Below are 461,373 nucleotides of genomic sequence, written 5' to 3' on the forward strand. Positions count from 1 at the left end.
AGAGGTAGAGGTGGCCCCAATCGTCGCGCTCCGAGTACCAAATAATTTCCTTGTTTTTAGGTAAGTAGGTCCAGTTGATAGCGCCTTGGCCCGACTCGTACTGGGTGGCTACTTTCTCCTCAAACACCTCTCGTACGGCGCCCGTTTGCGCGTCGGCAATGCGGAATTTCTCCTCCTTGTGGTTACGCGAGGTCGAGACGAAGGCCAACTGCTTGGCATCGGCGCTCCAGTCCACATCGTCGAAGGTGCCGCTGCTGGAAATGTCGTCGGAGAGGGTGCCGCGGTGCGGGTCGGGCGGCACTTGCAGGCGCACTACCTTGGCCGGATGCACCTCCACAATTACCCGCTCAATCGTGATAATGTCTTTATCGCCGGGCAGCGGGTATTTCCACGCTTTCAGGGTAGGGTGACCTACGTTGGTGGTTACCAGGTACATATCACCTACCCGGCGCTGGTCCTGCTGGAAGGTCGCAATCTTGCGCGAATCGGGCGACCAGCGCAGCACGGGCTGGTCGCTGCTACTCCAGCCAGCGTTGTCGGTGGCGTAGCCGTAGTCCTTCACGCCATCGGTGGTCAGCTGGGTCTTCTGATTGGTTTGGGTGTTGCGCACCCACAGGTTATACTCCTGAATATAAGCAGCCAACCTACCGTCCGGCGACACCACCTCGTTGCGGGCGTTGGGTGCTTGCTGGGTGTTGGCCGCAGCAGGCGCCACGGGTGGGGTAGCCGTCACAGTGCGGGCTTTGCGGGCCGGGTCTGCCAGCACGTATTCGCTACCCTGCGCCGTGAGCGTGCGGTACCAGAACCGGTCATTGTCGAGCCAATTGATTTGCCCCAGAACGTGGTCTACCAGCGGCTGGGTGTTGTAGCTCATAAACTGTTCGGCGCGGGCGTAGTCCTGGGCCGTCACGGTGGGCTGCTGCGCCTGTGTCGCTATCGAAAGCAAGCTGGCTGCCAGGGCGAGGGGTAGGAAGCGGCCGCACCTAAAAGTAAGCAGGTGAGGAATAGGGTTGAGGTTGGGCATAGATGTAGCTGATTCTAGGATAAATAACGTGTTTTTATACATCAAAGTCAGCGGGCATAAAAATAGAACGGTCGCCTTTTTTTGGCGACCGTTCTATTTTACTATCAATATCAACTGTTCAACGCAATGGGCAGTTGCCACAGTGGTCAAGGAATCCTCAGTTGGGTAAGCTTGCAATCCTATATTTTACTAGATATAACTACTAATGACCACTCGTAGTGCCTGGCTATGAGTGTTTATATATCTTAATAACAAGGTCTTACAGCGAATTACAATGCTGTATCACCTAAATAGTTCACTCCCAGAGGTTAAGCAGACAAAGTCAGTGCTTCCGTAACCTCAAGAATTGCGCACTTTTTCAAAGAGATGTTTAGGGTTTGGCAGACTGCCTTCACATCAGTAAGTGCTTGCTCAGGGCTTTTGGTTAGATGAGCGACAACGTTGATTGGTAGCGACACAGCCATGTCTTCTTCACTAGTTCCCACAACGTGTGTATAGCCGTATTCTGGTCCCATCAGGGTGTTGCGGACTTTGCCTTGCATGGTGTCCGTGTCGAAGGTCAGGAGCGTGTGCTTCATGTGAATGCGAGTGATGATGTTCGTTAATTGTATTTTAATAAGTAGGAAAGAGGCTTATCTAATAAGCAAGCAACTAATTCTTACTCGTGCTTTTTGCGTCTTATGTCTGTAGAAGACACCTGTTAAACAGCGTTAAACTGTGAGTGTGGCACAAATTTCCGATATATAGTTGTCTCTTGCTATGATCAGCATCACAACTGGTCTTGATTTTGATTAAGCATGTATTGATTAAAATCAATTTGAATTTTATTCATTTTCGTTGATTGTAAAAATGGCTGGCATGGCAGATAACTTCTCATTCCGTTTAAGGTGAAACGACTTCTCTTACTGCATCGGAATGAGGAGCGGCGCAGCTCCATCACTTCACTATTGAGCTTGGCGGGGTATGAATTAGTCTCTTTCAGTAAGGGCTATCAGGGGGTAGAGGCCGCTAAGCAACGCCAGCCTGATTTGGTCTTATGCGCTACTGAATTGTCCGATGTAGATGGCTATGGCGTTCTGCATTTGTTTCGCTGCACCGCCTCCCTAGCCGCTACTCCGTTCATTCTTATAGGCCCTACGGCAACGTGGGCCGATACGCGGCGGGCCATGGATGCCGGCGCGGACGATTATCTGGCTATGCCCATCGTTGCGGGTGAACTGCTTCAGGCAATAGCGGGGCGTCTGCACCGCTTCCCCCTGCTACCTGCCGAGCCCATAGCTACGGGGTACGATGAGGCGTCCGTAGCCGGATCCTTAGCTTCTTTGATTACCGATCGTACGCCGCACATCGTCGCTCGTCGGCACAGTGTGTATAGGGAGGGAGAAGACCCCAAACAGCTGTACTTTATTCAGTCGGGCCGTATCAAAGCAGTTAAGACAACTTCGTTTGGCAAAGAGTTGATTACCAGCTTTTATCAGACGGGCGAATTCTTTGGGTACAAGGACTTATTGGAACAGACGTGCTACCATGAATCGGCAGTAGCGATAGAGGATTGCGTGTTGTTACATATCCCGGCTGCTGACTTCTTGCAACTGGTGCGCTTGCCCGAGGTAAGCCAACAGTTTGTTCGTTTGTTAGCAGGGCGTAAGCGTGCACGCGAGCAGCAATTGCTGGATATGGCCTACCAATCACTCCGCCGCCGTGTAGCCAATGCCCTGCTTGCATTGCATAATCAAGGAGAAACCAACGAGGCTACTCCCTTTATTCGCGTGGCGCGTGAAGATCTGGCCGCTTTAGTGGGTATAGCGCCAGAGTCATTGAGCCGAACTTTGAGCGAGTTTCGGCATGATGGCCTACTAGAAGTTTCATCGCAGGGTATCCGCCTGTTGCAACCAGAGTATATGCGTCAAGCCGAGTGGTAATTCTCGGTTGGCAAGTATCGCTGGTACATATATGGCTGCCGAATAGGTGGCTTTTGAACGTACTCCGTGTCTTACGGGGTTCTAACCGAAAAAAGATACGTTCATATTCTGGTCGCCTTAACGGGACGTTCTCGCTGCTACTTTGTTTGAGTAGCAGCGTCCTATATATACCCACTCTGCCCCTTTTCACATTACCTTTGTATAGGCCGATCTGAAAGCCTTTTCTTCCGTCACTTCTACTCCTCATACATGACCCTGAAACCTCAGCCTGCTGACGTGTTTGTGGACCGCCACAACGGCCCCGACGAAGCCGCCGTGACCGAGATGCTGCGCGCCATCGGCGTCGAGTCGCTCGACCAGCTCATCGACGAAACCGTGCCGGCCGCTATCCGTTTGCAGAAGTCGCTCGACTTGCCCGCTGCCCTCACGGAGCGGGCTTTTTTGGCGAAATTCGCGCAGATTGCTGGCCAGAACAAGCTCTATAAGAACTACATCGGCTTGGGGTACTACCCTACTCAGCTGCCGCCCGTTATTCAGCGCAACATCCTCGAAAACCCCGGCTGGTACACCGCCTATACGCCCTACCAAGCCGAAATCGCTCAGGGTCGTCTCGAAGCCCTCATCAACTACCAGACGATGGTGATGGAGCTGACCGGCCTCGAAATTGCCAACGCCTCCCTGCTCGACGAAGGCACGGCCGCGGCCGAGGTGCTGCACATGTTCCACTCGCAGACCAAGAAGAAAAACGCCCATAAATTCTTCGTGTCGGAGCAGGTGCTGCCCCAGACAATTGATGTGGTGCGCACCCGTGCTACCCCGCTCGGTATTGAGCTAGTGGTAGGCGACCATCGCACCGCTGACCTCACCGACGAGTCCCTGTTCGGTGCCCTGCTGCAATACCCCGCCGCCGACGGCGCCGTATACGACTACACCGACTTCATTGCCACTGCGCACAACAATAGCCTATTGGTAGCCGTAGCTGCTGATCTGCTGGCTCTTACCTTACTCACCCCTCCCGGCGAGATGGGCGCCGATGCCTGCGTGGGTAACTCCCAGCGCTTTGGCGTGCCCATGGGCTACGGCGGTCCGCACGCCGGCTTCTTCGCTACCAAAGACCAGTTCAAGCGCGTCATTCCGGGCCGCATTATCGGACAGAGTATTGATGCGGCCGGCAATAAGGCCTACCGCATGGCCCTGCAAACCCGTGAGCAGCACATCCGCCGCGAAAAAGCTACCTCCAACATCTGCACAGCGCAGGTGCTGCTGTCGGTGCTGTCTGGTATGTATGCCGTGTACCACGGTCCACAGCGTGTGCGTCAGTTCGCTGTTAATACCCACGCTTTCGCGCAGTTGCTGGCACAAGAGCTGACCGCTTTGGGTCTGGAGCAGCAGAACGAATTCTATTTCGATACGCTGACCCTCAAGCTGGAAAGCGAGGAACTGCAAGCGGCTATCCGTCAGGAAGCCGAAGCTGCGGGTATCAACTTCCGTTACTTCTCTCAAGAAGGTACCGCCCGCGTGGGCATTGCCCTGAATCAGAATACCGAAGCCGATGACGTAGCCGACATCGTGCGGGTGTTTGCGAAAGTGCTGGGCAAGTCGTTCGACAAAACCCTGGCCCTACCCACCGAGGCAGAGCTGAACTGGCCCGACGCACTTGTGCGGCAGAGCGCCTACCTCACGCACCCAGTCTTCAACAAGCATCACTCCGAAACCGAGATGCTACGCTACATGAAGCAGCTTGAAAACAAGGACCTGAGCCTAGCGCACTCCATGATTCCGCTTGGCTCGTGCACCATGAAGCTGAACGCCACCGCCGAGATGATTCCGGTGACGTGGCCCGAAATTGGCGGCTTGCACCCCTTTGCTCCGCGCGAGCAGGCCAAAGGCTACACGCAGATCTTCAACGATTTGGAGCGGTGGCTCTGCGAAGTCACTGGCTTTGCGGCCGTGAGCTTGCAGCCTAACTCCGGCGCCCAGGGCGAGTACGCTGGCCTGCTGGCCATCCGCGACTACCACGAAGCACAGGGCAACAGCCACCGCAATGTGGCCCTCATTCCAGCCTCGGCCCACGGTACCAACCCCGCTTCGGCCGTCATGGCCGGCATGCAGGTAGTGGTGGTGAAGAGCACCGAGGACGGCAATATCGACGTGCAGGACCTGAAAGACAAGGCAGCCAAGTACGCCGATACCTTGTCCTGCCTAATGGTGACCTACCCCAGCACGCACGGCGTGTATGAGGAAACCATCATCGACATCTGCCAGACCATTCACCAGCACGGCGGGCGCGTGTACATGGACGGCGCCAACATGAACGCCCAGGTAGGCCTTACCTCGCCTGCCACCATCGGCGCCGACGTGTGCCACCTGAACCTGCACAAAACGTTCTGCATCCCGCACGGCGGTGGTGGACCCGGCGTAGGCCCCATCGGCGTAGTAGCCGATCTGGCGCCCTACCTGCCTGGCCACGTGGTGGTAGATGCTGAAGGTCGCACGGCCGGCGCGGTGTCGTCGGCGCCGTGGGGCTCGGCCAGTATCCTGCCCATCAGCTACGCCTACATTTCCATGATGGGCGGCGAAGGGTTGACGCAGGCCACGCGCACGGCTATTCTGAATGCCAACTACCTGAAAGCGAAGCTAGAGGCGCACTACCCTGTGCTGTACGCTGGTGCCAACGGCCGCTGTGCCCACGAGATGATTCTGGATTGCCGCCAGTTCAAGAAGGCCGGCATCGAGGTAGAGGACATTGCCAAGCGCCTGATGGACTACGGCTTCCACGCGCCTACCGTGTCGTTCCCAGTCGCGGGCACGCTGATGGTAGAGCCTACCGAGTCGGAAAGCAAAGAAGAGCTGGACCGCTTCGTGGAGGCAATGGTGAAGATCCGGGAGGAAATTCGGGAGGTGGAACAAGGCCACGCCGATGCCAAAGACAATGTGCTGAAGCACGCCCCGCATACCGCCGCCACCGTGCTGGTGCATGACTGGACACGTCCCTACTCTCGTGAGCAGGCCGTATACCCCACCGACTACGCCCGTGCCTACAAATTCTGGCCGGCCGTGTCGCGCGTTGATTCAGCCTACGGCGACCGGAATCTGATCTGTTCCTGTACCTCTACCGAGGACTACGCCGATGAGCCTGAGCAACTGGTACAGGCCGATAAAGGCCCATCGTATTAATCGGTTAGGTAGTTAAAATTCCGTTGTACCGCTATATAAAAGAGCACGTGTAACGGAACTTTAGGATTATTGAAAGCAAAACCGGCCTGCACTTTTAAAGTGCAGGCCGGTTTTGTTATAAAATGATAGGTAGTAATTACCACTGTTTCGGGAAGCATGTGCGATACATGTAACCAGTCACAACTTTGTCACCGTTGCTTACGCGGGCCTTCACAAAATAAGCATCTACGGAGTCAAGCACCTGCACTTGCATACCGGATTTAATTTCGGCTAGCTGGGGCGAATCCTTCGTCATGCCATCATATAGAACGCATTCTACGGCAGCAGTGCGCTCGACGGGAGATTTAGAAGCATGGCTATTGCCACGGCCATCTTCGCGGGCTGCATTGCAACTACCGAGTAGGGTGAGGGCCAGCAGACTGGAGAAGGATACGCGTACAGATTTTTTCATGGTAAAGGAAGTATGGTGTAATGCGGAAAAATTTATATTTTATCAACTTCCTCGCCCATCCGTCTGAGTATAGCAATTTCGATACCAGAGGTGGTAACTAACGGGGAACGTTGGGCTTACGCTCGGTGTTTACCTCATACCACCGACCACCCCGCCACGTTATAGCGAGGATTCGGTTTTTTCCACGTTTTTCACTTCGTATGAATCGCATATCCCGTTTCCTGAATCGCTCTGCCACGCTGGCGCTGGTGAGCATTGCTTTGCTGCTGGGTGCCAGCAGCTGCGCCACTTCTTCCCGGGTGGGCGTCTCCTCCGATTTTGACCATGCTGTGAACTTTCGAGCTTATAAGACGTGGGCTTGGTATCCGCAGCAGCCGGTAGACGCGGAGGGCGGGCCGGCCAAAGGCTACGAGTCGTTCCTGGATCAGCGCCTGCGTACGGCCATCGACCGGGAGCTGACCAATAAAGGCTTGACGCGGGTTGAGAGCAACCCCGACATCTATGTGGCTTATAATGCCAAAGTAGAAGAAAAGCAGTCCGTATCGCCGTACTACAATGGCCTGGGCTACCCCTATTATGGCTATGGCCTCTACGGTGGTGGCCTGTATGGCCGAGGCTATACACCGGTAAGTCAGTACGCAGCCGGTACGGTCATCATCGACTTAGTAGACGCCAAGCGTAAGGAACTGGCGTGGCGTGGCTCGGGCCAAGCCCAAGTCGACAACAACCACTCTATCTCGGAACAAGAGGTCTACCGAATCGTTAACGGTATCATGGGCGTGTACCCACCCTCCGATCAGGCGCAAGCCCGCCGCTAGGTTGCTTTCCGCTTAAATAGAAAACCCCGCTAACATTGTGTTAGCGGGGTTTCTTTATGCTTATACATTATGGGGCATAATGCTCTTTATCAGGCTACCCTAGATCGGCACGTTTACGTGGCGCTCAGCGTGGTAAGAGCTGCGGACCAATGGGCCACTTTCTACGTACTTCAGACCACGACGCAGGCCCTCTTCGCGGTAATGAGCAAACAGGTCGGGGTGGATGAACTCGGCTACCTCCAGGTGACGCTTGGTGGGTTGTAAGTACTGGCCCAGGGTCAGGATATCGAGGCCGTTGGCCACTAAGTCGTCCATGGCCTTATACATCTCATCTTTGGTTTCGCCCAGGCCCAGCATAATACCTGACTTGGTGCGGTGCCCGGCGGCTTTAGTCCGACGAATCTGCTCTAGCGAACGGTCATACTTGGCCTGTGGGCGCACTAAGCGGTAGAGGCTGCCTACGGTTTCTACGTTGTGCGAAATCACTTCCTGCCCACCCGAAATCATCACATCCAGCGCTTGCCAGTTGGCTTTCACGTCTGGAATTAGCGTTTCGATGGTAGTAGCTGGCGAGAGTTGCTTGATGCGTACTACCGTTTCGTGCCAGATGCTGGCGCCGCGGTCTTTCAGCTCGTCGCGGTTTACAGAGGTAATTACGGCGTGCTTCACGCCCATCGTCAGGATGGCCTCGGCCACGCGGCGAGGTTCGTCGGTATCATACTCGTTGGGGCGACCAGTAGCCACCGCGCAGAAGGAGCACGATCGGGTGCAGATGTTGCCCAGAATCATGAAGGTAGCCGTACCCGCGCCCCAGCACTCGCCCATATTGGGGCAATTGCCGCTTTCGCAAATGGTATGCAGCTTGTTTTCGTCTACCAGCTTGCGCACCCGGGCATACTCGGGGCCTACAGGCAGCTTCACGCGCAGCCAATCGGGCTTGCGGGGCCGGGCCGGTGCGGCGGCTTCCGGCTGAATTACGGGTAGTAGCAGCAGATCATCCATAGATAACAAAGATACGCAGCGCGTAGCTTATGCAAAGGCAGCAGCTCGCGACAAGGCTAGGTTTCCTCCACAACCATCAGCCGCGCAGAAAAGTTGAAAACAGTGTATAGGCGCTACTTAGCTAGCCGCGATGCCCAAGGTAGATAGTGAGGTATACTGAGGGGTAGAATTGCTTGTTGAGCTTGGAGCTAGGCACGGCATTCGCCTGTAAAATCTCCAGCCGCTTAGTGTAGGCTTCCACTAAGAAACCTGTTTCTATTCCTGCTACTGCGTCGCGGTAGCGGCCATACTCAAAGCTAAGAGCGCCGCGCAGGTGCGCTCCTATAGTCGGTGTAACTTCGCTGGCTCCGCGGAAGAGCGGCGCCCGGTCTATGGGCTCCAGCGAGTTGCTCGGGTCATAAGGAGCCTCGCGGATGTCTTGAGTAGCGCCGGCAATAGGATTGCCATTGCCGTCGCGCAGGGTGTAGTCGTAGTAAACGTAGTAGGGCATCAATAGCCCGATAGATGGGCCAGCACTAGCCAGCGCATTCACCTGCACACCCGATTCAGCGGCTTTCCGGAATATCACGCGCTGCAAACCCACAGAAGGGCGCAGTACATAGAAATATTTGGTTTTGCCTGGGATGTAGGAGCCGCCGGTATAAAGGTTGGTGAACTTTTCCTCTTTTTGGCCCTTCACTTCCACGGCTTCTATACTCCAGAAGCGTAGCCAGTCCTGCGATAGTACCTTGGAAGACCGAAAATACAATCCACCAATTAGGCCCGCCTGCGTGTTGAAGTTAACCCCATAGACCGTCTCCTTGCGGTAGGAAGGGTCGTCGCCGCTGCCGCCGGCGCTTTGTGCGTTGGCAGCGCCGGTGGCGGCTAGCAGCAGCGCCAGGGTACAAAAACCGGAAGCCAGTAAAGTTCGCACGGCGGGCAAAAAAGCTAAGGGCGAGGAGATTCGAACGGGAAATGGCCGCTCCGAGGCAGCCTGATCGAAAGTACGTAAATTTGTTGTCATTGTCCTGCCAAATTTCTGATTCTATGAGCACTGCCAGCGCCCGCTATACCGGCCAACTGCGTACCGAGGCTACGCACAACGCTTCCGGTAATACAATTATTACCGACGCACCTGTGGACAACCACGGCCGGGGCGAGGCCTTTTCGCCCACTGATCTGGTAGCAGCGTCGCTGGGCGCTTGCATGATGACCATTATGGGCATCGTGGCCGAGCGTCACCAGCTGGACCTCACCAGCGTTACGTACGAAGTAACCAAGCACATGGCCGCCGAGCCGCGCCGGATTCGGCAAATCGACGTGCAATTTCGCCTACCCGCCAGCCTGCCCGAGAAGGAGCGTGCCCTCCTAGAGCGCGCCGCCCGCACTTGCCCTGTAGCGCTCAGCCTGAACCCGGAGATTGTGCAGGAAGTTTCTTTCGTGTATGAGTGATAAGATAGTGAAAGGGTAAGTGAAAAACGGCTGTCATCCTGAGCGCAGCGAAGGACCTTATGCCCGCAAAACGAGTCGTTGGTATGAGTGTCGTTCTCACGTGAGAAGGTCCTTCGCTACGCTCAGGATGACAACCGTTTTTCACTTATCTTTTTTACTATTTCACTAACTGTTGCACGTCGCTGAGGCGGATGCCCATGTGCGAGGCGTCGTAGCTGCACTCGCCGTTTTGGATGAGCAGTAACTGGGGCGACTGGTGTTCTACGCCAAACTTTTGGGCAATTTCGTTGGAAATAGGCCGGTAGCGCAGCAGGTCGAGGTAGTAGATGGGCGTGCCGTCGAGGCCGGCCGAGTCCCACTGGCGCTCAATCTTGCCTTTGGCCGCGGCGCTGATAGAGCAGGTAGTGCTATGCTTGAAGACCAATACCGGATGCTCGTGCGATTCCTGCACGATGTCGACTAGCTGTTCGGGTTGGGTGAGTGGTTGCCAAGGAGCCATAATTCAGAGCGTATTAAAAGTTACTTTTTGCGGGTAAGACGTAAGCCGGGCGCCGTTGGTTCGCTGACGCGGGCCGTGCCGTTGTGGTCGAACCGGTAGCGGCGGCGACCGTCGTGGGGTAGGGGCGTGCCCGTCTGCCCCCGTTTCAGTGCTTTGGGCGTAACGGTCAGGTGCGAATCTTTGTACTTGGCCGGGTATTTCGCTGCGTCGCGCAGGGCCTTACGGTTTTCGGCTCGGTGCTGGGCCGGGGTGGTATACTCCGTTTGGGCCGAGGCAGAAGCGGCAAGCAGCAAGGCAGGTAGAAGGAGCAGGAGTTTCATACCAAAGCATACGGAAAGTGGAAGAAGGCAGCCACCCGAAATAGCCTGAGCAGCTGTAAAATAACCCCAAGTAGGTGGCGCTAGAAGATGATGCCTAGAAAGCGGTACTGGCCTACTTTGCGCTTTAAGCGGCGGCGCTCATACTTCTTCTTTTTCAGGAGCCCTTGCTTGTCGTAGCTGTTGTGCTGGGGCGGCGCGTTTTCCGCCTGGGCTGTGCTTTGGCTACTACCATCAGCGCTCTGCTCAGCATTAGTAGCAGAGGCTTTCGCCTTTTTCATCTTAGGCTGTGGCGGGCCTTGGGGGTCAGAGATATGGTAGCGGTGGCAACCCGTTTGAGCCAGCAGCAGCCAGCTGCTGAGCAGCACGAGTAGCATCAATCGAAAACAAAGGATGGGCCGGGTAGAAAAGGACATAGGCAGCAGGTTGATGCAATGAGAATAGAACCTTGCCCAGAAATCAAGCCAATAACGTGGCTCTGTTTGGATTAAAGCGATAGGGAATAGGGCAGAAGCAGGTTTCGTGCGAGGCCCGCTGATTTACCAAAAAACTGATCGTTTGGAGCACAGTGAGGAAGCTGCCTGTTAGATTCCTCACTGTGCTCGGAATGAAAAGCTTGCGGTTAATAGTTGCGCAGCTTCTCCACCGCATCGTGCAGGCGTTGGAGGGGTAGAAAGTCTTTTTCCAGGGCCGGAGCGAAGGGCACAGCCGTATCCAGTGAGGCCACGCGGTGCACAGGCGCATCCAGGTGCTCGAAGCAGTTTTCACCAATCCAGGCGGCCAGCTCGGCCCCCAGCCCGCCGGCAAGCGTGTCTTCGTGCAGCACTAGCACGCGGCCATTTTTCTCGGCAGTGCGACGTACAGCCTCTTGGTCCCAGGGTAGGAGGGTGCGCAGATCTAGAATGTCGCAGCTCACGTTTAATTCCTCGGCCACTTGCAAGGCCCAATGCACGCCCATGCCGTAGGTGACGATGCTCAACTCATTGCCCTCGCGCACCAAGGCGGCTTGTCCAATGGGCGTGGTGTAATAGGCGTCGGGCACGGGGCCGCTCACGGAGCGATAGAGCAGCTTGTGCTCGAAGTACATCACCGGGTTGGGGTCTGCAATGGCCGCACACAGCAACCCCTTGGCATCGTGAGGGTTGCTGGGAAATACCACTTTCAGGCCGGGCGTATGCGTAAACCACGCCTCGTTGCTTTGGGAGTGAAACGGCCCGGCCGCGGTGCCAGCGCCGGTGGGCATGCGCACCACCACGTCGGCGTTTTGGCCCCAGCGGTAGTGGCTCTTGGCTAAGTTGTTGACAATCTGGTTGAAGCCGCAGGTGACAAAATCGGCAAACTGCATCTCTACCATGCTCTTTTTGCCGCGCACGCTCAACCCCAAGCCCGCGCCCAGAATGGCCGATTCACACAGGGGTGTATTACGCACGCGCGCCTTGCCAAACTCACCTACCAGCCCTTCCGTGACCTTAAACACGCCACCGTACTCGGCAATGTCCTGACCCATCAGCACTAGCTCGGGGTAGCGTTCCAGGCTCTGGCGCAACCCATCGCGAATAGCGTCGACGTAGCGTTTATCTGTTGTTGGTTGCGAGTCATCAGATAAACTTCTCCCTTGTTCTGGCGCCTCAGCGTACATATCAGCCAACTCGCGGGTAGCGTCGGGGGTAGGGGCCGGGAGAGTATCAGCTTCCCGCAGTCCTTGCTCGATTTCTTCTTTGATTTTCTCGCGGGACTGATGGCGAGCGGTTTCGCTAAGCAGACCTTCGCTGATGAGCCACTGTTCATAAGTTGCTACCGGGTCTTTCTGCGCCCACTCCGCAAATAGCTCTTGGGGTACGTATTTGGTGCCGCTGGCTTCCTCGTGCCCACGCATCCGGAAGGTGAGGGCCTCCACTAGCACCGGGCGCGGGTTCTGGCGCAGGTCCTCAGCCAAGCGCTGGATGGTGCTGTACACTTCCAGCACATTGTTGCCGTCGATTTGCACAGCCTCTATGCCATAGGCCGGTCCTTTATCAATAAAGTTCTTGCAGCGGAATTGCTCGTTGCTGGGGGTAGAGAGACCGTAGCCGTTGTTTTCGATGAGGAAGATAACCGGTAATTGCCACACGGCGGCCACGTTCAGAGCCTCGTGGAAGTCGCCCTCCGAGGCACCGCCGTCGCCGCTGTAAACCAATGTCACACGCTTCTGTTCGTCCAGCACATCGGCTAGGGCAATGCCGTCGGCCACGGCCAGCTGTGGGCCGAGGTGGCTGATCATGCCCACAATATGGTGCTCGCGGGAGCCGAAGTGAAACGACCGGTCGCGGCCCTTGGTGAAGCCACCTTCCTTGCCCTCCCACTGTGCGAATAGTCGCCCCATCGGCACCCGCCGCGCTGTGAACACGCCTAGGTTGCGGTGCAAGGGTAGGATGTACTCGTCGGCGTTGAGGGCCAAGGTACTACCCACCGCAATGGCCTCCTGCCCAATGCCTGAAAACCACTTGCTGATCTTGCCCTGCCGCAGCAGAATCAGCATTTTTTCCTCGATGAGGCGGGGCTTGAGCAGCTCTTGGTAGATAGTGAGCAGTTGCTCGGTAGGGTAGGCGGCGCGGTCGAAGGGCATAGCAATACGGGCTCAAAAGGGTAGCGCCGGCAAAAGTAGGCGTTTGCACCGGAAGGGGAATCGTGGGATGATTTTTGGGGTAGGCGGCCGACTCATTTTATAGCTTATTCTACCGTTTGCCTATGCGCCCATTTTTACTTTTCAGCTTCCTCTGTACCGCCGCGCCTACCCTAGCTCAGCAGCCCGACATGCTGACCCCGCGCCGGGTAACGGTAGCTGTATCAGCTATTGCCGACTCTCTTACTTTACCAGGGATTGATTCATCCAGAGCTTCTTTTATTGACCAAGTACAGGGTATACTTATCGAAAGAAATAGATCTTTTCCCTTCCTGCCCATCCAAGAGCAGCTACGCCAAGTAGCCGGCGTGCAGGCTACACCTTTCTCTGGAGCACCGGGGGCGCAGGTGGTGGTACGTATCAGAGGCGCGGCCAGCTTTGCCAATCATGCTCGGCCGCTGTATGTGGTAGATGGCGTGCCGGTGTTTCAGCGTACGTTTTGGTCAGGTGTAAGTGACGCCGTCTATCTGGATGCGCTGCCGGAGATACAGGAGCTGGACACCAATCCGCTGCTGCATATCCCAACGGAAGACATTGAGCAGGTAGAGGTATTGAAAGGTGCTTTCGAAACCGCGCAATATGGCTCGCAGGGTATCAATGGTGTTATCCGCATCACCACGCGCCGGGGGCGTACCGGGGCGCCGCGCGTGCAGTACAACGGCTATGGCGGCCTGCAGCAGGCCCGCTACCGCTACGAGCTGCTGGATGCCCGCCAATACGCCACGCTCGCTAACGAAGCTGCTCGAAACGATGGAGAATCACCGCGCTTCTCATCGGCCGAACTAGCGGCCCTAGGCCGGGGCACCGATTGGCAGGCGGAGCTGCTGCGCACGGCCGTCGTGCAGGGGCACCACCTCAGCCTGGCGGGCGGCACCGCCACCACGCATTACTACACGGGCGTCGACTACCTGGGTCAGCAAGGCATTATGTTGAATTCCAACCTACGTCGCTATGCCGTGCGAGCCAACGTGGACCAGCAACTGGGCCAACGCCTACACGTGGCGGCGCGGGGTAGCTTGAGCGAAACGCAGCGGCGCGTGCCGTCTTACTACGCCCTGCAAAACGCGCTCTACGAGCGGCCTACCCGCACGGTGCAGGACACTGTCTATCAGAGAAGGGATTGGATAACCCCGGTGCAAGAAGCTAGCGAATGGTACCAAACGCCCCGCCAGCAACGGTTGCTGACGCAACTAGATGCCCGGTACCGCCTGGCTACCGGGCTCACGTTGGAGGTATTAGGTGGATTGGAACGTGCCACGCAGCGTAGCCAGTCGTATAAATCGGTTACAATTTCCGCTGCTGGTAAGTATGCCGACCTTACCAGCACCTACAAGCAGTGGCTAGTCAATCCGGCCCTGCGCTACGCCCGCGACTTTGCGGGGGGGAGGCACGCCGTAGCCGCCAGCGTAGAGGCCATTGGGCAGCAGCAAACCACTAAAGACGAGTTGCTTAGCTACATTCCAGGTGCTCCCGTAGAAGGTCGTGAGTACAGCTATTCGTTAATAGAAAGCCTCTTTTACCGGCTGACAGGTGGCTACACATTTGCGGGGCGCTACCAACTGCAAGGCAGTCTGCGGCACGATGTCCTATCTATTATGCCGGCCGCCGACCGCAAGCTCTGGCTGCCGGGTGCACAGGCTACGTGGCACACAGATAAAGAGGCGTTTTTGAAAGATAACGCAACCATAAGCAAGCTGAATGTGTGGGTAGGCTGGGGCTATACGATGGGAGCAAGCAATGTGGGGGGCACTAGGTACACGTTGTTCAAACCCGGTTTTCCTATTGTTGCAAACAACCGACTGCTTCCCCTGCGGGAGCGAAGCCGGCAACTTGATGCTGGTTTTACGCTAGGCCTGTGGCAGGACCAGCTGAATGTGACCATTCAAAGCTACACTCGGCACACCATCGACGACCAGGAAGAGTACCTTAAGCTGCCGGGTACATTGCACAACAAAGGAGTAGAGCTGTCTTTGGCGGGGCGGTGGCGGCTGGGTGCGGTGCAGGGTAGCACGGCGCTGGCCGGCGCTATCAACCGCAACCGCTACCAGGCGGAACTCTCCGCTACTCCTACCTCGTACGAGCAGGCCGTGTACAACCAGCCGCTCAGCACGTTTTATGGTCTGCGCTACCTTGGGATAGATGCTGCCGGACTGCCGCGCTTCGCCGAAGGCCCCACCAATGGCAGACCGATTGAGGATCAGCAGCCATTGGGCAGCGGCCTACCTCGACAGCTACTCACCCTCACGCAACAACTTCAATACAAGCGTTTCGCGCTGGATGTGCAGGCCGATGCCATGTGGGGCTACCAGGTGCAGAACATACAGCTAGGGGTATTAGATGCGCCATCGGGCATAGACAATGCGACAACCCGCGTGCTGAATCGCTGGACTCCTACCAACACAGCTACCGATGTGCCGCGGGCCAGTCAGCAATTCAGAGCCGTATCTTTTAGTAATTATATCCTGCAATCCGGCAACCACGTCCGCCTGACGGCCGTCTCGCTCAGCTACCCAGTATGGAAGCGGGAAGCCCACAGCGCCAGCGTGTGGGTAGGCGGGCAGAATCTGCTGGTAGTCACGCGCTACCGTGGCTATGACCCCAACGTGAGTTCTTTCGGCTCCGACAACAAACAAGCTGGTATCGACCAGGGCGCCTACCCCACGGCACGCACGTTTTTGCTGGGTGTGCGAGCTACACTGTAAGCAACCTACTTCAGGATAAAACAAAAGCGGTCCGTCTCTACCAAAGAGACGGACCGCTTTTGTCTAGTAACAGCCTACTTACTTCTACCAAGGCATTTTGTCGCCTTCACCGTCGGCATCGTTGCTGAAGAACTGGCCGGTAGGACCGTCGGCACCCACGGTGGCGTACTTGGCAATAATTTTGGCCGCGTCCTCCACCGTGCCGGGGCCGCTGTGGTGGTTGAAGTCGGTAGCGGTGTAGCCAGGGTCAACCACGTTTATTTTGAAGGGCGTATCGCGCAGATCGTAGGCCAGGGCCACCGTGTAGGCGTTCAAGGCCGTTTTGGAAGGACCGTAAGCGGCAGATTTCACTTGGTAGAACTTCGACGCCGGGTTGGTTTGCATCTCCAGGGAGCCTAGCCCCGAGGTGACATTGACGATGCGCGGCTCGTCGGACTTGCGCAGCAGGTCCAGAAAAGCCTGCGTGACGTTGATGGTGCCGAAAAAATTGGTGTCGAACACCTGCCGGATAGCGGCTGTTTCGGTGGTAATCGTGCTTTGCGGCATGGGGCCGCTGATGCCCGCGTTGTTAATCAAAACGTCCAGCGAGTCGGTCCGCTTGCTTAGTTCCTCCCGTGCCGTACGAATGGAAGCTTCATCTGCAATGTCAATCTGAATGGGTTCCACGGTCGTCAGGCCCTCGGCTTGCAGCTTTGCTACGGCCTCGCTGCCACTTTCCAGGCTACGGCTTCCCAGGTAGATATAGTAGCCTTGCGCGGCCAGTTGCCGGGCGGTTTCAAATCCGATGCTGCGGTTGGCGCCGGTGATGAGTACGGTTTTCATGGTGTATTGCAGTTGTGTTTAAGTACACTGCAAACGTACAGGCACGCTGGGAGCAACTCGTAACCCATATTCCGGTTTCACTGGTACATTTCGCGGACGCCGCTACGGTACTGCAAAGGAGTTTGCTGGGTGAGGCGCTTGAAGAAGCGATTGAAATAGGACGCGTCCTCAAAACCCAGCTGAAACGCAATTTCCTTGCTGGTGTACTCGGTATGGAACAGCAGCCGCTTGGCTTCTACCACCAGCCGCTCGTGGATGTGCGTGATGGCCGATTTACCGCTCTGCTCTTTCACTACGTCGCTCAGGTGGCCGGCCGAAAGGTGTAGCATAGCAGCATAGGCGGCTACATCGTGGTGACGGGCGAAGGAGGCCTCAATCCGAGCCCGAAACTTTCCTAGTAGCACCGCGTCGTCGGCCCCTTCTGGCGCCCGGTACTGGGTCGTGTAGAGGCGGCTCAAGTATACCAGCAGCACGTTCATATAAGCCAGCAGCATGGCGTGCTGCCACGTGTGCGCCGCTTGGTATTCGGCATACAGCTTCCCCAAAATATCCTGCACAAAAGCCATATCGGCTGGCGTGAGGTGTAGCTCATGCCCATTATAGGGGTTCTGAATGATAGGCAGCTGCCGCAGCGTGCCGCTTCCATCCAGCGCCAGAAACTCCTCCGTGAAGTTGATGTTGAACCCCGAAACCGGCTGTAGCTCCTCTTTCAGATGCACTTGGTGCGGAACGGTGAAATACAGCGTACCCGGTTTCAGGGTGTACGGCACAGTATCAATCCAATGCCGGCCGCTGCCTTCCCAAAGCAGCGCCAGAAAATAGTAGTCCTTGCGGTGAGGCACCAGCAGATCGTTCTTCCCATGCACCGCTACCCGCGTCATACTGCGGACCTGCAAAGAGGCGAGCTGGCCATCTGTTTCCAAGGGGTAAGTCGGGATGCGTAGGTTGGGGGCAGTAAGGAGTTGCATGGTAGGGTAGGAGGCAGGTAGGGGCGTGGTTGAAACGCTGGCGGATGATAACCCAACCCGACGCGAAAAGCAAACAACGAACCGGCACGGTAGTTACGCCGCCCAGCGTAGGCGTAGGCAACGGCCTCGAGTAGGGCCGTGTTGCTGCTCATCCGCGGCCGTGCTACTTCTGCTCCGGCTACCGAACCTACCGCCGATTTCGTAAGTTGTAGCTTTCAAAAGACTGAAAGCTCTTCCCTTCGATATGATTCACTTCACCGAATTCACCCTCAACAACGGCTTGCGCTGCATTGTGCACGAAGACCACACCACGCCTATGGCCGTGCTGAATGTGCTCTACAACGTAGGCTCGCGCGATGAGGACCCCGAGCATACCGGCTTTGCGCATCTATTTGAGCACCTGATGTTTTCGGGGTCCGTGAACATTCCGAGCTATGATGAGCCTCTGCAACTGGTAGGCGGCGAAAATAACGCCTTTACCTCGCCCGACATCACCAACTACTACCTTACGGTGCCGGCCGCTAACATTGAAACTGGTTTCTGGCTGGAATCGGACCGGATGCTGAACCTGGCTTTCTCGGAACACGGCCTGGAAGTGCAGCGCAAGGTGGTGGTAGAGGAATTTAAGCAGAACTACCTCAACCAGCCCTACGGCGACCTGTGGCTGAACCTGCGCCCCTTAGCCTACCAGCAGCACCCCTACCGCTGGGCTACCATTGGCAAGGAAGTTAGCCACATCGAAAACGCCACTATGCAGCAGGTGCGCGACTTTTTTGCCAAGCACTACGCACCCCAAAACGCTGTGCTGGTAGTAGCCGGGTCCGTGACGGAGGCCGAAGTGAAGCGCCTGGCCGAAAAGTGGTTCGGACCGATTCCGGGCGGCACACGCTACGAGCGGCAGCTACCCCAGGAGCCGCGCCAGCAGGAAGCCCGCTTCTTAGAGCTCATGTCCGATGTGCCGCTGAGCGCCCTCTACAAAGTGTACCACATGCCCAGCCGCGCAGACGAGGCCTACTACCCCGTCGACCTGCTAAGCGACGTGCTGGGCCGCGGTAAGTCATCGCGCCTGTATCAGCGACTCGTGAAGGAGCAGCAGCTGTTCAACTCCATCTCGGCATCAGTGTCAGGGTCGTTGGAGCCAGGGCTGCTGGTCGTAAGCGGCAAGCTAAACGCCGGCGTAACGCTGGAAGAGGCTGACGCGGCCGTGGAAGCTATTGTTGCTGAGCTGCGCACCGAGTTGGTACCCGCCGAGGAGTTGGAAAAAGTGAAAAATCAGGCCGAAGCCAGCATTGTATTCGGGGAAATTGAACTGCTGAATCGCGCCATGAACCTGGCATACAGCAAGCTCATCGGCGACGCCAACTTGGTGAACCAGGAAAGCGCCAAGGTGCAAGCCGTGACGCCTGAAGCCGTACTGGCCGCCGCCCAGGATGTACTGCGACCCGACAATTGCAGTACCCTCTACTACCGCGCCCAACCCAAAGAAGCTGCCGCTACATTAGCCGTAGCGGAAGAAATGGAGTAGTGTATTTCTTATAAAAAGGAGCGTCATGCTGAGCGGAGCCGAAGCATCTCGCGTGCCGATGGTAGGTGACTATCTATCATCAGCACGCGAGATGCTCCGGCTCCGCTCAGCATGACGCTCCTTTTTAGTGGAACTCGCTACTGGCAGCGGTTGCACACGCCGGCCAGTAGGTAGTCGCGGCTCACGGCGCGGAAGCTGGTAGGTAGTGCCACGGTCGGAATGGCCACTTGGTTAAGACAGTAAATGTGGGCGCACTCGGTGCACTTGAAATGCACATGATTATCGAAGTGCGCTTCTTCGGTGCACTCAATAGAGCAGGCCGCGTAGCGGATGATGTCGGATGCGTCGATAACGCGGTGAATCAAGCCTTTCTCCTCGAAGGAGCGCAACGTGCGGTACAGCGTAATGCGGTCGGTGTCCTGCCCTAGCTGCTGCTCAATCTCGTGGCCCGACAGAGCATAGGGTGAGGCTCCCAGTACCTGAAGCACACGTAGGCGGGTAGGCGTCTGACGCAAGCCATGACGACTAAGCGTTTCGGCAATATGGTTGTGAGGCTTTTCCATAACAACTAGGGTAGGGCGGGTAGCAACAAAGGTAGCAAGGAACCAACGGAGAGACTTCATGCAACAATTTGCGTTGGTCTGATTTACTTTTACCTGTAATTTGCAACAATGTTGCTTTTATTTAATCTTTGTAACTGCGTAAGCAGTATACTAAACCATTGAAAATGATGCAGAGTTGCAAAAATAGCTCCTGATGCTATTTTTCTCTGTTTACACGTCAAGCAGTAAAGCAAGTGATAGTCTGCCTAGCCCGAAAAGTTGCTTAAGACCTGAGTTAATGCGAAAGAAGAAACCACTGGCAGCCCCACACCGCATACTGGTGTGCATTAGCTAGAAGATTAGAAGAAAGTGTGATTATGCTTTCCTCCATAAATAGCCGCCGCTCCGCTGCGGCCGCACCCACTCTCCTGGTTTGGTTTTGGAGAACTAGGGAAGGCACCAGCCATTGGCTGGTGCTTTCTTCTTTTTCAAACTTGTAGAGGAACGCAAAGACGCACTAATAGGATTCTCGTCGAGCGGTTCGGAAACATTCGCCACGACGAGAATCCTATTAGTGCGTCCCTACTATATTCTTACGCAAATGCCAGATGACTCAGCGGACTAATCGCGCCTGGGCGGACGACGGGTTTTCAGCTTCTTTGCTTTCACCAGATCGGGGCTGGCGGAGAGGGTAGTGGCCTTTTCCTCCTGAGCCGGGCTGATGGGCTTGTTGTCGTAGCCGGTGGTGACTTGCTGCTTGGGGGCGCCCGTCATGTTGGGCGCCACGTACGTGCCCTCCACGGTGGTATCGCGGGCGGCAGGGCGTTTTTTGGCGGGGCGCGCCGTTTGGGCCGCAACTGTATGAGCACTCACGCTGGCCAATAGTAAGATGGCCAGCACATATATATATTCTTACGCATGAGAAGTGGTCGTTTACAGGTGTGTTGTTCTGTATACGCTACTTCAAATCATAGGATTATGGTGTGCCAATGGTTATTTCCGTTTGCGGCTGGGAGTAGGTGCCGACGTTGTTTTTTCAGTCGAAAGGCTGGTAGCACCTGTTGCTGCGACCTTGGCAGGCTTCTTCTTCAGTGGCCGGCCCATGTAGTCGGTAGTGGGCGGACTCGGCATGTTGAGGCGCAACCCGGGCGCCAGCTTCAGGTTTTCCTCGTCGCGCCGGTTCGAGCGGTCGTAGCGTGAGTAGGCGCCGGAGCGTGCCTTGGCTTTAGTGTTACTTGTTCTGTGGTAGCCGTTGGCCGTGGGCTGCTTGGTCTTGACTTTAATCTTGGCTTGCTGCGCTACCGCTGGTAGACTGCTAATAGCCCACGCGAGGCAGACACATAGGAGAGCGTTTTTCATAACGGAGGGTAGGTAAGATAATCAGAAAAGTCCTAAAAAGTATGCATACGGCGGGGCTACCTTTTTGGTCAGAAAATACGAACGGGCCAGCCTTTTTTTGCCTAGGCTGGCCCGTATTCGCCACTTGTTTTTCGCGCTTCTTACTGCTGCGGCCGGTAGACAGTCGCCACTGGAGCGCCTTGCGGTTGCAGTTCCGGCTCGGCCGAGAGCGAGGTAGGGGCCTTGCGAACCGTGGGCTTCAGCGGGCGACCCCAATAATCGGTGGTGGGGCGCTGGTGCAGGCTGAGCGCCATACCCGGTGCGGTAGACCAGCCTGTCTCGTACACGGGTGCGTCTGCTACCTCTACGCGGGCTGCTTTGCGTGGCCGGGCCTTCAGCGGCCGGCCGTGGTAATCGGTGCTGGGGCGGGCGCTAACTGTGGGGTTAGCCGCCGGCGCTACTTTCCAGCCAGTAGGATAGGAGTCGGAAGTAGCTGCTGGGGCTGTATCAAACCACGGGTTAGATTCGGTAGTCGTCTGAGCCTGGGCAGTAGCAGCACCAGCTAATAGGAATAGAGCTGCGGTAACAAAAGCGAAACGTTTCATGGGAATGGAAGGATGAAGTGAGAAACTGATTTCGATACACCCTCCGCGGTCAGCAGCTCAAAGACGTCTCCCGGATCTATCCAAACCAAAGTGGGTATTCTCCTACTTGCAGCAACCGTACCAAAGTGGTGGAATGGTGAGTTGATGAAATGGTGAATGCAAAAGCATCTGTCATCCTGAGCTTGCGAAGGACCTTATGCCCATAGAACGACTTGCGTACCAACGACTCGTTTATGCGTGAGAAGGTCCTTCGCAAGCTCAGGATGACAGATGCTTTTGCATTCACAACTTCGCAACTTCCCTACTCACCACTTCACAAACTGACCTCTTCCCCTGTACCTTTGCAACATGATGCAGGAGAATATCACGCGGCTGCGCGCCGACATTGAAGCATACGACGTTACCAGCCACGAGCAGCTGGAGCAATTCCGCATTGCCTTCACCGGCCGCAAGGGCCAGTTAGCCGATCTGTTCGATCAGCTGAAGACCGTGCCTCAGGAGGAGCGCCGGGCCGTGGGTCAGGAACTAAATCAGCTGAAGCAGTTTGCCCAGCAGCGGTTTGAGGAACGACGCGAACAGCTAGAAGCTGCCCAAAACAATGCCCCCGCCGACCCTACCTTCGACTACACCCTACCCCCTACGCCCCAGGCCCTGGGCACGCGCCACCCCCTAAGCCTAGTGCGCGAGGAAATGGTGCGCATCTTCTCCCGCATTGGCTTCAACGTGGCCGAGGGACCCGAAATTGAGGACGATTGGCACAACTTCACGGCCCTCAACTTCCCCGAAAACCACCCGGCGCGCGACATGCAGGATACGTTCTTCATCGCGCCTACTGCCCCACCCACTCATCTGGAAAACGGTGAAATGGCGAGCAGTGAAAGTTCATCTGCCACTCCCCATCCCACAGGTTCACCATCTCACCTGCTGCGCACGCACACCAGCACAGTGCAGGTGCGCGTGATGGAAAGCCAGCAGCCGCCCATCCGCAGCATCATGCCGGGCCGGGTGTATCGCAACGAGGCTATTTCGGCGCGGGCGCACATGATGTTCCACCAGGTAGAAGGTATCTTTATCGATGAGGGCGTGAGCTTTGCCGACCTCAAGCAGACCGTGTACTACTTCGTGCAGGAGATGTTTGGAGAGGATATTCAGATTCGGTTCCGCCCCTCGTTCTTTCCCTTCACCGAGCCATCCGCCGAAATCGACATCACCTGCCTGATTTGTAAAGGCAAGGGCTGCAACATCTGCAAGGGTAGCGGCTGGGTTGAAATTGGCGGCTGCGGCATGGTAGACCCCGCCGTGCTCCAGCAATCCGGCATCGACCCCGAGCGCTACTCCGGCTACGCCTGGGGCATGGGTATCGAGCGCATCACCATGCTCAAGTACCAGATCAAGGACCTGCGCCTGTTCACAGAAAACGATATGCGCTTCTTACGGCAGTTTGAGGGAGCCTAAGCTTTCAGATACGCGGCCGACGCACTAAAAAGAACGTCCTGGAGACTTACCAGGGCGTTCTTTCGTTTGAGGTACTAGCACTACCATTTTCCTACCCCTATATGTCGTCTACCTCTGCCAACCGGGCATTGCTGGCCCTGCTGCTTTTTCTGAGCCAAGCGCTGTTAGGTTGCGGCTCCAATACTAGCAACGACCCTAGCCCGCAAATTCCCTATGCTATTGTGAATGAGGTGCTGAATCTGAGAAACCAGGAAAATGCCAACCTGCTCTTCGACAACGGCACCATAACCCACACTGGGGGATTGCGCGGGCTGATTGTGGTACGGCAGCCCGGCGGCACCTACACGGCCTTCGAGCGCACCTGCCCCTACCAACCCCAAAACGCCTGCGCCCGCATCAGCATCGACCCTTCGTCGCGCCTGTTTCTGGTCGACTCGTGCTGCGGCTCCCGTTTCGACCTGCAAGGGCAGGTATTGGCCGGGCCAGCCACGCGGCCGCTACGACGCTACACAACTAATGTGTCGGGTAATCTATTGAGCATCAATAATTAGAAAATTTATCTAAGTTTTTTTGGCTGATAATTTGCAAAAAGTGAGAATCTGCCCTAATATTGCACCCGCAACGACAGATAAACGTCGCCATAACCGCTTCCTTAGCTCAGCCGGTTAGAGCATCTGACTGTTAATCAGAGGGTCCCTGGTTCGAGCCCAGGAGGGAGCGCTACAGCTTAGAAAGCCCGCCTAACCGGCGGGCTTTCTTCGTTTCTAGCGTGTACGGTATTTTCGAGGAATAAATTTCACTACCTACTCGTTTCCACTACCCCGGCACATAGCAGAAGATACTGTCTGCTGCACCAAGGCGCCGTAGATTTCACTGCACCGGCTGGCATGCTGCTATTAGGAACAGAGCCGGTTTCGCTGCCCTACCCCGCTTCAATCAGTACGCTTTCCGCCTGCACCGCACTAGCACTGCGCATCCGTAGTCAGGCGCTGTAAAATCAGCTACTTCAGGAGAAGTGAAATGGGAAGAGTTTATTCAGAAATGCGGGGCGGTGTTTCGCTAATAAGGTAACAAAAAGCCTGTATGTAAACCCAATAGGAGCTTTTCCATTGGGGTTTGTTTTGAAACATTGTAGCCAATCGTTTATTGTGTCAAGACGAACTATAACAGCTGTTTATCGTAGATTTTAGTGTGCAGATCTAGAAGAAAATACTATCGTTGACTGTGTTACGTAATCACAGAAAGTAATTACTGTCGTTCCATCTATCTGATACTACAGCTGTGTCTTGTTTGATTTGCAACAAAGATGCATATTTGATAGAATGGCTATATTTGCCTCATGAAACATTCCTTACCTCGTGTTTGGGCTGACTACGGAGGCATAGTAAATGCGACGCTCTGCTTACTCCATTGTGCGGCTGGTCCTCTATTGCTAGCCTGGTGGAGTGGTACCCAGCACGCAGCGCCTGCTCCGTACTGGGATGCACTGTTTCTGGTGCTGAGTGGTGTGTTGGTGGTAGGAGCAACATGGCGGCTTTCGTCGCTGGGGCTCCGCCTGGCTCTATGGGCTTTCTTTGCGTTGTTTGCGGCCACTGTGCTGCTGGTCGATTACTGGTCGTGGCTGGAACTAGTGCAGTATGCTGCCTCGCTAGGGTTGGTTGGTACACATCTGCTTAATCTGCGTTACTGCCGCCGTTGCGCCGCAGTGCCAGCCACTATTTCTGGTTGATTCATAGTCCGCTTGTTTCCTGGATGCTATATACTTGTTGCTATTATCTCTTTTGCTGAGTTGGGGCATTGCTCTGACTCCACTAACCTGAGCTAAGCGTTGGACGATGCGGCAGATTTACTTCGAAGCCCGTCGTCCTTTGCCGGATTCTTTGCGGGAGTAGCCAATAGGGAGCCTGGTAGACGACACCAACGCCGTTCTGAAACGCGACGAGCAGACGGTACTGGGTACCTTTTTTCTTGGTAGTGCCTATCGCTACGTGCTGATTACGGTAGGTCGCGGCACCCTATCCACCCCCTGTCAACCGGTGGCTGGTCAGTAATTTTGCTTTTTGATTTGTTTGATAGATGATGGTACGTAGTACAACCCGTCGCATGATGGCTCTTGTTGCGGCGTTGATTTGTGCGGAGCCTATGCACACGATGGCCCAGGATGTGTTGACCCTACCCCCCGTTCTACCGTGGTCGGGCAAGAGCGAGCGGCTGATTGTGAAGCCGAATGATCCGTGGAGTACGCCGGCCGAAGCGGCTAATTTTCAGACCACGCCGCGCTACGCCGAGGTTCGGTCCTGGCTGGAGCGGCTCGATGCGGCTTCTCTCTTGCTGACCCTGCACACCTTCGGGCGCACGGGAGAAGGCCGTGACCTGCTGTACGTGCGCGCCAGCAAGGGTGGCGCTGCCAAGCCAGTAGTGTTGGTGCAGGCGGGTATCCACTCAGGCGAGATTGATGGCAAGGATGCCGGCCTGATGCTGCTGCGCGATATTGCGCTGCGCGGCAAGGATAAGCTGCTTGACCAAGTAGACCTCGTGTTCGTGCCGATTTACAACATCGACGGCCACGAGCAGATGAGCCCGTGGAACTTCCCCCACCTGCGCGGCCCCGCCGAAAAAGGACGGGATGCCAACGCTCGGAACATCGACCTAAACCGCGACTACGGTAAGCTAGATGCGCCAGAATCGCGGGCCATGATTGGGCTGCTCCGGCAGCTAGACCCCATTCTCTACATCGATTGCCACGTCAGCGAAGGCTTCGACATGCAATACGATGTGACCTTCACCTACGCGGGCTGGGGCACGTATGCGCGCCACCGAGCCACAGCCGACTGGCTGGAAGGGCGTTTCGGTCCGGCCGTGATGCAGGCGCTGACTAAGGCGGGCCATACCCCCATCATCTACCCTAGTCCCATCGACACGCGCGAGCCAACCAAAGGCATCCGCTATAGTCCCGAAGGCCCGCGCTACTCTACGGGGTACGGCGACTTTATCAGTGTGCCTACCGTGCTGGTAGAGAACCACATGCTGAAGCCTTACCGCCAGCGCGTGCTGGGCACCTATGTGCTGCTGGAAGCCGCACTGAAAATTGCGGCGGCTGATGCTGAGCGAATTGCGGCCGCCAAGGCCAAGGACCGCGCAAGCCGGCCCACCGAACTGCTCACGCGCTGGAAGCCCGCGCCGCAGCCCATCGGGTGGATCGACAAGTTTAAGGGAGTAGCCTTCGAGTGGTATCAGTCGCCGGCCTCGGGGCGCCAGGAACAGCGTTGGCTCGGCCAGCCGATTACCTTCCGCATGCCCATTATCGGGCAGCAGCCCACTCAGACGGTGCAGCTGCCCAAAGCCTGGTGGGTGCCCGCCGCTCAAATGGAGGTGCTCGACCGGTTGCGCCTGCACGGCATTGCGTTCGAGACGCTGACCGCCCCCCGAACCCTGCAACTCGATCAGGTGCGGCTCGTCGACCCCAAGCTGTTGCAACCCAGCGAAGGGCGCGTGCCGATAACGGCCACCTTCGTGCACGGGCAACAGGAGCAGGTGATGCCGGCGGGAAGCGTGCGTGTACCCGCCGATCAGCCCAACGGGCTGCTGGCGGCCGCCTTGCTGGAGCCAGAAAGCCAGGACTCATTTCTGGCCTGGGGCTTCTTCCCCGAGATGCTGGCCCCCGCGCCAAACACAGACGCCTTCGTGCTGGCCGCGCTGGGTGAGCGTTTGCTGGCCACCAATCCAAAGCTGAAGGCCGAATTTGAAGCCAAGCTTCAGGCCGAGCCTGCCTTCGCCGCCGATCCGGATGCCCGGCTCACCTGGCTCTACGCGCACGCCGGGCCGGGTCATCCCTACCCCCTGCGCTACCCTATTTTACGTGAGGTGAACTAAGGGGGAGCGTGCTAGCACCTGCTGTGCTACGCAACGGCCGGGCTACAAAGCCGGCCCGCTTTGCCCCCCGCGCAGGGTAGGCCACTACCGCGTAGCGTGTAGCAGCCGCCGGTAGCCCACGCCCAGCACCGTGGCGGTAATGCCCGCGTACAGCAACCACGAGGGGCCAATCGGGAGCCAATGGTAGTCGGCGTACACGCGGGGCCGAAACTGTGGGATGGCCTCGGCATCGGCTACCGTGAAGGTGCGGTAGGTGATTTCCTGGGCCATTTTGGGGTAGAAGAACCGCTGCGTGTGGTAGCGAAAGGCATCCACGTCGCGGCTGAAGTGGTTGAACTGCTGCCAGTGTGTGCCCGCCAGCGCCGCCAAGGTTTCCTGCAAGAGCAGGGCCGGGCTCATGAGCTGCCAGCCGCGCAACGCCGCCTGCTGCTGTTCAATTTGCCCGTAGAGCTGGCGCTCGGCCTGCTGGGTGGCCTGATCCTTGATTTCCTGGCTTTTGTACACGATAACGCCGTAGCCATAGACCATGCCCGGCGTCACCACTGAGGCCTGCCGGATAAGCGTGCGCGGGCTGCTGAATACCTCTTTGGTCAGCGTCTGCCCGTCGCGCTCAAAGTAGCGGTTGATGGCGTCGCGCTCCGCACTGGTAATGGCAATGCGGCTGGGGATAGGGTAGGCGCGGTCGAGGCCAAACTGGAGCAGCGCTGGTACCAGCAGCCCCAGCACCAGCCAGAGAAAGATGAGCGTCAGCGCATTCAGATTGGAGCTCAGCGAAAAGCTATTGACCAGCAACGCCAGCGCAACCCAAAAGGCGAAGTACAACGACACGGCCACCACCAGCCACCACCAGTTGCTAGTGGCCAGGAAAGCCGGACCCACCAACGCAGCCAACACGGGCGTTACAACCGCCCAAAAAAACAGCGTGAACAGCCCGTAGCGAATCCCGAGCCGCATCAGCGTGAGCCGGGCAATGGACTGATTGCTGGTTTTGAGCAGCACCCACGTACCCTGTTCCCGCTCGCTGGATACTACGTTGTAGGTGAACACGATGAGGAGCAGCGGCAGCAAATACACCACCACAAACGCGAAGTCGAAGGCACCCACAAATTGCAGGTAGCTGTTGTCAATCTCGCTTTCGTGCACCAATTGTTGCTTTTTGGTGATGTAGACCTTGTAGTAGAAAGGTTGCACCCCACTCTGGCCCGCAGCCAGGGCCTGCAGGGCGAAGGGGGCCTTCACGGCGTACTGTGGGCCCTCGTTGCGAGCCGTGTTGTAGGCGTAGGTAGGGTCGTCCCAGATGAAGCCGGGGTAGTGCATGCCGTGCGCCTCCACGCGCCGGATGCGCTGCACCAAGCTGTCCTGCATTTCCTGGCGGTGCGCCCGGATGCGGCCCAGCGTGCGCTGCTGCGTGTGCCATTGGCTACTGCCAGCCCATAGGGCAGCTAGCAGCACCACCAGCACCAGCGAGAAAAGAACAACCAGTACCCGGTTGCGGTATAGGGAGGTAAGCTCGTGGCGCCACAGCACCCCAAACAAAGAAGCAGACATAAAAGAGGAGCTAGTAGCTACAAGCTGATTTTTTTGGCTAGCACGAGTAAGCCGCCCGCCGCCACGCTCCAGCCCAGTAGCAAGAGCACGGGCCCGGTGGCATGGCGCAACCGCCAGCCCAGGCCGGGCGCCGCGTAGGCAAACTGCGGTACCGTGCGCCAAAAGGCATTGCCTGCCACCGTGTTTTTCTGGTAAAATGCATCCACGATGCGGCCCACGCGCCGGCGGTGCACTTCGGCCTGGGCGGCAAAGTCACGGTGGGTATCGAGGTCGGTGGCGGTGAGGTGGAGCGACAACTCGCGGAACGCCAGGAAAGGCGAGAGCAGGGCGCTCAACTGCACCAGACGGTTCTGCCTGACTTCGTTGCGCTCGATGGCGGCGTAGGCCCGGTCCATCACCCGCCCATCCGATTTCTCAGCCGCTTCAATGGTAACGGGAATAAAGTATACCGGCAGATCTTCCAGGCGTCGCACACCGTAGCGTGCCAGCATGCTATCGGCCAGGGCCTCGCGGCGTTGGTCTTTGGTGCCCTCGTTGCCTACCCCATATTGCATGTCGTGGAAGGTGTGGTCGTCAAATGCAACGGCCGTGGTGGCGGGGTGCGTCCGTCGGGCTACCTCACTTGTCAGCCGGGGCACAAGAAACACGCCCAGCAGCCAGAAGCCGGCCAGCACCACCAACGCCAGCGCCGAGTTGCGCGTGAGCAGCGACACGGCCCCACCCAGCACCGTGAGCAAGGCTGCGTATAGCAGCAGCCCGGCCACGTAGCAGGCATAGGTAGGCAGCAGCGGCACCAGTCCATCCAGCCCTAGGTGCGCGGCCAGCAGCCCCAGCGGCCCCAGGGCCAGCACCGCCACCACGGCCCCTACCACTACTCCCGCAGCCAATAGCTTGCCCACCAGCAGCTGCCCGGTGCTCACCCGCGCGCTGAGCACTAGCTTGATGGTACCATTTTCCCACTCCTTCGAGAACAGGTTGTGGGTAAGCAAGAAGATGAACAACGGCAGTAGGAGCTGGGCGAAGTAGCCCACATTCAGAAAGCCGAAGCTACGCAGGGCCGTGGCGTCGCTCACCTCCCGAAACTTCACCTCGCCGCGCTTGTGCGGCTCCAGGTAAAACGAGTTGCCGGTATAGTCTTCAATACCGTTGTCAAGTAGGGCCAGGTCGGCCGTGGGCTTGTAGGCGTAGAAGCCGAAGTGCGCGCCCAAGTGCGGATTCTTATCGCCCTGCGAGACAAACTGTTCATAGGTAGTCTGTTGCGACTGGCGCAAAAACGCGCTGCGTGTAGTGTAGTAGGTGTAGCCGTTGTAGAGGGCTAGCCCCACCAGCAGCGCCAGCCCAGTCAGCAGCCACGTGGCGTTGGTGGTGCGCCGCAGCTCGCGCAGCTCTTTGCCAATGAGTAAGCGCAGCATTTAGGCCGGTTGGTTAACGGTGGCGAGGTAGAGGTTGGTCAGCTCGGCGTAGTCTACTTGGTCGGCGCGCAGCTCCTGGCGTAGGCGGCCCTGGTGCATAATACCAATGCGGTGGCCCAACTCCTTGGCCATCAGTAGGTCGTGCGTGGCCATGAGTGTGCATACACCCTGCTCACTCAGTCGCCGAATCACCTGGGCAAACTCGTTGCTGGCGTGCGGGTCGAGGCCCGAGGTAGGCTCATCCAGAAACAGCACCTTGGCCTGCTTAGCCAGCGCAATGGCAATGCCTACCTTCTGGCGCATGCCCTTGCTGTAGCCGCTCACCCGCTGGTCGAGGGCCTCGGGTTGCAGGCCGGCCGTGCAAGTGAAATCCGCCAGCTCGGGGCGCGAGTAACGAAAGCCAGAGAGCCCACTGAAAAAGGCCAGGTTTTCCAGACCCGTGAGGGTAGGGTAGAGGTTCACGATTTCGGGAATGTAGGCAACCAGGTTGCGCGTGGCGTGGTTGTTCACGGCTACCTCCAGCCCGTCAATCAGTGCCCGCCCGCTGGTGGCTGGCAGAAAGCCCAAGAAGATATTGATGGTGGTAGATTTACCGGCCCCGTTGGAGCCCAGCAGGCAGTATATCTCCCCAGGCGAAATGGTCAGGTTGAGGTTGTCGAGCGCTAGATGCGTTCCGTAGCGTCTCGTTAGATTTTCGGCTTGCAGCATAGTACAGAAAAGGAAATAACGCTTGCGCAGCTAGTACTACTGCGCAATGGCTATTCCTACAAATATAGCTGACCCGCCACCAGCCGGTATGAACGGCTGGAGCCTCCCGTAGCAACGAATGATGCACGATCAAGAAAGCAACGGCTAGTAGTAGTCGAGCAACTCATGCACAAACATGTGTGCTGTGCAGCAGGTATGTTGCCACTCTACCTTACTATTGGGGCGGTAATGCTTACGGATAGAGTGCGAGGGGTAATGTATTGATAATAAATAGTTTAAATTGCTGATCAGGCGGCGGTGAAATACGCAATCCAGCTAAGTGACTAAACCGCAGCTACTGGCTTGCTGTTGCTATAGCTAAGGCTGGATTACACCAACCCATCAAACCTGTTATTCTATGTCTATCACCTCCCAGGCCGATGTAGTTGGCCTTCAACGCATCAGCGAAGCCGTTGGTACTACCCTAAAGCAGATGCGTGCTTACGCCCAACCCGGCATGACCACCAAAGACCTGGACGAGTACGGCGGACAGCTGCTGGCGGCGCTGGGCGCTAAGTCGGCCCCGCGGCTGGCGTATGGGTTTCCAGGCTGGACGTGCATCAGCGTGAACAATGAGGTGGCGCACGGCATTCCGTCGGTGCGCAAAGTGCTGCAGGAAGGTGACCTGGTGAACATCGACGTATCGGCGGAGCTAGACGGCTACTGGGCCGACAACGGCGGCTCGTTTGTGCTTGGCACTGATCTGCACCAGCACCAGCCGCTAGTAGATGCTTCTCGGCAGATTCTGCGCACGGCCCTCAGCCGTATCCGCGGCGGGGTACGTATTGCCGATATCGGCGGGCTGATAGAAGGCGAAGCGCGCAAGGCGGGCTTCCGGGTGATTAAGAACCTGGTAGGGCACGGCATTGGGCGCAGCTTGCACGAGGAGCCTTCCGAAATACCTTGCTTCTACGACCGACGCAACAACAAGCGCTTCAAGAAAAACTCGGTGGTGGCCGTAGAAACGTTTATTTCCACCCGCGCCTCCATCGCGCACCAAACCAACGACGGCTGGACGCTGGTAACCAAAGACGGCAGCTTCGTGGCCCAGCACGAGCATACCATCATCATCACAGACGACAAGCCAATCATTCTGACTGAGGCAAACAGCATCTGGGAATAAACCAGGCGAGCAGTCAACCAATAGAAAACAAAAGTGCCGGCTACCAGCCGGCACTTTTGTTTTCTGGCCTCCGGTGAAGGAAGGCAAGTAATTAATCTGCATTTAGCGCAGCACCACCGGGAAGGTCACGTTGGCATCATCGGAGCCGGGGCCTGCGGTGCCATCCTTGGTACCAGGCTGGTGGCGCAGCTGAATGGTCAGATTGCCCGAGGCGGCAGCGTTGGTTTGCACAGTAGTAGTGAGGCCTACGTCAAAGCCTTTACCGTCCTTGTCGGTGCGGGTAATGGTCATGAGGCTGGTAGGATTAAGCGTGTACACTACCAAGTGCTCGTCGTTTTCTTCCCGTATTTCTTCCGTGATGTTGTCGGCGGGAGTCTTGGTTTCGTCTAGGAACTCAATAGTGCCCGTGTAAGTGGTATTGGGGGCCAACGTGATGGTGCTGATGGTAGGAGCATTGCCGCCGGCCCCATCCACGTCTTTCCACTCGGCCGTTACGGCCTGGCCAGTGCCGCTGGTGGGCCTGAGGGTATAGCGTACGGTGGTGATGAACTCGTTGTCAGCTTCGGGCTCTGGGTCTTTGTCATCGTTGCAGGAAGCAAAGAACAGAGGGGTAGCCAACAAGAGAGCGGCGAAGGGGCGGAAAAGGGAAGTCTTCATGAAAAAGGAATGGTGAAAAGTGAATGAATGCTTAGTTGGGGCTGAAATTCAACGGGATATGCAGGCGCAGCGTCACGTTGCGGCCCATGTCGTCGGCGAAGTAGCGGAAGCGGTTTAGGTAGTCGCGATACCGCTCGTTGAGCAGGTTGGAGCCGGCCAAACTCACCTCTACAGGGGTGCCACCCAGGCGCAGGGTAGCGCCTACCTCGGCGCCTAGCAGGCCGTAGCCATCGGGGGCGGGCTGGGGGTCGTACTCGGCGCTGGGCACGCGCGTTTGCCGGCGCACGGCCGTGCCTCGCACCAGCGCAAAAAACTGGTTGGCGCGGGCAGTCTTCTGCCCGGACCAGTCGCGCCGCACCGACAGCTCAAACCGGTCGGCCGGCACGTAGATGAGGTAGTCGTCGAGGGTGCGGTTGCGCGCCCGAATCACGGCCGCCTTGCCATTGAGCAACCAGTTGGCAGCCAGCTGGTAATCGAGGGTAGCGTCTACACCCCGAAACACGGCATCAGTCTGCTGAAAGCGCCACGGCAGAAACGAACCCTGAATGGTGGTAATCGGCGCGCCTATCACCTGGTAGATGTAGCCATCGATGCTATTCTGGTACACGGTCAGCTCCCCGTTCAGGCGCGGGTTGTCGTGCAGGGTAGCCGTCAGGCCCAGGTTATAGGAGGTTTCGGGCTGAAGGGGCGGCGTGCCGGCCGGCCGCGAAATGTCGTAGCCTTCCTCATAGATGCCGCCGTGCACACCCTGCGAGTACCGCTCGTTGGCGGCCGGGGCCCGCTGCACCAGGGCGGCGTCGGCGCGCAGGGTGAGGTGCACGTTGGCATCGTACACGGCTCCCAACGAGGCCGAGGGAGTCCAGAACTGGAAGCGGTTGCGCTCCACGCCGTAGTAGGAGCTAGAGTCGATTTCGAAGCCACGGGTGAGGCGGCGGGTGCGCAGGTCGCGGTGGTCGAGGCGCAGGCCGGCTTCCAGCAGCAGACGCTCGTGCTGCCAGCGCTCAATCACGAAAGCGCCCGCCGTGCGGTTGGTGTAAAAGGGTATAAACTGCCGCGTACCGCCCGCATAGCGGTTGAACTGGTAGGTGCCGCTCAGCCCCACACTACCGCGGAAGTTGCCCAGGGTAGGGTGCTCCCACACTACGTCGGCGGTGGTAGTGTAGTTCTGGTAGCTGAGCTGGGGCAGGTTGCGCCGCCCCGCGTCGCTCGACGCCCGAATAACGTCGTACTCGTCGCGGTAGTCGCGCTGGTTGGCCACGGTGGCCGTCAGCCGCCCGCCGTTGCCGGTTTTCACGAAGCCCGTCAGCTTGGCCAGGTCGTGCTGGAGTTGCTGGTAGGGCCTGTTGATCTGGTAGCTGAAGCCAGGGTTGATGGCGGGGCGGCCGCGGGCAATGGCAGCTTCCAGATCGGCCCGGTTGCCCACAATGGCGCTGCTCAGAATACCTAAACGGGAGTTGAACTGACTGTAAAAGGCTTCAACGCCATACGTATCCTTGCGCCAACCCAGGGCCGCCGAGAAGTTGTGCTCCCGAAAACCCGTATTGTCGAGGCGGTAGTCGGGCGTGCGGGTGTTGCCGGCCTGCTTTAGGGTGCCTTGCAGGCGCCAGCTGAGGGCGGGTAGGCGGCGCAGGTTGCCATCTACCGCCGCCGAAACGGCGCCCAATCCGTTGTTCGACATCCCTACCAGGTTTACATCGGCTCCAATGCCGGCCGAATCGCGCAAGGCTTTGGGCTGCACCAGCACCACGCCACCCACGGCATCGGTGCCGTAGCGGACGCTGGCGGCGCCCTTCACCACCGTCAGGTCAGAAGCAATAAACGGGTCGATTTCCGGACCGTGCTCCTGGCCCCACTGCTGGCCTTCCTGCCGCACGCCGTTGTTCATAATGGCCACACGGTTGGAGTGGAGTCCATGAATCATGGGCTTGAAAACGCTGGGGCCGGTCTGGATGGCCGCCACGCCAGGCAGCTTCTGCAGGGCTTCGCCTAGGGCTTGGCCACGCGTTTGTTGCAGGGCCTGCCCCGTAAGCGAGCCGCTAGCCTGGGGGAGGGGTGCCTCTACCCGCTCGCCGCGCACGGTGGCGCCGCGCAACGTCACGGCATCGGGGTGCAGCTGGAAGTTGCGCACGGTGGCGCTGCTGAGGCGCACTTCGGCCCGCTCGGTGGCGTAGCCGATGAAGCGCACCTCCAGCTGATAAGCGCCGGGGCACACATGAAAATGAAAATTGCCGTCGGCGTCGGTTTGTGTGGCTTGCTGGCCGGGCTGCACAATAACGGTGGCCCCGGCCAGCCCCTGGCGCGACTCGTGGTCGGTGATGCGGCCCGCCAATGGCAGGTTGCACCCGTTTTGCGCCGTGCTCTGGTGCACAACGCCTAGGCACAGTCCTGCCATCAGCAAGACCGCTACAAAGCGAAACAGCATGAAGAAGAGGGAATTACTCGGTCAGCTTGCCAGAAGTATGGCGGGCAAAACGCTGATGGCCAGTCACCTGATAAGCAACGTGGCTGCGCGAAACAGTTGCGCAAACAGGCATCTTCCTAAGCCGGGAAGCCGGTAGTGGCCCATGCACCACGCGGCGCAGTGCGTCCGCGGTGGGGTAGGAAGAAGCAAAAAACAAGGAAACAAGGGGCTGACTACACTACCGGCGGACCGCGCAAGTAGCAGGCTGTCAGCACCGTTTCGCTCCATACCGACTGCTGTGGCATCATCCAGCGAAGGGCATGCGCCGCGCTACGGGCAAATACCACCCGCACGGCCGAAAGCTGAAACGGGACGTTGTAGAACTGGTCGACGCTGCAATGCTGGTGCTGAGCCGAAATGGTTAGCGCCTTCTTATGGATTACCTCGTGCGTGGTGTGCTCATGCGCGTGCAACGCCAGCAGCCACGTGTCCGGTACCATCACCCGCACGAAGCAGATGAGGAGGAAACAGGCTATGAAAGAGCGTGAAGCAACCATGCAGGCAATGAAACGGGCGCCGGAACGTGCAGCTTGTTCGAAAAGTGTAGTGAACAACGCCGCTTTTGCACAAATGTTGCAAAATAATTTCAGAATGGCTTTAGTCAGGCAGGTGTCGCCGTCTCAAATCAGGCTGCTACAGTAGTGATATGCGTGTTCAGAAGTAGCTTGAGATGCCTTTGCAATGAAGTATGTTTCTAAAAACAAATAAGTTGTGACTATTACTTCTCATCCTTGCTATGCGATTGGGGCATCTACCACAATGCTATTCAGTACTGTTGTTGTGGTGCAACGTGAATACATAGCAGGAGCTCTTGGCAACGACATTTCTACTTGTTGTATAAACCGGCTAACTCAGTGAGACGAAGAAGAGCACTTCTTGTGTAGAGATATAAGTAGCAGATAGTGAGCTGCTAGCGCGTGCGGGAACGAACTCAAGGCTCAAATGTGTCTGGCTGGTGTGTCTACCCTCTTGTCTTTATATACCCCCTACCAAAAATGCTACTGGTGGCTGCTATGGCTGCTGGTGTGGCCTCTGACCGCAGGAGGCCTACCCGAAAAGCCGCTGACGTTGCGGCCCGAGCCGCTGGCCCTGCCGGCGCCTACCTTCCGTGTGGCGCAGGTGCGCGACGAGCGGCCCGACCGCCGGGCCGTGGCCTGGCTGCTGTCCGCACCCGGTACCACCCCGGCGGCGCCGCGCCTACTCGATTTGCAGGGCGGCGCCGAAGCAGCGTTGCAGCAGTTTGCAGCCCAAAGCCTACCAGTAGGGGTAGGGGCGCGCCCGGTACGGGTGCGTATCCGGGCGCTCCGCATCACGGAAAAGGCCGCGCCGGGTGGGCGCGTAGAGGGCGATGTGCAAGTACAGTTGGCCTTTGACTGGCTCCGACCCGACGCCGCGCCGCTACTGCTCACGGAGTACCGCAGCGGTGCCCGCTACGGCCGCTTGGCTACAGATGCAGCAGTGGTAGAGCCAGCCTTGCGGCAGGTGCTAGCAGGTGGGCTACGCTACCTCAATAGATGGTTGACCCAGGCCGCCGAGCAGGATGCGCGCCTGGCTACCCGCGTGCAGCCCACCTTCCGCTACGACCAGCGCCAGACCGAGCACGATACCCTATTCTACGACCCAACGCGGCCCCTGCGCTGGTCGGATTTCACGGGGCCGCCGCGGACGGGCATCTACGCGGCGGCGGTGTTTCCGGGGTTTTCCTACCAGGGCAAACCTCGCCTGCGCAACGGCGTGCTGGAGTTGGACATCACCCTGCAAATATTTGTGGTGCGCAGCTCTTCCTGGGTAGGAGCCAACAAATCAGCTTACTACCTAGCCCACGAGCAACGTCACTTCGACCTGGTGAAGCTAGTAGCCGAGCGCTTCCGCCGCCATGCCACCGCCGACAGCCTTACGGTAGAAGATTACAACAGCATTCTACAGCGTCAATACCTGCGCTCGTTCATGGAAATGAACCGCCTGCAAGAGCAGTACGATGCTGAAACCCGCCACGGCCTCGACGCCGCCGCCCAGCAGCGCTGGGACCAGCAAATAGAAGCCGACTTGCGGCGGTTTGGGGTAGAATAGGGATAGTGAAGTTGTGAAATGATGAATTGGAAGTAAAACCCATCTGTCATCCTGAGCAGAGCGAAGGACCTTCTCAGGCGAGAACGACAGGCGTTATTATTCTAGAAGCCCCTGTCATCCTGAACGCAGTGAAGGACCTTCTCACGCGAGAACGACGGTCATAACAACGACTCGTTCACGCGTGAGAAGGTCCTTCGCTCTGCTCAGGATGACAGATGGGCTTCTAGAATAATAAGCGGAATTACTTCCAGCTCACGGCCAGCGGTGAGTTGATACGCTGGGCAAACTCCGCCAGATACGCATCCCAAGCGGCGGCTGAGGCGAATTGCCCGCTTTTCTGCCACCCGAAACCAGCGTAAAACACCACCTTGTCTTGCTGTGGCTTCGTGACCATGTAGAGTTGGCTTTGGTCTTTCTGGTCGGAGCGGTGCTCCTGGTAGTCGGTGAGGTAGCGCGGGGCTACCACCACGCCGGTGCCCAGATAGGAGTCGTCTATCTTCTCCCAGTAGCGGCACCAGCCGGCTTTGGGGTCGGCTTTTACCTCGCCTTTTTGCTCGTGCAGCGTGAGGCCGATGGTGCAATTGGGTAGGGGCTTATCGGCCGAAATGTGCTCCTCGAAGCGCGTCATGTTGCTGCCCAGGTCCAGGGAAATGCGCTTGGTTTCCGTCACCGATAAGCTGCCGGCCGGGTAGGGTGCATACGTCAGCTCAAACACCGTGCGGATGGGACCAGTAGCCAGCACCTTGTACTTGGTGAAGTTCTTGGACACGAACAACTTTCCATCCATCAGGATGCCGGTGCCGCCCACGCCCCGGCTGCCGCCCACGTGGTAAGGGTCGTAGCCCTCACCTATATCGGTGTGGTAGGCAAAGGGCTTCTCGTTCACATGGCGGCCATACCACTTGTCGATGATGGGGTAGGGCACGCGCTTCAGCCAACAGTCCATGCCACTTGTGAGCGTGCCGTTGGGGTCCTTTTTCTCGGCCAGCTCCTGGGCGTTGGGGCCATAGGTGCGGAACGCCACCCGGTCGTTTTCCCAGGCAAAGTCGTCGGTGCGCTCCGGCACGAAGCGCGCAAAGGTGACGTTGGGCGTCGTTGGAACCGGCCCCGCCGTGGCCGGCTCCAGTGTAAACGTCTTGCTTGCCTTGGCTCCCATGTCCGTCTGAAACAGCAACTCGTCGGGTTTGCCGTCGGCGTCGTTGTCTATCAGTTGGCTGATAAGCAGCGCCTTGCTGGCCGCATCGCGCACGCGCAGGTCGGCGGGAGCCAGTTGGCGGGCAGCGGCCGGTAGCTTGCTTAGCGGCAGGCTGATGGTTTCGGCGCGGCGGGCCAGGTTCAGAGCGTTGCGTACCGTGATGGTAGCGGCCGGGCGAGGTGCAGGGGCCGCCCCCACAAATAGCAGCGCTGCCAGGGGTAGGGCAAGGGTAAGCGGTTTCATTGGCAAGAGAAAGGGGTAGGAAGCAGACTAGCGCAGTTGGTCGATGGGAGCAGGGTCCATATCGGTATACTCCTGGTTTTCACCACCCATACCCCAGATGAACGTGTAGCCAGCCGTGCCGCAACCCGAGTGAATCGACCATGGCGGTGACAGAATGGCTTGGCCCTCGGCTACCCACAGGTGGCGGGTTTCCTGGGGCTGGCCCATCAGGTGCAATACCCGCTGGCCTTCCTGCAAGTCGAAGTAGAGGTAGGCCTCCATGCGCCGGTCGTGGGTGTGGGCGGGCATGGTATTCCACACCGAGCCGGGGTGCAGCTGCGTGAGGCCCATCACCAGCTGGCAGCTGGGTATGCCTTCGTTGTAGATGTACTTATAGATGGTGCGCTGGTTGGCGGCTTCCATGGTGCCCAGCGTCACGGGTGTGGCCTCGGCCTGCGTGAGGCGCGTGGTAGGGTAGGTAGCGTGGGCCGGGGTAGAGAGCAGGTAGTACCGGGCCGGCTGCGACGGGTCAGCGCTGGCAAAGACCACTTCTTTGGCATCCTTGCCCACATACAGGCAGTCCTGACGACCCAGTTCGTAGGTAGTGCCATCTACGGTCACGGTGCCGGGCTGGCCGATGTTGAGAATGCCCAGTTCGCGGCGTTGCAGGAAGAAGTCGGCCTTTAGGTTGTCGGGGCAGGGTAGAGGAATGGCATCGCCGGTGGGCACCACGCCGCCTACCACCATGCGGTCGTAGTGGGTGTATACCAGCTGAATATCGCCGGCTACGAACAGGTTTTCTAGCAGGAAGTTCTCGCGCAGCTCGGCCGTGTTCATCATCGCCGTCTCGCGCGGCCCGATAGCATATCGTTGAATCATGGTTTTTGGGGTCTTGGGGGCTTAGGGTTTAGGGGCTTAGATGGTTGATAGATATTGTCATCCTGAGCTTGCGAAGGACCTTCTCACGCGTGAACGAGTCGTTGGTACGCCTGTCGTTCTTCGGGCATAAGGTCCTTCGCTGCGCTCAGGATGACAATACCTATCAATCATCAGCACATCAATAATCAAAACATTAAAAATCAACACACTACCTACCCATCCAGCCGCCGTCTACGGTGAGGATGGTGCCGTGGACGTAGTCGGCGGCGGACGATGCCAGGAAGACGGTAGGGCCTTTGAAGTCGTCGGGGGTGCCCCAGCGGTTAGCCGGGATGCGGCTCAGGATGCTGGCCGAGCGGTCGGGGTCGTTGCGCAGGGCCTGGGTGTTGTCGGTGGCGATGTAGCCGGGTGCAATGGCATTCACGTTTACGCCCCGGCCGGCCCATTCGTTGGCCAGTGCCTTCACTACGGAACCAATGGCGCCCTTGCTGGCCGCGTAGCCCGGCACGGTGATACCGCCCTGAAACGTGAGCAGCGAGGCCGTGAAGATGATTTTGCCGGCGCCGTGCTCCAGCATTTGCCCGCCAATGGCGCGGGCCAGTCGGAAGGGCGTATCCAGGTTGATGGCCAGCACCTCGTCCCACAGCGCATCCGAGTGCTCGGCGGCGGGGGCACGCTTGATGGTGCCGGCGTTGTTGATCAGAATATCAATCTGCGGAAAGTCCTGCTGCACCTGGGCAATGAAGGCATCCACGGCCGGGCGCTTGCTGAAATCGGCTTGGTAGGCGTGAAACTTCCGGCCCAGCGCCTGCACCTGCTGCTCGGTATCGGAGCCGCTCAGCGCCAGCGACGACGACACGCCGATGATGTCGGCACCGGCCTCGGCCAGCCCAACGGCCATGGCCTGCCCAATGCCGCGGTTGCAGCCCGTCACCAGGGCTAGCTTGCCCGTCAAATCGAAAGAAGTAGTCATAGTAGAGGGTAGGTGTGAGCCGACAAGATAAAGCACGCGGCCGGTTTCACTGTCCTGGCCTGTCAGTGGAGGGTAGGAAAAGGGGAGAAATGCGCGCAGAATTACAGCGCATGATCGAGCTTAACGTCTTGTCCCGACCAGATTTTCTTAGATGTCCAGTCCTGGGCAGGGGCCGACCAAAAAGGGTCGGTGCTGGGTAGGCCCAAGGGTAGGAAGGCCGAGGTGCACAGGTAGAGGCTGCCCGTAGAGATGTAGACTTCGCCAATGCCGGGCTGATGCCCGCACAGCCCGATTTGCAGCCAGCCCTTGCTATCAAACGTGCCCTTAGGCTCCATCGTGCGCCGGATAACAGCCGTGAGGGCGCTCCGCACCTGTGCAGCCGGCAGCTCCTCGGGCAATAACTGCTGCAACGACACCTGCGCCAGGTGCTGAAACGCGCCGCAGCGGTAGGCCAGAGAACGGCCGAACGCGGCAAACGACCCGTCGGGGCAGATCAGGCGCTCCTGCACCTGGGCGTAGCGTCGGGCGCGGGTGCGCAGCAGCTCCAGCAACTCCTTGCGCTCCTTGCCAGCCGCAACCAAGGTGCTCACCACATCCAGCAGCATGGGCTGAATCACGTAGCTATTGTAATAGTCCCAGTGATAGTCGGGGCCGTCGCCGTAGGTGCCGTCGCCTTTGTACCAGGTCATGTGCTCTTTGATGGCGTAGTCCATGCGCATCAGGTCGCCCGCGCCGGTAAACTTCAGCAAGGCCGCCTCAATGATAGCGCTGAACAACAGCCAGTTGCTGTAGTAGGGCTTGATGACGCGGCTGCTTTGCAGGGCCGCTACTAGCTGCGTTTTGGTGGTGTCGGGTAGCTTTTCCCAGAGCTGGGTAGGGGCCCGGAGCATGGCATGCGCCAGAAACGCGGCATCTACCACCGGTTGCCCACCCTGAGTGAAGTTCAGGAAGTCCGGCGACTGTGGGTTGACGCCGTGGGCAATGGCCTGGCGGGCCAGCTCCTGGTAGCGCTGCTGGCGGGCCAGCTCGTTGGCGGGCACTTCTTTCAGCTCCAACCAGGGGGAAAGGCCCGTGAGCGTGCGGCCGAGGGCCTCGAGGTAGGTGACGTTGCGGCGGCCCGCCTCCTGGCCCGGTGCAGCTTCTACGGGCATCCTGGCTTTCAGCTGCCCTTGGGCGGCGTTGGTCAGCACGGGGTCTACCACCTTCAGCAAAGTGCTGAGCCAGTAGTCGCGGTCGGTGGTTTTAGCCGGGGCGGGTAGGGGTAGGGCGTTGCTCGCCAGGCTAGCGCCAGGCAGGGCCAGCGCCGATAAGGCCGCTGCCGATTGCGCAACGAAGGTGCGTCTTTCCATGGAAAAAATAGGGATAAAACGAAGTAGTCGTATTACTTCAGCTTGATAACTTCGGAACCAGCCAGCAGAAACGCTCCGGTGCCGTACACATCCCAGCTCTCGGCCGAAAAGTCGCGGCGCGGGTCGGCGCCGATGGGCTGCACCCAGCCCACGCGCCCCTCCGCCGACACGCACCGGTTCAGCGCCGCCCACGCCTTTTGCACGTGGGGCAGGTAGGTGGCGCGGTCCAGCAGACCCTGGTTGATGCCCCAGGCCAACGCGTAGCAGTCGAAGCCCGAGCCCGAGGCCTCGCCGCCGGGGTAGGCGCCGGGGTCGAGCAGGCTGGCGCGCCACAGGCCGTCGGGCTGTTGCAGCGCAAGGAGGCGGGCGCTCATTTCCTTGAACAGGTTTTGGTAGAATGGCCGCGTGGGGTGGTCCTGGGGTAGCTCTTGCAAGGTCTGCACCAGGCCGCCCATCACCCAGCCATTGCCGCGGCTCCAGAAAATAGGCTGGCCGTTGCTTTCCTTCTTACCCTCGCCGGCCGCGTTCCATAGGTAGGAAGCGTCGCGGGTGAACAGGTGCTGCTGCTGGTTGTAGAGCCGGCGGTAGGTCTGCTTATATAAGGTGTCGTTGAAGGCAAGGTAGCGGGGTTGGTTGTCGATGAGGGCGGCCTTCACCAACACGGGCGGACCCATGAACAGGGCATCGCACCACCACCACGTAATGCCATGCTGCTGCACCTCGGGGCCGGGCGTGGTGTAGAGCTTCTCCAAAGTCGCCAGGGTAGGCGCTATCATCTGCCGGTCCTTCTTGAGACGGTACAGGTTTAGGTAGGTCTGGCAGATGGCAATGTCGTCGGCGTGGTCGTAGCGCTTGGCGGGACGCCACTGCGTGCGGTTGCCCATAGCCATTAGCGAGTCCAGCACCCACTTAGCCTTAGTGGTCTGGTAGGCCGCAAACACGCCGGAGTAGAAGGCGCCGTTGGTCCAGTCGGTGAGTTCGTGCCTGAGGTGGGCCAGCTGCCAGCGGGTGGCTTTCAGCATCTGCTGCTTGATGAACTTGGGCTTGAACAGCGCCTTATCAGCCGCCGCTGTCGACTGTGCGTAGCTGGTTTGCCGTAGGCCCAAGACGAGAAGCAAGCCGCCCATGAGCAAACGACGAAACTGGAAAGAACAAGGCATAGGCGTAGGGTGGGGAACGTATCCACAATAATAGGCCGCCGCCCGCACACGGTAGGGGGGCGTATCCTGAGATTATGGGGGAAAGATTCGCCTAGCAGCCTGATGGTGGTGAAATGCCCGTCATGCTGAGTGGAATCGAAGCATACCGGGCATTGCAAGACAGCTATTCTACTCTACAGAAGCCGCTTCCTTGCTCGGGCGATGCTGTCGGGCGTACTCGGAGGGCGTCACACTGTAGATTTTCTGGAACATCTTGCGGAAGTATTTGGCATCCTCAATGCCCACCTGAAACGCTACTTCCGATACGCGCATGGTGGTGCCGGCCAGGAGCTGCGCGGCGCGTTTCATGCGCACGTCGCGGATGAACTCTACCACCGTCTGGCCCGTGATGCTCTTGATACGCCGGTAAAATACCGACTGGCTCATGCCTACCTTCCGCACCAGTACCTGCACGTTGAACTCGGCGTCTTCGAGGTGCTCTTCTACCACCCGCATGGCGTTTTCCAGAAACTCGCGGTCGGCGTCGGGTACGGTTATTTCGGTGGGCTCTAATAAGATGTGGCGCTGGTAATATTCATGCAGCTTGCGCCGATTGCGCAGCAGGGCTTCCGCCTTGGCCAGCAGCAGGGTAGGGTTGAAGGGCTTGCTCATGTAGTCGTCGGCGCCCAGGCCCAGGCCTTCCAGCTGGTGGGTTTCGGCGGTACGGGCCGTGAGCAGCAGCAGCGGAATATGCGCCGTTTTGGGGTGCTGCTTCACGCGTTGGCATAGCTCCAGGCCATCCGAGTGCGGCATCATCACGTCCGAGATAATCAGGTCGGGGAGCTGGTGCAGGGCTTCGTCCCAGCCCTCCAGACCATCGGCGGCGGTCAGCACCTCGTAGTCAGCCGCGAAAAGCTGGTGCAGGTACTGGCGCACCTCGTCGTTGTCTTCTACTACTAATAAGCGCGGCGGCCCTGTCGGGGCGGCGGGTAGGCCGGGCAGTTCTTCCGCTGTTTCTGCTTCCACTTCCAGCACCTCCAATAGCTCCTCCGACTCGGCGGCGGGGGCAAACGTATCATCTTCCGGCTGCATGTCTTCGGGCTTGAGGTGCTGCGCGCCCAGCGGCAGGCGCAGCTCAAAGGTGGTGCCTACCCCCTGGGTGCTGCTCACGGTGAGCTGCCCGCCGTGGCGCTCGGCAAACTGCCGTGCCAGCGACAGACCGATGCCCGTGCCCGTCATGCGCAGCGTATCGGTGTGGGAAGCTTGGTAATATGGGTCGAAAATGCGGCCCAACTCGCTGGCCTTGATGCCCACACCCGTGTCCGTAACGGTGATTTTCAAGTAGTTGCCGGTAAGCTGCCCCTGGTGGTAGAGGGCTTCGCCCTGGGCGTCGCCGATGACCATAGCCGCCAGCTCTACCCTACCCTTGTTGCGGGTATACTTGAAGGCGTTGGCCAGCAGGTTGGTGAGGATAATTTCCAGCTTGCTACGGTCAAAATACAGCGGCACCGGCTGAGTAGGCATGTCCAGCAGATATGTTACGTCGCGCTCCTGGGCCTTTAGCTGAAAAACGGAGTGGATATCGGTGAGAAAGCGCACGGCATCGGCGCGCTGGGCGCGCAGGGGCACGTGGCCAGTTTCCACCTTCCGAAAGTCCAGGAGCTGATTGACTAGCTCCAGCAGCTTGCGCGTTTGACGGTGCATCAATTGCACCTTGCCGCGCAAATCGGCCACGGGACCAGCGGCGCGCATAATCTCCTCCATTGGCCCCAGAATGAGGGTGAGCGGCGTGCGCAGCTCGTGGGAGATATTGGTGAAGAAGCCCAGCTTCAGGTCGGTCAGCTCCTTTTCCTTTTCAGCCTGAAACTGCTCCAGCAACAAGCGGTTTTTCAGCTGCTGCTGGGCCATTTCCACGCGCCGGAACCAGGCCACCGCGCCCAGCACCACCGCTGCGTAGAGCAGGTAAGCCCACCACGTGCGCCACCAGGGCGCCAGCACCTCAAACTGCATGGTGGCATAGCGTTTCGACCACACGCCCTCGCCGTTGCTGGCTTTCACCTCCAGCGTATAATGGCCTGCCGGCAGGTTGGCGAAGCTGGCCGTGCGCTGCCCCGGCGCGGGGTATACCCACCCCTCGTTGTAGCCCACCAGGCGGTAGGCGTAGCGGCTTTTCTGGGGATTGGCGTAGTTCAGGGCCACAAACTCCACCAAAAAGTCATTTTCTGCGTTGCGGATGGTCACGGTTTGTGGCACCGATAGCGCCTGCGTGAGCAGCACGCGGCCGTTCACGGTGTCGCCCACGGCTATAGGGCGGTTGGTTACGCGCAAGCCGGTAATCTGCACCACCGGTGCGTAGGGATTGGCCTGAATATCATGTGGTTGGAAATAGTTGATGCCATTAATCCCCCCAAAGTAGAGCGTGCCATCCTGGGCGCGGGCCGCCGAGCCTATCTTAAAGGAGTTGCTCTGCAAGCCGTCGGCCACGTCGTAGCGCAGGTACTGGCGGGTAGCGGGCGTGAAGCGGTAGAGGCCGGTGCCGCCTATCCAGAGGTGGCCGGCCTCGTCGGCCAGGATGCTCTCCACATCCTGCTCCGGCAGCTCGTTCAGGTAGGAGCGAATGGTTTCGTGCCCGGCCGCATCGGCGCGCAGCTGGTGCAGCCCACCCCCGATGGTGCCAATCCAGAGGGCGTTCTGCTCATCCAGCAGCAGCGGCCATACATAGTTGACGCGCAAGCCGGTAGGCGCGCCCGGCGTGTACTGGTAGTGTTGTAGCACCTGCAACGCGCTGGGGGTAGCGCGCAGCTTCAGCAGGCCCGCGTCGCGGGTGCTGGCCCACAGCACGTCGCGCTTGGCATCGTAGAGCAAGAAGGAAAACTGATTGGTGGGCAGCGCGCTGTTGGCAGTGCGGTAGGTGCCCAGGTACTGGCCATCGGGGCTGAAGCAGCACAGCCCTTCCGAAAACGTAGCCACCCACACCGTGCCGCGCTTGTCCTGCGTGATGCGCTCAATGGACGTATTGCTGAGGGAAAGGCCATCGGGCAGCTTATCGTACGTGGTCAGCTTCTCCTGGCCATTCACCCGGCTGAGCGTAACCAGGCCGTGGCCGCGCGTGCCAAACCAGAGCGTGCCATTGGTGGTCTGAAACACTGCCGAGGCATCGATGCCGCGTGCCCCGCCGCTCTGCTGGTTGAGGTAGTTGCGGTAGGTGTGCCGGGCAAGGTCGTAGCTGGCTACCCCGTTGCGAGTACCAAACCACAGGGTGTTGCTGGCTTCTTCCTTGTAAATGGCATTGACGTAGTTGTTGGACAACGCCAGGCGTCCCGTAAGTTGCTGCCGGATGCTGCCAAAGGGCTTCTGGCGCAGGTCTACCTTGTTGAGGCCGCCGGCCGATGCGCACAGCCACAGCACCTGGTGCTGATCCTCAAAAATCTGGTGTACCCGTTCGGAGTTGATGCTGAATGGCTCCCCATCCTCGGGTAGAAACAGGGTAGGGTCTGCAACCCGAAGTGGGGGCGCAGCACCTGTGCGGGCCCCCGCTTCCCACACGTGCAGCCCGTAGATGGTGCCTACCCACAGGCGACCAAACGAGTCCATGTAAGTCGACTGCAAAAGCGGGAGCTCCTGGGGGAGGGGGTAGGCGCCCAGCTCCCGCACCGTGCGGCGGTTGGCAGCACTCACCCAGTATACCCGGTGGTCGGTGCCTACCCACAGGTCGCCGTGACGGTCGAGGTGCAGGGCCCGCACCGATTTATTAGCCAGGGCGGTAGTCTGTGGTTGAAAAGCAGCCAGCGTGGTGCGAATGAAGTGCAGCCCCGAAGTTTTACTTCCTACCCACAGCTTGCCTTCTGGGTCGAGTGCTAGGCTGGTAATGTGCATCAGCACGGGCTGGTGCTGCACATGCGGGGGGAGTTGCTGCAGCTGCTGCACATGTCCTTGCCGGTTGAAGGTCAGCACAAACAGGCCGGTGCGGTCGGTGCCCACCCACAGGCGCCCCAGCGTATCCGAGGCCAGCGCCGTTACGTCGGACTGGGCCAGCAGGCGGGCCTGGGTTTGGTAGGCCACCGGAATGTGCTGCTCATCAAGCCGGAAGAAGTTGTCCTGATCGGCGTTGTACAAGCTCAGGCCGGCCCGCTCGGTGCCTACCCACAGGTGGCCGCCGGCGCCCACGTGTAACACCGTAATCCGGTTGCTGGAAATACCGTTGTGCGGATTCACAGGCAGCGAGTACTGCTTCAGGGTGTAGCCGTCGTAGCGGTTGAGGCCGCGGTTGGTACCCACCCAGATAAAGCCCGCCCGGTCCTGCGTCACGGTCATGCCGTCGCTGTGCGAGAGGCCTTCGTTCACGGTCAGGTGCTCAAAGCGAAAGGCACTAGGAGGAGCATTCTGGGCCAGCGCCCGGAAGCCTCCCGCCAGCACCAGTAAGACGCCCCAGCTACACCGGATGCCTACCCCTTTCAGCGCCGCAAAAAGCAGGGCGAAAAAAGCAGATAGGTCGTCCTGAACATGTGTTTGCAAACGATTGCAAGTAGCCATTTGAGAAAGAGAGAGCACGCAGAGAAAGAGTAGTGTAATGATATAAAAGTATAGTAATCAATGGTTTGAAGGGGATGGTGTCGTCGTCAATCGATTGTGCACGGAATAGATGACCAATTTAACCCCTTTTTTCGATTGAATTACCCCCTGTCTGGCGCTAAGGCTCCTCCTACATTTGAACAGTTCCCGCCGCGCTGGTTGCAGGCACCGGGGATAGCGCTTACCTACCACCAGATAGGTACTCGCGGGGGGGGTAGGCTGATCCGTAGCCCGCAGCGCCCACCTCACAGGAAGGCTTACCTACAACTAGACTTTTTGGAAAAATTTTACATCTCCCACCTTGCTCCGCTCCTCACGGATGCAAAATCTACTTAATCATATGAGAGTAAAACCGTTACTCTTATGCGGGACACTTGTACCCTTGCAAGTAGCCCTCGCCGCACCCGCTGCGCACAGCCACCCCGGAGCACCTGCGCGCTCCACAACGGAGGCGGCAGCCCTCGTCGACCAGACCATCACTGGCCGCGTGACCGACGACAAGGGCCAGCCCCTACCCGGTGCCACGGTGGTAGTAAAAGGCACCACCATTGGCGCCGGTACCGATGCCGACGGCCGCTTCAGCCTGGTAGTACCCACTGCCAGCCAGAACGGTACCCTGCTGATTTCGTCCATCGGCTTCACCTCGCAGGAGTTCCCATTGGGCAGCCGCACCACCTTCGATGTGCGACTGGCGACGGATACCAAGGCACTGGAGGAAGTAGTGGTAGTAGGCTACGGTACCCAAAAGCGCTCCGACGTGACGGGCTCCGTGGTATCTGTGCCGCAAGACCGTTTGGAGAAGCTGCCGGTCTCGAACGTGGCGCAGGCGTTGGCCGGTGCTGTGGCGGGCGTAAATATTGTGACCAGCTCGGCGGTACCAGGCGCGCAGCCCAGCATCCGGATTCGGGGGGTGCGTTCTATTACAGCCAACGCCGACCCTTACATTGTAGTAGATGGGGTGCCGTTTCCGGGTAACCTCAACGACATCAATACCAACGACATTGCCTCTATTGAGGTGTTGAAAGATGCCAGCTCCACGGCCATCTACGGTACGCGCGGTTCCAACGGGGTTATCCTGATTTCCACCAAGCGAGGCAAAACCGGCAAGCCCGAGATTCGCTACAACGGCTATGCTGGTCCCGAGTTCTTCGTGAACAACCTGACGCCGCTCGACGGCCCGGCTTATGCCCAGAAGTACCAGGACTTTGCCGCCCAGCGGGGCTTCACGCCTACCCAGCCCCTACCCAACGCCGCCGAAGTAGTGAACCTGGCGGCCGGCAAGACGGTAGACTGGATGAAGGAGATTCAGCAAACGGGCTCCATTCAGGACCACAACCTGTCTATTTCGGGCGGTACTAACGACGTGAAGTATTTCGTTTCGGGGGAGTATTTCAAGCAGCGCGGTACGCTCAAAGGCTTTCAGTTTCAGCGCGTGAGCCTGCGCTCTAATATTGATGCGGATCTGACGCCCTGGCTGCGCATTGGCACCTCGTCGTTCTTCTCGACAAACAACGACAACGGCGGCCGCGCCGACCTCACGCTGGCCCAGGTAACCAGCCCCTACGGCAACCTCTACAACCCCGATGGCTCTTACGCCATCTGGCCCCAGCTGCCGGAGCTGCTGATCAAGAACCCCCTGCTGGCGCTGAATACTACCCGCGAAAGCGTCGTAAACCAGCTAACGGGTACAGGCTATGCCGAAGTAGCCCCTACCTTCGCCAAGGGACTGAAATACCGCCTGAATGCCACTTACTCGTTCCGGCCCTACCGCTACGCGTATTACGAAGGCCGCAACTTTGGTAACCTCAATGGCTACGCGCAGTTGGTCAACGATGAGCGCCGCAACTACACCATCGAGAACATCCTGAGCTACGCGCACGATTTCGACAAGCACCACGTGGATGTAACGGCTCTATACAGCTCGCAGCAGAACACGTACTTCACGACCACCGAAAATGCCAGCGGTTTCGTCAACGACGAAATTGGTTTTAATGGCATCGGCGGCGGCTCCCTGCCTCCTACCATCAGCTCCTACAGCGAGCGGCGGGCATTGCTCTCGCAGATGGGCCGTATCAACTACAACTACGACAGCCGCTACCTGCTCACGGTAACGGCCCGCCGCGACGGTTCTACCGTGTTTGGCGCCAATACCGATAAGTATGGCGTGTTCCCATCCGTGGCCCTGGGCTGGAACGTGGCCAATGAAGCCTTCCTGCAAGACAACGCCTTCCTAAACGAGTTGAAGCTGCGCTTCTCCTACGGTACCACCGGCAACGAGGCTATCGGCCCTTACGGAACCATCACAGGTCTGTCCCAACTACAATACGCCTACAATGGCGTGACGACGGTAGGCCTACGGCCCAACATCATTGGTAATGCTGATTTGAAGTGGGAGCGCACCACCAGCGCCAACTACGCCGTGGACTTTGGGGTGCTGAAAAACCGCATTGTGGGTACGGTGGAGTACTATGTTGCCAAGACCAACGATCTACTGCTGAATCGCCAACTGCCCATCATCACTGGCTACAATTCTATTCTGGCCAACGTGGGCTCGGTGCGCAACCAAGGCGTCGACGTAGCGCTGACCACGAGAAACATTGATAAGCCCGATTTCAGCTGGGAAACCAATATGAACGTTTCCGTGGTGCGCAACCGTGTGTTGCAAATCTACGGCACCGGCGGCGACGATATCGGTAGCAACTTGTTCATCGGCAAATCATTAGGTGGCATCTACACCTACGAGAAAGTAGGCGTATGGCAGGTAGGCGAAGACCCCAGCGGCCAGGACGCCTCGGCCAAGCCCGGCGACCTGAAGTTCCGGGACGTGAACGGCGACGGCAAGATTGACAGCAATGACCGCACCTACCAGGGTAGCACCATTCCTGAGTGGCAGGGCGGCATCACCAACACCTTCCGCTACAAAGGCCTGAGCCTGCGCGTGTTCTTCCAGACGGTGCAAGGCGTGTTGCGCAACAATGGCAACCTGAACTTTGTGGACCTGGGCGGCCGCTCGAACACCCCGGAAGAAGTAGGGTACTGGACACCTGAGAACAGAAGCCAGGACCGCCCCGGCCTCAACTACAACAACCCCCGCGGTTATAGCTACCCCAGCGACGCCAGCTTCACTCGCCTCAAAGACGTGACGCTGAACTATAACTTCCCGTCTACGCTAACGGAAAAGCTGCGCCTGGGCAACCTGTCGGTCTATGTGAGCGGCCGCAACCTGTATACCTGGACCGACTGGGTAGGCTGGGACCCTGAGCAGAGCTACACGGTGGGCAACGGCACCGGCAACGGCGGCACGAACTACCCCAACGTGCGCAGCTTGGTAGTTGGCCTGAACGTGAGTTTGCGCTAATCTTTCTTCTCCACCTGACTTATGCATCTCTTTGATATGAAACGTTTTACGCTGGCTTGTGTCGGGCTGCTGGGTGCGGCTCAGCTCCTCAGCTCCTGCGAGAAGGAGTACCTGGATGAAGATCCGCCCTCCCTATACACTCCCCAAACCGTGCTGGTCGATTCGCTAGGCTTTGAGGCCGCTATGGCCGGCCTGCAATCTGTCGTGCGCGAGCAGTACACCTCCGATGGTCCGCAGGGCTTGTTGGGCATCATGCAGGAAGGCACCGACGTGGCCATTCCGGGCCAGGTGCAGGGGGTAGAGGTGCCCTACTACAACTACACCCTGCTGAACTCGCAGGACCAGGGCGCCGGCTACTACTGGAACTGGGCCTACCGCACCATCAACAATGCCAACCAGATTATTGCTGGGGCCGAGGCCGCGCCGGCCTCGTTGCGCCAAGGCTACAAAAACCGCATTTCGGCTGAAGCGCGCTTTTTCCGGGCCTATGCTTACGACTTCCTGACGACGCTCTACGGTGATGTGCCGCTGGTAGACGAGCCCGTGACCTCACCCCGCACCGACTTCACGCGCACACCGGTAGCCGAGGTTAACGACTTTATTGTGAACGACCTGACAACGGCCATTCCCAATATGTTTGATGCGAACAAAGCCGCGTCGGGCCGCATTGCGCGGGGCGCAGCCCAGCACCTGCTGGGGCAGGTATACCTGCGCATGAACAAGCCGGCCGATGCCGAAAAAGTATTGCAAACGCTCATCAGCAGCGGTACTTATAAGCTGATTACGGCCCGCTACGGGGTGCGCACCAACCAGCCCGGCGACTACTTCTCCGATATGTTTATCATCGGCAACCAGCGCCGCAACCAGGGCAATACGGAAATCATCTGGGGTATTGAGCAACAACTGAACGTGCCCGGCGCGCAAACCAACGCCCAGCAGCGCCGCATGTGGGTACCGGCCTACTACAACATCAAAGGCATGCTGATTGCCGACTCCCTGGGGGGCCGCGGCATCGGGCGCATGCGCCTCAGCAACTGGGTAGACTACCGCCTGTATCCCAAAGACGAGAGTGCGGATATGCGCAACTCGAAGTACAACCTCAAGCGCCGCTTCTACTACAATGACCCAGCCCAGGCGGCTCTGTATCGTCAGCGCGTAACGGGGCTGCGCGGTACCGACACCATTTTCTTCATCACGCCCTACACCACCAAGTGGAACCAGTATAACCCCGCCGACCCCTTCGGCTACGGTACCATCAAGGACCTGCCCATGATGCGCCTGGGCGAAAGCTACCTGCTGCTGGCCGAGGCCCAGATGAAGCAAGGCAATACGGCTGGGGCAGCTACCAGCATCAACGTGCTGCGCACCCGCGCCAAAGCCGCGCAAGTAACGGCCAGCCAGATGGATCTAAACTTCATCCTAGATGAGCGGGCCCGCGAACTGATTGGTGAAGAGCAGCGTCGCATTACACTGGTGCGCACTGGTACGCTGGTAGAACGCACGCTCCGCCTGAACGGCGCCTCCGTGACAGGCCTGACGGCCCAGAAAGCCCTGATGCCTATTCCGCAGTCAGAAATAGACCGGAATACCAGCGCTACGCTGACCCAGAACCCAGGATACTAACCCTACCTCTTACCGTATACGGCCGACTGCCGATGCAGTCGGCCGTATAGTTGTACGCGTATGCAGAAATTCTTTTTCCTTGCGGTAGGCTTTGGGCTAAGCACGGGTTCTGCCCTGGCACAAGCTCCCGCTACCCCCAGCAACGCCCCAAAGGTGAAAACCGCCGCTTTTCGCCCCGGCGAGCTGTGGTACGATACCGACGGCAACCTCATCAATGCCCACGGTGGGGGCGTGTTGCAGGTAGGCAAAACGTACTACTGGTATGGCGAGAAACGCGCCCAGCACCAGGAAGAAGGCGTGAATGTGTATTCGTCCAAAGACCTCTACAACTGGAAGTACGAAGGTGTGGCCCTGGCACCCGCCACCGACCCGCAGAACGATATTGCGGCCGGCTGCCTGATGGAGCGGCCCAAAGTCATCTACAACAAGAAGACCGGCAAGTACGTGATGTGGTTTCACCTGGAGCTGAAAGGCCAGGGCTACAAAGCCGCCCGCGCCGGTGTAGCCGTAGCCGACAAGCCCACCGGCCCATTCAAGTACGTGAGCAGCTTCCGGCCCAACGGCAACATGTCGCGCGATATGGGCCTGTTTGTGGATGACGACGGCGCGGCCTACCACATCTACTCGGCCCGCGAGAACTACGACCTGCGCCTGGCTCGCCTCTCGCCCGACTACCTAACTGCTACCCCCCAGGACTCCCTGCTTTTTAGCAAGCACCAGGAAGCGCCGGCCCTATTCAAAACTGGCGGCAAGTACTACCTCATCACCTCGGGCTGCACCGGCTGGGACCCCAACCAAGCATCCCTGCACGTAGCCGACCGGCCCTTCGGCCCCTGGAAACCCCTGGGCGACCCTATGACCGGGCCCAACGCCAAGCTCACCTTTGGCGGACAGTCGACCTACGTATTGCCGGTGGCCGGCAAGAAAGACGCCTTCATCTTCATGGCTGACCGCTGGAACCCCAAAGATTTGAAAGATAGCCGCTACCTATGGCTGCCGGTGCAGTTCAAAGACGGCCAACCTACCGTGGAGTGGCTGCACCACTGGAACCTCAATTTCTTCAACAACCCCTCTACCAAAATCCTTTAGGCTGTGCTGAACCAGACTATTGTGCGGGCGCTATTATTGGGCAGCCTTAGCTTCTCCTCTCTTGCCACCACGCAGGCGCAAACCAAGCCTGCAACCAAAACTGCCGCTACCCCTGCGGCTGCCAAACACACCTTTGCGCTGGGCGACGAGCACTTTTTGCTCGACGGCAAGCCTTTTCAGATGATTTCGGGGGAGATACACTACCCCCGCGTGCCGCGCGAGGCCTGGCGCCAGCGCATGCGCATGGCCAAAGCTATGGGCCTGAACACCATTGGCACCTACGTGTTCTGGAATGCACATGAGCCGGAGCCCGGCAAGTACGATTTCAGCGGCAATCACGACGTGGCCGCTTTCGTGAAAATGGCCCAGGAAGAAGGTCTGTGGGTGGTGCTGCGGCCCAGTCCCTACGTGTGCGCCGAGTGGGAGTTTGGGGGCTACCCTTACTGGCTGCAAAACGTAGCTGGCCTGAAGGTGCGCAGCCAGGAGCCGCAGTACGTGGCCGCCTACAAGCGCTACCTCAATGCCGTGGCCAAGCAGCTGGCACCCTTGCAAGTAAACCACGGCGGCCCGGTGCTGATGGTGCAGGTGGAAAACGAGTATGGCTCCTACGGCGCCGACAAGGAATACCTGGCCCAAAACCAAAAGCTATTCCGCGAGGCCGGCTTCGATGGGCTTCTTTATACCTGCGACCCAGCCGCCGACGTGGCCAACGGCCACCTGTCCGGCCTGCTGCCCGCCGTGAATGGCCTCGACAAACCCGACCAGGTGAAGAAAATTGTGCGCGACAACCACGCCGGCAAAGGTCCCTACTACATTGCCGAGTGGTACCCCGCGTGGTTCGACTGGTGGGGCGCACCGCACCACACCGTGCCCGCCGAGAAATATGCTGGCCGCCTCGACTCGGTGCTGGCCGCCGGCGTGAGCATCAACATGTACATGTTTCATGGGGGCACTACCCGCGGCTTCATGAACGGTGCCAATTACAAGGGCGAGGGCACGCGCTACGAACCCCAGATCAGCAGCTACGACTACGACGCACCCCTGGATGAGGCCGGCAATGCTACCCCCAAGTTCATGGCGTTCCGGCAGGCTATTGAGAAGCACTTGCCTGCGGGCACCAAGCTGCCTGCCGTGCCTACGGCCAAACCCACTACCCGCATTCCGGCCGTTAGTCTGAGCCAGGCTACCCCGCTGCTGAGCGTGCTGCCCAAGGCCGTGACCAGCGCCAAGCCCCAGACGTTTGAGGACCTGCACCAGCCCTATGGCTTCGTGCTCTACCGTACCCAGGTGCCGGGCGGCCGCACGGGCGTGCTCAGCCTGACCGAACTACGCGACTACGCCGTGGTGCTGGTGAACGGGCAGCGTGTGGCCGTGCTGGACCGCCGCAAGGGCGAGCACCAGGAAGCCAGCATCACCCTACCCGCTGGCACCGTTACGCTGGATATTCTGGTGGAAAACCTGGGCCGCATCAACTTCGGCGCCTACCTCTTGCAGAACCGCAAGGGCATCACAGAGAAGGTGACGTTTGCGGGCAAGGAGCTGACCGGCTGGCAGCACTTCCCGCTGCCGTTCGATGACATTACGAAAGTAACGGCCACCAAAACCGGCAAGGCCACTGCCGGCAACGGCCCCGTGCTGCGGCGCGGCTCCTTCACGCTCACTACCCCCGCCGATACCTACCTCGATATGAGCCAGTGGGGCAAGGGCAGCGTGTGGCTGAACGGCCACCACCTGGGCCGCTATTGGGAAACCGGGCCTCAGCAAACCGTGTATGCGCCCGCCGAGTGGCTGAAAAAAGGCCGCAACGAGGTGGTAGTGCTAGAGCTGCTGAAACCCGAACAAGACCAACTAACCGGCCTCGACAAACCTATCCTGAACGTGCTGAAGCCGGAAGGCGAAGCCCGCAAGACCAACTAACCTGTGCCCACTCCCACCCAACGCTCTTTCTTGCTTACGCTTACTTCGCTCTTTCCTGCAACAATCCTTCGCTCTGCTCTACTCAGTATAGGCACACTGGGGGTAGGCGGGTGGCTGGCGCCTACCTCTGGGGTGGCCCAGACCACCCCGCCCACCTTTTTCGATACGCACGTGGCGCCGGCGCCTACCAAGCTGCCGCCATTTGAGGTGCAGCAGCCCGACAAGCGCCTCAGTCCCTTCACCGGCATGACGCGCCGGCACTGGCAGGATGCCGCCCGCTACCTGCTTAGCGGCGCGTTCAGCTACGTGCGCAAGCTCGACGACCCCATGCAGTTTCCGAAGGAGCCGGGCAAAAGCTACCCCCGCAACGAGGGCCAGGTGCCCACCGAAAAGCTGGAGGGCCTGTGCCGCACGCTGTTTATGGCCGCGCCGCTGCTGAAAGAAGACCCCAACCTCACGCTCAACGGCGTGAAGGTGGCCGACTACTACCGCCACCAACTCGGCCTGCTCGTCGACCCTGCTAGCCCCAGCTGCATCCGGCCCCGGGCCCAGAATGGCGGCCCCAGCCAGATTCTGGTGGAGTTTGGTGGACTGGGCGTGGCTCTATTTGCCGCGCCCGAAGTGTTGTGGGACCCGCTGCCCGAAAAAACCAAAGACGCCCTGGCCGCCACTATGCTCAGCTACGGCGACGGCCCCACGGTGCCCCAAAACTGGCGCTACTTCAACATCTTCATCCTGAGCTTTTTTGATACTCGCGGTTACCCCGTCAACAAGAAGCTGCTGGAAGAGTACCTGCAAAAACAGCTGACCCACTACGACGGCCAGGGCTGGTACAACGACGCGCCTACCTACGACTACTACAGCATGTGGGCGTTTCAGATGTATGGCCGGCTGTGGAGCGAGTACTACGGGCGCCAGCGCTACCCCGAAATTGCTGCGAAGCTCAACGAAAACTTTGCCCCGCTCAAAGACACCTACCCCTACCAGTTTGGGCGCGATGGGCACCTGATTATGTGGGGGCGCAGCATCACCTACCGCTTTGCGGCGGTGGTGCCGTTTCCGCTGATGGGCCTTCAACCCGCCGCCGGTACCAACTTTGGCTGGATGCGACGCATTGCCTCCGGGGCCATGCTGCAATTCCTGCAACATCCCGATTTTCTGGAAGATAACGTGCCCACGCTGGGCTACTACGGTTCCTTCGAGCCGGCCGTGCAGCCGTACAGCTGCCGGGGTAGCGTGTACTGGATGGCCAAGGCATTCCTGGGCCTGCTGGTGCCCGCCGACTCGCCGTTCTGGACCGCCACCGAAAACGAGGGGGCCTGGGCTACCAAGGAATTGGCCAAAGGCACGGTGTTCAACAAGTTTGAGCCCGGCCCCAATATCCTCCTGACCGACTACCCCAACACCGGCGCGGCCGAGTTACGCGCCCCCTGCCACCAGGATAGCTCCGACCCCTACCGCGGCGACGAGAACTACAACCGCCTCAGCTACAACAGCGCCTTTCCGTGGCAAGCCGATGGCCCCAACGGCGAGGTGGCCATGAACTACGTGTTCAAAAACCAGCAGGGTAAGTGGGAGCCCCTGCGCCTCTATACTTTCAAGAAGTTTGAGGACGGCGTGTACTACCGCGACGCCGTACTGGAATCCAACAAAGACGTGCGGCTGCACCTGGCCGAAATGCCCCTACCCAACGGCATCCTGCGGGTAGACGTGGGCCAGAGCACCGCGGCTACCGAACTGCGCCTGGGCCATTACGCCCTACCTCAGCTCGCGGGTACCATCCGGCGCAGCACGCGCAAGGTAGGGAACTACACAGCCCAAATCATCGACAACGGAACCTACCAGCTGGCGCTGGTGCCGCTCAGCGGGTGGTCGGAAACGCAGACGGTAGACGCCACAGGCCTTCACCCGGCCGCTGCCCAAAGCACCGTGCTCAACGCTGTGGGCACCACCTCACCCGACAACCACCCCATCGTGTTCGGCACCTTGCTGCTGTGGAAGAAGTCGGGGAAGAAATGGACTGCGAAGGAGCTGCTACCTGTCAAGAACATCCACTATGCGGCTCCGGCCGGCACCATCACCCTGACTATGGCAACAGGTCAGCAGAAAACGATACAGCATTGATAATCAAACGATACTATTCCGCATAACGTGTGGCGTCCCTACTAGTGGGGGATTGGGCACGGCTGTCAATTAGGGAAGCAGCCGGGTCCAGCCAGAGCCCCCACTATAGATAACTTACTCAGCGGCCGTGGGAAGCCGTGGGGTAGGCGGGGCGTCGCGCGTTTAGGGTAGCATGTTGGGTCGTTGTCGAAAGCCCGGCCTACCTCCTGCTGCATTACCATACTGGTCTATCCTAAATCTGTCCTCTTGCCAACACCAATTCTACCCCCCCTGTTTGCGGCGACGCTTGGCCTGCTGCTGGTGCCCGCCGCCCATGCCCAGCAATACCAGAAAACCGCCACCGGCCTGCAACTTTCCACCGACTCGCTGACGGTACAGGTGCAGTTCTATAGCCCCGACATTGTGCGGGTAGTGAAGTTTCTGAAGGGCGCTGAAAAGGAGCACAAAAGCCTAGTCGTGGTGCAGACGCCCGCGCCGGGCAAGCTGAAGTACGCCAGCAAAGACGGCTTCATCAGCCTGAGCAGCAACAGTACCGAAGTGCGCATCGACCCCAAAACCGGACAGGTACGCTTTCTGACAGCTAAAAACCAGCCGCTGATCAGCGAAAAAGCTTCTGGCTCGCGCTTCACGGCCAAGCAGGATCTGGGCGCGGCCACTTACCGCGTGCGGCAGCTGTTTCAGCTGGCGCCCAACGAGGCGGTGTATGGGCTGGGCCAACACCAAGACGGGCACCTCAACTACCGGGGCCAGAAGGTACTGCTGAAGCAGCGCAACCTGGATATTGCCGTGCCGGTGCTGCACTCGGGCAAGGGCTATGGCTTGTTTTGGGACAACTACTCCACCACCCAGTTTGCCGACAGCGACCAGGGCACGCTATTCGACTCGGAGGTGGGCGACTGCGCCGATTACTACCTGCTGAACGGTGGTGGCACGGCCGATGGCGTGGTAGCCCAGTACCGCAACCTCACGGGGCAAGCCCCCATGTTTCCGCGCTGGACGCTGGGCTTCTGGCAGAGCAAGGAGCGCTACCGGGGCCAGGACGAGCTGCTGGACGTGGTGAAGAAGTACCGCGCCCTGGGGGTGCCCCTCGATGGCATTGTGCAGGACTGGCAGTATTGGGGCGAAAACAACGACTACTGGAACTCCACCGAGTTTGGCAACCCGCGCTTCCCCGATCCGCAGGGCATGGTAGACGAGGTGCACAAGCTCAATGCCCACCAGATTATTTCGGTGTGGCCCTCGTTTGGCAAGAAGACCAAGGCCTACCAGGAGTTTGCCTCTAAGGACATGCTCTTCGACTTCATCACTTGGCCGCGCACGCCCCACGTGAAAGTCTACGACGCCTTCGACCCCGAGGCCCGCGACATCTACTGGAGCTACCTGAACAAAAACATCTTCCGGCTGGGGATGGATGGGTGGTGGTTGGATGCCACCGAGCCCGATCAGCTCCAGCCCTTCGACACCGACGACGACAACGAAACGGCGCTGGGCAGCTTCCGGCGGGTACGCAACGCCTACCCCCTCATGAGCACCACGGGCGTATATAAGCACCAGCGCGAGACCAGCGAGGCCAAGCGTGTGTTCATTCTCACGCGCTCGGCCTTTGCCGGGCAGCAGCGCAACGCCACCATGGTGTGGTCGGGTGATGTGAACTCGCGCTGGGATGTGCTGGCCAAGCAGCCCGCCGCCGCGCTCAACCTGAGCCTGGCCGGCTTCCCGTACTGGAACAGCGACATTGGCGGCTTTTTCCCGTACGGCGAATATCCGAAGGGCGTGAAAGACCCGGCGTTTCAGGAGCTGTTTACGCGCTGGCAGCAGTTTGCGGCCCTCACGCCCATGATGCGCGCCCACGGCGAAAACACGCCCCGCGAGATTTATCAGTTTGGCGAGAAAGGCAGCTGGGCGTTTGATGCGCAGAAGAAGTTTGTCGACCTGCGCTACCGCCTGCAACCCTACCTCTACGCCAACGCCTGGGGCGTAACCAGCCGCGCCGGCACCCTGATGCGGGCCTTACCCATGGATTTTCCCACCGACCCCAAGGTAGTAGATATGGGCTCGGAGTACATGTTTGGCCCGGCTCTGCTGGTGCGGCCCGTAGTGGAGGCGCAGTACGTCAATCGGCCCGACAAAAACCAGCCCGTACCGCCCAATTTCTCGACCACCAAAACCACCGAAGTATACTTGCCGGCCGGCACCAGCTGGGTGGATTTCTGGACGGGCAAGCGCCATAATGGTGGGCAGACGGTGCAACGCCAAACGCCTATTGACCTCATGCCGCTCTACGTGCGCGCCGGCTCGGTGCTGCCGCTAGGCCCGCTTCAGCAATACACAGGCGAAAAGCCCGACGCGCCGCTGGAAATTCGCGTCTACCCAGGAGCCAATGGCGAATTCATGCTCTACGAAGACGAAAACGACAACTACAATTACGAAAAAGGCGCCTACGCTACCATTCGCCTGCGCTGGAACGACAAGGCCCGCCAATTGACGATAGACAACCGCGCCGGCTCGTTCCCGGGTATGCAGCAGCAGCGCACGTTCCGGGTGGTGCTGGTAGATGAGCAGCATGGCACCGGGGTAGGCGAGGGCACCGAGCCGGCTAAGGAAGTGCGCTATACGGGTAAGAAGCTGCTGGTGAAGCTATAACTTGCCGAACGCCCTGCGCGGCTTGGTTGCCTTGTACCGTTTGGGGGGTGGGCAGTTGGGACAAAAGGGTTGTCAGTCCCAGCTCCCGCTTGTTATTTCTCTTTCCGCTTGATACTCTTCCCATGAAATACGCTCTCTGCCTGTTGTTTATGTGGGGGATGCTGGCAACGCCCGCCGCTGCTGGCACCCCTGCCATACGCAGGCAGGAGAGCCGACCCTACGCAAAGCCGGCACCTCAAAGCCAGCGCGGCCACTCCGATCTGAAGCTGTGGTATAATAAGCCCGCCACGGAGTGGGTAGAGGCCCTACCGGTGGGCAATGGCCGGGTAGGGGCCATGGTGTTTGGCGGCGTAGAGAAAGAGCTGATTCAGCTAAACGAAAGCACCTTGTACAGCGGCGGCCCCGCGCCAACCAGCGTCAACCCACAAGCAGCCTCCTACCTGCCGCAGGTGCGCGAGGCGCTGCTGCGCGAGCAGAACTACGGCAAAGCCGACGAGCTGGTGCGACACATGCAGGGCCTGTTCACCGAGTCCTACCTGCCGCTGGGCGACTTGGCGTTGCAGCAGGACCTGGGCACGGCTACCCATGCCGCCTACCGCCGGGAGCTGGATTTGCCCACGGCCACGGCCACCACGCGCTTCACCGCTGGCGGGGTAGAATATACCCGCGAGGTGCTGGCCTCGGCGCCGGACAATGTGCTGCTGGTGCGCCTGCGAGCTAGCAAGGCTCACGCCCTCACGCTGGATATAGGGGCCAGCAGCCCACTCCGGCATAGCTGGACCGTAGAGCAAGGACAGGAGCTGATAGTCAGCGGCAAAGCCCCTGCGCACGTCGACCCCAACTACTACAACCCCAAAGACCGGGAGCACATCGTGTACGACGATACCAGCGGCTGCCGGGGCATGCGTTTTCAGTACTGCATTCGGGCAGTGGCGCCGGGCGGGCGCGTATCGGCTGGTCCGGCGGGGCTGCACATTGAGCAGGCCAACGAGGTGGTGCTGTACGTGGTGGCCGCTACCAGCTTCAACGGCTTCGACAAGTGCCCCGACCGGGAAGGCCGCGACGAGAAAGCCCTGGCCGCGGAGGCTATGCAACGGGCAGCGGGCAAGTCGTTTGACGCATTGCGGAAGGCCCACGTGGCCGACGTGCAGCGCTACTTGGGCCGCGTGGCGCTGGTAGTAGCCGATACCACCGGGCGCGCCGCCCCGTCCCTACCCACCGACGAGCGGCTGCAAGCCTATGCGGGAGGTACCTACGATCCGGCCCTGGAAACGCTATATTTTCAGTACGGGCGCTACCTGCTGCTGGCGTCGTCGCGGCCGGGTGGGCCGCCGGCTAACTTGCAAGGCATCTGGAACCGGGAGGTGCGTCCGCCCTGGAGCTCCAACTATACCATCAACATCAACACCCAGATGAACTACTGGCCCGCTGAGGTGACCAACCTGAGCGAGCTGCACGAGCCGCTGCTGCGTTGGCTGCACGATCTGGCGAAGGCTGGTACCCACACGGCCCGCGAGTTTTACGGCGCCCGGGGCTGGGTGGCGCACCACAATTCCGACATCTGGGCCACTACCAGCCCCGTGGGCGACATAGGCCACGGCGACCCGGTGTGGGCCAACTGGGCCATGGGCGGCAACTGGTTGAGCCAGCACTTGTGGGAGCACTACGCCTTCACCCAAGACAAGCGCTACCTAGCCGAGCAGGCCTACCCCCTAATGAAGCAAGCCGCCCTGTTTAGCCTCGACTGGCTGGTGGAAGGCCCCGAGGGCTACCTCGTGACGGCCCCCTCCACCTCGCCCGAAAACCTATTTAAAGACCAAAACGGCAAGGCGCAAAGCGTGTCGGTGGCGGCTACTATGGACATGGCCACTATATGGGATTTGTTTACCAACGTCATTGAAGCTTCGCAGGTGCTGGGCGTAGATGCCGAGCTGCGCGCCCAGCTGCTGGCCAGTCGGGCGCGACTGTACCCACCGCGCGTGGGCCAGCAGGGCCAGTTGCTGGAGTGGTACCGCGACTTTCCCGAAACCGACCCGCAGCACCGCCATGTGTCGCACTTGTTTGGGCTGCACCCCGGCCGGCAGCTTTCGGAGACGCAGACGCCCGAGCTGTTTCGGGCGGCCCGCAAGACATTGGAACTCCGCGGCGACGAGGGTACCGGCTGGAGCAAGGCCTGGAAAATAAACTGGTGGGCCCGCCTCCGCGACGGCGACCATGCCTACACGCTCATTCGACAGCTGCTGCGCTACGTGCCCGCCAAGGGTAGGGGCGCTGGGGGCACCTACCCCAACCTGTTCGATGCTCACCCGCCCTTTCAGATTGACGGCAACTTTGCGGGCACGGCGGGCATGGCCGAGCTGCTGCTGCAAAGCCACCTGGGCGAGCTGGAGCTGCTGCCGGCCCTACCCTCCGCCTGGAATACGGGCCACGTGCAGGGGCTGCGCGCCCGCGGCGGCTTCGAGGTGGGTATGGCCTGGCAACGTGGCCAGCTGCAAACGGCCACCCTCACGGCCCTGGCCGGCGGGCGGTGCGTGGTGCGGGCAGCCCAGCCTTTCCGCATCAAAGGGGTGCGGGCCACACCCACGCGCGATGCCCGTGGCTACGTGCTGAGCTTCGAGGCCAAAAAAGGTGGCACGTATCAGCTCACGGCCGGGTAGGCCTTGCCCTGCTGGCCTGCAGCAACCGCGGAACGGTCAAAGAAGGGGGGCAAATTAGCCTTTGCGCGGCCCGCACTGGCTACCCTCCCAAAATTTGACTCTTTTGCGTTGCGCCCACTTCGATACTTTTCTTTCCCTATGATGACGTTCTTTCGTTCTGCATTTCGCCGCCGTTGCGCCACCCACGCCGGCATCGGTCAATACCGCTTCTTTAGGCGCATAGCCGGGGTAGTGCTGCTACTGCTCGCGCTGGTAGGACCTGCGACGCTTGCCACCGCCAAGCCACCGAAAACCACCGCCTACCTGTTTGCCTACTTCACCGGCAACGACAAAAAGCAGGAAGCCATTCGCTTCGCGCTCAGTCAGGATGGCTACCACTACACGGCCCTCAACGGCAACCGGCCCATCCTCAGCTCGGCGGCCATCAGTGAGACTGGAGGCGTGCGCGACCCACATATTTTGCGTGGCCATGACGGTAAGACTTACTACATGGTGGCTACCGATATGGTATCGGCCAAGGGCTGGAGCAGCAACCGGGGCATGGTACTGCTGAAGTCCAACGACCTGATCAACTGGAAATCCAGCGTGGTCAACATCCAGAAGAAATACCCCAACCAGGAAAACCTGAAACGGGTGTGGGCGCCGCAAACCATCTACGACGCCAAGGCCAAGAAGTATATGGTGTACTTCTCTTTGCAATACGGCTCTGAGCCCGACAAAATCTACTACGCCTACGCCAACAAAGACTTCACCGACCTGGAAGGCGAGCCCAAGCAGCTGTTCTTTTCGCCCACCAACGGCTCCTGCATCGACGGCGACATTGTGGCGAAAGACGGTAAGTACTACCTCTTCTTTAAGACCGAGGGGCAGGGCAACGGCATCAAGGTGGCCGTGTCGGATAAGCTGACGGAGGGCTACCAGCAGCGCGACCCCTACGTGCAGCAAACCAAGGATGCCGTGGAGGGTGCGGGCACCTTCAAGCTCAACAACAGCAACGACTACATCTTGATGTACGACGTGTACGGCAAGGGACGCTACCAATTCACACGCACATCCGATTTCGAGCATTTCAAGGTAATCGACGACGAGGTGAAGATGAACTTCCACCCCCGCCACGGCACCGTGCTACCCATCACCACCGAGGAAGCTACCCGCCTGGCCACCCGCTGGCTGACACCCGCCGATCTGTTTGGGACAGCCCAAAACAAAGCTATCCGGCAGCAGAATACCGTGGTAGACAGCGCGGCCGCCAAGGTGGCCTACCTGGCGCTGCCGGGCACCAGCCTGCAGCAGTTCGACCCGCAACTCACCACGTTTGGGCTGACGGTGAAGCCTAGCGGCCCGCAGAACTTCGCCAAGGGCCCCGTGACCTACACGGTAGGGCAGGGCAGCCAGCAGCGCACCTACACGGTATCCGTTGCTGAAACGCACAACCCGGCCCTGAACGGCTACTACGCCGACCCAGCCATTCTGTACGCGGAGAAAACCGGCAAATTCTACCTCTACCCTACCTCCGATGGGTTTACGGGCTGGTCGGGCACCTATTTCAAGACGTTTTCCTCGCCCGACTTGGTGAACTGGAAGGACGAAGGCGTGATTCTGGACCTACCCCGCGACGTGAGCTGGGAGAAGAAAAACGCCTGGGCGCCCTGCATCATCGAGCAGAAAACCGCTACTGGCTACCGCTATGCCTACTACTTCTGCGCAGGCGCCAAAATCGGGGTAGCATTGTCGGACAGCCCGACTGGACCGTTTAAAGACACCGGCAAGCCGCTGCTCAACCAACTGCCCGAGGGCGTGAAGGGCGGCCAGCAGATAGACCCGGCCGTGTTCCGCGACCCGCAGAGCGGCAAGCTCTACCTATACTGGGGCAACGGCTACATGGCCGGTGCCGAACTGAACGACGACTTGGTGAGCCTGAAGCCCGGCACCACCCAGGTGATGACGCCCGACAAGACGTTCCGTGAGGGCGCCCACGTGTTCTTCCGCAACGGCACCTACTACTTTATGTGGAGCGAGGACGACACCCGCTCGCCCAACTACCAAGTGCGCTACGGCACGGCTACCACGCCCCTGGGCAAGATTACGGTGCCTGCCAACAACCTGGTTATCACCAAAGACCCCGCGCAGGGCATCTACGGCACCGGCCACAACAGCACCATCCAGGTGCCTGGCCGCGACGAGTGGTATCTGGTGTACCACCGCTTCACCTACCCCAAGGGCATCAAGATGGGCGATGCCGCGGGTTACAACCGCGAGGTGTGCATCGATAAGATGGAGTTCAATGCTGACGGCAGCATCAAGCCCGTGGTGCCTACCCATGCCGGCATTCAGCCGGTGCGGGTGAAGTAGGTTTTGCTGACGAATACGTTTCGTGTTATGAAAAATAGGAGTAACGCTCTTTTGCTCGCGCTGGCCTTGCTCGCGGCCTGCAACACCAACACGCCGAGTACCGGCACCGCCGTCGAGAAGCATAACCCTGCCGAAGCCACGAAGCAACCGGATACTTCTCCCGGCGACTCGTGCAACGTGCAGTTTGCGGGCATCACCTTCACCCGGTCGCTGAACGGGGCGGCGCAGAATGCCACCGTGAACGGCAACGTGCTGACGCTGCGCAGCGACGCCAAGCGCGACAACTTCAACGACCCCGATGGCAAACTCAGCAACCACACGGCGCCGGTACTGCTCACGCAAGTGGATAACACCAAGCCGTTTACCTTCACGGCCAAGGTAGAGCCGGAGTTTCTGGAAACCTACGACGCGGGCGTGCTCTACGTGTACCTGCGCCCCGACCTATGGCAGAAGTTTGCCTACGAGCGCGACGAGCGGGCTCGCACGCGCATCGTGAGTGTGCGCACCATCGGCACATCCGACGACAACAACCACGACCAGTTGAAGGCCAAAAGTGTGTATTTGAAAATCTCGTCCGATACCAAGACCATCGGCTACTATTACTCGCTCGACCAGCGGCAGTGGGAGCTGGCTCGGCTGTACAAAAACGACTATCCCGCTACTATCTGGCTAGGTGTCAGCGCACAGTCGCCAATGGGCAAAGGTATGAGCACGCGCTTCGAGGACTGTTCACTTACCGCCACCAGCGTTTCCGACTTCCGCCTGGGACAATAGCACGAACCGGCTGCGGACATGCCTCGCCAACCAATAGCCATTACACAACCAAAGCAGGAAAGATGATAGGAAGGAGAACAGGCTGGGCACTGCTGCTGAGCTGCCAACTGCTAGCCGTGGCCGCGCAGGCGCAGGAAGCCAAAAAACCGGTCGTTCGGCAGAACGTGCCGCTGGATTCTATTCGGCTGAGCGACCCGTTCATCTTGGCCGACGCGAAAACCAAGCAGTACTACATGACCGGCACCGGCGGCCTGCTCTGGAAAAGCCCGGATATGAAGCGCTGGTCGGGGCCCTACACGGTGGCCCAGCCCGACCCTACCTCCTGGATGGGGCCGAAGCCCATAATTTGGGCCGCTGAGATTCACCCCTACCAGGGCAAGTATTACTACTTCGCCACCTTCACCAACCAGGCCGTGAAGATTGATACGGTGCAGGGCACGCCCATTGAGCGCCGGGCCTGCCACGTGCTGGTCAGCAACCAACCGGGCGGCCCCTACGTGCCCGTCCCTGGCGGCGACGCCACCTACCTGCCGGCCAATAAGCCTACCCTCGATGGCACCTTGTGGGTAGATAAAGACCAGAAACCCTACTTGGTGTACTGCTACGAGTGGCTGCAAAACCAGAACGGCACCATCGAAAAGATACAGCTGAAGCCCGACCTGAGCGGCACCATAGGCACCGGTCAGGTACTGTTTCGGGCCAGCGACGCGCCCTGGAGCCGCGAAAACCCGCGCTCTGGTCCCGCCCGACCCAACAAAGTAACAGACGGCCCCTATCTATTCCGCACTGGCACCGGCCGCCTGGGCATGATCTGGACCAGCTGGATCTACGATGTGTACACCCAGGGTGTAGCCTACTCCACCAGCGGCACCCTCGATGGCCCGTGGGTGCAGGAAAAAGACCCCATCACCCCGCCCAACTATGGCCACGGCATGCTGTTCCGCGACCTGAACGGCAAGCTGCTGATGGCCGCGCACAGCCACCAGGACATCAAGGGCCACTACCACCGCGTGCCGCACCTGTTTTCGGTGGATGTGTCGGGCAACAAGCTGGTGTTGGGCAAGCCCTACCGACCGTAGGCGTCTGCCGGTCCGACGCCGTAGGCGTCCGACCGGTCGTCGTTGCACAAGCTTCGTGCTGATGCCTGCCCAACCGGCGCGGACATCAGCAACGACCACCGGTCCGACCGGCAGGTGGCAACCATTTCCCACAAACTCTCTCTTTCACACCATGAACCGTATTCCCACCTACCTGCTCGGCGCAACTCTGCTGCTGGGGCTGCCTACCGCCTGCACCACCTCCAAGGCTACCACGGCCACGTCTGCGCGGCCCCAAAAGGCTGAGATGCTAGCCCTCATCACGAAGGTAAACGACCATTGGCAGGCCACACACCCGCCGCAGGAGCGGGCATTTTGGGACGTAGCGGCCTACCACACCGGCAACATGGCCGCCTACGCCGTCACCAACAACGAGAAATACCGCCAGTATTCTGAAACGTGGGCCGAGCACAACCAGTGGAAAGGCGCCAAATCGGACAACAAGGCGGAGTGGAAATACAAGTATGGCGAGAAGGACGACTACGTGCTGTTCGGCGACTGGCAGATTTGCTTTCAAACCTACGTCGACCTCTACAACCTAAAGCCAGAGCCCCAGCGCATTGCGCGGGCGAAAGAGGTGATGGAATATGAGATGAGCACCGACAAAAATGACTATTGGTGGTGGGCTGATGGTCTCTACATGGTGATGCCCGTGATGACCAAGCTGCACAAAGTAACCGGCAACCCGCAGTACCTGACGAAGTTGCATGAGTATTTCAGCTACGCCAACAGCATCATGTACGACCAGGAAACCGGCCTGTACTACCGCGACGCCAAGTATGTGTACCCCCAGCACAAATCAGCAAACGGCAAGAAGGACTTCTGGGCGCGCGGTGATGGGTGGGTGTTTGCCGGCCTGGCCAAAGTGCTGCAAGACCTGCCCGCCACCGACCCCCACCGCGACGAGTACCTGAGCAAGTACCGCGGCCTGGCTGCTGCCCTCAAGCAAGCCCAACAGCCCGAAGGCCACTGGACGCGCAGCCTCCTGGACCCCGCGCACGCCCCCGGCCCCGAAACCAGCGGCACGGCCTTTAACACCTTTGCCTACCTGTGGGGCATCAACAACGGTCTGCTGGACCGCAAGGAGTACCTGCCCACAGCTATGAAGGGCTGGCAGTACCTCACCTCCACCGCCCTCCAACCCGACGGCACCATCGGCTACGTGCAGCCCATCGGCGAGAAAGCCATTCCTGGTCAGGTAGTCGACAAAAACTCCACATCTAATTTCGGGGTAGGGGCTTTCCTACTTGCCGCTAGCGAGATGTATCATCATGTAGATAAACGGTAGCTTGGGTAGTAGTGTAAAGGCATAGATTGCGCGGCGAAAGCGTGCACGGCGCGAACGGTGCGCCTCACCCCCGGCCCCCTCTCCGAAAGTGGAGAGGGGGAGCCTTTGCCGGAGCCCATAGCTGATGGCGGTTAGCTTCCTTCATCAAAAGCTGCTAGCCAACAGCCGGTGACTAAGAACCTACTCGTCCGGCACCCCCTCTCCATTTTCGGAGAGGGGCCGGGGGGGAGGCGCCCACCAGAACGACCCTCATAAACACCTACTCAATGCCTTCCTATATCACGCACTTCCTACCTTTCCTCGGCTTGCTCAGCCTAACCACTGCCGCCCAGGCCGCCAAACCTATCCGTGTAGCCAGCCCCGACGGCGCCGTGCAAGTGACTGTAGACGTGACCGGCCAGGGCCAGCCTACCTACGCCGTGCGCTACCGCAGTGCCGAGGTGCTGCGGCCGTCGCGCCTGGGCTTGCAGCTCGCCGGCACCGACCTGAGCCAGGGCCTGAAGCTGAAGAAAGCGGACAAGGTAGAAGCCGTGACCGACGACTACCAGCTGGCCACCGACAAGCGCGCCAATTGCCGCTACCGGGCCAACCGGCGCGTGGTGCACTTCGCGGGTAAGGCCGGCGCCCCACAGCTGAGCGTGGTGTTTCAGGTGTCCAACGACGGGGTAGCGTTTCAATATGTGGTAGAAGGCACCAGCCAGGAGGTGCAGCGCATCACTGCCGAAAACACCACCTTTCACCTGCCCGCCAGCGCCAAGGGGTGGCTGCACCCGCACGCCAAAGCCCAAACCGGCTGGGCCAAAACGCAGCCTTCCTACGAGGAAAACTACCAGCGCGGCATAGCGGCCGGCACGCCCTCTACTATTGGAGAAGGCTGGTCGTTTCCGGCTTTGTTTGAAGCCAACGGGCATTGGGTACTGCTCACGGAGGCTGGTATGGGGCGCACTTACTGCGGCTCCCACCTGGCGCACGCCTCCCCCGACGCCGAGTACAGCATTGCCTTCGCGCAGCCCCAGGAGCGCACCACCCCCGAAGCCCCCGTACTGCCCGAAGGTCGCCTACCCTGGCGCACACCCTGGCGCGTGCTGGTGGTCGGCAACTCGCTGGCGCCCATTGTAGAATCTACTTTGACAACGGACGTGAGCGCACCCGCCCAAACGGCCGTGGTGCCGGAAGTAGCCGGCAAATCGTCGTGGTCGTGGGTGCTGCTGGGCGACGGCAAAACCACCTACGATGTGCAGCGCCGCTTCATCGACTACGCCGCCGACATGGAATGGCGCTACTGCCTGGTAGATGCCCTGTGGGACACGCAGATAGGCTACGACAAAACGCAGGAATTGGCCCAATATGCCCGCTCCAAAAACGTGGGGCTGCTGGTGTGGTACAACTCCAACGGCCACTGGAACGAAGCTCCCCAAACGCCGAAAAATGTGCTCTTCGAGGCCGAAAGCCGACGCAAGGAGTTTGCCCGCATCAAGCAAATGGGTATAGCCGGGCTGAAAATTGACTTCTTCGGCGGGGATGGGCAGTCGTTTATGAACTACTACCAGGACCTGCTGGAAGACGCCGCGAAGGCCGGGCTGCTCGTGAACTTTCACGGCACTACCATCCCGCGGGGCTGGAACCGCACCTACCCAAACCTGATGACCATGGAAGCCGTGAAGGGCTTCGAGTTCCTGACCTTCGACCAAAACAATACTGACCAGGAGCCTACCCACTGCGCTACGCTCCTCTTCACCCGCAACGCCGTGGGCCCAATGGACTTCACGCCCATGGCGTTTTCGGAAATCAACGGCAAGCAGCGCCGCACCTCCAACGCGTTTGAGCTGGCCTTGTCGGTGCTGTTTCAGTCGGGCATTCAGCACTACGCTGAGGTGCCCGAGGGCATGGCCGCGCAGCCTGCCTACGTGCGCGAGTTTGTGAAAAAGCTACCCCCGCGCTGGGCCGATGTGCGCTTTGTGGAGGGATACCCTGGCCAGTACGCCGTGCTGGCCCGCCAGGCCCCCGATGGCCGCTGGTACCTGGCCGGCATCAACGCCACCGATGCGCCCAAAACTATTCAGGTTGACCTAGGCAAGCTAGGCCTGAAAAGTGGCACGCTCATCACCGACGGTGCTACCAACCGCAGCTTCAGCACGCAGCCCGTGGCTGGCAACGCGGTGAGCGTGACGCTGCCGGCGCGTGGGGGCTTTGTGGTGCAACCGGAGTAGGAGAGGGTAGGGAAGTGCTTCAGCTGCAGCGCAAAGCTATTTGTGTAGGGCGAGGTAAGCGAATGGCTGTCATACTGCCCCCGACGAATATCACCCCGCCATTCTCCCGAAATGTCCCCGGTTGCTTCGCAGGTAGTGGCGTAGGTTTGCCTAACGGTGCCAACCACACCGTTATCTACTGCTTTACCTTTCCTGTATATGCGTAACCTTCATTTTTTACTGGCCGCCCTGCTCCTAACAAGCAGGGCAGCTACAGCCCAGCCTACCCCCAACGAGTGGGAAAATCCGCAAGTACTGGACGAGCATAAAGAAAAGGGACGCGCCAGCTTTGTGCTCTATGAGAAGGCTGCCGATGTGGCCGCCGATGACTACAGCCGCTCGCCCTACTATCAGTCGCTAAACGGCAACTGGAAATTCAACTTTGCGCTTCGGCCAGCCGAGCGCCCCACCAACTTTGCCCAGGCCAACTTCGACGATGCCGCCTGGAAAACTATTCCCGTACCCTCCAACTGGGAAATGCAGGGCTACGGAATTCCCATCTACACCAATATCGTATACCCGTTTCCCAAGAATCCGCCCTTCATTGATGGCCGCGACAACCCCGTAGGTACCTACCGGCGCACCTTTACGGTGCCAGCGGGCTGGGCTGGGCGTGAGGTGTTGTTGCGGTTCGGCTCTATTTCGGGCTACGCCATGGTGTTTGTGAACGGGCAGCGCGTGGGCATGAGCAAGGTAGCGAAGTCACCGGCCGAGTTCGATATTACCCCCTACCTGAAAGCGGGAGAAAACCAACTTGCTGTACAAGTACTGCGCTGGCACGATGGTAGTTACCTCGAAGATCAGGACATGTGGCGCCTTTCCGGCATCGACCGGGATGTGGCCTTGCTCAGCCTACCGAAGCGGAGCATATGGGACTTCTTTGCGCATGCCGACCTCGATCCAAGTTACAAAAACGGGCAGTTCTCGGCCGATGTGACGTTGCGTAGTTTTGCCGGCGCGCAGGCCACGCCAGCCCGTGTGCGGGTAGAGCTGCTGGATGCTACGGGCAAAACGGTGCTGCGCCAAGAGCAACCCGTAGCGCCCGATGCACAAACCGTAACGTTGCGTGGCACCGTGCCCAATGTGCGCCGCTGGAGCGCAGAGCAGCCTACCCTCTACCAGTGCCGCATTGCGTTGGAAGACGCACAGGGCAAGGTGCTGGCCCTCACCGGCTGCAAGCTGGGTTTCCGCAAAGTGGAAATCAAAGATGCGCAGCTGATGGTGAACGGTGTGCCAATAGAAGTGCATGGCGTGAACCGCCACGAGTTTGATCAAACCACGGGTAGGGCCGTGAGTGAAGCTGTGATGCGCCAGGACGTGCAGCTGATGAAGCAGCACAACATTAACGCCGTGCGTACCAGCCACTACCCCAACGATGAGCGGTGGTATAAGCTGTGCGACGAGTACGGGCTGTACTTGGTAGATGAAGCCAACATTGAAACCCACGGCTTTGGGGCTGAGTGGCAGGGGTGGTTTGACAAGAGCAAGCACCCCGCTTACTTGCCGCAGTGGGCCCCCGCACACCTAGACCGGATTGAACGGCTGCTGGAGCGCGACAAAAACCACGCTTCCGTGATTGTGTGGAGTATGGGCAACGAGTGCGGCAATGGCCCTGTGTTTCATGATGCCTATAAGTGGCTGAAGCAGCGCGACCCTAGCCGCCCTGTACAGTTTGAGCAAGCCGGCGAAGATGTGGACACCGACATTGTGTGCCCCATGTATCCCGGTATGGGCTCCATGAAAAAATACGCCAATGCCACCGATAAAACTCGGCCGTACATCATGTGTGAATACTCGCACGCGATGGGCAACAGCAGTGGTAACTTTCAAGAGTACTGGGACTTGATTCGTAGCAAGCCGCACATGCAAGGTGGCTTTATCTGGGACTGGGTAGACCAGGGAATCAAAACCACAACTCCTACCGGGGCGCCCTTTTGGGCCTACGGCGGCGACCTAGGTGGTTACCACTTGCAGAACGACGAAAACTTCAGTGGTAATGGGCTGGTAGGCGCTGACCGCTCGGCGCACCCGTCTATCTACGAGGTGAAAAAAGTCTACCAAGACATCCGGTTTAGTGCTGCCAAGCCCGCCGATGGTCGCATCACAGTGCACAACGGGTTTTCTTTTAATACACTGGAAAACTATGATTTCCGCTGGGAGCTGCTGAAAAACGGCGCGGTAGTAAAGCGCGGTACTTTTTCCCCGAAAGCCCTACCCCGGCAGCAGCAACAGGTAAAGCTGAGTTTGCCTACCCTGTCGGCCCAGCCTGGTACAGAGTACGTGCTCAATGTTTTTGCCCTCACCAAGAAGGCTGCCGCGCTGGTGCCCGCCGGGCACGAAGTTGCGCGTGAGCAGTTTGTGCTCACACCCGCCGCCACGTACTTCGCGGCGGCTTCCCCTACCGCCACTACCCTGCAAGTAAAGCGCGACGGCGACAAGCTGACGTTTACGGCGGGCGAGGTACGCGGCGAGTTCAATACCAAGCAGGGCCGCCTAACCGACTATCGGTTGCGCAACGAATCTGTCCTTGGCAGCTTCCCTGAGCCCTACTTCTGGCGTGCCCCCACGGATAACGACTTTGGTAACGGAATGCCCGAGCGCTTGGGCGTGTGGCGTACAGCCCACGCCGCCCGCCAGGTGCAGCGCGTGATGGTAGGCGAACAAACCGCCGCGGGCTTACCCATCACCGTTGACTACCTACTCAGCGACATCAACTCGCCGTATACAGTAGCCTACCTCCTGCGCCCCGACGGAGCCGTGCAAGTAACGGCCTCTATTGACCTGACAGGCAGAAACCTGCCCGAGATGCCGCGCTTTGGTATGCGCCTGGAGATGCCCAAGCAGTTCAGCGAGCTGACCTATTACGGCCGCGGGCCCTGGGAAAACTATGCCGACCGCAACACCGCCGCTTTCTTAGGCACCTACCGCGACTCAGTGGCTGGGCAGTTCACAACCAACTACCTACGCCCGCAGGAGTGTGGCTACCGCACCGATGTGCGCTGGCTAACGCTGACGAATGCTGCAGGACGCGGCCTGCGCGTAGAAGGCACTCAACAGCCTATCTGCTTCAGCGCCCTACCCTATAGTGCCGAAGATATGGACCCCGGCCTCACCAAAAAGCAGCAGCACCCCACCGACCTAAAGCCTTCCCGTCAGACTTCGCTGCACCTTGATTTGAAGCAGCGCGGCGTAGGTGGCGACAACAGCTGGGGCGCCCTGCCGCACGAGCAGTACCGTCTGCTGGATAAAAAGTATACCTACACCTACACGCTGCGCCTGCTGGATGGCAGTGAAACGGGCAAAGGCGCTACCTCACAGGCAACGCCTAAAGGTAGCATTAGGTAGGCAAAGGAGTAGAGACACAACATGTTATGTCTTGTCGTTGAACGGCTTGAATTGGGTGAAATAAAGTCAGTAATGGCAAGGCAAACATGTTGTGTTTCTACTTCATATAGTGCTGCAGACTGTATGTTTAGAACAAGTGCTTTCTTTAGAGGAAATAGTTAATCCTTTTAAAGCATCACTACTATGCGCTACCTGTGGCTCACTTCGTTATTACTTAGTCTGGGGTATTTAAATAGCTGGTCGAGTTGGGCGCAACAGGCCACCGAAGTACCCGCAACGGCACCAACCCCTGATACAGTTCGGCACGACAATTCAAGCCCGGTGTATGTGCTGAATGACCGCTTTATTGTGGGTGGTTTGTGGGACGTGGTACCAGCAAATATTGCGGAGATAGTGGTCTATAAAGGAGGCGAAGTCCCAGCACGACTGCGTAGTGTGATGTCGCACGGTGTAGTAAGTGTCAACCTTAAAAAGAGGTTTAAAGGAAATACCAAGTCATTGGCAGCTATTCAGCAGTGGCTGAAGCTGCGCGGGCCAGTTGCTTTTCAGCTGGAAGGCCAGCCGTTGGAAGATACCGGACTACGCATTGTGACGGATGCCATTGCTGGTATCGACGTAATGCGCCCTTCCGTTGGCCAATCGACTACAGTCATCAACATTCGGTTGGTGCGGACGAACCCGCGGCCGACATATCACCCACCAGGTACTATTATGATTCGGGGTAACGCGAGTCAATAACTCTGCTACTATGCCTTTTGCACGCTCTTGGTTGTTGGTATTTCTTTTGATCTACAGTGGATTACAGGTCTCCGCCCAAACGCCCGTAGGGTTAGGCTGGGCCAAAAACAACGTGAACGGAGCCGTATTCCGCAAAAACTCCGTGGTGACGCACGGCCGGGAACAGTACACCGCCTACTACGACTCGGCGGGCTATGTGGTGCTGGCCAAGCGCCGCCTACCCCGCGGGCCGTGGCAGGTGCAGCGTACGCAGTACCGGGGCAAAGTGCAAGATGCGCATAACGTTATCAGCATCATGGTGGATGGGCGCGGCTACCTGCACTGCTCCTTCGACCACCACGGCAACCCCTTGCACTACTGCCGCAGCAAAGCGCCCGGCTCGTTGGAAATGAGCGAGTTGCTGCCCATGACCGGTGACCGGGAAAAGAACGTGACCTACCCCGAGTTTCACCGCTTCCCCAGCGGCGACCTGTTGTTTCTGTACCGCGACGGTAGCTCCGGCAATGGCAACTTGGCCCTAAACTACTACTCCACCAAAACCCAGCAGTGGCGCCGCCTCCACGATGTGCTCATCGACGGCGAAAAGCAGCGCAACGCCTATTGGCAGGCTTGTATCGATGCGAAGGGTGCTATCCATCTGTCGTGGGTGTGGCGGGAGAGCCCCAACGTAGCCAGCAACCACGACATGGCCTATGCCCGCTCTCTAGATGGGGGCAAAACCTGGCAAAAGAGCACCGGCGAAGCCTACCGCCTACCCATCACGCAGGCCACGGCCGAATATGCGGCCCGCATTCCGGAGAACAGCGAACTGATCAACCAAACCACCATCACGACCGATGCGGGTGGCACGCCTTACATTGCCACTTACTGGCGGCCGCAGGGCACGCAAGTGCCGCAGTACCAGCTGATTTATAAAGCCGGCGGTGCCTGGAAAACGCAACAGATCAGCCAGCGTACCACACCCTTCAGCCTGAGTGGGGTAGGGACCAAGAAGATTCCGATTTCGCGGCCGCAGCTACTGGTTGAAACCCAGAAGGGCCGTACCGCCGCCTACCTCGTGTTCCGCGATGCTGAGCGCCAGGACCGCGCCTCGGTGGCCGCCTGCCTCGACCTCAGGCAAAACCAGTGGGCCGTGACCGATCTGACCACCACCAGCGTGGGCAACTGGGAGCCCAGCTACGATACGGAGCTGTGGCAGCGCCGCCACGTGCTGCACCTATTTGTGCAGCGCACCGGCCAGGGCGACGGCGAAACACTGGAAAACCTACCCCCGCAGCCCGTCTATATACAGGAGTGGCAGCCGGAAGCGTCTTTCGTGAAGCAAGCAGCCACCCCCTGGTCGCTGGGAGCAACGGCGCCTACCCCGGCAGCTACGCAAGATGGCTGGCGACTGGTGTGGGCCGATGAGTTCAACACCGAAGGCCGTCCCGACCCAAAGAACTGGCAATTTGAAAACGGTTTCACCCGCAACCACGAGCTGCAATGGTATCAGCCCGACAATGCCCGCGTAGAGAATGGGATGCTTGTCATTGAAGCACGCAAGGAGAACCGGCCCAACCCTACCTACCAGCCGGGCAGCACCGACTGGAAAACCAGCCGCCCTACCATCGACTACACTTCGGCCAGCCTGAACACGCAGGGGCAGCAGCAGTGGCAATACGGCCGCTTCGAGATGCGCGGGCGTATTGATGCGCGCCCCGGTCTGTGGCCCGCGTTCTGGACGCTGGGTGTGGCCGGCGAGTGGCCCTCCAACGGCGAAATCGACATTATGGAGTACTACAAAGGGAATATTCTCGCCAACGTAGCCTCTGGCACCGACAAGCGCTACAACGCCAAGTGGCACAGCGAAACCAAAGCCGTCGACTCCTTCGCCGACCCCGACTGGGCCAAGAAATTCCACGTGTGGCGCATGGACTGGGATGCCAACTCCATCCGTCTCTATGTAGACGACCTGCTGCTCAACGAAACGCCTCTCACGGCCACCGTGAACCAAGACGGCACCGGCCGCAACCCCATGATGCAGCCGCACTATATCTTATTGAACCTAGCCCTGGGCGGCGACAATGGCGGCCCCCTGGAAGGCACTATCCTCCCCAGCCGCTACGAAATAGACTACGTGCGCGTGTACCAACGGTAGGGTAGTAGATCAACTGGCGCGAGTGTAGCGCAGCGTAACTCGGGTCTGCTTTTCAGGCGAGGCTGTCCAGCGAATGGCGCGGGGCTGTGCCCCGTGCCGATTGTACGCAGGCCTCTGGCCTGCCATCGTCCGCGCCATTGAAGCTCACGGAATGTTTGGCCGGGCAGGCCAGAGGCCTGCGCATAGTCGGCACGGGGCACAGCCCCGCGCCATCACCCATACTTCTACTTTTTCTTCGTGCTATACTGCACCTCCACGGCTACCGGGTAATGGTCGGAGGGTGTTTTGCCGCCGCTGTAGGTGTCCGTTAGAATGCCGTAGCGGGTGGCGGTGAAGGCGGGGCTGAGGAAGATATGGTCGATGCGGGCGTCGGTTTTGCGCATGGGGTCGAAGCCGTTGAACGTGCCGTTGGGCGCATACACCACCTGTGCCGTCTGGTAGGCATCCTTTAGGGTGCCTGAGGTGCTGAGGATGGTGTAGCTCTCGTTGCGCTGGTCGATGTTGAAGTCGCCGGTGAGGATGGCGGGCGTGGTGCCGGCCATTTCCTTCACCTTCGCCAAGATCAGCTTGGAGCTTTCACGGCGGGCTTCCTTGCCTACGTGGTCGAAGTGGGTGTTGAAGAAGTAGAACGTGAAACCGGTGCCTTTGTCGCGCAGGTGCGCCCAGGAGCAGATACGGGGTAGGGCAGCGTCCCAGCCCTTGCTGGGCGTGGCGCTGGTAGGCGACAGCCAGAACGTGCCTTGTTGCAGCAGGTCGAACTTATCCTTTTTATAAAAGATGGTCGAGAACTCACCAGCTTGCTTGCCGTCGTCGCGGCCCACGCCCACGTGCGCATAGCCGGGCAGCTGGCCAGCCATATCCTGCAACTGGTTGTAGAGCACTTCCTGCGTGCCAAACACATCAAAGTCCTGGAAGCGAACGAGCTTGGTAAGGTAGGGCACGCGCTTGCCCCAGGCGTTGGCGGTATCACGCTTGTTGTCGTAGCGGATGTTGTAAGTCGCCAGCTTCAGCGTCTGGGCCGAGAGGGTAGTGGCTGCGCCGAGGAATAGAAGCGAGGCGAGTAGGGTGTGCTTGAGCATTGGGAAAGAAAGCGGTGAAAGGAAAAGCTGTACTGGTTAGTAGTTAAATCATCTGTCATCCTGAAAAAATCGTGTGTCATCCTGAGCAGAGCGAAGGACCTTCTCACGGCAGAACGAATCGTTGGTACGCCTGTCGTGCAGACGTGAGAAGGTCCTTCACTCTGCTCAGGATGACACACGGTTTTTAGGAGCACAGCCGGCCGTTGTTCAGGAGGACAGACTGCTTCAGGGATTCTACTCCCAACCCGGATTCTGGCCGAGTTTGGGGTTGATCAGGCGGTCGGCTTCGGGGATGGGGTAGAGGTAGAATTTGTCGTCCCACTTGCGGGGCACGTTGTTCAACCAAGTCAGCTCGCCCGAGCTGCCGTTTTTGAGCTGCTGCGGGTTGGCGCGGCCGTTGAGGGTAGGCGACACGTTCACGTAGGTAACGCCTGTGGCGGGGGTAGGGGCCGTGTTCTGGTAGAAGGCCACGTCGTTCTTGCCGTCCTCGTTTAGGTCGAGGGGTTGGTTCAGAGCGGGCACGTAGAAGCCGTTCCAGGGCATTTCCATCAGCGGCCCGCGGCGCCAGCGGATGATATCGGCGAAGCGGAAGCCTTCCAGCACCAGCTCGATGCCCCGCTCCCGGCGGATTTCCAGCAGTGCCGGGTCTGAGATGCCCGGGAAGTAGTTGGTTTGCAGGTAGGCGTCGGCCACGGTGGGCTTGGCCGTGAGGCCGGCCGTGATGCCGGCGCGCTGGCGTAGGGCGCCAATGGTTTTCACCCAGTCAGCATTACTGAACGTGCCCAGCTCAGCCTTGGCCTCGGCGTAGTTTAGCAGCACCTCTGCATAGCGAATGATGGGTAAAGAGTTGATGTTGCGCGTGCCGCCGTCGTAATAGGTGTCGTCCTGCGTTAGCTTAATGGGTTGATAACCAGTATACGTGTAGGAGAAAACCGGCGGAGCGGCCTCCGTGGTGTTGCCGTTGGTGCGGCGGTAGTCGCCCATCCGGATGGTCTGTTGCAGGCGCTTGTCGCGGCCTTTCACCTCCTGCGCAAAAGGTAGGGTCTCGTAGCCGGCTTTGCTGGTGAAGGGCGTACCGTCGATGTTCAGGTAGGTGTTCACGAAGGTGCGAATCAGGCTCACGCGCGAGCCGTAGGTGGCGCTGGTCCACCACCAGTTGGCGTCGTTATACACGCTCAGCGCCGGGTCCGAAACGGCGGCTAGAATCACCTCCGAGGCCACCGGCGCCTGACTGGTAAACACTTGGCGGTAAGCTAGATTGGTGCCGCCGGCCGCGTTCAGGCTGAAGCCGCCGGTGGTCATCACCTGCTCGGCGGCGGTGGCGGCTTCGGTCAGCCACTGGTTGGCACTGCCCGTAAGGCCGTAGCCGGTCTGGTACTTCCGAAACGTGCCTTCAAACAAGCACACCCGCGACTTGAAGGCGGCGGCCGTTTGCTTGGTCACAAGGCTGCGGCTGTTGTCGGCAGTAGTCGTGATGTTCTGGATGGCGAAGTTCAGATCAGCCAATACCGAATCCATTACCAGGGTGCGTGGGTCGCGGCCATTGTAAAGGGTAGGGTCGTCCACATTCTGGGGATTGCTGATCCACGGCACATCCCCAAAGCGTTTCACCTTGTCGAAGTAAAACCACGCCCGGAAAAAGCGCGCCAGTCCCAAGTAGTGGTTGCGCACGGCGGGTGCCACGCCTGCATTGTTGTTATTGGCAATGAAGTAGTTGATGTTGCGCAATGGGCGCCAGTCCCAGCCCGAGCTTTGGCGGGCACTAAAGGCGCCGGGCAGCAGGAAATCGGGCACTTGGGTGCGGGCCGAGTAGTCGGCCATGGCGTCGCCGCGCACAATGTCGTTGGCGGTGGGCAGCACGTCGTAGAAAGAGTTGGCGTACAGCTCCAGGCCCCGCTCGCTGCTGAATACGGCTGAGCCCGTGACAGTAGCCTCAGGTTCCTGGTCCAGCGATTCGCAACTGGCCAAGGCCAAGCACAGGAGAAGGAAGGTGGTAAGGTATTGTTTCATGGTTGTTAGCTGTTGTGCTGGTGTGACCCTACCCCTGGTCCCTCGGGAAAGGGACCAGGAGGGGTAGGGTCCCGTCGTTAAAATGTCACCGACAAGCCCAGGATGACGCTTTTAAGAATGGGGTAGTTGTTGCCGTTTCCGCTGTTGCTGGAGGTCAGCACTTGGTCGGAGCGGCCGATGCTCTCCACGTCCAAGTCGCGGGTGATTTTGTAGAGCGGCGACCAAGCCCACAGGTTCTCTCCCGATACGTACACGCGCGCCGCTGACAGCCGGGCGCGGCCAATGAGCGAGGTAGGTAGGTTGTAGCCCAACTGAATGTTTTTCAGACGGATATAGGCGGCGTTGATGAGATAGCGCGTTTGCACCTGCGTCAGCTCGCCGGCGCCGTTCTGCGACACGTAACCGCGGTAGCGCGGGAAGTAGGCATCGGGGTTTTCCTCCGACCAGATGTTGCCCAGCTGTGACTTCGGTACTTTGCCATACGGCCGGTTGTACTGGCCCCAGAAGGTGCCCGCTTCCGCGCCGGGGTACCAGTCCTGGTGCCCTACCCCCTGGAAGAAGGCCGAGAAGAAGAAGTTGTGCCAGCTGGCATCGGCCATCACGCCGTAGGTGTAGCGGGGTAGGGAGTTGCCGATTACGCGCCGGTCGCCGGGGTTGGTCACGGTGTTGTCGCCGTTGTTGATGACGCCGTCGCCGTTCAAGTCCGCAAATTTGATGTCGCCGGGCAGCAGCTGGCCGCTGGTGGAAGCCCGGAATAGGGCCTGCGAGGGCGAGGAGCTGATCTGATCCTGCGACACAAACAGCCCATCGGTGGTATAGCCCCAGATTTCGCCCAAGCGCTGACCCTCGTAGTAGTCGTTCAGGCGCTTATCAATGTTGTTGTACTTGGTGATGTGGGCCTTGTAGTCGGCCAGCGTGAGGCGCAGGCCGTAAGCCAGCGGGCTGTTGCCCACGTTGGCTTGGTCGCGCCAGTTCAGGGCCACCTCCCAGCCTTTGGTGCGCAGGTCGGCGTAGTTGCCCTTCGGGATATCAGTACCAAACACGGCGGGTAGGGTAGGGCCTACCGTAAACATGTCGGTGGTGTTGCGAATGTAGCCGTCGGCGTTCAGCGTCAGACGATTGCGCAGCATGCTCAGGTCCAGGCCCAGGTCGGAGGTAGTGGAGGTTTCCCAGGTCAGGCCGTTGGGCACTACGTTGGGTTGGCCGGTATACTGCGGCCGCACCCCGTTCAGCACCCTACCCGACTGCGCAATGCTAAACTGCTCCTGAAAGGCGTAGGAGTTGATATTACCGTTACCCAGTGCCCCGTACGAACCCCGGATTTTCAACTCCGAAATCAGGTTGGGCGACACTTTCCAGAATGGCTCGTTGGAGATGCGCCACCCCGCCGAGAACGACGGAAAGTAGGCAAACCGCTCGTTCTCGGGGAACTTCGAGGAGCCGTCGTAGCGGCCGCTGGCTTCCAGCAGGTAACGGTCCTTGAAAGAGTAGTTCAGGCGGTAGAAACCACCCGAGATGTTCCACCGATCCCAGCCGCCGCCCGTGGTAATGGCTTGGCCCAGTGCTAGGTTGATGTCCTGCGCATCGGGATAGATGAGGCCGTTGCGCTGGGTTTGCAGGCCGCGGTACGTCGACTGCTCGTAGTTATAGCCCAGCAGCGCCTTGAAGTAGTGCGCCGGCGTGAAGTTGGTTTCGTACTCGGCGTAGAGGTTGGTGGCCAGGTAGCGCGTCTGCCCAAAGGAGCGCTGCAAATCGTTGGTGTTGGTGCCCACGTACTCAATCACGCCGGGCTTGCGGCTATACGGCACCGGCACGCGCGTTTGGGTGCGGTCGTTGTCGGTGTTGCGAATGGTGAAGTTGCCGTTGACGTGAAACTTGTTATCGAAAAACCGCGAGTTAAACGACGTGGTGTTCCGAAACACCCTTTCATCGAAGTCAATGCCGTTTTTGCCGTACCAGAAGTCGCCCACCGTGTAGGCCGCCGAGTAGGTGAGCGTGCCGTCGGGGTTGAACATAGGTGCCACGGTGTGGCCCTCGTCGGCAATGTTGCGCCAAATGCCGCCGCCCTCACCCACGTTCAGTGGGTTGTGGTAGGTCATGTTGGAGTAGTCGGCGTTGTTTTCCACGCGCAGCCACGGAAACAGGTCCAGCGCGCCCTTCACCCGGAAGTTGTACATCCGGTAATCGTCAGAATTATAACGGAATAGCCCATCCTGCCCGAAGTAGCGGCCCGTGGCGTAGAAGCTGGCCTTGCCGCTGCTCCCCGACACCGATACGTTGTGCTCCGAGGAGCTGGTGCGCTTCTTATACAGCTCCTTATACCAGTCGGTGTTGGCGTAGTACACGTACTCGCCGTTGGCGCCTACCTCCACTTTCGGGAGGGTAGGGTCTTCGGAGCGGCGCTTCAGCTCAGCCAAATACTCCGGCGAGAACCGCACCGTTTTGTTGATGTTCTGCGGCGTCTGAGAGTAGTCGTTCCACGCCGACCAGCCCTCGTTGAACATCTTGGCAAACTGGTAGCCGTCGGTCACGAAGTCCGGTACCGCCGTGGGGCTCTTGATGGCCTGATTGAACGAATACGTGATGCTGGTGCGGTCTTTCGCGGGGTTTTTGGTCGTAATCAGCACCACGCCAAAGGCACCACGAGCCCCGTAAATAGCGGCGGCCGAGGCATCCTTCAGCACCGATACCGTGGCTACGTCGTTGGGATTCAAACGGCTGGGGTCACCCTCCACGCCGTCAATCAGTACCAGCGCATTGCCCCCTTGCCCAATCGACGTGGTACCCCGGATGTTGTAGGCCGGCGACTGCGTGGGTTTGCCATCGCCGGGCACCAGGTTCAGGTTAGGCAACACGCCCTGCAAGCCCTGCGTGAGGTTAGGCACCGAGCGATTTTGCAGCACTTCCGACGTCACCTGGTCTACGGCGCCGGTCAGGTTCACCTTCTTTTGGGTGCCGTAGCCCACCACCACTACCTCTTCTAGCGCCTTGGTATCGGGCGCCAGCTTCACATCGAGGCTCGTGCGGCCATTCAGCGGTAGCTCCTGCGTATGAAAGCCTAAGTACGACACTACCAACGTGGTAGCTTCGGCGGGCACTTGCAGCGAGTAGTTGCCAGAGGCGTCGGTCACGGTGCCTACCTGGGTGCCCTTGGCAAGTACCGTCACGCCGGGTAGGGCCTCGCCGGCGGTGTCGGTCACGCGGCCGCTCACGGTGCGTGCCTGTTGGGCCGTAGCGGCCACAGTGCAACACAGTGCCACAGGCAGCAGCAAACTACGTTTCCAGGGAGAAACAGTAGAGTTTAAGTTCATCATACAGCTGAATTGGTTGGAGGAAAGTAGGCGCACAATAGTCCCATCGGCTTATAAAAAATAAGTCGTCGGGTAGGCTAAAAAAGAGTGGGAAGTGGCGGGAAATAACTACAGCAATGAGCCTGGAAAATATAAAAATAACTCTGCTATACTTTTCGACGGCACAAATATAAAATGATGATTTTGGGCTTTATTTGATAATAAATAGGATTGATAAATTCATAACATAGGGTGTTTATTTATAACACAAGCATAATATTTAGATAGACTTCAGATGACATAGTATAGCCCACGTCTATGCAGTAACTATGCGCTAGAACTGGTTGTATGGTAAATTGATAGAACGTAATCCCTATGTTGCCGCACCAACAGTATAACTATTATCACCATGCAAAATTCCCGTTGAATGACGCCTGTAACTAGACATCATTCAACGGGAATTAGATAAATTATTATTTTATGAAGACGTCAGTTGGAGTGTATTGTAATTGAAATTAGATACAAAAATTAATGCTACTGTATTATATAATCAGCTGGTTTATTTTGCTGTGTTATCAGTAAATAAATCCGGATAATCTGTAATAATTCCGTCTACTTTCTGCGCTACTAACTCTTTAATTGTCGAAGCAGTATTTACCGTCCACGGAATGACCTGTATGCCTTGTTGGTGGCAGGTTTGTACCAGTTCGGGTGTCACCAGCTTGTAATACGGACTGTAGATGGTAGGCCGGAAGCTCAAGCGTTTCAGGTTGGCAGCTAGTCCATCCGGGTTTTCTACCAGCAGCGCCGTGCGTAGGGTAGGGTGCGTGCGATGCACGACTTCCAGCGTGCGCGGGTCGAAGGACTGAATAATCACGCGGTCCTGCACGCCTTTTTGCGTCACCACAGCCAGCAAGAGGCGCACAAACTCCTCTGGCTCGGGGTGCAGGGTATTGTCGCCGGCCGGGGTCGTTTTGGTTTCAATATTATAATAGGGTAGGGCGCGGCCTTGTTGCTTGGCATGCGCCTCCGCCGCGTCAATCACCTCGGCCAGCAGCGGCTTGTGCGCTTTCAGCTTTTGCTGCCTTGGGAACTTGGGGTTGCCGTAGCTGCCCACGTCGTAGCGCCGGATGTCGGCGTAGGGCAGCCCGTAGAGGCGTAGCGCCTTACCCGCTGCCGGCGTAAGCGGCTGACCGTTGGGCGAGTGCACAAAGTCGGCGTTCATATACGGGTCGTGGGAGAGTAGCACCTGCTTGTCCTGGCTGATGGCGATGTCCATTTCCAGAGTGGTCACGCCCAGGTCCAGCGCCTTCAACATGGCCGGTACCGTGTTTTCGGGCAGCAGGCCACGGCAGCCGCGGTGGCCTTGCGTATCGAGCGGCTTGTGTTGGGCAGTAGAGAGCGTAAGCATGGCAAGCAGGGGGATGAGCAGCAGAAGGGTTTTCATAGGAGCTATACGGATGGGTTTGATAGAACAGCTTTTCGACCAGCGGAAGAAATCTCGCGTGCTGATATTGCCCGTCACGCTGAGCGGAGCCGAAGCATCTCTACCGCTTCGTTGTAAGCGTCAACAATTACCGCTGCAGTAGAGATGCTTCGGCTCTGCTCAGCATGACGGTCTAGTGAAAGGAAGTTCCGTTGGACAGACATTCAATGTAGTACTTCAGATTCTTCGCTGTGCTCGGACTGATACTTACACCGCCACCGTTTCGGTGTATTTCTGCCCGAAACGGTCCGTCACCTCTACCCTGATTTCCTTGGCGTCTTTGGAAGGGCGGGCGTAGAACATGTGGTCGGCCAAGGTAGGGTCTACCCACTTGTGCTTGGCGGGGAGTTTGGGACCGGCTTGCAGCTGCACGGCTAGTGGGTCGAGGCTGGTTTGCTGGTGCATGGGCCCCTGGCGCTGACCGTTTTCAAACCACACTACCTGCCACTCGGGGTCCCAGTTCCACACGTTCACCACAATGTCCTCGGGGCGGTCGGGGTTGGCGCCCTTAGGGTAGGCGCGGAACTGGTGCTGGCGGTCTTTGCCAAAAGACTTGTAATACCACTTGATGTTGGGGCCGTCTACCTCGTACACGCCGTAGCCGCTGGGCGTGCCATCGGTGCAGATAGGGCCGGTCCACCAGGCGCCGCACACTGCGCCGTGGGTGTGCTCGATGGTGTTTTCGTGGAAGATCTTCTCGCACACGTGCGTGTGGCCCGACATAATATGGGCCGTGTAGGGCTTCAGGATGCGGTACAACTCGTGGCGGTTGGTCACCACCCCACCCAACGACTCATCCTTAAGCTGGTTGCGCCGCTTGTCGCCGCTGTCTACCGGAATGTGCAAGGCCACTACCACGGTGCTGCCCGGCTTCACGTGGCTCAAATCCTGCTCCAGCCACTGCAACTGCGTCTCCGTGAGGTAGCCGATGTACTTTTTGGGTGGCCCGATGAAGAACACGTCGTCGAGCACCACGTAGTGCACCTCGCCGCGGTTGAAGGAGTAGTAAGTAGGCCCAAACAGACTCTTAAACGTCTCGGCCGACCCATCGTCGGAGCGGGCCTTGATGTTCATATCGTGGTTGCCAATTACCTGGAAAAACGGAATACCAGTGATGTCCACGGCCTGCTTGTAGTCCTCAAACAGCTCAAAATGGTCCCACACCAAGTCGCCGCACCCGATAGCGAAGGTGTTGGGGCTGTTGTACTGTGCGGCCAGTTGCTTCAGGTCGGGCGCCGATACGGTGATTAGCTCGTGGGTGTCCTTTTTGTCGATCATCTGCGGATCGGCCCACACCATAAAGGTGTGTTTCCGGTCGTCGCCGGGCAGCGGTTGCAGGGCAAAGTCAGCTGTCATGTTCCGCTGACCGGGTTTGATGGGCTGGTAGAACCGCGCCACGCCCTTCTCATGCGGAATAGCATAGCCGCGGGGTAGGGTGAGGTACACAAACTCGGCCGTGGAGTTGCTGGTCAGCGTGTAGCGGCCGCTTTTGTCGGTTAGTACAATGTTGTAGCCATCCGTGACGGGTACGTCGGCCAAACCCTTACCCCCAGCGTGCACGCGGCCTTTGATAGTAAGCGGAGCAAGATCAAGCTTATGCGAAGCGGCTTTCGGGTCGGCCAGCTCGGCTACGGCGGCCGGGGCCAGTGGCAGGCTCACGCCCGCACTCAGCAGGCCCAGGCTTTGAAGAAATTTTCTGCGAAACATACTGTAAATAAAGGCAATGTGGAGAAGCGCACTGGCGCGGGGCTGTGCCCCGTGCCGACTATGCGTAGGCCTCTGGCCTGCAATCGTCCGCGCCGTTGAAAGTGTTTAAGCAAGTCGTTCAAACGGGAGCAGGCCAGAGGCCTGCGCACAGTCGGCACGGGGCGCAGCCCCGCGCCATCCCGCGCCATTATACTGTCCGCTTAGTTTTCGTAAATGGCAATGTCATCCAGACCCAAGCGGCCGTTGAGGATGGCGGGCGGGTTGCTGGTGCCCAGGCCGAGCTTACTGATGCGGAAGCGCACAGGGCCTTCGATATTCATGAGAAAGGTGATGGAGCGCTGCCAATTGCCGGCGTCGGTGATGGTGGAGCCGGTTTGTTTCCAGGTAGCGCCCTGATCCTGCGAGTATTCCAGCATCCAGGAGCTGGAAGCGTCAGTATAGTAGGCGCCGTAGAGCAGTGTCACTTTGCTGGCGCCGTTGGGTAGGTCAAACTTCATTTCCACCACGGCCGGCACGGTTAGATTTTGCTGCATGCGCAGGCCTTGGGCGCCGGTGTACCGGTCGCGGCCAGCGGTGTTGCCCAAGATGGTCTGGAACAGTTTCCAGGGGCCAGTGCCAAAGGTCACGGTGTTGTCGGGCACAGCAGCGGTGTTCATGTTGTAGCTACCCTTAGTGGCCTGCGGCACGCCCTCGAAGCTCTCAGGAAAGCCTGCGTACACGGGGCCGCTGGGGTCGATGACATCAGCAATAGTGCGCAGCCACAGCTGGGGCTGAGGCTGGCCGGCAGCATCAGTAGCCGCGATGGGAATGCCCTGGAAGGTAGCGCTGGCCGGCACCCGACGGCTGGCAAAGGTAGCTGCGGCCTCGGTGTGCAGCACCAGCAAGTTGCCGGACCCGTCCACCAAGTTTTTGTCGCCGCTGTACGTGGCGCCCCCGGTAGGCGCGGGCGTGATGTTGCCGCCCGTTACGCGCACCAGTGTGGCCTCGTAGGTACCAGGGCTGGTACGCAATGCCTCAATGGTAGCCGCCTGCACTGCCGGCGTGTGGCCACTGCTCACCTTTGTGATATTCGCCGGCGACAGGCCCTCGATGCGCAGTCCACCATTTTGGGAGGTAAGCCGCGCCCCCGTCACGTCCACCACCACCGAGTCGCCCACGGCATAGTCGAGGGGTGCGCCGGCGGGCATGGGCAACACCAGGCCGCGCACCTGGCCCTTTCGTCGGTTTTGTACCACTACGGCCTGGGGGCCACCCGGTACGTTGCGGCCGCTGGCGTCGGAAATCACAAGGCCCGTAATCTGCCGGGCACCGGAGAGGTTGCTGTTGTCAAGCAGCACATCGGTACCCCGGTAGAGGTTGCGCACGTCGGCAATGGAGATGGTAGGGCTAGGTACCCCAGCCGCGTAGTCGGGGTTGTCTTTGAGGCAGCTTCCTAGCGTGAATGCGCTGAGTAGAAGAGCGAAAGGTAGGATGCGTTTCATGTTGTTGATTTTTCGTTCTGGAGAGGGGCCGGGGGGAGGCGAATCGTTGAACGGAAGGAGTGGGGCTACCCTCAATTCTGCCACCACACCTTGGTATTCACATCATCCGGACCCTGGTCGGCTATGGCGGCCTGGTAGCTTTGCTGATTCAGGCTTTGCACGTACACGGGGTAATTGATGCGGGCGGGCATTTTACCGTCGTTGCGCACACCCGCGCCGCGGGGTAGCACCGGGTGGCCCGTGCGGCGATACTCAAACCACTGCTGAAAGTCAGTGAAAAACAGGGCGTAGTACTTTTGCAAATGAATCTGCTCCAGCTGGCGGTCTAGGGTACTGGTGGGCTCCCACTTCACGTCGGAGTTATCGAAGTAGCCCGTGGGCACGGTGTAGCCCCAAAGCGTGATGCCGGCCGTGGTGCCGGCCTCGTAGTAGGTTTGGGCATTGCCCGACACCCAGCCGCGCGCGGTGGCTTCGGCCAGCAGCAGCTGCACCTCGCCGTAGTTGAGAATGTTGCCTAGCAAGGGCTCGGTCATGAGGGCCGCGGGGTAGGTAGAGCCCACCGGCTGGCCCTGCGTGATGGGGTCATAGCCGCTCGGAATTCCTTCGTACACACCTTGGTATAGCGTCATCCACTTGGCGCGGCGTGGGTCGTTCCACTCGTTCAGGTTGTTCACAAAGAACTGGCTCAGGGAACTGAACGAGGAGAAATCGGCCGTGCGGAAGGTTGCAAACGGCGACTGGTAGGGCGCCGTGCCCGTCCAGCGCATAATAGCCGATTCCTCGTTGTTGCTGATGAGGGGGTAGGCCGCGGCGTTGGTGTTCACCATATCGCGCAGCTTGTCCTGGGGGCTCATGCCGTTGGCAACAGCATCGGTGCGGTTGGACACGCGCAGCAGCAGGCGCAGGTAGAGCGAGTTGCCAAACTTGCGCCATTTGGCGGCATTGCCCTGGTACAGCGGGTCGAGCTGGCTTTGGTCGGCCGAGAGGTTGGTATTGGCTTTCAGTAGCTCGTTGGCTTCTTCCAGCTTGGTAAACAGATCTTTGTAAATATCCTCCTGTTTGTCAAACGACGGCTGCAACAGCCCTTCACGCCCCCGGATGGCTTGGGAATACGGCACGTCGCCAAACGTATCCGTCAAGAGCGACACCGTCCAGACCTCTAGGATGCGGGCAATGGCTTTGAAGGTAGGGCTGTTCACGGCCTCGGCGCTGCGGTACAGGTCGCGGAAGTCGGTGAGCTGGGTGTACCAGCCGTTCCACATGTAGTCGGCCTCGGCGGGGCGCACCACGTAGCGGTGAATGGCGTCGCCCTCGTTGCGCGTCACCTGCACCTGCATCAGCTCGTTGGTGATGCGCCGGGCGCGGTCCATGTTGCGCTTCACCAGGTCCGTGAGAGCCGGGGCCAGCAGCGTTTCCGGTATCACATTGGGGTTCTGGTTCGGGTTCACGTTCAGCTCCTCAAAGCCGTCGGTGCAGGCCGAAAGAGTAGCCGCGCTGGTGGAGGCGAGCAGCAGCCAAGTGAGTAGTTTGATGGTTTTCATGATTCTTGCGGTTGACCTCACCCCCCGGTCCCCTCTCCTCGGGGAGAGGGGGAGCCAGCCGTCAGCAAGACGTCCGAGCAGGTAGAAGAAGGTGAGGATTATTCTGATTGACTGTTGCTAGTACAGTTGGTGCCATCAGGCTCCCCCTCTCCCCGAGGAGAGGGGGCCGGGGGGTGAGGTCTATATCCCCACCGTCAGATTCAAGCCAATGGTGCGGGTGCTGGGGAACTGGCCCAGCTCGTAGCCCAAGCTCACCGTGTCGTCGTTCAGGGTGCCAAACTCGGGGTCGTAAGCGGGCCACTTGGTCAGAATGTACAGGTCGCGGCCGTAAAGGCCGATGGTGGCTTGCGTGAGCTTGAAGCGCTGCAACAGACTGGCGGGTAGGGAGTAATCAATGCGGACTTCGCGCAGCTTCAGGAAATCGGTGCGGAACAGGTTAGCCTCGATGTTGTCGCGGCCGTAGTGCTGCGAGTAATAAGCCGGCACGTTCTCGGCCACCACGTCGTTGGGGCGAAAAGTGCCGTCGCCGTTGTCAATCACGCCGTTGCCGATGATGCCGTTATAGCGACCGGGTAGGGTGATTTTGGTTTTGCCTTGCTCGGCCAGTACAGCATTGGTCATGGAGTAGGCTTTGGCGCCAAACTGCCCATCCACCAACACGTTCAGGCGCACTTGCTTGTAGCGGAACTCGTTGCCGATGCTGGCCTTCCACTTGGGTAGGGCCGAGCCTAGCAGCATTACGTCGTTGGTAAGCTGGGGTAGGCCGTTGCGGTAGATGATCTGGCCATCGGGTGCGCGCAGGTAGCCGCGGCCGTAGATGGCGCCCATGTTGCCACCGGGGCGGGCCTCCACGGTGCCGCGCCCGCCGGGGCCGCGCTGGAGCTGGTAGGTAAATACGCTGTCGGCTAGCTCTACCACCTTGTTGCGGTTGGCAGTGTAAGTGCCAAACATCTTCCAGCCAAAGCCTGAGGGTCGGGTGATTATTTCGGCATTCGCTTGAATTTCAAGGCCCTGGTTGCGTACCAGGCCAGCGTTCAGCACCGAGTAGTTGTAGCCCGAAGCTCGGTCCACAGGCACTTCCAGAATCTGGTCGTAGGTGTTGTTGCGGTACACGGCTACATCCAGCCCAATGCGGTTTTGCAGGAAGCGCAGGTCCAGGCCCAGCTCGGTGCTACGGGTGCGGCGCGGCTTCAGGCCAGGGTTGGCAATGGAGCCGGGGTTGCTGAGGCCCGATGGAAAGCCCGTGGCCACGGCGTAGGTGTAGGCCGTGCGGTAGGGCACCGTGGTGCCGCTACCCACCTCGGCCCAGGAGCCGCGCACCTTCGCAAAGGATATCACCTCCGGCAGCTTCACCACCTCCGACACAATGCCGCTAAGGCTCACTGATGGGTAAATCGGAATTTCCGTCACGCCGTTGGCGCTGGCCAGCGTGCTGCTCCAGTCCTTGCGGGCAGTCAGGTCCAGGTACAGGAACTTGTTATAAGCTACCGTAGCCAGACCATAGAAGCTGTTCACCGCAAACTCGGCGCGGTAGGGTAGGGTGAGGGGTAGGTCGCGGCTGTTGGCAAACGAGAAAATGCCGGGGTAGAGCAGGCGCTCAGCTCGCAGCTCGTCCTTCACGTAGCGGTTGTGCAAGCGGCTCCCGCCACCCGAAGCCGTCAGCTCAAACTTGCCCACGTTACGGGCATATTGCAGCAAGAAATCGTGGTTGATTTCCTGCGAAAAGATGTTTTGCGTGCGGTACATGCCCTCTTTGTAGCGCTCTGTGTCCTTGGGGCGTTGCTGCGAGCGGGCCTCGTAGGAGTAGTCCAGGGTCGAGCGCAGCATCAGGTTCCAATGCTGCCCAAACTTGTAGTTCACCTGCACATTGCCGGTGAGCGTGTTGCGGTTGCTCTTGTTCAGCATCTCATAAGCAATCAGATAAGGATTGTCGATGAGGCTGCTGAAAGGGCTGCGCTGGGTGATGTTCTCAAAGCCCGGCAGCCAGTAGTCCTTCCACCAGTGCACGTTGGCATTGGGCACCTGAAACATGTTCCAGTACATAATCGTCTGGTTGTTGTAGCCGGTGCTGGGCAGGTTGTCGCTGTAGCGGTTGGTATAGTTGGCCTTGGCCGACACCTGCAAGCGGTCCGTAATCTTGTGGTTCACAGACAAGGCCACTGTGTTGCGCTTGTAGCCGGTGTTCGGGATAATCCAGGTGTTCTGGAGGTTGGTCAGCGAGAGGCGGGCCGTGGTCTTCTCGGTGCCACCATCAATAGAAACCGTGTTGACGAAGGTTTTGCCGGTCTCGAAAAAGTCCTTGCGGTTGTTTTTGTAGGGCACCCAGGGCGTGCGCTCGGTGGCGGTGGTATTGGTGGCGGGGTCGTACTGAAAGAAAGATTGCCCGTCGAACTTGGGCCCCCAGGCCGAGCTGGTGCTGCGGGTACTGGGTCCGTCGGCGGTGGCATTATAGGAGTAGTAGTTAGCGCCGGCATCGCCTTGGCCGTACTCATACTGGAAATCGGGCCAGCGCGAAATCGTCTCAACAGACGTGTTGGAATTGAACGTGACGCCGATGCCGCGCTTGCGCGACTTGCCCGATTTGGTGGTAATAATCACGGCTCCGTTGCCGCCGCGTGCGCCGTACAGCGCCGTAGCCGCTGGCCCTTTCAGCACCGACACCGACTCGATGTCTTCAGGGTTAATATCGTTGAGGCTGGTGCCAAAGTCTACCGGCGACTCGCTCTGGAGGTAGGCCGAGCTGCCGGTACCAGTGTTGCGGTTTGAGCCGCCCAGCACCACGCCGTCCACCACAATCAGGGCGTCGTTGTCGCCAGCCAGCGAGCTTTCTCCGCGCAGAATGATGCGGTTGGTACCGGCCGGGCCGCCGCCCGAGCGCACCAGGTTCAGCCCCGCCACCTTGCCCGACAGCGCATCGGTCCAGTTGTTGGATTTGGCCTCCGTTAGGGCCTCGTTGTCGAGCTTCGACACGGCGTAGCCCAGGGCTTTTTCCTCGCGCTGAATGCCTAAGGCCGTCACTACCACCTCGTTTAGGCTGGTAGCGTCTTCGCGCAGCACCACATCATAGGTGCTCTTCTCCTCTACCTTTACCTCCTGGGTGGTGTAGCCAATAAAGCTGAACAGCAGCACCTGTCCCGACTCGGCGCTCAGCTGGTAGCGGCCCTCAGCATCGGTTACGGTGCCGGTGCTGGTGTCTTTGATACGGATGGACACGCCTGGCAGTCCCTGTCCCTGCGCATCCAGCACACGGCCGCTCACAGGCTTAGGCGCAGCTACGCGTCCGGCTTTCAGCACAATGCGCTTGTCCTGCACCTCAAACTGCACGCCCGCCTGCGTCGATACCTGATTCAATACGGCTTCCAGGTTGCTGTGCGGCGCCTGCACACTGATTTTACGACTCAGCAACTGTCCCTGGCCTGCAAACAAGAAGTGGTAGCCGGTTTGCCGCTCAATGCTGGTGAGCACTTCGCTCAGGGGCTGCTGCTGCACTTGCACGGCGCACGGCACAGCGCTGGGGCGGGTAGCCTGGTCCGTGGTAGCGGCAGCAGGGGTAGCTGTGGCGCTCAGCACCGTTAGGCCCAGGCCCAGCAGGGTAGGACGCCAGTTGCCGGTTCGTTTCGGGTACCTCGTTTTTTTCATAAACTTGTGCGTGAGCGTTTTTGAATGACACAGGGTTTAAAAGCTCTCCAAGCGGCCGGTCACTTGCCGGTGACGGGCCTTTCGATGGAAGGCAGCGGGTTGCCGCCCGCTGTCTTCTCCAAGAGTTAGGTGTTAGTGGTCAGGTAGTTCGGGAGTAGTGCTGAGGTAGATGATGTAGCCTTCGCGGCGATAGGCGATGGGGCCAGCCTCTTGCAAAGCCGCCAGCACCTGGGGTAGGGGCTCGTTGCGAAAGGTGGCCCACAGGCGCACGTTGGCCGTGGCCGTGTCAGCAAACACCAGCTTCACGCCGTAGAGGCGCTCAATCTGGTCGGCCACGTCGGTCAGCTTTTCATTCTGGAAAATCAGTTGGCGCTGCCGCCAGCCCGTCACACGGTCGGGGCTGAAGGGCTGCCGGTACATGCGCCCCGTGCGGCGGTCGGCGAGCAACTGCTGGCCCGGCGCGAGCTGGTAAGTGGTCTGCTGGTCTAGCACTTCCACCCTACCCTCCACCAGCGACACTGCCACCTGGTCTGCACCCGGCCGGGCCTGCACATTGAAGCGCGTGCCCAGCACCCGTGTAACGAGGGCGCCGCTGTGCACCCGAAACGGCCGGTGCGGGTTCTTGCTGACTTCAAAAAACGCCTCGCCCTCCAGGTACACCTCGCGGTTGCCGGTTGCAAACTGGGTAGGGTAGCGCAGCTGGCTTTGCGGCGCCAGCGTCACGCGGGAGCCATCGGGTAGGCGCAGGGTCTGCTGCTGCCCGGCCGCGGTGCGGGTCAGGTGGTAAGCTGGGGCAGAGGGGGTAGGCAAGTAAAAGAAGATACCAGCGCCTGCCAGCACTACCACTAGCAGCACACCCAGCGCTACCCGGTAGCGCCGGATTGCTTTGGGGCGCAGTTGGGGTAGGGGCGCTGCCGGCTGAGGCGCTTGGCTGGCTAGTTCTGGTCGGACCTTCAGGCGGTGCAGCGCGGCAGCCGTTGCGGCGGGCGTGGGTGGTGTCTGGCTGTGCTGCCAAACGGTCTTGAGCTGCTCAAACGTCTGCTCATTTTCAGGGGATCCTGCCACCCAGGTAGCCAACTGGTCGTTTTCCTCGGCCGAGGTTTGGCGGGCTAGGTAGCGGGTGATGAGCAGGTACGATTCTTCTGGTTTCAACGGGTGCCGAGCAGCTGGTTGCGCTGCCGCTCACCGGTATAGACGTCCTCGCCCGCTCGGCTCGTGACACGCAAAAGCAGGCTTAACCGAATCGTAACAACCGTAATATTGCCGTAACGTAGCTGGCGGGTAAGTCGTCCTGACGTTATGCCTCACCAGCTAGCATCAACTCCCTTATCTCATGTTGCATCTCGTCCGCACCACCTCCGACCATCCCGACTTCCGCGCCCTCGTGCAGCTCCTTGACCACGACTTAGCCGTGCGCGATGGTGCCGACCACGCCTTCTATGCGCAGTTCAATAAGATTGATGCCATCCGTCACGCTGTAGTGGCCTACCTTCACGACGAACCCGTAGGCTGCGGCGCGTTCAAGCCGTATGCAGAAAAGCAGGTGGAAATCAAGCGGATGTACGTGCAGCCCGCCCATCGGGGGCAGGGCGTGGCCTCAGCAGTGCTAGCCGCGCTGGAAACCTGGGCAACTGAACTAGGCTACTACGGCTGCGTGCTCGAAACCGGCCTTAAGCAACCCGAAGCTATCCGGCTGTACGAAAAAAGCGGCTACCAGCGCACACCCAACTACGGGCAATACATTGGGATAGAGAACAGTGTGTGTATGGAAAAGGCGCTGTAGTTATTCCACAGCCCACAGTTTCAAGCCTGGAGCAGCTACCGCACACCCGATACGTGAAGCGCCTCCTTCAGAAAGCGCAGGGCCCGGAACATGTGGGTTTTCACGGAGTTCAGGGAGATATCCAGCAGGCTGGCAATTTCCTCGTAGGTGAGGCCCGCGTCGCGATGGAGCTGGAATACCTGGTAGGTACGGGCCGGCAACTGCTCAATGAGCCGGTGCAGGTGTTGGTGGAGCTCCTGGTAGGCCAGCTGCTCGTCGGGGCGCAGGTGGGCAGCCTCGGGCTGGTGTGGTGGCAGCTCGTCGGTTACGTCGATTTCCTGAGCGGCACGGCGCTGCTGGCGGAGCCTGTCGAAACAGCGGTGGCGCACGGCCGTGTAGAGGTAGGCGGCCACCGAACCCTGCACCGCAAGCTGGGTACGACTGGTCCAGAGCGTGCAAAATACGTCGGCTGTCACGTCCTCAGCCGCATCGGTGGGGTAGGGGAGCAGGCTGGTGGCGTAGCGCAGCAAGCCGGCGTAGTGGCGGGCAAACAGCGCGTCGAAGGCGGCCTCGTTGCCGAGGGCCAGCGCTGTTAGGAGCTGCTGATCGGAAGAGCTGGTTGCGTAGGTCATATCCGGTAGACAAAGCTACCGGTCGGTAGTATACGGTTACGTTATGCTTTTATTACCCCAAAATGAACAATACAAGGCAAGGCAACGGGGCTGAGTAGAAATGCCGGTGCATTGGCCGGTAGCCAACCTTTTCGAGGTCAAGTCAGTATCAACAGATAGCACTGCTTGGCGCATTAGCCAAGCACTCTCTCACTCTCTCCCGTTGTATTATCATGAAAAATTACCGTTTTCTCCTCCCGCTTTTCTTGTTCGTGCTCATGTTCTCGGTCAGCAGCTGCGATGCCATTGTGGGCATCTTCAAAGCAGGTGCCTGGACCGCCGTTGTGGGTATCTTCCTGGTAGTGCTCCTGCTCTGGTGGATTGTAAACCGGATGCGTCGCCCGTAGTACCTCATCACGCAGCACAAAAAAGGCACCCAGTGGGTGCCTTTTTTAGTTTTTAGTGATAGGTAGGGTAGGGCTAGTTCTTTACAACGCGCACCGTAGTGGGGCCTTGCGAGGTTTGCAGGCGAAGCACATACATGCCGCTGGGCTGTTGCGTGAGGTCGAAGGAGGATAGGCCAGTGGTAGGCAGCGCCGCTACCCGCGTGCCCACGCTGTTGTACACCTCGCCGCTAAGCAGCGTGACATCAACGGGCGTACGCAACTGAAAGAGGCCGTTGCCGGGGTTGGGCACTACGGCCCAGTTGCCAGCCGCACTGCGCAGGGCGCCTACCGTCACCACCGTCGAGTAGGCCGTGGTGCCGTCCAGATCCGTCTGCCGCAGGCGGTAGTACGCCAGCGTGGCAGGCGCTTCCTGATCAACAAACGTGTACTGGTGACGTGTAGTAGAGGAGCCAGCACCCGCTATCTTTCCAACGGCCACAAACTGCACCCCATCCAGGCTGCGCTCTACGGTGAAGTAGTCGTTGTTTTTCTCGCTGGCCGTTGCCCAGGCTGCCGTCACGGCCGCGCCGGTACGCTGGGCACTGAAGGCCACCAGCTCTACTGGCAGCACAGTGCCGGGGTTGGAGGATACCACAAAAGGCGAAAAGCTGGTGATGCCGGCGCGGGAAAGTTTGTAGCTGCCTGCCACGCTGCCCGTGGCTGCGCTGGCGGGCGCGGCCTGATCGAACACGCCACCGGTGTAGTGGCTGATGTAGGATTTGGCCCGTACAAAACCGTAGGTGCCGGTTGCCTCATCGGCGCCGTTCCACTGCAGGGTCATGGTCACGTCGGAGTTGCCAGCCACTTCTTCGTCTACCAGCCAGGTTCTTTTCACGTTCTGGTTGGTAACAGGCTTGGTGCCGGTGCCGCTGGCGTCATACGAAGAGTACATATCGTCTAGCACGCGCACGCCAAACACGTCTTCGTTGCGGGCCGTGGTGCTGGTAGGCTGCTTCAGCCAGATGGGCGTGTAGCTGCTGGCAGAAGCCCCGACAGGATACAGCACGTCCGTATCATTATTGACAACCGACTGCCGCAAAGTGCCTTTGCCGTTGGTTACCACGTAGTTCGAGCCCGAGACGCCGGAAACAGTAGCGTCGCGTTGCAGTGTAAGGGTATAGTCGCCCAGCATGAGCTTAGAGCCAAGTAACAGCGCGTTCGTAATCAGTATGTTGCCGACTAAGGTCTTCTCGGTAGCGTTTGACAGTTTCAGCTGTCCGTACTGCCCTGGCAAAACGCGGGTGGCAGCGTTGGTAGCCATATATTCCACCGTGCTGGTATGGGCCAGCGTACCCAGGGTGAGGGAATAGGTAGGGCGCTTTACCTGAAGGGTAGCGTTGGCCAACAAGTCGATGGTAGCGTTAATGTCGTCGTTGTCGTCCAAAAACAGGTTGGTAGCGGCACCGGTTGGGTCGCCTACTATCACCTTGGAGTTGACGCCACTCACTGTCCAGGTGTCGGCCTCAGGGTAGTTTTTATTACCCCGAATGCGGCTGCTGGTGCTGTTACCCCGCACATAGTAGACGGTATTAGGTGTAGCAAAGCTGGTGGGCCGAGTGCCTGTGCCGTTGGCGCTAGTATTCCAGGATGAAAACTGGTTCAACTCGCCAGTAGTAGTAGAATAGTAAATATTGGTCTGCGGCGTGATGACCACATCGTCGATGCTGAGACCGTTGCCGTTGGTCGCATCATTCAGGGCGTAGGCCCATCGAATCATGATTTCCTGTCCGACTGCCAGGTTGAGGCCCGTGAGCGTAGTTTGGCGCACGCGGCGGTTGGAGGCCGCATTGCCGTCGCGCTCTTGCAGCACAGTAGCCGTGGAGGGTGCCTCCACATCCAGCGCGTTCAGGCTTTTCCAGTCCGTGGCACCGGCGCCTGTGGCGCCAAGGAGGCTCCGTAGACCGGTACCCGTCTTATAAGACACTGCTACCTTGGCCTGATCCTGGCGGCCGGAGTTATACCACTGCTCCATGGCATATTGTATCTCCAGGTTGGTAATGGTTTTGGTAGAGCTGTTTTTCAGACGAATGCCAACGTAGCCTACCCCATTGAAGCCAAAGGACGCTACTCCCCCAAACGACCGGTCGGTGCTGACCGTAACGCCCTCAATGCCAAAGTGGTAGTAGTTGGCGGCGCCGTTCGTGCCGTCGTTTGGGCCTACCCCCGCTGGGGCGAAAGGGGAGGGGGCCACGTCAGTACCAAAGTTAGCCTGTGCATACACTTCCGGGGCTGCATTCAGACGGCTGGCCAACCCGGAGCCCTCAGATGTTACGGTAAGGCTACCGCTCAGTGTGTTAAAATTCTGCCTATACGGCGCCAGATTGGTGTCCGTAAAGGTGTATTGCGCTTGGGCGTGCCAGCCTGTTAAGCTTAAAAGCGTTGCCAAAGCAGCGCGGTAAACTTGTTTCATGTAAGTAATAACTGGATATGTCAGATGCTTTCCCAAATCAGGAATAATTACAATATATTTATCCTATTTTGGGTAATGCAAAAGTATCTGATTGATAATATTATATCCTTATTTTTAGGCAATAAGTCAATTATTATATTAAAATAGTTATAAAATTGTTCTTATAATTGGAATGTTTTCCAATTGTGGGATAAAGAAAAAGCCCAACTCATACGAGTTGGGCTTTCCGTAAAGGCTAAGTGGAGAAGGTTACTTCTTTGGCTGGCGCGAAGGCATGGTACCGATAATATGGTCCCACAGGGTAGTACTCACCCCAAACGCTTCATCTTCTTGCCGATAGTGGTGCATGGCATGGTGGTGCCACCAAAACTTCAGGAAGTTCTTGGGCGGTGCATACATGTGAATGGCGTAGTGCACAAACAGATAGAGCGCATAGCCAAATACAAAGCCTGCCAGAATACCGAAGCCAGCATTCCCGAACGTGAAGCGGAAGATGAAAAACAGCAGTGAGGCCACAAATACCGTCAGGATGGGGGGCATAGCCAGGCGGGTTTTGTCTTTGGGGTACTCGTGGTGCACGCCGTGCATCGTGTACTGAAATTTGGCCCGGCCTGGAGTAGAAGGCTCGATGTGGTAGACGTAGCGATGTACCAGGTACTCGGCCAGGGTAAATAGTAACCACCCGCCCAAAAACAGCCCAAACGCTGACAGACCCGTAAGCAGACCCCGGCTCAGGCTATAGTACAGGCTAACCGCCGCCACCGCGAAAAAAATGCTGAGCGGCCCAGCTATGTGCGTGTGGGTGAGGCGCTCTAGCACCGGATTCTGAAACAACTGCGCCGAGCCTTTGGCTTTGGGTTTCACCGCGGCCGGTTTCTTAACCGGGTCCTTCTGTACCTCGGGTTGGGAAGAAGATGTAGCGTTCATAACAAAGTAAGCGTCTGAATTTGAGGGCAAAAGTACGCAGACTGGCGCAAATGCCGTGTCTGCCTACCCCCCTTCCTGCAACCTACGCCGTGGTGCGAAAACGGTCAATGAGTTCGCGCACAGCGGGTAACGTGCAGGTAGGTGGTGTGCACCGGAGGGGCGCGCGCTCGTAAAACCCTTGTCGAGTGCGTAAGGTTTCGTCTAGGCGCAGGCGCAGAGCGGCTTCGTCGCGGGCAGGGGCCAGCAGGGGGCGCGTGGCTGCGGCCCGCACTACCCGGCGTAGCAACTCGGAGGTAGGCACGGCCAGGTAGAGGGTCAGGCCAGTTTCCAGCAACAGGTCGAGGCTGTTGTGGAAGCAGGGTGTGCCGCCGCCGGTGGCCAGCACCAGCCGGGGATACTCTTCCAATACCCGCCGCAGAATGGCTGCCTCCCGCTCCCGGAAATAGGCCTCGCCCTCATTTTGAAAAATATCTACCACCGTGCGGCCCTCACGGCGCACAATTTCCTCATCCAGATCCACAAAGGGCACTTCATAGGCTACGGCCAGTGCCCGCCCCAGGGTAGTCTTGCCCGCCCCCGGCATTCCAATCAAGTAAAGTCGCATGAAGTGGTGAGATGGTGAGTGGTGAAATGGTGAAGTTGTGAGTTTGTAAAGTTGTGAATACGCGCGTCATCCTGAGCATTCCGCGAATCAAACGGCGACGAAGGACCTCCTCACGATAGCAAGAATCGTTGCTACGCTTGTCGTTCACACGTGTGTCATCCTTCGCAAGCGCAGGATGACACACGTTTTTCTATTCACCACTTCACAACTTCACCCGCGGGTCTAACACGGCGTAAAGCAAATCGACCACGATGTTGATGGCCACAAACAGAAAGGCGATAAACAGGGTAGCCCCCATCACAACAGGAAAGTCCAGATTCTCGACAGCGCGCAACGTGATGGTGCCCAAGCCTTTCCAGTTGAAGATGTACTCAATAAAGAAAGCCCCTGCCATCAGCGAGGCCAGCCAGCCCGACACGGCTGTTACCACCGGGTTCAGGGCGTTTTTTAGGGCGTGCCCTACCACGGTACGGTAGGCCGAAAGTCCTTTAGCCCGCGCCGTGCGGATGTAATCCTGGCTGAGCACGTCCAGCATAGACGAGCGCGTGAGCTGGGTGATGATGGCCAGCGGCCGGATGCCTAGCGCAAAGGCTGGCAGCAGCAAGTTGCGCAGCACCAGGTGGTTGCCCGTAAACGGGTCGGTTTCGTAGAGCTGGCCCGTGAGGTTGAGACCGGTCCAGTGACTCCAGTAAAACCCGAACGTCATGGCAATCAGGATACCCGCCACAAACGACGGCACCGAGATGCCCAGCACCGAGGTAGTGATGAGCGTGCGGTCGAGCCAGGAGTGGGGCCGCAGGGCCGCCACAATACCAAACAAGATGCCCAGTACCGCCGCCAGCAGCATGGCAGCCAGCGCCAGCCATAGGGTGCCCGTGAAATGGTCGAGCAGAATACTGAGCACGTCCTTATTGCTCTGGAACGAGCGGCGTAGGTAGGGCGCCTTCAGTACCAGGGCTTGGCTGCCCAGGGGCAGCAGCGTGAGGCCCCCGTAGCGCGCCACCGCTGCCGAGTCGCGCGGGTGAATGCCAAGAGGCGAGGCGTCGTTGAGGTAGCCCAGTAGCTGGGCAGGTAGGGGCTTGTCGAGGCCCAGGTCGGCGCTGATGGCGGCGCGGGTAGCCGGGTCGGAGCGCTGGCCGGCCAGCAGGGCCACCGGGTCGCCGGGCAATACGTTGAACAGGAAAAACACCGTTACGGCTACCCCCACCAACACCAAAATGCCCTGGCCCAACCGGCTGAGTAGAAATGAAAGCATGGGTTTGGTTTCTGGTTTTTGGTTAGTGGTTTTTGGCTGTCATCCTGAGCAGAGCGAAGGATCTTCTCACGTCAGCACGACAGGCGCAACAACGACTCGTTCTGCGGGCATAAGGTCCTTCGCTCTGCTCAGGATGACAGCCAAAAACAACTAACCAAAAACCAACTCAAAGAAGCCCTTCCAGCTTGGCGCGGGTAGGGATGTCGTGGTAATGAAACTTGCCTTTCACCACCCCATTCTGCAACAGCATAAAGCCCGGATCGGAGCGGATGATGGTCTTGAGCACGGTGGCATCGGCGTAGTACACGGGTGCTACCAGGTTCATGTCGTGGCGAAATACGTCGAAGTCGGCGGGGCTGCTACTGGTTACTACCAGCGGCAGTATCTTCTTCTGCGACGAGTCGGCGGCTAGCAGTAGCTTGTTGATTTGCTTGAACCGGTCCCGGTCGGCACGTTCTACACTTTGCACAATCAGCACCAGCTTGTTGCCCTTCAATATTTCTTGGGTGTAGTCGCCCTCATCATTCCACACCCGAAAGTCCGTGATTTTGGGGCCATCCAGTGGGTTTAGTGCCACCATCTCCTTGAACTTCCAGGTGGTATCGGTGGGGTAGTCGGTAAACTCCTGCTCCGTCCCGTTGCGCGTCATAATGTACTTGTAGCGCAGCGGCGCCGAGGGCTGCATGAGCTTGCCAATGTTGTTGCCTACCTTATAAGGAAGGAAATCGAAGTAGGGCAGGTGCCCCAGCGCATACACCCCAATGCCCGCCGACACGGCCGTGGCCACCGTGATGTATACCACACCCAGCTGTCCGCGGGCGTAGGAATGGCGCAGGTAGCGCTGCCCCCGGTATACTACCACCCACAAACCCAGCAGAATCATGTCCTTGGTGAACGAAGCCCAGGGCGTCAGTTTCAGGAAGTCGCCGAAGCAGCCGCAATCTGTTACTTTGTTGAACGCGGCCGAGTAGAACGTGAGGAATCCAAAGAACACCAGCAAGGCCAGCAGCACCCACAGCGTTTTGCTCAGGTACCAGCGCAGCAGCAAAGCCACGCCCAGCACCACTTCCAGGGTGCTGAGAATAATAGCCAGGGTGCGGGCAGCGTTGCGGAAAACCAAGAAAAACGAGCCAAAATCCTGGGCAAATACCTCGAAGTATTCCTCTAGCTTCAGGCCCGTCCCTACCGGGTCGTTGAGCTTGATCAGGCCCGAGAAGATAAACACGATGCCCAGCAGCGCCCAGCAAATACGCGTAATCAGTTTCATAGAATAGGATCTTAGGAGCTTGGGGTCTTGGTTGTCGTATGAGTGCTATTGTGCAAGGTACGCCACGCACGCCAATACGGAAAAGGTAGGGTAGGGGTAGGGCTCCGCAACGAAACGGGTCGGACGCCGGAGGCATCCGACCGGTTTAAGCTACTCCTCCTAATCCCATCTTAATCAACACAAACACTGCGTAGTTGAGCATGTCGCGGTAGTTGGCCTCCACGCCTTCCGATACTTGGGTGTGGCCGGCCAAGTCCTCAATCTGCTTGGTGCGGTGCAGCTTCATCAGGATGATGTCGGTGATGCTGGGGATGCGCATCTGGCGCCAGGCCTCGCCATAGTCGTGGTTTTTGGCGAACAGCAGCTGGCGGTTGGCTTCTATTTCCTGGTCATAGGCGGCGGCTACCTCCTCGGTGGGTAGGTCAAGGGGCGCATCGGCGGGCAGGCGCAATTGCAGCAGCGCAATCACACAGTAGTTGATGATGGCCACAAATTCTTCCTCCACGCCATCGGCCACCAGCTGCGTGCCCTTTTCCTGAATGGAGCGAATGCGCTGAGCCTTAATATATAGCTGATCGGTAACAGAGGGTAGGCGCAGGATGCGCCAGGCCGTGCCGTAGTCGTGGGTTTTGGCCAGAAATAGCGCGCGGCAGCGCGCAATCACCTGGTCATACTCGTGCTGGGTTTGCGTTTGCAAGGTTTTCGACCTATTTTGTTGGGAAACGAAGGCGTCTGTCATCCTGACGAAGGGAGGACCTGATGACAGCAGAAGGAATCGTGGGCACGATACTCGTTCTATCTCCATCAGGTCCTTCCTTCGTCAGGATGACAGACGACCTACCCCGAAACTATGCTCCAGGCTCCGCAAGATACGTGTTTTTCACCGAGGCAAACCCTGCGCTGCCCCCACGGCCGGGTGCTGGATTTAAGCCGTCCGCAAGTGATGGGCATCCTCAACCTCACCCCCGATTCGTTCTTTGAAGGTAGCCGGGTAGGGTCTGATACTGACCTGCTGCACCGTGCCGAAGCCATGTTAACGGCCGGCGCCGCCGTACTTGATTTGGGCGGCTACTCCTCCCGCCCCGGTGCCGAGGACATCAGCGCCGACGAAGAAAAGCGCCGCGTGGTGCCCGCCGTGGAGGCAGTGCGCCGCGCTTTCCCCGAAGCGTTTATTTCCGTGGATACCTTCCGGGCCAGTGTGGCATCCGAGGCTGTGGCCGCCGGCGCCGACATCCTCAACGACATCAGCGGCGGCACCCTCGACGATGAAATGCTGACCACCGTAGGCCGCTTGCACGCGCCTTATGTGCTAATGCACATGCGCGGTACGCCTCAAACAATGATTCAGCATACTGAATATAGTGGCGACATCGTTACGGAACTCGTGCGTTATTTCCGCGACAAGCTAACCCATCTGCGCTCCTTCGGGGTGCGCGACGTGCTGCTCGACCCTGGTTTCGGATTTGCCAAAACGGCTGCCCAAAACCACGAGCTGCTACGTCGCCTACCCGAGCTGGGCGTGCTGGGCCTGCCTATTCTGGCCGGCCTTTCGCGCAAAGCCATGTTGTACAAGCCGTTCGGCCTCACGCCCGATGCCGCACTCACGGGCACGGTGGCCGTCAATACCATAGCCCTGCTCAACGGTGCCCGCCTGCTACGCGTACACGATGTAGCCGAGGCTATGCAAACCATACACCTCGTATCGAACACTTACCCTACCCACCCTTCCTTTCCGCTTTCCCCGTGAGTAGCTCTTTCGCCATCGGCTTCCTGCGCGTCGGCTGGATCGACGTTGTCGACGTGCTGCTCGTGACGGTGCTGTTCTACCAGCTCTATAAGCTACTGACCGGCAGCGTTGCCCTCAAGATTTTTCTGGGGCTGATGTCGCTCTACCTTACCTATCTGGTGGTGAAAGCGGCCGGCATGGAGCTGCTAACCAGTATTTTGGGGCAGTTCATGAGCGTGGGCGTCATTGCGTCGGTGGTGCTGTTTCAGCAGGAAATCCGGCGGTTTTTGCTGAATATCGGCAAGGCTACGGCCTTTGAGCGGCTGCGCACGTTTTCGTGGCGCCGCGAAACCGGCGGGCAGCGCATGAGCATTACGCCGTTTGTAGAAGCCGCCAAAAGCCTGTCGGGCAAGAATACGGGGGCGCTCATCGCCTTCACCATGGCCACCGAGCTGAAGTTCTACGCCGACTCCGGCGACCTGATTGATGCCGCCATCAGCAAACGCTTGCTGATGAGCATTTTCAACAAAACCAGTCCCCTACACGACGGCGCCGTAATTATCGCCAACGGCCGCATCAACGCCGCCCGCTGCATCCTACCCGTTAGCGAAAACCCCGACGTGCCCGCCTCCATGGGCCTGCGCCACCGCGCCGCCATCGGCCTCACCGAGGTGACGGATGCCGTGGTGCTGGTCGTAAGCGAGGAAACCGGTCAAGTGTCGCTGGTGCGTAGCGGTGAGGTATTCCGCAACCTGGCACCCGCCGACCTGCGCGCCCGCCTCAATGAGTTCCTGTTCAACGCCGCCCCCCGCACCGCCGCCACGCCCTCTGCCGATGTAGCGGCGTGACCTCTTCGTTTTTCTGTCATCCTGCGCTTGCGCAGGATGACAGATGAATTAGGATGAGCGCTTACCGCTTCACAATACGTTGCGCTAGGGTAGCATCGGCGGTTTGCACTTGCAAAAGGTACACGCCGGCGGGCAGTGCTTTCAGACGTAATTGGGGCATGGATCCGTCCGTTACGGCCTGCTCCAGCACCACTTGGCCCGCCAAATTACGCAGTTGTGCGCGTGTGCTTCCAACCATCAGATTGCGTAAGTCGAGGGTCAAGTAATCGGTAGCAGGGTTTGGGTAGGCTGCTAAGATAGCGGCAGGGACATCGGCTACCTGAACGCTGATAACGGGCGCATAGTGCGCGCTGCCATCAAGGTCTACTTGCTTGAGGCGGTAGTAGCTGCGGCCTATGAGGGGGTGTGCATCTGTGCTGGTATAGCGGGTAGGGGCGGCGGTGGTGCCAGCACCTTGCACAGTGGCCAGCGGCTGAAACGCATAGCCATCGATGCTGCGCTCCACCACAAAGTGGTCGTTGTTTTTTTCCGAAGCCGTGCTCCAGGCCAGTAGTACGGCAGTGCCGCGCACTTGGGCCGTAAAGCTGGCCAGCTCTACCGGCAGTACCTGATCAACGCAGCCGCCGTTTTGCAGGTTGGTGTTATAGGAATAGTTGCTGCCAAGCGTACCCGTCTGAATGTCCCAGCCACTGATGCCAATCAGCCAGGAAAGAAACGTGCCGAACAAGCCAGGGCTGCACCGGCTCAAATCAATACGACCTACCACCCCAATCTTGCCCGAGCCATTCTGCCGGCACAGCTGATAACCAAACTGGCTGTCTACAATTACTTTTCCCACGCTTTTGCCATCCAATGGACCCTGTATGTTGCCATCGTTGATGAGTTCGTGTGTGGCTAACTTGCCCGCGTTGAGCAACAAGCTATTGCCATTGTTTTGGTATTTGGAGCCTACCTCAATCGTACCGCAGTTGTTGGTCGTGGTGTTGTTATTATAGGTGTTGCACTTCCAGTAACCCTCGTTGTAGAGCTTGCCGCTGTTGTTGGTATAGCCGCGCACAATGCACTGGCTGTAGTTGCGTAGGGTAGTGGCGCTGGCTGTCTGGCAATTGTCGAGGGCCAACTGACCCCAGTTATAAACCGTGGCACCAGTGCTGTTCAGGTTCAAGTCTCGGCACGAAACGCTCCCGGTTTTTTCAATGGTAAGGGTGCCCGCCTGTCCTATTGGAATGTTGCTGGCGCAGATCCAACTGCCGCTGGTGGTAATGGTGGCGCCGCTACCATTCCAGTTCACTCCGGCCTGCAAGCTGCCTTTGTTAGTGATGGTCACTCCATCGGTAAGGTTGAGGTTACCTACCTTGGTCTGACTGGTCGCCGATGTGTACAGCGCACCTTTCTTTCCAAAATGGATGTCATTACCCGTACTCCAATTGCCGTCGTTATATACGGCGCAGTTGGTGCCGTTCCAATTGAGGTTGCCAGTGAAGGTGATGCCCGCCGGGATATATAGCGACTCGTTGTTGCCAAGAGAAAACGTGCTGTTGTAAGTGTTCTTCGTTACGGTGTATGTGTATACACGCTGAGCTTGTGCATACGTATATGTTGTGAAATGATTTAAAGTCAATAATATAATAATAAAGTGCAATCTAAAAGCAAGCGCACGGGTAGCAGGACGATGACTGGAACACAGCATAATCTAAGAAGGTTAAGTACCGAAATGGGATAATGATGGGGTAAATGTAATATAACTTTTTTATTAAATAATATGATCTATACAAGTATTACAGAGGCTTGCATGAGAAAAAGTATACATATGACCCTTAAAGTATAAAAAATAGGCTTTAACTGTCTCATAATAGGATATTTAATAGATGTTGTCTGCTGTGCGGTATTTTCATAAAAAATACCCTTTGAGTACAATGGTTGCCAAGCAGCCACTGTACTCAAAGGGTAATAGAAATCAATTTAGCTGCTACCAGCAGCCAAATGGTCGGTGTTGACGCTTACGGCGTGTTGGTTACCACTTGGCCGGGCGTGGTTTCGGCGGCGGCGCTTCGGTCTTTCAGCGTGCCCAGTTCCTGGCCTACCTCCACAAAAGCCGCAATAGCCTTATCCAAATGCTCGCGGGTATGAGCGGCCGAGAGCTGCACCCGAATGCGGGCCTGGCCCTGCGGCACCACGGGGTAGTAAAACCCTACCACATAAATGCCTTTCTCCAACATTTTAGCCGCAAACTCCTGGCTCAGCTTGGCATCATAGAGCATCACAGGTACGATGGGGTGCTCACCCGGCCGAATGTCGAAGCCGGCTTCGGTCATCTTCTCGCGGAAATACTTAGTGTTTTCTTCCAGCTGATCACGCAGTTGGGTGCTTTCGGTGAGTAGCTCCAGTACGCGCAGCGAGGCGCCCACAATGGCTGGGGCCAGCGTGTTGGAGAACAAGTAGGGCCGGCTGCGCTGGCGCAGCATGTCGATGATTTCTTTACGGCCCGAGGTGAAGCCACCCATGGCGCCGCCTAGCGCTTTGCCCAGGGTGCCGGTGATAATGTCCACGCGGCCCATCACGTCGCGGTACTCGTGGGTGCCGCGGCCAGTTTTGCCCAAGAAGCCCATCGAGTGGCACTCGTCAATCATTACCAGCGCCTCGTACTTATCGGCTAGGTCGCAAATCTTATCAAGTTGGGCAATGGTGCCATCCATCGAGAACGAGCCGTCGGTGACGATGATGCGGTGGCGCGTGCCCTTGGCTTGAGCATCCTGGAGCTGTTTTTCCAGGTCCTCCATATTGTTGTGCTGGTAGCGGTAGCGCTGGGCCTTGCACAGGCGCACCCCGTCGATGATGCTGGCGTGGTTGAGCGCGTCGGAAATAATAGCGTCTTGCTCATTGAACAGCGGCTCAAACACGCCCCCATTAGCATCGAAAGCGGCGGCGTAGAGAATGGTGTCTTCGGTGCCCAAAAACTCGGCTAGCTTCTGCTCTAGCTCCTTATGAATATCCTGCGTGCCGCAAATGAAACGCACCGACGACATACCATAGCCGTGCGTATCGATGGCCTCCTTGGCCGCCTTCACCACCTCGGGGTGCGACGACAGGCCTAGGTAGTTATTAGCGCAGAAGTTCAGCACATCGCCTGCTTCTCGCGTTTCAATTTCGGCGCCCTGAGGCGAGGTAATCACGCGCTCCTTTTTATAGAGGCCGTTGTCTTTGATTTCTTGAAGCTGTTTTTCGAGGTCGGGTTGCAGGGTAGCGTACATAGAAAGAGTGGTTGAGTAGCTGAATGAGTTGCGGTAATACGGTACTAAGCCCTATTGCCAGCTGGTGGGGTAGTGCGGGTAAAAATACGGAAGTCGGAACGTTGCCGACGATAATCTGCGTACTAGCAACGTCCCGACTTCCATCATAACAATACTGAAAAGCATGCCTAGCGGGTCGCCACGTCGGCTTTCAACAGGTTGGGGAAGGCCTTGCGAAACTTCTCTACCTTAGGCCGCGACACGTTGGCAATGTAGCCTTGGTTGGGGTTTTCGCGGTAGAAGCCCTGGTGGTAGCCCTCGGCGGGCCAGAACTTCTGGATGGGTACTACCTGCGTTACTACCGGCTCGCTGCCGTAATGGTGTGAGGCGTTAACTTTCTTAACTGTGGCTTCAATCTGCTGCTTTTCTTGAGGCGTGCGGTAGAAGGCCACCGAGCGGTACTCCGGGCCGCGGTCGGGCCCTTGGTAGTTTAGCTCAGTGGGATTATGGGCCCCCAAGAAAAACACATCAAGTAGCTGCTGGTAGCTCACCTGCTTGGGGTCATAGTACACTTGCACCGACTCAGCGTGGCCGGTTCCCTGGCCGGCTACTTCCTCGTAGGTAGGGTTTTGCGCCTTGCCGCCGGCGTAGCCTGCCAGGGTTTCACGCACGCCGCGCACCTCCCGAAAAGTTTCCTGTACGCTCCAGAAGCAGCCGCCGGCAAACGTAGCCACGGCCAATCCTTGCGTGTTTTTGGGTAGGGGCGCAGGCTTCAGGGCGTTGGCCGGCTGTTGTTGCTGCGCGCAGGCGGTAGAGGCCACAGTGGCCAGTACCAGCAAAAATGATTGAAAGAGTTTCATACAAAAGAGCAAGACGAAAGAAGACCAGATCGGGCCGGCAAAAGCGCCGGCCGACTACGGTACATACGTCTTGCTCAACAAACCGGACTGCAAAAAAGCTCCTGCGTAGCAGCGCGTTGACGGGCGCCTGAGCAACCCGGCTGGCTCAGCGACTGGCCCTGGTTCGGCCAAAAAATGCCGTAGCACCATCCCGACCACTTTGCACCAATTGCTGCTTCTGCGCTGCCGTCATGCGCTTGATTTTGGGGTTGAAGCCGGCTGTGCCAATGCTTACCGTGCGGGGCCAGTCCTGCGGCTGGGCCGGGTTCAGGTTTTCAATCGACAGCGAATAGAGTGCCCCCATGTAGGAGCCGAAGTTCTGGATGGGGTAGGGGGCCAGTTGCTGCCGGCCGCTGGGCAGCGTATCCAGCGCAATCTGTTCGGCACGGTCGAGGCGCAGGCCCAGGGTTTCGGGATTGGGGGTAGGGACTGCGGTAGCGCTGGTGCCGACGGGCTGGTAGCGTGGGGCATCGAACAGGTCGATGGGGTAGTTGGCCAGCAGGCCGCCATCTACCAGCACGTGCACCGGCTGCCCTTTGGCGGGGCGCGTCACCACGTGGCCTTGCATATCCAGCAGCACCGCCCGGAAGTACAGCGGAATGCTCATGCTGATACGCACGGCGTCGGCTACGCGCAGGTCGGGGTTAGTTTCATAGCTGAACACCTGCACGCGCTGGGTGGTGAGATTGGTGCCCGTGGTGTACAGGTCGCGGTAGCGGGTAGGCTGGGCCAGGGCCAGCTGGTGGAGTTGGCCTAAGGTGAGATTGGGTTGCTGGGTTTGCTGGCCTACCAACTCGCTGAGGTACTCCGTGAACTGGTCGCCGCGGTACCAGCCGTACTGCTTCAGCAGGCGGTTGCTACCCCCAAAGAAGATAAAGCGCCCATCGTTGAGGCGTTGCACAGGCGTGCGGTCGATGATGTCGATAATCTGCTGGGGTGAGTAGCCCACAGCCAACAGCGCCGCCTGTATGGCCCCCGCCGACGTGCCCCCTACCCGCCGGATGCCCGCCAGCACGCCCTGCTCTTCCAGCACCTGCAAGGCGCCACCGTAGGCAATGCCACAGATGCCGCCGCCCTCCATCACGAGGTTGCGGTAGGGAGCAGTTGGTTGCGCCAGCAGCGGGCGAGCAAGCAGTAGCAGAAACAGAACAGCAAGGCAGCGCAGCATACAGCGTATTAAAGAATAGCATTTGGCCTTTCAATATAAGAAAAGGGAAAGTTGAGAAGGTAAATGCGTGCATCATTTGCTCATCACAAGTTCACTATTCACAACTTCCCCTTTAGGCCGGTATCTTTGTAGCCGCCACCCGCTTCACGTTTTTATTCCATTTGTTTTCTATGGCTACCACCCCCGCCGAACCTGCTACTATTCTCGTTATTGGCGCTTGCGGCCAACTAGGTCTGGAACTCACTGAGGCGCTACGCCAGCGTTACGGCGCGGCCCAGGTAATAGCCGCCGACGTGCGCCCGCCCCAGCAGCCGGAGTTGTTGCAGGGTGGCCCGTTTGAGCTGCTGGATGTGCTGGACCGCGCCCGGCTATTTACCCTGGTGCAGCAGTACCGCCCGCGCCAGATCTATCACTTGGTAGCCATGCTCTCGGCCACCGCCGAAAAGCACCCGCAGCTGGCCTGGAAGCTGAATATGGATGGTTTGCTGAACGTGCTGGATGCGGCCGTAGAGCACCAGGTAGCCCAGGTGTACTGGCCCAGCAGCATTGCCGTGTTTGGTCCCGATACCCCCCGCGACAACACGCCCCAGCTCACTGTGATGAACCCCAACACGGTGTACGGCATCAGCAAGCTGGCCGGCGAGCAGTGGTGTGAGTGGTACCACAAGAAGTATGGTCTTGATGTGCGCAGCCTGCGCTACCCTGGCCTCATCGGTTATAAGAGCCTGCCCGGCGGCGGCACCACCGACTACGCCGTGGACATCTACCACAAAGCCGTGGCCGGCGAAAACTTCGAGTGCTTTCTGCAGGAAGACACCGAGCTGCCCATGATGTACATGCCCGACGCTCTGCGCGCTACCCTAGACCTGATGCACGCTCCCGCCGAGCAAATCAAGGTGCGTTCTAGCTATAACCTGAGCGGAATGAGCTTTTCTCCCCAGGAAATTGCGGCCAGCATCCGGCGCCACGTACCCGACTTCGCGGTTTCCTACCGCCCCGACCAGCGCCAGCAGATTGCCGACTCCTGGCCCAACAGTATCGACGACGCCCAGGCCCGCCAGGACTGGGGCTGGCAGCCAGAATTCGACCTAGACAAGATGACGGCCGATATGCTGGCCCACCTGGCCGTGAGCGTGTAGCTTTCCGGCAGAGGTACACAGCGGAAAAGCGCCGAGGCGCGCAGAGTTCAACGATTATTGTGCTCTGCGCACCTCGGCGCTTTCCCTTTGCGTATTTCTGCCAGAAACGTACCCTCCTATGATTGTCAATCCTACCCCCACCGGCTGGCAAATTATTTACCAACAAGCCCACGCCCTGCTGGCCGCGCAGCTGGCCTGGCAGTGGCCGCCCTTCCTCCCTACCGACCGTTGGGTAGGGCTGCTGGCCGCCACCGCTCAGCACGACGACGAGCAGCAGCGCTGGCGCGGCCACTATGGCCTCACTGCCGCTGGCGCCCCCGCCGACTTCACGCAGAAGGAATTTTCTCTGGAGCAGGCCGAGGGTGTAATGCGGGCAGCCCGCTTTCAGGGGCAATGGCGCAGCCTGCTGACCAGCCTGCACCTAAGCTTTTTGTACGAGCCACAACGGGGAGAAAACACGCAGCAGGATGCGTTTCTAGACGAGCAGCAAGCCCAACAAAAGCAGTGGCGCCGCGCCCTGCACGTGACTAAAGCTGAGGCCCAGCGCGCCTACGCGCTGCTGCAATGGTGCGACCGTCTCTCCCTGATTCTGTGCCGGCAAGAGCTGCCCGAACGAGGCCGCACGCTCGAAATCAGTGAGGGGCCGGATGGGAAGCAATACACCGTGCAGCAGCCTACCCCCGGTGGGTCAGTGCTGGTGTCGCCTTGGCCTTTTGCGGCCGCAGAATTCGACGTGACGGTGGAGGCGAGTCAGCTACATCAGCTGCAATTTCAGGACGATGCAGCGCTGACAGCTGCCCTACATGCAGCCCCCATTGAAACGCTACAGTGGAAGCTTCAACGGGCTAAATAACTAACTCATCGGCGGGGAGTGCGTACTAGTGAACAATTTTCACCTGTAACTACTGCTGTATGGCAACTCGGTATACTGCTGCTAATCTGGGTTCTATCCTCAAATGCACCGCCAGTAATTTTATTGAAAACAACTCCCTTCGTCTGGCCGGCGCCCTAGCCTATAACGCTATTTTCTCGCTGCCGCCGTTGCTGCTTATCATCATCACAGCGGCCGGTACTTTCTTTGGGCAAGAGGCCGTCACGGGCAAGCTATTCTCCCAGATAGACGGTTTGGTAGGTGCAAAAGCTGCTGCCTCTATTCAAGATTCCATTCGCACCTTCAACCAACAGAAGCAAGGGGGGATATCGGCTATAATTGGGGTAGGCACACTGATTTTTGCGGCCACTACGTTTTTCGTTACGCTGCAAGAAAGCATCAACAGCATTTGGAACGTGAAGGCCAAGCCCGACACAACGGCCGGTAGTGCCTGGAACTTCGTGCGCGACCGGCTATTGTCGTTTGGCCTGATTTTGAGTGTAGCACTTCTGTTGCTTATGTCATTTGTTATCAGTGCGTTGCTTGAGTTTTTTACGGATTACCTGGCGCAAGTTCTACCTGGTATTACGGTTGTGCTAATCAGAATTATTGACCTAGTAATATCTCTGAGCGTAACCACTGTGCTATTTGCTATGATCTACCGCTACCTACCCGACGCGTACATCCGCTGGCGCGATGTGCGCGTCGGTGCCTTCATCACTGCGGTGCTATTTATTGTGGGTAAATATCTGATATCCTTTTATCTATCCAACTTTGACCCTGGCTCGGCCTACGGCGCGGCAGGTTCTGTTATTGTACTGCTGGTCTGGATATATTACTCCTCTCTCATCATTTTCTTCGGCGCCGAGTTCACCCAAGAATACGCTGCTGCTTATGGGCAAGCCGTGCAGCCAAAAGAACATGCGGTGCGCATTGAAACCCGCGAGGTGCCTTTCCACAAAACCGAAGCAAGTGTGGAAAACGGCCGACCTGAACCCGAAGGCACTTGGCGGGATAAAAAACGAAATAAGTAGTTCTGAAAGTCTGATTTAAAAGCTTTGTACAACCTGTAAAATTATGATTTAAAATAAGTTAAAATAAAAAGATATGCTTTAGGTAGATGCTGTTAAAGTCTAACGAAAGCAACTGATTTTTGCGCCGGGTAGTGCTACTGTATAGATAGAACGATATGTTTGGATGCGTTTACTACTCATCCAGATTCTTATGCGTTCTACCCTATCCTTACCCCTGCTTTCGGCACTGTTTGCGCTGCGTTGTGCTACTGCGTATGCACAGCAAGAAACGGTGCCCCCAACCAGACTTATAGTTGTCAATTCGCTGGTGGGCGACACCATTAGCCCGCAGGAAAAAGCCACGTACGGGCTATTCCCGTACTACGCTACCGATAATTTTCGCTATGCCTATTTCACCCAGCAACTGGCCCCAGATAGCGCCCTCACGCTGCACACGCAGCTCCGCGACGGTCGGTTGGTGCAGCGCCCTTTCACGAGTGAAGAGTTTATAACCGCCCGGTTTCAAATTCAGAACCGGGCGCGCGAGCTTGGGGGCGGCTCTCAGGGCGCGGCGCCTTTGGTTGGGTTGAACGCCGTAACATCAACGGGCAACAACCCCGATTTGGCGGTGGGCAGTGTCTACCAAGTAACCTTGCACAACGGCACTTCTTTCAAAGGCACTCTAGTGTCCTTGACCCTGACAAGCGCAGACTTTGACACCCCCGACCTGGGTAGGGTAACGGTACAGCGAGCCGATATAAAGCGCTACGTAGCGTTGCAGGTAGCCAAAAGTGGCCGTGTGCGCGACGACGTGGGCAACGGCAACCGCTTGTTTTTTGCCCCTACCGCCCGCAGCTTACGCAAGGGCGAGGGCTACGTGCAGGACATTGATATTTTTCTGCTGGGCGTTAACTACGGCGTCACCGACCATTTTTCTATTGGTCTACTAGCCTCAGCTATACCCGGCATTGGGTTAGGCAAGCAAGTAGTTGCCCTCACGCCCAAGCTAACCACCAAAGTAAGCGCGAAGTGGAATGTGGGGGTAGGCGCATTGATAGCCCGCATTCCCGACTTCGATTATGATAACGGCAGTGGTTTTGGGGCAGGTATTGCGTATGGCCTGGCCACCTACGGTACTGCCGACGACAACCTGACCATGGGCCTCGGCTACGGTTTTTCGGGTCAGGGAGGCTTTGGCCGGACGCCTGTAGTGTTGCTGGGTGGAGCAAAACGGATTACCAACCGCGTGTCATTGGTGTCGGAGAACTACCTGTTTGTGCAGGGAACAGGTGGGGTAGGCGGCCTCTACGGCATCCGCCTGGGCTGGCCCCGTACTACCCTCAATGTAGGCTCATTTTACGTGGCTCCTTTCGAAGGAGGCGGTGCCTTTGGCTATGTGTATCCGGTATATTTAGACGTGGCGTTACGTTTCGGCCAGCCAAAAAAGTAAGAATCAGTACCGTGCGACAGTCTCAAATTATCCAAGCTAAAGTATATGCTGCTGCGTAGGTATTTACTAATCTGCTTTTTATGTTCCTTGACTGCTACTTGTTTGGCTGGCGTAACGGCAACGTCTCCCGATTCTATTCCGGCTCCAGCACAACTCATTAGGCAGCTTGCGGCCGACGTATGCCAGCGTTTGGCTACCGATAAGCAACAGGCAGCCTTTGCTACCATGAGCCCCCCGCAAGCCCAGGATATTTTTGAAAGAGTGCTATCAGCCACCATTAAGGAGAAAGACAGCAGCATTCGGCAAATAGCGCAGCGCAGTGATGTGCCCAATGCCTACGAGCGTCTGTTGAGAAACCTGGCAACGCTGGTTTCGGTCCAGCTAATCAAAACATGCCCGGACGCTAGTACACTTTACGGCCGGTTTGCAGGGGCTCGTAGTGACGCGCCTACCCCCGCCGAACAGGCCCTAGTACAATCCTGGGGCGATGAGCTGTGTCAGCGGCTGGCTGATTTGCAAAAAGCCGGGCGCTTGCAGGGAAAAACCTCTGCAGAATGCATCGAGCTTTTTCATCAGGAGTACAACGCTTCTCTGGCCAAGCGTGGTCCGCAGATTATGCAACTCTACGGCGCGGATGGCAATAGCCAGCTGGTTGTGGATCTACTGAGTAATCGGATTACGCAATATATGCAGCAACACTGCCTGCAAACGCTGCTCCTGCTACGAGGAACGGATGCGAAATAAACAAGAAGGCCACCAGTAGCATCTACTGGTGGCCTTCTTGTTTGCAGAGCGCGTTATATCTACGCAGCTGCCTCGGCTTTTTCCTTCACGGCCAGCTGTCCGCAGGCGGCGTCTATGTCTTTGCCGCGGCTCCGGCGCACGTTGGTTTGCACGCCACGGTCGGCGAGGTACTTGTGGAAAGCTACCAGCTTGTCGTCGGCCGTGTTGATGTAGTCGGCGTTTTCGATGGGGTTGTACTCAATCAGGTTTACCTTGCAGGGCAGCCACTTCGAAATCTGGAACAGCTCCTCGGCATCTTGCAGCGTGTCGTTGAAGCTCTCGAACACGATGTACTCGTAGGTAACTTTGCGGCCGGTTTTCTGGTGGTAGTACTGCAACGCATCCTTCAGGGCCGCCAGCGAGTTGGCCTCGTTGATGGGCATGATTTCGTTGCGCTTGGCATCGTTGGGCGCGTGCAGCGACAGAGCCAGGTTGGCCTTCACGTCGTCGTCGGCCAGCTTCTTGATCATCTTGGCAATGCCCGCTGTGCTGATGGTGATGCGGCGCGGCGCCATGTTCAGGCCATCGGGGGCGGTGATGCGGCGCACGCTTTCCACCACGTTGGCGTAGTTCAGCAGCGGCTCGCCCATGCCCATATATACAATGTTGGTAAGCGGCGTGCCGTACTGCGCCTCGCACTGCTCCCGGATGCGCACTACCTGGTCGTAGATTTCGGCGGCGTCGAGGTTGCGTTTGCGGTCCATGTAGCCCGTAGCGCAAAACTTGCACGTGAGTGAGCAGCCTACCTGCGATGAGATGCAGGCTGTCATGCGTGTGTCGTGGGGGATGAGCACGCCCTCTACCACGTTGCCATCGTAGAGCCGGAAGGCCGACTTGATGGTGCCGTCGTTGCTGAGCTGCTTGTTCTGCACCTGCACCCCATTGATGACGAAGTGCCGGGCCAGCAACTCGCGGGTAGCCAGGGAGATATTGTTCATCTCCTCGAAGGAGCCGGCCGTGTTTTTCCACAGCCACTCCGTCACCTGCTTGGCGCGAAAAGGCTTTTCGCCGTGCTCGACCATAAAGGTTTTCAGCTCGTCGGGGGAGAGTTTGCGAATATCGCGCTTGGAAATTACGGGCAGCTCTATCATAACCGCAAAGATACAACATGAGCGGCGGTTGGGTTCCCAGAAATCTTTGGGGTGCGCTATGTTTTTAGTGATGTATGGGGTAGAGGCCCAACAGCTTGTGACTTGTCTTGGCACAACTTAGACCAAGCAGCAGCAGCAAGGACGAGGCGCAAAATAGCGCATCGCTACCCCGCGTTTACGTCTTACTGGCAGCAGGTGGCCCGAATTTTATAACCAGCTGCCTTGGCGTATTCCTCCAAATAACGCCTACCTTACCGGCCTAAACTTTAGGGGTGTTCTGCTACGTGCGGGACTGAGAAATACCCTTGGAACCTGATCCAGGTAATGCTGGCGAAGGGAAAAGTGCAAGATGCGGACGCCTCCCTGGGTCCGCACGGGCGTGCGCCACCTAGAGTTTATTGTTTCTGACAGCCAACCAACTACCCGTTGCTTGTATGCTTCTCTATGTCAACAATAAACCACACGAAGCCCGCCTCCCTACCCCCACGCTGGCCGATACCCTCCTTGAGCTGCAGCTCGCCGAGCAGCGCGGCATTGCCGTGGCCGTGAACGACGCCGTGGTGCCCCGCACCGAATGGCCCAGCCACCAACTGCACGCCCAGGACCGCATTACGGTCATCCGCGCCACGCAGGGCGGGTAGGTTTTTCTCAGCCGTTAGCTAATGGCTGTTAGCTGTTAGCCTTTCGGCTGCTGGAAACGAGCAAGTGTTGCTGCTCAACCACGCTTTTATCTCAATTATAAGGCTAACAGCTAGCAGCTATTAGCGAATGGCTTAACGCATGAAAAAACAAGACCAGGCACCCCAGCAGACGCTGGTGGAGCGCCAGCCGCTTACCGGCTCGCGCAAACTCTACGTTCCCGGCCAGCTCTACCCTGGTATTCGGGTGGCGATGCGCGAAATCATGCTGAGCGATACCAAGCGCCAGTTCGATTTCACGAATCCCACGGAGCAAAACCCGCCCGTGACGGTGTACGACACCAGCGGCCCCTACACCGACCCCAACGTGGAAATCGACCTGAAAAAAGGGCTGCCGCGCCTGCGCGAAGAGTGGATTTTGGGTAGGGAAGACGTGAAAACGCTACCCGGCACCTCGTCGGAATACGGGCAGCAGCGCGCCGCCGACCCCACGCTGGATCACCTGCGCTTTGAGCACATCCGGCCGCCGTTGCGCGCCAAGGCTGGCCGCAACGTGTCGCAGATGCACTACGCGCGGCAAGGCATCATCACGCCCGAGATGGAGTACATCGCCATTCGGGAAAACCAGCGCATCGACCAACTAGCCGCCGATGATGCACTACGGGTGCAGCACCCCGGCCATAGCTTCGGGGCCAATACGCCGCAGGGCCACATCACGCCGGAGTTTGTGCGCCAGGAGGTAGCGGCGGGTAGGGCCGTGATTCCCTGTAACATCAACCACCCCGAGAGTGAACCGATGATTATCGGGCGCAACTTTCTGGTGAAAATCAACACCAACATCGGCAACTCGGCTGTGACTTCGAGCATTGAGGAAGAGGTAGATAAGGCCGTATGGAGCTGCCGCTGGGGCGGCGATACGCTGATGGACCTGAGCACGGGCAAGAACATCCACGAAACCCGCGAGTGGATTATTCGCAACTGCCCAGTGCCAGTGGGCACGGTGCCGATTTACCAGGCCCTGGAAAAGGTGAACGGCAAGGCCGAAGACCTGACCTGGGAGCTGTTCCGCGATACGCTCATCGAGCAGGCCGAGCAGGGCGTGGATTACTTCACCATTCACGCTGGCGTGCGCCTACCCTACATTCCCATGACAGCCAAGCGCGTAACGGGTATTGTGTCGCGCGGCGGCTCTATTATGGCGAAGTGGTGCTTGGCCCACCATAAAGAAAGCTTCCTGTACACGCATTTTGAGGAAATCTGCGAAATCATGAAGGCCTACGATGTGGCCTTCTCGCTGGGTGACGGTCTGCGCCCCGGCTCCATTGCCGATGCCAACGACGCGGCGCAGTTTGCGGAGCTGGAAACCCTGGGCGAGCTGACTAAGATTGCCTGGAAGCATGATGTGCAGGTGATGATAGAAGGCCCCGGCCACGTGCCCATGCACCTGATCAAGGAGAACATGGACAAGCAGCTGAAGGAGTGCCACGAGGCGCCTTTCTACACCCTTGGCCCGCTGACTACCGACATTGCCCCCGGCTACGACCACATTACCTCGGCCATTGGGGCGGCCATGATTGGTTGGTTCGGTACGGCCATGCTGTGCTACGTGACGCCCAAGGAACATCTGGGCCTACCCAACAAGCAGGACGTGAAGGACGGCGTGATTGCCTACAAAATAGCCGCCCACGCCGCCGACCTCGCCAAGGGTCACCCGGGAGCCCAATATCGCGACAACGCCCTGAGCAAGGCGCGCTTCGAGTTCCGCTGGGAAGACCAGTTCAACCTGAGCCTCGACCCCGATACCGCCCGCGAGTACCACGACGAAACCCTACCCGCCGACGGCGCCAAGGTGGCGCACTTCTGCTCGATGTGCGGCCCACATTTCTGCTCGATGAAAATCACCCAGGAAGTCCGCGACTTCGCCGCCAAGCAAGATATGACCGCCGCTGAGGCCCTGACGAAAGGCATGGTGGAAAAGTCGCGGGAGTTCGTGGAAAAGGGGAGTGAGATTTACTTGTAACCAAAAAACATCTGTCATCCTGAGCTCGCGAAGGATCTTATAACAGTGGAACGACTAAACAGACCGTCATGCTGAGCTTGTCGAAGCATCTCGCGTGTTGATGAAAGCTAGTATCCAACAGCAGCACGCGAGATGCTTCGACAAGCTCAGCATGACGGTCTAATGAATAACTCAATGCCTCAACTACCTCGTCCCTACGTTCTTAGTCTCGCCGGTTTCGACCCGAGCGGCGGGGCTGGCTTGCTGGCCGACTGCAAGACCTTTGAGCAGCGCGGCGTGTATGGCTTCGGCGTGTGCACGGCCCTCACGGTGCAGAGCGACGTACAATTCAAGCGTGTGCGTTGGGTGCCATTGATAGATCTGCAGGAGCAAAGCAAGCTACTGTTCGAGCGGTTTCAAATCAATTGGGCCAAAATCGGGCTGGTGGAAAGCCTCACCGAGCTGCCACAGCTGCTGCAGTGGCTGCGGGCGCAGAATCCGCACATCGGCGTTGTGTGGGACCCAGTGCTGAAGGCCAGCGCCGGCTACAATTTTCACACCGGGCCCGCGCCGGAACTGGTGGCGCAGCTGTGTACCGGCTTGGCCCTGCTCACGCCCAACCAGCCCGAAATGCTGCGCCTGTGGCCGGCTGCTTCGGCCGAAGCAGCGGCAGCGGCAGTTAGTACCTGGTGTCCGGTGCTGCTGAAAGGCGGCCACGCCGAGGGCGAGGAGGCCGTGGACGTGCTGTACCAACAGGGGCAGGTAGTGGCCGAGTTTTCGGGGCCGCGCCTACCCCATGGCGAGAAGCACGGCAGCGGCTGCGTGTTGTCGGCGGCTATTGTGGCGGGGCTGGCACGGGGCGAGTCGTTGGTGGAGGCCTGTGGATCGGGCAAGGCGTACACGGCGCGTGTGCTGGCCAGCAACGAGACGTTGCTGGGGTATCATTTTCAGAATCAAGACTATGCAAATCAGTAACCTTCACTATATCACGACTTCCCCTGAGCAGGCCGAGCGGGCCTGCGCTGGGGGGGTGCGCTGGGTGCAGTTGCGCGTGAAGAACACGCCCTACCCCGAATGGAAGCAGCTGGCGCTGGCTACACAGGCCGTTTGTCGTCACTACGGTGCCACGTTCATCCTCAACGACAACCCGCAACTGGCGCTGGAAATTGGCGCCGACGGTGTGCACCTAGGCAAGCAGGATATGCCGGCCGCCGAGGCGCGTACGCTACTCGGTCCGGATTTCATCATCGGTGGCACGGCTAACACGTTTGCCGATATTGAAGGCCTAGTGGCGGTCGGGGTTGATTACATTGGTTTGGGGCCGTTCCGTTTCACGACTACCAAGGAAAAGCTGAGCCCGATTCTAGGACTAGAAGGCTACAAGACGCTGCTGACTCAGCACCGTGCCGCGGGATTTACTACCCCTATCATCGGCATTGGCGGCATCACATTGGCCGATGTAGGGCCGCTGCTGGCCACTGGCCTGCACGGTGTGGCGGTGTCGGGCGCTATTACGGCTGCGGCCGACCCTGCGGCCGCGGCGGCCCAATTCCTCGAATCGTTGACTACTCTTGTTTCTGCCCTATGAAAACGCAACCCCTCATCATAGCCGGGCGCACGTTTACCTCGCGCCTGTTCACCGGCACGGGCAAGTTCAGTTCGGCGGCCTTGATGGAAGAAGCTCTGCTCGCCTCCGGCTCGGAGCTGGTGACGGTGGCCCTGAAGCGCGTGGACGTGTCGGACACAAACGACGATATTCTGCGCCACCTCGGGCATCCGCAGTTTCATCTGCTGCCCAATACCTCGGGCGTGCGCACGGCCAAAGAAGCTGTGTTTGCTGCCCAACTCGCCCGTGAGGCGCTGGAAACCAACTGGCTCAAACTTGAAATTCACCCCGACCCCAAGTACCTGCTGCCCGACCCGGTGGAGACGCTGAAAGCCGCCGAGGAGCTGGTGAAGCTGGGATTTGTGGTGCTACCCTACATCCACGCCGACCCGGTGCTGTGCAAACGACTGGAAGAGGTAGGCGTGGCCGCCGTGATGCCGCTCGGTTCGCCCATCGGTTCCAACAAGGGCCTACTCACGCGCGACTTCCTGGAAATCATCATCGGCCAGAGCAAGGTGCCGGTGGTGGTGGATGCCGGTATTGGGGCGCCGTCGCACGCCGCGGCGGCAATGGAAATGGGGGCTGATGCGGTGCTGGTGAATACGGCCATTGCCGTGGCCGGCCAGCCGGTGCACATGGCGCAAGCCTTCCAAATGGCTGTAGAAGCCGGGCGCATGGCCTACGAGGCGCGGCTGGCCGTGCCGGTGGCGCATGCCGAGGCAAGTTCACCGCTCACGGCGTTTTTGGACTAGAATTACCTCAATAAAGACCGTCATGCTTCGACAAGCGGACGCCAGATGGAGCATGACGGTCAACAGTAAACGTATACCATGAGCTTCCGCCCGATTTTCGAGGCCCACAACTGGGACGATGTCAAAGCCAGCATCTACGCCAAAACGGCTGCCGATGTGGAGCGTGCCCTGGCTGCGCCGCGCCGCACGCTGGAGGATTTTAAAGCCCTGATTTCGCCGGCGGCTGTGCCCTACCTGGAGCAGATGGCCCGGCTTAGTCAGCAGCTCACACGCAAGCGGTTTGGCAACACGGTGCAGCTCTACGTGCCGCTGTATTTGAGCAACGAGTGCCAGAACATCTGCACCTACTGCGGCTTCAGTCTCGATAACAAGATTCGGCGGCGCACGCTCAGCAGCGTGGAAATATTGCAGGAAGCGCAGGTGCTGAAGGCGTGGGGCTACGAGCACGTGCTGCTGGTGACTGGCGAAGCCAACCAAACCGTGGGCGTCGACTACCTCGAAAAGGCCTTGCACACACTGCGCCCGCACTTCGCGCACCTGTCCATGGAAGTGCAGCCGTTGGATGAGGAAGAGTACGAACGGTTGATTCCGGCAGGACTAAATACAGTGCTGGTATACCAGGAAACCTACCATCAGCAAGACTATAAAAAGCACCATCCCAAGGGCAAAAAGTCGAATTTCCACTACCGCCTCGACACGCCCGACCGCTTGGGTAGGGCCGGCATCCACAAGATGGGTTTGGGTGTGCTGTTTGGCTTGGAAGACTGGCGCACCGACAGCTTCTACACGGCCCTGCACCTCGACTACCTCGAACGCACCTATTGGCAAACCAAGTACAGCCTCTCCTTCCCACGCCTGCGCCCCGCCGAGGGGCTGCTACAACCCAAAGTAGAGATGAGCGACCGGGAACTGGTACAGCTCATCTGCGCCTACCGCCTGCTGAACGAGGAGGTGGAGCTGTCCATCTCGACCCGCGAAACGCCTACCTTCCGCGACAACATCATCCGCCTGGGCATCACCAGCATCAGCGCCGGCTCCAAAACCAACCCCGGCGGCTACGCAGTAGCGCCAGAGTCGTTGGAGCAGTTTGAAATCAGCGATGAGCGCACGCCTAAAGAAATTGCGGGTATGATTCGGCGGCAAGGCTACGAGCCGGTGTGGAAAGACTGGGACACGGCGTTGGCGCCGGCGCCCATATAACCGGCGTCTACCTCAGGCTGACAGAAAAACAAACCCTACCCCCGCGCGTTTACTACCCATGCTCACCTCCGCCGAAACCCGCCGCTACGACCGTCACCTGCGCCTACCCGAAATTGGCTCTGAGGGCCAGGAGAAGCTGAAGGCTGCCCGTGTGTTGGTAGTAGGCTGCGGCGGCCTGGGCTGCCCGGTGCTGCAATACCTGGCCGCGGCCGGGGTAGGCACCCTCGGCCTGCTCGACCACGATACGGTAGACGAAACCAACCTGCAACGCCAGGTGCTCTACGCCACCGCCGACGTAGGCCGCCCCAAAGCCGAAGCCGCCGCCGAGAAGCTACGAGCGCAAAATCCGCTCGTTACGGTGCAGCCGCTTCGGGTGCGTTTGTCGGCGGCGAATGCGCTGGAAATCATGACCGATTATGACGTGGTGGTAGACTGCACCGACAACTTTGCCACGCGTTATTTGGTGAGCGATGCGTGCGTGCTGTTGGGCAAGCCGCTGGTGTTTGGGGCCATTTTCAAGTTTGAAGGACAGGTGTCGGTGTTCAACTACCAGGGCGGGCCTACCTACCGCTGCCTGTTTGCGCAGCCACCCGGCCCCGGCGAGGCGCCGAGCTGCAACGAAATCGGGGTGTTGGGCGTGCTGCCGGGCATCATCGGCACGCTACAAGCCTCGGAGGCACTCAAGGTGGTGCTGGGGGTAGGGGAGGTGCTCAGCGGGCGGCTGTTGGTGTTTGACGCGCTGTATATGCAGTTCCGTACCCTGCGCTTTCAGGCCGTGCCGGGTAATCAGCAACTCACCGGCTTGATTGACTACGACCAGTTCTGCGGCGACGCCCCCACTGATGCCGTTCCTGAAATCAGCGCCGACGAGCTACGCCAGAAGCTGCAAGCCCAGGAGCCACTCCAGCTCCTAGACGTGCGCGAGCCGCACGAATACGCCGCCCGTCACATTGGCGGCCGCCTGATTCCGCTGGGCCAGCTCGCCGACGCCCTCTCTACCCTCGACCCCGCAGTACCTATAGTGGTGCACTGCGCCAGTGGCAAGCGCAGCCGCCAGGCCGCCGAGCTGCTGCTCTCGCACGGCTTCCAGCAAGTAACCTCGCTGCGCAACGGGCTGCAGGATTGGTAGGGACACCAGTAAACTTTGTTGCCTTCTACTTTAGCAAATTAGAGTAGGACATTAAATGGCGCGGGGCTGTGCCCCGTGCCGACTAGTCGCAGGCCTCTGGCTTGCACCGCTAGAACAATACTCCTGGTGGCGCGGACGACAGCAGGCCAGAGGCCTGCGCATAATCGGCACGGGGCACAGCCCCGCGCCAGTACCATGTTACAGCAACTGCCGCAACGCTGCCACCGGATCAGCTGCCTGCCACACGCTGCCGAGCACGGCGGCTCCGGCAAAACCTGCCGCCCGCACCTGCGCTATCGTATCCGCTGTGATGCCGCCCAGCGCTACCACCTGCGGCGCGTAGTGCCTGCGTTGCTGTAGCCGCTGTAGCTCCTGCTGTACCTCCGCCAGCGCAAACGCCTGCCCGTAGTCCTGCTTGCTGATGCTATCGAAAATCGGACTCAAAAACACGTATTCATACCGGCGGCGGTGCCGGCGAAGCTCAGTCAGGCTGTGAAAAGAGGTAGAAAGGCTGTGGACCGGTTGCCGTAGGTGTGCCTGCGCAGCCCAGGTAGTTCGGGCCGCGGCCGGTAGGTGCAGCCCGCCTATCGAGTAATGCTGCGCTAGTTCATAGTGCCCGTGTAGCACGATGCGCCTATGGTATTGCTGCGGCATCGCTTGCAGATAGGCTTCTACTTCCGCTGCGGAGGCGCCGGGTTTGCGCAGGTGAAAGGTCTGTAAACCAGCTTCAAACAAGCACTGCAGTATAGGTGCCTCCGCGGCTGTGGTGGTAGGCGGCGAAATCAGGATGAGGCGGAACGGGCTACTACCTTCGGCCTTATGCATGGGGGTGTGGCGCCAGCTTTCTGAGGACAGCTTCGGGTAGGGGACGCAGCTTGCGGGTGGTATAGTCAAAGCTGAGCATACCGGTTTTGGCGCGGGCTATTTCCTTGCCGTGCTGGTTTTTTACCAAATACACCACATCGAAGCCGTACTTATGCACATCAGAGGCAGCGAGTTGCAGTTGTAGCGTGTCGCCGTAGAAGCCTTCGCCCTTGTATTCCACTGCCACGTCGGCCATGATGAAGCCTTGCTGCGTGGCGGGGTCGTATTCCGGCTGACCCAAAAACTGCAAGAACTGCACCCGCGCTTCGTGCAACAGGCTGAGTAGGGCATCGTTGCCGAGGTGGGCGCCGTAGTTCAAATCGGTGATGCGGATGGGTAGCTCCACGGTGAGCAGGTAAGCGTCGGGCAACTCTACTTTGACACGGGGCATAGGCGTTGGGTTTTGGTTGGCGGTTTTTGGTTATTTGTTCCGTTGGACCTTTCTAAGTGAGATTCCCTCCCTTGCGTGATACGCAACATGGTCAGAATAATGTCCGACCAAAAACCAGCAGCAAATAACCAAACTTCAGATGCAAGTAGAAGTTCGCCCCACCGCCGACGGTTCCAGCACGCTCTACGTGCCGGCGCTAGACGAGCACTACCACTCCACCCACGGCGCCGTGCAAGAAGCTCAGCACGTGTACCTGCAAGCGGCTCTGGAACCTATTCTGGCTGCTGCCACCGATACCACGCGAATACTGGAAATCGGCTTCGGTACCGGTCTCAACGCCATCCTGACGCTGCAACGTAGCCTTACGGCCTCCGTGGCTCTGGCCTACGATACCATCGAGAAGTACCCTCTACCCCCCGCCGTGGTGGCCGACTTGCACCCCGAACGTTACTTGCTGAATCCGGAACTCCTGGAGTATTTCAACCAACTACACGCGGCGGCCTGGGATGAGGCCGTGCCCCTGCTGCCGCGGTTTCTGCTGCGCAAAATCACCGGTGAGCTGCAACACACTGCCCTACCCGCCAACCACTACCATGTCATCTACTTCGACGCCTTCGCCCCCGAGAAGCAGCCTGATATGTGGACCGACGCGGTATTTGCTCAGCTCTACGAAGCCGCCGCGCCGGGCGCCCTGCTCACCAGCTACTGCGCCAAGGGTAGCTTCCGCCGCAGCCTGAAAGCGGCCGGGTGGCTAGTAGAGAAGCTACCGGGGCCAGTAGGTAAGCGCGAGATGACGCGGGCGCGGAAGGATTTTACTGTACCTGTTAGCTAGACTATTTTCGACTCCATATAATATACCATATATGTCAGAAGGACAATACGTAACCTATCGTAGATTTAATAGCCTCAATGAAGCGCTGGTGCTCTGTGAATTCTTTGACAAAGAAAATGTCAAGTACAAATTAGAAGATTATTCGCTCGCATTTGATCCAACGTTTGCTAATAACGAGCAGAACAAAGAATTCAGGATTAAACTAAAGAAACAAGATTTTGAGGCCGCTAATGTGCTTCAAGAAAATATGTATTCGAGTGTAGTAGATAGTGTAGATGAAAGTCACTACCTATTTACTTTTACCAATCAGGAGCTCTATGAAGTTATTACTAAATCGGATGAATGGAGCAAACTGGATTATCTACTAGCACAAAAAATACTTAGCAATAGAGGAGAGTTGGTGAATGATGCGCTTATTCAGTCATTAAAAGAAATTAGGATGAACGAGCTGGCAAAACCAGAAGAAAGCTCGATGTCGTGGATCTTCATAGGATATATATTCGCCTTGGCGGGAGGATTTATAGGCTTGTTCATAGGATGGCATTTATTTCATCATAAAAAAACGTTGCCCAACGGAGAAAGGATATATGGTTACGTGCCTTCTAATCGAAAGCAGGGTATAATAATTATAGTAATTTCAATTTTGAGTTTTATAGGGTGGACGGTATTGAAATTTAGGAACAGTGATAATTTCTAAGTACAACGTCCTTTTATCCATTCTGCCCATATTGCAGAAGCTATGAGTCGTAAGATTATTGAAGTCGAAGGCCCGAAATGGGTGGAGCAGGGTATTATTACTGCCGAGCAGGAACAGCGGCTACTGGCGTTGTATCCTGTTGATGATAAAGCTATTGGCCTATTGCCACTACTAGGAAGCCTGCTAGTGCTGCTGAGCGCCCTGAGTCTGATTGCCGCCAACTGGCAGGACCTGCCGCTGCTGGTGCGCTTCGGGATTCTGCTGGGCTCGGTGGCGGGGAGCTACGCGGCGGGCGAGTATTTTCGGCGGCGCGGCAACACGCAGCTGGGCATGGGCCTGGTAGGACTGGGGCTGATTTTGTTCGGCACTAGCATCATCCTCACCAGTCAGATGTTCCAGCTCATCGGCTACGACGTGACAGGCCTAGTAGCCTGGGGCGTGGCGGGGGTAGGGCTTACTTACCTCTACCGCTCGCGCCTGCTGTTTGTGATGACGGTAGCCATCGGCGGCATTGTGCAGGGCTACAACACCGAGGCGCTAGGTGCCTTCAGCTACGCAACGGCCGTGTTTACGGCCCTCACCCTCGGTTACTATTGGTGGCGCTACCCCGATGCGCTACTAGGTGCTGTGCTAGCTACCGGCCTGCTGTGGCAAGCGGGCTTGCTCATCGGCGTGCTGCACATCAAAATCACCTGGTTTTTTGTGGCGGCTATGCTCATCTACGCCTTCGGCGACTGGCAAGCCGACCGCCCGGCCGGTCGGGCGTTGCAGGGGCCACCGCTAGTGGCGGCATTCCTGTTTATGCTGGGCTTAGCTATTTTCGGAGAGGCCGGAAGCTACACCGACCGCTTGCAACCTCCGCTGCTAGCCTACCTGGTGGCACTAGGGGCGGTGCTAGTCCTCTCCCTGGCAGGCAAAAAGGCGCGGGGCCGCCTCAGCAGCGCCACTGATTGGCTACTACTGCTCCCCGGCTTCTACCTGCCGGCCGGGCTGCCACTGGCCGTGGCGGCCTTGGTCGTGCTCTATGCCTATACCGGCACGTTGCTGTGGCGCGCCCACCAGGAGCAAAACCCCGACCGCGTGACGCTGGGTACCGTATTGTTTATTCTGACCACCGCCGTGGCCTACTTCCGGCTCACGTGGGGCTTCATGAACAAATCGTTGTTTTTCCTGCTCGGAGGCATTTTGCTACTTGGCCTAAGCTGGTATTTGCGCCGGCGGGCCGTGCAAACTGCTGCGCCAGACGCTTCCACCCCTAACCCGTAATCGCATGGCTGTTCTTCCTACCCCTGCCAATCGTCGGGTGTGGCTGGTGCTGCTAGTAGGTGCGCAGCTGCTGTTTATTGCGGCCGTGGCAGCGGCCGGGTATGCCACCACCGCCTACGGCCGCACAGTGCAGCTGCGCACGGCTCCCGTCAACCCCCGCGACCTGCTGGAGCGCGACCACCTACGCCTGACCTACGGCATCACCTATTTGCCTCTCTCGCTGTGGCAAGAGGCTAAGGAGCCGCGCCGCCGTCAGCCCGTGTATGTGGCTCTGCGTGCCCAGGGCAACGCATACGCCGCCGTGCGCGTGTACGAGCAAGAGCCCCGTGCCCTACCCTCCGATCAGGTAATTCTGCGCGGTTGGGTGGTGGGCAGCAGTCGGCGCACCCTTCGCCTACGCTATGGTCTGGAACGGTACTATGCGCCGGAAAGTCAGGTAAAAGCGCTGAACAAGAAAGGCCCGCACGCGCTGCTGGTACACGTGAGCATTGCCCCTTGGGGCCAAGCGCGCATTACGGAGGCTGAGGTGTTACCGTAGAGTACGCAATGCGCCTATGACCTACAGGTCGTTTTGTGCCAGTAAAGCATAGTCTTCGGGTATCATATCAGCTAAGACGTAACGTCTTTGCTGCGTTTTATGCATCTCATCTAAAATGGCAACTAAATCTCGATACGTAGCAGTAGACGTGTTTTTTATAAAAATCAGTGCGTGTGCATTATGATCAAGTAATACTTGGTGTAGTTCGGAAGAATGCAGGGCAGCACTGTAAATAGTGGTAACATTTGTTGTATCAGGTAAGCCGTAATAGTAATATACGCTACCGGATTTACTTAAAATTAGTGTAATAAGGTCAGGATGCCAAAAGTCGTTTTGCTCCTCGCCGTCATGGCGTTTGGCAGGCATATTAAGTTGTCTGATACTTGGTTTAGTTATATGTTGGTTAAGTAGGAAAAAGGCTAATAATAAAAAAGCAAGCCCGACCATAGCGGTCATGTCCAATCGAATTTTCCGATGGTTTGTAGATAAACGTCGCCTTTTCATATATACTAACTCAAGTTGCGTAGTAGCCGCGTAGCGGCTCAAGGTTTGTAGCATGAGCGGAAAAAGGAGACCGCACCGCATAGCGGTGCAAGAAATGGCCTACCTGTTCTGACACCGATACGCTACGCGGCGCGTCGTGCCGGCGCTACTCATTTTCTACAAACCTTGGGCCGCTACGCGGCTGCTCCGCAATTTGGTTTATGTAGTTTGATAGCTGCAAACAGTGAATTACAAGCGGATTAATTATTCCAGCTACTACCTTTTCCTTCGATCTACAGCCCATTCCGCTGCAGCAGCGCCCGGTCGTTGCGGTCGAGGTCGACCAGGGCGTATTTCTTCTGGCTGGTGATATTCATCTCATCCAAGGCATCTACTAAGTTGCCGTAGGTCGATTCCTGCTCAGATTTGATGAGTACCACGGCGCCATTCTGCCGGTGTTGCAGGTCTAGTAACACCTGCCGGAGGCCGCGGGCGCTGTAGTCGGTGGTGTGCAGGGTAGGGGCGGTGCCGGTTTCATTCACGCCGTAGAAGTAATGCACTTGGTTGTGCTTGCCCAAAATCAGCGTAAGTGCTTTGCTGGCAGGTGTATCTGTGCCCGGCCCTTTTACCGGCATGGCCAGTTCCATAATGATAGACTTGCTGAAGGTGCTGGTCAGCATGAAGAAGGTGAGCAACAGAAACGCCAGATCCACCATTGGCGTCATATCGAGGCGAAAGGCCATTTTCTTGGCGCGGGGCTTACCTTGTTGAGCGGGGGCGGCTGTTTGGATGTCGGCCATGGTATTAGAATAGCGTTAGTTGAATAGGTATTCAGCTAACGCTATGAATATGTGTTGTATTGCTGCTGATATATATAATCTCGTATAGTAAATTGATACCTAATTTTCTGCACTACCTTCTATCAACAAGTCATAGCTTTATGCTTACTCTATTCTATCGCGTCGGTATTGCGTTATTTCTATCAATAGCATTATTCAGCGCTGTATTCGGTTTCGAGGTACTATGGCAAAAGACACTGGATATTCAATTGCATAACACCTACTTTGTTGTGTCCACTTATCTTGGACAAATTAGCTTTTTCGTTGTCTGTCTCTTAGCAGTTTGTTTGCTAGACATGATACGTTGGCGAGCCACTAGTAACCGCTGGCTTCTTTTAGCAGTTGGAGTGTGTGCTGCCTTATTAGTGTTATTCACTACCGACGCTGCAATTCTAGTAGCCTCCATGCAAAATGTCGGTTGGACTATCTATCCACCTTTAGAAGCATCCAAGCAAGATGTCGTGCAACCCCCTCTACCAGAACCCTCACAAACTTGGGATTATCTAGTGCGTGCAGCACAAATTATCTTTCTGCTCATTACTATTTGGGCCAGCGTCGCTTTCGGCAAACTGCAAGCAAGGCAGAAAGCATAGTTCGTTATTTCAGTTAGAACCACCACACCCGCTCCGGTGTGAGGCAGGCGTGCAAGGGCACGTCGCCGAGCCATACGTCTGTAATCTGCGGTACCGGTGGCTCCAGACTCAGGCCGATGCAAAGGGTTTCGGAGCGGCACTCGGTCAGGAAACGGTCGTAGAAGCCTTTGCCGTAGCCTACCCGGTGGCCCCGCTCATCAAAGGCAAGAAGGGGGAGCAGCACCGCATCGAAAGCGGCGGATGCTACCTCTGTAGCGCCCGTCGGTTCAGGAATGCCCCAGCGGCTTTCTACCAGGTGCGTTTCGGGTGTGAGGTGATAGTGGCGTAGCGTAATGCCATCGGCCTGCACTACCGGCACGGCTACCTGCGCGGTTGGGTGCTCGGCCCACAGCCACTGAATGATAGGCCACGTATCCGGCTCCTGCTGCCGGGCAGCGGGTAGAAATACGTGCACCCAGCGCCACTGCACTACCTCGAAGTGTTGCTGTAACTGCCTAAGTAGTGCTGTGCTACGGCGGGATACCTCTGTTGCGGGCAGGGCCCGCCGTAGCGCCAACATCTGCCGGCGAAGCTCTGCTTTATGCATAAGTTGGTATAGCTAATTATGCATTAGTCCTCTGCGAACCTCTGTGCTATCCACGGCGAAACACTGCGAGAATCAGACAATGTGGGCTACTCAGATTCCTCGTCCTTGCTTGATGCGCAACATGCTCAGAATGACACTACTCCTCTACCACCGTAAACTCCAGCGCCAGCGGCTCGAATGCCTCTAGCAGCTGCTGCAAAAACTGCGGATTGTTGATGTAAACGCTCAGCAGGTTGTCGGTACGCTCCTGTAGGCTGCCGTCGGGGAAGAGCTTGTCCTTGAGAGCGCTGAGCTGGGAGTAGGCAGTTTCGTGCTTGGCTTCGGCGGCTTTATTGAGGCGTTTTTCCAGGCCGGCTAGCGTGCCGGCGGCTTTGCTACCCTCGGCGGCCACGGCTTTCACTAGGGTAGGGTCGAGGCGTTGGGCCAGCGCTTGCACCTGCTCGAACACGGCGGCTAGGGCCTGCTGCTGCTCTTTCAGGTTTACTTCTTCCTGGCCCAGGGCGACGCCTACCTGCTGTTTCAGCTCGGGCAGCGGCCGAAATAGCTCCGCGGCGCTCAGGCCCAGCTTACGCATCTTGCCCGCATTGGCCTTGCTGATGTATAGCCCCGAGTTGCGCAGCAGCACCATAGGGTAGGGTACCTGGTACTCGGCAAACACCTGCTTCAGTTGAAACCAATACGCCACCTCCGCGCCCCCGCCGATGTAGCACAGGTTGGGCAGTAGGATTTCCTGATACAACGGCCGCAACACCACATTCGGGCTGAACCGCTCTGGCTGCTGGCGGGCTAGGTCAAGCAGCTCTTTCTGGCCGTAACATCGGTCGGTGTTCAGCACGGCTACGCAGCCACGGGCCTCGTCGGCTTCCAGCCGCTCGCGCTTGCCATCGTCGGTCAGGAAAAACAGATTGAGTGGGCGCGAATACACCTGCGGCGCGTAGCCGGCAGCTTCCAGGTTGGCATTGGTGGCCTGCACAGCGCGGTGCGAGGCCTGGGACTGAATTTCCTTTTCCAGCACCGGCACCAAGGCATGCTTCAGCGCGGGCGTATCAGCATCAAGGCTTACCAGGCCAAACTCACCAAACAGCGCGTGCGTAAGGCGGCGGGTAGCATCAGCAAGGGTAGGGGCCTGCTGGTAGGCTTCGCGGAACAAGGCGGGTACGTCGGCGGGTAGCTGATCAAGCAACTGCTCTTGTAAGCCTTCCAGCGGCAGGCGTCCTACTGGGCCGCCGGTTTCGGCAGCCTGCCACTCGTATTTCTTGCCGAATAGCTGAAAATGATTGATTTCGGCGAAGTCATGATCTTCGGTAGCCATCCAGTATACCGGCACAAAGTCGTACTGCGGGTACTGCTCCTTCAGCTGCCGGCTGAGCTTCACGGCCGTTATAATCTTGTAGATGAAATACAGCGGCCCGGTCAACAGATTGAGCTGGTGGCCGGTGGTGATAGTGAAGGTGGTGTCTTTTTCGAGCAGGTCGAGGTTGTCCTGCACAGCCGGGTGTACGTCCAGGCCCTCATACTGCGCCCGCAAGGCTTCTACCAACTGCTGCCGGTTCTGGGCAGGGTAGGCGGCCTGCTTCTCGTCGATTTGCGCGGCGAAAGCATCCAGCGTCGGGAAGCGGTGGTAGAACGGCGTCAGCACTTCGTGCTGGCTCAGGTAGTCAAGCAGCAGCTTGGAAAAAGCGCCGGTGTCGGCGTAGGATAGGGTCGTGACGGGCATACAGAGGGATGTCATTCGGCTATAACCAGCCAACGGCCACAAAGTAACTGGCAATTTTTTGCTCGGCGGCCGTGCGGCAGTTGCAGCCAAACACCTCGCCTACCGTTACTGTGCGCTCTACACCGCCCAAAACCGCATTTCCAGCGAAATACGCGTGGCATCAGCGTTCAGATTCAGCGCTCCGCCGTGCAGCAGGTAGGGCGAGAATAAGAGCACTTCATCGGGGCCGGGGTTAGGCCGCACCAGTTCCAGTGGCTCGACAGCGTCTTTCAGCGCAGGCACACTGTAAGTGGTGCCGTTGTATACAGCGCCGCCCGCTGTGCGCTCGGTGCGGCTCTCGGGCCACCAGTGGCTGCCCGGCACCAGCGTCAGCGAAGAATCTGAGGTGCTACCCGCCACCGGGAAGTAGATGTTGATGCCGTCGCGCAGGCGGTCCAGCCACACGTCGCGGTGCAGAGGATTATTGTCGGTACGGCCCGGCCGGGCCAGACGCAGATGAAAACCTTCGTAGCCAGTGTGCGGATTGTGGACGCGCACAGCACGGCCACATAAGGCACTCACACGCGCTTCGAGCAGCGCCACGGGTAGGGGCAGCGCTTCTAAAGGATATTCCTTGGTGTGCTGTACCACCGCTAGGTGTCGCGCCTGGTCGTCGCCAATCACCTGATGATACTGCGCCACTGGCCAATCAGTAGCCACATGGCAACCAACGACGCGCAGGGCAGCGCGCACTTTCTCGGCCAGGCCCTCGCGCAGCGTAGCGTTTTCGGCGGCCGTCAGCAATGGTGCCACCACGTAGCCAGCCGCACTCCAGGGCTGCCCGGCGGTTAGGTCCGTATCGTCGGCAAGGAGCACCCGGTCGTCGGCAGGGTGGCTGATGCCTTCTATTTGATAATCTACTGTCTGTTGCTGAATTCGGATGGGCATAGAACGGGTTGCTATAGGATAGGCGTAGTTGGCTCTGTGAGATAAGCCAAAAATACTGAACCAACGCGTTTCAGTAACTAGGAGTAGAGTTACGTTGCTCTGAGCGTACGAAACATAAGATACCTACCCTACCTGCATCGCAGCAAAAAGCCCTGCCCTGGTATAACCAGAACAGGGCTTTTTTTAATAAGTAGCAGATTTCGCTACACCAACGTACCGTACAAGTCAAAGTCGGAGGCTTCGTTGATCTGTACCATGGCAAAGTCGCCGAGGCGCACGTGGGTGTCTTTGGTGGCGGGCACCAGCACTTCGTTGTCTACTTCGGGTGAGTCGTACTGGGTACGGCCCACGAAGTAACCGCTCTCCTTACGGTCGAACAACACCTTGTAGGTGTTGCCTACTTTCTGCTCGTTCAGCTCCAGCGAAATGCCCTGTTGCAGCTCCATAATCTGGTCGGCACGGTCCTGCTTCACCTCGGCGGGCACGTTGTCTTCCAAAGTGTATGCGTGCGTGCTCTCCTCGTGTGAGTAAGTGAAGATGCCCAGGCGGTCGAACTTCGTTTCTTCCACCCATTGGTACAGCTCCTCGAAGTCCTGCTGGGTTTCGCCGGGGTGACCGGCAATAAGGGTAGTGCGCAGGGCTATATCCGGCACGCGCTGGCGCATGGTGTCTACCAGCTCGATAGTACGGCGCTTGCTAATGCCGCGCCGCATGGTTTTCAGCATATTATCCGAAATATGCTGCAAGGGCATATCCAGGTACTTGCAGATATTCTCGCGTTCGGCCATCACCGTCAGAGCCTCCATCGGGAACTGCGAGGGGTAGGCGTACTGCATCCGAATCCACTCAATGCCTTCTACGTCAGAGAGATGGCGAAGCAAGTCGGGCAGTTTCCGCTCGCCGTAGGCTTGCAGGCCGTAGTAAGTCAGGTCCTGGGCAATCAGAATTAGCTCCTTGGTACCCATGCTGGCCAGGCGCTTTGCCTCGCGCACCAGGTCCTCAATAGAGCGGTCGGTGTGCTTGCCGCGCATCAGCGGAATGGCGCAGAACGAACACGGACGGTTGCAGCCCTCGGCAATCTTGAAGTAGGCATAGTGCGACGGCGTGGTAATCAGCCGCTCACCCACTAGCTCGTGCTGATAGTTAGCTTCCAGCTTCTTCATCAGCTGGGGCATCTCCAGCGTACCAAAGTAGGCGTCTACCTGCGGAATTTCGGTCTCCAGCTCGTCCTTGTAGCGCTGCGAGAGGCAGCCCATCACGTAGAGCTTATCTAAGCGGCCAGCTTCCTTCTCGTCGGCGTAGCGCAGAATGGTGTCGATGCTTTCCTGCTTGGCATTATCGATAAAGCCGCAGGTATTCACAATTACGATGTTGGCATCGTTGGTTTCCGCCTCGTGCGTCACGTCAAACTGGTTGGCGCGCAACTGCCCCATCAGCACCTCCGAGTCGACCAGGTTCTTGGAGCAACCCAGCGTAATAACGTTGACCTTATTGGCTTTCTGGCCTCTTACTTTCATATAGAACAGGTTGTCATCCTGAGCTTGCGAAGGACCTTCTCACCCCAGAACGATGGAGGTTGAACGACAAACCAACCGCGGGTTTCGTTCCAGCGTGAGAAGGTCCTTCGCAAGCTCAGGACGACAAACTAAAAAGGTTACTTCTTACTAAACAGCGAGTTGACGTAGGTGTGCTTGTCGAACAGCTGCAAATCCGTCATCTTCTCGCCTACCCCGATATAGCGCACCGGCACGTTCAACTGGTCAGAAATGCCAATCACCACGCCGCCCTTGGCCGTGCCGTCGAGCTTGGTGATGGCCAGGGCCGATACCTCGGTGGCTTTGGTGAACTCCTTGGCTTGCAAAAAGGCATTTTGGCCGGTGCTGCCGTCGAGCACAAGCAGAACCTCGTGGGGCGCATCGGGAATCACCTTCTGCATCACACGCTTGATCTTACTCAGCTCGTTCATCAGGTTCACCTTATTGTGCAAGCGGCCCGCGGTGTCAATAATCACCACATCGGCCTGCATGTCCACGCCTTTCTTCACGGCGTCGTAGGCCACGGAGGCGGGGTCGGTGTTCATACCATGCGAAATTACCGGTACGCCTACCCGCTCGCCCCAAATAATGAGCTGATCGACGGCGGCAGCCCGGAACGTGTCAGCGGCGCCTAGTACCACCTTCTTGCCGGCGCTATGAAAACGGTGAGCCAACTTGCCAATAGTCGTGGTTTTGCCTACCCCGTTCACGCCCACCACCATAATCACATAGGGCTGGCCGGTGTTGTCAGGGCGGTCGAGCAGCGCAAGGGAACCAGACTTATTATTGATCAGCAACCCGGCAATCTCCTCGCGCAGAATGCGGTCCAGGTCGCCGGTACTCACGTACTTGTCGCGAGCCACGCGCTTTTCGATACGGTCAATCACCTTCACGGTGGTGTCGATACCCACATCGGCGTGCACCAGCAGCGTTTCCAAATCGTCGAGCACGGCTTCGTCCACGGTGCTTTTGCCCACCACGGCCTTGCTGAGCTGGTCGAAGAAGCTGGTTTTGGTCTTTTGCAACCCTTCGTCCAGCGCCTGCTGCTGCTCTTTGCTCTCTTTATCCTTTTTGAAAAAGTCGAAAAGTCCCATAGGGGGTCTTGGGGTCTTAGGGTCTTGGGGTATTGGAATGGGGTAGGGCTGACTGATACGCCGCGCTGCGGTCATGTGGTATGATGCCGCAAGCCCATCAGTAGAGAACCTAAGACCCCAAGACCCTAAGTCCCCAAGACCCTAACACGCAAAAAAGTCCCACGGTTGGCGGGACTTCTTCACGTTGGTTGGGTAGCCACGAATGGCGCCAAATTACTTGGTGCCCGAAGCCAGATACTCCTGCACTTTGTCAACCAGCACCATCTCTTCGCGGAAGGTATAGGCACCAGTTTTGGGGGATTTTACAGCGCGAATCACTTTCGCCCAGTCTTTACCGCCCGATACTTTCAGGGTTGCTACTACTTTCTTAGCCATTGCTCAGGTTATTTGATTTCCTTGTGAACGGTCATCTTCTTGAGCACGGGGTTGAACTTTTTCAGCTCGATGCGCTCGGGGGTATTCTTACGATTCTTCGTGGTAATGTAGCGCGAGGTGCCCGGCTGACCCGAGTTCTTGTGCTCGGTGCACTCCAGGATTACCTGCACCCGGTTTCCTTTTTTAGCCATCTCGACTGTTGTTTTTGGATTAAGGACTGCAAAGGTACTGCCTTTTCCGGAATTGTCAAACACTCAGACTATAAGAAATATAGCCTTTGTTTAATTCCGGGGTGGCCTACCCATCACAAGTCCCGCAGTCGGGCACCCGCAACGGGTACGTAGCAGCCGCTGATAAAGCTAGTAAACGATGAAGCCTTGCTCCTTGGCCTTCTTCAGCACCGACATGATGCCGTTCTTGTTGATCGTGCGGATGGTAGAAGCCGCTACTTTCAGCGTAACCCAAGCGTCTTGCTCCGGAATGTAGAAGCGCTTCTTTTGCAGGTTGGGGTAGAACTTACGCTTGGTCTTGTTGTTGGCGTGCGAAACGTTGTTACCCACACGGGTACGCTTGCCGGTCAGATCACAAACTCGGGCCATGATATTGAGGAACTTAGAGGTTTCTATGTCAGAAAAAGGGACGCAAAGATCGGTATTTATCCGAGAAAAGCAAACCGGAGCGCTGAAAAATAGATGGTTAGCTACCAGAAGTGCCCGTGGCGGGCAGCGTTTTCCCACGGCCATAGCCCCAGGGGCAGTGCCGGCAACAGCTTTTGCAGCAGGTGCCGCGCCGTCGGTGATACTGTTCTGTAAACACCATCAGGCCTTCGGGCGTAAAGTAGTAGTCGCCGGGCTGTAGGGGTAGGGGTGTAGTAGGCATCTGCCAGCAAAGATACGACGCCCACCGGCCCGGGGCTATAGCCACTTCTGTTTAGCGTATGCTTCTAAGTAGAGGTGTTGTAAGCCAGATAAAGACGTTTTTCATTGTACATGACCGCACCCATCCTATTTCGTTTTGCGCTGTTAAGTGGATTGTTGGGGGGAATTGCACCCGTGGCGTGGGCCCAGCAAAAGCCCACGAACCACGCGCCAGTATCGGCCCACGCACCTACCGACCAGCCGCTGGCCTTTGCCTCTGCTGATGCAGCCAAACGGCTGCGTGAGCTGGATACCCAGATTGCTAGCGCCGTGAAGCAAGCCCGCACTACGCTGCCCGGCGTGAAAAAGCGCTTTCAGGCGGGACTACCCGAGGAGCAGGTGCTGTTTCTGACCACTCGCCTGTACGACGCCAACGGCACCTTTGAGCAGGTATTCATCCGCGTGCGGGAGTGGTCGGGCACTGTGGTACACGGTATCATCGCCAACGAGCTGCTCACGGTGCAAAGTTTTGCGCAAGGCCAGCAGATTACCTTTCCCGAAAAAGCTGTGCTAGACTGGACCATCTCCCTACCCGACGGCAGCGAGGAGGGTAATTTTGTGGGGAAGCTATTAGATTCCCTACCCCGGTAGCCACGTAACCTAAAGCCATTGCGACCCGGATACCGTATGTTGATAACCACCTGATTTCTACCCATGACCACGACCTCCACCACCCGCAGCCAGGAGCTGATGCAGCTCGAAGACCAGTACGGTGCCCACAATTACCACCCATTGCCTGTAGTACTCACACGGGGCGAAGGGGCGCGGCTGTGGGACGTGGAGGGCAAGGAGTACTACGATTTCCTGTCGGCCTACTCGGCGGTGAACCAGGGGCACTGTCACCCCCGCATCATTGGCGCCCTCACGGCGCAGGCTAAGCGACTCACGCTCACGTCGCGGGCCTTTTTCAACGACCAGCTAGGCGAAGCCGAAAAACAACTGTGTGAGCTGTTTGGCTACGACAAAGCTCTGCTGATGAACTCCGGGGCTGAGGCCGTAGAAACTGCCCTAAAGCTGGCGCGCAAGTGGGGCTACCAGCAGAAAGGCATTGCCCCCAATGAGGCTGTTATCGTGGTGGCCGAGCACAACTTTCACGGTCGTACCACGGGCATCATCTCCTTTTCTACCGACCCCGACAGTACTGGCGGCTTTGGCCCCTACGTGCCCGGCTATCAAGTAGTACCCTACGACGACTTAGATGCGCTGGCCGAAGCGGTGGAAAACCGCCATGTGTGTGCATTTTTGGTAGAGCCTATTCAGGGCGAAGCAGGAGTAGTGGTGCCATCGGAGGGCTACCTGAAGAAGGCATACGAGCTGTGCCACAAGCACAACGTGCTATTTATTGCCGACGAGATTCAGACCGGACTGGGTCGCACGGGCAAGCTGCTAGCTACTCATTACGAAGATGTGCGTGCCGATGTGCTGGTGCTGGGCAAGGCTCTGAGTGGGGGCGTGCTTCCTGTATCGGCAGTGTTGGCCGACGACGCGGTGATGCTCACCATTCAGCCCGGTCAGCATGGCTCTACCTTTGGTGGCAACCCATTGGCATCGGTGGTATTGCGGGCGGCACTGGACGTGCTGCTCGACGAAAAGCTCACCGAAAAAGCCGCTCACTTAGGAGAGATTTTTCGGGAGCGAATGCGCCAAGTGCAACAGCAACGCCCCAAGGTAGTGACGGAAGTACGCGGTAAAGGTCTGCTCAATGCCGTGGTGATACGTCCCACTGCCGACGGCCGCACGGCCTGGGACGTGTGCGTAAGCCTGATGGAGCGCGGGGTGCTGGCCAAGCCCACGCATGGCGACATCATCCGATTTGCGCCGCCGCTGGTGATTTCGGAGAAGCAGCTACACGCAGCCTGCGACGTAATAGAAAAAGTGATTTTAGCGTTCTAAACAGGTTGTGCCCTCTTGGCTGCTACAGTCTGTGTATCTTTGGGTCGCCGCTGACGGTTTACTTACTTTATGATGAAGGCATATCTATGGGGTTGTGGGCTAGCACCGGCGCTTTTACTGGCCGGTTGCCAGAGCGAGCAGAAAATGCTGCTGCCGGAAACAACGGCCTACTCCTCACCATGCCCATCTACCACTGACTCTGCCTTTACCGTAGCCCCCGCCACCGCCGACGATAGCACCACACTACTGGCAACGGCCCTACCACTCGTAGGCACACGCAGCCGGCAAAAAATATCTGGCGCAGCGCAGTTTCTGGCTATTAACCGCACGCCGCGCGCCATGCGGCTGGCCCGGCCAGCTACGCAGGCAGAAGAAGTCATGCAGATTCGGCGGGCGCACCGGCAGCCATTTCGCTTGCGGCAGCCACAGGACGAAACCGAAGGCAACCCTTGGCTGATTGTGCTGGGTGTGGTACTGGTAGCTGCCGGCATTGTGGGTGGACTGCTAATCGGTGGTGGGCTAGGCATCCTGACTGGTATTGTGGTAGGCCTGTTCGGCTACTACTTTTTCATGCGTGGGTTGCTAGGGCCGCATGCGTGGTTAGAAACCATTCAGGAGCTGTTTCAACTGTAGCGTAACTTGGTTGTGGTGATGTAGCTGCGAACTTTACCGACGGTAGGCTGTTATTTGCCATTGTACCAACCTCGTTTTCGCATGTCTATCATCCCCACGCACCGTCCGCGCCGCAACCGCAAGTCGCAGGTAATTCGCGATTTGGTGCAGGAAACCAACCTTTCAGTACACGATTTCATCTATCCGCTCTTCGTGATTGACGGGCAGAACAAAGAAATAGAAGTGAAGTCGATGCCGGGTATTCATCGGTACTCGCCCGACCGGCTGATCGACGAAATTGGGCGCTGTGTGGAGCTGGGCATCAAGAGCTTTGCGCCATTTCCGGGTCTGGAAGATGCCGTGAAAGACCGATTGGCCCGCGAGTCGGCCAACCCCAACGGCCTATACCTGCGCACCGTGGCCGACATCAAGCGGCAGTTTCCGGAAGTAGTGCTGATGACCGACGTGGCGATGGACCCTTACTCCAGCGACGGCCACGATGGCGTGGTAGACGCCGAGTCGGGTGAGATTCTCAACGACGCTACCTTGGAAGTGCTCGGCCAGATGGCCCTGGCCCAGGCCCGCGCCGGCGCCGACGTGATTGCGCCTTCCGATATGATGGATGGCCGCGTAGCCTGGATTCGGGAGGTGCTGGATAAGAACGGATTTAGCAGCGTGAGCATCATGAGCTACACGGCCAAATATGCCTCGGCTTTCTACGGTCCTTTCCGCGATGCGCTGGACTCGGCGCCGAAAAAAGGCGACAAGAAAACGTACCAGATGAACCCCGCCAACCGCCGCGAGGCCCTGCGCGAGCTGGTGCTCGACGAGCAGGAAGGCGCCGACATGGTGATGGTAAAGCCCGCCCTTAGCTACCTCGACATCATCCGGGAAGTACGCAATAACACCACCCTACCCGTAACGGCTTATAACGTGTCGGGCGAGTACGCTATGGTGAAAGCTGCCGCTCAGCAAGGCTGGGTAGATGGCGAAAAAACCATGATGGAAGTGCTGCTGAGTATCAAGCGCGCCGGCGCCGACGCCATCCTAACCTACTTTGCTAAGGAAGCCGCTGAGGTATTGCGGCGTGGGTAAGATCCTCCATTTGTTTACTGCCAAATTCACTAAAAGCGCGCCTCGGGTGCGCTTTTTGCTTTTGTGCTAGTCTAGCCACGGCTATATCTTTAAGGGCTATTCTTTACTCTATTCTGTGCGATGTTCGAACGCTTACACTGCCCGTTGACTCTTTTGTATAGCCTTTCGCTACTGCTATTGACGGCCACGGCGGGCCTAGCACAGCAAAAAGGGAAAGTAGCCACTACACCAGTGCCTGCGCCCTATGCTGCAGTGGATAAACTAGCGCTGCTACTTCCGGATACGGCCGCCCGCTCGCCTCGTAGCATGGCCCGCTACATCAACTCCACCTTTTCGACAGACACTGATAAAGCCCGCGCCATCTACATCTGGCTAGCCCGCAATGTGCGCTACGATGTAGAAAAAGGACTAGCTATCAACTTCTACGCAAATACAGAGGAGCTGATCACGAAGACTTTAGCCACCCGCACCGGTATTTGTCAGGACTACGCTGAGGTGTTCACGACAGTAGCGCAGTTGGTTGGCTTGCCGGCCTATACTATCTCTGGCTACACCAAACAGGCCGGCTACGTCGACTATGTGCCGCACGCCTGGTGTACCGCTCGGCTCGACGGTACGTGGTACTTGTTCGATCCTACCTGGGGGGCGGGCTACGTACGTGCCGGGCAGTTTGTGCAACGCACCAATGAGGCGTACTTCAAAACCCAGCCTCAGCAGCTCATCAGCAACCACATGCCCTTCGACCCGCTGTGGCAGCTATTGCCGTATCCCATTACCAATCCGCAGTTCTGCATGGGCAAGGCCAGCAACCCCAACCTTAAGACGGCGTTTAGCTTTGTTGATTCTATTCAGCTTTATCAGCAGCAGGATACTCTGACGCGCTTACGGCACGCAAGTCGTCGAATTCAGGCAAATGGCATTAAGGACCCGGTTGTGTACAATATGCTGACCTACAACCAGCAGATAATCAACAACTATGTGGTAGACAATGGAAACCGCGCTATTTATTTTTACAATGAAGGAGTGCGAGGCTTCAACGCATTTATTGAGTACCGCAATGCGCAGTTTCTACCCAAGAAGACCGACGAGGAAATTAGAGCTATTCTGCTAAGTCCCTCGCAGAATATTCAGCAGGCGCAGCGGTTGTTAGCGCCGGTAATGGCGCATAGCAGCAATACTCAAAATCAGTCGTTGCTGTTGCTGCAACAGCAATTGCAGCGGGACATACGGGATGTTGCCGATAAGATACTGGAGCAGCAGGCTTTTGTAGACAAATATTGCGCGACCAGCAAGCTGCTGCGCCGCTCGTTGTTCTACAGTGGCTACACAGTATTTGGTATTCCAGTTAAATAGCTATGCTGCATCTCCGCCTCGCTACCCCCAATGACATTCCGGCCATCCTCACGCTCATTCGTCGGGTGGTGCCGCTGATGAATGCGGCCGGTAATTTTCAGTGGGAAGATTCCTACCCCAACGAAGCAGTATTTCGGCAGGACATTGCCCGGCAGCACCTGTGGCTGGTAGAGCTGGATGGGCAGCTGGCTGGTATTGCCGCACTTACCCATAACGACCAAGATGCCGAGTATGCCCAGGCCGACTGGGACGTGACAGAACCTGCCCTCGTAACGCACCGTGTGGCCGTAGACCCGGCCGCGCAGGGTAGAGGCGTGGCCGTAGCGCTCCTGCAAAAAGCCGAGGAACTGGCCCGGCAGCAAGGCCTGCGGGTACTACGTGTAGACACCAACTCCGAAAACCAGGCTACTCAGCGCCTCTTCCCCAAACTGGGCTACCGCTTCGCCGGCGAAATCACACTGGCTTTCCGGCCGGGGCTGCGGTTTTTCTGCTATGAGAAGTGGGTAGGGTAACTAGTTGGTGAACAGATTGTCATTTCTCGGCAAGCTCGGAATGACGTTCTGATAAATCAAATTACTCCGGCAGGGCAAACTGCTGCAATGCGGCCAATTCCTTCTGAACGGTCTTTGCCCACTGCGCTTGCTTGGCAGCGATGGTGCTGTTGGCCGTTTGGAGGCGGTATTGCTGACGGCGCTTGGCTGCGGCCGCTATCATCTGGGCGGCCGGGTCAGTTTTGGCGGAGGTGGGGGTAGGGGCATCCGTGGGCGTGGCGGGCATCAGCTGGCGCAGCTTGCGGGCGTAGATTTCGGTGATGTCGAACAGAGTTTGCTGGAAGCGAAGCTGCTGGGCCACGTTGTGCGCCGGGTTGATGCTAGACTTGGAGCGCACCATGCGATTGCGCACGATGGTGCGCTTTTGCTTGGTATAGAGGTTAGTACGGGTTTCAGTAGTCAACTGAAACTCTGCTTTGCCGATGGTTTCTTTCTTCAGCTTTACTCCAAAATCCTGAGCCGTAAGGCGGTGCTTGGCACTCCAAGGAACGAAGTCGGTAGTGGTTTGGGCGAAGGTAGTGAGGCTTAATAGGGAGAGTAGGAGGGTATACAGTAACTTCATGAATGAGGGTAAAAGCCATTTGTCATCCTGCGCTTGCGAAGGACCTCTTGCCAGTTGAACGGCCATCGTACCAATGACTCGTTCTGTGGTGAGAAGGTCCTTCGCAAGCGCAGGATGACAAATGGTTCGGATGACAACTGGATTCAACTAACCCACAAGTATAGGCACCCTTACTCAATAAACGGCCACCGCCGTTGCTGCCGGCTCCAGAGTAGAAAGGCTACTACCCCAGCCGCAATAACCAGTAGCCCCGACACCATAAATTGCAGACCGGTGCTCCAAAAAATCAGCAGCCAGATACTGATGGCTAGCACTACGGGCGCAGGGTAGAGCGGCATTTTGAAGGGTAGGCCTTCGGTGCCGCGCCGACGCCGGAGTAGTACCAACCCCACGGCCTGCCCCACAAACTGCACTAAGATGCGCATGGCCAGAATGGCCGAAATCACCTCGCTCAGTCGAAACAACAGGCTGAACACAAACCCTACCCCGCCTAAGATCAGTAACGACACGTGGGGGAACTGCTTGGTGGGATGCGTTTTGGCGAAGATGGGTAGGAACTCGCCATCGGCGGCGGCGGCGTACGGAATGCGCGAGTAGCCGAGCAGCACAGCAAACAGCGAGGCAAACGCCACCCACAGCACTAGTCCGGTGGCGGCTTTGGCAGCCGTGGCCCCGTAGAGCCGTTCTACAAACGTGCTCACAATAAACTCTGACTTAGCCGCTTCCTGCCATGGCACCACCGTGCCCACACTCCAGTTCAGTAACAGGTACAGCGCTGCAATACCCAGGATGCTCAGGAAAATGCTACGCGGAATCAGCTTAGCGGGCTCGCGCACTTCGGCGCCCAGGTGGCACACGTTATAGTAGCCAAGGTAGGAGTAGATGGTTTTAATAGCCGACTGCCCCATAGCCACCGAAAGCAGTACGCCGGGTAGGGCCGAAGCGCCGCCCACCGGCAGCCACGCAACCGGGTGCGTGGCGTGCGTAAGTCCCCCGAAAATCAACCAGCCCATAAGGCCCAGCACGCCCAGCCAGAGCATTACGCCCAGTCGGCCAATTTCCTCAATACGGCGGTAGAGCAAGGCGATGAGTAGCAAGACCACCACGCCCGATACCATCTTGGGCTGCCACCATTCGGTGAGCGGCACTAGGTAGCCGAAGTACTGCGCAAAGCCGATGGCGCCCGATGCTAACACCAACGGGGCCTGCACCAGGGTCTGCCACACATATAGAAACGACATCAGCCTACCCCATTTCTGCTCACCGTAAGCCAGCTTTAGGAAGCGGTAGGAGCCGCCCGCTGCGGGGTAGGCTGCGCCCAATTCGCTCCACACTAAGCCGTCGACTACGGCTAGGGCCGCGCCTACCAGCCACGCCAGCAAGAAGTACGGTCCCATCAAGCCCATCACTAGTGGCAACGTTACGAAGGGCCCGATGCCCACCATGTCTATCATGTTGAGGGCAGTGGCTTGCAGCAGCCCCAGGTTGCGGCGCAGCGCGGGGGTAGGAGAGGCAGAGTCGAGGTGAGCCATAGGCAGCGGAGAGGAAGGCGTGACGAGGGTAGAAAGTCGCGCCGCGCCGAAATGTTTGTTAGCTGAGCCGTAGCGGGTTTCTCGGGGGCATGTATAGCAGCTGTCGTGTGCCTGTTAGCGCCGTGCAATATTCAAAACCCACAACGGCCAGCCGGTTTGGCAGGCCTTGCGTCATGCAGTAGTGCTACCCCAAAATCAAGCATATTTACGCTGAAACCAACTCCCATGCGGCGCGCACATAGGCCGAGCAGTCTTAACCTTGACTCGGAGCCCGCCGTAGAGGGGAGTTATACCCTCCTTTTATGGCCGGAAAATCTTCCTCCAAACTAGTTATTTACGGGGCCATCGGGGCCAATGTCGCTATTGCTATTGCTAAGTTTATAGCTACTTACTTCACGGGTAGCTCGGCTATGTTGTCAGAAGGAATTCACTCGCTGGTCGACAGTGGCAATGGCCTTTTATTACTTTACGGCCTGCACCAAAGTACCAAGCCCGCCTCTATAGAATTTCCGTTTGGGCGCAGCAAAGAGCTGTATTTCTGGTCGTTGATTGTAGCTGTGCTGGTGTTTTCGGTAGGTGGCGGCATGTCGATATACGAAGGCATTGCCCACATCAAAGAGCCGGCCCCCATCACCGACCCTACCTGGAACTACGTGGTGCTGGCGTTGGGCATTCTGTTTGAGGGCGCGTCTTTCCTGATTGCCCTGCGCGAGTTCAACAAGAGCCGGGGCACCATTGGGCTGTTCGCCTCGCTGCGCCGCAGCAAAGACCCCTCGGTGTTTGCCATCTTGATGGAGGACTTTGCCGCCCTCATCGGTCTGGTCATCGCTTTGCTGGGCGTATACTTCGGGCACGCACTCAACAACCCCTACCTCGACGGAGCAGCCTCCATCGGCATCGGGCTGCTGCTGGTATGCGTAGCCATCTTCCTGATTCGTGAAACCAAGGGCCTGTTGATTGGCGAAGGCGTAGACCGCGACACGCTCAACGATCTGCAACACATTGCTCACCAACACGATGCCGTGGATAAGGTGCGGCCGCCACTCACCTCTTACCTCGGTCCCGAAGACGTTATCCTGGCCTTGGACGTACAGTTCCGCCGCGACCTGACCGCCATAGAAGTGGAGCAGGCTATTGACGACTTACAAGATGATATCCGGGAGAAATATCCCGAGTTCAAGCGCATTTTCATCGAAGCCAAGTCCCTCGGACAAAAGCACCGTGCCACCGAAATCAGCGGCTCGCCGCAATGAGTGATAAAGTATTGATTTAGAAAGGTGTCTGTCATCCTGAGCTTGCGAAGGACCTTCTCACGCTGGAAAGAAGGACGTGAGGACGAGTCGTTCCAGCGTGAGAAGGTCCTTCGCAAGCTCAGGATGACAGACGCTTTTTTAACTCACTAGCTCATTCACTCCCAAACCCCTACCCTATGCCACACCACGACCACACCGCTGCCTCTCCTTTCCGTTCATTTTGGATGGCCGGCTATGAGTGTACTGATCAGCTGAACGCCTTCGGCAACCGCGTCGATTTCCTACCCCTCACGGGTCACTTGCAGTTGATAGAGCAGGATTACCAGGATATTCAGCGCGAGTTCAAGATCCAGACGGTGCGCGAAGGCATCCGCTGGAGCCAGATTGAAACCACGCCCTACCACTATGACTGGAGCACCGTGCAAGCGATGCTGGAAGTGGGCCAGCGCCTGGGTGTGCAGCAAATCTGGGACCTGTGCCACTTTGGCTACCCCGACGACCTCACGCCCCTGCACCCCATGTTTGCGCGGCGCTTCTCGGCGTTATGCCGGGCCTTTGTGAACTTCTACCGCCAGCAGCGCCCCGAGGGCGAGCTGATTGTAACGCCCATTAACGAGGTGAGCTTTATGTCGTGGCTAGGGGGCGATGTACGCGGCACCTCGCCTTACTGCGTAGGCCAGGGTTGGGAAGTGAAACGCGGATTGATGCGCGCCTATATTGAAGGTGTAGCCGCTCTGCGTGAAGCCGACCCCAGCATTCGGATTCTGACCACTGAGCCGCTCATCAACGTGGTGCCCCGCCTGGGAGCGGGTAGGGCCGAGCGCCAACGCTGCGCAGAGTTTACCAACAACCAGTTTCAATCGGTGGATATGCTGGCCGGGCGACTCTGCCCCGAACTGGGCGGCCGCGAGGAGTACCTCGACATGCTGGGCTTCAACTTCTACTACGACAACCAGTGGCAGCTAGAGCCCCACGAAACCATTGGTTGGGCCGATACGCCAGCTAACCCCCGCTGGACGCCCCTGCACAAGCTGCTGCAAATGGCCCACCGCCGCTACGACCGCCCCGTGGTGCTCACCGAAACCAGCCACCCCGGCGTAGACCGGCCCAAGTGGTGGCAGTACATAGGGCAGGAGTGCGCCAAAGCCCTGCAAACGGGTGTGCCGCTGTGGGGCGTGTGCTGCTACCCCATCATCGACCGGCCCGACTGGGACTTCCTCGACAACTGGCACCGCTCGGGCCTGTGGGATGCCGAGTTGCGCCCCGATGGCCCGCCATTGCGTATCTTAGATCAGCCCTCGGCCGAGGCACTGCGGCAGGCGCAGGCCACCGTGGCGGCGGCCCGACCCCGGCGGCAGCCCAAGCCGGAGCTTTCTTTTTCTTAATCTCTGAATTTGCTACTCGCAGTGCCTCACTCGATTACTCCCGTTCCGCTTTCTACCCCGCCAGCCCGCACGCCCCATGCCGAGGTGCACTTCAGCCCACAGGATGATTGCGCAGGCGCCATTCAGCGTTTTATCGGGCGATCCACCGAAACGCTAGACGTGTGCGTGTTCACCATTGCCGACGACCGGCTGACGGCCGCCCTGCTGGAGGCCCACCAGCGCGGCGTACACGTACGCATCCTCACCGACAACGAAAAACTCGACGACCTGGGCTCCGATATTCGCCAGCTACATAAGGCGGGCATCAACGTGCACATCGACCGCACCGAGAACCACATGCACCACAAGTTTGCCGTGGCCGACAACCAGTCGGTACTCACGGGCAGCTACAACTGGACGCGCTCGGCTGCCTACTACAACCAGGAAAACCTCCTCATTACCGACGACCCCGCCATCATACGCCCCTACGCCCGCGAGTTCGAGCGCCTCTGGAGCAGCATGGCACGGTTTGATGGGTAGGGAAGGTGAAATGGTGATATGAGAAGTGCTGCGTAAAAATACGTCTGTCATCCTGAGCGGAGCGAAGGACCTTTTCACGGCAGAACGATTAACGTACCAACGACTCGTTCTAGCGCGATAAGGTCCTTCGCTCCGCTCAGGATGACAGACGTATTTTTACGCAGCACTTCATCGCTCACTACCCACTACTCCACCGCCATGCCCGATGCCTACCTTACTACACCCCTAGGCTTACTGAGCTTGCGTGGTTCTGATGCAGGCCTAGCCGCTGTCACGTTTCTGGACGAGCCGCACGGTTTAGTGCCTACCCCAGTGGCAGAGGTACCCGAATGCCTACGGGAAGCGCACCGCCAGCTAACAGCCTACTTTGTTGGCGAGTTGCGGGAATTCAACCTGACCTATCACTTCGAGAAAGGTACTGACTTTCAGCGGAAAGTGTGGGCGGCACTATTAGGGGTTGGGTACGGCCGTACGGCTTCCTACCTCGATTTGGCTCGGCAACTGGGCAACCCCGGCGCGGTGCGAGCGGTAGGCGCAGCCAATGGGCAAAATCCGCTGGGAGTTGTGCTGCCCTGCCACCGCATTATTGGGGCCAGCGGCCAGCTAACGGGCTACGCCGGCGGAATGCACCGCAAAAAATGGCTGCTGCAACACGAGCGGCCCACCGGCCAAGGCGAGTTGTTTTGAGCTGTTTTTAGCCGGTCGCCACGGCTTTCTGCCGTACCTTGCGGCATACCCGCATTGCTTTTATGTCAACTGCCCTTCTCCAAACGCCCGAAAGCACCCACCGTGTCTACCTCCAGGATTGCGACATGCTGGGCCATCTCAACAACGCCCGTTACCTCGATTATTTCCTGAATGCCCGCGAGGACCACACCACCCAGCACTACGCCCTCAACCTGGGTCAGCTGGCCCAACAGCAAAACGCTGGCTGGGTGATTACCAAGCACCACATCAGCTACCTGCGGCCGGCGCGCCACGGCGAGGTAGTGCGCATCCGCACCCAACTCATCCACTTCGACAACTCCAACTTGGTGGTAGAAATGCAGATGCTGCACGAAGACGGCCTACGCCTGAAAGCTGTGTTGTGGTCGGAGCTGGCCTTTGTGAAGGTAGACAGCGGCGTGCGCACCGACCATTCTGACTCCCTGATGGACATGCTGGAGCAGCTAGACGTAGAAGATGTGAACTACGACCCCGATGGCTTTGATGAACGCGTGCGTCGGTTGCGCAAGGAGCTAAAGCAACTGCGCCGCGAGGGCGAGGAGTGAGGCGCGCAGCATAGCGTTTTGGGAGTACTAGGGCAAAATTTTATGCTTAACCCCTTGGTACAGGTTGCGTTGAATAGGTAGCTAGCGCAGCTTACAGTCGTGCTATCCCATTCTAATACACCACCCAAAACGCACCACACACCATGAGTATTTTTGGCAGCGATAAATTGAAAGGTAAGAAAGTAGCAATTCTGGCTACCGATGGTTTCGAGGAAGTAGAACTAACCGAACCGAAGAAATATCTAGAAGACGAAGGCGCCCAAGTAGACGTCATCTCCCTGAAAAGCGGCTCCATTAAAGGTTGGGACAAGACCGACTGGGGCAAGAAGGTAGATGTAGATAAAGTAATCGACGACGCAAAAGTGGCCGATTATGACGCTCTAGTATTGCCCGGCGGCCAGATCAACCCCGATAAACTGCGCGTAGAGCAAAGCGTAGTAGACTTTGTAGGCGAGTTTGTCCGCTCCGGCAAGACCGTAGCTGCTATCTGCCACGGTCCCTGGACGCTGATTGAAACCGGCCTCGTACGCGGCAAGCACATGACCAGCTACCCCAGCATCAAAACCGACCTGAAAAACGCCGGTGCCCATTGGTCCGACGAAACGGTGGTAGTCGATGGCAACCTCATCACCAGCCGCAACCCCGACGACATTCCGAACTTCAACAAGAAGATCAAAGAAGCATTGGTAGGTGAAACGGTAGAAGCCTAATCTCCTAACTTCTAATAAGTACAAAGGCCCCAGCTGCTCAGCAGCTGGGGCCTTTTTGTGTGCGGTTAACTCACCAGTTGCAGCAGTTGCTCCGCAAAACGGTGGTAGATCAGATAAAACCCGCTATCAAACAGCAGCAAGAAACCGCCTTGCAGCCACAACGACCGGCCGAAGCCTAGCAGCCGAACCGGTTTTGAGTCGGTGGCGGCGCGGGCTTGTAGCCAACTACCAATGCAGAGGTAGGCCACATCGAGGCCCAGGTTAAGCACCAGCAGCTTCTCGAAGTTGAACTGCGCTGTAAGACTCTCGGCCAGCGTAAGGTCAGCCACACCATATGGAGTGGCACGCAGCAGCCCTACCACCGCCAGCAACAGGTTCACCACGTTCCAGCCCACGTTCATCAGGTGGAAGTGATGAAGGACGGTGCGCGCATCGGTGCGGGCCACAAAGTAACCGCTCACCAGCAAGTTCAGTAATGCCCAACCGCCGAGCACGCCCATGGCCCGCTCGGCCAATAGCTCGCGGGCTTGGTTGATAGCGGGTAGGGCGGCCGTAGCTAGAAGTAGGGTAGAAGCCATACAAAAAGGGATTACTACCTCAACAAAAAAGGAAGACGCCCGGCGTCTTCCTTTTTTGTTGAGGTAGGGGCTGCAACTAGTTAGCTATACCCAAACCTACATATACCTGGAAGGCCTGGTTACGCACTTCGCCGCTTGGCACATTCACCTGCCCAGCGGCCCCAGTAGTAGCATAACCATCCTTGCGGATTTTGGCTAGGCCCAAATCGTAGCGACCACCTACGCGTGCAGGACCAACGCGAAACTCTACGCCACCTACTACGCCATAGTCAAGGGAGTGGTAGCCATAGTCGCTGACGCTCTGGTCGACACCAGCATTTTTTACATTGGTGAGCAGGGCAACCTGCGGCCCCACGTGTATGCTCACGTTATCGAGAAAATTATACGTGAGCAGTACGGGCAGCTTCAGGTAGTCGAGGCGATTGACGCGCTGTTCTGTAGAGCTACCTTGGGTTTGGTTGTAGCGGTAGCCCTGGCGCGAGTACAGCAACTCGGGCTGGATGGCTACTTTGCTATTGAGGCCGAACTGCGCGTATACCCCGGCATGAAAGGTATTCAGGTTCTCACGGCCGGGAATACCGCCTTTATCATCGCCGTGCACATTGGTAAGGTTGAAGCCACCTTTCACCCCAAAACCGTTATTGCGCGAGTCGGAGCTGGAACGGGCGTAGTCAGTAGAGGACATGGCGCCGCCAGGCCGTACCTGCGCCTGGGCTAGCGAGAAAGAAGCTGCGAAAACAGCCAGAAGAAGCGTAAGTTTTTTCATAATCAGCAGAAAATCTGTGAGGCTAAAGGGTGGGAAACAGACCACTAACCGGGCGTCGCCACGGCAACATCTGTAAGCGGCTATACTTCGCCGTGGGCAGAAAGTTGCGTAGGCGCGGTGGTTGTTTATGAAAAATAGTAGTAGAAAAGCTTGTTGCTACGGCGCGTCGTCGTATATTAGCTGCTTATACCGGCCGCCGCCATCGGGCTTGCGGGGCGTTAGCTCAGTTGGTTCAGAGCGCTACCTTGACAGGGTAGAGGTCACTGGTTCGAGCCCAGTACGCCTCACGTAAGTCCGCAACACATCGTGAGTGAGGCCGATTGAGAATCCGCCGACGGTTTCGCCAACGATGCAGTACCTGAGTCACCCAAAAAGCCCGACCTACCGGCCGGGCTTCTTTGTTGATCGGCCGCTCACGTCTACCCTATGCTGCCTGTTGCCTGGGCGCCCTGCTATGCCCACCCGCTACCCCAAAACCATCGGTTTCCCATGCTCAAGTACGAGCTGCTGCCCGCGCAGCTGCTACGTGAGGGCATCATCACCGAGGCCGACTTATTTGCGCCCGCACCAGCGGCCGCCGCAGATATCCTGCGCGTGCACACAGCCGACTACTACTACCGCCTTACCACAGGCCAGCTGACGCGGCAGGAAGAAAGGGCCACCGGTTTTCCATGGAGTTCACAGCTGATAATGCGGGAAGTAACTATCCTAGAAGGCACATTGGAAGCCGCCCGCCGGGCGTTGCAAACGGGGGTAGCCCTCAACATTGCCGGTGGTACCCACCACGCTTTTGCCGATAGGGGCGAGGGCTTCTGCCTGCTCAATGACCAGGCAGCCGGTGCCGCCTACCTGCTGGCGCAGCCGGAGCTAGGCATACAGAAAGTGCTGATTGTGGACCTAGACGTGCATCAGGGCAACGGTACGGCGCGCATCTTCGAGCAAGAACCGCGCGTGTTCACGTTCTCTATGCACGGTGCCCGCAACTATCCTGGTCGCAAAGAGCACTCCGACCTGGACCTACCCTTGCCCGACGGCACCACCGACACGGAGTACCTCCGGCTGCTAGCCGCTACCCTACCCCGCCTGCTCGACGAGGTGCAGCCCGACTTCGTATTCTACCAGGCGGGCGTTGATGTGCTGGCCACCGATAAGCTGGGCTACCTCAGCCTCACCCGCGAAGGCTGTCGCCAGCGCGACCAGCTAGTGCTGCGCCTCTGCCACCAGCACCGCCTACCCGTGGTGGTGTGCATGGGCGGCGGCTACTCCCCCCGCCTAGCCGATATTCTCGATGCCCACGTTAATACCTTCCGCACCGCCGCGGAGATATGGTGAAGTTGTGAGCTTGTGAAGTGAAGTGCTGAGTAAAAATACGTGTGTCATCCTGAGCGCAGCGAAGGACCTTATCACGCGTGAACGACCATCGTATTGGCGACTCATTCCAATGTGAGAAGGTCCTTCGCGCCGCTCAGGATGACACACGTTTTTCGTTTACCATTTCACTATACAGCACCACTTGCCAGCGGAAGGCCCAGCACCAGCGGAGAGAGTAATGCTGAATGCCGGCTGCTGCCAGCAGGCGTTGCCAGTCTTGGCGAGTGAAGGCGCGGGCGACGGATAACGGCGCATCGTGCTGTACGAGGTAGGAGCCACCCAGCAGGCGCGTAAGCCAGCGGATACTATGGTAGGCGATAGGGTGGCGATGCAAATCGTTGATAACCACAGCTACGCGGGCCTGATGATGCCACTGACGCAATAGCGGCACCAGCTCCGCATCGGTGAAATGGTGGCAGAACAGGCTGCATGTAAGTACATCAAATGGTTGCCGATGAAATGCTTCCGAAAAGATATCCTGCTGCTGAAAGCTGATTTCGGGGTAGGCATGGGCCTTATCGGCAGCGTACTGCAACATAAAGGCATTGGCATCGATGCCCGTCAGCGCAACGGGTAGGGCTTGCCGCCGTGCCCAGCGGGCAATGTGCCGGAGCGTGTCGCCGCCGCCGCTGCCGAGGTCGGCCAGGCGGAGCAGCTGGTTGATCGGCCAGTGCGGACGCAAGGCTGCTAGCGCCATCAGCACCGGGCGGTAGCCACCCAACCACGTATTAATGGTTTCCAACTCATCTAGGTTCTGCCGCAACGCATCGGAAGCCAGCGTCAAATCATCCATCAGCTCCGCCTGCGTAGACCGTCGGCTTAAATCGGGCATGGGGTGGATAATGAGATGATTAGTGATGAATAATAAATATGGATGTCATCCTGAGCAGCGCGAAGGACCTTCTCACGTGTGCGTCACTATCAAACGATTTCGTTCACGCGTGAGGAGGTCCTTCGCGCTGCTCAGGATGACACACGGTTTTTTCACCACTTCACCTCCATCAACAGCGCTTCTAGCGTAAGCCCTGGGCCGAAGGCGAAACTGAGGGCTGGAGCGCCATCCTGATCCGGCGTGAGGGTACGCAGTAGCTCGGCCAGCACAAACAGTACCGTCGCCGACGACATATTACCGTAGTCGCGCAGTACTTGGTAGGCAAAGCGGTTGTCGTGGTGCGTGAGGCCCAGGGCTTGCTCGATGGCTTCCAGAATACGCCGTCCGCCTGGATGAATCGCAAACAGCTTGATGTCGCTGAGCCGGACTGGCAGGCGAGCCAGTAGCCCATCGGCCAAGTGCTGGATGCCTTGCTTGATTAGGCCCGGCACGTAGGAGGAGAGCGTCATCTCAAAGCCGAAGTCGTTGATGTGCCATGCCATATCAGCACGGCCATCGGGCACTAAGTCGCAGTGAAAAGCTTGCAGCGCGAGGCTAGGGCCGTGGGAAGCCGGCTGGGCCTGCACCAGGGCTGCCGCCGCGCCATCGCCAAACAACGCATTGGATATCAAATCGTCATCGTCGCGGCGCTTCTGAAAGTGTAGGGTGCATAGTTCGGCGCATACGACTAGTACACGGGCCTGCGAATCGGCCCGGCAAAAGGCGTCGGCCAGCTTTAAGCCATTGAATGCAGCGTAGCACCCCATAAAGTTGACGCACGTGCGCTGTACGTGCGGGCTCAGCCCGAGGGCCTCTACCAGCTCAATATCCAGCCCCGGTGCATACATTCCGGTGCAGCTCACCGTTACCAGATGCGTGATGCTGTGGGGTAGGGCCGCATCCTGCATCTGCGCCAGGCAGGACTGTACCGCTGCTACCGCCAGCGGCAACGCATGGGCACGGTACTGCTCCATGCGCGGCCCTACCCTCGGAAAAGGCTCTAGCTGAGGAGTATTAGGGAAAAAAGTGAAGTTGCCGTTTTCTTCAGCATAATCCGGCAGTACGGAGTAGCGCTGTCCAATGCCAGAAGCCCGGTACAACGCCCGCAGACGGCGGGTTTCGGCTTCGTCAAACGACAAAGCATCGGCCATGAAACGGGCAATCTGAGATTGAGGAACGCGATGGGGAGGATTGGCCGTGCCAATAGCACACAGGTAGCTGGTCATTGAGGGTAGTATACGCAATTTGTAGCGGTTGCGACGGACCAACAGAGAAGAAGAATAGGTCAAAAAGGCTGGCCGTGCGTGCGGGCTACCAAGGCCTGCACTGCGCCGGGCCAGTGGCGCAGCCCGCCCACTACCCAGTTGCTGAGGTGGGGCTGCCCAAACAGCCGCTGTACCAGCCGCCCTACCCGCAGGCGGGCACCAAACTGCTGCTGCCAGCTGCGGGCATAAGCTGTTTCCAGCGCTACCCTACTGCTATGGCCCTGCAAAAACTGGTGCGCGTGCTTAGCCGCTAGGCAGGCACCGTGCAGCGCCATGGCCATGCCGTTGCCGCACAAGGGTGTAATCAGACCGGCAGCATCGCCGCACAGAAGGACATGGTCTTCCACGCAGGATTTTGGCGCAAAGGAAATTTCGTTGATGACCTCGGGCTGTGGGTAGAGTTGCTCGGCATTGGTCAGGATAGCGCGCAGGTGCGGGTTGCGCATAAGTACCTGTGCTTCCAGCTCGGGAATAGTGCCGTAGGTTTTCAGGTTGTGGCGGGTAGTGAGGTAGCAGAAGCACAGCTTGTCTTCCTCAATGGCTGAAAAGCCTGCGTAACCATCGGCAAAGTTGTGCAAGGAAATCAGGTCGCGGGTGTGGCCGGGGAGGCGCAGGTGGTACTTCACGCCCAGGTAGGGCGAGCGTTGCTGAAAGAAGGGCCGTTGCAGCTGCCGGTCCAGGTTGGCGCGCTTACCGTAGGTGCCCAGCACCAGCCGGGCGGTCAGCGTCCGGCCATCGGCCAGTGTCACATGGTGCTGGTCAGTGGCGGCATCATAGGCCACGGCGGTTACGGTAGCGCCTTGCTCTACCACCACGCCGCGTGCCTGGGCCAACTCGGCCAGGTAGTGGTCGAGGCGGTACCGACTCACGCCAAAGCCACCCAGCCGGAGCGGAGCCGAAAGGAGGGTCCCGTTTGGCGCACTCACTTGCAGCCGGCTAATAGCAGCAGGACCTAACGGCTCGGGTGGTGCTCCTAAACGGTGGAGATACGGCACTACTTCCTTAGAAACGTACTCCCCGCATACCTTATGAAATGGATAGGTCTTGCGCTCCACTAGTAGCACCGTGTAGCCACGCTGCCGTAGGTCGAGGGCCGCCGCCAGCCCCGCTAATCCGCCGCCGATTATGAGAACATCCAAATTTTTTCGTAGGCTAACGTGTTGGAAAGGAAGCGTTAATTGGGATTATTCTCGTAGATAAATTATATTTTTGCAATATTGCCAAAATTGTCTTCCTACCTTTGTAAACCTAATATAGTATCAGCCGTTAAGAACCGCAGACTGGCTGATAGTATGTCCATTCTATTTCGCATCTATGATGAAACGGTTACGTTATTTTCTTTTCATCTCGTTAACGGCTAGCGCCAGCTTTATCGGCAGTGCGTTGCCCACTTGCGCGGCGGCTCAAGTAGCTAGTCCGCGCGCAGGTTTCGCCAAACCTATTCCGGCAGATGAAAAATCAGTGCTGGTGTATCCTAACCCCAGCACCGGCATCGTGCACCTCACCATCAATGGGTTTGAGAACCGACGCGTAGAGTTGCGGGTGCTGAATGTGATTGGCTCGGTAGTCTACCGTGAATTACTTACAGAGCTAAGCGACCGAACCACCAAAACACTAGACCTAAGCAAGATATCCAGCGGCCTTTACTACATCAAGCTAGAGGGCGACAACGTAAGCGAGATGCGCAAGCTGGTGATTCGTTAGTGCTGAACTATATAAAGTATAAGAAAGAAACGGGGGCTTCCTAAGCAGGAAGCCCCCGTTTCTTTCTCAGAGTCTGAAAGATTACTAACGGGCCGGTACAGTTTCCGGCTGCATCATTTCTTTCAGATTATTCACGGTGCTAAGGGCGAGTACGGCAGTTGCGACAATCAAACCCAGGAAGATTAACCAAGACATAAAAAAGGGAGTTTAAAGGAAAAGAAACCAAATACCACTAGCATTTGGGTGGTGCTGTAAGGTAAACAGCTTTCTGTTACTTCAACCCCGAAAAACGCATTTGAGTTGTAGTATAATTATGTGCTTTTCGAAAGATGGAGGTTTTTTCTGACCTATTCAGCCCCAAATTCCTGCTCTAACTGCGCAATAACTTGTTCCGTTACCTGTCGTACCTCTTGCACCTGATGGGTGGCAGTAGCCACATCAGGTGGCGTTTGCTGGCAAGTTTCCAGTTGGCGAATAGTGGCGTGCAGCGGCCGGATATGCATGCCATCGAGCGAGCTTTTGAGGTGATGCGCCGTGGAACCCAGCGACTTCCAATTGCCGGCCTCTAAGTGCTCTTCCATCTCGCGCACGCACGGCGGGGTAGTACGAATAAACAGATGCACTAGGCGCTTCACAAAGCCCTCGTTGCCGTGCGCCAGTCGGCGGATACCGCTCAGGTCGTAAAGCGGGGCGTTGTCTGGAACGGGCTCTGGCGCAGCTACCGTTGGCACGGGCTGCTTCTGCAACACAGCCGAGACGGTCCGGAACAGATCCTCCTCGCGGAATGGCTTCGAGAGGTAGGCGTCGAGGCCGGCCGTGCGGTAGCGCTCTGCTTCGTCGCGCAGGGCGTGAGCCGTGAGGGCCACCACTGGGGTAGCCGCTCGCTTCGGATCGGGGTGACGCCGGAGCTGACGGGTAGCCTCCACACCATCCATGCCTGGCATCTGAATGTCCATCAATACCACATCGTAGGAGTGCTGCCAGAACAAGGTCAGTGCTTCGGAGCCCGAAGAAGCGGTATCCACGTGCATGCCCCAGGTACTCAGCAACGTTTCCACCAAAAACTGATTGACAGCGTTGTCTTCGGCCAGTAGCACGCGGCGCTTGCCGAGCGTGTGGTAGCGTGGGGTCGGTTCGGCAGACGTGGTAGGGGTAGCCTCCTCGGCGGGCCGGAAAGGCAGCGTAAATACAAAAGAACTGCCTTCGCCTACCGTGCTTTCGGCGGAGAGTGTGCCACCTAGCAGCTCTACCAGGCCGCGCGAAATGCTGAGGCCAAGGCCCGAGCCGCCATACTCGCGGGCTGTCGACGACGATGCCTGAGTGAAGGGCTCAAACATATGTTCCAGTTGCTCGGCCGGGATACCGATGCCCGTATCGAGCACCGAAAACTGAAAGCGCGGTGACTCGTGGGTGGCGCTCAGGCGGCGGCAAGCCAGTAGTACCCGGCCGTGCTCCGTAAACTTTACAGCGTTGCTGAGCAGGTTGAGCAATACCTGGCGCAAGCGGTAAGGGTCGCCCGTAACGAGGGTAGGGGTGGTAGCAGGAGGTAGCTCCAGCTCCAGCGACACGCCTTTCTCGGCGGCGCGGGGCTGTACCACCTGCTGGCTGGCATACAGCACGTCGCGCAGGTCAAACGAAACCGACTCCAATTGCAGTTTGCCCGCGTCGAGTTGAGCCATGGCTAGAATATCATTGATAACCACCAACAGCGCCTCGGCCGAGTGCCGGATATGGCCCAGGTACTGATTCTGTTGTTCATCAAGCGGTGTTTTGGCCAACAGATTGGCAATGCCCAGAATCCCGTTCATGGGCGTGCGGATCTCGTGGCTCATGTTGGCCAAGAACTCCTGCTTAGTACGTGCCGTGGCCTCGGCAGCCTCTTTTGCCTCGCGCAATTCTTGCTGCGCGCGCTTCACCTCTGTGATGTCGGTGCTTACTCCCAGCACTTGCAGTATGCCATCGGCCAGCATAAAGGGCTGTTTGATGACATGCAGCCACCGGACAGAGCCGTCAGGATTAGTGAAGGTGTCTTCGTAATCTACAGTTTGCTCCGTGCGCAACACCCGCAAATCATATTCGTGGTCCCGTTGCAGGTCGCTTGGGTCGGCGCGCAGCTGTTTGTAGGGCGTCCGAATAATCTCGGTGGTACTCGAGCCGTAGAGCTGCGCTGTGGCCTGGTTGGCCAGCGTGTAGTTGCCGGCTTCGTTTTTCAGGTAGATGAGCGGCGTGATGGTATCGATAACCTGCCGGAACAAGCGGTTTTGCTCAGCCAGCCGGTAGTTGGCTAGGCGGCGCTGCTCATCCGCAATTTTCCACTGCGTAATATCCTCGGCTGTGCCCAGCATCAGGCGCAGTAAGCCGTTCTCGTTGCGCTCAAATGGTGTGTGGCTGCACCGAAACCACCGGGTAGAGCCATCGCGGTGCAGAAAAGCCAACTCTACAGTGTATACGTCACCATCTGCCGCATGCTGAATTTCCGTATTGTGTTGCTCTAGCTTAGCCAGCTCGCTGGGTACAATTATCTTCTCTGCGGCGGTGGTGCCAAAGGCAATGAGTTCGTCTGGTGTGTAGCCCAGCGCCGTAATAGAATAGTGGTTGACGTAGATAAACGAATTCTGCCGCGCATCAAACGTGTAGATCAGATTGGGCGCCAGGCTGGTGATGCGGTCTGTGAGCAGGCGACTGTGGCGCAGTTCTTCCTGAATCTGCCGAGTAGCTGTAACGTCTTGCGCGCTGCCAATAAGCTGGCTGGGCTCACCGTTGGGCTGCCGGGTAAAAGCTGCCAGTTGCAACCGCAGCCAGCGCCACTCACCATCGCGGCGGCGTATTTGATATTCAAATACCAGCGCCTGCTGCTGCGGAAACCGGCCTTCTTTGGGCCAGCGACTGATAACTTCCTCTATTGTTTCGGGCGTCATCAGTTGGTGAATGACGGCTGGTCCCATTGCCTTTAGGTCTGTTTCCGTATAGCCCAGCAGCAATTCCGATTGCCGGTTGGAGTACGTGAGGTTGTTCTGCGTGAGGTCAAACAGAAACACCATGCTGGGCACCGTATCGTTGATGCGCGATACAAACAGCTGGCTATGCAGTAGCTCTGCTTCAGCCCGTCGCCGGTCGGTGATATCGGTTAGGTAGATAATAGCCGACTGTTCCTCGGGAAACGGCACTATCTGCCAATGGTAAAAGTGCCCCCCCAAGCGTCGCTCGGTGGTACGAGTCTGGTTTTGTTGTAGAGCTTGCGCTATTTCGTGGCGAACAAAGTCGCGGGTTTCTGCTTCCAGGGGCTTTTCCAGCACTTGCAGCAGCGGCTCGGCGGCCGGGTTGGCGTACTGCGCCCTACCCACGTGGTCGAACCGGATAAACGGATTGGGGCTGTGCTCTGAGAGCAGGGAGTACTGCCGGATCTTTTCTTGTGCCTGCTCGCGCTCTGTCACATCTTCCAGGCTCCACAGGTGCAGTACCGTTTTGCCGTCTTGTAGCACGGGTAGGTATTCTTGCTGCAAGATCCGGCCGTTGCGGAGCCGCAGCAGCTGTCCGCTGATACGGCTCTGCTCGGCAATAGCCCGCTCAATGGTGTCCGATACCAGAACGGGTTTCTGAAAGCAGCGGGCTAACACGTGGCGCATGCGGTCGTGCGAGTAACCTACATACGTTTCGGGTGGCTCCGTCAGCCCTACCATGTCGCAGAAGCGCTGGTTCACCAAGGCAACCTGACGGGCCTGGTTTTCGGCCAGAATGGCCGTGCTCATCGTTTGCAGCAGGGTGCTCATCTGCCTTGCCGCCGCCAAGCCTTGCTGCGCAAGCTGCGCACGTAGCTCCCGCAGCTCGGTGGTGGTAGCCATCTGAGCCCGTGTCATCTGCCGCAAACGCCGCTGCAGGTGGCGATACGCGATAGAACTCATTGATATAGTATACGGTGGATAGAAACAAGTAGAACAGCGAGAGGGGTTATTAGTTAACCCGAATCTCGTTGTTCTGTATCATGCGATAGATAGTAGACTTTCCAATTTGCAGCTTCGCAGCCACCTGCAGAATGTTGCCATTGTGGTTGTCGAGGTAGCGCTGCACAATGGCAGCAGTTTGCGTCCGCAACGACTCATCCCCGTCTGGTAGGCTGCTTTCTTGCGTGGTACTAGCGTGCCGGAGCGACAGATCCTGCGGGTGAATCGTGTCGCCGTCGGCCAGTACGGCGGCCAGCTCTACCACCGCTTTCAACTCGCGCACGTTGCCGGGGAAAGGGTAGCGCAACAGCTTCTGCTGAGCATCTGGCGACAAGCGGCAATCGGCCATGCCATTTTGAGAGCAAAATGCCTGCAAGAACGACTGGGCTAGTAGGAGCACGTCCTGACCCCGGTCGCGCAGAGGGGGTAGTAAAATAGGCAAGCCCAGTAGCCGGTAATACAGATCTTCCCGGAAGCGGCCCTGTTTCACTTCTTCTGTCAGGTCGCGATGCGTGGCTACCATCAGGCGGGCATCAAATGGAATGGGGGCGCTGCCGCCTACCCGCATCACCTCCCGCTCTTGCAGCACGCGCAGCAATTTAGCTTGTAGATTCAGATCCAGCTCCGCGATTTCATCCAGAAAGAGTGTGCCCCGGTGCGCTTCCTCAAACCGCCCGATACGCCGACTCACGGCACCGGTGAATGCACCTTTTTCGTGACCAAACAACTCACTCTCAATCAGCTCGCGCGGAATGGCGGCTACGTTTACGGCCACAAACGCGCTGTTGCGGCGCTCGGAACGGAAGTGAATAGCCTTGGCCACCAACTCTTTGCCTGTACCAGTCTCTCCACTCAAGGATACGGTGATGTTGGTGCGGGCCGCTTTCTCTACCAAGGAAAATAATTGTTGCATTTGGGGGCTTTTTCCCAAAATAGCACGCTGGGGGTCGTACTTCTGCCCAATTTGCTCCCGCAGCCGTTCGTTTTCCCGGCGTAGCGCCAGCTGCTGATTGACATTGCCAATGGTATTCCAGAGCCGATCTGCGGTTTCTTCATCTTTTACAAGATAATCGTAAGCACCCTGGCGCAGCAGGCCTACGGCCGTTCGCACGTCCTCCTGTCCCGAAATGATAATAACGGCAACTTCCGGCAAACGCTCCTTTATCTGACGCAGCACTACATCGCCGGTACCATCGGGCAGTGTATAGTCCAGCGTGATAAGATCAGGCTTTTCGTTGAGGTTATCCAAGCAAGACTGCGCCGTAGTGAAGCGGCGTACGATGTACTCTGGATTCTGAGAGAGCTTATATTCAAGTAGTTCGCCGTACCAGGCGTTGTCCTCAACAACGAATATACGAAGGGTAGAAGATGCAGTCATTGGGAAAGTAGCGGAGTAACTGTACTAGATAATACGTCACGCAGCATGTGTACATGCTGCACAATTTCTACGTGGAGTATAATCTATCCAGTTAAGTTTTCAATAGCGTGGGAAAGTAAGTAGTGTAAACAGTGCGAGTATAAGACGATAAAGCTGCCCTATCAAGTTTTCTCATCATAGGATTTTGCTTCTCTTTTTGGGAAGATAGAATAAAATCGAGTGAAATGTATATGTCTTATAATCAACGTTTTATACAATAATATAATTTGAAGGTAATAAAATTGTATTGTGATTTTTTGAACGTGTTTATGGACTTTTCTAATCTTGCTTATGAAACGCTTCTTCTACTTACAGGGCTTTTTTTGTTACCAAGCAGCATTATTTCTACTGATATGGTTAGGTGGCACCACAGTGCTAGCCCAGGGTTCTGTCACGCGAGTCATCTACACGAAAGCGGGCACAGCAAAGGTAACGAAAGGTAGCGCCACCGTCACGGCTCAGGTTAGGATAGGGGGCCTTATTGGTCTTGAGACCAAGGTAGCTCCGTTGACTTCGGGAGACGTACTGGATAGTGGTAATGCAACGGATGAAGGTGCATCCTCCTTTAACAGCTACGCACTGCTTACCACCAATCTAACCCAAACGGCAATATCCACAGCATTGGGTATTAATTTATTATCGCTTGCGGAAGTACAGGTTACAGGACAATCTGCCCCTACCTCGCTGCGCGTTGATATGGCCGAGACTATCAAGAAAGGCAATCGGGCGGGCGTAGTGATAGGTGGCGACAACTCGCTACTGAATCTGTCCGTGCTGAATGCCGTGTACGTGCAAACCTACCTGAACGAAACGCCTGTGCAGCGCATCCCAATTGCTGAGCTAGTAGGAATTGAGTCGAGCCTTACTAGCTCGTTGCGCAACAATCTACCTTTGTTCAACAATCGTCCTACCCGGGCCAGCTTCATTGCCAGTGGCGATTTCAACAAAATAGAACTGGTGACAGGAGGATTGCTGAACCTGAGCTACGGCATACGCTTCTACTATGCCTTCGGCTTCGACGACCAGAATTCGACCATCCAGTATAAAGGAGCGTTGTCGAACAACGTTAGCCCCGTGGAGGGGAATGAGTACAGCACTCAGTCGCGCGGGGCGAATGGGTTGGTCTGTGTGAACGTGAATTCGAACATCGACAATCCACAGAATGCTGCCAATGCTGGCCTAACCGACTTTGCAACGTTCCGAAACCTGCTGAATATAAGCGTTCTGAATTGCCCGTCTACCCTGCGCGTGAAGCTACGTAGCGCAGTGGGTCCTACCGGGTACCGTGCTGGATTTGTGGTGAGCAACGGTGGGCTGCTCGATCTGAACTTGTTGCAGAATGTGCGCCTCAGCACTTACCTAGACGATGCACTACAGCAGAGCGCCTCTGGTGCCAACTTATTGCGGGTGAACGTGCTGCCTGATAACCGCTATTTTCTGAGCTTCCAGACGACCAAACCGTTCAACCACGTAGAAATTCGCCTGAACGGGGCTGTAAACGTCTTAGATAATCTGAACGTGTACTACGGCTTCGGCATTGAGGAAGCAGCTTTCAGTGACCCAGAACCCGTGTTTTCTGATTTCGAAGACCCGACCGATAAATTCCGGACTGCTACCCTCACCCCCAATACCGATGGTGTTCTAAACGTAAGTGCTTGCGCGTCGGTGCTTGGTAGCAGCTGCACGGGCTTTGTAGACCCCAGCTTTGCTGCCAAGCGTAACCTGACCACTACCTATGCCCAAATCAAAGGCTCGTTGGTGAACCTGAGCGTAAACCAGGGCTTGGCGCTAGCCGTGAAGCTTAATGGTGCGAATAAGGTAGCAACCGGTAGAGCGGGTAAAGCAGGCAACCGCGCCGGGTTTGTATTTGATTACACCAGCAACGGTGGAATAATAGGTAATTTGTTGAGTGCGGGTGTGTTATCCAACTTCACCATCACTACCTACCGCGAGGACCAAAGCACGGCCCGTAAGGGTACTGCTACCAGTGCCTTGCCGACCTTGGTGGCGGTAGAAAGTGTATCTGGGGCCAACTTGGCGCAGGCAACGCTGCTGGGCGGCAGCACCGGTCGACAAGCTCTGTCCTTCGTTGCCACACAGGATTTCGACTGGGTAGAGCTGACTACTACCAACACGGTAGGCACGGTGCAAGACACGCGTATTTACTACGCTTTTGCCGAGGATTTGCGCGGTTTCTTCCCCGAAAACCTGGTAAATCCATCCAACCCACTCCCCGTCGAGCTGGCAAGCTTTACCGTACGCGCTACCGCCCAGGGAGCCGAACTGCACTGGAAAACCGCCTCAGAGAAAAACAACAGCCGGTTTATAGTAGAGCGGGCCGTGCAGCAGGGCACCGACGTTGCGTTCCAGGCCATTGGACAGGTGGCTGGTGCAGGCACCAGCACCACGGCGCAGCAGTACCGCTTCCTGGATGCTACGGCAGCCGAACAAAGTGCCAGCACCGTGTACTACCGCTTGCGGCAGGTAGACACCAATGGGCAGGAGTCGTTTTCGCCGGTGGTAGCTGCCACGTTTGAAGGGCGGGTACTGGCTGCATCGCTGCAGTTGGCTCCTAATCCTGCTGGGGCTACCGATTGGGTACGCGTGCAGGTAGGGGCTGCCAGTGAAATAACCGGGCAGCACTTGGTGGTGTACGACGGACAGGGCCGGCAGGTGCATTCGGTGGCCGTAACAGACCATACTACCCTGCTTCCAACGCAGAGTTTAAGTCAGGGGCTCTACCACGTGGTCCTGCTGAACGCCGCGGGCAAGCGCCTCACCAGCCAACGCCTCATCATTGCAGGACGCTAACTAGTCGCGGTTACGTATAATAACAAGAAAGCCACTCCTTATATAAGGAGTGGCTTTCTTGTTGATGAAAGAAATTGAGGCAAAGCTCACTACTTGAGTCCTATTGTATCGTCGCTTTCACCTTCGTGGCTGTTCATATACGATCGAAAGGACAATGCTACCTCGCTAGCCAGCGACGATGCCTGGGCCCGTACGCGTCGGTCGTTGTTAGTGCGGCTATTGTCACGGTCAGCAGCCAGCTGAGCTATGTAGTCGTCTAGTTGCACAGTAACAGTAGGTTGCTTATTGTTGGGTACTACCTCAAAAGACCCTATATTATAGTCGTAGCCATTATCTGTAGCACGAAATACAAACTCAAAGCGGACTGCCGTTTCAACGGGTTTATTGTTGTTGAGTGTTTTCACTTTGCTAGTGCCACGCAGCTGGAGCGTGCCTGCCGCTGCGTCGGCCTTTACGTCAGTTTTGGGCGCATACGTAAACCCCTTTTCGCTCCAGGCCAGGGCGTGCTGGTATAGTGCCCGGCGCCCGGCCCCCGATGCCTGTACTTGCTCACCGTAGGCAATGGGACTGGTAGACTGCGCCAGCGACGACAAGGATAGCAGTAACAGACTGCTTAGCAGAAAACCGAGTAAAGAGTTTTTCATAGTATGGAGAGGAAAACAGGTAATTACCAGCAAGAGCGCAAACTTATTTCGTTTTTGCTCCACATGCATGGCAGTATATGTTATGAATATATCAAGAAAAATGCCGGGCGTGTTGATTTAGATACGACTACTCGTATAAATCTCATAATACGCGATAATCGAAAATATTTATATAATTTTTCTGATAACACACCTAGGTTATGCAGTTATTGTGAATGAACTACAGGCTATAATATATAGGCTGATAGAGTGAATGTTTTATTTTACTATATGTGGATTATTTATGCATAATATGCTTTGTATTAATGATTTATATGTAGGATGACCGTGTAAACAATATAGCAGGTGGTGAGCAATACTAAATTGGACATAATATTCAGATAACATAAAATTAATATTAGTCTGGTTGCTGCGTCAAAGCGAAGTAGTACTTTTGTGGCGTGATTCAACTCACCGCACATCCGATGAAGCGCGTAGCCCTCCACGATGTGGCTCTGCGGGAAAGCCGGAAGCAGGCTTCATTTTCCGCTGACTCCTTTGTTTTTTCGGCAGTTGCTCTTTCCTCCGCTCCGGTTTCGAAGCGGTTTTTTTATGCCCATACGGATAGGGTAGGGGCCTGTGTCAGCTCTTCTGGTGGCAACTCACTGCTTGCCTCGCCGTCTGGCTCAACCTGCCCTATGCCAAGCATTCCTGTCCTTGCCCAACAGATTGCGGCCGTTGCGCCCGCTACCATTCGCGGGTGCTGCATGTCATTTCTGGTCAACCACAACCACGTATTCTAAAGCGCTCCGACGGAAAGCGCCCGATGCCGGCTGGGGGCTTTTTTGTTAACTTCTTTCGACAATACCAACCATATGAACAAGCTGCTTTCCCGTGTGCAACGCGTTGATTCGCTGCTCTGTGTGGGGCTCGACCCTATCGGTGAAGACGCCCAGGTAGGAAGCCGATTGGGCGAAGTAATTGACCAAACCGCCGACCACGTAGCGGCCTTCAAGCCCAACCTGGCCTTTTTTCTGAGCCGGGAAAATGGCGTGCAGTTGCTGCGCGACACTATCCAGCGCATTCCAAAGGATATTCCGGTGATTCTGGACGGCAAGTTTGGTGACATTTCCAACACCGCAGACCACTACGCCCGCTTTGCCTACGACGTGGTAGGGGCCGATGCCGTGACGGTGAATCCGTATATGGGCGACGATGCCATTTGGCCCTTTCTGCGCGAGGGTAAAATGGCTTTCGTACTGGCCAAAACCAGCAATCAGCCTACCCACTCGCTGCAGGATGTGGCCCTTACCCGGGGCGGTATGCTCAGCGACCAAGCCGCCCGCATCAGTCGCCAGCTGGATGAGGAAAACGGTGGGGTAGGGCTGGTGGTAGGTGCCACCCAGCCCGACGCCATGCTGCGCGTGCGCGAACTTTGCCCCGACCAATGGTTCTTGGTGCCCGGCGTGGGTGCCCAGGGCGGCGACCTAGCTGCTACCCTCCGCGCCGGCCTGCGCCCCGATGGCCTAGGTGTACTCATTAATTCTTCGCGCGCCATCTGGCAGGCGGCCGATGCCAGTGCCGCTGCTCGAGAACTAAAGGGGCAGATTAATGAGCACCGGCAGATAACGAAAGCAAATACTGTGTCCTAAGGCTAGCCCCCTGGACTACGCAGTGCCCAGAGAGCCGGCAGAACAGGAACACCAAAGCTGCTCTGCTCTGTAGCCCAAGGTTTCGACCTTGAGACAACGGGTAACCTTCCTACTTATAAGTATACTCCCTTGACCACCCACACCTCCCTACCCTCCGAAACCTTGGAACAGCAACTAGTGCAAGAAGACGCACTATTGCGTGGGCACTTCCGCCTGTCTTCTGGGTTGCATTCTGATACGTACGTGCAGTGCGCCCGTTTCTTGCGCCGCCCCGATCTGGCTGCTCCCGCCGCCGCTGAGTTAGCCGCTCAAATTCGGGCCGCCGGGTTGCAGCCCGATACCGTGGTAGGACCCGCCATGGGCGGCGTTGTGATTGGCTACGAGCTGGCCCGGCAGTTGGGCGTGCCCGGTATTTTCACGGAGCGCGACGCCGACGGGCAAATGACGCTACGTCGGGGCTTCACCATAGAGCCCGGTGAGCGGATTATTATTGCAGAAGACGTAGTGACTACGGGCAAGAGCACCAACGAAGTAGCGCGTCTGCTGACCGAAATGGGAGCAGAAATTTTGGCGGTGGCAAGTTTAATTGACCGCACGAGTGGGAAAGCTGAGCTTTCTTTTCCGAACTTTGCACTGCTGCCGGTTACGGCGGCCACCTACGCACCCGATGATTGCCCGCTGTGTCGGGCAGGTATTCCGGTAGTGAAGCCCGGCAGCCGGCCGGACAAAGCGTTTTCTTAAACCTACCCTGCGCTGGACGTAGGGCAAGGCATTTCCGATGGTGGTCGGGCGCCCTACTTCTACCCTATAGTAGGTAGGGCAGCCGGCACAGCGGAAAATAGTAAACCTTATTTCCTTCCTTTTGGAATCTATCCAACGAACCATTCAGCTACGGCTCAAGCCTACCCGTCACGACGGTGAGGGTCAGCGTGTAGCCGAAGCAGCCCAGCGCCATCTGGGCCTGCGCACCGGGCGCGTGCAAAGCACTGCCCTCTACACCGTGCGCTACCCCCTCACCGACGAGCAGCTGCACAGCTTTGCCACGCGCTGCCTGCAAGACCCAGTGCTGCACGATGTGGCCCTGGACGAGTTCCGCCCTACCGATTCCTTCTATAAGAGTTACATCCTGGTGGCCAAGCTGCCCGGCGTGACCGACGACGAAGGCATCTCGGCGCAGAATGCCCTGGGCGACTTCCTCAACCAGCCTCTCGATACGCATACTCAGCACATCTTCAGTAAACGGCTCTACTTCCTGGAGCACGAGCTGCCCGCGCAGGATCTGCGCCGCCTGGCCGAAGAGCTGCTGGGCAACAAGATGATCAACCGCTTCGAAACCGGCCCCCTCTCCGAGCTGCGCGACTACACGCCGCGTCCCGGCGGCGGGGCCGAAGCCATTACGGAGCTGGTGCCGCTGGTAGGCCTCACGGACGAGGAGTTGGTGAAGCTGTCAAAAGACAACCTCTACGCTCTGAACCTAGAGGAAATGCGGGCTGTGCGCGACCACTACGCCACCATTGCGGCCGAGCGCGAAGACGCCGGCCTCCCCACTGCCCCCACCGACTGCGAGCTGGAAATCATTGCCCAAACGTGGTCGGAGCACTGCAAGCACAAGGAGTTTTCGGCCGTTATCAACTACAAGGATGCGGCTACCGGCGAGACCAAGCAAATTGACTCGCTGTTCAAAACCTATATCCGCAACGCCACTGCCGAGGTAGACCGCCAACTTCGCGCCAACGGCAACGACTGGCTGATTAAGGTGTTCAGCGACAATGCCGGCGCCGTGCGCATCAACCCCGAGTCGTTGTTTGTATGGAAGGTGGAAACTCACAACTCGCCCTCGGCCATCGACCCGTATGGTGGAGCTATTACGGGCATCTTGGGCAACAACCGTGACCCGCTGGCTACCGGTATTGGTGGTGCTCGGTTGCTGTTCAACACCAACGTTTTGTGCTTTGGTAATCCGGAATTCAGCGGTGAGCTGCTGACTAACCAACTGCACCCACGCCGCATTTTTGAAGGTGTGCGCAAAGGCATCGAGGACGGCGGCAACAAGTCAGGGGTGCCCACGGTGAACGGCAGTATTGTGTTTGATGACCGCTACGCCGGCAAGCCGCTGGTATACTGCGGCACTGGTGCCGTGATGCCCATGCAACTGGCTGGTGAGGACTCCTGGGAAAAGAAAATCGACCCGCAGGACCGCATCATCATGGCTGGGGGTAGGGTAGGCAAGGATGGCATCCACGGTGCTACCTTCTCCAGCATCGAGCTGGACGAAACCTCGCCTGCCACGGCCGTGCAAATCGGCTCGCCCATCACCCAGAAGCTGGCGATGGACTTCCTAATTATCGCCACGCGGCGCGGCCTCATCAAGTGCAGCACCGACAACGGTGCGGGCGGCCTCTCGTCCAGCATTGGCGAGCTGGCTACCATCAGCGGCGGCGCCGTAGTAGAGCTGGAAAAAGTGCCGTTGAAATATTCGGGCTTGCGGCCTTGGGAAATCTTCGTTTCGGAGTCGCAGGAGCGTTTTTCGCTGGCGGTAGAGCCCAGTAAGCTTGAGGAGTTGCTGGCGCTGGGTAAGGAAATGGAAGTGGAGCTGACCGACATTGGCTATTTCACCGCCGACGGCTACCTCGACGTGCGCTTTGCCGGCGAGGCCGTAGCGAAGCTGGACATGCACTTCCTGCACGACGGCGTGCCGCGCAAGACGCTGGAAGCTGAGCTGGACCCCGCTACCGCTCAAGAGCCTGCCCTACCCACCGAAACCGACTACACCGACACACTGCGCCGCCTGCTGGGTTCGCTTAACATCTGTTCGCGCGAGTCCGTGATTCGGCAGTACGACCACGAGGTGAAAGGCCGCACCGTGGTGAAGCCCCTGATGGGTGCCACCGGCCAGGCTCCACAGGATGCCGCCGTGGTGCGTTTCAACTTCGAGAGCTGGGAAGGCGTGGCCGTGAGCAACGGCATCCTACCCCGCTATGGCGACCTAGATGCCTACCAGATGTCGGCCGGCTCGTTCGACGAGGCCGTACGCCAGATTATAGCTGTGGGCGGCAAGCTGCCCAACCTCACGCCCGGCGACGGTACGTTCTGGTCGGTGAATGACAACTTCTGCGTGCCCGACTCGGTGTATGACCCCACCGGCAACCCCGACGGCAAGCACAAGCTGGCTAAGCTGGTACAGATGTGCGAGGCCCTGCGCGACGCGACAGCCGCCTACTGTATCCCGCTCACGAGCGGCAAGGACTCGATGAAAAACGACTTCAAAGCTGACGGCGTGAAGATTTCGGTGCCACCCACGGTGCTGTACTCCATGACCGCCAAAATGGAAGACGTGCGCCGAGCCGTAACGTCGGATTTCAAGCAGGAAGACGATGTGGTGTACCTGCTAGGCGAAACCTACGACGAGTTAGGCGGCTCAGAGTTCTATGCCCTGCACGGCGAGTTAGGTGCCAACGTGCCCCAAGTTCGTTTCGACAAGGCCAAAGAGCTCTATATAACAATAGGGGAAGCCAACGACCAGAACCTCATTCAATCCTGCCACGACCTAAGTGATGGTGGCCTAGCCGTAGCACTGGCCGAGGCTACGTTCGGTTACGGCTTCGGGGCCGACGTGGAGCTGACCGGCGAACTGAGCCTGACGGCACAGCTATTCTCGGAGTCGCACTCGCGCTTTGTGGCCACGGTAGCACCCGAGGATGTAGTAGCCTTCGAAGCGTTGCTGAAAGGCCGCGCTACCCGCTTGGGCACCGTAACCGGCAATGGCCGCCTCACAGTACGCCACGCAGGCCAGGAAGTCGTTGATGCTGATGTAGCTGAGCTGCGCGAAACGTGGTCGAATGGCCCGGTAAACAAGGTAATTGGACTGGACCTGGACGCGGTACGCAACGCCAACGAAGGCTCAACCAGCGGCCTTGGATAATAACTCATTAACCGGCGGCCGGCCTCCGGTCGGCGCTCCGCATCTTATGGTTCAAGCACTCATTCTCACTGGTTTCGGCATCAACTGCGAAGAAGAGTTCGCGGCGGCTTACCGCTTAGCGGGCGCCGAGCCTACCATCGTGCACCTCAACCAAGTATTGCACGGTGAGGTCAGCATCCACGATTTCGATATTCTGAACTTCCCCGGCGGCTTTTCATTTGGCGACGATCTGGGCTCAGGTGTGGTACTGGCTAATAAGCTGCGCTACCGCAAAAACGCCGAAGGCCGCACGTTGCTGGATGATATCCGGCAATTCATTGCCGATGGCAAGTTTGTGCTGGGCATCTGCAACGGGTTTCAGGTGCTCGTAAAGTTGGGCTTGCTACCCGATCTGGCCGGCAACGTAACGCCCGAAGTGACGCTGACGCACAACGCCTCGGGTCGGTACGAGGACCGCTGGGTGCGCTTGAAAGTCAACCCGAAGGCCGGCACGCCTTTCCTCAAAGGCATGGATACGCTGGAGGTGCCCGTGCGCCATGGCGAAGGTCGCCTCATCATTCCCGATGCTGCCACGCGGGAGCAGATCGTGCAGCGTGGCCTCAACGTGCTGACCTATTGCGACAGCACGGGCTGCGAGGTATCGGCCTACCCTCACAACCCCAACGGCGCCGACCTAAACTGCGCCGGCCTGACCGATACCACCGGTCAGGTATTTGGCCTAATGCCGCACCCCGAGGCCTACCTCTCGCTCTACAACCACCCGGAATGGACGCGCCGCAAGCGCCAAAATCCGGAGCTTTCTGAAGAGGGCGACGGGCTGCGCATCTTCCGCAACATTGTGGAGCATGTGCAACAACATGCGGCCCACCCGCACGCTGAAGCCACTTCTGCCTCCTAATCACTACTGCAACCCGCCAGCGATTCGCGTCGGCTTTCTACCCGATATGAACACCCTCAATCACTTCGAAACTCCCCAACTCGAACTCCTGCACCGCGGGAAAGTACGTGACTCGCTGCGTGCTCCTAACGGCGACCGGCTCATCATCGTAACGGACCGCCTATCGGCGTTCGACTCGGTGTTGGAAACGCCTGTGGCCCACAAAGGTGCGGTGCTGAATGGCTTGGCTAACTTCTGGTTCGACAAGACCCGCGACATCATCCCCAACCACGTGATTGAGCTGGTAGATGCCAACGCCATGTTGGTGAAGGAAGCCGAGCCAATTCGGGTGGAGATGGTGGTGCGCGCCTACCTTACCGGCTCGATGTGGCGCGGCTACCAGCAGGGGCAGCGCACCTTCTCCGGTGTAACGGTGCCCGACGGACTGAGTAAGCACCAGCAGTTCCCCGAGCCCATCGTGACGCCGACGACCAAGGAAGAATCGGACCGCGAAATCACGCCCGAGAACTTGGTGAGCGAAGGCTGGGTGAGCCAAGAGCTGTACGACCAGATGAAGGAGAAAGCCTTGGCCTTGTTCAAGGTAGGCTCCGATCTGTTGAAGGAAAAAGGTATTATTCTGGTGGATACCAAGTATGAGTTTGGCCTGCTGAATGGCGCGCTGATTCTGATTGATGAAATCCACACGCCCGACTCGTCGCGCTTTTGGTCGGCTGAAGATTACGCCAAGAACCCAGAATCGGCGGAGCAGATGGACAAAGAGTACGTGCGCCAGTGGCTGATTGCCAACAAGGTAGATGGCCAGTATCCCCGCGCCCTCACGCCCGAGGTGTCGCAGGAGGCCACCCGCCGCTACCTCGACATCTATGAGCGCATCACCGGCCAGCCCCTACCCACCGCCAACGAGCCAACCGTTGGGGGCGACGTGCACGCTCGTCTGGTAGGCAACCTAGTGCGTGCCGGCCTGATGAAGGACGCCTAAAGGAACGGTAATTCGCCTCGATAAAGTTGGCCCGCCTAGGGCGTTAAGTACTGTAATTTAAATACGTACGAAATTTAAATACCGTACAAAATCTAGTTGTTTCATGAATGTAGTCATCCTCGGTTCTGGTGCTCGTGAGCACGCTCTCGCCTGGAAACTCACCCAAGATGGTGCCACTGCGCACGTGCTGCCCGGCAACCCTGGTATCCCCGGCTCGGTGCCGTCCATTGACGCGCTGGATTTTCCGGCGGTGCAGCGCTTTTGCGAGGAGCAAGGTGCGAAACTGCTGGTGCCTGGCTCCGAGGCAACCTTGGCGGCGGGCGTGACCGACTTTTTCGCCCAGACTGATATCCGCGTGTTTGGCCCAACCCGGCAGGCAGCGGCGCTGGAGTCGTCGAAAGTATGGTCGAAGAACTTTATGCAGCGCCACGGCGTGGCTACCGGGCAAGCCTGGACGTTCCGCTCCGACCAGGTAACCGAAGCTCTGGCCAAAGCGGCCGAGCTGGAGGGTAGGGTAGTGGTAAAGTACGACGGCCTGGCCGCTGGCAAGGGTGTGTACGTTTGCTCGTCGGAGGAAGAAGTGAAGGCCGCCATTGATGAGCTAGTGGATCTGCATTCCGATTGGTTTAGCTTCTTACTGGAAGAAAAGCTAGTCGGCCCTGAAATCAGCGTGATGGGCGCTACCGACGGCAACAGCATCCGGTTGCTGGCTACCTCGCAGGACCACAAGCAGCTGCGGGCCGGCGACCAAGGGCCCAACACCGGTGGTATGGGTGCCTACTGCCCCGTACCCTTCGCCGATGACAACGTAATGGCCGAGGTGCGCCGCGACATCATTGAGCCTACCATGCGCGGGTTGCAGGCGTCGCAGTTCGACTTCAAAGGCTTCATCTATTTCGGCATCATGCTCACGCCCAACGGGCCAAAGCTGCTGGAGTACAACACCCGCCTGGGTGACCCGGAAGCCGAAGTGCTGTTGCCCGCTATGCAAAGCAGCCTGCTCGACCTCATCACGGCGGCTCTTGACGGCGACCTGTCGCGCCACGATGTATGGCAGCGCCCCGGCCACTACGCCGGCGTGGTGCTGGCCTCGGGCGGCTACCCGGCGCCTAAGTTTCCCACGGGCTTCCCCATTACGGGTCTCGACCAACTCGCCGACGATACGCTGGTGTTCTTTGGCGGAGTGAAAGCCGGCGCCGAAGCCGAACAGCTGGTAACCGGCGGTGGCCGGGTACTGGTGGTAGTAGCGCATGGCGACGAGCTGAACGATGCCGTGCAGCAAGCCTACGCCGAAATCGAGAAAATCAGCTTCCAGGATGCGTACTACCGCACCGACATTGGGCAGCGGCCCAGCCCCATTCTTACTCGCGTATATTAAATGACAACTAACCTGCCACGGCTGGCGATTTTGCTTTCGGGTAGAGGCTCCAACATGGTGGCTCTGGTCGAAGCGGTGCAGCGTGGCGTATTGCAAGGCGTGGCCGAAGTGGCCGTGGTATTCAGCAACAAGCCCGATGCGCCTGGCCTGACCACGGCTGCCGCGCTGGGCTGCCCCACCGCCAGCCTAGCTCCGGAGGGTAGGAAACGCGCCGAATATGATGCGGCCGTGGTGGACTTACTCCAAGGCTACCAGCCCGATTACGTGGTGCTGGCGGGCTATATGCGTATTCTGTCGTCGGTATTCGTGCGGGCGTTTGCGGGGCGCATTGTCAACATTCATCCTGCCGATACGCACCAACACCAAGGCCTACATGCCTACGAATGGGCCTTCGAAAACCGCTTGCCCGAAACTAAAATAACGGTGCATTTGGTTGATGAGGGTCTCGATACGGGTCCGATTTTGGCGCAGGCCCCCGTGGACCTGCGCGGTGCCGATACGCTGGCTGAAGTAGAGCGCCGCGGCCTAGCCGTAGAACACCAATTGTACGCCAATACGTTAGTGCAACTCATTCGCCAAGAGTTGCCTACCCCCTCCATTGCCGAGCGGTCGGCAACTCAACATTGACATTTGAATTATGTGCGGAATAGTAGGTTTTTACGGTCCTGATGACGTCGCGCACGACATTGTGTTCGGCCTCACCGCGTTGCAGCACCGCGGGCAGGATGCCGCCGGCATTGCCACCTTCGACGGCAACTTTCACCTGCACAAAGGCAATGGGCTGATTGCCGACGTGTTTCGGCCGAAGTTTCTGAAAAAGCTGACGGGCAACATCGGCATTGGGCACGCGCGCTATACCACGCAGGGCTCCAACGATTCGGAGCTGGCGCAGCCCTTCACCACTAGCTACCCCTTCGGGCTGTCGATGGTGCACAACGGCAACGTTATCAACTTCCGCGACGTGGCCAAACGCCTGCACGAGAAGTACCACGTGCTGCCCAAAACCAACAACGACCTGGAGCTGATTATGTACACCTTCGCCTCGGAGCTGCGCACCAAGGACCTCGACAACCTCTCCGTGGTCGACATCTTTGATGCCGTGGAAACGACGCAGGAGCTGGTAGAAGGTGCCTACGCTACTATCACTGTTATTGCCGGGTACGGCCTGCTGGCTTTCAACGACCCCCGCGGCATCCGGCCCCTGGTGCTTGGTCGTCGCGACACGCCTAATGGTCCGGTGTACGCCTTCGCCTCAGAATCGACGTGCTTTGACTACCTGGGCTTCGAGTTCATCAAGAACGTAGGACCAGGTCAGGCCATATTCATCGACCAGAATTTCAAGGTTCACTACAAGAACCCCTACCAGCAGCCTAAGAACTTCTGCGTGTTCGAGCACATCTATTTCGCCCGCGAAGACTCCGTGATTCACGGCCGCTTGGTGGCGCGGGAGCGTGTGCGCTTGGGCAAGCTGCTAGCGCGCCGAGTGAAAGAAGCTGGATTGCAGCCTGATATGGTGATTGATGTGCCCTCTTCGGGTTACTTTGCCGCGTCGGGGTTGGCTGAGGCCATTGGCGTGCCCTATCGTCGTGGGTTGGTGAAAAATAACCACATGGGCCGTTCCTTTATTGTGAGCAGCCAGGCGGGTAGGGAAGACGTGGTGAAGAAAAAGCTGAACCCGATTCGGGCCTTTGTGGAAGGCAAGAAGGTGGCTGTGGTGGACGACAGCATCGTGCGTGGCACTACCTCGCGGCGCATTGTGCGCATTCTGCGCGAGGCCGGCGCCAAGGAGGTGTACTTTATTTCGTCGGCGCCGCCCATTGTGTCGCCCTGCATCTACGGCATCGATATGGCCATGAGCACGGAGTTGATTGCGGCCAACCACACCGAGCAGGAAATCTGTGACTACATTGAGGCCGACCGCGTGATCTATCAGTCGGTGGAGGATTTGCAGGAGCTGTTTTCGCCAGAAAAGGGCCACGGCGGCAACTGCTTTGCCTGCTTCACCGGCAACTACCCCACCGGCGACGTGACGCGCTATCTGCGCCACATCCAGGAGGAACGCCAAAGCCACCGCAGCAAGAAGGACAAGGCGCTAGCCGCTACGTCCGTCAGCGCCAAAGCCCCCGAGCCCACGGAACATTAATTGAGTAACAACGAAGTGTCATCCTGAACATTCCGCGCATCAAGCGGCGACGAAGGACCTTATCACACTAGAACGAGTCGTTAGTACGCCTGTTGTTCACACGTGATAAGGTCCTTCGCTCCGCTCAGGATGACAAGATTAAAAATAGCCTAAGCCTACCCCATGTCATCTTCCCAAAAACCTGCCGGCTACGACATCGACCTCGGCAACGAATGCTCCCGCAACGCCTACGCGTGGTCCAAGAAAACCTTCGCTAATCGTACCGGCAAGCCCGGCGAGGCGGCCCAGGATCTGGATGGCGGTTTCGCCAACGAAATCCGTTTTGGCAATGCGCGGCTAGGCATCTCTTCCGATGGCATCGGAACCAAGATTGAGGTGGCCGAGCGGGTAGGAAAGTTTGATACGCTGGGCTACGACCTGGTGGCCATGACGGCCGACGACCTGATTGTGGGCGGCTTTGTGCCTACCAATCTCAGCAACATCATCGACGTGAACACGCTCGACTACGACGTGATTGACGAGATGATGCGCGGCCTGCACGATGCCTGCAACTTTGCCGGCGTGGCCATTACGGGTGGCGAAATTGCCGAGCTAGGCAACCGTATTGGCGGCTGGCCCGGTGCCCGTATGAATTTCAACTGGTGCTCTACGGCCATTGGCAGCTTGCACCCCAGCCTGGAGCGTCCTCTCAGCGGGGCCAGCGTGCAGGCCGGGCAGGCGGTAGTAGCTATCCAATCGCCCAGCTTCCGGTCCAACGGCTTCTCGCTGGCCCGCCGCACGCTGCAAAACCTGTTCGGCGACAACTGGCACTCAGCTCCCTACGACGGCGCTGATGCTACCCCACATGGCTCGGCCGGGCACACATGGGGGGAAGTGCTGCTGGCGCCTTCGCTGATTTACTCGCCCGGCGTAGCCAAGGTATTAGACAAGGGCCTACCCCTCTATGCCGCGGCGCACATCACCGGCGGCGGCATTGCCGATAACTTCAAGCGGGTGCTGAAAAACGGGGTAGGGGCCGAGCTGACCAACTTGTTTGAGCCGCTGCCCGCTATGCAGAAGCTCACGGAACTGGCCGGCATCACGCCCGCCGACGCCTACCTCTACTGGAACATGGGCAACGGTATGCTGCTCGTAACTGATGAAGCCCAGGCCGAAGCCATAGCCGACAGCCTTCGTGCCGATGGCTATCAGGCTCAGGTAGCAGGCCGCATTACGGCCGAAGCTGGTATCCGCCTGAAGGTAGGGGCTGGCGAGTTGACGTACGCGTAGCCACTACACGACTGATGCATTGACGTTGTAGCATATTGTGCTGCGGCGTTGGTCTATAGAATATTCGTAAGGTCCCTGTCGGGAGTCTCTCTCTTTGTTAGCAAAGAGCGGTACTCCCGACAGGGACTTTTTGCATATGTATGACTTGCTAAATAGATAAACCAGCGTAGAGTTTGGTGGAAAAAACGGAAAGGTTCGGAAAGTAATATTTTGAAAAATGACCCTATTATTCAAGGTGCATTTCAAGTAAAGAGTACATATTTTAAAAATAATGCCTTAAAAATTAATGGGGTATTGCTAATAATTCAAAAGTGTCTTCTATATTGGCCTTGAGAATACAACATACCCTATTGTTGAGCTTATCCTGTCATACAGTGCTCAGCAAGTCTGCTCTATCTGTCCCTGTTATTTAGAGTACCTGGTATTGCCGCCCAATAGCCAGGAGCATCCCTTAGAAGCATAGTACCTGATTGGCGCTGCCTTGTAAAAGCAGTGGCCTACCTCCGCTTGCCTGAAAAGCTTGGGGCTTCCCACGCTTTTGTCAATACGCGTACGCTCACTGCTTTCATCTATACCCCCTCCTTTATGTTGATGCTGACCACTGCCCTCCTGACGGCAGCCTTCGCCACCGAACCCGGCGATTCCGTGCAGAAAAAGCCTTTTGTGTTTTCTGGCTCTGCCGATGGCTATTACCGCTACAATTTTAGCAACCCCCAAGAAGGCCCCTATAACAACCGTACAAGCTTCACTAACAGCCACAACTCCTTTGAGTTAGGCATGATTTCGCTGAAAGCTGCGCACACTATTGGTAAGGTAGGGCTGGTGGCCGATGTAGGCTTTGGGCGCCGGGCCGAGGAGTTTTCCTACAACGATGACAACACCCGCTTTGCCATCAAGCAGCTGTATGTGACGTACGCGCCTACGGAAAAACTCAAGTTTACGGCCGGTAGCTGGGCCACGCACATCGGGTACGAGTCGGTGGATCCGTATCTGAACCGCAATTATAGCATGAGCTATATGTTCTCGTACGGCCCCTTTTTCCATACGGGCGTGAAAGCGGAAATAGGCATGGGCGACAAAACCACGCTAATGGTAGGCCTAGCCAATCCCACTGATTTTAAGAGTGCCAGCGCCATGCCCAAGATGGTAATTGGGCAGCTAGCCACCAGCTCTCACGACGACAAGCTGAAGGTATATATCAACTATCAAGGCGGTCGGGCGCAAGACGCGCTGCGCCTGCATCAAGAGGATATTGTACTCAGTTATCTGATTAACAGCAAGCTGTCGTTTTCTTATAACGGTACTATGCAGCAGCGCAGAGCGATAGGCGAGGGCGGCAGCGACGAGTACCACACGTGGTGGGGCTCGGCCCTGTACGCCAACCTCGACCCGCAGCCCTGGTTGGGTTTCACGCTCCGCGCCGAGTATACCGGCGACAAAAATCGCCTGCTGGGGCTGAGTAAAAATCTCTTCGAAACTACGCTGTCCTCCAACATCAGAATCGACAACCTGACCATTATCCCGGAAATCCGGTTGGACCGGAGCAGCGACGACGATAACCTCTTTGCGAACAAGGCCGGCAACAGCAAAAAAGCAACTGTGAGTGGCCTGCTAGCGGCCGTGTACTCCTTTTAAGTGCGGCTGGTCCTAAAAACTAAAGAATCAACTCTACCTCAATAGTATAACTCCCTCCAACTACCTAACACCCTTTGCATGGAAATTTCCCTACCCCCCAAATCTGGTCGGAGCCCGTTGGGGCTACTTTTGCTGGTCGCGCTGGGGCTGATAGCGGCCTTTGTGCGCATGCCACACCCTGCGGCCGCCGAAAATAGCGCCCTGAACACCGGCGATATTGCCTGGATGCTGACCGCCTCGGCCTTTGTGCTACTGATGACGCCGGGCCTATCGTTTTTCTACGGCGGCATGGTGCGCCCCAAGAACCTAATTTCCACTATGCTACAAAGCTTTGTAGCGCTGGGCGTTATTTCTATGGTGTGGTATTTCGTGGGTTTCTCGCTGGCCTACGGCGACTCCTGGAATGGCCTCATCGGCAACCCCATGACCTTTTTGCTGCTGCGCGATGTGGGCACAGCACCCAACCCTACCCTGTCGCCTACCATCCCATTCATTCTCTTCTTCGCGTTTCAGCTGAAGTTTGCCATCATCACCCCGGCCCTCATCACCGGCTCGTTTGCTGAGCGCGTGCGCTTCAAGAGCTATTTGGTGTTTATGGTGCTGTTTTGCTTGTTTATTTACTGCCCGCTAGCTCACTGGACCTGGCACCCCGAGGGCTTCCTGCGGAAGTGGGGCGTGCTTGATTTTGCGGGCGGTACCGTAGTGCATATTTCGGCTGGGGTAGCAGCGCTGGTAGCGGCCATGGTACTGGGGCCGCGCCGGGCGCACCGCCAGACTTCCTTCGTGACGCCCAATGTGCCTTACGTGCTGCTGGGCACCGGCTTGCTGTGGTTTGGTTGGTTTGGCTTCAATGCCGGCTCAGCACTGGGCTCCAATGAGTTGGCTTCACTGTCGTTTGTAAACACCAACCTGGCTTCGGCCTCGGCGCTGGTGGCGTGGCTGCTGGTAGAGGTGGCGCGCGGCGGTAAGCCCACCGCCATGGGCGCCTGCATTGGTGCGGTGGTGGGCCTAGTAGGCATCACGCCTGCCGCCGGCTACGTCGATTACGGGCAGAGTATTCTGATTGGCATCGTGGCCTCGCTGGTGAGCTTTGCCGCCGTGCATTGGAAAAACAGCCGCACTACTATCGACGATACTCTTGATGTATTCCCCTGCCACGGCCTGGGTGGCATTGTGGGCATGCTGCTCACGGGCGTATTCGCCACCAATGTAGGTCTGGTGAATGGCACTGCTACTGTATTTGGCTACCATGTGCTGGGCTTGGTCATCGTCATTGTCTATGTAACGGTCCTGTCGTGGGTGTTGCTGAAGGTGACAGATGCGCTGGTAGGGCTGCGGGTGAAGCAGGAGGAAGAAGAGCTCGGCCTCGACCTGAGCCAGCACGAAGAGTCTACCTACCACGTAGACGAAGAATACGAGAAGCTGTACCGTAAAGAACTGGTATCGTAGCGAGGGGCTACCGCCCGCGTAGGGTAGGCCCCTATAGTATCAGCTCCTGCTTTCCAACGATACTGTTGGAAAGCAGGAGCTGATACTATAGTACCTGCACAACTGTCAGAAATCAGCGCAACGGCTTGTGTGGCAGTGTGGGCGTACGGATTACAGGTGCGCGTTTAGCGCAGGGCCAAGCCTTCGGGCTTGCGTTGCATCTTCGTATTCAATTCTTGCAGGAAGGATTGCAGGCGGGCGTCGATTTTGGCGAGCTGCTTGCGCTGAGTAGCCGTAGACTGGCCACGGAGCAGCGTTTCGGCTGGAATCTGGAGCGGACCGGCGCTGTGCTTGCCGGCGCGGGCAAAGTGCGGTTGGCTGTACACTACATCTTCCAGCCGGTAGCGGTAGCCATTTTCCTGCGCTTGCAGAGAGAGTAGGAACGAGTACATTTCCTGCCCATCGCGGAGTAGCACGTGGGTTTTGATGAAGCCAGCTTCCGCGCTATTAGTACGCGTGCTCAGGGTGTGGGTACGGGTGGCCTGCGTCAGCCAATCCTGCGCTCTGGAGTACAGATTTTCCTGCGAGGTAGCCGCTACGGGCACAGAGCCTTTGTACAGAGCCCGCTGGGTGTCGGAGTCTATGTGCAAGGCAGGGGTACTAACGTATGTATCGGGTTGCTGGGCCATTGCTGTACTACCTAGTAGCAGCAGCAATGCAACGGGAATATATTTCATGGGGCGGGGTGGAATAAAACGTGAAGTAAAGACCTTTATACGAAACACTTACTATAAAAGGTCTAAGAAACAGGCAGAGTGCAATAGACCCAACATACAGAAGCCCGCTGACTTCCTGCGTATGCAAAAATCAGCGGGCTCCTACCTAATAGCTACCTATAGCACTGCGTACAAACTATTAGGTAACCTTAAAATGAATAGTTAAGCGACGCCTTGATGACCCGGTTTTGCGCCTGAAAGCTGTTGTTTTTGTCCAGGGAGGTGAGGCCGTAGTCGTAGCCGGCGCTCAGGCCAAAGCCGCTGTCGAACTGGTAGCCCAAGCCGCCCACCGCCGCAAAATCGACCGGACGGAACTGGTTTTTGGTATCGAAATCCTGCCGGAAGGCCGTGAAGCCTAGTGCCCCAGCGGCTACGCGCACTTTGCTACTGACCAAGAACGACGCCTGTGGACCTGCGTAGAGATAGAGGCCCCGCGTGAGGTAGGCTTTGGCCAACACAGGCACATCTATGTAAGCAGTGCGGGCAGTGGCTGTTACGTTGGCGCTCAGTACCTCAAAGTTGGGCACCGAAGCCGTACCGCGCAGCTGCGTGCCTTTCTCAGAATACAATACGCCGGGCTCGATGGCAAACCGTTCGCCCAAAGGTAGGGTAGCGTAGAGGCCAGCATGAAAGCCCGTACGGGTTTCGCGGGTCACGGCGCCGTTGGTGTAGTCGGCCAGCGTCATTACGCTTTGCACGGCGTCGCCGTTCCAGTCGGCCACGTTCACCCCGGCCCGGATGCCGAGCTGGACGCCGTTGGTAGAAGAAGATTGTGGGGCTGTATACACTGGCCGCTTACCCTGAGTGGAGTAAGTAGCAGGGCGGCGCACTTGCGCTTGAGCAGCAGAAACAGAAACCGTTAGGAAAAGGCAAGCCGCGGCCAGGCGGCCGAAAAGACGCTTCGTTTGCATAGTAGTAGGGAACGGGAGTAGAACCAAAAGCCGGGCCGCGTGGTGCACACTAGCGGCGGGCTGTTGCGGTACTATTCAAAAAAACCGTGCCAAAGTGCAATGCGTAGTTGCGCCGCCTACCTACTACAAACGCCCTTCTCGTGCAAGAATGACTAGCATCGTTCTCGCACGGGAAGGGCGTTTGTACTGCTCAGAATATATAGGGAACTTAGATAACTCGCTTCCTCGCAGGCTTTTTGGTGCCCTTCTGCGGGGTAGCGGTTGGCTTGGGGGCCACCGCCTCCTTGCCTTGAAGGCGCTCCTCAACGGTTTTCAGCAGGAAGTTGGCGTCGGACTTGTGCTGCTCGTCGGGGAATAGCTCTACGGCTAACTGGGCCTGCTCTTTGGCCTTCTCAAACTGCTTCAGCTCTAGGTACACGAAGGCTAAGTTGAGGTGCGACTCGGGGTAGTTTTTGCGCAGCTCGATGGAGCGCAGAAACGGCGCTACGCTTTCCTGAAACATGCCTAAGCGCTGGTAGGAGTAACCCTGCGCGTAGTAAGAGCTATAGTCGCCATAGCCGTGCTCATGGGCTACGTCGTAGTACTGAATAATCAGCGGAAATAGGTCGTCCTCTTCCTTGCTAGTCTCGGCGCAGTTGCACTGCTGCACGGCAAAGTAGTAGTCGCCCAGGCCGCGGTCCAACTTGTAATCGTTGGGGTAGCGGGCCTTGAGGGTACGTAGCGCCCTACCTAGCGGAAACGGCGTCAAGGTGTAGGTGCTGTCTGGGCTGCGGAAGTTCTCCAGGTTGTCCGTCAGCTGCACATCTTTGAACGCAAACCGCCGATACTGCGAGTGGCCCACGTTGTAGCGGAGGGCAATGTCTTCCTTTTGCAGCACTACAGCCGGGCGCTCGTTGCGCGGGTCATACTTTTGCAGCACCTGAAAAGCCGAGGCATATTTCCGCTCACCCACCAGCGCATCGGCTTTTTGCAGGATGGCAATGTTGGTCTGGGCCTGCGCCGTAGCCGCCAGGAAAGAGCCGCCAGCCAGTAAAAGAGCAGCGGTAATGCGTGAGGAGCCCAAAAAAATCATGATTATTTCCTGCAAAGTAAGAAAGTGCAAACAAGCGGTTTGCCGGCAAAATACGACGGTTTTAGCGGTGGACGCAAGCACACCAACGTAGCAGCGCGGCTAGTGGATGTTTGGTTTTTAAAAAATGATTGCGCAGCTTTGGCCGTTGCCTTTATCCAACAAGGCAACACACCACACATGCTTCTTACTCCGGCAGCGGCTTTTTTTAGCTTTTACTTTACCTACTACGAGCAATCGTAGCAGCGAGGCCGCTTTGTAGGAACCCTACTCCTGAATCACACAAAAGCCTCCCACCCCGGAAGGCTTTTTTTTTAACCCATGCTCGTCAACGCTCCCGTTTTTGCCTACTACTTTTTTTACTTCTTCTACCCGAAGAAGCGGGCCCGCGTTTGCACTTGCTAAGCAGCGAAAGCACAACGAAGGGCCCTCCTAAGGAGGCCCTTTTTTTACACCTTTTCTCACCGTCGTATGTACCCGACCATTGCCATTCAGGGATTTGAAGGAAGTTTCCACCAGGTAGCGGCCCGGCGGCATTTTGGCGTCGACCACGCCATTGCTCCCTGTGCCACCTTTGGGCAAGTGGTGCGCCACGTGGCGGGCGGTACTACAGACTTCGGCCTAATGGCCATCGAAAACTCGTTGGCTGGCAGTATTCTACCCAACTACTCACTGCTCCAACGTCACGAAGTGCACGTGATAGGGGAGGTGTATCTGCACATTCGGCAACACCTGATGGCCCTACCCGGCCAGCACCTGCACGACCTACACGAGGTGCACTCACACCCCATGGCCTTGCTCCAGTGTGCCGACTACCTGGGCAGCCATGGCCACTGGCGCCTGGTAGAGACGGAGGATACGGCCCTGAGTGCCCAGCGCATCCGGGAGCATCGGCGGCCGGGCGTTGCCGCCGTAGCCGGCGCCCTGGCCGCCGAGCTGTTCGACCTGGAAATTGTGGCCGCTGATATTCACGCCGACCCGGCCAATTACACGCGCTTTTTAGTGCTGGAGCGCGGCGCCCCAGTGCTGGAAGAGCTGGCGCCTACCGTGAACAAAGCTTCGCTGTACTTCCACACCAGCCACGCCCAGGGAAGCCTGGTACGGGTGTTAGCGCCTATTGCGCAGTTGGGCATCAACCTCTCTAAATTGCAGTCCTACCCCCGCACGGGCCGCACCTGGCAGTACGGGTTTCATGTAGATGTGGAGTTTGACACGCCGGCTCAGCTGGCGGCTCTCCTGTACGAGCTGCGCCCCCTCACGGAGCACCTGGAGGTGCTGGGCGCCTACCACCGCGACGTGCTAGAAACCGTGCCCGATCATATCATCCGCCAGCAGGCGCCGCTTCAGTAGTTAAGTAGCCACTCACCATGACCAAGCAGTCGATACAAATTACCTCCGCCTCGCGCCTGGCCCACACGCAGGAATACTACTTCTCCCGCAAGTTGCAGGAAATTGATGCCCTCAACAAAGCCGGCAAGCAGATCATCAACCTGGGCATCGGCAGCCCCGATATGCCGCCGCAGCCCGCCGTGGTGGCTGCCCTGGCCGATGATGCGGCCCTGCCCAATGCGCACGGGTACCAGTCGTACAAAGGCCTGCCGGCGCTGCGCGAGGCCATGAGCGCGTGGTACGCCCGCGCCTACGGCGTAGTGCTGGACCCTAACAGCGAAGTGCTACCCTTGCTGGGCTCCAAGGAAGGCATCATGCACATCAGCATGACGTTTCTGGAGGCCGGCGACGAGGTGCTGCTGCCCAACCCTGGCTACCCTACCTACCGCGCTGCCGCTGAGCTAACCGGCGCTACCCTGCGCGAGTACGACCTGACCGCCGAAACCGGCTGGCTGCCCAACTTGGCGGCTCTGGCCGCCACCGACCTCAGCCGCGTGAAGCTGATGTGGGTAAACTACCCGCACATGCCCACCGGCACCCGCGCCAGCGAAGCCGAGTTGCAAGCGTTAGTTGACTTTGCGCTGGCCCACAACATTTTGCTGGTGCACGACAATCCGTATAGCTTCATTCTCAACGACAACCCCACCAGCTTGCTGTCCGTACCCGGTGCCCGCGAGTGCGTACTGGAGCTGAACTCCCTGAGCAAGTCGCACAACATGGCGGGCTGGCGGGTAGGCATGCTGGCCGGCCGCGCCGATTTGCTGCAAGACGTACTGCGCTTTAAAAGCAACATGGATTCGGGCATGTTCCGGCCGGTACAACAGGCTGCCGTAGTGGCGCTAGGGCTGGGTGAAGAGTGGTTTGCCGAGCTGAACGCCCACTACCGCGCCCGGCGCGAGCGGGTGTTTGCCCTGCTCGACCTGCTGGGTTGCACTTACAGCCGCGACCAGGTAGGGCTATTCGTATGGGCTGCCGTGCCAGAAGGGCATGCTGATGGCTTCGCCGTGAGCGACCGGGTGCTCTACGACGCCAACGTGTTCATCACCCCCGGCGGCATCTTCGGCAGCAACGGCAACGGCTATATCCGCATTAGCCTGTGCCAGAAGGTAGAGGTGCTGGACGAGGCCATTCGGCGGGTAGAGGAGGCGAAACTTACTAGCAGCCAGGCCCAATGATGACTGTGACTGTAGTAGGGGTAGGGCTGATTGGCGGCTCGCTGGTACTGAGCATGAAGCAGCACGGCGTGGCAACGCACGTTATTGGGGTAGACCATGACCCTACCCACCTGCGCGAAGCCGCCGCCCGTCACCTCATCGACGAGGGCACTACCGACCTGTCCGCCGCCGTGCGCCGCGCCGACCTGATCATCTTGGCTGTGCCCATGGATGCGCTACTCTCCCTGCTGCCCGAGGTGCTGGATATGGTAGACAACCAAGTGGTTATCGACGTGGGATCCACTAAAAAAGCGCTGCTGGACGTGGTGCGTACGCACCCCAAGCGTAGTCGCTTCGTGGCGGTGCACCCCATGGCGGGCACCGAGTTTTCGGGGCCGGAGGCGGCGGTGCCGGAGCTGTTCCGCGACAAAACCCTGGTGCTCTGCGACGCCGAAGACAGCGCCGCCGACGCCGTAGCGCAGGTAGAGCACGTAGCTGATGCCCTGGGCATGCGGCGCGTGTATCTAGGCGGTGCCGAGCACGATATGCACGTGGCCTACGTGTCGCATATCTCGCACATCACGTCGTTTGCCCTGGCTCTCACGGTGTTAGAGAAAGAACGCGACGAGCAACGTATCTTTGAGCTGGCCAGTACCGGTTTTTCGTCTACCGTGCGTCTGGCCAAAAGCTCCTCGGCCATGTGGGTGCCCATCTTCCGCCAAAACCGCGAAAACGTGCTCGACGTGCTAGACGAACACCTACGCCAGCTCCAGCACATGCGCGACGTGCTGGCGCAGGAAGACTACTCCGCTTTCACGGACCTCATTCATCAAGCCAACCACATCAAGCGCATTTTAAAATAACATTCTCCTGTCATCCTGAGCTTGCGAAGGACCTTCTCACGACAGAACCATACGGCTGGTAGTATCTATCAAATGCATAATCGTGCAGCCGTGATAAGATTCTTCGCTCCGCTCAGAATGACACAATCTTTCATACCTCTCATGAACACCTCCCTCGAAACCCAGACCCTGGGCGCGGCTGTAGCCGCTAAAAAACCACTCATCATCTCCGGACCGTGCTCGGCCGAAACGGAGGAGCAATTGATAGCTACCTGCACCCAACTGGCCGCTACCGGCAAGGTAGACATGCTGCGCGCCGGTATTTGGAAGCCTCGCACCAAGCCGGGCCTATTCGAGGGGATTGGTACCAAGGGCTTGCCTTGGTTGAAAAAAGCTCGCGAGCTGACCGGCCTACCCACTACCATTGAGGTAGCCACGGCCCGCCACGTAGAAGACGCCTTGACGTTCGACGTGGATGCTCTCTGGATTGGCGCCCGCACCACCGTAAATCCCTTCTCGGTGCAGGAAGTGGCTGATGCCCTGCGCGGTGTGGATGTGCCCGTGTTCATCAAGAACCCCATCAACCCCGACCTAGAACTGTGGACTGGTGCCGTGGAGCGCATTGCCAAAGCTGGCGTGAAGCAGATTGGTCTGATTCATAGAGGTTTCGCGGCGTACGGCAACACGCAGTACCGCAACGCGCCCATGTGGCACTTGGCCATTGAGATGAAGCGCCGGATGCCAGATATGCACATGATCTGCGACCCGAGCCACATCTGCGGCAACCGCCACATGCTGGCCGAGGTGGCTCAAAAGTCCCTCGACCTGGACTACGACGGCCTGATTATCGAGTCGCATATCGACCCCGACAACGCCTGGAGTGATGCCAAGCAGCAGGTGACGCCCGAGCGCCTAGCTGAACTGCTCGACGGCCTGCACTGGCGCCGCGAAACCACCGATAAGCAGGAGTTCCTGAGCGCGCTGGCCAAACTGCGCGAGCAGATCAACCACATCGACGACGAGGTGCTGCAACTGCTGGGCCAGCGCATGCAGATTGCCGAGCGCATTGGCGAGTACAAGCGCGACAACAACATCACCATCCTGCAAACCGCTCGCTGGAACGACATCCTGGACCATGGCGTGCAAAAAGGCGCTAAGTTGGGCCTCACTGAAGACTTCATTCTGAAGTATCTCGATGCCATCCATTTGGAGTCCATCAACCGCCAGAACCGGGTGATGAGCAAGAAGGCGGAGTAGGGTAGGGGCCTTTTAGCCTTCGTCTGTCATCCTGAACGCAGTGAAGGACCTTCTCACGTGAGAACGACCATCGTAATAACGACTCGTTCCAGCGTGAGAAGGTCCTTCACTGCGTTCAGGGTGACAGGGGAACTTGGAATGATAGCGGTGTAGAATAAACTTGCCCACGCGCAAAAATCCCCCGTATTTAGGCCCATGCTCTTCTATACCGTCATGAAACCCGTGGTGCAGGTGGCGCTGCGCGTGTTTTTTCGCAAGCTCGAAATCCGGCGGCACAACCGGCTGCAAACCAAGGGGCCGCTGCTGATTGCCAGCAACCACCCCAACACCCTGATGGACCCATTGGTGGTAGCTGCTAACCGCCGCGAGCCAGTATTCTTTTTGGCGAAAAGCACGTTTTTCAAGAATCCGATTCTGCGGGCTGTGATGGAGTCGGGTAACTGCATTCCGGTGTACCGGCGGCAGGATACGGAAAGCGGAGCCGAAAAGCTGACGCCCGAGGAAGTAACCGCCCGCAATGAGGCCGCCTTCAGTCGCAGCTACGACCACTTTGATAGGGGCGGTACGCTGATGATTTTCCCAGAGGGCACCAGCGTGAGCGAGCGGCGCCTACGCCCGCTCAAGACCGGCGCGGCCCGCATTGCGCTGGGCGCCGAAGCTCGACGCGACTTCCAACTGGGCCTGCAAATCCTACCCGTCGGCATCAACTACTTCGACCCTACCCACTTCCGCTCCGATGTGCTCGTGAACCCGGCCCGCCTGATTCGGGTGGCCGACTACGCTGCTGCCTACCGCCAGGACCCCGAAGCCGCCGCCGACGCGCTGACCGAGGAAATTCGGCAGCGTATGGAGAAGCACTTGGTTATCACCCGCGATGCCTCAGAAGATGAGCTGGTGCTGAACATCGAGCGCACCTTTGGCGACCATCTCAACCCCGACGACGACCCCGATACGCTCTACGACAACTTCCAGCTCAGCCGCACGCTACTGCAAGCTGTGGCCTACTTCGAGCAGCACGACCCCGAGCGCCTGCACGAGGTGCGCGACCGGCTCACAGCCTACCTGGCTGACCTTCGCCGCCTGCGCCTCACAGACGAAGCCCTGGAGCCACAAAAGCCCCGGTCGTCGCGCCTAAGCCGGGCCGTGAAAACGACGGCCAAGCTGATACTGGGCTTACCCGTGTACCTGTATGGCGTGGTGAACAACTACGTGCCCTATATCCTACCCTCCGTGGTGGCCAAGCGCGCCACAAAAGACGTGGAGTTTGTGGCGCCGCTGCTGCTATCGGTGGGTATTATCACCTTCAGCGTTAGCTACGCGGCTCAAACGGCCCTGGTGCATCACTACACCAACGACTGGCGCTGGACGGCGCTGTATTTCCTCAGCTTGCCCCTCACGGGCTTCTACGCCCTCAGCTACTGGAACAACCTGGAGGCCCGGCGGTACCGACTACGTGCGTCGAAGCTGTTCCGACAGCAGCCCGCCGAGGGTGAAAGCCTGCTTCGGCAACGGGCAGAAATCCTGCGCCTGCTCAACGAAGCCAGCCAGGAATACTTGGCGGGTAGGCAAGTAAGGTAGGAGAGCGAGTTGCCGGGTCGTTTATCACAAATCCACCTTCGCGCCCACACCCAGGGTCAGGATTTGGCCAAGGCTGAGGCCACTGCGGTTGGGTAGGTAACTTACCAGATATAAGTCGTTGGTGCCTAGCTCGTAGTAAAGCGAAACCTCACGCTTGCCGCCGGTGGCGCGGGGTAGGGACAGGGCTACCCGGCTACCCAAGAAAGCCCCAGCCCGCAGGGTAGTCGTCCACCAGTAGTAGCCTCGGTAGCCGTATTTGTCGGCGCTGTTGCGGTTGATCTGCGCGGCGGGTGTGTAGTTTACCAGCCCGCCTACCGACAGCGGCAACAGGCGCCACCGCTCCGCTAGCTGCACCGAAAACGGTGAATACGTGGCTTTGGCTGTGAAAATAGCGAAGGCCCGATGCCCGGTATAGCGCGCCGGCACGTAGCCCACCAGCACATCGGCATCGAAGCGGTGCGGGTGGCGACTGGGCGAGTAGCCCGCACCAGTAGTGAGCATCCCAATGCCGCCGCCGGTTTGCAGTACGGCGTGGTCGGGTACATACCAAGGGCGTGGGGTGGGAGCATCCGTGGATTGCGCCGTGGCCGACCAACCGCCTAGTAGCAGCCCCGCGAGAAGAGTAGCCGTGTGCCGCATCCTCCTAATACGATATGGTTTCAAGCTTATACTGATGTCGGCCCCAGAGCGTGAGCAGCAGATAGTTGCGCTGCGCCACACTGTAGCCGCTGATATAGGTGACGCGCTCCGGCACGGGCTGGCGCACGGAGAATTTATCGTTGTGGCCGGTGAGGTGCAGCACCAGGCGCGGCGCCTGCTCTAGCGTGCTGGTGTAGGCCGGCGTCACGGCCGCGTCGAAGTCACCGTCTTCGGGCGGCACGTGGGCCATGACTACCTGGCGACGCACGCCTACCGTATCGGCTAGCTGCTGCTGCAGCCAGGGCACATCGGGCACATGGCCGTTGAATTCGTACTCGCGGCCGTTGGTGTTCACTAAGATAAAGCGCGTGCCAGCGTACGTGAACGTGTAGTTCAGCGGACCAAAGATGCGCTGGTAGGCCTCGCGCCCGTTCTGGGCCAAGTCGTGGTTGCCGACCACCGTGAAGTAAGGCACGTTCAGCTTCTTGAATTCATCGTTCACCCAGCGCATTTCCCTAGCCAGGCCAAAGTCGGAAATATCGCCGCCTACCAGTACCATGGCCAGGCCGCGCTGCTGGTTGATACTGGCTACCAGCGGCGGCACATCATCGTAGTAGCGCTGCGAGTCGGAGGTAAACACAAAGCGGAGCGTGTCGCCGCCGGTAGGCACAGGGCGTTGGGCCAGGGCTGTCAGGTTTTTGCGCGTCAGGTCGCGCTCCGAAGCTGGTGCACGGGTATCGTTGGGACTGAATTCAAGTAAGTCGCAGCCGGTGGCGGCCGTCGTCAGGAGCACTCCAAATGCCAACCGGACAGCCAGCCGGGAAAACGTAAAATCAGCCATACGCAAAGCCATCAACCTATAAGAAAGGTGTCCTCTATACCAGCGAGGGTAGGATTGTGTTTCAAAGGTTGAAAATCAACTCTTGGAGCAGCACAAAAGCCAGCAGATGCCGGGCACCCCTCTTGGCTGTTATGTCAACCATCCCTGGTTGACGGCGATTTTTATCAGGGACGCCGTGTTTTTGGAGCCGGTTTTTTCCATCATGTTTTGACGGTGGGTTTCCACCGTGCGCGGACTGGTGAACAGCTTATCGGCAATCTGGGCAGTAGTAAGGCCATCAGCCACCAGCTGCAAAATCTCCCGCTCGCGCGCCGAGAGGCCGTTTGCGGGCTGGGGAGGCAGCTCCGGAATGCCTACCAGCACTTTTTCCAGCATGGCCAACCCTAGCTCGGAGCACAGAAAGCGCCGGCCAGCGGCTACAGACCGCACCGCCACCACCAGTTCGTCGTGGCCCGTGTTTTTCAATACATAGCCTGAGGCGCCAGCCTCTAGCACTTGCCCAATAGACCGGGCATGGTCTACCATCGAGAGCACTAGTATCCGGACTTCGGGAAACTCCGCACGCAGTCGTTGGGTGGTAGCCAAGCCGTCGAGACCCGGCATGTGCAAGTCCAGCAGTACCACGTCGCAGGGCGTAGTGGGTAGCTGGGCGAGCAGCTGCTCACCGTTTTCGGCTTCGCCCACCACTTGCAGGTCAGGGGTTTGCTGCAGGAGCGCGCGCAGGCCATCGCGGAGTACAGCGTGGTCGTCAACGAGGAAAAGTCGGATCATGAGCTCAGAAAATCAGGGTAGGGAATACGAATGCGGACGTATGCCCCACCAGTGGGGGCAGAGCCCGTTTGCAACTGCCCCCGCAGCAAGGCTACCCGGTCGCGGATGCTGCGTAGGCCCAGGCCAGAACTGCCGGCTAAGGTTGCCCCAAAGCCTGGGCCATTGTCTTCGGCTCGCAGCAGCACCCAGCCGGGCATGGTTTCCAGCTCCAGGCTGGCCTGGGTAGCGCCGTGGGCGTGCTTCACAATATTCTGAGCCAGCTCTTGGGCCATGCGATAGAGCGCCATTTGCAGGGCCGGGGGTAGGGGAGCAGTATCGGAATCGAGCACTATGTGGCAATGCATATGCAGGCGCGGCGCACTCATTTTTTGACAGATGTCGTGCAGGGCGGCAGTTAAGCCAAAGTCTTCCAAGGCCAGCGGTACCAACTCGTGCGAGAGGGCGCGGGTCTGGCGGATGGCTTCTACGAGCAATTGGTCGGCCTCGCGGCGGACGGCCGCCAGCTCGGGGGTAGTGTCCGGCGGCGGGGTGGGTAGGCGGTCGAAGCGCAGCTTGGTGGCGTAGAGTATCTGACCGATGCCATTGTGCAGGCTCTCGGCCAGGCGCCCACGCTCAGCCTCTTGGGCCTCCTGCACGGCCTCGAACAAGGCCTGCTGCTGCGTGAGACGCAAGCGTAAATTGTCGGCCTCTAGGCGCTGCAACTCACTAATATCCAAGTCGACGCCCAGCACGCGCGTAGGCTGGCCCGCCTCATTGCGGAGCACTACGGCTTTCGTACGCACAGTTTTCACCTGCCCTTTTACGCGCAGGCGTAGGGTTTCTTCGAAGCCGCTGCTGCCCGTAGTCAAGTTGTGCACCAGTTGCTCGGCGCGGGCCCGGTCTTCCTTCGCCACAAACTGTAGGTAGACATCGGGCCCAACCGGCATGCCCAGCTGCAGGCCTAACAAATGGTACATGCCGTCAGACCAGCGCATGGTGTTAGTCACCAGATCGTAGTCCCAACTGCCGAGGCCGGCCACAGTTTCGGCCTGCTCCAGCAGGCGCAGGTTTTTCAGGCGCTCCTGTTCGGCCGTTTTGCGCTCGGTGATGTCGAGATTGGTGGCTACCAGGCCGTCGCCCATTTTCACAAACTGGCACGTGAACCACCGGCTGAAGCCTTCGTGGTCGTAGAAATACTCCATGCCCTGGGGCGCGTCGGAAGCCAAAGCGCGCAGCATCAAATCGAAAAGGCCTACCTGCCGGATGCCGGGATACTCGGCGGCGTAGAGCTTGCCTACCAAGTCGGTGCGGCCGGTTTCGCGCTCCAGCTCTTTGTTGACGAGGGCTAAGCGGAAATCCTGCACCTGCCCGGCTTCATTGCGCACAGCCTGCAGCACCGACATGGAAATAAGGCTGTTATCAAGTACCGACTGCAGCAGGTCGCGACTTTCCTGGAGCTGTTGGGTGCGCTCTAGCACCTGCTGCTCCAGTTGCTTGCGGTAGCGCTCTTCGGTCTGGCGCTGGTGCATCTCGGCTAGCTTACGAGCGTGAATGTCGGTGGCGGCCCCAAACCAGGTAATAATCTCGCCATGCTCGTTCCGAACGGGCCGAACCTGCACCTGAAACCAGCGGTACTCGCCCTGGACCGAGCGGATACGGTGCTCCTGGCGCAGGAACTGACCATTGGTTACAGCAGTCTGGTAGCGGCGCGCCGATGCGGCTCGGTCATCGGGATGAATAACATCCGTCCAGCCGTAGTCGGCGGCGTCTTCAAGGGTCTGGCCGGTGTACTCGTACCACTGCTGGTTATACCAGGTTGTGTCGCTAGCAGTGGTGCTGCGCCAGAGCAAGTCGGGCACCAGGTTAACGAAGGTGCGAAACTGCTCCTCACTTATCCGTAGCGCTTCTTCTACCCGCTTGCGCTCCGTAATGTCGTAGCTCACGACCAGCACGGAGCCCACGTGGCCCGCAGCGTCGAACAGGGGTACCCCACGCGAGATGTACGTGTGGCCATGAGCCTCATTTTCCAGCGAGAAGCTCTGCCCGGCCAGGGCCAGGCGGTAGTGTCGCTCGTGCTCGGTCGCCAGGGTAGGGGGCATAGCCTCGTAGAGGGTGCGCCCGAGTAGACTGGCCGGGTTGAAGCCAGCCGCGTACAGCGCCTCACCCTCGGCCAGCTGGTAGCGTAAGTCGGCGCCCACGATGAAGACGGCTGCGCCCGGAAGGTTGGTTACCAGGGCTTGCAGGCGCTCCTCGCTCAGGCGCCTTGCTTCTTCGGCGCGGGCGCGTTCTACTGCTGCCCAGGTGCGCTCGGCCGTTTCCCGTAGCAAGGCAATTTCATCGGGCGTCCAGCGGCGGGGCTCGCCCTGGTGCACCACCAGGTTGGCCACCCAACGCCCGCCTTTCAGAAGCGGGTGGGTGACAAAGGCCGTAGAGCCGATGACCTGGTAGTTGAATTTCTCCTCCTCGGTCAGCTCGGCTTCGGCGGCCACGTCCTCCACAATCAGGGGCTCGCCGTGGCGGGCCCGCTCGATGATGGGGCCGTAGGCTGAGAGCGGAAACGAGCCCGTAAAGGCCGGAAATCGCCCGCTCAGATAATTGTCCGTTACCACCACCGTTTCACCGTCGAGCGTAATCTCCGCATACATTGCGCGGCCGAGCCCAAAGTATTCGCCTAGCACGCGGGTGGCAGTGCGTTGAATTTCCCGCGCGTCGGCGAGCGGGCGCAGCGCGTCGGTGAGCTGCAACAGATACGCTTGTTGGGCCTCGCTAGCCCGCCGGGTCTGCTCTTCCTTTTTGCGCTGGGTGATGTCGTCGTAGAACACCCCGAACAAGTCGGCCCCGCTAACCGGCGTCATGTAGAATACATACCAGCGGTCGGTGTCCGCAACGTAGTGTTCGAAGCGTTCCGGCTGTTTGGCTTGCAGCACGCGCTCGGCCACGACCAGCCAGTCGGCATAAAAGATCGGGAAGAGCGCACTGGCTAACTGGCCCACGGCGTGGGCGCGGTTGAGGCCGGTTTGTTGCTCAAAGGCGGGATTGAGTTCGAGGTAGCGGGCATCTACCGCGCGGCCGTGCGCATCGCGGACCAGCTGATTCAACGCAAAGCCTTCGGCCATCGCGTTGAACAGAGTGCGGTACTTGTCTTCGGCTTGCTGGGCTAGCTCATCTTTGAGCCGAAAGATTTCCTGCTGGGCCAGCTTGCGCTCGGTGATTTCGGCGGTGGTCATCACGAAGCCATCCCGCATCCGGACCAGCGTTTGATGAAACCAGGCCTCGAACTGCTCGTGGGCGTAATATTGCTCGTGGTCAACCGGAACCCCGGTTTCCACTACTTGCACAAACAGGTCGAACAGCCCCGTTTCTACAACTCCCGGGTTTTCTTGCAGAAGGCTTTTGCCCGCCATGGGGGGCCCATATCGCTCCAGCCAGACCCGGTTATTTAATATCCACGTAAAATCGACAATCTTCCCGCTGGCATCTCGCACGGCCTCAAAGGCTTGCACCACGTAGTGGGAGCTGTCTAGGGTAGCCTGCAGCAACTCTTTCGTTTCGCGAAGCTCCTGCTCGGCTTGTTTGCGCTGGCTAATGTCGTGGGTGGTGGTCGTCACGCCGTCGCCCAGCTTCACGGTAGACTGGTAAAACCAGCCGTCGAACTGCTCGTGCACGTAGTGGTGCTCGCGCTGGTCGGGCACACCCGTTTCGAGCACTTGCCGGAAGACGTCGAAAATGCCTTCTTCCACCACGCCGGGGTTTAGCTGGCGCAGACGCTGACCGATGACGTCGCCGTAGTACTGCTCGGCGGCGGTATTATTCAGCACCCACTTAAAATCCACTACTACCCCCTGCTCGTCGCGCACGGCCTCAAACACCTGCACCATATCTAGGGAGCTGTCGATGGTAGCGCGCAGTAATTCGCGGTTTGCGTGCAGCGCCTGTTCGGCCTGCACGCGTTCGGTAATGTCTTGCACTAGGCCGCGGAGCTGCACGGCGTTGCCGGCTGCGTCGCAGCGCACTTCGCCGTGCGCTTCGAGGGTACGCCATTCCCCAGTGGGGCGGCTGATGCGGCGGCGGTAGGTGTAGGGCTGCTTGGTACGCACGGCCTCCTCCAGCACTGGCCGCACTAGGTCCGCATCGTGGGGGTGCGAGCGGGCATCAATGAACTCCAGCGTGGGTACGAAGGCCTTCGGTACCTCGCCAAACAGCCGGTACATCCCGTCAGAGAAGTAGAAACTCCCGCTAGCGAGGTCGACATCGTAGGAGCCGGTATGGGCCACTTCCTCCAGGTCCAGTAGCAGCCGGCTGCTGTGTTGCTGAGCAGCCTCGGCCTGCTTGCGGCCGGTTATGTTTTCCCAAAACACCCAGTGTTGCCCGTCCGGGGCGGGAGCGGCCTTCAGGCTAAGCCATAACGCGGTGTGCGGCAGCCAAACTTCGTGGGAGGCTACTGCCTCGGATGCCAGCATGTGTTGTAGCGCAGCCCCCAGAGCGGGTGGCAACGGAGCGTCCGCTAGGGGCTGGTCTACCACGGCCGCGGGTGGGGTGTCGCACCAGTGCGCCGCCTGCTGATTGATATACCGAATGAACCCGTCCGCATCGAGCACCAGCACGCCCCAGGGTAGCGCGTTGAGCAGTGCAGTGGCCGCGGCCAGCGCTGCCAACTGCGAGGAATTGGGCGGAACAGAATGGGGAGGCTCCATGCAACGCGAACGGGTGAAAAAGGCCCCGTAAGCCAAGTGTACGAAGATTTTTCTTGCCAAGGCTATGCCCTCAGCAGCAAGCAGAACCGTAGTAAAGGGCTAGGGCTAGGGCTAGGGCTAGGGTAAGGGCTAGGCCAAGGCGTCGTCTAGGGTAGGCACTATATACAATTGGTTTTCTACGCCCGCCAAGATTTGTCGTAGGGTATACTCGACAGTAGCTGGCACCTGGCAGAGCACCAAGCGGGCGTGGCGCCGACGCAGGCGCTGCTGGCAGGCCCATAGCAGCCAGACGGCTGTGCTAGATAAGGTAGTAAGCAGACGGCAATCGACCCACACAGCAGATTTGCCGCTGCGGCAGGCCTGGGCCAGATGGGCAGCCAGCGTGGTTTCGGCGGTGGCAGTGGTAGGGGCCAGGGCCAGTAGGCAGCCGGTTGGAAATAGTTCGTAGCAGATAACTAGCACGGCAGACATGTAAGGACATAGCGAATGATACCTCAAAGTTCCGCGCCGATAACTGCTTTATGGCCCGCATTTTCCCGTAAACCATCCAGAGAAAATACGGAATTAGCCTACGCCACCGCCAGGGTAGGCGGTGGCGTAGCAGCTGCCTGTGTTCATCAGAACTGCCTGCCTCGAAAACAGCACACGGGTATTGGTTTGCTACCCGTTGTCGGTGCTACTCATCCAGGTACTGGTGCACAAACTTGATGGCCATCGAGCCCTCGCCTACCGCCGAAGCCACGCGGGCCATAGCGCCGGTGCGGGCGTCGCCGGCCGCAAACACACCGGGCACGCAAGTTTCGAGGAGGTAGGGCTCCCGGTTATGCTTCCAGGCCTGGGGGTAGCGCGGGTCGGCCACCAGGTCGCGGCCGGTGAGCAGGAAGCCTTTGGGGTCGCAAATCACGCTGGCCTGCACCCACTCGGTGCTGGGTTTGGTACCGATGAAGATGAACAAGGCCTGGGCCTCACGCGCCTCTACCTGCCCATTGTTGTTGATGACGACTTCCTCCAAGTGCCCATCGCCGCGCACCTCCTGCACCTGCGTGTAGGGCATGATGGTGATGTTGGGGGTGTTGCCGATCTGCTCAATTAAATAAGCCGACATACTGGCCGCTAGCGACTCACCCCGAATCAGGATGTAGACGTGGCGGGCGTAGGTGGCCAGGTACATAGCGGCCTGCCCCGCCGAGTTGCCGCCGCCCACAATGTACACGTCGCGCTGCTCGCAGGAGCGGGCCTCGGTGCGGGCGGCGCCGTAGTAAATGCCGGCCCCGTTGAGGCGGTCCATGCCGGGCACTTGCAGCTGGCGGTAGCTCACACCGGTGGTCAGCACCACAGCGCGCGTGCGGATTTCGCTGCCATCGGTCAGGGTCAGCACTTTGTAGTAGCCGTCCTGAATGCACATTTCCTGTACTTCCTGTGGGGCCAGCAGCTCGGCACCCAGGCGGGTAGCCTGCATCCAGGCGCGGTGGGTCAGTTCGGCGCCGCTCAGGCCGGTGGGGAACCCTAGGTAGTTCTCGATGCGGGAGCTGGTGCCGGCCTGGCCGCCGGGCGCCTGGCGCTCAATCACCAGCGTTTTCAGCCCTTCCGAAGCGCCGTATACGGCGGCGGCCAGCCCAGCCGGACCGGCGCCTACCACTACCACATCGTACAGCTCCTGCGCAGCCTTGGATGCTAAGCCAATTTTGGTGGCAATAGCCGCCCGCTCGGGCCGGGCCATAGCGGTACCGTCCTCAAACACTACCACCGGCAACTCGGCAGCAGTGTACTCGGTGCCGGCTAGCAGAGCCTCTGCTTCGGGGTTGTTTTCGTAATCGAGCCACTGAAACGGTACCATGTAGCCGGCCAGAAAGTCCTTCAGCTCGTGCGAGAGCGGCGACCATTGGAACCCAATCAGCCGCAGCCCCTCGAAACGGGGACGGTAAGTGGCTTGCCAAGCAGCCAGCAAGTCGCGCAGGCTAGGGTAGAGCAGCTCCTCCGGCGGGTCCCAGGGCTTGAGCAGGTAGTAGTCGAGATGGGCGTTGTTGATGGCCCGGATGGCCGCCGTGGTATCGGCGTAGGCCGTAAGCAGCACGCGTTTGGTGCTCGGAAACAGCGCCCGCGCTTGCTCTAGCAACTCTACCCCCTCCAGGCCCGGCATGCGCTGGTCGGCCAGAATGAGGGCCAGCGGCTCCTGGCGCTGGTGCAGCTCCCGAATGATTTCCAAAGCCTCGTCGCCCGATGAGGCGCGCAGAATGCGGTAGTCGCGCCGGAACTCCCGGCGCAGGTCACGGTCGACGGCGCTCAGCACCTGTGGGTCGTCGTCCACGGCCAAAATAATTGGTTTCTTATCGGTAGCCATCAGGATAGAATAGGAGAGGTTGTGGAGCAGGGGTGCGTTGCAGGCGCCCGGTGAGGTAGGGCAGTTTGAGTATGGCGTGTTATGCTCACTCAGTGGAAGGTGGCGATACACTTCCCAGAAGGAAAACTACTAAACGAACCCGAATACGCAATAATGGGCGCGCGGCCACGCCCTTACACTGGCAGCCAAGCGCAGAACTCCGTGTGGCCGGGCGTGGAAGTGACTTCCAGCTTGCCGTTGTGGTTGGCGATGATGCGCTGGGCAATGTCGAGGCCCAAACCGGAACCCGCGCCGGCCTGCTTGGTGGAGAAGAAGGGCTCGAAGATGCGCGGGAGCACGTCGGCCGGAATACCAGGGCCGTTGTCAATGACGCACACCTGCACGAACCCGTTTTCCAGCCGCGTGCGTAGCGTGATTTCGCCGCCTTTGTCGGGTAGGGCGTCGATGGCGTTGTCGAGTAGATTGGTCCAGACCTGGTTGAGGCTGCTGGCCTGCCCGTGCACCCGAGGCAGATCGGAGGCAAACTCGCGCACTACCGTAATATTCTTGTGGCGCAGGGGGTAGCTGAGAATATTGAGCGTACTGCGCAGGCCAGCCGTCACATCAACCGGGGCGTAGTCGGTGCCGCGGTCCATGTGGGAGTAGGTTTTCACGTCCGTTACCAGCTGCGTGATGCGGCTGCCCGCCTCCTGAATGTCGCGCAGCAAGCGCTGAGTAGTAAGGTGTCCCGCCAGCCAGGCAAAGGCCGCCGGGCGCGCCGCCTGGGGTAGCTGCTCGGCCATGGCCGTTAGCTCGGGTACGGCCAGCTCGGCTTCTAGTAAGCTAGCTGCCAAGGCGTACCCATCGGGTACACCCTGCTCCTCCAGCCAGTCCACCAGCTCATCCTCGCGGTCGGCGCAGTCCAGCGCCGACATAGGTATAGCGTTGTCAATGGGCGTGGCCGTAGCCAGGGCCGTCAATTGAATGAGGGCAGCCGGGTCGAGGCAATGCTCGCCCAGGGCCCGCAGCAGGGTAGGGGTAGCGGCTGTTTGCTCGCTGAGGTTAGCCACGGCGCGGGCAATGGCGGCGGCTGGGTTGTTCAGCTCGTGCGCTAGTCCAGCCGATAGCTTGCCTAAGGCGCGCAGTTTATCGTCGCGCTCCTGGGAGCGGGCTTCATCGCGCGCCCGGTCGCTCATCATGCCCACTAGGCGCTGCACCAGCTCGGGACTCACACTTTCCAGTGCGGCAAACTGGTCGCGGTGTAGGCGGTAGATGGTGGTATCGCCCAGGGTCACGCCGTAGCCTTTGCCGGCTTGCAGGCGCGAGTAGGGTAGGAGCCCGGTTATCTGCCCCACCGTAGCCCGGAATTTAGGCTCGCGCTGCCCATTCTGCACCGAAAAATACTGGACGCCACCGTGCAGCACGGCCAGCATGTAGTCGATGGGCTCGCCGGGCGTCATTGTTTCGGTACCACCCGGGTATTCTTGAATTTCGCCGTGGGCGTGCAGCCAGTCGAGCACGTCGGCAGGCAAATCGGCGAAGGCCGTAACAACCGTAAGGTCGGTGGTAGGCGAAGCAACAGACATAAGACGGCAAATAGACAACCCAGGTACCACCCAGTTTGGGCAGCATTCACCAGCTACAACCAGTGCCGACGGGGTAGGGTTTTGGTTTGCTAAAAAGCCGTTTCTTGCCAAACTTTTTAGCGGCTCCTACCAGTTATAGTAGTTCACATTCAGTAGTCAATGGCCAAGATCAAAACCCTTTATTTCTGCCAGAATTGCGGGGCGCAATCCGTGAAATGGATTGGCCGCTGCCCCAGCTGCGGCGAGTGGAATACCTACGTGGAGGAAGTGGTGCAGAAGGAAGACACCCAGGCGGCCGGCTCCTGGAAGCCGCCTACCTCGGCCCCTACCCTTAGCAAAGTGGCCAAGCCCCGGCCCGTAAGCGAAATTCATTACGAAGAGGAAGCCCGCATCGCCACCCAGGATGGCGAGCTGAACCGCGTGCTGGGCGGCGGCATTGTGCCTGGCTCGTTGGTGCTCATTGGCGGCGAGCCAGGCATCGGCAAAAGCACGCTGATGTTGCAGATTGCCATGTCGTTGCGGCGGCTGAAGGTGCTCTATGTGTCGGGCGAGGAAAGCGAGCAGCAGATCAAGATGCGCGCCGAGCGTCTGGGCGACCAGCACCCCGGCTGCTACATCCTCACGGAGACGAACACCCAGAACATCTTCAAGCAGATCGATCAGCTCCAGCCCAACATCCTCATCATCGACTCCATCCAGACCCTGCACTCGGGGCTGGTAGAATCGGGGGCGGGCTCGGTGAGCCAGGTGCGCGAGTGTACCGCCGAACTGCTGAAGTACGCCAAGGAAACCGGCGTGCCAGTGCTGCTCATCGGCCACATCACCAAAGACGGCAGCATTGCCGGCCCCAAAATCCTGGAGCATATGGTGGATACGGTGCTGCAGTTTGAGGGCGACCGGCACCTGAGCTACCGCATCTTGCGCACCACCAAAAACCGTTTTGGCTCTACCTCTGAGCTGGGCATCTACGAGATGCAGGGCGCCGGACTGCGACAAGTGAGCAATCCTTCGGAAATCCTGCTTTCCCAGCGCCACGGCGACGAGCTGAGCGGCATGGCCATTGGGGCTACCCTGGAGGGCAACCGCCCGCTGCTAGTAGAGGTGCAAGCCCTCGTGACGCCCGCCACCTACGGCACGCCCCAGCGCTCGGCCACGGGCTTCGACAGCAAGCGCCTGCAAATGTTGCTGGCTGTGCTGGAGAAGCGTTCGGGCTTGCGCCTGGGTCAGCACGACGTGTTCCTGAACATTGCCGGTGGCCTGCGTCTCGACGACCCCGCTCTAGACCTAGCTGTATGCGCCGCCGTAGTCAGTTCCCTCAATGATATTCCGATTCGGGGGGAGGTGTGCCTAGCTGCCGAGGTAGGGCTGAGCGGCGAAATCCGGGCCGTGAGTCGGCTCGACCAGCGCCTGGGCGAGGCCGAGAAGCTGGGATTTGCCGAAATGTACATTTCCCAGTTTAACGCCCGCGGGCTGGATCTGGCCCGCTACGGCATTCGGGTGCAGCCTGCCGGCCGCCTCGATGAGGTACTGAGCGGCCTGTTTGGTTAAGCGAAATTGCGTGCTATTTCCCAAAGTAATGCCACGGCGTAGCAGCCGTGGCATTACTATTGTTGACAAGTGACAACTGCGTTGCCACCAAAACGTATCGATGGTGCTGGAGTTACGAAAAAAGACTTCACTTGGATTGAATATCCTATATAGAAGTCTAGTATCTTCGGTTCTATAATTGTCTTTTACCGTGAATGTAGCCGTTTAAGTGGTATAATTCATGATTAATTAGGACAAAAAACTGATTAATTCCGCCCTTTGCCAGACTTCTCCGCTCGATGCTTTCCTTCCGTCTTTCTTCCTTTCTGGCCCTAGTTGTAGGGTGTCTGGCCTCCTTTTCGGGTAGGGCTCAGGGTACAGTTGTCATCACTGGCAAAATTAGTGGGCGCACGGCCGACTCCGTAGCTGTGTCCCTGCGCGAAAACCCACTCGACCCCAAGGAGCAAATCACCTACGCGCCCGTTAGCGACAAAGGAGAATTTCGGCTGGCGTTGAAAGTGAACGGTCCTACCCGCGCTGACTTGGTATATAACGATGACGTGACGGACCTGTTCTTGGAGCCCGGTTATGCCCTCGACGTGCGCTTTAAGGGGAATGACCTGGCCTCTTCTGTGAAATATAAGGGCAAAGGCGCCGAGGTAAACAGTTACCTGTCGGAGGTAGACGCATCCTTTGTTGAAAACGACGGGTTTCAGGTGCTGCCCGACAATATTATGCTCTACGAAGCGCCGTTTCTGTCGTTTCTGGACTACCGCCGCAAGCAGGAAGAAAAGTTTATGGAGCGGGGCATGGAGGGGGTAGACATGTCGAAAGCCTTCCGCGACTACGCCAAGGCCACCATCGTCTACAGCTACGCCAACGACCGGCTCACGTTCCCGGACCTGCGCGAGCAAGTAGTAAGCACGGAGGGCCGCCTGAAAATGTCGCCCACGTACTACGATTTTCTGAATGATAAAGCGCTGATTGAAAATCCGTCGGCCACGCAAAACGAGCTGTACCAGGAGTTCCTGCTCAACTACGTGCACTACCTGGCTACCTCCGACAAGCACCAGCGCACCGACCCCGATTTTTACTTGGTGTGCTATAACTTGGCCAAGCAAAAGCTGAGTGGCCCTGTAAAACCTATTATTCTGGGGCGGGTGTTGCAGGAGTCGTTCCGGTTTGGGCACGTGAAGCAGTCGGCCGCCATGCTGGAGGACTTCCGCAAAATCGATAAGGACAATCAGTACTACCCCATTTTGGTGCAGGACTTCAACCTGCACAAGACCTTCGCCATTGGCTCGCCGGCCCCCGATTTTCGCCTGCGCACGGCTCAGGGCGACTCCGTTTCACTGCGGGACTTTGCGGGCAAGCTGGTGTACGTCAATTTCTGGCGCACTACCAGCGGCTTGAGCTTGCGCGACCTACCCTACGCCGTGGAGCTAGCTAAAAAGTTTGAGGGCAAAGACATTGTGTTCCTGAATGTGGCGCTAGACGAAAACGAAGGCGCCTGGAAACAGCTGGTTATTAGCCGCAAACTGCCGGGCGTGCACGTGCGTGCCAACGGCGGCATGAAGGCGGCCATCGCCCGCGCCTACGGCGTGCAAGACGTACCCACATATATTCTGCTGGCCGAGGATGGTACCTTCCTCAACACCAAGCCCAAGCGCCTAAGCAGCCGCGCCGCCATCGACGAAATCAAGGAGTCGTTTGGAAAGGCCAGCACGTATTCGGGCATTCTGCCGACGGGTTCGGCGAATAAGTAACCCGCAAAACTGCGGAAGCTTACACGATTCACGCAACAATGTTTAAACCAACAGTGCCTTCTCGGGTTGAGAAGGCACTGTTGGTTTCTAGCCCATCAGTTGTGGCGAGGCTTTCCGCTGCATTCCCGACTTTTGCTTTCCTCTATGGCTTCACTGGTGCGCGATGCGCTGACACTGCTTTCCAAAACCACACCCCGCCGTGTACTAAATGCCGGGCAGGTGATAGGGGGGTACGTGCTCAGCAAGCTTACCGGCAAGGCCCGGCACTGGGGCCTACCCATGGCCTTGTCGTTTGAGCCTACTACCAGCTGCAACCTGCGCTGCCCCGAGTGCCCCAGCGGGCTGCGCTCCTTCACGCGGCCTACCGGTATGCTGCCGGCCGAGCTGTTTCGGCGCACCATTGATGAGGTGGCCAGCCGGTTATGGTACCTGATTTTTTACTTCCAAGGGGAGCCGTATCTGCACCCCGAGTTTCTGGACTTAGTGCAATACGCGGCGGCCAAGGGGATCTACACGGCCACAAGTACCAACGCGCACTACCTCAACGACAAAAATGCCCGCCGCACCGTAGAGTCGGGCCTCGACCGCCTCATCATCTCCCTCGATGGCACCACCCAAGAGGTGTATCAGCAGTACCGGGTAGGCGGCAAGCTGGATAAGGTGCTGGACGGAACACGTAACGTAGTGCGGTGGCGCAAGGAGCTGAAATCGAGCACACCGCGCATCGTATTTCAGTTTTTGGTGGTGCGCCCCAACGAGCACCAGATCGAGGACGCCCGGCGTATGGCCCGCGAGTTGGGCGTGGATGACGTGTGGTTTAAAACGGCCCAGATCTATGACTACCACAACGGCTCGCCCCTGATTCCGACCATCGACTACTACTCGCGCTACGAGAACAACGGCAACGGCACTTACAGCCTGAAAAACCGCTTGCTGAACCACTGCTGGAAAATGTGGCACTCCTGCGTGATTACCTGGGACGGCCTGGTGGTGCCCTGTTGCTTCGACAAAGACGCCGAATACCGCCTCGGCGACCTAAAGACGCAGACCTTCCGCCAGCTCTGGCAGGGCGACAAGTACCGCCGGTTCCGTGCGTCCTTACTCAAAGGTCGCGACCAGATTGAGATGTGTCGCAACTGCACTGAGGGTACCAAAGTGTGGGGGTAGGCGCTTATTTCGTAAAGTCCAGATCGTAGGCTAGCACCGTACGGATGCCGTGGTTGTACTCAAATACGGGGGTAGTGGTGCCGGGAGCGTCTTCCTCATGCTGCGTGATTTGGTAGAGGTACTGCACATCCAACCGGAAATTGTCGCTGAATTGGTAGCCTATTCCGCCCGCCAGGCGGTTTTGATTGAACACGTTATTCTGCACGTTGCGCCCGAAGCTGATAAAGAGCTCATCGAAAGCCGTAAGGTAGGGCTCGTGGCTGTCGAGGGTAGGGCCGAGCAGGGGCAGTTGCAGACTAAGCTGGTAGCGGATGCGGTTCTGAAACAGCCAACTGTCTATCGACTTATCAACAAACTGTGCCTGCCAGCGCTGCTCCAGCCGCACGCGGTGCGTGAGTTGCAGCCGACCCAGCGCATCCGTCAGCGACACATCCTCATACAGCCGATGCTCTGGCTCGCTCCGGCCGCTGGCGGCAGTAGGGTAATCGCCGTAGGGGTAGGTGATGAACAGCGTGTAGCCGCCCGATACGCTCACCCGATCGGAAAGCTGGTAGATACCACCCAGGCGGGCCAGCAGTTGCTGCGGATCCGCAATGAGGTGCACGCGCCGGAGTTGCAACTCGCTGTGCAACTGCCAGTTTTTGCTGAGTTGATGGTCGCCGTTATATACCAGCCAGCCGATGGTGTTATAATCCGGAATGCGAGTGCGCTGGGTTTGGGCCCGGCTGGGCGCGGCAGCAAAGCACAGCAGGGATAGGAGCAAGCAGGAAAGTAGGCGCACAGGGAAAGAGCGAAAAAGAAAATCAACGAAACAACTCATCAAAACACCCCTGGCAAGGCTATAAGCTTTGCTGGAAACGAGGCAAATTTTGCGCTTTAGTGTTACCAGGTGCCAAAACGCCCGGCCCGATAATCCTGGTAAGCCTGCTGAATTTCCTGCTCCGTGTTCATCACAAAGGGCCCCTGCGCTACAATTGGCTCCCCGAAGGGTAGGGCGTGGCCCAGCAGCAGTACGGCATCAGTTAGCGCTTCGATGTGCAAGTTGTCGCCGTCGTGGTGGAACTCGGTGAGAGTGCGGGCTTCTGTTTCCTGGTCATTCACGCGCAGCTTGCCGCGGATGGTGTAGAAAAAAATAGTTCGCTCGGCCGGAATAGAGAAATTCAGCACAGCGCCGGCCTCCAGGTCGATGGTTGCCAGCTGCACATCGGCCAGCGACTGCACGGCCCCAGCCTGGCCGGCCCAGGTGCCCGATACGGCCTGCAGGCGGGCCCGGCCATCGGCCAGCGCCACTTCCGGAATGTCAGCTTTCTGCAAGCCTTGGTAGTGTGGCGGCGTCATTTTGAGGCGCGCCGGCAGGTTCACCCAAAGCTGTAAGATTTCCAGGTCGCCGCCGGTTTGCTTGAAATGGTCGGAAGATATTTCGCTGTGAATCAATCCGCTGCCGGCCGTCATCCACTGTACACCTCCGGCTTCAATCACGCTTTGGTGCCCACTGCTATCCTGGTGCATGATATCACCGGCCAGAATAAACGTTACGGTCTCAAACCCCCGGTGCGGGTGCGGCCCGAAGGGTAGGCCCCGGTTGCCGAGCCGGTACACCTGCGGGCCGTGGTGGTTGAGGAACAGAAACGGGTCGAGGTGCGCTACGGCCGGGGTAGGCAGCGCGCGGTACGTGGTCAGGTCGGCAATGGGGGCGCTAACGGCGCGGTGCTGGGCTTTGATGGTGCGCATGCAAAAGCTATTTATGTATTACCTGCAGCCGTGGCAATATGTTTGTAAAGGGGCCTCGTGCGTTATGTACGCATCAGCCTCAACTTCAGCGACAATTCTTGTCCCGAAAGAACAGGAACTTCCCTGGTTCTCTGCTTATATTGTACTCGTTTTGTCAACAACTTTTTTCCCATGTCTGCTTCCCTCGAAACAGTTAAACAATTTTTACAGCTAGCAGAAGCCTGTATTACTGATCGTGCGGCCTACGTGGCAGTACTGCATCCGGAGGTAGAGCGGCTAGAGTTTCCAAACCTGCACAATAAACAGGTGCAGCGTCGTAATTTCGAAGACATTGTTGATGGTATTCGCGAAGGTCGGGAACTGCTGGCTCGGCAGGAGCTAGCCGGCTGGAACTTCATAATCAGCAACGACAACACGATAGTAGCGGAGATTCGTTGGCGTGGTGAGATGAGCATTCGCAATGAGCGCGTGGTGCCGGGCCAAGTCATTACTGGCCATTACTGCCGGGTGTTTGAGTTGAAGGAAGGCTTGATTTTCCGCATTCGCGACTATTTCTGCTACGAAATGTTCTAACCTCTACTTCACTAGCGTCGCATAGCGGGTAGGGCAAAATGCTACTGCGTGTCGATTGACAAGCACTCAGCGCAGCCTTTGCTGCCTGAGAAGGTCATTAGAACAGTTTCGTACCTTGTTCTGATGATGACCAAACCTCTACTATCGTATGTAGTAACGGCCGCTGTGCTGGCGGGCTGCGCCGGCAGCCACCGCACGGCACCTGCTACCACAGCCACCACCGCGCCTACCACTGCCGGCCCCATCCTACCCGGCGTAGGCCTCGACGTGGCCGACCTGGATACCACCGTATCGCCCTGCGAGGACTTTTTTCACTACTCTGGCGGCAACTGGCTGCGCAACAACCCTATTCCAGCCTATGCCTCTAGCTGGGGGCCGCGCAACCTGCTCGGCGACCGGACCCAGGCCCTGCTGAAGAAAATCCTGGAAGATGCGGCCGCCAACACCCGCGTCTCCAGGGGCTCCAACCTGCAAAAGGTAGGCGACTACTATGCCTCTGGCATGGACTCGGTAGGGCTGGACCGCGCCGGCCTGAAATACCTCCAGCCTGAGCTGCGCCGCATCGACGCCATCATCAGCCGCGACGCGCTACGTCGGGAACTGGCCCACCAGCAAACGTTGGGCACGGGCGCCTACTTTCGCGCCGGCGTTAGTCCCGACCGCAAGAACAGCTCCGTGTATGCCGTGAATCTGGGCCAGGGCGGTCTGAGCATGCCCGACCGCGACTACTACCTCAAGGATGACGCCCGCTCTACCACCGTGCGCACCGCCTACGTGGAGTACCTGACCACGGTGTTTGAGCTGCTGGGCAACGCCTCCGCTACGGCCCAGCAAAAAGCGGCCAACGTGCTGGCGTTGGAAACCCGCCTGGCTCGTGCTAGCAAAAGCCGCGTAGAGCTGCGCGACCCGTATGCCAACTACAACAAAATACCGCTGGCTGAGTTCGACCGCGCCTACCCGGCGTTGGGGCTAGGGGCCATGCTGAAGCAAAACGGCCTGGGTGCGGCGCAGGAAGTAATTGTAGGCCAGCCAGCTTTCTTTCAGGAGCTGAACACGGTGCTGCAAACCACCCCGCTTGCCGAGCAGAAAAACTACCTCACCTGGCAGCTGGTGTCGTCCGTCACGTCGGCCTTGCCGCAGGCGTATTCCGATGCGGCGTTTCGGTTTCAGCAGGTGCAGAGCGGTACCAAGCAGCAGCCTACCCGCTGGAAACGCATGCTAGCCGCCACCGACGGTACGTTGGGCGAAGCCTTCGGGCAGCTGTATGTCGATAAGGCCTTTTCGCCGGAAGCCAAGCAGAAGGCGCTGGATATGCTTGCCAATATCAAGGCGTCGATGGCCGAGCACATTCGTTCCAACACCTGGATGAGCAGCGCCACCAAAACCGAAGCCCTGAAAAAGCTGAATGCCCTGCGCGTGAAAATTGGCTACCCCGATAAGTGGAAGGATTACTCGGCCCTGAACATCACTCGTGAATCCTACCTGCAAAACGTGCTGGCCGCCCGGCAGTGGAACTACGCCCGCAACGTGGAGAAATACGGCCAGCCCATCGACCGGACCGAGTGGGGCATGACGCCGCCTACCATCAATGCCTACTACAGCCCGGCCATGAACGAAATCGTGTTTCCGGCCGGCTACCTCCAACCGCCGTTCTTTGACCCCAAGGCCGACGACGCAGTGAACTACGGCGCCATTGGCGGCGTGATGGGCCACGAGATGACCCACGCTTTCGACGACCAGGGCCGGCAGTACGACTCGGAAGGCAACCTGCGCGACTGGTGGACCAAGGCCGACGGCGAGGAGTTTACCAAGCGCGCCGCTGTGGTTGGCCAGCAGTATTCAGCCTTCTCGCCGCTCGATTCGGTGTACGTGAACGGCAAGTTGACCATGGGCGAGAACCTGGCCGATTTCGCCGGCCTCACCATTGTGTACGACGCCCTGCAAAAGCAGCTTCAGCAGAAATATGGTCGCCAGCCCCGCCCGCGCTACGACGGCTTTACGCCCGAGCAGCGGTTTTTCCTGAGCTGGGCGCAACTGCGGCGCACCAACATCCGCCCCGAAGCCCTGCGCCAGCAAATCCTCACCGACCCCCACTCGCCCGGCCAGTACCGTACCATCGGACCGCTCATGAACATGCCCCAGTTCTACGACGCCTTCGGCTGCCAGCCCGGCCAGAAAATGGTGCGTACGGCCGAGGACCGGGCTAAGATCTGGTAAAAAAAAGCAGCTAGTAGTACCCCTATACAAAGTCCACTGTAGAGGCAAAGAGCAGCTCAGATTGCTCTGCCTCCACAGTGGATTTTTTGTGTGAACCACCATCACGAAACAGGTTTTGTTACTGACCCTATGACCAAGCTACTAGCAGGGTATGAGGCTTTCAAATAGGCAGGCAAGCTGATAGGGTAGGGAAGAACGGCCCCATTTGTGATACCCTACGCCCTGAAAGTTCTATGACGCCTTAAGCGGGCAGAAATAGAAACGAAAGAAGAATAGATGCGACGAATGGTTTTTCAGCAATGCGTTTTTCGTCGAATTATTCTACCTGCTTGCTTGCCTACCTCCATTCTTTCCTGCTATGAAAAAAAAATACGCATTTCTTTTACTGGCTGTCGCTAGCCTAGGTGCCCGGCCAACTGCCCAGGCGCAATCCTTCACCAAAGCCAGTCGGTACCTGACAGTGGGGGGGCACCTAAGCGCCTTCAATTACTTTGGCGACCTAACCCCCCGCGTGAGCTTTGCTAGCGTACGGATGGCAGCTGCTCGACCAGGCTTTGGGTTTCATGTTATGCAGCGCCTCACTCCCTATGTATCAGTGCGCGGCGCTCTGTCGTTTGGGCGCATCGCTGGCTCTGATAAACAAGCAGCCGGTAAAGACGCGACGTACCGCTACTACCGCAACCTCAACTTTGAAAGTAACATCCAGGAGCTTTCCGCGGTAGGAATTGTTGATTTGATTCCTAACCACATGCAGGCAGCGTACCGGGTGCCAGTAGTTCCCTATGTGTTTGGGGGCATAGCGGCCTTTCATTTCAACCCCAAAGGAACCGTAGATGGTGGTACAATACCAGCTGGCCTTAAGCCCGGCGCTAAGGTGGAGCTGCAACCCCAGCGCACTGAAGGGCGCTACTACCAACGGGCACAGCTAGCAATTCCCTTCGGGGCCGGCGTACGCGTGAAGGTGGCCAAGAACGTCAACGTAGGTATGGAACTAGGCTGGCGCAAGACGTTCACAGACTACCTCGACGACGTGAGTACTACCTATACAAGTGTTGCCAACCTCTCGACGCCAGCGGCGCGCTATTTTGGGGGTGGCATCACTCGAACCGACCAAAACACGCCCGCGCAAATGGACGTGCCAGGCGCTTTACGTGGGAACAGCAGTCAGAAAGATTGGTATATCACCACAGGAGTGACTGTAGACTACATCATAGAAAGAAAGATGAAGACCAATAAGTTTAGATAAGATATTGGTATACAAATAATTGTCATAAAATTTGTGTTGCTGATTGTGCATAACGCCTTCGCCCTACCCGGTGAAGGCGTTATTTTTTTGGCTGTTGTATATCTTTATTTACGAAATAATCGTAGAATTACGAATAAATCGTATTTGCTGATATGGAACGACTTACCCAACCCGAAGAAGAAGCCATGCAGGTGCTATGGCAGATGGATGGTGGCTTTGTGAAAGACGTACTGGAGCGCCTACCTGAGCCCCAACCGCCCTACACCACGCTGGCTTCTACCATCCGCAACCTGGAGCGCAAAGGCTACGTGCGCGCCGAGAAACTTGGTAATTCCTACCGCTATGCGCCGCTGGTGCGCAACGAGGACTACCGCCGCCGCTTCATGAGCAGTTTCGTGAGCGACTATTTCCGCAATTCGTACAAAGAAGTCGTATCGTTTTTTGCGAAAGAGCAGAAAATCAGCGCCGACGAGTTGCAGGAAATTATCCGCATGATTGAGGACGGTAAACGCAATTAGCCATGCCTGCGCTACTCCTCTATCTGCTGCAAGTGAATGGGGCCCTGCTGCTGTTCTACGCCGGTTATTGGCTGGTACTGCGCCGCCTCACGTTCTACACGCTCAACCGCTGGTACCTGTTGTTTGCGGTAGGGTTTTCAGTTGCCTACCCATTGGTAGACGTTAGCGCGTGGCTGGCCCGGCCGGTGGCTGCCACCACGCTGGCACTAGGCGAAACATGGACCTATCTGCCCACCGCCACCACGCCTACCTTCTCCTACTGGACGGCGCTGGAAGGGGTATACTGGGTAGGGGTAGGGATATTGCTGGTGCGCCTGCTGGCGCAGCTAGCAGCCTTGTACCGCATCCGGCGCGCCTCGCACCCAGCACAATGGCACGGGCAGCAGTACCGCAGGGTAGGGGCCGCCGTGAATCCGTTTTCGTTTGGGCGTACCATTTATCTTAACCCCGCCCAGCACGCCCCCGCCGAGCTGCCGGCCATCTTGCGCCACGAGCAAGTGCACGTGCGACAGTGGCACACTGCGGATGTACTGCTGGCCCAACTCACGCAGGCTCTATGCTGGTTCAACCCCGGCGCGTGGCTGCTGCGCCGGGCGGTGCAGGAAAATCTGGAGTTCATTACCGACCGTGCTGTGTTGCGCGCCGGCTTGCTCGATGCCAAAGCCTACCAGTACAGCCTACTCAAGCTTAGTACGCTGGCGCCCAGTGCTGCTCTGGCCAATCATTTCACGTTTCTCACCCTTAAAAACCGCATAGCCATGATGAACAAAAAGCGTTCTGCTACTGCCTATCTGGGATTGTATGCGTTGCTGGTGCCAGGGTTGGCGCTTGTGGCCTTGGCCTGTGCCCCACAAGGCGAGCCTACGGGTGATGAGATGGAAGCAGAAACAACTTCATCGGCGAGGTTCGACGCCGTGAGTGATAGTACACTATTTTTCTTAGACGGTAAGCCGAGTGATAAAGCTGCTGTTAAAGCCACTCCTAATATAGAGATAGTGCAAGTACATGGAGCAGGAGGGCGATTTATGGGAGAGTTTGGACCAGGTATTAAACGCATTATTTTAGTGATTACAAAAGCAGGTGAAAATTCACCGGCAACGAAAGCCTTTCGGCAGAAATATGGTTTTCAAACGCGTGCTGAGTTCGAGAAGGAACAAGCAGAAAGACCTGCTAAAGAGGCTCGTGAAAGAGAGGAGATACGTCAGCGGGATGAAAAACTTAAGCAACAACCTAAACCACTTTATATACTGGATGGCGAACCAGTGGAGGAGGAAGAGATAAGTCAATTACGTTCTATTACAATCGAAAGCGTGAACGTACTAAAGGATAAACAAGCCACTGAAAAGTACGGCGAGAGAGGTCGTAACGGAGTAATTCTTGTCGAAACCAAAAAACACCAGCAATTCACTAATTAGTCCTCACCATGAAAACTACCAAAACTATCACCACTGGAGTTCTAACACTGCTGCTAGCCGCGGCTGGCTTGAACAGCCAGCAGGCGCAAGCCCAGTCTCTTAAAATAAGTTCAACTCAGAAAGGTACACCCGCCTACTATGTGGATGGGGTACTCACCCCGAATGAAGCACTGAATGACACGAAGCCGGATAATATTGAGACCGTCAACGTGTTGAAGGATAAAGAGGCGGTAGCATCGTTCGGGCCAGAGGCTGCCAACGGCGCTATCATCGTCACGACCAAGAAAAACAAGGATTCTGAGGCGGTGAAGGCGTTCAACCGCAAGCACAACATCATCTACACGCCCGCCAGCCCGGAGGTGCAGAAAATAACCGACGCGGTAGTAAACGGTACCGGGCTATCGGCTGGCGACTTAGGTGGCCGGCTGCTACTAGTGAATGACAAAGAAGCCACGCCAGAACAATCGAAGATAGCGCATGGCCAGCTGAAAGGGGTATTTGTAATGGATGCGGAGAAGGCCACCAAGCGCTACGGCGCCAAGGGTAAAAACGGCGCGGTGGTTATCATGACCAAGTAGCGTTCCAACTACACTAGAACGCACAAAGGCGCGGGGCAAACAGCCTCGCGCCTTTGTGTTGATGGGCAAAGCCATTCTGTATTACTTCACTTTCACTTCGCCATCGTCGGCGTCTTTTTTCACTTTGTTGCCGGCAGCGTCTTTGATCTTGATGTCGCCGTCTTCTTGTTTCTTGATTTTGCTGCCGTCGGCTCCCTTCACGGTGGTACCGGCGGGCATGTCCTCAGCACGTTCCATGGCCGTTTTGTCCTGCGAGCAGGAAGCCAGTGAGAGGGTAGCGCCGGCTAAGAATAGGAAAAGCGTTTTCATGTGGGTAGAAAAATCGGGGAGAGTGAGTAGGGATGAAGGCTGGTGCAATGCATGGCCTACCCTGGCTGTACGCTGCTGCGGGCGGAGAGTTATGGAGTAGGCTCGGCTGTAAGGTAGGGGATACAGGGGCTTCGACCGGTTTGGTAATTCCGCGGTGGCGTCAGACCTTCGTTGTACTGACGCGTATGATGGCTCCTCTTAGTTTGTATTACGAAAACGTGGCGGGCCGCTTGCTGGCCGATCCGGCAGGCTTCCTGCGGGTGGTGTGGAGCAGTCAGCCGCGTAGTCCCGAGGACGTGCCGGCGCTTTTCGCGCACATGACCCAGGCCCTGCAACACTACGGCTGGAGCCGAATCCTGATCAATCAGGTAGCCATGCGTCGCTTCTCGCCGCAGGAGCAGGAGTGGGTAGCCAATGAGTGGCTGCCGCATGCCGTGCAGAAAGGCGGCTACCGCTACGGCGCCGTACTAGTGTCGCCGGATGTGATGACGCGCTTGGCTACGGCCTTCATCACCACCAAAATACAGGGTCTACCGCTAGTGTATCATTCCTTTGATGAGGAAACCACGGCGGTGGACTGGCTGCTGCGGCAGGCATGATAAAGCGCTGTTGCTAGGGTAGGGGTGGTAGCCAGGCGCGCAGCTCGGCTACGGTGTAGGGCTCCAGCGCCAATAGGGCCTCGTAGGGGTTGCCGGGCAGCCGGAGCAGCGTGGCGAAGGCAGGTTCGGTTTTCAAGCCTTGCTGTTTGAGCTGCTGTATGGCAAGCCGCCAAGGCTCCCCGCCGGCTTCTAATACCCGATGCTCTACCAGCATATGCCGCACGGCGTACTGTTGCCGGGAGGGACACGCCTGCCCAAATACTTCCACCGCAAACGCCTGGTACTGAAAATTGCACACAATGGCTGCCTGGTCCTGGCCTACGGTTTCGCGTAGCACAAAGCCGGGTAGAGAGGCGTAGTGCGTGTGCAGCAGCTCCCGAAATGCTCCTTGCCGCTCCGGCCACACCGCGCAGATAACGTCCAGGTCACTGACTGGTGTGGCAATGCCCAGCGGCAGTGTGCCAGCTAGCACTGGGTCAAAAGCCTGTAAGGTGGCCAAGATGCCCAGGGCGTGCAGGGTATGGTAGGCTTGCTGCTGGCGCGCATCGCCGGTTAGTAGCGTGGTAAGGTCGGTGCAATCGGGCATGTGCTATAGTGGAGCGGCTTCGGTTATCTTGCGCACAGTTTCACCCCAATCATTGTGCTATGCATCCTGAGCCACTTGCCGTTTTGCAGCAATATTTCGATTTAGTACAGGCGTTCAGCGTGGATGCGGCGGCCTACGCGGCCGTGCTGCACCCCGAGGTAGAACAGCTGGAATACTCCAATGCCGTCAACAAGCAGCCCGTGCGCCGCTCGTTTGAGGAGATACTAACCAACTTGCGGGCGGGACGGGAGCTACTGGTTGACCCTACTTTCGCCGTGCGCCACACCCACATAAGCCCTGCGGGTACGGTAGTGGTAGAGGGTAGGTGGGAGGCCACCATCCTCCACGATGCGGGGCCCGCAGTGCGCGGGCAGCGCGTTGCGTCGGAACTGTGCCTGGTCTTTGAATTCAAAGACGGCAAAATTTACCGGCAACGGCGCTACCCGTGCTACGAGCAGATGTAAAGGGCTATTTGCCCAAGTCGCGTATCCAGATATTGCGGAAACTCAGCGGCTCGCTTTTGTCGCCGTGCGACTGTAGCTTGATGGGCGAGGCACCATGTGCTTTACCCTCGTAGCTTGCCTTGCCAATGTACTGGGTAGGGCCGTCTAGCTCCACGTTGTCTTGCACCACTACGCCATTGAACAGCACCGTAACGCGAGCCGGCGTTTGTAGGGTACCATCGGCTTTGAAGGTAGGGGCAGTCCAGGCCACGTCGTAGGTTTGCCACTCGCCGGCTTTGCGGGCGGGGTTGGCTAGCGGAATCTTCTGCTTGTAGATGCTGCCCGCCATGCCGTTCACATAAGTTTTGTTGTCGTACGAGTCTAGGATTTGCAGCTCGTAGCCCGCATCGCCTTTGCCAATGGAAGCTAGAAACAACCCGCTGTTGCCGCGCCCCTGGCCCGTGCCGCTGATGTTGGCCGGTACCCGCCACTCTAGGTGCAGTTGGTAGTTGGTGAAGGTGCGCTTGGTTTCGATGTTGCCCTTGGTCTTGTCAACGGTCATAATGCCGCCGGCCACTTTCCAGTCGGCGGGCTTGGTGCGGTCGTCCACCTTCACCCACTCTTGCAGGTTTTTGCCATCAAACAGCATAATGGCATCGGAGGGGGCTGCCACCATAGCAGTAGCCGCGCCGGGCGTTACCTTTTTGGGCACCGGCTCATACACTTCCGTGTCTTCGGGCTTGGCGTTTTGCTGAGCATAGGTAGTAAGCGAAAGACCAAGAAGGGCCGTAGCAAGCAAAGGAAATTTCATGACAAAAAGGGTAGGGAATAAGGGGAAAGAAGTGAGATAAAGCATCGGCTAAGCCTGGATGCTTTGCTAGGTGCTCAACGATGAGCCGCCGCATATCGTGTCTCTACACGTCGCAGAGCTGCACCGCTTGGCGCAGCGAAGCCAGCTTATCGGCCTTCTGCGGCATAAACTCCTGCGCTACGTAGCCCTTAAAACCAGTCTTGAGAATGGCGCGCATGATGGCCGGGTAGTACAGCTCCTGCTGCTCGTCCAGCTCATGGCGGCCGGGCACGCCGGCCGTGTGGTAGTGCGCAATGTAGGGGTGAAACTCGTTGATCGTTCGAATCACGTCGCCCTCATTGATCTGCATATGATAGATGTCGTAGAGCAGCTTAAAGTGCTCGGAGCCCAGCCGTTTGGCTAGAGCAGCGCCCCAGGCCGTGTTGTCGCACTGGTAGTCTTTGTGGTCGATTTTGCTGTTGAGCAGCTCCATCACCAGCACCACTTTGTGCTTTTCGGCCAGCTTCACCAGTGGCTGCAGGCCTGTCACGCAGTTGGCCAGCCCAGCCTCGTCCGACAGCCCCCGGCGGCTCCCGCTAAAGCAGATCAGGTTGGTGTAGCCGGCGGCGGCCACCTTGGGTATCATCTCGCTGTACTGCTTTTGCAGCTGCGCGTGGAACTTCGGGTCGTTGAAGCCGTCGGTCAGGTTGATTTCGGCGCCGTTGCACATGGGCGAGTCCAGGCCGTGTTTCTTCAGGGTAGGCCAGTCAGCGGGTCCTACCAGGTCGATGCCCTGGATGCCCATGGCCTTTGCTTCTTTGCAAAGCTGATCAACCGATAAATCGTTGAAGCACCAGCGGCACACCGATTGGCGGATGTTGTTTTTGAGCGGCATGGAAGCGGAAGTATTTTTTTCGTCCGAGGCGCACGCGCTGGCTACTCCGGCGGTACTCACAGCGGCGGTACTGGCTAGCAGGCCCTTCAGGGCAGCGCGGCGGTTCCAGAGGGTAGGCATGGTGATGTGCTGATGATTGATGAGTTGATGCGCTGTTGGTAGTTATTTGGCCTGGGCCATCGATGGGGCCGAGCCTAACGCTACGTCGGGCTCGGCGGCGGCTGCCTGGCGCCGCTCCCTGAACAGGAGCAGGAACAGCAGCAATACTACGCCCGCAATACCGGCCGGAATCAGCCAGATCATGCGCCAGTCGTGCGAATCGGCCGAGAGCTGGTAGGAGTCAAAAATACGGCCCGAAAGCAAGGTGCCAATCAGCATCCCTACCCCATAGGTAGCCAAGGTGATAAAGCCCTGCGCCGAGCTTTTGAACTGCTCGCCCGCCAGGTTGTCGGTGTAGATCTGACCCGTCACGAAGAAGAAGTCGTAGCACACGCCGTGCAGCACAATGCCCGCAATCAGCATCCAATAGTTGGCGTCGGCGTTGCCATAGGCGAAGAACACGTAACGCAGTACCCACGCGCCCATGCCAATGGCCAGCATCTTTTTTACGCCCAGTTTGCTGAAAAACAGTGGAATAGCCAGCATAAACAGCAATTCTGATACCTGACCCAGGCTCTGCACGCCAGCCGCCGATTTCATCCCTACCTCATTCAAAAACGGATTGGTGAAACCATAATAGAAGGCCAGCGGAATGCAGATAGCAATGGAAGCCAGGAAGAAAATCAGATACGACTGATTTTTCAGCATGCCAATGGCATCCAGGCCCAGCAGGTCGCCCAAAGAGCTGCTTTGGCCTTTTTTCACGGGTGGGGTAGCAGGCAGCGTGAAGCTGAATACACCTAGAATAGCCGAGGCCACGGCGGCCATCGTGAAGGTGGCTTGCAGGCTGTTGGTCTGCTCCCAGTTCAGCCAGCCAATGGTGAGGCCCGCCACAATCCAGCCCAGCGTGCCCAGCACCCGGATAGGTGCAAATTCCTTCTGCGGATCCTGCATCTGCCGGAAGCTGATGGAGTTTACCAGCGCCAGCGTGGGCATGTACAAGATCATGTAGGTGAGGATGCTGGGGTAGAAGCTGCTGAAATCAGGTGCCAGCGACGCCCGCCACAACAGCACGGCCCCCGCCAGGTGCAGCACACCCAGAATCTTTTGGGCCGAGAAAAACCGGTCAGCAATGAGTCCGATGATGAAGGGCGCTACAATAGCCCCAATAGATTGAGTTAGAAACGCAACCCCTACCTCTACACCCGTGGCATTGAGGTTTTTGAGCAGGTAGGTGCCCAGCGTCACAAACCACGCGCCCCAGATGAAAAACTCCAGGAACATCATGATGGACAGCTTCACTCGAATAGTAGCAGTCATAGGGGGTAGGCAGTTTAGGTAGGGTAGTATTAGGAAAAGGAAAGCCCCCTGGTCTTCTCTACAGAAGAAGGCCAGGGGGCTATATCCGATTTATTTCAGGCTTAAAATGTAGCGCACCATGGCTTCGGAATCCTTCTCCGACAGGTTGGGGTGGGGCGTCATCGGGATTTCACCCCAGTTGCCCTTGCCGCCGTTGATTACTTTTTTAGCCAACATGCTCACGTTGGCGTCGGTGGCTTCGTATTTCTCGGCCACTGCTGCGTAGGCTGGGCCTACCAGCTTCATGTCCTGACGGTGGCAGCTAGTGCAGTCGGAGCCCTCAATGAGCTTAGCGCCGGCCGCTACGGCGCCACCCGTAGGCGTGGTGCCAATTTTATTAACATCAGTATCGATCTGAGGCTGATGCGATTGGGCTGTCACGTCAGCGCCCGTGGTGCTATCAGTGTCCAGGGCGGGCGTATCGTCGGCCAGCGTGTACTCGGGTTTGTCTTTTGCCGTGTCGGAGCCAGAATTGCAGGCTAGCAGTGTAGTGCCGCAGAGCAGCAGCAGAAACATGTTTTTCATATAGGTGAGGAAGTGGAGGTTACAGTCCTAAAATGGTTTTGTTGAGGCTTTGGTCGATGCCGGAGGCCGCAAAATCGTCAAAAGCTTTGTCTGTCACGCGAATGATGTGGTCCTGAATGAACGGAGCACCTTCGCGGGCGCCGTCTTCGGGGTGCTTCAGGGCGCATTCCCATTCCAGCACGGCCCAGCCCGAGAAGTCGTACTGCGTTAGCTTGCTGAAGATGGCGGTGAAATCCACCTGCCCATCGCCCAGAGAGCGGAACCGCCCGGCCCGGTCTACCCAGCCCTGGTAGCCACCGTACACGCCTTGCCGGCCCGAGGGGTTGAACTCAGCATCCTTTACGTGGAACATCTTGATGCGCTCGTGGTAGAGGTCGATGAACTCTAGGTAGTCGAGGCATTGCAGGATGAAGTGCGAAGGGTCGTAGAGCAAGCAGGCGCGGGGGTGATTGTCTACCTGTGCCAAAAACTGCTCGAAGCTGATGCCATCGTGGATGTCTTCGCCGGCGTGGGTTTCGTAGCATAGGTCTACCCCGTGCTCGTCGAACACATCCAGAATAGGACGCCAGCGGCGGCCCAGCTCCTCAAACCCGGTCTCTACCAGCCCGGCGGGCCGTTGGGGCCACGGGTACACGTAGGGCCACAATAGCGCGCCGCTGAAAGTGGCATGGGCCGTGAGGCCTAAGTTGCGCGACGCCTGCGCAGCATATTTCAACTGCTGCACGGCCCACTGCTGGCGGGCGGCGGGGTTGCCGCGCACTTCGGCCGGTGCAAAGCCGTCGAATAGCTGGTCGTAGGCCGGGTGCACGGCTACTAACTGGCCCTGCAAATGCGTGGATAGCTCCGTGATTTCCAAGCCAGCATCGGCCACCTTGCCGCGTAGCTCATCGGCGTAGGTCTGGCTTTCGGCGGCTAGCTTCAGGTCGATGAAGCGCGAGTCGAGGGTAGGCATCTGAATGCCTTTGTACCCCAGGTCGCTGGCCCACTTGCAGATGCTCTCCAGGCTGTTGAACGGCGCCTGCTCACTGATAAACTGCGCCAAAAAGATGGCGGGTCCTTTGATGGTTTTCATACTGCTTAGCTGATTGCTAATAGGTTTTAGCTGTTCGCTATTGGCTTTTTAGAACATCATTTGACTATTCCGCGCATCAGGCAGAGAGCAGAAACGACGTTCTATTGTGGTTATACGCATGACGTTTTTTACACCGTAAACGCCGTCCATTTTTGTTCCGACTTACCGGAGGCAATCACGCTCTCGATGAAGGCCATGCCCCGCACACCATCTTCCACGCCGGGGTAGTCGGCGGCTTCGGCTGGAGCAGCGGGACCACCCAGGTTGGCCAGGAGGGTAAGGGCAAAGTTGCGGTAGAGGTTGGCAAAGGCTTCGAGGTAGCCCTCGGGGTGGCCCGCTGGAATGCGGCTGTTGTGCAGGGCAGCGGCGCTGAGGTAGGGCGCACCCGTCCGGCGAATCTCGGTAGGCTTGTCCAGCCACTTCACCAGCAAGGTGTTATTGTCAGCTTGTTGCCAGTCGAGGCCGCCTTTCTCACCGTAGAGGCGCACGCGCAGGTTGTTTTCCTCGCCGGCTGCTACTTGGGTAGCCACCAGCACGCCACTGGCGCCATTAGACATTTTCAGTAGCACGGCCCCATCATCATCGAGCTGGCGTCCCGGCACTACCACATTGATGTCGGCGCACAATTTCGTGACTTGCAGCCCGCTCACGTACTCTAGCAGGTTGAAGGCGTGGGTGCCGATGTCGCCCATGGCGCCGGCCGCGCCGCTGCGGGCGGGGTCGGTGCGCCAAGCGGCTTGCTTGTTAGCGCCGCCCTCCTCATAGGTGCTCAGCCAGCCCTGCGGATACTCAATGTATACTTTCCGAATGGTGCCCAGCACGCCGTCGGCCACCAGTTGCTTGGCTTCCTTCAGCATGGGGTAGCCGGTGTAGGTGTGCGTGAGGCACAAGCGCCGGCCAGTGGTTTCTACCACCGTGCGCAACTCCTTGGCTTCAGCCAGCGAAAACGTGATGGGCTTGTCCAGTACCACGTCGAAGCCGTGTTCCAGGGCCATCTTGGCAGGCGCAAAGTGCACGTGATTGGGCGTTACGATGCTGACCACCTGGATGCGCTCAGCTTCGGGCCGCTGCGCTTCCTGCTCCAGCATCTCCTGGTAGGAACCGTATACGCGGTCGGGGGCGAGGTTCAGCTCCTGGCCGGTGGCGCGGGAGGTATCGGGGTTGCTGCTGAAGGCGCCGGCCACCAGCTCATAGAGCCCATCGAGGGAAGCGGCCATGCGGTGGACACCCCCAATGAAGGAGCCCTGCCCGCCGCCAATCATACCCAGTCGTAATTTCATGCGGTGTGGTGAATAGGTGAGGTTGTGAAGTGGCGAAGTTGTGAAATTATAAATGAAAAGAAGTGTCATCCTGAGCTTGCGAAGGACCTTTTCATGTGAGAACGAGTCGTGATGACGCTTGTCATTCTCACGTGAGAAGGTCCTTCGCAAGCTCAGGATGACACTTCTTCATGTACAACTGACAACTCGCAACTAACAACTCAATTATGTAGCCCAGGCGCGGTCGCCTTTTTTGTAGGGCATGTTGCCGTCGTATTTGCCGGGCACGGGCAGGTAGCGCAGAGCCTGGGTAGCGCCGGGCTCGGAGGTGAAGAAGCCCAGCAAGGTCAGCTCCTTCATCATGCGGAAGTAGTGGTTGGGCTGCTCCTGCGTCTTGGTTTGAGCATACTGCTTCTGCTCGGCGTCGAGGGCCGTGAGAAACTCCTTGCGCTGACCAGCATCGAGACCCATAAAGTCCTTCTGGTACTTCTGCTTGCTGGCGTCGTTGAGCTTGGTAATGCCTTCCACAAAGATTTTCTGATCTTCGGGCTTGTAGCAGTCGCGCACCATCACGGCCATAAAGCCGCCCACGTTGGCTGCTTTGGCGCCAGGCGTTTTGGTAGCGGGCAAAATGGTCTCGCCTACCTCATTCAGTAGCGTTACCTGGTTGGCATCCAGAACATCGTCCGGTTTTTGCCCAACTTCCTGCCCGGTCTTGTCAGTTTTTTTGGAATTGTCGGTAGAGCAACCGCTCAGGAAAAGGTCGCCGCCAATCACGGCGCCGCCCATTAGGAGGGCCACCCGGCCCAGTGCATCTCTTCTGTTCATTGCCGGATAGGAATTAGATGTTCTGCTTTTTCAGTTCGCTCACGGCGTGGTCTACGGCGCGGGCCGTGAGAGCCAGGTAGGTGAGTGAAGGGTTCACGCAGGCGCCCGAGGTCATGGCCGCACCGTCGGTTACGTACACGTTGGGCGCGTCCCACACCTGGTTGTGCTTGTTGAGCACCGAGGTTTTGGGGTCGAGGCCCATGCGGGCCGTGCCCATCTCGTGAATGCCACCGCCCAGGTTGTAGCCGTTGTTATAGGTGTTCACGTTTTTGAGGCCAGCTTTTTCCAGCATCTCCTTCGCGTCCTCCATCATATCCACGCGCATTTTCTGCTCGTTGTCGCGGATAGTGGCATCCATCACCAGCACGGGTAGGCCCCAGGCATCCTTCTCGGTTTTGGAGAGGTAGGTGCGGTTGTCGTGGTAGGGTAGGATTTCGCCGAAGCCAGTGATGCCCATGGTCCACTTGCCGGGCTCCGTCAAAGCGTCTTTGTAGTCGCCGCCAATGCTCATCTCGGCCACATCGCGGCTCCAACCCTCACGGCTAGCGCCGCCCTGGTAGCCGAAGCCGCGCAGGTAGTCACGCTTATCGCCGAACAGGTTGCGGTAGCGCGGCACGTAGATACCGTTGGCGCGGCGGCCAAACACATATTTGTCATCGTAACCTTCCATCTCGCCGTGGGCACCAGCCCGGAAGTGGTGGTCCATCAGGTTGTGACCCAGCTCGCCGCTGCTGCTGCCCAGGCCGTCGGGCCACACGTCGGTGGCCGAGTTCATCAACACCCAGGCCGTATTCAAAGCCGAGGCATTGACGAAGATAACCTTGGCAAAATACTCGTAGGTTTTGTTTGTTTCAGCATCCAGCACCTCCACACCCTTGGCCCGCTTGGTGTCCTTGTCGTAGAGGATTTTGGTAACGATAGAAAACGGCCGCAACGTAAGGTTGCCGGTCGCCATAGCCGCCGGCAGCGTAGCCGACTGCGTGCTGAAATAGGCCCCAAACGGGCAGCCCAACCAGCATTTGTTGCGGTACTGGCAGTTTACGCGGTTGTTGTGGGGCTTGGTGATGTTGGCCGTGCGGCCAATAATCATGTCGCGGTCCTTGAAGTGCTTCTTGATGCGGGCCGCCACGTCTTTTTCCACCACGTTCATTTCCATGGCCGGCATAAAGTCGCCGTCGGGCAGCTGGGAGAGGCCGTCGCGGTTACCGCTGATGCCGGCAAACTTTTCGGCGTGGCTGTACCAGGGGGCTAGGTCTTTGTAGCGAATGGGCCAGTCCACGGCAATGCCTTCTTTGGCGTTGGCTTCAAAGTCGAAGTCGCTGTGCCGGTAGCTCTGGCGGCCCCACATCAACGAGCGGCCCCCTACCTGGTAGCCCCGGAACCAGTCGAATGGCTTGGCCTCTACGTAGGGGCTTTTCTGCTCGTTGGTCCAGAAGTCGAGGTTGGTTTCGTTCAGGGTATAGTCCCGGCTCAGCACGGGGTAGTCCTTAATCATCTGCTGAGTTTTGCCGCCGCGGTGCGGAAATTCCCAGGGCGCTTTGTTGGCATTCACGTAGTCTTTGATGTGCTCTACGTTGCGGCCGCGCTCCAGCATAATGGTCTTCAGACCTTTCTCCGTCAACTCTTTGGCAGCCATGCCGCCCGATATGCCGGAACCGATTACAATTGCATCATAGGTATTCTGTGCCATACAAGAGGGGTGGGTAGTTTCAGGTTATTCGTTTTTGGTTTTGGCAGTCTGTAGCAGCGGTTTGTGTTTGTTTTTGGGGGGAGCCTACCTAGCACCCCACAGAGGTGCAGCACAAGGGCCAAAAACCAAAAACAACCAACCAAAAACCAGCCTTATACCAGCGTGCGCTTGATGTAGGAAACGCTCTGCTTGATGCTATCGAAGGGAGAGCCGGGCGTCTGATCCTGCTCCACGAAGAAGTACTGCATGCCGGCCAGCTTCTTCTGCGCGAAAATGCGCTTGAAGTCGATGCTGCCGTTGCCTACCTCCGTAAAGTTGCGCTGGGGCGTCTTGTCCATGTCCTTCACGTGCCACAGCGGGAAGCGGCCGGGATGCTGCTTGAACAGCTCTACCGGGTCTTTGCCTGCCTTGGTGGCCCAATACAGGTCCAGCTCCATCTTCACCAGGTTCTTATCGGTAGCCAGGAGTATATCGTAGGGCAGCTGACCGTTCTGCGTCTGGAACTCGAAGTCGTGGTTGTGGTAGCAGAGTTGGATGCCGGCTTTCTTGCACTGCTCACCAGCTTTGTTTAGATACTCGGCTACCTTCTTGTAATGGTCCCGCTCACTATCCATCAGGTAAGCACACACCATGTATTTCACGCCTACCTGGGCAGCGTCGTCTACAGCCTTGTCCCAGCCGTGCAGGATGGTGCCTTGGGTAGGCTGGCCGTTGTTCATGGCCTCGCCCAGAATGTAGTGGCTGCTGGGCATAATCAGCCCATTTTGCTTGAGCACTTTGGCAAAAGCGGCGGGCTCCATGCCGTAGAACTTCTGGCTGCCGGTGTAGGTGGCGCCTTCCACCGAGTTGTAGCCCAAGGCCGCCACTTTAGCCAGCGTGCCGGTGGGGTCTTGCTGCATTGCCTCGCGCACCGTATACAGTTGCAGACCGATGTAGGATTTGTCGGCGGCCAATACGGACGGGGAGGCGCAGGCCGCAGCCGATAGCAGGGCGGCAGATTTTAAAAAGGATCTTCTGGTGGTCATGCAAGAGAGTTGGTAGGGTACAAAAACAGCGCTGGTACGCCGGTGCAGGTCAGGGCAGAAAAGCAGGGTACATCCTGCGCAAAAAGGCCTTGCGTACTACAAGCGGGGAGCTATTCTTCCCCAATGTATTCTTCTTTTTAGCAGGAAGCCAAGCCTTTTGCTGGTCTATTTCATTCAATAAGTTGAAAGAGTGCGTGGCGATATACACATAGTGCACACGCTAAACCGGGAGTAAGATAAGCGTTTCGAAATCCTACCGCAAACGATTTCTCTGATAAGACACACGCAAAAAAGCAAGGCTGCATGGAGCTCCTGCCACGGGTAGCCAACAAAACGGCCCTGGCGTGGGGGCCAGGGCCGCAGAAGATAGAAGCCGCCAAATGTGGTGGTTGCGGCTAATAGTTCAGTCCCTTGAGGTAGGTAATATTGCGCTGCATGCTCGCAAGCGGTGCGCCTTCGTACTCTTCCTGCTCCACAAAGAAGTATTTCATGCCCGACTTCTTGGCGCCGCGCAGCAGCTTGGCCACATCCAGGCGGCCGGTGCCGAGCACGGTGCTGTGGGCTTCCCCCTTTTTCATGTCCTTGAGGTGCCACAGTGGGAAGCGGTTGGGGTAGCGCTCGAAATAGCTGAACGGGTCCTGACCGGCGACTACCACCCAGCCCAGGTCCATTTCCATAGCCACCAGGCGCGGGTCGGTTTTTTCCAGCAGTACATCGTACAGCACGCGGCCATTGTCTTTGGCAAACTCGGCGTCGTGGTTGTGGTAAGCAAACTGCACCCCGGCTTTTTTGCAGGCTTCGGCGGCTTTGTTGAACGTATCGGCGCACCGCTCGTAGTTGCTCACCGTCTGGCCCTGGGTGGGTAGGGAGGGGCACACCAGGTACTGCTGCCCGGCTTCGGCGGCGGCGTCTACGGCTTTCTGCCAGTTGTTGTCGATGCCCACGTGGCCGCTACGAAGCGTCATGCCCAGGTCCTGCATCAACTGCTTCATCTCTTTAGGGCTGAGACCATAGTAGTAGCCCTTGGCGCTGTTGGCCGATTCGATTTCCTTGTAGCCCATCTTGGCCAAGCTGGTGAGCGTGCCCTTGGCATCGCGCATCATATCGTCGCGCACGCTATACAGCTGAAGACCAATGTCCTGCACGCGGGCGGCGTGCGCCAGGGTGGGTAGGGCAAGTACACCGGTAGCAAGGGCTCCTACGGAGGTCAGAAAATCTCTTCGGGTAGTCATACAAGAGGGCTGGATGGAAAGACACGGAACAACTAATGCCACCAAGATAGAAATTTGCCCACCGGAAATCCGAGAAGGGTGATTTAGGTACACGAATTGTTAAAAAAATATTGGTTCGCCGCCCACCCGTGTAATGGTCAGGCAACGGGAAGCAGAGTAAACTTGGTGCGCTGCTAGTTAGACCTTCGTTGGCGGCTTTTTTCTGGCCTATTTTTCTTTGGCAAGAGTACTGCACGCTACCTCAGCGTATCTTTGTGCTCTTACTAGTTATTGTGTTTTTTATATGTTTCTGCCCTCTAATCGACTATATTTTGAGAATGCGGCGGGCCGCGTTGAAGAAGACCGGAGGGGTTTTGTGCGGCTGACGTATACGCAAGGTCGTCGGGAAACCAGCGCCTGGCACGGACTGTTGCAACATACCAAACACTTACTTGCTCGGCAGGGTCAGGGCGTACTGCTGGTCGATCAGCGCCATATGCAGGCTTTTTCGTTGGAGGAGCAACGCTGGCTGGTCGAAGAATGGTTGCCACAGGCTATTGTAGAAGGTGGCTACCGCTACGGAGCCGTGGTGCAGGCGCACGATGCCTTTGCTAGATTGGCCATGGATACCATACGCCTGCACGCGAAAAACATGCAGCTCACCTACCGCTATTTCACCGACGAACTGGAAGCAGTAGCATGGCTGCAGGAGCAAACCAGTACCCTCTCCCTGCGCTACAATTAGGCACGAGACAAAAAGCAGTTGGGCTGGGAGATAGATAAGAAGTATCTATCTCCCAGCCCAACTGCTATACTATTGGTAGGGTGCGCGATACAAGAAGTACCCGGTGCGTTACCAGGAACTGCTGTTGTCGCTGCTGTCGTCGAAACCGCCGCCCCCTACATCATCCGAGGAAGAGTCGTCGTAGGAATTGTCGGATGAGAAGTAGTCGCCGCCGCTGGATGCAACGTCGTCAGAAAAGTAGTCTGGGCCAGGGTCGTTGGCTGTGCCCTGATTACCGAAGAAGTCGTTTACCTCGGCATCTGAGGCGGGCGGGGTAGCACCCAAACCAGCCGCACCCACCCCGGCGGCAGCAGCATTACCATCATTGTTCAATTGCAGGTCGTTGCCGGTGTGGCTCTGGCCCGAGGCCATACGATTGCCGAGGTAGGCACCAGCCGCGGCGGCCGCACCCGTAGCCAACATGCCGCCAATGCCAGGGCCGCTACTGTTGTTTGTAGTACCACCGCGGTTCGGGAAAAAATCGGGGGCTGGCTGCTGTGCACCGCCTTGTGGGCCGTAGCCTTGGTTGGGCTGATTCGGGCGGGTAGGTTGGAAATTAGGGGTGTTATCGGCGTTTTTGCGGCGGAATAGCTTCACCACCAACCAAAGTACGCCGCCCACTGCCAAGGCGCCAAGCAGCAGGGTACCCATGCCCGGTCCCGAGGGCGCAGGGGTAGGATCAGACGAGCCCGGCGAAAAAGGCGCAGCTGAGGGTTCTGCCAGCGGCTCCTCCATCGGCGCCGTCGCAATCGAGTTATCAGCCGTGGCGGGCGTAGTGGCCGCCGGCGCTGGCGTAGGCGCCGAGCCAGGGTTGGCTGCTTGCAGCAACGTGTTCAGTCCGGCCCGCAAGCCGGCAAAGTAGCGCCCCTGCTTGAACTGCGGCCCCATTTGCTGGCTGATGATGCGGTTGGTGAGTTCGGGCGTAATCTGGCTGCGGAGGCCCGAGCCCGCCTGAATGCTCACCTGGCGCTCCTGCGCCGATATGAGCACCACCACGCCGTTGTTTCGGTCGCGCTGGCCTACGCCCCAGGCAGTGCCCAGGTCACGGGCATAATCGGCTACGGTGCGGCCTTCCAGGGTAGGCACGGTCACGACCACCACCTGCGTGCCGTTGTTGTCGGCGTAGGTGCGCAGGCCGTTTTCCAGCTTGCGGGCATCGGTGGCGTCGAGTAGCTGGGCTTTGTCGGTTACGAAGGTGAACGGGTTGGGCCGGGCCGGTAACTCACCGGCTGCAATGGCCGTGTGACTTAGGCTGAGGGCCATGGCTAGCACAAAAACAAGAAAGCGAAACATGGCGAAAGAATAGGAGTGAGAGAAGAGCTTCAAGTTCAGGGCTTTCTACGCACGTAGTGCCCAATGGGTGCCTACCCTTTCGCGGCGGCGTAGCGCAGCCACAGAATGCCTTCGGGCCGTTGCTCTACGTGTTGCAACGTAAACTGGCGCGGTGGCCCCGGCTGGTCGCCTTGCTCGAAGAGGGTAGGCGACGAGGCCGCGCCGTCTACCACCGGGTAGTGCAGTACGCTCAGTTCGTCTATCAGCCCAGCCTTCAGCAACGAGCCGTTGAGGTGGCCGCCGCCTTCCAGTAAGATGGTCTGAATCGAAAACAACTCACCCAGCTTGGTTAGTACTTGTTTGAAGTCCAATTCCTTGGCTCCGCCAAACACGTAGGACACGCCCACACGGCGCAGGTAGGCGAGGTATTCGTCGCTCACCTGCTCCGACAGCACACTGATAATATGCTCCCCATCAATATCGGCTGACTCCCAGCCCAGCTTGCCGTGCGCGTCTACGGCCACCACAAAGGAGTCGGCGGAGTGCTCGGCTACGAAGTCGGTGCGGTCGAGGGGTGCGGTTACGGGTTGCAGGTCGGGTTCCAGGCCTTCGGTGAAGTCCTTTTCCATGGTCACGCGGCCGCACAGCCAAGCGTCGGCTTCGAAGGTAGCGGCGGTGGTTTCGTACTCCTGGGTGTTGGGCGCATGGCCCCAGCGGCTCAGAATAATGCGGCCGTCCAGGGAAGTCATCATGTGGCAGATTACGCGGGGTAGCATAAGCGGGAGGGAAGGGTAAGCGAAGTGCTAAGCGGAAGGAGATTCTGCTACGTGCCAAAGGCACGGTAGAACTACAGTATTCAGGGTAAGAGCCGTCTATCTATGCCTAATACATTACGCCAGTTCCTCATGCTGAGTTAGGCTATTGCAACGCATAGGAAACACAGGTAAGTTTACGAGTATTGTATTTTGAATTATTTCGTTATTATCATTCGGAAATATCTTAGTTAGAGGCCTAGTTTTTGCGTGGTTGCGCCGCCTACTTACGGCTAAATTGAAGCGCTTTTTAACATCTCTATGCATGTCCTATGCTTTGTTAATAGTAGAGGTATCGTAGTTCTAATAAGCTGGGATAAGCTGTTTCAGGCCACCTGTTACTGATGAATAACAGGTGGCTTCCTTTCTCAGATAGAAAGAATCATCTCATTTATATTACGCTTTTCTAGTAAACAGTACATGAAAAAGGTTATCTACTCGTTTTATAATTTTTTGATTATTTCAATATTTATTGTTGCTCCGCTGAGTGCTGTGGGTCAGACACCTAAACTGGTGAATACACAACCTACTCGACATTCAACAAATGCTCCACGCGCAGGAGCTATTACGCTACTTTTCAATCAACCAATTGCTGCCATATCGGCCAATTCGCTGCGTGTGTACGGTAACCAATTGCGCGGTTTGCGGCCAGGGACGCTTAGTGGCGGTAATTCATCCACGCTAATATTCACGCCTACTCAGCACTTTGCTCCTGGTGAGCGGGTGAGCGTGAGCTTACCTGCTACGCTTATAAATACAGCAGGCGTCGGAATTCAACGACATGTATACGAGTTTACCGCTGCTACAGCAGGAACCGGGCGAGGCTTTTTTCTTGATACTACAGAAGTTGCTGCTACCAATTCGCGCGACCAGCTGTTAGGTGACTTGGATAATGATGGCGACCTAGACCTATTAACGTCAGCCGGTTTATACGGTATGTTTTCTTACCTGAATGATGGTAGAGGCCACTTCAGAGCACATTACAATTCCGTAGTTGGAAGTACGCCTAGTGGAGCTACGTTAGCTGATATAGACCAGGACGGCTACTTGGACTTACTAGCTGGGGATGCAGATAACGCCACGGTTGCGATTGGGCTCAGCGACAGCGCGGGAGGTTTTGGCTTTGTCAAGCAATTGGTCGTTGTTGGTAACCATCCTGTGAGCGTTGCTGCTGGTGATGTAGATGGGGATGGAGATATGGACTTTGTGTCTGCCAATTACGCGGATAACACCATCACTGTAGGCTATAATGGTGGTACAGCTTTGTTATTTCGCATTGCTCGTACAGCCACCTTTCGCGTTGGTCAGCAGCCTACGGCTGTGCAATTAGCCGATGTTGATAACGATGGTGACTTGGATGTGCTGACTAGCGACAGTGGAAGCAATACCGTCAGCATTCGGATAAATTCGGGCGCGGGTACTTTTAGTGGCACTACCAGTATAGCCGTAGGCGCTGCTCCTGCTGATCTGCGTTTAGCCGACCTCGATTCGGATGGGGACCTTGACTTGGTTACAGTGAATGCTGCCGATGGAACCGTGAGCGTACGTCTTAATAATGGCCTGGGTGGCTACAGCCAAACGGCTACCCTGCTTTTGCCGCTGGGCAGTACACCCAATAGTCTGCAAACTGGGGATGTTGATGCAGATGGTGATTTGGATTTAGTAGTGGCGCAGGGTCGGGGCGGACAAGTAATGACCTTTCTTAACAAAGGTGCGGCGAACTTTGCGGCGCAGTACGGCGCTCTAGAATTAAGCTCCTTGTTTGGGTCACCCGTTGCATTAGGAGTGACTTTAGGTGATGTAGACGGGGATGGGGACTTAGACTTGATTACAGCAGACGAGAAGCGAGGTAAAGTTGTACTAGGCCGAAACGGGCTGGCTCCGTCAATAGGACCGCCTATGTTGAATGCTTTCTCCCCTGCAGCTGGTCCAGTAGGTACTTCTGTACAGATTTCGGGTAATGATTTGAGCAGTACAACTCATCTGTTGTTCAATGGTGTGGATGCCACATTCCTTGTGAACTCCAATCAGCAAATAACGGCTGTTGTACCGGCAGGTGCTAGTACGGGAGCGTTACGTCTCACTACAGTGGGTGGTAGTGTAGAATCAACTCAGCCTTTCGTCGTAACGACTGGTCCTGTTCCCTCAGTACCCGTTACGGGTACTATTCCGGTGCGTAACGCGCTAGGGGTAGAGACAACAGCGCCAGTGGAAGCGTCCTTTGCGGGTCCCATTACAGAGTTATCGGCGCACAACATGGCCGTTATTGGCTCTCAGCGGCGCGGCCGTCAAATGGGGATAGTAACAGGTGGCGGTACAGCTACGCTACGTACCACGCCGGAACCTGCTTTTGCTCCGGGTGAACGTGTTACATTAATCCTACCTGCTACCTTGACAAGTACTTCAGGGGGAGCAGTGCAACCACAGGTAGTGGAGTTTCAGACCGCAACGGCAGGTACCGGGGAAGGCGTGTTTGATGCAAGTGATAAGGCTAATACCGCTTCCGCTACGGCCCCCTCCTTTGTTCGCGTGGCAGATCTTGACAACGACGGGGACCTTGACTTGATCAGCAGTCCCGTTGGAGCTGAGACCGGAGCAGTCATGCTGCACTTCAACGAAGGGAATGGCACATTCAGCCCTGCTACCAGCAGCAGCTTACCAGCATTTGTGGGTACGCCTGGAGAAGTAATACCTGCCGATGTGGATGGGGACGGGGATTTTGATCTATTAGTGGCAGAAAATTACTCATTTACTTCTCTTATCACACGCATTAACGTGTGGTTGAACAATGGACAAGGCCGCTTCACTGCAGGATCTTCTTTAATAATACCTAGCACTAGTGTTAATGCACTACGCGTAGGAGATATGGATGCAGACGGGGATTTGGATATAGTGTTCATCATGGCATTCGATACCGTTTATGTGGCTCTGAATAATGGCAGTGGTTATTTCTCCCTAACTAGTAGCACTATTGGCCCTAATTCTTCTCAACTGGATTTACTAGACTTTGATAAGGATGGAGACTTGGATGTACTGGTTACTTCCTATAACTATCCAGAAAAAAAGCTAGTGATTGCACTTAATGATGGACGCGGGCAACTTACAGCGCAATCACCTGTTCAGATTACTTTGCCGCAGAATCTGCAAGATTTAGCGGTCGGAGACATAACGGGGGATGATATAGCTGATCTAATATATATAAGCGGCATTTCCACTCAACAGCCTAGTGAACTAGCTTTTTGGCCAGGATTGGGTAACGGACAATTTGGTGCCCGTAGCATAGCATACGCGACGAGCGCATACGCTCGATCAGTGAGATTGGCAGATGTAAATGCCGATGGAAAGCTTGACGTTGTAACTTTATCCTCGGGCGGTATGAGCGGTTATACTCCGCTACCGCCAGCCGAACTACAGGTGTTGCTTGGCGATGGACGCGGAGGATTAGGTCTACCTACTACTCAAACACTAACTGCCAAAGGCGAATCAGCACTAAGCCCCGAGTTAGGTGACGTAGATGGGGATGGGGACCTAGATATAGTAGTTGCAAATACAGCGGCCAATGCACTTCAGGTACACTTCAATCGAGGTCGTCCAGTTCCTACTCTCGCGACGTTTGCCCCCGCTCAGGGCCCAATAGGCACTCAGATTATCCTAACGGGTACTAATTTCACCAGCATTCGGGAGGTGCGGTTTGCAGGTAAGGAAACAACCCAGGTACAAGTTCTCTCTCCCACGCAGTGCGCAGTGGTAATTCCTGAGGGGGCTCGCACAGGACTGATTACGGTAGGTACACCTAGTGGCACTGCTACAAGCGTAAGTAGCTTTACGGTAACCGTGCCAGCGGCAGTTACAGAATTTACGCCGGCCCGAAACGCCATTAATGTTCCCGTAAATAGCGCAGTGAGCTTGCGGTTTGCGCAAAATATGCCGTTAGAGTCGGCCGGTAACATAATAGTGCAAGGGGAGTTACGACAAGGCCGTCGGACCGGCATAATGAGTGGTGCTGGTTCATCGGAGCGCCGTTTTGTTCCAAACGTAGAATTTGCGCCAGGCGAACGGGTACAGGTTACACTACCTGTTTCAGGTACGCCAGCAACTGGCGTTGCGCAACCGCAGGGGTACACATTTACGGCCGCTACAAGCGGTCCTGGTCGAGGTAATTTGCGTTGGGCAAGCTCGACTACCGACCATTATAATCAATACAATACGGTAACGGGAGACTTTAATGAAGATGGAGCGCCAGATATTATTATACCGAACATCTTCAAGAATAGGCTGGATGTCTTACTGAATGACAAGCAGGGTACGCTTACCACACAAACGATGAGCGTACCTGCAGCATCCATATTCACCACACAGGTTTCTGACCTTAATGGTGATGGTCATCTAGACCTCGTTCTGACAGAGTATGTCACTCGTCGCAACAATCGTCAGATCGACAGGATAGTATGGCAAGCAGGTACCGGTACGGGTGCATTTGGTCCCGTACAGCCGCTGCACACGCTTAGCGGTAGTCCTAGCGAAATAGTGATAGGAGATGTGAACGGTGATGGACTACCAGATCTGATGGCGGTAATTGGAAGCCCTGACAGCGTCTTTATATCCTTGAACAAAGGGAATGGTAATTTTCAGCGGCAACCCGATATACTGGCGGCTCCTTATACCAACATGTTGCGTTTAGGAGATTATAACAACGATGGAATACTCGATATGTTCATGGTGAGCAACGGGAGTGCTCGGTTATATCGTTACCAAGGGGTAGGCAATGGCACTTTCGTGCCGTTGCCACCATTGCTATTGAACAACCGCGGGCAAGGTATTGCTATAGAACTTGGCGACATAGATGCAGATGGTAACTTGGACATAATCACATCATCTGGTGCCGTGTATGTGTATCGTGGCGATGGCAAAGGCAACCTTAGTGCGCCCCAAATACTCGAGGGTACCGGGCGCTTTGACCATTTGCGGTTAGCCGACTTTGATGCGGATGGTGACTTGGATTTGCTTACAGGCAGCCGAGATGCTTTTAAAGGAGTAAAACTATTCTACAACGATGGTACGGGACAATTTAAGCGCTACGCTACCGCTGGAGACAATACCGTTCCAAGGTCTGTAACCGTAGCGGACTTCAACTTGGATGGTAGCTTAGATATGGTTGTTACGGGTGATAGTATTTATAACTTAGGTAACTCATACCCCAATAAGAGTGGGCTATTCACGTATTTCAACCACCCTACAGGTCCATCCATTATAAGTTTCTCACCAACAAATGGAGAGGCTGGGACGGTTGTTACACTCACAGGAACGGGACTAGGTAGTGTCATCAGCGTAACGGTGGGCGGGGTAGCAGTGCCTTTCATAGTGCAATCAGACACACAGCTTACCCTAACGGTTGGCGTAGACACGCCAACTGGGGTGATTGTCGTCAACTCGCCGCACGGCGCTGCTACCAGCGCAACTTCTTTCCGAATGCCGCTGCCCACTATACGCAATTTCACGCCCTATGCTGGTGCTGTGCAACGTCTGATTACGGTAACTGGCAGCTATTTCAGTGGTGCCACTGGCGTCCGTTTCAATGGGGTAGCAGCACCTGGTTTCCGAGTTCTTTCCCCTACGGAACTTACCGTATTAGTTCCCACAGGTGCTACCAACGGTCCGCTAAGCATCACAACGCCTAGCGGTACGACAACCAGTAATACGTCCTTTGCTTTCTTACCAACTGCTACCGGCTTGCAACCGGGCCGCAACGCGCAGAATGTACCGCCTAGCGCCCCCCTAACCATGGAGTTTTCGCAGCCTGTGGGCACATTTGCAGCCAATAAGTTGCGGATATTTAGTAGCCAGCAACAGGGGAAGTTAACCGGGATGCTTACAGGAGTAGGTACATCTTCGCTACGCTTTGCTCCTACTCTAGCATTTAAGCCCGGTGAGCAAATAAGTGTAACGCTGCCAACGGAACTACTTGGAATGCAGGGAGCTATTTCATCTAAGCAAGTTTATCAATTCCGTGTTGCAACGGGTGGGACGGGACGTGGTGCGTTTACGGGCAACCAAAACCTACCTAGTTGGGGAGCAGTACAGATGATACGACTAGGAGATATGAATGGTGATGGTCAGTTGGATATTGTAACCGTCGACATCAATCGAATTGGCGTTAGTCTTAGCAAAGGTAACAACACCTTCGCGCCACCCATCTACACCTTATTAGATAACTTTTATCCTGCTCTACAGCTAGGCGACTTCGACCTTGATGGAGACCTAGACGTGGTAACTTTATACAACTCGGGCTCCTTGGCAGTTCGCCTCAACGATGGCACGGGTATGCTTAGCACGGGACAAACGTTGTATCAGGTACCTGTAGGCATAGGCTACGACGAAGTAGCTTTCGAAGCAGGCGATATTGATGGCGATGGGGACTTGGATGTGGTAACGGGCTCCTTTAATTCCAGCACTATCACAGCGCTGCTTAATGACGGGACAGGTAATTTTCGCATTGATAAGCAACAGAAAGTCAATAATTACTTTACACTAATTCGGTTAGGCGATGTTGACAATGATGGTGATTTAGACGTAGTCGCTGTTAATGAACAGGCACAAGCAATTGGTGAAAATAAGTTAGTGGTGTGTCTTAACGACGGCAATGGACAATTCACCGGAGCATCTAATCTCACCTTGGACGTATTTCCGACTAAGCTACAGCTGGGTGATATGGATGGCGACGGTAACCTGGACGTAGTTATTACCGGTTCTACTCCGCGCGCGGCTGCCCTTGACCAATACAGCGTCACTACGCTGCGTAACGATGGCACTGGTCGATTTGCTATCGGGCCACGCCAATTGCTTACCGGGCGAGGTGCTACCGCCTATGAAATAGAGCTAGGAGATGTAGACGCCGACGGCGACTTAGATGTGCTTACTGCTGGTATCGAAGTAATTTCCCCCGAGCAAGTGATTATGCTGTTTCTGAATGACGGAAAGGCTGCATTAACGGGTAGTAAAGCAGTGATTAGCAACCATAGTCCAGCTTGCATGGCCCTAGGTGACCTCGACAATGATGGTGACCTAGATTTAGCTTTCGATAACGATAAGATTGGGTTGCGATTTAATGATTCTGCTATTCCATTAAGCGCTACGCCTAGGAACTCTGGTACATCTTCCATTACGCTATATCCTAATCCCGCGCACCAGCAGTTTACGCTACGATTACCAGTTGGACTACTCACACGCGCAGGTACACTTGTGTTGGTCAATAATTTGGGCCAGACAATACATCAGCAAGATCTGCCAGCCATACCAGCAGGTGGTGATTGGGTAGTGAAAGTTCCGAGCGCCACAGCTGGGATGTACTGGATTCGCTTGACGATAGGCGACGAGCAACAGACTATTGGCCGAATAATGTTGCAGTAAATCTCAACAATGGTTTTCGGCCATGCACATAAGGAATAGGCTGCTCTAGCATGGGCCAACATTATAGTAAAAACTTGAGGTAGTCTAGATAAGACGGATAGAAGAAAGACGTGTCTTCTTCTGTTATGGTAGTAAAAGCCAGCGGGGCGTCGCCCAGCAAACGGAGTAAATACGATGAAAGCTTCAGGGCTGATGTCTAGTTGCCCTGAACTGCTTTATTCTGCCTACCCCACTAATTCGTGCAGCCATTAAATGCGGCTAATAGGGTAGGCGAATAGAGGCGCCCGTTGTAATGAAATAAGCCGGCGCGGCACTGCTGATACCGGCACCGCCGGCAATATCCAGCTGCAAGTTTGGTCGCACCAGCCAGAGCAACCCCATATCTACTTCGTTGTCGGGCCGACTGCGGGTTTCGGTGGTGCCAAAGGCCTCGCCGTACACCGAAAATTGCTTGCTCAGCCGGGCGGCGAGCTTCACGGCGTACTTCTGCTCAGTAGCGTTCTGCACCCAGCCATAGCCGTAGGTGTAGGTGAGGGTAAGATCATCGGTAAGGGAATTGGAAAGACCCAGGCGCATACGGGCCTCGGGGCTGGTAGGGCGTAGCTCTTTCTTACCAACGGGTAGGGTAGCCGTAGCCGTGAAAGCGGCTTGCGGCAGCACTCCCTTCTCATCCCACAGGTACACGCGGGTGCCTACCTCGGGTGCCCCCACCCCCCGCTGACGCTGCCGGCTACTACTCGGCACCGACGCCTCAAACCCAGTGCCCAGCCGCAGCTCCACCCTATCCAGCAGACCGTAGCGCACCGTAAGGGTAGGGTAGTTGTACGTGCGCGACGACCGGCCTTCCTGATAGCGCAGGCCACCTTCCAGCTGCACAAAGTGCTTTTGCACCACACTAGTACCGTTGGTCTGATCGGGCCGGCCGGGGTCAATGGAGTCTATGTCCTCGCGTTTCTGCCCGTAGCCAGGTAGCGCCAGCAGTAGGCAGCATACAGTACTCAATAATAGAAAGCCTCTACAGCCCAGCGCGTCCAGTTTCCTCATAGCGAATGACCTGCCGGGCAGAAAGCAAAAGTGCTTAGTGCGCGCTAGCTAGACCAGCAACAGGTATACCCGCCTACGCTGCTACACTCCATTTCGTTGAAAACGATGGCGCGGGGCTGTGCCCCGTGCCGCCTCTTAGCAGGCCTCTGGCCTGCGGTCGTGCGCGCCGTTGAGGCTGTTCGGGCAAGTCGTTCGGGCGGGCAGGCCGAAGGCCTGCCAAGAGGTAGCACGGGGCGCAGCCCCGCGCCATTAGAATTTTGATTTAGAAAACTATACTCTAACTTTTTCCTTCATCGAAGATGGGTCGATATAAATCTGCCCCAACGTCTGAGCAGCTTTAACTTTCCTATCAAGCATCTCTGAGAAACTCCAGATTCCTTCCATCACCAGTGCTAGGTCAGCTCCATCTATCAAAATGGATTTGAGTGATTTACCGTGCTTTAAAGCATGAACTGAATCAGATGAAAAGCCATTAAGGGAGATAAAAAACCCTCGACCATACATTTTACCTTCAACCTTATATGCAAACTGATAAAGTGCATTTGATGCGACCAGTTCATCTTGCCATTTGGCCTCTATTATATAATGCTCGCCATCGTATTTAAGAGAGCCGTCTATTTGTTCGCCCAATGTATTAAGTTGGAATTGCTCTGTAAGATTGAGTTCTTCAAACTGAAAGAGGTCACGTAATAGGGCTTCAAATAAGTAACCTCGCTTCTGCAAATTAATTTCCCGGCCATGCTCATCAAGGCCCTTGTGAAGCAGAATAAATTTCTTTTGAATATCAGCTAATGTGTGTTTAGCCTTCAATTCCTCCTGTTTTCTCTTGCGTTCCTTCGTTTCTTCATGAAGACGGCCGTCGTGCTTAATCTGAATTTCTTTAAGGTGGCGAATAGCACTTTTCGCTTTGCTTAAGTCAAGCATACCATTCGGCCCGAAATAATACAGGTCAAACGTTGTCCATTCTGTTAGTTCTCTTGTGATGTTACGAATGGGCACAATGCCACCATCAGCTCGGTTTTGTAACCGTTGAAATACTCTTTCGATAATGGCATTTTTGGTGAGGCCAAGGGATTCAAAATTTATCACTTCACGCAAATCATCCCTAGTGCATCCTGTTCTCTGGAAAAAGTCCAGAACATCTACTCGTCGGTAGAAAATGGAGAGAATGCAGTTGCGGATACTATCGGAAATTTCTTTTGATAAGACCATGCTTTCTGTGGATATAGGATTAGAAAAAAAGAAGGGGGCACTCGCCCCCTTCTTTCACTTTCCTACGACCCGCAAGCCTCGCAGGCGTCCGGATTATCTAGTGAGCAAGCCATGTCGCTTTGGTTCTGGGCGACGTTGGCGTAGACCGGCTCCAGTGTTTCGGCGGCTTGTTTCTCCACCGTGAACTTGATGGCGTCGGCGGCGGCTTTGGTGCGCAGGTAGTACATGCCGGTTTTCAGACCCTTCTTCCAGCTGTGGAAGTGCATGCTGGTGAGCTTGCCGAAGTTCACGTTTTGCACGTGCAGGTTCAGGCTCTGGCTTTGGCAGATGTACGCGCCCCGGTCGGCCGACATATCAATGATGCGGCGCTGCGAGATTTCCCACACCGTCTTATACAGATCCTTGATGTGCTGCGGAATCCGGTCGATGTTCTGCACCGAGCCGTTGGCCGCAATGATTTCCTGCTTCATCTGGTCGCTCCACAGGTTCAGGGCCACCAGGTCTTTCAGCAGGTGCTTGTTCACTACCATGAACTCGCCCGAGAGCACGCGCCGCACGTAGATGTTGCTCGTATAAGGCTCAAAAGATTCGTTGTTGCCCAAGATCTGCGCCGTGCTGGCGGTAGGCATAGGCGCTACCAGCAACGAGTTGCGCACGCCGTGCTCCACTACCTCGGCACGCAGCGTTTCCCAGTCCCACCGGCCCGACTCGGGCGTTACGCCCCACAGGTCGAACTGGAACTTGCCCTGGCTCAGCGGCGAGCCGGGGAAGGTCTCGTACGCACCGTCTTTGATGGCCAGGTCCTTGGAGGCCGTCATGGCCGCGAAGTAGATGGTCTCGAAGATGTCCTTGTTCAGGCCGCTGGCTTCGTCGCTTTCAAACGGCATCCGCAGGGCAATAAACGTATCAGCCAGTCCCTGCACGCCCAGCCCGATGGGACGGTGGCGGAAGTTGCTGCGCTGCGTTTCGGGCACGGGGTAGTAGTTCACGTCAATCACCTTGTTCAGGTTCAGCGTGGTCTGGTACGTTACCTCGTACAGCTTGTCGTGGTCGAAGGTGGTGTTGCCCTGCGCGTCGGTTACGAGGTAGCGGGGTAGGGCCAGCGAGGCCAGGTTGCACACCGCAATTTCGTCCTTGTCGGTGTACTCCATAATCTCGGTGCACAGGTTCGAGGACTTAATCACGCCCAGGTTCTGCTGGTTGCTCTTGCCGTTGGCGGCGTCCTTGAATAGCATGTATGGCGTGCCGGTCTCGGTCTGGCTTTCCAGAATGGCAAACCACAGCTCCTGCGCCTTGATGGTCTTGCGGCCGCGGCCTTCCTTCTCGTACTTCATGTACAAGCGCTCAAACTCGGGGCCCCAGGTGGTGTCCAGGCCGGGGCACTCGTGGGGGCACATCAGCGTCCACATGCCGTTTTCTTCCACGCGCTTCATGAACAAGTCGGGCGTCCAGAGGGCGTAGAACAGGTCGCGGGCGCGGTTTTCCTCCTTGCCGTGGTTCTTCTTCAGGTCCAGGAAGTCGAAAATATCGGCGTGCCAGGGCTCCAGGTAGATGGCGAAAGCGCCCTTGCGCTTGCCGCCGCCCTGGTCCACGTAGCGGGCCGTGTCGTTGAACACCTTCAGCATGGGCACCAGGCCGTTAGAGTTGCCGTTGGTGCCTTTGATGTAGGAGCCCGTAGCGCGCACGTTGTGCACAGCCAAGCCGATACCACCAGCCGACTGCGAAATCAGCGCGCAGTTCTTCAGCGTGTCGTAGATGCCCTCAATGGAGTCGTCCTTCATCGTGAGCAGGAAGCACGACGACATCTGTGGCTTGGGCGTGCCCGCGTTGAACAGGGTAGGCGTAGCGTGCGTCATCCACCGCTCCGACATCATGTTGTAGGTCTTGATAACTGAGTCGATGTCGTTCTTGTGAATGCCTACCGATACGCGCATCAGCATGTGCTGGGGACGCTCTACAATCTTGCCATCGAGGCGCAGCAGGTAGGAGCGCTCCAGGGTCTTGAAGCCGAAGAAGTCGTAGTTGTAGTCGCGGTCGTAGATGATGGCCGAATCCAGCGTATGGGCGTGGTTATGAATCACTTCCCACACATCCTTGGCGATGAGCGAGGCGTTTTCGCCGTTTTTGGGGTCCTCGTAGGTGTAGAGGCGCTTCATCGTGCTCGAAAACGACTTCGAGGTCACCTTATGCAGGTTGCTTACCGCAATGCGGGCGGCCAGAATGGCGTAGTCGGGGTGCTTGGTAGTGAGCGAAGCAGAAGTTTCGGCAGCTAGGTTGTCCAGCTCCACGGTGGTCACGCCATCGTAGATGCCGTCAATCACTTTCTTGGCCACCTCAATCGGCGACACGAAATCCATATTCAGCCCGTAGCAGAGCTTTTCAATGCGGGCCGTTACTTTATCGAATTTTACGGATTCGCGGCGACCGTCGCGTTTGATTACCAACATAGGCGTAGCGGTTTGATGGGTTAGGATAAGCGAAGCCCTACCCTGGAGGGGCGTAGGCACTGATGCGAAAAAGGATGAGTCGAAGGAACTTTTCGACTATTGATAGTCGGAAGATATTCGTCTCGAAGGTGTAGGACAAACCTTTCCTTTAGAAGTTTTCCACATAATCGCAAAGCGGTAGTGCTCAGCCGCTTTTTGCATAGAAACTAAAGAATATAGCAATGAAAAATTGCTAGTGAAATAGGGTTGCGAATTTGCCGGAAGAATGGTATTGTAGGAGGTAGGCGCACAGCTATTTGCCATCCCGCGCCCATCTGTCATCCTGAGCTTGTGAAGGACCTCTCCACGTTAGAGTAAGTCATTATCGCATCACTCAAAAACATCTGTCCTCCTGAGCATTCCGCGCATCAAGCGGCGACGAAGGACCTTCTCACGTCACAACGAGTTGTAGTACTACCTTATCAAAAGCGTCTGTCATCCTGAGCATTCCGCGCATCAAGCGGCGACGAAGGGCCTTCTCACGGCAGAACAAAAATCGTATTAACGACTCGTTCTCGCATCAGAAGGTCCTTCGTCGCCGCTTGATGCGCGGAATGCTCAGGATAACAGATAGATAATTAAGATTAAAATATGCCTTACTACGTCTATATCACCACCAACCCCGCCCGCAACGTCCTCTATATCGGCATCACTAACGACCTCCGCAACCGCATCGCACAGCACTATGAAAGTCGTGGCACTACACAATCCTTCGCCGGGCGCTATTTCTGCTATAACCTGCTCTACTTCGAAGAATATACAGATAGCAAAGCGGCCATCAGCCGCGAGAAAGAGCTAAAAGGCTGGACGCGGGCAAAGAAAGATGCCTTGATTGCGACGCAAAATCCGCAGTGGGAGTTTTTGGAGGTAGGGTAGGGTAGGGTAGGGTAGGGTAGGGTAGGGTAGGGTAGGGTAGGGTAGGGTAGGGTAGGGTAGGGTAGGGTAGGGTAGGGTAGGGTAGGGTAGGGTAGGGTAGGGTAGGCATAAAAAAACGCCTGTCATCCTGAGCGGAGCGAAGGACCTTATCACGGTAGAACGACAAGCGTAACAACGACTTGTTGTAAAGTAAAAAGGTCCTTCGCTCCGCTCAGGATGACAGGCGATGTAGGAAGCGGCTAAGCAGCCAATAGCTGCTTAAAAATCCTCGTCCAGCGAGAAAACGTTGTCCTGACGGTCGGCCATTACACCGGCTTTCTGGTACTCGGCCACGCGCTTCTCGAAGAAGTTGGTTTTGCCCTGCAACGAAATCATCTCCATGAAATCGAAGGGGTTGGTGGCGTTGTAAATCTTGCCGCAGCCCAGAGCTACCAGCAGGCGGTCGGCCACAAACTCGATGTACTGCGACATGCTCTGTGCGTTCATGCCAATCAGGTTTACAGGTAGGGCGTCGGTCACAAACTCCTGCTCAATGGTCACCGCGTCGCGGATGATTTCCTGCACGCGAGCCTCGGGTAGCTTGTTCTGCAAATGGTCGCGGTAGAGCAAGCAGGCAAAGTCACAGTGTAGGCCCTCGTCTCTGGAAATCAGCTCGTTAGAGAACGTAAGACCGGGCATCAGACCGCGCTTTTTCAGCCAGAAAATAGAGCAGAACGAGCCCGAGAAGAAAATGCCTTCTACGGCGGCAAATGCAATCAGGCGCTCCGTGAAATTCTCAGAATTGATCCACTTGATAGCCCACTCGCCTTTCTTCTTCACGCAGGGTACAGTTTCCAGCGCGTTGAAGAGGCGGTCTTTTTCCTGCGGGTTTTTCACGTAGGTGTCAATCAGCAGAGAGTAGGTTTCCGAATGGATGTTTTCCATCATCACCTGGAAACCGTAGAAGCAGCGGGCCTCAGCCGACTGCACTTCCTGCATGAAGTTGACAGCTAGGTTTTCGTTTACGATACCGTCGGAAGCAGCGAAGAAGGCCAGCACGTGCGAGATGAAGTGCCGCTCGCCGTCGTTCAAACTATCCCAGTCCTTTTGGTCCTGGCCTAGGTCAATTTCCTCGGCCGTCCAGAACGAGGCCTCGGCCTGCTTGTACATCTGCCACATATCGTTGTGCTGGATGGGAAACAACACGAAACGGTTGGGATTTTCGGTCAGTAAGGGTTCCATAAGCTGAAGTTGTAAGTAACCGGGGTAGAAATACCGACCAGCCAAGCTGGTCGGTAAGGCAACACGCCGCAGGGCGTAAGGTTATGGCAGAGTGTTACACCCCATAGCTTGCTGCTTCTTCAAAGATAGTCGACCTGCCTCCGAACGCGGCCGTGGAACATCATTTTTTGTGTATTAATTTTTTAGTATGGCTTTGATATGAAACGGGCTATATTTCTCATAATGGGATAGAGTAAAAAGTCAATTCTATCAAAAAGAGAAAAGTTATCCACATTTTGGGTGTGGACAATGTGGTTTATCCACAAAATTTGTATTCGCGTGTTCTTTAATAGAAGGATTACATGTAGCAACGAAAAGGAAAAGGATGTCAATAAAAGGCGAGTAGATGAAGATTAGCGAGTTAGGTTTGCAAATCTGAATTTAACCAGCTACTTTTGCCTTCCATTTTTCAGAAACCGCGAAGACACTGATGTACGCAATCGTCGATATAGCTGGCAAGCAGACCAAGGTCGAAGCCGACAAGTTCGTTTACACCCACAAGCTGGCTGGCAACGTCGGCGATTCGGTAGAGCTGGGCAATGCCCTGCTGACCGATGACAACGGCACCATTTCCATCGGTGCGCCTACCCTGGATGTGAAAGTGACCGGTACCATCCTGGCGCACGTGAAGAGCGACAAAGTGCTGGTGTTTAAGAAGAAACGCCGCAAAGGCCACCGCAAACTGAACGGTCACCGTCAGGACTACACCAAAGTACAAATCAACAGCATCGGCTAGTTTTATAGCAGTTAGCTGATGGCTTTTAGCTGTTAGCTTGCAGTTTGACTAGCTTGCGCTTTACACAAAAAGCTAACGGCTAATAGCCAGTAGCTAAAAGCTTAAAACAACATGGCACACAAGAAAGGTGTCGGCTCGTCTAACAACGGCCGCGAATCGCATAGCAAGCGCCTTGGCGTAAAAATCTACGGTGGTCAGAGCATCATCTCGGGCAACATCATCGTGCGTCAGCGCGGTACCAAGCACCACGCTGGTCAGAACGTAGGGATGGGCAAAGACCACACCCTGTTCGCCATGATCGACGGCACGGTACAGTTCCGCAAAGGCCGCGGCGACCGTTCGTTTGTATCGGTTGTTCCCGCCGAAGTGTCTGCCGCTGAGGTAACGACTGCACCCGAAGTAACTGCTTAGTTTACTGTAAACTAAACACGAAAAGGGGCCATCCGCACGGATGGCCCCTTTTCGTGTTTAGTTCGTAGCAGGCCTACTTCAGCAAGGCATATAGAACCGGCTTGCTGGGGCTGGCATCTAGCGCTAGACTGGTGATTTGCAGATTGAGTAGGTATAGACCATCTTCTATTGCATCGGGTACAAAGATCAGCTCCGTGATGGTGGCACTTTGGCGGGTGGCGTGCGGATATTGCCAGAAAGCATGGTGCGCCAGCAGTTGGCCGCCATCTTCTTCACGGTCTACACTAGGTAGGTCCAGCAGCAGGTGGTCGATGTGGTGGTCGGCTAGATAGTATGCCAGAGCGGGCTCCAGGTAGGGCGGGTTGGTGCCAGAGTAATGCCGGGTGCGCTTGGCGCGGTGGTTGGGGAGCGTGCGCAGCACCAAAGCCTCGGGCACAATGGCCGCATCAGGGCCCTTTTCCAGTTCGCGCTGCAAGTCGGCTAGCAGTACCACCTGGTCGCCGTTGGGTAGGGGGCGGGGCTGCACCGACACCAGCCGCGCCACAAACAGAAAGCGCCGCAGGCAATGGCTGAGCAGCGCGCCTGGCTCGGCTGAGATGTGGCCGTAGCACTCCGTATGCGTGCCGTTGCCGTGGGGTGTAAGGTGCACACGCTTGTAGTTGGTACTACCACCTTCGGCTACGCTTCCCACAAAATCCCCCACCCGAATAGTTTCCACTTCTACCGGCTCAGCCCAAAAGCAGCTTACCTGCTCCGGGCCGGGCGCCAGGGGTAGGGAAATATCCAACGGCGCGCTGGGGTCGAAGGAGTACATGCGGCCGCGGTAGGGATAGGTAGCGAGCATTCGGTGAAATCGTGAGCTTGTGAAGTTGAATGAAAACCGCCTGTCATCCTGAGCAGAACGAAGGACCTTCTCACGACTGAGCGAGTCGTTGATACGGCTGTTGTTCAGGTGAAGGCCCTTCGTTCTGCTCAGGATGACAGGCTTCTTTTACAATAAGTGACCTTTTGACTTAAGCATTCCATTCAAAATAACGCTGATTTCTCTGGCGTGCGTGAGGACCATGAAATGGCCACCACCTGGAATGAGATAGTCGACGGGCGAAGGGCCAGGCGGGAATACCCGGTCGCGGGTGCCTAATATTTGCACGCCCCGGCCTATATCGGTGCTGTCCCAGTGCAAGAGTCGGTCGATGGCCCAGCGGGTATACACCGGCTCCATGTCGCGCAGAATCTCACGGAACAGGTGATACTCCTCTCTATTGTTGATACCAAAATACCATTGACCCACGCGGGGCAACAGCTTGAGCAACTGTGGTGGTACCAACTTGTAGATACCCGTATTGCGAATTATGCGCAGAAGAGGCGGCAGGCAATCGGCATCCGGGATGCTGCTGATGAGCACAGCCCGCGCCATAGGCCGTAGCCGACACATTTCTAGCGCTACGACACCTCCGAAGGATACGCCTACCAGCAAGCAGGGCTCGTTGGACACTACGCGCTCGGCCATGCGGGCTACGTAGTGGGGTAGGGATTCGCGCGGCTCGGGCGTAAGCCACGGCAGCACCTGAGTTTCGGTGTGCAGGAGTGGCTGCAAGTGACGGAAAATACGCTCATCGGCGCCCAGCCCCGGAAACAGGTATACCTTCATCACAGATGTTGTCTAAACCACGGATTCGGCCGTATTTATCGAATTACACGGATTCTGTAGAGGAATCAGGTAATGGTTGTTTATCGAAATTGACCACAAATTTCGTTGCAATCCGAACGAAGCTGTAGCTAGGGCTCTAGACGCAGAAAGATGCCTTCGAGGTAGAAAATATTGTGCGGCCGTTCCTCGTCAAACTCTTCTTCTTCGTACTCATCCTCTTCCGACTCATCAGTATCGGAGGGAAGCTGCATAAACGAAATTTCTTCTTCCTCGTCGTCGTCCGGACCATTGGCGGGGTAGGTGCAGGCCAGCTTGAGGGCCACGCCGGGTAGGGGCACGGGGGGCACTTCGGAGGTATTGTATTCGAGTAGGCAAGGCCACTCCGTGACGGTGGCCAGGGCCTCGGCTACTTGCTCCTGCAAGGTCTCGGCCCGGTCGCCGGCCAGGCGCAGCAGCAGGTCCAGCGACTGAAACTGCAAGCCTAAATGAAAGAAATATAAGGTGTTATCAAAAAACGTGGTGGCCCATACCGTTACGTCGTTCGTGTTGTCGAACACGATGGCCGTAATTTCTACCTGCTCCACAAAAAAATCGGCGTTGTCCGCCAGGGCATCTATCAAGCGTTCCATTACTACAGATTTACGCCGAATTTCCCGAATTCGCTGCAATCAGCCGGGCATCTTTGTGCTACTGAAACAGGGCCAGCGTGATATGATCGGCTAGCAGCTTGCCCTGGTCTGTGAGCGTGAGCACGTTGTGGTGCAGCGTAGCCCAGCCGTCGGCTTGCAACTGCCGGAGGTAGGGGCCGTGCTGGGCCGGCAGGTCTACCCCGAGCGTGTCGCGCAGATGGGCAAGGTCGCAGCCGCGGGCGGTGCGCAGGCTGGTCATCAGGTACTCGTTGGCGCGGTCTTGGGCCGAAAGGTGTTCTACAGTAGTAGGCACCTCGCCTTGCTCCAGCACCGCCGCCACGTAGCGGGCATTGTTGGCTACGGTGTATTGGCGGGTGTGGCCATCAAAGGAGTGCGCGCTCGGTCCCAGCCCCAGGTAGGGCACGCCGCGCCAATAGGCCGAGTTGTGGCGCGACTCGCGGCCGGGCTGGCAGAAGTTGCTGATTTCGTACTGTTGATACCCGTGCCGCGCCATTTCCGTGAGTAGCAACTCAAATTGCCGGGCCACAAACTCATCAGGTGGAGCCTGCATCGTGCCTTTTTTCAGGCGATGCCCGAACACGGTGCCCGGTTCGATGGTAAGCGCGTAGCACGACAAATGCGGTACGCCCAGCGCGAAGGCCGCGGCCATGTCCTGCTCCCACAGCGCATGGGTAGGAGCGGGCACACCATAAATCAGATCCACCGAAATATTCTCAAAACCTGCGTCCTGTGCTGCCCGCACGGCCTGGCCGGATTCCTGTGCCGAGTGGGCGCGGTTCATCAGGCGCAGGTGCGGCTCGTGAAAACTCTGCAACCCGATGCTGAGGCGGTTGATGGGCGAGGCCGCCAGCTCCCGCAGCTTAGCCGGCGTAAGGTCATCGGGATTAGCCTCCAACGTGATTTCTGCGTCGGGCGCTACCGTGAATTGCTGATGGATGGCCAAGAAAATCGTGTCCAACTCGGCGGCTGTCAGCAACGAGGGTGTACCTCCGCCGAAATAGATGGTAGTGAGGGTAGGAGCCGGGCCAAGGTAGGAGGCGCGCAGTTGTATTTCCTGCGTTAGGGCTTCCACAAAACGACTTTTCAGCACCATGGAGGTGCTAAAATGGAAGTCGCAGTAATGACAGGCCTGTTTGCAGAAAGGAATATGAAGGTAAAGGCCAGACATTGCTTGAGTTGTCAGTTTAGCAGTAAAGATACTATGGATGGCAGCAGAGCGGCCGGAGGTTTGTAGTAGAATAGATAGGCTGAACAGCGCCGCGTAGTGGTGCAAGAGTCGTTCGTATAGATCTTGCGCCGCTACGCGGCGCTGCTGCTTGACAAGCAACAGCTTGCCTTGTGACAACGTTCGGACGCTCTGCCGTCCTCCGTAGTATCTTTACTGCTAAACTGGCACCTCGCAACTCGACCAATGTCCGCCCGTGTCCTCGTGTTCTGTCTATTAGGGTGGCTGCTGAGCAGCTGGCCAAGCACGGCATGGGCGCAGATGACGCCTACCCCACCCAACCAGCCGGGGTTGCAAACGCCACCGTTACCTCCTAAAGCCACCCGCCCCGATACGACGGCCCAGCGTCGGATGCCGCGCAAAATTCCCCGGTTTGTGCGCCTGCGCACCGCCGATGCCGCCGACCAAGCTGTGCTGCGCCGCTACCGCTACCGTACCACGGCTCCCGATTCGCTCGCGGCCCTGCGCACGGTGCGCGAGGTGGTACAAGCCCTGCAAGCCGGTGCCTACCTCACGGCCTCGGCTGATGGGCTGCACTGGTCGCGCGACACGCTGGTGGCCGACGTGTATGTGGGCGAGCAGTTTCGGTGGGCGCGCCTGCGCAACGGCAACCTCGGCGACGCCCTGCTTACCCGCGCTGGCTACCGGGAGCGGTTTTTCACGGGGCGCCCCTTTATGCCTGGTGAGTGGAGCCGCCTACAGGAGCATATCCTGGATGAAGCCGAAAACCAAGGCTACCCTTTCGCCACCGTGCGCCTCGACTCGGTGGAGCTGCGCGGCAACGAAGTAGAGGGACGAGTGGTGCTGGACCGCGGCCCGGTCATTGTCTTCGATTCGCTGGAAGTGATTGGGGCCACCAAAACGCGGCGTAATTTCCTGATTAAGTACCTGCAACTCTTCCCTAACCAACCCTATAGTCAGCAGCGGGTAGACGCCGCCGCCCAGCTATTGCGCCAGCTGCCCTACCTGCAAGTGAAGGCCGAGCCCGAGGTGCGCTTTGCCAGGGGTAGGGCGCGGGTGTACCTGCTGCTCGCCGACCGCTCAGCCAACCAGTTCGATGCCATTGTGGGGGTGCTTCCTAATCCCAACCCCACCGCTACCCAAAATCGCGTGCAGCTTACCGGTGATGTCACCATCAACCTGCGCAACATCAAGGGGGGCGGCAAGCAACTGGGGTTGCAGTGGCGCAAGGTAGATGCGGCCTCCCAACAGCTCGATGCGCAGTATGTGCACCCCAACTTCTTCGGCACGCCGCTGGAAGTAGCTGGTACCTTTAATCTGTATCGGCAAAACGATGCGTTCTTGACCATCCGGCCGCGCCTTCAAGTTACCTACCCCACGCCGCGGGCCGGGCGTCTCACGGTCTTCACCGAGTTGCGCAGCTCCCGCCTGCTCGATACGCTGCTGGACCGGCGCACCACCCTCCCCGAAAATATCGACTCCGAATATACCAACTACGGCCTCAGCTACACCTGGAATTCTTTAGATGACCTGTTATTTCCGCGCCGGGGCGTACTGTTGGCAGCGCAAGGCAACGTGGGCAACAAACGCATCAGCCGCAACCCCGAGCTGAACGAGGAGCTATACGCGGGGCTGGCCCTGCGCTCCACGCAGGTGGGCCTGAGCGGACGCGCCGAGCGCTACTACCGGGTAGGCCAGCAAGGCGTACTGCTCACGCGCGTGCATGGCGAAGCGTTGTTCAACCAGCGCCTGTTCCTGAACGACCTGTTTCGGGTAGGCGGTTTGGCTACCCTACGGGGCTTCAACGAGTTCAACTTCTACGCCAGCCAGTATGCCGTGGGCACCGCTGAGTTCCGGCAGTTCACGGGTAACGAGGCCTACGTGTTTCTGTTCGTGGACCAGGCCTATATCCGACGTGACCTTATCAATGATTTCCGGCAGGACGCGCCCACGGGGCTAGGCGCTGGCTTGAGCTTCCGCACCGGCGCCGGGCTGTTTCAGTTTGTGTATTCAGTGGGCCGCACCCGCGGCCAATCTTTTTCTCTGAACGCCTCTAAGATTCATTTCGGCATCACGAGCCGGTTTTGATGACGAGTAAGTAAAAAATAATGATTTGATAATCAGTTACTCAGTAATTAATTATAGGTTTTTGTAACTGTAAAAGGTGTTTTATCGATAAAATTCCTACATTTGCATCACCAAACAGTGCGGGGTGGAGCAGTTGGTAGCTCGTTGGGCTCATAACCCAAAGGTCACTGGTTCGAGTCCAGTCCCCGCTACCTCGAAGAAAAGGCCAAATGATTCAATAGAATCGTTTGGCCTTTTTCTTTATTTCCGTTACTTGCCTGTAGCCCTGCCAAGCACGGCAGGAAACTATTCGGACGAAATAGGGTTTTTACAGGCGTCTTATCTCATCACCTATATGTCACACGAAGTAGCTAACCTGGATATGGCCGCGGCCACCCGGCACCTGCCGGTCGTGCACTATGCGTATTGCACCGATGCTTCTGACCGTCCCCTCAACCACCGCGGCGACTGGCCCGAAGAGGGTAAACTATATCCCGTGCGCGTGGTGCCCAGCCGCCTGGAAGGTATGGAACTGGTGCACGTGCTGACGTTTGAGGGCGAAGCCCCCTACTACAATGCCTTCGGGCCACAGCGCTTTGCCGTGGTAGCCGAGGTATGGCTGAACTAAACCGGCCCTTACTCTATCACCAAGTCATACTTAGCAACCAGCCCCACTAGCCCCGCCACCGTGAAGCGGGCCCCGCGCAACGGGTTGTGCTCTGGGTCGATAATGAAGTCGGTGGCAGTCGTGAAATCGGCACCGTTGAGCTGTGTGTGGTGAAAGACGGTCCGACTGAGGGCAGTGTGCGCAAAAGCAGCGTTGCTGAGGTCGGCCTGGGTGAAGTCGGCTTCGGTGCAGGAGCAGTGGCGGAAGGAGGTGCCTCGCATCTTCTTGCCGGCAAAGCTGGCGTAGTGCAGCTGGCATTGCTCAAAATCGACTCTGAATAGCATATCTTGGCAGGTGGCAAATTGTACGCCTGTAAGCTTACACTCCGCAAACGCTACCCCCTGCAGACCCACACCGTTGAGGGTAGCCAGCGTGAAGTTGCACCGCTCGAAGCGACAATCGATGAAGCGCTTGTGGCGCAAATCTGCCTCCGCAAAATTACAGTCGACAAATAAACACTGCTCCCACTCGGTATCTGTCCGGAGCTGATCTGCTGTCCAACGCGCAAAGGTATTTTCGGGTAGGTAAACGGTAGGGCTCTTAGAGGCTGGGGATTTCTTCATAGGGCGAAGAAACAAAACTAGTGGGGTAGGGGCCAACATCCGTTTGCGACTATATTTCGTTTGTGTTAACAAACCCTGTCTCAGCTCCCTACCTCTATCTTTCCTCCCCATGCCTCATCTTCCTTTATTTGCGTTAGCGCTGCTGGCCGCCGCGCCCAACGCGCCATCAATCGTTGGCTCTGCTACTACCTTTGCTGCTTACCAGCAAAACCCGGCCGAAACACAGTTTAACCGATTAGGGTCGGATATGATGGCTGTGGTACAACGGGCCTTATCAGCGCCTACTGATGCTGAGGCCATTGCTATTCTGGAGAAAGAAGGAGCGCCATTGCGCGAGCGGGCACAGCAGTTGCGTCCTACCTATGCGCAATGGATGGCAGGACGTAGCCCACGCGAAACAGCCGGCGTGCGAGCTCGTCTGCAAAACTCCAGCTTTGCTACCTATTTCGGCACTCTCGAAACGGACCCCCAGCTAAACAATAGACTGCGCGGTAATTCAAAGCTAAACCAAGCTGTGAAAAGCCTGCTCAATACGCTGGATATGCGGGCGAAGTAGAAGTAATCTGGCACTATGTCATCTGTAGCCCATTTGTCATCCTGAGCTTGCGAAGGACCTTATGCCAGTTGAACGGGGCATTGATACACTTGTCGTTCTTGCGTGAGAAGATCCTTCGGCACTAGCTTGATGCGCGGAATATTCAGGATGACAAGTAGGGTAAAATCACAGCCGGAACTGAAAGCTGACTTTCGCGCCGAAGTTGCGGGCGCCGGGGGAGTTGCGGTAGGTGAGGCGGTGAATAAAATCGACTCGTACTACCTTGAAGATATTCTCTACACCATAGCCTAGCTCGGCGTAAGGCGCGCGTCCCAGGGCCTGGAAGGTAGGCAGCGGCTCGCCTACTTGATTTTCGGTGGGGTTGATAGCGCGGTTGGCCTCGCTGATGCCGCCATACAGCACATTGCCAGTTACCAACAGGCGCCAGTTTAGCTTGCGCAGCAGCGGCACGCTGTTGATGAGAAAACCATCCAGATGGTTTTCGAGCTGAAGCGCCACATATTTGTCGCTCACAAACTCAAAATAGCGCATCAGGTTATAAGCGCCGGAGTTATAAAACGGCGTTTGGTTGCCGAGGTGGTTCTTGAGCAGGGGGTAGGGCACCGTGCTCGGAACATAACCCGCATCCAAAATATAGTCGGTGCGGCCAAGCTGACCGAGCTTCACGCTCTGCGTTACCAGCAGGTTCAGCTTTTGGTACTTAAAATCGCTGCCCAGTACGTTGTTGAGCCCCACCGTGTAGCGGAGTGTAACTACCGGCCAGCGCATCAGCCCAATGGCATAACGGCGGTTTTGGTTCTGGCTCTGCACCAGTACCTGGTCGCGGGCGTAGCGCGACTCCACCACAATTTCTGATAGCGTAAAATTATCGTCGGTAGGAGCGCCGGGGGCGGGTACATCGGTGTAGTAGGCAAAAGGGTAGAGCGGCCGAAACTGCTGGTGGCGCAGCGTCACCTTCTGCGTGAAGCCCCGGAACAGATCGCTTTGCAGCGACAGGCTGCTCAGTTCGCGCAGCAGTGGCCGACTGCTGCGAATGTTGCCCAGACGGGCCGAGGCCTCAAACAACGGGTTTTCCAGCGCGTACGCGTTGTCGAGTAGGGCTATTTGCTCAATATCGTGCCGGCGCTCTACGGTGGCTACCGTCCAGGTGCGGCGGTCCAGAATGCGGCTCCCCTGTACGCCGTACTTCACACGACCGTCGCGGGTACCGTAGGCCAGGTAGGCGCGCAGCAACCAATTGCGGCTGATAGCGGGGGTAGTCCGAAAGCCGAACTGAAAACGGTGCCCCTCAATACTATTAAAGGCATAGGTGCTCAGCACGGGCCCCAGGTCCAACTTGCCCGCCCGGTAGTAGCCGTTCACGGCAATGTCCATGATATCGAGCACGGTGCGCACTTCAGGTAGGCGCTGCACCGAGTCGAGGGTAGCAAAGGTGCCTTGCTCACGGGCCGTGAGGGTATCGGGGCGGTTGGCCTCCCAAAAGCCGGGCGGAGTTTCGTAGGCGCTGGCTAGCGTCTCGATGGGGAGGTTGTAGAACTCGGCCGGGCGGTCTTGGTTCACCACAAAATCGGAGTTAATGGTAGTGAACTCGGCCCGAAAAGCCGGACTTTTCTTGAGCGGCTTCACGCCCAGCTCCACGTGCGTACGGCGCGGTAGGCCCGGCCCGGCCGAGGAGGCCACCATGTCCTGCTGCACCACAATGTTATCGGCAAAGTTGAGGTTCACGGAGGAGCTCACCTTCAAATCAACTCGGCGCAGTGCGTAGGTTTCGGCATTAATCCAGATCAGTCCCGTAAAGGCCAAGTCTGCCGGACGGCGTGGCTCTACGGCAATACGGTAGCAGTAATCGGAACCCAGGAATACCGAGTCTTGCAGCTCGTATTCGTAGGTGAATTTCCAGCCGTCGGCTATGGGCGAAATGAAATCTTTGCCCAGCAGTTGCTGCCAGTTGCGGTAAAAATCCCAGTCCTGAAACGAGGTGCCCATAATCTGCGACAGCACCGAGCCCTCGCGCGGGGCCAGACCATGCATCTGCGTATGGCGGATTTCCTCGCGGGTCAGGCGCGGTTGCGACTGCACGTAGAAGCGCGAAATGGCCTCGGAGGCGAAAATAGGTAGGGCTACTCGCCCATTGGTCGTGTCGCCCAACGCACCTAGGCTATCGGCCACGTCCTGAATCTGTTGAAACAGGCTACCCTCCTCCGGGTCGCGGGGCATATTAGCCAGAAACACTTGGAGGCGGTTGTAGCTGTCGAAATCGTAGGTTTTGAGGCTGCGCTTGTTGTTCTCGTTTTTGTGTGCCTGCACCAGCCGCAAAATCCGGTAGGCCGGGTTCTCGACCTCGCCGGGCGGGCGTATGGTTACCTCACCTAGCGTGAAACCGCCTCCGCCACCTAAGGCAAAGTTGATGGTTTGCGTAGGCTGAGTACCTACGGCTTTCTTGAGCGGAGTGAAGCCCAGCGCCGAAGCACCCAGCGAATCGACGGGTTGTGCCACGGTGAGCGTGAAACGGCCGTTTTCATCGGCCGTAGTGCCCTGGCTGGAGCCCGGCACAAACACGGAAGCGAAGGGTACCGCCTTGCCCGATTTGGCTTCCGTAATGCGGCCGGCAAAGCGCACTTGCTGCCCCACCGCCGATAATGTGCTCAGAATCAGCAGCAGCCCTACCAGAAAATACGCACGCGGCTGCCGCAAAAACATAGAGAAGAAGTAAGAAAAGTTGCCCGTTTCCCTTTACTGACGGGCGGAGTTAAAGTTACGGTATTGTTGACAGGCAATTGCCAGCGCTGCCAGGAAAGCGCTTCGGAACCAGCTACTTTGCCAAACGCCGCGGCTATTTGCGCGTATCTTTGCCAAGGATGGTCGTCGGCCGTATCTTTTATACCTTAGAATTCAGTATTACGTGAAAATTCGAGAACGGGGACCGCGCCGGCCGGCGCGGGTGGCTACCCTAGTAGCCGCTCTAGGGCTTTTCAGCCAATCTTTGGTGCATGCGCAGTCGTCTTCGCCGGCGCTCCGCACCCGCACAGTAACCGTGGAATATACCGCTACGCTCCACGACTTACCTCCTACCACCCACTACCTCGACCTGTGGCTCCCTGTACCACACAACGATAAGTCGCAGGAGATTACCGGGGTAAGCGTTACTTCGCCATATCGCTACGAAATAGCTACTGGGCCCTACAACAACCAGATGGTGCACCTGCGCGTGGCGCAGCCACCGGCTGAGGGGTTCACAGTGAAACTGCAATTTCAAGCAGTACGCCGCGAGCATTTGAATCCGTTTTTGAGCGCCGGTCGCAAGCCTACCAAGGCCGAGGCCAACGACCCCGATATGGCCCGCTGGCTCCAACCCGACCGCCTCGTGCCCATTGATGCGAAGATCAAGACCTGGGCAACAGAAGTAGTAACTAAGGCCGGGGCCAAAACCGACCTCGAAAAAGCCCGCGCCATCTACAACCACGTCGTTAGCACGGTACAGTACGACAAAACTGGCCAGGGCTGGGGCCGTGGCGACATCTACTACGCCTGCGATGCCCGGCGCGGCAACTGCACCGACTTTCACGCCATTTTTATCGGCTATTGCCGGGCACTAGGTATTCCGGCGCGCTTCAGCATCGGGTTTCCCCTACCCGCCGAACGGGGCAGCGGCCAGGTGCAGGGCTACCACTGCTGGGCCGAATTCTACACCAAGCAAACCGGCTGGGTGCCCGTCGATGCTTCTGAGGCGGCCAAAAATCCGGCCCGCCGCCAGTACTTTTTCGGCGCCCACGATGAAAACCGCGTGGAATTCACCCGCGGCCGCGACCTGACTCTAACGCCTCCGCAACAGGGCGACCCGCTCAACTACTTCATCTACCCCTACGCCGAAGTAGACGGCCAGCCGTTCGATAAAATCGACCGAAAGTTCACCTATCAGGATAAGACGCAAGTGCCGTAGCCGCTCCACCAAAGCAAATGCAAAGGCCGCGTCTCTGTACAGAGACACGGCCTTTGCATTTGCTTTGATACGTGCTGTTTACTTCATCGAAGTCAAATTCTGTGTAAGTAAAGCGGAGCCATTTTGGAAGCTGCGCATGGCCTGAAGCAACTCAGGGTCTTGCTGTTGCATCACTTGGTAAAAAGCCGTGTTGCCGTAGGCATGACGCGCAATAAGGGCTTTCAGTTGCGTGCGTAGCAATAGTGCACACCGATTTTGCTCGGCTACAGAAGCACGTGTGCCAGCCTTGGCCGCCAGAGCAGCCAGCGTTTTCAGTTGTTGATCCGTAACCTGAAATTGTTGGTTGAACTGTTCGAAACGCAGCCCTGTCAATTCTGTCTGGTGGTCTTGGTAGAAGTTGAGGGCAAACTCCCGGATCAGGTTTAGCTTTTGCAGCTTGGTATAGTAAGCCGATTGCAGCAGCGTGTCGCAGGGTACGAAGAAGTCGGGCATGATGCCGCCGCCACCATACACGGTACGGCCGTGGGCCGTGCGGTAGCGCAGGGAGTCGGCAAAGTGGATGCTGTCGGCGTGCAGGTACTCACCGCGGCGTTGGCGGTTGGCCAACTCCTGCTCGTAGGCCACTGCACCACCCTGGTATGACTTCTGAATGCAGCGCCCCGAGGGCGTGAAGTAGCGGGCAATGGTCAGGCGCAGCTCCGAGCCGTCATTGAGCGTGATGGGCTGTTGCACCAAGCCTTTGCCAAAGGTGCGCCTACCCACCAGCAGAGCGCGGTCGTGGTCTTGCAGGGCACCGGCTACTACTTCGGCGGCCGAGGCGCTGTTTTCATCGACTAGCACCACCAACGGGCCTTCCTCAAACTCGCCGGTGACGCGGGCAAACGTCTGGGTATCGTACTGGTCGCCTTTGCCATCGGTATACACTAGCTTGCGGGTGCCGCCAATAAACTCGTCGGCAATTTTGGTGGCGCGGTCGAGGTAGCCGCCGGGATTACCGCGCAGGTCCAGCACGAGGCGGGTCATGCCCTGACGGCGTAGGTCACCCAGTGCCTGCTTGAACTCATCGAACGTGCCACTGGCAAAGCGGCTGATTTTGATAAAGCCCGTCTGGTTATCCAGCATATAGCTCACATCCAGTGAGTTGTTGGCGATGCGGTTGCGCGTTACCAGCATAGTGATGGGTGCACGCTGGTGACGACGCATCACGAGCAGCGGTACGCGGCTGCCGCGAGGACCCCGCAGCAAGCCCAGCACCGACTCCAGCGAGGCGTGCTTACCCGAAACAGGAGTTTCGCCGATGCGCAGGAGCCGGTCGCCGGGCAGCAGGCCAGCCATTTCGGCAGGGCCGCCACTCAGTGGGGCTACCACCGTCACGGTATCATGGAAAATGTTGACCTCGGCGCCTACCCCATCAAAGTCGCTCTGCAACAGTACCGAAGCCTGCTGCTGTTCGCGGGCCGGAATAAAAACCGTGTGCGGGTCCAACTGCTCCAGCATCCGGCTGATGGCGTAGTCTGATAAGGCCTCGGCGTCTACTGAGTCCACGTAGTCGCGGTCTACGTAGCTCAGGATTTCTTTGAACTTAAGGTAACCGCGGGAGGTACCATCAGGGTTTTGGCTGGAAGGCCGAAAGGGATTGGCACCCACCAAAATGCCGCATACCAACACAATGGCCAACAGAAAGGGCTGCCGCACCTGCCATTGCCGATTATTGGGCGCCTGCTCCGGAGCTACGGCTGGGCGAGGGGTAGGGGCAATGGTCGGCTCAACAGGCATAAACGAAAGCGGCGTAGTGGGTAGGGCGATAGTGCAATCCTGAAGGCAATAGCGTATACAGGAATAGTAAAACTTTTTCAAGAATAACGCCACACTATTTCGGAGATATGGTTTTCCAATAACAATGCAATTTGATCTTGTTAAAGAGTTATAAGTGCCCCATGTGTTTATAATTTACGTGGATTGTGTATTGTTAGATTGAGTTGTATAGAGTAATATGAATTATAATTTTAATAAGCTGCAAGATGCCATTTTGCAAAAGCGAGAACATGTGATTGTAGGCAATAGCAATATTCTGGCAGTTCCAGTTGGTCGTCGTATCTTTGCACAGCCCGCACGATAAGGAACTATACGGCGCGGGTAGGTGGTTTTTTATAGTTGCTGATGGGTCGAATTCTTGCCATTGACTACGGTCACAAACGCGTGGGCCTGGCGGTAACGGACCCCTCGCAGCTCATTGCTTCGCCGCTAGACACCGTGCACAGCAAGGACCTGCTGGCCTACCTGAAAGCCTACCACCAGCGCGACCCGCTGGCGGCTTTGGTGGTCGGGATGCCGCGCACCCTACTCAACGAGGCTACCGATGCTACTAGCGCCGTAGTAGGACTGGTGCGGCAGTTGCGGCGTGAGTTCCCGGCGGTGCCGGTGCACGAGGTCGACGAACGGTTTACCTCACGCATGGCGCACGCTACCATGTTGGCGGGCGGGCTAGGCAAGAAAGCTCGCCGCGATAAAGCCACGGTGGACCGCATCAGCGCGGCCATCATTTTGCAATCTTTCCTTGAATCCCGATGATTTACCCTGTTGTTGCCTTCGGCGACCCTGTTTTGAAAGTTCGCGCCCGCGACCTGCCTGCCGATTTTTCAGCTGACGAGCTAAAGCAGCTCGTGGCCGATATGTACGATACCATGTACTATGCCCACGGGGTAGGCCTGGCCGCACCTCAGATCGGCAAAAGCGTCCGCCTGTTCGTAATTGACTCGGCGCCGATGATAGACGAGGAGGACGAAAACGGCGAGCCAGCGCAGTTGGAAGCTACCGCGCAACCTGTGAAGCGCGCCTTCATCAACCCGCAGATCATCCATGAAGAAGGCGAGAAGTGGGGCTTTGAAGAAGGTTGCCTGAGCATTCCGGGCGTGCGCGAAATGGTGTACCGTCAGCCCGTGGTAACACTGCGCTACGAGGACGAAAACCGTCAGCCGCACGAAGAAACCTTTTCTGGTATGACGGCCCGCGTGATTCAGCACGAGTACGACCACCTGGAAGGCGTGCTGTTCACGGATAAGATTTCAGCATTCAAAAAGCAGTTTATCAAAGGCAAACTCGCCCGCATCAGCAAAGGCGACGTGAAAGCCGACTACCGCATGAAGTTTCCGCTGGTGAAGCAGCGGTAGAAAAGCAAACTGCTATACATATGAATAGCCATGGTCCACCCGGAATATTCCGGGTGGACCATGGCTATTTTTTGTGTGCCTTACTTGCTGGTGAGCAGGGGCAGTACGTCTTGCACTTCAAACAAGGAGTTGTATTGCAAAATCGACTTTAAAAAGGCTACGTGGCCCTGGCCGATGAGCAGCACAATAGATTTATCGCGCTGCACATCCACGGTGCGGAGTAAATTGTTATAGATGCGCACGTTGCGCTTGAAGAACTCCCCAGCTAAGTCGGCGCCTACGTAGTTGGGGCCACCACCCACGCGAGCCAATTCGAGCAGATAGACATCCATATTGCCCTGGTCGGCTGCTTTGGTGTTCATGCGGGCAAACTGAGCGAGGAGCGTGTTGCCGGGAAGCGGATTTTCAGGAGTAGCTTTTTTCTTGCGAGCCGCTAGCAGGCGGCCTACGCTATCCTGAGGCGTCTCGGCAAAGGTATCTTTCAGAATTTGTTCTTGGCCATGCTGCTTGGCGTAGGCCTGGGTGGCCGTGTAGTTGAATACCCCGTCGGCATCGGCGCAGTACACGCGGGGGCGGTTGAGCTTCTTAGCCAAGCGGTAGCCTACCTGGTATACCTCGTTGTTGCCGAGTGTGAACTGATTCTGGCGGTATAGCGCGTAGGTGCTGTCCACGAAGTGTTGCCGCGTTGGCTGCCATTCGATGAACACTTTATCAGCCTGCGTTTTTTGAAGGCGGTCAATGACTTCTTCTACCTCGCGTTGCTTTTCGGGCGTGTTCATGTCGGTTTTGGTTCCTTTCACTACGTCGCTGGTTGAGCCGCTGAAATGGAAAGTGCCCACGATATACAATTTGATTTTGCCGGTAGCCGGTGAGGACGTTTGGGCAGTAGCAGCGAGGGTAGGGCCTAGCAGCGAAAGGGCTAGGAGAATGCGACGGAAGTAGCGGAGCGTAGTCATCGGAGGTAGTGGTGAAGTGATGACACAAAGGTGGTAGCCGCATGAGGGGGTAGGAAGTTTATTATCCCAACCAACCAAAAATCGGCTTGAAGCCGGGAAACGCGGTCATGAACTGTTCGTCCGCCAGTGGGCGGCGTTGAAAACCACAGGGTAGGGGTTCGGATAATATTCTGGCGCAGGTGCAGGCACTTGGGCTACTTTTAGCCTATGAACCGCAAACGACTTTTTCTGTACCAAGCAGCAGGATGGACACTGTTGATTGGCTACGACTTACTGAGTATCTGGCTGACGGGTAGGGAAAAGAGTAACCTACTGAAATCGTTGTTGCTGCAATTCACTTTCTGGCTTAGCTTCATGAGCTTGTTCTACTATTGCTACCTGTTCGTGTTTCCGCAGGGCGTGCAACGGGGGCGTTGGTTGATAGTAGTGGTGGGTGTGCTGGGCACACCGGTAGTCTTTGCGGGCACCCGCTACCTGCTCGAAGAGGTGCTGTTGCCGTTGCTATTCGGCTTCCGCAATTACATGCCCGGCACTCCACTGCTGTACTACCTGAAAGACAACCTCTACTTTTTGGTGCCGACGGTGGTATTAGCCGGTGCGGCCGTAGGCGTGCGCGACACGCTGCTTCGGGAGAAAGAGCGCGAAAATCAGCTGGCGCTACAGCTGCTACAGCAGGAAAAGACGCAGGCCGAGCTGGCCTTCCTGAAAACTCAGATCAACCCGCATTTTCTCTACAACACGCTCAACTACATCTACGCGGAGGCCTACCCCGTATCGGAGCCGTTGGCCGAAGCGGTGCTGCGCCTTTCCGATCTGATGCGCTACATGCTGCACGAAAGCCCCGACGGGCGGGTAGACCTGCATAAAGAAATAGAGTACCTGGATAACTACTTGGCTATTTATCAACTGCGGTTTGAGGACCGGTTTTTTGTGCAGTTCCGGCAAACAGGTGCGGCTGTAATGGGGCAGCGGGTAGCCTCGCTGCTGCTGATTCCTTTTGTAGAGAATGCCCTAAAACACGGTGTCGTGAACAGAGCCGACCAACCGGTGGAAATCAGCCTGCACCTGCCTGCACCCAACCAGCTACTATTTGAAGTGCATAACTTCATCAACCAACATCAGAAAGACGCTACCACAGGCATTGGGCTGGCCAACATCCGCCGGCGCCTAGAGCTGCTCTACCCTAACCGGCACGACTTGCAGATAGAGGCAGATGGGGTTCAGCACCACGTGCGCTTGCTGGTAGAGTTGTAGATTTTTAGCTAGCCGCTTCGCCCGAAAGAGACGCCGAGTGTAGTGCGCAACACGGTCGAAATAACGTTCTTGCCCACCTATTTACTACCCCGTTCTTATGCTCCGCTGTATTGCCGTTGATGATGAAGCCTACGCTACTCGATTGCTAGCCAGCTACATTCAGAAAATTCCGACGCTTACGCTGGTAGGCACTACCACCAATCCTATTGAGGCGCTGCACTGGGTGCAAGAGGGCCGCGTTGATTTAGTGTTTCTGGATATCCAGATGCCGGAGCTGACGGGCTTGCAGTTTCTGAAGATCTGCGGCAACCGGTGCAAAGTTATCCTCACCACCGCCTACCCCGAGTACGCCTTAGAGGGCTACGAGCACGATGTGGTAGACTACCTGCTCAAGCCCATTGCCTTCGACCGATTTCTGCGGGCTGTGCAAAAGGCGCAGGCCCTACTGCCCGCGCCGGCCGCTGCGCCACCGCCCGTGCCTACCCCAGTGGCTTCGCCCGCGGGCAACTCGCTATTTGTGAAAGGTGAAAGCAAAAACAAATTCCTGCGTCTCGACTATGCCGACATTCTTTACGTGGAGGCGCTGAAGAACTACGTGTCCATCGTGACGCCGGGGCAGCGCGTGGTTACCTACCAAACCCTGAAAGACTTAAGCGAGCAACTGCCGCAGCCGCCGTTTCTGCGGGTGCACAAGTCCTACCTAGTGTCGCTGGACAAAATCCGAATGGTGGATGGTAACACGATCTACATTGCCGACCACACCATTCCGGTAGGCGAAACCTACCGCGACACGCTATTTCGGCTGGTGCGCGATAGGGGAGAGTAGAACTACTTCTCTAGTTTCTCAAATTCCTTAGCCAGGAGCTTGCCGTAGTAGCTTTGCTTCAGTGAATCGGGTAGGGCGCGGTAGTAGGGGCGGAGGAGTGGCTGGACGTTAGTTGTCTTAGCATTATCCAGCAGGGCGTAGGCGGTGAGGTCGGAATGGGGATACTGCTTGGCGAAAAGCACCGACGATTCGGCCATGTACTTGGGAAAACGTCCTTCGAAGAGACGTGCTGAATCGGACCACTGCTCCACGAGGGCGCGGTTGCCGGAATCGTAGGTTTGAACCAGCTTCGCGGTCACAAGGCTTTTATCCACGAAGAACTTGTTCCACAAGCTGTCATTGAGGTATAAGTAGCGTTCCAGCTCTTTTTGTTGCGGTGAAGTAGAAAACACTACGATATTCCGGAGGTAGGAGCCGAGACCAAGCCGCTGGTAGATATGGTAGAAAGTACGCTTTTCCTGTTCTTTAGGCAGAACCGTTAGCTGCACCGAATCGGCTGGTAGATAGATATCCGCATTGATGCCGAAATTCTTATCTGTAGGCTTATGGCCAAAGATATGATACACACCAGGCTGCGTAACGGTGCCTGATAGAACTAACTGACCGGCTTGCCTCTGGGCAGTGTGCAGTGTGTTGTAGGAAGGAGGGAGGTCCCTGAGCGTAACGGAGCAGTCAGTACAGCCGTCGATTTTTATTAAATAAGGATATTTCTTCTGCTTTTGCTGGCAGCCCGACATCAGCAAGAGCAAGGCGAAAGGAATGGTGGAATAGGGAAGGTGTCGTGACATAAGAGGATGCTTAAAGAATAGGAGACGCTTAAGCTACTCAGAAAACTAGCTCCGTACCACGTTGGTACGATATTGTAAGAGCAGCTTGTCTATCGGTATATCATGCTGTTATGAAAGCTGTTACTATTCTCCTCGCTTTATCGCTGCTACTACTCCCTACTATTCCTACCCACGCCTGGGGCTTCTTCGGGCATCGGCTCATCAACCGGCTGGCTGTTTTCACCCTGCCCCGAGAAATGATTGGCTTCTATAAAGCCAACATCGACTACCTTACCGAAAACGCCACCCGCCCCGACTCGCGCCGCTCGGTGGTGCCCGGCGAGGCGGCTCGCCACTTCCTGGATGTAGATGTGTACGGCGACTCAGCCCTCACCAAGCACGGCCTACCCCGCAACTTCGCTGATGCCGTGGCCCGCTACGGCGAAGATTCGCTAATGCGCCACGGTATTGTGCCCTGGCAGGTAGCGCAGATGAAAGGCCAGCTTACGGCCGCTTTCCGGGAGCATAACACCGACCGCATCCTGCACCTTTCCGCCGACCTGGGCCACTACGTAGCCGATGCCTGCGTGCCCTTGCACACCACCCGCAACTATAATGGCCAATTCACGGGGCAGCGGGGCATTCATGGGTTGTGGGAGAGCCGCTTGCCGGAACTGCTGAGCACCGACTACGATTTGATGGTAGGCCAGGCTGCCTACCTCGACCGACCCACGGAAGCCATCTGGCAGGCCGTGGCCGCCTCGCACGCCGCCGTCGATTCGGTGCTGCGCTTCGAGCGGGAGCAAACCATGCTGTTTGCCGCCGACCGCAAATACGGCTACGAGGAGCGTGGCGGCCAGACTATCCGTACTTACTCCCGCGATTTTGCCCGCGCCTACCACCGCCAGCTCAACGGGCAGGTAGAGCGTCGTATGCGCCAGGCCGTGCGCCTAGTAGCGGCCTTTTGGTACACCTGCTGGGTGGATGCCGGTCAGCCCGATCTGAACAAGCTGCCCCGTACGCCTTCGGCCAAGGAGCAGGAGCGGCTGGCCCAGGAAGCTGCTCGTCAGCAAGTGCCAAGTGTGCTCGTACCGGGCCATGAAGAATGATCAGAAGGGCAGGCTAAAAAGCACGACCTAAAAAGGTCTATCATTGGAAAACCTGGCAGCGCTGATTGCGTACGAAACTCGCTGCTACCTCAGTGGCTTTCTATATAACTATATGAAGAAACACTACTTCTTACTTGCTGCCCTGCTGCTAGTGCTGGGCGCAATAAACCTAGTACAGGCGCAGAAGGTAGGCCTGGTATTGAGTGGGGGCGGTGCCAAAGGCTTGGCGCACGTGGGCGTGCTGAAGCAGCTGGAAAAGAACCGCATCCCCATCGACTACATCGTGGGTACCAGCATGGGCGCCATTGTGGGGGGCTTATATGCCGCTGGCTACTCACCCGAGGAGATTGAAGAAATTGTGCTAAAGCCAGAATTTCAAAACTGGGTGGATGGCACTCCCGTCGAGGGCAAAGTATATAACTACTACGACATCGACCCTACCCCAGCCGCCCTGCACCTGCGCCTGGCTATCGACTCAACGCTGAGCGCACGTGTTACGCCCAAGCTCGTCAACGACGTGACGCTAAACTACGTGTTGTCAACCATGCTGGCCCCCGCCGGCGCCATTGCCAAGTACAACTTCGACAACCTGCTGGTGCCCTACCGTAGCGTAGCGTCGGAGGTGTTCACCCGCGAGAAAGTGGTGCAGAAAAGTGGTTCGCTATCTGATGCCGTGCGCAACTCGATGGCGTTTCCGTTGGCATTTCGGCCCATCCGGCAGGAGGATGGGCGCTACCTGTTCGACGGGGCCGTGGTGGATAATTTTCCTACCGATGTAATGCGCAAGGAGTTCAACCCTGACATTATGATTGGGGTGAACGTTGGGGATGTGGCATTTGATAAATACCCTAAGGAGAAAGACGATAAACTGCTGGCTAGCACGCTGATATTCCTAGGGTCGAATGTGGCCGATACCACGTCGGTAGGACCCAATGGTATCTACATTCAGCCCAACCTGAACGACATTACGGCGGCCGATTTCAACAAGGTAAAGCAGCTAATTCAGTACGGTACGCAGGCTGCGCAACGCAAAATGCCGCTGATCCTGGAGCGTATCCAGCGTCGGGCCGACACACTAGCCTTACAGGCGCGTCGCCGAGCGTTTCAGGAACAGGCGCCGCGCCCTGTTTTCAAACGGATTGATGTACAAGGACTACCCAGCCGGCAACAAGAGTTTGTGCGGCGCTTCTTCCAGAGGTCAGGTTCTAGCTACTCGCCTGGCGATATTGAGGAAGGCTACTATCGCCTCGTTAACAACGACTTCTTCAACAACGTGTACCCGCGCATCAACTACAATACTCAACTGCAAGGCTACGTGCTGAACGTAGATGCGCGCCAGAACTCCAACCTGACCACCGACTTGGGCGTGCTACTGTCGACGCGCTCCATGAGCAACATCTACCTCGGCCTGGGCTACCGTTACCTCAACAAATACCTCTACTCGGTGCGGGCCGATGCGACTATTGGGCGCTTCTACAACGGGGCACGAGGTTCTTTCCGCATTAGTATTCCTGGCAACACACCGCTCTACTTCGAGCCGACTATTACCTTCAACAACTTCAACTACCAAGATACGGGTGGCCTGCTGGGTACCTCAGCCCAGAACACCCAGCTCCAGCAGCGCGACCTGAAAACCTACCTACAAGTAGGCATCAGCCCCAACTATCGCAGCCGCTACGTGCTGAGCGTAGGCGCCTTCACCAACCGCGACCGGTTCGCTAATACCAGCGATATCAACACCAATGCCACGCTGGATCAGGATCGGCTGCAGGGTGCCACTGGTGCCGTTCGGTTTGAGCGTAACTCCCTGAACCGCCGCCAGTATGCCGTAAGTGGCCGCCGGGTGGAGTTTGGCTTTCGGGGCGTGACGGCGCGGGAAAAATATACCCCTGGTACCACTGCCGATGACTTGCAGGAGCGCAGTCGCAACCATCAGTGGGTGAAGCTGAGCATCTACAACGAGCAATATTTTACCTTTCACAAGACCGATTCGGTTGGTAGCAGGGTGCACGCTTGGGGCTACTTAGTAGAGTCGCAAATCAGCACGCAGGGTCGGTTCGCCAACTACCGCGCCTCGCTCACCATGGCCCCCGCCTTCCTACCCCTGCCCGACTCGCGCACCATCTTCCTCGACCGCTACCGGGGCACGGCCTACGCCGCGGCTGGCCTGCGCTATATCAAAGCCATTATAGGCTCCTTAGAGTGGCGCACCGAAGGCTACATGCACGTGCTAGTGCGCCCTTGGGAGCGGCAGGAAGCTAACCCGCTGCTGGCGCAACGTGGCCCCGCCGTTAGCCGGCCCTACTTCACGGCCATGACGGGCTTTGTGTACCAAACGCCCGTAGGTCCGGCCTCACTGCAATTCATTCACTACGATGCGCCGAATCGGCAGTTTAGCGTGTTTGCGCACATCGGTTTCGTGCTGTTCCGCGAACGGTCGTTGGATTAATAGAGGTGGTCATTAACACAAAAGCCCTGCTATCATCAGATAGCAGGGCTTTTTCAAATCAGCGGACTGAATAAGGCAGTTGCTACTGCGCCTTATACTCGTTCCAGCTCTTAATCTTCAAATCCGACATTTCCAGCTTACAGAATGCCTTGATAAACGCCTTGGCTAGGCGCGCATTCGTAATCAGCGGCGTGTTGAAATCGACTGCCGTGCGGCGGATTTTGTAGTCGTTGTCCAGCTCGCCCTTGGTCAAGTTCTTGGGGATGTTGATGACCAAGTCGATTTTCTTTTCGCGCAGGTAGCTGATAACGTTCGGCTCCTGGTGGTCATCGGGCCAGAAGAGGAGCTGGGAAGGCACACTGTTCTCGGCGAAGAAACGGTGCGTGCCCTGAGTGGCGTAGAGCGTGTAACCCTTTTGCACCAGCAACTTCGCGGCAGACAGGAGCGCCACTTTCGAGGCAATCGGCCCGCCGGAAATCAGCACCGACTGCTTCGGAATGCGGTAGCCCACCGACAGCAGCGACTTGAGGAGCGCTTCTTCCGACGAATCGCCCAGGCAGCCTACCTCGCCGGTCGAGGTCATGTCTACGCGGGTAACGGGGTCGGCGCCTTGCAGGCGGGTGAATGAGAACTGCGAAGCCTTCACACCCACGAAGGTAGAGTCGTATACTAGCTCGCTGGCGTCACGCTCCACGGGCAGGCCCAGCAGCACTTTCGTGGCCTTCTTGATGAAGTTGTGGCCCGAAATCTTCGACACGAATGGGAAGCTGCGCGAGGCACGCAGGTTGCACTCAATTACGCGGATTTCGCCGTTTTTCTCCAAGAACTGAATGTTGAATGGTCCACTGATTTCGAAGCGCTTGGCAATCTGCTCGGCAATAATTTTCAGCTTACGCACCGTGCCCACATACACCCGCTGGGGTGGGTAGTACATGGTGGCGTCGCCGGAGTGCACACCGGCAAACTCCACGTGCTCAGAAATGGCGTAGCTCACAATGTCGCCGTGGTCGGCCACTGCGTCCAGCTCAATCTCCTTAGCATCCTGAATAAACTCCGATACTACCACCGGGTACTCGGCGCTAACCGCAGAGGCCAAGTCCAGGTAGGCTTCCATCTCATCGCGGTTCGATACCACGTTCATGGCCGCACCCGACAGCACGTAGCTGGGCCGAATGAGCACCGGGAACCCTACTTCCTGCACAAACTCGTACACAGCATCTAGAGTCGTCAGTTCGCGCCAACGCGGTTGGGCAATGCCCAGTTCGTCGAGAATAGAGGAGAACTTGTGACGGTTTTCAGCCTCGTCGATGCGGGCGGGGGCAGTACCCAATACCGGCACTTCAGCATCGGCTAGGCGGGTAGCCAGGTTGTTGGGAATCTGGCCGCCAGTGGAGAGGATTACGCCGCTGGGCTGCTCAAAATCTAGAATGTCCATCACCCGCTCGTAGCTCAACTCCTCAAAGTAGAGCCGGTCGCTCACGTCGTAGTCGGTCGAAACGGTTTCGGGGTTGTAGTTGATAATGATGGACTTGTAGCCTTCCTCGGTAGCCGTTTGGGCAGCATTCACGCCGCACCAGTCAAACTCTACCGACGAGCCAATGCGGTACACGCCTGAGCCCAATACCACCACCGACTTATCGGTTTCAGGCTCCAAGTCGTTTTCGGTGCCGTGGTAGGTGGTGTAGAGGTAGTTGGTTTGGGCCGGGAATTCAGCTGCCAGCGTGTCAATCTGCTTCACCACGGGCAGTACACCCAGGGCCTTGCGTTGCTCGCGCACCACCAGCTCGTTGGCTTTCACATCCTGGTCGCCGTAGAGCTTCACGGCCAACTGCTGGTCAGAGAAACCGGCCTTCTTGGTTTCGCGCAGCAGCTCTGCGGGTAGGACCTCGGCCGAGTCCAGCTCACCTACCTGGTTGCCCAGCTGGAAGATGGTATAGAGGCGCTGCAGGAACCACAGGTCAATCTTGGTCAGATCGTGCACCCGCTCAATGGTGTAGCCCGCCTCAAAAGCCAGGTCAATGGCGAAGATGCGTTCTTCGTTTGGCTCGCTCAGCAGCTTATCGATGGTGTCGTTGTCGGTCGGCTCGGTGCGGTTGCCCACAAAGCCGCGCTTGCCGGTATCCAGCATCCGCAGGCCCTTCTGAATGGCTTCCTCGAACGATTTGCCGATGCTCATCACCTCGCCCACGCTCTTCATACTGCTGCCAATCTGGCGCGCCACACCCGAGAACTTGCCCAAGTCCCAGCGCGGCAGCTTACACACCACGTAGTCGAGGGCTGGCTCGAAGAAGGCCGAAGTCGTCTGCGTTACGCTGTTTTTCAGCTCGGCCAGCGAATAGCCCAGGCTCAGCTTAGCGGCCACAAACGCCAGCGGGTAGCCGGTAGCCTTGGAGGCCAGCGCCGAAGAGCGCGACAAGCGCGCATTCACCTCAATCACGCGGTATTCCTCCGAGAACGGGTCCAAGGCATACTGAATGTTGCACTCGCCCACGATACCCAAGTGGCGAATGGTCTTGATGCCGATGCTGCGCAGCTTGTGGTACTCGCGGTTGCTCAACGTCTGCGACGGCGCTACCACGATGCTCTCCCCAGTGTGAATACCGATGGGGTCGAAGTTCTCCATGTTGCAGACCGTGATGCAGTTGTCGTACTGGTCGCGCACCACTTCGTATTCCACTTCCTTCCAGCCTTTCAGCGACTCTTCCACCAGAATCTGTTCCGAAGTCGTGAAAGCTTTTTCGGCCAAAGAACGCAGCTCGTCATCGTTGTTGGCGAAGCCGCTACCCAAACCGCCCAGCGCAAACGCCGCCCGCACGATGATGGGGTAGCCAATTTCAGCGGCAGCTTTCAACGCATCGTCGAGGGTGGTCACGGCCCGACTGCGGGCGATGAGCACACCAATCTGATCGAGCTTCTCCTTGAAAATGTCGCGGTCCTCGGTGTCGATGATGCTCTGCACCGGCGTACCCAGCACGCGCACGTTGTACTTCTCAAACACTCCCCCTTGGTACAAGGCCACGGCGCAATTCAGGGCCGTTTGGCCACCAAACGCCACCAAAATGCCATCGGGTTGTTCCTTCTTGATGACCTCCTCCACGAAGTAGGGCGTCACGGGCAGGAAGTACACGTCGTCGGCAATGTTGTCCGACGTCTGCACAGTGGCAATGTTGGGGTTGATGAGGATGGTGCGGATGCCTTCCTCTTTCAGGGCCTTCAGGGCCTGCGAGCCAGAGTAGTCAAATTCGCCGGCCTCGCCGATTTTCAGCGCGCCCGAGCCAAGGACCAGGACTTTTTGTGGTTTGTTCATTCTAAGAGTAATGTTCAAAAAAGAACGTAGGCGAAGGAGTTATCAGAACGTCATGCTGAGCTTGTCGAAGCATCTTTACCGCTTCGTTGGGGTCAGCCGGCCCACGTTTCCAAATCAATGGCCTGCCAAGTCGGATTAAACGCCGCAATCAGCGCGTCTTTCTTCTGGCGGGTCCAACCTTTCAACTGCTTTTCTCGCGCTATGGCCTGAGTTGCATTGGGGCAAATTTCAAAGTAAACCAGCAAATCCGTCTGATACCGTCCGGTGAATTTCCCGGTGTCGCCTCGCCCGCTGCTGTGCTCGTAAAGTCGCCGCGTGAGGTCGTTGGTGACGCCGATGTAGAGTACGGTTTGGGTAGGATTTGTCAGGATGTAGACGTACATGCTGCAAATGGACTTTCGAAACAGCGGGAACCAAGTTTCTTATCAAATAAGTAACTTGATAATACCTATTAAAAAGAAGGTAGCTTGAACTACAATAGCAATACCTAATGAAACTGTAATCCATTTTACCGAATAGCTAATGCCTTTGTATGGAATGGCAGCCACCAAAGCACCTACAATGAAGCTGATTAACTGAATTCCAAAAAAGAGCGTAGAAATAATGGACTTTCGCATTTCAGGACTACCCGCCGTCAATGTGTGTCCTTCCAATGTACGTCCATCGCCAACAGTCAAATTACTTATCAGCAGATTCGATACAGCCAGAATGGCAAGTACAATTAACTGCTTTTTGTTGGTGTTGCTCATATTCTGACGATTGTTCAGCGAAGCAGTAGAGATGCTTCGACTCCGCTCCGCTACGCTCAGCATGACGGTCTACTTTGTCCGTTCACTTACCCTCCTTATACTCCTCTACCGCCTTCAAAAAATCATCAAACATAAACTCCGTGTCCTGTGGACCGCCCGCAGCCTCGGGGTGAAACTGGGTGGAGAAGAACGGTTTGGTTTTGTGCTTGATGCCTTCGCAGGTACCGTCGTTGAGGTTCTCGAACAGCATCTCCCACTCAGCAGGTAGGGTGTCTGTATCGACTGCAAAACCGTGGTTTTGGCTGGTGATATAGCTACGCTTAGTGCCCGTGAGTAGGACAGGCTGGTTGTGGCTGCGGTGGCCGTATTTCAGCTTGAAGGTGTCGCCGCCCGCCGCCAGGCCCATGAGCTGAGAGCCCAGGCATATGCCGAAAATAGGCTTGTCCTGCTGCAAGGCTTTTTGAAGGTTGCCGATGGTCGCCTCGCACATCTTCGGGTCGCCGGGGCCGTTGCTGAGGAACAGGCCGTCGTAGTCGAGTTGGGTGAAGTCGTAGTCCCAGGGCACGCGGATTAGCTCCACATCACGCTCCAGGAAGCAGCGGATGATGTTGGTCTTGGTGCCGCAGTCCACCAGCACGATTTTGTTTTTGCCGCTGCCATAGCGCTTCACCTCAGTAGGGCTCACCTGGGCTACCAAGTTGTCCTGGTTGGGGTCGTGTAGAGGCACGTCTTCCTCGGCTACGATTTTGCCCAGCATGGCACCTTTCTCGCGGAGCTTCTTGGTGAGCAGGCGCGTGTCCACGTCGAAAATGCCGGGGATGTTGTACTCAGACAGCCAGTCGCCGAGGCTCTTGGCAGCGTGCCAGTGGCTGTGCTCCTCGGAGTAGTAGTTCACTACCAGCCCGGCCACGTGAATCTTATCCGACTCAAAAATCTTCGAAATAGACTCATACAGGTCCTCGCCGGGTACGCCGTAGTTGCCTACCATAGGGTAGGTGAGCACCAGAATCTGGCCGGCAAACGACGGATCTGTGAGGTTTTCGGGGTAGCCAGTCATGGCCGTGCTGAACACGACTTCGCCCGCAGCCGACGTGAAGGCGCCGAAGGATTTGCCCTGAATTTCGGTGCCGTCTTCCAGCACCAGCTTCACCGATTTAGCGTTTTCCACTCTGTTTTGCGAAAAAGGGTTTACTCTATTAGTTAATTTCTGCGGTAGTCAGGCAGGCCGTTTTCTGTCGCGTTGCGGCGGGCTAAGGCGCCCATCGTCTCACGCAACGTTGATCGAAGCCTTACCATCGGAGCAAAATGCGCCGATTTGTCTCCCGTGCCGAGCATCTGGCGGGGGCGCGACTTGTCCTCAGCCAGCGTTTGCAACCGTCCCGATATTTTTTCGGCTGGAACAGGACCGAAAATCAGGGGTCTGTTCCAGCCGAAGCAGGATGAAAGCCAGATGGGAGCAAAGGAATGCGTTTCACTAGGCCCCGTGCAGTACCACTTCCAGATGTCAGGCATCGGGAAGTCGGGTGGGCACGACTGCGGCAAGGAAAAGGGAATGGCCGTTCTTTCAGGGAAAGAACCAGCCGGCTGCTGCGTACTAATGGCCAATGGCAGCGTGCAGCTAATCAGAAGGGGAGCTTGGCTCGTGAGCTTCGTCGTGCTACTCATTGGGGCTGCAAGTTAGGCCACAAGTCGCTTACTTCCTTACCTCGACCGGAATAATTGCATACAGTGCCTCCAAAAACCGATCTACTTCCTCCTTGGTGATATTTAGCGGTGGCAGCAGACGCAGCACGCCGGGGTCGGAGGCATTGCCTACAAAAATGTGGTGCTCCGACAACAGCTTGTCGCGCACCTCTTTCACAGGGAAGTCGTACTTAATACCCAGCATCAGGCCCAGGCCGCGGATTTCCTCGGCACCAGCGTTGGCTTCCAGCTCCTGCCGCAAGTAGTCGCCCAGTTCGCGGGCGTGCGCCACCAGGTTTTCCTGGTCGATGACTTCCAACACAGCCAGCGCAGCGGCGCAGGCTAGGTGGTTGCCGCCGAAGGTAGTACCCAGCAGCCCATACGACGCCTTCAGGGTAGGCGCAATCAGGATGCCACCGATGGGGAAACCGTTGCCCATACCCTTCGCCACCGAAATAACGTCGGGCTGAATGCCCGCCCACTGGTGCGCGAAAAACTTGCCGCTCCGGCCGTAGCCACACTGCACCTCATCGGCAATCAGCAGGGCGCCGTATTGCTTACACAGCTCAGCCAGTCCGCGCAGGAAGTCGTCGGAGGGCATAATGATGCCGCCTACCCCTTGGATGGGTTCGATGATGGCCGCGCACACGTCGCCGGCTTGCAAGGCTTGCTCTACCTCAGCTAGGTCGTAGGGTAGGAAGCTCACGGCGTGCCCCGCGTTGAAGGGCGCCACAATCTTAGGATTGTCCGTAGCAGCTACTGCGCCCGAGGTACGACCGTGGAACGCGCCTTTAAAGGCAACAACGCGGTTTTTGCCCGTGTGGAACGATGCTAGTTTTAGCGCATTCTCGTTGGCCTCGGCGCCCGAGTTGCACAGAAACAGCGTGTAATCGGGGTAGCCCGATACCTCGCCCAGCTTCTGCGCCAGCTCCCGCTGAATCGGAATTTGTACCGAGTTGGAGTAGAAGCCCAGATTCTGTAGCTGCTCGGTGAGGCGCTGCACGTAGTGCGGGTGGCTGTGCCCAATGGAAATCACGGCGTGGCCGCCGTAGAAGTCGAGGTATTCCTGCCCGTTGTCGGCCCACAGCTTCGCGCCGAGTGCGCGTACGGGCGTGATGTCGACGAGGGGATAGACGTTAAAAAGCTCCATGATGATAAGCAGTTAGCGCCGTTCTGATATCCAGGGTAGAAGCTCTGGGCTAATCAGCGTTCCGGCAAATTTCACTACAGTAGACCAGGGTTTCAACCCTAGTACATTCGCGCTGCTAAAACAACGCCGCCTTCAATCCCAGCCCCGTCGTTTCTGGCAACCCAAAAAGCAAATTCATATTCTGTACCGCCTGCCCCGAAGCACCTTTAATCAGGTTATCAAGAGCCGAGGTGATGAGCAGTTGCTTGCCGAACTTCTGCACGTGCAGCAGGCACTTGTTGGTATTCACTACCTGCTTCAGATGGATTTCCTTGTCCGAAACCGTCGTGAAAACTGCATCGGCATAGAAGTTCTGGTATAGCTCCCGCGCCTCGTCCTGGCTCAACTCCGATGGCGTGTAGACCGAGGCGAAGATGCCCCGCGTGAAGTTGCCGCGGTAGGGAATGAAGTTGATATCGACTTCCGCCTGGGGCTGCAACTGCCGCAGACTCTCCCCAATCTCACCTAAGTGTTGGTGCTTGAAGGGTTTGTAGATGGAAATATTACCTGTGCGCCAGGTGAAGCCCGTGGTTTCGGTCAGTTCGCGGCCGGCGCCGGTGCTGCCGGTAATGGCCGACACGTGCACCGCCTCCGTGAGCTTGCCCACCGCCGCCAGGGGTAGGAGCGCCAACTGAATAGCCGTGGCAAAGCAACCCGGATTGGCAATACTCTGCGCCTGCTGAATGCGGCTTTTGTTCAGCTCCGGTAAGCCGTACACAAATTCCCTACCCCCAAACTCGGCGTCGGCTTCCAGGCGGAAGTCGTTGCTGAGGTCAATGATGTGGGTGGTTTCGGGCAGGTTGCTCTTTTCCAGCCATGCTTTGGAGTTGCCGTGGCCTAGGCACAGAAACACCACGTCCTCGTCGCCGGCCAGCTCCGAGGCAAACCGCAGGTCCGTATCGCCTACCAGGTCGTCGTGCACTTGGTAGACGGGGTTGCCAGCGTTTGACGAGCTGACGATGGCGCTCAGCTCCGCGTATTCGTGGTGCAGCAGAATGCGGATCAGCTCCCCAGCTGTGTAGCCAGCGCCGCCCACAATGCCGACTTTGATATTATGATTTTGCATACTTGAGTCGCCCTCTTTGGTGCGCTCCACCCCCCGGCTCCATTCTCCTTGGTTCGGAGAATCCGGGGAGCCACGGTGGCGCAGGCGCAACAAGCTAGAGCTAAAAAAACGAGGCTAAAACTAGAAACTAGTCCCCCTCTCCCCGAGGAGAGGGGGTTAGGGGGTGAGGTCCCCGCCAGGCTATTCGTTGAACGAGCTATGTATGCGCAGCTGGTTGCTAAAAATCTTGATGAAGCCCCGCGCGTCGCGCGAATCCCAGGCATTGTTTTCCTCGCCGTAGGTCGCCACTTTCGACTGCATCATGTCGTACTTCGACTCAATGCCTTGCAGCTCGAACTGGTAGGGCTTCAGCGTCACGAACACCGTGCCCGACACCCGCTCCTGCGATGACTCCAGGAAAGCCTCAAAATCGCGCATCACTGGGTCGAGGTATTGGGCCTCGTGGAGAAGGGTACCGTACCAATTGGCCACGTAATCCTTGTGCAACTGCTGCCAGCGCGAGGAAGTATGCTTTTCCAACAAGTGGTGGCCTTTCAACAGAATCAGCGGGGCGGGTGCCTCAAAGCCTACCCGGCCTTTGATGCCTAAAATCGTGTCGCCCACGTGCGTATCGCGGCCAATGGCGTACTGGCCAGCCAGGTCGTTGAGCTTCTGGATCAGGACTACAGGATCCATCTGCTCGCCGTTCAGCGCTACGGGTTCGCCTTTTTCGAAGGTGATTTCTACGTTGGTCGGCTCAGTCTGCGTGAGCTGGGTAGGGTAGGCCGACTCGGGCAGCGCCTGGCGCGAGGTCAGCGTTTCGACGCCGCCTACGCTGGTGCCCCAAATACCCACGTTGATGGAGTATTTGGCTTTCTCCCAGCTCATCTCAAAGCCCTGCTGTTGCAGATACTCAATCTCCTGCTGACGCGAGAGTTTTAGGTCGCGGATGGGCGTGATGATTTCCGTGTTAGGCGCAATCACCGCAAAGGCCACGTCGAAGCGCACTTGGTCGTTGCCGGCGCCGGTGCTGCCGTGGGAAATGTACTCGGCCCCGGTGCTGCGGGCGTACTCAGCAATAGCCAGGCTCTGGAACATGCGCTCCGCACTGACGCTCAGGGGGTACGTGTCGTTCTTCAGAATATTCCCGAAAATCAGGTAGCGCACACACTCGTGGTAGAATCGCTCCGTCACGTCGATTACCTCGTGCGTGGTGGAACCCAATTCATAGGCACGCTTCTCGATGGCGGCCAATTCCTCGGGCGAGAAACCGCCCGAATTCACAATTACCGTGTGGACTTCCAGCCCAAGTTCGCGCGACAAATACACGGCGCAGTAGGACGTGTCGAGGCCGCCGCTATAGGCGAGGACTACCTTTTTCTTCATTTCAGAGAGTTAGAGGATGTATGCGAAAGTAGGGAGAGGGTAGGAGAATGCCATGTTGATTGACCTCACCCCGTCTCCTCTCCGGGAGACGACGTGCCAAACGGTATCAAAACGCACCCCTCTCCCGGAGGGGAAGGGACGGGGGGCACGCTACCGCAGAATCTCAATAGATTCCTGCGCAATCTGGCCGTATTGGTCTTTCAGATTGTCGTAGACCATGCCCGTGCACAAGCACATTTTGCGCTCGTTTTCCTGCAAAATGTGGTAGTTCTTGCAGCTCATGCAGCCTTTCCAAAAGTCGTCGCTTTGCGTGAGCTCAGGGAAGGTGGTAGGGCGGTAGCCCAGCTCACTGTTGATTTTCATCACGGCGGCGCTGGTGGTAATACCGAAGATTTTGGCCTGCGGGTACTTGGTGCGCGAGAGTTTAAACACCTCGTGCTTGATGGCGCGGCCTAGGCCTTCCTTGCGCAGCTCGGTATTCACGATCAGACCCGAGTTCACGACAAACTTGGCGTCGTCGAACGTCTCAATATAGCAGAAGCCGGCCAGCTCATTATCGACAAAGGCGATGATGGCGTCACCGTTTTGAATCTTCTTAATCAGGTAATTAGGGTCGCGCTTGGCGATGCCCGTGCCCCGCGTCTTGGCCGACTCAACGTACCATTGGCAAAGGGTATCGACATATTGAATGTCGGCGAAAGTAGCGACGCGTAGAATCATGAGGAGAATACGGCAATGCTCGCCTACGCTCGGGGGTAGGCAAAATGTCTCGAAAAGCAGAAGTGCGAAAAGAGAGCCGTTGCTGCCGAAAGCAGCTGGGCAACCGGGGCCGGCGAGGGCGGGTTTCTGGTAGGACTTCCATAGCCGGCCACGAAGCGGAGCCGGGCTGAGCAGGTCGCCAGAGGGCCTGTCATCAGCACATGAATAATCGTCCTACACCCGTCGTCGCATCATTTCGGTTGAAGTTGTTCCCAGACCAGGCTACCGAGCAGGTTAGGTGCCGGTTGGGAAATTTTTGCAAACATAAGCCCCGTAAAGGATATTACAAGCTATTACTGAAAATTCCCCTCATTGGTTATGGAATTAACCAATTCTTAATCAAGGGGTTGTCAGGGTTGCAAAAATCACATTGGGCTAGAAAAGAGTGAGCAAGGAACGCGCCAAAGCGCTTAGGAGTATCGGCAGCCGCACGTAATCAAGACGTTATGGCCTGCCTCTGAATTGAACTATTCGAGTTCAGCTATATAACACATGTTGGCTGTAGCAGTTCAAAACAGGGACAAAATTTTGTCTGAAGCGTGTGTTGCGGCGGGCACGTCCTGCTGAGCGGAGTCGGAAGCATAATGTGCTTGCCGCAGGACGCGAGATTTCGCCCGTTGATCGAAATGACGTTCTTTGTGCGTCCCTTCTATTCGCAATGAAAGACTCCCTAAAAATAGTGAAGATAGGCGGCGGCGTGCTCGACGACCCCGAGCAGCTGCACCAGTTTGTAGCTGAGTTTCACCGCCTACCCGGCCAGAAGGTGCTGGTGCACGGGGGTGGCAAAGGCGCCAGCACGCTGCTGCAAAGCCTCGGCATTGAGCCCCAGATGGTGAATGGTCGCCGCATCACCGACGCCGCCACGCTGGATGTAGTAACAATGTTTTACGCTGGCAAAACCAACAAGCTGCTGGTGGCCTTATTGCAAGAGCGCGGCACCAATGCCTTGGGCCTCTCTGGCGCCGATGGCAACGTGCTGCGCGCCACCCGGCGCCCGGTTGGCGCGGTAGACTACGGCTACGTGGGCGACCTGACTGACCAGAGCGTGAACACGCCGTTGTTGCAAACCCTGCTCGGCGCGGGCCTCACGCCCGTGTTTTGTGCCATCACCCACGACGGCCAAGGGCAGCTTCTCAACACAAACGCCGACACCATTGCCAGCGTACTGGCCCGCGCCCTGGCGCCCTTCTACGAGGTGGCGTTGCATTTCTGCTTCGAGAAAGACGGCGTGCTGGCCGACGTAAACGACAACAGCTCGGTGATTCCGCAAATCACGCCTGCGCGGTTTCAGGAGTTGAAAGCCAGTGGTGCCATTGCCGCTGGCATGCTGCCAAAGCTGGAAAACGCCTTTGCTGCGCTGGAGGCGGGGGTAGAGAAAGTTATTATCGAAAACGCGCTCAAAATCAATGAGCCTGTGAAGACCGTGCTATGCCGGAGCTAGTAGACCAACTGGCCGAAGAAGCTGTTCAGCTGCTGATTCGGCTGATTCGGACGCCGTCTTACTCACGGGAAGAGGCCGACACGGCGGCGTTGCTGGAGCAGTTTCTGCAGGCGCACGGCGCCACGGTGCACCGCGATGCCAACAATGTGTGGGCCCTGTCACGCCACTGGCAGGAGGGCCGCCCCACGGTGCTGCTCAACTCCCACCACGACACCGTGAAGCCCGGTGCTTCTTGGACGTACGACCCATTTGGGGCCACCGTGGAGGGTGATAAGCTCACGGGCCTAGGTAGTAATGATGCGGGAGCCTCGGCCGTGAGCCTGCTGGCTACGTTTCTCTACTTCGAGGAAAGCCCGCTGCCGTTCAACCTGATCTGCGCTATTACGGCCGAGGAGGAAGTGTCGGGTGCTAACGGTATTCGCCGCCTGCTGCCCCTACTTCCTGCCATCGACTTGGGCATTGTAGGCGAACCTACCCAAATGGAACTGGCCATTGCCGAGAAGGGCCTCGTGGTGCTCGACTGCACTGCGCACGGCCGCACTGGCCACGCCGCCCGCGAGGAAGGCGACAATGCCCTCTACAAAGCCTTGGACGACATTCAGCTGCTCCGCAACTACCAGTTCTCGCGCGTGTCGGAGCTGCTGGGGCCGGTGAAGCTTTCTGTCACGCAGATTCAGGCTGGCACCCAGCACAACGTGGTGCCCGACCGTTGCACGTTCGTGGTTGATGTGCGGACCAATGAGCTGTATACCAATCAGGAAGTAGTAGAGATTGTCCGTGCCATGATTGGGGCGGAGGTAACGCCGCGCTCTACTCACCTCAACTCCTCACGCATTGCCCTGGAGCACCCGCTGGTGCAGCGCGGGCTGGCGCTGGGTAGGCGTACGTTCGGCTCGGTTACGCTTTCCGACCAGAGCATGATGCCGTTTACGACCGTAAAAATCGGCCCCGGCGACTCAGCCCGTTCTCACACCCCTGACGAGTTTATTTATTTAAGCGAGATTCGCGGTGGGGTGCGCGGCTACGTAGAATTGCTGCAAGAGCTAGTGCTAGTTCCTCTCCTTTTTTAAGGAGGGGGTAGGGGGTGGTAAAAGACGTTGGACGACTTGCTAGCTTTAGCTTTTAAACTTTTAGTTATTGTTCTGACGGCTTCATCCCCTACCCCCTCCTTAAAAAAGGAGAGGAGCTAGTTCTAGTTTTAGTTTTGACAAATATGAAAATCTGGGAAAAAGGCATTCCGGTTGATGCCAAAATCGAGCAGTTCACCATCGGGCAAGACCGGGAGTTGGACTTGTATCTGGCTAAGTTTGACGTGCTGGCCTCCAAGGCACAGGCCAATATGCTGGCCGGGGTAGGGATACTGACTGCAGAGGAAAACCAGCAGCTGCAACAGGGCCTTACGGAACTGGGCGAGCAGGTAGAAGCCGGCACCTTCACCATTGAGGACGAGTTTGAGGATGTGCACTCCAAAATTGAGTCCTACCTAACGGAGAAGTTTGGCGACGCGGGCAAGAAAATCCACACTGCTCGTTCTCGCAACGACCAGGTGCTCACGGCTATTCAGCTGTTTTTGAAGGACTACACCGAGCGCGCCGCCGCCAAGATCGTGCAGCTGGCTGAGGTGATGCTGCAGAAGGCCGAAGCCCATAAAACCGATTTGCTACCCGGCTACACGCACTTTCAGGCCGCTATGCCCAGCAGCTTTGGGCTGTGGTTTTCGGCCTACGCCGAGCACTTGTTGCTGGATCTGGCGTTGTTCGAAGCGGCCCACACCGTAGCCGACCAGAACCCGCTGGGCTCCGGCGCGGGCTTCGGCAGCAGCTTCCCCATCAACCGCCAGCAGACTACGCAGGAGCTTGGTTTTGGTAATATGGCTGTGAGCAGCGTAGGCGCCCAGATGCTACGCGGCAAAACGGAGAAGACGCTGGCTTTTGCCGTGGCTGGCTGCGCTGCTACCCTCGCCAAGATGAGCTACGACCTGGTGCTCTACAATTCCCAGGACCTGGCGTTTGTGGAGCTACCCGCCGCTTTCACCACGGGTTCTAGCATCATGCCGCACAAGAAGAACCCCGATGTGTTTGAGCTGATTCGGGCGCGGTGCAACGCTTTGCAGGCCCTACCCAACACTATCACGCTCACCATCAGCAACCTGCCCGGCGGCTACCACCGCGACTTCCAGATTCTGAAGGAACTGCTCTTCGAGCCCATGACGCAGTTCCTGGACATTCTGGACATCGTGCTGTTTGCCCTACCCCAGTTGTGCATCAAGCCCAACCTGCTGGCCCAGGACAAGTACGACGGGGTATTCTCGGTCGAAAACATCAACCAGCTCATCCAAACCGGCACGCCCTTCCGCGAAGCCTACCAGCAGGTAGGCCGTGCCGTGAATGAGGGCACCTACGTGCCGCACAAGGAATTCCAGACCACCCACCTGGGTAGCGTGCACAACCTGGGCTTAGAGGAAATAGAAGCCAAGCTGACGCGGGTACGGCGAGGGAGTAAGGTATTGGGCAGAGAGTAAAAACGTCTATCATCCTAAGCTTGCGAAGGACCTTTTCACGGTAGGACGAGCCATTAATAAGAGGGTTGTTCTTCTCGTGAAAAGGTCCTTCATTAGTTCAGGATGACAGGGGTAATTATTTCCTACCTGCTTTCACACGCTTCACAAGCGGCACCGTGAACTGCACATTTGCAGGCTTGCCGTTCTGCCTACCCGGCCGAAACTGCCCGATAGTGCTGAAAGCCTCGTCCAGCGCAAGTGCTACGGCCTCTTCCGATTCGGCAGCGGTAGGCCCTAGCGCGGGCCGGCGCACCTTGCCAGTTTTATCGATGATAAACGTAACGACGGACAGAGGGCCGCTGGCCGCGCCACCATGCACGTGGCTGGTTGCGAAAGCTTGCAACCCCTCCATGCCTCCATCCAGGTAGGCAGGCATCTGCTCCACGTAAGTATAGATTTTATCGCCGTCCAGCATCGTCATGCTCGGCTTTTGCGGTTTTAGGGCGTTGGGCATGGGCGCGGGAGTAGCCGTTTGAGCATGGGCGCCGGGGCTGAGTAGTGCTAAGAAGCCTAGGAGGCTGAAGTAGAGGAATGGGCGGGGTAGGGAGGTAGGCATATGGGGAAGCATCTTTATTTTCTGTTCTTTCCTCTGTAAGAGGTTGGTGGCAGATCTTTAGCAAAGCCGACCGGAATTGTAAAAGGTACACTCACGGGTTTGCCGTTGTTTTCACCGGGCTTCCACTTAGGCATGGATTTGATGACCCGCAACACTTCATCGTAGAATGCAGGGGATAATCCTTTGTTAATGTGTGCGTTGGCTACTTGCCCAGTTTCTGTGATAACGAAGCTGACGAATACCTTACCTGTTATGGTTGTGTCTGCTGAATAGCGGATGTTCTGCCCGATGAATTGAAACAAGGCCTCGAATCCACCGGGAAATTCTGGAAAGGCGCCGAAAAAACATATAGTGCCAGGATAATACACCGGCTTCGGCAGGTTGATGGGTAGATCATACTCCTTAATCGGTAACGGATTAGCCGGAATCAATACAACTGAGTTATCATATACAGCTGTATCCCGCTGTGTTTCCGTACGCACTTGCGCCCATGCGTCCCTGTCTGGCATTCCCAACCCACATAGCAACACTACCCAAAACCAACGCAACTTGATGGGTAGTTGGGGTAGGGCAATTGCTTGAAAGGTGGATAACATACAAGGATAGGATTTTTGTATAATAATTTGATAAACAGAATTTTATTCTGTGTCCTTTTTCGGAAAAGCTGATTTATCTGCTGCCGTGAAGGTGATAGGTAGGGTGTAGTGAACATCATCCTTTATTGGAATCCATTTCCCCATGAGCTTAGCGACGCGTAGCGCCTCTGTATCGAATGGCTCCCCCATTCCTTTTAGTATAGAAAAGCTACGGGCGTACCCATGTTTGGTAACAATGAAGCTTACAAATACTTTCCCGCTTCGCCGTTGTCCAGTTGGATAGCGCAAGTTTTGGATAATGAAACGGCGTAGGCCCGCCTCGCCACCATCTTTGTATTCTGGCATCACCTCGAAGCCTAATACTGTCACTGCTTGTTCAGGAGCTACATAATGCTTCGCACCCGCCCGCACTTGCGCCCATGCCTCCCTACCCGACAGCCCCAACCCACACACCAGCACCAGTGCCACCAGAAACCGCCGCAGCCTGGGGCGCAACTGGGGCCCTGGGGTAGTCGCCAACTGGCTTTGGCGAAAACGCCCACACAGGCGGCCGTCGGGTGAAGCAGCGCGGGCGGCTTCCAGGTCGATAGCAGTGCTGTTTGTGAAGTCCACTACTTCGTGGTTGCAGCGGGCGCAGTGGCGACCTTGGTCGGTAGGCGTCATGTGCTGCCAGTCTTCGGAGCAGGCCTGCAGATGTATAGTAAGGATAGGAAGCTCAAGCATAGGTCGATAGAGAGGATATGCTAACAACGCTTTACTACGGAATTTTAGTGGCCGGTGTGGGGCGCGTCGTTACTTTTGTGAGGCCGGCTGACCAATGGAGCTGCGGGTTGGATTCACTGGTCCTTCACCCAACGCAACAAAGTTTTGTGGGTCTTTGCGTAAACAATAGGCCTTTCTTGCCACTTTATGACAGCGCTCCGCGGCAGACGATGGCGTAGTATATTTGTCGCCTCCTCCGCTGCGGACTTTGCTTTTCGTCTTATGTCATCTCTTCAGAATTATCCTCGCTTCACTTTAGGTAATACGCTGACCACAGAGCAACTAGAGTTTTTTCGGCAGTATGGGTTTCTGCATTTCCGCCCTTTTTTGACCCCCGATACGGTGCAGGACTTGCTGCGCGCGTCGGAAGACGTACAGCGCAAATGGCTGGCCGAGGGGGTAGAGAAGGTGAACGGCGTGCCCATTAAATACGGCAAGGATGTGGACGGGCAGCCCATTGTACAGCGGTTTGCCTTTGCCTCCCACCACAGCCCTGTACTACACGAGTTCCTGAAAGACCCGCGCTTCGAAGCCCTATTTCCGCTGTTGGAAGCCCCCGGTGGGCGCATCGGCGAAAATGAGAAGGACGGCCTCGTCATCAATCACTACGTGAACGTGACGGGCTCGGAGTTTTCGCAGATGGGCTGGCACACCGATTCGCTGCGCGACGTATTCTACGGCAAGCGCATCGGCCCCATGCTAAACGTGGGTGTGCACCTCGATGGCACCCCGGCCACCAACGGCGGCTTGCGCCTGCTGGTAGGCACGCACACGCAGAGTCTGCGCAAGATGCTGTTTCGCAAGAAGTACTACAAAGACGTAGACTCTGACCCCAACGAAATAGCCGTAGAAACCGAGCCCGGCGACCTGACCGTGCACGACGGCCGCATGTGGCACCGCGTGGCCCGCTCGCCGCTGGTAGGCGAAGTGTCGCGCCGCCGCGTGATGTATATTCCCATCATTTCGGGCAAATACGAGCCGAAGAATGAAGAAAGCCCCACGCCGTTTTACCTACGCTTCTTGCACTTGGTGAAGTAACCAATAGGGTTAAAATCGTACGTCATTTCGACCAACGGGAGAAACCTCGCGTGCTGACGCCGGATGGTAAGTACCGGAGCACATGAGATTTCTCCCGTTGGTCGAAATGACGTTTAAACCGAAAACGAACATATGAAAACCGCACTCATCACCGGCGCCTCGCGGGGCATTGGGCAAGCCATTGCCACCGAGCTGGCGCGGCGTGGCTACCATGTGCTGCTCACGGCACGCTCCGCAGAGGCTCTGGAAACGGTAGCCGCTACCCTGCGCCAGCAGTTTGGGGTAGAAGCGCACGTACTGGCCGCCGACCTGGCTGCAGCCGATGGCCCGGTCCGCGTGGCGGAGTGGGCTACTACCATCGCGCCGGAACTGGCCGTGCTGGTAAATAATGCCGGGTACGGTCTGTGGGGTAGGTTCGAAGACTTGGGGCTGGACGAGCAGCAGCAGATGCTGCGCCTGAACATGCAGGTACCCGTAGAGCTGACGCACCGCTTGCTGCCTACCTTACGCCGTCAGCCTAAGGCCTACATCCTGAATGTGGCCAGTACCGCAGCCTACCAGGCTGTGCCTACCCTGTCGCTCTACGCAGCCAGCAAAGCGTTTCTGCTCAGCTTCAGCCGCGGCCTGCGCTACGAGCTGCGCGACTCGCCGGTGTCCGTTACTTGCCTCAGCCCTGGCTCCACTACCACCGATTTTGCCAACCGTGCCGGCATGAACGACGCTCTGCAAGCCACCGCCAATAAGGTGTCGATGACACCGGAGCAAGTAGCCAAAGCCGCCGTAGCGGCTCTGCTAGCCGGCGAGGCCGAGTTGATTCCTGGAGCGCTCAATAAGATTTCGGCCACGCTCACCAGCTTCGTTCCCAAAGCTCTAACAGAGAAAATTGCTGCTGGCATCTACGAAAAGCACTTGCAGTAGGTGGTGAAGTGGTGAGTTTGTGAAGTTGTGAATATAAAAAGCGTGTGTCATCCTGAGCGCAGCGAAGGACCTTCTCACATCGGAACGATTATCGTCTCAACGACTCGTTCAATTGGCATAAGGTCCTTCGCCGCGCTCAGGATGACATACGCTTTTTATATTCACAACTTCACAAACTCACCCCTTTCCCTGCCAGCCAATAGCTGCCGAAGGCGAACGGAATAGCGGCCAGCACATCGTAGGTGTAGTGTGCGTGCTGCACCAGCACCAGCGCGGCCACTACCCCTGTAAGAGCAGCCAATACCTGGCGTAGTCTGCCTGGTCCTACTGCCAGGGAAAGTAGGGCGAGAGTAGCTGTATGACCCGAAAAAAATAGGTCTTTGGTGATGGGGACTTGCGACGCGTAGAAGAAACGCTCCACCAGTGGGTCGTGGAGGACGAGCAGGTGGGCCGGTGCCTCCAGGGGAAAAAGCCACAATGTGGCTATGCGCAGCAAGTGCAGCAAGGCATACGCCCACAGCGCCCGCAGCAGCAGGGTAGGGCGGGGCAGCAGATAAATCAAGGCCACAGCAATACTTAGGTAGATAACCCCGAAAGTAGGCGCCGATACGTCGTGGGCGGGTAAGGCTTCCAGCAGCGGATCGGGCAGCACCGTGCCTGGCCGCGCCTGAACGAAGGTAAAAAAGGCAGGCAGGGCGTAGGAAATGCCTAGTAGCAGCAGCAGCGCCACCAGTAGCCGTTGCCGGAAGGCGGGGTGGGTGCGGGCTGCCGACCAAGTGAGTGGGCGTGCCGGCGTTGTGGCGGCGGAAGAACGATGGGTGGGCATGCGAAAGAGCGCGTCGCACTATAAAAGAGTGGCGCAGTACAAAAATAAGCAGCGCGAGTCAGGTGTGCGAAAGTGGTGCCATCGGCGTACTTTAGGACGTTTTTTCAGGCCTTCTATTGCACTGCATATGCCCCGTTTTTCTACCCTGCTCACCACCGCATTGGCGTTGGCTACCTTCCCAACGCTGGCGCAGAACGCCGCCCTAAATGCGCGTATTGCCAAGCTGGCGGCGCAGGAAGAAAGCAAGGTAGTTGCCTGGCGGCGCGATATCCACGAGCACCCTGAACTGGGTAATCAGGAAACCCGCACGGCCGGCATTGTAGCCGCCCACCTCAAAAAGCTGGGCATTGAGGTGCAAACCGGCGTGGCCCGCACCGGCGTGGTAGGCATTCTGCGCGGCGGCAAACCTGGCCCTGTAGTGGCGTTGCGCGCCGATATGGACGGCCTACCCGTGACGGAAACCACCGGCCTACCCTTTGCCTCGCAGGTGAAGACTACCTACAACAACCAGCCTGTAGGCGTGATGCATGCCTGCGGCCACGACACGCACGTAGCCATGCTGTTGGGCGCTGCCGAGGTGCTCAGCCAGGTGAAAAAAGACCTACCAGGCACGGTGAAGTTTATCTTCCAGCCCGCCGAGGAAGGCTCCCTACCCGGTGAAACGGGTGGTGCCAAGCTGATGGTGCAGGAAGGTGTGATGACGAACCCCAAGGTAGACGCCATCTTCGGCCTGCACATCAACGCCCAAACGGAGGTAGGCAACCTACGCTACCGCGCCACCGGCGAAATGGCCGCCGCCGACGTATTCAGCATCAAAGTGAAAGGCAAGTCGGCGCACGGGGCCTACCCCTGGCTGAGCGTGGACCCCGTGGTAACGGCCGCGCAGATTATTCTGGGCCTGCAAACCATTATCAGCCGCCAAACAGAACTGACCCGGGATGCGGCCGTGCTGACGGTGGGCATGGTGCACGGCGGCGTGCGCAACAACATCATCCCCGAGCAGGTGGAGCTGACGGGTACCATCCGCACGCTGGATAAGGATATGCAGCAGAAGCTGTGGGCCGATGTACGTCGCGTAGCCACGGGTATTGCCAGCAGCGCCGGCGCCACCGCCGAGGTGGAGATTGTGAACTACACGCCCGTGACCTACAACGACCCAAAGCTGACCGCGCAGATGGTGCCTACCCTGCGCGCCGTGGCGGGAGCGACTAACGTGCAGGAACAGAAGGCCGTAACCGGCGCCGAGGACTTCGCCTATTTCCAGGAGAAGGTGCCCGGCCTGTTTGTGTTTGTGGGCGGAATGCCTAAAGGCAAGAATCCGGCAGATACGGCCCCGCATCACACGCCCAACTTTTTCGTAGACGAAAGCGGCCTGACGCTGGGCGTAACGACGCTGGCTACCCTCGCCGCCGACTACCTGGGCGCGAAGCGGTAGCAGTGAATGACCCATCACTGTCATCCACCAATCCTTCAATTCCCGTTCGCGAAATTCTTTTTAATCCGCACCATCTGCGATGAATATTGCCTTAGTTACCTGCGACATTTTGGCGCAGTATGCCGCGCCCAATGTAGAAGATGAAGACAGCCTGCTCACGCGCTACCTGCGCGCACAGGGGCACCACGTAGAGCCCCGTGTGTGGACCAACCCGGCCGTGGAATGGGAGAAATACGATGTAGTGCTTCTAAAATCGCCCTGGGACTACTTCGACCGCATTGAGGAGTTCTACGCATGGTTGGACCGGATGGAGCAGCTGCAGGTGCCCATGCTGAACCCCGCCACCGTGGTGCGCTGGAACACCAATAAACGTTACCTGCGCGATATACAGGATGCCGGCGTACGCATTGTACCCACGCAGTGGCTGCCTCGTGGTAGTCATTTCGATGCCGAAGCTGCCCACACTGCCCTGCAAACCGACCACTTAGTAGTGAAGCCGGCTGTGAGCGGCGGTGCCAAAAACACGTTTGCGCTGTTGCGCGGCGAGTCCTCCATCCGCACGCCCGACCTCAACGAACTGCTTCAGCACGAAGACTTCCTGGTGCAGCCTTTCCTACCCCAGATTCAGGAGCAGGGCGAGTGGTCGTTGGTGTACCTGGGCGGCGAGTACAGCCATTGCGTCCTGAAAACTCCCAAGTCCGGCGACTTCCGGGTGCAGCACTACCTGGGCGGCGGCATTCAGGCCCGAACCGCGCCGGAGCACTTGCGTCGCACCGCCGATGCCATTGTGCAGCAGTTTGCCCCCGGCTGCCTCTACGCCCGCGTAGACGGAGTAGAAATCGACGGTGAGCTGGTACTCATGGAGTTGGAGCTGATTGAGCCCTTCCTCTACCTAGCCACCGAGCCTACCTCCTTGCCACAGTACGAGAAAGCGCTATCAGCTCTAAAAAGCGGAGACGTTTCCTAACCGTCTGTTCTCCTGAGTAGCGCGGAGGACAGATAGAGAGGATACCGTCCACAAAATCCGACTAATCCGTCAAATCCGCTTCAATCCGTGAGCCTAGAAGCCATTCACCTCGAAGCCTCCGTCCACGCTCAGGCATTGGCCGGTGATGTAGCTGGCGGCGGGTAGGCACAAGAAGGCCACGGCCGCGCTTACCTCTTCCGGCTCGCCTACCCGGCGCATGGGGGTGCGGTCGAGCACGCTGTTGAGGTAGTCGGGGTTGCGGAGCACGGTTTCGGCTAGGGGCGTGCGGATATACCACGGCGCTACCACGTTCACGCGAATGCGGTCGGCGGCCCACTCCACCGCCAGATTGCGGGTGAGTTGTACCATGGCGGCCTTGGTCATGCCGTAGATGGAGCCCGTGCGCACGTGCCGCAGCCCCGCCACCGACGAAATATTGACCACGCTGCTGCTCTCAGCAGCTTGCAGCAGCGGGTAGGCGCCTTGGCACAGCGCAAACGTCGATTCGAGATTGGTAGCCAGCAAAAACCGAAACTCTTCGATGCTGTATTCCACCGTGGGCTTGCGGATGTTGGTGCCTACGTTGTTGACCAGAATATGCAGCCGGCTCCATCGCTCGCGCACCGCGTCCAGTACTTGCTGCCTACCTACGTCCTCGCTGACATCGGCGGCCAGCGCGTGTGCGTCCAAGCCAGCGGCTTGCCAGTTGCCTACCTGTTGCTCCAGCGCTGGGGCGGTGCGGGCTACGGCCAATACGGTGGCACCCAGCCGTAGCAGCTCCTCGGCCACGGCGGCTCCAATGCCTTTGGAAGCTCCCGTAACAACGGCAACTTTCCCTTGCAGCGACCAACGCGTGGCAGAAAAAGTAGAAGCAGAATGTTCCATGGAAAAGGATTATTGTATAAGATTTTGTCCTTTTTTAAAGGGAGCTATTCGTTAAGAATTTCCCGGATTTGTAAACTTAACGGGGTAGAAGTGCAATGCGCTCCACAAAATGATAATTAAATAGTCCACAAATGGGAATCCTTGATGGTAACTCATCCTATAGCTAGCTGAATAATGACTATTTGCTATGTATAAATAATAAGGGTTGATATTAAAATATTATTAATTTGGATATGCCGCTTTGAGCGGAACGACCTACTCTTTCTTCCTTTCCAAACCACACTTATTTGTATGGCAGAAAATTACTCTGCTGCCGCCTTGCTTTTGCTCGGCGGCCTAAGCATTGCTACGGCCCAAGCCCAGCAAAAAATGCCTGTATTGGCCGATAGGCCAGTCAAAAACGATTCGCCTACCCTAGTGCAGCTTCGCGGTGCGAAAAGTAGTTACGCTCTCAGCGAAGCTAACAAAGCCCTGCGCGAACAGTTGCAACTAGCTACAAACGACCAGCTTCTGCGTACCAAAACGTCGGCCGACGCGCTGGGGTATGTCCACGAAAAGTACCAACAATACTATCGTGGTATTAAGGTAGAGCACGGCGACTACACTGTGCACGCCAAGCAAGGACAGATCGAGAGCCTGAGCGGCCGCCTCACGCGTATTGAAAAGTTGGAAGTGCAACCGGCTTTGGCCGAAGCGGCCGCCTTACAGCGGGCTCTGAGCTTTGTGGGCGCCCGGCAGTATATGTGGCAGGACGCCAATGAAGAGGCTCTGTTGCAGGAGCAGCAGCAAAACCCAGCCGCTACCTACAAGCCCAAAGGCGAGCTAGTAATTCTTGGGGTAGGCGAAAACGAAGAGAAGCCGGTGCTAGCGTGGAAATTCAACGTGTACGCCAAAGCCCCCGTGAGTCGCGCCTACCTCTACGTGGATGCCCATTCAGGCGAGGTCGTATTTAAAGACGACATCATCAAGCACGCCGCTGCTACGGGCAACTTTGCTACGGCCTATAGTGGCACCCGCTCACTGGCCACCGACAGCTACAACGGCAGCTACCGCCTGCGCGAGGCTACCCGCGGCAACGGCATCGAAACGTATAATTGCAAGAAGGGCAACAGCTACACCAGCGCCGTCGATTTCACCGACGCCGACAACAACTGGACCGCTGCCGAATACAACAACGCCAACTTCGACAACGCGGCCGGCGACGCGCACTTTGGCGCGCAGGCCACCTATGACTACTGGAAGAACATCTTCGGCCGCAACAGCTACGATGGCGCCGGTGCCAAAATCAGGAGCTACGTGCACTTCGACGATACACCCGGCGACGGCAAGGGCTTTGAGAATGCTTACTGGAACGGCTCGGTGATGACCTACGGTGACGGCGGCACCCGCTTCCGTCCCCTGACGGCGCTAGACGTGTGCGCGCACGAAATCGGCCACGCCATCTGCGAAAAAACCGCTAACCTGACGTATTCCTACGAGTCGGGAGCCATGAATGAGGGCTTTTCCGACATCTGGGGCGCTTGCGTGGAGCAGTACAACGCCGCCCGCTACGGTCTCACCAAAAACACCTGGCTGATTGGCGAAGACATCGACAAGCAACAGGCCGCTTTGCGCTCCATGAGCGACCCCAAAGCCATGGGCCAGCCAGCCTTCTACAAAGGCCAGTATTGGTATGCTGGCACCCTTGACAACGGAGGCGTGCATACCAACTCGGGCGTACTCAACCACTGGTTTTATATCCTGACCCAGGGCAAAAGCGGTACCAACGAAGGGGGCAACAGTTACTCGGTGACGGGGGTAGGGATTATAGACGCGGCCAAAATTGCCTTTCGTACCGAAGACGTATACCTCACCTCGTCGAGCAACTATGCGGCTGCGCGCACTTACTCCATCCAGGCAGCCACCGATTTGTTCGGGGCAGGCTCGGCACAAGTAATTGCCACGACCAACGCCTGGTACGCCGTGGGGGTAGGCGCGGCTTACTCTGGTGGCGGCACTACTACGCCTCCGCCCACTACAGTTGCCTACTGCACCTCAAAAGGCAATGACGTAGCCTACGAGTGGATCGACTACGTGAAGCTGGGTAGTATTGCCCGCACCTCGGGCAAAGACGGAGGCTATTACGACGGCACGGCCCTGAGCACGTCTATTGCAGCCGGTTCGTCGCAGACCATTAGCTTCAGCGCGGGCTTTGCCTCTTCGGCGTATACCGAAAACTGGGACGTATACATCGACTACAATCAGGACGGCGACTTCTCGGATGCCGGTGAAAATGTAGTGGGGGGTAGCAGCAGCAGCAGCAGCACGCTGAGCGCCACCTTCACCGTACCTACCTCGGCCAAAACCGGCAAAACCCGCCTGCGCATTGTGATGAGCGACAACTCGGCTACCACCAGCTGCGGCACTTACGGTTATGGCGAAACTGAAGATTACTCCGTGAACATCACCGGTGGCACCCTAGCTGCCGACAACACGGGTGTAGCCAGCCTCACGGGTGCTACTACTCTTGATGCTAAAGCACCTACCCGCCAAGTGTCTATCTACCCCAACCCCGCCACCGACCACGTAGCCATTGCTCTGCCCGACAATGGTACCGTAGCGGGCGTGGAAGTGATGGATATCCGCGGTGCGAAGCTAGCCGTGCCCTATACCGGCAAGGGCGAACTGAACGTATCGACCCTGGCAAAAGGTGTGTACATCCTAAGCATCAGCGACGGACAGAAAACCTTTCACCAGCGGTTTGTAAAGGAATAATATCCTTTTTACTAAATAGAACAAGAAAGGCCCGATGCGCTGTGCATCGGGCCTTTCTTATGTACGCCACTAGATTCTAATTTTCTCACATACCACTGCGCGCGAGACGTGCCTACCTACTCCACGGCGAATATTCCAGCTTCAACTCAACCAATCCATACCCATCCTTGAGGGCGGAGCTGGAGCGGCCGAGGCCGGTGCTGATATCATCGAGCTGGTCGGTGGTGGTGAAGTAGTAGGCCGCTTCGGCCGTGGCGTTGAGCTTGTGCGTGAGGCGCAGGGTTACGCCCAGACCCACGGGTGCCACTATCGCCAGGGCGGGATAGTCGCCGCGTTCAGGGCGCAGAAAAGAGGTAGTGGCGTCGGGGCGGGTGGTACCGTTGTAGGCTTTGGGGCTGTAGAGGGCCAGGCCCACTCCCAGCTTCAGGTAGGGTTTCACGAGGGCGGTAGGCGCTGGCCGTGGGGCAGCGTAGTATGACCCATCGCGCAGGGGTTCGAAGCGCACGAATACGGTGCCCGTACCGTTGCGCCCCCGAAAGGCAAGATTACGCTCGGGAAGGTAGTCTGTAGAGCCTATTTGGAAATAGGTAGCCTCGCTGCCCACTGTCCAGTGCGGATGCACGGGATAGAGCACGCCCAGACTAAAGCTGGGACCGGGCAGCTGATTACTAAGGCCTTTCGTCAGGTCGCCATTGTACAGGGCTACGCCAGCACCGGCCGAAAAGCGCACCGGTCCCCGGTAATAGGTACGGGCCTGCATGTCGTAGTGGCGTTTGCGGCGCTCCGGATGGTCTTGCGCATGGGCTTTGGTGCAGGCAAATGAGGTGAGCAGAGCCGCAAACAGAAGGTAGGATTTCACGGGAATGAAAGAATGGAAATGAAGGACGGGGGCCGGGAACGGGGTAGTGCGCTGTGATGCTGAGCACACTAGGTAGATTTCCGGTTCTCTATTTAAACGTGCCTTGCGGGTCGGGCTGTTTGGCTATCAACTCGCTGATGAAGTTGAAATCAATGCTGGCTACGCTGTACTTCTGACCCTGGTGCACAGCATCCCAAGCCTTGGCGTAGTCTTCCTGAATGTAGTATACCCGGGCCAACTGCTGCCAGGCGGCGGCGTTGGTAGAGTCGGCGGCCAGGGCTTTGTTGAGGAAGTCGGTGCTGGTGGTCAGGTCTTTCTTCTTCTTGGTTTGCTCGTACCGAATCAGGTAAAGGCTGCCCAGGTCGCTGAGGGCCTGGTTGTCGTTGGGAGCCAGCGCCAGAGCCTGGTTGATCAGGTCGATGGAAGCATCGGGCGTAGGCTGTCGGCTGGCAATCACACCCAGGCCACGGTAAGGTAGGGGGTTCTTGGGGTTGAGCACCCACGCTAGGTTGAGGCGGTACGTAGCCGTATCAATCTGGCCTTCGTTGAGATACTCGAAACCCTTGGTAGTGAAAAATTCACTGGCTTCGGCCCGCGATGCAAAGCTCTTCTGAATATTGCTGAGGTAGGTAGCGCCCAGGGCCTGCTCGGCCTGCGCCGCCGATAGTCCGCCAAATAGTGGCTGCACGCGGCTGGCCGCTGTAATGGTGGTAGTGGCCGCTTCAGTTTTGCCCTTGGATTTGGATTTGCGCTGAGCATGCGCCGGGGTAGCAGCCAAAAAAGCAAATAGCAAAGCGCAGGGAAGCAGAAAGTGTTTCATCAAAGAAAGAAGCAGAAAAACGAATGATAAAGTGGTAACGTGCAATGTTAGCTAACAAATATACAACGCTGCGCCACGCAACCATAATACCTATAAGTAGGCATGGCAATCCGCCTGCTGCTAGGCGGAGTACGTATGGGCAACGTTCCGTTTATCCCATTTCTGCTCCTCTTATGCGCTTACTCCGTTATGGATTACCGGCTGCGGTGGCTGGCTTGCTCCTGCTACTGGTTGCTGGCGAGTACGCCGTAGCCCGACCGAGCCGCCGCATCCGCGACGTGGCCTACGTGCCGGCTACCGACTCGGCCTATCGGGTCGGTCGGCAGTTGCTGGATGTGTACACGCCCCGCCAGCGCGGCCCCGCACCCTTACCGGTGGTGGTGTTCATCCACGGCGGCAGCTGGAACAGCGGCAGTAAAAATCTATACTCCTTTATCGGGCGCCGACTAGCCAAACAGGGTGTAGTAGCCGTGGTTATCAGCTACCGGCTGGCCCCGCAGGTGCGCGTGCCGCAAATGGCCGACGACTGCGCCCGCGCCGTAGTCTGGACTACCCAGCACGTGGCCGCGTACGGTGGTGACCCACAGCGGGTGTTCGTAATGGGCCACTCGGCCGGCGGTGGGCTGGCGGCGCTACTTGCCACCAAAAACGAGCTGTTCACGCGCTGGGGGCTGGCCCACAACCCCATCCGTGGTGCCATCCTCGACGACCCCGCCGGGCTGGACATGCTCGACTACCTCCAAAAAATGGAATACCCCGGCGACGAGCAGTATCTGGTACCGTTTGGCAACGACCCCGCCGTGTGGCGCACTACCTCTGCCATGTACTCCGTGTCGGCTAGCAGTCCGACTTTCCTGCTGTTCGTGGGCGGCGACACGTATCCTTCTATCCAAAACAGTAGCGCCCGGTTTCGGGAGCGGCTGCAAGCAGTAGGGCAGCAGCCCAGCTACACGGTGCTACCCGGCAAGAAGCACATCCCGATGGTATTGCAGTTGTATTGGCAGCACAATATAATCTACCAGCAGTTGCTAAAGATGGTAGGAGCTAAAGCAGGGTAGGGCGAAAAGCAGACCGCCCCGTTACGCGCAGCACTGCACGTAACGGGGCGGTCAAGAGTATTGGCAGTCAGTGAGCTACGCCATCGACTCAATCTCGAAGCCAGCTTCCTGCACAGCCCGGATTACCTGCTCCGGCTGCACGTTGTCGCCCTGCACCGTCAGGATTTTATCGGGGTTGTCGGTATCCACCTGCCAACTGGTAATTTCCGGTTCTTCATTGAGCGGGCCAGTAACGGCGCGCACGCAGCCGCCACAGTTGATAGTAGTCTTAAATTTCAGGGTGTTCATAAGAAGTAGCACGTTAGGTCGCCGCGATTCTGCCGGAGCTACGCAGCGACGGGTTGGATAAGGATAGAACAAGAAAAGCGATAGAAAGTATCGGGTAGAATTGTGTAAGCTTTAAGCGGCAGTGTATAAAATTCGGCTTACTACTACCCTTGCCGCATGCTACCCTCGCTCGGCTGCTATAGGTGAAGTGGCAGGCAAAAGAGTTACGCTGGCCGTTGTGGACGCTTTTCTAGGATCAGTTGGGTGCGGTAGTCGTGCAGAGTAGCCTCCAGGCCCACGGGATACACGTGTGGGTTCAGGAAGCGGCGGATGCTGGGGTCGAGGCTTTGCACTTCCTGTAGGGCGCGGGCGCGGCTTTCGGCCAGGGTAGGCAGTTGGTGCACCAGTTCGCCTTGCCGAAAAATAGGCTCCAGTAGCTCCCGAAACGTGGTGGAACGGATAGGTCGGCGGCGCGTGAGGTCAGTAGGGTCTACAATGGTCAGCGACTCGGGTAGGGGCTCGGCGATGTTGTAGAGCATATCGGCGCGGGGCTGGCCTTTCTCGTTTTCGTAGCGCCGCACTTGTAAAATACCTGGTATGCTGGTCTTCACAATTTGCTCCGAGAGCTTCACGGTGTAGTCCCAACCCGAGTTGTCGGGTTTGCGCAGGGCAGCCAGCTTATACACGCCTCCCAAAGCGGGTTGATTGTAAGCCGTTACGAGCTGCGTGCCTACCCCCCAAGTATCAATGCGGGCGCCTTGCTGCTTGAGGCTGATGATGAGGTTTTCCTCCAAGTCGTTGCTGGCCACAATGCGGGTGTTGGTGAAGCCGGCTTCGTCGAGTAGGGCGCGTGCTTCGCGGCTAAGATAGGCTAGGTCACCAGAATCGAGGCGAATGCCGCCCAACTCGTGCCCCTGCGCCCGCATCTGCCGGGCCACGTTGATGGCATGGCGCACGCCTTCCAAGGTGTCGTAGGTGTCTACTAGAAACACCGAATCGTCGGGAAAAGCCTGCGCGTAGGCCGCAAAGGCGGTTTCCTCGTCTCCGAAAGCCATTACCCAACTATGGGCGTGGGTGCCACGCACGGGAATGCCAAACCGCTGCCCGGCCAGTACGTTGGAGGTGCCATCGGCCCCGCCCAGGTAGGCCGCCCGGCTCGCCGACAAGCCCCCATCAAACCCTTGCGCCCGCCGCAGACCAAATTCCAGAATCTGGTCAGAGCCGGCTACTTCCCGGATGCGGGCAGCCTTGGTGGCAATCAGTGTTTGAAAATTGACAAGCGTGAGCAGGGCCGTTTCGACGAGCTGCGCCTGGAGTAGCGGCCCCTGCACGCGCACCAGCGGCTCGTTGCCAAACACCACCGTGCCCTCGGCCACAGCGTCTACGTCACAAGTAAAGCGCAAGTCGCGCAGGTAGTCCAGAAACTTGGGGTCAAACAGCGCCGTGCCCTTACTGCCGCGCAGGCTGCCCAGGTAGGCCAGGTCATCGGCCGAGAAGTGCAGCTCCTTCAGCCAGTCTACGGCGTAGGCCAGGCCCGCCGCCACGGCATAGCCGCCCCCAAACGGCGGCTTCCGGAAATACAGATGAAACACCGCCTCGCGGTCTTGCATACCCTGCTGCCAATAGCCATAGGCCATGGTGAGCTGGTAGAGGTCGGTGAGGAGGGAAAGCGAGGGGGCATAGAGCCCGGATAGCGGAGCAGGATTCATGCAGTGACGCTTAGAGGCTTGCTAACAGTATAAAAGTTACCGTTGAGCCATCAAGGTACGCGCTACCCGCGAAGAAATAGTGGCCTAGCTACCGAAATCTGTGACTTCAAGTTGAGACCTGGTTGCCCAATCAAGCGAGAAGCTTGGTCGTCATGCTATTATCTGCTACCAATCAGACAAGTGGCTGCGAATTACACCACCGGCCCAGAAACGGCATAAGACACCAAAAACCGAAAGCTCACGCCTTCGGTTCTTAGGGTCTGGATGTGGAAAGGAATGGAAAGGAAGAATGGAAAGGGTGAAACCGCTAGTGAGCGGTAGGAGCGGAGGCCGATAGGATGCTAGGTGAAGACAACATCATAACGGCAATTAGTTGAAGCAGGCCTTGTTGCGAGGTCGGAGGCTGATGAGAGTGTTGCATAGCTCGGAGGTCGAAGAGTATACCCAAAGGTCTTGCTTCATCGGCTCCCAAAAAAGGTAAATCCTGATCAAAATGCGACTAGGATATTTTTTATATTAAATATAATAGTAAGCTATATTTAGGCTATATAGAGGTGGATTTTTGTTCAAAAGTTGTTGGTGTGCACTCCAAGTTGTGACAGATCCATTTTTTGAAAAATATTTTCAAAAGTCAACTTTCCGGACAAAGCACAAAAAAACGCGCCACGAAGGCGCGTTCTCAAGCAAAACAGCATAATATTCGTAGTAGCCGCGACGGGAATCGAACCCATATCAAGCGTTTAGGAAACGCCTATTCTATCCGTTGAACTACGCAGCCAGCGTTGTCGTGCAACTCGGTAAAGATACGTGTATTTCAAATGCTCTTCCAAAGTTGTTAATGGGTAGGCGTCTCGCCGCTGTCTGTCTTCGTATGAACGTTGTCCTCTCCTTCACCTCTTCCTTGCTGTATGGGCCTACTGGATGATTTGCGCGCCTCCCGCCGGGCGGCGGGTCGCCGCCCAACGGTGGCTATTGCTGAAGCCGACCTTTGCACGCCGACCCTGTTGTGCATTCCCGATATCAGTGGTTTCACTCGCTTCATTCAGGAGTCGGGCAGCCAGCTGGCACCGTTCCTGGTGGCTGATCTGCTCGAAATCCTCATCGAAGCCAATATGATAGGGATGCAAGTGAGTGAGATTCAGGGAGATGCTATTCTGTTTTACCGGATAGGGCCACCACCGCCCATCCGGCAAATGGTAGAGCAGTGTCGCCGCATCTTCCTCGACTTTCAGAACTACCTGCGCCTGGTAGAGCGCGACGCCGACTCGGAGCTGGGTATTGCCCTGCGTGGGTACGAGCTCACGCTCAAGATTATAGTGCACTACGGCCCTGTGAGCGTGGCCCAGATTCGGCAGCACACCAAGCTGATGGGCAAAGAGGTGATTGTGGTGCATCGCCTGCTCAAAAACAACGTGATGGGTAGCGAGTACATGCTGTTCTCGGACGGCTACCTGCGCACCCAGCAGCCTACCGATATTGCGCAGAGCTTCAACTGGACGCGTTTGCTGCGAGGCTCTACGGCCTACGAGCATCTGGGTCGTATACGCTACCGCTACGCCCATCTCACGCCCCTGCGTCAGTTCCTGGCCACGCTCGATGGCAGCGACTCCAGTAGCCAGAGCGGCGTGCTGAAGGTGCGCCGGGCCGTGCGAGTGCCCGCCAGATATGCCTTGCGCGTGATTCGTAACTTCCGGCTGCGGCCCTCGTGGATGGAAAAGGCCACCGGCGTACACTACGACGTTACCAAAGCCGGCCGCCTGGGCACCAGCTACAAGGTGGACGTGGGCAATGGGCAGATTGATTTCCAGACAGTACAGCTGTTTGAGGAAGAAACCGAGCGGCTGGAGTATGTGGAGAAGATTTCGCATTTCCGCCTCTTTCCCAACTCGCTGCTTTTCTTCTTTATTGAAGTAATAGACGAGCATTCCTGCCTAGTCACGCTGGAGTTTCAGTGTGGCTACGTAGCCAGTCCCCTGCGCAGCGTACGCATTGGCCAGCTACGCCGGATGCGCCGCTTTCTGGGCCGCTCCATTCTTCAACTGGCCTCGCTCTGCGAGCGGATGTATGAGCGGCGGTAGGGGAGATGGTGAGATAGAGAAATAGAGAGTAAGGAAAGGCGACTGTCATCCTGAGCAGAGCGAAGGACCTTATCACGTCAGAACGACAAGCGAAACAACGACTCGTTCTGCGGGCATAAGGTCCTTCGCTCTGCTCAGGATGACAGCCGCCTTTCCTTACTCTCTATTTCTCTATCTCACAGCTTATACAGCAGCACGATACCGAACGACAGCGCCGTTAGGATCAGGCCGACCATGAAGATGGTGTAGCTGATACGCAGCAGGCGGTACTTGCGCGATAGTACTTCGCCGAGGTAGTACACGTCTGTCACCATGTTGGTATAGAGCGAATCCTTCTGGCGCATGAGCTCGCGCATGCCGCCCTGAAAATCGTCGAGGTTGAGCTTGGTGAAGTTGCCGAAGAACAATAGGTTGACGCGGCGGTTGGTAGCAATTTCGGGACTTTTCTTCAGCCACTTAAAGCTGGTTACATCGGGTTGGGCTGAGAGAATGGCCGACACTACCGAGCCCAGCGACGTGAGCAGCAGGATGCCCATAGGAATAGAAAGCACCGGATTGTGTGTGATGGCCGGGCTGAGCACCGCCGTTTTACCGCCTACCTTGGTACCCAGGTAGGTGATGATAACCGAGATAAGCACCGCATTCAGCGAAATCATCATGTTAGCCTTTTTGTCGGCCATGTCTGATAGCTTCATGTGGTTGCCGTACATAGTCCGAAACATGGTTTCGATGCCACGTTTGGGCTCGGCAAAGGTTTCGGTGCGGGCTTTGTCTTTCTCCTTGCGCTTCTTCTCGGTTTTCTTCAGCAGCTTGCGCTGTTCCTTGATGTTTTCTTTGAGCTGCTCCTTGTAACGGTTTTTGGCCACCGAGGTCAGGAACTTGAACGACATCAGAAAATCAAGCTGCGACTCGGCCCAGCCTACGCTGGAAAACGTACGGCCCTGCGACAGCTCCCACTCGGCGCGCAACAGCTCGGCGCGGGCCGCAAAGTCCTCGCGGCCGGTGTTGCTCATATCGGCATCTACTAGCAGGCGCTGGAGCTCGGTGGTGCGCGGCTCGTCGCGGTGCGTGGCCCGAATCGTATCCACTACCAGCGCGGTGCGGTCGGTGGGGTAGTGCTGTTCCTGCAGCCACTGCTCGGCCAGGGCCATACTACGGTACTCGTGGCCGTCGTATGCCTCGGTGTAGCCCGCATCGTGAAACCAGGCGGCCAGCACCAGGGCTTCTTGGTCGTCTTCGCTCAGACCAGCATCCTGACCCAGGGCTCGCGCCTCCCGCACCGTGTTCACGGTGTGGTCCAGATTATGATAGACAAGTTGCTTCGACAGTTTTTCCTCGAAAAGCGTCGTAATGTACGCCTTGGCTTTTTTGACTATCTCAGCCTTGGTAGATGGTAGCGTGGCAGTTGGTTCCATACAAGAAAGGAGGGACTGAAAAGAGACTAGCAGCTCGGCTGCTGCGCTCCATCGGATTACAACGGGAATGCCGCACGGAGGTTTTTGTGAGACCTACCCAAACTGTGACGCCAGCATTTGCGTAGGGCTCTGCACCACGGTAAAGCAGGTATCGGCTTCCTAAGACAGTGGAAAACGCTGAATAAGTTTACTGAAATTATCTAACTGAACGGGTCCAAAGCGGTTCACAAAAGGTGAAGCGACACGTAGTAGTTAAAGTTCTGTTTATTTCCTTCGTATGAGAAGAAAGATTTTGCACTATTTCCTGTCGCTGGCTCTTGCTGGATCGGGTGTGCTATCGGCGCGGGGCCAGGCCACGCAAACGCCCCACCCCGAGCGGCCCAACTACCGGGGCGATGGTAAAAACTGGGAGTCGATGACGCCGCCCGACAGCAGCCAACTGCGCTACACGGTCTTTCTGATTGGCGATGTGGGCAAGCCCGCCGATGCCAAGGTAGGCGGCGAGCCATCGTTGAACTACTTGCGCCGCCAGATTCTGGCGGCTGGTGCCAAGAGCACCACCGTTTTTTTGGGCGATAATATCTACGAGTACGGCCTACCCCCAGAGGAGGCGTACGACCGCAAGATATCGGAGGAGCGCATGGTGGCCCAACTGAAAACCCTGGAAGGCTACCAGGGCGAGAAATACATGATTCCGGGCAACCACGACTGGAAACAGGGCCACGCCGGTAGCGTGGAGCAGGTGAACCGCCAGCAGGACTTTGTAGAGCGCTACCTGCAAAGTGACTCGGCCGCATTTGCCTACACCGGCGACTTTTTCATCCCGCGCGACGCCTGCCCTGGTCCCTACGAGATTCAGCTCTCCGACAACCTGGTGATGATTGCCGTGAACTCGCAATGGTTTTTGCAGACCAACGGCGAGCGGCCCTATGGCAGCAACAACGACTGTGGCGTAGCCAACGAAACCGACTTTTTCACGCAAATCGAAGACATTATTGCTCGCAACAAGGGCAAAAACATTATGGTGGTAGCCCACCATCCGCTGTTTTCCGACGGCATCCACGGGGGCTACTTCACCTTCACCGACCACCTGTTTCCACTGTCCATCGTCTACAAGTACGCCTACCTACCGCTGCCCGTTATTGGCTCCATCTACCCGTTGGCGCGCAAGTACGGCGGCATCAGCCAAGATCTACCCCACCCGCTGTATCAGTCCTATAAGAAGGGCCTGATGGAGATTTTCGCCAAGTATCCCAACATCATCTACGCCAACGGACACGAGCACAACCTGCAGTTTTTCCGGGAGCAAAACATGACGTTTATTACCAGTGGCTCGGGCTGCAAAACCCAGCATGTGAAACCGGGTAGGGGGGGCGACGCCGTATTTTCGGACAAGGAAAAGGGCTTTGCCCGCGTAAACTACTACACCAACGGTGAGGTGTGGACCGAGTTCTGGGTGCCAACTGGCCGGGGCGAAACCGGTCGGCTGGTGTTCCGCACGCCCAATTACGCGCTGCAGAAGGACGTGGCTACCAAGCAGGTAGGCAGCGAGTCGAACCAAGCAATGCCAAACGTGCCGCAGCGTAATTTCCGCGACAGCACCGTGACGGTGGCCATCAACCCGGAGTACAACGACCACAATGGCTTTCACAACTTCATTTTTGGCAAGCACTACCGGAAAGAATGGGCCACGCCCGTGCCGTTTCCGGTGCTGGATCTGGCGCGTGAGAAAGGCGGCCTGACACCCTATAAAGTAGGTGGCGGCAAACAAACGGCCTCACTGAAGTTGCGCAACAACGAAAACCGCAACTACACCCTGCGCAGCCTCGACAAAGACCCCGCGGCCGTGCTGCCCGAAGCCCTGCGCGACGGTGCCGCCCGCGACCTGCTGCAGGATCAGATTTCGGCCCAGCACCCTTACGCAGCGTTTGCCCTACCCCCGCTGGCCTCGGCAGCGGGCATCCTGCACACCAACCCGGTGCCGCGCTTTATTCCGCAAGACCCCCGACTGGCGCAGTACTACAACCGCTTTGCCAATACCACGGCCATGTTGGAAGAAGATGCCAAGGATGACCAAAGCAATGTGGCCTCGCTGGACTATGCCACCAACCTGGTAGGCACCGACCGCGTGATGGAGCGCCTGGAGCAGGACAACGACAACCAGGTAGACAAAAAGGACTTTGCCCGCTCGCGCTTGTTTGATATGTGGATTGGCGACTGGGACCGGCACGAAGACCAGTGGCGCTGGGCTGAGAAAAAGGACAAGGATGGCGACCGGAAGTTTACGGCGGTGCCCGAAGACCGCGACGTGGCATTTTTCAAGGGCGATGGGCTGCTGCCCTACCTGGCCTCGCGCAAGTTTGCGGTGCGCAACTTCCAGAACTTTGGCTATGACTACGCCGACTGGCGTGGCCTGAACCTGACAGCCCTCAGCAACGACCGGCGCTTCTTGGGTGAGCTGACCCAGAAGCAATGGGTGAAAATTGCCGAGGACATGAAAAACCGCCTCACCGACGCCGAGATTGAGCAGGCCTTCAAGAAGCAGTGGCCTGCCGAGATTTACGCTCTGCACGGCGCCGAGATTGTGGCCAAACTCAAAAACCGCCGCAACCTGCTGCCCCAGGTAGCTGCCGATTACTATGGCATGCTAAACAAAGTAGTGGAAGTGAAAGGTAGCCGGAAGCGCGAGCTGTTTGAGGTAGAGCGCCTACCCGATAGCAAACTGCACGTGACCATGACCAAAATCAGCAAGAAAGGCAACACCAACAAGGTGTTGTTCGACAAGGTCATAGACGGCAAAGTAACCAAGGATGTGCGCCTGTATGGCGTAGCCGGCAACGATATTTATAAGGTGACGGGGCAGTCGAACGGCGGGCCTATTCTGCGCATCATTGGGGGCATTGACAAGGACACCATCACCGACAACTCGCGGGTAGGCGGCTTTCTGCGGCGCCACAAAACGCTGGTGTATGATAACGAGGTAGACACGGCCAACGTCATTACGGCCGGCTCCGAGACGCGCTTGCACCTGGAACCCGGCAACGACGTGAGCCGCTACGACAACCCCAACCGCGCCGACCGCAAAGACTACCGCCTCAACTACTTTGGGCCGGCGGCTTACTTCGGCTACAACATTGACGATGGTCTGTTCGTGGGCGGCGGCGCCACCTATCGCACGTATGGCTTCCGGCGTGGTCCGTTTGCCACGGAGCAAACGTTGGTGGCTAACTGGGCACCCTCGCGCAATGCCTACAACATTCGCTACACGGGTACCTTTGTGGATGTGCTAGGCAAGTTCGACCTGAAAATCAACAGCCAGCTCTACGGCCCGCAGCTGCTCTACAACTACTTCGGCAAGGGTAACGACTCGCGTAATATCTTGGCCGAGCAGTCCGACGACCGGGTACGCAACCGCGACATCAACGACAATTACCGCGTGCGGTTCTCGCGCCTCTACGTGGCACCCATGCTGGAGAAGGACGTGTTCAGCTTCCTGAAGGTAGGGTTTGGCCCGCAGTACGACCAGTTCCGGGTGTCGACGTTTGACGTGGGCAATCAGATTCAGCAGGGCATCGACAATGGCTACACCGGCGCGGCGCTGGGTATCCGGCCCTCCGATTTTCAGCTGAACCGCTATCTGGGCGGTAAAATCTACATGAACATCGACGCGGCCAGCTCGCCCAAAAACCCGCGCATTGGCCTGCGCTGGTACAACAGTGCCGAGTTCAACCACCAGCTGGGTGGCGAGATGCTGAACTATGGCCGCTTGGCCTCCGAGTTCCGGGCCTACATCAGCCCCAATTTCCCGTTCCAGCTCACCTGGGCCGGTCGGGTAGGGGTGGCCCACAACATCGGTGACTACCGCTTCTACCAGGCCAATACCCTAGGCGGACAGAATACCATGGTGCTGTCGGCGGCCAACCTGCGCGGCTACCGCCGCACGCGCTACGCCGGCCGCAGCTCGCTCTACGGCAACTTAGAAGCCCGCTTGCAGCTCTTCAGCTTCAATGCCTACCTGGTGCCCGGCAAGTTTGGTATCCTGGGCCACACCGATGCCGCCCGTGTATACTCCGGCAACGATGTGCAAACAGGCCTCAAGGCCTTCCATACGTCCTACGGCGGCGGTATCTGGATAGACGTGCTCAAGCAAGCCGTGCTGAACGCCACGTATTCGGTGGGCGAGGAGAAGCTCATCTTTGTCGGTTTCGACTTTCTGTTTTAATGGTTTTTCAATTGTCATCCTGAACGCAGCGCAGTGAAGGACCTTATCACGTTGAAACGAGTCGTTACTATGTTTTTCAATGTAATAAGCTCCTTCACTGCGCTGCGCTGCGTTCAAGATGACAGAAGAGAACTAACCAGTACCCTTTTTCAGGAAAAGACGTTAAGAGCAACGCTTAACGTCTTTTCTTTTTTGAAACACGCTCATTTTCGCGTACATGACGCTACTTTATTCCCTACGGTTTCCGGCTAAAGCAGCGCTATTGAGCGTAGGGCTTAGCTTAGGATTTCATTTCGCCAGTGCACAGGAAGCGCCACCGCGCACACCCGTATACCCAGTGCCGGCGCCTACCCCCTCCGATACTATTTCCGTGGGCGAGGTAGGGCAGACCACCGAAGCCCGCGAGTTTGCCGTGCCCTCGGTTATTGGAATGGGGCCCAGCAAGGGCATTGTGGCGCACATTGAGCGCCTGAGTGACTTTCGGATCGACACTAAGACCAAAAGCAATACGGAGGGGGTAGCCGACGTGAACACCCGCACCACGGTGACTAAAAACAGCCGGGCCTTTATCAAAGCCTACGCACCGCTGTGGAACCGTCCGCACTTGAAGGTGATTCTGGGTGTGAACTATGATCGGGAGGAGTTTCAGTTCAAAGACCCCGATGCCTCGCCCTTCTACCGTAACCTAGAAGACAAAGGCCTAAAAACCCTGGGCGCACAGCTGGCCGCCATTCGGCCCATCGACGAGGTGCACTGGTACCTGGCCCGCGTGAAGGGCGAGCTGAACGGCGACTATACCTCCGAGAGCAGCAACCTGGGCTTCAACGACTACCTGAAAATGTCGGGTGAGTTTATCTACGGCTGGAAGCGCAACGCCCGGTTTGCCTGGGGCGTTGGGTTGCAGCTGAGCTACACCTTTGGGCGGCAGAGTATCTACCCAGTTATCCTCTACAACCGCACCTGGAACGAGCATTGGGGCGTAGAGTCGTTGTTTCCGGCCCGCGTTACGTTCCGCTACAACGTGAACGAGAAAACCCTGTTGCTGGGCGGCTACACCGTAGATGGTCTCAACTACAACATCACGCTGCGCGAGCCCCTGCCCAATAGCAACCTCACCACCCTCATCATCCGCGAAACGGAGCTGAAACCCCGCTTGCGCCTGGAGCGCGAAATCTATGATTTCTTGTGGTTTGGCATTGAGGCCGGCTACCGCTATAATGCCTCCTTCAACGGCTTCGACTACGACGGCAACCGCGGCTTCAGCCTGTTCCGGGCCGGCACCCGCCCCCGCATCATCGACAACACCCTGGGCGGCGCCCCCTACGCCAGCCTGGAGGTCTTCATCGTGCCCCCGCGCAAGCTGTTGAAAAAGACGATGGGGAAGTAGAATCGTGAACTTGTAAACAGGAAAAGCGTCTGTCATCCTGAACGCAGTGAAGGACCTTCTCACGCAAGAACGAGTCGTCCATATGACATTGTTCTAGTGTGAGAAGGTCCTTCACTGCGTTCAGGATGACAGACGCTTTTCCTGTTTATAACTTCACAAACTCATAACTTCACCTTCCTTCCTCACCCTTTTCTCCTCTTCTTCTGCGTCAGCTTCTTTAAGTACTCGTAGGTGGCGAGTTGGGCTTGCATGGGGGTAGCACCGTCTTCAACCTGCATGAAGTTGTTGTGGTAGTCGCGCGACTTCACATTGTCTTGGCGTTGGAAGTCGAGGAGTAGGCGCACTTCGGCGCGTAGCTTTTCGTCGAGAATGGGGAAGGCTACCTCTACGCGACGGCTTAGGTTGCGGGCCATCCAGTCGGCGGAGGCCACGTACACCAGCTCCTGGCCGCCATTGCAGAATAAGTACACGCGAGCGTGCTCCAGGTAGCGGTCCACAATGCCTTGCTGACTGATGTTGTCACCTGCGCCGGCCGCATCGGGTATCAGGCAGCTAATGCCCCGGATAAGCAGCTCTACCCGCACGCCAGCTTGGCTAGCTTGGTAGAGCCGTTTGATCATGTCTTCATCCTGCAAGGCATTTAGCTTCAGAATAATGTAAGCATCCTGGCCGTTTCGGGCGCGCTCCATCTCCGCATCAAGTAGAGCGTCTAGGCGGGTGCGCAGGTCAAAGGGCGCGGCCAAAATGTACTCCAGGTTGGTAGGCGGCTGCCGGTCGTGGAAATAGCGGAACAGCGCGGCCACTTCCTGCGTCAGGCGCGGATCGGCCGTAAATAGGCCGTGGTCGGCGTAGATGCGGCTGGTGGCTTCGTTGAAGTTGCCGGTGCTGAGGTAGGCGTACTGACGGTTCTGCTCGTTCTCGGTGCGCGTAATCAGCAGCAGCTTGGTGTGCACCTTCAGCTCAGGCATGCCCATAATCACGTCGGCGCCGGCTTTCTGCAGCTTGTCGGCCCAGAAGATGTTGGATTCTTCGTCGAAGCGGGCTTTCAGCTCCACTACCACCGTCACCTGTTTGCCTTTTTTTAAGGCTTTCAGCAGAGCTTTCACCACTTCGCTCTTGCTGCCCGCCACCCGGTAGAGCGTGATGCTGATGCTGTTGACAAGTGGATCGGCGGCGGCTTCGCGCAGCAGGTTCACTACGTAGCTGAACGACTGGTAGGGTAGGTGCAGCAGGTGGTCCTGGCGGGCAATGGCGGCCAGCATGGTGCCCGGCCGCGCTGGCAGGGTAGGGTGGGGTAAGGGCGGCTGGGCCTCATACTGCAAGTGCGCCAGCTCAAAATCCGGGAAGCCGAAAAAGTCGCGGAAGTTGTGGTAGCGGCTGCCCTCCACCAGCTCGTCGCGCCCGATACCGGTTTTCTGCATCACGGCGCGCAGCACCTCTTTGGGCATGGCGGGGTCGTAGAGCAAGCGGGCCGGAAAGCCGGTTTCGCGCTTTTGCAGGCTGCTTTTGATTTTGAGGAGCAGGTTGCTCGATACCTCTTCCTGAATGTCCAGCTCGGCATCGCGCGAGAGTTTGATGGCCTGCACTTGCACGTGCCCGTAGTCGGGAAATAGCTCGTGCGCGCCCACCCGAATTACATCGTCCAGAAACATTACGTAGTGCTCCTCGCCTTCGTCGGGTAGGCGCACAAAGCGGCCACCGTGGCGCTTGGTGGGCAGCTCCATCACCAGCACGCGCTCTTCGTCGGCCTGCTTTTTACTGGCTGGGTGCGTCAGAAAAAACGTGAGGTATACGGCCTGGTCGCGCAGGAACAAGTGGTGCAGATTGTCGTCCAGGAAGATAGGGGAAAGCAGGTCGCGCACATGCTCGTGGAAGTACGCCTGTACCCACTCGCGTTGCGTGGGGCTCAGGTCGTGCTCCGAAATCAAGTGGATGTGCTCCTGCTGCAAACCCGGCAAAATCTGCTGCCGAAACGTGTCGCCGAAAGCTTGCTGCTGCCGCCCTACCTCCTGCAGTACCGTTTGGAGTAGCTCGGCGGGGTCGTCGCCCAGCTTGGCGCGGGTTTTCTTCTTCAGCTTCACTAAGCGGCGCAGCGTAGCCACGCGCACCTTGAAATACTCGTCGAGGTTGCTGGAGAAAATAGCCAGAAACTTCAGGCGCTCCAGTAGCGGCACACTGGGGTTCTGCGCTTCCTGCAACACGCGGTAGTTGAACGTCAGCCAGCTCAGCTCGCGGTTGAGAAGGGGTAGGGCCGGAGGGGTAGTAGTGGACGTTGCCATAGGGCGAGGCGTTATTTCTGGTTCTTGGGCGTGTCGTAGAAATAAAACTCTGCGTTGGCGCGGTCAATGGCTGTCCAGTTATCCACTCGAAAATGCAGGCATACCACCGCCGCGGTCGACATTTCGTTGAGGGGGGTAGGGGAGAGCAGGTTGGCAAACTCCGTGATGGTGTTATTGTGGCCTACCAGTAGTACCGAGCTGGCCGAATCGGGGCATTCGCGCACTATTCGCAGCAGATCCTTCACCTCGGCCCGGTAGATGCTTTCATCCACCACAATCTGGTCGTGGGGGTAGTGAATCTCGCGGGCTACCAACACAGCCGTGCTCTGGGCCCGCACCGCCGAGGAGGTCAGCAGCAAGTTTACCTTGATGTTGCGCTCGGCCAAGGCCTGCCCCATCAGCGGGGCATCGTCGCGGCCCCGGTCGTTGAGGGGACGCTGGTGGTCGTTCAACTCGTCGTAGCTCCAGCTGGATTTAGCGTGGCGCATCAGATACAGAATCTTCATGGGTAGAGGCACGATGGGTAAGCACGTCTCTTTACTACGCCCCGGCCGAAATGGTTATCGGGCACGGGCAAGGTTGCGGATAGGCTGGCCGCAAGAAAACGGCCAATACAAAGGCCGAGGTACAAGGGAATTGAGAGATGCAGTTTGTAGATGTGATTCAATTTGAGAATTGAATTCCAAAAATAGAAATATTTATAAATTATATAAGATAGATGTATTGGTTTATAATCAACTCAAGAGGAATTTTGCTGTAGAAAATACACATAGTCAAGGCAATGAGCAGATATAATACTTTCCTGAGCAATAATTTGCTTATTCCTATTTTAGGATTATTGTTGTGCGCTGGTAGATACGAAGTAAAGGCCGAGGGCTCAAAGAACCTAACGCCGGGTACGACCTCACCTCGAGCCGCCACCAATGCAACCAACGACTATGTGGGCTACCTCCAGCAAAACGACGGCAACAATACCCGCGAGTTTCTGAACGAGGGTAGCTCGGCTGCCGAACGCATGTACGTGCACGTGGAGCCCAACGAAACCGTGCACTACGGCGTGCACCGCATGAACTACAACAATACGCACACATCCCTGCGTATTCAGCTGCGTTATATATCAGCGGGAACATCGACTATCAATACGGTCATGTCCACGCAAATCAATCCGGCAACGGGCACTAATCCCAACAACGCCCTGCTGGCAGCTGGTCCTGGTGTCATTGATAATCCTGCGCAAGCCAGCGTGGGCCCCAACTACGATGGCACCGTTACGGGGGGGTACAATCCGCTGTCGTACACCAACATCACGGGTAGCGCCCAGGAATTCTGGTTGGAGTTTGTAGCCGTAAACACTGATGGTAGTGTTGTCGCCAATAAAGTACGTACAGCTTATGACATCTGGGACGTGACGGTGCGCGCTGCTACTGGCGAGAAAACCGGTCGATTGTACTCGCAAAGCTGGGGTTTCACGGCGGGTTCAGACGTAGCCCGGCTGGCCAGCACCTTTTCGCTCTACCCCCTCATTCCGAATCCTAATTACGATGGTACTTATTTTATTAAGCGGGTCGATTACGCCGGGATGCAGCCCTGGGGTGTACTCCTAACGGCCAACTCCTACGGCGTTAGCAAAGCTTCTGGTACCTACAAAGACTGGCGTAAAAGTCGTGGTGGATCTTTCAATACGGCTGAGTATAAATTGTTTGTGAATGATCCGGATCCGGCTATTTATCCTACTACCATTCGCCCTTCGGCCCCTACCATCAGCACCAGCTGCCGCTCCGATAACAAGGGAGCTATTTTCACGCTACGCGTCGATCAGGCTGGTTTCGGCACCATCTTCATCGATGGCAACAACAACAAGATCTATGAAGCCGCGAATGACCGGCTGCTGGAAGGCCTGACGCAGAAAGGCGACAACCAGTTCGATTGGGACGGTACTTCCGATACGGGTGTTACCATGCCTTCCGGCAACATCAACATCACCTATTCAAGTGGGGTAGGGCCAGTAAACTTTCCCATCTTCGATGCAGAAAACAATACCGGCGGCATCATCATCCGGGAGGTACGGCCCGGCAACACAGGCAACATCGACTATGCCTTCTGGGACGATGCTAATTTGACCAATTTCCCCGCGCCCCAACAAAATCCGTATGGCATCAACTCGGCCGAGGGAGCGCACAAATGGTCAGGAAACATTGGCGACGTGGTGACCGTGAATACCTACGCCGTGGGCCTGATTGCGCGTAATCAGTCCAATAACATCACCTACAACAATGGTAGCTGTTTGGTAATTGCTCCTGTAATATTGCCGGTAGAGCTAACCAGCTTCACGGCTACGGCTCAGAAACAGCAGGTAGCGCTGCGCTGGGCCACGGCCTCGGAGAAAAACAGTGCGCAGTTTGTAGTAGAGCGTAGCCTCGATGGACGGCGGTTTGAGGCCGTGGGTCAGGTGGCCGCGCAGGGCAACAGCGCCAGCACCCGCATCTACACCTTCCTTGACCCGATTTCCGAGCTGAGCGGCAGCATCTACTACCGCCTGCGCCAGCTCGACCTCGACCAGACGGCCCACCTCAGCCCGGTGGTGACCGTGCAGCTGGCCGCAGTAGCCGGCACACTCTACCCCAACCCCGCTACCAGCGAGGTGGCGGTGCGGTTCGCCGCGCCCCTACCCCACGAAACCGCATATACGGTGCTGAACGCGGCTGGCCAGGTGGTGCAGCACGGAACAGTATTGCCGGGTGCTGAACTGCGTATCTCAGTGGCCGATCTGCCAGCGAATGGCCTCTACCTGCTGCGCGTAGGCACCCATACCTACCGCTTTTCGAAGTAAGTAGTGTAAAGTATAAAAACCTGTCATCCTGAGCGGAGTGAAGGACCTTCTCACGCTAGAACGAGTCGTTGATACGAAAATCGTTCTGCCGTGAGAAGGTCCTTCGCTCTGCTCAGGATGACAGGTTTTTATACTTTACACTACTTTACTCCGCCTCGTCGTACTCCGTTTGGTTGGGGTAGCGCTGGCTGTGCAGCTCGCCTACCTTGCGCACCAGCAACGCCCGCAGCTCATCGATGTTTTCGCGCTCCTGGGCCGAGATGAAAATCACCGGGTCGTGCATTTTGGCCATATAGGTGGCTTGCAACTGCTCCAGGGTAGGCCGAATCAGGGTGCCGTCTTCCTCGTCGGGGTTCATGTCCTCGAAGCCGCCGTCGGGGTCGATGCCTGCTTCGGCGTCGGGGTTGTACTGATCTATTTTGTTGAAGACAAGTAGGATAGCCTTGTCGGCGGCGCCGATGTCCTTCAGCGTGTCGTTCACCACTTCGATGTGCTCCTCAAACGAGGGGTGCGAAATATCGACTACGTGCATGAGTAGGTCGGCCTCCCGAATCTCGTCCAAGGTGCTCTTAAAGCTCTCAATCAGGCGGGTAGGGAGTTTGCGGATAAACCCTACTGTGTCGGACAGCAGGAAGGGCACCGTGTCCAGCACCACCTTGCGCACCGTGGAGTCAACGGTAGCAAAGAGCTTGTTTTCGGCAAACACGTCGGAGCGGGAGAGCAGGTTCATGATGGTGCTCTTGCCCACGTTGGTGTAGCCCACCAGCGCCACCCGCACCAGCCCGGTGCGCGACTTGCGCTGCGTCACGCTCTGCTTGTCGAAGTCTTTCAGCTTCTCTTTCAGGAAGGAAATCCGGTCGCGCACCACGCGGCGGTCGGTTTCGATTTCCGTTTCACCCGGTCCGCGCTGGCTCACGCCCCCGCCACGCTGCTTGTCTAAGTGGGTCCAGAGGCCGGTGAGGCGAGGTAGGAGGTATTGGTATTGGGCCAGCTCTACCTGCGTGCGCGCCGTGGCCGACTTCGCCCGGCGGGCAAAGATGTCGATAATCAGCAGCGAGCGGTCCACGATTTTCACCTTCAGCTCGGCCTCCAGGTTGCGCAACTGCGAGGGCGACAGGTCGTCGTCGAAAATGACCATGCTCGCGCCCGAGTGATTCACGAAGGCTTTGATTTCGGCCAGCTTACCCTCGCCCACAAACGTGCGGATGTCGGGCTTCTCCAGGCGTTGCACGAAGCGCTTGACCACTTGCGCACCAGCGGTTTCGGTCAGAAAAGCCAGCTCGTCGAGGTATTCTTGGGTGGTGGTATCGGGTTGGCGCTTGTCGGGTACGGCTACCAGCACGGCGGTTTCCTGATCCTGGGCCGTGTTGTAAGTAGCGTCTTTGTTGCCTTTGGCCAGAATGCGGCCCGCCCTACCCTTCACCGTATCGGTGGCGCCGGGGTGGCGGGTGCTATTTCGGCGGCGTTTGGAGCCAGATGTAGTACTCAAAATATAGGTGGTTTAATTGTTAAATGGTTGAATAAGTGAGTGGTTGAATGAGTGATTGAGTGAATGCTTTTTATCCGTCATCCTGAGCTTGCGAAGGACCTTATGCCCGCAGAACGAATCGTTATAACGCTGGTCGTCCATATATGAGAAGGTCCTTCGCTGTGCTCAGGATGACACACTTTTTTTCACTTGGTCACTCAGCTACTCAGTCACTTCAAGGTTAGCGAGTAGGCTACTACTTGCTCAATCTCAGCGTCGCTGAGCTGATCTTTGAAGCCAGGCATCTTGCCTAAGCCGTTTTTCACCATATATATACGGCCTGTGGTATTGAGGTTGCTTTTGGTGAGGTCGTGAGCCCCGTTGGCGCCTTTGCGGCCGTCTTCGCCGTGGCACGCAGCGCAGCGCTGTGTGAAAATAGCCTGTCCGGCTGCCAAGGCGTCCTGCTGCAAAGTGCCCACTATGGCTTCTGGCACCTCCCCAGCCGAATCGACCACGATGCCGTTGGGAGAAACGGATACACCGGGCGTGGCGCGGGTGGTGTCGGTGGAGCTACAAGCGGCCAGTAACCCCAGGCCGACGGCCGGCACCAGTACCCACCGCAGCTGGGAAAAAAAACAAACAAGCATAGGCAAAAAAGATAACACCAAAACCTGCCGCAAAGTAGCCAATGCGCTGCTGTTTCTGTAGACGCACGGCAGGCGGCCCGCGTAGGGTCAGGTAGGCGGCGCGCCAGAAACGAGGTATGTGGTTGTGCGTGAATTAAAACAACTCTATATTTAATTGAATTCCGCTGATGGCCGCTGAGGAGAAGAAAAGTTGACAGCGCCGCACTACCCTACCTTCCTTTCTCACATCGTGTATGAAAACAACCACTACCCACCGGGGTGTGCTGCTCTTGCTGTGGCTGCTCCTGTTCTTGGCCGGGTGCCAGCAATCCAACGACGACCCGCAGCCCGCGCCGCCTACCGGACAAGAGCGCTTTGTGTCGGCTACGCAGGTGGCCACCACTCCCAAAGCCACGCTACAGCTACTGGCTACACTGGGCGGCTTCGGCAATTATGCTTCCTACGTGCAGTACGACGTGGCGTTTTACCGCTTTATCTACAAAACCACATTTCAGGGCAAAGAAATTCAGGCATCGGGTCTGTTGGGAATTCCGCAGAACACGACCACGCCGCCGGCCCTGCTCAGCGCCCAGCACGGCACTATGTTCCGGCAGGCCGACGCGCCTTCCAACTACCCCAACACGTTCAGCGGGTTTGAGCTATTTGCGGGAGCTGGCTTCGTCACGGTCATTCCCGATTTCATCGGCTACGGCGAGTCGAAGAACATTTTTCACCCATACTACGATCAGCCCGCTTCGGCCGCGGCGGTGGTCGATATGCTGAAGGCGGCGCAGTACTACCTCCAGACTCAGCAGGTAACGCTAAATAACCGGCTATTCCTGGTGGGCTACTCCGAGGGCGGCTACGTAACCATGGCCGCGCAAAAAGAAATTGAAACCAACGCCGACCACAACCTGACCCTAACGGCCGTGGCGGCCGGCGCAGGTGGCTACGACCTGACGGGCATGCTCACGCAGATTGCCACGGTACCATCGTATGCCACACCGGCTTTTCTGCCTTTCATCATCCAGGCATACAATACCACCTACGGCTGGAACCGCCCCCTCACCGACTTCTTCCAGGCTCCTTATGCCGCCAGAATACCCAGCTTGCTCGACGGCTCGAAAACACTAGACGAAATCAACGCTCAGCTCACCACCGAGCCGGCCATGCTGTTTACGCCTACCTTCTACGCCAACCTAAAAAATAGCACCGGCGAAACCATGCTGAAGCAGAAGCTTCAGGAAAACAGCTTTCTGACTTGGGTGCCGAAAAGCCCTACCCGTCTCTTCCACGGTACCGCCGACGAGTCGGTGTTCTACCAAACTTCCGAGTCGACTTACAAGCGCTTTCAGGCGGCGGGTGCCACCAACGTGGAATTCTTTCCTATTCCCAACGGCATGCACCGCACCAGTATCGCGCCCATGATGGTGAACGTGCTGCCGTGGTTTCAATCGTTGAATAAGTAGAAGAAGTAGTTGTCCTTCCGAGCGGCAGCGAGGAAGCTGAGTTGAACCGTTGTAGAGGTTTATTCACATTCCTTGCTTTCGCTCGGAAGGACAAGCAACAATCCCCCTACCTTTGCGGGCCAACTATTTACCCGCCCGAATGCGCGTTGCTATTGTTATCAATACCTCCTGGAATATCTGGAATTTCCGGCGGAGTCTGGTGAAAGCCCTACAAGCTGCCGGCCACGAGGTGCTGGCCATTGCCCCCCCTGACGACTACTCGCAACGCCTGGAAACCGAGTTGGGCTGCCGCTACGTGCCGGTGCTGATGGAAAACAAGGGCACCAATCCCGCCAAGGATGCCCAGCTCACGCAGCGCTTCTACCGCATCTACCGTCGCGAACGGCCCGATGTGGTCTTGCACTACACCATCAAGCCCAACATCTACGGCACGCTGGCCGCCAAGCTGGCGGGTATTCCCAGCGTCAACAATGTGTCGGGGCTGGGCACGGTGTTTATCGTGCGCAACCTGGTGAGTCGGGTAGCGCTGGGCCTCTACCGGTTTGCCTTCCGGTTTCCCCGGCGAGTGTTTTTTCAAAACGACGACGACCGGCAGTTGTTCCTGCAATACCGGCTGGTAGCGCCCGGCATCACCGATTTACTACCCGGTTCGGGTGTTGATATCCAACGGTTTCAGCCCGCTGCCGAGTTCACGCGCAACACGCCCTTTACCTTCCTAATGATTGCGCGGGTACTCTACGAGAAGGGAATTGAGGAATACTTTGAAGCAGCGAAGCTGGTGCGTCAGGCCGTGCCCGGCACGCGGGTGCAGCTGCTGGGTGGCATTGATGAGAGCGGGGGGGTAGGGGTGAAGCGCGCAATCTTCGAGCAGTGGCTGCAAGCCGGCAATATTGAGTACCTGGGCACTTCCGACGACGTGGCTTCTCTCATTCATCAGGCCGATTGTGTGGTGCTGCCCAGCTACCGCGAGGGCACACCCAAAACCCTGTTGGAAGCGGCGGCTATGGGCAAACCCATTGTGACAACCGATGTGCCCGGCTGCCGCGAAACCGTAGTGCATGGCCACAACGGCCTGCTCTGCCAAGTGCGCGACGCTGCCGACCTAGCCGAAAAGATGCTGCAAGTTCAGAAACTGTCCGACCCCGATCTGGCCCAGATGGGCCGCGCCAGCCGCCAACTGGCCGAGCAAAAATTCGACGAGCAATTGGTGTTGGACAAATACTTGCGCATTGTGGAGGAGCTAACGCGCCCAGGTCGCTAACCCAACGTAACTTCGCAGCTCAGAGGGACACCTGTTCTCAATGTTTAACTAGTGATACATGGAATTTAAGTACTTCGATATTGCAGGGGTGGTAGAGGTGCTACCTCGCGTATTTGGGGATGCCCGCGGCGCCTTCTTTGAGTCGTTCAGCGCCGAGAAGATGGCTGCTGCTGGCATCGTCGGCGACTGGGTGCAGGACAACCAGTCGCGCTCCGATCGGGGCGTGGTGCGGGGCTTGCACTTTCAGGCGCCACCTTTTGCCCAGGCCAAATTGGTGCGTGTGGCAGCCGGCCGTGCCCTCGATGTGATTGTGGATATCCGCAAAGACTCGCCTACCTACGGCCAGCACGTAGCCGTAGAGCTAGATGCTGAACGTTACAACATGCTCTACGTGCCAGTAGGCTTTGCCCACGGCTTCACGGCCCTAGAAGACAACACGTTGTTTCTCTACAAGTGCACCAACTACTACGCGCCGCCATCGGAGGGCGGCCTGCGCTGGAACGATCCTGAGTTGGGTATCGACTGGGGGCTGCAGGACGCCACCGTATCAGCCAAAGACCAGGTGCTACCGTTGCTGAAGGACTTCGTAAGTCCATTTTAAAACGAAGCTCGCCTGTCCTCCTGAACATTCCGCGCATCAAGCGGCGATGAAGGACCTTCTTACGCTAGAACGATGCTCATAACAACGGCTCGTTCTAGCGTGAGAAGGTCCTTCATTGCGTTCAGCAGGATAGATAGATGACAGATAATTATTATTACCCGCCCGTCGGCCCGAACCGCTCGGTTTTGATGTCTTCGGCAGGTAGTCCCAGATCTTGCAAAGCAGTAGCGGCACTTTCTACTAGACCGGTTGGGCCGCACACGTAGCATACAGGCGACGCTTCAAACCGTCCTACCACCTCCGCCAGCAATGCCTTATCGATGCGGCGGTGGTAGCCTGTCCAGCCGGTAGGGGCTTGGCGGGTGTAGTCCAGTAGTAGGGTGAAGGTAGGGTCGGTGGCAGTTAGGGTTTCCAACTCTTGCTGATAGATAACGTCCTCCGGCGTGCGGATGCTGAACAGCAGCACCGTCGGGTTGTGCAGCCCAGCGCGCTGGCGGTGGCGCAGCACAGCCATCAGCGGGACCACGCCCGAGCCACCCGCCACGAGTAGCAACGGCCGGGCGCCAGTTGCGCTGCGCCACACAAAGTAGCCCCCGATGGGGCCGCGCACTTCCAATTGGTCGCCTACCCCTACGCCCTCAAACAGGTAGCCCGATACCTCGCCCTCTTCCACGGCTTCCACCGTTAGCTCAATCTCGCCGGTCTGTTCGGGCGGAGAGGCCACGGAGTAGCTGCGCTCGGCCTGGTAGCCGTCGGGAGCGGTGAGGCGCAGAGTATAATGCTGGCCGGGTAGGTGAGGCGTCCAGTGGGGCAGGCTGAGCGTGAACGTCTTCACGCGGGCCGTTTCGGAGCGGATGGCCGTGACGGTAGCTAGTTGCCAGTCCAGCTTACTCATCGTCGTCGGCGTAGCGTTGGGCCTTCCACGGGTCGCCGTACATGCTGTAACCAGCCCGCTCCCAAAAACCTGGCTCATCGTCGGCCATAAAGCGCAGGCTGGTAATCCACTTAGCGCTTTTCCAGAAATAGAGGTGAGGCACCACCAGGCGGGCAGGGCCACCGTGCTCGGGCGTCAGCGGCTGGCCGTCGTAGATGAGGCCGATGAAGGCCTTGCCCTCGCGCACATCAGCTAGGGGTAGGTTGGTGGTGTAGCCGCCATAAGACGAAGCCATGACATAGCGCGCGTCAGGTTTCAGCCGCACCTGTTCAAGTAGCGTATCCAGGCTCACACCCCGCCACTTGGTGTCGAACTTTGACCATTGCGTGACGCAGTGAATATCGGGGTTGAAGTCCTGCTGGGGTAGGGCGTTGAACTCCTGCCAACTCCACTTTTTAGGTTCCTCCACCAAGCCTTCCAACGTGAGGGTCCACTTGTCCAGCGCAATGCGTGGGGTAGGACCCGCCGAGAGTACCGGAAAATCATGCGTTTCGTACTGGCCGGGCGGCAGCTTGTGGGTACTAGGCCGCTTGCGCTGAAAGCCTTGATTGAAGAAGGAAGAAGGCATGAGGAGGGTGTAAATGAGTACAAGTCAGAACGTCATGCTGAGCGAAGTCGAAGCACCTTGCGTGCACCCGGTATATCCAACTGTCAAGGAATTACCGGGAGCACGCGAGATGCTTCGACTCCGCTGCGCTCAGCATGACCATTTATGAAAGCCTAAATAGCTCAGCAGTTGCCATCTACAGCACAGGCCGCGCTATCCTGACCAGCTACCAGGGTAGGAGCAGGGTGGTTTTCTTCCCACACCTTCTCCAATACTTCCTGAAACAACTCGGCCGGTTGGGCACCCGACACGGCGTATTTGTCGTCGAAGACGAAGTAGGGCACGCCGCGCACGTTGATTTGCTGGGCCTGGTATTCGTCGTAACGCACTTGCTGGGCGAAGGCGTCGGTTTGGAGCGTGGCTTTCACCTCCGCAGCGTCTAAGCCGAGGTCGGCGCCGAGTTGGGCCAGCGTGTCGAGGTCGCCTATATCTTTGCCTTCGGTGAAGTAGGCCGCAAATACGCGTTCTTCGGCTTCGTTGCCTTTGCCCTGGGCGGCGGCCAAATGCAGGAAGCGGTGGGCCAGGAAAGTGTTGGTGGGCACAACGCGGTCGAAATCGTACTGCAGCCCTACCTCGGCGGCAATGCCGGCCATGTGGTCGTTCATTTGCTTGCCTTGGGCCACGGATATGCCCTTGCGCTCAGCCAGCAGCTCATGAATGGTTTGGCCGGGCTTATGCTGCATGTTGGGGTCCAGCTCGAAGCTATGCCATTGCACTTCTACCGTGTCGGCGTGGGCAAATTTGGCTAGGCCGGCTTCAAATTTCCGCTTGCCGATATAGCAAAACGGACACATAATATCAGACCAGATTTCTACTTTCATCGTCAGAGGGTTTCTTTCGATGAATAAGTAGTTTGCACGCGAAAAGTTTGCTGACCGGCCCACCCACACTGGCTCCACTTACCCCTGCTACCGATGACCTTGCCCGTTACCTTCCGCGCCGTGGTGCAACCCGGTGGCCCCAGCTTTATGCCCATGCAAGTACTCGTGGTGCCCGTGGAGATGGTAGAGGCGCTGGGCGGCAAAGCCATTAAGCGCGTGTTGGTGGAGCTGCGGGGGCGCACGGTGCGGCTGGGCCTACACCCACTGAAATCGGGCGAACGGTACCTGATGCTAAATCAGGCCCTGCTGACGGAACTGGCGCTACACTCCGGCGATGAAGTGCCCGTCGGCATCAGCCCCGACCCTACCCCCGACCAAGTAGACCTACCCGACGAGTTGGCGGAAGGCCTGAGCAGCTGGCCCGAGGCCGAAGCCGCCTTCGAGCGCCTGACACCCGGTACCAAGCGCGCCCTGGCCTACCACATCGAAAGCGCCAAACGCCCCGACACCCGCAGCAAGCGCGTGGTCAGCATGTTGCATCAGCTAGCTACTGGTGGCCATCCTTTTAAGAAATGGGAGGGGGAGTAGAAAGGGTAGGAAGGTATGGGGGAGTGTATGGGGTGTGAGGGTAGGCGGGTAAGAGGTCTGTCATCCTGAGCGGAGCGAAGGACCTTCTCACGTGTGAACGATTCGTTGGTACGATGGTCGTGCTATCGTAAGAAGGTCCTTCGCAAGCTCAGGATGACACCCTTCCTACCCTCCTACACCCATACCCTCCTACCCTAAACTCATATCTGAATATTGAAAACCAGCGGGGAGAAGGACGCCTGGCGGGTGCGTGGATTGTATACAAAACGAGCACCCAACTCAAATGGCGTACGCAAGCGCAGCGCGTTGAACAACACCGCCCCATCGACGCCTACTGTGCGGTAGTCGCGCTGTATTAGGTCGCCGGTAGGGAGGCGGGCTTCGCCGTGGGCTACATCCAGGAAAGCAGTAGCGCGCAGACGCTGCACGTAGAGCACCCGGCCCACCGGCCAGTGCACAAACGCCAGGGGCAGGGCGTACTCGGTGGTGCCTACCCACAGGCGGTCGAAGCTCACGTAGCCGATGCCGCGGGGGAAGAAGATGCTGGAGCTAAATTGGTATTCGCGCTGCTGCTGCCACTGGTAGCCGCCGCGCAGCCGGATGGCGTGGTGCCGCCCAATACCGGGCAGGTACACACTACCCTGCGTGCCGAACTGCGCCGCATTTAGTCCCGCGCCAAATGGCGTGGTGCGCCAGGTTGCTAGCAGCGTGCCGCCCCAGCGCGGGGCCACGTCGCGGGCCGAGAGCTTGAGCTGCCGGACATAGCTGAGGGAGGTTTGCATGGCATTCACAGGCCGGTCGGGGGCGGGGTCGGTGCGGTAGCGTAGGGGTAGGTCGTAGCCGTTCACCTGCTCGCGCAGATAATAGGCGCTGAGCGTGAGGGCTTGCAGGTACTTGGAGCGCGTGAGCGTGAGGGGTAGGCGGCCGCCCACCGTGAGGCGGGTGTAGTTCCACCGGTCGCGCACGAGACTGTCGAGGGGCGTTCTACGGTCGACATACACGCCGGTGTTTCGGCCGCCGTGTTCCACGCTTAGATCGAGCACGGGGTAGCGGCCCTGGTAGCTGAGGCCACCGAACACGTTGGCCGTGCGCTCGGCCTGGTTGTAGCCTACTCCTATCTGCGCCTGGGTAGTATTCAGCAAGTCCTGGGAGCGTACGCCCACGTTCACGCTGTTGCCGGTAGGGCTTTGCACCACGCCCCAGCCAAACACATTAAACGCGTGCCGTAGCGGCGAATACGCCTTCACCGGGTAGGAAGTGGTAGCCGAGTCGGGCCGCACCAACAGGGGCCGGACAAGCGGCGCGGCCGGTTCCTGGGCGCTTAGTTGCGCCGCGTAGGGGTCAGAAAGCACAGCTGTGGTGACTGGGGTAGGTAGGGCGCGCCAGGTTGTGGTATCCAGCGGCATTTCCAGCACGCGGCTGCCCGTGGCCTGGAATTCATGGAAAGCCAAGCGTTTTCCATCGAGTGAAACAGCGGCGTGGTAGGCGCCCACCGGCCGCGAAGTCACTTGCCAGGTCTGGCCTGTGCGCCGGCTTACGGCGTAGATATTATCAATGCCCGACTGCGGCGAATTATAGAGCACAAACTCGCCCCAGGGCTGCGGATTAGTGAGGTTGATATTGGCCACGGGCAGCAAGTCCTGCTCCTGGCCGGTGGCGGGGTTGAGCACCGTGAGGGTTTTGCCGGCCCGGCGAAGGGCCACGGTCACCACACGGCCATCGGGTAGCCAGCGGGGTTGCTGGTAGAAATCGTTGCGCGGGTTGGGCAGCGTGCGCAGCTCCTCACCGGTAGCCACGTCCACAATACGCAGGGAGTGATGGTAGGCTGAGTCGGTGTGCGTGACCACCAGCTGCCGGCCATCGGGGGAGAGGGCGGCGGCCGTGTAGCGGCGCTTAGTGAGATGCGTAAGCCGGCCGGTGTGTAGGTCCAGGATGCGCAACTCAGAATACACCCGCTGCCGCCAGCGCGGGTCGTAGCGGTACTCGGGCCATACCACCTTGCCGCCGCCTACCGACAGCATTTCTGGCATGTTGGTGAGGCCCTGCACAAATAGCTTCTGCTCGGGCGCGTGCGGGCGCAATAGCACCAGTTGAGCAATGGTGCCCAAGCCAGTTTTCACAGCTAGCACGGTGCTGTCGGTTACGTATTGCGGGTATTCGTACTGCGTAAACACGCGCTTCTCAGCCTTCACCCGAAACTCCCTACCCGGTGTAATAGACAACCCTTGCTGGTCGGCTTGCCAGGTGGAGTCCAGTTCGTGCATGGTGCGCTGGTAGAGGTCTTCTACGCGCAGGCCTGTGGTGCGCCGAATGCTGTTGGAAAACGAAAAGGGGTAGAACGGAAACCGGTAATACTTGTCCAGCACCGAGGCCCACACGTTGGGGTCGTAATGCGTTTTCAGGTAGGAGGTCATGTAGTAGCCCAGTACGTACCAGTTGGGTACATTGTCGCGGAAGGAGCCATTCACGGCCTTTTGGTAGTTGAAGTGGCGGCCTGCCAGGCGGTTGGCGCGCATCCCTACCCCAAAATACGGCACCCGGCCCCGGCCACTGCGGCTCAGGGCCGTTTCGCTGCCCACGGCGTCGCCCTCAAAAAACCACTGCGGCACGCCCACCGCGCCCACACCCAGGCCCTGGTCGCCGAGCAGGGGCACCAGCAGGCGCCCTATTCCCTGGCGGGCCTTATCAAACTGCCCCACGTGGCGGTACTCGTGCAGCACCAGCCCATCCAGCCAGTCCACGGTGCCCAGGGCCTGGCCCTGCTCGGGCGTAATGAAGAATTCGGCGTGCCGCGGCAAAAACGTGACGAAGGCATTGCTGATGGCCGTCTGGTTTTGCAGCACAATGGGTAGGTGGCGGGGCACCACGCCCAGCGAGGCCGTGCCGGGCTGCTGCACCTGCTCCAGCCGGTGCGCCGTGCGCTGGGCCGCCGAGTCGAGGCCGCGGGGGTAGAGCAGCCGAAAATGAGGCGTGCGCAACTCCTGCCAGCGCAAGTCGGGCGGGTTTTGGTCGAGCACGGGTAGGCTTTGGGCCACGCCGGGTAGGGCGGGCAGCAGGCTACACAGCAGAAAGCAAAGAAACAAACGCATGAGCAGGAGCTAGGGTCCTGCAAGAAACTGGTTGCCTAAGCGAAAAGCAACGCCTTTTATAACAGTTATAAATGTTTGGGTGGACTGACTTGAAGCCCGGCAGTAGCTCGGCTAATGTGCAGTGATTGTGAGGCTTCGTCGCTGCGTAAGTCGGAATATAGATACATATACATTCTTATAAGATCGAAATTATGTTCAGCCCCTATTCGCAACCTATGCGTAAGACCCTGAACACGAGATAAAAGTATCTCTATCATCCTTCCCTAAACATCGAATATTATGAAACGCATTGTTCTTTTCGCAGCAGCTCTTATTGGTGGTATCTCTGTAGCCTCAGCTCAAACGACCACTGGCGGCGGTATGACTACCGGCACCATGACTACAGGTGGTACTACAGCAGGCACTACCGCTGGTACCACGGCCGGCACCACAGCTGGTACTACTACCACAGCTACCACTGGCACCACAGCCGGTACAACTACCTATGGCACCACAGCCGGTACCACTAGTGGTACAATGGGCACCACTTCGGGCGCTACCACCGCGGGCCGTCGTTCGGGCACTACAGCTGGCACGATGAGCACTACCACGGGCACGACTACTACGGGCCGTCGTCGTGCAGGTACCACGGGCACTACCAGCGGTAGCATGCGTACCACATCGGGCACTACTTCAGGTACTACTAGTGGCACCACAGGTACTACGTCGGGCACCACTTCGGGCTCTACTACCATGCGCTAGTCGCGCTGCCTTACTTGCTTTTTTAATCAGCGCCGGGCTTTGGTCCGGCGCTGATTTTTTGTGAGGTAGGCTATTTCTTTTTCGGGGAGATGAGCAAAAGCTAGGCAGCCCGCAACGTGGTGGGCGCCTCGCTCATCGACCTTAGTCTGATAGAAGCAACAATTGAATTTTCAACAACATGGAATACAGAGAATTAGGTGATAGTGGCCTGCGGGTATCGGCTATTACGTTTGGCAGCTGGGCTGCCGGAGGCTGGATGTGGGGCGGTACCGAGCAAAACGATGCCGTAGGCGCCATTCATGCCGCCTACGAGCACGGCGTTACTAGCATCGACACAGCCCCTATCTACGGGCAGGGCCTGAGCGAGCAGATTGTGGGCGAGGCCATTAAGAGCTTACCCCGCGACAAGGTACAGATCCTGACCAAGTTTGGTATGCGCTGGGATTTGCCCGAAGCTAAGGGCGACTTCGCCATGAAAACCAAAAACAACGAGGGTCAGGACATCGACGTGTACAAATACGCGTCGCCCGAGAGTATTATAAAGGAGTGCGAGGACAGCCTCCGGCGCCTCGGTACCGACTACATCGACCTCTACCAAATTCATTGGCCTGATGTGACCACGCCTATCCACGACACGATGGAGGCCGTGAATAAGTTAGTAGAGCAGGGTAAAGTGCGCGCCGTGGGCGTGAGCAACTACTCGGTGGAGCAAATGCGCGAAGCCGAAAATACCGTGAAGCTAGCGTCCAACCAAGTGCCGTACAGCATGTTACGCCGTAGCATCGAGCAGGAATTGGTGCCGTATTGCCAGGAGCATAACAAAGGTATTCTGGCCTACAGCCCTATGCAGCTCGGCCTGCTCACTGGCAAGTTCAAGCCCGGTCAGCACTTCGACAGCAGCGACCTGCGCTCCACCAATAAGCTCTTCACGCCCGATAACATCGAGAAGGTAAACGCCTTCCTGCACCAATTGCAGCCCCTAGCCGACGATAAAAAGGCCACACTAGCACAGCTCGTCATTGCCTGGACTATTGCGCAGCCAGGCATCACGGTGGCACTGGTAGGCGCCCGCAACCCCAAGCAAGCCACCCAAAACGCCCAAGCCGGCGACGTGCAGCTTTCTGCCGAAGATATTTCCTTCATCAACGACGAGTTGGGAAAGGTACAGATAGGGTAGGGAGGGTAGGAAAATAAAAAGCGTGTCATCCTGAGCAGAGCGAAGGACCTTCTCACGTGTGAACGAGTCGTTGTTACGAGCATCGTTCTACCGCGAGAAGGTCCTTCGCTCCGCTCAGGATGACACGCTTTTTTAAATCATAATCTCACCTAACCTTATTTCCCCGTCACCACCAAGGTGCCGTAGCCAGTGCCGGGTAAACCATTATTGGTGATGCCTTCCAGGGAGAGACGATATTCGCCACCTATGTCAGATGTATAGAAAGTGACGGTGGCCTCGCCATTAGCGTCTGTCACGATCTGGGGGACCCAGAACAGTGTGGCGCTACGAGTATCGTTGGGCGGAAGCTGAGCGCCGGCCTGCTGGTAGGGTGGCTGGTAGAACTCGCGTGTGGGGTAGTAGCGCGGTAGCGCGTAGGTGGCCATGCCAAGGGGAGCAGCCGCGTACGGGTCGGTGCTGGGGTCGTAGTTGGGGTTGCCGCGCTTGGTAAAGATGGCAATAACCCCAGCGCCGCCCCGCGAACCGTAAATAGCCGCTGATGGGCCTTTCAGCACCTCCACGCTTTCCACATCCTGCACCGGAAGAGAATTGACGATGCTGGCGTCCGTTTGCACCCCGTCGAGAATAAACAAGGGGGAGTTGCTGCCCATAATCGAGCTGGCGCCCCGAATCGTGACGCTCATGTCGGGCGGGCTACCCGTTACCTGCACGCCGGCTATGCGCCCCTGAATCAGCTGTAGGACGTTGATAAAGCTATTGGCTGCCGGCACATCGGCGGTACGAATGACGGCATCGGCGCGGGAGTAAAGTCGGCGCCCATCCGAAATCTCCCGGCGGCCCCGCACGTCTACGTTTTGCAGCAGAATGCGCTTGCCATCGGGACTGTACTGGCGCTCCATCACCTGCTGCCGCTTGCTGCTTTGCAGGTAGGCTACCTCTTCCGCTGAGCCTGCTTTCAGGGGTAGGACAGGCAAGTTTTTGGCTCCCTCGGCCACCTTTTGGTCGAGCCGCACTATGGGGTTGCGCAGGCCTTTCTGGGGCTGCACGCGCACCAGCAGGCGGCTGGTGTCCTGCTCGGCAAATCCACCGAAGAAAAAGCGCCCCAGCGAGTCGGTGGTAGTGGTCATCAGCTGATTTTCGGTTCCGAAGCGTAGCAGCAGCACGGTGGCGTTGGCGGCTGGTGTTTCCTTGCTGCCCAGCAACTGCCCATTCATCACCTGGCCGCTCACGCTCAGACTCTGCTCCAGAGGGTAGGGGTAATTGCCGAAGCGGTTGGCCAGCAGCTCCTTCCACACAAACCGCCGCCAGCCCTGCGTCAGCATCAGGTTGTCGAGGGCCAGGTTGGTGTTATAGGTAGGGTTAGCAAAATAATAGCCGGGGTCTTCCACGGTGCCGCGCAGCTCGGAGGTGAGCAGCAGGTAGGAGCGAATGGTGCGCTGCTCCATAGAAGCGGGCACCAGCTGGGCGTTGTTCACGGCCAGCGAAAACTGCCCGGCCACAGGTTGCCCTTCAGCATCCGTTACGGCCACGCGCAAGGTTACTTTCTCGCGGGGAGCATAGCGGGCTTTATTGGGTTGCAGCGCAATGCGCAGGTCGGGCGTGGTGGCGCCCACAAAGGCCAGCCGCTCGCACCGGGCCTGGTTCTGGCTATCAAACAAGGTGAAGTGCGCTACACCCGTCGAGAAACGGTTTTTGGGAATGCGGGCGCTGAAGGTGGTGCCCGTGCCCACCTGGCCCTGCCCGGCATAGGCTACCTGGCCGCGCACATGCGCCACCAGCGTAATGGCCTCAGCCGCAGCCGTGCCCGTACCGCCCTGACGCTGAATATATACCTGGATCTGGTCTTTCAGCTCCATCACCTTCATGGTGAAGCCCGTGGGTAGGGCAGTGGGTAGAGGCATGGTCAGGAAAGCCCCGCCCGATTGCCGCACCGTGGCCTGGTACGTTTGCCCCGGCTCCGGCTTCAGCTGAAAGCGCCCCATACCTGCGTGCTGGCTTTTGAAGGCCACCACATCGCGCCCGCGGCTGTCTTTGATGGTGCCCGCCACGTCTACCCCCCGGCCGTTGGCATCCACCGCCTTAAAGCCGATGGTGCTTTCCAAACCCGTAACCAGATTGCCACCCTCCGGGAAAAACTGCACCGTGAGTCGGGCCGCCGCTGGTTTGTTGGCCACGCGCCCGCGCCGCTCGCCAATGGCGGGCGCCACGGCATCCAGGGGCGTGTGCCACACCGTAATCTGTTGGTCGTAAAAATAATCGGGGCTGGTGTTGCGCATCCAGTTGGTGTAGGCGCGCACCGTGTAGCGGCCTTGCACTAGGGTGTCAGGGAGCAGGATGTCGCCGTTAGCGGTGCCGTTGCGCAGGCGCAGGAGCTGCTGCCGCACCAGCACTTGGTCAGGCGAGAGCAGGTCTACATATAGCACCCGGCTCAGCGTATCGGGGCGGTGGTTGCCAGCCTGCACCACGTAGGCTTTCAGCCACACCGTTTCGCCGGCAGCATACGTTGTTTTATCGAGGTGTAGGTAGCTTTTCTCGGGAAAGGTAGCGGCATAGAAGCGGCCCAGCTGGCGCACCAATTGCTGGATAAAGCCATCGGCCTGAGGCACCGCCCGAAAGCCCGCGAATACCAGCACCACGGCCAATAGGCTCGTTAGAAGGAACCCCGCTCGCCCGCGTGTGAAAGGAGAAGATATCATATAGTCTACGTTGGAATCGACAGAAAATACCACTGGCTACGGCCAGCTATTCATCCAACGATGAGGGTAGGGGCATCCGTTCCTGCTTCACTTTCAACGTGAGATAGGTATGCAGTACCAACAGTACCCGTACCGTCAGTACAAACAGCACAAGCCCTGCTAGCAGGTAAAAAATGGGAATAATAAACGCGAGTTGAAAAACCAGACCACTATCCATAACGCAGAACAAAGTGAATAAAGAAGATTAGCTGTTTCTAATATAAGCAAACGAACAGGCGTGCCTCGCGTTGACGACTTTTTCCTTTTTTTTAATATTCGCATCTAATTCAGTAGCAAGACTAGGTTGTCGTCATTTGCAGATAAGCACATACGGGTATGATAAGAGCGTACATACTTCTGATTAGTAGTGTGTTGTTGGGCGGTTGCAGCGCCCGCACCTACGCCACCCGCGACGTTAATCAGTCGGTGTTGGCCACGCACCGCACAGTGGCCATTTTGCCCTTTGAGGTAGAGCTAGACCGCCTACGCACGCAAGACATTGTGTACCACGGCACTGGCAACCCCACGCCGGAGCAGATAGCCCAGCGCCAGCAGCAGTGGACCGAAGAACAGCGTCAAGCGCGCGAAACCCTGGCTTATGATCTGCAACGCAGTCTGCACAACCAGGTGCAAACCGCAAAAAAACGGGGCTCATACCCTGTAGTGTTTCAGTCAGTTGGCGATACCAACGAGCGTCTGCGCGCCGCCGGCATCACCTACGACAATCTATTTGAGCACTCTATGACAGAGTTGCAGCAGGCCTTAGGCGTCGATGCGGTGCTGTCGGGGTCGGCTACGCTCTACCAACCCATGCCCAACGGGGTAGCTGTGGCCGCGCACCTGCTCAGTAATACCCCGTTGCTGCTGGGCGGGCCGCTCACCGGCAACGTGGTCACGGCCAACCTCACGGTGCACGACTGCCGCAGTGGGGAGCTGGTCTGGCGTTTCAACTACGAGCGTACGGGCAGTACCACCCTACCCACCGCCGAGGCATTGGTGAAGCAGCTGCTTCGTCCCGCAACTAAAACCTTCCCCTACCGGTAGCAGCGGCAGCATAGTTTTCCAAGAATAAGCCCAGTCAGGAAAATCAAGGGTGTTACAGCTATAAAAAATGCAAAATTCCTGCTTCAGTACCAAGAAAATCAGGTGCTGGCTTGAACTGGCGGGGCTTTTGCATTCAGACAATGCCAACCGACTTTTTTCGGGTGCGCATTCCTGCTTTTTATGCTTTTTCCTATTTCCAAAGTTGATTTCAGCATCTGGCGCCGCTTTCTGCTGCTGGCGGCCGGATTCTATTTGCTCTGGTTTTTTGGCTACGAGCAGTGGCTAGGTCCCGATGGCCGCCTCGATGCCTTGCTCACAGCCAACATGGCCGATAGCAGTGCCGTGCTGCTGCGCGTGGCGGGCTTTGCGGCTACCGTGGGCGCCAATCCTATGCTGGTGCTCATGGATATGCGGCCGTTCGTTTATATCGGTTCGCCCTACAACGGGTTGGCTATCTACGCGTTGTTTGCGGGCTTCATTCTGGCCTACCCTGGTCCTACCCGCACCCGGCTATGGCTGATTCCGGTGGGCATAGCCGGGCTCTATCTGCTCAACCTGCTGCGTGTGGGCGTGCTGGTTGTCAACCAGTACTATGCGTACCGCGCCGTGGCATTCAGCTATTATTATGGCATCCTAACGGTGCTGGTATACGGCTGCATTGTTAGCCTATGGCTGTACTGGATTAGGCAGCAGCCCCAGCCGAAAGCTGAGTAAGCGCCTCCTCTATATCATAAAAAAGGCCCTGCGTACACCGTACGCAGGGCCTTTTTTGTATAGGGAACAGGGAGAGTGAAAAGCTGGAGTGCCTCTATTTCGGCATCAATACCTTGTCAAGTACGTGTATCACGCCGTTGCTCTGCAGCACATCATAGGTAGAAATGCTGGCTACGTTGCCGGCCTCGTCGATGAGCACTACGTTTTTGGGGCCGTTCATCATGGCCGTCAGCGTGCCGCCGCTCACCGTTTTGAAGGAGGCTTTTCCTTTGCCCGCTTTGATAGCAGCCATAATCTTATCGGCCGTCATGTTGCCGGCTACTACGTGGTAGGTCAGCACCTTGGTGAGGGTAGCCTTGTTCTCAGGCTTCAGCAACGTTTCTACAGTGCCGGCAGGTAGATTCTCAAATGCATCGTTTACTGGCGCAAATACCGTGAAAGGACCTTTGCCCTGCAAGGTTTCTACTAGCCCGGCAGCTTTTACGGCGGCTACCAGCGTCGTATGATCCGCTGAGTTAACAGCATTAGCTACAATATTTTTGGAGGGCAGCATGGCCTGGCCACCTACCATCACGCTTGTAGGAGAAAGCTGGGCTTGTTGGGCCACAGCAGAGGTAGCAGAGGCAGCGCCCAGCAAGGCCACGAAGGCGAAGGAAAACAACTGTTTTTTCATCACGGAGGGAGGTAGGAAAATGGAGGGAAGAAAAGAAATTATCTAGGGAGAGTACTACTTGCAAGTCTGGTCTCACCTACGCTGCCCTGCTACGTTTCGGATTTAGCTGTTCATCTGTTTTTCTGTTCAGCGGCGCCTGCGTACCATCTGGTCAGTACTTTGCCAAGCACAAAAAAGCCCCTTCCAACAAGTGAAAGAGGCTTTTATGGTTGAGGTGGTTCTTTGAAAATTACGATTTCTGAGCCGGAAATTTTTCCAAAATATCGCGCGCTGATTCGGAGAACTGTTTACCGAAGCTGGCTGGGTTGTTCACGGGGTCGGCAATGGAGCCACGCCATACCAAGTCGTTGTTACTGGCATCAATGATGTCTACAATCATCGTTCCCTCCTTGTATTGTTCGGTACGGTAGCCGGTGTTGAAGTAAGCCGGAGAGTACCAATAGCCGTAGTTGATGGGCAGGAAGCCCCCGCGGTACGACACGGCATAGGGGTAGGCAAAGCCCGGCGCGGGCGGATTAGAAACCGTACGCTCGGCGTCCTCCACGTACAGATGATACGTGATGTAGAAGTCTGGCTTGGCATTGCCGCTCACCTGGCGAATACCACGGTTGGTCAACTCCTGGTTGATGGCGCCCTGAATCATCTCGTCAGCCAAGCTGCTTTTGTAGATGGGGTTGGCGTCGCCGGTGGTTTTTACATCTGTCTTGGCCCAGTCGTAGGTGCGAAAGCGGCTGAAGTTGACGCCCTGCTTTTCCTGCACGTTCACGGAAGAGCAACTGCTCAACCAAGCTACCAGCAGCAAGCAGAAAATACTTATGGAAAATTTCATGATTTTAAGAGTAAATAGGATGAGAAACAGTTACTTGACCAATACTCTTTTTAACAAATGAGGTTGCGCTGGGCGGGTGGGCGAAAATTCTGCGCTAACCCAAAGCAGGACTGTTCGCGTATGATAGCGCGCAAGATGTCATGACTAGCTTCTCTGCAGTGCCAGCTACCAGGTAGCGGGCGGGGTGATAAGATTTTTTGGGTTGACAGACAACGTCTTATCACAGTCTTTGCTTGTGCCTGCAACCATTGGCCTGCTGTCGGACTCTTCTCCTGAAAGTATGCAGTTCTACTATTTATTTCCGTGATTATGCCACTGCGTCTCGTACTGTGCGTCTGCACTTTCTTGGGAGCGGGGTTTTTCTGCGCCGATAACCAGCCGGCCCAGGCCACCACGCCGGCCCCCGTGGCAGTGCAGTGGGAGCTGCGCCTGCTAGATGGACAGCCTGTGAGCCGGCACCATCGCTACCTCGACAAGGCCCTGCTACCTACCTTGCCCGCGAGCACGGCGCCGGCTAAAGCTACGCCCCGTACGGGCGCTTGCCTACCCTCTTTTGGCACGCAGCTAGCTGGTACCATGCGTCTGATTATCACCATGCTAGAAGCTGATAACTCTGCCCTTGATTTTGGTCTGCGCTACCTAAGCCTGCTCCACGACGTGAGAACATACGAGCTGCATGGCAACCAGCTCTGCCTCTACGATGCCGACCGCTTGGCTCCCCGACTGGTTTTTGTTGCGGCCTCACCTTCGTCTTAAGTCCATAGCAAAGCGCCGGAAAGAAGTCTTTCCGGCGCTTTGCTATGTAAATAATGTGCAGCTGCTACTTAATTGCTCCCGCCGGCCCAGCGGCGGGCGTCCTCCACGCTGGCAAAATGCTTGGTATCGAAGGGTACGTGGGCCGAGGCGCGGGTGAGGATATTGTCGATGCCCATTTGGTTGAGCGCGTCGTTGGAGACCACGACTGCCAGGCGGGCAACACCCAGCTTCTTGAACTCCGGAAACCACTCCTGATTCATCCAGTCCTGATCGGTGGGCCGGATGGTGCGCATCCGGGTGTTGTTGCCAATCCAGCCCCGCACGTGGTGCTGCCGGCCCAGGCGCAGGGCCTCCAGCAACGAGGAACGTATCTGCTGGCTGTTGGCAAAGTCCAGCCACTCGGTTTCGAGCACCCGCGTCTGCTCATCCAATAAGATGGTGAGGTAGGGAGCAGTAAATAGCACTTTCATAACAACACGGCAAGCAGGGAGGGCAGTCAGATGGGCGGACTGCGGCGGCCGGCCAGCTACTAAAAGCATGCAAAGATGCACACGCTCTGACTGATAAAAAATGGTTGTGCCAAATCATAAACAAATAATATGCTATTGCTTTAGAAAGAGGAAGAATCTTGGTGGTATGCCCTGCCTTTTCCTGACTTAAACCACTTATTTCCTGCCGAAGGCCCCTACCTTGTAGATATGAACTTTACGTCGAAGCTGCCCGATGTGGGCACCAGTATATTCTCGGTAATGACCCAATTGGCGCAGGACCACGACGCCATCAACCTGGCGCAGGGTTTCCCCGATTTCGACCCGCCCCAGAACCTAACCGAGGCACTGGCCCGCCACGCCCGCGCGGCTGGCCAGCAGCAGTACGCGCCCATGCCCGGCCTGCCACGGCTGCGCGAGCTCATCAGCCAGAAAACCGCTGCGCTCTACCAAGTGCCTGCCCCCGATCCAGCCTCCGAAATCACCATCACCAGCGGGGCCACCGAAGGGCTGTATGCGGTGCTGGCGGCCACCGTATGCCCCGGCGACGAGGTGCTGGTGCTGGAGCCGGCCTACGACCTCTACGGGCCAGCCATTCGGCTGCAGGGCGGCACGCCCGTATACGTGCCCCTGCGCCTACCCCATTTCCGCCCCGACTGGGATCATGTGGCGGCTTGCCTTACACCGCGCACCCGCCTTATCCTGCTCAACACGCCCCACAACCCCAGCGGCGCCGTGCTCACGGCCCAGGACCTGGATACGCTGGCCGGGCTTCTCGAAAACACGGATACGCTGGTGCTGAGCGACGAGGTGTATGAGCACCTGGTGTTCGACGGGGTGGCGCACCGCAGCGTGTTGCAGCACCCCACCCTGGCAGCGCGGGCGTTTGTGCTGTCGTCGTTCGGCAAAACGTACCATGCTACGGGTTGGAAGGTAGGCTACTGCATTGCGCCCGCGCTGCTCACAGCCGAGGTGCGCCGCGTGCATCAGTTTCTGACCTTCAGCGTGAACACACCCACCCAGCACGCCCTGGCCGATGTGCTGGCGGAGGCTGACCACTACCGCGAGCTACCTGCTTTCTACCAGCAAAAGCGCGACCTGTTTGCCGAGCTGCTGCGCGGCACGGGCTTGGAGCTGCTACCCGCTGCCGGAGCCTATTTTCTACTGGCGCGCTACGCCGCCCTAGCCCCACACGAGCCCGATACAACGTTTGCCCACCGCCTCACCCGCGAGGCCGGCGTGGCCGTGGTACCGGTTTCGGCCTTCTACCACGATGGGCGAGATGAGGGTCTGGTACGGTTCTGCTTTGCCAAGCGTGCCGAAACCCTGCAGGAAGCGGCCGCGCGATTGCACGCTTTCAGTAAAAGATACGTATAAAAAATTATTTCTTACTTTCGGCATAATTTATCATAAATAAATACCAAAATGGCAAATGCGGCAGATTTCACTTTATCGTTTGTGCAAACCAGCTTACACTGGCACCAACCTGCCGCCAACCGTACCTCACTGGAACACTACATCGATACTATCTCTATCCCAACAGATTTGATTGTACTGCCGGAAATGTTTGCCACCGGCTTTACAATGGAAGCTGCCGCGCTGGCCGAAGATATGGATGGCCCTACCGTGCAGTGGATGCAGCGCATGGCAGCAGCCCGCAACGCCGTTGTCACGGGTAGCCTCATCATCCGCGAAAACGGCCAGCATTATAATCGCCTGCTTTGGGTGCGCCCCGATGGCTCCATGAGCTACTACGATAAGCGCCACCGCTTTGGAATGGCCGGTGAAACCCACGTGTATGCCGCCGGGCAGGCGCGACTATTGGAGGAGTGGCGCGGCTGGCGCATCTGCCCGCTGGTGTGCTACGATTTGCGCTTTCCGGTGTGGAGCCGCAATGCGTCGGTGGCGCCCTACGACCTACTGCTGTACGTGGCCAACTGGCCCGCCGCCCGCCGCGACGCCTGGATGGCACTGCTGCGGGCCCGCGCCATCGAAAACGTGGCGTATACGCTGGGCGTCAACCGGGTAGGGACAGATGGCAACAACCTGGAATACGCCGGCGACTCGGCTCTGCTGGATATGCGTGGGGAATACCTGGTGGAGGTCGGCAACCAGGAAACCAGCCTCACCCGCACCCTCCGTCGCTCCGACCTAGATGCTTTCCGGGAGCAGTTCCCCGCCCTCTATGATGCCGATACGTTTGAGGTACACCCCGATGAACCTGAGCCGCAGTGGTAAGGAAAGTAGAGAGAAGAATTATAGGCGGTGGTCTAAAGCGAGTTGATACTAACCTCGCTTTAGACCACCGCCAAGTTTTAATCACTCCATTTAAACGAATTAATGCGAATTCCTCTAAAACAATCGTCCGCACAGCCTTTTGGTACAAATCCACATAAATTCATTGATCCATTTATTTTATCAGTGTCAAAATACAATGTGTTCTTCTCTTTGTCAACGATTAAGTACTCACTTGCACAAGAATTATAAAGGTCATCAATGGTTAAAGGAGCTGCCCCTTTTTTATGGCTGCCTAAATTAGCTTTTGTTTCAGTATATGTATCAATTATCTCTCGTTGTCCATTAGTTGCATTGATCTTAAACTCTTGATAGGCCCTTGAAGTTACTATTCCCTTTTCTATTTTTATTTCAGTGATACTGCCAAATCCCGTCCATGAAACGAATGTTGTCTGGTATACATACGAATTTCCATTCGTTTTTTTGAGTTCATACCATTTAGATAAGCTTTCATTATAAGATATACCACTCTCTCCCTTTAAGGTCGTTAGTACTGATAAATTTGTAGTTTCATCCTTACTGCATGACATAATAATTGCTGTAAGGATTGGAAGAATAAACTTGTTCAGTTTCATTTTTATTTGTGTTGATTGTTGTGAAAACAAATTATATAAGTAAGTACTTTACTTAATCAAGTGAAATAATATCTTTCATATCACGCCTTATAAAAATCACCAAGCATAGTGCTATTTGCCTTTAAGAGACTTTCTGCTTTGACTTAGTTGCAAGTCAAAGCAGAAATTTTGATAATAAAGTTTTCATCCTTCATTCGCTAGTATTTAGCGAACGGGCACTGGAAGTAGATTTGGGTATCTAATCAATAGATGCAGCAGCGCACTTTTGGACGAGTCAGATCGATGGACAAGCGTAAAGAGCTCCAGGAAACTTTAGTATGAATGATGGGGAGAACGTTACGGTGTGTCTCATAGACAAGAAAGCTATTCGTAGCGCTTCCATTTATGCGCCCGTTTTTTGAAACATGCGCGGGTCAAGACAAAGGCCGTCAACAAGCCTCGTGGATCAGTGACGCGCTATAGCAACTTCTTCAAGAGATGCGCTAGCCGTGCATAAGCAATTAGATTGTGCGATCTACCTCTCTGAAACTTACCTATTATGTGTGGTTATTGAGGGATATAGCCTTTGCTAACAATAGACTGAGAAAAGCTATAAGCGCTTCAAGCAGTAAAACCTATGGCTACTGCATATCAATTATTGATTCATAAAATTATAGTGTTCCTTAATCCCTACCAGAACCTGTTGGTACACACCACCTGTGCTTTCTTCTTCAGGCGCAGGCCCAGCAGGATTTCGTGGCTGCCATAGTGGTAGTTGTTGAGCTTGGAGAGGCCAGCGTCGTAGGAGTAGCCGATGGTGAACTGCTCGTAGCTGAGGCCAGCCAGCGCAATCACCGAGTCGAAGGAGCGCCAGGAGGCGCCTACCCACAGCAGGTCGCCGTACTTGAGCTTGGCGTTGAGGTCAACGGAGAGCGGAGCCGGATTCACGGTCTTCACCAGCACTGAGGGCACCAGTGACCAATCCTGACTGAGGGGCACGCGCACCCCGCCCGTGAAGAAATAGTGCCGCTTGAGCGCGTTGCCGGGCGCGCCGGCACTCACCTGGTCGGGGCCGTAGGAGAAGTTGAGCTTATTACCCAGTAGCTGCGTGCTGGACACGCCTACGTAAAAATCGGAGCTGTATACCCACAGGCCCACCGAGCCATCGAGCACCCGCGAGGCCGCACTGGCCGCCACGGTGGTAGGGTCGTAGAACTGGAGCTGGTTGCCATCCACGGCAAACTGCTGCATACCGATGGAGGCACCCAGCGCCGCCCGGATTTTGGGCGTTAGTACCAGGTTGTAGGCGTAGGAAGCGTAGGCGCTGGTGCGGCTGGTAGGGCCGGTTACGTCGCGGTACACCAGGCCGCCGACGGCGTGAAACGGCCGGCGCCGGTCATTGAGGGTGCGCTTGCTGGTGCTGCGCCACTTACCCAAAGAGGAGCTGCCGCTGAGGTAGAACGTTTTGGGGGCCCCGTCAAGCCCTACCCACTGCGTGCGGTAGCTGGCCTTGATATCAATGTAATCTTCTACGCCGGTGGCGCCGGGATTGAGAAGATAGTTGTTGTTCATGTACTGACTGTACTGCGCCTCCTGCTGGGCCAGCGCCGGCACGGCGGCCAGTAGCAGCAGGGGAAGCAACAATAGAAGTAAAGCTCTTTTCATACCTGGGGGTGGTTATGCCGTTATGTGCCATGACCGTCATGCTGAGCGCAGCGGAGTCGAAGTATCTCGCGTGCTGACGTTGCGTAACTAACTCAACGAGGCGAGCGAGATACTTCGACTCCGCTGCGCTCGGCATGATGTTCTGGTTCTATCTAACTCAATACAAAATCGTAATCGACCCGCTGTACGACCGGCCCAGGGGACCTTTCGTCACCACGACGTAGTAGTAGGTACCCACCGGAGCGGGTTGGCCGTTGATGTCGCCGCGCCACTCGTTGGCCCGACTGTAGTTTTCGGCGGAGAAAATCTTGGTGCCCCAACGGTTGTACACCGTCACGGTGTTGTCGGGGAACTGCTCGATGAACTCAATCTGCCAGGTGTCGTCGCGGCCGTCGCCGTTGGGCGTAAAGGCGTTGGGAATGCGGATGGGCGGGCGCACCGTCACCGTTACCTCGTCAAAATCGGCGCAGCCGCCCGAGCCAGCCGAGAGTCGGTAGGTGGTGGTGACGGTAGGCGAAGCCGTGGGGCGCAGCGGGTCGGCAGGTGAGATGAACAGGCCGGTTGCCGGCGTCCAGGTAACGGGATAGGTACCATCGGCGCGGCCTTCCAGCGTCACAGAGCTGCCGGCCAGAATCTCCTTGTCGGGGCCTGCGTCCACATCTACCGGCGGCTGGATTTGTACAGGTACACCGTTAGACGTTACCGTAACAGGCTGACCGCAGCTGTTGGTAGTGGTCAGGCGCAATGTTAACACCTGGCCCGCACGCAGTGCGCTGCTGGTGAACACCGGCCCCGTGGCAACCGGGTTGCCATCTACCAGCCACTGATAGGTAGGGATAGGGCCGGCCTCCGTGACACTGGCAATGTTGAACGTGATGGGTTCACCGGCGCAAACTGGCCCACTGGGCTGCGCGGCAATGGCCAGGGTAGGCGTGGGGGTAGGCGTGCGCGTCACGGTCACGGTAGCCACGGCTGGTGCGGTGCTGCACAGTCCCGCCGTGGGTGTCACCTCCACCCGCACTTGGTCGCCCGTCGCGAGGGTGCTGCTGGTGAAGGTAGGCCCATTGGCTACGGCCGTGTTATTGACAAACCACTGATAGGTAGGCGCAGCACCCGCGTTGGTAGCCACCGCCGTGAAGGTGAGCGGTGTGCCGGGGCACTGCACGGGCGGCGTAGCCACGGTGACGGTCGGCGTCACGAGGGGTTGCACCCGGATGGTTACCACGTTGGAAACCACAGTGGAGCAAGTGCCTGTACCCGACGTTACCCGCCGACGGAAGTAGGTGGTAGCCGTCAGTGCACCGGGCGCGTACGTGTCGCCCGTAGCGCCGGCTATGGCTGTCCAGTTCACGTTGTCGGCCGAGGCTTCCCACTGGAAGGCGAAGGTGCCCGTGCCACCCGCAGCCGCGCCCGTGCTGGTGAGCGGGGTAGGGGTAGCGTTGGCACAAATCGTTTGGTCGGCAGCAATGCTACCGGCAGTCAGGGTAGGCAGCACGGTTAGCGTCACTACATTAGATACCACTGGCCCGCATGCCCCCGACGTCACCTGCCGGCGGAAATACGTGGTAGCGGTGAGTGGGCCGGGGGCGTACGTATTACCGGTAGCGCCAGCTATGGCCGTCCAGGTGGAGTTATTAGCCGAAGATTCCCACTGATACGCAAACGTACCCGTGCCACCGGTAGCGGCGGTAGCGCTGATAAGGGGGGTAGGCGTAGCACCGGAGCACAGCGTTTGGTCGGCGGCAATGCTACCGGCCGTGAGGGCTGGCGTTACGGTGATGGTTACCACATTGGATACCACCGGTCCGCACGGACCTGAAGTAGCCCGACGGCGGAAGTAGGTAGTAGCGGTAAGCTGGCCCGGCACGTAGTTGGGGCCAGTGGCCCCGCCAATGGCTACCCAGGTGGTATTGTCTGCTGAGGACTCCCACTGATAATCAATCGTACCATTGCCGCCCGTAGCTGCGCCAGTACTGGTGAGCGGTGCGGGCGTGCTGCCTGCGCACAGCGTCTGGCTGGCCGCAATGCCACCAGCCGTGAGGGCCGGCGTGACGGTAATCGTGACGGTGTTGGATGTCACTGCTGCGCACGCTCCGGAACTCACCTGCCGCCGGAAATAGGTAGTGGCTGTTAGGGCACCGGGCGCATACTCCGCACCAGTGGCACCCGGTATAGCCGTCCAGGTAGTGTTATTGCTGGACGATTCCCACTGGTAGGCAAACTGCCCGGTACCGCCCGTGGGAGCAGCGCTGCTGGTGAGCGGCGCCACGGTGCTACCCGCGCAGATAGCCTGGTCGGCGGCAATAGTGCCGGCCGTGAGAGCCGGCGTGACGGTGATGGTCACCACATTGGAGGCCGTTGCGGCGCACGCGCCAGAGCTTACCTGCCGCCGGAAATAGGTAGTGGCCGTTAAGGCACCAGGCGCATACGTGGCGCCCGTGGCCCCGCCAATGGCAGTCCAAGTGGCATTATCCAGCGAAGATTCCCATTGATACGCATAGGTGCCCGTGCCACCAGTGGCGACGGTACTGGTGAGTGGGGCGGGCGTGCTACCCGCACATATGGTTTGGTCGGCGGCAATGGTACCGGCCACCAGGGTAGGCGTTACCGTAACGGTCACCACGTTCGACGATACCGGCCCGCAAGCACCAGCCGTTACCTGCCGTCGGAAAGAGGTAGTGGTCGTGAGGGCGCCCGGCGCAAACGTCTCGCCGGTAGCCCCAACAACTCCAATCCAAGTAGTATTATCGGTCGAGTATTCCCACAGATACGCAAACTGGCCCGTGCCGCCCGTAGCCGCACTGGTGCTGGTGAGCGGCGCCGGCGTCACGCCCGCGCAAATGGTCTGGTTGGCCGCAATACCACCGGCTGTCAGCTCGGGTAGTACCGTCAGCGTTACCACGTTGGACACTGCTGGTGCGCACGAAGCGGAAGTAACCTGGCGCCGGAAGTACGTGGTAGCCGCCAAAACACCGGGCGCATACGTGGCGCCGGTAGCATTGGGTATAGCAGCCCACGTGTTGTTGTCGGTGGAGGATTCCCACTGATAGGATACTGCACCCGCGCCGCCGCTAGCGTCAGTAGTGTTAGTAAGTGGTGCAGGTGTAGCACCGGCGCACAGCGTCTGATCGGCGCCAATAGCACCGGCTACTAGTGCCGGTGCCACCGTGATAGTCAACACGTTGGATACGGCTGGAGCGCAAGCCGTACCCGCACTAGCCTGCCGACGGAAATAGGTGGTGGCCGTGAGAGCACCCGACGCGAAGGTTTCGCCAGTGGCACCGGGTAGAGCCGTCCAGGTGGTGTTATCGGTAGAGGATTCCCATTGGTAGGCCACAGCGCCCGCGCCACCTGTAGCCGGCGCGGCACTCGTAAGTGGGGCAGGAGTAGCACCCGAGCAAATGCTCTGATCGGCAGCAATGCTACCCGGTACTAGGGGCGGCGTTACGGTGATGGTAACAGGGTTAGACACCACATTGCAAGGACCGGAAATAGCCTGACGACGGTACTGGGTAGTAACCGTAGCTGCGCCGGGCGTGAGCGTTTCGCCGGTAGCGCCGGCCACCGCGGTCCAGGTGGTGCCGTTGTCAATGGAAGATTCCCACTGATAGGCAATCTGTCCGGTGCCGCCTGTTGCTGCTGCTGTGCTCGTCAGTGGAGCAGGCGTACTACCCGTGCACACGGTCTGGTCGGCGGCAACGGTGCCAGCTGCCAGGGTAGGTACTACCGTGACAGCCACCGGAGCCGTGAAGGTAGGCGCGCAATACGGGCCTGTGCCGCTGGGTAGCAACAGTTGTGCCCGCCGCCGGAAGTAGGTGGTAGTGCCGGGTTGCAAACCAGCAGGCGTGTAGCTGGCAGCAGTGGCCCCGCCAATGGGAGTGAAGTTGGAATTATCCGTCGATATTTCCCACTGATACGTCACGGGCAGGCCAGCGTCGCTGGTGGCATCGGTGGCGGTGAGGGCGGCCGGGGCGCTGCCCGCGCACACGGTTTGGGGGCCGGCAATGGTCCCCGGCACGGGCAGGTTTGGTATTCGAATCAGGCTGCGCGACTCCCGGCAAAAGCAGTCTGTGGTGATGCGCAGCGTGACGGTGTACTCAGCAAAATCCGGGAAGGTGTGGGTAGGATTTTCCTCCGTTGAGGTAGTTCCGTCGCCGAAATCCCAGGCGTATTGTTTGTTATCGAAATCGATAGGAGGCGCGCTGAATCGTATCGTGCGACATTCCGTCAGCTCACCCCCAAAGCCTACCCGCAGCAAGGAGCTTTGGTTGAAGTTGGGCAGACCCAGGCCGCTGGTGCGTCCTGTTCCCAGTTGCAGGCTGTCCTCGGCGAAGCCAATGGCCGCGCCCACCGAGTCGGGGTAGGGAATGAAGCCCAGGGTTGCTTGGTTGTTACGGGCCACGTAAATCTTCCCGTCCGGCGCGGCTTGCATAGAGCCCAGGTCGGCGGAGGTGGTCAGCGGAATTTCCTGGCGGTTGAGTGGCCCCTGGCCGCTGATGTTGAATTGCAGCAGCTTGGGCGGGTTCATCACCGTGGCGTACAGCTTGCTGCCGGGTACAAACTCTATCCCGTAGTATTTACCTTCACCACTGTCAATAATGAAGGGCGTCTGCGGGTTGGCGCTTACCTGGCCTGTACCCGTATCAAAGTTGAACAACTCTACGGTACTGCTGCTGTCGCCTACCACTTCGCTGTAGCGGGCCAGGGCCAGCTGCCCGCCGTCGGGCGTTATCTTCATCTGGCCCTTGTAGCCCACCGGCGACTCACTCGGTGCGTGCAGGCTGCCCACAGTAGAGATAATGGGTGTGGCGTCTACACCTGCCACCCGCACGCGGTAGGCCAGAAAGGCGTCGCCGCGGTTGTCGTTGCCGGATTTTGCATCGCCCCAGCCATGCACGATAACCCAAATGTCGCAGCCGTTTTTGTGGAACACACCCGATAGCTTTTCCGCGGTGCCACTGGCAAGGGGCGTATTTTTGTTGGCTGCTAGTACCGTGCCCGGTCCGCCACCGGCCGGTATCTCAATTTCCGAGTAGCTCAGGCCAGCCGTGCTGTTCAGCGTGAAGAGCAGGTAGCGCGTGGGTTGACCAGGTAGTACCAGGCCGGGCTTCCGAATAGGTAGGGCACCGTCGGTGTTGTTGACGTTGCCGGCCAGCCCCGTGCCGTTGGTCATCACGCTACCGTCGCCGTTCCACACGGTTTCGCCGTTGCTGTAAAACAGGATTTTACCGTTGCCGTCCGACATCACTCCGGAGCCGGCGGGCGCGTCCATCGCGCTGTTGTTTAATAACGTGGGCGGAATAGAGTCGGTGGCTTGGTTGAAGTCAAGTCCAGCCTTGAAGCCGAAGTACCAGGTGTTAGCAAACTTTTCATCGGCGCTACACTCGGGCGGGGGCGTTTGCGCCAGCGTCGTAGCAGTTATGCCGCTCAGCAGCAAAAGCAATAGCGTCAGAAACCAGCCAACCGCCATACGTTGCCTACCTACTCCACCGGGTTTGGGGCTGGGTAGCGGGGCAGGCGTAGGAGCAGGGAGGAGGGTGGAAATAGACAGTAAATTTTTGGGCATAAAGGGTCGGGTAAGGGGGCGGACGGATAACGTGTACTCGGAAAGAAAAAGTACTTCGCGCCACCGGTAAGGAGCAAAACCAGATAGGGAGTTGCTGCACTGCTGCAAAACACTGCCAACCAGTCTCAGTAAAGCTACGCACTACCTCCCAGGTTTGCGCAACGGAAGGGGCGAATAGTAAGGCGTTGAGTGCAATTAATTGCCGGCATCGGTCAACCCTGACAAGGTGCCAATCACGCTAGGCCTACTGTACCACCAGCCGCCGGGTGGTGCGCTGGCTAGCCAGGGTTTCGGCCTGCACCACGTACACGCCCGCGGCGCGGTCGTGCAGGTCGAGCTGGTGGGTGCGAGCAGCGCTGGCAGAGCGGTAGAGCAGGCGGCCCGTCACGTCGAACATTGACACGCGCACAGGGTCGGGGGATTCTAGGGTAGCCGTGCCACGAGCCGGATTGGGGTAGAGCTGCACGGCCGTGAGCAGGGTAGGGGCCGTGGGGGCGTCCGTGACTACCGTGCCGCGCATGGCGTAGGCCACTATGCCGCCACTTTCGAGGCCGATGAACAGCTCGGGGCGCTGGTCGCCGTTGAGGTCCGCCACGGCGGGCGCCAGGCGGCTGCGGGTACCCTGCCCTAGCCACGCTTGCTGATAGCGGCCCAGTAACTCGTTGTAGAACGTTTCGGAAAGCGGCGTGAAGGCGCCTTGCTGCGCCCGGTAGTTGGAAAACAGCCGGATGCGGCCGTCGCTGTCGGTTACCAGCAAATCGGGCTGGCCGTCGTTGTCGAAGTCGGCCACGGCGGGGTGCACGTTGTAGGGACGGTTGGTGAGCGGGGCTTCTCGCGGACTACGCAGCTGCCCAAAATCGGCATTCACCAGCGCAAATGCTTGGCTCAGGTTGGCTGCACCAGTGTTGCGGTAATAGCGTAAGCTGGTGGCGGCCTGGTCGTTGATGTTGGTGCCGATCAGCAGATCCAGGCGGCCGTCGCCGTCTACATCCGTAAAGCACGGCGCATCATCAATGTAGTTGGGTAGGTTCTGAATAACCTGGGCCGTGGCGTTGTTGAACGCGGCTGGCTGCCCGGCCGGTGCGGTGTTCAGCAATACCCGCAGCTGACTGGTAGGCGCGGGCGTGCCGTTGGGGTTCATCGGAATCACCATCAGCGCCAAGTCGGGGCGGCCGTCTTGGTTAAGGTCCGTGAGCAGAGGCCGGATGCCAGCGTACCGCTGCATAGACAAGTTCAGGTAGTCCTTGGTCATCAGCTGAAACGTGGGCTGCGTGGCCGTGCCCACGTTGCGGTAATACGTCAGCGAAGCCCGGAAAAAGCCCTTGGCGCCGTTGCGGTTGGTGCTGCCCACCAGCATATCCAGCAGCCCGTCGCCGTCGATATCGGCAAAGGTAGGGGCGGCACCTTCGCCGGTGTCAATCATGCCGCGCTGCAAAAAGTCGTTTTGGCGGTAGGCAAAGTTAGGCACCGCGCCGGTGCTGGTGTTCTCATAAAACGCCACCGATTGCGTGGTGTTGATGGTGTCCTGATTATCGAACACGCTGGGCGTCACCACCAAGTCGGGGCGGCCATCGAAGTTCACATCGAGGTGGTAGGCGGTAGGGAAGTTGGCGACGCGCACGGGTGTGGTGCCGCTGGGGAAGCTGGAGCTGAGGCTGGCACTGCTCATCAGGGCTTCCGATTTGGTGCCGTCGTTGCGCAGGCTCACCAGCTCAGCGCAGTAATCGCGCCCCACCAGAGCATCCTGGTCGCCGTCGCCGTCGAGGTCGAGCAGGGTAATGTTGTGGCCGCCCGTGTGGGCCGTACCTGCCGGGCGGCAGTAGGTGTTGTTGAAGGTGAACGAGGTGCAGGAAACCGCACACGAGGCAAAGCCGCCCCATTGCGGTGCTTCCAGTCGGAATTGCAGCCCCCCGCAGGGCTCGGGGCTGCTGTTGCGGTAGTACTGCACCACCGCGCTGTTCACGAAGTCAAAGGTGACGATGTCCAAGCGGCCGTCGCCGTCCACGTCCTGCAAGGCGGGCATGTTGTAGCCGCCGGGCAGGATGTTGCCCTGAAGCGTAGGGGTGTTGAAAAAGCTCAGCTGCTCACTTACCAGCTGAAAGTCGGGGCGGCCACCGCTGCCTGCCACGTTGCGATACACGGCAATGTTACCACTCCGGGAGGTGAACAGGTCTGGGCGGCCGTCGCAGTCGTAGTCGCGCAGCAGCACCCAGTTCACGAGGGTGCTGGGAAACAGCGCCTCATATTCGGGGGCGTATTGGTAGCGGCGTCCCCCACCCGGGGCCGCCACGTTCAGAAACGTGAGCGAGCGGTTCGTGACGCGGTCGAACAGGTAAAGGTCAGGCTGCTGGTCGCCGTTCAGGTCGATGGCCGAAAACTGGGGCGAGTTCAGGCCGCCTACCCAGGCGTTGGGTAGGGTTTCGGTGCCGTGCACTATTTTTACGAGGTCGGGCCGACTGACCAGGCCAAACGGCACATTGTTTTGGGCCGTGGCCACCAATGGACCCGCTATTACGAATAAGAAAAGTAAAAAACGGTTCATTGGCAGCTGTTTTAGTAGTTGCAACGCACAATCACGTCACGAAAGTACTTCACTAGGTTCATGGTAGATACAGCGGCCCTCTACGCCCGGTTCCTTCAGTGCACCGCCGTCAGCACCGACTCGCGCCAGGCGCAAGACAATACCTTATTTTTTGCATTGAACGGTCCCAGCTTCCGGGGCCGCGACTTCGCCCCGCAGGCTCTAGCCCAGGGTGCCCGCCACGCCGTCGTCGACGATGCTGCTCTGGCTGCCCAGGACCCCGAGCACTATACCTACGCACCCGACCCGCTGTTGGCTTTGCAGGAGGTAGCGCAGTACCACCGCCAGCAACTACAGATTCCGGTGCTGGCCATCACGGGTTCCAACGGCAAAACCACTACGAAAGAGCTGATTAACGCGGTACTGAGCCGACGCTACCGGGTACAATACACGCGCGGCAACCTCAACAACCACATCGGCGTGCCGCTCACGCTGCTCAGCATCCGGCCCGGGGAGCACGAGCTGGCCATTGTAGAAATGGGGGCCAACCATCAGGGCGAAATTGCGCAGCTCTGCGAGCTGGCCGCCCCTACCCATGGCCTGCTCACCAACATCGGCCGCGCCCACCTCGAAGGGTTTGGCGGCGCCGAGGGGGTAGCCAAGGGCAAAGGCGAGCTGCTGCTCTACCTGGCCGCGCACAATGGCACGGCTTTCATAAACACCACGGACGCCAAAATTGTCGAGCGGGCCATTGGGGTAGACCGGCAGGTGTCCTACCCTGGTGCCAACGACTTGTACCCCGCTACACTGCTTCCCGGTCCCGATTCCGCCGTGCGTCTCCGCTTGTTCGACGGCACCGAGGTAACAGCCCAGATTACCGGCGACTACAACTTCCCCAACTTGGCCGCCGCCGCTGCCGTCGGTGCATATTTCGAGGTGCCTACCCCGGATATTGCCGCTGCTCTAGCTGCCTACGCGCCCACCAACAACCGCTCCCAGCTGGTGCAAACGGGTCGCAATGAAATAGTGCTCGACGCCTACAATGCCAACCCCAGCAGCATGGCCGCCGCCCTGCGCAGCTTCGCCGCCCGCCCTACCCAGGCTAGCGGTAAGGTGGTTATCCTGGGCGACATGTTTGAGCTAGGCGAGGAAAGCGCCGCCGAGCACGCTGAAATAGGTCATATACTTGCCGATCTACCTATCGACACAGTAATAGTGATTGGTCAGGAAATGAAGAATGCAGCACTAACGAATATTGCTGCAAAACACTTCGTCACCAAATCCGAAGCCGCCGACTGGCTGAAACAACAGCCGCTTCAGAATCAGCTGATTCTGATTAAAGGCTCGCGCGGTATGGGGCTGGAAACGCTGTTGGAGCTGGTGTAGCTAGGACCCCACCCCCAGCCCCTCCCCTCCGAGAGGGGTGCCAGTCGCAAAACTAATGTGTCGTTGAACGCGCCCCTCTCCCGGAGGGGAGGGGCCGGGGGTGGGGTCCCCTACTTCCCGATCTTCATCTTATACAGCCGAAACGGGTACTGCACCTTATCCTCGCCGTTGTTCCACTTGGGCGTTAGGTTGATTTGGGCAGCCGTGAGGTAGAGGTAGCCGTCGGGGCCGATGGCGAAGGTGTCGGGCCAATGTAGGCGCGGGTCCTGGGTCACGGTTTCGAGGTGGCCGGCGGGTGTCACGCGGCGCACGGCGTGGTTGGGCGAGTCGGTGAGGTAGACGTTGCCAGCCGCGTCGGCAATCATGCCGTGCGAAATGCCGGTTTCGCCTACCGTTTCCACATGTTGGGCTACCTGCTGCGTGTTCAGGCTGGCATCGCGCAGGTACTCGGTTTTGATGCGATAAAGCTTGGTCTGGTTGATGGCGCGGTAGTAGAAATACTCGAAATCGTGGGTCAGGGCAATGCCGTTGACGTTGCTGCTGAATGGCTTGCCAGTTTTGTCTTTCACTTCTTTGCCGTCGATGCGCAGCACGTAGCCCGGCTCGGCCATCGTCGATTTGTGGCCTTGCAGCACTAGGCGACTCTTGCCAGTTTTCAGGTCGAGCACCACGATGGCCGCCAGCTTAGGGTCGGAGAGGTAGGCAACCTGCCGGCGCGTGTCGATGCGCACGTCGTTGAGGCCGCTCCGCTCGCGCGGAATGTCCTCGAAGCGGTAGACACGCTCCACCTGGTTGGTCTTTAGGTTGATTTTTAGAAGCTTAATGCCCGCAATCAACGGCGCCTCATCACCAGGATTCGATGGGTCCAATACCCACAAATTATCTTCCTGATCTACAAAAACCGTCTGCACGCTCACAAAGCGCGTGCGCGCTTGCAGAGAGTCCCATTGGTTCCACTCGGCGTTGGGGTAGGGGCGGCGCTGCCCGTTCACAATTTCCGCCACAGCGTAGTCGTAGTTCTTGTCCTTCTTTGGAAACGTCACGAAAATGCGTCCCTGCTGCGACACTGCTACCCCAATGGGCTGGTGCTTGCCAAACTCGGCCACTTGCAGCAGCGGCGTGCCAGTCGTTTGGGCCGCGGTAGGTAGGATGGACATAGCAAGGAGCAGCAGGAAAAGGATCGTTGATTTCATGTATCGGAAGGTCAGGAGATCAGGAGAAGCAGTTTGTAACGCTGTCATCTTTTTCATTCTGTCATCCTGAGCAGCGCGAAGGACCTTCTCAGGTCGGAACGAGTCGTTAGTACGCCTGTCGTTCTGACGTGAGAAGGTCCTTCGCGCTGCTCAGGATGACAGAATGAAAAAGATGACAGTAGCTGGTTTTCCCTACGGCGGCCTTTCTATCTGGGTTGATGCAAGCCGCGTTGCGCAACCTTCAGCGTAGCAGCAGGGTAGGGAAGAAGCGCCCCTCCTTCCACTGTTCTGCTAACGCTGTATCTAAATGCGCTTCCTCTTTCTACTACTGTCCTGCCTACCGCTGCTACCCGTATCAGCCACCGCTCAATCTTCGCCTAACCTTACCAAAGGCCGTATCGTGCGGCAAGACCCTAGCCTCGACCAACTCCTCGGCTCCGACGCGAAAATTGAAATCGTAGGCTCCGGCTTCGTGCACATCGAGGGCCCGCTGTGGGTGGCCGACAGCAGTATGCTCCTATTTTCGGATACTAAGTCGCGTACGATTTACCGCTGGTCGGAGCAGAAAGGATTATCGAAATTCTTGGAAAACAGCGGCTACACTGGCCGCATGCCCTATGGCGAGGAGCCGGGTAGCAATGGCCTGGCATTGGACGGAAAAGGCAACCTGCTGCTCTGCCAGCACGGCGACCGGCGCATCGCCATGCTACCCCTCTCCCAGAAAAGCGGCCTGCTCACCCTCACCGACCGCTACGACGGCAAGCGCTACAATAGCCCCAACGACGTGCTGGCCCACCCCACCAACGGCGCCATCTACTTCACCGACCCGCCCTTCGGCCTACCCCAACAAGAAAAAGACCCCCTCCGCGAGATTTCCGTGAGTGGCGTCTATCGGCGCGATGCCAAGGGTAGGATAACGCAGGAAGTCACGGACCTGTCGAAACCCAACGGCTTGGCTTTCACCGCCGATGGCCGCACGCTCTACGTCTCTAACGCCGACTCGCTTCGCCCCGTGATCATGCAGTACGACGTGCGCAGTAACGGCAAGCTCAGCAACGGCCGCGTGTTTTTCGACATGGCTACCCTACCCAAAGTGCGCCCCAAGGAACTACCCGATGGCCTGAAGGTAGACCAAGCCGGCAACGTATATGCCACCGGCCCCGGCGGCGTCTCCATCCTCTCGCCGGCAGGCAAGCTGCTCGGCACCCTCGACCCCGGCGAGGTGGCCGCCAACTGCGCCTGGGGCGACGACGGCCGCACGCTCTACATCACCGCCAACACGTTCCTATGCCGCATCAAAACCAAAGCGCAGGGTGTGGTGACACGGAAGAAAAACTAAAACTAGTCTAGTTCCCCTCCTTTTTGAAGGAGGGGTGCCCGCAGGGCGGGGTGGTAAAACCGTTAGAACGGCAACTAGAACTAGAAGCTAAGAAGTAAAGAGATTAATTCTACCTATATCGTTCAACGAATTTTACCACCCCGCCCTGCGGGCACCCCTCCTTCAAAAAAGAGGGGAACTAGCTTCTAGCTCTAGCTCCTAATTTTTAGCCTCTAATAACCCCACCAACTCCCGCACCAGTCCGGCATCTGTCTGCCAGTGCGTCGTGTCAAACTCGTTCGGCTGTGGGGGTAGGGGAATCAGTTTTTTGGCGCTGGTGTGAAACTCCGTGGCGCCCGTAGCTGCCGCTAGAGGCAGGAGATTATCGGCGTGGATGCCGGCGCCTGGCTGTATGCTGATGCGGCCGGCTGCTTGTGCCACCAACGCCGCCAATTGCTGCTGGCCGGCCTCGGCAGAAGTGGCGCCTCCCGAGGTCAGGATACGCGCACAGCCTAGCTCGATAATCTCCTCCAAGGCCTGCGCCTGGTCTTGGCACACGTCGAAGGCACGATGGAAGGTGACCTGCATGGGGCGTGCCAGCTCTATCAGCGTGCGACAGCGGGCTACGTCTACACGACCGTCCTCGTCTAGCATGCCCAACACTACCCCGTCGCAGCCCAGCTCGCGGCAGGCCAGCACGTCGGTTTGCATGAGGGCGAATTCCTCGTCGTCGTACACGAAGTTGCCCGGGCGGGGCCGAATCAAGACGAATACCTGAATGCTGAGCAGCGCCCGTACGCGCCGAACGAGGCCGTAGGAAGGCGTGATGCCGCCCTGCTCCAGGTTCTGACACAGCTCGATGCGGCTGGCCCCGCCTGCCTGCGCCGCTTGGGCCGACTGCACCGAGTTAGCGCAAATTTCCAGGGTATAGCTCACTTCAGCAGGTACTCGCAATTGATGAGCTGCTTCTGGTCTTTGGCATCGCACACAGCGTAGCTGAAACCTTTTTGCAGGGCAAACGCCCCTACCTCGCCCTTACTGCTCACGGCAATAAAGCCCACCTGAATGTCGCGGGCGGCCTTATCGCCTTTGATGCGGAGGATACGCTCCACGGCGGCCTTACAGGCCGCTTTCGGCGAGAGGCCCTGGCGCATCAGCTCCACTACCGTGTGTGAGCCCACCATCCGAATCACGTCTTCGCCCTGGCCGGTGGCGGCGGCGGCGCCTACCTCGTTATCCACGTATAGCCCTGCCCCAATAATGGGCGAGTCGCCCACGCGGCCGCGCATCTTGAAGCCCATGCCGCTGGTGGTGCAGCTGCCGCTCAGGTTGCCCTGGGCATCCATAGCCAACATGGCAATGGTGTCGTGGTTTTGGGGGCCGCCCACGGGTCCTACCTTCTTCTGGTTGCCGCTGTTCTCGATGTTGACAACGGGCTTATACTCGCTCTTTTTCAGCCACTCTTTATACGCTGCGGCTGCATCGGCGCTGAGTTCTAGGGGCTCCAGCGGGAAGCCTTGGGCCACGGCAAACTGCTGGGCGCCCTCGCCTACCAGCATCACGTGGGGCGTTTTCTCCATTACGGCCCGCGCCACGCTGATGGGGTGCTTGATGCGCTCCAAGGCCGCCACGCTACCGCAGTTGTACTTGTCGTCCATGATGCAGGCGTCGAGCGTCACGATGCCGTCGCGGTCGGGGTTGCCGCCCAGGCCTACGCAGCAATTCTGCGAGTCCTCGGTCACGCGCACGCCGGCCTCTACGGCATCTAGGGCGCGGCCGCCTTTGCTGAGCACCTGCCAGGCAGCCTGGTTGGCGGGCACGCCGTCGTTCCAGGTGGCAATGGCCAGGGGTTTGTTCTTTACCTTGCCAGCAGGGGGTAGGGCCGCCGCGGCCACGGGTTTGGTTGCCAGCAAAGCCAGGCCGGCCGCCGACGATTTGATGAATTTTCTACGATTGGACATGCACAAGCAAAATGCGTTCGGGGTTAAAGAACGCAAGATTTAGGCATTTCTGCGCGATTTGGATGCAGACCCTACCCAACCAATGACTGGCGCGAGTTTGCAGCTCGTGCCTATGCTATTGTGAAGCTGTGCCTCACCCGCAGGAACGAATACGCGTTGCCCATTTCCAGCTTGCCGCGCTGCGGCAGATGAGGTACAACCTCATCCGCGAAGCCGGCACGAACTGCAAGCTCGCGCTAGAAGGAGGTAACTATGCCAGTGAAGTCGTACTTTTCGCAGCGTCATTCTACTTCATTATGTCTTACCGTTTTATCTCTACCCCTATGCGTACAGCATCTACCATCTTACTACCCCTTTTACTTCTCGGTGCTCCGCTAAGCGGCTGGGCGCAGGCCACGCAACCGATGACCGTCAGCCAAAAGAACCCCGCGAGTCGGGAAGAATTCAGTGTGTTGACGAGTGATACGCAGACCAAGCATGGCGCCTACCGTCAGTATGGCGGCCGCAAAGGCACTGTGCTGCTCGCAGAAGGCTTCTACATGGCCGGACAGAAAGACAGCCTGTGGACGGAGTACTTTGACCTAAGCAGCCAGCCGAAAGCCAAAGGCAGCTACCGCCGCGACCAAAAGGTAGGCGAGTGGGAATACTACGCGCCCGATGGCACCCTGGCCACCCGCTACGACCATACCACCAATCAGTTACTATTTCGCTCGCCTAGCAAGTGGCCAAACAAGCTGGTCATTCGCCCCTTGTCCAAAGATGTGGTGATTACCGAACCCCCCATTGCGCTGGTCGGCAACGATGCTTTGGCGCGGTCGGTGGGCATGAGCGTGCGCTACCCAGTGATGGCGTTGCGCAATAGGGTAGGCGGCGAGGTGCGCGTTGCCTTCACCATCGACAGCAACGGCAACACCTCGAATCACCGCGTCGTGCGCGGCATCGGCTCCGGCTGCGACGAGGAAGCCCTGCGCGCGGTAAAGAGCCTGCATGCCGAATGGATTCCGGCCTCCGCTAATGGGCAGCCCGTGGCATCGGAATGCGAGATGCCGGTTGTGTTTGCGGTTAGGTAGGGAGTGTTACATGGGTAGGATATGTGGATAGATAGCATTTAAGGTATTGCAACTTCCCAACTGGTGCGAGCTTGTAGCTCGTGCCTAAATTGGGTGAGGTTGTGCCTCGCCTAGACTACAGGTTAGCATCAGAAGTAGCCTCTGTTGCTAATATCTCTACAGTAGTTGTTAAAGGAGTAACGGTAGGAATGAAACTTCGCAACGCTACATTAAAGAAGTCTCTAAATTCATCTATTAAGAAATATTCTTCGATTTTACGTCCTTGTTCAATTTGCTCCTTAATATTTAGCAGCTTCGTTTCTTTTGAACCAGGTACTTTTTTGCCTTCTTCTGTTAAATATTTTTCTAATTCGCCTCGTCTTAGAATATAGATTTTGTGATTCGTCCATATATCATCTAAACAGTCATATAATTTTTTCTTAAAATCAATATTTTCAGAAAGCTCTAAATCTTCATGAGTAATTTTCTTCTTAATTTTTGGTCTCAAAAATTCCCAAAGTCCCAGTAGTTATGGTAGCCTAGAATTGTCTTGTGAGACCGTGTCCATCATATGGCAGAATGATTTAGCATCAATGCTTTTTTCAGGATCTAAAAGACGCTTTTTTAGGTTTTTACTCTCCCATTCATCTATGAATTTTGTCTTTTCACTTCGTATTTCTCCGATGTCGGTATGAAGTGTAGTTTCAATTCCTTCAAAAAGATAGTCTAGGTCAGCTAATGCATAATATGGTATTCCACATTCTTTAAGCACCCTTGTGATTTTTGCTATGTCGTTTTTGCCGTTTGCTCTAGCTATGCTGACATTACATTCATCCAAATATTCATTGCCTTTTACTATGCTATCAACTATTACAGGAAGTATAAACTTTTCTCCTCCTTCGCATATAATTACTGCGTCAGCGAAAAACATTTCGCTATTTTCACTTCTTAATAAAGTTTGTATCTGACTTTTGTCAGCTGATGAAATATTTAAATAGTTAGATTGTGTTCTTCCATTTATTTTTTTAATAACTGATATATTGCTTAACTCGCCAGCTTTTATAAATTCAGTTGAGTGAGTAATAACGATAACTTGGTTTTGCTTATCTGGATTTGTATTAACAAACTCACTAAGCCTATTTGAAATTACACGTCTTGCTTGAGGGTGCAAATAGAGTTCTGGTTCTTCAATAGCCAGAATAGTAGCGTTTTGGTGAAATAGACTGCAATAGTAAGAGAATAGTCCGATAATGACAGCACTCTGAATTCCCGACCCTTTATTCTGTAAATTTGAGTTGAATCCATCATTTACGAATACTTGAACTTGTTTATATATTTCCTTAGGATCATGGAAATACTGAAAGTTTATAGACGTTTCATTAAAGGCAACCTTTATTTTTTTGCTTATATCTTTAGCAAGTGCATTATAAACATTGTTGCCTATTTCTTCTACTACGCTCAATGCCTTTTTTAAAACATTCTCAATATCAGTGTCTTCATTAATCTTATGACTCTTTTTATCGTTCCAAACTTTTCTTAATAGCTTCCCATACCAAGACCACGTGTTTGGCTTAAGCTGGTTTACAGGCTCTCGGAATGCTGGTAGAATGGCGCTAGTGATAAGAGCATCCCTGAAAATGGGTGATATTCCCCAAAGTACATACCAAGGTGCGTCTTTCTGAGATACACCTGATTCTTCGGATACTTCCTCTTGATAGAAAAACCTATACTCCTTTTCGTATGTTGTATCTATATCAAGACAAGCTTTTGCATAAAATAATACCATTATACTTTTAGATTTTTTAATGGAATTAATCAATAAATCTAAATTACTTTTTGGTTTGAAATAAGTTTTATCCAAATAATTTTTGTGAAAATATACATCAGCATCGAATACTGAATGTTCAGGAACTATATCTATTTTGCCTTTCGTACTTCGAAATGGAACTCCATTTAATTTGCCTCTATATATTCCTTTTATCTTTGATAATTCTTCCTCGTTAATATCTGTTTCTCTTAATTGGCTAAGGATCCAGAAGTCTTCGCAAGGGCCTTGCTCATGTTCGTGAAAATCGGTATAAGTAATATCTGTGTATAAAGGATTTTTACTGCCAAAACTTATATCTAGAGCTTTTACTATATTGCTCTTTCCTGCGTTGTTTTTTCCAACGACGACGTTTTTGCCCTTCGTTAATTTTAAATGCAAATAATCTATGCTTCTAAAATTTTTAATATAAAGCGATTCTATATACATAAAACGTTGATCAGTATTAGGTGAGCATTATACAAGTATACTATTAAGTGTGTATAAATGTAGCCTTGCATCAGCAAAAAAGCTCACCCTATTAATAAGGTGAGCTTTTTTGCTTTTCACACGTTTACCTTCCTACACCCCTACCTTCTCCTCACTGCCCAACTCACTCAGCACCCGCTTGGCTGCTTGCACGTTCTTCACGTCGTCGATGGTGATGATGAGCTGTTCCTTGCGCTCCTTCATGGTGGCGGTGCGGGGGTGAGTTTGCACGTAGTTGAGCACCGTGCCGAACTGGTCGCCCTGGAAGTAGGCCTCGTTGTTGGTAGCGGGCACGTAGGCTTTCAGCACGTTCTTCTTCAGCGTCACCTTCTCGAAGCCCACGCGGCAGGCCTGCCAGCGCAGCTTCACGATGTCGGCCAGTTGCTCTACCTCGGCGGGTAGGGGGCCGAAGCGGTCCACGATGCTGGCCACCAGCTTGCGCAGGGCCTCGGGGTCCTTCACGCGGTCGAGCTTGCTGTAGAGTTGCAAGCGCTCCGACACGCTGCTCACGTAGCTGTCCGGAATCAAGATTTGCAGGTCGGTTTCCACGTTGCACTCCTTGGGGCCTTTGGTGCCAGCAGCTTCCTGGAGGCGGCCGGTGGTGTCGCCCAAGAACAGGTCGCGGAACTCGGTTTCCTTCAACTCCTGCACCGCGTCGTCCAGGATCTGGTGGTAGGTTTCAAAGCCCAGGTCGTTGATAAAGCCCGACTGCTCGCCGCCCAGCAGGTTGCCCGCGCCCCGAATGTCGAGGTCGCGCATGGCCACGTTGAAGCCCGCGCCCAGGTCCGAGAATTCTTCCAGCGTGCTCAGGCGCTTGCGGGCGTCGGAGGGTAGGCCGGCCACGGGCGGCGTGAGCAGGTAGCAATAGGCCTTCTTGTTGGAGCGCCCTACCCGCCCGCGCATCTGGTGCAGGTCGGAGAGGCCGTGCATGTGGGCGCGGTTGATGATGATGGTGTTGGCATTAGGAATATCCAGGCCCGACTCGATGAGCGTGGTGCTCACCAGCACGTCGTACTCGCCATCCACGAACTTCATCATGCGCTTTTCCAGCGCGTCGCCGTCCATCTGGCCGTGCACGTAGGTCACGCGGGCGTCGGGCACCAGGCGCAAGATCATAGCCGCTTGTTCCTCAATGTCTTTTACGCGGTTGTGCACGTAGAACACCTGCCCGCCGCGCTTCAGCTCCCGCGAAATGGCGTCGCGCACCAGCACCTCATCAAACACGTGCAACTCCGTTTGCACCGGCTGGCGGTTGGGCGGCGGGGTAGCAATTACAGAAAGGTCGCGGGCACCCATCAAGGAGAAGTGCAGCGTGCGCGGAATAGGCGTAGCCGAGAGCGTGAGTGTGTCCACGTTCACCTTCAGCTCCTTCAGCTTGTCCTTGGTTTTCACCCCGAACTTCTGCTCCTCGTCAATCACCAGCAGGCCCAAGTCCTTGAACTTCACGTCTTTGTTGGTGAGGCGGTGCGTGCCGATGAGAATATCGGTTTTGCCCTCCGCCACCCTACCCAGCGTGTCCTTGATCTGCTTGGTGGTCTTGAAGCGGTTGATGTACTCCACCGTCACGGGCAGCTCCGAGAGCCGGTCGCGGAAGGTTTTGTAGTGCTGCATAGCCAGGATGGTCGTCGGCACCAATATCGCTACCTGCTTGCCATCGGCCGCAGCCTTGAAGGCAGCCCGAATGGCTACCTCGGTCTTGCCGAAGCCCACGTCGCCGCACACGAGGCGGTCCATGGGGTGGGGTTGCTCCATGTCGTGCTTTACGTCTTCGGTGGCCTTGCCCTGGTCGGGCGTGTCCTCGTAGATAAAGCTCGATTCCAGCTCGGCCTGCATAAACGAGTCCTTGGCGAAGGCAAAGCCCGGCGCAGTCTTGCGCTTGGCGTACAGCCGAATCAGCTCGGCCGCAATGTCCTTCACCTTCTTCTTGACGGCCTTTTTCTTGTTTTCCCACTCCGGCGAGCCCAGCTTGCTCATGGTAGGCGGCGTGCCCTCGGCTCCGCTGTACTTGGCAATCTTGTGCAGGGCGTGAATGCTCACGGTCAGCACGTCGTCGTCGCGGTACACCAGCCGGATGGCCTCCTGCAACTGCCCGTTGATGTCCACCTGCATCAGCCCCGCGAAGCGCGCAATGCCGTGGTCCTGGTGCACCACGTAGTCGCCAGGCTGCAAGGTGCGCAGCTCTTTCAGGGTAAGAGCCTTTTTCTTGCTGAACTTGCGGGTTTCCTGGGCGCGGTAGTAGCGCTCAAACAGCTGGTGGTCGGTATATACGGTCAGCTTCAACTGCTCATCCACGTAGCCCTCGCGCAGAGCAAGTAGGAGGTGCTGAAACTGCACGTTGTTGTCTAGCTCATCGAAGATGGTGCGGAGCCGGTCGGCCTGCCGCACCGAGTCGGCCGCGATGATGCTGGTGAAACCCTGCTGCTGGTAGTCGCGCAGGTTTTTGAGCAGGCGCGGAAACTCCTTGTTGAAGCTGGGCTGGGGCTTGGCTGTGAAAGCAAACTCCTCGGCCCCGGTCTTGAAGTGAAACCGCTTGCCGAACTCCACCACCGCAAAGTTTTCCAACTGCTTGCGGAAGGTCTTGGCCGTCTCAAACAAATCGGCCGGCTTGCTCACAATCTGCGTACCGCCCGCCGATTCCAGCAGCCGCTGAAAGCCCGCGTCGGCCTTATCGAACGATTCGTCCACCACGTCCAGCGTCAGGCGCACGTCCTTGGCCCATACCGTCAGGTTGCGGGGTAGGAAATCCAGGAAGGCCTCGCGGGTTTCTTGCAGCAGCTTGGTCTGCACGTTCGGGATGATGCTGATCTGCTGCTTGCGGTCTACCGAAAGCTGCGTTTCAGGGTTGAACGTGCGAATACTCTCCACCTCATCCCCAAATAGTTCGATGCGGTAGGGTAGCTCGTTGGCGTAGCTGAAGATATCCACAATGCCCCCGCGCACGGCGTATTGCCCGGCCTCGTACACAAAGTCCGTCCGCTCGAAGTCGTACTCCCCCAGCATCTCCCCGATGAAGTTCACGTCCAGCTTCTCGCCTACCTGCACCGAAAAGGTATTTGCCACCAAGCTCTTGCGGTTGATTACCTTCTCGAACAACGCCTCGGGGTATGTGACGATAAGGGCACCGACCGATTGCGTCTCTGGTTGCTTTTCCTCCACCTCGGGGGTAGGCTCCACGGCTTTCTGGCCTTTGCTACCCTTGCTGCCGCTGAGGCGGTTCAGCACCTCGGCGCGCATCAGCACATTGGCGTTTTCAGTCTCGTCGAACTCGTAGGGGCGCTTGTAGGAACTAGGGAACAGCAAAGGCTCGGCCTGCGGAAGCAAGTGCTGCAAGTCGGCCAGGAAGTAAGAGGCTTCCTCCTTGTCGTGCAGGATGAACAGGTGGTGCTGCTCGGGGTAGAGCGTGTGCAGGGTAGCGGCCAGCACTGCGTCTTGGCTGCCTACCAGCCCGCGCAGGTGCAGGCGGGGTAGAGGAGTATCAGTAGCCGCCTCGGCTTTCTTAAGCGAGCGAAGCGTAGCCGGATTCAGGCGGGCGCCCACCGTCAGCACAGTCGGGTCGAGGCGGTAGAGCTGGAGGAAATCAGTGACCTTCAAAACAGGATATAGCTAGGAGGGAGGGCAAAGGTAGAAGCCCGGCCGAAAGGATTTTTCGGTCGGGCGCGCTCAATGGTATAGTAGTAGCAATACCACAACCGCGCAACGAAAGTTTCCGGTACGGCCGGTAAGCGCCGCAGCAGCGAATCCCGTATCTGAGCAAAAGCGATTATCCGTATTCTACAATGGCTGATAATAATGAAAACCTTCCGCTAGGGGCAGCCGAAATCTTAATCGAAATGCAGGAAATGAGGCGAGAGAGTCAGCAGCATCAGGAGTTGATCTAGGTATTCAACAGAAGCTTCGACGCTATGCTGGAGCATTTCGGTGGGTTGCGCAAAGATGTCAGAGCCATAGAAGAAACCGTTCAGCGTATCGACCAACGCCTGGAAAAAGTAGAGAAGAAAGTCGACGACTTCACCGATTTTGAGTGCCACCTACGCACGCTCGAAGATATTGTGCTGCGCAAAGCTTCATAGATAACCTAAAATAGAAAGCTAGTTCCCCTCCTTTTTTAAGGAGGGGTGCCCGTAGGGCGGGGTGGTAAAACCGTCAGAACGATTACTAGAACTAGAAAGCTAACGGTTAGATTTACTATTGCTAGTAATCGTTCAACGATGTTTACCACCCCGCCCTGCGGGCACCCCTCAAAAAAGGAGGGGAACTAGCTTTTAGCTTGCACTCTAGTTCAGTAATTGCCGCGCCGGTATCTTCGTGGTTTATTTATAGTATCATTTCTCCTTGCGCGGATCTTCTCACCTGGCCATTGGCCTGATTACCGGCGTGGCCGTCGCCGGACTCGTTCCCAACGTGCCTTTCTCGGTGGCCGGCATTGCGCTGGCCGGCTTCTCCTCACTCGCCCCCGACCTCGACCACCCCAACTCCCGCCTGAGCAAGCGTCTGGGGTTTGCGCAGCAGTATGTGCGCTGGGCTTTTGTGCTGGTAGGAGCGGCGCTGGCTGCTTACACCCATTTTCTCCTACCCCTGGGGCCCGACCGGCGCCTGGGCTTCACGGCGGCGCTGGCGTTTGGGCTGGTAGGCGTGGCCATGCAGGGCGGCTCGGTGCGGCGGTTGGCGCTGCTGTTTACGGGCCTGTGCACGGTGGTGGCGGGCTTCTACACCGAGTTTCTGTGGCTGAGCATGCTGGGCGCATTCATTGCCGTGGCGCCCTTCACCAGCCACCGCTCCTGGACGCACACCATCTGGGCTGCGGGGCTCTGGACGTACATTGGGCACTTGGCCAATTACACGCTCGGCTGGCATGGCGTGGCGTGGTTTGCGGGCGCGGGCTACCTCTCGCACCTTGTGGCCGATACACTCACCAAAGCCGGCGTGAAATGGCTGATGCCGATTACCGACGTGTGCTTTAAGATTCCGCTGATTCGCACAGGGGCTGCGAGTGGCAACGCGCTGGAAATAGTCATCTGCGTGGGCTACGCTGTGCTGGTGCTGGGGATGGTGCTAGGCAATATGTCTTTCTAAACGGCGTTTGAGGCCTACATAGACTGGAAAAGCCCCATTTGCGTACGCAGTTTTGCGGGTAGGGTCGCAACGCAACGGATGGGCATCGAAGTGGAAGAGAACAAGGCTGAGGAAAGGAGAAAAAGGATGTGTATTATAAGTTGGATTTATGTTAGAATAGCTAAAAAATATTACTATAATACTAGGGGAACCGAGTAGATTTGTGCCGGACAGTTGAGCAGAAGGTAGGTAGGGCTATTTATTGTATAAGTAATATACTATATGGAATGGCCTGAAATTTACTTTAATTTGCAGATTGCTAAGGCAATATCTTTAACGTAGTTGCAAGACAGCTTTTTGCCTGATCTTCCGTTTTTTCATCTGTGCATCATCTTACGCAGTGCTTTTTAGTTTACTCTATTATTTCAGCTAGTATAGAATACAGGCCAGACAGTACCGCAAGTGCGTAGCGCCGTCAGGTGTATGTGCGATAAGTACTTATAATTCAGTATACATGATTTTACACAGTTGAGCTTGTATCTTTGACCTGGTACTTCCGCAACACAAGTACCTTTTACTTTTGCCCGTTCTCTTTTTCTTACTCACACCTCATTTTGCGCACACACAATTTTTTGCTTTATGAATCAGATCAATAGTCCTCTGGTTAGGATAGGCGTCTTTTACGATGGCAATTATTTCCTTAAAATCAGTGATTACTACTACTTCCAGCACGAGCGCAAAGCCCGCATCAGCCTGGAAGGGTTACACGAATTTATCCGACAACAAGTAGCGGAAGAAGAGGACGTAGACGTACGCCTGAGCCAGATCATCGACTCGCACTTTTTTCGCGGTCGTTTGAGTGCCACCGAAGCCCGCGACAAAGACCGGCTGTTTCACGACCGGCTGTTTGATGATATCCTCATGAACCTGGGCATCAACACGCACTACATGCCCCTGAAAACCCGCGACGGCCGGTTGCAGGAAAAAGGCATTGATGTGTGGCTCTCGCTGGAAGCCTACGAGCTGGCCATGTACAAGAGCTTTGATGTGGTAGTGCTGATTGCTGGCGACAGCGACTACGCGCCCCTCATCAAGAAGCTGAATACCCTGGGCACCCGCGTGATGCTGCTGAACTGGGACTTCAAATACACCGATTACAAAGGCGAAAACCGCGTAACGCGCGCTTCGCAGCAGTTGCTGGGCAGTGCTACCTACCCGGTAGATATGCACGACATTATCGATCAGGGCTTGTCGACCAACGAAGAGCTGATCGAGAACATGTTTGTGGCGCAGTCGGAGCCTACTACCTACCCTACCTCTACCCTAAAGCCGGTTCGTCCTACGGGGCCCACGGCAGCCGGGCCGGTAGGTACGGTTGGTATCAGCACCATCAAAAACCTCAAAAATGGTTTTGGCTTCGTGGTGATGCCGCCCAACAACCTGTTCTTCAGCTACGCTGACATGGCCGAGGGTGACTTCAATGACCTGAACGAGGGTGACTGGGTGGAATTTACGGTAGGCCGCAACCACCGCGACGAGGACTGTGCCCGCAACGTGCGCAAAGTGCAGCCCCCGCAGATGGAAGACGGCGACGAATACGAGGACGACGAGCGGGAGCACGAGTCGGCTGGCTCGCCCGACCGCCTTTAGGCCCCGCAATTTAGTACAAGCAAAAGCGCCGACTCTCCGTGGAGAGTCGGCGCTTTTGCTTGTAGTGGCTCACTATCTGTAAGTTGCGTATAGATCTTACGTGCACTGACTGCGGAAGCGGTGTAGAGTAGCTCATGGGCACCTCTACACCGCTTCCGAATTATTTGAACAACTACTTAGTGGCGGTAACGGCTACGGAATAATCCGGTCGGTACGCAGCTGGGCAAATAGATCGAAGAACGATTCTTCGGTAGGCTGATACACGAGAAAGCCCAGTTTGCGGCTTTTGCTCATATCAGTCATCACCTCCAGCGGCCGACCTAGGTCGAGGTCGGTGTGCCAGGGTGAAGCCAAGTTGTTGAGTTCCGGTTCAACTAGTTGATAACGAGCTGCCATCTCGCGCCAGCGGTCGGTATCGTCAGCCATTTGTGCTTCTAGGGAATGCACCGTCCCATCAAAGCCAGTGGCTTCTACCCCAAACCACGCTGCCAATCGTGGCCACAGCCAGCTCCAACGGAAATAATCACCATTCACTATGTTGAAAGCCTCGTTGTGTGCAGCCTCTGTAGTGGCAGCCCAAGCCAACTGCTTGGCAATGATACGGGCGTCAGTTACATCAGAAAGACCGTTCCACTGGGCTTCCGAGCCAGGCCATTGAAATGGCTGACCGGTTTCCTTGCAAATGCTAGCATATACGGCCAGCGTAGTGCCCATATTCATCAGGTTACCGACCGCTTTACCAATGATGGTATGAGGACGATGAATGCTCCAGGTGAAACCGTCGCGCTCAGCCGCGGCGTATACCTCGTCTTCCTGCGCGTAGTAGAAGTTTTCGATGTCGAGCCGGGGCAGCTCTTCCCGGAACGGGGTAGGGGGTAGGGTGCCGCCCTTAGCGTACGCCTCAAACGGACCTAAATAATGCTTCAGTCCCGTAACCAGTGCTACATGCTGCACAGTGCCTTTTGGCGAAAGCGCCGTTAAGATATTACGCACTAGCGCGCTGTTGACGCGAATATTCTCAGCCTCTGTATCCTGTCGCATCCAAGTGGTGATGAATACATGCGTAGGATGTACATCGGCCAGGGCTGTTTCTAAAGAGGTTGGCTCTAGCAGATTGGCGGCTACGGGGCGGAGACCGGGAAGGTGTTGCGGGGGACGGCGGGCCAGGCCATATACAGTCCAATTGGTAGCAAGCAGTTCAGTAGCTAGATTGCTACCGACAATGCCGCTGGCGCCCACAATCAGGGCAATTTTATCGTTACTCATACTTTTTCACAGAGAGAAAAGAAGGCGTGGAGTCCCCACGCCTTCTAATCAACTCTTAGTGGCAGGAATAGTTGCCCTGTTGCTAGAGGAGTATGGGCTGTACCTGTGCGTCAGCACCGGCATATGTCACTGTAAGATCAATGCGAAATAGCCAGTTGCTTAGCGGAGCTCCTTGCGCATCAGAAAATGCGGCACATTGCCAAACAGCGTGTGCGACGGTGCCACCACCGTGTAGCCGGCTGCCTCATAAAAGGGCACTGCTGTAGCGCGGGCATGCAGTACGCACTCCGTGAGGCCCTGCTGTCGGGCACCGGCTTCCAGAAAAGCCAGCACCTGCCGGCCCAGGCCCCTACCCTGGTAGGCCGGATCGACGGCCATGAAGCGCACTTGGCCCTGGCCCGGTGCCGAGGGGTGTAGCCGGCCCACGGCCACCACGGGGCCATCGGGGGAGGGGTGGCGTAGTAGGGCGTGCAGGGTGGTAGGGGCGTCGTCGTCGGGGGCGCGCTCCGAGCCGGGCGGCTGTTGCCAGGGTGCCCGCAGCACGTGGTAGCGCAGGTGGTAGTAGGCGGCAAAATCGGCGGCGGTGCGAGGCGAGGAAACAGACATGGCAGCGAAGATAAAAATTACGTACAACGCATCATTCGGCTTGCTACTAGCCGCGGTGCAAACGCCTACCTTTAGGCCCCGCACGGCGCCCGCAAGCGCTTTTTTCTCTTTTACCTACCCATTCGTTTATGCCTTCTTTCGACATTGTGAGCAAAGTAGATCCGCAAACCCTCGAAAACGCGGTGAATACAGCCAAAAAAGAACTTCAGACACGCTACGACCTGCGCGATACCAAAGGCGGCATCGAGCTGGACAAAAAAGCCAACACCATCCAGCTCAGCTCCGAAAACTCCATGCGTGTGAAAGCCCTGGAGGACATTCTGCTGGCCCGCGTGGTAAAGCAGGGTATTGATGGCACCGCGCTGGATTTTACCGATGAAGAGCAGGCCAGCGGTGCGCTGGTGAAAAAAACGGTGAAGGTGCGCGCTGGTATCGATAAAGACACCGGCCGTAAAATCAGCAAGGCTATCAAAGATGCCAAGCTGAAAGTGGAAGTGCAGATGCAGGATGAGCAAGTGCGCGTGTCGGGCAAGAAAATCGACGATCTGCAAGCCGTTATTGCCCTCCTCCGCCGCACCGACATCGGCCAGCCCCTGCAATTTGTGAACATGAAATAGATGCACTGCTTGTTGATGAGTCGAGGGGCTGATTTCGACCGGTATATCTACCTCAATAAGCAGACGTTAGACGAAGCGTAACGGTCGAAATCAGCCCCTCGACTCATCAACAATCAACACAGCACCACATCCATTTATCAGCCCCTCCACCCGTGTTCGACTTCTCCTCCTTCACCGACGTGCACACCTGGGTCAGCTTGCTTACGCTGACGTTCATGGAAATTGTACTGGGCATCGACAACATCATCTTCATTTCCATTGTAGTGAACCGGCTGCCGCACGAGCAGCAGGCCCGCGGCCGTACCATTGGGCTGCTGCTGGCGCTGTTGTTTCGTATTGGGCTGCTGCTCAGTATTTCGTGGATTGTAGGGCTGAAAACGCCGCTCTTTTATATTGATCTGCCGTTCCGGGAGCCCGACTTTGGGGTGTCTGGTAGAGACATCATCCTGTTCCTTGGCGGGCTGTTTCTGCTGGCCAAAAGCACCACCGAAATTCACGGGAAGTTGCAGGGCGAGGAAGAGGAGCATAGCGAAGGTAAGTACAACACCTTGTCGCGGGTGATTTTTCAGATTATCGTCATCGACATCGTTTTCTCCTTCGACTCCATCCTGACGGCCGTGGGACTAGTCAACAACGTGCTGGTGATGATACTGGCCGTGGTGCTGGCCATGGGCGTGATGCTGGCCTTCTCTGGCTACGTGGCCGACTTCGTAAATAAGAACCCTACCATCAAAATCCTGGCGCTGTCGTTCCTGATTATGATTGGAGCGATGCTGATTATGGAAGCCTTCCACCAGGAAGTGCCCAAGGGCTACGTGTACTTTGCCATGGCTTTCTCCCTAGGGGTGGAGCTGCTGAATATGCGTGTTCGCAAGAAAGTGCCGCCGGTAGAGCTCCGCGACGTGCACGCGCAGACGAAGGAATAGTCCTATAGACTTATTGCTACCCCCTCTGCCCACGTTGGGGGTAGAGAGGGTAGGGGGCTGCTGCACGTGCATTGCCGCTTACCAGGCCGGTTTGCATAGTAGAAGCTGTTTAAGAAGCGGGGCAGAAGGTCTTGCTGAGCCGGTCGAATCCTCTCGCGTGCTACTGTTTGCGTGGTAATGCAACGTCAGCACGTGAGGTGCTTCGACCGGCTCAGCAAGATGGTCAGTCTTCTACCTTCCTAAACAATCTCGTAATAAAAGGCCTCTGATTCACCCAAATATTTTTCGCATAAAACAGTCGGGTATTCCTAAATTTAGGAATTCCGTTGTCGTATCGAATACCTCTTTTTCTGTTATAGATGAAAAAACTCTTACTCTTTTCCTTTCTACTTATAGCAGCCGTTGCGCCTTCTTTTGGGCAGCAGTTGGTGAAATATGTAGGGCCGGGCGTGCCGGATACCTGCTACGCGAGTTACAAGGCGGTGCGTACGCGGATACCCCCGCCGGCTGCCTTCCTGGCCAACCGGCCATTGGGCACCAAGGCTACCATTACGGTTACGTACACTGGCTTTACCCCCGAAGCACAAGCCGCCTTTCAGTATGCCGTGGATATCTGGCAATCGTTGCTGGTAACAAATGTGCCCATCCGCATCAGCGCCACGTGGCGGCCACTGGATGCGGGTGTGTTAGGCTCGGCTGGGCCTAGCGGTTTGTACCAACTGGCGGGCTATGGGGAGCGGATTAGCAACTCGCTGTATCCTACGGCCTTAGCGGAGAAAATAGTAGGAGCTGATATTAATGGCTCGGGTGCCGCTGATATCAATGCCAGCTTCAGCAGCACCTTCAACTGGTATCTGGGTACGGATGGGCTCACGCCGGCCGGACAGTACGACCTGGTATCGGTGGTGCTGCACGAGCTGGGGCACGGCCTGGGCTTTCTGACGTCGAAAGGCTATGATGTCAACAGCAAACAAGGGTCCTTGTCGACGCCACCGAGCATATATGCGGACTTTATGAAGACGGGCGCGGGCCTGAGCGTAGCCGACACCCGTATCTTCGTCAATCCGTCGGTAGAGTTGGGTACCGCCTTCACCACCAACGATTTGTATTTCGATAGTCCCCTGACGCGGGCTTCCAACAACGGGGAGCGGGCACGTCTCTACGCACCCACTGAGTATGCGTCCGGTTCCAGCCTCTCACACCTCGACGAAAATACCTATAGTGCTGGTGATATCAACTCGCTGATGTCGCCGCAGTTTGCTCCAGGGGAGGCCATTCACTCGCCGGGACCTATCGTGCTGGCCATGTTCAATGAAATGGGGTGGTTTAACACCGCCATCGACCACACGCCCTATACCGATACGGAAACGCCCAGAACCTTCCCCGTAACAGTGCGGTTGCGGAGCGATGGCACTGTTACGCCTGGCTCGGTGAAGCTAAACTACGCATTCAATAATGGCGCCCTGACTACGGTGACGATGACGCCCACCGGCACAACCAATCAGTATACGGCCACCATTCCCAACCCCGGCAGCGGTGTGCGGGTGAGCTACTACGTAGAAGCCTCCGACAACGAAACCCGGCGTATCTACACCGCCCCCGGCCGCGACGCCTTCTCTACGGTGTCTAACCGGTACTCATTCTTCGTGGGGCCCGATGTGGTGCCGCCTACCCTCTCGCATACGCCACCTGCCTACTTGTTTACCAGTAACCTGCCGTATACCATCACGGCCCAGGCTGCGGACAACATTGGGGTAGCCTCCGTGACGTTAGAATACAACGTGAACGGAACCGTCCGGCCATCCATCACCCTGACCAGGGGCACCGGCAACAGCATCAACACCTACACGGGTGTGCTCAGCACCGCTGCCGGTCCTATCGTCGCCGGCGACGTTATCAATTACCGCATAGTGGCGCAGGACAACTCCTCCAACGCCAACCGTACTGCCCTACCCGCTACCGGTTTCTACGCGGTGCCGGTGGTAGACGTGCGCCCGGCGGCCGATATGTACGCCAACGAGTTTGAGCGCACCACGCCCATTGATTTTGTGGGCCCAGGCTTCTCTATTGCTACCCCCACAGGGTTTACCAACGGCGCCATCCACTCCACGCACCCCTACGTCAACAATGTCAACTACTTCTACCGGTTGCTGGTGCCTATTCGGGTGAAGGCCGACCCGCAGATTGCGCGGGTGCGGTTTGATGAAATTGTGTTGGTAGAACCCGGCGAAGAAGGTTCTGTATTCCCTGCACCTAATTTCTTCGATTACGTGGTGGTAGAAGGTAGCCTAGATGGCACCACCTGGACGCCTTTGGCTCCTGGCTACGACGCCCGCAACAACGCCAACTGGCTTGACTTGTACAACCGCGCCTTGAGCGGCGAGAATTCGGCAGCCGTGGGTACGCCTTCCATCTACGCTTCCCGCACTATCAGCCTGTTGGATAAGTTTAAGGCCGGTGATGTAGTGCAGCTTCGCTTCCGCTTGTATGCCGATGGCGGCGCTTACGGCTGGGGTTGGGCCATCGACAACCTGCACATTCAGGACAATACTGTAACGCCCACGGCCCAGGCGCTGCAAGGCGCTGGGGTAAGTGTGTTCCCAAACCCTACGGCCGGGCAATTCACTGTGCAAACCCGCTTCGATAAGCCAGTAGCTAACCTGGAAGTGGTGGTGCGCAACGCCTTAGGGCAGGAAGTGCTGCGCCAGTCGCAAACCGCCGTGAAAGGCCAGGTGTCCCTACCCCTCGACCTGAATAAGTGCGCCAACGGCTTCTACCTCGTAAGCCTAACGGCCGACGGCGAAACCGCCACGCGCAAAGTGATGCTCAGCAAATAGGAGCGCACGAAATGCGCCTATGTGGCGAGCGACATAATCAGCAAACAGAATCGGCTGCTCCAAAAGGGCAGCCGATTCTGTTTGTCGTTACTTAAAGTCTGTCATCCTGAGCGGAGCGAAGGACCTTCTCACGGCAGAACGAGTCGTTATTACGCCTGTCGCGCAGACGTGAGAAGGTCCTTCGCGCTGCTCAGGATGACAGCCGTATTTTTTATTCAGAACCTCACTATCTCCCCACTGCGCCTACCCCATCTTCGATATAAAATCCCACAGGACCACACCCGCCGCCACGCTCACGTTTAGGGAGTGTTTGGTGCCGAACTGCGGGATTTCTACGGCCGCGTCGCAGAGGGCTAGCACCTCATCGTCTACCCCAAATACTTCGTTGCCCATCACGAGTGCATAGCCCTGGCCGGGGGTAGGGCGGAAGGCGGGTAGGGGCTGGCTTTCGGTGGTTTGCTCTACGGCTACTACTTGGTAGCCAGCGGCCTTTAGCTGTTCCACGGCTGCCACGGTGGTAGGCGCATATTCCCACGCCACCGACTCGGTGGAGCCCAGCGCCGTTTTGGTGATTTCGCGTTGGGGCGGGCGACCTGTAATGCCGCAGAGCCAGATTTTTTCTACGGCAAAGGCGTCGGCGGTGCGGAAGGCGGCGCCCACGTTGTGCAGGCTGCGCACGTTGTCGAGCACCAGGACAAGGGGGAATTTTTGCGTATTTTTGAAGTCTGCCACCGTCAAGCGGTTCAGCTCTTCCATTGAAAGTTTGCGCATTGAGCAAAGGTAGGAACACGCCGCCAGCTGGCGGGTGTTACGTTTGCTGATAAAGGAACGTCATGCTGCGCCTCCGCTCAGCATGACATGATCTGCCTACCCTTCTGCGCCCTATTACCCTCGTACTACCCCGCACACCCGTGAAAACGAAATCCGCTGATTCCACCAAAAAGCCTGTCCGCACGCATGGTTCTCTGGGGCCCGCGCCCGTAGCTGATACGCCACTGATGAAGCAGTATTATCAGCTGAAGCAGCAGCACCCCGGCGCGCTGATTCTCTTTCGGGTAGGCGACTTCTACGAAACCTTCGGCGAGGATGCCGTGAATGCCTCCCGCATCCTGGATATCGTGCTCACGAAGCGCGGGGCCGGCACGCCCTCGGAGGTGCCGCTGGCGGGCTTCCCCCATCACTCCCTCGATACCTATCTGCCCAAGCTGGTGCGCGCCGGCCAGCGCGTGGCCATCTGCGACCAACTCGAAGACCCCAAGCAGGCCAAGGGCCTCGTGAAGCGCGGTATTACGGAGCTGGTAACGCCCGGCGTGAGCCTGCACGACAACGTGCTAGAGCGCCGCCGCAATAACTACCTCTGCGCCATCCACTTCGGCAAGCAGGAAGCCGGCATCAGCTTTCTGGACGTGAGCACCGGCGAGTTTCTGGTGGCCCAGGGCGACGTGGCCTACCTCGGCAAGCTACTGCAAAACTTTACGCCGGCCGAGGTGCTGTTTTGCAAGCGCAGCCGCCGTGAGTTTGAGGAAAACTTTGGTCCCGACTACTGCCACTTTGCGTTGGACGAGTGGGTGTTTGGCTTTGATTATGCCCACGACACGCTCACGCGCCACTTCAACACTACTTCGCTCAAGGGCTATGGTATTGATAATCTGAAGGAAGGCATTACGGCGGCGGGCTGCATCCTGCACTACCTCGCCGAAACCAAGCACACCGATATTGGCCACATTGGCAGCATTGGGCGCCTGGAAGAAGACAAATATGTGTGGCTCGACCGCTTCACGGTGCGCAACCTGGAGCTGGTACATGCCCAGCACCCCGGCGGCGTGCCCCTCATCGACATTCTCGATCAGACCGTGACGCCCATGGGTGCCCGCCTGCTGCGCAAGTGGGTGGTCCTACCCCTGAAAGAGCCTGCTCAGATTCAGCGCCGCCTCGATACGGTGGACGGCCTCCTGAAAAATCCCGAGCTGCTGGCCGAGCTGGACCAGTATCTGCGTCAGATCAACGACCTGGAACGTTTGATTTCTAAGGTAGCCGTGCGCCGCATCAATCCGCGCGAGCTGGTGCAGCTGGCCCGCGCCCTAGAGGCCATCGAGCCTATCCGGGAGTTGCTGGCCAATTCAGGGCTGCGCGCCCTGCAGAAAATGGCTGACCAACTGAATCCCTGCGCAACCCTGCGCGACGAAATCAAGGCAAAAATTAAAGCCGACGCGCCCCTGCTCATCAACCAGGGCAACGTGCTCAACGACGGGGTAGACCCCGAGCTGGACCGTCTGCGCCGCATTGCGTTTTCGGGCAAGGATGAACTGCTAAACATTCAGCAACGGGAGCAGCGTAACACCGGCATTTCGTCGCTGAAAGTGGCCTACAATAAGGTTTTTGGCTATTACCTCGAAGTCTCGAATGCGCACAAAAGCAAGGTGCCTACCGAGTGGATCCGCAAGCAAACCCTGGTAAATGCCGAGCGCTACATCACAGAGGAGCTGAAAACGTACGAGGAGACGATTCTGAACGCCGAGGAAAAGCTGTTTTCCTTGGAAATGCAGTTATACAACGAGTTGGTGTTGTCGGCAGCTGAGTCGGTGGCGCAGATTCAGCAGAATGCCCGGGCCATCGGCGTGACGGACTGCCTGGCGTCGTTTGCCAACACGGCCCGCCAGCACCGCTACGTGAAACCGGTAGTGAACGATGGCACCGTGCTCGACATCCGCGCCGGCCGCCACCCTGTTATTGAGCGCCAATTGCCGGTAGGCGAAGCCTATATCCCCAACGACATCTGCCTCGACCAGGACGAGCAGCAGATTGTGGTAATTACCGGCCCCAATATGGCTGGTAAATCGGCCCTACTGCGTCAAACGGCTCTCATCGTGCTGCTGGCGCAAATCGGCTCCTTCGTACCCGCTGATGCGGCTACGGTCGGCATCATCGATAAGATTTTCACCAGGGTAGGAGCTTCCGACAACCTGAGCAAGGGCGAAAGTACGTTCATGGTAGAGATGACCGAAACGGCGTCTATTCTGAATAACTTGTCCGACCGCAGCTTGGTGCTCATGGACGAAATTGGGCGAGGCACCAGCACCTACGACGGCATCAGTATCGCCTGGGCCATTGTGGAGCATCTGCACAACTCGCCCAAGGCCCGCGCCAAAACGCTGTTTGCCACCCACTATCATGAGCTGAACCAACTGGCCGACGATTGCCCCCGGGTGCGCAACTACAACGTGGCTGTGAAGGAGGCCGACGGCCGTATCCTGTTCCTGCGCAAGCTGCAGGAAGGCGGCTCCGAGCACAGCTTCGGTATCCACGTGGCCCGCATGGCCGGTATGCCCACGGCCGTAGTGCTGCGCGCCAACGAAATCATGCACCATCTGGAGCAGGAGCGCGCCGGCACCGGCCTGGAGCCCGACGCCCCCACTGAGTTCGACGAAGTGCTGGCTGGCCTGGATATCGAGCCTGCGCCTACCCCACGCGCCCCCAAGGCCCAACCCGCCGCGGCCGTGCACAATGCCCCGCGCCCCAGCTTGCAGCTTAGCATGTTTGAGCCTGCCGACCCAGCCTTGGAGCGCATACGCGAGCTGCTAGAGAAACTTGACGTCAATACCCTTACACCCATTGAGGCGCTACTGAAGCTGAATGAGTTGAAGCTGGCGGCGGGTAGCAAGTAAACATAAACAGACGCAAAAAGCCCCTCGTGCTATGTGTAGTACGAGGGGCTTTTGCTTGCTACCCACTGAGGGAGTAGGCTACCTAACTAGAAAGAAGACCTAGTAGCCAGGGTTTTGCTTGAGTTGCGCCGACACGTTCAGCGCATTCAGCGGAATAGGATAAATCTTGGTATGGTCGTCACCATCTGGCGATTTGTCCCACCATGTACTGTTGTTGAATTTGCCGAAGCGAATGAGGTCAATGCGCCGGCGACCTTCTCCAATAAATTCACGGCCCCATTCGTCCAGCAACTCTTGCTCCGTAAGAACAGCCCCACCGGCACCGTACAGGCTGGCTGAGCCGGCGGGGTAATTTCGACGCCGCACGGTGTTCAGCAGCTCAGCCGCCGCTAGTGGGTCGCCCGCCCGAAACTTGCACTCGGCCAGCATATAGTAGATTTCCGCTAGGCGTATTTCGGCGTAGTCTGCTTCAATCTTGTTGGGGTCAGTGGAAGGATAGAAAGGATACTTCACCATGAAGATGCCCGAATTTTGGTCGGCATTGTTCATGTTCGACGTTTTATCGGCTGGTACCTGGCCCGGCTTCGTGTATTTGAATAAGCCTACTTGGTCGCGCAAGTATAGTGTGTAGCCGCGGGTGCTTTTGATAGTGTCCTTACCATCGTTGTAGATGAGGTAACCTTTCAAAAACATGCCCTCACGAGTGCTGTTGCCCAGGTTTTGATAGTTTTTCAGGCGCACATCATCGGCGTACTTCTGAAACTTTACGAAAGGCTTTCCTTGCACAAAGGGATATTCCTTGTTTTCAACATCGTGACCCGGCTGCAAAGCGTAGCGCGGATTGCCCCCACCAAAGTCGGTGAATTTAAAGTAGTTGATGGGCACATTGTAGGGAAGTCCCCAGAAGTACATACCACCTTCATACTGCCAGTGTGAGCGGCCAAACGAGCCCGGAAAAGCAAAGATGGTTCCCGAAGATTGGTCATTATTCCAGTCGAACGGGGCATCCCAGCGGCTCTCGATGGCATAAGGGCCATACTTGCCACTTATGATATCCTGACACACAGTTGCGCAATCGGCGTAGCGGTCTTGACCAATGTACACGTTGGCATTCAGGTAGAGGCGACCGAGTAGGGCCGCCGCAGCTGCCTTAGTCCAGCGTCCCTGAAACTGCGCGGTGCCAGGGTCACCTTTCGCCAGTAAGGCTGGCATTGCTTCCTTTAGCTCTGTTTCGATAAAAGTAAATGTCTCTTGGGGTGTCGACTGCGGTGGGCTCGCTAATTCCCCTTGGACCTTTGTGGTAATCTGAACATTACGGAATAGATCAAGCAAGCGTATATTATACCAAGCACGCATGACACGCAACTCGGCAATGAGCTGCTTTTGCTCTGCCTCAGTCATATTAAACCGAGATGGGTCAAGCGCTTGAATATCCTCGAGGGAGTTTGTACCCAAAACAACACCCTGGTTAAGCAGATTCCACGTGTCGTTAATGTAGCCTTCCTGTATCGTCCACGTGTGGTAGTGCGCCCGCGCATACTGCCCGCCGTCAAACCAGTCTCCTTCCCGGTTAGGCGTCATAAGCTGATCGGCACTCAATTCCTGTAATTGAAAGGGGGAACCTTGTATGGTGTTGTACCCGTGCTCAAACGTGCGTAGAAAATCACGGTACACGTCATTCTTAGTTTGCAGAAAGTTGGCCGGCGTAATACGGTCGTATAGGGTTTCGTCCAGGTCCGTGCAGCCGCTCAATCCAGCAGCCACCAGCGCCAGCGAAAAGCCAGCGTATGTTTTGAAGTAGTTCATGGGATGCGAAAAGATAAGTTTACAGGCCAAACTGAAGGCCGAACAGTACTTGCGTGGTGGAAGGGTAGTAGTTGCGGTTGCTATTAATGCCCGGATATAGCCCGTTGATGGGTAAGATATCAGGGTCGCCGCCGGTGTAGCCTGTTATCGTCAGGACGTTTTTGGCCGCGGCATACAGACGCAATGAGCGCGCATACTTCGAGGTGAATTGGAAAGTATAGCCGATGCTCACGTTGTCGAGCTTCACAAAATCACCCTTTTCCAGAAAGTAGTCCGATAGCACATTGGTGGTAGCAGAGTTGGTGAGCTTAGAGTACTTACTGCCATCATAGGCAGACGTCAATACGTTGGCGTTGGACTGCGTGGACGGCGTACCTATGTAGAAAGCTCTGGTGTTAAACGCATCAAAACCCAGGACACTCCGAATGAAAATAGACGCGTCAAAGTTCTTGTAAGTTAATGTATTACCCAGGCTTAATGTGTATTTTGGTAAGCCATTACCTACCACTTGCCGGTCGTCCAGAGTTGCCCGGTTGCCCGGAATAATAGTGCCATCTTTGGAATACACTAATAAGCGCCCTTCTTCGTCAACACCAGCTGATTTTAGCATATAAAATGAGCCAATGCGCTGGCCTTCCTGTAAACGCTGTGCGTTGCCAGGTGTGCCGGGGGAAGGGAGGCCTACTACATCGATGAAGGGTTGTCCCTGGTACGTATCGTTGGAGAAGGAAACGAACTGATTACCATTTGTTGCCCCAGCAAAGGAAATGGCGTACTGAAAGTTCGGTTTGCTAATAATAGGGGCGTTTAGCTGTACTTCTATACCCGAGTTATCTAAGGTGCCTACGTTGGCATATGTTTCGTTCTGCGTGCTAGGCGGTGTTGGTACCCTGTAGTAGCCCAACAGGTTTTTGTTTCGGCGGGTGTAGTAGTTTACGCTACCAGTAAGCTTGCTGTTAAACAAGGCAAAATCCAACCCAACGTTAAAACTCTGTGCCTCCTCCCAGCGCAAATTGGCATTGAGATTTTGGTTCGGTCCATATACTTGGTAGTACGTGCCATTGAGCAGATAATAGCCGTAGCCGGAGTAGGTATTAAGCGAAAGATAGTTGCCGAAATCCTGGTTACCGGTCACGCCGTAGTCAGCCCGCAGCTTCAAATCGTTTATCCATTCCTGACCATCCAGAAAAGACTCTTCTCCTATGCGCCAACCCACAGACACGGCTGGGAAATTGCCCCACTTGTTGCTGGCGCCGAACTTCGATGAACCCTCGCGACGCAAGCTAGCAGACAAAAGGTATTTGTCTTTGAAGGAGTAGTTAACGCGGCCAAAAAAGGCAATTAGCTTGGAGTCGTTTTTATAGCTGCTACCATCAGTGCGTCCGGCTACTTGCCCATAAAGCCCGGAGCCAATATTATTGTAGGTGAAGGCATCGGAAGGAAAATCACGGTTGTAGATGGCATTACCTTCCGAAACGAAGTACTGGTAAGAATAGCCTGCCAAGGCCTGTAAAGAATGGTCTTGTACTGTAAGGGCATAATTACCAATCCACTCGAGGCTGCGCTGGTCACTGCGGTTGTAGTTGCGCCGAGCAGAGTTCATACCCCCTTCGTTCTGTAAAGCGAACGTGGAAGTAGAAGGCCGGAAGAAAAAGTCGAAATAGTCACTGGTGAACTGTCCATACGTTACCTGCGTATTTAATGTAGGTAAGATGTTCAGCTTAAAGGTGGCATCGTAGTTCAGAATTTTGCCTTCCGTACCGGCTAATTCCGTTTGTAGACGCTCTGCTGGGTTGAAACGGCCATCGAACCCGCTTTGAATGTTGTAATACCGCGTCGGGTCGTCGGGGTTCCGTACTGGAATGGTAGGGTTCAGCGTAAGGGACTGCTCATAACTGCCATAGTCAGTATTGCGGGAATTAATATAGCGCGGCGCAAAGTTTAGCCCGATGGAGTAGAGCTTGCTGGGTGCATTGTGATTCAAGGAAAGACGCGCACCATACTCCTGTCGGCCCGAACGTACGTCAATGCCCTCCGCATCGCGGTAGTCCATCGTAGCCCGATAGTTACTGTTTTCGGATCCGCCCGAAGCAGTAAGAGAATGTTTATGCGCAAAGGCATAGTTGCGGGATATTTCGTTCAGCCAGTTCGTTTGGCCGCCATAATCCGTGCCGCGTTCTTGTGCTAAAAACTCTTCGGGAGAAAGTACTTTAGGCTGTAAGGTAGCGTAGTCAAACGTTGTGTAAGTGTTGTACTCAAGCAAGTTGTTCTTTGTGCCCTTCTTTGTAGTGACCACAATTACACCATTGCTGCCGCGTGTACCATAAATAGCCGAAGCAGCACCACCCTTCAGCACATCAATAGATTCTATATCGTTCTGGTTAATGTTTTCCAGATTGCCGCCCGGCACGCCATTAATCACAATGAGTGGGCCCAGCCCGGCGTTGCGTGACGATACCCCGCGCAATTGAATACTCGGCTGCGTATTCGGATCGGCGGCCGTGGTATTAGCGATAGTTAGGCCAGCTACTTTTCCTTGTAACGCCGTAAGTGGGTTGGTTGACCCTACCGTCAGTAACTCTTTGCTGTCGATGTGAGTGACAGTACTGGTTACTTCTTTTTATCAAGTGTACCGTAGCCTACCACTACTACATTATCAAGCGACTGGCTGTTTTCCTGCAAGGAAACGCGCAGCGTTGTAGTCGCTTCCTGCACCGTCACATCCTGCGGATTATAGCCGATAAAGCTGAAAGAGAGTACGCTACCCTGCGGTACTGTCAGCGAAAAGTTGCCATCGGCGTCGGTGGTGGTGCCAGTGTTAGTGCCTTTCACTACCACGGTCACGCCGGGTAGGCCTTGGCCATTGGGCTGCGTCACGCGGCCCGATACGGGCACATCGGCAGCGTTGGCATCGGCGCGCGCCTGGCTCAGAATAACCCGTCCTTTGCGTACTTCGAACTGTGCTTTGCGTGGAGCAAGCAGTTCATTCAAGACTTGCTCTAGTGGTTGGTCTGCGACGCGTAAGGTTACCCGCCGATTAGAGCCGATAAGTTGTGGACTATAAACGAAGTGTACATCCAACTGCTTTTCAAGCTGTTTCAGCACCGATTCAATCGTTTGCGACTCTACTTGAAATGAAACGTGTCGTTCCAGAACTACTTGCTGCGCCGCAGCCGGGCGAGCAACGGCCATAGTAGTCAGCGGCAAAGCTAAAGCGGATTGAATCGCGAATATCCTAAGAGGATATCCAAAACGCTTCGAAAGAGGTAAGCGGTTTTTCATAAACAGAAAACGATTGCGGTGGAGAGGTAAAAAAAAGTGTTATCGTAGAGGTTGTAGGAATGAGCGTGCTATTGTGTTGCCTAGTAGGAGGCCAGGGTAGTAACTAGCTGAAAAAGAGAAGTGTGAAAAGTGAAGCGCCATTGCGAGCTGTATCGAAAGCTTAAAGGGTACAACCATCACTCTGGAATAGAATTCGAGCGTTATCAGCAGTAGAATAGCTGGCTCCGAGCGCCTTGCTGAGCACATCCAACCTATCGAAGAGCGATTCTGCTTCCTGATAGAAAGTAATGGTGATAGTGCAGTTAGCTAGCTTGGCCTGGTCATATACAATCTCGACTCCATATGCTTTCTCCAACGCCTGTAATACCTTTTCGACAGGTTGTTTGTCAAAAGTGAAGGTCTGTGGAGCGAGGATTACGGGGTTCTGTACTAACTGCTTGCGCAATGGGCGCGGCGTTAAAGCTGAGTATACTACCTGTTGGTTAGGCAACAGTATAATGCTCTCAGTAGCTGGTTGTATTGGTGTGGCACTCAGATTGGCTCCGCGGCGTAGCTGTACAGATACGCGACCTTCTTGCACCGCTACCTCATTTTTACGCCCTGCGTAGGCTTTCACTCGAAAGCTAGTTCCCAGCACAGTTGTCACAAGCTGATCGGTGTAAACCAGAAAGGGCTTATTCGGATTTTTAGCAACCTGAAAGAAGGCTTCCCCTCGCAGCCGCACCTCCCGCCGTGAACCTGCTAAGCCATGCCTATACTTTAGGCTACTGCCTGGCGATAACGTAACACGGCTGCCGTCCATCAGGGTAAGCAATTCAGCCTTTTTTCCCCCATTGCGGTGCTGCGTCCACTTAACGGCCGTCGTAGCAGGCACACTTGTTAAGTGCCATTTTGGGGGCAGTACTACAGCCAACGCTACCCCGATCATTAGCACTGCTGCCGCTATCCATCGCGCTGGTGGCGTGCGCCAAAAAGATACGGAATGCCGAAGACCTTCAGTCGGAAGCGTACTGTCGAGGTTATCCTGCGTGAGGTGCTCAATCTGACGCCACATAGCCGCACGTGCCTGTTCACGTTCATTGGGCGGCAGGACTAAGTTATCCGGCTCCCCAAGCTGGTTGCTCCACTGCTCTATCAGCTCTCGTTCGCCAGGCCGGCTAGTGCCGTCGAGGTAGCGTTGGAGCAAACTTTCAAATTCAGCTTCAGTCATAAGGGTAAGCCCGAGATAGGCGTCTAAAAAGGAAGACGCCTATCTCGGGCTTACCCCTAAAGAGTAGCTAAACTTTTTTTAAATAATCACCTCAAAAAGCCTATGCTTATGTGTAGAACTGCTCTTCAACGAATGAAAAAAAAGAAGGGCACCAACATAACCATGAACTCCCGTAAGTATAAGCGTAATATCTTCAACGACTTAGTCAAGTGATACTCAACTGTTTTAGATGTAATACCCAGATGCGTTGCTATTTCCTCCACGGATTGATGTTCTAGGCGACTCAGTCGAAATACTTCCTGTGACTTTTCAGGTAGGAGTTCTACACCTCGTAGGAAAGCAGCTGTCAAATCACTAGCAGCCAACGCTTCTTCTGTTTCGTGCGTTGTCTCAACTCGTATGGTCTGGCAGTAAGTAGCGTAGTGCGTTCGGACTCGATGAGCACGGATATAGCTTAGTACCCGATGGTTGATAGCAGCCAATAAATAATGGTCTAACTGTGCAATTGTCTGCTCGGCCCGCTTGTGCCAGAGGGTAGCGAACAACTCCTGTACTAACTCCTCTGCCGTTTCTCGGGATTTTAGCTTTCGGTAAGCCAATGCAAAGACCCGGTACCAATACCGCTCATACACCTCGGCGAAAGCCCCTCGGTTATCCTGTACTATCGCTTCTAGTAAGGCAGCATCATTCCAAGAAGCATAGAACCGGATAGGCGAGGAGCTCACGAATACAGATGAAATAGAGAAAATTATGGAAAGTAGACAGAAAGGGATATGATAAATATACTGATTTATAATACAATAGTAATAATGTGAGATGAAGTCTGCGTAGCGAATATAGAGCTATCAGCAGTTACTTAAATGACGTAAATTTTACACATATACTAGATGAGAAGACTATGTTTAGGCAGACTGTAGCACACAGATAGCAGGAGAAATGAGTAATTACTCATGTTTGCATGAAATTTTTCTGCTTGAAAATCAGCTGAAAACAGCTTGGTAGTGGCAGAAAGCATGGTTTTTTTGTGCTTGGTCCTTGACTTCAGAAATTCTTCTACTACCTTTGTCACATCAAAACGCCGGTAACGGTGTTGAGACTAAAAGCGAGAGTAGCTCAGTTGGTAGAGCGCGACCTTGCCAAGGTCGAGGTCGCGAGTTCGAACCTCGTCTCCCGCTCCAAACAGAAAGACGTTGCTTTACCGGCAGCGTCTTTTTTGTTTACATGCAGTGAATATTATGTAAATTGATACAACTGCTTGAGCCAGAGTGGTGTAATGGTAGCCACGAGGGACTTAAAATCCCTTGTCTTCACGGACGTACGGGTTCGAGTCCCGTCTCTGGTACCAAAAAAGCCCTTTCATCGGATGATGAAAGGGCTTTTTTGCGTAGTACGCCTCAATGCGATTAGCTTACTACTGCGTCAAGCGGCTGACGAGTTACTGCCCGAAGCGCGTCGGCCAATAGCTGGTAGGAATACACACGGGCCTCGTGCTCGAAAACGTTGGTAATGGCCATCAGCTCGTTGACTTGCGTGCGGTCAACAAACTCTTGAAGTTCAGCTTGCAATGTAGCCTTGCTGCCAATGAAGGAGTAGGACAGCATTTGCTCTACCATGTGCTGCTGAGCCGGCGCCCAAAAGGGCGTCATGTCCTTTACGGGTGGTTGCAACGGGGCCGGGTGACCAGCTACTACGCTCAGCATAAACCGCTGGAGGGAGGTAGACAGCCACTGCGCCTGAGCATCGGTGTCGGCGGCTACTACGTTGACGCAGGCAATAGCGTAGGGCGCCGCCAGTGTAGCAGAAGGCTGGAAGTGCTGCCGGTAAATTTGCAAGGCAGGTAATAGCTGAGCCGGCGCGAAGTGGCTGGCAAAGGCATAGGGGATGCCAAGGGCAGCAGCCAGATAGGCGCTGTCGGTGCTGGAGCCTAGGATGTAGATGGGAATATCCAACCCCTCACCGGGCATGGCGCGCACGGGGCTGGAGCTGTTGGCAGTGGAGAAATACGTTTGCAGTTGCTGAATATCGCTTGGGAAGTCCTGCACGGCTCCGAACCGGCTGCCGCGAATGGCTTGGGCCGTGCGTTGGTCGGTGCCTGGGGCGCGCCCCAGGCCCAAGTCGATGCGGCCGGGGTAGAGCGAGGCCAACGTGCCCATCTGCTCGGCCACTACCAAAGGTGCGTGGTTGGGTAGCATGATACCGCCCGAGCCTACCCGCAGCGAGGTAGTGCCTCCGGCAATATGACCAATCAGGATAGGCGGGGCGGAGCTGGCTACGCTGGCCATGTTGTGGTGCTCGGAAAGCCAGTAACGCGTGTAGCCCATAGCCTCTACTTGCTGGGCTAGGTGTAAGCTGTTGCGAAAGGTATCGGTGGGGGTGCCGCCAGCGAGGATGGGCGCTAGGTCCAGCACGGAAAAAGCAACGGAAGAAGAATCAGTGTTCATCAGTTGAGAAAATAGACAAAACGATGTGCGGGTACGGAAACTACCGGCCGCAGGCAGCCTCGGTGGGCGCCTTTCTTTTGTCAACAAAAAAAGAAGGCAAGCAGTTACCAGGGGCACGTGTTGCCCGCAAGCTGTACCACTCGTGCAGAATCTCGTACCAGCACAACCGGAACGACTTGCCTATCTTTGCGGTTAAGTACCGGGCGCTACCCGCTTACCATATGTTTCGATTCTCTGCCCTTACGCGACGCCTGACGGCGGCTACTTTTTTGGTAGCCTTCCTCAGCATGTTCGCGGGGCGGTGCTTCTGCGGCCCGGTAGCTAGCGAGGTAAAAGCGCCTAAAATGACGTGTTGCGCCAAAATGGCCGACAAGCATTGCAAGGGCATGGGCAAGGTGGAGCACGCGCCCGATACCGACAAATCGGATTGCCAGACACCGGTGAAGGCCTTTTTTGCCGCGCTGGTTGGTCCACCTAGCCACGCTGTGAGCGACGCGCCACTGTGGCTGGCTCTGCCGCCTACCTTCGACTTCACATTTGCGCGCTATGTGCGCTGGGAGCAAGCCCGGCCGGTAGCCCTGGTGCCCCGGCGGCATCTGAAGCCCAAGATTCCGGACATCCGAATCTATACGCATTCCCTAACGGTCTAAAGTTGATTTCGCACGCGCTGCCGGCGCGGATATAGCCTTGCTATGTCCGCGCCGGCAGCGCGTTTTCACGCGCTATTCGGCCGGTAGATTGCCGCTGTGGGTCTGCGTGTATGCAGTTCTTAATTTTCCATTTTCTTCATTTTCAACCCTTTTTCACTTATGCTGATGAAATCTGCATTCCTCTCTTTTATGGCCGCAGGTCTGTTTCTGGTGAGTAGCTGTGGCGCCGACAACAAGCCCGTAACGGTAGGTGCCGAAGGTCCGGCTAATACCATGAAAACGACCTCCGCCGACACGACAGCTACGCCAGCAGTTGCCGGGGCCTACGTGTGCCCGATGGACCCTGAAGTAACCAGCGACAAGCCCGGCGACTGTCCCAAGTGCGGTATGGCGCTGGTGAAGCAATGAGGTAATGCTTAGCAGATGGCGGTACGCTATCGGCTACTGTTTTAAAAAAGCTGATACCCATCGGCTATCAGTCAACCGCTCAGAAATATGGTAGAAAAGCTTATTGCCTTATCGTTGCGCAACCGGGTGCTGGTGCTGCTGCTGGCGGCGGGGCTGTTTGGGTGGGGCGTGTACGCCCTGCGCCGCAACCCCATCGACGCCATTCCAGACCTTTCCGAAAACCAGGTGATTGTGTTCACGGAGTGGAGTGGGCGCAGCCCCCAGGTGCTGGAAGACCAAGTCACTTACCCGCTGGTATCGAACCTGCAGGGAATTCCAAAAGTGCGCAATATCCGGGGCGCGTCGATGTTTGGGATGAGCTTTGTGTACCTGATTTTTGACGACGAGGTAGACCTGTACTGGGCCCGCTCGCGGGTGCTGGAGCGCCTCAATTACGCCCAACGGCTGCTGCCTGAGGGCGTTATCCCTACCCTCGGCCCCGATGGTACGGGGGTAGGGCACGTGCTCTGGTATACCCTGAAAGCGAAGGGCATGGACCTGGGTGAGCAGCGCGCCTTGCAAGACTGGTACGTGAAGTTTGCCCTGCAAACCGTGCCCGGCGTGAGCGAAGTGGCCTCGTTTGGCGGCTTCCAGAAACAGTACCAAATCACCCTCGACCCCACCAAGCTCAACTATTACCGCATTCCGCTGCCCGACGTGCTACGGGCCGTGAAGTCGAACAACAACGACGTGGGCGGGCGCAAGTTTGAGATGAGCGACATGGGCTACATCGTGCGCGGGCTGGGCTACATCGAAAATATCCAGGACGTGGAGAACATGCCCGTGGGCACCTACCAGTCTACTCCTATCCGCATCAAAGACGTGGCCACCGTGCAAATGGGCGGCGACCTGCGCCTGGGTATCTTCGACGTGAATGGCGAGGGCGAAGCCGTGGGTGGCATCATTGTGATGCGCTACGGCGAAAACGCCGACAACGTCATCCGGGCTGTGAAAGCCAAGATGCAGGAGGTGGAAAAAGGCCTGCCGCGGGGCGTGAAATTCGAAATTGCCTACGACCGGAGCACGCTCATCGAGCGGGCTATTGCCTCGGTGCAGGGCACGCTGGTAGAGGAGATGGTGACGGTGTCCTTGATTGTGCTGCTATTCCTCTTTCATGCCCGCAGCGCAATTATCATTCTTGTGCAGGTGCCGCTGTCGATTGCCATTGCCTTCATTCTGCTGGAAGCCTTTGGCGTGTCGTCCAACATCATGTCGCTCACCGGCATTGCCTTGGCCATCGGAGTGATTGTGGACGACGGCATTGTGGTGGTGGAAAATGCCTACCGGCATCTGTCGGAAGCACAACAGGTAGAAGAAGCTACAAGCTAGTTTACTAGCAATAGTATGATAGAAATAAAGGGTTTACAATGACCAGCGAAGAGCGCAACCGAATTATTGAGCGGGCCTGCCAACAGGTGGGGCCAGGCGTGTTCTACTCGTCCATTATCATCGTGGTGTCGTTTCTGCCGGTGTTTCTGCTCACCGGGCAGGAGGGCAAGCTGTTTGCGCCCCTGGCCTGGACCAAAACCTTCATCCTACTCGTCGATGCCTTCATTGCCATTACGGTAGGGCCGGTGCTGGTGAGCTTTCTGTTGAAAGGCAAGCTGAAGCCGGAAGGGAGCAACCCGGTGGGTAGGGCGCTGGAGCGCGTGTATACCCCTATTCTGGCGTGGTGCCTGCGCTGGCGCAAAACCACGCTGGGCATTAACATTGTGGCCCTGCTTGTCAGCATTCCGATGCTGCTCAGCCTGGGCACCGAGTTTATGCCGCCGCTCGATGAGGGTAGTATCCTGTTTATGCCCGTCACCCTACCCGATGTATCCAACCAGGAGGTGAAGCGCATTTTGCAGGTGCAGGACCGCATCATCAAGCAAACGCCCGAAGTGGCGCACGTGCTGGGTAAGGCGGGTAGGGCTAACACGGCCACCGATAATTCGCCGCTGTCGATGATTGAAACCATCATTCTGCTGAAGCCCCGCGACGAGTGGCGCGCCGGCATGACCAAGGCCAAAATCGTGGACGAGCTGAACCAGAAGCTTCAGATTCCGGGCGTGGTGAACGGCTGGACCCAGCCCATCATCAACCGCATCAACATGCTCTCTACCGGCATCCGGACGGATGTGGGTGTGAAGGTGTACGGCCAGAACCTGGATTCTATCTACCGGTTGTCTACCCAAATTCGGCAGCACTTAGCCGGTATCGATGGGGTAAAGGACTTGTACGTAGAGCCGATTACGGGTGGCAAGTACCTTGATATTAAGGTGAAGAAAGAGGAAATCGGGCGCTATGGGCTGAGCGTGGACGACGTGAACCTGCTGGTGGAATCGGCGCTGGGCGGCATGGAGCTGACTACTACCATTGAGGGTAGGCAGCGCTTCAGTGTGAATGCCCGCTTTGCCCAAGACTTCCGCAACAGCCTGCCCGCCTTGCAGCGCCTGCAAGTGCAAACGGCCGGCGGCCCCATCCCGCTGTCGTCGGTGGCTGATATCCGGATTGCGGAAGGCCCACCGATGATCAACTCCGAAAACGCCCTGCTCCGCGGTACCGTGCTGTTCAACGTGCGCGACCGGGACCTGGGCGGCACCGTGGCCGAAGCCCGCCAGCGCTTAGAAACGATGATGGGCAAGCTGCCAAAGGGTTACTTCCTTGATTGGAGCGGGCAGTACGAAAACCAGCTCCGCGCCACCCAAACCCTCAAGCTGATTCTGCCGCTGGTGCTGGCCGTCATTTTTGGGGTGCTTTATTTCACGTTCGGCTCGCTGAAAGAAGCTTTTTTCAACATCGTGACGGTGCCGTTTGCGCTGATTGGGGGTGTGTTCATCGTGTATTTCTACGGCGTGAACTTGTCGGTAGCGGTGGCAGTGGGCTTCATCGCGCTGTTCGGGCTGGCCGTGGAAACCAGCATCCTGATGGTGATTTACCTCAACGAGGCCATGCAGAAGCTGGTGGCTCGCAAAGGCAACTCCCGCGACACCATCACGCCCGCCGACATCCGCGGGGCCGTGATGGAAGGCGCCGCCCAGCGCCTGCGCCCCAAAATCATGACCGTGTCGGTGTCGCTGTTTGGGCTAGTGCCGGTGCTGTGGTCCACGGGGGTAGGGTCGGATGTGATGCTCCCTATTGTGCTCCCGCTGATTGGCGGTGTGTTCACGTCGTCGGTGCACATTCTGCTTGTCACGCCGGTGGTCTTCGAGATGACCAAAGAATACGAATTGCGCAAACATGGCCAGATGGAAATCCCGGTGGCTCGGCATTGATGATGAAAGCTAAAAACTAGCTCCCCTCTTTTAAGGAGGGTAGGGGGTGGTTCCGGCTAGAACTAGAAAGTCTAGAACCTAGCCATCGTTCTATTCGGCTTTTACCACCCCCTACCCCCTCCTTAAAAAAGGAGGGGAGCTAGCACTAACTCTAGTTTGACTAGTTTATGAAACGCTTCCTGCTTTTCTTTCTTTTCCTACCCCTCGGTGCCCAGGCCCAACTGCCCGAGGTGTTGCCGCTCGATTCTATTCTGGCTAGGGTAGAGCGCGTGCATCCGCGCTTGCGGCAGTACGAGGCCCAGGCCAAAGCCGCCGATGCCTACGCCGCCGGGGCGCGGGTGTGGATGGCCCCGAAGGTAGGGGCTGGCCCATTTATGGTGCCCTACAGCGCCAACCGCCGCGGTGAGGATATGGGCATGCAGTCGGGTGGCTCGGTGATGGTGATGGCCGAGCAGGGCCTGCCGAACCGTGCCCGCCAGCGCGCCAACGAAAGCTACCTGCGCAGCCAGGCCAGCGTGGACCGCGAAACCCGCGCCTACACGCGCAACCAACTGCGCGCCGACGTGAAGCAGAACTACTACGACTGGCTAATGCTGCAAAAGAAGCTGCACGTGCTGGAAAAAACCGAGCGCCTAATGGAGTTTGCGCTCCGCAGCATCGAGCTACGCTATAAATACGGCGGCGAGAAACTCAGCGACGCCTACCGTGCCCAGGCGGCCTTGCAGCTACACCACGTAGAGGAGATGGAGTTGGAAGGTCAGCTGAAGGAGCGCCGTGCCAACCTGAATACCCTACTGGTGCGCGACCCGCAAACCCTGTTCGATATCGACACCACCTACCACCTGCGTGCCCTCGACCGCAGCCTGGACACCACCGAACTGGCTGAGGCCCGTAGCGACGTGCGCGCCTTAGATCAGTCGTTGGTACGCAACCAGTTGCAGCAGCAGCTAGAGCGCACTGCCGCCCGGCCTGAGTTTGCTGTGCAGGCCCAGCATATGCAGGGGCTAGGTAGCATGCCCAACCAATACACGGTGCTGGGTACGATGTCGGTGCCATTTGTGCCGTGGGCCTCGCGGCAGTACAAGGCCAATGTGGCGGGTATGCAGCTAGAGGCGCAGGCGCTACGCGAGCAGCGCGCCGACCTGCTCAACCAGGCCGCCGGCAAGGTAGAAGCCCTCAATGCCCGCCGCCGTGCCCAGTACGAGCAGGTATTGCTCTACCAGCAAAGCGTGTTGCCAGCCGTGCTCAAGAGCTACCGCGCTACCCTGTTGGCTTATGAGCAAAACACCGAAACCTTCTCGGCGGTGCTGCAAGCCTGGGAAACCCTGCGCAATACCCGCCTCGCCGCCGTGGACCAGGAACAGCAGCTCTTGCAACTGCAAGTGGAATTTGAACGCGAGCAGGAACAGTAGGGAGTATAGATGTAAGATAAAAGCCGTCAGCGGTTTGTATATGAATAAGAAGAAAAGATGGCAAGTGCGGTTCTACCTACTCGTGCTCTTGTTAGGACTATTTTGGATGGCCACCAGCTGCTCCACCGAACAGCCTCATGAGCACGCCCACGCCACAGCCGAAGAGTACTATACCTGCCCTATGCACCCCGAGGTAGTGCAGGACGAGCCCGGTAAGTGCCCGGTGTGCGGCATGTTCCTGGTGAAGAAAACCACCGCTCCTGCCGCTGATGCCGATACCAGCACCCTACCCAGTCCTGTCAGCGGCACAGCTACACCCACCGATGTGCAGTTGGTGCACCCTACTGCTGGCGCCGAAACGACGACCATTACCGCGCCCGGCGTTATCAGCTACGACCCGCGCCAGTTCGAGCGGGTGGCCGCGAGGGTAGGGGGGCGCATCGAGCGGCTGTACGTGCGCTCCCGCTTTCAGCCCGTCAAAAAAGGCCAGAAACTCTACGACATCTATAGCCCGGAGCTGCTGACGGAGCAACAGAATTTGCTTTTTATCTTGAAAAACAAGCCTGTTGATGAAGCATTGCTGACAGCCTCGCGGCGCAAATTGGAGCTGTTGGGTCTGACAACTGGACAAGTACGGGCTATTGAGAAAAGCGGCCGACCGCAGCTACGTATCAGCGTATATAGCCCCGTGAGTGGCTACGTTACGGAGGCCACCACCGATGCCGCTGCAGCTAGCGCATTGGAACAAGCCGGTACCCTGACCATTCAGGAGGGCGACTATGTGCAAACCGGCCAGCCGGTGTTGCAGCTTGTGAATACCAATACAGTGTGGGCCTTGCTGCAAGTGTATGCCGCCGATATAGCGCACGTGCAACCCGGCCAAACGGTAGAAATTACGCTGAACGACACGCCGCAGGCCACACCGCGCCAGGGCAAAGTAGCGCTGGTAGAACCGCTCATTACCAGCAGCGCCCCCACGGCAACTGCCCGCGTCTACCTGTCAAATAGCGAGCAGCAGCTTAAAATAGGACAACTCGTGACAGCTCAGATTCAATCCAGAGCGCAAGCTACGGGGCTGTGGGTGCCCGCCGCCGCCGTCCTCGACCTAGGCACCCGGCAAGTCGTGTTCCGGCAACAGCACAACCAGCTACAGCCAGTGGCCGTGGTGACGGGTGCCCGCGCCGGCAACCAGGTGCAAATCACGCACGGTCTGACGGTCCAGGACCAGATAGCCGCCAATGCACAGTACCTGACCGACAGTGAAAGCTTTATTGAGCCGGTGCTGTAACCGAGTTTTTGCAACGTTCTTTTCGTCAGAAAACGGCGAACCTCCGCGAGAAAAACATGAAATACACTTTGCTACTGCTGCTACTCGTTGTGGCCTGCCGCCAGGCTACCCCGGAGGCCGATTCGGCCACGGTGCCCGAAGCAAACCCTACACCCAACCCGGCACTGGCAGCTACGGCGGAATCGTACTACACCTGCTCTATGCATCCGCAAATTCACGAGGACGAGCCCGGCGACTGCCCCATCTGCGGCATGGACCTCATCAAGGTGCAGCACCAGTCGGGCACTACCACCGCGCGCACTATCCGGCTCAGCGCCGAGCAGGTGCGCCTGGGCGGTATTAAAGTGAGGAAGGTAGGCGAACCAGTAGCGGCCACTACGGCCGCTGGTACGGGGGTGGTGCTCACGGGCAGGGTAGTGCCCAACCCCGAAAACCTGACCCAGGTAAGCGCCCGCGTGCCCGGCCGCATCGAACGACTGTACGTGCGTAACCCCGGCGAAACCGTGCGCGTCGGTACGCCGCTGTTTGCGCTTTATAGTGAAGAATTGCAGAAAGCCCAGTTGGATTTTCTGCTCGCTACCGCTCAGCAGCGCGAGCTGGCCGGCGCCGATAACATCGACTACGCGCCGATGGTAGCCGCGGCCCGCAACCGGTTGCAGCTTTGGGGTTTCACGGCCGCGCAAATGCGGCGGCTCCTGCGAGCTGGTAAGCCCCTAAACCCCGTCCCTTATTTCAGCTCCAAAAACGGGGTGGTGCAGGAAGTGGCTTTGCGTGAGGGCGACTACGTGCAAGAGGGTACGCCCATCTTCTCCCTCGTCGACCTGAGCACGGTATGGGTGGAAGCGCAGCTTTATGCCACCGATGCCGCCGTGCGTGCCGGGCAGCCAGTCACAGTCACGTTTCCGTCGTTGCCGGGTAGGCAGGTAGCAGGGCACGTAAGCTTTGTAAATCCTGAATTGGCGGATAGCAAAGTGACCCTAGTGCGCGTGGTCCTACCCAACCCGCAACGTACGTACACGCCGGGCCTGCAAGCCGTGGTGCGCGTGGCGCCTACCTCGGGTAGCGCCCCGGTGGCAACAGGTACCTTGCGCGTGCCTGTGGCCGCGGTATTGCAGGAGCAAGCCGGAAACAGCCTGTGGGTGCGCCTCCCCGATGGTAGCTATGAAAACCGGGAAGTAGAGCTTGGGAAACAGGCCGGCGGGCAGGTTGAGATTCTGTCGCACCTGACGGCGGGCGAGGAAGTGGTGATGGATGGGGCCTACCTGCTGCACAGCGAGTATATCTTGCAGAAAGGTGCCTCACCGCTGGCAAAGCAGTAGCATGCAAAATATTACGCCTCTGCCAGCAATAGCGCCACTTTCTGCGTTACACGTTCTGCTGCCGTATCTTTCGCGCCTTCCCATCCCTACCCTTTGCTTCTATGGCTACTCCCGATCCTGAATACTACCGCCAGAAAATCCAGCAGGTCTTCGCCGAAGTCGGCAACGTGGTGGTAGGCCAGCAATACATGGTCAACCGGCTGTTGATTGGCCTCTTCACTGGCGGTCATATTCTGCTGGAAGGCGTGCCAGGCTTGGCCAAAACACTCACTATCAGCACACTGTCTAAGGTGCTGCACCTGCACTTCCAGCGCGTGCAGTTTACGCCCGACCTTCTTCCTTCCGACCTCATCGGCACCATGATTTATAATCAGAATCAGTCGGAGTTTGAGGTGAAGAAGGGACCGATTTTCGCCAATCTGGTGCTGGCCGACGAGGTGAACCGCTCACCCGCCAAGGTGCAAAGTGCCCTACTCGAAGCCATGCAGGAAAAGCAGGTAACCATCGGCGAGACGACCTACCCCATCGACTTGCCCTTTCTGGTATTGGCCACACAAAACCCTGTGGAGCAAGAGGGTACCTACCCGCTGCCCGAGGCCCAGCTCGACCGTTTCATGCTGAAAGTCTACGTCGACTACCTCAAGAAAGCCGACGAGCTGGAGGTGATGCGCCGTATGGCCAATATGAGCTACGTGGAGGCCGTGCAACCTGTGCTGAGCAAGGACGATATTTTCGCTATCCGCACGCTCATCAACCAGGTGCAGATTTCCGAAACGCTGGAGAAATATATCATCGAGCTGGTATTTGCTACTCGCAAGCCCGCCGAGTATGACCTGGCCGAGTACGCGCAGTACGTGCAGTTTGGCGTGAGCCCCCGCGCCAGCATAGCCCTACACCGCGCCGCTAAGGCCGTGGCCTTCCTCAACGAGCGCGACTATGTACTGCCCGAAGACATCAAGGACGTGGCCACCGACGTGCTCAACCACCGCATCCTGCTCAACTACGAGGCCGAGGCCGACGGCATTCGAACTCAGGATTTTATTGAAGCCATTCTGCGCAAAGTGCCCATCAGCTAAAGCAGGTATGCTTCGCTTAAACCTTAGTGCCTTGCTGGACCAAAAGCCACTTACGCCACAGCGCCACGCCGTACGCGACATCGGCTGGGCCGGGTAGCAGGTGGCGCAGGCGTGTGCCCGTATCGCGCAGAAAATACCGGAGCAGGTACAAAGCTGAAGCCAGATAGGAAAGCGACATGGCCAGCGACGCTCCATAAATACCGTAGCGCGGAATCAGCCAGAAACAAGCGGCCACAGTCACCGCTACCCCCAGCCCCGCCGCTACGTTGTTGACGCGGTAGCGCTCTAGGCCGCTGAAGTAGGTGCTACACATAATATTGCTTGCCACCGCCAGTATGCCTGGTGTGAGGTACCAAAGTATGAGTCGTGCAGCCCCAAACTCAGGCCCAAACAGGCGCGTCAGCACCACCGTAGGCAGCGCGCACAGCACCAGCAAGCCTGCGCCAGTTGCCAGCAGCGTGAGACGCGTGGTGCGAAGCGTAGGAGCCAATTGTCCCTGCTTGTCGGTGGCATGCACTAGATCGACGTACTGGATGAGGGCGGTGCTGCGCGGAATTAACCACAGGGCCTCAGCTAACGACACACCCACGCTCAGAATCCCTAAAGCGCGTACGTTGGCATAGTGTGCCACAAAGTAGTACGCTAGCCGGTAGTTGATGAACGTGAGGATATTAGAGAAATGCGCGCCGCGACTATGGTACGCCAACTCTTGTGCTACCTGCTGCAGCGACTGACCCGTGCGCCAACGATCAGGCAACTGCCACAAAGCGCCCAAGCTGAGCAGGAGGGGTAGGCCATACGCCAGGTAGGCAGCGTAGTAGTAGGCGTCTACCGTGCGTTGCCAATTGCCCACAAACGCCACCAGCAGGCCGCCGACCAAGAGTAGCACTTGGCTTATAGTTAGAAGATTATAAGTGGTTTCGCGTTTGCGCCCGAGCAATAAAGACGTATTGGTAGATAACAATGCCTGGCACACCGTTACCACCCAGAGATGCGTTAGGTAGGTAGTCGATACGGGCCGTAACAATCCTACGGTCATAGTGCCCATGCTGCAAACTGCCAGTGCCCAGCCATACGCAGGCACCAGCAGCTGCCAGCTACTATAGCGCGGCGAAAGATAAATCAGCGAAGACCCGCCCAGCAGCCCGATAAACAGCAGCACCGCGGCGCAGTCCGTCACAAATAAGCTCACGGCCCCACGCCCGGCTGCCCCCAGGTAGCGGGCCGTCAGCCACACCACACCAAAGCTGAGCAGTGCAGTCAGCAGGCGCGTCAGGAAATGGTAGGCAATGCGGCGAATCATGCGCGTAGAATAGCACGGTAAAGTAGCGCAAATTGCTGACCTACCGCCGCGTAGCTGAACAAAGCTTCTGCACGAGCCCGCATGAGGCCTCGTGAGAACTGTGTCGGGTTGTTTAGAGCCGAAAGTAGAGTGTCGGCTAATGCTGCTTCGTCGCCGGGCGGCACCAGCAGGCCGAAGCGGCCGTCGGCGGGTAATAACTCGGGCACGCCGCCTACCTGCGTTGCCACGGCGGGTAGCCCACTAGCCTGTGCTTCAATCAGCACGCAGGGTAGGTTTTCGTAGTTGCTGAATAAAACCAGGCAGTCGGCCTGCTGCATTTCGTGGGCTATGGCTTTAGAGGGAAGTTTGCCTATGAACTGCACCGTATCGTTCAATAAGCCCAGCTGTTGCGCTGCGTGCAGCACGTGTGTTTCATCGGGACCGTAGCCCGCTACGCGTAGCGTAATTTCTGGGCGCAATTCTTTTAGACGCGCCATCACACGCAGAAGGCCGGTCAGGTTTTTTGCGGACTCATTGAAGGCGGCCACGTGCAGAAGCCGACGAGCCGGCTGCGGAGGGTAGGGCGTTGGGGACGGACGAAACAGTTGCGTGTCCACCACATTGGGAATTACAACTACGTGCGAGTTGCCAATGCCCAACGTCTGCATAGCCTGGCGCAAATTTTCGGATACCGTATGCAGCGCTGTGGCTCGCGCTACTACGCGGCGCGTGAGGCACTTACGCAGGACGCCTATTCGGGCCGCTTTGGCAGGCAGGTACAGCGTCCAGTGCTCGGTGATGAGGTAGGGAATGCCATAGCGCACCCGCAGCCACCACGCAAACAAGCCCGTACGCAGCAATACGTGCACGTGCACGAGCTGCGGGCGTTGCCTGCCCCAGTACTGCACTGCCTTCCGGTAGCCGCACCCCACGCACCAGTAATACAGGAGCAGCTTCAACACTTTATCAACAAACCTAAACCCCGTTGGCTGCGCACGATAGTAATAGCGCCAGATAGGGGTAGGGGCTGCTACGTCGGCTTCGCAGACAACGAGGTGGGGTAGCGGGCCGCGAGCCACGGTGGCAAATACCACGGCAGTGTGCGCATGCGTTGCAATAGCTGCCACGTGCCGCGCCACAAAGTCACCATCCTGGTCATCGTAGCGGTGCGGGTACCATTTGGGCAGCATCAGCACGCGAGGGGTAGTCATAGCCTGCAAGCTACAGGGTTTTGAGCGGCCAAGGCAAGCACAAAAGAGCAGAAGCAGGGCTTGCCCGGCATAGTTGAAAGCACCGCAGTATTTTTGCAACGTTTTACTCTAATACTTCCTACCATGCTCCTTTCCATGACCGGCTACGGCATCGCGCACCGCGAAACCGACCATTACACTGCTACCGTCGAAATCAAGTCGCTCAATTCCAAAACGCTGGACCTGAGCCTGCGCCTGCCCCGCTTCTTGCAAGACCGCGAGTTGGAGATACGTAACTTATTGGCTAAGAGCCTGATTCGCGGGAAAGTCAACCTGAACTTTGAAGTGAGCCGTACTGCCGGTGCTCGTGCCGCTACCATCTTCAACCGCGAAGCGCTCCTGACGGCTTTCCAGGAAGTGAAAGCCATTGCCCAGGAGCTGGGCCTGCATACCGGCGAGGATACGCTGCTGGCGGCCCTGCGCCTACCTGGCGTGCTGGCCGGCCCCGACCAAACCGCCGAGCCGGAAGTGGAAATCACCTGGGAAGAGCTACTGCCGCTGGTGCACGAGGCGCTGGAGCGCATCAACCAGTTTCGCCGCGACGAGGGTCATGCCCTAACTACGGAAATTTTGGGGTACATCGACCACATTCGCGTGGCTCTGGCCGATGTAGAGCGCCACGACCCGACACGCATCACCCAGGTGCGGCAACGACTGCAAAGCCATTTGGGCGAGTTAGCTGCAACAGAAAATTTCAACGCCAGCCGCTTCGAGCAGGAGGTACTATACTACATCGAGAAGCTCGACATTGCCGAAGAGAAAGTGCGTCTCATCAACCACCTACACTACTTCACCGAAACCGTGTACCTGCCCGAGCCTACTGGCAAGAAGCTGGCCTTTATTTCTCAGGAAATTGGCCGTGAAATCAACACTATTGGCTCCAAAGCCAATGATTCTACTATACAGCACCTCGTGGTTGGAATGAAGGAGGAGCTTGAGAAAATTAAAGAACAGATAAATAATATCCTATAAAGGGGTATGTTTAAATTTAATTATGAAGTGTATTATATGATTTTTATAAGATAATAATTTTTTATTTCAATGTACGATTATAGTACTTATGCTTTGATCTGCATGTGATGATCAGCATTCGGGTTAAGGTTTATAATGTTACTTATGACGGTTTTACAAGAAATTGGCAGGGTTTTCGGATAAAGCACGGTGAAACACGAAAATATTTCTTTTGGACAAAACTTGTGTTTCGGATTCTTCGTATTAAATTGTGCTAATCAAACAGAGTTCATTTCAAGAATGCTGTTTGTCTTCTCAAGAAAATCATCTTTTTTCAAGTAAACGTTATGAAAAAAGCTTTACTTCTTCCGTTTCTATGTCTGTCCTTTCTTCTCATGGCAGCCCGTCCATTCGCTGAGATAGAACTTATCAAGAAGCGCGTGCTGAGCGAGCGGGTTGAAATTCTCATTCCCAAAGGCTTTGAGGTAATGAGCGAGCAGCAGATGGATTTCAACTACGGCAGTGCCCAAAGCCGCCCGAGTGTGATTTACACCAACAGCAAAGAAGCCAGCGTTGCATTTACGTATACTGACAATGCAGCTGATCAGGACATGATCAACATGTACGCCGAAACGTTCTACAAGACGTACACTAAGCAATTCAAGAACGCCAAGTGGTTTTCCAACGGCGTGCGCGAAATCAATGGTCGTAAGATGGGCTACATGGAACTGATGAAACCGGAGCTGGGCCACGAGGTATACACGTTGGTGTTCTTCACCGATGTAGAAGGCAAACTACTCATGTGCACCTTCACCTGCGCCGACCGCCAGAAGCCTGAATGGGAAACGGTAGCCAAGCAGATTATGGGTTCCCTGCGTACTAACGGCTAATTCTGCTTCGTTTCAATTAACGTTATTGCCCCCGGCGTGCCACTACTTAACGTGGCACGCCGGTGGTTTTTTGTAGAATACAGTCCCTCTGAATCCAGGTTAGAACCAGCGTTTTTCCACTGTGCTAATGGATACAGAGCTAAGATTATTTTAAAACGAAGCCAGGAAACGGGTAATTAGCGCGAATACGCTGGCAAAGGCTGTTAGAGGTAGCGTAGCGGCTTGGTCGTGTACATCGTGGTAGGCGGTAGGGCCGCCACGGGTGTACAGAAAAAAGGCGGGCACCCCGCTCTCAGTGAAGTAGTAGTGGTCGGAATTGGCGGCTTTGCCACGAGCTGCTATGGATGATACATAATGTCCAGCCTCGTTGAGTTGTTGCAAACGCTGAAAAGCGGCTGGCAAAACACGGCCATTCACCACCGTAATGCCTTCCTCACCAGTACCCAATAAATCCAGGTTGAGCAGGAACCGGATGCGGGCTAGGGGCAGCAACGGATGCTGCACAAAGTAGCGTGATCCAACCAACCCGGCTTCTTCGCCGCCGAAAGCAATGAATACCATAGAGCAGGCAGGTCGATTTTCGGGGCGGGCATAGTGGGCGGCCAGCTCCAGCAGCATGGCCGTGCCGCTGGCATTATCGTTAGCGCCAGGAAAGTAGGCGCGGCGGCCCATAGTGCCCAGGTGGTCGTAGTGCGCCGTCACCACTAAGAACGAGTCGGGTTGGGTGGTGCCGGGCAGCATCCCGATCAGGTTTTGAGTTTGATAATCGCGCTGCAGCTCGGCATCTACCCGCACAGCTACCTGCGCTGTAGGATTTTCCTGCTGCCGGGCGTACCTATTCCAAACCGATTCTAAGACCTCCAGGCGGACTTGGCCGGCCTGCGTGGAGGCCAACGAGGCTGTGAGCTTGGGGACCAGCGTGAAACGCAAGGCCGCCGAGTCGAGGTGTTGCCGTAGGGGTAGGGGCAGGGTAGCCAAGCGAGGCACATCGGCGGCACGAATGGCTACGCCACCGCCGTGCCAAGGGCGTTTCAGCAGACGGTGTTGGGCTACAGCATCGTAGAAAAGTAGGGTATCGAGGTGAAAAACGGGCACCGCCGAAAGTAGCCCGCCTCTTTTGCCCGGTCCCGAATCGGGAGCGGCAATGAATTCTTTTCCCGGCTGCAAGCGGTGGGAGTGGCCCAGCACCGGAAACCGCGCCATGCCAAAGCTAAGCTTCAGCTGCAACTTTCCGGGAAATGTATTTACCGTGATTGGAAACGACTGAGTGTAGTCGGGCGCCAGGGGCTGCAAGCCTAGCTGCCGAAACCGCTGCCGTAGGTAAGCCGCAGCGCGTTGGTCGCCGTGGCGCACGTAGCCGCGGCCGTGCATACGCGTGGCAGTGAGAGCCGTAATAGTCTGGCGCACGCGAGGCATATCTTGCGCCCAAGCCCCCAGGGGTAGGAGCCCTACTCCCAATAAGAGCCAACGGCATCCAGTAGTCATCAGGCCTGCCACCAGCGGCGGAGTAGCCAGGCCGCGCCCAGGCCCGCCACCGTACCCAGCGTGTCACTGATGAGGTCGGACCATTCGCCGTGGCGTCCCAAGTTCATCGTCATTTGCAGTGCCTCAATCAGCGCCCCAAATAACGTACAGCCGATGCCTACCCACCATAGGGCCTGCCGGCGCAGGGTAGGGAAGCGCCGCTGCCGCCGGGCCGAGATGTAGCTGGTGAAAGACAGTACCGCAAAGACCCCCGCGTGGGCCGCCGTATCAAACGACAGCAAATCCCACTGCGGTGTGTTGGGCATTTCCTGGGCCGGCGTGAGGGTCAGTACCAACACCAACGCCGCCCACGCAGCCGGCACGCCAGCAAAGGCGCGCGGCGACGCGGGCGGCGTTATGCTCGAAGAGGCCGTCAACTTACGCGCCTACGATTTCGCCGTAAGCCTCAGCCGTCAGCAGCTCATCTAGCTCGGCGGCGTTGCCTACCGACATCTTGATCATCCAGCCGTCGCCGTAGGGGTCAGAGTTCACCAGCTCGGGGCTGCCATCGAGAGCGGGGTTGATTTCCAGTACAGTGCCGGTGAGCGGGCTAAACAGGTCTGAAACCGTCTTCACGGCCTCTACCGTCCCGAATACGTCGTTTTGGGCTACGTCTTTGTCCAGCGTGTCAATGTCTACATACACGATGTCGCCCAACTCTTTTTGCGCGTGGTCGGTGATGCCTACATAGGCTACGTCGCCTTCAACGCGTACCCATTCGTGCTCTTTCGTGTACTTCAGTTCAGCGGGGAGATTCATGCAATGCCAGGTTAAAATGAACAGCTCCCAAAAGTACAGGAAAAGGGGAAGAGTGAAATGGTGAAGTTGTGAGTTTGTGACACGCGCGTTTTCAACTCACTATGTCACAAACTCACAACTTCACCATTTCACCGCTTACTGCGACAGGCTGTAACGAAGCTGAATGCCGCCTTCCGTAGCTGCATTGCGGAAGGAGTTTTGCACACGTGGGGCCGTAACGGTGCGGGTGAAGTAGAATTGTAGGTTCAGGCGCTGATTGAGGGTGTAGTCGATGGTAGGGCGCAACAATACCTGGCGGGTACCGCTGGTTACCAGACTGAAAGGCGTGCCCACATCGGTGCCGTCTATCACATCCTCGATGGTGCGCTGGATGATGGTATTATCACGAATCGACATATCCAGGCGGGCGTTGAGTTGGTTACGTAGCACCGTCTGCTCACCCCCGATGCGGAAGGGTAGTTTCAGACGGTCGGTCACGTAGCCGAAGCCTATTACCATCTCGGTGGTGTGCAGTTCCGTTACCTGGGCGTTGATGGTGTTTAGGCCTACGTTCCGTGTCACGCGGTACTCCAAGTTGCCAGATACCTTTTGCAGGGTCTGGAAGTTGATACCAATCAGCGGCGCCAACTGCTCCGAAATGGTCACCTGCCCCAGAATGTAGTAGGGAACGAACAGATTGTTGTCGTTAGTGACGGTCGAGAAGGCGTTATCGTCAGGCGCATTTCTATACAGAGTAGAAGTAGTATAGCTGTTGATGCTATATACCGAGGTATAGGCGTGCTTGAGCGTGACGGAGCGGAAGTAGCGTTGCACAAACGGCAACTGGGCCAGACCGTTGTATTGGATGGTCCAGTTGGGTAGCGGAATGTTGAATTGCTTCGTTGGATTAAATCCCTTCGCCTTGTAGCCGTCCGACGACTTGCCACGATAGGCATCCAAGAAGGCGGGTAGCAGCACATCCTGCGAGTTGTAGCTGTACACACCAGGAGCAGCATTAGCGGCAGTCAGACGGTCGTACACGAAGGCTCGGTTCTGCACGAAGCGGTTGAAGGTCTTGGAAATCGTACCCTCCGCCGACCGGTCGCCGAACAAGGTCTGGATGGAAATGAACGACGTGCTAAACGAGCCTGAGCCCAGTGGGTTGCTGGCCGTAGCCGTACCGCCCGGCACAGGTAGCAACGTCTCCTCATCAATAGGCCGACGGTAGAACACCTCCCGGTTGCGGACGCGCTGCTGGCGGGCATCCAGTTGAATGTTGAAGTCGCGGAAGGGCTGCAAAGAGGTACGCAGCGTTAGGTTGTCGGTAAGTAAGGAGCTGAGCGGCGTATTCAGCAGGTCGCTACGCTCAGTGTACCAGCCGTTGCTGGCGGCACGCTGGTACAGTACATCCAAGTCCGAAAAGTCGCTGTACTGCTTGCCGAGCAAGAACGGAATGCCTGGTGCATCGAACGAACTATTCATCCCGAAGAACCTTGTGCCAGGCAGATAGCCCGGCAGCAGCGTGCCGTTGCTGCGGGTGTAGGTAAAGTCTAGGGAGCGCGCCGTCATCAAGGAACGCAGCACCGCTTTCAGCGCCCGGAACTCGGGGCCTTTGCGGGTAGAGTCAGCGGGGGCGCCGGCCACGCCGGAGGCACCGGGGGGGGTAGGCTTAGGCTTGATGACGCGGCCCTTCTCGTCGCGCTGCACGGGCGGGGGCGGCGGGGCGTTGTTGATGATGTTGAGGAAGCGCACCTTGTTGTAGAGCTTCACCAAGTCAATCTTACCCGTGCCGCTCAGCTCGCCGTTATTTTGAATGGTATTGCCGAGGGTAGTGCTATCGGTGGCCAGCGGGTTGCTAGGGTCGCGCAGCACGCGCAGGGCTGTAGAGGCAGCCTGCCAAGTGTAGTTGGCCGAGTAACGCGCATTCATGGATATCCAGTCAGTGAGCGGGAACTTGTCAAGCGGCACGCGCCACGTCACGGCTACCTGTTGAGTGAAGTTAGTGGTGCGGCCCCCACGCAAGAGGTTGTCGCGAATCAGGTCGCGGTTCTGCTGAGCCTGGTCGGAGCTGCCCACAGCGCGCCCTACCCCTTCATCCACTATGGCGCGGTTGTTCGCCGTGTAGTCCAGAATCAGGGCTTTGGTCAGGTCCCACTTCAGGTCGTAGATGCGGTTGAAGTAGAAGCTTTTCTGGTAGATGCCCGCAATGCCGGCCGTGGTAGGTAGGGTGCCGGGTTCTAGCACGCGCTGCAAAAACCGCTCGTTGTAGCGCCGGTCCAAGTCGGCTCGGAAGGAGAAGCGCGAGGGTAGAGGCGTGAAATTAACCTCCTGCAAAAACTTCAGGTAGGGTGAGTCTAGCGCCTTCAGAGTAGCTAGCGGCGTGTAGTTCTTGGGCGTGGTCTGGTACACGTAGGCCAGTGCCCCCGTAAAGGTGCGAGTGTAGTCGCGGTCGGTGTTGATATCGGTGTGCGTGCGCTCGGCAATGGCGTAGCTCACGGCAAAGTTCTCGATATCGTAAGGGCGTACCGGTTTTTGCTGGTTGGTGCGTTCCTTGTGCGCGTTCAGCACACTGATGCTGCGCTGCTTGGTCTGCGAAACAACCTCCTTCTCGTACTCGCGGCGCAGTTCGTTGTTGTTGTCAAACTTTTGCAATGACTGCGTGAGCTTGGTATCGGGGTCCAGCGGGTCATACTCAGGCTTACTAACCTCAGTGCCTGCCTGCACTAGCACGGGTAGCCGTAGGCCTAGCTTCTCGGGTAGGAACTTATCGGCAGCGATAGTAGCATTCACGTCGCCGCGCATAATGTCGCTGGTGGTGCGCTGCTGAAGCTTGTCTTGCAAGCCGCCGAAGCCTGAGGTAACGTAGCTACCCGTAGCCGTCACGTTGGCCACATCGGCCAGTTGGGTGTTGAAGCGGGCCGTGGCCGCCCAGGCACTCTTGCGGTCAAACTCAAACACCCGGAATTCGTTGGCCCACACCGTTACGGACTTGCTGGCACCGTTGTCCAGCGGGTTGAGAATGCCAATCATGGCACCCTGCACCTGCGAGAAGTCGGGGTTGCCTATAATAGTGATAGTGGCGCCCGGCTGCAAATTTCTGTTGTAGGTGAATGGGGTAAAATAAGCTTCCGGGCCAAGTTTATTATCAATAATGAATTTGTTACGAGCCGCTTTGGCATCAATAAAATCCTGAAACGCTACCTGAACTTGGTTGGCATCGGGCCAGATTTCGGCGGTAGTGGTTGCGCTGGGGCGGGTGATTTGCAGAGGCAGCGAGTACTCGTAGTAGTTCTGGGTGTAGTCGGTACCGATGCGGACGAAGCCGCGCACGTCGCCGTCGTTCACAGTAGGGTCCTGGCTTTCGGCGTGCAAGAACATGCGCAGCTGCTTGTAGCGCAGCAGGCTAATCTGAATGTTCTTGTAGGCCGCTTTGCCATAGCCATCACGCAGGCCTTCCACAGCCAGGCGCAAGCTCTGTTCGTTTTGCTGACGGTTCACGGTGCTGGAGCCATACTCCTGGTCGCGCTGAATGCCGGGCGGCAGCACGTACGGAATAGCACTTGGAGCACCACCAACTGATCTAGCTGATGCGCCGTTTTCCTCTAGGCTCACCGTCGAAATAGCGAAGCCTTCGGCATCGGTATCGTTGTTCAGTACCGGCTGGCCGGGGGTAGCAATGGTGCTCAGGAAGCGGCGCCACTGGTTGGCCACAAACTGCGGCTGCACCAGACGCAACACCACCGGCTGCTGCCACTGTGTGAGGTAGAGGCGCACAAACCGGATAGACTTGAAGCCAAACGGCTGCCCATTGGGCGTGCCGCGCACGGCCGAGTACTGCCGAATGGGTACTCGGAACTGGTACCACGACACCGACTCGCCGTTAGAGCCGGCAATGGTGCGCGTCACCTTATCCACAATGTAGTTTTGGCCCACCACCATGTTGTTGGGGCGCAACGGCATACGGTACTCGTAGTAGCGCTCTAGGTCCGTTACCACGTTGTCGCGGTTCAGGTCTTCTTTATCGGGGTAGGCGGTGGAGCTTTGGTTGGTATCGGAGGTAGAGTTGCCCTCCATGCCATTGTATTGCTTGTAGCGGCCCAGAATGTGGTTGCCAGCCTCGGTGCCGTTGTAGGCGCCCGAGAGGTGGTGCAAAAAGTCGTCGCCGGCTGGGTCGTCCAGGGCCGAGAACGGACCGGGTATGCCCAGCGCTTTTTCGGCCGCGTTGTCTACCCCATCCAGCCCCACGTCCTGCTGTGCCCGCGCGCCGGGGGCAGCCGAGAAGGCATCGGTCAGAAATTGTTGGGTGGTGGCTCGTCCCCAAGCGGTATTCTGCGTTAGGTTGGCTGCTGTATTGGTACCGTCAGGTAGGCCGTTCTCAAACTCATTGATGTTGTTGTTACGCATCAAATCCTCCGACACCGAGCCCAGGTTGATGTAAAAATCACCGCCAGGATTGGCCGAGGCTACCGTTTGCGTCACACCGTCGTTGATGACGTTATTGCCGTTGTTGCTCTGGATGAATGGATCCATCATCCAAAACTCTATGTATTCTACGTTGGCGTTGTCGAAGTCCGTATCGAAGGTGATTTCGCGGCTGATGGCGCCGTAGTTGCCCTGGGCCAGCCCGAGGGGTAGGGAGCGGCCGTCGGGGCCCACCTGCGGGTTGTAGTTGTATTGCCCACGCTCCGAAGGAAAGTAAGCCAGATCGAGGGGCAGCTCGAAGCCGTTGCCAGTGGCGCCCACGTCGCGGGCCGGGAAAATCTCGGTGCGCGGAATACCCCGCACGTAGTGGTTGCGTAGCTCCTGCGCGCCAATGCTGCTGGGCTTGCTGGGGCCGTTGGAGTAGTACGTTTGGTCTACCGTATACCAAGCCATTTTGGCGCGACGGTAGGCAAAGGGCAGTCCTTGCTCCTGTGAGCCCTGGATGGGTAGGGGCGTGGTACCCAGGCGCCACACCGTAGCCGAGTTCAGGCCCGCCAGCGTGTAGGGTGTGCGCGCATTCTCAAAATCGTCGAGGTAGGACACGCCGTTTTCGCCCCGGCCCAACTCGGTCTTGCCCGGCAGCAGCTGCGCAAATTCTCCGCTGAACGCCACCGACGATGGCGCCTTGGTGCTCAGGCCCGGCAGCATATCCAGGTACTTCGTCAGAGCCCGCGACTCGCGGCGCATGTTTACATCGAAGCCGTAGATGGTGTTGTTGTTGGGCTCGTCGCCGATGGCCACGCGGTTGATGCCGGGAGCCTGGTTTTCAATCAGCTTCAGCATGGTAGCGCCGAAGTTGATGTCGGGGCTGAGGCGATAGTCGAGGCGGGTGCCAATGAGGCGGCGCGGCTGCACCTGCACCACGGCGTTTTTCTCGAAGGTGATACGCAGCTCGTTGGCCGAGTTGAGGTAGCTCGGGTTCAGGACTTTCACCTGCGCCTGATCATAGAATACTTGGTAATCAACCCCTTCTTGCAACAAGGTGCTCCCCGCATACACCCGCACCGAGCCCTGGGCAATGCCAAAGCCGGGTAGGCTAATCACATCGGTAGAAGTAGCCTGGTAGCGCCCCCGCAGGAAAAACTTGTCCTTGTCCTGCACCTGCTGGGCATCGCTCTGCACCTGATTATACAGGGCCGAGTACACGTACTTGTCAATCAGGCCTTGCTCAGTGCCGGCCACAAACTGGCCTTGCAAGTAATTGCCAAACGGCTCTACTACCGGGAAGTAGATACGCCCCAGGGTAGGGTCGATGGTGATACCCGAAATGAAGTCGAAGTTGCCGTCGGAGTTTCGGTCGTTGTTGGGATTCAGGTTGTCGAGGTTCAGCACCTGAATGAGCGGCACGTTCTGCACGTTCTGCCCTTCCTTCAGCGAAATCAAGTCCACGCCCGTCACGTCGTCCTTGTACACCACTTGCAGCTGGAAGTTCTCGCGGTTGAGCTGGGTAGCGTTCAGCGAGTACACGTTCTTCATCAGCAAGTCCCAGGTAGGCAGATTGCGCGTCTGCAAATTGGGGTTCTGCGGATTCACGTTGGGGTCGGCCAGGCCCACGCCGGGGTTGGTAGCCTTCAGCATCTTCAGGAAGACTACTTGGTCGGCATTGACGTTGGCGTAGTCGTCCACCAACTCGCCTACCTTGTACACCTGGCCGTTGTAGAGATATTCATAGCTCACACCCAGCACCTGCTCGGGTAGCAGCTGGGTGTTCAGCGAGAGGTAACCCAGCTGAGCATTAAAGGTATACTCGGTAGCGGCCAGCTTGCGGGCGCGTACCCGCTCGAAGTCAGTGGCTTTCACTAGCCCTAATCGGTTCAAAGAGTTGTCTACCGTGAGGTTGCCGCGGTCCTGACGTACTTGGCTGTACTGGGTGTTTTGGTCGTTGCCGGTAGGGGTGTTCACCGTACGGTTGCCTTGCAGGAACTGCGGACGGTACACTCGGAACGGTTCGGCCAAGTCCATCAGCGTCACCACGTTGCGCAGATCGGTGGCGGTGCGGTTGTCGTTGGTCACGTACACTTCCAGGCGACGGATTTCAATGCCGCTCTGTACGGTGGGCAGATTGCGCAGGGCCGCGTTGTACCGGTCGCGGAAAAACTGCGACAGGAAGAAGTGGCGGTTGTTTTCGTACTGGCTGGCCTTGATTTCAAAGTTGCGGCTTTGCCCGCCGTTCTGCACTGTCACGGCGTCTTGCTGCCCGCGCAGGGTGCTGGCCACGGCCGTCACGCCCAGGCGACCGAATTGCAGCTGAGCTTTCACCCCAAACAGGTTTTGGCCACCCGTAATCAGGGAGTTGTTTAGGGGTAGGCTCACGTTGCCGAGCTCCACCTTCCGGATAATCTCTGTTTCGTAGCCCGTATAGTCGAGCTTCATGTTGTTCTCAAACTCGAAAGCCGCCTTCGTGTCGTAGTTGAACGTCACCCGCATCTTCTCCCCGATCTGGCCGGTGAGGTTCAGGTTCATGTTCTGCTCGTAGTTGAAGTCGCCGGTGCGCTGCTGGCGGAGCGTGAGGGTAGGGTTTTCGTTGCGGTTGAAGCGCGCGCCCATGCGCAGCGTCACGGCACCCTGGGGCCGGATGTCCACATAGCTGCCCCCAAAAATGCGGTCGGCCATCGGGCCGAGGTAGATCCGCGGAATCAGGCGCTGGGCCGTGGCGGGCGTGTTGGCGCCGCCGGTTACACCGCCAGCCGCCTTCTCGCGGTAATAATCGCGCACGGCTTGCTGCTGCCGAAATCGCGAATACTCCTCAAACGACATCCGACTCGGGTTTCGATAGTCGATATCCGAACCTATTTTCTCGTTTAAGTCGTAGTAGTCTAAACTGTCGCTCGCCACCACCTCGGGCTTCACGTTGGCGGGCTGGTCGAGCAGCAGGGGTGAGCGGCGCCGGGTAGGCGACGTAATACCTTGCCGGTCCGCAGGCGCCACCTTGGGTCGCGTGCTGGGCCGGTAGCGGCTGGTATCGGGTAGCACCACGCGCGGGGTATCCGGCAGCAACTGCGCCACCACAGGTAGGTGCGTCAGGAGCCGGTGTAGCCGGGCGGCGCTGGTACCCAACGGCTTCGCCTGCGACCACCAGGCCACCAGCAACGCACACAGAACCAGGGAGGAGGAGAGGTGTTTCTTATCGAAGCTCAAGGAAGTGAGCCGGCCGCACGACCGGAAGGAACGCTAATGGGTCTTAAGAGCAAACTTAATCAATTCCTCTACGCTCAGCTCGTTGCCGTGCTTGTGCTGAATGGTATCCAGCGTTTTTTCTGCCGCCGCCCGCGCAAAGCCCAGAGTCACCAAAGCCGCTAACGCTTCGGCGCGGTTGGTATTGTGTGCTTTGGCCAGTGGCACGGTGTCCACACCAGCTTTGGCTAATAGCTCATCCTTCCGCAACCGGTCTTTTAGCTCCAGCACTACGCGCTGGGCAGTTTTCGGGCCAACTCCCTTGATGCTCTGAATAGAGCGCACGTCCTCGTTCACGATGGCGTGGCGAATTTCGCCCACGCTCATGCTGCTCACCATCACGATACCCGTGCCCGGTCCAATGCCCGACACTGAAATCAGGTGCATAAACAGAGCTTTTTCGTTGGGGTCTAAGAAGCCGTAGAGCGCATTGGCGTCTTCCTTGATGTGCTGGTAGGTGTATAATTTTGCTTTTTCATTCTCTGTGGGCAGCTTGGAGTAAGTGGCCAGCGAAATCTTCACTTCGTAGCCAATGCCGTGCACGTCGAGAATGGCTAGGGTAGGGTCTTTATAGGCAAGCGTGCCGTCGATGTAGGCAATCATGGAGGGGAAAGGATGGACAGGAAACGATAAATAGCTTCTCTATGAGTGGAAAGCTACGGATAAACACGTTTTAGCACGTAATATATCCCTACCGAAAAGAAATAATAGCCTAAAATCTCGCTCGGTTCCTTGCTATGTTTCTACGACTTCAGCATACCAGATAGTCCAGCTCGCTTGCTTGGTCAGGTAGAAAGTAGCTACCACTCCCTGCACTGGCATTCGTAAGAAAATGGCTGCTTGATTGTCATCAATAGAAAATGCTTCTACAGTTAGCAACGCCTCCGTAGGCTGCACCTTGACCCACCGCACTGGATAACGCCCTGGTAGCTCAAAGTTGTCAATCGCGATAAACCGACGGTTATACACTACGGGGTTTAAAAACCGAATTGAAACAACTCCCTGCTGCTCGGCATGGGGCCGTGCAAAAGCCCATAGCTGTGGATTGGCTGCTACCGCGCCAAGGATGGCTCTCACGTCGGCTTGTGGGTCGGTAGCAGTTTGCCCACAGCTACTCAGACACAGTAGTAGTAAGCAAACAACAAAGTGCTTGACACCAGACACAGATAACGGCTTATCAATTTTCACCAAACTAACGAAAATAGATAAGCCGTTACCTGCTCTAATCAACAGGTGGTTACACTAGCTTCTCCCTACCCTTGTCCAATTGCTGCGCATCAGCCACCGCAATGGCGGCCATGTTCACAATCTCGCGCACCGAGGCGCCCAACTGTAGAATGTGCACTGGCTTGCGCATGCCCATCAGCACTGGCCCAATTACCTCGGCGCCGCCCAGCTCCTGCATTACCTTGTAGGCAATGTTGCCGGCTAATACCGTGGGGAAGATGAGCGTATTGGCGCCGCCGTACTTGGCTAGCTCCGAGAAGGGATATTGCTCCTGCAACAGCTGCGGGTTCAGAGCAGTGTTGGCCTGCATCTCGCCGTCCAGGATGAGGTCGGGGTAGCGCTGCTTGGCTAGCTCCGTAGCACGGCGCGATTTGTCAGGAATAGGGCCAGGGTTGGAGCCGAAGTTGGAGTAGCTGAGTACCGCAATGTGCGGCTCATTGTCGAAGAAACGCACGGTGCGTGCCGCCAGCCCGATGATATCTACCATCTCCTCGGCCGTGGGGTCGATGTTCACTGTGGTATCGGCGAAGAAGAACGGCCCGCGCTTGTGCTGGATGATGTACATACCGGCCACGCGCTTTACGCCCTCGTCTACCCCAATCACCCGCAACGACGGCTGAATCGACTTGCTGTAATCTTTGGTTAAGCCCGTGATAAATGCATCGGCCTGACCGGTTTCCAGCATCATCGAGCCGTAGTAGTTCCGCTCGCGCATCAGGCGCTGGGCCTCGTAGAGCGTAATACCCTTGCGCTGCCGCTTCTGGAACAGCAGTTGGGCAAACTCCTCGCGGGTAGCCTTTTCCTGAATGTTGTCGATGATTTCGCAGCCCGTCAGGTCCAGGTTGCTGGCGCGAGCAATTTCCTCCAGCTTCTGGCGGTTGCCCAGCAGAACGGGTTTGGCAATACCCTCGTCCACCAGCGTTTGGGCGGCTTTAAGAATCTTATAGGTGTCGCCCTCGGCAAATACCACCCGTTTGGGGTTGGATTTGGCGGCCGACGTTACGCGGTTCAGCAGCTTCTGGCTCACGCCCAAGCGGCCGCGTAGCTCATCTTCGTAAGCCAGCCAGTCAGTGATGTGGCGACGGGCTACACCGCTTTCCATAGCCGCCAGCGCCACCGCCGGCGATACGGTAGTAATCAGGCGCGGATCCAGGGGCTTCGGAATCAGGTAGGTACGTCCGAATGCCAGGGTGTTGTCGCCGTAGGCTTTGTTCACGAGGTCGGGCACTACATCCTTAGCTAGCTCGGCCAGCGCGTGCACGGCAGCCAGCTTCATAGCCTCATTGATTTCCGTGGCCCGCACGTCCAGCGCCCCCCGGAAAATGTAGGGGAAGCCCAGTACGTTGTTTACTTGGTTGGGGTGGTCGGAGCGACCCGTTGCCATGATGATGTCGGGCCGGGTAGCCATGGCCAGATCGTAGTCGATTTCCGGGTTCGGGTTGGCCAGGGCAAAGACAATGGGGTTGTCAGCCATGGTCAACAAGAACTCGGCTGGCAGCACATTGGCCGCTGAGAGACCCAAGAATACATCGGCACCGCGCATGGCCTCGGCCAGCGTGGCAATGGGCCGCTGGGTAGCAAAGCGCATTTGCAGTTCCGCCAGGTCGGTGCGCTGGTGGTTGATAACGCCGTCTTTGTCGAACACCACCACGTTTTCCGGCTTCACGCCCAACTCCAGGTACAGACGCAAGCACGATACAGCCGCCGCGCCGGCCCCGCTCACCACCAACTGCACCTCATCGATTTTCTTACCCACCAGCTCCAGCGCGTTCAGCAGCGCTGCCGAGGTGATGATGGCCGTGCCGTGCTGGTCGTCGTGCATCAGCGGAATGTTCATCTGCTCACGCAGGGCCGTCTCAATGCGAAAGCACTCGGGCGCCTTGATGTCCTCCAGGTTGATGCCGCCGAAGGTAGGCTCCAGCGCCTTCACAATACGGATGAACTCGTCGGGGTCGGTGGCGTCAATCTCAATATCGAAGCAGTCAATACCCGCAAACTTCTTGAACAACACGCCCTTGCCCTCCATCACCGGTTTGCTGGCCTCGGGGCCGATATTGCCCAGGCCCAGCACCGCTGTACCGTTGCTGATAACGGCTACCAAGTTGCCTTTGGCAGTGTATTTATAGACGTCATCAGGGTTGGCGGCAATGGCTAAGCAGGGTTCGGCCACGCCCGGCGAGTAGGCCAGCGCCAGGTCCGACTGTGTACTGACGGGCTTGGTGGGTACTACCTCAATCTTACCGGCGGGCTCCTGGGAGTGGTAGTTGAGGGCGTCTTGTTTGTTGATTTTCGACATGAGCAAGGAAAGAGGGTGGCAAACCGTCGTGGGTGCGACGAAGGGGCAAAGGTAAGGCAGTGACCGGCAAAGGTAGGCGCCACCGGAAAGAAAAGCGCCCCCAACTTGGTAAGCAGGGGGCGCGGGGTAGGGTTAACGGCACGTCATTCTGAGCTTGTCGAGGAATGATGTGCCGTTAGCTGGTTTCCACAATCAGCTTCTGACCCGGCTTCACGGCGTCCGATTTCAGGTGGTTCAAGCGGCGTAGCTGCTCCACCGTCACGCCCTGGTAGCGGCGCGAAATATTATAAAGCGTATCGCCAGGCTGTACTAGGTAAGTGCGGGGTGGCGTGAGGGCCGGCGCAGCGGGTTGCGCGCGCGGTGCTGGCTTGCGAGAAGCCGCGGCAGTGGTATGCACAGGAGCCACCGGAACCTCTTCTTCCGCTTGCGCTACGTAGAGCATCAGCTTTTGTCCCGGCATGAGTTGGTTGGAAGCCGTCGGGTTCCAATCCACCAACTGTGCCACGGTCACGTTGTGTCGTTGGGCAATCTTGCTGAGGTTGTCGCCGCGCCGTACTATATAAGTAGCACTAACTGTGGTATCCGTTGGAGCCGCGGCCGGGGTCGTCGTTACGGCCGCTATGGTTGCCTCTAGTGCTGGGTTGGTGCGCTCCTGGTGATGAGGCACCTCCGACCGTCGGGTAGCAGGCCTGCTGGGTGCCGCCGCGACGATGGCAACAGCGGCTGCAGGTGTTACGGGCCTCACCACCGCTACTGGCGTCACTACCGTGCCATCTGCCCGCCGCGCCGACGCTACGGTGGGTAGGGCCTCTGGTACCTGTGCCGCTACCTTCGCATAGATTGGGGTAGGAGCCGAGCGCTCCTCAGCGGGTGTCGGCACAAATACCACCAGCTTTTGCTGCACCCGAAGCGTTTGTTGACGGCTGCTCAATTTGTTCCAGCGCCGCAACTGGCTTTGCGAGACATTATAGTGTTGGGCTACTATGGCAATGGTCTGGCCCCGACGTACCGTATGCACCTTGCGTTGCAGGCGTGGGGCTGTGGGTGGAGGCGCCGCGGCGGCCAGCATAGCCGGGGTAGCCGTCGCACCAGCCATGCGCGGGGGTAGGGGGGAGAGGGGCTGCGGTAACTCCTTCGACGGCTGGCAGTAAGAAAACAGTGTAGACCGGTCAACACTGGCTAGCTGTGTCCGGATTGCTGTGGGCACCTGAATAACGTAGGAACGGTAGCCCGAGGGCAAATACGCCCGGTGGATTTCTGGATTGTAGCGGAGCAATGCTAGCGAATCGGATAGGCCTACGGCCTGACTGAGACGGCGCAGATCGAAGGCCCTACCCCGCAGGTGCAGCGTATCAAGTGGCTCGGCGTACTGGTAGCGAAGCTCGGGCGAGTGCAGCTGGTGCTCCCGCGCGTACTTCATGGTATACATGATGGCCGTGAAGGTAGGCACGTAGTTGCGCGTCTCCTTTGGCATGTGGGGGTACAAGCCCCAAAACGTTTTTTTGCCCGTGCGGCGCATCACCCGCTGCACGTTGCCTACCCCCCAGTTGTAGGAAGCCAGCACCAGCTCCCAGTCATGAAAGACACCGTAGAGGGCCCGCAGGTATTTGCAGGCTGCTTCGGTGGCTTTCTCGGGGCTCATGCGCTCATCTACCCACTCGTCGCGCACGAGGCGCCAGTCGCTGGCGGTAGGGCCCATAAACTGCCACAGGCCGGTGGCACCTACCCTGGATTTGGCCGTCGGAATCAGGGCCGATTCTACCACGGCCAGGTATTTCAGGTCGTTGGGTAGGTTGTATTTCGCCAGGTACTTCTCAAAAATCGGGAAGTACATATTTTCCCGCTCCAACACGCGTTGCGTGTAGGCGCGGTTGCGCTGGGTGAAAAAGTTGACGTAAGCCAGCACCGAGTTGTTGAACACGTGCGGCATATCGGTGTCAATGCAGCCTACTCGGTCGCCTATCAGGTCGCGCAGCTCGGGAGGCGTTTGGGCCCACAAGAGCTTCACCGAGTCGATGGGGGCAGCTACCAGCGAATCGGGGGGTAGGGCCAGCAGGTTCACCTGCACGGTATCATCGGGAAGCGGGAGCGAACCAATAGGTGGGGCGGGCAGCGTTTGTGCGGCGCCCATCCTTCCAAAAGTCAGAAACAATACCCCTGGGGCAACTACCCGCTTCCACAACGACAACTTCTTCATCAGGGCAACGCAGGAGTTAGAGACTCAGCAACGGAATTTGCAAATGCCAGCAAATGCTCTTCGCGGAAGGCGCCGGCCAGGAGCTGCAACCCAATGGGGAGGCCCTCGCCATCGACACCCGCCGGCACCGAAATAGCAGGCACCCCAGCCAGCGAGGCCTGCACCGTGAAGATATCGGCCAAGTACATAGCCAGTGTGTCCTTGTTCACATCGCCGATGTGGAACGCCGTAGTAGGCGTAGTGGGCAACACCAGGAAATCGTACTGGCGCAGCAGCTCGTCCGTCTTTTCCTTGATCAGGCGGCGCACCTGCTGGGCTTTGGTGTAGTAGGCGTCGTAGTAGTCGGCCGATAGCACGAAGGTGCCCAGCAGAATCCGGCGCTGCACTTCCGGCCCGAAGCCCTGGGCGCGGGTTTTCTTGTAGAGCGACTCCAGGTCGGTAGCATCCGGGGCGCGGTAGCCAAACTTCACGCCGTCGTAGCGGCTTAGGTTGGAGCTGGCCTCAGCGGTAGTCAGGATGTAATAAGTCGGAACAATGTAGTCGAGGTAGGGAAACTCCACGGCCTCCACCACATGACCCTGACCGCGCAGCATGTCCAGCGCTTCTTCCGTAGCGGCCTTAATTTCTTCATTTAAGCCCGGCCGCTCTAGACAGTCCTTGATGTAGCCAATACGGTACTGCGCCGCGGGCTCCAACTGCTGACTGTATGCTGGCACTGGGTGGTGGCTCACAGTGCTGTCGAAGTTGTCGGCGCCGGCCATCACTTCTAGCAGCAGCGCGGCGTCTTCTACAGAGCGCGTGAGCGTACCAATCTGGTCGAACGACGACGCATAGGCAATCAACCCGTAGCGCGAGATGCGAGAGTAGGTAGGCTTGAAGCCTACCACGCCGCAAAAAGCTGCCGGCTGCCGCACAGAGCCGCCTGTATCGGAACCTATGGAAGCTAGGCATAAGTCGGCCTGCACTGCTACAGCCGAGCCGCCCGACGAACCACCAGATACCCGGTCCGTATCCAGTTCGTTGCGTACCGGCCCAAAGTAGGAGGTTTCGTTGGATGCACCCATCGCAAATTCGTCGCAGTTTTGACGACCAATCAGAATAGCGTCTTCGTCCAGCAAGCGCTGCACGGCCGTGCCGGTGAACAGCGAACGGAACCCATCTAGAATATGGCTGCTGCTTTGCAAGGCGTGGTCTTTATAAGCCAGCACGTCCTTCAAGCCAATCACCATACCGGCCAGCTTGCCAGCTGTGCCGGCTTGCAGCTTGGCGTCTACGGCCTCGGCCTGGGCACGAGCCTCTTCGGGCCACACTTCCAGAAAGGCATTCAGATGTTGCTTCTGCTGAATGTTATCCAGGTAATACTCGACGAGCTGACGACAGGTAGTAGTGCCTGCCGTCAGCTCGCGACGAACTTCCGTGAGGGAGTTAAAGCGTTTCAAATCGCTGGGTCAGTGAAGTGAAAAAAGGAATTGTCAGGAAGCAGCGGTCTGTTGCTAGCAAGCCGTGTAAGCTTGCGTGAAGAACAGACCGCTACTTCCTGACAACTAAAGTACGGGTTTACTTCGAAACGATGACTTAGGAAGTCTGGTCGAGGCGGTTATGCGTGTGCTCTGGCTGCTGCGTGGGGGTGGCTACTCCACCATCCATAGGAGGCGCTACCGTGGTAGGAGGCACCGGGGCCGAGTCAGTAGAATGCTGAGCGTACGGCTGCTGTTGGGGCTGCTGATATGGCTGCTGCGGCTGCTGATACGACTGATTAGGGGTAGGACGGCCGGAGTTCTCAATCTCATTACGAATTTCGGATGAGGCGTCTTTGAACTCGCGGATGCCCTTGCCCAAGCCCCGTGCTAGTTCCGGAATCTTGTTGGCGCCGAAGAAAATGAGGATAACCACCATGATGAGCATTATCTCACCACCTCCTAGGTCACCTAGGAATAAGAAAAGAGGTGTATTCATTGCAGTAGGTTAGTAACGAGGTTGAGTTGGGTTCTGAGGCTGATTGGCAGGCGGCACTGGCTGGTCGCGATACTGCTGCTGAGTAGGTTGCGGCTGTTGGGGTTGCTGGTCGCGGTACTCAGGGCGGTCTTCCTGGGTAGCGTTCTTAAACTCTTTCACCCCCTGGCCCAGTCCACGGAACAGCTCAGGAATACGTTTGGCACCAAAGAAAATGACAAGCACGAAAACGATAAATATAATCGTGCGGGGTGCAATAGCCAGAAACAGCGCAGTCAAAAGCATGGGCGAAGGCACAAGGCCAGTTTAGGGTGGTAAAACCATAGCTACGCAACTGACTATGGTTTAGGATTGGTAAAGGTACCCGATAATTCGCAAATCAGTTCCTGCAACAGGCAGTTTTCATACAGAAGCCAAAGCACAACAAGTGCCATGAGCAAAAAACAGGGTAGGGGGTTGAGCGCTGAAAAGCCAGCTTCTGCCGTGCCAATCTTATTGTTCAACGATTACCATTCAGCAATCCATCAATCAACTGATATCTTCGTAACCCCTCTATCTTATTAATCTTTTACCAGCGCATGCAATTCAGAGGTTTATCTGCACGCTAATGGCTAAAAATTCCTATAAAAGTCACTCTTCATTGGTTTCAACGCATGCAGCCGTCCAGGAAGCTGAACGGTTGGAAATACTGCGCAACTATCAGATTCTGGATACTCCCCGAGAACAGGCGTTTGACGACTTGGCAAAGCTCACGGCCTATATCTGTGATACGCCAATTGCTCTTATCTCGTTCATTGGTGCCGATCGACAGAGCGTGAAAGCACAGGTAGGAGGCGAAAATCTGCATGATCTGCCGCGCAATATTGCTTTTTGTAGCTACGCTATGCTGTCGGAAGATCTGTTGGAGGTAGAAGATGCTGCGCAAGATGCTAATTTTCAGTACAACCCTTTAGTAGTTGGCAAGCAGAAAATACGCTTTTACGTGGGAGTGCCTCTACTCACGCCTGAGGGGTATCCTTTGGGCAGCCTGTGCGCCATCGATACAGCACCGCGCAGACTGAACGAGCAGCAGCGCGAGGCGTTGCGCATCTTGGCCCGCGAGGTGGTAGCACACTTAGAACTGCGCCGCGCTCGGCTTCAGTTGGAGAAGGAAAGGCAACAAATGCTGGAGATGCTACGCCCTGCCATAGATGACAGCACAAAAACAGTAGCAGAAGAGCAACACACAGAGATATTTGTACGCCAGGAGCAAAAGCTGGTGCGTGTGGCTACGGCTGATATCACGTATGTAGAGGCGCTGGGCGATTACGTGAATATTTATACAGAGCGAGAGCGACTTACTGTATATAGCACGATGAAAGAACTGGAAAACCGACTACCTAGTCGGGACTTCGCTCGCATTCATCGCAAATACATTGTGTGCCTGGGGCGTATTATAGCCATTGAAACGGATACAGCGCTGTTTGAAACGAACAAGGCCACTACACTATCGCTACCTATTGGTAGTTCCTACAAAGCAGGGCTTCTTAATCGGCTAAACTTAATATAGTACCGTTTTTGGCTAAAAGCAGCTTGCATTCGGCGGCCCCAAGCTATGGCTTTACCGAGTAAAACTGTTGCTTCGGCGAAAAAACAGAGGATCCTTTTTAGAAAGTATATAACTTTCCGGCAGTTATCTGAGACTTAACAAAGGAGCAGGCCATGTTCTAGAGTTGGACTATTGATAGCTAAGTTTGTTTTCATAGCTCGGAAAGACACCGTATTCTGTACGGTGTTTTTTTTGTTCCCAGCATTTTTGAGCCAGTGAAGAAGCCTTATTTGCGGCCCAGCCAGTTTTCCGGATTGAGGTTAGCGCTGTTGCGCCACAGTTGAAATTGTACTTCCGAAGTACCCTCCGAATTAGTTTGCACTGTGCCGATAGTTGCACGCGCTTTTACCTCTTGCCCCTCCTGCACGCTTACGGAGCGGAGCTTAGCATACACCGTAAAGTATTCCCCGTGCTGAATCATAACGATGTTGTTCATGCCCGGCACGCTGGATACCGTGAGTACTTTGCCATCGAAAATGGCTCGCACAGGCTCCCCGGCATTCGTCTGTATATCCACGCCGCGGTTTTCTACCACTACACTTTTCAGCACAGGGTGTGCGTGCCGGCCAAAATGCTGAGAAATGAAGCCATGTGCTACGGGCCATAGCAAACGTCCTTGGTTGTCAGCAAAGGAGGAGGAGAGAGCCGCTGTCTCGGGGGTTAGGGTCACGCGGTTTACCCGGCTGGCGGCGGCATCCTCTTCGGCAGAGCCAGTACGTGAGGTACCGCCTACCCCACCCCGCACGCCACTGCGGGCTGCGTTGGCGCGAGCTGCGCGAGCCGCCGCTGCAGCGCGGGCTGCCCGCGCAATTTCTTCGCGCACTCGCTGGGCGATAAGGTTATCTAGCCGTTGCACGGCTTGCTGCCGACGGGCCAACTCTTGCCGCAACCCCTCTTCCTGCTGGCTGAGCTTGGTTACTACTTGGTCTTGCTGGGTTTTGAGATTCAGCAGGTTCTTTTTTTCTGTCAGTTGGTTGGAAAGCAAAGAGCTTTTTTGCTGGCGCTGCTCGTTGAGGCTGCTCAACTGACGGCTGAGCTTCTGCTGGGTAGCGTTGATCTGGGCTGCTTGGGCCTGCCGCACTTCCGAATACTGCCGCACGTAGCGTAAGCGCCGCAAAAAGCTGTTGAACGAATCGGCCGCAAACAGGAACATGATGCGGTTGTAGCTATTCGCCGTTTTGGAAGCGGCGTAAATCATGCGGGCATATTCGGCGCGCAGTTGCTCCAAGCTTTGTTGCGTTTGCTGTACTTGGCCTTCGGTCTGGCGTACGTCGGTTTCCACGGTTTTCAGCTCCGTGGAGATATTGCGAATCACACCCTGCTGCACTGTCAGCTTTTCCTTTAAGGCATTCAGCTGGCCAATAGACGCTTGTTTTTTCTCCTGGGTCTGGGCCAGAATGCGGCTGGTTTCCTGGATGCGCCGGAGCGTAGTGCGCCGCTCACGCTCCAGCTGAGCTTTGCTTTTAGTGCGGGTAGCAGGGCGCTTACGCTGTTGTGCCTGAGCAGCTGGGCCACTCAGGTACAGGAAAGCAGTAAGAAGAAAAAGATAAAAACGCAACGCTTCCTTCACGCCATTACTTTTTTCGCGTGTAGCCCGAAGGTATGGAGAAAGGGAAAGACAGACGTTCCTTGTCCAGTTCCACGTTGCGGTAGCTGATAGACAGCGCAGAAGCCCCGCTACCTTGCTTCACCTGCACTAGAGTAGAGTAGGCAAACTGCTGCTGGGTGTTGGGTAGGGTCTGAAAGTCGGTGTAGTTCACCATGTAGCTGTTCTGCGTATTCGGATCAGTCACCGTCAATTCTTTCACGCGTTGGCGGCTCAGCTCAATCAATTGCTTCAGTAATAAGCCTGACTGCGCGTATTCCACGCGTTGCTGCGGACCCTCCGTTACCACGGTGGGTGTCACGCCGGCGGGGGCAGGCAGGTAGTTGCCCAACAGCAGCGCCTGAAGCTGATCGAAGGTCACTTCCACATTGAACTGCTGCTTGAGGTAGGCAAAATTACCGGCGTAGTATTCACGCTGCAGCTTGTTCAGGATTTGGATAGAGTCGCGGGTGATGCGGGCGCGCACGCCCTCAAATCCCGCTAAGCCCAGCGACATCCAGATGATGCTATCCTTGCGCATCCGCACATTGATATTCACGGTCTGCTTCAGCGAAGGCATGTCTACCTGCGCTTTGCCTTTGGCCGCGAGGTAGCGGAAGTCGATATTCTCTACCTTGATTTCCGGGTTGACAGGCGTGGCCGTGGTAGTCGGACTGGTGGTAGCGGTAGGCGTTAGCTTGCGCTGACAGCTGCCCAACACGAGCAGAACAAGGAGCAGCAGAACGCCGGGGTACTTACTCATATAACTTCTTTTCTTTGATCTTACGGTCAATCAGGGCCGAGGCGTCGCCGGCTTTTTTGGCGCGCTCCCAGGCGGCTACGGCTTGGGTAGGCTGCTGCAGTTGAAACAGCACGTCGCCGTAGTGCTCCAGCAGGGTGCCATCGGAGCTGTGCTTCAGAGCGGTTTCCAGGGCTTGGCGGGCACCGGTGTAGTCCTTCAGCTTGTATAGCACCCAAGCGTACGTATCGAGGTAGGTAGGGTTATCGGGAAACTGCTTCACCAGCCGACCAGCCATTTGCTTGGCTTTGTCCAGCTTCTCGCCCCGCAGGGAGAGGTAGTAGCTGTAGTTGTTCAGGGCCTGCGCATTGTTAGCATCCACACCAAGGGCTGCTTCGTATGCCGCATCCGACTTGGAATAGTCTTTCAGCTCGTGGTAAACGTCGCCCAGTTGCGTGTTAAATTGTGCCTGCAGCTCAGGGTTATCGGTGGTGAGCTTACGGCCGTATTCCAACGACTTGATAGCTTGCTTGGGTTCTTTCTTCAGCACGTGCCCTACCCCGTTATAAAACCACAATGGGGCTTGATTGGGAAACAACTCCAATGCTCGTTCGGTATGGGCGAGCAACGAATCGGTTTGGTTCAGTTCGGCGTCCAATAGCACCACTTGCTGCCAGATCTGAAACTTAGAGTTATCGAGTTGAAGGGCGCGTAGGTAAGAAGCACGGGCCTCCTGCCTGCGCTCTACGATAGTCTGTACGTCGCCAGCCATGGCAAAGGCCTTTGCTTCTTGCGGATGCGCTCTGGTAGTCAGTGCCGCAAGATCCAGTACCGTCTGGGTGAGGGCCGGGTTAGGCAGCTGCCGAATGTAGTCGATCAGGATGCGCACTTTGGTGTCGATGTCCAGCGCCGAATTACCGAAAGCCAGCTTCAACTGCTCCTCTGATTCTGCCTTTTTGCCTTGCAGACGGTACACATCGGCCAAAATCATGCGGGCCTGCGGATTGTCGGGCGCTTGGCGGAGAGCCTGTTGGGTTACGCGCAGTGCATCGGGTAGGCGGTTGTTGGTCACGTACATCTGAGCCTGCGCCAGCACGTACCGAACGTCATCGGGGTTGGACGCAATCAGCGTTTCGCCTTCCTGCAGCGCCTTGTCCAGCTTGTTTTGCTTTAAGTAAATCTGCTGCTTCTTAAAGGCTACCTCATCCGTGGGGCCAAATTCCTGCTCAGCTTGCTCATAAGTAGTCAGAGCTTCCTGCAGTTTGCCTTGTGCCAGGTATAGATCGGCTAGGTTGAATAGGTAGTAGTTGGAGTCGGGCACGTCCCGAATCAGGCTGGTATACACCTTCGCAGCTTGGTCGTACTGCTTTTGGGTGGTGTACGTTTGCGCCAACAGCAGGTAATAGTAGGTGTTTTTGGGGTCGAGGCGCACGGCCGCCTGTGCAAAATTGGTGGCGTCCTTAAGGTTGCCCGACAGCATATTCACCTCCGCAATTTTGTAGCTGATGGCCGCATTAGTAGGGCTGAGCGCATACGCTTTCAATAGCCGCTCCATAGCCTTGGGGTAGTCTTCGAGCAGGGCATAGCGCACACCATCCACAAAGTAGGCCTCGCTCTGCTCCCGCTCCCGTGCCGAGGGCTCGCGGGAGGTTTGCTGTGCCGTTTCCAGCGCCACGCGGCGGGCCAGTTCCTTCCGCTCGCGACGGGTTAATTTGCGCTCCTTGGCGGGCGTCAGGCCGGTGTCTTTGTCAGAAGATTGTTGAGCAGCGGCGCTGCCGGTCACCAGTAGCCCCAGCATCAGCAGCAAGAAAGCAGATAGTTGAGGCATACAGCGTAAAAATTAACCAGCCGGACGACCCGACGCACCAACAAAATAACAAAAGAAATAGCACGGCCCGCCAGGACCGCGCTATTGCTAACGTTAAAACTCAGAAAAATATCACACCCGCAGGGTGTTAAAGTCACCCAGGCTTAAATCGGCGGGGGCGCTTATCACGGTGGCGTTGTTGCCAACCATAGAATTGGTAACGTTGGCGTGCAGTACCGAAGCCGCTTTTTGCACGATGGAGTTAGTCAGCACCGAATTGCGCACGTTGCTACCATCGCCCAGCGACACGTGCGGACCTACCACGGAGTTGGTCACTACCACGTTCTCGCCGATGTACACGGGTTCAATTAGTACCGAGTTTATCACTTTGGCCGAATCGGCTACCAGTTTCTCGCCGCGCTCCTGCAAGTACTCAAGGTAGCGCTGGTTGGTGAAGACGGTAGCATCTTTGTTGCCGCAGTCGAGCCACTCAGTTACGCGGCCGGGCACGAACTTGGTGCCCTTGTTTTTCATGTTTTCGAGAGCATTGGTGAGTTGGTACTCGCCTTTGTCCTTGATGTCGTTGTCGAGCAGGTATTGCAGCTCCTCGCGCAGGTAGGCGCCGTCCTGGAAGTAATAGATACCGATGATGGCCAAATCAGACACGAACTCTTCGGGCTTCTCCACGAAGTCGGTAATCTCGCCGCTGTCGTCCAGTTTCACCACGCCAAAGGGCTTGGGGTCGTCTACCTTCTGCACCCAGATGGTGCCCGCCGCCGACGAGTCCAGCTTGAAATCAGCCTTGAACAGGGTATCAGCAAACGCTACCACCAGCGGGCCGGTGAGCGACTCCTTGGCGCACAGAATGGCGTGGGCGGTGCCCAGGGCCTCATCCTGATACACGATACTTGCCTTAGCGCCTACCGACTCAGCAATTTTTTGCAGGTTGCTCTCCACTTCTTTGCCGAACGCACGGCCAATAATGAAGGCTACTTCGTCCACCGGCTCGTTGCACACCTGGGCAATATCCTCTACGAGGCGCTGCACGATAGGCTTGCCCGCAATCGGAATCAGGGGTTTGGGAACAGTGAGGGTGTGGGGGCGCATGCGTTTGCCCATGCCAGCCATCGGGACGATGATTTTCATATCCTTCCTGAGTAGGAGTGTTAGAAGTGGGTAATAAGTGCTCTATATTATATAGAAACGGGGAAATGCTTATTGCGGTTGGTTACTGACTGCCGGTACTGCCGTAGCCGCCTGTACCACGGGCGGTTTCGTCTAACTCCTCGGTTGGTTCCCAGTCGATGACCTCGTGGCGGGCTACTACCAATTGAGCAATTCGCTCGCCGTCCTGCACTACGAAATCCACGTCGGAGAGATTCACCAATAGCACTCGAATTTCGCCGCGGTAGTCGGCATCAATGGTGCCGGGGCTGTTCACAATGCCAATGCCGTGCTTGAAGGCCAGTCCGCTACGGGGGCGCACCTGCATCTCGTAGCCAGTGGGTAGGGCCACAAACAAGCCAGTAGGGATGAGGGCCCGTTGCAAGGGGCGTAGCGTTACGGGTTCAGGTAGATTAGCCCGCACATCGAGGCCGGCGGCATGGGCCGTCTGGTAGGCGGGGAGGGGATGGTGAGAGCGGTTGATAACGGGAATCTGCATCGGGCAAAGGTAGAAACTTGCCGTTGTGTGGTCTCACGTACGCCAAGAGAAACCCGTGTCTAGTGAGATACCGTTTTGGAGAGCAGATTCATGACCAGCACGCCTGCTATAATGAGCAGCATCCCAACGATGGCTGGCCAATCAAGCTGCTGTTTGAAAAAAATAACGCCAACCAACGCTATCAGCACTGTGCCTATCCCCGACCAGATAGCGTAGGCAATACCTACCGGCATATACCGAAGCGCCAGGCTGAGAAAAGTCCATAGCCAGCCACCGTCAGCACGCTAGGCAGTAGTTTCGTAAACTGTTCAGAAGCCTTTAGCGCGCTAGTAGCAACAACCTCTGAGAGGATGGCGAGCTATAGAAAACCATATTTCATAAGCAGAGCGCAGCGCGTTGTGTACCAGCAGGGGCCTAGGCGCCTCCTAGTGCCCGATGGGGTTTCTCTATCAGCACAATCAGGCCAATGAATCCTAGCGTGAGCAGCGCGTGGAACGCATGCGCGGTCCAAGTATCCGACAAGGGTAACCACCAGCTGACAGCTACGACTCCACAGGCCACCAGCAGCCACGTAAGCAGCCGCACCACAGGGTAGGGCACCGGAAAGTGCCGCTCGCCCAGCCACCAGCACAGCGCCGCCATCATAAAATAGCAGGCCAGCGTGGCAATAGCAGAGCCCATATACCCCAGCACCGGAATCAGCAGGAAATTGAGGGCAATGGTCAGCACGGCTCCGGCAAAGCCCAGGTAGGTGCCGTAATAAGTTTTGTCGGTGAGCTTAAACCACACCGAGAGGTTCCAGTACACACCCAAAAACAGGTTGGCCAGTAACAGAACGGGTACCACGCTCAGGCCTTGCAGATACTCGGGGCTACGCAAAAACACGCGGGCCACCAAGTCCACGTTTACGCTCACGGCCACGAACAACACAGCGCAGCACAGCGTGAACCACTTGAGCACCAAGGCAAACGTGTGGGGCGAGTTTTTCTCGGTGCTTTGCGCGAAGAAAAACGGTTCGGCCGCGTACTTAAACGCCTGAATCACTAAGCTCATCAGGATAGCAATTTTGTAGCAGGCGCCGTAGATGCCTACCGCCGCCAGCCTGTCTTGGCCGGGGTAGAAGCCTTCGGGTAGCCATTTGGGTAGCAGGATGCGGTCTAGCGTTTCGTTTACCATACCGGCCAGGCCCATCAGCATAATAGGGTAGGCGTAGCGTAATAGTGGCCGCAACGGTTGCAGGCCCAGGCGCAGCCGGACACTAAGCAGCTCCCGGTACAGCAGCACTAGCGTGAAGGTGCTGGCTGCCAGATTTGAAATGAACACGTAGCCTACCCCCACCGTGGGGTCATAGAGGCGGGCTACTAGCGGCTGCAAGGGCGTGAGGTACTTACCGGCCAGCACATCGGGGCAGAACACAATAAAAAACAGGTTCAACCCGATATTCAGCAGGATATTCGCCAGACGAATGGCAGCAAATTTCCTGGCCTTGTTTTCCAGCCGCAGCCGGGCAAACGGAATGGCTGCCACGGCATCCAGGCCCAGAATGCAGGCAATCCAGACGGCATACCGCTCGTGGCCGGGGGGTAGGGCCAGCAGGCTCATCAGGGGCCGGGCCAATAAAGCCAGCCCCACCGTAAACAACGCACTAGTAAGCAGTAACAGCGTCATCACCCGGTCGTAGAGTTCCTGCCGGTCGGTGCCGGGGCGGTTGGCAAACCGGAAAAACGTGGTTTCCATACCGTAGGTGAACACCACGTTCAGAAACGACACATAGGCAAACAAGCCTGTAACAATACCGTACTGCGCCGCCACAAACCGGGCCGTGTATACGGGCACCAGCAGCGTATTCAGCACCCGTCCTACAATACTACTCACGCCGTACACGGCCGTCTGGCCCGCCAGCTTTTTGGCTACACTCACAGAGTGAAATGGTGAAATGGTGAAATAGTGAGTGAAATGGCAAAATGGTGAACTGGTGAGATGACGAGTGTGATGTTCTACGAGTACCACCCGTGCTGTTCGCGCAAGTCGCGCAGCTAGAACAGCAACCTCATCGCTTCACCATCTCACCGCTTCACTCACCCGTAAAGGCGGCGGGGCGCTTTTCCAAGAATGCTTGAGTGCCCTCCCGGAAATCGGCGGAGCCGCAGCAGCGCCCAAATAGATTGGCTTCGGTCTGGTAGCCGTGGCGCTCCTGATCGTAGGCCGCATTCACGCAGTCGATGATCATGCCGATGGCCAGCGGAGCTTTGCTGAGGATCTTGCCCAGCAGCTGCTCGCAGAAGGGTAGCAGCTCGGCTGCCGGTACCACATGGTTTACAAGGCCCAAGCGTAGTGCTTCATCGGCTTTCACCTGGTCAGTGGTCATAAGCAGCTCCAGGGCCTTGCCCTTGCCGATGAGCTGGGCTAGCCGTTGCGTGCCGCCATAGCCCGGAATGAGGCCTAAGTTGGCCTCGGGCTGGCCGAAACGAGCGTTTTCGGAGGCCACGCGCAAGTGGCAAGCCATGGCCAGCTCACAACCGCCGCCCAGCGCAAACCCATTCACGGCCGCAATAACTGGCTTGGAGCTTTCCTCAATCAGGCAAAATACTTCCTGGCCTTTCTCCGCCATGCGCCGCCCTACTATCTCATTTAGCTCGGCCAGCTCGGCAATATCGGCACCAGCCACAAAGGCTTTGTCGCCGCTACCCGTCAGAAGGATGCCGCGCACCGCCTGTGCGTCTAGCGCATACTGCATGGCCTGGCGGATTTCCTCAATGGTAGCCGCATTCAACGCATTTAGTTTGGAGGGTCGATTTAGGGTAATGCGCAGAATACCGGAAGCTGAATCCAGCTGCAACAGCAAATTATGAAAAAGGGGAAGCATAGTGCCGTAACTAGATAAGAGGTCAAAAATCGAGCAGGCAAAGATAAAGCAAAAGCACGGGGGCTATCCGACTTGCGCCGAACAAGTGCAGCAACTCATCTGAATGTGCGCAATGGTCTGATACTGAATTATAAGTATAGAACATATAAGAAAGTATATTTACTTTGTGCTGTTCACCTTCACTCACCAAAACATATAGACTATATGAGTTTCTTCTCTGAGTTCAAGAAGTTCGTCTCGAAGGGCAACGTACTGGATTTGGCAGTCGGTGTTATCATTGGTGCCGCCTTCGGCAAGATTGTCACCTCATTGACCGATGACGTTATTATGCCGATTCTCGGTCTGGCAACGGGAGGCATAGATTTTAAGAACTGGTTTGTCGCGCTCGATGGAAAATCGTACGACACGATAGAAGCCGCCAAGACAGCAGGGGCAGCCACCGTCAATTTTGGGTTGTTCTTGAATGCTGTTATCTACTTCTTTATCATTGCGTTCTGCGTATTTCTGATTGTGCGCTTTGCTAATCGGTTCAAAGCGCCGGCTGTAATAGAAGTAAAACCAGATCTAACACCCAGCAAAGAAGAAATATTACTTACCGAAATTCGCGACGCCTTACGCAACCGCGCCTAGCGGTGGGAGTGGTCGACTGAGCAGCCGGTTGCCAAGCCCTTAAGGCTTGCACGCCGGCTGCCTTATATATGATGCTTTATTGCCGTTCTGTTTTAGCTGTGTTTTTTTGGTGGGGTATCTTGCTGCTGTGGCCAGCCAGCGGCCAAGCACAGACGATGCCCCGTCGTATTGCCCTCGACCCTTATAAGCTCGCCACCGACATTGATACCACCCGCGGCTGGCGGCGCGGCGGCACTGGCTCCCTCAACTTCAGCCAAGTAAGCCTCAACAACTGGGCAGCCGGAGGACAAAGCTCCTTATCACTGCTGGGCATTGGCAACGTATACGCGCACTTTCGGGGCGAAAAGCACACGTTTGCCGCGGCAGTCGACTTGGTATATGGTCTGCTGAAGGCTGGCCCAACCAAGATTCGCAAAAACGACGACCGGCTGGAAATGAACATCCGGTACGCCAGACAGTATTCCGAAAAGTGGTCGTATGCCTCGCAGATTAATATTAAGACCCAACTTACCCCCACTAAATCCACTGAAATTCGGGATTCGCTGACGTCCCGGTTCTTTGCGCCCGCATACATTCTAGCGTCGGCGGGCTGGGAGTATAAGCCAACTGATTGGTTTTCCGTTTTGTTGTCGCCCGCTACAGGCAAATTCACGGTAGTGAATAGTCAGCGGCTGGCCGATTACGGCGCGTTCGGGGTGCAAGGTGCCCGGCGTGACGCAGACGGACGCCTAGTGCGAGGCACTGGTAAGCTATTCAGAGCCGAGGCAGGGGGCTATATGAATGCCCGATTGACAAAGACCATCCTACCCAATGTTTCATACCAGACCCGGTTGGAACTGTTCAGCAACTATTTTCACAAACCGCAAAACGTTGATGTGTATTGGACCAACTTGGTTGATTGCAAAGTCAACAAGTTTATCAGCGCCAACGTAGCCACTATTCTGATGTACGACGATGATATCCTTGTGCCCATTGGCGACGGTACCTCGGGCGAAAAAGGACGTCGTATTCAATTCAAAGAAACATTAGGTATCGGCCTGACTTACAAGTTTTAGGGCTGAACTAAATGGGTAGGGCAACCGTTGTCGTACCAAGCAAAAAACGGTATCTTAGTTGCTTGCCGCCTACAGTCTTATTAATACACTGCTGCATGAAGCATTTCTGTCTCTGCCTGAGCTTGTTGCTTTTTACGATCTTGGCTCAGCAAGCCGTTGCCCAGGCCACGTTAGCTACCCGTAAATCGGTGGTGAGCGACGAGCCTGCCACTCGCCGCAGTGGTAAGAAGAAGGCTTCGGACGAGGATATTGCTCGTATGCAGCGACGTATGAGCATGAACTCTGATGAGGCCAAGCGTGATAAGCAGATGGAAATTCTGGAGGCGCGCTCTGGTATGGGGTCCAACACCAGCTTCAGTCGTGGTAGCAACTCGGCCCGGCAATATGACTCGCGCAATGGTGGATTCACTGTTAAGAAGTTCAAGGCCAAAAATGTAGGCTCGTTGCGCCAGAAGCGTGGGCAGACTCACGCCGCCCCCGGCATCGACCCCAAAGGCAAGCCACTCAAGCACAAACACAAGTATAAGAAGGGCTTCCTGTTCTTTTAAGCCCGGATATTAGCTGCCTTACCTAGAAGCCCTTACCACGCATAGTGGTAGGGGCTTTTTGTTGATGAAGGATTACGTACACAAAAGATAGGTAGCAGATAGCAATGGCCTACAACCAAGGGTAGGGGAAGGGCATTTTGTAAAAGCTGAACGCAACACGCCCCTGGCTCTAGTCTAGAGCCAGGGGCGTGTTGCAATTGCCGGCAATACCAGTGGCTGCTTACAGCGTCCGCTTGATTTCCTTTTCCTCGAAGCCTTCGATGATGTCGCTTTCTTGCAAATCATTGAAGCCCTTGATGCTAATACCGCACTCGTAGCCTTGGCGCACTTCCGAGACGTCGTCTTTGAAGCGTTTCAGGGCCTGCACGTCGCCGGTATACAATACAATACCATCGCGCACCACCCGCACGCGGGTGTTGCGCGTGACAGAGCCCTCCGTTACCATACAGCCAGCAATAGTACCTACTTTGGTAATATTGAACACCTGACGTACTTCCAGCGTAGCTACCGTGACCTCTTGCACCGTTGGGGCCAGCATGCCTTCCATGGCATCCTTCACCTCGTTGATAGCATTGTAGATGATGGAGTACAGACGGATATCGATCTGCTCCTGCTCGGCCAAGCGGCGGGCGCTCTGCGAAGGCCGAACTTGGAAACCAATGATGATGGCATCAGAGGCCGAAGCCAGCAACACGTCCGATTCGGAGATGGCGCCTACCCCTTTGTTCAGAATATTCACGGCTACCTCCGGCGTGCTGAGCTTCAGCAGGGAGTCGGCCAGTGCTTCTACCGAGCCGTCCACGTCACCTTTCACAATCACGTTTAGCTCTTTAAACGAACCGATAGCCAAACGACGACCAATCTCATCCAGCGTGATGTGCTTCTTGGTACGCATGCTCTGCTCGCGGGCCAGCTGCTGACGCTGCGTAGCCAATTCACGGGCGTCGCGCTCCGTATCCATCACCACAATTTTGTCGCCAGCCTGCGGGGCGCCCGTCAGACCAAGCACCTGCACCGGAGTAGCCGGGCCAGCTTTCTTCATCTTCTTGCCGCGGTGGTCGGTCATAGCCTTCACGCGGCCGTAGTGCGGACCAGCCAGCACAATGTCGCCTACCTGCAGCGTACCGGTTTGCACCAGCACGGTAGTTACGTAACCCCGGCCTTTATCAAGCGAAGCTTCGATAACCGTACCCACAGCGTTGCGGTCGGGATTGGCTTTCAGTTCCAGCAATTCGGCTTCGAGCAGTACTTTCTCCAGCAGATCGTCGATACCAACGCCAGTTTTGGCCGATACCTCCTGCGACTGGTACTTACCACCCCATTCTTCTACCAAGATGTTGATACCAGACAGCTCTTCCCGCACTTTGTCGGGATTGGCGCCGGGTTTGTCAATCTTGTTGAGCGCAATAACGATGGGCACACCTGCAGCTTGCGCGTGGTTGATAGCTTCCTTCGTTTGCGGCATCACCGAGTCGTCGGCGGCCACCACAATGATGGCAATGTCTGTAACCTTAGCACCACGGGCACGCATGGCCGTAAAGGCTTCGTGACCTGGCGTATCCAGGAAGGTAACCGGCTTGCCCGATTGCGTTTTCACCTCATAAGCACCAATGTGCTGCGTGATACCGCCGGCCTCGCCCTTGGCTACACTCGCATCGCGGATATAGTCAAGCAACGAGGTCTTACCGTGGTCGACGTGACCCATGATGGTAACGATAGGAGCCCGGTCGCGCAGATCTTCCGGATCGTCCACAATCTCCATCTCGGTTTCCTCTTCCTCCGCCGACAGGAATTCCACGTCATAACCGAACTCGTCAGCAATAACGGTAATGGCTTCCGCATCGAGGCGCTGGTTGATGGATACGAACATACCCATGCTTAAGCACACCTTGATGACGTCGTTAACAGACGCGTCCATCAACGAGGCAAGGTCATTAGCCGAGATAAACTCAGTCACTTTCAGCGTCTTCGAGTCTAACTCGTTCTGCTGACGCTGCAGCTCGTTGGCTTCGGCTACACCAGCCCGCTTGTCGCGACGGTATTTGGCGCGGTTGCCACGGCTGTTATTGTTGCTGTTACCGCTAAGCTTCGCCAGCGTTGCTTTAATCTGCTCCTGGATCTGCTTATCATTCTGCTCAGGCGTATTAGCTACAGCCGGACGAGCAGGCTGGTTGCGGTTGCCCTGACCAGGACGGTTGTTGCCACGCTGCTGATCGGGACGACCACCGCCGGTACGATTACCTCCGCCTCCTTGTTGACCTTGCTGGCCGGGCTGGTTCTGCCCTATAGTGCCACCGCCGGGGGTAGGAATACGCTGACGCTTCTTCTTGTCCGCGCCAATGCCGCTTTTGCGCACATCTGAGGAGGCCACAGGCCGCCGGCCACCGCGCCGCGACGAGTCGACTGGCAGTTCAATTTTGCCGAGTACTGTGAGACCCTTTAGCTGATCAGCCTTTGCTACAATAGTTGAGTCCTCTTCGGCTGGAGCTGTAGGAGCTGCCGGAGGCGTTTCTGGGGCTTTTGTCGGAGCAGCAGGAGCGGGGGGAGCTGGAGCTGCTGGCGTAGCCGGGGCTGCTGCTACCGGGGTTGGAGTTGCAACTGGGGTAGCAGGAGGAGTAGCTGGACGTGTTGGCGTAATTGCTGCTGGTGCCGGTGCTGGCGCCGTCGGGGCGGGAGCCGGAGTAGGCACAGCTGCTACCGGAACTGGCGCTGGCTGCGGAGCGGCCGGTGCTTTCTCTGGAGTGGGTTGTGCTGGCGCAGGTGCTGGTGCAGCAGGCTTGGGAGCCGGGGCCGGCGTTGGTGCAGCAGCGGCTGGGGCAGGTGTAGCAGGCCGGGGCGGCACAGGGCGGCCCTTGGCATCCAACTCAATTTTACCCAACACCTTCAGCCCGGGCACGCGGGGTGCTTCGGGCTGGGCAGGGGGAGCGGGGGCCGATGGCGTAGCCGCCGCCGGTGCGGCTGCTACGGGAGCGGGCTGCTCGGCGGGTTTGGGCGCAGCCGGTTGCTCGGTGGCCTTAGGAGCCGGAGCCGGCTCGGGTTTGGGCTGGGCAGTTTCCATCTCAGTCTGGCGCTTGGCCTGGCTGAGCTTGGCTGCCTCGATTTTATCCTGCACCGACGACTCGAAGGCCTTGTTGAGCATGTTGACTTGCTCGGCCGTCAATTTCGTGGTCGGTTTGTTATCGATATCAATGCCCTTTTCCGACAGAAAGTCCACGATTGTGGAAATTCCGACGTTCAGGTCTTTGGCCGCCTGATTCAGCCGTTTGGTTGCTGCTTCCGCCATTCTATGCTCGCGAACGATACTCTTATCCAGTTGCAAAGTTACTATATTAAATCTTGTCAGCCGACGCTAACTCGCGCCCCTGGCACGATTTAACGTCTTTGCCGTACCGGCCGCCGCGCCCTCATTGCGCGTCGTCGGAAATGGTTGGTTCTGTTTGCTCTTCGTCGGCCTCAAATTCCTGGCGGATGATGCGGAAAACGTCTTGTACCGTTTCTTCCTCCAGCTCCGTGCGCCGCACGATATCCTCTTTGCTGACCGCTAATACGGCGCGGCCGGTATCGAGCCCGATTTTCTTGAATTCATCGAGGATCCAGTCCTCAATCTCGTCGCGGAACTCGTCGAGGGCAATATCTTCTTCGAAGTCACCCGCATCGCGGAACACGTCGATTTCCATGCCCACCAGCCGCGAAGCCAGTTTAATGTTGGCGCCGCCCCGGCCAATGGCTAGGCTCACTTGGTCCGGCTTCAAGAACACCGAAACCCGACCAGTTTGTTCGTTTATCTTCATCGAAGTCAACTTGGCTGGCGACAAGGCCCGGGCGATGTATAGCTCCAGGTTGTCGGTGTAGTTGATAACGTCGATATTCTCGTTTTCCAGCTCCCGCACCACAGCGTGGATACGCGAACCTTTCATGCCCACGCAGGCACCTACCGGGTCGATGCGGTCGTCGTAGCTTTCTACGGCTACCTTGGCCCGCTCGCCCGGCTCGCGCACAATATTTTTGATGGTAATAAGACCATCGTAAATCTCGGGTACTTCCAGCTCAAACAAGCGCTCCAGGAAGGCCGGCGCGGCGCGCGACAGGATGATCTTGGGCGTGCCGTTCAGCACATCCACGCGGTGCACCACGGCCCGGATGGGGTCGCCCTTGCGGTAGCGGTCTTTTGGGATCTGCTCCGCCTTAGGCAGCACCAGTTCGTTTTCTTCCTTGTCTAGGATCAGGGCCTCACGGCTCCACACCTGGTAGACTTCGCCGGTGATGATTTCGCCGACCATGTCTTTGTACTGCTGGTAGAGGTTGTCACGCTCCAGGTCTTTCACACGCTGAATCAGCGTCTGGCGGGCCATTAGTACGGCGCGGCGGCCGAAATCTTCCAGCTTCACGTCCTCGGCTACTTCCTCGCCTACCTCAAAGTCAGCCTCAATCTTACGCGCTTCCGAGAGCGGAATCTTATCGAAATCCCAAATATCCTCGGAGTTGTCGTCCACGATTTCGCGGTTGCGCCAGATTTCCAAGTCGCCCTGGTCCACATTGATGATGACGTCGAAGTTCTCGTCGGTCGTATACTTCTTGCGGATCATGGTACGAAACACGTCCTCCAAGATGCTCATCATCGTAGGGCGGTCGATGTTCTTGGATCGGGCAAACTCGGCAAACGATTCGATCAGGACGTTGCTGTTCATTTTGTGTAGCTTTTAGCTTGTAGCTACTGGTTGTTGGCTTTTCAAAAAGGCCAGCAACCGTCGCTAAAAGATGAATACTTTAGAATTAAACTAATAGCTATGCGCTATCAGCCAACAGCTAAATGGAATGTTACTTAAACGAAATAACCACTTTGGCTTCCGCAATGTCCGCAAACGGAATATGGGCAGCGGGTAGGGTTTTCTTTTTATTCTTTTCTTTCACTACCTCCGCCAGCTGAATGCCATCGGGGGTGGTTTCTTCCAACACACCGGTTTTCTCGGTGCCATCGGTGAGCTTCAGAGCCAGGGAGCGGCCCACGTGTCGGGTGTACTGGCGCGGGTCGGTAAGAGGCTGATCAGCGCCGGGCGAGGTAACTTCCAGGGTGTAGCTGGCTTCCTCGCCGTATGCCTCTTCGATGCGGCGGGCCAGCCGGCGGCTCACCTGCGCGCATTCCTCAATTCCTACCCCTTGTTCGCCATCCAGCGTAACGGTGACTTTAGGCCGAATGGCATCCGAAACCGTCAGGTCCACCACGAAAAGGTTGGCGTCGTCAGGCAGGCTCGCTTGCAACAGCTCGGCGATACGGTCACGGTCAAACTTCATAGGCAGCAAAAACAGGAGGTAAAAGAAAGAGGGGACTGCACGTCCCCTCTCTACAACTAGCTAATAAGTGGGGCAAAGGTACGAAATAAGAACGCAATTCGCAACCTAAAGCTCACTCACTAAGATATGATACCGAAGGGGTAGCAGTACTATAATAGCTTAACACTATGTAAAGGCTACTTAGTTCATGTTGTGCAACTCTCCGTTGTGTGGATTCACCTATGTATTTTGGCCTACCCTCTAACAACATAGTCATCTGCCAGCCTTAGTGAGTAGTAAAGCTTCTGCGATAGGGAGTGGCATAAAGCGATACTACCGGAGTAGTATAGCGGTAGACGGAAAGTGATAGAAGTATCAGAGATACGCAAGGCTATTCGTCTGGCAGCATACTCAGCGCCTGACTTCTACCCACCCTTTGGCTGTGCGTCCGGCCGTATCGCGTAGGTGGTAATAGTATACTCCATCGGGTAGGTTGTCGGCGTGCCAGTCGTTGCGGTACGTCTCGGTTTCGTACACTTTGGTGCCCCAACGGTTGAACATTGTTAATGCAGCCGGCTGGCAACTGAAGCGAGGCACAAAGGCTTCGTTTACGTTGTCGTCGTTGGGAGTGAAAATATTAGGTACAAACACGTCGCCCACTTCCACCGGCGCAAATTGCGTTACCACTACGCAGTTGGCGTAGCGGGCAGTCAGCTTCACGCGGTAGCTGCCGCCTTTAGTATACTCGTGGCTGGGGCTGGGGTCAGTAGATTTCGTATTGTCGCCAAAGTCCCACTCATAGCTGCCGCCAGGCAGCACCGGCTCAAATTGTACCGTGAATGGTGCCAAGCCCGCATACTGGGGTGCAGCGGTGCATTCGGGTACACTTAGGGCCACATTGGAGGCGGAAAGGGGAGTCAGTACCACCTGTTGGGCACCGGTATTTGCGCAGCCATCGGGGGTAGTGTAGCGGTAGGTGAGCGTGATGTTAGCACCTTTGCCCTGGGTATCGGGTGGCGTAAACATGCCGCTCGACGACACGCCGGTGCCGCTCCAGGTGCCTCCAGCTGGGGAAGCTGCCGGCAGCTGAAACGCTTGCAGCTGATCGGCGCAGAGCGTAATTGCCGGGTTGGTGGTAATAGTAGGGAGTGGCTGCACGGTGACAGCCATGGTGGACACCGTGCAACTCACTGTGTCGGAAAGAGAGTAGGTGAGGGTATGCGTGCCCGCACCGGCCCGACTGGGTATGAAGCTGTTATTGGCAACGCCGGGGCCGCTCCAGGTACCCCCGGCTACGTTGGCCGCAAGGGGTAGGGCAGCCGTGCTGCTGACGCACATAGTGGGCATGGCCGTTAGCGCGACAGGCACCGTGCCCGTTACCACGTAGCGTACGGTGGTGCGGCTTACGCAAGTGCCGATGACAGGGGCCGCGTAAGTGAGCAAGTAGGAGCCCGCGCTTAGGTTGGCCGGTGAGAACTGGTAAGAGCCCGAAGCAGTGCGCGTCACGCCGGGCCCGCTCCAGGTGCCGCCAGCCGGCGTGCCGCCTAGCGTCATAGGGGCAGCGCTGGCGCACACGTAGCGCACCGGGCCAGGGTTGGAGCGCACCGGCAGGAAGTCAATCTTGAACGCGGCATTGTTGCAGTTGCTACTGCGGTTGGTGCTGGAGTACGTGCTGGCGCCAGGCGGAACTGGAAAGCTGGAACTGCCCCCACAACCACCGCATACGGCTTGGTATACCACTCCTCGCTTATCGAAGCGCGAAGTGCCCCCATCTACGTGCTCCCCGAAGCGGCCTGTGCCCCCGAAAAAAGTAGCATACTCCAGCCGCGCCATGCCCGGCGTGAACTGGGCCAGGTAGAAGTCGGAGCCATCGGTGTCTTTTTGTAGGGCATTGGCCGTTGTGGGCAGGCCGTTGGTGTTGCCGCTGTAGTTAGTGTTACCGCCCCAACCGCTGATGTAAATTCGCTCGCACTCGTCCACCAGAAAGGCCGTGGGCGAAATATTGGGATCAGCCGCGCCTGAGCCGAAGGTGCTGACGTACTCGCTGCGGGTGAGGTCGTGGTTGAGCTTCTGCACAAACTGGTGCCCGTTCGGTACACTATATACGCCCGCAGTAGCCGTTAGTCGGCCGCGCGTTTGGCCCAGCACATACACGTTCTCATCGCCATCGAGCTGTAGAAAATACGCTTGGTCGGTAGAACTGGTGCCCAGGTAGGTGAGGCGCTCCAGGGTAATTCCATTGGGGCTGATGCGGGCTGCAAATCCATCGATACCACCCTGGCGGGTGGGGAGGTAGCTGCCCGTGGTGCCAGGTAGGGCGCTGCTGGCCGTGCCGCCGCAGACAAAAACGGCGTGTGCCTTATCTACTTGAATAGAGTAGGCCGCATCGGTGCCAGCGCCGCCCAGATAAGTGCTCCACACCAACGTGCGCAGATCAGTTGAAAACTTGCAGATGACGGCATCGGAAATACCGCCCCCCATGCGCTGTTGAAAGCCCGTGGCCGGAAAGTTGGTGCCAGTGGTAGAAGAAGCCAGGTACACATTGCCCTCAGCATCGGTGGTGATGTCGCCCCGGAACTGGTCGCCGTAGTTTTGCACCAGGCCATCGGCGGTGCGCTCCAAAATGCCGTCGTTGGCGGAGCTGCCTAGGTAGGTAGAGGCCAACAGCTCACTACCATTGGCGCTAAGCTTACTGATGATAATGTCGGAGCCGCCGGGGTAGTCTAGGCCCGGATCGGGGGTGAAGGTAGTGCCGCCGTTGTAGGTGCGGTCGTAGGCACCGGCGCTGGTCGGGAAGTTGCCAGAGCTAGTAGAGCCCAGTATCACCAGCTCGCCCTGCGGGTTTACCACCAGGCTCTGCGGTACCTCGGCCCCGCTACCTCCTATATACGTAGCGTATAGCCGGGCAGCGGTGCCGCTCGCGCTGGTGTTGTATTTGATGATGCCAATGTCGGTGTTGCCGCTCCAGGTGGTGCTATACGCCCCGCGCGATACCGGAAAGCCCAGGGCGAAGACAGTACCGCCCGAGTACATGTTGCCCTGCGCATCGTAGGTGGCCGTGAAACCCCAGTTGTCGGCCGTGGAGCCGGTAAACGATGAAAACTCCAGGGTAGGATCGATAATGAGCGGCAGGTGGTGGTCGTACTTGCCCAGCCGAAACGTGAGCGTATTGCCCGTCAGCACAAAGGCTACCGGCACGGCCACGCGCCGGCCGTTGCGCTCCTGCCAGGCCTGCGGCGCCTGCTCCGTCACGTGGCCCACGCTAGTCGTAATTATCAAGTTGCCGTGGTCGAGGCGCAGTTGGGCTCCGTCGTAGCGCAGACTGATTTGCTCGGCTTGGGCGCCGGGCTGCACCGTGAAGTCGTATTCCAGTAGTTGACGGGTGTTTTCATATAGCCGCATGCCAATGCCGGGGTACAGCTTCTCGTAGCGCACTGTATGGTAGCCGTGCGCGGCACTGGCCCAGCGTTCCTCCTGGTTGCCTAGGAAGTAGTTGCGCTGCCCAGCGGTGGGTTCTTCGCCAGTCAGCACGGCATCGGGATTGGCCCCCACAAACTCCACGGTATAGGCATGAGCGCGTACCTGGTCAGTCACCTGCCCGGCTACGTGGTCGTGGTGGGCGCGCAGGGCGGCGGGGTCTACAAAGGCGTAGGTGAAGCGGGTAGGGCTCAGAAACAGCCGTCCGGCCGGTAGCTCGGCCGCAAAAGCGGCTTGGTCGTTCCACTGCCCGCGGTTTTCCACAAACTCCAGTGTGCGTGCATCTGGCGTGGCCGAAGCTAAAGCTGGTAGGGCGCTGGGAATCAAACCAATAAAAAGGGTGCACAGGGTAGTGCGTAGCGTAGAAATAAGCATAGGCAGATAGGGGCAAAAACGCAGGTAATGTACGGACAAAAAACTGTTTTCTACCCTCCAAAAATCGTTAGATAAGCAAGGCGAAATGCCGCAGCTATAGCCAATCTGCCTCGAACTCCTACCTTTGCTAATAGACCTGCGCTGCCGGCGCCGGCCTGCTTTTCCGCCGATTTTCGTGGCCTGTGCCGCGCCGTAGTGCCTGTGCGTCGTTCCTTCGCTTTTAAGTCTACCCTGCTCATCATCCTGTGGGTGCTGGCGGCCATTGCCTGCGTGCAGGTGCCAGCCCGCACCTTCTGGCCCGCGGCGTTTGGCGCCCTCACCTTACCAGTAGCGTTGGGCTTCAATGTAGGTGCCCTACTTTACTGGCTGCTGCGTAGCTGGCGGGTGGCGGTGCTGCCGCTGCTGGTGGCGGTGCTCACGTGGCCGCACTTTCAGCGCGGCCTAGCCCTGCACCCGCTGCACGTGGTGCCGCCTACTAGCGCGCCGGGGCAGTCGGTGGGCGTGCTGAGCGCCAATGTGCGCATTTTCAACGTGTACCCGCAGCTGCGCGACGGCGGCCTGAATTCCTCCCGCAAGCTGATTGAGTGGATTGCCACCAACCCGGCCGATATTATTTGTCTGCAAGAATTTTACAACGAGCCCAAAGCCACCCAGGATGGCGACGTGTTCAATGCTGTGCGGCGCATCGGGCCGGAGCAGGCTAGGGAGGTGTTTGTATCCAAGACGCTGACCAACGGCATTGGGGGCGAGTTTGGCCTGGCCATTTTTTCACGCTTCCCGATTGTACATCGGGGTACAGTTTCCTTCGGCAAGCTCACGCAAAACCACGCCATGTTTGCCGACGTGCGCCTACCCTCCGGCGACACGGTGCGGGTGTTCAACTTTCACCTGCAAAGCATGAGCATGGAGGAGCGCGACATTGTGGATAGCTACTCCAGCAAGGCTGGTTTTGAGCGGAAAAGCCGGGGGCTGCTGGCGCGGTTCCGGCGCGGCATGGTGTCGCGTAGCGTGCAGATCGACTCGCTCGTGCACCGCTTCGAGCGCAGCCCTTACCCCCTGCTGCTCTGCGCCGACCTCAACGACCTTCCCTACAGCTACAGCTACGACCAACTGGCCGACCGCTACCAGAATGCTTGGGCAAGCATCGGCAATGGGGTAGGGGCTACCTACAACGGCCGCCTACCCTTCGTGCGCATCGACAACCAGTTTGTGAGTTCCGAGTGGACTATTGATGATGTACAGGTGCATCGCGAGGTGCCCTATTCTGACCACTTCCCCCTCACGGCTCGCTACCGGTTGCACGCGCCAGCACCATCTGAGTAGGGTTATGTACTGATTAATGAACTTTATATACTGTCGAGCTTGCTTTTTATACTACGTAAACTTGTTTATGTACTTAGTTGCGTCAAAAAGCAAGAAAATACGGGACACCAAAAAACGAAATGGAGTCTAAACAGTTAGCAATTCTTACTCGCCGATTGCCTGGCTGGCCGCCGCATACAAAATCAGCGTAATCCGCTGAATCAGCAACATCTGCGATTTACCTTTGCCCTCATGGAGCATCCGCTTTCCCTCTACAATACTCTCACGCGCCGCAAGGCCCCGTTCGAACCCCTACACGCGCCGTTTGTGGGCGTGTACCTATGCGGTCCTACCGTGTACAGTGAGGCACACTTGGGCAATGCCCGTGGCCCGGTGGTGTTTGATGTACTGACGCGCTACCTGCGCTACCTCGGCTACACTGTGCGCTACGTGCGCAACATCACTGACGTGGGGCACCTCGAAAGCGACGCCGACGAGGGCGAAGACAAGCTGGCCAAAAAAGCCCGCGCCCAGCAACTAGAGCCCATGCAGGTGGCCGAAACCTACGCCCACCGCTACCACCACCACATGGCGCAGCTCGGCAACCTGCCCCCCGACATAGAGCCCCGCGCCTCTGGCCACATCACCGAGCAAATCACGATGATTGAGGAAATCATTGCCAACGGGTTTGCCTACGAGGTGAACGGCTCGGTGTATTTCGACGTGCCTACCTATAACGAGAACCACAACTACGGCAAGCTTTCCAACCGAAACATAGACGAACTGCTAGCCGGCACCCGCGACAACTTGGCAGGCCAGAGCGAAAAACGCTCCCCGCTGGATTTTGCGCTCTGGAAAAACGCTTCGCCTGAGCATATCATGCGCTGGCCTTCGCCTTGGGGCGAAGGCTTCCCTGGCTGGCACCTGGAGTGCTCGGCTATGAGCCGTAAGTACTTGGGTAGGGAGTTCGACATCCACGGCGGTGGGTTGGACCTGATGTTTCCGCACCACGAGTGCGAAATCGCGCAGAGCCAGGCCAGTCACTCGCACACCGACGAGTCGCAGGTGTGGATGCACAACAACATGATTACGGTGAACGGCACGAAGATGAGCAAGTCGACGGGCAACTTCATCACCCTTACCGATTTGTTTGCGGGTACCACCGAGGCCTTGGGGCAGGTATACTCGCCCATGGTGGTGCGCTTTTTCCTGCTGCAAGCCCACTACCGCTCGCCCGTGGATGTGACGGAGGAAGGCCTACAGGCCGCCCGCAAAGGCTACCGCAAGCTTATGAACGGCCTGCGCCTGCTCGACAAGCTGGCCCTACCCGAAGGCACCGAGCGCGCCGCCGACACCGAAAAAGCCGACTCCGAGCTGCGCAAGATGACACAGGACTGCTTTGTAGGCCTCAACGACGACCTGAACACGGCCCGCTGCGTGGCAAGTCTATTTAATGTGCTACGCAAGCTGAACGGCTACGGCGCCAACCTGGCTACCCTCGCCAACGTGAGCGAGGCCGCGCTACTGGAAACTACCGCCGCCTACCGTGCGTTGGTGACTGACATTCTGGGCCTGGCCGACGAGCCCCGCGCCGACGCCGAGCAACTGCTGCACCTCACGCTGCACTTCTACCAGGAAGCCAAAGCTGCCAAAGACTACGCAAAAGTGGACGAAATTCGGGCTGCACTCAAAGCGCAGGGTATCGTGGTGAAAGACACAAAAGCGGGCGTTGATTGGGCGTACAGCGAAGAATAATGGTGTCGTTGACACCGAACGTGTTCGTGTAGAAATTCATTTCGTTTGACTGTCGTTCCGAGCTTGTCGAGGAATGACGTTTTCAGCGCGCTGTTTATTTCAATAAGATGACTTCAAAATTCTCCTGGCTGGTCCCCGCGCTGGCGTTGCTGCTGTTCGTAGCGGGTTGTAAGAAAGACAACCAGGCCGAAAACACTGCTACCGCGCCCGAAACGCCTGCCCTACCCAAAGCGCCTGCGTTCAACGCCGACTCGGCCTATGCCTACACAGCCAAGCAGGTAGCGTTTGGGCCACGTGTGCCCAACTCCAAAGCTCACGTAGCTACTGGCAACTGGATTGTGGATAAGTTTAAAGGCTTTGGGTTGAGCGTGCGCGAGCAGCCGTTTGAGGCCATGGCCTTTGATGGCAAAATGCTGCGTAGCCGTAACATCATTGCCCAGTTCAACCCGCAAGCCGGGCGGCGCGTGGCGATATTCGCGCACTGGGATACGCGCCCCTTTGCTGATAAAGACAAAGAGAAAAAGAACGCCCCGCTCGACGGGGCCAGCGATGGCGCCAGTGGCGTAGGCATTGCCCTAGAAATGGCCCGCTTGCTCAGCATCCAGCCCGATAGCCTGGCGCCCAACGTGGGGGTTGATTTCATCTTGTTCGACGCCGAAGACTATGGCTACGACGAATCCACGCAGAGTGAGCTGAAGAACCGCATCACTGATGGTACCGACAGCTGGTGCTTGGGCTCGCAGTACTGGGCCAAAAACAAGGTGCCGGCCAACTACAACCCCAGCTACGGTATTTTGCTGGATATGGTAGGCGCTCAGAACGCTAAGTTCAGCCGGGAGGAGCTGTCGGTGCAAAGCGCTAAGGATGTAGTGGATAAAGTGTGGAACATGGCCTCCAACCTCGGCTATTCCGACTATTTCCTGTTTCAGAGCGCCCCTGGCATCGACGACGACCACGTATATACCAACCAGGCCGGCGTACGCACCATCGACATTATCGACCACCTACCTGTGGGCGACGCATACTTCCCCGCCTACCATCACACCACTCAGGATAACATGAGCATCATCGACAAGCGCACGCTGAAAGCCGTGGGCCAAACGGTGCTGACCACGATTTACGGAGAGTAGGGGCGCTTTACAAGCGTCTGTCGAGGTAAGCGCCTCAGCCGGGTAGGCTGAGGCGCTTATTGCTTTTAGGCGGCTGCAGAGACCCTCTGGCCGAGGTTTTCCAGGTGCGTATCTTTAAAACCGGAAGAATATTTCAGGCCGTAGCCCAGCAGCCGATCAAAGGCAGAATGAAACAGCAGGACACTACCCGCTAGCAGCCACAACGGCTGACCCAGTAGCCAGCCTGCCAAGCTAATGGTTATTGCCAAGGCTTTGTGATGCAGTAGATTATACGCGAAAGCGCCCGCGCGCGGACCAGCCAAATAGCCCAGCATGCTCAGGTCGGGCACCAAGAACAGCGCTGGTAGCCACCACCACGCGTAGGGTAGGTGAGCAAATATGAGCGTAGCAGCCAATAGCTCGGCTAGTTCCTCTAGTTTCAGCAGCTTTTTCATGGGATGAGTTGTTTACAGTGAACATCCCAAAGGTCAGACTTCGGCTTGCCTGAAATCGTTAACAAACGCTAAGAAATTCGTTCATCTCCAGCCTGGAGCCGTGCCCGGATGCGGCTCAGCGTCACGGGCGTAACCCCCAGGTAAGAGGCAATGTACTGCTGCGGAATCCGTTCCAGAATCTTGGTTTTATGGCTGCTAAGCAATTCTACATATCGTTGCTCAGCGCTGAGTAGAAGCTGTTCCGCCAAGCGGGCATCGGTGCCTAGGAGGTGATACTCAGCCATAAGCCGCCCAAATCGCTCATACACCGGGTACTGGTCATACAGGTCACGCAGTACGGCGTAGGGAAGAACTGCTATTTCTGTGGGGACTAGCGCCTCAATACCAAACGGGCTAACCTGACCAGTAAGGCAACTCAGATAAGAAGCCATCAGGTGGTTCTCGAAAAAGAAATACGTAGTACGTTCCTCGCCATCAGGTCGAGTGTAAAAAAGCCGGCAGGTGCCTGTGAGCACCAAGGCCACATCCGACGACGGCTGCCCCTGCACAACGAAGGATTGACGACGCGGCAAGTGGCGCTGACTAAGTGAAGCGGCCAAAGGCGCCCATTCTGCATCCGTGAGTGATACAAACCGGTGGATGTAGGTGCGCAGTGGGTGCATGAGGTGTAGGTTCTCTCGCAGTTTACAGGTATAGCAACTGTACTCCGTTCGCCTCGACGACTAACCTTGCCCGGCGCCCTACTACCAGTGCCATATTTTCGGGCTCGTGACCAACGGGAAAGCCGTACGCCACCGGAAAATCGTATTTGCTGGCGTAAGTCGCAATGATTTCTTCGGGCGTTTGCCCGAAAGGTACCGTGTTATCCTGGGGGGCTGAGAAATGGCCGACCACCAGCCCCGTCAGATTACGCAGCTTGCCGGTGCGGTCGAGGTGCACCAGCATCCGGTCGATGCTGTAGAGGTATTCCTCTACGTCTTCCAGAAACAAGATGCGGCCAGCCGTAGAAACATCGGAAGCGGTGCCAGCAATGGTCTGGAGCATGCTAAGGTTGCCGCCTACCAGCTCGCCTTCGGCAGTACCTAGGCGGTTGAACGGGTGCGCAGGCACAGCGTACGAAACCGGCTCCCCAAACAGCGTGCGCCGTAAGCTTTCCAACGATGCCTCGCCACCCGGTTGGTGAAACAGCAGCGGCATCACGCCGTGAATGCTCGCGTGGCCTAGCGCCAGCAAATGGCAATTTAGGGCCGTGATGTCGCTGAAGCCGGCTACCCATTTGGGATGAGTGGCAAAGTTGGAAAAGTCTACTTGGTCAAGGATGCGGGTGGTGCCGTAGCCGCCCCGCGCCACCAAAATGGCGCGGATATCGGGGCGGTCCAGCATCTCTTGCAGGTCCTGCCGCCGCACTTCATCGGAGCCGCCAAACTGGTGCTGTGCCACGTTAGTCGAGGCGCCCAATACTACCTCCAGCCCCCAGGTAGTGAGGGTTTCTACGGCGGCGGCTAGTTCTTCGTGCGAGGCTTTGCGAGCAGTGCACACAATGGCTACTCGGTCGCCGGGGTGTAGGGCAGGAGGGAGGGTAGGCATAGGGTAGGAGGTAGTTGAGCGCAAACCTACTCAACAAAATTCGCTACTGATATAGAGTAGCCTAGGCCAGCGCGGAGGCATAAAACTGCGCCAGGTGATGTGCAATCTGCTCTACCTCTATCAAGAAACCATCGTGCCCGTAGCGCGAAACCATTTCGGCATACGTAGCGCCCGGAATGTGCTGCGCTAGGAACTGCTGCTCGCTAGGCGGAAACAACACATCCGAGGAAATGCCGAGCACCAGCGTATGCGCCCTAATACAGGCCAGTGCAGCAGCGGTACCTCCCCGGCCTCGGCCTAGGTTGTGCGAGTCCATCGCCCGCGACAAGGTTACGTAAGAGTAGGCATCGAAGCGGGCGGAGAGTTTCTGGCCTTGGTAGCGTTGGTAAGCACTAGCGCGGAAATCGGTGAGCTTGTCGTCGGTTTCCTCCTGCTGGGTGTGGCCGTAGGCGGCGTAGGTGCGGTAGCTGAGCAGCGCCATGGCCCGGGCCGCCTGCAAACCAGCTTGGCCGCCCTCGGGGGCGCCCGCATGGTAGGTAGGATCGGCCAGGATAGCCATGCGCTGCGCTTCATTGAAGGCAATTCCCCAGGGCGAATGCCGGGCGCTGGTAGCCAGCACCACCAAATGCTCAAACAAAGCGGGCTGCTGCACGGCCCACTCCAGCGCTTGGTGCCCGCCCAGCGAACCACCAATCAGCGTATGAATTTGCCGGATGCCCAAGTGCTGCCGAAGCAAGTCGTGAGCTGCTACCTGGTCACGAATAGTAAGGAGGGGAAACGCTTGGAAGGGTGCTGGCGCACCCGGCACGGACGGGGTGAGTGGCCCCGTGGAGCCGTAGCAGGAGCCCAGCACATTGGCGCACACGATAAACCAATCGGCCGGGTCGTAGTAAAAGCCCGCGCCAAACAAACCAGGCCACCACGTCAGCACGTCGGCGTTGGCCGTGAGGGCGTGGCACACCCACACTACATTGGTGCCAGTGGCATTCAGCGTGCCATACGTGCAATAAGATACCTGTACCTGGGGTAGGGAGGCGCCACTTTCTAATGAAAAAGGCCCGGGTGATAAAAAAAGGTGGGTTGAATCCTCCATAAAACGCGAAAAGCAGGCAGTGGTACCAGCCGCCTCATTGCGACTGGTACGCACTTCCTGCGTATAGGATGTACCTCAAATTGGAGCCGGTGCCGGGGTCACGTTTAAAAGTCCCACCCCAAAAACAAAACCCAGCCGGCACCGGACCAATTAGATTGTCAAAGCCTCTTGGCTGTCATACTGAGCTTGTCGAAGCATCTCTACCGCTTCGTTGAAATATATTTAGTAGAGATGCTTCGACAAGCTCAGCATGACAGCCTGGATTAATCTCTAGACCTCTAGCGGCTGCACGTGCTCCTTCTCAGGCTTCTGCAGCGCCTCCTCCGACTCGTCGGGGGTAGCCAGGTTTTTCACTGCGTCGAAGGCTTGTTGCAGGTCGCCTTTGATATCCTCGAAATGCTCGATGCCCACCGACAGGCGCAGGGAGGTAGGCGTTACGCCCGCGGCCAGTTGCTCTTCTTCCGACAGCTGCTGGTGCGTAGTGGCCGAAGGCTGAATGATGAGCGTTTTGGCGTCACCTACGTTGGCCAAGTGGCTTATCAGCTTCAAGTTGTCGATAAACTGAGTGGCTGTTTCCTTGGAGCCCTTAATGCTGAAGGTGAGCACGCCGCCCGCGCCTTTGGGCAGGTATTTTTGCGCCAGTGGGTAGTAGGGGCTGCTTTGCAGACCAGGGTAATTCACCGACTCTACCTGTGGGTGCTGCTCCAGCCAGTTCGCAATTTTCAGGGTGTTTTCTACGGTGCGGTCTACGCGCAGGCTCAGGGTTTCCAGACCAATCAGCAGCTGCCAGGAGTTGAAGGGACTGATGGCCGGACCAAAGTCGCGCAGGCCTTCTACCCGTGCCCGAATAGCGAAGGCAATGTTGCCGAACGGCCCGCCTACCCCAAACACGTCGTTGAATACCAGACCGTGGTAGCCATCTGAGGGCTCCGTGAACTGCGGAAACTTACCGTTGCCGAAGTCATACTTGCCGCCGTCTACAATCACGCCACCAATGCTGGTGCCGTGGCCGCCAATCCACTTCGTGGCTGATTCTACCACGATGTGCGCGCCGTGCTCCAGAGGACGGAACAGGTAGCCGCCCGCCCCGAAGGTGTTGTCTACCACCACAGGCAGGTCGTGCTTCTGGGCAATAGCCGTAATCTTCTCGAAATCTGGAACGCTGAAGCTGGGGTTGCCAATGGTTTCCAGGTAGATAGCCTTGGTTTTGTCGTCAATCAGCTTCTCAAACTCCTCGGGTTTGTCGCCATCAGCAAAACGCGCTTCAATACCTAGGCGCTTAAAGGCTACCTTGAACTGATTGTAGGTGCCACCATAGAGGTAAGTGGTGCTTACAAAGTTGTCGCCAGCCTGCAGGATGTTGTTGAGCGCAATGAACTGCGCCGCTTGGCCCGATCCTACTGCCACGGCTGCTACACCGCCTTCCAAAGCCGCCACGCGCTGCTCAAACACGTCGGTGGTAGGGTTCATTAGGCGGGTGTAGATATTGCCGAACTCCTTCAGCGCAAACAGGTTAGCACCGTGCTCCGCGTTTTTGAACACGTAGGAAGTAGTCTGGTACAGCGGCACAGCACGGGCGCCTGTGGTAGGGTCGGGCTGTTGGCCAGCGTGGAGTTGGAGAGTTTCGAAGTGGAAGTTTTGCGTAGACATATGGAAAACGAAAAAACGAGTCAGAAGAAAAAGATAAGCAGGGTAGGAAACTCCAGGGGCTGTCGGAGCCGGGCCAGGAACACGGCAGGGCGCGTGTCGGAAGAGATGGGCAGCTGGTGCGCAGGGCAACCAGCAGCATGCTGGCCAAGAAAAGAGCGATGCGCGCTACGGCAGCATCAAGAAAAAGCTACATCCAACAACCCCAACACATTCGCATTCGCGCCGGTGCTGCAGTGGCAGCCCGCGAAACGGAAGAACCCACAGCGCATTCGGGACGCAAGGAAGCGGCCAGGGCGTGTGGGTAGGTAGAGATAAAGTCGGAAGAAAGCAACATGTGGTACTCAAGGTTATAGTTCCCACCGGCAATACGCCAAGCGGGCAGGAATTGGCACCTGTCGCGCTGCTGCGGATGGTTGCCAGTGGGTCAGGGAGCCTGTTCTCTCGCCACTTCTGTATAAATCTCAAAAAAACTACCCCAGCGTGTTGGGGGAGTACCGAGTTGGTGGTTGCAAATGTAAAGGCAGAATTTTGAAATCCAAATTTTGACAAAAATCTTTTTGAGGCGCGTTTCTACACCAACTCTGCTGCTCTGTAGAATTCTTTACAAAGAAAAAAGCCGCTTCCTGTAGTCAGAAAGCGGCTTTTCAGATGGGTAGGATATGCTTACAGCTTGGGCAGCTGGAGCACTTGGCCTACCTCAATTTTATCGGGATTGCTACCAATGGTGTTTTTATTGGCGTCGTAGATTTGGTGCCACTTGCTGGCGTCGCCGTAGTGGTTTTTGGCAATTTTAGAGAGCGAGTCGCCGCTCACTACGGTGTATGTTTCGCCGGCCGTAGCAGCGGCAGTAGTGGTGTCGGCTTTGCTGTTGCCGAAGAAATCGGTATCGGCGTTAGGAGTTCCGGCAGCCGGAGCAACAGGCTTCTTGTCGCCTTCGTTGGAGAGGAAATCGAATAGTCCCATGATGGTGCGTGTGTTAATGGAAGAGGAGAAAACAGCTCTTGCAGACCCGCGCAGGGCAGGCCCGGGAGATAAGCTGATATGCTTACGCCCGCGCTATCAATAAGTTGTCGGGAGTGCCTGCGAGTAGTAGTAGTGCGGTTTTTGAGGCAATATCTTAACCCTTTATGAAGGGGACCGTAAGAACCGCAACAGCTTCCATTATAGCCGGTGCCGGTCTGCGCTTTGCAACTGGCAAGGGCTACATCTCTCACTCCCAAACATCTCTTTTCATGCAGACTCAACTCTCTCCCCTGCGTTACATCACCAGCCTTCTGACACTGATGGTGCTCTTTCTGGTGGCTTCTTGCGGCAACAAAGAAGGCAAAGTAGAAGGCGTAAACATGCTCTACGGCGAAAACAGCAAAACCTGGAAAACCGACAAGCAAACCAATGCGGGCGGCGACAAAGTGAAGCAATCAGACGCAGACGAAGACCAGCGCGTGACCTTCTACGCCAATGGCCAGTACAACATGGCTTCGGGCGCACAGACGATGAACGGCAAATACGACTTTGATCAGGCTGGCAAGACCATCACGATGACCCCCGACGGTGCCTCGCAATCTAACACGTTCAACGTAGTAACCCTTACCGACAACAAGCTGACGCTGAAAGGCACCAGCGGCGCTGAGCTATACTTGGAAAAAGAGTAAGCTCAGCAAAAGCATTCACAAAAAAAGCGTTCTGCACCGAGCAGAACGCTTTTTTTATAGGTTGATGTGTAGCTAGGTAGGGTGTAGAGACGCATAGTTGCGTCTCTACACCGTGCAGACGGCTTGGAGGGATATTCCTCTTACGCCCTGCTATAACCTCACGCTATAACCTCGGCTGCTGCCCGCCGGCCAAACACCCGCCCTACCCACCGCGGGAGGAAAACGGCGCCAAGCACTAGGTAGAGATAATACGTGGTGATGCGATAGATCAGCACAATGAAGTTGGTCATAGTGGGCGTGCCGATGAACTTGCCGAAGAAGGTAGGGAAGGCACCCTCAGCAATGCCCGAGCCACCAGGCGTAATGGCCAGCAGCAGAATGACTTTGTAGGTGAGATTTCGGGCGAAAATCATGGCGAAATCGTGGCCCGTGACGTGGATGAAGGCCGCAATAATGCAGCCGATAACAGCGTAGCGGGCCGTCCAGACAAAGATGGTGGAGATGATAGCGCGCAGCCAGTAGCCCGCGCCGTTGCCGCGCAGTTGGGCCGAGGCTGCCACCATTTCGGCACCGTGCTGGTAGGCGTTGCCACGCCACCGCCGCAGCATCCGCCACGAAAAGAACCGCACTAGAAACCGCCGCACCGATATAGGGTTGATAAACAGTGCGTACAGCATCAGCCCCGAGTAAAGCGATACCATGATATAACTCAGGACGAAGGCAATTTGCAGAGTCGTGATAAGGCCGCTGTGCAGGGTTTCATCAGGATAGAGGCCCTCGCCGGCCAGCAGCACTACCAGCGGCACCAGCACCACATAGTACATATTGTCCAGCAGGGCCGTCACCATTACGTAGGCCAGGGACTTGCCCAGCGTGATGCCTTCCTTATTAAGCAGAAATGGGGCTACCGAGGTGCCGCCCACCGCCGAGGGTAGGACGCAGGAAGCAAACTCCCAGATCATAATCACCTCCATGCTGGCCCGCCAGCTCAGCACCTTCTCCGAAATGTGCCGGATGCGGTACATGTAGCCTGCATCACGGGCAATGAGTACGAGCAGGGTAATAAAAAGCCAGTGCAGCTTGGCGTCGGCCAGCGGGGCTAGGTCGCCGGGCTTGTAGCTGCGCCAAAACATAAAACCCACCACACTCAGGCCCAACAGTACCGGCAGCACGATGCGCGAGGGGCGCAATTTGTGAAGCAGTTGCTGTTCCTGGGAGTCTTGGATAGTAGGCATAGGGAAGCGGGTAGGAAAAACGTAAAAGTAAAGATTCTGGGCCGCCAGCAGAGGTATAGTGTCCGGACCGGGTATTGTACAACCGGCCGTTCGGAAAAGTCGTACCTTTGACTGTTGTACGTGTTACAGCGTGCGAGTTGGGTTATTCTATAAAATCCGGCCGTTGCGCCGACGCTTCTTCTCGCCTATTCTGCTCCCTCTACGATGATTGTTGAACCTGGTACTCTGCTGGCAGCCATAGACTCGCCCGACGACTTAAAAAAGCTCAGTCCCGAGCAGCTTGTACAACTCAGCCAGGAGCTCCGACAATTCATTATTGATTCTGTTTCCATCTACGGTGGTCATTTTGGGGCCTCGTTGGGCGTGGTGGAGCTGACTGTGGCCCTGCACTACGTTTTCAATACCCCATACGATCAGCTGGTGTGGGATGTAGGCCACCAAGCGTATGGTCATAAAATCTTAACCGGCCGCCGCAATCAGTTTCCTACCAACCGGCGCTACCACGGCATGTCGGGCTTCCCGAAGCGCACCGAGAGCGTATATGATGCCTTCGGGGTAGGGCATAGCAGCACCAGCATTGGGGCCGCGCTGGGCATGGCCGTAGCCAGTGAGTACAAAGGCGAGCACGACCGTCAGCATATTGCCGTGATTGGCGATGGTGCCATGACGGCCGGTATGGCTTTCGAAGCGCTCAACCATGCAGGGGTAGAAAAGTCTAACCTACTGGTGGTGCTCAACGACAACTGCATGAGCATCGACCCCAACGTGGGCGCGCTCAAAGAATACCTCACCGACATCACCACCTCACGCACCTATAATAAAGTGCGCGACGAGCTGTGGAACGTGCTGGGCAAGCTTTCTAAGTTTGGCCCTAATCCGCAGCAGATTGCCCGCCGGGTAGAGCAGGCCATGAAGGCTACTTTGCTGAAGCAAGGCAATCTATTTGAGGCGCTGAAGTTCCGCTACTTCGGTCCCGTGGATGGACACGATGTGCAACACCTCGTCACCATCATGCGCGACCTGAAGAGCATTCCGGGTCCTAAGCTGTTACACTGCGTGACGGTGAAAGGCAAAGGTTACGCGTTGGCCGAAAAAGACCAGACGCTGTGGCACGCGCCGGGTCTGTTCGATAAGATTACGGGCGAGATCTACAAGAAAATTCCCGACAAGCCCCAGCCGCCTAAATACCAGGATGTGTTTGGGCACACGCTGGTGGAGCTGGCCGAGCAAAACGACAAAGTGATGGGCGTGACGCCCGCCATGCCGTCGGGCTCGTCGATGAACCTGATGATGAAGGCCATGCCCGACCGCGCCTTCGACGTGGGCATTGCCGAGCAGCACGCCGTCACGTTCTCGGCCGGACTGGCTACGCAGGGGCTGGTGCCGTTCTGCAACATCTACTCGTCGTTTATGCAGCGCGCCTACGACCAGGTAGTGCACGACGTGGCTTTGCAAGACCTACACGTGGTATTCTGCCTCGACCGCGCCGGTTTTGCTGGTGCCGATGGCCCTACCCACCACGGCGCCTACGACCTCTCGTACATGCGTTCCATCCCAAACATGGTGGTAGCTGCCCCTATGAATGAGGAAGAGTTGCGGAACCTGATGTACACGGCCCAGTTGCCCGAAAACGCGGGGCCGTTTACCATTCGCTACCCCCGCGGCGAGGGTGTGATGCCGGAGTGGCGCACCCCGCTGAAAAAGCTGACGGTAGGCACCGGGCGCGTAGTGCGTGAGGGCGAAGGCGTGGCTATCCTGACCATCGGCCACATCGGCAACTACGCCGTGCGCGCCACCAAGGAGCTGGCTGCCGAGGGGCTCAGCACGGGCCACTACGACATGCGCTTCTGCAAGCCGCTGGACGAAGAAATGCTGCACGATGTATTCAGCCGCTACCGCGCCATCGTGACCGTAGAGGATGGCTGCCTACCCGGCGGCTTTGGCTCGGCGGTGCTGGAGTTCATGGCCGACCACGGCTATTCCCTACCCGTGCGTCGCCTCGGCATCCCCGATAGGGTAGTGGAGCACGGCTCCCAAGACGAACTATACAAAGAATGCGGTTTCGACGCGGCTGGTATTGCCGCCGCTGTGCGCGAGATGAGCGGCAAAGTAGCCGCCTTCGCGCCTGTGGAAACGGTGCTGTTATAAGAATCTAGTTTTTCAATACTATAGAAAGCCCCGCCGGACGTTGCGTCCGGCGGGGCTTTCTGGTTTATTTCACCTGCAATTCACTTTCGCTGCAATAACGCAGGCGAATGGGGCGTGATGCACCTTGCTGAATTTTTTGTTGCAGCGAAACGCTTTGGTCACGCCAATGAGCACCATTCTGGGGAATCTGTTTGGAAAAACCGACGCTGGCGTAGGCATATACTGTTTCGTTTGCTTGGATAATCTCCCGGTCGAAGAAATCCCGAATGCTGGCCGCAAGTTGATCAAGACAGGTGCCGGGGTTGGCGTGGCGCGTTGTTTCTGAGGTTTTGAACTCGATAAAATGTAACTGATCGGCGATAATCAACACACAATCGCAGCGCTCCGCATCAGCGGAGGTGTACAGGCATTTATCTATAGCCAGCATATGTACTTCCCTCTGATTAGGGTTAACAACATGTATATCTGACTTTGCCCGGCGATGTTCTATAACTAGGCACGGCTGCTCAGACGGAGGTGATGGGTCGTGAACGAAAGAACTTGAATGAGCATGAACATGCAGGCACACTTGCTGCTGAAGCTGTGCCCGAAACACAGCGGAGATGCGCTGAATCATTCTACTTCTAACCCAGCATTTATATCCAATAATTTTTCGAACTCACTGCTCTCTGCACCCGCTATTGCGTCCAACATATTGTAACTGATTAATCCTGTTTCCGGATTTACAATAGAATATATCCCATTTTCTTTTTGTCCTTCTACATGGTAGCAAGCAAACTCTTTCGGATTTATCCAGCTTTCACGCGGCACAACCTTCGCCACATCATCCGCTCGATCAGGATGATTTTCCACTACTTGGTAGGCATAAAGGAGCAGGTTGATGTGGGAAAGAATGTATGGGCTGTGTGTAGTGATGGTCAAATCATTCTCGCCTTTCGTGCATTTTTCTACCAACCAGTTCATCAAACCCTGTTGTGCTGTAGGATATAGGTTGAGTTCTGGCTCTTCCACAATAAAACTATGCGTTATTTCTTTTTGACGAGATAAATATTCTAATACAACAAGCATAGGGGTAGTTGATTGAATGCCACTTGCTGTCTCTGATATTTTTAAAGGAAATAGCTCGTTTGTTACGATTAAATCCTGTTCGTTATCTCTGAAAAAATCAATGCCTAAGAATGAAATGCGTAAAATATTTATTATTTCACGAGCTTGAAAATAAATATTGGCAAAGCTAGATAATGTTTTTGGTAAACCAATGTCATTATTTATAAAACCAGCCCAAGATTTTCTTATTGCTGCGACAAATATCCTTTCAGAAGGTATGTAATAAGTTTCAAGTGGGAATATATTCTTCTTGTAAAATAGATCGACTACTTTTTTCTCTAATTCATTTTTTACTGATATTATAGTTTTTTCTAAATCGCTATCGTCGATATCAACGATTCCACCTTTTTGTAATTTAGAGGATATGTCTGCTTTTACTTTTTCAATATCTACTTCTGATTTATTGATAATGAAATCGTTAAATTCGTTGTTGGGTATATTGTATCCATGTGTTTGAGGTTGTAATAAGTTATCAAAGTTCATAGTTTCAGGATTACCTATATTAATGCCGACCCCTTTTGAATTAGTCCAGTCAATATTAGTGTCAGGCTGAATGTAGTTTTCCATAGACACATCTGCAAAGGATAGGTTAGCATCAAAAAAACCTTCCTTATTAATTTGACCTTTTCTCAATATAGCTGCCAATTTCGCCAGCGTACTCTTCCCCCCACCCGTCGGTCCAATAAATACCGTCACCCGTTTGAAATCCACGGTAGCATCTTTAATCGGGCCGAAGTTCTTGACAATCAGTTGCTCGTTCATAACAGTAGGGTAGTAAGCCGCCGAAGTGGCGGGAAACAAAGGTAACTTTTAACGTAAACCGGTGAACATCTGGTTTTGCTATCAACGTTTTCTTCCCCATGCCCCAGCAGCCTACCCTCGTCTTTCTCCACGGCTTCATTGAAAGCCGCGACATCTGGACTGATTTCACCCGCGACTTCCCCGACGCCTACCCCGTTTTCGTGCCCGACTTGCTGGGTCACGGTAGCAATTCTGTGCCCGTAGCCAACTACTCTATGCGCGCCCAGGCTGAGTATGTGGCGGAGCAGCTACGCCAGCAGCAGATCGAAAAAGCCGTGCTGATAGGCCACAGCATGGGCGGCTACATAGCCCTGGCACTAGCCGAGCAGCGGCCGGAGCTGGTAGCGGGACTGTGCCTGTTCAACTCCTCCGCCCTGGCCGATACCGAAGAGAAAAAGCAGGCCCGCGAGAAGAATATCGACTTCATTGAGCGGCACGGGGTAGAGAAATTCATGAATTCCTTTGTGCGCCCCTTGTTCTCGCCTGCCCACCGCGACTCGATGCCCGAGCAGTTGCGGATGCTGGAAGATATCGGCAAAGCCACGCCTAAAGAAACCTTTATTGGGGGCTTGCGTGCCATGGCCGCTCGCGCCGACCGCACGCAGGTGCTGCGCGAAGCGCAGTTCCCGGTGTTGGTTATTGCCGGCAAAGACGACGTAGCCGTGCCTTTTGAGCAATCGGTAGAAGTGGCGCAGCTGGCACCCGTTACCTATGCGCTGTTTCTGGCGGAGGTAGGGCACTTAGCCTACCTGGAAGCGCCAGAACGCACGCGGCAAGCAATACTGGACCTTGCGGCGGTTTGTAAGGAATTAGGCAGTTAGGGCTTCCGGGGCTGTGGCGTACAGCGTGGCATACTCAGCTGCGGCTTGTTCCTGCAACCGCAACACCACGCCCAGATTCTTGAAATACAGCCGACGGTAGCGCTCCATTGTCGTGTCGAGCAGATTGGCAAACGTGTTCAACCACGTATCATCGAGCACGACGGTAGTAGGTAGGGGCATGTCTTGCAGCACGTAAGACCCTATAGTGGCAAAGGCTTCGAGGTGGCTTAGGGGAAGCAAGGTGGTGATTTGGCTGGCTTTTAATACAAGAGATACGCTTTCCTCCAACTGGCCAAACTGTGTAATGTATAGCTTCCGTTGTTTCGCCGTCAACTCACCAAGCTTGATGATTTCCTGTATCTGGACGTGCAAGTCACGCAAGGAATTGCGAGTGGTTATAAAACCGTTTCGTAAGTGAAGTTGCAGTTCGTAGCGTGCTTGCCACTCAGCGCGTAGCGTGGGTAGGGCCTCTAGAAGATGCCAGTGCAAGGCCGCCGAGCGCTCGTCAAATTCCTCAACCCAGAGCGTGTGCGCGTGGTTTTGCTGCACCAGTTGCTGAGTTATGATATCGGCCTGCTGGGCAGGGTAGGAGGTGCCCGCTACGGTGAAAGTGGTGTCGCGTGTTTGCTTGCTGGTGAATAATGCTAGCTTTTCCAGGTCCTGCTGCCGGGTCTTGAAGGCGGCCATGCGCTCTTGTAGATCCGGCCCGTAGAGGGAGGTGCGCTGTGCCAGCAAGGGTAGGCCGCTAGGTAACTCGGTGGCTAGTTCCTGCGCCTTTGATAGCGGCACGTCTGCTATCAGGCGGTGGTCGTATACCTCGGCGTAATCGGTGTGGTAGGTCATGCCAGAGGTTTCGGCCGACAGGAAGGCTTCCACCTCGGAAGCAGCTACGGGTGGTGTGCTGCCATTCACAGCAGAGTTTTGGTAGAGCTTGGCTGTCACCAGTCGCCGCACATCGTCGGGTTGAGTGAACAGCAGCCAGGGCGAACGGTCGTCGGCCGGAGCTGAGACGAAAGTGGCGTAGGCGTGCTGCTCGCGTAAGTAATCGGCTGGGTGGCTCGCGTACATGTCCGCCTTCAGCGTCACTTCATCCGCCTTAAACAGAAACTCAGTTGGAGTTGTGGAGGTCGTACTAGCCCGGAAGGTAGCAGGAACGGTCTGGTCGTCTTGCAGGCGTAGCGTTTGATGATAAAATACGTCGTCGGTCACCAGGCTGTGTTCCAAGGCAGTACCCAGTTGCGCCAGCGCCAGCTGATAAGCAGCCTGTGCGCGGTTTACCTGATATAGTGTATTGACAAGGGCCGCTGAGCCCGCTACCCGCACCGCCACGCGGTCGGCCTGAAACTCCATCTCCCGCGACAGGCGAGCATGCACTAGGTTCACGCCCTGGTAGGCCAGCTCCAGCACCTTGCGCACCAGCCACACCAGCGCCGTGAGACCCCACGCCACGGCTGATACGCGAATATCTAAGCGGCGCCAGCGGTCCAGCATCTCATCCCACTTGTCACGCCCATACACGATGTCGTGCAGCAGCAAGTTGGCCGAGTATACATAGCTGCCTAAGCGCATGCTGCTCTGGGCGAAGTGGCCAAACTCGTGTGCCAGCGTAGCCTTAAATTCTGACAGCGTGAGGGCATTTACCAACCCCGCACCGATAAGCAGATTTTTGCGCACGGGCCAAATCAGGCTCAGCAAGGGCCGCTCGTAGAACACCGCCGCATTCACCTCAGACGATAGGTAGATGTGTTTGGGACGGGGCGCACCAGTATCGGCGCAAAGCTGCTCGATGAAGGCCAGCAGCTGCGGGTGAGCCTCCGGCACCAACCGCAAGTGATTGTTGTGGTCAGTTTGATTGCTTTTGAAAACGAACTTCAGCAGGAAAACCAGCAGCATAGCGGCCGCCACCACCGCACCTAGGTGCAGCAAAAAAGGCCAAGTGCCGTGACCACCAAAAGGCATCGTTGCTACCCAATAGAGCAGGTAGCCGGCCCCTACTAGCAGCGCAATATAGATAGCCAGGAATAGCACAATGCTGAGCAATGTGGCGCCCACCATCAGGCGGTAGTTGGAGGAGGAAGCCGTGAAATCGGTAGGCAGTTGGGTGGTGCTGGCGGGGTAAAGCGCAGTAGCCATCAGTCGATAAAATAAAAGGGTAGTAATGGATAATGGCTGCTAGAATACGCTAAAAATCAGCGCTTACCAACAGCGGTAAGTAAAATAGTAGGAAAGGGAAGTTGGAAATAAATAAAGTGATACTAAGCCGGCATCTAATACGAAAAATGCCCGGACCTTCTGCATAGAGTACAGAAAATCCGAGCAAAGTATACGGGAGGCGAAGCCCTACCCAATCAACCCCATTCCTACCATCGCTTCGGCAATTTGCACGGCGTTGGTGGCGGCGCCTTTACGTAGGTTGTCAGCCACTACCCACATGTTGAGAGTACGGGGCTGGGTTTCGTCGCGGCGGAGACGGCCGACGAGCACAGCGTCTTTGCCGTGGGCGTCTTTAGGCATAGGATACACGTTGTTTTTCACGTCGTCTACCAGCTCCACGCCTTCGGTCTGGCGCAGCAGCTCGCGCACTTCGTCTAGGTCAAACTCCTCGGCAAACTCCACATTCACTGATTCCGAGTGGCCGCCCATCACGGGGATGCGCACAGTAGTGGCCGTCACGCGGATGCTGTCGTCGCCGAAGATTTTCTTGGTTTCCTTCACCATTTTCATCTCCTCCTTGGTATAGCCGTTGTCCTCGAACACGTCGATGTGGGGCAGCACGTTCAGGTCGATGCGGTGGGGGTAGGCGGGGTTGCTGGCATCCTGGCCGGCGCGCTCCTCCAGCAACTGGTCCACAGCTTTTTTGCCGGTGCCCGTCACGCTCTGGTAAGTGCTTACCACAATGCGCTGCGCCTTATACTTCTCGTGTAGCTTATTGAGCGCCACCACCATCTGAATAGTCGAACAGTTGGGGTTGGCAATGATTTTATCATCGGCCGTCAGCTCTTTGGCGTTGATTTCGGGCACCACCAGCTTCTTGGTGGGGTCCATGCGCCAGGCCGAGGAGTTGTCAATTACGACGGTGCCTACCTCGGCAAAGCGCGGAGCCTCCTCCTTGCTGGTAGAGCCGCCGGCCGAGAAAATAGCCACATCGGGGCGAGCCGCTACGGCATCGTCCATGCTCACTACCTTGTATTTTTTACCCTGAAATTCGATTTCCTGGCCTACCGATTTGGCAGAGGCCACGGGTAGAAGCTCGGTGACCGGGAAATTCCGCTCGGCCAACACTTTCAGCATTTCGCCCCCGACCAGGCCGGTGGCACCTACTACGGCTACTTTCATGGTTGTTAAAAAAAATGAGTAGAACAGTAAAGGTACGTGCCGCTGCTCTTTTTCGCAGCAGAATTTGAATTTCCTGATGCAATACGCAAAGGTTGGCGCGTATTCTGCGTGAGAATGCAACGCGCACCGTGCCGCGAATTACTAGTTCTATCCTCGTGAAACTCTATCTCTTATTGGCGGCTCTGCTGCTCACGCTGTCCGCGCACGCCCAGCTCAGCGAGTCCTTCGCCGACGGCGACTTCACCCAAAACCCGCTCTGGACCGGCGACGCGGCCGGCTTCGTCATCAACGCGCAAAAGCAACTGCAAACCAACGGCCCAGCCGTAACAGGAACACAGTTGCAGCTTGTCACGCCCTGCCAGGCCGTAACAGGCACTACCTGGGAGTTTTGGGTGAACATTAAGAACGCCGTAAGCAGCGGCAACTACGCCGACGTGTGGCTGGTAGCAGACCGTGCCGACCTGAAAACCAGCGGCACGCAGGGCTACTTCGTGCGGCTGGGTGGCACCCCTAAGGAAGTGGCGCTGTTCCGTAAAAATGCCACCGGCAGTCCTGCGTATGTGGTAGATGGGCAGGACAATACGCTCACGTCTAGCACCAACAACCTAGTGCGGGTGCGCGTGACGCGCTCCGTGCAGAACGTGTGGACGCTAGAGCGCGACCTGACCGGCGGCCATACGTTTACCACGGAAGGTACCGGTACCGATGCCACACACCAGCGAGGTGGCTACGTAGGAGTAGTTGTTACCTACTCGTCAGCCAACAGTCAAAAGTATTTCTTCACTGATTTTCGGGTGACGGACACCGCGCCGCCTACCCCCATGAAAGCCGCAGCCACGGCCATCCGGCAGTTCGATGTGATGTTCAACGAGCCTGTAGCACCGGGCATTGGTGCTACCAGTTTCAGGCTGGTGGGAGCCGGGGCACCGGCCATTCTCAGCGCCGAGCGTGATGTTACGGACCCCGTCGTGGTGCATCTCACTTGCGCCGCCAACCTGCCGTTGGGTAGTAACACCGTGGAGGTGCGCCAGGTGGCCGACTTGTACGGCAACGCGGCGGTAGGGCCGCTTACAGTAGGCTTCGTAAATAATGGGTTTGCCGTGGCGCCGGCACTCAACCAAGTGCTTATCACCGAAATACTAGCCAACGAAACGCCGGTAGTAGGGCTGCCGGCCTCGGAGTATGTGGAGGTGCACAACCCCAGTGCCACGGCCGTGCTGGACTTAGCGGGCGTGCGACTACTGAAGCCCGGTAGCACCGGCAATCCGGCGGTATTTCCGGCCGGGGCGGTGCTGTTGCCGGGCGAGTATGCCGTGGTATGCGGCAACACGCGGGCCGGGCAGTTTGCCGGCATAGGCAAGGTGTTTGGGCTGACGAATTTCCCCAGCCTTACCAACGCCGGCGACCAACTGGTGTTGCGCAGTCGTACGGGCCAAACGCTGTTCGAAATCAGCTACTCCGATACGTGGTACAAGGACGCCACCAAGAAAAACGGCGGCTGGGCCCTGGAAATGGTAGATACCGCCAACCCTTGCGCCGGCCTTAGCAACTGGACCGCCAGCCAGGACCCGAGCGGTGGCACACCCGGTCGCGCCAACTCCGTGCGCGCCACCAACCCTGACCAAACGCCGCCCGCGCTGCTGCGGGCGCTGGCTACCAGTCCTACTACTATTCGGTTGTATTTTGGGGAAAAGCTGGATAGCGCCGCAGTATCCAATGCGGCGCTGTACGCGCTGAGCGCAGGAGTTACCATAACAAGGGCCATAGCTGTGCCCCACGATTTTCAGGCCGTAGACCTTACGCTGGGCACGGCACTGCAACCCAACCAGCCGCTTACTGTGACGGTGCAGCGCGCCGTAGACTGCGTAGGCAATGCCACCGGCACAGCGGCTACCGCCACGTTTGCCCTACCCGGCACGGCCGCGCCCGGCGACGTAGTCGTTAATGAGATTCTGTTCAACCCGCGCACCTATGCGGTGGATTTTGTGGAATTGCTGAACCGCTCCGATAAGTACCTGGATGTGCAGGGCTGGACCCTTAGCAACCATAAGCCCGACGGCACCCTGGACACCAAGCCCGTAACGGCCGCGCCCTACGTGCTGGCCCCGCGCCAGTTGGTAGTCCTCACGGAGCGCCCCGATATCGTGCAGGCGCAGTATCCTACCTCACACGATGCAGCGGCTTTCTTGAAGATGTCTGCCCTGCCTACCTACCCTGATGATGCCGGAATTGTGAGCGTCAGCTCAGCCACTGGCGTGCTGCTCGACCGGTATGCATATGATAAAGGACAGCATTTGGCCCTGCTCAGCGACCTGGATGGGGTGTCGTTGGAGCGCATCCGGGCCGACGGGCCGAGCGTGGCGGGCAACTTTCACTCGGCGGCTAGCGCCATGGGCTACGCTACGCCGGGTAGGACCAACTCGCAATACCAAGATGACCCCGGCGGCGACAAGCTGTTTCGGCTGGAGCCTGAGGTATTCACGCCCGACGAAGACGGGCAGCAGGATTTCACTACCCTGAACTATCAGCTCGATCAACCCGGCTACGTCATCACAGTTACTGTCTATGATGCGCAGGGTCGTCTCACGCGCCGTCTCGTACGCAACGAAACCCTACCCCTTAGTGGTTTTGTACAGTGGGATGGTCTTACCGACCAAGGCCGTAAAGCGCCCGTAGGAGCCTACATAATGCTAATCGAGCTGCTACACCCGGCCAGTGGCAGCCAGCGACAATACAAGAAGACAGTAGTAGTAGGCGCCCGGATGTAGGAGAGAATGTTGAATGGAGCGCGTGGATGGGGAATACGTTTTGCAGCTACTGCCTAAAAAACACGGCCCCGGTTCGACCTGCTAAGAGCAGCCGAACCGGGGCCGTTTTACTGACGCTGCAACGCCTAGTTGGCGCCTGTGGTGCCCATGCCGCCACTAGTGCTGCCTGCGGTGCTGCCTGTAGTACCAGTGCTGCCTGTGGTACCGGCGCCGCTGGCATTGCCGGCGCTATCGGCCATGCCGGCGTCGGTGGCGGCATCAACGCGAGGAGAGAGTTGCTCTTGCTCAGCGGTGGTTTCGGGGTTGCCATTGCCAGCTTGATTGGCCTCACTGGTGGTGTTGCTACGGCAGGAGCCTAGCGTGGTGGTAAGCAGCGCAACAGCGGCAACTGCAGAAAGAATACGTTTCATTGCGGAAGGAAATAAGAAAAGGTGTGGTTTTGTGATGTTACCGCGGAAAGTCAGACAAGGTTGTATTCTGGCTGAAAATCAAGCGCCAGCAGTGGCCTGTGGCATTACACATTCCTTTCGCGCAGGCAGGCGTCCAACAGGTACCACGCACCACAGGCCCTATCTTGCAGCAGGCCGGTAACCTCAACAATACCCTGCTTATGACCTTCTCGGAGTTTGGACGCCGCGTGAGCCAGAACGCCAGCAACGGCACCGCCAACAACGTACTCCTACTCGGCGGCGGCCTCAAAAAGCAAGGCATCCTTAACGACGCGCCCAACCTACAAGACTTCAACTAAGACGACTTGGAGTATCAGCTAGACTTTCGCTCCGTCTGCGCCACCATACTCCGCGACTGGCTCTAGACCGACGACAAGGCTATTCTGGGTAGCGAATTCGAGCGGCTGAGCGGATTAGTATAAACGTGTTCAGTGGATAACCGATATGCAAATGCATATCGGTTATCCACTGAACACGTTTGTAGGTTGATATAAGACTAAAGCTGCGGCTTCTTTGACACGTATAGGGTGCCGTTTGATTTTTCGCAGTATTTGAAATTTTCTCGCTGACCACATAGGGGCGCAGATGCCGTCACATACAGGCGAGACTTGGTATCGAAAGAAATGCTATTGATCTGATGGTCTTGGGGAAGCACTAATTTCTGGCCCGCAGCAGATGTAATACCAATACTTTCAATGTACGAACTGCTAGAATTCGGTGAAGTCGGCGTCAGCAGATACTCAATACTATATAACGTACCGGAAGGGGATGCGACTTTGTTTAGGGGCACACGTGGTTCCGTGTACTCACGCCGCCAATTGCGATATACCTGCCACGTTATCCCTTGGTCGACACTGTAATGCGCGGCGCCAAAGGCAAACTGTATTTGGGTATTCGTAGCAGAATTTGCGCCTCCATTCAGGGTCAATAGGGTGTCCTGCTGCTGCGAGAAGCCAAACAGCCCGATGTTGCTGCTGTACTTGCTCTGCTGCCAAGTCTTGCCGCGGTCCTGGGTGTAGTAGATCTGGTAGCGGGTAGTAATAACTAGCGTCCCGTCGATGTCGCCGGCTACGGCCTCAATAGCGCGGTCGTCGGGGGCACGCAGCACATACCAGTCGGCGGTTTCGGTGGGTGCCAGCTCGGGGGTAGCGTCGTTGTCTTTTTGGCAGGCGCTCAGGCTAGCGAGAAGTGCACCGTACAGTAATACACGTTTCATAGTATAGAGTTAAGGATAAAAGAACGCCACGAAGATACTGGCTGTCAGCTATACCTGATGTTGTTCGATTTGAATAAATACCAAGCTGTTACTGGTAGCCATCCAAGGCTCATAGGCCGACAGCACACCCATCTTGGATAGCAAGTTTGAGCGCCTGAATAGGTAGATATAAGCTAAACTGTGGGCTGGTTGTAAAGCTGAAGCGTAGGCAAATCGTCCCGGATAAAAAGCAGTAGCTCGACAATATCCATTGAGTATCAGGTGCGTAGAAGCATGCGTAACTCACTTCTTTCACCAAACGCTTCCCCTCATGAAAATCCTGTCTCCCTCTGCGCACGGTATTATGGACTACCTCACCGTCGCTTTTTTTGCGCTGGCGCCTACCCTCTTTGGTTTCACGGGTACCTACGCCACAGTGTGCTACGTACTGGCGGCCGGCTACCTGCTCATCACCCTGCTCACAGCCTTCCCTATGGGCGTGGTAAAGATGATTCCTTTCCCGATACATGGCCGGCTAGAACTGATAAGCGGACTGGTATTTCTGGTTTCGCCCTGGCTGTTTGGCTTCGCCGATGACAACCTGACGGCCCGCAACCTCTTCGTTGCTTCGGGGGTAGTATTTCTGTTGGTGTGGTTTATCACCGACTGGCACGCCGAAACCCGGAGCGTAGCCACAGACACGCCCCGAATCTAACAGGCTCTATGTTTTCCAAACAAAACGGCCCGCCAATATGCTTGGCGGGCCGTTTTGCGTGAAAGCGGGGTAGCTATACTACAACCGGAAGCTGAACCCTACAAAATACTCGTGGTCGGTTTGGCGGTTGAGAGCGAGGTGCGTACCGATGTCAAATTGCAGGTTCTTGCTGATGTCGAACTGCGGCCCTAGGTTCAAGCTGGCTTGCCAGCTGTTCTGGCGCGTGTCCCAGCGGCCTACCACCTCCACAAAGCCTTCCAGCCACTCCGTGAATTCCTTATCGATAGTGAAGGTAGGGGTAAGTTGCAGGTAGTGCACAGCCGATTCGCGGTTGTACATCCACTCGGCCGCCGTTTGGGCACCCACGTTCCAATCGTTTGGCAGTTTGTAGATGGCGGGCACCAGCACGCCATATTCCACAGCGCCATCGCCTACCTGCTTGCCGGTGGGTAAGCGCACGTAGCCAATGGCCGCCAGCGCAAAAGGCTTATTGTCGTCGCCGATGATGTTGCGCTTGAGGCGCACCACCATATCGCCCATGCGGGCCTGCCGCTCTGGCTCGGCGGTTGCTTTGTCTTCCCAGTGCTTGCTGATGGTGTACGAATTGAGGCCTATTTGAAAATCGGTCTGATTGGTCAGGCCAATTTTCATCAGCACGTGGTTGAGGTAGAGCGACCGGTCGCGGGCGTCGCCGTCGCGGGAGTTAATCAGGCGGAGCCCGTCACTTTCCAGTTGGAAGTGGCCCGCATCTACCGTATAAGGGCTTTCTGTAATGCCGGGACGGTCGGGCACCATAGGGCGCATGTATTTGCGCGGGGTAGGGTGCAACAGGTCGTACCGGCTTTTATCAACCGGGATTGTATCGTTGGTTTGGGCGCGGGCGCTCAGGCCAACGACCAGCAGTGGCGCTAGAAGCCAGTAGTAGAAGTGGGGCATAGGAAAAAAATAGAGCGGAGTGTTTAACCCAGCAGATCCGTACGAGAAAAACTTACGCCGAAAAATGGTCCTGCAAAATGGTGCGTACCTTCTCGGCAGTGAGGGGCTTGCTTACAAAGCCCGCTACGGTGTCGAGCTGCTGCACGCGCTCTATATCGCGCGGGTGTAGCGAGGTGGTCAGCATCACAATCACAATGGCTTTTTGCTCGGCCAAGGGTAGGTGCTGGTAAGCCTCCAGAAACTGAATGCCATTCATGCCGGGCATGTTCACGTCCAGCAACACTAGGTTGGGGCACTCGGTGGTAGGCGGCAAGCAGTGCTGGGTTAGCATAGTCAGGGCCTGCTGCCCGTCTTGCGCCACCAGAATGTTGGAGGTAATAGCTAGGCGACGGAGCAGGGACTGATTCAGAAAATTGGTGGTTTGGTCGTCGTCGACGAGCAAAATACCGGAAAGCTGAGCCATAGAGGGGAGAAGTGCGGGCTTGCGCGCCTATACGTGCTTCAACGGCGGAAGTAGACAGAAAACGTAGAACCTACCCCCGGTGCGCTTTCTACCGTTAGCTTGCCGCCCATATTCTCCACCACCCGTTTCACGATATATAACCCAATACCCGAGCCCTCGATGCCCACGTGAAAGCGGCGAAACATGGTAAATAGCTCGGTTTGCTGGTGCTCGTTCAGTCCCAATCCGTTGTCTTGCACTGCCAGCACAGTGTACTCGGGTTGCTGGTAGCAACGGATGCGTACGTGCGGAGTGCGCCCGGGAACGCAATATTTCAGGGCGTTACTGAGCAGGTTATACACCACCGAGCGAAGATTTTTGGGTGAAAAATCCACCGTAATACACTCCGACAACTCCTGCTCTACCTGCGCGCCGGTTTGCTCAATGAGGGGTTGTAGGTCCAGGCGCACGTCTTCCACAATGGCCGCTACGGCTACTTGCTCCACGGGTCGGTCGTGCTCTTTCTGGAGCTTCACCACGTCGCTGAGGTAGTCGAGGGTGCGCTGGAAGCGCGCAATGGCGTCCTGCATCATCAGGAGCAGAGGAGTCGTAGCGCTGGCTAGCTCACCTTCGGTAGCCAACTGGTCTTGCAGTGCATACACAAGGCCCTCGATGTTTGTGATAGGGGCCTTCAGATCGTGGGAGGCCGCATAAATGAAGTTGTCGAGGTCGATGTTGATGCGTTGCAACTGCTCGTTGGACGTGTGCAGCTGCTGCTGGGCCAGCTTACTGCTGGTAATATCAAGCACAAATCCGACGTACTCCTGCTCGCTCAGGCGCTTCCCTGCAAACCGGCCCCACCAGCGCGTGCCGTCCGGCCGGATGTACTGCTTTTCGTAGGGGGTACTTTCTCCCTGCTTTAGCAGCTCTTCCTGCAACTGAAACGTGGAGTCCATAAACTCAGGCAGGGTCAGCTCGTCCCAGCGCACGCGGCCACTGGCAAAGTCGACCTGGGAGTAGCCGCTCATCCGCTGAAATGCCTCATTGGCATCGGTGATGCGGCCATCCAGGTTAAAGAAGATAACTCCTACTGTTTCAATGGAAATAGCCTTTTGCAGTCGTTCTTCCGATTGGCGGAGGGCTGCTTCGGTGCGGGTGCGCACCACGGCGTCCCAGGTGCGTTCGGCTACCTCCGCCAGTAGCTCCAGCTCTCTTTCCGACCAGTGATGCGCCTGGCGGTAGTGCATAAAGAGCACGGCCACCAAGCGGCCATTCTTCAGCAAAGGAACGTTGACGGTAGCGCCCAACTGCAACACAGCGTGGGCTTCCTTTTCGGAGGCAGTCAGGGTAGGGTCGTTGGCAATGTCGTGGCGCACCACTTTGCGGCCAGCCCGAAATTCCCGAAGCAGCTCCGGGCCGTAGTCATCGTAATGATAGCGCCCCTCTATGCTAGGCACTCCGTTGGTATAGTTGCGCGTCACCACAATGGTTTCGCCATCGTGCTGGTCTTCAGCGTAGCCCACGCGGTCGGCCTCCAGGTACTCGCCCAGCGCACAAGCGGCCTGGTATTGCACATCAGATGGGTCGGCCAGGGGCCGCAGCCGGTCGCTGAGTTGAAGTAAGAAGGCCTGCTGCTCTTCGCGCTGGTGCAATCTTTCTTCTATCTGTTTGCGAAAACTAATGTCGTTGAACAGAATAGCTACCTGCTGCTGCTGGGGTGCGCCCACGCGAAATGCGTACACATCGTACCAGCGGCCCAGCTGCTCGGCGCGCTGCTCAAAGCGGATGGGCTCTCCCGTCAGGGCCACGCGGCCATATATTTCAAACCAATGGTCTTCGTGCGCGGGGTGCAGCTCCCGCATGGTTTTATTCACAGCGTCGTGTAGGCCAGTCTGACGCTCAAAAGCCAGATTCGCCTCTAAGAAGCGGTAGTCTATGGGCCGTTGTTCGGCATCGAAGAGCATTTCAACCACGCAGAAGCCGCTGTCGATAGAGTTGAACAACAGCTGGTACCGGTCCTCGCCACTGTGCAGGAGCAGACCAGGCGGGCGCTGGGTAGTGAGTTGGGCAAGCTGCGCACGCAACGCAGCATTTTGGGCTTCTAATTCCTGCTGTCTGATCTGCAATGACAGAATTTGATGCTCTGTACCTGGTAAAGAACCGGGAGAAATCATAACAATACAGTGTATTAGGTAGCGTCAGTTGAAAGAATAAAGATAACGCTAGTAGCGGAGCTGGCGCCGATGTTAAGTATAAGTAGGCATAGTGATAAGGTACTCCGGTACTGTTGTGTTTCAGGAATTCGGCGCCCTTGCCTGTTAATGTTGGCTCTAAGGCGAAATAACTAGTGTAGTTTTATTCTAATGCGCATAGAAAGCAAGCAATAAAAAGGCCCCACCGAGCAGAGTTAGAGCATCGTTATCGTAGGTAAGCAACTTACTGTCAATAGCAATATTCCGGCTCCGCTCAGCAGGGCGTGTCTTCTTCTACCCTCCGCCCTCGTACTGACTGCTAGGCCGAGTGGGACATGAACAACCTAAAACGGCACGACCACCTTCACGCTCACATTCCTACCCTGGTTGTAAATGCCTGAGCGACCATTGGGAGAGGCGCTGTAGTACTCGAAATATTTCAAGCGGTTCAGGTGCGACTGGTACGCCATATTCAACACGTTGTCCACCTGCACAAAGAGCTGTGCTACCTCCCGCTGCCCAGCGCGCAGGGTAGTACCCGCGCCCAGGCCCAGCAGCGTGTAGCCGGCCGTGCGGGTTTCGGTGTTATCGACAGCGTAGAAGCGGTTCTGGGCGGCGTTGATATCCACGGTGGCGCGCACATAGGTAGCGTGAAAGGGGCCGAGCGGGCGCGGCGTGGTGTAGCGCGCCTCCGAGCGGGCGTACAGGGGAGGAATGAACGGTAAGTACTTAGCCGCGTTGCCCTCCGTGGCCCGCAGGGCGCTATTCTGATTCAGCCCCACCACGTAGGCCAGGCTGTTGTTGAGCATGAAACCGGGTAGGGCCGTGGGATGCAGGTTGGCCGTGAGTTCGGTCCCGTAGAGGCGTGCACCGCTCTGCTGGTACTGGTAGGTCACATTGCCGGGTACCAGCTCCACGGGCTGGCCGTTGGCATCGGTGAGGCGGGCTTGGTAGATGTAACCGGTAATGCGGTTGTGGAAAGCATCCACGCTCAGGTCGGCCCAAGGTAGGCGGGCGGCCAGGCCCAGATCTTGTTGCAGGCTGAATTCAGGATCGAAGGTGCGGTTGCCGAGGTAGACGATGTGGGCGCCGGGGTCGAGGCCGTTGGAGCCTACCTCCGTAATGTTGGGTGCCCGGTAGCCCCGCGCCACATTGGCGCGCAGCACGTACCGCTCACCCAGCGCATACGTGCCCCCCACGCTGGCCGACACGCCCCGGTACCACCGCCCAAACGCTGCAAACTGCGGCTCCTTACCCGGTGCGGTCGGCACCCGCTGGTCGAAGCCTGTAGCCAGGTTGGGCCCCACGTAGAAGTCGTTCCAGGTGAGGTGGCGAGTGTCGTAGCGCAGGCCGCCGGCCAGGTCAAGCCGACCAAACGTCTTTTTCAAATGCAGGTAGCCACCGATGTCGAACAGGTTGTAGTCGGGAATGGGGAAGTCGGTAGCGTCCTGGTTGCGGTTGCGCTGGGCCATGCCGTTCAGACCAGCGGTGGCCTCCACACCCAGCAGGGTAGGGGCGGCGTAGCGGAGGTCGTAGTTATAGGTAGTGAGCTGCACGCTCAGGCCCGGCTGCTCGGGTAGGGTAGGGTGATTGTACTCGCGGCGGCGGTTTTGCTGCACGCCCAGCAGTGCGTGCAACTCGCCCGCGCCCAGCCGGAAGCGGTTGCGCGTGAGCAAGCGGTAGTGCTGAATGCGTTGGTACAACGGGTTGAGGCGGTAGGTAGACAGCTCTGCC

Annotated in this window: 365 protein-coding genes, 6 tRNA genes, 2 pseudogenes and 2 riboswitches (2 of these 375 cut by a window edge); of the genes and pseudogenes, 168 read left to right on the forward strand and 205 right to left on the reverse strand. The window is 57.2% G+C overall.

What is annotated here, in order from left to right:
• Together MUN82_RS18475 and MUN82_RS18480 are read right to left on the reverse strand one after the other, a co-directional pair.
• On the reverse strand, window positions 1-1,024 hold the 5' end (the start) of the coding sequence (locus MUN82_RS18475) for a S9 family peptidase (protein ID WP_245092794.1). The gene continues 1,196 nt to the left of window position 1, outside the view; 1,024 of the gene's 2,220 nt are visible here — the first part of the coding sequence; its start codon is at window positions 1,022-1,024; the stop codon falls past the left edge of the window.
• Between the two features lie 308 nt (window positions 1,025-1,332).
• Window positions 1,333-1,602, reverse strand: coding sequence for a hypothetical protein (locus MUN82_RS18480; protein WP_245092796.1), 270 nt, complete (start codon window positions 1,600-1,602; stop codon window positions 1,333-1,335).
• A gap of 309 nt (window positions 1,603-1,911) precedes the next feature.
• Here MUN82_RS18480 and MUN82_RS18485 point away from each other — a divergent pair, with 309 nt between their 5' ends.
• Both MUN82_RS18485 and gcvP read left to right on the forward strand, forming a co-directional pair.
• Window positions 1,912-2,946: a cyclic nucleotide-binding domain-containing protein gene (locus tag MUN82_RS18485; RefSeq protein ID WP_245092798.1), complete on the forward strand. Its 1,035-nt coding sequence runs from the start codon at window positions 1,912-1,914 to the stop codon at window positions 2,944-2,946.
• A gap of 249 nt (window positions 2,947-3,195) precedes the next feature.
• The gene (gcvP, locus tag MUN82_RS18490; protein WP_245092799.1) at window positions 3,196-6,123 is read left to right on the forward strand and encodes an aminomethyl-transferring glycine dehydrogenase; all 2,928 of its coding nucleotides are present in this window, start codon (window positions 3,196-3,198) and stop codon (window positions 6,121-6,123) included.
• A gap of 136 nt (window positions 6,124-6,259) precedes the next feature.
• Here the strand turns inward: gcvP and MUN82_RS18495 are convergent, their stop codons facing one another.
• On the reverse strand, window positions 6,260-6,574 hold the full coding sequence (locus MUN82_RS18495; RefSeq protein ID WP_245092801.1) for an SH3 domain-containing protein: 315 nt from the start codon (window positions 6,572-6,574) through the stop codon (window positions 6,260-6,262).
• A gap of 200 nt (window positions 6,575-6,774) precedes the next feature.
• Between MUN82_RS18495 and MUN82_RS18500 the strand changes: the two genes are divergently transcribed.
• Window positions 6,775-7,392: a DUF4136 domain-containing protein gene (locus MUN82_RS18500; RefSeq protein ID WP_245092802.1), complete on the forward strand. Its 618-nt coding sequence runs from the start codon at window positions 6,775-6,777 to the stop codon at window positions 7,390-7,392.
• 99 nt (window positions 7,393-7,491) lie between these two features.
• On the opposite strand, the gene lipA is transcribed toward MUN82_RS18500, so the two are convergent.
• Window positions 7,492-8,385 (reverse strand): lipoyl synthase, encoded by an 894-nt coding sequence (gene lipA / locus MUN82_RS18505; protein ID WP_245097602.1) that lies wholly within the window; start codon window positions 8,383-8,385, stop codon window positions 7,492-7,494.
• A gap of 130 nt (window positions 8,386-8,515) precedes the next feature.
• A complete protein-coding gene (locus MUN82_RS18510; RefSeq protein WP_245092804.1) occupies window positions 8,516-9,307 on the reverse strand; it encodes a hypothetical protein in 792 nt (263 codons plus the stop codon).
• A gap of 113 nt (window positions 9,308-9,420) precedes the next feature.
• Here MUN82_RS18510 and MUN82_RS18515 point away from each other — a divergent pair, with 113 nt between their 5' ends.
• Complete coding sequence (locus tag MUN82_RS18515) at window positions 9,421-9,825, forward strand: OsmC family protein (RefSeq protein WP_245092805.1); 405 nt, start codon at window positions 9,421-9,423, stop codon at window positions 9,823-9,825.
• A gap of 157 nt (window positions 9,826-9,982) precedes the next feature.
• On the opposite strand, the gene ytxJ is transcribed toward MUN82_RS18515, so the two are convergent.
• The 4 genes from ytxJ to MUN82_RS18535 form a co-directional block, all read right to left on the reverse strand.
• Complete coding sequence (gene ytxJ, locus MUN82_RS18520; RefSeq protein ID WP_245092807.1) at window positions 9,983-10,324, reverse strand: bacillithiol system redox-active protein YtxJ; 342 nt, start codon at window positions 10,322-10,324, stop codon at window positions 9,983-9,985.
• A 20-nt stretch (window positions 10,325-10,344) separates the two neighbouring features.
• Window positions 10,345-10,644: a hypothetical protein gene (locus MUN82_RS18525; RefSeq protein WP_245092808.1), complete on the reverse strand. Its 300-nt coding sequence runs from the start codon at window positions 10,642-10,644 to the stop codon at window positions 10,345-10,347.
• An 80-nt stretch (window positions 10,645-10,724) separates the two neighbouring features.
• Window positions 10,725-11,057: a hypothetical protein gene (locus tag MUN82_RS18530; protein WP_245092810.1), complete on the reverse strand. Its 333-nt coding sequence runs from the start codon at window positions 11,055-11,057 to the stop codon at window positions 10,725-10,727.
• A 206-nt stretch (window positions 11,058-11,263) separates the two neighbouring features.
• Window positions 11,264-13,246: an alpha-ketoacid dehydrogenase subunit alpha/beta gene (locus tag MUN82_RS18535; RefSeq protein ID WP_245092812.1), complete on the reverse strand. Its 1,983-nt coding sequence runs from the start codon at window positions 13,244-13,246 to the stop codon at window positions 11,264-11,266.
• A gap of 122 nt (window positions 13,247-13,368) precedes the next feature.
• Here MUN82_RS18535 and MUN82_RS18540 point away from each other — a divergent pair, with 122 nt between their 5' ends.
• Window positions 13,369-16,005 carry a SusC/RagA family TonB-linked outer membrane protein gene (locus tag MUN82_RS18540; protein WP_245092814.1) on the forward strand — a complete coding sequence of 879 codons (2,637 nt, stop codon included), beginning with the start codon at window positions 13,369-13,371 and terminating at the stop codon, window positions 16,003-16,005.
• An 84-nt stretch (window positions 16,006-16,089) separates the two neighbouring features.
• Here MUN82_RS18540 and MUN82_RS18545 read toward each other — a convergent pair whose 3' ends face one another.
• Together MUN82_RS18545 and MUN82_RS18550 are read right to left on the reverse strand one after the other, a co-directional pair.
• Window positions 16,090-16,827, reverse strand: a complete 738-nt coding sequence (locus tag MUN82_RS18545) for an SDR family oxidoreductase (RefSeq protein ID WP_245092816.1) — start codon at window positions 16,825-16,827, stop codon at window positions 16,090-16,092.
• Window positions 16,828-16,904: 77 nt separating this feature from the next.
• Window positions 16,905-17,795: an AraC family transcriptional regulator gene (locus MUN82_RS18550; protein ID WP_245092817.1), complete on the reverse strand. Its 891-nt coding sequence runs from the start codon at window positions 17,793-17,795 to the stop codon at window positions 16,905-16,907.
• A 244-nt stretch (window positions 17,796-18,039) separates the two neighbouring features.
• Here MUN82_RS18550 and MUN82_RS18555 point away from each other — a divergent pair, with 244 nt between their 5' ends.
• Window positions 18,040-19,320, forward strand: coding sequence for a M16 family metallopeptidase (locus tag MUN82_RS18555; protein ID WP_245092818.1), 1,281 nt, complete (start codon window positions 18,040-18,042; stop codon window positions 19,318-19,320).
• A gap of 137 nt (window positions 19,321-19,457) precedes the next feature.
• On the opposite strand, the gene MUN82_RS18560 is transcribed toward MUN82_RS18555, so the two are convergent.
• The 4 genes from MUN82_RS18560 to MUN82_RS18575 all read right to left on the reverse strand — a co-directional run bounded on the left by MUN82_RS18560 (window position 19,458) and on the right by MUN82_RS18575 (window position 21,805).
• The gene (locus MUN82_RS18560; RefSeq protein ID WP_245092819.1) at window positions 19,458-19,883 is read right to left on the reverse strand and encodes a Fur family transcriptional regulator; all 426 of its coding nucleotides are present in this window, start codon (window positions 19,881-19,883) and stop codon (window positions 19,458-19,460) included.
• A gap of 600 nt (window positions 19,884-20,483) precedes the next feature.
• Entirely contained in the window at window positions 20,484-20,762 is a 279-nt protein-coding gene (locus MUN82_RS18565) for a hypothetical protein (protein WP_245092820.1), read from the reverse strand.
• Between the two features lie 93 nt (window positions 20,763-20,855).
• Window positions 20,856-21,221 (reverse strand): hypothetical protein, encoded by a 366-nt coding sequence (locus MUN82_RS18570; RefSeq protein WP_245092821.1) that lies wholly within the window; start codon window positions 21,219-21,221, stop codon window positions 20,856-20,858.
• Window positions 21,222-21,361: 140 nt separating this feature from the next.
• Window positions 21,362-21,805 (reverse strand): hypothetical protein, encoded by a 444-nt coding sequence (locus tag MUN82_RS18575; RefSeq protein WP_245092822.1) that lies wholly within the window; start codon window positions 21,803-21,805, stop codon window positions 21,362-21,364.
• A 351-nt stretch (window positions 21,806-22,156) separates the two neighbouring features.
• On the opposite strand from MUN82_RS18575, the gene pheS reads away from it, so the two are divergent.
• From pheS to MUN82_RS18600, 5 genes are all read left to right on the forward strand, one after another.
• Window positions 22,157-23,260, forward strand: coding sequence for a phenylalanine--tRNA ligase subunit alpha (pheS, locus tag MUN82_RS18580; protein ID WP_245097604.1), 1,104 nt, complete (start codon window positions 22,157-22,159; stop codon window positions 23,258-23,260).
• 101 nt (window positions 23,261-23,361) lie between these two features.
• Window positions 23,362-23,811: a QcrA and Rieske domain-containing protein gene (locus tag MUN82_RS18585; protein ID WP_245092823.1), complete on the forward strand. Its 450-nt coding sequence runs from the start codon at window positions 23,362-23,364 to the stop codon at window positions 23,809-23,811.
• Window positions 23,812-23,906: 95 nt separating this feature from the next.
• Window positions 23,907-23,980, forward strand: a tRNA-Asn gene (locus MUN82_RS18590).
• Window positions 23,981-24,599: 619 nt separating this feature from the next.
• Window positions 24,600-24,989 (forward strand): MerC family mercury resistance protein, encoded by a 390-nt coding sequence (locus MUN82_RS18595; protein WP_245092824.1) that lies wholly within the window; start codon window positions 24,600-24,602, stop codon window positions 24,987-24,989.
• 374 nt (window positions 24,990-25,363) lie between these two features.
• The gene (locus MUN82_RS18600; protein ID WP_245092826.1) at window positions 25,364-27,133 is read left to right on the forward strand and encodes a M14 family metallopeptidase; all 1,770 of its coding nucleotides are present in this window, start codon (window positions 25,364-25,366) and stop codon (window positions 27,131-27,133) included.
• An 84-nt stretch (window positions 27,134-27,217) separates the two neighbouring features.
• Here MUN82_RS18600 and MUN82_RS18605 read toward each other — a convergent pair whose 3' ends face one another.
• From MUN82_RS18605 to MUN82_RS18615, 3 genes are read right to left on the reverse strand one after another with little or no spacing between them, the layout of a single operon-like run.
• On the reverse strand, window positions 27,218-28,681 hold the full coding sequence (locus MUN82_RS18605) for a DUF3526 domain-containing protein (protein WP_245092828.1): 1,464 nt from the start codon (window positions 28,679-28,681) through the stop codon (window positions 27,218-27,220).
• A gap of 17 nt (window positions 28,682-28,698) precedes the next feature.
• A complete protein-coding gene (locus MUN82_RS18610) occupies window positions 28,699-30,093 on the reverse strand; it encodes a DUF3526 domain-containing protein (RefSeq protein ID WP_245092830.1) in 1,395 nt (464 codons plus the stop codon).
• A complete protein-coding gene (locus tag MUN82_RS18615) occupies window positions 30,094-30,801 on the reverse strand; it encodes an ABC transporter ATP-binding protein (RefSeq protein ID WP_245092832.1) in 708 nt (235 codons plus the stop codon).
• Between the two features lie 397 nt (window positions 30,802-31,198).
• Between MUN82_RS18615 and map the strand changes: the two genes are divergently transcribed.
• On the forward strand, window positions 31,199-31,963 hold the full coding sequence (gene map, locus MUN82_RS18620) for a type I methionyl aminopeptidase (protein ID WP_245092834.1): 765 nt from the start codon (window positions 31,199-31,201) through the stop codon (window positions 31,961-31,963).
• Between the two features lie 102 nt (window positions 31,964-32,065).
• On the opposite strand, the gene MUN82_RS18625 is transcribed toward map, so the two are convergent.
• The 3 genes from MUN82_RS18625 to MUN82_RS18635 all read right to left on the reverse strand — a co-directional run bounded on the left by MUN82_RS18625 (window position 32,066) and on the right by MUN82_RS18635 (window position 35,578).
• Window positions 32,066-32,620 (reverse strand): hypothetical protein, encoded by a 555-nt coding sequence (locus MUN82_RS18625; protein WP_245092836.1) that lies wholly within the window; start codon window positions 32,618-32,620, stop codon window positions 32,066-32,068.
• 31 nt (window positions 32,621-32,651) lie between these two features.
• Window positions 32,652-35,042, reverse strand: a complete 2,391-nt coding sequence (locus MUN82_RS18630) for a TonB-dependent receptor (protein WP_245092838.1) — start codon at window positions 35,040-35,042, stop codon at window positions 32,652-32,654.
• Window positions 35,043-35,254: 212 nt separating this feature from the next.
• On the reverse strand, window positions 35,255-35,578 hold the full coding sequence (locus MUN82_RS18635) for a hypothetical protein (protein WP_245092839.1): 324 nt from the start codon (window positions 35,576-35,578) through the stop codon (window positions 35,255-35,257).
• 472 nt (window positions 35,579-36,050) lie between these two features.
• Here MUN82_RS18635 and MUN82_RS18640 point away from each other — a divergent pair, with 472 nt between their 5' ends.
• Window positions 36,051-37,151 (forward strand): hypothetical protein, encoded by a 1,101-nt coding sequence (locus MUN82_RS18640; protein WP_245092840.1) that lies wholly within the window; start codon window positions 36,051-36,053, stop codon window positions 37,149-37,151.
• Between the two features lie 241 nt (window positions 37,152-37,392).
• Here MUN82_RS18640 and MUN82_RS18645 read toward each other — a convergent pair whose 3' ends face one another.
• From MUN82_RS18645 to MUN82_RS18670, 6 genes are all read right to left on the reverse strand, one after another.
• Window positions 37,393-38,589 (reverse strand): BT3233 family polysaccharide utilization protein, encoded by a 1,197-nt coding sequence (locus tag MUN82_RS18645; RefSeq protein WP_245092841.1) that lies wholly within the window; start codon window positions 38,587-38,589, stop codon window positions 37,393-37,395.
• A 27-nt stretch (window positions 38,590-38,616) separates the two neighbouring features.
• Entirely contained in the window at window positions 38,617-39,447 is an 831-nt protein-coding gene (gene kduI, locus MUN82_RS18650) for a 5-dehydro-4-deoxy-D-glucuronate isomerase (protein ID WP_245092842.1), read from the reverse strand.
• 208 nt (window positions 39,448-39,655) lie between these two features.
• Window positions 39,656-40,420: a 2-dehydro-3-deoxy-D-gluconate 5-dehydrogenase KduD gene (kduD, locus tag MUN82_RS18655; RefSeq protein ID WP_245092843.1), complete on the reverse strand. Its 765-nt coding sequence runs from the start codon at window positions 40,418-40,420 to the stop codon at window positions 39,656-39,658.
• Between the two features lie 101 nt (window positions 40,421-40,521).
• Window positions 40,522-41,769: a DUF2264 domain-containing protein gene (locus tag MUN82_RS18660; RefSeq protein WP_245092844.1), complete on the reverse strand. Its 1,248-nt coding sequence runs from the start codon at window positions 41,767-41,769 to the stop codon at window positions 40,522-40,524.
• A 32-nt stretch (window positions 41,770-41,801) separates the two neighbouring features.
• Entirely contained in the window at window positions 41,802-42,929 is a 1,128-nt protein-coding gene (locus MUN82_RS18665; protein WP_245092845.1) for a glycoside hydrolase family 88/105 protein, read from the reverse strand.
• A 168-nt stretch (window positions 42,930-43,097) separates the two neighbouring features.
• Window positions 43,098-47,423, reverse strand: a complete 4,326-nt coding sequence (locus MUN82_RS18670; protein WP_245092846.1) for a hybrid sensor histidine kinase/response regulator transcription factor — start codon at window positions 47,421-47,423, stop codon at window positions 43,098-43,100.
• A 439-nt stretch (window positions 47,424-47,862) separates the two neighbouring features.
• Here MUN82_RS18670 and MUN82_RS18675 point away from each other — a divergent pair, with 439 nt between their 5' ends.
• From MUN82_RS18675 to MUN82_RS22505, 16 genes and pseudogenes are all read left to right on the forward strand, one after another.
• Window positions 47,863-50,838: a SusC/RagA family TonB-linked outer membrane protein gene (locus tag MUN82_RS18675; RefSeq protein WP_245092847.1), complete on the forward strand. Its 2,976-nt coding sequence runs from the start codon at window positions 47,863-47,865 to the stop codon at window positions 50,836-50,838.
• 36 nt (window positions 50,839-50,874) lie between these two features.
• Window positions 50,875-52,461, forward strand: coding sequence for a RagB/SusD family nutrient uptake outer membrane protein (locus tag MUN82_RS18680; RefSeq protein ID WP_245092849.1), 1,587 nt, complete (start codon window positions 50,875-50,877; stop codon window positions 52,459-52,461).
• A 60-nt stretch (window positions 52,462-52,521) separates the two neighbouring features.
• Window positions 52,522-53,550 carry a glycoside hydrolase family 43 protein gene (locus tag MUN82_RS18685; RefSeq protein WP_245092851.1) on the forward strand — a complete coding sequence of 343 codons (1,029 nt, stop codon included), beginning with the start codon at window positions 52,522-52,524 and terminating at the stop codon, window positions 53,548-53,550.
• A gap of 3 nt (window positions 53,551-53,553) precedes the next feature.
• Window positions 53,554-55,467, forward strand: coding sequence for a glycoside hydrolase family 35 protein (locus tag MUN82_RS18690; protein ID WP_245092852.1), 1,914 nt, complete (start codon window positions 53,554-53,556; stop codon window positions 55,465-55,467).
• Between the two features lie 3 nt (window positions 55,468-55,470).
• On the forward strand, window positions 55,471-57,591 hold the full coding sequence (locus MUN82_RS18695) for a DUF2264 domain-containing protein (RefSeq protein ID WP_245092853.1): 2,121 nt from the start codon (window positions 55,471-55,473) through the stop codon (window positions 57,589-57,591).
• Window positions 57,592-57,837: 246 nt separating this feature from the next.
• Entirely contained in the window at window positions 57,838-60,234 is a 2,397-nt protein-coding gene (locus MUN82_RS18700; protein WP_245092854.1) for a glycoside hydrolase family 31 protein, read from the forward strand.
• Window positions 60,235-60,356: 122 nt separating this feature from the next.
• Window positions 60,357-62,891 carry a glycoside hydrolase family 95 protein gene (locus MUN82_RS18705; protein WP_245092855.1) on the forward strand — a complete coding sequence of 845 codons (2,535 nt, stop codon included), beginning with the start codon at window positions 60,357-60,359 and terminating at the stop codon, window positions 62,889-62,891.
• A 138-nt stretch (window positions 62,892-63,029) separates the two neighbouring features.
• Entirely contained in the window at window positions 63,030-65,243 is a 2,214-nt protein-coding gene (locus tag MUN82_RS18710; RefSeq protein WP_245092856.1) for a glycoside hydrolase family 43 protein, read from the forward strand.
• A gap of 27 nt (window positions 65,244-65,270) precedes the next feature.
• On the forward strand, window positions 65,271-66,017 hold the full coding sequence (locus tag MUN82_RS18715) for a DUF1349 domain-containing protein (RefSeq protein WP_245092858.1): 747 nt from the start codon (window positions 65,271-65,273) through the stop codon (window positions 66,015-66,017).
• 62 nt (window positions 66,018-66,079) lie between these two features.
• Entirely contained in the window at window positions 66,080-67,096 is a 1,017-nt protein-coding gene (locus tag MUN82_RS18720; RefSeq protein WP_245092860.1) for a glycoside hydrolase family 43 protein, read from the forward strand.
• Window positions 67,097-67,247: 151 nt separating this feature from the next.
• Window positions 67,248-68,402: a glycoside hydrolase family 88/105 protein gene (locus MUN82_RS18725; protein ID WP_245092862.1), complete on the forward strand. Its 1,155-nt coding sequence runs from the start codon at window positions 67,248-67,250 to the stop codon at window positions 68,400-68,402.
• A 266-nt stretch (window positions 68,403-68,668) separates the two neighbouring features.
• Window positions 68,669-70,612 carry a glycoside hydrolase family 97 protein gene (locus tag MUN82_RS18730; protein WP_245092864.1) on the forward strand — a complete coding sequence of 648 codons (1,944 nt, stop codon included), beginning with the start codon at window positions 68,669-68,671 and terminating at the stop codon, window positions 70,610-70,612.
• A 198-nt stretch (window positions 70,613-70,810) separates the two neighbouring features.
• Window positions 70,811-73,996, forward strand: a complete 3,186-nt coding sequence (lacZ, locus tag MUN82_RS18735; RefSeq protein WP_245092866.1) for a beta-galactosidase, LacZ type — start codon at window positions 70,811-70,813, stop codon at window positions 73,994-73,996.
• Between the two features lie 183 nt (window positions 73,997-74,179).
• Window positions 74,180-74,734, forward strand: coding sequence for a hypothetical protein (locus MUN82_RS18740; RefSeq protein ID WP_245092868.1), 555 nt, complete (start codon window positions 74,180-74,182; stop codon window positions 74,732-74,734).
• A gap of 10 nt (window positions 74,735-74,744) precedes the next feature.
• A pseudogene (locus MUN82_RS22500) lies at window positions 74,745-75,674 on the forward strand (BNR repeat-containing protein); the annotation flags it as partial.
• A 402-nt stretch (window positions 75,675-76,076) separates the two neighbouring features.
• Window positions 76,077-76,871, forward strand: a complete 795-nt coding sequence (locus MUN82_RS22505; RefSeq protein WP_245097606.1) for a glycoside hydrolase family 16 protein — start codon at window positions 76,077-76,079, stop codon at window positions 76,869-76,871.
• A 224-nt stretch (window positions 76,872-77,095) separates the two neighbouring features.
• Here the strand turns inward: MUN82_RS22505 and MUN82_RS18755 are convergent, their stop codons facing one another.
• The 9 genes from MUN82_RS18755 to MUN82_RS18795 form a co-directional block, all read right to left on the reverse strand.
• Complete coding sequence (locus MUN82_RS18755; RefSeq protein ID WP_245092870.1) at window positions 77,096-77,950, reverse strand: endonuclease/exonuclease/phosphatase family protein; 855 nt, start codon at window positions 77,948-77,950, stop codon at window positions 77,096-77,098.
• A gap of 234 nt (window positions 77,951-78,184) precedes the next feature.
• A complete protein-coding gene (locus tag MUN82_RS18760; RefSeq protein ID WP_245092871.1) occupies window positions 78,185-79,960 on the reverse strand; it encodes a RagB/SusD family nutrient uptake outer membrane protein in 1,776 nt (591 codons plus the stop codon).
• A gap of 77 nt (window positions 79,961-80,037) precedes the next feature.
• The gene (locus tag MUN82_RS18765; RefSeq protein ID WP_245092872.1) at window positions 80,038-83,274 is read right to left on the reverse strand and encodes a SusC/RagA family TonB-linked outer membrane protein; all 3,237 of its coding nucleotides are present in this window, start codon (window positions 83,272-83,274) and stop codon (window positions 80,038-80,040) included.
• A gap of 535 nt (window positions 83,275-83,809) precedes the next feature.
• Window positions 83,810-84,697 (reverse strand): glycerophosphodiester phosphodiesterase, encoded by an 888-nt coding sequence (locus MUN82_RS18770; RefSeq protein WP_245092873.1) that lies wholly within the window; start codon window positions 84,695-84,697, stop codon window positions 83,810-83,812.
• 246 nt (window positions 84,698-84,943) lie between these two features.
• Window positions 84,944-86,443 (reverse strand): calcineurin-like phosphoesterase C-terminal domain-containing protein, encoded by a 1,500-nt coding sequence (locus MUN82_RS18775; RefSeq protein WP_245092874.1) that lies wholly within the window; start codon window positions 86,441-86,443, stop codon window positions 84,944-84,946.
• 200 nt (window positions 86,444-86,643) lie between these two features.
• Window positions 86,644-87,924 (reverse strand): DUF5689 domain-containing protein, encoded by a 1,281-nt coding sequence (locus tag MUN82_RS18780; protein ID WP_245092875.1) that lies wholly within the window; start codon window positions 87,922-87,924, stop codon window positions 86,644-86,646.
• A 71-nt stretch (window positions 87,925-87,995) separates the two neighbouring features.
• Window positions 87,996-89,465, reverse strand: a complete 1,470-nt coding sequence (locus MUN82_RS18785) for a SusD/RagB family nutrient-binding outer membrane lipoprotein (RefSeq protein WP_245092876.1) — start codon at window positions 89,463-89,465, stop codon at window positions 87,996-87,998.
• 180 nt (window positions 89,466-89,645) lie between these two features.
• Window positions 89,646-93,104 (reverse strand): SusC/RagA family TonB-linked outer membrane protein, encoded by a 3,459-nt coding sequence (locus MUN82_RS18790; protein WP_245092877.1) that lies wholly within the window; start codon window positions 93,102-93,104, stop codon window positions 89,646-89,648.
• A gap of 132 nt (window positions 93,105-93,236) precedes the next feature.
• Complete coding sequence (locus MUN82_RS18795; RefSeq protein ID WP_245092878.1) at window positions 93,237-94,256, reverse strand: FecR family protein; 1,020 nt, start codon at window positions 94,254-94,256, stop codon at window positions 93,237-93,239.
• A gap of 181 nt (window positions 94,257-94,437) precedes the next feature.
• Here MUN82_RS18795 and MUN82_RS18800 point away from each other — a divergent pair, with 181 nt between their 5' ends.
• Window positions 94,438-94,887, forward strand: a complete 450-nt coding sequence (locus MUN82_RS18800; RefSeq protein WP_245092879.1) for a GNAT family N-acetyltransferase — start codon at window positions 94,438-94,440, stop codon at window positions 94,885-94,887.
• A gap of 35 nt (window positions 94,888-94,922) precedes the next feature.
• On the opposite strand, the gene MUN82_RS18805 is transcribed toward MUN82_RS18800, so the two are convergent.
• Window positions 94,923-95,498 carry an RNA polymerase sigma-70 factor gene (locus tag MUN82_RS18805; protein ID WP_245092880.1) on the reverse strand — a complete coding sequence of 192 codons (576 nt, stop codon included), beginning with the start codon at window positions 95,496-95,498 and terminating at the stop codon, window positions 94,923-94,925.
• Between the two features lie 212 nt (window positions 95,499-95,710).
• Between MUN82_RS18805 and MUN82_RS18810 the strand changes: the two genes are divergently transcribed.
• Window positions 95,711-95,884: a hypothetical protein gene (locus tag MUN82_RS18810; RefSeq protein ID WP_245092881.1), complete on the forward strand. Its 174-nt coding sequence runs from the start codon at window positions 95,711-95,713 to the stop codon at window positions 95,882-95,884.
• Between the two features lie 73 nt (window positions 95,885-95,957).
• Here MUN82_RS18810 and MUN82_RS18815 read toward each other — a convergent pair whose 3' ends face one another.
• From MUN82_RS18815 to MUN82_RS18840, 6 genes are all read right to left on the reverse strand, one after another.
• Entirely contained in the window at window positions 95,958-98,309 is a 2,352-nt protein-coding gene (locus MUN82_RS18815) for a T9SS type A sorting domain-containing protein (RefSeq protein WP_245092882.1), read from the reverse strand.
• A gap of 273 nt (window positions 98,310-98,582) precedes the next feature.
• The gene (locus MUN82_RS18820; protein WP_245092883.1) at window positions 98,583-99,260 is read right to left on the reverse strand and encodes a sterol desaturase family protein; all 678 of its coding nucleotides are present in this window, start codon (window positions 99,258-99,260) and stop codon (window positions 98,583-98,585) included.
• Between the two features lie 82 nt (window positions 99,261-99,342).
• Entirely contained in the window at window positions 99,343-99,864 is a 522-nt protein-coding gene (locus tag MUN82_RS18825) for a shikimate kinase (RefSeq protein WP_245092884.1), read from the reverse strand.
• 202 nt (window positions 99,865-100,066) lie between these two features.
• Entirely contained in the window at window positions 100,067-101,119 is a 1,053-nt protein-coding gene (locus MUN82_RS18830; protein WP_245092885.1) for an ABC transporter permease, read from the reverse strand.
• 166 nt (window positions 101,120-101,285) lie between these two features.
• Window positions 101,286-102,386, reverse strand: a complete 1,101-nt coding sequence (locus MUN82_RS18835; protein WP_245092887.1) for a BT_3928 family protein — start codon at window positions 102,384-102,386, stop codon at window positions 101,286-101,288.
• Between the two features lie 145 nt (window positions 102,387-102,531).
• The gene (locus MUN82_RS18840; RefSeq protein ID WP_245092889.1) at window positions 102,532-103,083 is read right to left on the reverse strand and encodes a DUF1599 domain-containing protein; all 552 of its coding nucleotides are present in this window, start codon (window positions 103,081-103,083) and stop codon (window positions 102,532-102,534) included.
• A gap of 153 nt (window positions 103,084-103,236) precedes the next feature.
• On the opposite strand from MUN82_RS18840, the gene folP reads away from it, so the two are divergent.
• Together folP and cdaA are read left to right on the forward strand one after the other, a co-directional pair.
• Window positions 103,237-104,133 carry a dihydropteroate synthase gene (gene folP, locus MUN82_RS18845; RefSeq protein ID WP_245092891.1) on the forward strand — a complete coding sequence of 299 codons (897 nt, stop codon included), beginning with the start codon at window positions 103,237-103,239 and terminating at the stop codon, window positions 104,131-104,133.
• Window positions 104,130-104,960 carry a diadenylate cyclase CdaA gene (cdaA, locus tag MUN82_RS18850; protein ID WP_245092893.1) on the forward strand — a complete coding sequence of 277 codons (831 nt, stop codon included), beginning with the start codon at window positions 104,130-104,132 and terminating at the stop codon, window positions 104,958-104,960. The genes folP and cdaA overlap by 4 nt, the downstream gene beginning before the upstream one ends.
• Window positions 104,961-105,021: 61 nt before the next feature.
• On the opposite strand, the gene MUN82_RS18855 is transcribed toward cdaA, so the two are convergent.
• The 4 genes from MUN82_RS18855 to MUN82_RS18870 form a co-directional block, all read right to left on the reverse strand.
• Complete coding sequence (locus MUN82_RS18855; protein ID WP_245092895.1) at window positions 105,022-106,581, reverse strand: T9SS type A sorting domain-containing protein; 1,560 nt, start codon at window positions 106,579-106,581, stop codon at window positions 105,022-105,024.
• A gap of 379 nt (window positions 106,582-106,960) precedes the next feature.
• Window positions 106,961-108,211: a glycine C-acetyltransferase gene (kbl, locus tag MUN82_RS18860; RefSeq protein WP_245092897.1), complete on the reverse strand. Its 1,251-nt coding sequence runs from the start codon at window positions 108,209-108,211 to the stop codon at window positions 106,961-106,963.
• A gap of 167 nt (window positions 108,212-108,378) precedes the next feature.
• Window positions 108,379-109,050 carry a peptide-methionine (S)-S-oxide reductase MsrA gene (gene msrA, locus MUN82_RS18865; RefSeq protein ID WP_245092899.1) on the reverse strand — a complete coding sequence of 224 codons (672 nt, stop codon included), beginning with the start codon at window positions 109,048-109,050 and terminating at the stop codon, window positions 108,379-108,381.
• Window positions 109,051-109,195: 145 nt separating this feature from the next.
• Window positions 109,196-110,257 (reverse strand): patatin-like phospholipase family protein, encoded by a 1,062-nt coding sequence (locus MUN82_RS18870; RefSeq protein ID WP_311136407.1) that lies wholly within the window; start codon window positions 110,255-110,257, stop codon window positions 109,196-109,198.
• Between the two features lie 170 nt (window positions 110,258-110,427).
• On the opposite strand from MUN82_RS18870, the gene MUN82_RS18875 reads away from it, so the two are divergent.
• The 5 genes from MUN82_RS18875 to MUN82_RS18895 all read left to right on the forward strand — a co-directional run bounded on the left by MUN82_RS18875 (window position 110,428) and on the right by MUN82_RS18895 (window position 115,474).
• Window positions 110,428-111,396 (forward strand): NAD-dependent epimerase/dehydratase family protein, encoded by a 969-nt coding sequence (locus MUN82_RS18875; protein ID WP_245092901.1) that lies wholly within the window; start codon window positions 110,428-110,430, stop codon window positions 111,394-111,396.
• Window positions 111,397-111,514: 118 nt separating this feature from the next.
• Window positions 111,515-112,249, forward strand: a complete 735-nt coding sequence (locus MUN82_RS18880; protein WP_245092903.1) for a DUF3891 family protein — start codon at window positions 111,515-111,517, stop codon at window positions 112,247-112,249.
• A gap of 59 nt (window positions 112,250-112,308) precedes the next feature.
• Window positions 112,309-113,301 carry a YihY/virulence factor BrkB family protein gene (locus MUN82_RS18885; protein ID WP_245092904.1) on the forward strand — a complete coding sequence of 331 codons (993 nt, stop codon included), beginning with the start codon at window positions 112,309-112,311 and terminating at the stop codon, window positions 113,299-113,301.
• A 190-nt stretch (window positions 113,302-113,491) separates the two neighbouring features.
• Window positions 113,492-114,730 (forward strand): hypothetical protein, encoded by a 1,239-nt coding sequence (locus MUN82_RS18890; protein ID WP_245092906.1) that lies wholly within the window; start codon window positions 113,492-113,494, stop codon window positions 114,728-114,730.
• 87 nt (window positions 114,731-114,817) lie between these two features.
• Window positions 114,818-115,474, forward strand: coding sequence for a hypothetical protein (locus tag MUN82_RS18895; RefSeq protein WP_245092907.1), 657 nt, complete (start codon window positions 114,818-114,820; stop codon window positions 115,472-115,474).
• 59 nt (window positions 115,475-115,533) lie between these two features.
• Here the strand turns inward: MUN82_RS18895 and rlmN are convergent, their stop codons facing one another.
• Window positions 115,534-116,604 (reverse strand): dual-specificity RNA methyltransferase RlmN, encoded by a 1,071-nt coding sequence (rlmN, locus tag MUN82_RS18900; RefSeq protein ID WP_245092908.1) that lies wholly within the window; start codon window positions 116,602-116,604, stop codon window positions 115,534-115,536.
• A 258-nt stretch (window positions 116,605-116,862) separates the two neighbouring features.
• Window positions 116,863-116,960, forward strand: a riboswitch (TPP riboswitch).
• 78 nt (window positions 116,961-117,038) lie between these two features.
• On the opposite strand from rlmN, the gene thiS reads away from it, so the two are divergent.
• From thiS to moeB, 7 genes are all read left to right on the forward strand, one after another.
• Complete coding sequence (gene thiS, locus MUN82_RS18905; RefSeq protein WP_245092909.1) at window positions 117,039-117,245, forward strand: sulfur carrier protein ThiS; 207 nt, start codon at window positions 117,039-117,041, stop codon at window positions 117,243-117,245.
• A gap of 139 nt (window positions 117,246-117,384) precedes the next feature.
• Window positions 117,385-119,262 carry a phosphomethylpyrimidine synthase ThiC gene (thiC, locus tag MUN82_RS18910; protein ID WP_245092910.1) on the forward strand — a complete coding sequence of 626 codons (1,878 nt, stop codon included), beginning with the start codon at window positions 117,385-117,387 and terminating at the stop codon, window positions 119,260-119,262.
• Between the two features lie 174 nt (window positions 119,263-119,436).
• A complete protein-coding gene (locus MUN82_RS18915) occupies window positions 119,437-120,216 on the forward strand; it encodes a hydroxymethylpyrimidine/phosphomethylpyrimidine kinase (protein ID WP_245092911.1) in 780 nt (259 codons plus the stop codon).
• Entirely contained in the window at window positions 120,203-120,829 is a 627-nt protein-coding gene (locus tag MUN82_RS18920) for a thiamine phosphate synthase (protein ID WP_245092913.1), read from the forward strand. Before MUN82_RS18915 ends, MUN82_RS18920 begins: the two co-directional genes overlap by 14 nt.
• Window positions 120,826-121,599, forward strand: a complete 774-nt coding sequence (locus MUN82_RS18925; protein ID WP_245092915.1) for a thiazole synthase — start codon at window positions 120,826-120,828, stop codon at window positions 121,597-121,599. The genes MUN82_RS18920 and MUN82_RS18925 overlap by 4 nt, the downstream gene beginning before the upstream one ends.
• Window positions 121,600-121,677: 78 nt before the next feature.
• Window positions 121,678-122,799 carry a 2-iminoacetate synthase ThiH gene (gene thiH / locus MUN82_RS18930; protein ID WP_245092917.1) on the forward strand — a complete coding sequence of 374 codons (1,122 nt, stop codon included), beginning with the start codon at window positions 121,678-121,680 and terminating at the stop codon, window positions 122,797-122,799.
• A gap of 58 nt (window positions 122,800-122,857) precedes the next feature.
• Window positions 122,858-123,928: a molybdopterin-synthase adenylyltransferase MoeB gene (gene moeB, locus MUN82_RS18935; protein WP_245092919.1), complete on the forward strand. Its 1,071-nt coding sequence runs from the start codon at window positions 122,858-122,860 to the stop codon at window positions 123,926-123,928.
• Between the two features lie 198 nt (window positions 123,929-124,126).
• Here moeB and MUN82_RS18940 read toward each other — a convergent pair whose 3' ends face one another.
• A complete protein-coding gene (locus MUN82_RS18940) occupies window positions 124,127-124,753 on the reverse strand; it encodes a thiamine phosphate synthase (protein WP_245092921.1) in 627 nt (208 codons plus the stop codon).
• Complete coding sequence (locus MUN82_RS18945) at window positions 124,746-125,183, reverse strand: thioesterase family protein (protein WP_245092923.1); 438 nt, start codon at window positions 125,181-125,183, stop codon at window positions 124,746-124,748. Before MUN82_RS18945 ends, MUN82_RS18940 begins: the two co-directional genes overlap by 8 nt.
• A gap of 139 nt (window positions 125,184-125,322) precedes the next feature.
• Here MUN82_RS18945 and mnmC2 point away from each other — a divergent pair, with 139 nt between their 5' ends.
• Genes mnmC2 through MUN82_RS18965 form a run of 4 tightly spaced genes read left to right on the forward strand, consistent with a single transcriptional unit; the run spans window position 125,323 to window position 128,516 of the window.
• A complete protein-coding gene (mnmC2, locus tag MUN82_RS18950) occupies window positions 125,323-126,015 on the forward strand; it encodes a tRNA (5-methylaminomethyl-2-thiouridine)(34)-methyltransferase MnmC2 (RefSeq protein WP_245092925.1) in 693 nt (230 codons plus the stop codon).
• A gap of 31 nt (window positions 126,016-126,046) precedes the next feature.
• Entirely contained in the window at window positions 126,047-126,712 is a 666-nt protein-coding gene (locus MUN82_RS18955; protein WP_245092926.1) for a hypothetical protein, read from the forward strand.
• A gap of 42 nt (window positions 126,713-126,754) precedes the next feature.
• Window positions 126,755-127,978: a DUF2157 domain-containing protein gene (locus MUN82_RS18960; protein WP_245092927.1), complete on the forward strand. Its 1,224-nt coding sequence runs from the start codon at window positions 126,755-126,757 to the stop codon at window positions 127,976-127,978.
• Window positions 127,979-127,982: 4 nt separating this feature from the next.
• A complete protein-coding gene (locus tag MUN82_RS18965) occupies window positions 127,983-128,516 on the forward strand; it encodes a GDYXXLXY domain-containing protein (RefSeq protein ID WP_245092928.1) in 534 nt (177 codons plus the stop codon).
• Window positions 128,517-128,537: 21 nt separating this feature from the next.
• Here MUN82_RS18965 and MUN82_RS18970 read toward each other — a convergent pair whose 3' ends face one another.
• Entirely contained in the window at window positions 128,538-129,074 is a 537-nt protein-coding gene (locus MUN82_RS18970) for a biopolymer transporter ExbD (protein WP_245092930.1), read from the reverse strand.
• Window positions 129,075-129,292: 218 nt separating this feature from the next.
• Window positions 129,293-129,799: an ExbD/TolR family protein gene (locus MUN82_RS18975; protein WP_245092932.1), complete on the reverse strand. Its 507-nt coding sequence runs from the start codon at window positions 129,797-129,799 to the stop codon at window positions 129,293-129,295.
• A gap of 140 nt (window positions 129,800-129,939) precedes the next feature.
• Between MUN82_RS18975 and MUN82_RS18980 the strand changes: the two genes are divergently transcribed.
• The gene (locus tag MUN82_RS18980; RefSeq protein ID WP_245092934.1) at window positions 129,940-130,431 is read left to right on the forward strand and encodes a hypothetical protein; all 492 of its coding nucleotides are present in this window, start codon (window positions 129,940-129,942) and stop codon (window positions 130,429-130,431) included.
• 13 nt (window positions 130,432-130,444) lie between these two features.
• Here MUN82_RS18980 and MUN82_RS18985 read toward each other — a convergent pair whose 3' ends face one another.
• The 9 genes from MUN82_RS18985 to MUN82_RS19025 all read right to left on the reverse strand — a co-directional run bounded on the left by MUN82_RS18985 (window position 130,445) and on the right by MUN82_RS19025 (window position 137,544).
• Window positions 130,445-131,017, reverse strand: a complete 573-nt coding sequence (locus tag MUN82_RS18985; protein ID WP_245092936.1) for a 5-formyltetrahydrofolate cyclo-ligase — start codon at window positions 131,015-131,017, stop codon at window positions 130,445-130,447.
• A gap of 136 nt (window positions 131,018-131,153) precedes the next feature.
• Window positions 131,154-132,734: a bacillithiol biosynthesis cysteine-adding enzyme BshC gene (gene bshC, locus MUN82_RS18990; protein WP_245092938.1), complete on the reverse strand. Its 1,581-nt coding sequence runs from the start codon at window positions 132,732-132,734 to the stop codon at window positions 131,154-131,156.
• Window positions 132,735-132,851: 117 nt separating this feature from the next.
• A complete protein-coding gene (locus MUN82_RS18995) occupies window positions 132,852-133,661 on the reverse strand; it encodes a phytanoyl-CoA dioxygenase family protein (protein WP_245092940.1) in 810 nt (269 codons plus the stop codon).
• Window positions 133,662-133,864: 203 nt separating this feature from the next.
• Window positions 133,865-135,178, reverse strand: coding sequence for a 30S ribosomal protein S12 methylthiotransferase RimO (rimO, locus tag MUN82_RS19000; RefSeq protein WP_245092942.1), 1,314 nt, complete (start codon window positions 135,176-135,178; stop codon window positions 133,865-133,867).
• Between the two features lie 137 nt (window positions 135,179-135,315).
• Window positions 135,316-136,290 (reverse strand): signal recognition particle-docking protein FtsY, encoded by a 975-nt coding sequence (gene ftsY / locus MUN82_RS19005; RefSeq protein WP_245092944.1) that lies wholly within the window; start codon window positions 136,288-136,290, stop codon window positions 135,316-135,318.
• Between the two features lie 213 nt (window positions 136,291-136,503).
• Window positions 136,504-136,665 (reverse strand): DUF4295 domain-containing protein, encoded by a 162-nt coding sequence (locus MUN82_RS19010; RefSeq protein WP_185281705.1) that lies wholly within the window; start codon window positions 136,663-136,665, stop codon window positions 136,504-136,506.
• Window positions 136,666-136,673: 8 nt separating this feature from the next.
• Complete coding sequence (gene rpmG, locus MUN82_RS19015) at window positions 136,674-136,856, reverse strand: 50S ribosomal protein L33 (protein ID WP_045689232.1); 183 nt, start codon at window positions 136,854-136,856, stop codon at window positions 136,674-136,676.
• Between the two features lie 168 nt (window positions 136,857-137,024).
• Window positions 137,025-137,264, reverse strand: a complete 240-nt coding sequence (gene rpmB / locus MUN82_RS19020) for a 50S ribosomal protein L28 (protein ID WP_110976335.1) — start codon at window positions 137,262-137,264, stop codon at window positions 137,025-137,027.
• 97 nt (window positions 137,265-137,361) lie between these two features.
• A complete protein-coding gene (locus MUN82_RS19025; RefSeq protein WP_245092945.1) occupies window positions 137,362-137,544 on the reverse strand; it encodes a C1orf53 family protein in 183 nt (60 codons plus the stop codon).
• Window positions 137,545-137,654: 110 nt separating this feature from the next.
• On the opposite strand from MUN82_RS19025, the gene MUN82_RS19030 reads away from it, so the two are divergent.
• From MUN82_RS19030 to MUN82_RS19055, 6 genes are all read left to right on the forward strand, one after another.
• Complete coding sequence (locus MUN82_RS19030; protein WP_245092946.1) at window positions 137,655-138,173, forward strand: DUF2314 domain-containing protein; 519 nt, start codon at window positions 137,655-137,657, stop codon at window positions 138,171-138,173.
• Window positions 138,174-138,236: 63 nt separating this feature from the next.
• Complete coding sequence (gene rocD, locus MUN82_RS19035) at window positions 138,237-139,475, forward strand: ornithine--oxo-acid transaminase (protein WP_245092947.1); 1,239 nt, start codon at window positions 138,237-138,239, stop codon at window positions 139,473-139,475.
• 69 nt (window positions 139,476-139,544) lie between these two features.
• Window positions 139,545-140,108 carry a hypothetical protein gene (locus MUN82_RS19040; RefSeq protein ID WP_245092948.1) on the forward strand — a complete coding sequence of 188 codons (564 nt, stop codon included), beginning with the start codon at window positions 139,545-139,547 and terminating at the stop codon, window positions 140,106-140,108.
• A gap of 81 nt (window positions 140,109-140,189) precedes the next feature.
• A complete protein-coding gene (gene hemB, locus MUN82_RS19045) occupies window positions 140,190-141,182 on the forward strand; it encodes a porphobilinogen synthase (protein WP_245092949.1) in 993 nt (330 codons plus the stop codon).
• A 153-nt stretch (window positions 141,183-141,335) separates the two neighbouring features.
• A complete protein-coding gene (locus MUN82_RS19050; protein ID WP_245092950.1) occupies window positions 141,336-142,535 on the forward strand; it encodes a transglutaminase domain-containing protein in 1,200 nt (399 codons plus the stop codon).
• 2 nt (window positions 142,536-142,537) lie between these two features.
• Window positions 142,538-143,047, forward strand: coding sequence for a GNAT family N-acetyltransferase (locus tag MUN82_RS19055; RefSeq protein WP_245092952.1), 510 nt, complete (start codon window positions 142,538-142,540; stop codon window positions 143,045-143,047).
• Window positions 143,048-143,108: 61 nt separating this feature from the next.
• On the opposite strand, the gene MUN82_RS19060 is transcribed toward MUN82_RS19055, so the two are convergent.
• A complete protein-coding gene (locus tag MUN82_RS19060; protein ID WP_245092954.1) occupies window positions 143,109-143,648 on the reverse strand; it encodes a hypothetical protein in 540 nt (179 codons plus the stop codon).
• Window positions 143,649-143,818: 170 nt separating this feature from the next.
• Window positions 143,819-145,180: an APC family permease gene (locus MUN82_RS19065; RefSeq protein ID WP_245092956.1), complete on the reverse strand. Its 1,362-nt coding sequence runs from the start codon at window positions 145,178-145,180 to the stop codon at window positions 143,819-143,821.
• 302 nt (window positions 145,181-145,482) lie between these two features.
• Here MUN82_RS19065 and MUN82_RS19070 point away from each other — a divergent pair, with 302 nt between their 5' ends.
• The 6 genes from MUN82_RS19070 to MUN82_RS19095 all read left to right on the forward strand — a co-directional run bounded on the left by MUN82_RS19070 (window position 145,483) and on the right by MUN82_RS19095 (window position 150,318).
• A complete protein-coding gene (locus tag MUN82_RS19070) occupies window positions 145,483-146,433 on the forward strand; it encodes a cation diffusion facilitator family transporter (protein WP_245092958.1) in 951 nt (316 codons plus the stop codon).
• A 176-nt stretch (window positions 146,434-146,609) separates the two neighbouring features.
• Complete coding sequence (locus tag MUN82_RS19075; protein ID WP_245092960.1) at window positions 146,610-147,818, forward strand: glycoside hydrolase family protein; 1,209 nt, start codon at window positions 146,610-146,612, stop codon at window positions 147,816-147,818.
• Window positions 147,819-147,839: 21 nt separating this feature from the next.
• Window positions 147,840-148,337 carry a phospholipase D-like domain-containing protein gene (locus tag MUN82_RS19080; RefSeq protein ID WP_245092962.1) on the forward strand — a complete coding sequence of 166 codons (498 nt, stop codon included), beginning with the start codon at window positions 147,840-147,842 and terminating at the stop codon, window positions 148,335-148,337.
• A gap of 141 nt (window positions 148,338-148,478) precedes the next feature.
• Window positions 148,479-149,024: a methylated-DNA--[protein]-cysteine S-methyltransferase gene (locus MUN82_RS19085; protein WP_245092964.1), complete on the forward strand. Its 546-nt coding sequence runs from the start codon at window positions 148,479-148,481 to the stop codon at window positions 149,022-149,024.
• A 62-nt stretch (window positions 149,025-149,086) separates the two neighbouring features.
• Window positions 149,087-149,608, forward strand: a complete 522-nt coding sequence (locus tag MUN82_RS19090; RefSeq protein WP_245092966.1) for an acyl-CoA thioesterase — start codon at window positions 149,087-149,089, stop codon at window positions 149,606-149,608.
• A gap of 143 nt (window positions 149,609-149,751) precedes the next feature.
• Complete coding sequence (locus tag MUN82_RS19095; protein WP_245092967.1) at window positions 149,752-150,318, forward strand: type 1 glutamine amidotransferase domain-containing protein; 567 nt, start codon at window positions 149,752-149,754, stop codon at window positions 150,316-150,318.
• A gap of 65 nt (window positions 150,319-150,383) precedes the next feature.
• Here the strand turns inward: MUN82_RS19095 and MUN82_RS19100 are convergent, their stop codons facing one another.
• The gene (locus MUN82_RS19100) at window positions 150,384-150,896 is read right to left on the reverse strand and encodes a DUF6992 family protein (RefSeq protein ID WP_245092969.1); all 513 of its coding nucleotides are present in this window, start codon (window positions 150,894-150,896) and stop codon (window positions 150,384-150,386) included.
• A gap of 76 nt (window positions 150,897-150,972) precedes the next feature.
• Window positions 150,973-151,662, reverse strand: a complete 690-nt coding sequence (locus tag MUN82_RS19105) for a porin family protein (RefSeq protein WP_245092971.1) — start codon at window positions 151,660-151,662, stop codon at window positions 150,973-150,975.
• A 212-nt stretch (window positions 151,663-151,874) separates the two neighbouring features.
• Between MUN82_RS19105 and MUN82_RS19110 the strand changes: the two genes are divergently transcribed.
• Window positions 151,875-151,949, forward strand: a tRNA-Val gene (locus MUN82_RS19110).
• Between the two features lie 139 nt (window positions 151,950-152,088).
• The gene (locus MUN82_RS19115; RefSeq protein WP_245092973.1) at window positions 152,089-152,994 is read left to right on the forward strand and encodes a histone deacetylase family protein; all 906 of its coding nucleotides are present in this window, start codon (window positions 152,089-152,091) and stop codon (window positions 152,992-152,994) included.
• A gap of 133 nt (window positions 152,995-153,127) precedes the next feature.
• Here the strand turns inward: MUN82_RS19115 and MUN82_RS19120 are convergent, their stop codons facing one another.
• The 3 genes from MUN82_RS19120 to MUN82_RS19130 form a co-directional block, all read right to left on the reverse strand.
• The gene (locus MUN82_RS19120; RefSeq protein ID WP_245092975.1) at window positions 153,128-153,865 is read right to left on the reverse strand and encodes a methyltransferase domain-containing protein; all 738 of its coding nucleotides are present in this window, start codon (window positions 153,863-153,865) and stop codon (window positions 153,128-153,130) included.
• 152 nt (window positions 153,866-154,017) lie between these two features.
• On the reverse strand, window positions 154,018-155,130 hold the full coding sequence (locus MUN82_RS19125; RefSeq protein WP_245092977.1) for a type III polyketide synthase: 1,113 nt from the start codon (window positions 155,128-155,130) through the stop codon (window positions 154,018-154,020).
• Window positions 155,131-155,189: 59 nt separating this feature from the next.
• Complete coding sequence (locus MUN82_RS19130) at window positions 155,190-156,308, reverse strand: NAD(P)/FAD-dependent oxidoreductase (protein ID WP_245092979.1); 1,119 nt, start codon at window positions 156,306-156,308, stop codon at window positions 155,190-155,192.
• 175 nt (window positions 156,309-156,483) lie between these two features.
• Here MUN82_RS19130 and MUN82_RS19135 point away from each other — a divergent pair, with 175 nt between their 5' ends.
• Window positions 156,484-156,873, forward strand: coding sequence for a T9SS type A sorting domain-containing protein (locus MUN82_RS19135; protein WP_245092981.1), 390 nt, complete (start codon window positions 156,484-156,486; stop codon window positions 156,871-156,873).
• Window positions 156,874-157,220: 347 nt separating this feature from the next.
• Here MUN82_RS19135 and MUN82_RS19140 read toward each other — a convergent pair whose 3' ends face one another.
• Together MUN82_RS19140 and MUN82_RS19145 are read right to left on the reverse strand one after the other, a co-directional pair.
• Window positions 157,221-160,775 carry a PAS domain-containing hybrid sensor histidine kinase/response regulator gene (locus MUN82_RS19140; protein WP_245092983.1) on the reverse strand — a complete coding sequence of 1,185 codons (3,555 nt, stop codon included), beginning with the start codon at window positions 160,773-160,775 and terminating at the stop codon, window positions 157,221-157,223.
• 49 nt (window positions 160,776-160,824) lie between these two features.
• The gene (locus MUN82_RS19145; RefSeq protein ID WP_245092985.1) at window positions 160,825-162,192 is read right to left on the reverse strand and encodes a sigma-54-dependent transcriptional regulator; all 1,368 of its coding nucleotides are present in this window, start codon (window positions 162,190-162,192) and stop codon (window positions 160,825-160,827) included.
• A 735-nt stretch (window positions 162,193-162,927) separates the two neighbouring features.
• Here MUN82_RS19145 and MUN82_RS19150 point away from each other — a divergent pair.
• Window positions 162,928-165,042: a T9SS type A sorting domain-containing protein gene (locus MUN82_RS19150; RefSeq protein ID WP_245092987.1), complete on the forward strand. Its 2,115-nt coding sequence runs from the start codon at window positions 162,928-162,930 to the stop codon at window positions 165,040-165,042.
• A gap of 89 nt (window positions 165,043-165,131) precedes the next feature.
• On the opposite strand, the gene MUN82_RS19155 is transcribed toward MUN82_RS19150, so the two are convergent.
• Window positions 165,132-165,686, reverse strand: a complete 555-nt coding sequence (locus tag MUN82_RS19155; RefSeq protein ID WP_245092989.1) for a DUF4468 domain-containing protein — start codon at window positions 165,684-165,686, stop codon at window positions 165,132-165,134.
• Between the two features lie 854 nt (window positions 165,687-166,540).
• Between MUN82_RS19155 and pyrF the strand changes: the two genes are divergently transcribed.
• The 11 genes from pyrF to MUN82_RS19210 all read left to right on the forward strand — a co-directional run bounded on the left by pyrF (window position 166,541) and on the right by MUN82_RS19210 (window position 180,990).
• A complete protein-coding gene (gene pyrF, locus MUN82_RS19160) occupies window positions 166,541-167,317 on the forward strand; it encodes an orotidine-5'-phosphate decarboxylase (RefSeq protein ID WP_245092991.1) in 777 nt (258 codons plus the stop codon).
• 129 nt (window positions 167,318-167,446) lie between these two features.
• A complete protein-coding gene (pyrE, locus tag MUN82_RS19165; RefSeq protein ID WP_245092993.1) occupies window positions 167,447-168,058 on the forward strand; it encodes an orotate phosphoribosyltransferase in 612 nt (203 codons plus the stop codon).
• 121 nt (window positions 168,059-168,179) lie between these two features.
• The gene (locus tag MUN82_RS19170) at window positions 168,180-171,239 is read left to right on the forward strand and encodes a phosphoribosylformylglycinamidine synthase subunit PurL (RefSeq protein ID WP_245092995.1); all 3,060 of its coding nucleotides are present in this window, start codon (window positions 168,180-168,182) and stop codon (window positions 171,237-171,239) included.
• A 46-nt stretch (window positions 171,240-171,285) separates the two neighbouring features.
• Window positions 171,286-172,137, forward strand: a complete 852-nt coding sequence (locus tag MUN82_RS19175; RefSeq protein ID WP_245092997.1) for a phosphoribosylformylglycinamidine synthase subunit PurQ — start codon at window positions 171,286-171,288, stop codon at window positions 172,135-172,137.
• 46 nt (window positions 172,138-172,183) lie between these two features.
• Window positions 172,184-173,116, forward strand: coding sequence for a phosphoribosylaminoimidazolesuccinocarboxamide synthase (locus tag MUN82_RS19180; RefSeq protein ID WP_245092999.1), 933 nt, complete (start codon window positions 172,184-172,186; stop codon window positions 173,114-173,116).
• Between the two features lie 103 nt (window positions 173,117-173,219).
• Window positions 173,220-174,494 carry a phosphoribosylamine--glycine ligase gene (gene purD / locus MUN82_RS19185; RefSeq protein WP_245093001.1) on the forward strand — a complete coding sequence of 425 codons (1,275 nt, stop codon included), beginning with the start codon at window positions 173,220-173,222 and terminating at the stop codon, window positions 174,492-174,494.
• Window positions 174,495-175,121 carry a phosphoribosylglycinamide formyltransferase gene (gene purN, locus MUN82_RS19190; RefSeq protein ID WP_245093003.1) on the forward strand — a complete coding sequence of 209 codons (627 nt, stop codon included), beginning with the start codon at window positions 174,495-174,497 and terminating at the stop codon, window positions 175,119-175,121.
• Between the two features lie 10 nt (window positions 175,122-175,131).
• Entirely contained in the window at window positions 175,132-176,637 is a 1,506-nt protein-coding gene (gene purF / locus MUN82_RS19195) for an amidophosphoribosyltransferase (protein ID WP_245093005.1), read from the forward strand.
• Window positions 176,638-176,799: 162 nt separating this feature from the next.
• Complete coding sequence (locus MUN82_RS19200; protein WP_245093007.1) at window positions 176,800-177,906, forward strand: AIR synthase-related protein; 1,107 nt, start codon at window positions 176,800-176,802, stop codon at window positions 177,904-177,906.
• A 591-nt stretch (window positions 177,907-178,497) separates the two neighbouring features.
• On the forward strand, window positions 178,498-179,541 hold the full coding sequence (locus tag MUN82_RS19205; RefSeq protein WP_245093009.1) for an outer membrane beta-barrel protein: 1,044 nt from the start codon (window positions 178,498-178,500) through the stop codon (window positions 179,539-179,541).
• A 78-nt stretch (window positions 179,542-179,619) separates the two neighbouring features.
• Complete coding sequence (locus MUN82_RS19210; protein WP_245093010.1) at window positions 179,620-180,990, forward strand: ammonium transporter; 1,371 nt, start codon at window positions 179,620-179,622, stop codon at window positions 180,988-180,990.
• A 164-nt stretch (window positions 180,991-181,154) separates the two neighbouring features.
• Here MUN82_RS19210 and MUN82_RS19215 read toward each other — a convergent pair whose 3' ends face one another.
• From MUN82_RS19215 to MUN82_RS19225, 3 genes are all read right to left on the reverse strand, one after another.
• A complete protein-coding gene (locus tag MUN82_RS19215) occupies window positions 181,155-181,706 on the reverse strand; it encodes a DUF4468 domain-containing protein (RefSeq protein WP_245093011.1) in 552 nt (183 codons plus the stop codon).
• Between the two features lie 188 nt (window positions 181,707-181,894).
• The gene (locus MUN82_RS19220; protein ID WP_245093012.1) at window positions 181,895-182,656 is read right to left on the reverse strand and encodes a porin family protein; all 762 of its coding nucleotides are present in this window, start codon (window positions 182,654-182,656) and stop codon (window positions 181,895-181,897) included.
• A gap of 208 nt (window positions 182,657-182,864) precedes the next feature.
• Window positions 182,865-183,728 (reverse strand): tetratricopeptide repeat protein, encoded by an 864-nt coding sequence (locus tag MUN82_RS19225; protein ID WP_245093013.1) that lies wholly within the window; start codon window positions 183,726-183,728, stop codon window positions 182,865-182,867.
• Window positions 183,729-184,196: 468 nt separating this feature from the next.
• Here MUN82_RS19225 and MUN82_RS19230 point away from each other — a divergent pair, with 468 nt between their 5' ends.
• The 5 genes from MUN82_RS19230 (at window position 184,197) to MUN82_RS19250 (ending at window position 189,945) form a co-directional block, all read left to right on the forward strand.
• Complete coding sequence (locus tag MUN82_RS19230) at window positions 184,197-185,075, forward strand: prephenate dehydratase (protein ID WP_245093014.1); 879 nt, start codon at window positions 184,197-184,199, stop codon at window positions 185,073-185,075.
• Window positions 185,076-185,092: 17 nt separating this feature from the next.
• Window positions 185,093-186,289 (forward strand): pyridoxal phosphate-dependent aminotransferase, encoded by a 1,197-nt coding sequence (locus MUN82_RS19235; RefSeq protein WP_245093015.1) that lies wholly within the window; start codon window positions 185,093-185,095, stop codon window positions 186,287-186,289.
• Window positions 186,286-187,131: a prephenate dehydrogenase gene (locus MUN82_RS19240; RefSeq protein WP_245093016.1), complete on the forward strand. Its 846-nt coding sequence runs from the start codon at window positions 186,286-186,288 to the stop codon at window positions 187,129-187,131. Before MUN82_RS19235 ends, MUN82_RS19240 begins: the two co-directional genes overlap by 4 nt.
• A gap of 141 nt (window positions 187,132-187,272) precedes the next feature.
• Window positions 187,273-188,367: a chorismate mutase gene (locus tag MUN82_RS19245; protein WP_245093018.1), complete on the forward strand. Its 1,095-nt coding sequence runs from the start codon at window positions 187,273-187,275 to the stop codon at window positions 188,365-188,367.
• Between the two features lie 195 nt (window positions 188,368-188,562).
• Complete coding sequence (locus MUN82_RS19250; protein WP_245093020.1) at window positions 188,563-189,945, forward strand: lysophospholipid acyltransferase family protein; 1,383 nt, start codon at window positions 188,563-188,565, stop codon at window positions 189,943-189,945.
• Window positions 189,946-189,969: 24 nt separating this feature from the next.
• Here the strand turns inward: MUN82_RS19250 and MUN82_RS19255 are convergent, their stop codons facing one another.
• The 7 genes from MUN82_RS19255 to MUN82_RS19285 all read right to left on the reverse strand — a co-directional run bounded on the left by MUN82_RS19255 (window position 189,970) and on the right by MUN82_RS19285 (window position 200,775).
• Entirely contained in the window at window positions 189,970-190,608 is a 639-nt protein-coding gene (locus MUN82_RS19255; protein WP_245093022.1) for a hypothetical protein, read from the reverse strand.
• Window positions 190,589-191,425, reverse strand: a complete 837-nt coding sequence (locus MUN82_RS19260; RefSeq protein ID WP_245093024.1) for a metallophosphoesterase family protein — start codon at window positions 191,423-191,425, stop codon at window positions 190,589-190,591. Before MUN82_RS19260 ends, MUN82_RS19255 begins: the two co-directional genes overlap by 20 nt.
• A gap of 129 nt (window positions 191,426-191,554) precedes the next feature.
• The gene (locus MUN82_RS19265) at window positions 191,555-192,196 is read right to left on the reverse strand and encodes a response regulator (RefSeq protein WP_245093026.1); all 642 of its coding nucleotides are present in this window, start codon (window positions 192,194-192,196) and stop codon (window positions 191,555-191,557) included.
• Complete coding sequence (locus MUN82_RS19270; RefSeq protein ID WP_245093028.1) at window positions 192,193-196,869, reverse strand: PAS domain-containing protein; 4,677 nt, start codon at window positions 196,867-196,869, stop codon at window positions 192,193-192,195. The genes MUN82_RS19265 and MUN82_RS19270 overlap by 4 nt, the downstream gene beginning before the upstream one ends.
• 129 nt (window positions 196,870-196,998) lie before the next feature.
• Complete coding sequence (locus tag MUN82_RS19275) at window positions 196,999-197,340, reverse strand: STAS domain-containing protein (RefSeq protein WP_245093030.1); 342 nt, start codon at window positions 197,338-197,340, stop codon at window positions 196,999-197,001.
• A gap of 205 nt (window positions 197,341-197,545) precedes the next feature.
• Window positions 197,546-199,321: an NAD(P)/FAD-dependent oxidoreductase gene (locus tag MUN82_RS19280; protein WP_311136408.1), complete on the reverse strand. Its 1,776-nt coding sequence runs from the start codon at window positions 199,319-199,321 to the stop codon at window positions 197,546-197,548.
• A 62-nt stretch (window positions 199,322-199,383) separates the two neighbouring features.
• Window positions 199,384-200,775, reverse strand: coding sequence for an ATP-binding protein (locus MUN82_RS19285; RefSeq protein ID WP_245093032.1), 1,392 nt, complete (start codon window positions 200,773-200,775; stop codon window positions 199,384-199,386).
• A gap of 159 nt (window positions 200,776-200,934) precedes the next feature.
• On the opposite strand from MUN82_RS19285, the gene radA reads away from it, so the two are divergent.
• The 3 genes from radA (at window position 200,935) to MUN82_RS19300 (ending at window position 205,235) form a co-directional block, all read left to right on the forward strand.
• The gene (gene radA, locus MUN82_RS19290; protein WP_245093034.1) at window positions 200,935-202,323 is read left to right on the forward strand and encodes a DNA repair protein RadA; all 1,389 of its coding nucleotides are present in this window, start codon (window positions 200,935-200,937) and stop codon (window positions 202,321-202,323) included.
• A 278-nt stretch (window positions 202,324-202,601) separates the two neighbouring features.
• On the forward strand, window positions 202,602-204,068 hold the full coding sequence (locus MUN82_RS19295) for a TlpA family protein disulfide reductase (protein ID WP_245093036.1): 1,467 nt from the start codon (window positions 202,602-202,604) through the stop codon (window positions 204,066-204,068).
• A 144-nt stretch (window positions 204,069-204,212) separates the two neighbouring features.
• Window positions 204,213-205,235: an SPASM domain-containing protein gene (locus MUN82_RS19300; RefSeq protein WP_245093038.1), complete on the forward strand. Its 1,023-nt coding sequence runs from the start codon at window positions 204,213-204,215 to the stop codon at window positions 205,233-205,235.
• Between the two features lie 4 nt (window positions 205,236-205,239).
• Here MUN82_RS19300 and MUN82_RS19305 read toward each other — a convergent pair whose 3' ends face one another.
• Complete coding sequence (locus MUN82_RS19305) at window positions 205,240-205,998, reverse strand: DUF2490 domain-containing protein (RefSeq protein ID WP_245093040.1); 759 nt, start codon at window positions 205,996-205,998, stop codon at window positions 205,240-205,242.
• A 119-nt stretch (window positions 205,999-206,117) separates the two neighbouring features.
• Window positions 206,118-206,966 (reverse strand): pirin family protein, encoded by an 849-nt coding sequence (locus MUN82_RS19310; protein WP_245093042.1) that lies wholly within the window; start codon window positions 206,964-206,966, stop codon window positions 206,118-206,120.
• Window positions 206,967-207,137: 171 nt separating this feature from the next.
• On the opposite strand from MUN82_RS19310, the gene MUN82_RS19315 reads away from it, so the two are divergent.
• From MUN82_RS19315 to MUN82_RS19340, 6 genes are all read left to right on the forward strand, one after another.
• Window positions 207,138-207,539: a nuclear transport factor 2 family protein gene (locus tag MUN82_RS19315; protein WP_245093044.1), complete on the forward strand. Its 402-nt coding sequence runs from the start codon at window positions 207,138-207,140 to the stop codon at window positions 207,537-207,539.
• A 123-nt stretch (window positions 207,540-207,662) separates the two neighbouring features.
• Window positions 207,663-209,756: a M13 family metallopeptidase gene (locus MUN82_RS19320; RefSeq protein WP_245093046.1), complete on the forward strand. Its 2,094-nt coding sequence runs from the start codon at window positions 207,663-207,665 to the stop codon at window positions 209,754-209,756.
• A 358-nt stretch (window positions 209,757-210,114) separates the two neighbouring features.
• Entirely contained in the window at window positions 210,115-211,002 is an 888-nt protein-coding gene (locus MUN82_RS19325) for a DUF6089 family protein (protein WP_245093048.1), read from the forward strand.
• Between the two features lie 152 nt (window positions 211,003-211,154).
• Complete coding sequence (locus MUN82_RS19330) at window positions 211,155-211,520, forward strand: BlaI/MecI/CopY family transcriptional regulator (protein WP_245093049.1); 366 nt, start codon at window positions 211,155-211,157, stop codon at window positions 211,518-211,520.
• 2 nt (window positions 211,521-211,522) lie between these two features.
• A complete protein-coding gene (locus MUN82_RS19335) occupies window positions 211,523-212,935 on the forward strand; it encodes a M56 family metallopeptidase (protein WP_245093050.1) in 1,413 nt (470 codons plus the stop codon).
• Between the two features lie 8 nt (window positions 212,936-212,943).
• Window positions 212,944-213,513 (forward strand): TonB-dependent receptor plug domain-containing protein, encoded by a 570-nt coding sequence (locus MUN82_RS19340; RefSeq protein ID WP_245093051.1) that lies wholly within the window; start codon window positions 212,944-212,946, stop codon window positions 213,511-213,513.
• Between the two features lie 81 nt (window positions 213,514-213,594).
• Here the strand turns inward: MUN82_RS19340 and MUN82_RS19345 are convergent, their stop codons facing one another.
• Entirely contained in the window at window positions 213,595-213,822 is a 228-nt protein-coding gene (locus MUN82_RS19345; RefSeq protein WP_245093052.1) for a hypothetical protein, read from the reverse strand.
• A 185-nt stretch (window positions 213,823-214,007) separates the two neighbouring features.
• On the opposite strand from MUN82_RS19345, the gene MUN82_RS19350 reads away from it, so the two are divergent.
• On the forward strand, window positions 214,008-214,421 hold the full coding sequence (locus MUN82_RS19350; RefSeq protein ID WP_245093053.1) for a SpoIIAA family protein: 414 nt from the start codon (window positions 214,008-214,010) through the stop codon (window positions 214,419-214,421).
• A gap of 13 nt (window positions 214,422-214,434) precedes the next feature.
• Here the strand turns inward: MUN82_RS19350 and MUN82_RS19355 are convergent, their stop codons facing one another.
• Window positions 214,435-215,007 carry a DUF4269 domain-containing protein gene (locus MUN82_RS19355; protein ID WP_245093054.1) on the reverse strand — a complete coding sequence of 191 codons (573 nt, stop codon included), beginning with the start codon at window positions 215,005-215,007 and terminating at the stop codon, window positions 214,435-214,437.
• A gap of 59 nt (window positions 215,008-215,066) precedes the next feature.
• Here MUN82_RS19355 and MUN82_RS19360 point away from each other — a divergent pair, with 59 nt between their 5' ends.
• A complete protein-coding gene (locus MUN82_RS19360) occupies window positions 215,067-215,471 on the forward strand; it encodes a nuclear transport factor 2 family protein (protein WP_245093055.1) in 405 nt (134 codons plus the stop codon).
• A gap of 4 nt (window positions 215,472-215,475) precedes the next feature.
• Here MUN82_RS19360 and MUN82_RS19365 read toward each other — a convergent pair whose 3' ends face one another.
• The 10 genes from MUN82_RS19365 to MUN82_RS19410 form a co-directional block, all read right to left on the reverse strand.
• Complete coding sequence (locus tag MUN82_RS19365) at window positions 215,476-216,261, reverse strand: 3-keto-disaccharide hydrolase (protein ID WP_245093057.1); 786 nt, start codon at window positions 216,259-216,261, stop codon at window positions 215,476-215,478.
• A 103-nt stretch (window positions 216,262-216,364) separates the two neighbouring features.
• The gene (locus tag MUN82_RS19370; RefSeq protein ID WP_245093059.1) at window positions 216,365-217,255 is read right to left on the reverse strand and encodes a hydroxypyruvate isomerase family protein; all 891 of its coding nucleotides are present in this window, start codon (window positions 217,253-217,255) and stop codon (window positions 216,365-216,367) included.
• A 42-nt stretch (window positions 217,256-217,297) separates the two neighbouring features.
• Window positions 217,298-218,554, reverse strand: a complete 1,257-nt coding sequence (locus MUN82_RS19375) for a nucleoside permease (protein WP_245093061.1) — start codon at window positions 218,552-218,554, stop codon at window positions 217,298-217,300.
• Between the two features lie 90 nt (window positions 218,555-218,644).
• Window positions 218,645-219,118: a c-type cytochrome gene (locus tag MUN82_RS19380; protein WP_245093063.1), complete on the reverse strand. Its 474-nt coding sequence runs from the start codon at window positions 219,116-219,118 to the stop codon at window positions 218,645-218,647.
• Between the two features lie 19 nt (window positions 219,119-219,137).
• Window positions 219,138-220,190 (reverse strand): sugar phosphate isomerase/epimerase family protein, encoded by a 1,053-nt coding sequence (locus MUN82_RS19385; protein WP_245093065.1) that lies wholly within the window; start codon window positions 220,188-220,190, stop codon window positions 219,138-219,140.
• A gap of 128 nt (window positions 220,191-220,318) precedes the next feature.
• The gene (locus tag MUN82_RS19390) at window positions 220,319-221,470 is read right to left on the reverse strand and encodes a Gfo/Idh/MocA family protein (RefSeq protein WP_245093067.1); all 1,152 of its coding nucleotides are present in this window, start codon (window positions 221,468-221,470) and stop codon (window positions 220,319-220,321) included.
• 204 nt (window positions 221,471-221,674) lie between these two features.
• Complete coding sequence (locus MUN82_RS19395; RefSeq protein WP_245093069.1) at window positions 221,675-222,277, reverse strand: gluconate 2-dehydrogenase subunit 3 family protein; 603 nt, start codon at window positions 222,275-222,277, stop codon at window positions 221,675-221,677.
• A gap of 13 nt (window positions 222,278-222,290) precedes the next feature.
• Entirely contained in the window at window positions 222,291-223,967 is a 1,677-nt protein-coding gene (locus MUN82_RS19400) for a GMC oxidoreductase (protein WP_245093071.1), read from the reverse strand.
• 152 nt (window positions 223,968-224,119) lie between these two features.
• Window positions 224,120-224,992, reverse strand: coding sequence for a sugar phosphate isomerase/epimerase family protein (locus MUN82_RS19405; protein WP_245093073.1), 873 nt, complete (start codon window positions 224,990-224,992; stop codon window positions 224,120-224,122).
• 395 nt (window positions 224,993-225,387) lie between these two features.
• A complete protein-coding gene (locus MUN82_RS19410) occupies window positions 225,388-226,224 on the reverse strand; it encodes a sugar phosphate isomerase/epimerase family protein (RefSeq protein WP_245093075.1) in 837 nt (278 codons plus the stop codon).
• A gap of 283 nt (window positions 226,225-226,507) precedes the next feature.
• On the opposite strand from MUN82_RS19410, the gene MUN82_RS19415 reads away from it, so the two are divergent.
• Complete coding sequence (locus tag MUN82_RS19415; protein WP_245093076.1) at window positions 226,508-226,948, forward strand: hypothetical protein; 441 nt, start codon at window positions 226,508-226,510, stop codon at window positions 226,946-226,948.
• A 108-nt stretch (window positions 226,949-227,056) separates the two neighbouring features.
• Here MUN82_RS19415 and MUN82_RS19420 read toward each other — a convergent pair whose 3' ends face one another.
• On the reverse strand, window positions 227,057-228,280 hold the full coding sequence (locus MUN82_RS19420) for a TPM domain-containing protein (protein WP_245093077.1): 1,224 nt from the start codon (window positions 228,278-228,280) through the stop codon (window positions 227,057-227,059).
• Between the two features lie 71 nt (window positions 228,281-228,351).
• On the reverse strand, window positions 228,352-229,035 hold the full coding sequence (locus MUN82_RS19425) for a RibD family protein (RefSeq protein ID WP_262922828.1): 684 nt from the start codon (window positions 229,033-229,035) through the stop codon (window positions 228,352-228,354).
• 456 nt (window positions 229,036-229,491) lie between these two features.
• Here MUN82_RS19425 and MUN82_RS19430 point away from each other — a divergent pair, with 456 nt between their 5' ends.
• Entirely contained in the window at window positions 229,492-236,478 is a 6,987-nt protein-coding gene (locus MUN82_RS19430; RefSeq protein WP_245093081.1) for an FG-GAP-like repeat-containing protein, read from the forward strand.
• 258 nt (window positions 236,479-236,736) lie between these two features.
• Here MUN82_RS19430 and MUN82_RS19435 read toward each other — a convergent pair whose 3' ends face one another.
• From MUN82_RS19435 to MUN82_RS19445, 3 genes are all read right to left on the reverse strand, one after another.
• Complete coding sequence (locus MUN82_RS19435) at window positions 236,737-237,522, reverse strand: transporter (RefSeq protein ID WP_245093083.1); 786 nt, start codon at window positions 237,520-237,522, stop codon at window positions 236,737-236,739.
• A gap of 270 nt (window positions 237,523-237,792) precedes the next feature.
• Window positions 237,793-238,734, reverse strand: coding sequence for a restriction endonuclease (locus MUN82_RS19440; protein WP_245093085.1), 942 nt, complete (start codon window positions 238,732-238,734; stop codon window positions 237,793-237,795).
• Window positions 238,735-238,796: 62 nt separating this feature from the next.
• Window positions 238,797-241,181, reverse strand: a complete 2,385-nt coding sequence (locus MUN82_RS19445) for a ribonucleoside-diphosphate reductase subunit alpha (protein WP_245093087.1) — start codon at window positions 241,179-241,181, stop codon at window positions 238,797-238,799.
• Between the two features lie 630 nt (window positions 241,182-241,811).
• On the opposite strand from MUN82_RS19445, the gene MUN82_RS19450 reads away from it, so the two are divergent.
• On the forward strand, window positions 241,812-242,096 hold the full coding sequence (locus MUN82_RS19450) for a GIY-YIG nuclease family protein (protein ID WP_245093089.1): 285 nt from the start codon (window positions 241,812-241,814) through the stop codon (window positions 242,094-242,096).
• On the opposite strand, the gene MUN82_RS19455 is transcribed toward MUN82_RS19450, so the two are convergent.
• Together MUN82_RS19455 and MUN82_RS19460 are read right to left on the reverse strand one after the other, a co-directional pair.
• A complete protein-coding gene (locus MUN82_RS19455) occupies window positions 242,016-242,222 on the reverse strand; it encodes a hypothetical protein (protein WP_245093090.1) in 207 nt (68 codons plus the stop codon). The two genes, MUN82_RS19450 and MUN82_RS19455, sit on opposite strands and share 81 nt — an antisense overlap.
• A 132-nt stretch (window positions 242,223-242,354) precedes the next feature.
• The gene (locus tag MUN82_RS19460; RefSeq protein ID WP_245093091.1) at window positions 242,355-243,317 is read right to left on the reverse strand and encodes a ribonucleoside-diphosphate reductase small subunit; all 963 of its coding nucleotides are present in this window, start codon (window positions 243,315-243,317) and stop codon (window positions 242,355-242,357) included.
• 469 nt (window positions 243,318-243,786) lie between these two features.
• Here MUN82_RS19460 and rplU point away from each other — a divergent pair, with 469 nt between their 5' ends.
• Window positions 243,787-244,092, forward strand: coding sequence for a 50S ribosomal protein L21 (rplU, locus tag MUN82_RS19465; RefSeq protein WP_185281621.1), 306 nt, complete (start codon window positions 243,787-243,789; stop codon window positions 244,090-244,092).
• Window positions 244,093-244,203: 111 nt separating this feature from the next.
• Window positions 244,204-244,503 (forward strand): 50S ribosomal protein L27, encoded by a 300-nt coding sequence (gene rpmA, locus MUN82_RS19470; RefSeq protein WP_245093092.1) that lies wholly within the window; start codon window positions 244,204-244,206, stop codon window positions 244,501-244,503.
• Window positions 244,504-244,576: 73 nt separating this feature from the next.
• Here the strand turns inward: rpmA and MUN82_RS19475 are convergent, their stop codons facing one another.
• The 4 genes from MUN82_RS19475 to hemW form a co-directional block, all read right to left on the reverse strand.
• A complete protein-coding gene (locus MUN82_RS19475; RefSeq protein ID WP_245093094.1) occupies window positions 244,577-245,347 on the reverse strand; it encodes a cyclase family protein in 771 nt (256 codons plus the stop codon).
• 147 nt (window positions 245,348-245,494) lie between these two features.
• Window positions 245,495-246,154 carry an alpha/beta fold hydrolase gene (locus tag MUN82_RS19480; RefSeq protein WP_245093096.1) on the reverse strand — a complete coding sequence of 220 codons (660 nt, stop codon included), beginning with the start codon at window positions 246,152-246,154 and terminating at the stop codon, window positions 245,495-245,497.
• A 128-nt stretch (window positions 246,155-246,282) separates the two neighbouring features.
• Complete coding sequence (locus tag MUN82_RS19485) at window positions 246,283-246,783, reverse strand: hypothetical protein (RefSeq protein ID WP_245093098.1); 501 nt, start codon at window positions 246,781-246,783, stop codon at window positions 246,283-246,285.
• A gap of 58 nt (window positions 246,784-246,841) precedes the next feature.
• A complete protein-coding gene (hemW, locus tag MUN82_RS19490; RefSeq protein ID WP_245093100.1) occupies window positions 246,842-247,972 on the reverse strand; it encodes a radical SAM family heme chaperone HemW in 1,131 nt (376 codons plus the stop codon).
• Window positions 247,973-248,215: 243 nt separating this feature from the next.
• Between hemW and MUN82_RS19495 the strand changes: the two genes are divergently transcribed.
• The 3 genes from MUN82_RS19495 (at window position 248,216) to MUN82_RS19505 (ending at window position 250,685) form a co-directional block, all read left to right on the forward strand.
• Window positions 248,216-250,078, forward strand: coding sequence for a BamA/TamA family outer membrane protein (locus MUN82_RS19495; protein ID WP_245093101.1), 1,863 nt, complete (start codon window positions 248,216-248,218; stop codon window positions 250,076-250,078).
• Between the two features lie 118 nt (window positions 250,079-250,196).
• Window positions 250,197-250,269, forward strand: a tRNA-Met gene (locus MUN82_RS19500).
• Window positions 250,270-250,412: 143 nt separating this feature from the next.
• Window positions 250,413-250,685 (forward strand): hypothetical protein, encoded by a 273-nt coding sequence (locus tag MUN82_RS19505; protein WP_245093102.1) that lies wholly within the window; start codon window positions 250,413-250,415, stop codon window positions 250,683-250,685.
• Window positions 250,686-250,693: 8 nt separating this feature from the next.
• Here MUN82_RS19505 and MUN82_RS19510 read toward each other — a convergent pair whose 3' ends face one another.
• Window positions 250,694-251,287: a pentapeptide repeat-containing protein gene (locus MUN82_RS19510; RefSeq protein WP_245093103.1), complete on the reverse strand. Its 594-nt coding sequence runs from the start codon at window positions 251,285-251,287 to the stop codon at window positions 250,694-250,696.
• A gap of 109 nt (window positions 251,288-251,396) precedes the next feature.
• Between MUN82_RS19510 and MUN82_RS19515 the strand changes: the two genes are divergently transcribed.
• Window positions 251,397-251,843 (forward strand): hypothetical protein, encoded by a 447-nt coding sequence (locus MUN82_RS19515; RefSeq protein WP_245093104.1) that lies wholly within the window; start codon window positions 251,397-251,399, stop codon window positions 251,841-251,843.
• A 165-nt stretch (window positions 251,844-252,008) separates the two neighbouring features.
• On the opposite strand, the gene MUN82_RS19520 is transcribed toward MUN82_RS19515, so the two are convergent.
• The gene (locus MUN82_RS19520) at window positions 252,009-254,543 is read right to left on the reverse strand and encodes a DUF5686 family protein (RefSeq protein WP_245093105.1); all 2,535 of its coding nucleotides are present in this window, start codon (window positions 254,541-254,543) and stop codon (window positions 252,009-252,011) included.
• A gap of 202 nt (window positions 254,544-254,745) precedes the next feature.
• Between MUN82_RS19520 and MUN82_RS19525 the strand changes: the two genes are divergently transcribed.
• A complete protein-coding gene (locus MUN82_RS19525) occupies window positions 254,746-255,783 on the forward strand; it encodes a transglutaminase-like domain-containing protein (protein WP_245093106.1) in 1,038 nt (345 codons plus the stop codon).
• Between the two features lie 78 nt (window positions 255,784-255,861).
• Here MUN82_RS19525 and MUN82_RS19530 read toward each other — a convergent pair whose 3' ends face one another.
• Window positions 255,862-257,559, reverse strand: coding sequence for a S41 family peptidase (locus MUN82_RS19530; protein WP_245093107.1), 1,698 nt, complete (start codon window positions 257,557-257,559; stop codon window positions 255,862-255,864).
• A gap of 384 nt (window positions 257,560-257,943) precedes the next feature.
• Here MUN82_RS19530 and ruvX point away from each other — a divergent pair, with 384 nt between their 5' ends.
• Complete coding sequence (gene ruvX, locus MUN82_RS19535) at window positions 257,944-258,354, forward strand: Holliday junction resolvase RuvX (RefSeq protein WP_187319241.1); 411 nt, start codon at window positions 257,944-257,946, stop codon at window positions 258,352-258,354.
• Window positions 258,351-258,953: a peptide deformylase gene (def, locus tag MUN82_RS19540; protein WP_245093109.1), complete on the forward strand. Its 603-nt coding sequence runs from the start codon at window positions 258,351-258,353 to the stop codon at window positions 258,951-258,953. Before ruvX ends, def begins: the two co-directional genes overlap by 4 nt.
• Before the next feature lie 80 nt (window positions 258,954-259,033).
• Here the strand turns inward: def and MUN82_RS19545 are convergent, their stop codons facing one another.
• Complete coding sequence (locus MUN82_RS19545) at window positions 259,034-259,909, reverse strand: DUF5694 domain-containing protein (RefSeq protein WP_245093111.1); 876 nt, start codon at window positions 259,907-259,909, stop codon at window positions 259,034-259,036.
• A 207-nt stretch (window positions 259,910-260,116) separates the two neighbouring features.
• Between MUN82_RS19545 and MUN82_RS19550 the strand changes: the two genes are divergently transcribed.
• Window positions 260,117-261,163, forward strand: a complete 1,047-nt coding sequence (locus tag MUN82_RS19550; protein WP_245093113.1) for a sensor histidine kinase — start codon at window positions 260,117-260,119, stop codon at window positions 261,161-261,163.
• Window positions 261,164-261,260: 97 nt separating this feature from the next.
• The gene (locus tag MUN82_RS19555; RefSeq protein ID WP_245093115.1) at window positions 261,261-261,989 is read left to right on the forward strand and encodes a LytR/AlgR family response regulator transcription factor; all 729 of its coding nucleotides are present in this window, start codon (window positions 261,261-261,263) and stop codon (window positions 261,987-261,989) included.
• A gap of 2 nt (window positions 261,990-261,991) precedes the next feature.
• Here the strand turns inward: MUN82_RS19555 and MUN82_RS19560 are convergent, their stop codons facing one another.
• On the reverse strand, window positions 261,992-262,555 hold the full coding sequence (locus MUN82_RS19560) for a hypothetical protein (protein ID WP_245093117.1): 564 nt from the start codon (window positions 262,553-262,555) through the stop codon (window positions 261,992-261,994).
• A 332-nt stretch (window positions 262,556-262,887) separates the two neighbouring features.
• On the opposite strand from MUN82_RS19560, the gene MUN82_RS19565 reads away from it, so the two are divergent.
• Window positions 262,888-263,865 (forward strand): zinc dependent phospholipase C family protein, encoded by a 978-nt coding sequence (locus tag MUN82_RS19565; RefSeq protein ID WP_245093119.1) that lies wholly within the window; start codon window positions 262,888-262,890, stop codon window positions 263,863-263,865.
• A gap of 112 nt (window positions 263,866-263,977) precedes the next feature.
• Window positions 263,978-266,314 carry a patatin-like phospholipase family protein gene (locus MUN82_RS19570; RefSeq protein WP_245093120.1) on the forward strand — a complete coding sequence of 779 codons (2,337 nt, stop codon included), beginning with the start codon at window positions 263,978-263,980 and terminating at the stop codon, window positions 266,312-266,314.
• Window positions 266,315-266,396: 82 nt separating this feature from the next.
• On the opposite strand, the gene carB is transcribed toward MUN82_RS19570, so the two are convergent.
• The 9 genes from carB to MUN82_RS19615 form a co-directional block, all read right to left on the reverse strand.
• Window positions 266,397-269,621, reverse strand: coding sequence for a carbamoyl-phosphate synthase (glutamine-hydrolyzing) large subunit (gene carB, locus MUN82_RS19575; protein ID WP_245093121.1), 3,225 nt, complete (start codon window positions 269,619-269,621; stop codon window positions 266,397-266,399).
• Between the two features lie 92 nt (window positions 269,622-269,713).
• Window positions 269,714-270,004 (reverse strand): GIY-YIG nuclease family protein, encoded by a 291-nt coding sequence (locus MUN82_RS19580; RefSeq protein WP_245093122.1) that lies wholly within the window; start codon window positions 270,002-270,004, stop codon window positions 269,714-269,716.
• A 42-nt stretch (window positions 270,005-270,046) separates the two neighbouring features.
• Window positions 270,047-270,370 carry a hypothetical protein gene (locus MUN82_RS19585; protein WP_245093123.1) on the reverse strand — a complete coding sequence of 108 codons (324 nt, stop codon included), beginning with the start codon at window positions 270,368-270,370 and terminating at the stop codon, window positions 270,047-270,049.
• Window positions 270,371-270,452: 82 nt separating this feature from the next.
• Window positions 270,453-271,538, reverse strand: a complete 1,086-nt coding sequence (carA, locus tag MUN82_RS19590) for a glutamine-hydrolyzing carbamoyl-phosphate synthase small subunit (protein WP_245093124.1) — start codon at window positions 271,536-271,538, stop codon at window positions 270,453-270,455.
• Window positions 271,539-271,570: 32 nt separating this feature from the next.
• On the reverse strand, window positions 271,571-272,035 hold the full coding sequence (locus tag MUN82_RS19595) for a hypothetical protein (RefSeq protein ID WP_245093126.1): 465 nt from the start codon (window positions 272,033-272,035) through the stop codon (window positions 271,571-271,573).
• A gap of 28 nt (window positions 272,036-272,063) precedes the next feature.
• Window positions 272,064-273,203 (reverse strand): aspartate aminotransferase family protein, encoded by a 1,140-nt coding sequence (locus MUN82_RS19600; protein WP_245093128.1) that lies wholly within the window; start codon window positions 273,201-273,203, stop codon window positions 272,064-272,066.
• Between the two features lie 115 nt (window positions 273,204-273,318).
• Entirely contained in the window at window positions 273,319-274,308 is a 990-nt protein-coding gene (argC, locus tag MUN82_RS19605; RefSeq protein WP_245093130.1) for an N-acetyl-gamma-glutamyl-phosphate reductase, read from the reverse strand.
• A 180-nt stretch (window positions 274,309-274,488) separates the two neighbouring features.
• Window positions 274,489-275,673 (reverse strand): argininosuccinate synthase, encoded by a 1,185-nt coding sequence (argG, locus tag MUN82_RS19610; protein WP_245093132.1) that lies wholly within the window; start codon window positions 275,671-275,673, stop codon window positions 274,489-274,491.
• Window positions 275,674-275,823: 150 nt separating this feature from the next.
• Entirely contained in the window at window positions 275,824-276,393 is a 570-nt protein-coding gene (locus tag MUN82_RS19615; RefSeq protein WP_245093134.1) for a GNAT family N-acetyltransferase, read from the reverse strand.
• Between the two features lie 697 nt (window positions 276,394-277,090).
• On the opposite strand from MUN82_RS19615, the gene argB reads away from it, so the two are divergent.
• The 3 genes from argB (at window position 277,091) to argH (ending at window position 280,394) form a co-directional block, all read left to right on the forward strand.
• Window positions 277,091-277,873, forward strand: coding sequence for an acetylglutamate kinase (gene argB / locus MUN82_RS19620; RefSeq protein WP_245093136.1), 783 nt, complete (start codon window positions 277,091-277,093; stop codon window positions 277,871-277,873).
• Window positions 277,861-278,943 carry a M20 family metallo-hydrolase gene (locus MUN82_RS19625; RefSeq protein ID WP_245093138.1) on the forward strand — a complete coding sequence of 361 codons (1,083 nt, stop codon included), beginning with the start codon at window positions 277,861-277,863 and terminating at the stop codon, window positions 278,941-278,943. The genes argB and MUN82_RS19625 overlap by 13 nt, the downstream gene beginning before the upstream one ends.
• 143 nt (window positions 278,944-279,086) lie before the next feature.
• The gene (argH, locus tag MUN82_RS19630; protein ID WP_245093140.1) at window positions 279,087-280,394 is read left to right on the forward strand and encodes an argininosuccinate lyase; all 1,308 of its coding nucleotides are present in this window, start codon (window positions 279,087-279,089) and stop codon (window positions 280,392-280,394) included.
• A gap of 115 nt (window positions 280,395-280,509) precedes the next feature.
• Here the strand turns inward: argH and MUN82_RS19635 are convergent, their stop codons facing one another.
• Genes MUN82_RS19635 through MUN82_RS19645 form a run of 3 tightly spaced genes read right to left on the reverse strand, consistent with a single transcriptional unit; the run spans window position 280,510 to window position 282,308 of the window.
• Window positions 280,510-280,989: a hypothetical protein gene (locus MUN82_RS19635; RefSeq protein WP_245093142.1), complete on the reverse strand. Its 480-nt coding sequence runs from the start codon at window positions 280,987-280,989 to the stop codon at window positions 280,510-280,512.
• A gap of 14 nt (window positions 280,990-281,003) precedes the next feature.
• Window positions 281,004-281,585 (reverse strand): energy transducer TonB, encoded by a 582-nt coding sequence (locus MUN82_RS19640; RefSeq protein ID WP_245093145.1) that lies wholly within the window; start codon window positions 281,583-281,585, stop codon window positions 281,004-281,006.
• 42 nt (window positions 281,586-281,627) lie between these two features.
• A complete protein-coding gene (locus MUN82_RS19645) occupies window positions 281,628-282,308 on the reverse strand; it encodes an energy transducer TonB family protein (protein WP_245093147.1) in 681 nt (226 codons plus the stop codon).
• A 261-nt stretch (window positions 282,309-282,569) separates the two neighbouring features.
• Between MUN82_RS19645 and MUN82_RS19650 the strand changes: the two genes are divergently transcribed.
• Window positions 282,570-283,385 (forward strand): phytanoyl-CoA dioxygenase family protein, encoded by an 816-nt coding sequence (locus tag MUN82_RS19650; RefSeq protein WP_245093149.1) that lies wholly within the window; start codon window positions 282,570-282,572, stop codon window positions 283,383-283,385.
• 132 nt (window positions 283,386-283,517) lie between these two features.
• A complete protein-coding gene (locus MUN82_RS19655) occupies window positions 283,518-284,303 on the forward strand; it encodes an SDR family NAD(P)-dependent oxidoreductase (RefSeq protein ID WP_245093151.1) in 786 nt (261 codons plus the stop codon).
• Between the two features lie 169 nt (window positions 284,304-284,472).
• Here the strand turns inward: MUN82_RS19655 and MUN82_RS19660 are convergent, their stop codons facing one another.
• Window positions 284,473-285,129, reverse strand: a complete 657-nt coding sequence (locus tag MUN82_RS19660; RefSeq protein WP_245093153.1) for a phosphatase PAP2-related protein — start codon at window positions 285,127-285,129, stop codon at window positions 284,473-284,475.
• A gap of 127 nt (window positions 285,130-285,256) precedes the next feature.
• Between MUN82_RS19660 and MUN82_RS19665 the strand changes: the two genes are divergently transcribed.
• On the forward strand, window positions 285,257-286,564 hold the full coding sequence (locus MUN82_RS19665; protein ID WP_245093154.1) for an amidohydrolase: 1,308 nt from the start codon (window positions 285,257-285,259) through the stop codon (window positions 286,562-286,564).
• Window positions 286,565-286,643: 79 nt separating this feature from the next.
• Window positions 286,644-287,531, forward strand: coding sequence for an ATP-grasp domain-containing protein (locus MUN82_RS19670; RefSeq protein WP_245093155.1), 888 nt, complete (start codon window positions 286,644-286,646; stop codon window positions 287,529-287,531).
• Between the two features lie 93 nt (window positions 287,532-287,624).
• On the opposite strand, the gene MUN82_RS19675 is transcribed toward MUN82_RS19670, so the two are convergent.
• The gene (locus MUN82_RS19675) at window positions 287,625-288,416 is read right to left on the reverse strand and encodes an SDR family oxidoreductase (protein WP_245093156.1); all 792 of its coding nucleotides are present in this window, start codon (window positions 288,414-288,416) and stop codon (window positions 287,625-287,627) included.
• A gap of 291 nt (window positions 288,417-288,707) precedes the next feature.
• On the opposite strand from MUN82_RS19675, the gene MUN82_RS19680 reads away from it, so the two are divergent.
• Complete coding sequence (locus MUN82_RS19680; RefSeq protein ID WP_245093157.1) at window positions 288,708-291,170, forward strand: M4 family metallopeptidase; 2,463 nt, start codon at window positions 288,708-288,710, stop codon at window positions 291,168-291,170.
• 112 nt (window positions 291,171-291,282) lie between these two features.
• On the opposite strand, the gene MUN82_RS19685 is transcribed toward MUN82_RS19680, so the two are convergent.
• On the reverse strand, window positions 291,283-292,029 hold the full coding sequence (locus MUN82_RS19685; RefSeq protein ID WP_245093158.1) for a hypothetical protein: 747 nt from the start codon (window positions 292,027-292,029) through the stop codon (window positions 291,283-291,285).
• Window positions 292,030-292,117: 88 nt separating this feature from the next.
• Window positions 292,118-292,849, reverse strand: a complete 732-nt coding sequence (locus tag MUN82_RS19690; protein WP_245093160.1) for a tetratricopeptide repeat protein — start codon at window positions 292,847-292,849, stop codon at window positions 292,118-292,120.
• A 173-nt stretch (window positions 292,850-293,022) separates the two neighbouring features.
• Here MUN82_RS19690 and MUN82_RS19695 point away from each other — a divergent pair, with 173 nt between their 5' ends.
• Window positions 293,023-293,907: an alpha/beta fold hydrolase gene (locus MUN82_RS19695; protein WP_245093161.1), complete on the forward strand. Its 885-nt coding sequence runs from the start codon at window positions 293,023-293,025 to the stop codon at window positions 293,905-293,907.
• A 75-nt stretch (window positions 293,908-293,982) separates the two neighbouring features.
• Here the strand turns inward: MUN82_RS19695 and MUN82_RS19700 are convergent, their stop codons facing one another.
• The 3 genes from MUN82_RS19700 to MUN82_RS19710 form a co-directional block, all read right to left on the reverse strand.
• The gene (locus MUN82_RS19700; protein WP_245093162.1) at window positions 293,983-294,195 is read right to left on the reverse strand and encodes a heavy-metal-associated domain-containing protein; all 213 of its coding nucleotides are present in this window, start codon (window positions 294,193-294,195) and stop codon (window positions 293,983-293,985) included.
• A gap of 203 nt (window positions 294,196-294,398) precedes the next feature.
• The gene (locus MUN82_RS19705; RefSeq protein WP_245093163.1) at window positions 294,399-295,883 is read right to left on the reverse strand and encodes a nicotinate phosphoribosyltransferase; all 1,485 of its coding nucleotides are present in this window, start codon (window positions 295,881-295,883) and stop codon (window positions 294,399-294,401) included.
• A gap of 706 nt (window positions 295,884-296,589) precedes the next feature.
• Window positions 296,590-296,661 (reverse strand) — tRNA-Arg (locus MUN82_RS19710).
• Between the two features lie 130 nt (window positions 296,662-296,791).
• On the opposite strand from MUN82_RS19710, the gene MUN82_RS19715 reads away from it, so the two are divergent.
• On the forward strand, window positions 296,792-297,961 hold the full coding sequence (locus MUN82_RS19715; RefSeq protein ID WP_245093164.1) for a DUF2652 domain-containing protein: 1,170 nt from the start codon (window positions 296,792-296,794) through the stop codon (window positions 297,959-297,961).
• A 176-nt stretch (window positions 297,962-298,137) separates the two neighbouring features.
• Here MUN82_RS19715 and MUN82_RS19720 read toward each other — a convergent pair whose 3' ends face one another.
• Window positions 298,138-299,376, reverse strand: a complete 1,239-nt coding sequence (locus tag MUN82_RS19720) for a Pycsar system effector family protein (protein ID WP_245093166.1) — start codon at window positions 299,374-299,376, stop codon at window positions 298,138-298,140.
• A gap of 277 nt (window positions 299,377-299,653) precedes the next feature.
• Here MUN82_RS19720 and MUN82_RS19725 point away from each other — a divergent pair, with 277 nt between their 5' ends.
• Both MUN82_RS19725 and MUN82_RS19730 read left to right on the forward strand, forming a co-directional pair.
• Window positions 299,654-303,598 carry a metallophosphoesterase gene (locus MUN82_RS19725; protein ID WP_245093168.1) on the forward strand — a complete coding sequence of 1,315 codons (3,945 nt, stop codon included), beginning with the start codon at window positions 299,654-299,656 and terminating at the stop codon, window positions 303,596-303,598.
• 217 nt (window positions 303,599-303,815) lie between these two features.
• Window positions 303,816-304,985, forward strand: a complete 1,170-nt coding sequence (locus MUN82_RS19730) for a DUF6268 family outer membrane beta-barrel protein (RefSeq protein WP_245093170.1) — start codon at window positions 303,816-303,818, stop codon at window positions 304,983-304,985.
• Between the two features lie 182 nt (window positions 304,986-305,167).
• Here MUN82_RS19730 and ppk1 read toward each other — a convergent pair whose 3' ends face one another.
• Together ppk1 and MUN82_RS19740 are read right to left on the reverse strand one after the other, a co-directional pair.
• Window positions 305,168-307,264: a polyphosphate kinase 1 gene (ppk1, locus tag MUN82_RS19735; protein ID WP_245093172.1), complete on the reverse strand. Its 2,097-nt coding sequence runs from the start codon at window positions 307,262-307,264 to the stop codon at window positions 305,168-305,170.
• Window positions 307,265-307,275: 11 nt separating this feature from the next.
• Complete coding sequence (locus MUN82_RS19740) at window positions 307,276-307,770, reverse strand: SixA phosphatase family protein (protein WP_245093174.1); 495 nt, start codon at window positions 307,768-307,770, stop codon at window positions 307,276-307,278.
• A gap of 308 nt (window positions 307,771-308,078) precedes the next feature.
• On the opposite strand from MUN82_RS19740, the gene MUN82_RS19745 reads away from it, so the two are divergent.
• Entirely contained in the window at window positions 308,079-310,094 is a 2,016-nt protein-coding gene (locus tag MUN82_RS19745) for a T9SS type A sorting domain-containing protein (RefSeq protein WP_245093176.1), read from the forward strand.
• Window positions 310,095-310,239: 145 nt separating this feature from the next.
• Here MUN82_RS19745 and hflX read toward each other — a convergent pair whose 3' ends face one another.
• Together hflX and MUN82_RS19755 are read right to left on the reverse strand one after the other, a co-directional pair.
• Window positions 310,240-311,583, reverse strand: a complete 1,344-nt coding sequence (gene hflX, locus MUN82_RS19750) for a GTPase HflX (protein WP_245093178.1) — start codon at window positions 311,581-311,583, stop codon at window positions 310,240-310,242.
• Window positions 311,584-311,792: 209 nt separating this feature from the next.
• Entirely contained in the window at window positions 311,793-312,209 is a 417-nt protein-coding gene (locus tag MUN82_RS19755) for a c-type cytochrome (RefSeq protein ID WP_245093180.1), read from the reverse strand.
• Between the two features lie 233 nt (window positions 312,210-312,442).
• Here MUN82_RS19755 and MUN82_RS19760 point away from each other — a divergent pair, with 233 nt between their 5' ends.
• From MUN82_RS19760 to rfbC, 3 genes are all read left to right on the forward strand, one after another.
• Window positions 312,443-313,657: an alpha/beta hydrolase family protein gene (locus tag MUN82_RS19760; RefSeq protein ID WP_245093182.1), complete on the forward strand. Its 1,215-nt coding sequence runs from the start codon at window positions 312,443-312,445 to the stop codon at window positions 313,655-313,657.
• A 139-nt stretch (window positions 313,658-313,796) separates the two neighbouring features.
• Complete coding sequence (locus tag MUN82_RS19765) at window positions 313,797-314,918, forward strand: glycosyltransferase family 4 protein (RefSeq protein ID WP_245093184.1); 1,122 nt, start codon at window positions 313,797-313,799, stop codon at window positions 314,916-314,918.
• A 58-nt stretch (window positions 314,919-314,976) separates the two neighbouring features.
• Complete coding sequence (gene rfbC, locus MUN82_RS19770) at window positions 314,977-315,519, forward strand: dTDP-4-dehydrorhamnose 3,5-epimerase (protein WP_245093185.1); 543 nt, start codon at window positions 314,977-314,979, stop codon at window positions 315,517-315,519.
• 154 nt (window positions 315,520-315,673) lie between these two features.
• Here rfbC and MUN82_RS19775 read toward each other — a convergent pair whose 3' ends face one another.
• The 3 genes from MUN82_RS19775 to MUN82_RS19785 all read right to left on the reverse strand — a co-directional run bounded on the left by MUN82_RS19775 (window position 315,674) and on the right by MUN82_RS19785 (window position 317,881).
• Entirely contained in the window at window positions 315,674-316,414 is a 741-nt protein-coding gene (locus MUN82_RS19775) for a ferredoxin reductase (protein ID WP_245093186.1), read from the reverse strand.
• A complete protein-coding gene (locus MUN82_RS19780) occupies window positions 316,407-317,021 on the reverse strand; it encodes a sulfite oxidase-like oxidoreductase (RefSeq protein ID WP_245093187.1) in 615 nt (204 codons plus the stop codon). Before MUN82_RS19780 ends, MUN82_RS19775 begins: the two co-directional genes overlap by 8 nt.
• 161 nt (window positions 317,022-317,182) lie before the next feature.
• On the reverse strand, window positions 317,183-317,881 hold the full coding sequence (locus tag MUN82_RS19785; protein ID WP_245093188.1) for a DsbA family oxidoreductase: 699 nt from the start codon (window positions 317,879-317,881) through the stop codon (window positions 317,183-317,185).
• 93 nt (window positions 317,882-317,974) lie between these two features.
• On the opposite strand from MUN82_RS19785, the gene MUN82_RS19790 reads away from it, so the two are divergent.
• Window positions 317,975-318,469 (forward strand): YdeI/OmpD-associated family protein, encoded by a 495-nt coding sequence (locus tag MUN82_RS19790; RefSeq protein ID WP_245093191.1) that lies wholly within the window; start codon window positions 317,975-317,977, stop codon window positions 318,467-318,469.
• A 200-nt stretch (window positions 318,470-318,669) separates the two neighbouring features.
• On the opposite strand, the gene MUN82_RS19795 is transcribed toward MUN82_RS19790, so the two are convergent.
• Window positions 318,670-321,558, reverse strand: coding sequence for a TolB-like translocation protein (locus MUN82_RS19795; RefSeq protein WP_245093193.1), 2,889 nt, complete (start codon window positions 321,556-321,558; stop codon window positions 318,670-318,672).
• 279 nt (window positions 321,559-321,837) lie between these two features.
• Here MUN82_RS19795 and MUN82_RS19800 point away from each other — a divergent pair, with 279 nt between their 5' ends.
• Entirely contained in the window at window positions 321,838-322,299 is a 462-nt protein-coding gene (locus MUN82_RS19800; protein ID WP_245093195.1) for a hypothetical protein, read from the forward strand.
• A gap of 178 nt (window positions 322,300-322,477) precedes the next feature.
• A complete protein-coding gene (locus MUN82_RS19805) occupies window positions 322,478-323,476 on the forward strand; it encodes an aldo/keto reductase (RefSeq protein WP_245093197.1) in 999 nt (332 codons plus the stop codon).
• A 155-nt stretch (window positions 323,477-323,631) separates the two neighbouring features.
• On the opposite strand, the gene MUN82_RS19810 is transcribed toward MUN82_RS19805, so the two are convergent.
• Complete coding sequence (locus MUN82_RS19810) at window positions 323,632-326,172, reverse strand: TonB-dependent receptor plug domain-containing protein (RefSeq protein WP_245093198.1); 2,541 nt, start codon at window positions 326,170-326,172, stop codon at window positions 323,632-323,634.
• A gap of 46 nt (window positions 326,173-326,218) precedes the next feature.
• Complete coding sequence (locus MUN82_RS19815) at window positions 326,219-326,389, reverse strand: hypothetical protein (protein WP_245093220.1); 171 nt, start codon at window positions 326,387-326,389, stop codon at window positions 326,219-326,221.
• Between the two features lie 158 nt (window positions 326,390-326,547).
• On the opposite strand from MUN82_RS19815, the gene MUN82_RS19820 reads away from it, so the two are divergent.
• Window positions 326,548-327,255: a hypothetical protein gene (locus MUN82_RS19820; RefSeq protein ID WP_245093222.1), complete on the forward strand. Its 708-nt coding sequence runs from the start codon at window positions 326,548-326,550 to the stop codon at window positions 327,253-327,255.
• Window positions 327,256-327,435: 180 nt separating this feature from the next.
• Window positions 327,436-327,969 carry an exosortase X gene (gene xrtX, locus MUN82_RS19825; protein ID WP_245093224.1) on the forward strand — a complete coding sequence of 178 codons (534 nt, stop codon included), beginning with the start codon at window positions 327,436-327,438 and terminating at the stop codon, window positions 327,967-327,969.
• 94 nt (window positions 327,970-328,063) lie between these two features.
• On the opposite strand, the gene MUN82_RS19830 is transcribed toward xrtX, so the two are convergent.
• Both MUN82_RS19830 and MUN82_RS19835 read right to left on the reverse strand, forming a co-directional pair.
• Window positions 328,064-328,642, reverse strand: a complete 579-nt coding sequence (locus tag MUN82_RS19830; protein ID WP_245093226.1) for a fasciclin domain-containing protein — start codon at window positions 328,640-328,642, stop codon at window positions 328,064-328,066.
• A gap of 229 nt (window positions 328,643-328,871) precedes the next feature.
• Window positions 328,872-329,471, reverse strand: a complete 600-nt coding sequence (locus MUN82_RS19835) for a DUF4136 domain-containing protein (protein WP_245093228.1) — start codon at window positions 329,469-329,471, stop codon at window positions 328,872-328,874.
• A gap of 309 nt (window positions 329,472-329,780) precedes the next feature.
• Between MUN82_RS19835 and MUN82_RS19840 the strand changes: the two genes are divergently transcribed.
• On the forward strand, window positions 329,781-330,227 hold the full coding sequence (locus MUN82_RS19840; protein WP_245093230.1) for a hypothetical protein: 447 nt from the start codon (window positions 329,781-329,783) through the stop codon (window positions 330,225-330,227).
• 68 nt (window positions 330,228-330,295) lie between these two features.
• Here the strand turns inward: MUN82_RS19840 and MUN82_RS19845 are convergent, their stop codons facing one another.
• Window positions 330,296-330,697, reverse strand: coding sequence for a hypothetical protein (locus MUN82_RS19845; protein ID WP_245093232.1), 402 nt, complete (start codon window positions 330,695-330,697; stop codon window positions 330,296-330,298).
• A 228-nt stretch (window positions 330,698-330,925) separates the two neighbouring features.
• Between MUN82_RS19845 and MUN82_RS19850 the strand changes: the two genes are divergently transcribed.
• Both MUN82_RS19850 and MUN82_RS19855 read left to right on the forward strand, forming a co-directional pair.
• Complete coding sequence (locus tag MUN82_RS19850) at window positions 330,926-332,092, forward strand: methionine aminotransferase (RefSeq protein ID WP_245093234.1); 1,167 nt, start codon at window positions 330,926-330,928, stop codon at window positions 332,090-332,092.
• Window positions 332,093-332,173: 81 nt separating this feature from the next.
• Window positions 332,174-332,953, forward strand: coding sequence for an amidohydrolase (locus tag MUN82_RS19855; RefSeq protein ID WP_311136409.1), 780 nt, complete (start codon window positions 332,174-332,176; stop codon window positions 332,951-332,953).
• 77 nt (window positions 332,954-333,030) lie between these two features.
• Here the strand turns inward: MUN82_RS19855 and MUN82_RS19860 are convergent, their stop codons facing one another.
• From MUN82_RS19860 to MUN82_RS19875, 4 genes are all read right to left on the reverse strand, one after another.
• Window positions 333,031-333,615 carry a hypothetical protein gene (locus MUN82_RS19860; RefSeq protein ID WP_245093238.1) on the reverse strand — a complete coding sequence of 195 codons (585 nt, stop codon included), beginning with the start codon at window positions 333,613-333,615 and terminating at the stop codon, window positions 333,031-333,033.
• A 639-nt stretch (window positions 333,616-334,254) separates the two neighbouring features.
• The gene (locus MUN82_RS19865) at window positions 334,255-335,229 is read right to left on the reverse strand and encodes a PorP/SprF family type IX secretion system membrane protein (RefSeq protein WP_245093240.1); all 975 of its coding nucleotides are present in this window, start codon (window positions 335,227-335,229) and stop codon (window positions 334,255-334,257) included.
• 157 nt (window positions 335,230-335,386) lie between these two features.
• The gene (locus tag MUN82_RS19870) at window positions 335,387-340,795 is read right to left on the reverse strand and encodes a DUF8696 domain-containing protein (RefSeq protein WP_245093242.1); all 5,409 of its coding nucleotides are present in this window, start codon (window positions 340,793-340,795) and stop codon (window positions 335,387-335,389) included.
• Window positions 340,796-341,039: 244 nt separating this feature from the next.
• Complete coding sequence (locus MUN82_RS19875) at window positions 341,040-343,337, reverse strand: T9SS type A sorting domain-containing protein (protein ID WP_245093244.1); 2,298 nt, start codon at window positions 343,335-343,337, stop codon at window positions 341,040-341,042.
• Between the two features lie 60 nt (window positions 343,338-343,397).
• Here MUN82_RS19875 and MUN82_RS19880 point away from each other — a divergent pair, with 60 nt between their 5' ends.
• On the forward strand, window positions 343,398-344,702 hold the full coding sequence (locus tag MUN82_RS19880) for a UDP-N-acetylmuramoyl-tripeptide--D-alanyl-D-alanine ligase (protein WP_245093246.1): 1,305 nt from the start codon (window positions 343,398-343,400) through the stop codon (window positions 344,700-344,702).
• A gap of 110 nt (window positions 344,703-344,812) precedes the next feature.
• Here MUN82_RS19880 and MUN82_RS19885 read toward each other — a convergent pair whose 3' ends face one another.
• Complete coding sequence (locus MUN82_RS19885) at window positions 344,813-345,895, reverse strand: SMP-30/gluconolactonase/LRE family protein (RefSeq protein WP_245093248.1); 1,083 nt, start codon at window positions 345,893-345,895, stop codon at window positions 344,813-344,815.
• Between the two features lie 307 nt (window positions 345,896-346,202).
• Here MUN82_RS19885 and MUN82_RS19890 point away from each other — a divergent pair, with 307 nt between their 5' ends.
• Window positions 346,203-347,234 carry an SMP-30/gluconolactonase/LRE family protein gene (locus tag MUN82_RS19890; protein ID WP_245093250.1) on the forward strand — a complete coding sequence of 344 codons (1,032 nt, stop codon included), beginning with the start codon at window positions 346,203-346,205 and terminating at the stop codon, window positions 347,232-347,234.
• A gap of 198 nt (window positions 347,235-347,432) precedes the next feature.
• Here the strand turns inward: MUN82_RS19890 and MUN82_RS19895 are convergent, their stop codons facing one another.
• The gene (locus MUN82_RS19895) at window positions 347,433-348,149 is read right to left on the reverse strand and encodes a copper homeostasis protein CutC (RefSeq protein ID WP_245093252.1); all 717 of its coding nucleotides are present in this window, start codon (window positions 348,147-348,149) and stop codon (window positions 347,433-347,435) included.
• On the reverse strand, window positions 348,146-349,174 hold the full coding sequence (locus tag MUN82_RS19900; RefSeq protein WP_245093254.1) for an isoaspartyl peptidase/L-asparaginase family protein: 1,029 nt from the start codon (window positions 349,172-349,174) through the stop codon (window positions 348,146-348,148). Before MUN82_RS19900 ends, MUN82_RS19895 begins: the two co-directional genes overlap by 4 nt.
• Window positions 349,175-349,497: 323 nt before the next feature.
• Between MUN82_RS19900 and MUN82_RS19905 the strand changes: the two genes are divergently transcribed.
• The gene (locus MUN82_RS19905) at window positions 349,498-350,244 is read left to right on the forward strand and encodes an energy transducer TonB (protein WP_245093256.1); all 747 of its coding nucleotides are present in this window, start codon (window positions 349,498-349,500) and stop codon (window positions 350,242-350,244) included.
• A gap of 115 nt (window positions 350,245-350,359) precedes the next feature.
• Here the strand turns inward: MUN82_RS19905 and MUN82_RS19910 are convergent, their stop codons facing one another.
• The 3 genes from MUN82_RS19910 to mfd form a co-directional block, all read right to left on the reverse strand.
• Complete coding sequence (locus tag MUN82_RS19910) at window positions 350,360-350,731, reverse strand: hypothetical protein (RefSeq protein ID WP_245093258.1); 372 nt, start codon at window positions 350,729-350,731, stop codon at window positions 350,360-350,362.
• Between the two features lie 21 nt (window positions 350,732-350,752).
• A complete protein-coding gene (locus MUN82_RS19915; RefSeq protein WP_245093260.1) occupies window positions 350,753-352,477 on the reverse strand; it encodes an ATP-dependent nuclease in 1,725 nt (574 codons plus the stop codon).
• 132 nt (window positions 352,478-352,609) lie between these two features.
• Window positions 352,610-356,107 carry a transcription-repair coupling factor gene (mfd, locus tag MUN82_RS19920; protein WP_245093261.1) on the reverse strand — a complete coding sequence of 1,166 codons (3,498 nt, stop codon included), beginning with the start codon at window positions 356,105-356,107 and terminating at the stop codon, window positions 352,610-352,612.
• Between the two features lie 311 nt (window positions 356,108-356,418).
• Between mfd and MUN82_RS19925 the strand changes: the two genes are divergently transcribed.
• The 3 genes from MUN82_RS19925 to MUN82_RS19935 all read left to right on the forward strand — a co-directional run bounded on the left by MUN82_RS19925 (window position 356,419) and on the right by MUN82_RS19935 (window position 359,218).
• The gene (locus MUN82_RS19925; RefSeq protein WP_245093262.1) at window positions 356,419-356,586 is read left to right on the forward strand and encodes a hypothetical protein; all 168 of its coding nucleotides are present in this window, start codon (window positions 356,419-356,421) and stop codon (window positions 356,584-356,586) included.
• Between the two features lie 262 nt (window positions 356,587-356,848).
• The gene (locus MUN82_RS19930; protein WP_245093263.1) at window positions 356,849-357,589 is read left to right on the forward strand and encodes a metal-dependent hydrolase; all 741 of its coding nucleotides are present in this window, start codon (window positions 356,849-356,851) and stop codon (window positions 357,587-357,589) included.
• Between the two features lie 618 nt (window positions 357,590-358,207).
• A complete protein-coding gene (locus MUN82_RS19935) occupies window positions 358,208-359,218 on the forward strand; it encodes an NYN domain-containing protein (protein ID WP_245093264.1) in 1,011 nt (336 codons plus the stop codon).
• Window positions 359,219-359,410: 192 nt separating this feature from the next.
• Here MUN82_RS19935 and MUN82_RS19940 read toward each other — a convergent pair whose 3' ends face one another.
• Both MUN82_RS19940 and MUN82_RS19945 read right to left on the reverse strand, forming a co-directional pair.
• Complete coding sequence (locus tag MUN82_RS19940) at window positions 359,411-360,484, reverse strand: SDR family oxidoreductase (RefSeq protein WP_245093265.1); 1,074 nt, start codon at window positions 360,482-360,484, stop codon at window positions 359,411-359,413.
• 159 nt (window positions 360,485-360,643) lie between these two features.
• Window positions 360,644-361,090 carry a GNAT family N-acetyltransferase gene (locus MUN82_RS19945; protein ID WP_245093267.1) on the reverse strand — a complete coding sequence of 149 codons (447 nt, stop codon included), beginning with the start codon at window positions 361,088-361,090 and terminating at the stop codon, window positions 360,644-360,646.
• Window positions 361,091-361,218: 128 nt separating this feature from the next.
• Here MUN82_RS19945 and MUN82_RS19950 point away from each other — a divergent pair, with 128 nt between their 5' ends.
• From MUN82_RS19950 to MUN82_RS19960, 3 genes are all read left to right on the forward strand, one after another.
• A complete protein-coding gene (locus tag MUN82_RS19950; protein WP_187320228.1) occupies window positions 361,219-361,707 on the forward strand; it encodes a YajQ family cyclic di-GMP-binding protein in 489 nt (162 codons plus the stop codon).
• A 152-nt stretch (window positions 361,708-361,859) separates the two neighbouring features.
• On the forward strand, window positions 361,860-362,633 hold the full coding sequence (locus tag MUN82_RS19955; protein ID WP_245093269.1) for a TerC family protein: 774 nt from the start codon (window positions 361,860-361,862) through the stop codon (window positions 362,631-362,633).
• A 359-nt stretch (window positions 362,634-362,992) separates the two neighbouring features.
• Entirely contained in the window at window positions 362,993-365,470 is a 2,478-nt protein-coding gene (locus MUN82_RS19960; RefSeq protein WP_245093271.1) for a T9SS type A sorting domain-containing protein, read from the forward strand.
• Window positions 365,471-365,713: 243 nt separating this feature from the next.
• Here MUN82_RS19960 and MUN82_RS19965 read toward each other — a convergent pair whose 3' ends face one another.
• Window positions 365,714-366,241, reverse strand: coding sequence for an RNA methyltransferase (locus tag MUN82_RS19965; RefSeq protein WP_245093273.1), 528 nt, complete (start codon window positions 366,239-366,241; stop codon window positions 365,714-365,716).
• A gap of 227 nt (window positions 366,242-366,468) precedes the next feature.
• Between MUN82_RS19965 and mutS the strand changes: the two genes are divergently transcribed.
• Entirely contained in the window at window positions 366,469-369,135 is a 2,667-nt protein-coding gene (gene mutS / locus MUN82_RS19970) for a DNA mismatch repair protein MutS (RefSeq protein ID WP_245097610.1), read from the forward strand.
• A 99-nt stretch (window positions 369,136-369,234) separates the two neighbouring features.
• Here the strand turns inward: mutS and MUN82_RS19975 are convergent, their stop codons facing one another.
• From MUN82_RS19975 to MUN82_RS22510, 5 genes are all read right to left on the reverse strand, one after another.
• On the reverse strand, window positions 369,235-370,941 hold the full coding sequence (locus MUN82_RS19975) for a RagB/SusD family nutrient uptake outer membrane protein (RefSeq protein ID WP_245093274.1): 1,707 nt from the start codon (window positions 370,939-370,941) through the stop codon (window positions 369,235-369,237).
• A gap of 19 nt (window positions 370,942-370,960) precedes the next feature.
• Complete coding sequence (locus MUN82_RS19980) at window positions 370,961-373,534, reverse strand: SusC/RagA family TonB-linked outer membrane protein (RefSeq protein WP_311136441.1); 2,574 nt, start codon at window positions 373,532-373,534, stop codon at window positions 370,961-370,963.
• A gap of 17 nt (window positions 373,535-373,551) precedes the next feature.
• Window positions 373,552-374,133 carry an STN domain-containing protein gene (locus tag MUN82_RS19985; RefSeq protein WP_245093275.1) on the reverse strand — a complete coding sequence of 194 codons (582 nt, stop codon included), beginning with the start codon at window positions 374,131-374,133 and terminating at the stop codon, window positions 373,552-373,554.
• Between the two features lie 250 nt (window positions 374,134-374,383).
• On the reverse strand, window positions 374,384-375,433 hold the full coding sequence (locus tag MUN82_RS19990) for a FecR family protein (protein WP_245093276.1): 1,050 nt from the start codon (window positions 375,431-375,433) through the stop codon (window positions 374,384-374,386).
• 125 nt (window positions 375,434-375,558) lie between these two features.
• Window positions 375,559-376,158, reverse strand: coding sequence for an RNA polymerase sigma factor (locus MUN82_RS22510; protein ID WP_375374078.1), 600 nt, complete (start codon window positions 376,156-376,158; stop codon window positions 375,559-375,561).
• 377 nt (window positions 376,159-376,535) lie between these two features.
• Here MUN82_RS22510 and MUN82_RS19995 point away from each other — a divergent pair.
• Window positions 376,536-376,611: transfer RNA gene (locus MUN82_RS19995), tRNA-Gly, on the forward strand.
• Between the two features lie 81 nt (window positions 376,612-376,692).
• Window positions 376,693-376,778 (forward strand) — tRNA-Leu (locus MUN82_RS20000).
• A 58-nt stretch (window positions 376,779-376,836) separates the two neighbouring features.
• Here the strand turns inward: MUN82_RS20000 and MUN82_RS20005 are convergent.
• Window positions 376,837-377,874, reverse strand: a complete 1,038-nt coding sequence (locus MUN82_RS20005) for an LLM class flavin-dependent oxidoreductase (protein WP_245093277.1) — start codon at window positions 377,872-377,874, stop codon at window positions 376,837-376,839.
• A gap of 221 nt (window positions 377,875-378,095) precedes the next feature.
• On the opposite strand from MUN82_RS20005, the gene MUN82_RS20010 reads away from it, so the two are divergent.
• The 8 genes from MUN82_RS20010 to MUN82_RS20040 all read left to right on the forward strand — a co-directional run bounded on the left by MUN82_RS20010 (window position 378,096) and on the right by MUN82_RS20040 (window position 387,323).
• The gene (locus tag MUN82_RS20010; RefSeq protein WP_245093278.1) at window positions 378,096-378,524 is read left to right on the forward strand and encodes a hypothetical protein; all 429 of its coding nucleotides are present in this window, start codon (window positions 378,096-378,098) and stop codon (window positions 378,522-378,524) included.
• A gap of 165 nt (window positions 378,525-378,689) precedes the next feature.
• A complete protein-coding gene (locus tag MUN82_RS20015) occupies window positions 378,690-378,932 on the forward strand; it encodes a heavy metal-binding domain-containing protein (protein WP_245093279.1) in 243 nt (80 codons plus the stop codon).
• An 87-nt stretch (window positions 378,933-379,019) separates the two neighbouring features.
• Window positions 379,020-380,300 carry an efflux RND transporter permease subunit gene (locus MUN82_RS22315; protein WP_262922829.1) on the forward strand — a complete coding sequence of 427 codons (1,281 nt, stop codon included), beginning with the start codon at window positions 379,020-379,022 and terminating at the stop codon, window positions 380,298-380,300.
• Between the two features lie 38 nt (window positions 380,301-380,338).
• Window positions 380,339-382,228 carry an efflux RND transporter permease subunit gene (locus MUN82_RS22320; protein ID WP_262922830.1) on the forward strand — a complete coding sequence of 630 codons (1,890 nt, stop codon included), beginning with the start codon at window positions 380,339-380,341 and terminating at the stop codon, window positions 382,226-382,228.
• Window positions 382,229-382,395: 167 nt separating this feature from the next.
• The gene (locus MUN82_RS20025) at window positions 382,396-383,640 is read left to right on the forward strand and encodes a TolC family protein (RefSeq protein ID WP_245093281.1); all 1,245 of its coding nucleotides are present in this window, start codon (window positions 382,396-382,398) and stop codon (window positions 383,638-383,640) included.
• A 40-nt stretch (window positions 383,641-383,680) separates the two neighbouring features.
• A complete protein-coding gene (locus MUN82_RS20030; RefSeq protein ID WP_245093283.1) occupies window positions 383,681-384,928 on the forward strand; it encodes a heavy metal-binding domain-containing protein in 1,248 nt (415 codons plus the stop codon).
• 56 nt (window positions 384,929-384,984) lie between these two features.
• Window positions 384,985-386,247 carry a heavy metal-binding domain-containing protein gene (locus MUN82_RS20035; protein WP_245093285.1) on the forward strand — a complete coding sequence of 421 codons (1,263 nt, stop codon included), beginning with the start codon at window positions 384,985-384,987 and terminating at the stop codon, window positions 386,245-386,247.
• Between the two features lie 101 nt (window positions 386,248-386,348).
• On the forward strand, window positions 386,349-387,323 hold the full coding sequence (locus MUN82_RS20040) for an AAA family ATPase (RefSeq protein WP_245093287.1): 975 nt from the start codon (window positions 386,349-386,351) through the stop codon (window positions 387,321-387,323).
• Between the two features lie 16 nt (window positions 387,324-387,339).
• On the opposite strand, the gene MUN82_RS20045 is transcribed toward MUN82_RS20040, so the two are convergent.
• Together MUN82_RS20045 and MUN82_RS20050 are read right to left on the reverse strand one after the other, a co-directional pair.
• A complete protein-coding gene (locus MUN82_RS20045; protein ID WP_245093289.1) occupies window positions 387,340-388,626 on the reverse strand; it encodes a lipopolysaccharide biosynthesis protein in 1,287 nt (428 codons plus the stop codon).
• Window positions 388,623-389,816, reverse strand: a complete 1,194-nt coding sequence (locus MUN82_RS20050) for a glycosyltransferase (RefSeq protein ID WP_245093291.1) — start codon at window positions 389,814-389,816, stop codon at window positions 388,623-388,625. The genes MUN82_RS20045 and MUN82_RS20050 overlap by 4 nt, the downstream gene beginning before the upstream one ends.
• Window positions 389,817-389,939: 123 nt before the next feature.
• Between MUN82_RS20050 and MUN82_RS20055 the strand changes: the two genes are divergently transcribed.
• On the forward strand, window positions 389,940-390,827 hold the full coding sequence (locus MUN82_RS20055) for a YicC/YloC family endoribonuclease (protein ID WP_245093293.1): 888 nt from the start codon (window positions 389,940-389,942) through the stop codon (window positions 390,825-390,827).
• A 374-nt stretch (window positions 390,828-391,201) separates the two neighbouring features.
• Window positions 391,202-391,696: a hypothetical protein gene (locus MUN82_RS20060; RefSeq protein WP_187320211.1), complete on the forward strand. Its 495-nt coding sequence runs from the start codon at window positions 391,202-391,204 to the stop codon at window positions 391,694-391,696.
• A gap of 150 nt (window positions 391,697-391,846) precedes the next feature.
• On the opposite strand, the gene MUN82_RS20065 is transcribed toward MUN82_RS20060, so the two are convergent.
• The 11 genes from MUN82_RS20065 to MUN82_RS20115 form a co-directional block, all read right to left on the reverse strand.
• Entirely contained in the window at window positions 391,847-393,181 is a 1,335-nt protein-coding gene (locus MUN82_RS20065) for a M28 family metallopeptidase (protein ID WP_245093295.1), read from the reverse strand.
• A complete protein-coding gene (locus MUN82_RS20070) occupies window positions 393,181-393,597 on the reverse strand; it encodes a VanZ family protein (protein ID WP_245093298.1) in 417 nt (138 codons plus the stop codon). Before MUN82_RS20070 ends, MUN82_RS20065 begins: the two co-directional genes overlap by 1 nt.
• Before the next feature lies 1 nt (window position 393,598).
• Complete coding sequence (gcvH, locus tag MUN82_RS20075; protein ID WP_245093300.1) at window positions 393,599-393,979, reverse strand: glycine cleavage system protein GcvH; 381 nt, start codon at window positions 393,977-393,979, stop codon at window positions 393,599-393,601.
• 135 nt (window positions 393,980-394,114) lie between these two features.
• On the reverse strand, window positions 394,115-401,578 hold the full coding sequence (sov, locus tag MUN82_RS20080) for a T9SS outer membrane translocon Sov/SprA (protein ID WP_245093302.1): 7,464 nt from the start codon (window positions 401,576-401,578) through the stop codon (window positions 394,115-394,117).
• A 33-nt stretch (window positions 401,579-401,611) separates the two neighbouring features.
• Window positions 401,612-402,217 carry a Holliday junction branch migration protein RuvA gene (ruvA, locus tag MUN82_RS20085; RefSeq protein ID WP_245093304.1) on the reverse strand — a complete coding sequence of 202 codons (606 nt, stop codon included), beginning with the start codon at window positions 402,215-402,217 and terminating at the stop codon, window positions 401,612-401,614.
• 132 nt (window positions 402,218-402,349) lie between these two features.
• On the reverse strand, window positions 402,350-402,805 hold the full coding sequence (locus MUN82_RS20090) for a hypothetical protein (protein WP_245093306.1): 456 nt from the start codon (window positions 402,803-402,805) through the stop codon (window positions 402,350-402,352).
• 46 nt (window positions 402,806-402,851) lie between these two features.
• Complete coding sequence (locus tag MUN82_RS20095) at window positions 402,852-405,137, reverse strand: NADP-dependent malic enzyme (protein ID WP_245093308.1); 2,286 nt, start codon at window positions 405,135-405,137, stop codon at window positions 402,852-402,854.
• A gap of 175 nt (window positions 405,138-405,312) precedes the next feature.
• Window positions 405,313-407,334 (reverse strand): LysM peptidoglycan-binding domain-containing protein, encoded by a 2,022-nt coding sequence (locus MUN82_RS20100; RefSeq protein WP_245093310.1) that lies wholly within the window; start codon window positions 407,332-407,334, stop codon window positions 405,313-405,315.
• A complete protein-coding gene (gene gatA / locus MUN82_RS20105; RefSeq protein WP_245093312.1) occupies window positions 407,334-408,773 on the reverse strand; it encodes an Asp-tRNA(Asn)/Glu-tRNA(Gln) amidotransferase subunit GatA in 1,440 nt (479 codons plus the stop codon). The genes MUN82_RS20100 and gatA overlap by 1 nt, the downstream gene beginning before the upstream one ends.
• A 136-nt stretch (window positions 408,774-408,909) precedes the next feature.
• Entirely contained in the window at window positions 408,910-409,290 is a 381-nt protein-coding gene (locus tag MUN82_RS22395) for a Sec-independent protein translocase subunit TatA/TatB (protein ID WP_311136410.1), read from the reverse strand.
• A 9-nt stretch (window positions 409,291-409,299) separates the two neighbouring features.
• Window positions 409,300-409,572, reverse strand: a complete 273-nt coding sequence (locus MUN82_RS20115; RefSeq protein WP_245093314.1) for a Sec-independent protein translocase subunit TatA/TatB — start codon at window positions 409,570-409,572, stop codon at window positions 409,300-409,302.
• A gap of 322 nt (window positions 409,573-409,894) precedes the next feature.
• Here MUN82_RS20115 and MUN82_RS20120 point away from each other — a divergent pair, with 322 nt between their 5' ends.
• Complete coding sequence (locus tag MUN82_RS20120; RefSeq protein WP_245093316.1) at window positions 409,895-410,836, forward strand: GAF domain-containing DNA-binding protein; 942 nt, start codon at window positions 409,895-409,897, stop codon at window positions 410,834-410,836.
• A gap of 265 nt (window positions 410,837-411,101) precedes the next feature.
• Here MUN82_RS20120 and MUN82_RS20125 read toward each other — a convergent pair whose 3' ends face one another.
• The 8 genes and pseudogenes from MUN82_RS20125 to MUN82_RS20160 form a co-directional block, all read right to left on the reverse strand.
• Entirely contained in the window at window positions 411,102-412,445 is a 1,344-nt protein-coding gene (locus MUN82_RS20125; protein WP_245093318.1) for a murein hydrolase activator EnvC family protein, read from the reverse strand.
• 4 nt (window positions 412,446-412,449) lie between these two features.
• Window positions 412,450-413,223, reverse strand: coding sequence for a lipoprotein insertase outer membrane protein LolB1 (gene lolB1, locus MUN82_RS20130; protein ID WP_245093320.1), 774 nt, complete (start codon window positions 413,221-413,223; stop codon window positions 412,450-412,452).
• Window positions 413,216-415,027, reverse strand: coding sequence for a tetratricopeptide repeat protein (locus tag MUN82_RS20135; RefSeq protein WP_245093321.1), 1,812 nt, complete (start codon window positions 415,025-415,027; stop codon window positions 413,216-413,218). Before MUN82_RS20135 ends, lolB1 begins: the two co-directional genes overlap by 8 nt.
• 111 nt (window positions 415,028-415,138) lie before the next feature.
• Window positions 415,139-416,152: a sugar phosphate nucleotidyltransferase gene (locus tag MUN82_RS20140; RefSeq protein ID WP_245093323.1), complete on the reverse strand. Its 1,014-nt coding sequence runs from the start codon at window positions 416,150-416,152 to the stop codon at window positions 415,139-415,141.
• An 82-nt stretch (window positions 416,153-416,234) separates the two neighbouring features.
• On the reverse strand, window positions 416,235-416,669 hold the full coding sequence (gene dut, locus MUN82_RS20145; protein WP_245093325.1) for a dUTP diphosphatase: 435 nt from the start codon (window positions 416,667-416,669) through the stop codon (window positions 416,235-416,237).
• Window positions 416,670-416,728: 59 nt separating this feature from the next.
• A pseudogene (locus MUN82_RS20150) lies at window positions 416,729-417,021 on the reverse strand (DMT family transporter).
• Between the two features lie 62 nt (window positions 417,022-417,083).
• Window positions 417,084-418,589, reverse strand: coding sequence for a polysaccharide biosynthesis C-terminal domain-containing protein (locus tag MUN82_RS20155; protein WP_245093327.1), 1,506 nt, complete (start codon window positions 418,587-418,589; stop codon window positions 417,084-417,086).
• 154 nt (window positions 418,590-418,743) lie between these two features.
• Window positions 418,744-419,535, reverse strand: a complete 792-nt coding sequence (locus MUN82_RS20160) for an enoyl-CoA hydratase/isomerase family protein (RefSeq protein ID WP_245093329.1) — start codon at window positions 419,533-419,535, stop codon at window positions 418,744-418,746.
• A gap of 204 nt (window positions 419,536-419,739) precedes the next feature.
• On the opposite strand from MUN82_RS20160, the gene mscL reads away from it, so the two are divergent.
• From mscL to MUN82_RS20175, 3 genes are all read left to right on the forward strand, one after another.
• The gene (gene mscL / locus MUN82_RS20165; protein WP_245093331.1) at window positions 419,740-420,165 is read left to right on the forward strand and encodes a large conductance mechanosensitive channel protein MscL; all 426 of its coding nucleotides are present in this window, start codon (window positions 419,740-419,742) and stop codon (window positions 420,163-420,165) included.
• A 98-nt stretch (window positions 420,166-420,263) separates the two neighbouring features.
• Window positions 420,264-421,220, forward strand: a complete 957-nt coding sequence (locus MUN82_RS20170; protein ID WP_245093333.1) for a DUF3078 domain-containing protein — start codon at window positions 420,264-420,266, stop codon at window positions 421,218-421,220.
• Window positions 421,221-421,315: 95 nt separating this feature from the next.
• A complete protein-coding gene (locus MUN82_RS20175; RefSeq protein WP_245093335.1) occupies window positions 421,316-421,768 on the forward strand; it encodes a hypothetical protein in 453 nt (150 codons plus the stop codon).
• Window positions 421,769-421,988: 220 nt separating this feature from the next.
• Here the strand turns inward: MUN82_RS20175 and infB are convergent, their stop codons facing one another.
• The 4 genes from infB to MUN82_RS20195 all read right to left on the reverse strand — a co-directional run bounded on the left by infB (window position 421,989) and on the right by MUN82_RS20195 (window position 430,891).
• Window positions 421,989-425,051, reverse strand: coding sequence for a translation initiation factor IF-2 (infB, locus tag MUN82_RS20180; RefSeq protein WP_245093337.1), 3,063 nt, complete (start codon window positions 425,049-425,051; stop codon window positions 421,989-421,991).
• Between the two features lie 121 nt (window positions 425,052-425,172).
• Window positions 425,173-426,456, reverse strand: a complete 1,284-nt coding sequence (nusA, locus tag MUN82_RS20185) for a transcription termination factor NusA (protein WP_245093339.1) — start codon at window positions 426,454-426,456, stop codon at window positions 425,173-425,175.
• A gap of 130 nt (window positions 426,457-426,586) precedes the next feature.
• Complete coding sequence (rimP, locus tag MUN82_RS20190) at window positions 426,587-427,060, reverse strand: ribosome maturation factor RimP (RefSeq protein ID WP_245093341.1); 474 nt, start codon at window positions 427,058-427,060, stop codon at window positions 426,587-426,589.
• A gap of 390 nt (window positions 427,061-427,450) precedes the next feature.
• Complete coding sequence (locus MUN82_RS20195) at window positions 427,451-430,891, reverse strand: DUF7948 domain-containing protein (protein WP_245093343.1); 3,441 nt, start codon at window positions 430,889-430,891, stop codon at window positions 427,451-427,453.
• A gap of 201 nt (window positions 430,892-431,092) precedes the next feature.
• Between MUN82_RS20195 and MUN82_RS20200 the strand changes: the two genes are divergently transcribed.
• From MUN82_RS20200 to MUN82_RS20210, 3 genes are all read left to right on the forward strand, one after another.
• Window positions 431,093-432,214: an endonuclease/exonuclease/phosphatase family protein gene (locus MUN82_RS20200; protein WP_245093345.1), complete on the forward strand. Its 1,122-nt coding sequence runs from the start codon at window positions 431,093-431,095 to the stop codon at window positions 432,212-432,214.
• Window positions 432,215-432,445: 231 nt separating this feature from the next.
• Window positions 432,446-433,948, forward strand: coding sequence for a cysteine--tRNA ligase (cysS, locus tag MUN82_RS20205; protein ID WP_245093347.1), 1,503 nt, complete (start codon window positions 432,446-432,448; stop codon window positions 433,946-433,948).
• Between the two features lie 107 nt (window positions 433,949-434,055).
• Window positions 434,056-435,078 carry a M28 family peptidase gene (locus MUN82_RS20210; protein WP_245093349.1) on the forward strand — a complete coding sequence of 341 codons (1,023 nt, stop codon included), beginning with the start codon at window positions 434,056-434,058 and terminating at the stop codon, window positions 435,076-435,078.
• A 65-nt stretch (window positions 435,079-435,143) separates the two neighbouring features.
• On the opposite strand, the gene MUN82_RS20215 is transcribed toward MUN82_RS20210, so the two are convergent.
• The 6 genes from MUN82_RS20215 to MUN82_RS20240 form a co-directional block, all read right to left on the reverse strand.
• Entirely contained in the window at window positions 435,144-435,512 is a 369-nt protein-coding gene (locus MUN82_RS20215; RefSeq protein WP_245093351.1) for a DUF4260 domain-containing protein, read from the reverse strand.
• Window positions 435,513-435,580: 68 nt separating this feature from the next.
• Window positions 435,581-436,174, reverse strand: a complete 594-nt coding sequence (locus MUN82_RS20220; protein WP_245093353.1) for a Crp/Fnr family transcriptional regulator — start codon at window positions 436,172-436,174, stop codon at window positions 435,581-435,583.
• 22 nt (window positions 436,175-436,196) lie between these two features.
• Complete coding sequence (locus tag MUN82_RS20225) at window positions 436,197-437,099, reverse strand: S66 peptidase family protein (RefSeq protein WP_245093355.1); 903 nt, start codon at window positions 437,097-437,099, stop codon at window positions 436,197-436,199.
• Between the two features lie 61 nt (window positions 437,100-437,160).
• Window positions 437,161-438,192 (reverse strand): homoserine O-acetyltransferase family protein, encoded by a 1,032-nt coding sequence (locus MUN82_RS20230; protein ID WP_245093357.1) that lies wholly within the window; start codon window positions 438,190-438,192, stop codon window positions 437,161-437,163.
• 270 nt (window positions 438,193-438,462) lie between these two features.
• Window positions 438,463-439,842: an O-acetylhomoserine aminocarboxypropyltransferase/cysteine synthase family protein gene (locus MUN82_RS20235; protein ID WP_245093359.1), complete on the reverse strand. Its 1,380-nt coding sequence runs from the start codon at window positions 439,840-439,842 to the stop codon at window positions 438,463-438,465.
• Window positions 439,843-440,186: 344 nt separating this feature from the next.
• Window positions 440,187-440,303, reverse strand: a riboswitch (SAM riboswitch).
• A gap of 202 nt (window positions 440,304-440,505) precedes the next feature.
• Window positions 440,506-440,805 (reverse strand): LysM peptidoglycan-binding domain-containing protein, encoded by a 300-nt coding sequence (locus MUN82_RS20240; RefSeq protein ID WP_245093361.1) that lies wholly within the window; start codon window positions 440,803-440,805, stop codon window positions 440,506-440,508.
• Between the two features lie 269 nt (window positions 440,806-441,074).
• On the opposite strand from MUN82_RS20240, the gene MUN82_RS20245 reads away from it, so the two are divergent.
• The gene (locus MUN82_RS20245) at window positions 441,075-441,494 is read left to right on the forward strand and encodes a lipocalin family protein (protein ID WP_245093363.1); all 420 of its coding nucleotides are present in this window, start codon (window positions 441,075-441,077) and stop codon (window positions 441,492-441,494) included.
• Window positions 441,495-441,652: 158 nt separating this feature from the next.
• Here the strand turns inward: MUN82_RS20245 and MUN82_RS20250 are convergent, their stop codons facing one another.
• Window positions 441,653-442,729, reverse strand: a complete 1,077-nt coding sequence (locus tag MUN82_RS20250) for a lysylphosphatidylglycerol synthase transmembrane domain-containing protein (RefSeq protein ID WP_245093365.1) — start codon at window positions 442,727-442,729, stop codon at window positions 441,653-441,655.
• 204 nt (window positions 442,730-442,933) lie between these two features.
• Here MUN82_RS20250 and dxs point away from each other — a divergent pair, with 204 nt between their 5' ends.
• Window positions 442,934-444,877 carry a 1-deoxy-D-xylulose-5-phosphate synthase gene (gene dxs / locus MUN82_RS20255; protein ID WP_245093367.1) on the forward strand — a complete coding sequence of 648 codons (1,944 nt, stop codon included), beginning with the start codon at window positions 442,934-442,936 and terminating at the stop codon, window positions 444,875-444,877.
• A gap of 64 nt (window positions 444,878-444,941) precedes the next feature.
• Here dxs and MUN82_RS20260 read toward each other — a convergent pair whose 3' ends face one another.
• Window positions 444,942-445,304 (reverse strand): hypothetical protein, encoded by a 363-nt coding sequence (locus tag MUN82_RS20260; protein ID WP_245093369.1) that lies wholly within the window; start codon window positions 445,302-445,304, stop codon window positions 444,942-444,944.
• A 185-nt stretch (window positions 445,305-445,489) separates the two neighbouring features.
• Window positions 445,490-446,746: an AAA family ATPase gene (locus tag MUN82_RS20265; RefSeq protein ID WP_245093371.1), complete on the reverse strand. Its 1,257-nt coding sequence runs from the start codon at window positions 446,744-446,746 to the stop codon at window positions 445,490-445,492.
• A gap of 98 nt (window positions 446,747-446,844) precedes the next feature.
• On the opposite strand from MUN82_RS20265, the gene MUN82_RS20270 reads away from it, so the two are divergent.
• Window positions 446,845-447,606: an alpha/beta fold hydrolase gene (locus tag MUN82_RS20270; RefSeq protein WP_245093372.1), complete on the forward strand. Its 762-nt coding sequence runs from the start codon at window positions 446,845-446,847 to the stop codon at window positions 447,604-447,606.
• Here the strand turns inward: MUN82_RS20270 and MUN82_RS20275 are convergent.
• Both MUN82_RS20275 and MUN82_RS20280 read right to left on the reverse strand, forming a co-directional pair.
• Complete coding sequence (locus MUN82_RS20275; RefSeq protein ID WP_245093373.1) at window positions 447,595-449,739, reverse strand: M48 family metallopeptidase; 2,145 nt, start codon at window positions 449,737-449,739, stop codon at window positions 447,595-447,597. The genes MUN82_RS20270 and MUN82_RS20275 overlap by 12 nt on opposite strands.
• Window positions 449,740-449,946: 207 nt before the next feature.
• Window positions 449,947-450,942, reverse strand: coding sequence for an aspartate-semialdehyde dehydrogenase (locus MUN82_RS20280; protein WP_245093374.1), 996 nt, complete (start codon window positions 450,940-450,942; stop codon window positions 449,947-449,949).
• A 155-nt stretch (window positions 450,943-451,097) separates the two neighbouring features.
• Between MUN82_RS20280 and MUN82_RS20285 the strand changes: the two genes are divergently transcribed.
• Window positions 451,098-453,710 carry a lamin tail domain-containing protein gene (locus MUN82_RS20285; RefSeq protein WP_245093375.1) on the forward strand — a complete coding sequence of 871 codons (2,613 nt, stop codon included), beginning with the start codon at window positions 451,098-451,100 and terminating at the stop codon, window positions 453,708-453,710.
• A gap of 125 nt (window positions 453,711-453,835) precedes the next feature.
• On the opposite strand, the gene MUN82_RS20290 is transcribed toward MUN82_RS20285, so the two are convergent.
• Complete coding sequence (locus tag MUN82_RS20290) at window positions 453,836-454,120, reverse strand: hypothetical protein (RefSeq protein ID WP_245093376.1); 285 nt, start codon at window positions 454,118-454,120, stop codon at window positions 453,836-453,838.
• A gap of 98 nt (window positions 454,121-454,218) precedes the next feature.
• Here MUN82_RS20290 and MUN82_RS20295 point away from each other — a divergent pair, with 98 nt between their 5' ends.
• Window positions 454,219-454,458: a DUF1501 domain-containing protein gene (locus MUN82_RS20295; protein WP_245093377.1), complete on the forward strand. Its 240-nt coding sequence runs from the start codon at window positions 454,219-454,221 to the stop codon at window positions 454,456-454,458.
• A 197-nt stretch (window positions 454,459-454,655) separates the two neighbouring features.
• On the opposite strand, the gene MUN82_RS20300 is transcribed toward MUN82_RS20295, so the two are convergent.
• On the reverse strand, window positions 454,656-455,375 hold the full coding sequence (locus tag MUN82_RS20300; RefSeq protein ID WP_245093378.1) for a beta propeller repeat protein: 720 nt from the start codon (window positions 455,373-455,375) through the stop codon (window positions 454,656-454,658).
• A gap of 310 nt (window positions 455,376-455,685) precedes the next feature.
• Between MUN82_RS20300 and MUN82_RS20305 the strand changes: the two genes are divergently transcribed.
• Entirely contained in the window at window positions 455,686-456,069 is a 384-nt protein-coding gene (locus tag MUN82_RS20305) for an SPW repeat domain-containing protein (protein ID WP_245093379.1), read from the forward strand.
• 78 nt (window positions 456,070-456,147) lie between these two features.
• Here MUN82_RS20305 and MUN82_RS20310 read toward each other — a convergent pair whose 3' ends face one another.
• The 4 genes from MUN82_RS20310 to MUN82_RS20325 all read right to left on the reverse strand — a co-directional run.
• The gene (locus tag MUN82_RS20310) at window positions 456,148-457,005 is read right to left on the reverse strand and encodes a transporter (protein ID WP_245093381.1); all 858 of its coding nucleotides are present in this window, start codon (window positions 457,003-457,005) and stop codon (window positions 456,148-456,150) included.
• A 52-nt stretch (window positions 457,006-457,057) separates the two neighbouring features.
• Window positions 457,058-457,468, reverse strand: coding sequence for a response regulator (locus tag MUN82_RS20315; RefSeq protein WP_245093383.1), 411 nt, complete (start codon window positions 457,466-457,468; stop codon window positions 457,058-457,060).
• 38 nt (window positions 457,469-457,506) lie between these two features.
• Window positions 457,507-459,621: an ATP-binding protein gene (locus tag MUN82_RS20320; RefSeq protein ID WP_245093385.1), complete on the reverse strand. Its 2,115-nt coding sequence runs from the start codon at window positions 459,619-459,621 to the stop codon at window positions 457,507-457,509.
• A 362-nt stretch (window positions 459,622-459,983) separates the two neighbouring features.
• Window positions 459,984-461,373: the 3' portion of a TonB-dependent receptor gene (locus MUN82_RS20325; protein ID WP_245093387.1), read on the reverse strand. Its footprint extends 1,073 nt past the window's final position; only the last 1,390 of its 2,463 coding nucleotides appear in the window; the start codon falls outside the window, past its right edge; the stop codon is at window positions 459,984-459,986.

Source organism: Hymenobacter aerilatus, from assembly GCF_022921095.1.
Lineage (GTDB): Bacteria > Bacteroidota > Bacteroidia > Cytophagales > Hymenobacteraceae > Hymenobacter > Hymenobacter aerilatus.

Bases quoted from the DNA above. Each gene is read 5' to 3' on its own strand.
- MUN82_RS18480 (WP_245092796.1), bottom strand. From the start codon at position 1,602: ATGAAGCACACGCTCCTGACCTTCGACACGGACACCATGCAAGGCAAA.
- gcvP (WP_245092799.1), top strand. From the start codon at position 3,196: ATGACCCTGAAACCTCAGCCTGCTGACGTGTTTGTGGACCGCCACAAC.
- MUN82_RS18495 (WP_245092801.1), bottom strand. From the start codon at position 6,574: ATGAAAAAATCTGTACGCGTATCCTTCTCCAGTCTGCTGGCCCTCACC.
- MUN82_RS18500 (WP_245092802.1), top strand. From the start codon at position 6,775: ATGAATCGCATATCCCGTTTCCTGAATCGCTCTGCCACGCTGGCGCTG.
- MUN82_RS18515 (WP_245092805.1), top strand. From the start codon at position 9,421: ATGAGCACTGCCAGCGCCCGCTATACCGGCCAACTGCGTACCGAGGCT.
- ytxJ (WP_245092807.1), bottom strand. From the start codon at position 10,324: ATGGCTCCTTGGCAACCACTCACCCAACCCGAACAGCTAGTCGACATC.
- MUN82_RS18525 (WP_245092808.1), bottom strand. From the start codon at position 10,644: ATGAAACTCCTGCTCCTTCTACCTGCCTTGCTGCTTGCCGCTTCTGCC.
- MUN82_RS18530 (WP_245092810.1), bottom strand. From the start codon at position 11,057: ATGTCCTTTTCTACCCGGCCCATCCTTTGTTTTCGATTGATGCTACTC.
- MUN82_RS18535 (WP_245092812.1), bottom strand. From the start codon at position 13,246: ATGCCCTTCGACCGCGCCGCCTACCCTACCGAGCAACTGCTCACTATC.
- MUN82_RS18540 (WP_245092814.1), top strand. From the start codon at position 13,369: ATGCGCCCATTTTTACTTTTCAGCTTCCTCTGTACCGCCGCGCCTACC.
- MUN82_RS18545 (WP_245092816.1), bottom strand. From the start codon at position 16,827: ATGAAAACCGTACTCATCACCGGCGCCAACCGCAGCATCGGATTTGAA.
- MUN82_RS18550 (WP_245092817.1), bottom strand. From the start codon at position 17,795: ATGCAACTCCTTACTGCCCCCAACCTACGCATCCCGACTTACCCCTTG.
- MUN82_RS18555 (WP_245092818.1), top strand. From the start codon at position 18,040: ATGATTCACTTCACCGAATTCACCCTCAACAACGGCTTGCGCTGCATT.
- MUN82_RS18560 (WP_245092819.1), bottom strand. From the start codon at position 19,883: ATGGAAAAGCCTCACAACCATATTGCCGAAACGCTTAGTCGTCATGGC.
- MUN82_RS18570 (WP_245092821.1), bottom strand. From the start codon at position 21,221: ATGAAAAACGCTCTCCTATGTGTCTGCCTCGCGTGGGCTATTAGCAGT.
- MUN82_RS18575 (WP_245092822.1), bottom strand. From the start codon at position 21,805: ATGAAACGTTTCGCTTTTGTTACCGCAGCTCTATTCCTATTAGCTGGT.
- pheS (WP_245097604.1), top strand. From the start codon at position 22,157: ATGCAGGAGAATATCACGCGGCTGCGCGCCGACATTGAAGCATACGAC.
- MUN82_RS18585 (WP_245092823.1), top strand. From the start codon at position 23,362: ATGTCGTCTACCTCTGCCAACCGGGCATTGCTGGCCCTGCTGCTTTTT.
- MUN82_RS18595 (WP_245092824.1), top strand. From the start codon at position 24,600: ATGAAACATTCCTTACCTCGTGTTTGGGCTGACTACGGAGGCATAGTA.
- MUN82_RS18600 (WP_245092826.1), top strand. From the start codon at position 25,364: ATGATGGCTCTTGTTGCGGCGTTGATTTGTGCGGAGCCTATGCACACG.
- MUN82_RS18605 (WP_245092828.1), bottom strand. From the start codon at position 28,681: ATGTCTGCTTCTTTGTTTGGGGTGCTGTGGCGCCACGAGCTTACCTCC.
- MUN82_RS18610 (WP_245092830.1), bottom strand. From the start codon at position 30,093: ATGCTGCGCTTACTCATTGGCAAAGAGCTGCGCGAGCTGCGGCGCACC.
- MUN82_RS18615 (WP_245092832.1), bottom strand. From the start codon at position 30,801: ATGCTGCAAGCCGAAAATCTAACGAGACGCTACGGAACGCATCTAGCG.
- map (WP_245092834.1), top strand. From the start codon at position 31,199: ATGTCTATCACCTCCCAGGCCGATGTAGTTGGCCTTCAACGCATCAGC.
- MUN82_RS18625 (WP_245092836.1), bottom strand. From the start codon at position 32,620: ATGAAGACTTCCCTTTTCCGCCCCTTCGCCGCTCTCTTGTTGGCTACC.
- MUN82_RS18630 (WP_245092838.1), bottom strand. From the start codon at position 35,042: ATGCTGTTTCGCTTTGTAGCGGTCTTGCTGATGGCAGGACTGTGCCTA.
- MUN82_RS18635 (WP_245092839.1), bottom strand. From the start codon at position 35,578: ATGGTTGCTTCACGCTCTTTCATAGCCTGTTTCCTCCTCATCTGCTTC.
- MUN82_RS18645 (WP_245092841.1), bottom strand. From the start codon at position 38,589: ATGAAACCGCTTACCCTTGCCCTACCCCTGGCAGCGCTGCTATTTGTG.
- kduI (WP_245092842.1), bottom strand. From the start codon at position 39,447: ATGATTCAACGATATGCTATCGGGCCGCGCGAGACGGCGATGATGAAC.
- kduD (WP_245092843.1), bottom strand. From the start codon at position 40,420: ATGACTACTTCTTTCGATTTGACGGGCAAGCTAGCCCTGGTGACGGGC.
- MUN82_RS18660 (WP_245092844.1), bottom strand. From the start codon at position 41,769: ATGGAAAGACGCACCTTCGTTGCGCAATCGGCAGCGGCCTTATCGGCG.
- MUN82_RS18665 (WP_245092845.1), bottom strand. From the start codon at position 42,929: ATGCCTTGTTCTTTCCAGTTTCGTCGTTTGCTCATGGGCGGCTTGCTT.
- MUN82_RS18680 (WP_245092849.1), top strand. From the start codon at position 50,875: ATGAAACGTTTTACGCTGGCTTGTGTCGGGCTGCTGGGTGCGGCTCAG.
- MUN82_RS18685 (WP_245092851.1), top strand. From the start codon at position 52,522: ATGCAGAAATTCTTTTTCCTTGCGGTAGGCTTTGGGCTAAGCACGGGT.
- MUN82_RS18705 (WP_245092855.1), top strand. From the start codon at position 60,357: ATGAAATACGCTCTCTGCCTGTTGTTTATGTGGGGGATGCTGGCAACG.
- MUN82_RS18710 (WP_245092856.1), top strand. From the start codon at position 63,030: ATGATGACGTTCTTTCGTTCTGCATTTCGCCGCCGTTGCGCCACCCAC.
- MUN82_RS18715 (WP_245092858.1), top strand. From the start codon at position 65,271: ATGAAAAATAGGAGTAACGCTCTTTTGCTCGCGCTGGCCTTGCTCGCG.
- MUN82_RS18720 (WP_245092860.1), top strand. From the start codon at position 66,080: ATGATAGGAAGGAGAACAGGCTGGGCACTGCTGCTGAGCTGCCAACTG.
- MUN82_RS18725 (WP_245092862.1), top strand. From the start codon at position 67,248: ATGAACCGTATTCCCACCTACCTGCTCGGCGCAACTCTGCTGCTGGGG.
- MUN82_RS18730 (WP_245092864.1), top strand. From the start codon at position 68,669: ATGCCTTCCTATATCACGCACTTCCTACCTTTCCTCGGCTTGCTCAGC.
- lacZ (WP_245092866.1), top strand. From the start codon at position 70,811: ATGCGTAACCTTCATTTTTTACTGGCCGCCCTGCTCCTAACAAGCAGG.
- MUN82_RS18740 (WP_245092868.1), top strand. From the start codon at position 74,180: ATGCGCTACCTGTGGCTCACTTCGTTATTACTTAGTCTGGGGTATTTA.
- MUN82_RS18755 (WP_245092870.1), bottom strand. From the start codon at position 77,950: ATGCTCAAGCACACCCTACTCGCCTCGCTTCTATTCCTCGGCGCAGCC.
- MUN82_RS18760 (WP_245092871.1), bottom strand. From the start codon at position 79,960: ATGAAACAATACCTTACCACCTTCCTTCTCCTGTGCTTGGCCTTGGCC.
- MUN82_RS18765 (WP_245092872.1), bottom strand. From the start codon at position 83,274: ATGATGAACTTAAACTCTACTGTTTCTCCCTGGAAACGTAGTTTGCTG.
- MUN82_RS18770 (WP_245092873.1), bottom strand. From the start codon at position 84,697: ATGAAAACCCTTCTGCTGCTCATCCCCCTGCTTGCCATGCTTACGCTC.
- MUN82_RS18775 (WP_245092874.1), bottom strand. From the start codon at position 86,443: ATGTTTCGCAGAAAATTTCTTCAAAGCCTGGGCCTGCTGAGTGCGGGC.
- MUN82_RS18780 (WP_245092875.1), bottom strand. From the start codon at position 87,924: ATGAAACGCATCCTACCTTTCGCTCTTCTACTCAGCGCATTCACGCTA.
- MUN82_RS18785 (WP_245092876.1), bottom strand. From the start codon at position 89,465: ATGAAAACCATCAAACTACTCACTTGGCTGCTGCTCGCCTCCACCAGC.
- MUN82_RS18790 (WP_245092877.1), bottom strand. From the start codon at position 93,104: ATGAAAAAAACGAGGTACCCGAAACGAACCGGCAACTGGCGTCCTACC.
- MUN82_RS18800 (WP_245092879.1), top strand. From the start codon at position 94,438: ATGTTGCATCTCGTCCGCACCACCTCCGACCATCCCGACTTCCGCGCC.
- MUN82_RS18805 (WP_245092880.1), bottom strand. From the start codon at position 95,498: ATGACCTACGCAACCAGCTCTTCCGATCAGCAGCTCCTAACAGCGCTG.
- MUN82_RS18810 (WP_245092881.1), top strand. From the start codon at position 95,711: ATGAAAAATTACCGTTTTCTCCTCCCGCTTTTCTTGTTCGTGCTCATG.
- MUN82_RS18820 (WP_245092883.1), bottom strand. From the start codon at position 99,260: ATGAACGCTACATCTTCTTCCCAACCCGAGGTACAGAAGGACCCGGTT.
- MUN82_RS18825 (WP_245092884.1), bottom strand. From the start codon at position 99,864: ATGCGACTTTACTTGATTGGAATGCCGGGGGCGGGCAAGACTACCCTG.
- MUN82_RS18830 (WP_245092885.1), bottom strand. From the start codon at position 101,119: ATGCTTTCATTTCTACTCAGCCGGTTGGGCCAGGGCATTTTGGTGTTG.
- MUN82_RS18835 (WP_245092887.1), bottom strand. From the start codon at position 102,386: ATGAAACTGATTACGCGTATTTGCTGGGCGCTGCTGGGCATCGTGTTT.
- folP (WP_245092891.1), top strand. From the start codon at position 103,237: ATGCTCCAGGCTCCGCAAGATACGTGTTTTTCACCGAGGCAAACCCTG.
- kbl (WP_245092897.1), bottom strand. From the start codon at position 108,211: ATGTACGCTACCCTGCAACCCGACCTCGAAAAACAGCTTCAAGAAATC.
- msrA (WP_245092899.1), bottom strand. From the start codon at position 109,050: ATGAAACTCTTTCAATCATTTTTGCTGGTACTGGCCACTGTGGCCTCT.
- MUN82_RS18870 (WP_311136407.1), bottom strand. From the start codon at position 110,257: ATGCTGCGCTGCCTTGCTGTTCTGTTTCTGCTACTGCTTGCTCGCCCG.
- MUN82_RS18875 (WP_245092901.1), top strand. From the start codon at position 110,428: ATGGCTACCACCCCCGCCGAACCTGCTACTATTCTCGTTATTGGCGCT.
- MUN82_RS18880 (WP_245092903.1), top strand. From the start codon at position 111,515: ATGATTGTCAATCCTACCCCCACCGGCTGGCAAATTATTTACCAACAA.
- MUN82_RS18885 (WP_245092904.1), top strand. From the start codon at position 112,309: ATGGCAACTCGGTATACTGCTGCTAATCTGGGTTCTATCCTCAAATGC.
- MUN82_RS18890 (WP_245092906.1), top strand. From the start codon at position 113,492: ATGCGTTCTACCCTATCCTTACCCCTGCTTTCGGCACTGTTTGCGCTG.
- rlmN (WP_245092908.1), bottom strand. From the start codon at position 116,604: ATGATAGAGCTGCCCGTAATTTCCAAGCGCGATATTCGCAAACTCTCC.
- thiS (WP_245092909.1), top strand. From the start codon at position 117,039: ATGCTTCTCTATGTCAACAATAAACCACACGAAGCCCGCCTCCCTACC.
- thiC (WP_245092910.1), top strand. From the start codon at position 117,385: ATGAAAAAACAAGACCAGGCACCCCAGCAGACGCTGGTGGAGCGCCAG.
- MUN82_RS18915 (WP_245092911.1), top strand. From the start codon at position 119,437: ATGCCTCAACTACCTCGTCCCTACGTTCTTAGTCTCGCCGGTTTCGAC.
- MUN82_RS18920 (WP_245092913.1), top strand. From the start codon at position 120,203: ATGCAAATCAGTAACCTTCACTATATCACGACTTCCCCTGAGCAGGCC.
- MUN82_RS18925 (WP_245092915.1), top strand. From the start codon at position 120,826: ATGAAAACGCAACCCCTCATCATAGCCGGGCGCACGTTTACCTCGCGC.
- thiH (WP_245092917.1), top strand. From the start codon at position 121,678: ATGAGCTTCCGCCCGATTTTCGAGGCCCACAACTGGGACGATGTCAAA.
- moeB (WP_245092919.1), top strand. From the start codon at position 122,858: ATGCTCACCTCCGCCGAAACCCGCCGCTACGACCGTCACCTGCGCCTA.
- MUN82_RS18940 (WP_245092921.1), bottom strand. From the start codon at position 124,753: ATGCATAAGGCCGAAGGTAGTAGCCCGTTCCGCCTCATCCTGATTTCG.
- MUN82_RS18945 (WP_245092923.1), bottom strand. From the start codon at position 125,183: ATGCCCCGTGTCAAAGTAGAGTTGCCCGACGCTTACCTGCTCACCGTG.
- mnmC2 (WP_245092925.1), top strand. From the start codon at position 125,323: ATGCAAGTAGAAGTTCGCCCCACCGCCGACGGTTCCAGCACGCTCTAC.
- MUN82_RS18955 (WP_245092926.1), top strand. From the start codon at position 126,047: ATGTCAGAAGGACAATACGTAACCTATCGTAGATTTAATAGCCTCAAT.
- MUN82_RS18960 (WP_245092927.1), top strand. From the start codon at position 126,755: ATGAGTCGTAAGATTATTGAAGTCGAAGGCCCGAAATGGGTGGAGCAG.
- MUN82_RS18965 (WP_245092928.1), top strand. From the start codon at position 127,983: ATGGCTGTTCTTCCTACCCCTGCCAATCGTCGGGTGTGGCTGGTGCTG.
- MUN82_RS18970 (WP_245092930.1), bottom strand. From the start codon at position 129,074: ATGCTACAAACCTTGAGCCGCTACGCGGCTACTACGCAACTTGAGTTA.
- MUN82_RS18975 (WP_245092932.1), bottom strand. From the start codon at position 129,799: ATGGCCGACATCCAAACAGCCGCCCCCGCTCAACAAGGTAAGCCCCGC.
- MUN82_RS18980 (WP_245092934.1), top strand. From the start codon at position 129,940: ATGCTTACTCTATTCTATCGCGTCGGTATTGCGTTATTTCTATCAATA.
- MUN82_RS18985 (WP_245092936.1), bottom strand. From the start codon at position 131,017: ATGCATAAAGCAGAGCTTCGCCGGCAGATGTTGGCGCTACGGCGGGCC.
- bshC (WP_245092938.1), bottom strand. From the start codon at position 132,734: ATGCCCGTCACGACCCTATCCTACGCCGACACCGGCGCTTTTTCCAAG.
- MUN82_RS18995 (WP_245092940.1), bottom strand. From the start codon at position 133,661: ATGCCCATCCGAATTCAGCAACAGACAGTAGATTATCAAATAGAAGGC.
- rimO (WP_245092942.1), bottom strand. From the start codon at position 135,178: ATGAAAGTAAGAGGCCAGAAAGCCAATAAGGTCAACGTTATTACGCTG.
- ftsY (WP_245092944.1), bottom strand. From the start codon at position 136,290: ATGGGACTTTTCGACTTTTTCAAAAAGGATAAAGAGAGCAAAGAGCAG.
- MUN82_RS19010 (WP_185281705.1), bottom strand. From the start codon at position 136,665: ATGGCTAAGAAAGTAGTAGCAACCCTGAAAGTATCGGGCGGTAAAGAC.
- rpmG (WP_045689232.1), bottom strand. From the start codon at position 136,856: ATGGCTAAAAAAGGAAACCGGGTGCAGGTAATCCTGGAGTGCACCGAG.
- rpmB (WP_110976335.1), bottom strand. From the start codon at position 137,264: ATGGCCCGAGTTTGTGATCTGACCGGCAAGCGTACCCGTGTGGGTAAC.
- MUN82_RS19025 (WP_245092945.1), bottom strand. From the start codon at position 137,544: ATGCCTACTACACCCCTACCCCTACAGCCCGGCGACTACTACTTTACG.
- MUN82_RS19030 (WP_245092946.1), top strand. From the start codon at position 137,655: ATGACCGCACCCATCCTATTTCGTTTTGCGCTGTTAAGTGGATTGTTG.
- rocD (WP_245092947.1), top strand. From the start codon at position 138,237: ATGACCACGACCTCCACCACCCGCAGCCAGGAGCTGATGCAGCTCGAA.
- MUN82_RS19040 (WP_245092948.1), top strand. From the start codon at position 139,545: ATGATGAAGGCATATCTATGGGGTTGTGGGCTAGCACCGGCGCTTTTA.
- hemB (WP_245092949.1), top strand. From the start codon at position 140,190: ATGTCTATCATCCCCACGCACCGTCCGCGCCGCAACCGCAAGTCGCAG.
- MUN82_RS19055 (WP_245092952.1), top strand. From the start codon at position 142,538: ATGCTGCATCTCCGCCTCGCTACCCCCAATGACATTCCGGCCATCCTC.
- MUN82_RS19060 (WP_245092954.1), bottom strand. From the start codon at position 143,648: ATGAAGTTACTGTATACCCTCCTACTCTCCCTATTAAGCCTCACTACC.
- MUN82_RS19065 (WP_245092956.1), bottom strand. From the start codon at position 145,180: ATGGCTCACCTCGACTCTGCCTCTCCTACCCCCGCGCTGCGCCGCAAC.
- MUN82_RS19070 (WP_245092958.1), top strand. From the start codon at position 145,483: ATGGCCGGAAAATCTTCCTCCAAACTAGTTATTTACGGGGCCATCGGG.
- MUN82_RS19075 (WP_245092960.1), top strand. From the start codon at position 146,610: ATGCCACACCACGACCACACCGCTGCCTCTCCTTTCCGTTCATTTTGG.
- MUN82_RS19085 (WP_245092964.1), top strand. From the start codon at position 148,479: ATGACAGACGTATTTTTACGCAGCACTTCATCGCTCACTACCCACTAC.
- MUN82_RS19090 (WP_245092966.1), top strand. From the start codon at position 149,087: ATGTCAACTGCCCTTCTCCAAACGCCCGAAAGCACCCACCGTGTCTAC.
- MUN82_RS19095 (WP_245092967.1), top strand. From the start codon at position 149,752: ATGAGTATTTTTGGCAGCGATAAATTGAAAGGTAAGAAAGTAGCAATT.
- MUN82_RS19100 (WP_245092969.1), bottom strand. From the start codon at position 150,896: ATGGCTTCTACCCTACTTCTAGCTACGGCCGCCCTACCCGCTATCAAC.
- MUN82_RS19105 (WP_245092971.1), bottom strand. From the start codon at position 151,662: ATGAAAAAACTTACGCTTCTTCTGGCTGTTTTCGCAGCTTCTTTCTCG.
- MUN82_RS19115 (WP_245092973.1), top strand. From the start codon at position 152,089: ATGCTGCCTGTTGCCTGGGCGCCCTGCTATGCCCACCCGCTACCCCAA.
- MUN82_RS19120 (WP_245092975.1), bottom strand. From the start codon at position 153,865: ATGCCCGATTTAAGCCGACGGTCTACGCAGGCGGAGCTGATGGATGAT.
- MUN82_RS19125 (WP_245092977.1), bottom strand. From the start codon at position 155,130: ATGACCAGCTACCTGTGTGCTATTGGCACGGCCAATCCTCCCCATCGC.
- MUN82_RS19135 (WP_245092981.1), top strand. From the start codon at position 156,484: ATGATGAAACGGTTACGTTATTTTCTTTTCATCTCGTTAACGGCTAGC.
- MUN82_RS19140 (WP_245092983.1), bottom strand. From the start codon at position 160,775: ATGAGTTCTATCGCGTATCGCCACCTGCAGCGGCGTTTGCGGCAGATG.
- MUN82_RS19145 (WP_245092985.1), bottom strand. From the start codon at position 162,192: ATGACTGCATCTTCTACCCTTCGTATATTCGTTGTTGAGGACAACGCC.
- MUN82_RS19150 (WP_245092987.1), top strand. From the start codon at position 162,928: ATGGCCGAGACTATCAAGAAAGGCAATCGGGCGGGCGTAGTGATAGGT.
- MUN82_RS19155 (WP_245092989.1), bottom strand. From the start codon at position 165,686: ATGAAAAACTCTTTACTCGGTTTTCTGCTAAGCAGTCTGTTACTGCTA.
- pyrF (WP_245092991.1), top strand. From the start codon at position 166,541: ATGAACAAGCTGCTTTCCCGTGTGCAACGCGTTGATTCGCTGCTCTGT.
- MUN82_RS19175 (WP_245092997.1), top strand. From the start codon at position 171,286: ATGGTTCAAGCACTCATTCTCACTGGTTTCGGCATCAACTGCGAAGAA.
- MUN82_RS19180 (WP_245092999.1), top strand. From the start codon at position 172,184: ATGAACACCCTCAATCACTTCGAAACTCCCCAACTCGAACTCCTGCAC.
- purD (WP_245093001.1), top strand. From the start codon at position 173,220: ATGAATGTAGTCATCCTCGGTTCTGGTGCTCGTGAGCACGCTCTCGCC.
- purN (WP_245093003.1), top strand. From the start codon at position 174,495: ATGACAACTAACCTGCCACGGCTGGCGATTTTGCTTTCGGGTAGAGGC.
- purF (WP_245093005.1), top strand. From the start codon at position 175,132: ATGTGCGGAATAGTAGGTTTTTACGGTCCTGATGACGTCGCGCACGAC.
- MUN82_RS19200 (WP_245093007.1), top strand. From the start codon at position 176,800: ATGTCATCTTCCCAAAAACCTGCCGGCTACGACATCGACCTCGGCAAC.
- MUN82_RS19205 (WP_245093009.1), top strand. From the start codon at position 178,498: ATGCTGACCACTGCCCTCCTGACGGCAGCCTTCGCCACCGAACCCGGC.
- MUN82_RS19210 (WP_245093010.1), top strand. From the start codon at position 179,620: ATGGAAATTTCCCTACCCCCCAAATCTGGTCGGAGCCCGTTGGGGCTA.
- MUN82_RS19215 (WP_245093011.1), bottom strand. From the start codon at position 181,706: ATGAAATATATTCCCGTTGCATTGCTGCTGCTACTAGGTAGTACAGCA.
- MUN82_RS19220 (WP_245093012.1), bottom strand. From the start codon at position 182,656: ATGCAAACGAAGCGTCTTTTCGGCCGCCTGGCCGCGGCTTGCCTTTTC.
- MUN82_RS19225 (WP_245093013.1), bottom strand. From the start codon at position 183,728: ATGATTTTTTTGGGCTCCTCACGCATTACCGCTGCTCTTTTACTGGCT.
- MUN82_RS19230 (WP_245093014.1), top strand. From the start codon at position 184,197: ATGTACCCGACCATTGCCATTCAGGGATTTGAAGGAAGTTTCCACCAG.
- MUN82_RS19235 (WP_245093015.1), top strand. From the start codon at position 185,093: ATGACCAAGCAGTCGATACAAATTACCTCCGCCTCGCGCCTGGCCCAC.
- MUN82_RS19240 (WP_245093016.1), top strand. From the start codon at position 186,286: ATGATGACTGTGACTGTAGTAGGGGTAGGGCTGATTGGCGGCTCGCTG.
- MUN82_RS19245 (WP_245093018.1), top strand. From the start codon at position 187,273: ATGAACACCTCCCTCGAAACCCAGACCCTGGGCGCGGCTGTAGCCGCT.
- MUN82_RS19250 (WP_245093020.1), top strand. From the start codon at position 188,563: ATGCTCTTCTATACCGTCATGAAACCCGTGGTGCAGGTGGCGCTGCGC.
- MUN82_RS19260 (WP_245093024.1), bottom strand. From the start codon at position 191,425: ATGGCTGATTTTACGTTTTCCCGGCTGGCTGTCCGGTTGGCATTTGGA.
- MUN82_RS19265 (WP_245093026.1), bottom strand. From the start codon at position 192,196: ATGATCCGACTTTTCCTCGTTGACGACCACGCTGTACTCCGCGATGGC.
- MUN82_RS19270 (WP_245093028.1), bottom strand. From the start codon at position 196,869: ATGGAGCCTCCCCATTCTGTTCCGCCCAATTCCTCGCAGTTGGCAGCG.
- MUN82_RS19275 (WP_245093030.1), bottom strand. From the start codon at position 197,340: ATGTCTGCCGTGCTAGTTATCTGCTACGAACTATTTCCAACCGGCTGC.
- MUN82_RS19285 (WP_245093032.1), bottom strand. From the start codon at position 200,775: ATGTCTGTTGCTTCGCCTACCACCGACCTTACGGTTGTTACGGCCTTC.
- radA (WP_245093034.1), top strand. From the start codon at position 200,935: ATGGCCAAGATCAAAACCCTTTATTTCTGCCAGAATTGCGGGGCGCAA.
- MUN82_RS19295 (WP_245093036.1), top strand. From the start codon at position 202,602: ATGCTTTCCTTCCGTCTTTCTTCCTTTCTGGCCCTAGTTGTAGGGTGT.
- MUN82_RS19300 (WP_245093038.1), top strand. From the start codon at position 204,213: ATGGCTTCACTGGTGCGCGATGCGCTGACACTGCTTTCCAAAACCACA.
- MUN82_RS19310 (WP_245093042.1), bottom strand. From the start codon at position 206,966: ATGCGCACCATCAAAGCCCAGCACCGCGCCGTTAGCGCCCCCATTGCC.
- MUN82_RS19315 (WP_245093044.1), top strand. From the start codon at position 207,138: ATGTCTGCTTCCCTCGAAACAGTTAAACAATTTTTACAGCTAGCAGAA.
- MUN82_RS19320 (WP_245093046.1), top strand. From the start codon at position 207,663: ATGATGACCAAACCTCTACTATCGTATGTAGTAACGGCCGCTGTGCTG.
- MUN82_RS19325 (WP_245093048.1), top strand. From the start codon at position 210,115: ATGAAAAAAAAATACGCATTTCTTTTACTGGCTGTCGCTAGCCTAGGT.
- MUN82_RS19330 (WP_245093049.1), top strand. From the start codon at position 211,155: ATGGAACGACTTACCCAACCCGAAGAAGAAGCCATGCAGGTGCTATGG.
- MUN82_RS19335 (WP_245093050.1), top strand. From the start codon at position 211,523: ATGCCTGCGCTACTCCTCTATCTGCTGCAAGTGAATGGGGCCCTGCTG.
- MUN82_RS19340 (WP_245093051.1), top strand. From the start codon at position 212,944: ATGAAAACTACCAAAACTATCACCACTGGAGTTCTAACACTGCTGCTA.
- MUN82_RS19345 (WP_245093052.1), bottom strand. From the start codon at position 213,822: ATGAAAACGCTTTTCCTATTCTTAGCCGGCGCTACCCTCTCACTGGCT.
- MUN82_RS19350 (WP_245093053.1), top strand. From the start codon at position 214,008: ATGATGGCTCCTCTTAGTTTGTATTACGAAAACGTGGCGGGCCGCTTG.
- MUN82_RS19355 (WP_245093054.1), bottom strand. From the start codon at position 215,007: ATGCCCGATTGCACCGACCTTACCACGCTACTAACCGGCGATGCGCGC.
- MUN82_RS19360 (WP_245093055.1), top strand. From the start codon at position 215,067: ATGCATCCTGAGCCACTTGCCGTTTTGCAGCAATATTTCGATTTAGTA.
- MUN82_RS19365 (WP_245093057.1), bottom strand. From the start codon at position 216,261: ATGAAATTTCCTTTGCTTGCTACGGCCCTTCTTGGTCTTTCGCTTACT.
- MUN82_RS19370 (WP_245093059.1), bottom strand. From the start codon at position 217,255: ATGCCTACCCTCTGGAACCGCCGCGCTGCCCTGAAGGGCCTGCTAGCC.
- MUN82_RS19375 (WP_245093061.1), bottom strand. From the start codon at position 218,554: ATGACTGCTACTATTCGAGTGAAGCTGTCCATCATGATGTTCCTGGAG.
- MUN82_RS19380 (WP_245093063.1), bottom strand. From the start codon at position 219,118: ATGAAAAACATGTTTCTGCTGCTGCTCTGCGGCACTACACTGCTAGCC.
- MUN82_RS19385 (WP_245093065.1), bottom strand. From the start codon at position 220,190: ATGAAAACCATCAAAGGACCCGCCATCTTTTTGGCGCAGTTTATCAGT.
- MUN82_RS19390 (WP_245093067.1), bottom strand. From the start codon at position 221,470: ATGAAATTACGACTGGGTATGATTGGCGGCGGGCAGGGCTCCTTCATT.
- MUN82_RS19395 (WP_245093069.1), bottom strand. From the start codon at position 222,277: ATGAACAGAAGAGATGCACTGGGCCGGGTGGCCCTCCTAATGGGCGGC.
- MUN82_RS19400 (WP_245093071.1), bottom strand. From the start codon at position 223,967: ATGGCACAGAATACCTATGATGCAATTGTAATCGGTTCCGGCATATCG.
- MUN82_RS19405 (WP_245093073.1), bottom strand. From the start codon at position 224,992: ATGACCACCAGAAGATCCTTTTTAAAATCTGCCGCCCTGCTATCGGCT.
- MUN82_RS19410 (WP_245093075.1), bottom strand. From the start codon at position 226,224: ATGACTACCCGAAGAGATTTTCTGACCTCCGTAGGAGCCCTTGCTACC.
- MUN82_RS19415 (WP_245093076.1), top strand. From the start codon at position 226,508: ATGTTTCTGCCCTCTAATCGACTATATTTTGAGAATGCGGCGGGCCGC.
- MUN82_RS19420 (WP_245093077.1), bottom strand. From the start codon at position 228,280: ATGTTTCGCTTTCTTGTTTTTGTGCTAGCCATGGCCCTCAGCCTAAGT.
- MUN82_RS19425 (WP_262922828.1), bottom strand. From the start codon at position 229,035: ATGCTACCCCGCGTAATCTGCCACATGATGACTTCCCTGGACGGCCGC.
- MUN82_RS19430 (WP_245093081.1), top strand. From the start codon at position 229,492: ATGAAAAAGGTTATCTACTCGTTTTATAATTTTTTGATTATTTCAATA.
- MUN82_RS19435 (WP_245093083.1), bottom strand. From the start codon at position 237,522: ATGAGGAAACTGGACGCGCTGGGCTGTAGAGGCTTTCTATTATTGAGT.
- MUN82_RS19440 (WP_245093085.1), bottom strand. From the start codon at position 238,734: ATGGTCTTATCAAAAGAAATTTCCGATAGTATCCGCAACTGCATTCTC.
- MUN82_RS19445 (WP_245093087.1), bottom strand. From the start codon at position 241,181: ATGTTGGTAATCAAACGCGACGGTCGCCGCGAATCCGTAAAATTCGAT.
- MUN82_RS19450 (WP_245093089.1), top strand. From the start codon at position 241,812: ATGCCTTACTACGTCTATATCACCACCAACCCCGCCCGCAACGTCCTC.
- MUN82_RS19455 (WP_245093090.1), bottom strand. From the start codon at position 242,222: ATGACAGGCGTTTTTTTATGCCTACCCTACCCTACCCTACCCTACCCT.
- MUN82_RS19460 (WP_245093091.1), bottom strand. From the start codon at position 243,317: ATGGAACCCTTACTGACCGAAAATCCCAACCGTTTCGTGTTGTTTCCC.
- rplU (WP_185281621.1), top strand. From the start codon at position 243,787: ATGTACGCAATCGTCGATATAGCTGGCAAGCAGACCAAGGTCGAAGCC.
- rpmA (WP_245093092.1), top strand. From the start codon at position 244,204: ATGGCACACAAGAAAGGTGTCGGCTCGTCTAACAACGGCCGCGAATCG.
- MUN82_RS19475 (WP_245093094.1), bottom strand. From the start codon at position 245,347: ATGCTCGCTACCTATCCCTACCGCGGCCGCATGTACTCCTTCGACCCC.
- MUN82_RS19480 (WP_245093096.1), bottom strand. From the start codon at position 246,154: ATGAAGGTATACCTGTTTCCGGGGCTGGGCGCCGATGAGCGTATTTTC.
- MUN82_RS19485 (WP_245093098.1), bottom strand. From the start codon at position 246,783: ATGGAACGCTTGATAGATGCCCTGGCGGACAACGCCGATTTTTTTGTG.
- hemW (WP_245093100.1), bottom strand. From the start codon at position 247,972: ATGTCTGGCCTTTACCTTCATATTCCTTTCTGCAAACAGGCCTGTCAT.
- MUN82_RS19495 (WP_245093101.1), top strand. From the start codon at position 248,216: ATGTCCGCCCGTGTCCTCGTGTTCTGTCTATTAGGGTGGCTGCTGAGC.
- MUN82_RS19505 (WP_245093102.1), top strand. From the start codon at position 250,413: ATGTCACACGAAGTAGCTAACCTGGATATGGCCGCGGCCACCCGGCAC.
- MUN82_RS19510 (WP_245093103.1), bottom strand. From the start codon at position 251,287: ATGAAGAAATCCCCAGCCTCTAAGAGCCCTACCGTTTACCTACCCGAA.
- MUN82_RS19515 (WP_245093104.1), top strand. From the start codon at position 251,397: ATGCCTCATCTTCCTTTATTTGCGTTAGCGCTGCTGGCCGCCGCGCCC.
- MUN82_RS19520 (WP_245093105.1), bottom strand. From the start codon at position 254,543: ATGTTTTTGCGGCAGCCGCGTGCGTATTTTCTGGTAGGGCTGCTGCTG.
- MUN82_RS19530 (WP_245093107.1), bottom strand. From the start codon at position 257,559: ATGCCTGTTGAGCCGACCATTGCCCCTACCCCTCGCCCAGCCGTAGCT.
- ruvX (WP_187319241.1), top strand. From the start codon at position 257,944: ATGGGTCGAATTCTTGCCATTGACTACGGTCACAAACGCGTGGGCCTG.
- def (WP_245093109.1), top strand. From the start codon at position 258,351: ATGATTTACCCTGTTGTTGCCTTCGGCGACCCTGTTTTGAAAGTTCGC.
- MUN82_RS19545 (WP_245093111.1), bottom strand. From the start codon at position 259,909: ATGACTACGCTCCGCTACTTCCGTCGCATTCTCCTAGCCCTTTCGCTG.
- MUN82_RS19550 (WP_245093113.1), top strand. From the start codon at position 260,117: ATGAACCGCAAACGACTTTTTCTGTACCAAGCAGCAGGATGGACACTG.
- MUN82_RS19555 (WP_245093115.1), top strand. From the start codon at position 261,261: ATGCTCCGCTGTATTGCCGTTGATGATGAAGCCTACGCTACTCGATTG.
- MUN82_RS19565 (WP_245093119.1), top strand. From the start codon at position 262,888: ATGAAAGCTGTTACTATTCTCCTCGCTTTATCGCTGCTACTACTCCCT.
- MUN82_RS19570 (WP_245093120.1), top strand. From the start codon at position 263,978: ATGAAGAAACACTACTTCTTACTTGCTGCCCTGCTGCTAGTGCTGGGC.
- carB (WP_245093121.1), bottom strand. From the start codon at position 269,621: ATGAACAAACCACAAAAAGTCCTGGTCCTTGGCTCGGGCGCGCTGAAA.
- MUN82_RS19580 (WP_245093122.1), bottom strand. From the start codon at position 270,004: ATGTACGTCTACATCCTGACAAATCCTACCCAAACCGTACTCTACATC.
- MUN82_RS19585 (WP_245093123.1), bottom strand. From the start codon at position 270,370: ATGAGCAACACCAACAAAAAGCAGTTAATTGTACTTGCCATTCTGGCT.
- MUN82_RS19595 (WP_245093126.1), bottom strand. From the start codon at position 272,035: ATGAGTAGCACGACGAAGCTCACGAGCCAAGCTCCCCTTCTGATTAGC.
- MUN82_RS19600 (WP_245093128.1), bottom strand. From the start codon at position 273,203: ATGGAGCTTTTTAACGTCTATCCCCTCGTCGACATCACGCCCGTACGC.
- argC (WP_245093130.1), bottom strand. From the start codon at position 274,308: ATGCAAAATCATAATATCAAAGTCGGCATTGTGGGCGGCGCTGGCTAC.
- argG (WP_245093132.1), bottom strand. From the start codon at position 275,673: ATGAAGAAAAAGGTAGTCCTCGCCTATAGCGGCGGCCTCGACACGTCC.
- MUN82_RS19615 (WP_245093134.1), bottom strand. From the start codon at position 276,393: ATGATTCTACGCGTCGCTACTTTCGCCGACATTCAATATGTCGATACC.
- argB (WP_245093136.1), top strand. From the start codon at position 277,091: ATGAAAGACTCCCTAAAAATAGTGAAGATAGGCGGCGGCGTGCTCGAC.
- MUN82_RS19625 (WP_245093138.1), top strand. From the start codon at position 277,861: ATGCCGGAGCTAGTAGACCAACTGGCCGAAGAAGCTGTTCAGCTGCTG.
- argH (WP_245093140.1), top strand. From the start codon at position 279,087: ATGAAAATCTGGGAAAAAGGCATTCCGGTTGATGCCAAAATCGAGCAG.
- MUN82_RS19635 (WP_245093142.1), bottom strand. From the start codon at position 280,989: ATGCCTACCTCCCTACCCCGCCCATTCCTCTACTTCAGCCTCCTAGGC.
- MUN82_RS19640 (WP_245093145.1), bottom strand. From the start codon at position 281,585: ATGTTATCCACCTTTCAAGCAATTGCCCTACCCCAACTACCCATCAAG.
- MUN82_RS19645 (WP_245093147.1), bottom strand. From the start codon at position 282,308: ATGCTTGAGCTTCCTATCCTTACTATACATCTGCAGGCCTGCTCCGAA.
- MUN82_RS19650 (WP_245093149.1), top strand. From the start codon at position 282,570: ATGTCATCTCTTCAGAATTATCCTCGCTTCACTTTAGGTAATACGCTG.
- MUN82_RS19655 (WP_245093151.1), top strand. From the start codon at position 283,518: ATGAAAACCGCACTCATCACCGGCGCCTCGCGGGGCATTGGGCAAGCC.
- MUN82_RS19660 (WP_245093153.1), bottom strand. From the start codon at position 285,129: ATGCCCACCCATCGTTCTTCCGCCGCCACAACGCCGGCACGCCCACTC.
- MUN82_RS19665 (WP_245093154.1), top strand. From the start codon at position 285,257: ATGCCCCGTTTTTCTACCCTGCTCACCACCGCATTGGCGTTGGCTACC.
- MUN82_RS19670 (WP_245093155.1), top strand. From the start codon at position 286,644: ATGAATATTGCCTTAGTTACCTGCGACATTTTGGCGCAGTATGCCGCG.
- MUN82_RS19675 (WP_245093156.1), bottom strand. From the start codon at position 288,416: ATGGAACATTCTGCTTCTACTTTTTCTGCCACGCGTTGGTCGCTGCAA.
- MUN82_RS19680 (WP_245093157.1), top strand. From the start codon at position 288,708: ATGGCAGAAAATTACTCTGCTGCCGCCTTGCTTTTGCTCGGCGGCCTA.
- MUN82_RS19690 (WP_245093160.1), bottom strand. From the start codon at position 292,849: ATGAAACACTTTCTGCTTCCCTGCGCTTTGCTATTTGCTTTTTTGGCT.
- MUN82_RS19695 (WP_245093161.1), top strand. From the start codon at position 293,023: ATGCGCTTACTCCGTTATGGATTACCGGCTGCGGTGGCTGGCTTGCTC.
- MUN82_RS19700 (WP_245093162.1), bottom strand. From the start codon at position 294,195: ATGAACACCCTGAAATTTAAGACTACTATCAACTGTGGCGGCTGCGTG.
- MUN82_RS19705 (WP_245093163.1), bottom strand. From the start codon at position 295,883: ATGAATCCTGCTCCGCTATCCGGGCTCTATGCCCCCTCGCTTTCCCTC.
- MUN82_RS19715 (WP_245093164.1), top strand. From the start codon at position 296,792: ATGGGCCTACTGGATGATTTGCGCGCCTCCCGCCGGGCGGCGGGTCGC.
- MUN82_RS19720 (WP_245093166.1), bottom strand. From the start codon at position 299,376: ATGGAACCAACTGCCACGCTACCATCTACCAAGGCTGAGATAGTCAAA.
- MUN82_RS19725 (WP_245093168.1), top strand. From the start codon at position 299,654: ATGAGAAGAAAGATTTTGCACTATTTCCTGTCGCTGGCTCTTGCTGGA.
- MUN82_RS19730 (WP_245093170.1), top strand. From the start codon at position 303,816: ATGACGCTACTTTATTCCCTACGGTTTCCGGCTAAAGCAGCGCTATTG.
- ppk1 (WP_245093172.1), bottom strand. From the start codon at position 307,264: ATGGCAACGTCCACTACTACCCCTCCGGCCCTACCCCTTCTCAACCGC.
- MUN82_RS19740 (WP_245093174.1), bottom strand. From the start codon at position 307,770: ATGAAGATTCTGTATCTGATGCGCCACGCTAAATCCAGCTGGAGCTAC.
- MUN82_RS19755 (WP_245093180.1), bottom strand. From the start codon at position 312,209: ATGCTTGTTTGTTTTTTTTCCCAGCTGCGGTGGGTACTGGTGCCGGCC.
- MUN82_RS19760 (WP_245093182.1), top strand. From the start codon at position 312,443: ATGAAAACAACCACTACCCACCGGGGTGTGCTGCTCTTGCTGTGGCTG.
- MUN82_RS19765 (WP_245093184.1), top strand. From the start codon at position 313,797: ATGCGCGTTGCTATTGTTATCAATACCTCCTGGAATATCTGGAATTTC.
- rfbC (WP_245093185.1), top strand. From the start codon at position 314,977: ATGGAATTTAAGTACTTCGATATTGCAGGGGTGGTAGAGGTGCTACCT.
- MUN82_RS19775 (WP_245093186.1), bottom strand. From the start codon at position 316,414: ATGAGTAAGCTGGACTGGCAACTAGCTACCGTCACGGCCATCCGCTCC.
- MUN82_RS19780 (WP_245093187.1), bottom strand. From the start codon at position 317,021: ATGCCTTCTTCCTTCTTCAATCAAGGCTTTCAGCGCAAGCGGCCTAGT.
- MUN82_RS19785 (WP_245093188.1), bottom strand. From the start codon at position 317,881: ATGAAAGTAGAAATCTGGTCTGATATTATGTGTCCGTTTTGCTATATC.
- MUN82_RS19790 (WP_245093191.1), top strand. From the start codon at position 317,975: ATGACCTTGCCCGTTACCTTCCGCGCCGTGGTGCAACCCGGTGGCCCC.
- MUN82_RS19795 (WP_245093193.1), bottom strand. From the start codon at position 321,558: ATGCGTTTGTTTCTTTGCTTTCTGCTGTGTAGCCTGCTGCCCGCCCTA.
- MUN82_RS19800 (WP_245093195.1), top strand. From the start codon at position 321,838: ATGAAACGCATTGTTCTTTTCGCAGCAGCTCTTATTGGTGGTATCTCT.
- MUN82_RS19805 (WP_245093197.1), top strand. From the start codon at position 322,478: ATGGAATACAGAGAATTAGGTGATAGTGGCCTGCGGGTATCGGCTATT.
- MUN82_RS19810 (WP_245093198.1), bottom strand. From the start codon at position 326,172: ATGATATCTTCTCCTTTCACACGCGGGCGAGCGGGGTTCCTTCTAACG.
- MUN82_RS19815 (WP_245093220.1), bottom strand. From the start codon at position 326,389: ATGGATAGTGGTCTGGTTTTTCAACTCGCGTTTATTATTCCCATTTTT.
- MUN82_RS19820 (WP_245093222.1), top strand. From the start codon at position 326,548: ATGATAAGAGCGTACATACTTCTGATTAGTAGTGTGTTGTTGGGCGGT.
- xrtX (WP_245093224.1), top strand. From the start codon at position 327,436: ATGCTTTTTCCTATTTCCAAAGTTGATTTCAGCATCTGGCGCCGCTTT.
- MUN82_RS19830 (WP_245093226.1), bottom strand. From the start codon at position 328,642: ATGAAAAAACAGTTGTTTTCCTTCGCCTTCGTGGCCTTGCTGGGCGCT.
- MUN82_RS19835 (WP_245093228.1), bottom strand. From the start codon at position 329,471: ATGAAATTTTCCATAAGTATTTTCTGCTTGCTGCTGGTAGCTTGGTTG.
- MUN82_RS19840 (WP_245093230.1), top strand. From the start codon at position 329,781: ATGCCACTGCGTCTCGTACTGTGCGTCTGCACTTTCTTGGGAGCGGGG.
- MUN82_RS19845 (WP_245093232.1), bottom strand. From the start codon at position 330,697: ATGAAAGTGCTATTTACTGCTCCCTACCTCACCATCTTATTGGATGAG.
- MUN82_RS19850 (WP_245093234.1), top strand. From the start codon at position 330,926: ATGAACTTTACGTCGAAGCTGCCCGATGTGGGCACCAGTATATTCTCG.
- MUN82_RS19865 (WP_245093240.1), bottom strand. From the start codon at position 335,229: ATGAAAAGAGCTTTACTTCTATTGTTGCTTCCCCTGCTGCTACTGGCC.
- MUN82_RS19870 (WP_245093242.1), bottom strand. From the start codon at position 340,795: ATGCCCAAAAATTTACTGTCTATTTCCACCCTCCTCCCTGCTCCTACG.
- MUN82_RS19875 (WP_245093244.1), bottom strand. From the start codon at position 343,337: ATGAACCGTTTTTTACTTTTCTTATTCGTAATAGCGGGTCCATTGGTG.
- MUN82_RS19880 (WP_245093246.1), top strand. From the start codon at position 343,398: ATGGTAGATACAGCGGCCCTCTACGCCCGGTTCCTTCAGTGCACCGCC.
- MUN82_RS19885 (WP_245093248.1), bottom strand. From the start codon at position 345,895: ATGAAATCAACGATCCTTTTCCTGCTGCTCCTTGCTATGTCCATCCTA.
- MUN82_RS19890 (WP_245093250.1), top strand. From the start codon at position 346,203: ATGCGCTTCCTCTTTCTACTACTGTCCTGCCTACCGCTGCTACCCGTA.
- MUN82_RS19900 (WP_245093254.1), bottom strand. From the start codon at position 349,174: ATGTCCAATCGTAGAAAATTCATCAAATCGTCGGCGGCCGGCCTGGCT.
- MUN82_RS19905 (WP_245093256.1), top strand. From the start codon at position 349,498: ATGCGTACAGCATCTACCATCTTACTACCCCTTTTACTTCTCGGTGCT.
- MUN82_RS19915 (WP_245093260.1), bottom strand. From the start codon at position 352,477: ATGTATATAGAATCGCTTTATATTAAAAATTTTAGAAGCATAGATTAT.
- MUN82_RS19925 (WP_245093262.1), top strand. From the start codon at position 356,419: ATGCTGGAGCATTTCGGTGGGTTGCGCAAAGATGTCAGAGCCATAGAA.
- MUN82_RS19935 (WP_245093264.1), top strand. From the start codon at position 358,208: ATGAATCAGATCAATAGTCCTCTGGTTAGGATAGGCGTCTTTTACGAT.
- MUN82_RS19940 (WP_245093265.1), bottom strand. From the start codon at position 360,484: ATGAGTAACGATAAAATTGCCCTGATTGTGGGCGCCAGCGGCATTGTC.
- MUN82_RS19945 (WP_245093267.1), bottom strand. From the start codon at position 361,090: ATGTCTGTTTCCTCGCCTCGCACCGCCGCCGATTTTGCCGCCTACTAC.
- MUN82_RS19950 (WP_187320228.1), top strand. From the start codon at position 361,219: ATGCCTTCTTTCGACATTGTGAGCAAAGTAGATCCGCAAACCCTCGAA.
- MUN82_RS19960 (WP_245093271.1), top strand. From the start codon at position 362,993: ATGAAAAAACTCTTACTCTTTTCCTTTCTACTTATAGCAGCCGTTGCG.
- MUN82_RS19965 (WP_245093273.1), bottom strand. From the start codon at position 366,241: ATGCGCAAACTTTCAATGGAAGAGCTGAACCGCTTGACGGTGGCAGAC.
- mutS (WP_245097610.1), top strand. From the start codon at position 366,469: ATGAAGCAGTATTATCAGCTGAAGCAGCAGCACCCCGGCGCGCTGATT.
- MUN82_RS19975 (WP_245093274.1), bottom strand. From the start codon at position 370,941: ATGAACTACTTCAAAACATACGCTGGCTTTTCGCTGGCGCTGGTGGCT.
- MUN82_RS19985 (WP_245093275.1), bottom strand. From the start codon at position 374,133: ATGGCCGTTGCTCGCCCGGCTGCGGCGCAGCAAGTAGTTCTGGAACGA.
- MUN82_RS19990 (WP_245093276.1), bottom strand. From the start codon at position 375,433: ATGACTGAAGCTGAATTTGAAAGTTTGCTCCAACGCTACCTCGACGGC.
- MUN82_RS20005 (WP_245093277.1), bottom strand. From the start codon at position 377,874: ATGAACACTGATTCTTCTTCCGTTGCTTTTTCCGTGCTGGACCTAGCG.
- MUN82_RS20010 (WP_245093278.1), top strand. From the start codon at position 378,096: ATGTTTCGATTCTCTGCCCTTACGCGACGCCTGACGGCGGCTACTTTT.
- MUN82_RS20015 (WP_245093279.1), top strand. From the start codon at position 378,690: ATGAAATCTGCATTCCTCTCTTTTATGGCCGCAGGTCTGTTTCTGGTG.
- MUN82_RS22315 (WP_262922829.1), top strand. From the start codon at position 379,020: ATGGTAGAAAAGCTTATTGCCTTATCGTTGCGCAACCGGGTGCTGGTG.
- MUN82_RS22320 (WP_262922830.1), top strand. From the start codon at position 380,339: ATGACCAGCGAAGAGCGCAACCGAATTATTGAGCGGGCCTGCCAACAG.
- MUN82_RS20025 (WP_245093281.1), top strand. From the start codon at position 382,396: ATGAAACGCTTCCTGCTTTTCTTTCTTTTCCTACCCCTCGGTGCCCAG.
- MUN82_RS20030 (WP_245093283.1), top strand. From the start codon at position 383,681: ATGAATAAGAAGAAAAGATGGCAAGTGCGGTTCTACCTACTCGTGCTC.
- MUN82_RS20035 (WP_245093285.1), top strand. From the start codon at position 384,985: ATGAAATACACTTTGCTACTGCTGCTACTCGTTGTGGCCTGCCGCCAG.
- MUN82_RS20040 (WP_245093287.1), top strand. From the start codon at position 386,349: ATGGCTACTCCCGATCCTGAATACTACCGCCAGAAAATCCAGCAGGTC.
- MUN82_RS20045 (WP_245093289.1), bottom strand. From the start codon at position 388,626: ATGATTCGCCGCATTGCCTACCATTTCCTGACGCGCCTGCTGACTGCA.
- MUN82_RS20050 (WP_245093291.1), bottom strand. From the start codon at position 389,816: ATGACTACCCCTCGCGTGCTGATGCTGCCCAAATGGTACCCGCACCGC.
- MUN82_RS20055 (WP_245093293.1), top strand. From the start codon at position 389,940: ATGCTCCTTTCCATGACCGGCTACGGCATCGCGCACCGCGAAACCGAC.
- MUN82_RS20060 (WP_187320211.1), top strand. From the start codon at position 391,202: ATGGCAGCCCGTCCATTCGCTGAGATAGAACTTATCAAGAAGCGCGTG.
- MUN82_RS20065 (WP_245093295.1), bottom strand. From the start codon at position 393,181: ATGACTACTGGATGCCGTTGGCTCTTATTGGGAGTAGGGCTCCTACCC.
- gcvH (WP_245093300.1), bottom strand. From the start codon at position 393,979: ATGAATCTCCCCGCTGAACTGAAGTACACGAAAGAGCACGAATGGGTA.
- ruvA (WP_245093304.1), bottom strand. From the start codon at position 402,217: ATGATTGCCTACATCGACGGCACGCTTGCCTATAAAGACCCTACCCTA.
- MUN82_RS20095 (WP_245093308.1), bottom strand. From the start codon at position 405,137: ATGTCGAAAATCAACAAACAAGACGCCCTCAACTACCACTCCCAGGAG.
- MUN82_RS20100 (WP_245093310.1), bottom strand. From the start codon at position 407,334: ATGAAGAAGTTGTCGTTGTGGAAGCGGGTAGTTGCCCCAGGGGTATTG.
- MUN82_RS22395 (WP_311136410.1), bottom strand. From the start codon at position 409,290: ATGAATACACCTCTTTTCTTATTCCTAGGTGACCTAGGAGGTGGTGAG.
- MUN82_RS20115 (WP_245093314.1), bottom strand. From the start codon at position 409,572: ATGCTTTTGACTGCGCTGTTTCTGGCTATTGCACCCCGCACGATTATA.
- MUN82_RS20120 (WP_245093316.1), top strand. From the start codon at position 409,895: ATGGCTAAAAATTCCTATAAAAGTCACTCTTCATTGGTTTCAACGCAT.
- lolB1 (WP_245093320.1), bottom strand. From the start codon at position 413,223: ATGAGTAAGTACCCCGGCGTTCTGCTGCTCCTTGTTCTGCTCGTGTTG.
- MUN82_RS20135 (WP_245093321.1), bottom strand. From the start codon at position 415,027: ATGCCTCAACTATCTGCTTTCTTGCTGCTGATGCTGGGGCTACTGGTG.
- MUN82_RS20140 (WP_245093323.1), bottom strand. From the start codon at position 416,152: ATGAAAATCATCGTCCCGATGGCTGGCATGGGCAAACGCATGCGCCCC.
- dut (WP_245093325.1), bottom strand. From the start codon at position 416,669: ATGCAGATTCCCGTTATCAACCGCTCTCACCATCCCCTCCCCGCCTAC.
- MUN82_RS20160 (WP_245093329.1), bottom strand. From the start codon at position 419,535: ATGCTTCCCCTTTTTCATAATTTGCTGTTGCAGCTGGATTCAGCTTCC.
- mscL (WP_245093331.1), top strand. From the start codon at position 419,740: ATGAGTTTCTTCTCTGAGTTCAAGAAGTTCGTCTCGAAGGGCAACGTA.
- MUN82_RS20175 (WP_245093335.1), top strand. From the start codon at position 421,316: ATGAAGCATTTCTGTCTCTGCCTGAGCTTGTTGCTTTTTACGATCTTG.
- infB (WP_245093337.1), bottom strand. From the start codon at position 425,051: ATGGCGGAAGCAGCAACCAAACGGCTGAATCAGGCGGCCAAAGACCTG.
- nusA (WP_245093339.1), bottom strand. From the start codon at position 426,456: ATGAACAGCAACGTCCTGATCGAATCGTTTGCCGAGTTTGCCCGATCC.
- rimP (WP_245093341.1), bottom strand. From the start codon at position 427,060: ATGAAGTTTGACCGTGACCGTATCGCCGAGCTGTTGCAAGCGAGCCTG.
- MUN82_RS20195 (WP_245093343.1), bottom strand. From the start codon at position 430,891: ATGCTTATTTCTACGCTACGCACTACCCTGTGCACCCTTTTTATTGGT.
- cysS (WP_245093347.1), top strand. From the start codon at position 432,446: ATGGAGCATCCGCTTTCCCTCTACAATACTCTCACGCGCCGCAAGGCC.
- MUN82_RS20210 (WP_245093349.1), top strand. From the start codon at position 434,056: ATGACTTCAAAATTCTCCTGGCTGGTCCCCGCGCTGGCGTTGCTGCTG.
- MUN82_RS20215 (WP_245093351.1), bottom strand. From the start codon at position 435,512: ATGAAAAAGCTGCTGAAACTAGAGGAACTAGCCGAGCTATTGGCTGCT.
- MUN82_RS20220 (WP_245093353.1), bottom strand. From the start codon at position 436,174: ATGCACCCACTGCGCACCTACATCCACCGGTTTGTATCACTCACGGAT.
- MUN82_RS20225 (WP_245093355.1), bottom strand. From the start codon at position 437,099: ATGCCTACCCTCCCTCCTGCCCTACACCCCGGCGACCGAGTAGCCATT.
- MUN82_RS20230 (WP_245093357.1), bottom strand. From the start codon at position 438,192: ATGGAGGATTCAACCCACCTTTTTTTATCACCCGGGCCTTTTTCATTA.
- MUN82_RS20235 (WP_245093359.1), bottom strand. From the start codon at position 439,842: ATGTCTACGCAAAACTTCCACTTCGAAACTCTCCAACTCCACGCTGGC.
- MUN82_RS20240 (WP_245093361.1), bottom strand. From the start codon at position 440,805: ATGGGACTATTCGATTTCCTCTCCAACGAAGGCGACAAGAAGCCTGTT.
- MUN82_RS20245 (WP_245093363.1), top strand. From the start codon at position 441,075: ATGCAGACTCAACTCTCTCCCCTGCGTTACATCACCAGCCTTCTGACA.
- MUN82_RS20250 (WP_245093365.1), bottom strand. From the start codon at position 442,729: ATGCCTACTATCCAAGACTCCCAGGAACAGCAACTGCTTCACAAATTG.
- dxs (WP_245093367.1), top strand. From the start codon at position 442,934: ATGATTGTTGAACCTGGTACTCTGCTGGCAGCCATAGACTCGCCCGAC.
- MUN82_RS20260 (WP_245093369.1), bottom strand. From the start codon at position 445,304: ATGCTGGCTATAGATAAATGCCTGTACACCTCCGCTGATGCGGAGCGC.
- MUN82_RS20265 (WP_245093371.1), bottom strand. From the start codon at position 446,746: ATGAACGAGCAACTGATTGTCAAGAACTTCGGCCCGATTAAAGATGCT.
- MUN82_RS20270 (WP_245093372.1), top strand. From the start codon at position 446,845: ATGCCCCAGCAGCCTACCCTCGTCTTTCTCCACGGCTTCATTGAAAGC.
- MUN82_RS20275 (WP_245093373.1), bottom strand. From the start codon at position 449,739: ATGGCTACTGCGCTTTACCCCGCCAGCACCACCCAACTGCCTACCGAT.
- MUN82_RS20280 (WP_245093374.1), bottom strand. From the start codon at position 450,942: ATGAAAGTAGCCGTAGTAGGTGCCACCGGCCTGGTCGGGGGCGAAATG.
- MUN82_RS20290 (WP_245093376.1), bottom strand. From the start codon at position 454,120: ATGAAACGTATTCTTTCTGCAGTTGCCGCTGTTGCGCTGCTTACCACC.
- MUN82_RS20300 (WP_245093378.1), bottom strand. From the start codon at position 455,375: ATGAAACGTGTATTACTGTACGGTGCACTTCTCGCTAGCCTGAGCGCC.
- MUN82_RS20305 (WP_245093379.1), top strand. From the start codon at position 455,686: ATGAAAATCCTGTCTCCCTCTGCGCACGGTATTATGGACTACCTCACC.
- MUN82_RS20310 (WP_245093381.1), bottom strand. From the start codon at position 457,005: ATGCCCCACTTCTACTACTGGCTTCTAGCGCCACTGCTGGTCGTTGGC.
- MUN82_RS20315 (WP_245093383.1), bottom strand. From the start codon at position 457,468: ATGGCTCAGCTTTCCGGTATTTTGCTCGTCGACGACGACCAAACCACC.
- MUN82_RS20320 (WP_245093385.1), bottom strand. From the start codon at position 459,621: ATGATTTCTCCCGGTTCTTTACCAGGTACAGAGCATCAAATTCTGTCA.